At 68.0% G+C, this 460173-nt stretch carries 411 protein-coding genes, 5 tRNA genes, 3 rRNA genes, 3 pseudogenes and 1 riboswitch (1 of these 423 only partly in view); of the genes and pseudogenes, 162 read left to right on the top strand and 260 right to left on the bottom strand.

Annotated elements, in window-relative coordinates:
- The 5 genes from xseA to AC0J5J_RS14180 all read left to right on the top strand — a co-directional run.
- A protein-coding gene (gene xseA, locus AC0J5J_RS14200) for an exodeoxyribonuclease VII large subunit (protein ID WP_474898579.1) crosses the window boundary here: on the top strand, positions 1-420 show its end. It extends 828 nt beyond the left edge of the window; 420 of the gene's 1248 nt are visible here — the last part of the coding sequence; its start codon lies beyond the left edge, outside the window; the stop codon is at positions 418-420.
- A 9-nt stretch (positions 421-429) separates the two neighbouring features.
- Entirely contained in the window at positions 430-672 is a 243-nt protein-coding gene (locus AC0J5J_RS14195; protein WP_474898577.1) for an exodeoxyribonuclease VII small subunit, read from the top strand.
- Complete coding sequence (locus AC0J5J_RS14190; RefSeq protein WP_474898576.1) at positions 669-1328, top strand: DUF4245 domain-containing protein; 660 nt, start codon at positions 669-671, stop codon at positions 1326-1328. The genes AC0J5J_RS14195 and AC0J5J_RS14190 overlap by 4 nt, the downstream gene beginning before the upstream one ends.
- Positions 1328-1969, top strand: coding sequence for a carbonic anhydrase (locus AC0J5J_RS14185; protein WP_474898574.1), 642 nt, complete (start codon positions 1328-1330; stop codon positions 1967-1969). The genes AC0J5J_RS14190 and AC0J5J_RS14185 overlap by 1 nt, the downstream gene beginning before the upstream one ends.
- A 105-nt stretch (positions 1970-2074) precedes the next feature.
- Complete coding sequence (locus AC0J5J_RS14180; protein ID WP_420898551.1) at positions 2075-3487, top strand: class II fumarate hydratase; 1413 nt, start codon at positions 2075-2077, stop codon at positions 3485-3487.
- A gap of 99 nt (positions 3488-3586) precedes the next feature.
- Here the strand turns inward: AC0J5J_RS14180 and AC0J5J_RS14175 are convergent, their stop codons facing one another.
- The 3 genes from AC0J5J_RS14175 to AC0J5J_RS14165 all read right to left on the bottom strand — a co-directional run bounded on the left by AC0J5J_RS14175 (position 3587) and on the right by AC0J5J_RS14165 (position 7067).
- Entirely contained in the window at positions 3587-4918 is a 1332-nt protein-coding gene (locus AC0J5J_RS14175; RefSeq protein WP_241972798.1) for a PhoH family protein, read from the bottom strand.
- A gap of 234 nt (positions 4919-5152) precedes the next feature.
- The gene (locus AC0J5J_RS14170; RefSeq protein WP_134425098.1) at positions 5153-6274 is read right to left on the bottom strand and encodes an aminotransferase class V-fold PLP-dependent enzyme; all 1122 of its coding nucleotides are present in this window, start codon (positions 6272-6274) and stop codon (positions 5153-5155) included.
- Between the two features lie 7 nt (positions 6275-6281).
- Entirely contained in the window at positions 6282-7067 is a 786-nt protein-coding gene (locus tag AC0J5J_RS14165; protein WP_134425097.1) for an isoprenyl transferase, read from the bottom strand.
- Positions 7068-7137: 70 nt separating this feature from the next.
- On the opposite strand from AC0J5J_RS14165, the gene trhA reads away from it, so the two are divergent.
- On the top strand, positions 7138-7839 hold the full coding sequence (gene trhA / locus AC0J5J_RS14160; protein ID WP_474898573.1) for a PAQR family membrane homeostasis protein TrhA: 702 nt from the start codon (positions 7138-7140) through the stop codon (positions 7837-7839).
- 26 nt (positions 7840-7865) lie between these two features.
- Here trhA and AC0J5J_RS14155 read toward each other — a convergent pair whose 3' ends face one another.
- Both AC0J5J_RS14155 and mca read right to left on the bottom strand, forming a co-directional pair.
- Positions 7866-8132 carry a hypothetical protein gene (locus tag AC0J5J_RS14155; protein WP_134425095.1) on the bottom strand — a complete coding sequence of 89 codons (267 nt, stop codon included), beginning with the start codon at positions 8130-8132 and terminating at the stop codon, positions 7866-7868.
- Positions 8129-8992 (bottom strand): mycothiol conjugate amidase Mca, encoded by an 864-nt coding sequence (gene mca, locus AC0J5J_RS14150; protein ID WP_474898571.1) that lies wholly within the window; start codon positions 8990-8992, stop codon positions 8129-8131. The genes AC0J5J_RS14155 and mca overlap by 4 nt, the downstream gene beginning before the upstream one ends.
- Before the next feature lie 70 nt (positions 8993-9062).
- Between mca and AC0J5J_RS14145 the strand changes: the two genes are divergently transcribed.
- Both AC0J5J_RS14145 and greA read left to right on the top strand, forming a co-directional pair.
- A complete protein-coding gene (locus AC0J5J_RS14145) occupies positions 9063-9464 on the top strand; it encodes a DUF4307 domain-containing protein (RefSeq protein ID WP_474898570.1) in 402 nt (133 codons plus the stop codon).
- A gap of 107 nt (positions 9465-9571) precedes the next feature.
- On the top strand, positions 9572-10063 hold the full coding sequence (gene greA, locus AC0J5J_RS14140; RefSeq protein WP_134425093.1) for a transcription elongation factor GreA: 492 nt from the start codon (positions 9572-9574) through the stop codon (positions 10061-10063).
- A gap of 32 nt (positions 10064-10095) precedes the next feature.
- Here greA and ilvA read toward each other — a convergent pair whose 3' ends face one another.
- Genes ilvA through AC0J5J_RS14110 form a run of 6 tightly spaced genes read right to left on the bottom strand, consistent with a single transcriptional unit; the run spans position 10096 to position 16559 of the window.
- Positions 10096-11331 carry a threonine ammonia-lyase gene (gene ilvA, locus AC0J5J_RS14135; protein WP_474898568.1) on the bottom strand — a complete coding sequence of 412 codons (1236 nt, stop codon included), beginning with the start codon at positions 11329-11331 and terminating at the stop codon, positions 10096-10098.
- Positions 11324-12592, bottom strand: coding sequence for an AI-2E family transporter (locus AC0J5J_RS14130; protein WP_474900241.1), 1269 nt, complete (start codon positions 12590-12592; stop codon positions 11324-11326). The genes ilvA and AC0J5J_RS14130 overlap by 8 nt, the downstream gene beginning before the upstream one ends.
- Before the next feature lie 53 nt (positions 12593-12645).
- A complete protein-coding gene (locus tag AC0J5J_RS14125) occupies positions 12646-13758 on the bottom strand; it encodes an ABC transporter ATP-binding protein (protein WP_134425091.1) in 1113 nt (370 codons plus the stop codon).
- Positions 13755-14579, bottom strand: a complete 825-nt coding sequence (locus AC0J5J_RS14120) for an ABC transporter permease (protein WP_134425090.1) — start codon at positions 14577-14579, stop codon at positions 13755-13757. The genes AC0J5J_RS14125 and AC0J5J_RS14120 overlap by 4 nt, the downstream gene beginning before the upstream one ends.
- Positions 14576-15376, bottom strand: a complete 801-nt coding sequence (locus AC0J5J_RS14115; RefSeq protein WP_338145427.1) for an ABC transporter permease — start codon at positions 15374-15376, stop codon at positions 14576-14578. The genes AC0J5J_RS14120 and AC0J5J_RS14115 overlap by 4 nt, the downstream gene beginning before the upstream one ends.
- Before the next feature lie 49 nt (positions 15377-15425).
- Positions 15426-16559: an ABC transporter substrate-binding protein gene (locus tag AC0J5J_RS14110; protein WP_474898566.1), complete on the bottom strand. Its 1134-nt coding sequence runs from the start codon at positions 16557-16559 to the stop codon at positions 15426-15428.
- Positions 16560-16720: 161 nt separating this feature from the next.
- Between AC0J5J_RS14110 and AC0J5J_RS14105 the strand changes: the two genes are divergently transcribed.
- A complete protein-coding gene (locus AC0J5J_RS14105) occupies positions 16721-17923 on the top strand; it encodes a winged helix-turn-helix domain-containing protein (RefSeq protein WP_474898565.1) in 1203 nt (400 codons plus the stop codon).
- A gap of 66 nt (positions 17924-17989) precedes the next feature.
- Here the strand turns inward: AC0J5J_RS14105 and AC0J5J_RS14100 are convergent, their stop codons facing one another.
- From AC0J5J_RS14100 to AC0J5J_RS14080, 5 genes are all read right to left on the bottom strand, one after another.
- On the bottom strand, positions 17990-18877 hold the full coding sequence (locus AC0J5J_RS14100) for a M48 family metallopeptidase (protein ID WP_134425086.1): 888 nt from the start codon (positions 18875-18877) through the stop codon (positions 17990-17992).
- 12 nt (positions 18878-18889) lie between these two features.
- Positions 18890-19456, bottom strand: coding sequence for a LemA family protein (locus tag AC0J5J_RS14095; RefSeq protein ID WP_134425085.1), 567 nt, complete (start codon positions 19454-19456; stop codon positions 18890-18892).
- 140 nt (positions 19457-19596) lie between these two features.
- The gene (locus AC0J5J_RS14090) at positions 19597-21054 is read right to left on the bottom strand and encodes a glycoside hydrolase family 1 protein (protein WP_474898563.1); all 1458 of its coding nucleotides are present in this window, start codon (positions 21052-21054) and stop codon (positions 19597-19599) included.
- Positions 21051-22364 (bottom strand): D-arabinono-1,4-lactone oxidase, encoded by a 1314-nt coding sequence (locus tag AC0J5J_RS14085; protein ID WP_474898561.1) that lies wholly within the window; start codon positions 22362-22364, stop codon positions 21051-21053. The genes AC0J5J_RS14090 and AC0J5J_RS14085 overlap by 4 nt, the downstream gene beginning before the upstream one ends.
- Complete coding sequence (locus AC0J5J_RS14080; protein WP_474898559.1) at positions 22361-23593, bottom strand: amino acid deaminase/aldolase; 1233 nt, start codon at positions 23591-23593, stop codon at positions 22361-22363. The genes AC0J5J_RS14085 and AC0J5J_RS14080 overlap by 4 nt, the downstream gene beginning before the upstream one ends.
- A 330-nt stretch (positions 23594-23923) precedes the next feature.
- On the opposite strand from AC0J5J_RS14080, the gene AC0J5J_RS14075 reads away from it, so the two are divergent.
- Positions 23924-26041 carry a hypothetical protein gene (locus tag AC0J5J_RS14075; RefSeq protein ID WP_474898557.1) on the top strand — a complete coding sequence of 706 codons (2118 nt, stop codon included), beginning with the start codon at positions 23924-23926 and terminating at the stop codon, positions 26039-26041.
- 60 nt (positions 26042-26101) lie between these two features.
- On the opposite strand, the gene AC0J5J_RS14070 is transcribed toward AC0J5J_RS14075, so the two are convergent.
- Positions 26102-26728: a response regulator gene (locus AC0J5J_RS14070; protein WP_134425128.1), complete on the bottom strand. Its 627-nt coding sequence runs from the start codon at positions 26726-26728 to the stop codon at positions 26102-26104.
- Positions 26728-27936, bottom strand: a complete 1209-nt coding sequence (locus AC0J5J_RS14065; RefSeq protein ID WP_474898555.1) for a sensor histidine kinase — start codon at positions 27934-27936, stop codon at positions 26728-26730. Before AC0J5J_RS14065 ends, AC0J5J_RS14070 begins: the two co-directional genes overlap by 1 nt.
- A gap of 214 nt (positions 27937-28150) precedes the next feature.
- Between AC0J5J_RS14065 and AC0J5J_RS14060 the strand changes: the two genes are divergently transcribed.
- Genes AC0J5J_RS14060 through AC0J5J_RS14050 form a run of 3 tightly spaced genes read left to right on the top strand, consistent with a single transcriptional unit; the run spans position 28151 to position 30896 of the window.
- Positions 28151-29218: an FtsX-like permease family protein gene (locus AC0J5J_RS14060; RefSeq protein WP_474898553.1), complete on the top strand. Its 1068-nt coding sequence runs from the start codon at positions 28151-28153 to the stop codon at positions 29216-29218.
- A complete protein-coding gene (locus AC0J5J_RS14055) occupies positions 29215-29916 on the top strand; it encodes an ABC transporter ATP-binding protein (protein WP_134425079.1) in 702 nt (233 codons plus the stop codon). Before AC0J5J_RS14060 ends, AC0J5J_RS14055 begins: the two co-directional genes overlap by 4 nt.
- Before the next feature lie 53 nt (positions 29917-29969).
- Positions 29970-30896, top strand: a complete 927-nt coding sequence (locus tag AC0J5J_RS14050) for a Ppx/GppA phosphatase family protein (protein ID WP_134425078.1) — start codon at positions 29970-29972, stop codon at positions 30894-30896.
- 26 nt (positions 30897-30922) lie between these two features.
- On the opposite strand, the gene AC0J5J_RS14045 is transcribed toward AC0J5J_RS14050, so the two are convergent.
- The 13 genes from AC0J5J_RS14045 to AC0J5J_RS13985 all read right to left on the bottom strand — a co-directional run bounded on the left by AC0J5J_RS14045 (position 30923) and on the right by AC0J5J_RS13985 (position 44669).
- Positions 30923-31312, bottom strand: coding sequence for an SHOCT domain-containing protein (locus AC0J5J_RS14045; protein ID WP_134425077.1), 390 nt, complete (start codon positions 31310-31312; stop codon positions 30923-30925).
- A gap of 157 nt (positions 31313-31469) precedes the next feature.
- Positions 31470-31545, bottom strand: a tRNA-Leu gene (locus tag AC0J5J_RS14040).
- 76 nt (positions 31546-31621) lie between these two features.
- Positions 31622-33109, bottom strand: a complete 1488-nt coding sequence (locus AC0J5J_RS14035; RefSeq protein WP_474898551.1) for an NAD(P)/FAD-dependent oxidoreductase — start codon at positions 33107-33109, stop codon at positions 31622-31624.
- 38 nt (positions 33110-33147) lie between these two features.
- Positions 33148-34458 (bottom strand): S8 family serine peptidase, encoded by a 1311-nt coding sequence (locus AC0J5J_RS14030; protein WP_474898549.1) that lies wholly within the window; start codon positions 34456-34458, stop codon positions 33148-33150.
- The gene (locus AC0J5J_RS14025; RefSeq protein ID WP_134425075.1) at positions 34428-34949 is read right to left on the bottom strand and encodes a DUF501 domain-containing protein; all 522 of its coding nucleotides are present in this window, start codon (positions 34947-34949) and stop codon (positions 34428-34430) included. Before AC0J5J_RS14025 ends, AC0J5J_RS14030 begins: the two co-directional genes overlap by 31 nt.
- Positions 34946-35422: an FtsB family cell division protein gene (locus AC0J5J_RS14020; RefSeq protein WP_474898547.1), complete on the bottom strand. Its 477-nt coding sequence runs from the start codon at positions 35420-35422 to the stop codon at positions 34946-34948. Before AC0J5J_RS14020 ends, AC0J5J_RS14025 begins: the two co-directional genes overlap by 4 nt.
- A gap of 123 nt (positions 35423-35545) precedes the next feature.
- Positions 35546-36826, bottom strand: a complete 1281-nt coding sequence (gene eno / locus AC0J5J_RS14015; RefSeq protein WP_134425073.1) for a phosphopyruvate hydratase — start codon at positions 36824-36826, stop codon at positions 35546-35548.
- Positions 36827-36931: 105 nt separating this feature from the next.
- Positions 36932-38188, bottom strand: a complete 1257-nt coding sequence (gene hisS / locus AC0J5J_RS14010; protein ID WP_474898546.1) for a histidine--tRNA ligase — start codon at positions 38186-38188, stop codon at positions 36932-36934.
- A gap of 61 nt (positions 38189-38249) precedes the next feature.
- Positions 38250-38783, bottom strand: coding sequence for a ferritin (locus tag AC0J5J_RS14005; RefSeq protein ID WP_134425071.1), 534 nt, complete (start codon positions 38781-38783; stop codon positions 38250-38252).
- A 143-nt stretch (positions 38784-38926) separates the two neighbouring features.
- Positions 38927-39646: a nucleoside triphosphate pyrophosphohydrolase gene (locus tag AC0J5J_RS14000; protein WP_134425070.1), complete on the bottom strand. Its 720-nt coding sequence runs from the start codon at positions 39644-39646 to the stop codon at positions 38927-38929.
- A 60-nt stretch (positions 39647-39706) separates the two neighbouring features.
- Complete coding sequence (gene mfd, locus AC0J5J_RS13995) at positions 39707-43333, bottom strand: transcription-repair coupling factor (protein ID WP_134425069.1); 3627 nt, start codon at positions 43331-43333, stop codon at positions 39707-39709.
- A 107-nt stretch (positions 43334-43440) separates the two neighbouring features.
- Positions 43441-44022: an aminoacyl-tRNA hydrolase gene (gene pth / locus AC0J5J_RS13990; protein ID WP_134425068.1), complete on the bottom strand. Its 582-nt coding sequence runs from the start codon at positions 44020-44022 to the stop codon at positions 43441-43443.
- 38 nt (positions 44023-44060) lie between these two features.
- Positions 44061-44669, bottom strand: coding sequence for a 50S ribosomal protein L25/general stress protein Ctc (locus tag AC0J5J_RS13985; protein ID WP_134425067.1), 609 nt, complete (start codon positions 44667-44669; stop codon positions 44061-44063).
- 394 nt (positions 44670-45063) lie between these two features.
- Between AC0J5J_RS13985 and gndA the strand changes: the two genes are divergently transcribed.
- Positions 45064-46467: an NADP-dependent phosphogluconate dehydrogenase gene (gene gndA / locus AC0J5J_RS13980; protein ID WP_474900240.1), complete on the top strand. Its 1404-nt coding sequence runs from the start codon at positions 45064-45066 to the stop codon at positions 46465-46467.
- 122 nt (positions 46468-46589) lie between these two features.
- Here gndA and AC0J5J_RS13975 read toward each other — a convergent pair whose 3' ends face one another.
- Positions 46590-47549, bottom strand: a complete 960-nt coding sequence (locus AC0J5J_RS13975) for a type IV toxin-antitoxin system AbiEi family antitoxin domain-containing protein (protein ID WP_474898544.1) — start codon at positions 47547-47549, stop codon at positions 46590-46592.
- A gap of 209 nt (positions 47550-47758) precedes the next feature.
- Between AC0J5J_RS13975 and AC0J5J_RS13970 the strand changes: the two genes are divergently transcribed.
- On the top strand, positions 47759-48124 hold the full coding sequence (locus AC0J5J_RS13970; RefSeq protein WP_474898542.1) for a hypothetical protein: 366 nt from the start codon (positions 47759-47761) through the stop codon (positions 48122-48124).
- 160 nt (positions 48125-48284) lie between these two features.
- Here AC0J5J_RS13970 and AC0J5J_RS13965 read toward each other — a convergent pair whose 3' ends face one another.
- The 3 genes from AC0J5J_RS13965 to AC0J5J_RS13955 form a co-directional block, all read right to left on the bottom strand.
- A complete protein-coding gene (locus AC0J5J_RS13965; RefSeq protein WP_134425063.1) occupies positions 48285-49262 on the bottom strand; it encodes a ribose-phosphate diphosphokinase in 978 nt (325 codons plus the stop codon).
- Positions 49263-50687, bottom strand: coding sequence for a bifunctional UDP-N-acetylglucosamine diphosphorylase/glucosamine-1-phosphate N-acetyltransferase GlmU (glmU, locus tag AC0J5J_RS13960; RefSeq protein WP_474898540.1), 1425 nt, complete (start codon positions 50685-50687; stop codon positions 49263-49265).
- Between the two features lie 63 nt (positions 50688-50750).
- A tRNA-Gln gene (locus tag AC0J5J_RS13955) sits at positions 50751-50822 on the bottom strand.
- A 123-nt stretch (positions 50823-50945) separates the two neighbouring features.
- Here AC0J5J_RS13955 and AC0J5J_RS13950 point away from each other — a divergent pair.
- Positions 50946-51437 (top strand): MarR family winged helix-turn-helix transcriptional regulator, encoded by a 492-nt coding sequence (locus AC0J5J_RS13950; RefSeq protein ID WP_134425061.1) that lies wholly within the window; start codon positions 50946-50948, stop codon positions 51435-51437.
- Between the two features lie 188 nt (positions 51438-51625).
- Here the strand turns inward: AC0J5J_RS13950 and AC0J5J_RS13945 are convergent, their stop codons facing one another.
- The 10 genes from AC0J5J_RS13945 to rsmI form a co-directional block, all read right to left on the bottom strand.
- Complete coding sequence (locus AC0J5J_RS13945) at positions 51626-53146, bottom strand: CYTH and CHAD domain-containing protein (protein WP_474898539.1); 1521 nt, start codon at positions 53144-53146, stop codon at positions 51626-51628.
- 64 nt (positions 53147-53210) lie between these two features.
- Positions 53211-53870 carry a methionine ABC transporter permease gene (locus tag AC0J5J_RS13940; protein ID WP_134425059.1) on the bottom strand — a complete coding sequence of 220 codons (660 nt, stop codon included), beginning with the start codon at positions 53868-53870 and terminating at the stop codon, positions 53211-53213.
- Position 53871: 1 nt separating this feature from the next.
- The gene (locus tag AC0J5J_RS13935; protein ID WP_474898537.1) at positions 53872-54933 is read right to left on the bottom strand and encodes a methionine ABC transporter ATP-binding protein; all 1062 of its coding nucleotides are present in this window, start codon (positions 54931-54933) and stop codon (positions 53872-53874) included.
- A gap of 112 nt (positions 54934-55045) precedes the next feature.
- A complete protein-coding gene (locus tag AC0J5J_RS13930; protein WP_474898535.1) occupies positions 55046-55915 on the bottom strand; it encodes a MetQ/NlpA family ABC transporter substrate-binding protein in 870 nt (289 codons plus the stop codon).
- A 192-nt stretch (positions 55916-56107) separates the two neighbouring features.
- On the bottom strand, positions 56108-57913 hold the full coding sequence (locus AC0J5J_RS13925; RefSeq protein ID WP_474898533.1) for an ABC-F family ATP-binding cassette domain-containing protein: 1806 nt from the start codon (positions 57911-57913) through the stop codon (positions 56108-56110).
- A gap of 208 nt (positions 57914-58121) precedes the next feature.
- Positions 58122-59057: a 4-(cytidine 5'-diphospho)-2-C-methyl-D-erythritol kinase gene (locus tag AC0J5J_RS13920; RefSeq protein WP_134425055.1), complete on the bottom strand. Its 936-nt coding sequence runs from the start codon at positions 59055-59057 to the stop codon at positions 58122-58124.
- Positions 59058-59111: 54 nt separating this feature from the next.
- Positions 59112-59912, bottom strand: coding sequence for a 16S rRNA (adenine(1518)-N(6)/adenine(1519)-N(6))-dimethyltransferase RsmA (gene rsmA, locus AC0J5J_RS13915; RefSeq protein WP_241972795.1), 801 nt, complete (start codon positions 59910-59912; stop codon positions 59112-59114).
- A 257-nt stretch (positions 59913-60169) separates the two neighbouring features.
- Positions 60170-61111: a TatD family hydrolase gene (locus AC0J5J_RS13910; protein ID WP_134425053.1), complete on the bottom strand. Its 942-nt coding sequence runs from the start codon at positions 61109-61111 to the stop codon at positions 60170-60172.
- Positions 61104-62666 carry a methionine--tRNA ligase gene (metG, locus tag AC0J5J_RS13905; protein WP_134425052.1) on the bottom strand — a complete coding sequence of 521 codons (1563 nt, stop codon included), beginning with the start codon at positions 62664-62666 and terminating at the stop codon, positions 61104-61106. The genes AC0J5J_RS13910 and metG overlap by 8 nt, the downstream gene beginning before the upstream one ends.
- A gap of 69 nt (positions 62667-62735) precedes the next feature.
- Positions 62736-63602, bottom strand: coding sequence for a 16S rRNA (cytidine(1402)-2'-O)-methyltransferase (rsmI, locus tag AC0J5J_RS13900; protein ID WP_474898531.1), 867 nt, complete (start codon positions 63600-63602; stop codon positions 62736-62738).
- Positions 63603-63641: 39 nt separating this feature from the next.
- On the opposite strand from rsmI, the gene AC0J5J_RS13895 reads away from it, so the two are divergent.
- From AC0J5J_RS13895 to AC0J5J_RS13885, 3 genes are all read left to right on the top strand, one after another.
- A complete protein-coding gene (locus tag AC0J5J_RS13895) occupies positions 63642-65129 on the top strand; it encodes a dolichyl-phosphate-mannose--protein mannosyltransferase (RefSeq protein ID WP_474898529.1) in 1488 nt (495 codons plus the stop codon).
- 183 nt (positions 65130-65312) lie between these two features.
- Positions 65313-66413, top strand: a complete 1101-nt coding sequence (locus AC0J5J_RS13890; RefSeq protein WP_134425049.1) for a fatty acid desaturase family protein — start codon at positions 65313-65315, stop codon at positions 66411-66413.
- Between the two features lie 116 nt (positions 66414-66529).
- Positions 66530-67522: a YeiH family protein gene (locus tag AC0J5J_RS13885; protein WP_134425048.1), complete on the top strand. Its 993-nt coding sequence runs from the start codon at positions 66530-66532 to the stop codon at positions 67520-67522.
- 5 nt (positions 67523-67527) lie between these two features.
- Here the strand turns inward: AC0J5J_RS13885 and AC0J5J_RS13880 are convergent, their stop codons facing one another.
- Entirely contained in the window at positions 67528-70113 is a 2586-nt protein-coding gene (locus AC0J5J_RS13880; RefSeq protein WP_474898527.1) for a CBM96 family carbohydrate-binding protein, read from the bottom strand.
- A gap of 171 nt (positions 70114-70284) precedes the next feature.
- Between AC0J5J_RS13880 and AC0J5J_RS13875 the strand changes: the two genes are divergently transcribed.
- The 3 genes from AC0J5J_RS13875 (at position 70285) to AC0J5J_RS13865 (ending at position 72432) form a co-directional block, all read left to right on the top strand.
- The gene (locus tag AC0J5J_RS13875; protein ID WP_474898525.1) at positions 70285-71658 is read left to right on the top strand and encodes an L-serine ammonia-lyase; all 1374 of its coding nucleotides are present in this window, start codon (positions 70285-70287) and stop codon (positions 71656-71658) included.
- A gap of 91 nt (positions 71659-71749) precedes the next feature.
- A complete protein-coding gene (locus AC0J5J_RS13870; RefSeq protein WP_134424009.1) occupies positions 71750-72241 on the top strand; it encodes a LysM peptidoglycan-binding domain-containing protein in 492 nt (163 codons plus the stop codon).
- Between the two features lie 65 nt (positions 72242-72306).
- On the top strand, positions 72307-72432 hold the full coding sequence (locus AC0J5J_RS13865; protein ID WP_474898524.1) for a hypothetical protein: 126 nt from the start codon (positions 72307-72309) through the stop codon (positions 72430-72432).
- Between the two features lie 339 nt (positions 72433-72771).
- On the opposite strand, the gene AC0J5J_RS13860 is transcribed toward AC0J5J_RS13865, so the two are convergent.
- The 4 genes from AC0J5J_RS13860 to AC0J5J_RS13845 form a co-directional block, all read right to left on the bottom strand.
- On the bottom strand, positions 72772-73821 hold the full coding sequence (locus tag AC0J5J_RS13860) for a Gfo/Idh/MocA family protein (protein WP_474898522.1): 1050 nt from the start codon (positions 73819-73821) through the stop codon (positions 72772-72774).
- 42 nt (positions 73822-73863) lie between these two features.
- Positions 73864-76383, bottom strand: a complete 2520-nt coding sequence (locus tag AC0J5J_RS13855; protein ID WP_474898520.1) for a DEAD/DEAH box helicase — start codon at positions 76381-76383, stop codon at positions 73864-73866.
- A 71-nt stretch (positions 76384-76454) separates the two neighbouring features.
- Positions 76455-76781, bottom strand: coding sequence for an SHOCT domain-containing protein (locus AC0J5J_RS13850; protein ID WP_241972675.1), 327 nt, complete (start codon positions 76779-76781; stop codon positions 76455-76457).
- 71 nt (positions 76782-76852) lie between these two features.
- Positions 76853-77293 carry a DUF6325 family protein gene (locus AC0J5J_RS13845; RefSeq protein WP_134424006.1) on the bottom strand — a complete coding sequence of 147 codons (441 nt, stop codon included), beginning with the start codon at positions 77291-77293 and terminating at the stop codon, positions 76853-76855.
- A gap of 107 nt (positions 77294-77400) precedes the next feature.
- Between AC0J5J_RS13845 and AC0J5J_RS13840 the strand changes: the two genes are divergently transcribed.
- Complete coding sequence (locus AC0J5J_RS13840; RefSeq protein ID WP_474898518.1) at positions 77401-78993, top strand: molybdopterin-dependent oxidoreductase; 1593 nt, start codon at positions 77401-77403, stop codon at positions 78991-78993.
- A gap of 180 nt (positions 78994-79173) precedes the next feature.
- On the top strand, positions 79174-79566 hold the full coding sequence (locus AC0J5J_RS13835; protein ID WP_134424238.1) for a TraR/DksA family transcriptional regulator: 393 nt from the start codon (positions 79174-79176) through the stop codon (positions 79564-79566).
- Between the two features lie 24 nt (positions 79567-79590).
- Here AC0J5J_RS13835 and AC0J5J_RS13830 read toward each other — a convergent pair whose 3' ends face one another.
- The 6 genes from AC0J5J_RS13830 to AC0J5J_RS13805 form a co-directional block, all read right to left on the bottom strand.
- On the bottom strand, positions 79591-79935 hold the full coding sequence (locus AC0J5J_RS13830) for a DUF202 domain-containing protein (protein WP_474898516.1): 345 nt from the start codon (positions 79933-79935) through the stop codon (positions 79591-79593).
- The gene (locus AC0J5J_RS13825) at positions 79932-80291 is read right to left on the bottom strand and encodes a YidH family protein (RefSeq protein ID WP_474898514.1); all 360 of its coding nucleotides are present in this window, start codon (positions 80289-80291) and stop codon (positions 79932-79934) included. Before AC0J5J_RS13825 ends, AC0J5J_RS13830 begins: the two co-directional genes overlap by 4 nt.
- Positions 80292-80347: 56 nt before the next feature.
- The gene (locus tag AC0J5J_RS13820; RefSeq protein ID WP_474898513.1) at positions 80348-82318 is read right to left on the bottom strand and encodes an ABC transporter ATP-binding protein; all 1971 of its coding nucleotides are present in this window, start codon (positions 82316-82318) and stop codon (positions 80348-80350) included.
- Entirely contained in the window at positions 82315-84048 is a 1734-nt protein-coding gene (locus AC0J5J_RS13815; protein ID WP_134424234.1) for an ABC transporter ATP-binding protein, read from the bottom strand. Before AC0J5J_RS13815 ends, AC0J5J_RS13820 begins: the two co-directional genes overlap by 4 nt.
- Before the next feature lie 9 nt (positions 84049-84057).
- Positions 84058-84648 carry a TetR/AcrR family transcriptional regulator gene (locus AC0J5J_RS13810; protein WP_474898512.1) on the bottom strand — a complete coding sequence of 197 codons (591 nt, stop codon included), beginning with the start codon at positions 84646-84648 and terminating at the stop codon, positions 84058-84060.
- A gap of 109 nt (positions 84649-84757) precedes the next feature.
- Complete coding sequence (locus AC0J5J_RS13805) at positions 84758-85720, bottom strand: aldo/keto reductase (RefSeq protein WP_134424232.1); 963 nt, start codon at positions 85718-85720, stop codon at positions 84758-84760.
- A 57-nt stretch (positions 85721-85777) separates the two neighbouring features.
- Between AC0J5J_RS13805 and AC0J5J_RS13800 the strand changes: the two genes are divergently transcribed.
- The 3 genes from AC0J5J_RS13800 to AC0J5J_RS13790 all read left to right on the top strand — a co-directional run bounded on the left by AC0J5J_RS13800 (position 85778) and on the right by AC0J5J_RS13790 (position 88148).
- Entirely contained in the window at positions 85778-86920 is a 1143-nt protein-coding gene (locus tag AC0J5J_RS13800; protein WP_134424231.1) for a N(5)-(carboxyethyl)ornithine synthase, read from the top strand.
- A gap of 95 nt (positions 86921-87015) precedes the next feature.
- Positions 87016-87516: a methylated-DNA--[protein]-cysteine S-methyltransferase gene (locus AC0J5J_RS13795; RefSeq protein ID WP_134424230.1), complete on the top strand. Its 501-nt coding sequence runs from the start codon at positions 87016-87018 to the stop codon at positions 87514-87516.
- On the top strand, positions 87513-88148 hold the full coding sequence (locus tag AC0J5J_RS13790) for a DNA-3-methyladenine glycosylase I (RefSeq protein WP_474898511.1): 636 nt from the start codon (positions 87513-87515) through the stop codon (positions 88146-88148). Before AC0J5J_RS13795 ends, AC0J5J_RS13790 begins: the two co-directional genes overlap by 4 nt.
- A 12-nt stretch (positions 88149-88160) precedes the next feature.
- On the opposite strand, the gene AC0J5J_RS13785 is transcribed toward AC0J5J_RS13790, so the two are convergent.
- The 14 genes from AC0J5J_RS13785 to prmC form a co-directional block, all read right to left on the bottom strand.
- Positions 88161-89141, bottom strand: coding sequence for a malate dehydrogenase (locus AC0J5J_RS13785; protein ID WP_474900239.1), 981 nt, complete (start codon positions 89139-89141; stop codon positions 88161-88163).
- 47 nt (positions 89142-89188) lie between these two features.
- Positions 89189-89959, bottom strand: a complete 771-nt coding sequence (locus tag AC0J5J_RS13780) for a YaaA family protein (RefSeq protein ID WP_474898509.1) — start codon at positions 89957-89959, stop codon at positions 89189-89191.
- 5 nt (positions 89960-89964) lie between these two features.
- Positions 89965-90231, bottom strand: coding sequence for a F0F1 ATP synthase subunit epsilon (locus AC0J5J_RS13775; protein WP_134424226.1), 267 nt, complete (start codon positions 90229-90231; stop codon positions 89965-89967).
- Positions 90232-90233: 2 nt separating this feature from the next.
- Entirely contained in the window at positions 90234-91697 is a 1464-nt protein-coding gene (gene atpD, locus AC0J5J_RS13770; RefSeq protein WP_134424225.1) for a F0F1 ATP synthase subunit beta, read from the bottom strand.
- A gap of 18 nt (positions 91698-91715) precedes the next feature.
- A complete protein-coding gene (locus AC0J5J_RS13765) occupies positions 91716-92618 on the bottom strand; it encodes a F0F1 ATP synthase subunit gamma (protein WP_134424224.1) in 903 nt (300 codons plus the stop codon).
- Between the two features lie 103 nt (positions 92619-92721).
- Entirely contained in the window at positions 92722-94359 is a 1638-nt protein-coding gene (atpA, locus tag AC0J5J_RS13760; RefSeq protein ID WP_134424253.1) for a F0F1 ATP synthase subunit alpha, read from the bottom strand.
- Positions 94360-94445: 86 nt separating this feature from the next.
- Positions 94446-95243 carry a F0F1 ATP synthase subunit delta gene (locus tag AC0J5J_RS13755; protein WP_134424223.1) on the bottom strand — a complete coding sequence of 266 codons (798 nt, stop codon included), beginning with the start codon at positions 95241-95243 and terminating at the stop codon, positions 94446-94448.
- Positions 95243-95785 carry a F0F1 ATP synthase subunit B gene (locus tag AC0J5J_RS13750; RefSeq protein ID WP_134424222.1) on the bottom strand — a complete coding sequence of 181 codons (543 nt, stop codon included), beginning with the start codon at positions 95783-95785 and terminating at the stop codon, positions 95243-95245. The genes AC0J5J_RS13755 and AC0J5J_RS13750 overlap by 1 nt, the downstream gene beginning before the upstream one ends.
- 11 nt (positions 95786-95796) lie before the next feature.
- Positions 95797-96027, bottom strand: coding sequence for an ATP synthase F0 subunit C (gene atpE / locus AC0J5J_RS13745; protein ID WP_174720104.1), 231 nt, complete (start codon positions 96025-96027; stop codon positions 95797-95799).
- Positions 96028-96078: 51 nt separating this feature from the next.
- Positions 96079-96861, bottom strand: coding sequence for a F0F1 ATP synthase subunit A (gene atpB, locus AC0J5J_RS13740; protein ID WP_134424221.1), 783 nt, complete (start codon positions 96859-96861; stop codon positions 96079-96081).
- A gap of 177 nt (positions 96862-97038) precedes the next feature.
- Positions 97039-97524 carry a Cg1360 family ATP-synthase-associated protein gene (locus AC0J5J_RS13735; protein WP_241972692.1) on the bottom strand — a complete coding sequence of 162 codons (486 nt, stop codon included), beginning with the start codon at positions 97522-97524 and terminating at the stop codon, positions 97039-97041.
- A complete protein-coding gene (locus AC0J5J_RS13730) occupies positions 97521-98744 on the bottom strand; it encodes an MraY family glycosyltransferase (RefSeq protein WP_134424220.1) in 1224 nt (407 codons plus the stop codon). The genes AC0J5J_RS13735 and AC0J5J_RS13730 overlap by 4 nt, the downstream gene beginning before the upstream one ends.
- Positions 98741-99544, bottom strand: a complete 804-nt coding sequence (locus AC0J5J_RS13725; protein WP_474898507.1) for an L-threonylcarbamoyladenylate synthase — start codon at positions 99542-99544, stop codon at positions 98741-98743. Before AC0J5J_RS13725 ends, AC0J5J_RS13730 begins: the two co-directional genes overlap by 4 nt.
- Positions 99545-99584: 40 nt before the next feature.
- Positions 99585-100490: a peptide chain release factor N(5)-glutamine methyltransferase gene (gene prmC / locus AC0J5J_RS13720; RefSeq protein ID WP_134424218.1), complete on the bottom strand. Its 906-nt coding sequence runs from the start codon at positions 100488-100490 to the stop codon at positions 99585-99587.
- An 86-nt stretch (positions 100491-100576) separates the two neighbouring features.
- Between prmC and cysK the strand changes: the two genes are divergently transcribed.
- From cysK to AC0J5J_RS13705, 3 genes are read left to right on the top strand one after another with little or no spacing between them, the layout of a single operon-like run.
- Entirely contained in the window at positions 100577-101515 is a 939-nt protein-coding gene (gene cysK, locus AC0J5J_RS13715) for a cysteine synthase A (protein WP_134424217.1), read from the top strand.
- A gap of 29 nt (positions 101516-101544) precedes the next feature.
- Positions 101545-102123, top strand: a complete 579-nt coding sequence (gene epsC, locus AC0J5J_RS13710; RefSeq protein ID WP_134424216.1) for a serine O-acetyltransferase EpsC — start codon at positions 101545-101547, stop codon at positions 102121-102123.
- A 12-nt stretch (positions 102124-102135) separates the two neighbouring features.
- Positions 102136-103143, top strand: coding sequence for an isopenicillin N synthase family dioxygenase (locus tag AC0J5J_RS13705; RefSeq protein WP_134424215.1), 1008 nt, complete (start codon positions 102136-102138; stop codon positions 103141-103143).
- A 29-nt stretch (positions 103144-103172) separates the two neighbouring features.
- On the opposite strand, the gene pdxH is transcribed toward AC0J5J_RS13705, so the two are convergent.
- The 10 genes from pdxH to argS form a co-directional block, all read right to left on the bottom strand.
- The gene (gene pdxH / locus AC0J5J_RS13700; RefSeq protein ID WP_174722391.1) at positions 103173-103814 is read right to left on the bottom strand and encodes a pyridoxamine 5'-phosphate oxidase; all 642 of its coding nucleotides are present in this window, start codon (positions 103812-103814) and stop codon (positions 103173-103175) included.
- A 97-nt stretch (positions 103815-103911) separates the two neighbouring features.
- Positions 103912-104991 carry a peptide chain release factor 1 gene (gene prfA / locus AC0J5J_RS13695; protein WP_134362834.1) on the bottom strand — a complete coding sequence of 360 codons (1080 nt, stop codon included), beginning with the start codon at positions 104989-104991 and terminating at the stop codon, positions 103912-103914.
- The gene (gene rho, locus AC0J5J_RS13690; protein WP_241972691.1) at positions 104991-107453 is read right to left on the bottom strand and encodes a transcription termination factor Rho; all 2463 of its coding nucleotides are present in this window, start codon (positions 107451-107453) and stop codon (positions 104991-104993) included. Before rho ends, prfA begins: the two co-directional genes overlap by 1 nt.
- Positions 107454-107727: 274 nt before the next feature.
- Positions 107728-108681: a homoserine kinase gene (gene thrB / locus AC0J5J_RS13685; protein WP_134424213.1), complete on the bottom strand. Its 954-nt coding sequence runs from the start codon at positions 108679-108681 to the stop codon at positions 107728-107730.
- Positions 108678-109799 carry a threonine synthase gene (thrC, locus tag AC0J5J_RS13680; RefSeq protein ID WP_134424212.1) on the bottom strand — a complete coding sequence of 374 codons (1122 nt, stop codon included), beginning with the start codon at positions 109797-109799 and terminating at the stop codon, positions 108678-108680. Before thrC ends, thrB begins: the two co-directional genes overlap by 4 nt.
- Positions 109799-111136, bottom strand: a complete 1338-nt coding sequence (locus tag AC0J5J_RS13675) for a homoserine dehydrogenase (protein WP_134424211.1) — start codon at positions 111134-111136, stop codon at positions 109799-109801. The genes thrC and AC0J5J_RS13675 overlap by 1 nt, the downstream gene beginning before the upstream one ends.
- On the bottom strand, positions 111133-112656 hold the full coding sequence (gene lysA / locus AC0J5J_RS13670) for a diaminopimelate decarboxylase (RefSeq protein WP_474898505.1): 1524 nt from the start codon (positions 112654-112656) through the stop codon (positions 111133-111135). The genes AC0J5J_RS13675 and lysA overlap by 4 nt, the downstream gene beginning before the upstream one ends.
- 183 nt (positions 112657-112839) lie before the next feature.
- Positions 112840-113127, bottom strand: a complete 288-nt coding sequence (locus AC0J5J_RS13665) for a hypothetical protein (RefSeq protein WP_474898503.1) — start codon at positions 113125-113127, stop codon at positions 112840-112842.
- 90 nt (positions 113128-113217) lie between these two features.
- Positions 113218-113997: an LmeA family phospholipid-binding protein gene (locus tag AC0J5J_RS13660; protein WP_134424209.1), complete on the bottom strand. Its 780-nt coding sequence runs from the start codon at positions 113995-113997 to the stop codon at positions 113218-113220.
- 1 nt (position 113998) lies between these two features.
- A complete protein-coding gene (gene argS, locus AC0J5J_RS13655; protein ID WP_474898501.1) occupies positions 113999-115675 on the bottom strand; it encodes an arginine--tRNA ligase in 1677 nt (558 codons plus the stop codon).
- A gap of 53 nt (positions 115676-115728) precedes the next feature.
- Here argS and AC0J5J_RS13650 point away from each other — a divergent pair, with 53 nt between their 5' ends.
- From AC0J5J_RS13650 to AC0J5J_RS13640, 3 genes are all read left to right on the top strand, one after another.
- Positions 115729-116370: an iron ABC transporter ATP-binding protein gene (locus AC0J5J_RS13650; protein ID WP_474898499.1), complete on the top strand. Its 642-nt coding sequence runs from the start codon at positions 115729-115731 to the stop codon at positions 116368-116370.
- A gap of 141 nt (positions 116371-116511) precedes the next feature.
- A tRNA-Arg gene (locus AC0J5J_RS13645) sits at positions 116512-116583 on the top strand.
- Positions 116584-116666: 83 nt separating this feature from the next.
- The gene (locus AC0J5J_RS13640) at positions 116667-117593 is read left to right on the top strand and encodes a DUF6578 domain-containing protein (protein WP_474898497.1); all 927 of its coding nucleotides are present in this window, start codon (positions 116667-116669) and stop codon (positions 117591-117593) included.
- A 317-nt stretch (positions 117594-117910) separates the two neighbouring features.
- Here the strand turns inward: AC0J5J_RS13640 and AC0J5J_RS13635 are convergent, their stop codons facing one another.
- Positions 117911-119371: a DUF222 domain-containing protein gene (locus AC0J5J_RS13635; RefSeq protein ID WP_474898495.1), complete on the bottom strand. Its 1461-nt coding sequence runs from the start codon at positions 119369-119371 to the stop codon at positions 117911-117913.
- Between the two features lie 271 nt (positions 119372-119642).
- On the opposite strand from AC0J5J_RS13635, the gene AC0J5J_RS13630 reads away from it, so the two are divergent.
- Entirely contained in the window at positions 119643-119996 is a 354-nt protein-coding gene (locus tag AC0J5J_RS13630) for a GYD domain-containing protein (RefSeq protein WP_474898493.1), read from the top strand.
- 183 nt (positions 119997-120179) lie between these two features.
- Here AC0J5J_RS13630 and AC0J5J_RS13625 read toward each other — a convergent pair whose 3' ends face one another.
- The 3 genes from AC0J5J_RS13625 to AC0J5J_RS13615 are packed head-to-tail and all read right to left on the bottom strand — an operon-like array spanning position 120180 to position 123279.
- Positions 120180-120713, bottom strand: coding sequence for a DUF7010 family protein (locus tag AC0J5J_RS13625; RefSeq protein WP_474898491.1), 534 nt, complete (start codon positions 120711-120713; stop codon positions 120180-120182).
- A 9-nt stretch (positions 120714-120722) separates the two neighbouring features.
- Complete coding sequence (locus AC0J5J_RS13620; protein WP_474898489.1) at positions 120723-122297, bottom strand: glycoside hydrolase family 31 protein; 1575 nt, start codon at positions 122295-122297, stop codon at positions 120723-120725.
- Position 122298: 1 nt separating this feature from the next.
- Complete coding sequence (locus AC0J5J_RS13615) at positions 122299-123279, bottom strand: glycoside hydrolase family protein (protein WP_166785490.1); 981 nt, start codon at positions 123277-123279, stop codon at positions 122299-122301.
- 214 nt (positions 123280-123493) lie between these two features.
- Between AC0J5J_RS13615 and AC0J5J_RS13610 the strand changes: the two genes are divergently transcribed.
- From AC0J5J_RS13610 to AC0J5J_RS13590, 5 genes are all read left to right on the top strand, one after another.
- Positions 123494-124450, top strand: a complete 957-nt coding sequence (locus tag AC0J5J_RS13610) for a carbohydrate ABC transporter permease (RefSeq protein ID WP_134424199.1) — start codon at positions 123494-123496, stop codon at positions 124448-124450.
- A gap of 4 nt (positions 124451-124454) precedes the next feature.
- Positions 124455-125399 carry a carbohydrate ABC transporter permease gene (locus AC0J5J_RS13605; RefSeq protein ID WP_134424198.1) on the top strand — a complete coding sequence of 315 codons (945 nt, stop codon included), beginning with the start codon at positions 124455-124457 and terminating at the stop codon, positions 125397-125399.
- 59 nt (positions 125400-125458) lie between these two features.
- Positions 125459-126802: an ABC transporter substrate-binding protein gene (locus AC0J5J_RS13600; RefSeq protein WP_134424197.1), complete on the top strand. Its 1344-nt coding sequence runs from the start codon at positions 125459-125461 to the stop codon at positions 126800-126802.
- A 113-nt stretch (positions 126803-126915) separates the two neighbouring features.
- The gene (locus AC0J5J_RS13595) at positions 126916-129051 is read left to right on the top strand and encodes an alpha-galactosidase (RefSeq protein WP_474898487.1); all 2136 of its coding nucleotides are present in this window, start codon (positions 126916-126918) and stop codon (positions 129049-129051) included.
- Positions 129052-129086: 35 nt separating this feature from the next.
- Positions 129087-130238 carry an ROK family transcriptional regulator gene (locus tag AC0J5J_RS13590; protein ID WP_134424248.1) on the top strand — a complete coding sequence of 384 codons (1152 nt, stop codon included), beginning with the start codon at positions 129087-129089 and terminating at the stop codon, positions 130236-130238.
- Between the two features lie 86 nt (positions 130239-130324).
- Here the strand turns inward: AC0J5J_RS13590 and AC0J5J_RS13585 are convergent, their stop codons facing one another.
- Positions 130325-131038 carry an alpha/beta fold hydrolase gene (locus AC0J5J_RS13585; RefSeq protein WP_134424196.1) on the bottom strand — a complete coding sequence of 238 codons (714 nt, stop codon included), beginning with the start codon at positions 131036-131038 and terminating at the stop codon, positions 130325-130327.
- Positions 131039-131349: 311 nt separating this feature from the next.
- Here AC0J5J_RS13585 and AC0J5J_RS13580 point away from each other — a divergent pair, with 311 nt between their 5' ends.
- Complete coding sequence (locus tag AC0J5J_RS13580; RefSeq protein WP_134424195.1) at positions 131350-131694, top strand: iron chaperone; 345 nt, start codon at positions 131350-131352, stop codon at positions 131692-131694.
- 6 nt (positions 131695-131700) lie between these two features.
- On the opposite strand, the gene AC0J5J_RS13575 is transcribed toward AC0J5J_RS13580, so the two are convergent.
- Positions 131701-132141, bottom strand: coding sequence for a ribosomal maturation YjgA family protein (locus AC0J5J_RS13575; protein WP_474898485.1), 441 nt, complete (start codon positions 132139-132141; stop codon positions 131701-131703).
- A gap of 150 nt (positions 132142-132291) precedes the next feature.
- Here AC0J5J_RS13575 and AC0J5J_RS13570 point away from each other — a divergent pair, with 150 nt between their 5' ends.
- Complete coding sequence (locus AC0J5J_RS13570) at positions 132292-133014, top strand: AAA family ATPase (protein ID WP_474898483.1); 723 nt, start codon at positions 132292-132294, stop codon at positions 133012-133014.
- Between the two features lie 3 nt (positions 133015-133017).
- On the opposite strand, the gene AC0J5J_RS13565 is transcribed toward AC0J5J_RS13570, so the two are convergent.
- The 5 genes from AC0J5J_RS13565 to AC0J5J_RS13545 form a co-directional block, all read right to left on the bottom strand.
- A complete protein-coding gene (locus AC0J5J_RS13565; RefSeq protein ID WP_474898481.1) occupies positions 133018-135369 on the bottom strand; it encodes a sulfatase-like hydrolase/transferase in 2352 nt (783 codons plus the stop codon).
- Between the two features lie 127 nt (positions 135370-135496).
- Complete coding sequence (locus tag AC0J5J_RS13560; protein WP_474898480.1) at positions 135497-136090, bottom strand: DinB family protein; 594 nt, start codon at positions 136088-136090, stop codon at positions 135497-135499.
- A gap of 118 nt (positions 136091-136208) precedes the next feature.
- The gene (locus AC0J5J_RS13555; RefSeq protein WP_474898479.1) at positions 136209-136589 is read right to left on the bottom strand and encodes a DUF1294 domain-containing protein; all 381 of its coding nucleotides are present in this window, start codon (positions 136587-136589) and stop codon (positions 136209-136211) included.
- A 94-nt stretch (positions 136590-136683) separates the two neighbouring features.
- Positions 136684-138015, bottom strand: coding sequence for a M20/M25/M40 family metallo-hydrolase (locus AC0J5J_RS13550; protein ID WP_474898478.1), 1332 nt, complete (start codon positions 138013-138015; stop codon positions 136684-136686).
- Positions 138016-138090: 75 nt separating this feature from the next.
- Positions 138091-138663 (bottom strand): GNAT family N-acetyltransferase, encoded by a 573-nt coding sequence (locus AC0J5J_RS13545; RefSeq protein ID WP_474898477.1) that lies wholly within the window; start codon positions 138661-138663, stop codon positions 138091-138093.
- A 33-nt stretch (positions 138664-138696) separates the two neighbouring features.
- On the opposite strand from AC0J5J_RS13545, the gene AC0J5J_RS13540 reads away from it, so the two are divergent.
- The gene (locus AC0J5J_RS13540; protein WP_474898475.1) at positions 138697-139917 is read left to right on the top strand and encodes a trans-sulfuration enzyme family protein; all 1221 of its coding nucleotides are present in this window, start codon (positions 138697-138699) and stop codon (positions 139915-139917) included.
- 83 nt (positions 139918-140000) lie between these two features.
- Here the strand turns inward: AC0J5J_RS13540 and AC0J5J_RS13535 are convergent, their stop codons facing one another.
- Positions 140001-140768 (bottom strand): gamma-glutamyl-gamma-aminobutyrate hydrolase family protein, encoded by a 768-nt coding sequence (locus tag AC0J5J_RS13535; RefSeq protein ID WP_241972689.1) that lies wholly within the window; start codon positions 140766-140768, stop codon positions 140001-140003.
- Between the two features lie 249 nt (positions 140769-141017).
- Here AC0J5J_RS13535 and AC0J5J_RS13530 point away from each other — a divergent pair, with 249 nt between their 5' ends.
- From AC0J5J_RS13530 to AC0J5J_RS13505, 6 genes are all read left to right on the top strand, one after another.
- Positions 141018-143063 (top strand): TPM domain-containing protein, encoded by a 2046-nt coding sequence (locus tag AC0J5J_RS13530; protein WP_474898473.1) that lies wholly within the window; start codon positions 141018-141020, stop codon positions 143061-143063.
- Positions 143064-143174: 111 nt separating this feature from the next.
- Positions 143175-143906 carry a PspA/IM30 family protein gene (locus tag AC0J5J_RS13525; protein WP_474898472.1) on the top strand — a complete coding sequence of 244 codons (732 nt, stop codon included), beginning with the start codon at positions 143175-143177 and terminating at the stop codon, positions 143904-143906.
- 42 nt (positions 143907-143948) lie between these two features.
- On the top strand, positions 143949-144626 hold the full coding sequence (locus AC0J5J_RS13520; RefSeq protein ID WP_474900238.1) for an NADPH-dependent F420 reductase: 678 nt from the start codon (positions 143949-143951) through the stop codon (positions 144624-144626).
- 73 nt (positions 144627-144699) lie between these two features.
- Complete coding sequence (locus AC0J5J_RS13515) at positions 144700-145533, top strand: arginase family protein (protein WP_474898470.1); 834 nt, start codon at positions 144700-144702, stop codon at positions 145531-145533.
- 94 nt (positions 145534-145627) lie between these two features.
- Positions 145628-146434 (top strand): crotonase/enoyl-CoA hydratase family protein, encoded by an 807-nt coding sequence (locus AC0J5J_RS13510; protein ID WP_241972688.1) that lies wholly within the window; start codon positions 145628-145630, stop codon positions 146432-146434.
- Between the two features lie 41 nt (positions 146435-146475).
- A complete protein-coding gene (locus AC0J5J_RS13505) occupies positions 146476-147951 on the top strand; it encodes a dihydrolipoyl dehydrogenase family protein (protein WP_474898469.1) in 1476 nt (491 codons plus the stop codon).
- Positions 147952-148305: 354 nt separating this feature from the next.
- On the opposite strand, the gene AC0J5J_RS13500 is transcribed toward AC0J5J_RS13505, so the two are convergent.
- Complete coding sequence (locus AC0J5J_RS13500) at positions 148306-149739, bottom strand: DUF222 domain-containing protein (RefSeq protein WP_474898467.1); 1434 nt, start codon at positions 149737-149739, stop codon at positions 148306-148308.
- 396 nt (positions 149740-150135) lie between these two features.
- Here AC0J5J_RS13500 and AC0J5J_RS13495 point away from each other — a divergent pair, with 396 nt between their 5' ends.
- Positions 150136-150495 carry a Fe-S oxidoreductase gene (locus AC0J5J_RS13495; protein ID WP_474898465.1) on the top strand — a complete coding sequence of 120 codons (360 nt, stop codon included), beginning with the start codon at positions 150136-150138 and terminating at the stop codon, positions 150493-150495.
- A gap of 47 nt (positions 150496-150542) precedes the next feature.
- Complete coding sequence (locus AC0J5J_RS13490) at positions 150543-151385, top strand: SDR family NAD(P)-dependent oxidoreductase (protein ID WP_474898463.1); 843 nt, start codon at positions 150543-150545, stop codon at positions 151383-151385.
- 51 nt (positions 151386-151436) lie between these two features.
- Here AC0J5J_RS13490 and AC0J5J_RS13485 read toward each other — a convergent pair whose 3' ends face one another.
- On the bottom strand, positions 151437-152462 hold the full coding sequence (locus AC0J5J_RS13485; protein WP_474898462.1) for a siderophore-interacting protein: 1026 nt from the start codon (positions 152460-152462) through the stop codon (positions 151437-151439).
- 127 nt (positions 152463-152589) lie between these two features.
- On the opposite strand from AC0J5J_RS13485, the gene AC0J5J_RS13480 reads away from it, so the two are divergent.
- On the top strand, positions 152590-153009 hold the full coding sequence (locus AC0J5J_RS13480) for a DUF302 domain-containing protein (RefSeq protein WP_134424178.1): 420 nt from the start codon (positions 152590-152592) through the stop codon (positions 153007-153009).
- Between the two features lie 115 nt (positions 153010-153124).
- Here AC0J5J_RS13480 and AC0J5J_RS13475 read toward each other — a convergent pair whose 3' ends face one another.
- The 3 genes from AC0J5J_RS13475 to AC0J5J_RS13465 all read right to left on the bottom strand — a co-directional run bounded on the left by AC0J5J_RS13475 (position 153125) and on the right by AC0J5J_RS13465 (position 155716).
- Positions 153125-154621: a catalase gene (locus AC0J5J_RS13475; protein WP_134424176.1), complete on the bottom strand. Its 1497-nt coding sequence runs from the start codon at positions 154619-154621 to the stop codon at positions 153125-153127.
- Positions 154618-155127, bottom strand: coding sequence for a Fur family transcriptional regulator (locus AC0J5J_RS13470; RefSeq protein WP_474898460.1), 510 nt, complete (start codon positions 155125-155127; stop codon positions 154618-154620). Before AC0J5J_RS13470 ends, AC0J5J_RS13475 begins: the two co-directional genes overlap by 4 nt.
- A gap of 64 nt (positions 155128-155191) precedes the next feature.
- Positions 155192-155716 carry a MarR family winged helix-turn-helix transcriptional regulator gene (locus AC0J5J_RS13465; RefSeq protein ID WP_241972687.1) on the bottom strand — a complete coding sequence of 175 codons (525 nt, stop codon included), beginning with the start codon at positions 155714-155716 and terminating at the stop codon, positions 155192-155194.
- Positions 155717-155777: 61 nt separating this feature from the next.
- On the opposite strand from AC0J5J_RS13465, the gene AC0J5J_RS13460 reads away from it, so the two are divergent.
- A complete protein-coding gene (locus AC0J5J_RS13460) occupies positions 155778-157844 on the top strand; it encodes an MMPL family transporter (RefSeq protein WP_134424173.1) in 2067 nt (688 codons plus the stop codon).
- 41 nt (positions 157845-157885) lie between these two features.
- Here the strand turns inward: AC0J5J_RS13460 and AC0J5J_RS13455 are convergent, their stop codons facing one another.
- Positions 157886-159373 (bottom strand): amidase, encoded by a 1488-nt coding sequence (locus tag AC0J5J_RS13455; RefSeq protein ID WP_474898458.1) that lies wholly within the window; start codon positions 159371-159373, stop codon positions 157886-157888.
- A gap of 41 nt (positions 159374-159414) precedes the next feature.
- Positions 159415-159777, bottom strand: a complete 363-nt coding sequence (locus AC0J5J_RS13450; RefSeq protein WP_134424170.1) for a hypothetical protein — start codon at positions 159775-159777, stop codon at positions 159415-159417.
- Positions 159778-159817: 40 nt separating this feature from the next.
- On the opposite strand from AC0J5J_RS13450, the gene AC0J5J_RS13445 reads away from it, so the two are divergent.
- On the top strand, positions 159818-160636 hold the full coding sequence (locus AC0J5J_RS13445) for an SDR family NAD(P)-dependent oxidoreductase (RefSeq protein WP_474898456.1): 819 nt from the start codon (positions 159818-159820) through the stop codon (positions 160634-160636).
- Positions 160637-160732: 96 nt separating this feature from the next.
- Here AC0J5J_RS13445 and AC0J5J_RS13440 read toward each other — a convergent pair whose 3' ends face one another.
- The 8 genes from AC0J5J_RS13440 to AC0J5J_RS13405 are packed head-to-tail and all read right to left on the bottom strand — an operon-like array spanning position 160733 to position 167748.
- On the bottom strand, positions 160733-161311 hold the full coding sequence (locus AC0J5J_RS13440; RefSeq protein WP_174722390.1) for a GNAT family N-acetyltransferase: 579 nt from the start codon (positions 161309-161311) through the stop codon (positions 160733-160735).
- A gap of 26 nt (positions 161312-161337) precedes the next feature.
- Positions 161338-162024, bottom strand: a complete 687-nt coding sequence (locus tag AC0J5J_RS13435; protein ID WP_474898455.1) for a uracil-DNA glycosylase — start codon at positions 162022-162024, stop codon at positions 161338-161340.
- 7 nt (positions 162025-162031) lie between these two features.
- Complete coding sequence (locus AC0J5J_RS13430) at positions 162032-162751, bottom strand: Type 1 glutamine amidotransferase-like domain-containing protein (protein ID WP_134424165.1); 720 nt, start codon at positions 162749-162751, stop codon at positions 162032-162034.
- A complete protein-coding gene (locus AC0J5J_RS13425) occupies positions 162748-163368 on the bottom strand; it encodes a phosphoribosyltransferase (protein WP_474898453.1) in 621 nt (206 codons plus the stop codon). Before AC0J5J_RS13425 ends, AC0J5J_RS13430 begins: the two co-directional genes overlap by 4 nt.
- A 42-nt stretch (positions 163369-163410) precedes the next feature.
- Positions 163411-164541 (bottom strand): bifunctional 2-methylcitrate synthase/citrate synthase, encoded by a 1131-nt coding sequence (locus tag AC0J5J_RS13420; protein WP_134424163.1) that lies wholly within the window; start codon positions 164539-164541, stop codon positions 163411-163413.
- 46 nt (positions 164542-164587) lie between these two features.
- A complete protein-coding gene (prpB, locus tag AC0J5J_RS13415) occupies positions 164588-165499 on the bottom strand; it encodes a methylisocitrate lyase (RefSeq protein WP_134424162.1) in 912 nt (303 codons plus the stop codon).
- Positions 165499-167037, bottom strand: a complete 1539-nt coding sequence (locus tag AC0J5J_RS13410) for an MmgE/PrpD family protein (RefSeq protein ID WP_134424160.1) — start codon at positions 167035-167037, stop codon at positions 165499-165501. The genes prpB and AC0J5J_RS13410 overlap by 1 nt, the downstream gene beginning before the upstream one ends.
- 12 nt (positions 167038-167049) lie before the next feature.
- Positions 167050-167748: a GntR family transcriptional regulator gene (locus tag AC0J5J_RS13405; protein ID WP_134424159.1), complete on the bottom strand. Its 699-nt coding sequence runs from the start codon at positions 167746-167748 to the stop codon at positions 167050-167052.
- An 87-nt stretch (positions 167749-167835) separates the two neighbouring features.
- On the opposite strand from AC0J5J_RS13405, the gene AC0J5J_RS13400 reads away from it, so the two are divergent.
- The 4 genes from AC0J5J_RS13400 to AC0J5J_RS13385 all read left to right on the top strand — a co-directional run bounded on the left by AC0J5J_RS13400 (position 167836) and on the right by AC0J5J_RS13385 (position 173048).
- Positions 167836-169770 carry an AMP-binding protein gene (locus AC0J5J_RS13400; RefSeq protein ID WP_474898452.1) on the top strand — a complete coding sequence of 645 codons (1935 nt, stop codon included), beginning with the start codon at positions 167836-167838 and terminating at the stop codon, positions 169768-169770.
- 76 nt (positions 169771-169846) lie between these two features.
- Positions 169847-170206: a DUF485 domain-containing protein gene (locus AC0J5J_RS13395; RefSeq protein ID WP_134424157.1), complete on the top strand. Its 360-nt coding sequence runs from the start codon at positions 169847-169849 to the stop codon at positions 170204-170206.
- Positions 170203-171840, top strand: a complete 1638-nt coding sequence (locus AC0J5J_RS13390) for a solute symporter family protein (protein WP_134424156.1) — start codon at positions 170203-170205, stop codon at positions 171838-171840. Before AC0J5J_RS13395 ends, AC0J5J_RS13390 begins: the two co-directional genes overlap by 4 nt.
- 152 nt (positions 171841-171992) lie before the next feature.
- Positions 171993-173048: a 2,3-butanediol dehydrogenase gene (locus AC0J5J_RS13385; RefSeq protein WP_474898450.1), complete on the top strand. Its 1056-nt coding sequence runs from the start codon at positions 171993-171995 to the stop codon at positions 173046-173048.
- Positions 173049-173066: 18 nt separating this feature from the next.
- On the opposite strand, the gene AC0J5J_RS13380 is transcribed toward AC0J5J_RS13385, so the two are convergent.
- Positions 173067-173846 (bottom strand): SDR family oxidoreductase, encoded by a 780-nt coding sequence (locus AC0J5J_RS13380; RefSeq protein ID WP_474898448.1) that lies wholly within the window; start codon positions 173844-173846, stop codon positions 173067-173069.
- Between the two features lie 29 nt (positions 173847-173875).
- Between AC0J5J_RS13380 and AC0J5J_RS13375 the strand changes: the two genes are divergently transcribed.
- The 7 genes from AC0J5J_RS13375 (at position 173876) to AC0J5J_RS13345 (ending at position 182756) form a co-directional block, all read left to right on the top strand.
- Positions 173876-175063, top strand: coding sequence for an acyltransferase family protein (locus tag AC0J5J_RS13375; protein WP_474898447.1), 1188 nt, complete (start codon positions 173876-173878; stop codon positions 175061-175063).
- A gap of 117 nt (positions 175064-175180) precedes the next feature.
- Positions 175181-176512, top strand: coding sequence for a bifunctional o-acetylhomoserine/o-acetylserine sulfhydrylase (locus tag AC0J5J_RS13370; RefSeq protein WP_134424152.1), 1332 nt, complete (start codon positions 175181-175183; stop codon positions 176510-176512).
- A 174-nt stretch (positions 176513-176686) separates the two neighbouring features.
- Positions 176687-177913: a homoserine O-acetyltransferase MetX gene (gene metX / locus AC0J5J_RS13365; RefSeq protein ID WP_474898445.1), complete on the top strand. Its 1227-nt coding sequence runs from the start codon at positions 176687-176689 to the stop codon at positions 177911-177913.
- A gap of 59 nt (positions 177914-177972) precedes the next feature.
- Positions 177973-179433 (top strand): DUF4389 domain-containing protein, encoded by a 1461-nt coding sequence (locus AC0J5J_RS13360; RefSeq protein ID WP_474898444.1) that lies wholly within the window; start codon positions 177973-177975, stop codon positions 179431-179433.
- A gap of 64 nt (positions 179434-179497) precedes the next feature.
- Positions 179498-180667, top strand: coding sequence for a sensor histidine kinase (locus tag AC0J5J_RS13355; RefSeq protein ID WP_134424149.1), 1170 nt, complete (start codon positions 179498-179500; stop codon positions 180665-180667).
- Positions 180664-182010, top strand: a complete 1347-nt coding sequence (locus AC0J5J_RS13350; protein ID WP_134424148.1) for a hypothetical protein — start codon at positions 180664-180666, stop codon at positions 182008-182010. Before AC0J5J_RS13355 ends, AC0J5J_RS13350 begins: the two co-directional genes overlap by 4 nt.
- 59 nt (positions 182011-182069) lie before the next feature.
- The gene (locus AC0J5J_RS13345) at positions 182070-182756 is read left to right on the top strand and encodes a response regulator (protein ID WP_277613090.1); all 687 of its coding nucleotides are present in this window, start codon (positions 182070-182072) and stop codon (positions 182754-182756) included.
- 18 nt (positions 182757-182774) lie between these two features.
- On the opposite strand, the gene AC0J5J_RS13340 is transcribed toward AC0J5J_RS13345, so the two are convergent.
- From AC0J5J_RS13340 to AC0J5J_RS13325, 4 genes are read right to left on the bottom strand one after another with little or no spacing between them, the layout of a single operon-like run.
- The gene (locus AC0J5J_RS13340; protein WP_474898442.1) at positions 182775-184052 is read right to left on the bottom strand and encodes an MFS transporter; all 1278 of its coding nucleotides are present in this window, start codon (positions 184050-184052) and stop codon (positions 182775-182777) included.
- Positions 184053-184061: 9 nt separating this feature from the next.
- Positions 184062-184394, bottom strand: coding sequence for a thiamine-binding protein (locus AC0J5J_RS13335; RefSeq protein WP_474898440.1), 333 nt, complete (start codon positions 184392-184394; stop codon positions 184062-184064).
- Between the two features lie 2 nt (positions 184395-184396).
- Complete coding sequence (locus AC0J5J_RS13330; RefSeq protein WP_474898439.1) at positions 184397-185659, bottom strand: glycosyltransferase 87 family protein; 1263 nt, start codon at positions 185657-185659, stop codon at positions 184397-184399.
- A gap of 54 nt (positions 185660-185713) precedes the next feature.
- Positions 185714-186574: an ADP-dependent NAD(P)H-hydrate dehydratase gene (locus tag AC0J5J_RS13325; protein ID WP_134424143.1), complete on the bottom strand. Its 861-nt coding sequence runs from the start codon at positions 186572-186574 to the stop codon at positions 185714-185716.
- A gap of 74 nt (positions 186575-186648) precedes the next feature.
- Between AC0J5J_RS13325 and AC0J5J_RS13320 the strand changes: the two genes are divergently transcribed.
- On the top strand, positions 186649-187740 hold the full coding sequence (locus AC0J5J_RS13320) for an NADH:flavin oxidoreductase/NADH oxidase (RefSeq protein ID WP_474900237.1): 1092 nt from the start codon (positions 186649-186651) through the stop codon (positions 187738-187740).
- A gap of 18 nt (positions 187741-187758) precedes the next feature.
- Here the strand turns inward: AC0J5J_RS13320 and AC0J5J_RS13315 are convergent, their stop codons facing one another.
- From AC0J5J_RS13315 to guaB1, 3 genes are all read right to left on the bottom strand, one after another.
- Positions 187759-188820: a hemolysin family protein gene (locus AC0J5J_RS13315; protein ID WP_134424141.1), complete on the bottom strand. Its 1062-nt coding sequence runs from the start codon at positions 188818-188820 to the stop codon at positions 187759-187761.
- On the bottom strand, positions 188813-190141 hold the full coding sequence (locus tag AC0J5J_RS13310; protein WP_474900236.1) for a hemolysin family protein: 1329 nt from the start codon (positions 190139-190141) through the stop codon (positions 188813-188815). The genes AC0J5J_RS13315 and AC0J5J_RS13310 overlap by 8 nt, the downstream gene beginning before the upstream one ends.
- Positions 190142-190314: 173 nt before the next feature.
- Positions 190315-191754, bottom strand: coding sequence for a GMP reductase (gene guaB1 / locus AC0J5J_RS13305; RefSeq protein WP_134424139.1), 1440 nt, complete (start codon positions 191752-191754; stop codon positions 190315-190317).
- Between the two features lie 131 nt (positions 191755-191885).
- On the opposite strand from guaB1, the gene AC0J5J_RS13300 reads away from it, so the two are divergent.
- A complete protein-coding gene (locus tag AC0J5J_RS13300) occupies positions 191886-195692 on the top strand; it encodes a multifunctional oxoglutarate decarboxylase/oxoglutarate dehydrogenase thiamine pyrophosphate-binding subunit/dihydrolipoyllysine-residue succinyltransferase subunit (RefSeq protein WP_474898437.1) in 3807 nt (1268 codons plus the stop codon).
- A 154-nt stretch (positions 195693-195846) separates the two neighbouring features.
- Positions 195847-196656 (top strand): VOC family protein, encoded by an 810-nt coding sequence (locus AC0J5J_RS13295; RefSeq protein ID WP_134424137.1) that lies wholly within the window; start codon positions 195847-195849, stop codon positions 196654-196656.
- Here the strand turns inward: AC0J5J_RS13295 and AC0J5J_RS13290 are convergent.
- Both AC0J5J_RS13290 and AC0J5J_RS13285 read right to left on the bottom strand, forming a co-directional pair.
- A complete protein-coding gene (locus AC0J5J_RS13290) occupies positions 196653-196895 on the bottom strand; it encodes a zf-HC2 domain-containing protein (RefSeq protein WP_134424136.1) in 243 nt (80 codons plus the stop codon). The genes AC0J5J_RS13295 and AC0J5J_RS13290 overlap by 4 nt on opposite strands.
- Entirely contained in the window at positions 196892-197500 is a 609-nt protein-coding gene (locus tag AC0J5J_RS13285; RefSeq protein WP_241972695.1) for a sigma-70 family RNA polymerase sigma factor, read from the bottom strand. Before AC0J5J_RS13285 ends, AC0J5J_RS13290 begins: the two co-directional genes overlap by 4 nt.
- Positions 197501-197610: 110 nt before the next feature.
- Here AC0J5J_RS13285 and aroA point away from each other — a divergent pair, with 110 nt between their 5' ends.
- The 3 genes from aroA to bcp are packed head-to-tail and all read left to right on the top strand — an operon-like array spanning position 197611 to position 200525.
- On the top strand, positions 197611-198969 hold the full coding sequence (gene aroA / locus AC0J5J_RS13280; protein WP_134424135.1) for a 3-phosphoshikimate 1-carboxyvinyltransferase: 1359 nt from the start codon (positions 197611-197613) through the stop codon (positions 198967-198969).
- Positions 198966-200015, top strand: coding sequence for a ribosome small subunit-dependent GTPase A (rsgA, locus tag AC0J5J_RS13275; RefSeq protein ID WP_134424134.1), 1050 nt, complete (start codon positions 198966-198968; stop codon positions 200013-200015). The genes aroA and rsgA overlap by 4 nt, the downstream gene beginning before the upstream one ends.
- Positions 200016-200045: 30 nt before the next feature.
- Positions 200046-200525, top strand: a complete 480-nt coding sequence (bcp, locus tag AC0J5J_RS13270) for a thioredoxin-dependent thiol peroxidase (RefSeq protein WP_134424133.1) — start codon at positions 200046-200048, stop codon at positions 200523-200525.
- A gap of 26 nt (positions 200526-200551) precedes the next feature.
- Here the strand turns inward: bcp and AC0J5J_RS13265 are convergent, their stop codons facing one another.
- A complete protein-coding gene (locus tag AC0J5J_RS13265) occupies positions 200552-201004 on the bottom strand; it encodes a hypothetical protein (protein ID WP_474898435.1) in 453 nt (150 codons plus the stop codon).
- Positions 201005-201187: 183 nt separating this feature from the next.
- Here AC0J5J_RS13265 and AC0J5J_RS13260 point away from each other — a divergent pair, with 183 nt between their 5' ends.
- Positions 201188-201436, top strand: a complete 249-nt coding sequence (locus AC0J5J_RS13260; protein ID WP_035837005.1) for a WhiB family transcriptional regulator — start codon at positions 201188-201190, stop codon at positions 201434-201436.
- An 83-nt stretch (positions 201437-201519) separates the two neighbouring features.
- Here AC0J5J_RS13260 and AC0J5J_RS13255 read toward each other — a convergent pair whose 3' ends face one another.
- Positions 201520-203013: a sensor histidine kinase gene (locus tag AC0J5J_RS13255; protein WP_134424132.1), complete on the bottom strand. Its 1494-nt coding sequence runs from the start codon at positions 203011-203013 to the stop codon at positions 201520-201522.
- A 76-nt stretch (positions 203014-203089) separates the two neighbouring features.
- Here AC0J5J_RS13255 and AC0J5J_RS13250 point away from each other — a divergent pair, with 76 nt between their 5' ends.
- Positions 203090-203554, top strand: coding sequence for an LpqB family beta-propeller domain-containing protein (locus AC0J5J_RS13250; protein WP_134424131.1), 465 nt, complete (start codon positions 203090-203092; stop codon positions 203552-203554).
- Positions 203554-205248 (top strand): DUF5671 domain-containing protein, encoded by a 1695-nt coding sequence (locus tag AC0J5J_RS13245; RefSeq protein ID WP_474900235.1) that lies wholly within the window; start codon positions 203554-203556, stop codon positions 205246-205248. The genes AC0J5J_RS13250 and AC0J5J_RS13245 overlap by 1 nt, the downstream gene beginning before the upstream one ends.
- 17 nt (positions 205249-205265) lie before the next feature.
- On the opposite strand, the gene AC0J5J_RS13240 is transcribed toward AC0J5J_RS13245, so the two are convergent.
- Complete coding sequence (locus tag AC0J5J_RS13240) at positions 205266-206531, bottom strand: CpaE/TadZ family protein (protein ID WP_474898433.1); 1266 nt, start codon at positions 206529-206531, stop codon at positions 205266-205268.
- A gap of 2 nt (positions 206532-206533) precedes the next feature.
- Positions 206534-207166 (bottom strand): hypothetical protein, encoded by a 633-nt coding sequence (locus AC0J5J_RS13235; protein WP_474898431.1) that lies wholly within the window; start codon positions 207164-207166, stop codon positions 206534-206536.
- 148 nt (positions 207167-207314) lie between these two features.
- Here AC0J5J_RS13235 and AC0J5J_RS13230 point away from each other — a divergent pair, with 148 nt between their 5' ends.
- The gene (locus AC0J5J_RS13230; protein WP_474898429.1) at positions 207315-207638 is read left to right on the top strand and encodes a helix-turn-helix domain-containing protein; all 324 of its coding nucleotides are present in this window, start codon (positions 207315-207317) and stop codon (positions 207636-207638) included.
- Between the two features lie 25 nt (positions 207639-207663).
- On the opposite strand, the gene AC0J5J_RS13225 is transcribed toward AC0J5J_RS13230, so the two are convergent.
- Complete coding sequence (locus AC0J5J_RS13225) at positions 207664-208293, bottom strand: hypothetical protein (RefSeq protein WP_474898428.1); 630 nt, start codon at positions 208291-208293, stop codon at positions 207664-207666.
- A 273-nt stretch (positions 208294-208566) separates the two neighbouring features.
- On the opposite strand from AC0J5J_RS13225, the gene AC0J5J_RS13220 reads away from it, so the two are divergent.
- Positions 208567-209007, top strand: coding sequence for an Rv3235 family protein (locus AC0J5J_RS13220; RefSeq protein ID WP_241972685.1), 441 nt, complete (start codon positions 208567-208569; stop codon positions 209005-209007).
- 186 nt (positions 209008-209193) lie between these two features.
- On the opposite strand, the gene AC0J5J_RS13215 is transcribed toward AC0J5J_RS13220, so the two are convergent.
- Together AC0J5J_RS13215 and AC0J5J_RS13210 are read right to left on the bottom strand one after the other, a co-directional pair.
- Positions 209194-209730 (bottom strand): hypothetical protein, encoded by a 537-nt coding sequence (locus tag AC0J5J_RS13215; protein WP_474898426.1) that lies wholly within the window; start codon positions 209728-209730, stop codon positions 209194-209196.
- Entirely contained in the window at positions 209727-210671 is a 945-nt protein-coding gene (locus tag AC0J5J_RS13210) for a hypothetical protein (protein ID WP_474898424.1), read from the bottom strand. Before AC0J5J_RS13210 ends, AC0J5J_RS13215 begins: the two co-directional genes overlap by 4 nt.
- A 395-nt stretch (positions 210672-211066) precedes the next feature.
- On the opposite strand from AC0J5J_RS13210, the gene AC0J5J_RS13205 reads away from it, so the two are divergent.
- From AC0J5J_RS13205 to AC0J5J_RS13190, 4 genes are all read left to right on the top strand, one after another.
- Complete coding sequence (locus tag AC0J5J_RS13205; RefSeq protein WP_474898422.1) at positions 211067-211732, top strand: DUF6226 family protein; 666 nt, start codon at positions 211067-211069, stop codon at positions 211730-211732.
- Positions 211733-211820: 88 nt separating this feature from the next.
- Positions 211821-212258 (top strand): GNAT family N-acetyltransferase, encoded by a 438-nt coding sequence (locus AC0J5J_RS13200; protein WP_474898421.1) that lies wholly within the window; start codon positions 211821-211823, stop codon positions 212256-212258.
- A gap of 189 nt (positions 212259-212447) precedes the next feature.
- Complete coding sequence (locus tag AC0J5J_RS13195; protein ID WP_134425859.1) at positions 212448-213347, top strand: hypothetical protein; 900 nt, start codon at positions 212448-212450, stop codon at positions 213345-213347.
- A gap of 1 nt (position 213348) precedes the next feature.
- Entirely contained in the window at positions 213349-213699 is a 351-nt protein-coding gene (locus AC0J5J_RS13190; protein WP_134415634.1) for a GntR family transcriptional regulator, read from the top strand.
- Positions 213700-213829: 130 nt separating this feature from the next.
- On the opposite strand, the gene AC0J5J_RS13185 is transcribed toward AC0J5J_RS13190, so the two are convergent.
- Complete coding sequence (locus AC0J5J_RS13185) at positions 213830-214414, bottom strand: recombinase family protein (RefSeq protein ID WP_474898419.1); 585 nt, start codon at positions 214412-214414, stop codon at positions 213830-213832.
- Positions 214415-214500: 86 nt separating this feature from the next.
- Here AC0J5J_RS13185 and AC0J5J_RS13180 point away from each other — a divergent pair, with 86 nt between their 5' ends.
- The 3 genes from AC0J5J_RS13180 (at position 214501) to AC0J5J_RS13170 (ending at position 216221) form a co-directional block, all read left to right on the top strand.
- Positions 214501-215088 carry a helix-turn-helix domain-containing protein gene (locus tag AC0J5J_RS13180; RefSeq protein WP_474898417.1) on the top strand — a complete coding sequence of 196 codons (588 nt, stop codon included), beginning with the start codon at positions 214501-214503 and terminating at the stop codon, positions 215086-215088.
- Positions 215088-215708, top strand: coding sequence for a DUF6036 family nucleotidyltransferase (locus tag AC0J5J_RS13175; RefSeq protein WP_474898416.1), 621 nt, complete (start codon positions 215088-215090; stop codon positions 215706-215708). The genes AC0J5J_RS13180 and AC0J5J_RS13175 overlap by 1 nt, the downstream gene beginning before the upstream one ends.
- Before the next feature lie 156 nt (positions 215709-215864).
- The gene (locus tag AC0J5J_RS13170) at positions 215865-216221 is read left to right on the top strand and encodes a hypothetical protein (protein WP_134425855.1); all 357 of its coding nucleotides are present in this window, start codon (positions 215865-215867) and stop codon (positions 216219-216221) included.
- A gap of 567 nt (positions 216222-216788) precedes the next feature.
- On the opposite strand, the gene AC0J5J_RS13165 is transcribed toward AC0J5J_RS13170, so the two are convergent.
- On the bottom strand, positions 216789-217202 hold the full coding sequence (locus tag AC0J5J_RS13165) for a hypothetical protein (protein WP_474898414.1): 414 nt from the start codon (positions 217200-217202) through the stop codon (positions 216789-216791).
- Between the two features lie 245 nt (positions 217203-217447).
- Between AC0J5J_RS13165 and AC0J5J_RS13160 the strand changes: the two genes are divergently transcribed.
- The gene (locus AC0J5J_RS13160) at positions 217448-217918 is read left to right on the top strand and encodes a prevent-host-death protein (protein ID WP_134422679.1); all 471 of its coding nucleotides are present in this window, start codon (positions 217448-217450) and stop codon (positions 217916-217918) included.
- Positions 217918-218256, top strand: a complete 339-nt coding sequence (locus AC0J5J_RS13155) for a hypothetical protein (protein ID WP_134422681.1) — start codon at positions 217918-217920, stop codon at positions 218254-218256. The genes AC0J5J_RS13160 and AC0J5J_RS13155 overlap by 1 nt, the downstream gene beginning before the upstream one ends.
- 72 nt (positions 218257-218328) lie before the next feature.
- Here AC0J5J_RS13155 and AC0J5J_RS13150 read toward each other — a convergent pair whose 3' ends face one another.
- The 3 genes from AC0J5J_RS13150 to AC0J5J_RS13140 form a co-directional block, all read right to left on the bottom strand.
- Positions 218329-218589: a Txe/YoeB family addiction module toxin gene (locus AC0J5J_RS13150; RefSeq protein ID WP_134422691.1), complete on the bottom strand. Its 261-nt coding sequence runs from the start codon at positions 218587-218589 to the stop codon at positions 218329-218331.
- On the bottom strand, positions 218586-218837 hold the full coding sequence (locus AC0J5J_RS13145) for a type II toxin-antitoxin system Phd/YefM family antitoxin (protein WP_134422693.1): 252 nt from the start codon (positions 218835-218837) through the stop codon (positions 218586-218588). The genes AC0J5J_RS13150 and AC0J5J_RS13145 overlap by 4 nt, the downstream gene beginning before the upstream one ends.
- Positions 218838-218971: 134 nt before the next feature.
- Positions 218972-219475, bottom strand: a complete 504-nt coding sequence (locus tag AC0J5J_RS13140) for a recombinase family protein (RefSeq protein WP_474900234.1) — start codon at positions 219473-219475, stop codon at positions 218972-218974.
- A 240-nt stretch (positions 219476-219715) separates the two neighbouring features.
- Between AC0J5J_RS13140 and AC0J5J_RS13135 the strand changes: the two genes are divergently transcribed.
- From AC0J5J_RS13135 to AC0J5J_RS13125, 3 genes are all read left to right on the top strand, one after another.
- A complete protein-coding gene (locus AC0J5J_RS13135; RefSeq protein ID WP_134422697.1) occupies positions 219716-219985 on the top strand; it encodes a helix-turn-helix domain-containing protein in 270 nt (89 codons plus the stop codon).
- The gene (locus AC0J5J_RS13130; RefSeq protein WP_134422699.1) at positions 219978-221213 is read left to right on the top strand and encodes a type II toxin-antitoxin system HipA family toxin; all 1236 of its coding nucleotides are present in this window, start codon (positions 219978-219980) and stop codon (positions 221211-221213) included. The genes AC0J5J_RS13135 and AC0J5J_RS13130 overlap by 8 nt, the downstream gene beginning before the upstream one ends.
- Positions 221214-221297: 84 nt before the next feature.
- Complete coding sequence (locus AC0J5J_RS13125) at positions 221298-221663, top strand: SdpI family protein (protein ID WP_474898412.1); 366 nt, start codon at positions 221298-221300, stop codon at positions 221661-221663.
- A gap of 74 nt (positions 221664-221737) precedes the next feature.
- Here the strand turns inward: AC0J5J_RS13125 and AC0J5J_RS13120 are convergent, their stop codons facing one another.
- On the bottom strand, positions 221738-222205 hold the full coding sequence (locus AC0J5J_RS13120; protein WP_474898411.1) for an SRPBCC family protein: 468 nt from the start codon (positions 222203-222205) through the stop codon (positions 221738-221740).
- 341 nt (positions 222206-222546) lie between these two features.
- Positions 222547-223047 carry a DUF6326 family protein gene (locus tag AC0J5J_RS13115; protein WP_474898409.1) on the bottom strand — a complete coding sequence of 167 codons (501 nt, stop codon included), beginning with the start codon at positions 223045-223047 and terminating at the stop codon, positions 222547-222549.
- Between the two features lie 91 nt (positions 223048-223138).
- Between AC0J5J_RS13115 and AC0J5J_RS13110 the strand changes: the two genes are divergently transcribed.
- From AC0J5J_RS13110 to AC0J5J_RS13100, 3 genes and pseudogenes are all read left to right on the top strand, one after another.
- Positions 223139-223807: a TetR/AcrR family transcriptional regulator C-terminal domain-containing protein gene (locus AC0J5J_RS13110; protein ID WP_474898407.1), complete on the top strand. Its 669-nt coding sequence runs from the start codon at positions 223139-223141 to the stop codon at positions 223805-223807.
- 56 nt (positions 223808-223863) lie between these two features.
- Positions 223864-224130 (top strand): annotated as a pseudogene (locus tag AC0J5J_RS13105) (hypothetical protein); the annotation flags it as partial.
- A gap of 108 nt (positions 224131-224238) precedes the next feature.
- The gene (locus tag AC0J5J_RS13100; RefSeq protein ID WP_134424494.1) at positions 224239-225591 is read left to right on the top strand and encodes an MFS transporter; all 1353 of its coding nucleotides are present in this window, start codon (positions 224239-224241) and stop codon (positions 225589-225591) included.
- Positions 225592-225687: 96 nt separating this feature from the next.
- On the opposite strand, the gene secA is transcribed toward AC0J5J_RS13100, so the two are convergent.
- From secA to mtrA, 6 genes are all read right to left on the bottom strand, one after another.
- Complete coding sequence (gene secA / locus AC0J5J_RS13095; protein ID WP_474898405.1) at positions 225688-228495, bottom strand: preprotein translocase subunit SecA; 2808 nt, start codon at positions 228493-228495, stop codon at positions 225688-225690.
- A 100-nt stretch (positions 228496-228595) separates the two neighbouring features.
- Positions 228596-229300: a ribosome hibernation-promoting factor, HPF/YfiA family gene (hpf, locus tag AC0J5J_RS13090; protein ID WP_134424496.1), complete on the bottom strand. Its 705-nt coding sequence runs from the start codon at positions 229298-229300 to the stop codon at positions 228596-228598.
- Positions 229301-229399: 99 nt separating this feature from the next.
- Positions 229400-230083 (bottom strand): ComF family protein, encoded by a 684-nt coding sequence (locus AC0J5J_RS13085; protein WP_474898403.1) that lies wholly within the window; start codon positions 230081-230083, stop codon positions 229400-229402.
- Between the two features lie 87 nt (positions 230084-230170).
- Positions 230171-231835, bottom strand: coding sequence for an LpqB family beta-propeller domain-containing protein (locus tag AC0J5J_RS13080; protein WP_474898402.1), 1665 nt, complete (start codon positions 231833-231835; stop codon positions 230171-230173).
- Between the two features lie 10 nt (positions 231836-231845).
- Positions 231846-233486 carry an MtrAB system histidine kinase MtrB gene (mtrB, locus tag AC0J5J_RS13075; RefSeq protein ID WP_474898400.1) on the bottom strand — a complete coding sequence of 547 codons (1641 nt, stop codon included), beginning with the start codon at positions 233484-233486 and terminating at the stop codon, positions 231846-231848.
- 7 nt (positions 233487-233493) lie between these two features.
- Positions 233494-234174, bottom strand: coding sequence for an MtrAB system response regulator MtrA (gene mtrA, locus AC0J5J_RS13070; RefSeq protein WP_134424499.1), 681 nt, complete (start codon positions 234172-234174; stop codon positions 233494-233496).
- A gap of 330 nt (positions 234175-234504) precedes the next feature.
- Between mtrA and AC0J5J_RS13065 the strand changes: the two genes are divergently transcribed.
- Genes AC0J5J_RS13065 through AC0J5J_RS13045 form a run of 5 tightly spaced genes read left to right on the top strand, consistent with a single transcriptional unit; the run spans position 234505 to position 239688 of the window.
- Positions 234505-235509: a hypothetical protein gene (locus tag AC0J5J_RS13065; RefSeq protein WP_134424500.1), complete on the top strand. Its 1005-nt coding sequence runs from the start codon at positions 234505-234507 to the stop codon at positions 235507-235509.
- Complete coding sequence (locus AC0J5J_RS13060) at positions 235506-236186, top strand: DUF4129 domain-containing protein (RefSeq protein ID WP_474898398.1); 681 nt, start codon at positions 235506-235508, stop codon at positions 236184-236186. The genes AC0J5J_RS13065 and AC0J5J_RS13060 overlap by 4 nt, the downstream gene beginning before the upstream one ends.
- On the top strand, positions 236183-237415 hold the full coding sequence (locus AC0J5J_RS13055; RefSeq protein ID WP_474898397.1) for a DUF4350 domain-containing protein: 1233 nt from the start codon (positions 236183-236185) through the stop codon (positions 237413-237415). The genes AC0J5J_RS13060 and AC0J5J_RS13055 overlap by 4 nt, the downstream gene beginning before the upstream one ends.
- Entirely contained in the window at positions 237412-238380 is a 969-nt protein-coding gene (locus tag AC0J5J_RS13050; RefSeq protein WP_134424503.1) for an AAA family ATPase, read from the top strand. Before AC0J5J_RS13055 ends, AC0J5J_RS13050 begins: the two co-directional genes overlap by 4 nt.
- Complete coding sequence (locus AC0J5J_RS13045; RefSeq protein WP_474898395.1) at positions 238381-239688, top strand: DUF58 domain-containing protein; 1308 nt, start codon at positions 238381-238383, stop codon at positions 239686-239688.
- Positions 239689-239694: 6 nt separating this feature from the next.
- Here AC0J5J_RS13045 and AC0J5J_RS13040 read toward each other — a convergent pair whose 3' ends face one another.
- Positions 239695-240690: a stage II sporulation protein M gene (locus AC0J5J_RS13040; protein WP_474898393.1), complete on the bottom strand. Its 996-nt coding sequence runs from the start codon at positions 240688-240690 to the stop codon at positions 239695-239697.
- Between the two features lie 17 nt (positions 240691-240707).
- Here AC0J5J_RS13040 and AC0J5J_RS13035 point away from each other — a divergent pair, with 17 nt between their 5' ends.
- Positions 240708-241562, top strand: coding sequence for an RDD family protein (locus AC0J5J_RS13035; protein WP_474898391.1), 855 nt, complete (start codon positions 240708-240710; stop codon positions 241560-241562).
- A 389-nt stretch (positions 241563-241951) separates the two neighbouring features.
- Here AC0J5J_RS13035 and rrf read toward each other — a convergent pair.
- The 6 genes from rrf to AC0J5J_RS13005 form a co-directional block, all read right to left on the bottom strand.
- A 5S ribosomal RNA gene (gene rrf / locus AC0J5J_RS13030) occupies positions 241952-242068 on the bottom strand.
- 133 nt (positions 242069-242201) lie between these two features.
- Positions 242202-245331: ribosomal RNA gene (locus tag AC0J5J_RS13025) — 23S ribosomal RNA — on the bottom strand.
- 472 nt (positions 245332-245803) lie between these two features.
- Positions 245804-247323 (bottom strand): 16S ribosomal RNA (locus tag AC0J5J_RS13020).
- The 16S, 23S and 5S rRNA genes sit together here, the layout of an rRNA operon.
- Positions 247324-247958: 635 nt before the next feature.
- On the bottom strand, positions 247959-249425 hold the full coding sequence (locus tag AC0J5J_RS13015; protein WP_474898389.1) for an amino acid permease: 1467 nt from the start codon (positions 249423-249425) through the stop codon (positions 247959-247961).
- Between the two features lie 208 nt (positions 249426-249633).
- Complete coding sequence (locus AC0J5J_RS13010; RefSeq protein WP_474898388.1) at positions 249634-251100, bottom strand: phosphohexomutase domain-containing protein; 1467 nt, start codon at positions 251098-251100, stop codon at positions 249634-249636.
- The gene (locus tag AC0J5J_RS13005) at positions 251097-251351 is read right to left on the bottom strand and encodes a DUF3499 family protein (RefSeq protein ID WP_474898386.1); all 255 of its coding nucleotides are present in this window, start codon (positions 251349-251351) and stop codon (positions 251097-251099) included. Before AC0J5J_RS13005 ends, AC0J5J_RS13010 begins: the two co-directional genes overlap by 4 nt.
- Positions 251352-251395: 44 nt before the next feature.
- Between AC0J5J_RS13005 and AC0J5J_RS13000 the strand changes: the two genes are divergently transcribed.
- From AC0J5J_RS13000 to AC0J5J_RS12990, 3 genes are all read left to right on the top strand, one after another.
- Positions 251396-251848, top strand: coding sequence for a metallopeptidase family protein (locus AC0J5J_RS13000; protein WP_134424869.1), 453 nt, complete (start codon positions 251396-251398; stop codon positions 251846-251848).
- 235 nt (positions 251849-252083) lie between these two features.
- On the top strand, positions 252084-252758 hold the full coding sequence (locus AC0J5J_RS12995; protein ID WP_134424868.1) for a DcrB/PsbP domain-containing protein: 675 nt from the start codon (positions 252084-252086) through the stop codon (positions 252756-252758).
- 476 nt (positions 252759-253234) lie between these two features.
- Positions 253235-254524 (top strand): HNH endonuclease signature motif containing protein, encoded by a 1290-nt coding sequence (locus AC0J5J_RS12990; protein ID WP_474898384.1) that lies wholly within the window; start codon positions 253235-253237, stop codon positions 254522-254524.
- A 137-nt stretch (positions 254525-254661) separates the two neighbouring features.
- Here AC0J5J_RS12990 and AC0J5J_RS12985 read toward each other — a convergent pair whose 3' ends face one another.
- Positions 254662-256059: a glycosyltransferase 87 family protein gene (locus AC0J5J_RS12985; RefSeq protein WP_474898383.1), complete on the bottom strand. Its 1398-nt coding sequence runs from the start codon at positions 256057-256059 to the stop codon at positions 254662-254664.
- 112 nt (positions 256060-256171) lie between these two features.
- Between AC0J5J_RS12985 and AC0J5J_RS12980 the strand changes: the two genes are divergently transcribed.
- The gene (locus AC0J5J_RS12980; RefSeq protein WP_474898381.1) at positions 256172-257512 is read left to right on the top strand and encodes a molybdopterin-dependent oxidoreductase; all 1341 of its coding nucleotides are present in this window, start codon (positions 256172-256174) and stop codon (positions 257510-257512) included.
- Positions 257509-258018: a hypothetical protein gene (locus AC0J5J_RS12975; protein ID WP_474898380.1), complete on the top strand. Its 510-nt coding sequence runs from the start codon at positions 257509-257511 to the stop codon at positions 258016-258018. Before AC0J5J_RS12980 ends, AC0J5J_RS12975 begins: the two co-directional genes overlap by 4 nt.
- Here AC0J5J_RS12975 and AC0J5J_RS12970 read toward each other — a convergent pair.
- Genes AC0J5J_RS12970 through AC0J5J_RS12960 form a run of 3 tightly spaced genes read right to left on the bottom strand, consistent with a single transcriptional unit; the run spans position 257967 to position 259968 of the window.
- The gene (locus AC0J5J_RS12970) at positions 257967-258662 is read right to left on the bottom strand and encodes a class I SAM-dependent methyltransferase (RefSeq protein ID WP_474898378.1); all 696 of its coding nucleotides are present in this window, start codon (positions 258660-258662) and stop codon (positions 257967-257969) included. The genes AC0J5J_RS12975 and AC0J5J_RS12970 overlap by 52 nt on opposite strands.
- Positions 258659-259300 (bottom strand): TIGR04282 family arsenosugar biosynthesis glycosyltransferase, encoded by a 642-nt coding sequence (locus AC0J5J_RS12965; RefSeq protein ID WP_134424862.1) that lies wholly within the window; start codon positions 259298-259300, stop codon positions 258659-258661. Before AC0J5J_RS12965 ends, AC0J5J_RS12970 begins: the two co-directional genes overlap by 4 nt.
- Positions 259297-259968 (bottom strand): glycosyltransferase family 2 protein, encoded by a 672-nt coding sequence (locus AC0J5J_RS12960; RefSeq protein ID WP_134424861.1) that lies wholly within the window; start codon positions 259966-259968, stop codon positions 259297-259299. The genes AC0J5J_RS12965 and AC0J5J_RS12960 overlap by 4 nt, the downstream gene beginning before the upstream one ends.
- 146 nt (positions 259969-260114) lie before the next feature.
- On the opposite strand from AC0J5J_RS12960, the gene AC0J5J_RS12955 reads away from it, so the two are divergent.
- Positions 260115-260861: a response regulator transcription factor gene (locus AC0J5J_RS12955; protein ID WP_474898377.1), complete on the top strand. Its 747-nt coding sequence runs from the start codon at positions 260115-260117 to the stop codon at positions 260859-260861.
- Positions 260858-262036: a sensor histidine kinase gene (locus AC0J5J_RS12950; protein ID WP_474898375.1), complete on the top strand. Its 1179-nt coding sequence runs from the start codon at positions 260858-260860 to the stop codon at positions 262034-262036. Before AC0J5J_RS12955 ends, AC0J5J_RS12950 begins: the two co-directional genes overlap by 4 nt.
- Positions 262037-262070: 34 nt before the next feature.
- On the opposite strand, the gene AC0J5J_RS12945 is transcribed toward AC0J5J_RS12950, so the two are convergent.
- The 8 genes from AC0J5J_RS12945 to manA all read right to left on the bottom strand — a co-directional run bounded on the left by AC0J5J_RS12945 (position 262071) and on the right by manA (position 272294).
- Positions 262071-263135, bottom strand: coding sequence for an NAD-dependent epimerase/dehydratase family protein (locus AC0J5J_RS12945; RefSeq protein ID WP_474898374.1), 1065 nt, complete (start codon positions 263133-263135; stop codon positions 262071-262073).
- Positions 263132-264031 carry an MTAP family purine nucleoside phosphorylase gene (locus AC0J5J_RS12940; protein ID WP_474898372.1) on the bottom strand — a complete coding sequence of 300 codons (900 nt, stop codon included), beginning with the start codon at positions 264029-264031 and terminating at the stop codon, positions 263132-263134. The genes AC0J5J_RS12945 and AC0J5J_RS12940 overlap by 4 nt, the downstream gene beginning before the upstream one ends.
- Positions 264031-265482: a DUF5719 family protein gene (locus tag AC0J5J_RS12935; protein ID WP_474898370.1), complete on the bottom strand. Its 1452-nt coding sequence runs from the start codon at positions 265480-265482 to the stop codon at positions 264031-264033. The genes AC0J5J_RS12940 and AC0J5J_RS12935 overlap by 1 nt, the downstream gene beginning before the upstream one ends.
- Positions 265472-268606: a glycosyltransferase gene (locus tag AC0J5J_RS12930; RefSeq protein WP_474898368.1), complete on the bottom strand. Its 3135-nt coding sequence runs from the start codon at positions 268604-268606 to the stop codon at positions 265472-265474. Before AC0J5J_RS12930 ends, AC0J5J_RS12935 begins: the two co-directional genes overlap by 11 nt.
- A 78-nt stretch (positions 268607-268684) precedes the next feature.
- The gene (locus AC0J5J_RS12925; RefSeq protein ID WP_134424854.1) at positions 268685-269005 is read right to left on the bottom strand and encodes a WhiB family transcriptional regulator; all 321 of its coding nucleotides are present in this window, start codon (positions 269003-269005) and stop codon (positions 268685-268687) included.
- A gap of 168 nt (positions 269006-269173) precedes the next feature.
- Complete coding sequence (gene galE / locus AC0J5J_RS12920; RefSeq protein ID WP_474898367.1) at positions 269174-270145, bottom strand: UDP-glucose 4-epimerase GalE; 972 nt, start codon at positions 270143-270145, stop codon at positions 269174-269176.
- Between the two features lie 230 nt (positions 270146-270375).
- The gene (locus tag AC0J5J_RS12915; protein WP_474898366.1) at positions 270376-270735 is read right to left on the bottom strand and encodes a hypothetical protein; all 360 of its coding nucleotides are present in this window, start codon (positions 270733-270735) and stop codon (positions 270376-270378) included.
- Between the two features lie 254 nt (positions 270736-270989).
- Positions 270990-272294 carry a mannose-6-phosphate isomerase, class I gene (manA, locus tag AC0J5J_RS12910; RefSeq protein WP_474898364.1) on the bottom strand — a complete coding sequence of 435 codons (1305 nt, stop codon included), beginning with the start codon at positions 272292-272294 and terminating at the stop codon, positions 270990-270992.
- A gap of 132 nt (positions 272295-272426) precedes the next feature.
- On the opposite strand from manA, the gene AC0J5J_RS12905 reads away from it, so the two are divergent.
- Positions 272427-273605 (top strand): acyl-CoA dehydrogenase family protein, encoded by a 1179-nt coding sequence (locus AC0J5J_RS12905; RefSeq protein WP_134424850.1) that lies wholly within the window; start codon positions 272427-272429, stop codon positions 273603-273605.
- 94 nt (positions 273606-273699) lie between these two features.
- Here the strand turns inward: AC0J5J_RS12905 and AC0J5J_RS12900 are convergent, their stop codons facing one another.
- Both AC0J5J_RS12900 and AC0J5J_RS12895 read right to left on the bottom strand, forming a co-directional pair.
- On the bottom strand, positions 273700-273978 hold the full coding sequence (locus tag AC0J5J_RS12900) for a metal-sensitive transcriptional regulator (protein WP_134361801.1): 279 nt from the start codon (positions 273976-273978) through the stop codon (positions 273700-273702).
- On the bottom strand, positions 273975-275651 hold the full coding sequence (locus tag AC0J5J_RS12895; protein ID WP_474898363.1) for an FAD-dependent oxidoreductase: 1677 nt from the start codon (positions 275649-275651) through the stop codon (positions 273975-273977). The genes AC0J5J_RS12900 and AC0J5J_RS12895 overlap by 4 nt, the downstream gene beginning before the upstream one ends.
- 81 nt (positions 275652-275732) lie before the next feature.
- Between AC0J5J_RS12895 and AC0J5J_RS12890 the strand changes: the two genes are divergently transcribed.
- Positions 275733-277037, top strand: a complete 1305-nt coding sequence (locus tag AC0J5J_RS12890; RefSeq protein WP_474898361.1) for an O-antigen ligase family protein — start codon at positions 275733-275735, stop codon at positions 277035-277037.
- A gap of 18 nt (positions 277038-277055) precedes the next feature.
- On the top strand, positions 277056-278357 hold the full coding sequence (locus tag AC0J5J_RS12885) for an O-antigen ligase family protein (RefSeq protein WP_134424847.1): 1302 nt from the start codon (positions 277056-277058) through the stop codon (positions 278355-278357).
- A 43-nt stretch (positions 278358-278400) separates the two neighbouring features.
- Here AC0J5J_RS12885 and AC0J5J_RS12880 read toward each other — a convergent pair whose 3' ends face one another.
- Both AC0J5J_RS12880 and AC0J5J_RS12875 read right to left on the bottom strand, forming a co-directional pair.
- The gene (locus tag AC0J5J_RS12880) at positions 278401-279435 is read right to left on the bottom strand and encodes a glycosyltransferase family 2 protein (protein WP_134424846.1); all 1035 of its coding nucleotides are present in this window, start codon (positions 279433-279435) and stop codon (positions 278401-278403) included.
- Positions 279435-280604 carry a glycosyltransferase family 2 protein gene (locus AC0J5J_RS12875; protein ID WP_474898359.1) on the bottom strand — a complete coding sequence of 390 codons (1170 nt, stop codon included), beginning with the start codon at positions 280602-280604 and terminating at the stop codon, positions 279435-279437. The genes AC0J5J_RS12880 and AC0J5J_RS12875 overlap by 1 nt, the downstream gene beginning before the upstream one ends.
- A 58-nt stretch (positions 280605-280662) precedes the next feature.
- On the opposite strand from AC0J5J_RS12875, the gene AC0J5J_RS12870 reads away from it, so the two are divergent.
- From AC0J5J_RS12870 to AC0J5J_RS12860, 3 genes are read left to right on the top strand one after another with little or no spacing between them, the layout of a single operon-like run.
- Complete coding sequence (locus AC0J5J_RS12870; protein WP_474898357.1) at positions 280663-281538, top strand: glycosyltransferase family 2 protein; 876 nt, start codon at positions 280663-280665, stop codon at positions 281536-281538.
- A complete protein-coding gene (locus tag AC0J5J_RS12865) occupies positions 281535-282692 on the top strand; it encodes a hypothetical protein (RefSeq protein ID WP_474898356.1) in 1158 nt (385 codons plus the stop codon). The genes AC0J5J_RS12870 and AC0J5J_RS12865 overlap by 4 nt, the downstream gene beginning before the upstream one ends.
- Complete coding sequence (locus AC0J5J_RS12860; RefSeq protein ID WP_474898354.1) at positions 282689-283792, top strand: glycosyltransferase family 4 protein; 1104 nt, start codon at positions 282689-282691, stop codon at positions 283790-283792. The genes AC0J5J_RS12865 and AC0J5J_RS12860 overlap by 4 nt, the downstream gene beginning before the upstream one ends.
- Here AC0J5J_RS12860 and AC0J5J_RS12855 read toward each other — a convergent pair.
- The 7 genes from AC0J5J_RS12855 to AC0J5J_RS12825 all read right to left on the bottom strand — a co-directional run bounded on the left by AC0J5J_RS12855 (position 283768) and on the right by AC0J5J_RS12825 (position 290867).
- Positions 283768-284931 carry a glycosyltransferase family 4 protein gene (locus AC0J5J_RS12855; protein ID WP_474898352.1) on the bottom strand — a complete coding sequence of 388 codons (1164 nt, stop codon included), beginning with the start codon at positions 284929-284931 and terminating at the stop codon, positions 283768-283770. The two genes, AC0J5J_RS12860 and AC0J5J_RS12855, sit on opposite strands and share 25 nt — an antisense overlap.
- Entirely contained in the window at positions 284924-286582 is a 1659-nt protein-coding gene (locus AC0J5J_RS12850; RefSeq protein WP_474898350.1) for a DUF2142 domain-containing protein, read from the bottom strand. Before AC0J5J_RS12850 ends, AC0J5J_RS12855 begins: the two co-directional genes overlap by 8 nt.
- Complete coding sequence (locus AC0J5J_RS12845; protein ID WP_474898348.1) at positions 286579-287862, bottom strand: hypothetical protein; 1284 nt, start codon at positions 287860-287862, stop codon at positions 286579-286581. The genes AC0J5J_RS12850 and AC0J5J_RS12845 overlap by 4 nt, the downstream gene beginning before the upstream one ends.
- Entirely contained in the window at positions 287859-288827 is a 969-nt protein-coding gene (gene galE, locus AC0J5J_RS12840) for a UDP-glucose 4-epimerase GalE (RefSeq protein WP_474898347.1), read from the bottom strand. Before galE (AC0J5J_RS12840) ends, AC0J5J_RS12845 begins: the two co-directional genes overlap by 4 nt.
- The gene (locus AC0J5J_RS12835; RefSeq protein ID WP_198414245.1) at positions 288824-289174 is read right to left on the bottom strand and encodes a DUF2304 domain-containing protein; all 351 of its coding nucleotides are present in this window, start codon (positions 289172-289174) and stop codon (positions 288824-288826) included. Before AC0J5J_RS12835 ends, galE (AC0J5J_RS12840) begins: the two co-directional genes overlap by 4 nt.
- A gap of 57 nt (positions 289175-289231) precedes the next feature.
- Positions 289232-289903: a glycosyltransferase family 2 protein gene (locus tag AC0J5J_RS12830; protein ID WP_198414246.1), complete on the bottom strand. Its 672-nt coding sequence runs from the start codon at positions 289901-289903 to the stop codon at positions 289232-289234.
- Positions 289904-289964: 61 nt separating this feature from the next.
- Positions 289965-290867, bottom strand: a complete 903-nt coding sequence (locus AC0J5J_RS12825) for a glycosyltransferase (protein ID WP_474898345.1) — start codon at positions 290865-290867, stop codon at positions 289965-289967.
- A 195-nt stretch (positions 290868-291062) separates the two neighbouring features.
- On the opposite strand from AC0J5J_RS12825, the gene AC0J5J_RS12820 reads away from it, so the two are divergent.
- The gene (locus AC0J5J_RS12820; RefSeq protein ID WP_474898343.1) at positions 291063-292454 is read left to right on the top strand and encodes a hypothetical protein; all 1392 of its coding nucleotides are present in this window, start codon (positions 291063-291065) and stop codon (positions 292452-292454) included.
- 134 nt (positions 292455-292588) lie between these two features.
- On the opposite strand, the gene AC0J5J_RS12815 is transcribed toward AC0J5J_RS12820, so the two are convergent.
- On the bottom strand, positions 292589-294850 hold the full coding sequence (locus tag AC0J5J_RS12815; RefSeq protein WP_474898341.1) for a hypothetical protein: 2262 nt from the start codon (positions 294848-294850) through the stop codon (positions 292589-292591).
- 282 nt (positions 294851-295132) lie between these two features.
- Between AC0J5J_RS12815 and AC0J5J_RS12810 the strand changes: the two genes are divergently transcribed.
- Both AC0J5J_RS12810 and AC0J5J_RS12805 read left to right on the top strand, forming a co-directional pair.
- Positions 295133-295972 carry an ABC transporter permease gene (locus AC0J5J_RS12810; RefSeq protein WP_338145425.1) on the top strand — a complete coding sequence of 280 codons (840 nt, stop codon included), beginning with the start codon at positions 295133-295135 and terminating at the stop codon, positions 295970-295972.
- A gap of 4 nt (positions 295973-295976) precedes the next feature.
- A complete protein-coding gene (locus tag AC0J5J_RS12805; protein WP_134424832.1) occupies positions 295977-297203 on the top strand; it encodes an ABC transporter ATP-binding protein in 1227 nt (408 codons plus the stop codon).
- Here the strand turns inward: AC0J5J_RS12805 and AC0J5J_RS12800 are convergent.
- From AC0J5J_RS12800 to AC0J5J_RS12785, 4 genes are read right to left on the bottom strand one after another with little or no spacing between them, the layout of a single operon-like run.
- Positions 297200-298486: a hypothetical protein gene (locus tag AC0J5J_RS12800; RefSeq protein ID WP_474898339.1), complete on the bottom strand. Its 1287-nt coding sequence runs from the start codon at positions 298484-298486 to the stop codon at positions 297200-297202. The two genes, AC0J5J_RS12805 and AC0J5J_RS12800, sit on opposite strands and share 4 nt — an antisense overlap.
- A 44-nt stretch (positions 298487-298530) precedes the next feature.
- Positions 298531-299520, bottom strand: coding sequence for a glycosyltransferase family 2 protein (locus AC0J5J_RS12795; protein ID WP_474898337.1), 990 nt, complete (start codon positions 299518-299520; stop codon positions 298531-298533).
- Positions 299513-300442 (bottom strand): NAD-dependent epimerase/dehydratase family protein, encoded by a 930-nt coding sequence (locus AC0J5J_RS12790; RefSeq protein ID WP_474898335.1) that lies wholly within the window; start codon positions 300440-300442, stop codon positions 299513-299515. The genes AC0J5J_RS12795 and AC0J5J_RS12790 overlap by 8 nt, the downstream gene beginning before the upstream one ends.
- Entirely contained in the window at positions 300435-301610 is a 1176-nt protein-coding gene (locus tag AC0J5J_RS12785; protein WP_134424828.1) for a rhamnosyltransferase WsaF family glycosyltransferase, read from the bottom strand. Before AC0J5J_RS12785 ends, AC0J5J_RS12790 begins: the two co-directional genes overlap by 8 nt.
- Positions 301611-301877: 267 nt before the next feature.
- On the opposite strand from AC0J5J_RS12785, the gene AC0J5J_RS12780 reads away from it, so the two are divergent.
- A complete protein-coding gene (locus tag AC0J5J_RS12780; protein WP_474898333.1) occupies positions 301878-302750 on the top strand; it encodes a glycosyltransferase family 2 protein in 873 nt (290 codons plus the stop codon).
- 14 nt (positions 302751-302764) lie between these two features.
- Here the strand turns inward: AC0J5J_RS12780 and rfbA are convergent, their stop codons facing one another.
- Together rfbA and AC0J5J_RS12770 are read right to left on the bottom strand one after the other, a co-directional pair.
- Positions 302765-303634, bottom strand: coding sequence for a glucose-1-phosphate thymidylyltransferase RfbA (gene rfbA / locus AC0J5J_RS12775; RefSeq protein WP_134424826.1), 870 nt, complete (start codon positions 303632-303634; stop codon positions 302765-302767).
- A 2-nt stretch (positions 303635-303636) separates the two neighbouring features.
- Positions 303637-304245 (bottom strand): dTDP-4-dehydrorhamnose 3,5-epimerase family protein, encoded by a 609-nt coding sequence (locus AC0J5J_RS12770; protein WP_134424825.1) that lies wholly within the window; start codon positions 304243-304245, stop codon positions 303637-303639.
- Between the two features lie 72 nt (positions 304246-304317).
- On the opposite strand from AC0J5J_RS12770, the gene rfbB reads away from it, so the two are divergent.
- The 3 genes from rfbB to AC0J5J_RS12755 are packed head-to-tail and all read left to right on the top strand — an operon-like array spanning position 304318 to position 307300.
- On the top strand, positions 304318-305304 hold the full coding sequence (gene rfbB / locus AC0J5J_RS12765) for a dTDP-glucose 4,6-dehydratase (protein WP_134424824.1): 987 nt from the start codon (positions 304318-304320) through the stop codon (positions 305302-305304).
- A complete protein-coding gene (gene rfbD / locus AC0J5J_RS12760) occupies positions 305304-306158 on the top strand; it encodes a dTDP-4-dehydrorhamnose reductase (RefSeq protein WP_474898331.1) in 855 nt (284 codons plus the stop codon). The genes rfbB and rfbD overlap by 1 nt, the downstream gene beginning before the upstream one ends.
- A complete protein-coding gene (locus AC0J5J_RS12755) occupies positions 306155-307300 on the top strand; it encodes a glycosyltransferase family 4 protein (RefSeq protein ID WP_474898329.1) in 1146 nt (381 codons plus the stop codon). Before rfbD ends, AC0J5J_RS12755 begins: the two co-directional genes overlap by 4 nt.
- 59 nt (positions 307301-307359) lie before the next feature.
- On the opposite strand, the gene AC0J5J_RS12750 is transcribed toward AC0J5J_RS12755, so the two are convergent.
- From AC0J5J_RS12750 to AC0J5J_RS12740, 3 genes are all read right to left on the bottom strand, one after another.
- Complete coding sequence (locus AC0J5J_RS12750; RefSeq protein ID WP_474898327.1) at positions 307360-308721, bottom strand: LCP family protein; 1362 nt, start codon at positions 308719-308721, stop codon at positions 307360-307362.
- Entirely contained in the window at positions 308718-309185 is a 468-nt protein-coding gene (gene purE / locus AC0J5J_RS12745) for a 5-(carboxyamino)imidazole ribonucleotide mutase (RefSeq protein ID WP_474900233.1), read from the bottom strand. The genes AC0J5J_RS12750 and purE overlap by 4 nt, the downstream gene beginning before the upstream one ends.
- Before the next feature lie 87 nt (positions 309186-309272).
- Positions 309273-310409 (bottom strand): 5-(carboxyamino)imidazole ribonucleotide synthase, encoded by a 1137-nt coding sequence (locus AC0J5J_RS12740; protein ID WP_474898325.1) that lies wholly within the window; start codon positions 310407-310409, stop codon positions 309273-309275.
- A 122-nt stretch (positions 310410-310531) separates the two neighbouring features.
- On the opposite strand from AC0J5J_RS12740, the gene AC0J5J_RS12735 reads away from it, so the two are divergent.
- Positions 310532-311047: a GtrA family protein gene (locus AC0J5J_RS12735; RefSeq protein ID WP_474898324.1), complete on the top strand. Its 516-nt coding sequence runs from the start codon at positions 310532-310534 to the stop codon at positions 311045-311047.
- On the opposite strand, the gene AC0J5J_RS12730 is transcribed toward AC0J5J_RS12735, so the two are convergent.
- Both AC0J5J_RS12730 and AC0J5J_RS12725 read right to left on the bottom strand, forming a co-directional pair.
- Positions 311044-311601, bottom strand: a complete 558-nt coding sequence (locus AC0J5J_RS12730; RefSeq protein ID WP_474898322.1) for a PH domain-containing protein — start codon at positions 311599-311601, stop codon at positions 311044-311046. The two genes, AC0J5J_RS12735 and AC0J5J_RS12730, sit on opposite strands and share 4 nt — an antisense overlap.
- Positions 311602-311627: 26 nt before the next feature.
- Entirely contained in the window at positions 311628-312470 is an 843-nt protein-coding gene (locus AC0J5J_RS12725; RefSeq protein ID WP_134424819.1) for a biotin--[acetyl-CoA-carboxylase] ligase, read from the bottom strand.
- Positions 312471-312652: 182 nt separating this feature from the next.
- Between AC0J5J_RS12725 and AC0J5J_RS12720 the strand changes: the two genes are divergently transcribed.
- Positions 312653-314266: an acyl-CoA carboxylase subunit beta gene (locus tag AC0J5J_RS12720; protein WP_420898541.1), complete on the top strand. Its 1614-nt coding sequence runs from the start codon at positions 312653-312655 to the stop codon at positions 314264-314266.
- An 8-nt stretch (positions 314267-314274) separates the two neighbouring features.
- Complete coding sequence (locus tag AC0J5J_RS12715) at positions 314275-314574, top strand: acyl-CoA carboxylase epsilon subunit (protein WP_474898320.1); 300 nt, start codon at positions 314275-314277, stop codon at positions 314572-314574.
- Between the two features lie 301 nt (positions 314575-314875).
- On the opposite strand, the gene AC0J5J_RS12710 is transcribed toward AC0J5J_RS12715, so the two are convergent.
- The 4 genes from AC0J5J_RS12710 to AC0J5J_RS12695 form a co-directional block, all read right to left on the bottom strand.
- Positions 314876-315916 (bottom strand): hypothetical protein, encoded by a 1041-nt coding sequence (locus AC0J5J_RS12710; protein ID WP_474898318.1) that lies wholly within the window; start codon positions 315914-315916, stop codon positions 314876-314878.
- Positions 315913-317208 (bottom strand): sensor histidine kinase, encoded by a 1296-nt coding sequence (locus tag AC0J5J_RS12705; protein WP_134424816.1) that lies wholly within the window; start codon positions 317206-317208, stop codon positions 315913-315915. The genes AC0J5J_RS12710 and AC0J5J_RS12705 overlap by 4 nt, the downstream gene beginning before the upstream one ends.
- A complete protein-coding gene (locus AC0J5J_RS12700; RefSeq protein WP_134424879.1) occupies positions 317195-317899 on the bottom strand; it encodes a response regulator transcription factor in 705 nt (234 codons plus the stop codon). Before AC0J5J_RS12700 ends, AC0J5J_RS12705 begins: the two co-directional genes overlap by 14 nt.
- Before the next feature lie 61 nt (positions 317900-317960).
- Positions 317961-319274, bottom strand: a complete 1314-nt coding sequence (locus AC0J5J_RS12695) for a class I SAM-dependent RNA methyltransferase (RefSeq protein WP_134424815.1) — start codon at positions 319272-319274, stop codon at positions 317961-317963.
- A gap of 45 nt (positions 319275-319319) precedes the next feature.
- Between AC0J5J_RS12695 and AC0J5J_RS12690 the strand changes: the two genes are divergently transcribed.
- Entirely contained in the window at positions 319320-319973 is a 654-nt protein-coding gene (locus AC0J5J_RS12690) for a Maf family protein (RefSeq protein WP_474898317.1), read from the top strand.
- A gap of 109 nt (positions 319974-320082) precedes the next feature.
- Positions 320083-321870 (top strand): acetyl/propionyl/methylcrotonyl-CoA carboxylase subunit alpha, encoded by a 1788-nt coding sequence (locus tag AC0J5J_RS12685; protein ID WP_474898316.1) that lies wholly within the window; start codon positions 320083-320085, stop codon positions 321868-321870.
- A 22-nt stretch (positions 321871-321892) separates the two neighbouring features.
- Here AC0J5J_RS12685 and AC0J5J_RS12680 read toward each other — a convergent pair whose 3' ends face one another.
- A complete protein-coding gene (locus AC0J5J_RS12680; RefSeq protein ID WP_474898314.1) occupies positions 321893-323329 on the bottom strand; it encodes an NAD(P)H-quinone dehydrogenase in 1437 nt (478 codons plus the stop codon).
- 190 nt (positions 323330-323519) lie between these two features.
- Here AC0J5J_RS12680 and AC0J5J_RS12675 point away from each other — a divergent pair, with 190 nt between their 5' ends.
- Both AC0J5J_RS12675 and AC0J5J_RS12670 read left to right on the top strand, forming a co-directional pair.
- Entirely contained in the window at positions 323520-324353 is an 834-nt protein-coding gene (locus tag AC0J5J_RS12675; protein WP_474898312.1) for a purine-nucleoside phosphorylase, read from the top strand.
- Positions 324354-324520: 167 nt separating this feature from the next.
- Positions 324521-326263: a phospho-sugar mutase gene (locus tag AC0J5J_RS12670; protein ID WP_474900232.1), complete on the top strand. Its 1743-nt coding sequence runs from the start codon at positions 324521-324523 to the stop codon at positions 326261-326263.
- A gap of 199 nt (positions 326264-326462) precedes the next feature.
- On the opposite strand, the gene AC0J5J_RS12665 is transcribed toward AC0J5J_RS12670, so the two are convergent.
- The 10 genes from AC0J5J_RS12665 to AC0J5J_RS12620 form a co-directional block, all read right to left on the bottom strand.
- On the bottom strand, positions 326463-326735 hold the full coding sequence (locus tag AC0J5J_RS12665; RefSeq protein ID WP_134424809.1) for a PTS sugar transporter subunit IIB: 273 nt from the start codon (positions 326733-326735) through the stop codon (positions 326463-326465).
- Entirely contained in the window at positions 326732-327199 is a 468-nt protein-coding gene (locus tag AC0J5J_RS12660; protein WP_134424808.1) for a PTS sugar transporter subunit IIA, read from the bottom strand. The genes AC0J5J_RS12665 and AC0J5J_RS12660 overlap by 4 nt, the downstream gene beginning before the upstream one ends.
- Positions 327200-327242: 43 nt before the next feature.
- Positions 327243-328358, bottom strand: a complete 1116-nt coding sequence (locus tag AC0J5J_RS12655) for an adenosine deaminase (protein ID WP_134424878.1) — start codon at positions 328356-328358, stop codon at positions 327243-327245.
- 103 nt (positions 328359-328461) lie between these two features.
- Positions 328462-329775 (bottom strand): thymidine phosphorylase, encoded by a 1314-nt coding sequence (locus tag AC0J5J_RS12650; protein ID WP_134424807.1) that lies wholly within the window; start codon positions 329773-329775, stop codon positions 328462-328464.
- Positions 329776-329777: 2 nt separating this feature from the next.
- Positions 329778-330206 (bottom strand): cytidine deaminase, encoded by a 429-nt coding sequence (locus AC0J5J_RS12645; RefSeq protein ID WP_474898310.1) that lies wholly within the window; start codon positions 330204-330206, stop codon positions 329778-329780.
- A gap of 5 nt (positions 330207-330211) precedes the next feature.
- Entirely contained in the window at positions 330212-331507 is a 1296-nt protein-coding gene (locus AC0J5J_RS12640) for an ABC transporter permease (RefSeq protein ID WP_134424805.1), read from the bottom strand.
- Complete coding sequence (locus tag AC0J5J_RS12635) at positions 331504-332772, bottom strand: ABC transporter permease (RefSeq protein ID WP_174722414.1); 1269 nt, start codon at positions 332770-332772, stop codon at positions 331504-331506. The genes AC0J5J_RS12640 and AC0J5J_RS12635 overlap by 4 nt, the downstream gene beginning before the upstream one ends.
- Positions 332769-334289, bottom strand: a complete 1521-nt coding sequence (locus AC0J5J_RS12630; protein WP_134424804.1) for an ABC transporter ATP-binding protein — start codon at positions 334287-334289, stop codon at positions 332769-332771. Before AC0J5J_RS12630 ends, AC0J5J_RS12635 begins: the two co-directional genes overlap by 4 nt.
- 125 nt (positions 334290-334414) lie before the next feature.
- The gene (locus AC0J5J_RS12625) at positions 334415-335506 is read right to left on the bottom strand and encodes a BMP family lipoprotein (RefSeq protein ID WP_134424876.1); all 1092 of its coding nucleotides are present in this window, start codon (positions 335504-335506) and stop codon (positions 334415-334417) included.
- A gap of 210 nt (positions 335507-335716) precedes the next feature.
- Positions 335717-336838: a mannose-1-phosphate guanylyltransferase gene (locus AC0J5J_RS12620; protein ID WP_134424803.1), complete on the bottom strand. Its 1122-nt coding sequence runs from the start codon at positions 336836-336838 to the stop codon at positions 335717-335719.
- Between the two features lie 78 nt (positions 336839-336916).
- On the opposite strand from AC0J5J_RS12620, the gene AC0J5J_RS12615 reads away from it, so the two are divergent.
- The 9 genes from AC0J5J_RS12615 to AC0J5J_RS12575 all read left to right on the top strand — a co-directional run bounded on the left by AC0J5J_RS12615 (position 336917) and on the right by AC0J5J_RS12575 (position 345660).
- Positions 336917-338071 (top strand): glycosyltransferase family 4 protein, encoded by a 1155-nt coding sequence (locus tag AC0J5J_RS12615; RefSeq protein ID WP_474898308.1) that lies wholly within the window; start codon positions 336917-336919, stop codon positions 338069-338071.
- A gap of 111 nt (positions 338072-338182) precedes the next feature.
- Positions 338183-338596, top strand: a complete 414-nt coding sequence (sdhC, locus tag AC0J5J_RS12610; protein WP_134424801.1) for a succinate dehydrogenase, cytochrome b556 subunit — start codon at positions 338183-338185, stop codon at positions 338594-338596.
- A 12-nt stretch (positions 338597-338608) separates the two neighbouring features.
- Entirely contained in the window at positions 338609-339061 is a 453-nt protein-coding gene (locus AC0J5J_RS12605) for a succinate dehydrogenase hydrophobic membrane anchor subunit (protein ID WP_134362637.1), read from the top strand.
- A 17-nt stretch (positions 339062-339078) separates the two neighbouring features.
- Complete coding sequence (sdhA, locus tag AC0J5J_RS12600) at positions 339079-340893, top strand: succinate dehydrogenase flavoprotein subunit (protein WP_474898307.1); 1815 nt, start codon at positions 339079-339081, stop codon at positions 340891-340893.
- A 16-nt stretch (positions 340894-340909) separates the two neighbouring features.
- Positions 340910-341653: a succinate dehydrogenase iron-sulfur subunit gene (locus AC0J5J_RS12595; protein ID WP_134424875.1), complete on the top strand. Its 744-nt coding sequence runs from the start codon at positions 340910-340912 to the stop codon at positions 341651-341653.
- A gap of 97 nt (positions 341654-341750) precedes the next feature.
- Positions 341751-342839, top strand: coding sequence for a YihY/virulence factor BrkB family protein (locus AC0J5J_RS12590; RefSeq protein WP_134424799.1), 1089 nt, complete (start codon positions 341751-341753; stop codon positions 342837-342839).
- Between the two features lie 20 nt (positions 342840-342859).
- Positions 342860-343744, top strand: coding sequence for an exodeoxyribonuclease III (locus AC0J5J_RS12585; RefSeq protein ID WP_474898305.1), 885 nt, complete (start codon positions 342860-342862; stop codon positions 343742-343744).
- A gap of 64 nt (positions 343745-343808) precedes the next feature.
- The gene (trpS, locus tag AC0J5J_RS12580) at positions 343809-344813 is read left to right on the top strand and encodes a tryptophan--tRNA ligase (protein ID WP_474898303.1); all 1005 of its coding nucleotides are present in this window, start codon (positions 343809-343811) and stop codon (positions 344811-344813) included.
- A gap of 112 nt (positions 344814-344925) precedes the next feature.
- Entirely contained in the window at positions 344926-345660 is a 735-nt protein-coding gene (locus AC0J5J_RS12575) for an HAD family hydrolase (RefSeq protein ID WP_474898301.1), read from the top strand.
- A gap of 257 nt (positions 345661-345917) precedes the next feature.
- On the opposite strand, the gene AC0J5J_RS12570 is transcribed toward AC0J5J_RS12575, so the two are convergent.
- From AC0J5J_RS12570 to AC0J5J_RS12555, 4 genes are all read right to left on the bottom strand, one after another.
- Positions 345918-346805, bottom strand: a complete 888-nt coding sequence (locus tag AC0J5J_RS12570) for an endonuclease domain-containing protein (RefSeq protein ID WP_474898300.1) — start codon at positions 346803-346805, stop codon at positions 345918-345920.
- Positions 346806-347248: 443 nt separating this feature from the next.
- Positions 347249-348763 (bottom strand): glycerol kinase GlpK, encoded by a 1515-nt coding sequence (gene glpK, locus AC0J5J_RS12565; RefSeq protein WP_134424794.1) that lies wholly within the window; start codon positions 348761-348763, stop codon positions 347249-347251.
- Positions 348764-348849: 86 nt separating this feature from the next.
- Positions 348850-349614, bottom strand: coding sequence for an MIP/aquaporin family protein (locus tag AC0J5J_RS12560; RefSeq protein WP_474898298.1), 765 nt, complete (start codon positions 349612-349614; stop codon positions 348850-348852).
- Positions 349615-349671: 57 nt separating this feature from the next.
- Positions 349672-351429 carry a glycerol-3-phosphate dehydrogenase/oxidase gene (locus tag AC0J5J_RS12555; RefSeq protein ID WP_474900231.1) on the bottom strand — a complete coding sequence of 586 codons (1758 nt, stop codon included), beginning with the start codon at positions 351427-351429 and terminating at the stop codon, positions 349672-349674.
- Between the two features lie 151 nt (positions 351430-351580).
- Here AC0J5J_RS12555 and AC0J5J_RS12550 point away from each other — a divergent pair, with 151 nt between their 5' ends.
- On the top strand, positions 351581-352549 hold the full coding sequence (locus tag AC0J5J_RS12550; protein ID WP_134424792.1) for a sugar-binding transcriptional regulator: 969 nt from the start codon (positions 351581-351583) through the stop codon (positions 352547-352549).
- A 19-nt stretch (positions 352550-352568) separates the two neighbouring features.
- On the opposite strand, the gene AC0J5J_RS12545 is transcribed toward AC0J5J_RS12550, so the two are convergent.
- Positions 352569-353714, bottom strand: coding sequence for a glycerol dehydrogenase (locus AC0J5J_RS12545; protein ID WP_474898296.1), 1146 nt, complete (start codon positions 353712-353714; stop codon positions 352569-352571).
- Between the two features lie 140 nt (positions 353715-353854).
- A riboswitch (FMN riboswitch) is annotated at positions 353855-353986 on the top strand.
- Positions 353987-354094: 108 nt separating this feature from the next.
- Between AC0J5J_RS12545 and ribD the strand changes: the two genes are divergently transcribed.
- From ribD to AC0J5J_RS12520, 5 genes are all read left to right on the top strand, one after another.
- Entirely contained in the window at positions 354095-355111 is a 1017-nt protein-coding gene (ribD, locus tag AC0J5J_RS12540) for a bifunctional diaminohydroxyphosphoribosylaminopyrimidine deaminase/5-amino-6-(5-phosphoribosylamino)uracil reductase RibD (RefSeq protein WP_134424790.1), read from the top strand.
- A gap of 9 nt (positions 355112-355120) precedes the next feature.
- Complete coding sequence (locus tag AC0J5J_RS12535; protein ID WP_134424789.1) at positions 355121-355753, top strand: riboflavin synthase; 633 nt, start codon at positions 355121-355123, stop codon at positions 355751-355753.
- The gene (ribA, locus tag AC0J5J_RS12530) at positions 355750-357012 is read left to right on the top strand and encodes a GTP cyclohydrolase II (RefSeq protein ID WP_134424788.1); all 1263 of its coding nucleotides are present in this window, start codon (positions 355750-355752) and stop codon (positions 357010-357012) included. The genes AC0J5J_RS12535 and ribA overlap by 4 nt, the downstream gene beginning before the upstream one ends.
- Positions 357009-357491, top strand: a complete 483-nt coding sequence (gene ribH / locus AC0J5J_RS12525) for a 6,7-dimethyl-8-ribityllumazine synthase (RefSeq protein ID WP_474898295.1) — start codon at positions 357009-357011, stop codon at positions 357489-357491. The genes ribA and ribH overlap by 4 nt, the downstream gene beginning before the upstream one ends.
- Before the next feature lie 257 nt (positions 357492-357748).
- Entirely contained in the window at positions 357749-359104 is a 1356-nt protein-coding gene (locus AC0J5J_RS12520) for an MFS transporter (RefSeq protein ID WP_134424786.1), read from the top strand.
- 71 nt (positions 359105-359175) lie between these two features.
- Here AC0J5J_RS12520 and AC0J5J_RS12515 read toward each other — a convergent pair whose 3' ends face one another.
- From AC0J5J_RS12515 to AC0J5J_RS12505, 3 genes are read right to left on the bottom strand one after another with little or no spacing between them, the layout of a single operon-like run.
- Complete coding sequence (locus AC0J5J_RS12515; protein WP_134424785.1) at positions 359176-360000, bottom strand: ABC transporter permease; 825 nt, start codon at positions 359998-360000, stop codon at positions 359176-359178.
- Positions 359997-360842 (bottom strand): ABC transporter permease, encoded by an 846-nt coding sequence (locus tag AC0J5J_RS12510; protein WP_474900230.1) that lies wholly within the window; start codon positions 360840-360842, stop codon positions 359997-359999. The genes AC0J5J_RS12515 and AC0J5J_RS12510 overlap by 4 nt, the downstream gene beginning before the upstream one ends.
- A gap of 56 nt (positions 360843-360898) precedes the next feature.
- A complete protein-coding gene (locus AC0J5J_RS12505; protein WP_134424784.1) occupies positions 360899-361825 on the bottom strand; it encodes an ABC transporter ATP-binding protein in 927 nt (308 codons plus the stop codon).
- Positions 361826-361982: 157 nt separating this feature from the next.
- Between AC0J5J_RS12505 and AC0J5J_RS12500 the strand changes: the two genes are divergently transcribed.
- Positions 361983-364142, top strand: coding sequence for an ABC transporter ATP-binding protein (locus AC0J5J_RS12500; RefSeq protein ID WP_474900229.1), 2160 nt, complete (start codon positions 361983-361985; stop codon positions 364140-364142).
- A 134-nt stretch (positions 364143-364276) separates the two neighbouring features.
- Here the strand turns inward: AC0J5J_RS12500 and AC0J5J_RS12495 are convergent, their stop codons facing one another.
- Together AC0J5J_RS12495 and AC0J5J_RS12490 are read right to left on the bottom strand one after the other, a co-directional pair.
- Complete coding sequence (locus tag AC0J5J_RS12495) at positions 364277-367348, bottom strand: alpha-mannosidase (RefSeq protein WP_474898293.1); 3072 nt, start codon at positions 367346-367348, stop codon at positions 364277-364279.
- A 68-nt stretch (positions 367349-367416) separates the two neighbouring features.
- The gene (locus tag AC0J5J_RS12490) at positions 367417-368898 is read right to left on the bottom strand and encodes an MFS transporter (protein WP_474898291.1); all 1482 of its coding nucleotides are present in this window, start codon (positions 368896-368898) and stop codon (positions 367417-367419) included.
- Positions 368899-368953: 55 nt separating this feature from the next.
- Here AC0J5J_RS12490 and AC0J5J_RS12485 point away from each other — a divergent pair, with 55 nt between their 5' ends.
- Entirely contained in the window at positions 368954-369523 is a 570-nt protein-coding gene (locus tag AC0J5J_RS12485; protein ID WP_474898289.1) for a TetR/AcrR family transcriptional regulator, read from the top strand.
- 94 nt (positions 369524-369617) lie between these two features.
- On the opposite strand, the gene AC0J5J_RS12480 is transcribed toward AC0J5J_RS12485, so the two are convergent.
- On the bottom strand, positions 369618-371471 hold the full coding sequence (locus tag AC0J5J_RS12480; protein WP_474898287.1) for a phosphoenolpyruvate carboxykinase (GTP): 1854 nt from the start codon (positions 371469-371471) through the stop codon (positions 369618-369620).
- A 154-nt stretch (positions 371472-371625) separates the two neighbouring features.
- Here AC0J5J_RS12480 and AC0J5J_RS12475 point away from each other — a divergent pair, with 154 nt between their 5' ends.
- Positions 371626-373068: a helix-turn-helix domain-containing protein gene (locus AC0J5J_RS12475; RefSeq protein ID WP_134423729.1), complete on the top strand. Its 1443-nt coding sequence runs from the start codon at positions 371626-371628 to the stop codon at positions 373066-373068.
- Positions 373069-373092: 24 nt separating this feature from the next.
- Here the strand turns inward: AC0J5J_RS12475 and AC0J5J_RS12470 are convergent, their stop codons facing one another.
- Positions 373093-373749, bottom strand: a complete 657-nt coding sequence (locus AC0J5J_RS12470; protein WP_474898286.1) for a hypothetical protein — start codon at positions 373747-373749, stop codon at positions 373093-373095.
- A 186-nt stretch (positions 373750-373935) separates the two neighbouring features.
- On the opposite strand from AC0J5J_RS12470, the gene AC0J5J_RS12465 reads away from it, so the two are divergent.
- The 4 genes from AC0J5J_RS12465 to AC0J5J_RS12450 all read left to right on the top strand — a co-directional run bounded on the left by AC0J5J_RS12465 (position 373936) and on the right by AC0J5J_RS12450 (position 379680).
- The gene (locus AC0J5J_RS12465; protein ID WP_474898284.1) at positions 373936-375534 is read left to right on the top strand and encodes an MFS transporter; all 1599 of its coding nucleotides are present in this window, start codon (positions 373936-373938) and stop codon (positions 375532-375534) included.
- Positions 375535-375749: 215 nt separating this feature from the next.
- Positions 375750-376262, top strand: coding sequence for a DUF1269 domain-containing protein (locus AC0J5J_RS12460; RefSeq protein ID WP_134423725.1), 513 nt, complete (start codon positions 375750-375752; stop codon positions 376260-376262).
- 3 nt (positions 376263-376265) lie between these two features.
- The gene (locus AC0J5J_RS12455; RefSeq protein WP_474898283.1) at positions 376266-377294 is read left to right on the top strand and encodes a formylglycine-generating enzyme family protein; all 1029 of its coding nucleotides are present in this window, start codon (positions 376266-376268) and stop codon (positions 377292-377294) included.
- A 28-nt stretch (positions 377295-377322) separates the two neighbouring features.
- Entirely contained in the window at positions 377323-379680 is a 2358-nt protein-coding gene (locus AC0J5J_RS12450; RefSeq protein ID WP_134423723.1) for an arylsulfatase, read from the top strand.
- A 5-nt stretch (positions 379681-379685) separates the two neighbouring features.
- Here the strand turns inward: AC0J5J_RS12450 and AC0J5J_RS12445 are convergent, their stop codons facing one another.
- The 7 genes from AC0J5J_RS12445 to AC0J5J_RS12415 form a co-directional block, all read right to left on the bottom strand.
- Positions 379686-380870: an ABC transporter ATP-binding protein gene (locus AC0J5J_RS12445; RefSeq protein ID WP_474898281.1), complete on the bottom strand. Its 1185-nt coding sequence runs from the start codon at positions 380868-380870 to the stop codon at positions 379686-379688.
- Positions 380867-382510: an ABC transporter permease gene (locus tag AC0J5J_RS12440; RefSeq protein WP_474898279.1), complete on the bottom strand. Its 1644-nt coding sequence runs from the start codon at positions 382508-382510 to the stop codon at positions 380867-380869. The genes AC0J5J_RS12445 and AC0J5J_RS12440 overlap by 4 nt, the downstream gene beginning before the upstream one ends.
- A gap of 10 nt (positions 382511-382520) precedes the next feature.
- Positions 382521-383570, bottom strand: a complete 1050-nt coding sequence (locus AC0J5J_RS12435; protein ID WP_134423721.1) for an iron ABC transporter substrate-binding protein — start codon at positions 383568-383570, stop codon at positions 382521-382523.
- 112 nt (positions 383571-383682) lie between these two features.
- A complete protein-coding gene (locus AC0J5J_RS12430) occupies positions 383683-384513 on the bottom strand; it encodes an SDR family NAD(P)-dependent oxidoreductase (RefSeq protein ID WP_474898277.1) in 831 nt (276 codons plus the stop codon).
- Between the two features lies 1 nt (position 384514).
- Positions 384515-385708: a thiolase family protein gene (locus tag AC0J5J_RS12425; protein WP_474898275.1), complete on the bottom strand. Its 1194-nt coding sequence runs from the start codon at positions 385706-385708 to the stop codon at positions 384515-384517.
- An 85-nt stretch (positions 385709-385793) separates the two neighbouring features.
- The gene (locus AC0J5J_RS12420) at positions 385794-386591 is read right to left on the bottom strand and encodes a TrmH family RNA methyltransferase (protein WP_134423718.1); all 798 of its coding nucleotides are present in this window, start codon (positions 386589-386591) and stop codon (positions 385794-385796) included.
- A 436-nt stretch (positions 386592-387027) separates the two neighbouring features.
- The gene (locus AC0J5J_RS12415; protein ID WP_474898273.1) at positions 387028-387699 is read right to left on the bottom strand and encodes a hypothetical protein; all 672 of its coding nucleotides are present in this window, start codon (positions 387697-387699) and stop codon (positions 387028-387030) included.
- An 807-nt stretch (positions 387700-388506) separates the two neighbouring features.
- Here AC0J5J_RS12415 and AC0J5J_RS12410 point away from each other — a divergent pair.
- The 7 genes from AC0J5J_RS12410 (at position 388507) to hpaD (ending at position 396762) form a co-directional block, all read left to right on the top strand.
- The gene (locus AC0J5J_RS12410) at positions 388507-389175 is read left to right on the top strand and encodes an IclR family transcriptional regulator (RefSeq protein ID WP_474900228.1); all 669 of its coding nucleotides are present in this window, start codon (positions 388507-388509) and stop codon (positions 389173-389175) included.
- A gap of 194 nt (positions 389176-389369) precedes the next feature.
- Complete coding sequence (locus AC0J5J_RS12405; protein ID WP_134423716.1) at positions 389370-390716, top strand: MFS transporter; 1347 nt, start codon at positions 389370-389372, stop codon at positions 390714-390716.
- A gap of 13 nt (positions 390717-390729) precedes the next feature.
- Positions 390730-392259 (top strand): fumarylacetoacetate hydrolase family protein, encoded by a 1530-nt coding sequence (locus AC0J5J_RS12400; RefSeq protein WP_474898271.1) that lies wholly within the window; start codon positions 390730-390732, stop codon positions 392257-392259.
- Positions 392256-392978, top strand: a complete 723-nt coding sequence (locus AC0J5J_RS12395; protein WP_474898269.1) for a GntR family transcriptional regulator — start codon at positions 392256-392258, stop codon at positions 392976-392978. Before AC0J5J_RS12400 ends, AC0J5J_RS12395 begins: the two co-directional genes overlap by 4 nt.
- Positions 392979-393117: 139 nt before the next feature.
- Entirely contained in the window at positions 393118-394077 is a 960-nt protein-coding gene (dapA, locus tag AC0J5J_RS12390; RefSeq protein ID WP_474898268.1) for a 4-hydroxy-tetrahydrodipicolinate synthase, read from the top strand.
- A gap of 2 nt (positions 394078-394079) precedes the next feature.
- Complete coding sequence (gene hpaE / locus AC0J5J_RS12385) at positions 394080-395597, top strand: 5-carboxymethyl-2-hydroxymuconate semialdehyde dehydrogenase (protein ID WP_134423712.1); 1518 nt, start codon at positions 394080-394082, stop codon at positions 395595-395597.
- 88 nt (positions 395598-395685) lie between these two features.
- Complete coding sequence (hpaD, locus tag AC0J5J_RS12380) at positions 395686-396762, top strand: 3,4-dihydroxyphenylacetate 2,3-dioxygenase (protein ID WP_474898267.1); 1077 nt, start codon at positions 395686-395688, stop codon at positions 396760-396762.
- 77 nt (positions 396763-396839) lie between these two features.
- Here the strand turns inward: hpaD and AC0J5J_RS12375 are convergent, their stop codons facing one another.
- The 17 genes from AC0J5J_RS12375 to topA form a co-directional block, all read right to left on the bottom strand.
- The gene (locus AC0J5J_RS12375; protein WP_474898266.1) at positions 396840-397775 is read right to left on the bottom strand and encodes an anti-sigma factor domain-containing protein; all 936 of its coding nucleotides are present in this window, start codon (positions 397773-397775) and stop codon (positions 396840-396842) included.
- Positions 397762-398418, bottom strand: coding sequence for an RNA polymerase sigma factor (locus AC0J5J_RS12370; protein ID WP_241972639.1), 657 nt, complete (start codon positions 398416-398418; stop codon positions 397762-397764). The genes AC0J5J_RS12375 and AC0J5J_RS12370 overlap by 14 nt, the downstream gene beginning before the upstream one ends.
- Before the next feature lie 15 nt (positions 398419-398433).
- Positions 398434-399090, bottom strand: coding sequence for a class F sortase (locus tag AC0J5J_RS12365; RefSeq protein ID WP_474898265.1), 657 nt, complete (start codon positions 399088-399090; stop codon positions 398434-398436).
- A 14-nt stretch (positions 399091-399104) separates the two neighbouring features.
- Positions 399105-399941: a DUF4397 domain-containing protein gene (locus tag AC0J5J_RS12360; protein ID WP_474898264.1), complete on the bottom strand. Its 837-nt coding sequence runs from the start codon at positions 399939-399941 to the stop codon at positions 399105-399107.
- Between the two features lie 135 nt (positions 399942-400076).
- Entirely contained in the window at positions 400077-401498 is a 1422-nt protein-coding gene (locus tag AC0J5J_RS12355; protein ID WP_474898262.1) for an MFS transporter, read from the bottom strand.
- Between the two features lie 222 nt (positions 401499-401720).
- Positions 401721-402449 (bottom strand): alpha/beta fold hydrolase, encoded by a 729-nt coding sequence (locus AC0J5J_RS12350; RefSeq protein WP_474898260.1) that lies wholly within the window; start codon positions 402447-402449, stop codon positions 401721-401723.
- A gap of 84 nt (positions 402450-402533) precedes the next feature.
- A complete protein-coding gene (locus tag AC0J5J_RS12345; RefSeq protein ID WP_134423706.1) occupies positions 402534-403124 on the bottom strand; it encodes an isochorismatase family protein in 591 nt (196 codons plus the stop codon).
- Positions 403125-403152: 28 nt separating this feature from the next.
- Entirely contained in the window at positions 403153-404565 is a 1413-nt protein-coding gene (gene dacB, locus AC0J5J_RS12340; RefSeq protein WP_474898258.1) for a D-alanyl-D-alanine carboxypeptidase/D-alanyl-D-alanine endopeptidase, read from the bottom strand.
- A gap of 88 nt (positions 404566-404653) precedes the next feature.
- Entirely contained in the window at positions 404654-406939 is a 2286-nt protein-coding gene (locus AC0J5J_RS12335; RefSeq protein WP_474898256.1) for a putative bifunctional diguanylate cyclase/phosphodiesterase, read from the bottom strand.
- A 71-nt stretch (positions 406940-407010) separates the two neighbouring features.
- A complete protein-coding gene (locus tag AC0J5J_RS12330; RefSeq protein WP_474898255.1) occupies positions 407011-409323 on the bottom strand; it encodes a putative bifunctional diguanylate cyclase/phosphodiesterase in 2313 nt (770 codons plus the stop codon).
- A gap of 183 nt (positions 409324-409506) precedes the next feature.
- Complete coding sequence (locus AC0J5J_RS12325; RefSeq protein WP_474898253.1) at positions 409507-410505, bottom strand: Gfo/Idh/MocA family protein; 999 nt, start codon at positions 410503-410505, stop codon at positions 409507-409509.
- A gap of 280 nt (positions 410506-410785) precedes the next feature.
- Positions 410786-410861 (bottom strand) — tRNA-Thr (locus tag AC0J5J_RS12320).
- Between the two features lie 47 nt (positions 410862-410908).
- On the bottom strand, positions 410909-411547 hold the full coding sequence (locus tag AC0J5J_RS12315; RefSeq protein WP_134423701.1) for a TetR/AcrR family transcriptional regulator: 639 nt from the start codon (positions 411545-411547) through the stop codon (positions 410909-410911).
- 45 nt (positions 411548-411592) lie between these two features.
- Entirely contained in the window at positions 411593-413146 is a 1554-nt protein-coding gene (locus AC0J5J_RS12310) for an alpha/beta hydrolase (protein WP_174722379.1), read from the bottom strand.
- Positions 413147-413210: 64 nt separating this feature from the next.
- Complete coding sequence (locus tag AC0J5J_RS12305) at positions 413211-414374, bottom strand: DNA polymerase III subunit delta' (protein WP_474898251.1); 1164 nt, start codon at positions 414372-414374, stop codon at positions 413211-413213.
- A 70-nt stretch (positions 414375-414444) separates the two neighbouring features.
- Entirely contained in the window at positions 414445-415107 is a 663-nt protein-coding gene (gene tmk, locus AC0J5J_RS12300) for a dTMP kinase (RefSeq protein WP_474898249.1), read from the bottom strand.
- On the bottom strand, positions 415104-418115 hold the full coding sequence (gene topA / locus AC0J5J_RS12295; protein WP_474898247.1) for a type I DNA topoisomerase: 3012 nt from the start codon (positions 418113-418115) through the stop codon (positions 415104-415106). The genes tmk and topA overlap by 4 nt, the downstream gene beginning before the upstream one ends.
- A 138-nt stretch (positions 418116-418253) precedes the next feature.
- Here topA and AC0J5J_RS12290 point away from each other — a divergent pair, with 138 nt between their 5' ends.
- Positions 418254-418493, top strand: a complete 240-nt coding sequence (locus AC0J5J_RS12290) for a hypothetical protein (protein ID WP_134423698.1) — start codon at positions 418254-418256, stop codon at positions 418491-418493.
- A 27-nt stretch (positions 418494-418520) separates the two neighbouring features.
- Here the strand turns inward: AC0J5J_RS12290 and AC0J5J_RS12285 are convergent, their stop codons facing one another.
- The 5 genes from AC0J5J_RS12285 to AC0J5J_RS12265 all read right to left on the bottom strand — a co-directional run bounded on the left by AC0J5J_RS12285 (position 418521) and on the right by AC0J5J_RS12265 (position 422053).
- Positions 418521-418913, bottom strand: coding sequence for an Rv3654c family TadE-like protein (locus AC0J5J_RS12285; RefSeq protein WP_474898245.1), 393 nt, complete (start codon positions 418911-418913; stop codon positions 418521-418523).
- A 35-nt stretch (positions 418914-418948) separates the two neighbouring features.
- Positions 418949-419317, bottom strand: a complete 369-nt coding sequence (locus AC0J5J_RS12280; protein WP_474898243.1) for a TadE family type IV pilus minor pilin — start codon at positions 419315-419317, stop codon at positions 418949-418951.
- Between the two features lie 28 nt (positions 419318-419345).
- Complete coding sequence (locus AC0J5J_RS12275) at positions 419346-419516, bottom strand: DUF4244 domain-containing protein (RefSeq protein ID WP_420898529.1); 171 nt, start codon at positions 419514-419516, stop codon at positions 419346-419348.
- A 255-nt stretch (positions 419517-419771) separates the two neighbouring features.
- A complete protein-coding gene (locus tag AC0J5J_RS12270; protein ID WP_474898241.1) occupies positions 419772-420824 on the bottom strand; it encodes a type II secretion system F family protein in 1053 nt (350 codons plus the stop codon).
- Positions 420821-422053 carry a TadA family conjugal transfer-associated ATPase gene (locus tag AC0J5J_RS12265; RefSeq protein WP_474898239.1) on the bottom strand — a complete coding sequence of 411 codons (1233 nt, stop codon included), beginning with the start codon at positions 422051-422053 and terminating at the stop codon, positions 420821-420823. The genes AC0J5J_RS12270 and AC0J5J_RS12265 overlap by 4 nt, the downstream gene beginning before the upstream one ends.
- A gap of 451 nt (positions 422054-422504) precedes the next feature.
- Here AC0J5J_RS12265 and acs point away from each other — a divergent pair, with 451 nt between their 5' ends.
- Positions 422505-424460 (top strand): acetate--CoA ligase, encoded by a 1956-nt coding sequence (gene acs / locus AC0J5J_RS12260; protein WP_474898237.1) that lies wholly within the window; start codon positions 422505-422507, stop codon positions 424458-424460.
- A gap of 72 nt (positions 424461-424532) precedes the next feature.
- On the opposite strand, the gene AC0J5J_RS12255 is transcribed toward acs, so the two are convergent.
- Both AC0J5J_RS12255 and AC0J5J_RS12250 read right to left on the bottom strand, forming a co-directional pair.
- On the bottom strand, positions 424533-425003 hold the full coding sequence (locus AC0J5J_RS12255) for a RidA family protein (protein WP_474898235.1): 471 nt from the start codon (positions 425001-425003) through the stop codon (positions 424533-424535).
- 3 nt (positions 425004-425006) lie between these two features.
- Entirely contained in the window at positions 425007-425174 is a 168-nt protein-coding gene (locus AC0J5J_RS12250) for a DUF4177 domain-containing protein (RefSeq protein WP_134362172.1), read from the bottom strand.
- A 110-nt stretch (positions 425175-425284) separates the two neighbouring features.
- On the opposite strand from AC0J5J_RS12250, the gene AC0J5J_RS12245 reads away from it, so the two are divergent.
- From AC0J5J_RS12245 to AC0J5J_RS12225, 5 genes are all read left to right on the top strand, one after another.
- Positions 425285-427789 (top strand): transglycosylase domain-containing protein, encoded by a 2505-nt coding sequence (locus tag AC0J5J_RS12245; protein WP_474898234.1) that lies wholly within the window; start codon positions 425285-425287, stop codon positions 427787-427789.
- Positions 427786-428769: a metallophosphoesterase gene (locus tag AC0J5J_RS12240; RefSeq protein ID WP_474898232.1), complete on the top strand. Its 984-nt coding sequence runs from the start codon at positions 427786-427788 to the stop codon at positions 428767-428769. The genes AC0J5J_RS12245 and AC0J5J_RS12240 overlap by 4 nt, the downstream gene beginning before the upstream one ends.
- 117 nt (positions 428770-428886) lie before the next feature.
- Positions 428887-428960 (top strand) — tRNA-Pro (locus AC0J5J_RS12235).
- Positions 428961-429042: 82 nt separating this feature from the next.
- Positions 429043-430521, top strand: coding sequence for a DHA2 family efflux MFS transporter permease subunit (locus tag AC0J5J_RS12230; RefSeq protein WP_134423689.1), 1479 nt, complete (start codon positions 429043-429045; stop codon positions 430519-430521).
- A gap of 436 nt (positions 430522-430957) precedes the next feature.
- Positions 430958-431443, top strand: coding sequence for a VanZ family protein (locus tag AC0J5J_RS12225; protein ID WP_474898230.1), 486 nt, complete (start codon positions 430958-430960; stop codon positions 431441-431443).
- A 203-nt stretch (positions 431444-431646) separates the two neighbouring features.
- Here the strand turns inward: AC0J5J_RS12225 and AC0J5J_RS12220 are convergent, their stop codons facing one another.
- Positions 431647-432774, bottom strand: coding sequence for an LCP family protein (locus tag AC0J5J_RS12220; protein ID WP_474898228.1), 1128 nt, complete (start codon positions 432772-432774; stop codon positions 431647-431649).
- 156 nt (positions 432775-432930) lie between these two features.
- On the opposite strand from AC0J5J_RS12220, the gene galU reads away from it, so the two are divergent.
- Positions 432931-433947 carry a UTP--glucose-1-phosphate uridylyltransferase GalU gene (galU, locus tag AC0J5J_RS12215; protein ID WP_474898226.1) on the top strand — a complete coding sequence of 339 codons (1017 nt, stop codon included), beginning with the start codon at positions 432931-432933 and terminating at the stop codon, positions 433945-433947.
- 37 nt (positions 433948-433984) lie between these two features.
- On the opposite strand, the gene AC0J5J_RS12210 is transcribed toward galU, so the two are convergent.
- The 4 genes from AC0J5J_RS12210 to AC0J5J_RS12195 all read right to left on the bottom strand — a co-directional run bounded on the left by AC0J5J_RS12210 (position 433985) and on the right by AC0J5J_RS12195 (position 440148).
- Positions 433985-434767 carry an HAD-IIB family hydrolase gene (locus AC0J5J_RS12210; RefSeq protein WP_134424482.1) on the bottom strand — a complete coding sequence of 261 codons (783 nt, stop codon included), beginning with the start codon at positions 434765-434767 and terminating at the stop codon, positions 433985-433987.
- Between the two features lie 640 nt (positions 434768-435407).
- On the bottom strand, positions 435408-437681 hold the full coding sequence (locus tag AC0J5J_RS12205; RefSeq protein WP_474898224.1) for a HelD family protein: 2274 nt from the start codon (positions 437679-437681) through the stop codon (positions 435408-435410).
- A gap of 110 nt (positions 437682-437791) precedes the next feature.
- Positions 437792-438838, bottom strand: coding sequence for an LCP family protein (locus AC0J5J_RS12200; protein WP_474898222.1), 1047 nt, complete (start codon positions 438836-438838; stop codon positions 437792-437794).
- Positions 438835-440148 carry a UDP-glucose dehydrogenase family protein gene (locus AC0J5J_RS12195; protein WP_474898220.1) on the bottom strand — a complete coding sequence of 438 codons (1314 nt, stop codon included), beginning with the start codon at positions 440146-440148 and terminating at the stop codon, positions 438835-438837. Before AC0J5J_RS12195 ends, AC0J5J_RS12200 begins: the two co-directional genes overlap by 4 nt.
- Before the next feature lie 116 nt (positions 440149-440264).
- On the opposite strand from AC0J5J_RS12195, the gene AC0J5J_RS12190 reads away from it, so the two are divergent.
- Complete coding sequence (locus tag AC0J5J_RS12190; protein ID WP_158251972.1) at positions 440265-440411, top strand: hypothetical protein; 147 nt, start codon at positions 440265-440267, stop codon at positions 440409-440411.
- A gap of 14 nt (positions 440412-440425) precedes the next feature.
- Here AC0J5J_RS12190 and AC0J5J_RS12185 read toward each other — a convergent pair whose 3' ends face one another.
- Positions 440426-442291, bottom strand: a complete 1866-nt coding sequence (locus AC0J5J_RS12185) for a DUF4012 domain-containing protein (protein WP_474898219.1) — start codon at positions 442289-442291, stop codon at positions 440426-440428.
- 194 nt (positions 442292-442485) lie between these two features.
- Here AC0J5J_RS12185 and AC0J5J_RS12180 point away from each other — a divergent pair, with 194 nt between their 5' ends.
- On the top strand, positions 442486-443043 hold the full coding sequence (locus AC0J5J_RS12180; protein WP_474898217.1) for an acyltransferase: 558 nt from the start codon (positions 442486-442488) through the stop codon (positions 443041-443043).
- An 868-nt stretch (positions 443044-443911) separates the two neighbouring features.
- Here the strand turns inward: AC0J5J_RS12180 and AC0J5J_RS12175 are convergent.
- The 17 genes and pseudogenes from AC0J5J_RS12175 to AC0J5J_RS12095 all read right to left on the bottom strand — a co-directional run.
- Positions 443912-444066, bottom strand: a pseudogene (locus tag AC0J5J_RS12175) (IS110 family transposase); the annotation flags it as partial.
- Positions 444067-444100: 34 nt separating this feature from the next.
- Complete coding sequence (locus tag AC0J5J_RS12170) at positions 444101-445264, bottom strand: lipopolysaccharide biosynthesis protein (protein ID WP_474898215.1); 1164 nt, start codon at positions 445262-445264, stop codon at positions 444101-444103.
- A gap of 71 nt (positions 445265-445335) precedes the next feature.
- Positions 445336-446658 (bottom strand): O-antigen polysaccharide polymerase Wzy, encoded by a 1323-nt coding sequence (gene wzy, locus AC0J5J_RS12165; protein ID WP_474898214.1) that lies wholly within the window; start codon positions 446656-446658, stop codon positions 445336-445338.
- A gap of 50 nt (positions 446659-446708) precedes the next feature.
- Positions 446709-447209: a glycosyltransferase gene (locus AC0J5J_RS12160; RefSeq protein WP_474900227.1), complete on the bottom strand. Its 501-nt coding sequence runs from the start codon at positions 447207-447209 to the stop codon at positions 446709-446711.
- A gap of 66 nt (positions 447210-447275) precedes the next feature.
- A pseudogene (locus tag AC0J5J_RS12155) lies at positions 447276-447797 on the bottom strand (glycosyltransferase); the annotation flags it as partial.
- Positions 447794-448993: a glycosyltransferase gene (locus AC0J5J_RS12150; protein WP_474900226.1), complete on the bottom strand. Its 1200-nt coding sequence runs from the start codon at positions 448991-448993 to the stop codon at positions 447794-447796. The pseudogene AC0J5J_RS12155 and the gene AC0J5J_RS12150, both read right to left, overlap by 4 nt.
- A complete protein-coding gene (locus AC0J5J_RS12145) occupies positions 448980-450200 on the bottom strand; it encodes a glycosyltransferase (protein WP_474898212.1) in 1221 nt (406 codons plus the stop codon). Before AC0J5J_RS12145 ends, AC0J5J_RS12150 begins: the two co-directional genes overlap by 14 nt.
- Before the next feature lie 32 nt (positions 450201-450232).
- Positions 450233-451240, bottom strand: coding sequence for a 3-oxoacyl-ACP synthase III family protein (locus tag AC0J5J_RS12140; protein WP_474898211.1), 1008 nt, complete (start codon positions 451238-451240; stop codon positions 450233-450235).
- Positions 451240-451881, bottom strand: a complete 642-nt coding sequence (locus AC0J5J_RS12135) for an acetyltransferase (RefSeq protein WP_474898209.1) — start codon at positions 451879-451881, stop codon at positions 451240-451242. Before AC0J5J_RS12135 ends, AC0J5J_RS12140 begins: the two co-directional genes overlap by 1 nt.
- Positions 451878-452576: an SDR family NAD(P)-dependent oxidoreductase gene (locus AC0J5J_RS12130; protein WP_474900225.1), complete on the bottom strand. Its 699-nt coding sequence runs from the start codon at positions 452574-452576 to the stop codon at positions 451878-451880. The genes AC0J5J_RS12135 and AC0J5J_RS12130 overlap by 4 nt, the downstream gene beginning before the upstream one ends.
- A 63-nt stretch (positions 452577-452639) precedes the next feature.
- Positions 452640-452888: an acyl carrier protein gene (locus AC0J5J_RS12125; protein WP_474898207.1), complete on the bottom strand. Its 249-nt coding sequence runs from the start codon at positions 452886-452888 to the stop codon at positions 452640-452642.
- A gap of 40 nt (positions 452889-452928) precedes the next feature.
- Positions 452929-453594 (bottom strand): sugar transferase, encoded by a 666-nt coding sequence (locus AC0J5J_RS12120; RefSeq protein ID WP_474898206.1) that lies wholly within the window; start codon positions 453592-453594, stop codon positions 452929-452931.
- Positions 453591-454727, bottom strand: a complete 1137-nt coding sequence (locus tag AC0J5J_RS12115; protein WP_474898204.1) for a DegT/DnrJ/EryC1/StrS family aminotransferase — start codon at positions 454725-454727, stop codon at positions 453591-453593. Before AC0J5J_RS12115 ends, AC0J5J_RS12120 begins: the two co-directional genes overlap by 4 nt.
- On the bottom strand, positions 454724-456571 hold the full coding sequence (locus tag AC0J5J_RS12110; protein ID WP_474898202.1) for a polysaccharide biosynthesis protein: 1848 nt from the start codon (positions 456569-456571) through the stop codon (positions 454724-454726). Before AC0J5J_RS12110 ends, AC0J5J_RS12115 begins: the two co-directional genes overlap by 4 nt.
- Positions 456568-457515, bottom strand: coding sequence for a hypothetical protein (locus tag AC0J5J_RS12105; RefSeq protein WP_474898201.1), 948 nt, complete (start codon positions 457513-457515; stop codon positions 456568-456570). The genes AC0J5J_RS12110 and AC0J5J_RS12105 overlap by 4 nt, the downstream gene beginning before the upstream one ends.
- A 50-nt stretch (positions 457516-457565) precedes the next feature.
- On the bottom strand, positions 457566-458171 hold the full coding sequence (locus tag AC0J5J_RS12100; protein WP_474900224.1) for an arsenate reductase/protein-tyrosine-phosphatase family protein: 606 nt from the start codon (positions 458169-458171) through the stop codon (positions 457566-457568).
- On the bottom strand, positions 458171-459613 hold the full coding sequence (locus AC0J5J_RS12095) for a tyrosine-protein kinase domain-containing protein (RefSeq protein ID WP_474898199.1): 1443 nt from the start codon (positions 459611-459613) through the stop codon (positions 458171-458173). The genes AC0J5J_RS12100 and AC0J5J_RS12095 overlap by 1 nt, the downstream gene beginning before the upstream one ends.
- Between the last annotated feature and the right edge of the window lie 560 nt (positions 459614-460173).

Raw genomic sequence — 460173 nt, 5'->3', positions numbered from 1 at the left:
CAGCAGGCCCGCGCGCGTCTCAGCAACCGGCTGACCGGCATCCTCGCCCACGAGGTCGACCGGATCGGTCAGCTGCGCTCGCGCCCGGTGCTCTCCACCCCCCAGTGGATCATCGATTCCCGGTCCGAGGACCTCACCCGGTACGTCGCCCGCGGCGCCGAGCTGGTCGACCGGGCGGTCGAGCGTGCGGGGGCGGTGATCGTCGACCTGCGCTCCCAGCTGCGCGCCCTCTCCCCGCAGGGCACCCTCGACCGCGGCTACGCCATCGTGCAGCTGAACGACGGACAGGTCGTGCGCAGTCCCGGCCAGGCTCCCGCCGGGACCTCGCTCCGGATCACCCTCGCCGAGGGCGCCGTGACGGCCACCACGCACACGATGGCCAGCGCACCGGCAGCCTCCGATCCGACACCGGCGAACTAGATAATTAGAATGGACATCATGACCTCGGCAGCAGACGACATCAACGCCCTGAGCTACGAACAGGCAAGGGACGAACTCGTGCGCGTGGTGAACGCCCTCGAACAGGGCGCCTCATCACTCGAGGAGTCGCTCGCTCTCTGGGAACGCGGCGAGGCTCTCGCCCGTCGCTGCGAAGAGTGGCTGATCGGCGCGAAGGCCAGACTGGATGCCGCACGGGCAGGCCAGGTCGAGTCCGCCGCCTCCGCCGGATGAGCGCCGCCAAGCGCGCGCCCCGCATCGTCGCCGAGCTGGGACGCCCGGAAACCCCCGGCGAGACGAAGACCAGGCTGGCTGAGAACTCCCGCAAGTATCGGTCCCACAAGACCGTGAACAACCTGGTCCTGTCGCTCCTGGCCACTCTCGGCATGGTCTTCGTGCTCGTGCTCCTGGTGCCGCGCAGCGAGGCGCCGCTGAACCGCGCCGTCGACTTCGCGGCTGTGGCCGAGCAGGTGCAGATCGGAATCGACGAACCCCTGCTGGTTCCGGCGTTGCCCGCCGACTGGACGGCCAATTCCGCGCAGTGGCGGGCAGGCGGGACCGACAAGATCCCCTCCTGGAACATCGGCCTGCTCACCCCGGCCGACGAGTACATCGGCCTGACCCAGGCGCTCGGGGCAAACCCGAGCTGGCTAGCCGACAAGCTGGAAGACACGGCCGCCAGCGGCACCGTCACGATCGCCGGCGTGACCTGGGACGTGCACCGCAACCCGGCCCCGGAAAAAGACCGCGGAAATTTCGAATCCGCGCTGGTGACGGCCGCCGGGGAGAGCACCTACCTTCTCGTCGGCACCGCCGAGGACGACGAGCTCGCGGCTCTCGCCGAGGTGGTTGCCGAACAGATCAGCACGAACGACGCCGAAGGACAGTGATGGGCAGGGCAGCAACACCGGCAGAGGTCTGGACCGACCTGCAACGCGGCAACGACCGCTTCGTAGACGGCGAGCCGCGGCATCCGCGTCAGGACGTGGACCGCCGCGCCGAGCTGGCCTTCGTGCAGACCCCCGACGCCGCCCTGTTCGGCTGCAGCGACTCCCGGCTGGCCGCTGAGATCATCTTCGACAAGGGTCTGGGTGACCTGTTCGTGGTGCGCAACGCCGGTCAGGTCATCTCCGATTCGGTGCTCGGCTCTCTCGAATACGCCGTGGCCGTGTTGCGGGTTCCGCTCATCCTCGTGCTCGGGCACGACGGCTGCGGTGCCGTGCGCGCCGCCATCGATTCCCAGGCTGCCGACGCGCCGCCCCTGCCCGTGCACATCAACCGGATCATCGAAAAAATTGTGCCTGCCGTTCGGCGGGTCGCCGGGTCGACGGATGCGACGCCGATCGATCCCGAGCAGGTCGACGCTCTCGCTGTCGGCCGCGAACACCTGCGCGACACGGTGTCCGAGCTTCTCGAGCGCTCCGAGGTGATCAGTGCGGCCGTGGCAGAAGGTACATTGGCTATCGTCGGGGCGAACTACCGGCTGCTCGAAGGCCGTGCCGTGCCCGACATCGTTGTCGGCGTGGTCTAGCCGAGCCGCCTGTTCGCGGCGGGGCCCCCGGGGTGCCGCGCGCGTTCCCGTCCCGAAGAGATTCGCACCCAGAAGATTCCCAATCGAAAGGTAATACACACCGTGGTGGACAAGACCGCTGAAGCCGAGTACCGGATCGAACACGACACGATGGGTGAGGTCCGGGTTCCGGTCGCCGCCCTCTACGGCGCGCAGACGCAGCGGGCCGTCGAGAACTTCCCGATCTCCGGCTCCGTGCTGGAGCCGGCCCAGATCGCCGCCCTGGCCCGGATCAAGAAGTCGGCCGCCCTGGCCAACGCGAAGCTGGGGGTGCTCGACGCCGAGATCGCCCAGGCCATCGCCGACGCCGCAGACCTGGTGGCCGCCGGCCGCTACGACTCCGAGTTCCCGATCGACGTGTACCAGACCGGTAGCGGAACGTCCTCGAACATGAACATGAACGAGGTCCTCGCGACCCTCGCCACGCGCAGCCTCGGCCGCCCGGTGCACCCGAACGACCACGTGAATGCGTCCCAGTCCTCCAACGACGTCTTCCCGACATCCGTTCACCTGGCCGTCACGAGTGCGCTGATCGACGACCTCATCCCCGCGCTCGACCACCTCGCCGTTGCCCTCGAGGCCAAGGCGGAGCTGTGGGCCGGAGCGGTCAAGGCCGGCCGCACCCACCTGATGGACGCCACCCCGGTCACCCTCGGCCAGGAATTCGGCGGCTACGCCCGGCAGATGCGCCTCGGCATCGAGCGCGTGCGCACGGCCCTCCCCCGCGTCTCCGAGGTCCCCCTCGGCGGCACCGCCGTCGGTACCGGCATCAACACGCCGTTCGGCTTCCCGCAGCTCGTGATCGAGCTGCTCGTCGAGGAGACCGAACTGCCGGTCACCGAGGCGCGCGACCACTTCGAGGCGCAGGCCAACCGGGACGGCCTGGTGGACGCATCCGGCGCCCTCCGCACCATCGCGGTCAGCCTGACCAAGATCTGCAATGACCTGCGCTGGATGGGCTCAGGCCCCAACACGGGCTTCGGCGAGCTGAACATCCCCGACCTGCAGCCCGGCTCCTCGATCATGCCGGGCAAGGTGAACCCGGTGATCCCGGAGGCCGTGCTGATGGTCTGCTCGCGTGTGATCGGCAACGACGCGACCATCGCCTGGTCGGGCGCGTCGGGCTCGTTCGAGCTCAACGTCGCCATCCCGGTGATGGGCACCGCCCTGCTCGAGTCGATCCGGCTGCTCTCGAACGCCACCCGCGTGCTCGCCGACAAGACCGTCGACGGCCTCACGGCCAACGTGGAGCGCGCTCGCGCGCTGGCCGAGTCCTCCCCCGCGATCGTCACCCCGCTGAACCGGGTCATCGGTTACGAGGCCGCGGCCAAGGTCGCCAAGCACTCGGTGGCCGAGGGCGTCACCGTGCGCGAGTCCGTCATCGCGTTGGGCTTCGTCGAGCGCGGCGAGGTCACCCTCGAGCTGCTCGACACGGCCCTGGACGTGCTCAGCATGACCCGTCCGCCCCAGCCCAAGTAGCCCCTTCCCGGTACCGTTCCGGTCGAGAGTGCCCGTTGTACCGGTCACTCTCGACCGGAACGGGCACTCTCGCGGTGCTGGTTCGCGGGGTGGAAGGCGCTAGCGCACGTCGTTGCCCTCGAGCATCTCGGTGACGAGAGCTGCGATCGCGCTCCGCTCCGAACGGGTCAGCGTCATGTGGGCGAACAGCGGATGTCCCTTGAGCGTCTCGATCACGGACGCCACCCCGTCGAAGCGGCCCACCCGCAAGTTGTCCCGCTGGGCCACGTCATGGGTCAGCACCACGCGCGAGTTCTGCCCGATCCTGCTGAGCACCGTGAGCAGCACGTTGCGTTCGAGCGACTGGGCCTCGTCCACGATCACGAAGGCGTCGTGCAGCGAACGACCACGGATGTGCGTGAGCGGCAACACCTCCAGGATCCCCCGCTCGATCACCTCCTCGAGAACGTTCTCGGAGACGATGGCGCCGAGCGTGTCGAAGACCGCCTGGGCCCACGGGCTCATCTTCTCGGCGGCGTCACCGGGCAGGTAGCCGAGTTCCTGACCGCCGACCGCGTAGAGCGGCCGGAAAACCATGATCTTGCGGTGCTGCTGGCGTTCCAGCACGGCCTCGAGGCCGGCGCAGAGGGCGAGCGCGGACTTCCCCGTTCCGGCCCGCCCTCCCAGCGATAGAATCCCGATCTCCGGGTCGAGGAGCAGGTCGATGGCCAGACGCTGTTCCGCTGAGCGGCCCTTCAGCCCGAAGACGTCCCGGTCGCCGCGCACGAGTTTCATCTCGCCCTTCCCGACGACCCGGCCGAGCGCGGACCCACGGTCGGAGTGGATGACCAGGCCCGTGTTCACCGGCATGTCCTGCACGAGCCGGGTGTGCACGACCTCCTTGTCGTAGAGCTCGTCGATCAGGTTCGAGCCCAGGGTGATCTCGTCCATGCCGGTCCACCCGGAGTCCACCGCGAGTTCGTGGCGGTATTCCTCCGCGGCGAGGCCGAGCGAGGCGGCCTTCACCCGCAGCGGCAGATCCTTGGTGACGACAGTCACGTTCAGGCCGTCGTTGGCCAGATTGAGGGCCACGGCGAGGATGCGTGAGTCGTTGTCGCCCAGTTGGAGGCCGGAGGGCAGCACCGACATATTCGAGTGGTTCAGTTCCACCCGCAGGCTGCCGCCCTCACCGACTGGAATCGGGAAGTCCAGCCGCTCGTGCTTCACCCGGAGTTCGTCAAGCAGCCGCAGCGACTGCCGGGCGAAGTACCCGATCTCCGGGTCGTTGCGCTTGGCCTCGAGCTCCGCGATGACCACGACCGGGAGCACCACGGCGTGCTCCGCGAAGCGGAAAATCGCCTTGGGATCGGAAAGTAGTACCGATGTGTCCAGAACGTAGGTGCATTCGGCTTGCCCCGCCGCCGCCGTCTGGTTCGAACCCTTGTTGTCGATCTGATTAGCGGTCACAACCACTCCCACCCCGTGCCCCGTGAGGCACAGATTGTGTTGGCGAGCAGCCACAGGGTTCTCGAGCCGTACTTATGTGGCCGTCTCGATCAGGTGCCATACCTGATGAGCATGACGCTACTTATTCAAGCGCAGCAAGGGAAGAGCGACACGCGCATTCAAAACAGACGTTCACCGGGCAGTCATCTTCCGGACCGAACCCCGGCCGGCACGGGACCGTCAGTAGATCACCGCGGTCGCATACGACGTGAACGCGCCGCGCAGCATGTCGATCGTGTCCGGGCTGAGCGCAGCATGGGTGCTGAGTCGCACGGTGCCGTCGCGCGTCGTCGCAGTGACGCCGTGGTTGTGCAGGGCGATGCCCAGCAGCGTGAGGTGGGCGGCCGGGGGTTCGAGCACCAGGATGCCGGCCCGCTCCCGGTCGTCCCGTGAGGAGACCACGGGTATGGCGAACTCGTCGGCCAGATCGATCAGCTGCGCCACATTGACGTTGATCGCGTCCTCGATCGAGCGGATGCCGACGCCGGCCACCTCTTCGAGAGCTGTCGCGAACCGCGCCTGGGCGATGGAGTCCCCATTGCTCACCCGGAACGCGTTGGCACTGCGGCTCGGGGGCAGCACCTCGTCCCACGGCTCGGCGGTGTCGGTGCCGGCGAAACCGGAGAACACGGGAACCAGACGTTCCACGGCGCGATCGCTGAGCGCCAGGAAACCGGTGCCCCAACCGGCTCTGGCCCATTTCTGCCCACCCGAGGCGACGACATCCGCCACCTCGTACGGAACATCCACTGCCCCGAAACCCTGGATGGCGTCGACGATGAGCAGGCGGTCCCCGATGACCTGACGGATGCCGTCCAGGTCCGCGCGATGACCCGTGCGGGAATCGACGAGGCAGACCGCCACCGCGGCGGTGGCCGAGGTCAGCTGTTCCCGGATCTGCCCGGGGGTGACCCGACCGTGATCGGTCTCCAACCAGATCGGGGTGACCACGCGCAGCGCCTCCGCCGCGCGCACAGCCGCGAACGGCACCGTGGGGAAATCCCCGGGCGAGAGGAGCACCGGCCCGGTGAGGCCGAACATGGCCTGCATGATCCCGGTGGTGGTGTTGGGCTCGCAGACGATCTGGTCGGCACGGAAACCGGTGGCCTCGGCCACGGCGGAGCGCAGCCGTTGGTCCTGGGCGTGGAAATGATCGAGGCTGCCGAACCGCGCGCGGGACAGCGTCTCCGTCTGGCCCAGCGTCTCGGCGACGACGCCGGCGGAACACGGCCCCACGCGGGCGTAGTCGAGGTAACCGGGCTCCTCCAGGAACCCCTCCAGATAGTGATCAAGAGCGGTCATGGATGTCCTACCCGCCGAACCTGCGCTGGCGTCTGGCAAAATCGCGCAGGGCACGCAGGAAGTCGACCTGCCGAAGGTCCGGCCCGAGAGCTTCCATGAAATAGAACTCGCTGTGCGCGCTCTGCCAGAGCATGAAGTCGCTGATGCGCTGCTCCCCGGACGTGCGGATGACCAGGTCGGGATCAGGCTGGCCGCTGGTGTACAGGTGCGCCCCAATCAGTTCAGGGGTGAGGGTTTCCGCGAGGTTCTCAAGCGTGTGGCCGTTCTCGAGATGCGCCCCGACGATGCTTCGCATCGCGTCGGTGATCTCGGTGCGTCCGCCGTAGCCCACCGCAAGATTGATATGCAGCCCCTTCTTGCGTGCCGTCCGCGCCTCCGCGGCGTTCAAAGCGGCGATCAGAGGCTCCGGCAGGCCCGTCTTGGATCCCACCTGCTGCACCCGCCAGTCCCGGACCCGGGACAGCTCCTCCGCGAGCTTCGCGATGATCTTCATCAATTCCTGGAGCTCTTCGGTCGGCCGGTTGGTCAGGTTGTCGGAAGACAGCAGGTAGAGCGTGACAACGGAGATGCCGAGGTCGTCACACCATTTGAGGAATTCGCGCATCTTCGCGGCCCCGGCCCGATGGCCGTGGGCGGCGGAGTCGAAGCCAAGCTGTCGGGCCCATCGCCGGTTGCCGTCGATGATCATGGCAACGTGGTCCGGGAGCACATCCGGAGTCAGCCCTCGGCGAAGGCGACGCTGGTACACCCCGTAGAGAATGCCGCGCGCCCATGGAACTTCCCGTTTCTGCACGTGTTTACGCTAGCTCACTCGCGGCCGTTGCGTGCCGCTCGCGGCATGCACGCTGTCGTATTCTTGCAGCATGGCCCCCGCGGATGACATCACCAACCTGCCGTTGTTCGAGGACGACCTGCCTCAGCAGGTGGACGTCAAGCCCACCTGGCGTGGCTGGATCCATGCGGGAACCTTCCCGGTCACCATCGTGGCCGGCATCGTGCTTCTGCTCTCAGCCGACGGCGCCGCGGCACGCTGGAGTTCACTCGTGTTCGTGCTGAGTTCAATGCTGCTGTTCGGCAATTCGGCCCTGTACCACCGGTTCAACTGGAGCCCCCGCACCCGCGTGGTCCTCAAGCGGATCGACCACGCCAACATCTTCCTGCTGATTGCGGGCTCCTACACGCCCATCTCGGTGCTCGCCCTGCCGCCGGCCAAGTCCACGCTGCTCCTGTCGCTGGTCTGGGGCGGCGCCATCCTCGGAATCGCCTTCCGGGTGTTCTGGATCAACGCCCCGCGCTGGCTGTACGTCCCGCTCTACCTGGCGCTCGGTTGGGGCGCCCTCATGTTCATCGTCGACTTCTTCCAGGCCGACGCGGTGATGATGACGCTGATCATGATCGGCGGGCTCTGCTACTCCGTCGGCGCCGTCATCTACGGCATGAAACGACCCAACCCGCTGCCGGGCGTGTTCGGTTTCCACGAGATCTTCCACACCCTGACCGTGGTGGCCTTCCTCTGCCACTGGGCGGCGATCATGATCATCGCCACGAACCCGATCTACCCGTAGCACCACCTGCCGGTCCGCGGACCGGGTCAGGCCTTGCCGTTGCCCTCGGCGCCGGCGTCCGCAGCGGCCTGCGCCGCGATTTCGGCCTGCAGTCGTTCCTGGATCTCGGCGCGATAGGTGTTGCGGCGCACCCGGCGGGCCATATCGATGGCCAGGAGCACCGTGCCGACGGCCACGACCGCGATAGCCACGAAGCCCGCCGGACCCGGCGTCACCGTGTTCGGGTCGAACTCGGGCGACGGGGTGGCGGCCGCCACGATGCTGAGGAGAGGGGCGAGAACGACGAGGCTCATGCGTCGTCCCTCACTCCGGCGAAGAGGTCGGATTCAGGTATCACGGTGTCCACTTTCGATTCGACGAGCTGGAAGTCCTCATACGGCCAGGCCTCACGGATGAGATCGTTCGGCCAGAAGAAGAAACTGCTGGTGGGGGAAACCTGGCTCGCATGGGCCCGCAACGCCGCGTCCCGCGCCTCCAGGAACTCCCCGACGGGCACGTGGGTCGTGGCCAGCTTCGGGTAGTCCTTCATCCACTCTCTGGCCGCTCCGAGCGGCTCCAGCAGGGGCGACTCGGGTTCCGTGACGCTCAGTTCGAGGAACATGGCGTCGATGCGTTCGAGGTTGAAAATCCGGTCGTAATAGAGTTTGTCGACCTGCCACGGCTCACCGGCATCCGGGTACCGGGTCGGGTCTGCGGCAGCCCGGTAGGCCTCCATCGACACGTCGTGGCAGCGGATGTGGTCGGGGTGCGGGTATCCGCCGTTCTCGTCGTACGTGATCAGGACCTGCGGGCGGTAGTCCCGGATGAGCCGCACGATCGGTTCAGCGGAGATCTCCACGGGCACGTCCGCGAACGAGTTCGGGGGCACGGAGCCGTCGTCGTTCATCCCGGAATCCTGGTAGCCGAGCCACCGGTGCTCCACCCCGAGCACGCGTTGCGCCTCCGCCATCTCCAGACGGCGGAGCCCCGCAAGGTCGCGTTCGGCCAGCGCATGTCCGAGCAGGTCCTCGTTCAGGATGCTCCCCCGCTCACCTCCGGTGCAGCTCAGGATCATGACCTCGGCGCCGAGGCTCCGGTAGTGGGCGTAGGTGGCAGCACCCTTGCTCGACTCGTCGTCGGGATGGGCGTGCACCGCCAAGAGTCGCAGCGACATGAAACTCCTCAGAAATGCCAGATAACCTTGGTACTAAGACTAATCGTTGATCCGTGAGTGTGGAGTCTGAGTGACCGTGAGCAGCAACCTCGACACCCGATACGGGCGTGCCCCGAACCGCGGCACGAGAGACCGGCGCGTTCTGCACATCATCGCCGGCTCACTCGCGGCCGTCCTGGTGGCCTTCGTCGTCTGGGTGGGGCTCGGCGCGTCCGAGCCCCTGATCGAGACCCGGGACATCCGTCACAGCATCATCGACGAGAACACCGTGAGCGTCACCTTCGAGGCGTCGATCCCGGTCGGACGGAGCGCCAGCTGCGCCGTGCAGGCACTCAACGAGACGTTCACGGTGGTCGGCTGGAAGATCGTCGACCTGCCCGCCAGCACGATCTACTCGCGGTCGACGACCACGGATGTGCGCACCACCGAGCTGAGCAACACCGGATTGATTTACCGCTGCTGGCTGACCTAGACTGAGCACTTCGCCCTGACGTCTTCGTCGGGGCGTCCGTTGTATATCTGCGGGTTCACCTGCAGGGCATCGAACGAGCACGAACCGAGCATGAGGAGACTCCACCCATGACTACCGAAACCACGGTCACCTGGCTGACCCAGGAGGCCTACGACCGCCTCGCCGCCGAGCTGGACACGCTCAGCACGGTAGGGCGTGTCGAAATCGCGAAGAAGATCGAATCCGCGCGGGAGGAGGGCGACCTCAAGGAAAACTCGGGTTACCACGCCGCCAAGGACGAGCAGGGCAAAATGGAGGCGCGCATCCGCACGCTCGTGCTGCTGCTGCGCACCGCCGAGGTCGGCCATGCGCCCGAAAGCCGGGGCGTCGTCGAGCCCGGCACCGTGATCACCGCGACCATCGCCGGTGAGGAGAACCGCTTCCTGATCGGCAGCCGCGAAATCGCCGGAGACAGCGACCTCGACGTCTACAGCGAGCAGAGCCCGCTCGGCACCGCGATCATCGGCCTCGCGGTCGGCGCGAAGACGTCGTACGTGACGCCCACCGGCAAGGAGATCGCCGTCGAGATCTTCCTCGTGGAGACCTGGGCCGGCAACTAGCCGCACCCGCTCCTCGCCTGGAGGGGCGGTGGCTAGTCGAACTGCGGGTCGTAGCCGGCCGCACGCAGCACGTCGACGACGAGCTGGCGATGGTCGGGACCACGGGTCTCGACGCTGACGTTGAGCTCGACTTCGCTGATCTGCAGCCCCACACCGTGCCGGGTGTGCAGCACCTCGATCACGTTGGCGTGCGCCTCGGCGAGCAGCTCCGAAATGCGAGCCAACTGGCCGGGCCGGTCGGGCAGCATGATGCGCAGCGTCAGGTAGCGACCGGATGCCGACAGGCCGTGGCTGATCACACGCTGCATCAGCAGCGGGTCGATGTTTCCCCCGCTCAGGATGGCGACCGTCGGACCGGTCGCGGCCACTTTTCCGGCCAGGATCGCCGCGACCGCGACCGCGCCGGCCGGTTCGACCACGAGCTTGGCGCGCTCGAGGAGCACGAGGAGCGCGCGGGCGGTGTCGTCCTCGGTGACGGTGACGACCTCGTCGACGGTGTCCCGTACGATCTCGAAGTTGAGCAGCCCGGGCTTCGCCACCGCGATGCCGTCGGCGATCGTGGGCAGGATCGGGATCTCCAGCACCTGACCGGCCGCGAGCGAGGGTGGGTAGGCGGCCGCGTTGGCGGCCTGCACCCCGATCACGCGAATCTGGCGACCGTCTCGGCGGGCGAGCTGTTTGAGCACGCTGGCGACGCCGGAGATGAGGCCGCCGCCGCCGATCGGAACGATGACGGTGGCGAGGTCGGGGACCTGGTCGAGGATCTCCAGGCCCACGGTGCCCTGCCCGGAGACGACGTCCGCGTGATCGAACGGCGGAATCAGGATGGCGCCGGTCTCCTCGGCGTAGGCGGCGGCGGCCAGCAACGGCTCAGCCACAGTGTTGCCGCGCAGGATGACGTGTGCTCCGTAATCGCGGGTCGCCTGCAGCTTGGGCAGTGCGACGCCGACGGGCATGAAGATCGTGGCCTTGATGCCGAGTTCCCGGGCCGCAAAAGCGACACCCTGGGCGTGGTTTCCGGCCGAGGCGGCCACGACCCCGCGGGACTTCTCCTCGTCGGTGAGCCTGGACATCCGGTTGTACGCGCCCCGGATCTTGTAGGAGCCGGTGCGCTGCAGGTTCTCGCACTTGAGCAGGACCGGCGCGCCGAGCAGCTCCGTGAGGTACCGCGAGGATTCCATCGGGGTCACGGTTGCGACCCGGCCGACCACATCGCGGGCCGACTCGAAGTCGGACAGGGTCGGTCCGACGAGGGAGGCGTTAGTCATGGGCGGCACTTTTCTCGAGGCGGTCTCCGGGGCGACGGAAACCGGGGCGTTGCGGGACGGTCTGCCAGAGCGGGGTGGGCAGCAGGGTCGACGGGGGTTCCAGGCTGGAACGCCACACCCCGCTGTTGATATACGTGATCATGACGTTCAGCACGGCGGCGACCGGCACGGCGAACAGCGCCCCCGGGATGCCCGCGAGCAGTGCTCCTGAGGCGACGACCAACACCACACCCAGCGGATGCACCTTGACCGCGGTGCCCATGATCAAGGGCTGCAGAACATGGCCCTCGACCTGCTGCACCAGCAGCACCACCCCGAGCATCAGCAGCGCCACCACCCAGTCGTTGAAGATCAGGGCGATCACGACGGCCACCGCACCGGTGGCCACCGCACCGACGATGGGGATGAAGGAACCGAGGAACACCAGCACACCGATCGGAACGGCCAGGGGCACCCCCAGCAGGGCCGCACCGGTGCCGATGCCGATCGCGTCGATGGAGGCCACCAGGATCTGCACCTTCGCGAAGTTGCCCAGCGTTGTCCAGCCGGCCACCCCGGCGCCGTCGATGGCCGCACGCGCCCGACGCGGAAACAGGCGCACGATCCAGGCCCAGATGCCCCTGCCGTCGATCAGGATGAAGAGCAGGCTGAACAGCGCCAGTAGAAACCCGGCCACCAGATGGCCCAGGGACGAGCCGACGGAGAGCGCACCGGACACGAAGACCTGGCTGTCCGCCTGAATGGCCTCCCAGGCCTCGCCGAGGAAGGCGTTGAGCTCCGGCTCGGTCAGCTGCAGCGGCGAAGCCAGGAGCACAGCCTTCAGACTCTCGTAGGAGGCAGCGAGACGGTCGTTCAGACCCACTGTGCCGACGGCGATCTGGGTCACGGCCAGCGTGAGCAGACCGCCGATGATTGCGAAGGTGCCGATCAGGGCAACCGCGACGGCGAGTGCTTTGGGCCACCGGTGCCGTACGAGGAACCCGACCAGGGGAACGAGCAGAGCGGACACCAGAACGGCCACGAGCAGGGGGATGACGATCAACCGCAGCTGGATGACGATGAAGATGAAGACCGCGAGCGCTCCGGCCAGGGCCAGCAGGCGCCAGGACCAGGCGGCGGCCAGACGGATGCCGGCAGGCAGGGTCTCGTCGACCCCGGAGGCAGGTGAGGGAGGGACCTCGATCAGAATCGAAGGTGCCGTCCTGCGGCGTCCGAACGCGCCGAAGAGTCCGCCGCGGGCGGGTTTACCATCGGTTTCCATCACGGCATCATTCTAGGCAATCTCACGTACCGGCTCCGGCATGAGCCGCACGGCTACACCGGCGCAGCAATCGGGTCGACCGAGACCGGTGCCCCCGTGAAGGTCACCCCGACCGTCTCCCCCACGGCCGGGCGCAGGCGCACGTCGTGCTGCACGACGAGCGGCGTGCCGTCGTGCAGGTGCACCGTCGTGCGGCGGAGGGAGCCGTGGAAGCTCGACGAGACGACCACCCCCGGTGCGCCGTCAGGGCCGAGCTCGAGGTCTTCCGGACGCACGGAGACGGTGACGGCGCCATCCGCCTGGGAGGGATCCAGGAGCGGCAGCTTCGCACCGTGCACCTGCGCGAAGCCGTGCAGAACCGTGCCGAGAAGCTGATTGCTCAGACCGATGAAATCAGCGATGAACGGCGAGGCCGGCCGGGTGTACAACTCTTCCGGCGCTCCGATCTGCTCGATCGACCCGGCGCGCATGACGGCAACCCGGTCGGCCACCGCGAGCGCCTCGTCCTGATCGTGCGTGACGAACAGCGTCGTGATGCCCAGTTCGGTCTGGATCCGCCGGATTTCCTCACGCAGCGCCACCCGCACCTTGGCGTCGAGGGCGGAGAGCGGCTCGTCGAGCAGGAGCACCCTCGGCTCGGTGACCAGGGCCCGCGCCAACGCCACCCGTTGCTGCTGCCCGCCGGAGAGCTGGTGGGCGAAGCGGTCGTAGTGGGCGTCGAGCCCGACCAGGGCCAGGGCGGCAGCGGCACGGTCGCGCCGTTCCTCCCCGCGCACCTTCTGCATTCGCAGGCCGAACTCCACGTTGTCCCCCGCGCTGAGGTGCGGGAACAGCGAGTAGGACTGGAACACCATGCCCAGGTCACGCCGGCTCGTCGGCAGGGTCGACACGTCGACTCCGTCGATCAGGATGGTGCCGGCATCCGTCGATTCGAGCCCGGCCAGCACCCGCAGGGCCGTCGTCTTGCCGCTGCCGCTCGGGCCGAGCAGGGCGACGAGTTCGCCCGGATGCAGGGTGAGATCGAAGTTCGCCAGCGCCCGGTGCCCGGCGAAGTCCTTGACGACCCCCTCGAAGCGCACCGCGGCTCCCGTGCGGGCTGTCGCTGCCGGCCGTTCCGGAGTGCGGGGACGGTTCGGGAGCGGGTTCTGGAGTTGGTTCTGGATCATGGCTGACCTCCGGTGATGGGCCGGCGCCGGCCGGTGCGGACCGTGCCGAGACGCCCGATGACGAGCAGGAGCAGGAACGCGAAGGTGAGCGCGAGCAGTGACAGGATGACGGCCGTGTAGGGGTCGGCCTTGCTCACGACCACGAGCGCGGTCTGCAGGGTGATGCGGTTGAGGAGGGATGCGATTGTGAATTCGCCGAGCACGACCGCGACCGAGATGAACGCTCCGGCGAGGATGCCGCGGCGCAGGTTCGGGATCAGCACCCGCAGCAGCACGCTCCCCCACCCGGCGCCGAGGGTGCGGGCGGCCTCGCTGAGCGTGCGCACGTCCACACCGTCGAGGTTGGACTGAATGGCTCGATAGGCGAACGGGAGCACCGTGATTCCATAGGCGAAGGAGAGGGTCCACACGCCGCTGCCGGCCACCCGGGCGAGCACCGAGTACACGGGGGCCAGGCCGACCACGAGCACGATGGCCGGGATGCTGATCGGCAGGATGCAGACGAACTCCATCAGGCGACGCAGCCGCGGAAACCGAAGGTGCACCAGCAGCAGGGTCGGCACCAGCAGCAGGAGCACGATCGCGACGGTGCCCACGGCCAGCCCGACCGAGTTGCCGAGGGCGACGAGGACCGAGCGGTACGGACCGGTGAAGCCACCCTGGAACAGTGCCGTCCAACGGGAGAAGTCGTGACCGCCGGCGAGGCCGCGGCGCAGGGTGAATTCCACCATGGCGATGATCGGGATCGCGAAGACGAGGCCGATGCTGCCGAGGATGAGACCACGAACCAGCCGACTGGGGGCGTGCGCCACCGGCCTCATCGCTGCCACCGTGCCGCCCGTGCCTGCAGCACCGAGTAACCGGACATGACGACGAACATCACCAGGATCATGCCGAGCGCGAGGGCCCCGGCCAGGTTCTCCCGGCCGAGCAGCGTTTCGCTGGTCAGGGCCGAGCGGATCTGCAGCGGAACGATCTGCGACCCCTGGCTGGTGAGCGCGGCAGCGGTCGCGTACGAGGAGAACGCGTTGGCGAACAGCAGCAGCAGGCTGCCGAGGAACGACGGGGCGAGCACCGGGAAAGCGATCCGGAACCAGTAGGTCGCCCGGTTGCCGCCCAGGGTGGCGTTGGCCTCGGCCCAGTGCGGGTTCAGCGCCTGCAGCGCCGGGAGGAAGGTGATGATCATCAGCGGAACCTGAAAGTAGATGTAGGGAAGCACCAGTCCGGGCAGCTCGTAGAGCCACACCCCGTCGGCGAAGATGTCGACGCCGAAGGAGTCTCGCAGGATCACGGTGATCAGACCCTGGATGCCGATGGTCGCCACGAAGGCGAAGGCCAGCATGACCCCGCCGAACTGGGCCAGCACACCGCTGAGCGAGTCCACCACGGAACGCAGCGGGCCGTCCTCTGGCGCCCCGAGGAGTCCGTAGCAGGCGAGCGCGCCCACGACCGCCCCCACGACGGCGGTGAACGCCGACAGCCCGAACGAGTTGGCGAAGGCGTCCAGCACGACCGGGTTCCCCAGCGCTGCGACCGTGTCCCACGTGAACGCCCCGGTCTCGTCGACGAAGCCGGTGCCCACGGCGATCAGGGTGGGCACGAGCAGGAAGAGCAGCACATACGCCGCGAACGGCAGCAGCCCGAAGGCTGCTACCGTTCCGCGCCGGCTACTGGACAGCTGCGGCCCACTTCTCGCCGAGAAGGGCGGCTCCCGCGGCGCTCTCCGCCTCGCTCGGAACGACGGTCTCGTCCGGGGCCGCCGGGAGGGCGGCGAAGAGCTCCGCATCGATGGTGCCGGCCGCCTGCATGGCCTCGGCACGCACGGGGCGGGCGCCGCCGGCGAGCCAGAGGTTCTGGCCCTCATCGCTGTAGAGGAATTCCTGCCAGAGCCGGGCGGCGGCCGGGTTCGGGGCATCCTTGTTCACGGCCTGGTTGTAGTAACCGGCGTAACCGGTCCCGGGGAAGACGACGACCTCCCAGTTGCGCTCACCGGCCAGGTTTGTGCCGTAGCCCACGTTGAGGTAGTCCCAGTCGAAGACCACCGGGGTCTCGCCCGACGCGATCGTCGCCGGGGTGGGGTCGATCTTGACGAAGTTGCCGGCCTGGTTGAGCTCGTCGAAGAAGTCGATCCCGGGCTGGAAGTCGGCGACCGTGCCGCCGTTCTGCACGGTGGCCAGACCGAGGGCCGCGAAGGCGGCCCCGGCCTGCGTCGGGTCACCGTTGATCGCGACCTTGCCCTTGTACTCGGCCCCGAGCAGGTCGCTCAACTGCGTCGGCGCGGATACGGCGTCGGGGTCGTAGCCGACGGCCATGTAGCCGCCGTAATCGCCCGTGTACAGGCCGCTCTCCTCCTTGAGCGCATCCGGGATCTCATCCCAGGTGGCCACCTGGTACGGCGCGAACGAGTCGGTGCTGGACAGTGCCACGGCAAGGCCCAGGTCGAAGACGTCGGGGGCGGTGTCCTGGCCGACGAGGTTCTCGGCGGCCAGGATCTCCTCGGCGCTGGACGCGTCGGGCGAGGCCTCGGTGATGGTGATCTCCGGGTACTTCTTCGCGAAGGCGTCGAGCACGGCGCCGTAGTTGGCCCAGTCCCGCGGCAGGGCGATCACGTTCAGGGCTCCTTCAGCCCTGGCGGCATCCTCGAGCGCGGCCAGGTCGCCGAACGCGGACAGGCTCGTCGCGGTGGCGGCGTCGACAGACGGGGTGCCGGAGCCGGCGTCCGCTGCTCCGGAGCAGGCGGCCAGGCTCAGGGCAAGGGCGGTGGCCGCGGCCAGGGCGGTCAGCGTGCGGGTGGTGAACAATTTTCCTCCGTCGGACCAGCGAGGGGGCGGCCGCGGAACGCGGGGCGCTGTGGGTCGGGTTACTGGTCACGGCGAGGCTAGAAGCCGTCGCCGACCGCCAGGGAGCCTTCGTCTGAACACCGCGTGAATGCCGTATGAAAGGTGCCGCTAGGGTCGGTGGGATGGTCCAGACGATCTCCCCTGCCCTCGCCCGCCGGATCGCGCTCGCCGCGCAGGGCTTCGGGCGCACGTCGACCGTGACGCCGGGCATCCGTCAGGTGGATGCCCTCGTGCACCGGCTCGAGCTGTTGCAGATCGACTCGGTGAATGTCTTCGAGCGCAGCCACTACCTGCCGGCGTTCAGCCGCCTCGGCAGCTACGACAAGGCGTTGCTGGATCGGCTGACCGTTGGCCGCCAGGCGCGGCTGACCGAGTATTGGGCGCACGAGGCGTCGTTTGTGCCGGTCGACACCTGGCCGCTGCTCGGCTGGCGGATGCGTGACTTCCGGGACCGCTCGGCGACCGAGGCGTGGGCGCAGGGCAACCGCCCACTGCTGGACTGGCTGCTCGCCGAGCTCGCCGCCAACGGACCCCTGCGCGCGAGCGCCATCGAGCACGACGCGAACCGGCGCACCGGACCGTGGTGGGGCTGGTCGGATGTGAAGACCGGGCTCGAAACCCTGTTCCGGTGGGGTGACGTGGCAATCAAGGGCCGGGAGCGCTTCGAGCGGGTGTACGCGCTGCCCGGGCAGGTGTTCCCACCGGAACTGCTGGGCCGCACCGTGAGCCGCGACGACGCCCACCGCGAACTGGTGCGCCGCTCGGCTCGAGCGCACGGCATCGGCACGGCGAAGGACTTCGCCGACTACTTCCGGTTGCGGGGCCCGGAGACCCTGGTCGCCATCCGCGACCTCGAGGACTCCGGCGAACTGATCCCGGTGGCGGTGCCGGGCTGGGGCGCGGGCGGCCAGGCCGGCACCGCCTGGCTGCACCGCGACGCGCGACTCCCCCGCCGGATGGATGCCGCGACCCTGCTCTCCCCGTTCGACCCGGTCGTCTGGGAACGGGCGCGCGCGTTGCGCCTGTTCGGTTTCCACTATCGGATCGAGATCTACACCCCCGAACCGCAACGGGTGTTCGGGTATTACTCGCTGCCCGTGGTGCTCGGCGACACGATCGTGGGCCGGGTCGACCTCAAGAACGACCGCCAGGCGCAGGTTCTGCGGGTGCGCGCGGCGTGGGCGGAAGCGGGTGCGCCGGCGGACACGGCCGGTCGCCTCGCGGCCGTTCTCCGGCAGGCCGCCGCCTGGCAGGGTCTGCCCGAGATCGAGGTGGAACCGCGCGGCAACCTCGCCGCCGCCCTGGCCGCCGAGCTGCGCAACTAGGCACGACAGTGCCCGTTCCGGTCGAGAGTGACCGGCGGAACGGTCACTCTCGACCGGAACGGGGCTCTAGAACTGGCGGCCCATGGCGTGCAGGCGTTCGACGCGCGCGGCGATCGGCGGGTGCGTGGCGAAGAGCTTGTCCATGACGCCGGGCTTCAGCGGGTCGGCGATCCAGAGGTGGGCCATCGACGTGTTCTGCTTCTTCATCGGCCGCCCGTAGGCCTCGAGCTTGCCGAGCGCGCTGGCCAGGGCATCGGGATGCCGCGTGGTCAGGGCGCCCGTGGCATCCGCCAGGTACTCACGCTGCCTCGACACCGCCAACTGCACGACCGTGGCGATCAGGGGCGCCACGACCATGGCGACGAGTCCGACCACCATGATGACGGGGCTGCCGTTATTCTTGCTGTCCCGGCCGAAGAACGCCATCCGCAGGAACATGTCGGAGATGAACCCGACGGCCACCACGAGGCCGAATACGACCATCGAGAGGCGGATGTCATAGTTGCGCACGTGGCCGAGCTCATGCGCCATGACGCCCTCGAGTTCGGAGTCGGTCATGATCTCCAGCAGCCCGGTGGTGGCAGCGACGATCGCGTGCTGCGGGTCGCGACCGGTGGCGAAGGCGTTCGGAGCCGGGTCGTTGATCACGTAGATCTCGGGCATGGGCGTCCCGGTCGTGATCGACAGGTTCTCGACGATGTTCCACAGCCGCGGGTTCTCCGCCTTGCTGTTGATTTTGATTCCACCGCTCAGGGCGACCGCCTGGCGCCCGGCCATGAAGTACTGCAGCAGGGCGTACCCCGTGGCGACGACGACCGTGAGGATGAGGATGCTGTAGTTGCCGGGTGTGCTGTAGATCGCGTTGGCCAGCCAGCCGAGACCGGTGATGATGGCGATGAACAGGATGATGATGAAGACGGTGTTGCGCTTGTTACGCGCAATGGCGCTGTACATGGCCGCCCGCCGCTAGAACTGGACGCGAGGCGGCTCCGCGATGGCGGCGGAGTCGGACACCTCGAAGAAGTCGCGCTGGGTGAACCCGAGGTTGCGGGCGATGAGGTTGTTGGGGAAGACCTGGATCTTCGTGTTCAGTTCGCGCACGCCACCGTTGTAGAACCGGCGGGAGGCCTGGATCTTGTCCTCGGTGTCGACCAGCTCACCCTGCAACTGCAGGTAGTTCTGGCTGGCCTGCAGCTGCGGGTAGGCCTCGGCCACGGCGAAGATGCTGCGCAGGGCGGTCTGCATGTGGTTCTCCGCGGCGGCGGCGTCGGCAGGGCCCTGGGCGTTGAGCGATTCGGCCCGGGCCTTGGTGACGTTCTCGAAGACGGCCCGCTCATGTGCCGCATAGCCCTTGACCGTTTCGATCAGGTTCGGGATCAGGTCGGCACGACGCTTCATCTGTACGGTGATGTCACTCCACGCCTCGTCGACGCGCACCTTGAGGGTGACGAGGGAGTTGTACGTCGACCAGAGGTAGATCCCGATGATGAGGACGAGTGCAACGACGATGAGGACCGGGATGAGCCATTCCATGGCAGCTTCTCCTTGTGATGGGGCGGGGCGGACGAGCAGGCCGCGGCGGCGTGTCTACGACGCAGCACCATCATAACCATGCGGTCTGAACCTCCCATGTCCTTCCCAACACACTCCAAGAATCTCCCTGCGCCGCACTGTCAGCGGGCGGAGAGCACCCTCTGCAGCCAGCGGTAGGAGGACTTGGGGGTGCGGGTGCGGGTTCCATCCTGGAAGTCGACGTGCACGAGGCCGAACCGCTGGGTGTAGCCGGCCGTCCATTCGAAGCTGTCCAGCAGGGACCAGATCGTGTAGCCCTGGAGGGTGACGCCCTCGGCGATCCCGCCGGGAGCGACCGCGGCGAGCGCCGTCGTGAGGTGCTCGGCCAGGTAGTCGATCCGGGCCGGGTCGTGCACGGCCCCCCATTTGTCGGCCACGTCGGGGAAGCTGGCTCCGCCGGCCGTGATGCAGACGGGAGGCAGGTGCTCCGCGTAGCGGTCCCGCAGCTCGGCGAGGGCCACGCCGAGGTATTCGGGCGCGATGGCGGTGCCCGCGTTGGTCACCGGGAACTCGCGCATCGCGGTGACGTGGAAGGGGAACGCCACGACCTTCTCCGGCGGCCCGACGGGCGGGGGTCCGGTGAGAGTCTTCGGGGCCGCCGGGCCGGCCGTGATCCGGCTCGGCTGGAAATAGTTCAGGCCATAGAAGTCCAGCGGCTGGTGGATGGTGCGCAGGTCGTCCGGTTCGGTCTCCAGCAGCATCCTCAGCGGCACCTGGTAGGGCTCGGGCGGTTCCGGGTAGCGGCCGAGCAGTACGGCGTCGGCGTAGAGGCGGTTGTGCAGCACGTCGAAGAGCGCGGCGGCGACCTCGTCGGCTTCGCGGCCGCTGGCCGCCTGCACGGGCGAGTGCACGTTGGCAATCCCGATTCGGCCGCGCACGTCGGCGGCGCGCAGGCCCTGCACGGCGAGGCCATGGCCGAGCAGCTGGTGATGCGCTGCGGGCAGGGCGCCGAACAGCCGGGCCTCACCCGGGGCATCCGTGCCGAGGGCGTACCCGTTCAGGGTCACCGTCGCGGGATCGTTCAGGGTCAGCCAGGAGTCGATCCGGTCCCCGAACACCTCGCCCACCTGGTGCGCGTAGTCGCCGAAACGCATGGCGGTGTCCCGGTTCAGCCAGCCGCCGCGCAACCGCAGCGGGGTATCCCAGTGGAACAGGGTGGCCATCGGGCTGATTCCCGCGGACAGCAACCCGTCGAGCAGACGGTCGTAGAAGGAGGTGCCGGCCCGGCTGAGCGCACCCCGGCCGTCCGGCTGCAGCCGGGCCCAGGCCAGCGAGAAGCGGTAGTGGTCGATGCCCAGCTCGCGGAGCAGGGTCACGTCCTCGTCGAGCCGGTTGAAGTGATCCGTCGACACGGAGGCGTTGGAACCGTCACGGATGCGCCCGGCGGCGGCCGTGAACGGGTCCCAGGTCGATTCGCCGCGGCCGCCCTCCCGGGCGCCACCCTCGATCTGGAAAGCTGAGGTGGCCACGCCCACCGTGAAACCGTCGGGCAGCCGGTCACCCAGTTCCCCCGCCCGGTGTTCCCAGGCGCGTGCGGCGGGGGTGTTGCTATTACTCATCGACCGAGGACTCTTTCCAGATAGCTGTTGGCGAAGCGGCGCTCCGGGTCAAGCCTGTCACGCACCGACAGGAAGTCGTCGAAATGCGGGTACTCGGCGCGGAGGGAGGCGGCATCCCGGTCGTGCATCTTGCCCCAGTGCGGGCGCCCGCCGTGCGCGCGCATGATGGCTTCGACCGCCTGGAAGTAGGCGGCCGGGTCTTCCCGGTAATACCGGTGCACGGCGATGTAACCGGTGTCCCTGCCATTGGCAGTGGAGAGCCACACGTCGTCGGCCGCGGCCGAGCGCACCTCGACCGGGAAGGAGATGCGCCAGCCGCGCGCGGCGATCAGCTCCCGCACCTCCCGCAGCGCAGCGGGGACCAGGGCCCGCGGCAGCGCATATTCCATTTCCTGAAAGCGCACGGTGCGGTTCGTCACGAACACCCGGTGGGAGACGTCCGTGAATTCGCGTCGCCCGCTGAGCCGGGTGGCGAGCCGGGTGGATCGGGGCACGGTGGCCGGCGCGAGCGCACCCAGCGCGCAGATGCCCCGGTATATCCCGTTCGCGAGAAGTTCGTCGTCGACCCAGCGAGAGACGGCGCCCAACGGGGACCGCTCGTCGGTCACCGGCAGGCGCGTGTTGGTCTTGGTCAGCGCGGTTTCGGTGTGCGGGAACCAGTAGAACTCGAAATGGTCGTGCCGGTCGGACCGGTCGAGGTAGCGCTCGAGCACCTCCTCGAGCGGTTCGGATGCCTCGACGGCGTGCAGCAGGTAAGCGGGCACGCACTGCACGGTCACGTCCACGACGATGCCGAGCGCGCCCAGCCCGATCCGGGCCGCCGGCAACAGCTCCGGGTTCTCGGTCTCGCTCACGTGCAACAGGGAGCCGTCGCCGGTGACGAGGGTCAGGGCCACAACCTGAGTGGCCAGCCCGCCGAAACGCCCGCCGGTGCCGTGGGTTCCGGTGGAAAGTGCGCCGGAGATGGTCTGCCGGTCCACGTCGCCCATGTTGGCGAGGGCCAGGCCGTACGGACGCAGCAGCCGGGGCAACTCGAACAGGCGGGTTCCGGCGGCCAGGGTGACCCGGCCGGACGCGGCATCCGCGTCGATCAGGCCGGCGAGGTCGAACAGGTCGAGCTGCACCCCGGGGGCCAGGGCGATGCCCGAGAAGCTGTGCCCGGAGCCCACGGCCTTGACCCGGAGGCCCACCTTGCCGGCCGCGACCACGGCACGCTGCACGGCGGCGACGGTCGACGGCCGCTCGACGCGCACCGGCGTCACCGCCTGGTTCCGGGCCCAGTTGCGCCACACCGCTCCGCTCGCACTCACAGGAACACCTTCCCCTCGCCACGGTAGGTCGGCAGGATGTCGACCACCTGCCCATTCTCGACCAGTGCAACCTCGTTCACGTGCTCGCTCAGCTCCCCCGATTTGGTGTGCCGCGCCCACACGCGGTCGCCGACCTCGAGCCGGGCCGCGCCGGGGCCGGTCAGCGGGGTCTGCACCTCACCGGCCATCTCCCGCGCGACCAGGTGGAGGCCGTCCGGCCAGACCAGGCGCGGCACCCGGTCGGCGCCGGGAACCCCGGAGGCCACCCACCCGCCGCCGAGCAGGACGGCCATGTCGGGGCGGGGCTTCCGCACCACCGAGAAGGCGACCGCGGCCGCCGGCGCGGGCCGGAAGCTCGCATAATTGTCGAACAGGTGCCCCCCGAAGAAACCGCTGCCGACGGCGACGTCAGTGACGGATGCGTCGCCGCGCGTGGTCTCGACCGAACCGGTTCCGCCTCCGTTCACGAATTCGAGGGGCGCGACCTCCCGCACCGCGCTCACGGCCGCGGCGCGGCGCTCGGCGATCTCGGCGACGGACCGCCCCCGCACCCACCGGTTGAGCATCCCCCGGACCGGTCTGCCGGCCGGCCGGTCGCCAACCCCGGCCACCTGGGCCTCGTAGGACATCATCCCGACGAGGTGGAAACCGGGCCGGGCCAGAATGGCGACCGCGAGGCGACGGGCGTCGGCCGGCGTGTGCACGGGCGAGCGCCACACGCCCAGGTGGCCGAGCAGCGGGGCGTCCCAGGATGCGTCGAGGTCGATGCAGACCCGGATCGGGGCCCGGCTGCCCGGCGGGAGCACCGCGTCGATGACGTCGAGGTGCGCGACCGAGTCCACCATCAGCGTGACGGTCGCGGCCAGCCGCTCCGAACGGCTCAGCTGCAGGATCGCGGCCCGGTCGGCCGTGGGGTAGCCGACGACGACATCCGTCACCGTCTCCGCCAGCCAGAGTGCCTCGGCCAGGGTGTAGGCGAGCACGCCCCGATAGCCGGGCAGGGCCAGGATCGCCTCGAGCACGCCGCGGACGCGGATGGACTTCGACGCCACCCGGAGCGGGGTACCGGCCGCGCGGTCGAGCATGTCGTGGGTGTTGTGCCGTAGCGCGTCCAGGTGCACCGCGGCGACCGGGGTGTCGAGGTGCGCCGTCGCGGTCGTGAGGGCAGGCCAGAACAGTTCGGGGGTCAGCCACGAACGGTCCACCGGGCGCGGGGACAGGTCGAGCATCAACGCACCGCCTTCGCCGTCGGGGTGCGTGGCCGGGAGGTCTCCCGGAGGGATGCCGGAACGGTGACCACGGCCACGGAACGCCCTTTACTCGTCGGGGGAAATCAGCACCCGGAGGGGCCAGCGCCAGTATGCACCATGGCTCCCGGTCGGCCGAACGGGGGCCATTTGCGTCACAGTGCGTGTCGCGCGTTGACTTTCCCGGCCGTGACCCGTGGAATGGTCACCAGGGGTGAAGAGATGCGCGGTAGAACTGTGTCCGGTTCGGGCTCCGAGTCCGGGCGATCCGGTCGGCGGTTCGCCTCCGGTCTCCGTGCACGGTCTGCCCCGATGATCGTCGCCCTGATCGGCGCGCTGACCGTGGGCCTGCTCACGCTCGGCTCGTCGGTGGCCGCCGTCGCCGTCCCGGCCCCCACGCCGCCGCCCACCCCGAACTCGACGGAACCGACGGCATCCCCGGAATCGACGCAATCCACCGGCCCGACGACCCTGGCACCGACCATCACGAGCCCGGCACCCGGCAGCTTCGTCGGCAGTGGCACCACGACGATTTCCGGCACCGGCGAAGTCGGGCGGGAGATCCAGCTGCTCTCCCCCGTCTCCGACCAGGACCCGCTCTGCTTCGCGGTGGTCGACGCCGCCGCGGTGTGGAGTTGCACGGCGGTGTCTTTGCCGAGTGGTCCCGACGTGCGACTGCGCGTCGTCGTCACGGGTGCCCCCGAATCGGCTGCCGAGCAGACCATCGCCGTGCTGTCCGCACCGGTCGTGACCGGGGGCCCGACCGGCCTCGCACTGACCAACGGCACCGTTCGCGGGAGCGGGTATCCGGCGGCATCCGTCGTCGTCTCCCTGGCCGGGGGGAAGCGCTGCACGGCCACCGCGGACGCGTCCGGCGCCTGGTCCTGCACGTTCACCGGCAACGTCGCCGGCGGAGCGGTCTCCGTGTCGGCGAGCCAGCAAACGTCCTACAGCGCACCCTCCTGGTCGAATGCGAGCGCACCGGTCAGCCTCGACTTCGACCTGGACCGCCCGACGGCCCCCATCGTGAGCGCGCCCGTGGGCGGCGACCGGGTGCCGCTGTCCGGCACCACCTATTCCGGTTCCGGCGAGGATGACGCGACCGTGACCGTCTTCGCCGGCGCCTATTCGGTCTGCAGCGCCGTCGTCGTCTCCGGGTCCTGGAGCTGTTTCGCCGGCGGCGTCGCCGCCGGGTCCCACCAGGTCATCGCGGTGCAGCGGGACCCGGCCGGCAACCTGGGCCCGGGCAGTCCCGGCGTGGAGGTGCTCTTCGGGCCGGCGGCCGCGGCAACGCCCGACACCACGGGCCCCGGCGCCCCGATCCCGACCATGGGTGCGAGTGCACCGCCGGCGTCCTCCGCCCCCGCTCCGGAGAGCACCGTGCCCGGTGCACCGGGCCAGGAAGCACCTCACCCGCAGGCCTCTTCACCCTCAGCGCTGTTGCCTGCTCCGGTGCCGGGCGGATGGAACGATCCGACCCTGTTCGCGACCGCCGTGCCGGCGCCGTGGTCCACCTCGCCGGTCTCCTGGGTGCAGGCGGCGTTTCTCGCCTTCGGAGCCCTGCTGCTGCTCTGCGTTCCCGCGCGCCTCCTCGCTGGAACCGTTTCCCGGGCCCGGAACGGTCGCCCGTTCTGGCAGACCGTTTCGATCGCGGGCCGAAACCGCAGCCGCGTCGAGTTCGAGACCGCACCCGACCTGCCGCTGAACCGGTGGCTGGTGGCCGGTGCGGCCGTGACAGCGGCGGCGACGCTGGTCATGCTGTCGGGCCCGGTGAGCAGCCAGCCGGCCTACCTGCGGCTGCTTCTGGCGGTCATGGCGGCCCTCGTCGTCGTCAACGCGGTCGGAACGCTCGTTCCGCTCTGGTGGAGTTCACGGGTGTGGTGCGAGCGGGCATCCGTCACCTTCCTCCCGCGCTACCTGCTGCTCGTCGCCGCGACCGCTCTCGCCTCCCGGGCATTCGAGATTCACCCCGCCCTGGTTTTCGGGCTGCTCGGATCCGTCGCCGCAGCACCCGGCCTTCCGGGGCGCAGGCGCGGCCAGCTCGCCGCACTGCGGGCCGGCAGCCTGATCGCGCTGGCCCTGCTCGGCTGGCTCACGCTGGGCCTCCTGCCGCAGGCCAACGGATTCCTCAGCGCGTTCGCGGCGGAGATCGCCACCAGCGTCGTGCTGGCCGCGATCGGGTCGGCCGCCCTCGTGCTCATCCCGATCGGACGCACCAGCGGGCGGAGCATCCTCAGCTGGTCGCCGCCGATCTGGGCGGCCCTGACCGTGCTGGCGTTCACCATCATGTTCGGGGTTCTCTCCCCCGCCGGGCTGTTCTGGCCCGGTGACGGTGGTGTCAGCCTGTGGTGGGCAGGGGCCGGCGTCTTCGCGGCGCTCAGCGTGGCTGCCTGGGCCTGGCAGCGGTTCGTGGTGCCCGCCCGGCACTAGACCGTGTTTCCCGGCTGCCGGGCCGGAACGCAGGGCGCGAAGCGCCAGACACCGGGCCGATCACGCGCGCCGGATCAGTCCGGACTGCCGCGCTGCCGCGACGGCCGCCGTGCGCGAGGCCACCCCGAGTTTCGGGTAGATGTGCGCGAGGTGGGATTTGACCGTGGTCTCGCTGAGGTGCAGGTGGCGGGCCACCTCGGTGTTGCTGAGCCCCTCCGCCACCAGGGCGAGCACCTCAAGCTCCCGAGCGCTGAGGGCACGGGTGGAATCGCGCACTCGGGACAGCAACCGGCTCGCGACCGCCGGCGCCAGCGCCGACTGACCGGCCGCCGCGGCCATGATCGCCGCGAGCAGATCGTCGGGCGAGGTGTCCTTGAGGAGATACCCGGCCGCGCCGCCCTCGATGGCCGTGATGATGTCCCGGTCGGTGTCGTAGTTGGTGAGGATCAGGACGGCGGGTGGATCCGGCAGGGCACGGATGCCGCGGGTCGCGTCAGCCCCGCGGAATTCGCCGTTGAACTGGAGATCCATCAGCACCACGTCCGGGCGCAGGCGGGCGGCCTCCGCGAGGGCCTCCTCGACGGTGCCGACCGCCCCGACGACGGTGATGGACGGTTCCGTCTCGCACAGTGCCTGCAGGCCGGTGCGCATGATCGGATGATCGTCGGCGATCAGCACCCGCACGATCATCCGGACACCTCGAATCCGGCCACGATGCTGGTTCCCCGGCCCGGCTCGCTCTCCACCGTGAGCGAACCGCCGAGGGCCGCGACCCGCTCCCGCATCGCCTGCAGCCCGAATGAGGTGCGCCCGTCCGTGGTGCTCTCCTGATCCGGCCCGGCCGTGAAACCCACGCCGTCGTCGACGACGTCGAGGATGACCTCGGAGTCGAGCATGCTCAGGGTGAGGTCGATCCGGCTGGCACGGGCGTGCTGCACGGCGTTCGCCAGGGCCCCCTGGGCGATGCGGAGCAGTGCCGTCTCGACCTGGGTGGGCAGCGGCACCGGGGTGCCGGCGATCGTGACTCCGACGGGGATTCCGCTGCTGTCGCCGGTCTGTACCGCCAGGCGCCCCAGTGCCTCGACCAGCGTCGCCTCGCGCAGGGCCGGCGGCGACAGCTCGTCGATGAACTGCCGGGTCTCGGCGAGCGCCTGGGCGGCGGCCTCCCGGGCCTGATGCAGCCGGTCCAGCCCGGTTCCCGTCACGCCGCCGGAGCGTTCCGCGGCGTGCAGGAGCATCACGATGCTGGACAGCGACTGGGACACCGTGTCATGGATCTCCCGGGCGAGGCGGGCACGTTCGCCCTGCACCCCGGCGGCCCGTTCGGCAGCGGCCAGTTGAGTTCGGGTGGCACGCAGTTCGTTGATCAGGCGTTCCCGCTCCGTGGCCTCCCGGTCCAGGGACCGGTAGGCCAGGCCGATCGCCACGGCCACGGCAGCACCGATCAGCGGCCCCACGATGCCTGCGACACCGAAGCCCCGGTGCATCCCGAACAGGGCGATGGCCACCAGCGTCGCTCCGGCGACCGAAACGGGTCCCCGCCAGCCGCGCAGAAAGTGCAGGGCGAGGAAGAACAGGGGAAAGACGAGGTAGATGGCCTCCGGGCTGACGACGGCGAGGGCCACCCATTCGAGGCCGAGGACACCGACCCAGGCCGCGCCGAGCCGCGGCCGTGCGCCGTCGAAGTTTCGGCTGAGCAGCCACCCGGCCGCGTAGGTGCCGAGGAACACGGCGGCCAGGCAGATGATCACGGCGCCGGCGGGCATCCCCGCAGACCCGGCCGTGGCGACGACCAGCGCGATCAGGCCGACGCACAGTCCGTGCAGCCCGATGCGCAGCCCGAGGAAGACGGGGCTCAGGGCGGAGTTCCTGGATCCGATGCTGGGTGCGGTCACGCGATACTCACCCCTTCAGGCTACCGGCCCGGCCCCCGGCCGTCATCGTCCGAAAGGTGGAGCCGACCCTCCGCCTTTGGTGCACCGGAGATGGTCAGCCCGCACGATGACTGGCAGCGGGCTGATCGCGAGAGTAGACAGTGCTCGGCAACCGCCATCCGGCGCCCCTGCCCGGCCCATCCGCCCCACCCGTCCCCGATTGAGGAGCTTGACAGTGTTCGTTGCATGGCGCGATCTGAGATTTGCCCGGGGGCGATTCGTGCTGATCGGCTCGGTCGTCACCCTCATCACCCTGCTGGTCGGGTTCTTGTCCGGCCTGACCATGGGGCTGGCCGACCAGAACGTGTCGGCCCTCACCGGTCTCAGCGCCGACCGGATCGTGTTCTCGGCTCCCGCAGCCGGGGAATCCGTGAGCTATGCCGACTCCGCCGTGACCGGCGCCGACGCGGATGCCTGGCGCGCCCAGCCCGGCGTCGACCGGGTCAGCCCGCTCGGCATCCTGCAACTCCGCCTCGGCTCCGACCAGAAGCAGACCAGTGTGGCCCTGTTCGGCGCCGAGGCCGGGTTCGGCATGGTCCCGGCCGAGGCCGGGCACCTGACCCTGCCGGAGACGGCGGCCGAGGACCTCGGCGTGCGGGCCGGCGACACGGTCGGCCTGGCCGGGACGGTTTTCACCGTCGACTCCGTCACCGCCGACACCTGGTACTCCCACACGCCCGTGGTGTGGCTGCCGCTGACGGACTGGCAGGACGTGGGCACGGCCACCGGACGCCCGGACGCGGTGGCGAGTGTCCTCGCCGTCACCGGCTCCGACGTCGACTATGCCGCGGCCGACCTCGCCACGGGAACGACCTCCACCGGGGTGCTCGCGTCGCTGACCGCCCTGGAGGCGTTCCGCTCGGAGATCGGCTCGCTGCTGCTCATGGTGACCATGCTGTTCGGAATCTCCGCCCTGGTCGTGGGGGCGTTCTTCACGGTCTGGAGCATCCAGCGCCAGCCGGACGTGGCCGTGCTGAAGGCCCTCGGCGCATCCAACCGGATGCTGGTCCTCGATGCCCTGGGCCAGGCATCCGTCGTTCTCGTGGTCGGCGTGGGAGTCGGGATCGGACTGACCGGCGTGCTCGGGGCCCTCGCCGGGTCTGTGCTTCCGTTCGTTCTCAGCCCGCTGACCACCCTGCTTCCGGCCGCCGCCATGATCGCCCTCGGCCTCGCCGGCGCCGCGTTCGCCCTCCGTTCCGTGACCGCCGCCGACCCCCTCACCGCCCTCGGGAGCAACCGATGATCCAGCTCGACCGCATCACCCTCACCTTCCCCGACGGCGGTGCCCGTCTCACCGCGGTCGACGACGTCAGCCTCCGGGTCGACCGCGGCTCGATCGTCGGCATCACCGGCCCGTCGGGCTCCGGCAAGTCCAGCCTGCTGGCCGTGGCGTCCACCCTGATCACGCCCGATCAAGGCTCCGTGTTCATCGGAGACGTCGACGCGACCCTGCTCTCCGCGGCCGAGAAGGCGGAGTTGCGCCGGGATCGTCTCGGCATCGTGTTCCAGCAGTCGAACCTGCTGTCGTCACTGACCGCCCGTGAACAGCTCGTCGTGATGGGCGAACTCGGCGGGGCCCGCCGCGGGGCGCGTGCCCGGCGTGCGGCCGGCATCCGGGCAGACGCGCTGCTGGATGCCGTGGGCCTGGTCGACCAGTCCGGTAAGCGCCCGGCGCAGCTCTCCGGAGGGCAGCGGCAGCGCGTCAACATCGCCCGGGCGTTGATGAACGACCCCACCGTGCTCGTCATCGACGAGCCGACGAGCGCCCTGGATCAGGAACGCGGATCCAGCATCCTGGAACTGATCCTGAAACTCACGGTCGAGCACGACACGGCCACCGTACTGGTCACCCACGACCAGCGACTGCTGCCACTGATGGATTCCGTGCACACCATGGTCGATGGTGTCCTTTCGACCGCGCTCGACACCGTCGCCGGGTAGCGGTGCCGGGTAGCGGTGCCGGCGTGGACGCCGCGCACGCTATCGTCGGAAGCGTGCGCCTCGGAGTCCTTGATGTCGGTTCGAATACCGTCCACCTGCTGGTCGTCGACGCGCATGCGGGTGCCCAGCCGGTGCCGATGGCCTCCGACAAATCCGTTCTGCGGCTGATGCGCTACCTCACACCCGACGGAGCCATCACCGACGAGGGCTGCACCGCGGTACTCGAGGCGGTGCGGAACGCGGCCGAGGTGGCCCGTCGGCACCAGGTCGATGATCTGCTCCCGTTCGCCACCTCGGCGCTGCGCGAGGCGTCGAACGGACCCGAACTGCTCGCCCGGGTCGAACGGGAGACCGGCGTGGCCTTGCAGGTCCTGTCCGGGGAGGACGAGGCACGCCTGACCTTCCTGGCCGTACGGCGCTGGTACGGCTGGTCGGCCAGGGACATCCTTCTCTTCGACATCGGCGGCGGTTCCCTCGAGATCGCCGCCGGCGCGAACGAGATCCCCGCGATCGCGCTGTCGCTGCCCCTGGGTGCCGGGCGGTCCACCATCGGCTTCCTGCACGACGACCCGCCGCTGCCCGACCAGGTGTCCGCCCTCCGCCGGCACGCGGCCACCGTGCTGGAGCGGGCCGTGACAGCGTTCGAGGGGCTCCCGGCACCGCACCACGTGGTCGGCTCCTCCAAGACCATCCGCTCCCTGGCAAAACTGGCCGGGTCCACCGCGGACGGCTTCGGCTCCGGCGAGCGGATGCTGCTGACCCGCTCACAACTCGCCGACTGGGTCCCCCGGCTGGCCCGTATCCCGGCTGAGGCCCGTCCGGCACTGCCCGGAATCACCGCCGACCGCACCTTCCAGATCGTGGCCGGTGGAATCGTGCTCAGCGCCGCGATGGCCGCCTTCGACGTGACCGAGCTGGAGGTGTCCCCCTGGGCGCTGCGCGAGGGCATCATCCTGAGGTACCTGGACCACCTCGAATAGGCGCCACGGACGGCAAGCGGCTCAGGTCAGCGCAGTGCCTTCGCTTTCAGGGCCGCGTACTCGTCCGGGGTGATGGTGCCGCTGTCGAGCAGGGCCTTCGCCTTGCCGATCTCGTCCGCGGACCCGCCCGATCCGGCGACCGACCGCACGTACTGTTCCGTGGCCTGCTGGCTGCGCTGTGCAGCCTGCATCTGCCGCTCGGCCATGCCCTTGCCCCGGGCGATCAGGTAGACCAGGGCGGTCAGGAACGGCACGAAGACAAGGAACAGCATCCACCCGGCCTTGGCCCAGCCGTTCAGTGTGCTGTCACGGAAGATGTCCCCGATGATCGAGAAGAGCACCATCAGATAGGCGATGAATGCGAATGTCCAGAAGAAGAACCAGATGACATCCCACGTTGCTTCAAGAAAACCCATGACTGTTCCTCCTCGGTCGGGGAAAGGCACGTGGCAGGGAGGCGACGGCCGTTTCACTGGCCGATGGTAGCGCGCCCGAACCGAGGAGGAAAGGCCAAGTCACACGGCAGAAACAACCACCCGGCGCTGCGTGCGCGCGATCATGAGCGGTGGTGCATGGTGCCCCCGCTGGGGGTCGAACCCAGACTGTGACGATTTTAAGTCGTCTGCCTCTGCCATTGGGCTACGGGGGCGCGTCACTCAACCGAATGAGTCGAGGGCAGGCGCTGGGGCGCCCGCGGATTGACCCACGGGCACCCCCAGGCGCTGCTACTTGACGGCTGCTGTTTCCTCGGCCTGCTCGGCGGCTTTCTCACCTGCGGTCGGGCGCGGGGCACGAGGTGCCCGTGTCTTGACCGCCGGGACCGTGACGGGCGGTACCGCGGCGGCCGGAGCGGCGGTCGCGGGCGCCTTGGTCGGAGCGGCGGCATCCGCGGCCGGCTTGGGACGCGAGGCGAACTCCACGAACGTGGCCCGCGGGTTTTCCACCGCGGCCAGGGACACGATGTCGCGCCCGAGGAAGAAGTTGTTCACCCATCCCCAGACGACGCGCAGCTTGCGCTCCCAGCTCGGCATGGCCAGGCCGTGGTAGCCGCGGTGGGCGAACCAGGCCGGCAGGCCCTTGATGGCGATCTTGCCGGATTGGAAGACACCGGAACCGATTCCCAGACCGGCCACGGCGCCGAGGTTCTTGTGCTCGTATTCCTTGGGTGCCTCGTCGCGCAGAACCGCGACGATGTTCTTCGCGAGAAGCTTGCCCTGGCGCACGGCGTGCTGGGCGTTGGGCACGCAGAAGCCGCCCACGCCGCCGCCGCTGAGGTCGGGCACTGCGGTGATGTCGCCGGCACCCCAGGCGTCGATGATGATCTCGTCCTCGGTGCCGACGCGCAGGTCGGGGCGCACCTGCAGGCGGCCGCGCTCTTCGATGGGCAGGTCCGTGTGGCGAACGATGGCCGGGTTCGCCATGACGCCGGCCGTCCAGACGATCAGGTCGGTTTCGAAGCTCTCACCGGTGGAGAGCTCGATCTTGCCGTCGACCGCGCTGGTCAGTTGCGTGTTCAGGTGGATCTGAGCGCCGCGCTCGTCGAGGTGCTTGATGACCCAGAGGCTGGTCGGCAGGGAAACCTCGGGCATGATGCGCCCCATGGCCTCGATCAGGTGGAAGTGGGTGTCGTCGAACCCGATCTGCGGGTAGGACTTGAGCAGCGACGAGGCGAAGGAGCGCAGCTCGGCGAAGACCTCGATGCCGGCGAAACCGCCGCCGATGACGACGAAGGTGAGCAGGCGATCGCGCTCGGGACCGGCCGGCAGCAGGGCTGCCTTGTCGAAGTTGGTGAGGATCCGGTCGCGGATGGCGACGGCTTCCTCGATGGTCTTGAGCCCGATCGCCTGGTCGGCGACGCCCGGGATCGGGAAGGTGCGGGAGACCGCGCCGGCCGTCACCACGACGATGTCGTACACGAATTCGTACGGCTCGCCGATGGGCGGGGTGATGGTCGCCGTCTTGGTGGCGTGGTCGATGTGGGTGACCTTCGCCGTGACGACGGTGGTCTTCTTGAGGTGGCGCCGGTGCGCGACGACGGCGTGACGGGCCTCGATGGACCCGGCCGCCACCTCCGGCAGGAACGGCTGGTAGGTCATATACGGAAGCGGGTCGACCATGGTGACCTCAGCCTCGCCGGTGCGGAGCCATTTCTCCAGCTTCCACGCAGTGTAGAAACCGGCGTAGCCGCCACCGACAATCAGAATTTTGGGCACTAGGGAAGTCCTCCTACAAGATTTGGATTCGCGAAAACTTACCGTTTTGATCGTATTCGCTTGATGTGCCGAGTGGCCCCGATGCCGAACAGCGTTACTAGAGTACCAAACCCGATCAGCACCATGAGCGGCACGCTGACATAGGTCAGGGTGAGCGGGGTGGGCAACCACGCTGCGGCCACGCTCGGCAGCGGCCGCTCCGGGTCGTTCTGCACGGCCACCGGAACCTGCGTCGAAGTGTCCGGGGTCGGTGCGAGTTCGGTGTCCGCGCGCCGGTGCACCCGGATCCATTCCTCCAGCAGGGCCGCCGGTTCCGGACTGGTGGACGCCGGAACGAGAGCAGTGACCGCCGCCGCCGCGTCGATCAGGCCGTTGCCGTAGATGGGGCTGGGCACCTCGCGTCCATTGGGGTCGGCCGTCGCGATCACCCGGTTCATCACCTCGGCCGCGTCAAGCCGGGGATAGGCGGCGCGCACAAGCGCGACGAGACCCGACACAATGGGTGCGGCCGCACTCGTGCCATTCCACTGCACGTAGCCTCCACCGGGAACCACACCGACGAGCTGTTCGCTGGGTGCCGCCACGGAGATCGTGATGCCCTGAGAGGACGCGTCGAAGCTGGCACCCTTGGTGCGGTCGACGCCGGCGACGGTCAGGACGCCGGGGATCGTGGCCGGGGCACCCACCTCGGTCGTTCCGCTGCCCCGGTTGCCCGCGGCGGCAACGACGACGACGTCGTTCTCGAAGGCGTACAGGAAGGCGTCGTCCCAGCTCGACGGCCAGTCCAGGGTATTGCGGGTGAGGGACATGTTGATCACGTCGGCGCCGTTGTCAACGGCCCAGCGAATGCCCTCGGCGATCTGCTCGTCGTTGCTGAGGCTGGCGTCACTGCTTCCGAAGGCCACCGAGACGGCCAGGATGGACGCCTCCGGGGCCACACCCAGGACACCGGATCCCTCCCCCGTGCCGCGGCCGGCCAGAAGTGAGGCCACCAGGGTGCCGTGTTCACTGCCCTCACCGACAGGCGTCTGCCCGTCAGCCGAGCCGAGCCCGGAGACATCCGTGCCCCCGATGACCGCGCCGGTGAGCTCGGGCACGCTCGCGTCGACGCCCGTGTCGATCACGGCGACCGTCACCCCTGCCCCGCGGGTCGTGTTCCAGGCCTGGGTGAATCCGTAATCGTTCAGCCAGTACTCCAGGTCCCGCACCTGCGTGTTCGCCGCGAAGGCGGGAGCAGCCGGGGCGAGGGATGCCGAGCCCAGCGCCACCGCCAGGGCCACGGCAATGCCCCCACCGGTTCGACGCCAGGCGGAGAAGGTCACTCGTCGGCCGCGGTGTAGTCGAGGCACTCGCAGACGGTGGGGGTCCAGGCCGCGCGGGCGAGGGCGAGGTCTCCGATCGGGTTCACGCCGGGACCTGCGGCCAGGGAGTGGGCGGCAAGCGCGTGCAGGCACTTCACACGTTCGGGCATGCCGCCGGAGGAGATGCCGGCGATCTCCGGCACCGTGCCCAGGGTCTCGCGGTCGGCCAGGAAGCTCTCGTGAGCTCGGCGGTAGCGGGCGCGCACGTCGTCGTCCTCGGCGAGAAGCTGGTTGTACTCGTTCATCACCTGGGTGGCTTCGAGGAACGAGAGTGCCGCGGTGGCCGCCGGGTGGGTCAGGTAGTACAGGGTGGGGAACGGGGTTCCGTCGGCCAGGCGGGGCGCCGTGGCCACCACCGTCGGGGCGCCGCACACGCAGCGCCCGGCAATGCCCACGACGTTGCGGGCCGGGCGGCCCAGCTGGGCGGACACGGTCTTGATGTCGGACTCGGTGACCGACGCGAAGGGGGGCCGGGTCATTTCGCGGCCTCGGGAGCCAGACCGGCCGTCATTACGGAGGCGAACATGGAAGACAGCCAATCGACGTTGGTGGTTTGGATGGTGGGGGTGGCGACCGGAGCGGCAGCGCTGCCGGTCACCGGCAGCGCGAGGTCGTTGATGACGAGGAAGCTCACGTCGCCGGGCAGCACGTACGATAACCGGTCCCGGGCCTGGGTGGTGACGTAGGTGCGGTCGTTCCAGCGCTCGCGCTCGCTTTTGAGCTCTTCCACGGCCCCCTGCTGGGCCTCCACAGCAGCTGTGAGCCGGTCGATCTGCTGGCGCTGGTCCACATAGGTGCGGATGCCCGGAGCAAGGATGACGACAGCCATGATCAGCAGACCCATCATCACCAGGGAGAAGCCCGACAGGCGCAGACCCCTCAGCCACCGGGCGGCGGGCGTCTCGGTGTCGGGCAGCGCGACAGGTGCACGGTCGGCACGTTTCCTGGCCACAGCCGCTCCCTTCCCGCATCAATGTTGCGGTTGCCCCGCAAAGGAACCCTAACCGCAAAAGGACAAAAAAATGGAGCCCTCGAGGCGTGGGCCGTAACCCGCGCCTCGAGGGCTCCCGTCGAACTACGCCTTGAAGCGCGGGAAAGCGGAGCGGCCCGCGTATACGGCGGCCTCGCCCAGCTCTTCTTCGATCCGGAGAAGCTGGTTGTACTTCGCGACGCGCTCGCTGCGTGCGGGCGCTCCGGTCTTGATCTGGCCGGCGTCCGTCGCGACCGCGAGGTCGGCGATGAAGGTGTCTTCGGTCTCACCGGAACGGTGCGAGATGACGGCGGTGTAGCCGGCGCGCTGCGCGAGGGAAACCGCGTCAAGCGTCTCGGTCAGGGTGCCGATCTGGTTGACCTTGACCAGGATGGAGTTCGCGGTGCCGAGGGCCAGGCCCTTGGCCAGGCGAACCGGGTTCGTCACGAACAGGTCGTCTCCGACGATCTGGACCTTGTCGCCGAGTTCGGCGGTGAGGTGCACGTAGCCCTCCCAGTCGTCTTCCTCGAGCGGGTCTTCGATCGAGACGAGCGGGTAGGCACCCACGAGCTCGACGTAGTAGGCCGACAGCTCCTGGGCGGTGAGTTCCTTGCCCTCGAAGTGGTAGACGCCGTCCTTGTAGAACTCCGACGCGGCGCAGTCCAGCGCAAGGCCGATGTCCTTGCCGGGCGTGTAGCCGGCGTTCTGGATGGCTTCGACGATGAGGTCGAGAGCGGCACGGTTGCTCGGCAGGTTGGGGGCGAAGCCACCCTCGTCGCCGAGGCCGGTGGAGAGGCCCTTCGACTTGAGCAGCGCCTTGAGCGCGTGGTAGGTCTCGGTGCCCCAGCGGAGGCCCTCGGCGAAGGACTCGGCGCCGAGCGGGACAACCATGAATTCCTGGATGTCCACGTCGTTGTCGGCATGGGAGCCACCGTTGATGATGTTCATCATCGGGACCGGAAGGGTGTGTGCGTTCGGGCCACCGAGGTAGCGGAACAACGGAAGGCCGGCCGAGGTGGCGGCGGCCTTGGCGACGGCCAGGCTGACGCCGAGGATGGCGTTGGCGCCGACGCGGTGCTTGTTGTCGGTCCCGTCGGTCTCGTTCAGGACGGCGTCGATGATGCGCTGGTCCGCGGCGTCGAGGTCTTCGACTGCCGGGCCGAGCTCGTCGATGACGGCGTCAACGGCCTTCAGAACGCCCTTGCCCAAATAACGTGACTTGTCGCCGTCGTGAAGCTCGTAAGCCTCGAACGCACCAGTGGATGCGCCGGACGGAACGGCGGCGCGGCTAACCGAACCGTCATCAAGCAATACCTCGACCTCAACGGTCGGGTTGCCTCTGGAGTCAAGAATCTCGCGTGCTACTACTGCCTCAATGAGAGCCACAGCTATCTCCTGTTTCCTTTGTGTTTATTAATTGTTGAGTGTTGGTCTGGGGAATCGAGGAAGACAGCACCGTATTCCAATCCCATAACAGTCTAGCGACTGGGCTCAGCCGCCGAGGGAACGGAACTCGAGGTCGGCCGCGCCGGGGGTGCCGGGTCCGACGAAGGCGTAGCGCCCGTATCCCGCTCCGGCCGCGCGTTCCAGCAGCGCCTTGACGTTCTTGGTGCGCTGTTCGAGGCGCACCCGGAGACCCTGTTCGACCAGTGTTCGCTTCAGCGCCACGAGCCGGGCGGGGTCTGTTCCCTTGTCGTACACGAGCACGACGGCGTTCTCGGCGGATGCGGCATCCGCCCCCAGCAGGTCGACGATGCGTTCGAAACCGATCGAGAACCCGCAGGCCGGCACGTCGGTGCCGAGGAACCGTCCGATCATGCCGTCGTACCGGCCTCCGCCGCCGAGGGAATAGCCGAGGTCCGGGTGGCTGATCTCGAAGATGGTGCCCGTGTAGTAGCCCATTCCGCGCACGAGGGTCGGGTCGAACACGAGCCGCACCCCGGGCAGCGCGGCACGGAGGGCGAGCAGATCGGCGTAGGCGTCGCCGTCGAGCCAGACCGGAGGGGCCGGTTCGGCCGCGTTCCAGCCGACGTCGGCGATCAGGGTCAGGGTCTCGGCGACACCGTCGGTGGGGATGCCCAGGCCGCCGAGCTCGCTGACGACCCCCTCGACGCCGATCTTGTCGAGCTTGTCGATCACGATCAGCGCCCGTTCGTTCAGCTCGGGTGCCACCTGCCAGTGCGCCAGCAGGGCGGTCAGGATGCGCCGGTCGTTGATCCGGATCGAGCACCCGGTCAGGCCGAGGGCGTCGAGCGCGGCGGCGGTCGCGGTGATCAGCTCGATCTCGGCGAGCAGCCCGGACTCGCCGATGATGTCGATGTCGCACTGCACGAACTGGCGGTACCGCCCTTTCTGCGGGCGCTCCGCCCGCCAGACCGGTGCGATCTGGATGGAGCGGAACACCGTGGGCAGCTCCGCACGGTGGGTGGCGTAGAAGCGGGCCAGCGGCACGGTGAGGTCGAACCGGAGCCCCAGGTCGGCCAGCGCAAGCAGGTCGCCGGACTCGGCGGCGGCCGCGGCATCCGCCGGCTTGAGGCCACGCTTCATCACGGCGAAGGCGAGCTTCTCGTTGTCGCCACCGAGCCCCGAGTGCAGCCGGGCGGCATCCTCCATGACGGGGGTCTCGATCTCGTCGAAGCCGTGCGCCGCGAAGCTGCGCCGGATCACGGCCAGCGCGTGCTCCCTGGTGGCTTTGTCGGCGGGGAGGAAGTCGCGCATACCGCGGGGAGGGGTCACAGGTGTTGCCATAGCCCCAATTGTGCCAGTTCGGACCCGGTCGTCTGGTCGGGGCCGGCTCTGCCCGATCGGCTCAGAGCGCGCCGCCCGCCGCTCCCGGGGCGTCGGAGTCGACGGGGCCTCCGGCCACGGTCTCCCGTGCGATGTAGTTCTCGATGTCGAAGAGGTTGTCCCCGGCCCGCTGGGCGATGGTCAGGAGAGTGGACATGGACGCCACTTCCTCCACCTGTTCCTTGAGGAACCAGAGCATCGCCTGCTCGCCGAGAGCATCTCCGTCGGTGCGGGCGGCACGGAACATGGCCTCGATCTGCGCGGTGACCTGCTTCTCCTGGGCGAGTGCCAACGCGATGGGCTCGACCGCGAGGGTGAAGTCGTTGCGCACGGCCGGGATTCCGGGGATTTCGACGCCCAGGTCGCGGTCCAGGCGGTACTGCACGAGCATCATGGCGTGGTTGCGCTCTTCGATCGACTGCGCGTAGAAGTGGGCGGCAAGTCGCGGCAGAGCTTGGTTGTCGAACCAGACGGCGATGGCGATGTACTGCTGAGACGCAGCGAATTCGTTGCCGATCTGGGCGGACAGAAGGTCGTTGAAGGATGTCTGGCTCATGGTCTGACGGTACCGCCTCTGCCCGGCGGGCACCACCGCGCCGGAGGCCGTCCGCCGCCTCTAAACGTTGCCGAAGCGGACAACTGTTGCCGGCACACCGGCAACGGTTGTCCGTTACAGCAACAGTCGCGGCCGCGACGGGGTCAGCCGGGCAGGCCGATGATGCCGGCGTCGGCCACGTCGACGGCATCCGTCGACTCGGCCTCGCGGATCTCGTCCTGCAGCCCGCGAAGTGCCGTGCGCAGCGCACGCTCCGAGTCGAGGCCCTGGCTTTTGGCCGCGGACACGATCGCCAGCAGCAGCGGGCCGAGCTGGTCCTCACTCTCGATCGGGAGCGGGAACGCGGCCTCGGTTCCGAGCAGCCCGATCTTCTGGGCCCGGCCGAGCACCTTGTCGGCGAGGGCGAGCGCCGGCATTCCCTGCGGGATACCGTCGAGCACGCTCGTGCGGGAGGGTTTCTCCGCGGCCTTGAAGTCGTCCCAGGCACGGGCCACGTCGTCGGCGGTTTCCAGGTTCACGTCGCCGAAGACATGCGGATGCCGCCCCACCATTTTTGCGGTCATGTGCGCGGCGACATCGTGGATGTCGAAGTCCTCGCCCGCGGTGTGCGCCGCGAGGTCGGCGTGGAAGACCACCTGGTAGAGCACGTCGCCGAGCTCCTCGAGCAACTCGTCACGGCTGCCCGACTCGATGGCTTCGATCAGTTCGTGCGTCTCCTCGGTCAGGTACTGCACCAGCGACTCGTGGGTCTGCTCGGCATCCCATGGGCATCCGCCCGGGGCACGGAGCAAGGCCACCACGCGCACGAGTTCGTCGAGACTGGAGGCGGACGCCGGGCGGGTGGGGATGTCTGAAGAGGTCACCGGATAACTCTAATCGCCCCCGATCGTCGGCCCGGAGATCACCGACGGGACGGTGACGGGCTAGGCGACAGCCGCGACCGGACGCGGGAAGATCGCGTCGAGCAGGGTGCCGGCCCACGCGATCAGTGCGGCATCCCCGAGCGGTTCCCCGTTGACACGCGGCATGGGCACCGTCAACGAGCCGTTCTGGGTGAAGTAGCGCGAGCCGGGGTACATGCGCTGCAGACGCACCTGCATCGAGTCGGCGAGGTCGGCCGGGGCCACCCGCAGGTTCGGTCCCATGGCCACGACCTCGCCCAGTCCGGCCTGCTGGGCCAGCCAGCGCAGCCGCGACACCAGCACCAGGTTCTGCACGGGCTGCGGCGGTTCGCCGTACCGGTCGGTGAGCTCCTCGAGCACCAGGTCGATCTGGTCCTTCGCGGCCGTGGGCGAACTGGCCGCGGAGAGCTTCTGGTAGGCCTCGAGGCGCAGCCGCTCGCTGTCCACGTAGTCCTCGGGGATGTGCGCATCGACGGGCAGTTCCAGCCGCAGCTCGGTCTGCCCCTCGGCGACGTCGCCACGGAATGTGCTGACGGCCTCACCGATCATGCGGAGGTAGAGGTCGAAACCGACCCCGGCGATGTGGCCGGCCTGTTCGCCGCCGAGCAGGTTGCCCGCGCCACGGATCTCGAGGTCTTTCAGCGCGACCTGCATGCCGGCGCCGAGCTCGTTGTTCGCCGCGATCGTGGCCAGACGGTCGTGCGCGATCTCGGTCAGGGGCTTGTTCTCGTCGTAGAGGAAGTAGGCGTAGGCGCGTTCGCGGCCGCGGCCGACCCGCCCGCGCAGCTGGTGCAGCTGGCTGAGGCCGAACTTGTCGGCCCGGTCGATGATGATCGTATTCGCGTTGGCGATGTCCAGGCCGGTCTCGATGATCGTGGTGGAGACGAGAACGTCGAACTTGCGCTCCCAGAAGTCCACGACGACCTGCTCGAGCTGAGCCTCGGGCAGCTGGCCGTGCGCCACCGCGATGCGCGCCTCGGGCACGAGCTCGGCGAGCGCGGCGGCCACCCGGTTGATGCTGGACACCCGGTTGTGCACGAGGAAGATCTGCCCCTCGCGCAACAGCTCCCGCCGGATCGCCGCGGCCACCTGGCGGTCGGAGTACGGCCCGACGAAGGTGAGGATCGGGTGCCGGTCTTCCGGCGGGGTCGCCAGCGTGGACATCTCCCGGATGCCGGTGACCGCCATCTCCAGCGTGCGTGGGATGGGTGTGGCGCTCATCGCGAGGATGTCCACATTGGTCTTGAGCTTCTTCAGGGCGTCCTTGTGCTCCACGCCGAAGCGCTGCTCCTCGTCGATGATCACCAGGCCCAGGTCCTTGAAGACGATGGAGTCCGACAGGAGGCGGTGCGTGCCGATCACCAGGTCGACGGTGCCGTCCAGCATCCCGGCGATGGTCTCACGGGACTCCTTCTCGGTCTGGAACCGGCTGAGCGCGCGCAGGTGCACCGGGAACCCGGCGAAGCGCTCCTGGAACGTCTCCATATGCTGGCGCACGAGCAGGGTGGTCGGCACGAGCATGACGACCTGCTTGCCGTCCTGGATGGCCTTGAACGCGGCCCGCACAGCCACCTCGGTCTTGCCGAAGCCGACGTCGCCGGAGAGCAGCCGGTCCATCGGGATGGGCCGCTCCATGTCGGCCTTGACCTCGTCGATGGTGGTGAGCTGGTCGGGGGTCTCCGCGAACGGGAACGCCTCCTCCAGCTCGCGCTGCCAGGGGGTGTCCGGCCCGAAAGCGTGGCCCTTGCTGGCCATCCGTGCGGAGTAGAGCTTGACGAGTTCAACGGCGATGTCGCGCACCGCGCGACGCGCCTTGGTCTTCGCGGCCGACCAGTCGCTGCCGCCCATCTTGCTCAGCGCCGGAGCCTCGCCGCCGACGTACCGGCTGACCAGGTCGAGCTGGTCGGTGGGCACGAACAGCTTGTCTCCCGGGTGCCCGCGCTTGGACGGCGCGTACTCGAGAACGAGGTACTCTCGCTTGGTCTTGACCGGGTTGCGACCGCCGCTGGAGACCTCGCGCTGGGTCAGCTCGATGAACCGGCCGATGCCGTGCGTCTGGTGCACAACGTGGTCGCCGGCCTTCAGCTGCAGCGGGTCGACGACGTTTTTGCGACGGCTGGCCAGCTTCTTCACTTGGCGCGCGTCGTAACCGACCGTGCGGCCGTAGAACTCGGACTCGCTGACGAGGGAGAGTTTCGTCTCCGGTATTTCGAAACCGTGGTCGACGGATGCCTGCAGCAGGTACGCGATGCCGGGTTCCGGTGCGCTGGGCCATTCCGTGACGATCCGGGCGGGGAGCTCCCGCTCGGCCAGAACGTCGGCGGCGCGTTCGACCAGCCCGGCACCCTGGGCAACGATGCCGACGGTCCAGCCTGCCTTCATCCGCTCGGCCAGATGGCCGACGGCTCCCTCGACACTGCCCTGGAAGCTCGGAACAGCGTCGCCCTCGACCCGGACGGTGAGCAGGTCATCGATCTCCCGGTGCTCGGGCAGCACCGGGGCATCCGTCGGCGCCGCCTGGAAGGAGCTCAGGGTCCACCACACATGTGCGGACGACGGGGCGCCGGGCGCACTGAACTGCACGGCGTCCCGCAGCCGCCCGAGGGTGAGGAAGTCGCCGGATTCCAGGTCGATCGGGGCCTCGGCACCCGCGGTCGCGGCGCTCCACGCAGCACCGAGGAATTCCCGGTTCGTCTCAGCCAGGCTGATCGCCCGCGAGGCGACGCGTTCGGGTGAGATCACGGCGACGGCCGCCTCTGCGGGCAGGTAGTGCGTGATCGGCACGAGCCGGTCGACGAGGGCGGGCGCCAGGCTCTCCATGCCCTCGACCGGGATGCCCTCGGCGATCTTGGCCAGCAGGCCGGACAGGCTCGGGAACTCGTGCTGCATCTCGCGGGCGCGCTGTCGCACGGCAGGGCTCAGCAGCAGCTCGCGGCTCGGCGGCAGGCTGACCGAATCGACCGGGTCGGGGAAGGAACGCTGGTCGGCGACTGAGAACGCACGGATCTGCTCGACCTCGTCACCGAAGAATTCGACCCGGAAGGGGTGCGGGGCGATCGACGGGAAGACGTCGAGGATGCCACCGCGCACGGCGAACTCACCGCGACGGGTGACCATGTCCACGCGGGCGTAAGCCACGTCGACGAGCTGACGGGCGATGGCCGAGAGGTCGTGGCCGCGCTGGCCGGCGACCAGGTCGATCGGCTCGTAGTCGGTGAGGTTGTCGGCCACGGGCTGCAGCGCGGCGCGCACGGAGGCGATCACGATCAGGGGACGCCTGGCCGCGGGGGCACTCTCCTCCCACTCACGCATCCGTCGCAGGGCGTAGAGGCGTTTGCCGACGATTTCGGCGCTGGGGCTGAGGCGCTCATGCGGCAGAGTCTCCCAGGCGGGGAAGTCGATGATTTCGGCGTGGTCGGTGAAGGAGTTGAGGTTCTCGTGCAGCGACTCCGATTCCCGACCGGTGGCGGTGATCAGAAGCAGGGCCGGGGCCTTGCCCAGCTCGCGGCGACGCTCGAGCAGTGCGGCGAGCAGCGGCGCGCGCAGCCCTTCGGCGAGGGAGAAGTCGACGTCGCGGTTCGCGAAGGCGAGTGCGTTGTCGAATGTGGAGGCGCGCGAAAGTGTGGCAATTAAGCCCTGAAGGGTCACCGGACAAGTGTACGCAACCCGGCTGACAGCCACCGGCTGACCCGTTCCGGTCGAGAGTGCCCGTTGCGCCGGTCACTGTCGACCGGAACGGGCACTGTCGCGGGAGGCTACGGGGCGTGGAACTTCTGCTGCGCGGCGGTGACGCCCTCGGCGGAGATGAGTTCGATCGCGTCGGCGGCATCCGTCAACAGGTTGGGCAGGGCCGAACGCTCGGTCGACGTGAAGTCGTGCAGCACGAAGTCCGCGGCCGGCTGACGCCCGGGCGGACGACCGACGCCGACGCGAATGCGGGTGAATTCGTTCGTGCCGATGGCGGCGATGATGTCGCGCAGCCCGTTGTGGCCGCCGTGGCCGCCGCCGACCTTGATCTTCATCGTGTCGAACGGGATGTCGAGGTCGTCGTGGATCACAATCAGGTGCGACGGCTGCAGTGAGTAGAAACGCAGCAGCGCGGCCACTGGCCCGCCGGACACGTTCATGTACGTGTTCGGCTTGGCCAGTACCAGCTTCGGACCACCGGGGAAGCTGCGCCCCTCGGCGACCGACGAATTCGTTTTATGGTTCTTGAAATTCGCCGACACACGGTCGGCGAGCACGGCAGCCACCATGTGGCCGACGTTGTGTCGATTACCGGCGTAGTCGGGCCCGGGGTTGCCGAGCCCGACTACGAGCCAGAGATTGTCGTCCAGGGGAATCCTCCGCTTGACGCGAAACCAGAAGGGAATGACTACTCGGCGGGAGCAGCCTCGGCCTCTTCGCCCTCAACGGCCTCGGCCTCTTCTTCCTCTTCCTCTTCAACCGGCAGGTGCACGGACACGACGACGGCTTCTTCGTCGGAGATGAGCGTGGCACCCTTGGGGAGCTCGACGTCCTTGGCGTGGATCTGCGCGCCCTCCTCGAGGCCCTCGATGGAGAGCGGGAGGTTCTGGGGGATGTTGATGGCCTCGACCTCGAGCAGCAGGGTCTTGGTGTCCAGGTCGGCGACCATTCCGGGGGCCGGCTCGCCAGTCACGTGCACGGAAACCTCGACCTGGACCTTCTCACCCTTGCGGATGACGATGAGGTCGAGGTGCTCGATGATCTGCAGGAACGGGTCCTTCTGAACGTCCTTGACCAGGGTCAGGTGGCTCTTGCCGTCGATCTCCAGCTCGAGGACGGCGTTCGCACGACGCAGCAGCAGGCCGATCTGGTGCGCGGGGAGCGCGACGTGGACCGGGGTGGTGCCGTGGCCGTACATGACGGCGGGGATCTTGCCCAGCACGCGCAGCTTGCGGGCCGCGCCCTTGCCGAACTTCACGCGCAGGTCGGCGGCAATCTTGTTGGTGGCGTCAGCCATGGTGTTTCTCCTTGCGGACCGCTACGGCCCAGATCTGGTTTGCGGGCGAGACGCCTGCAAAGGTGGGTACTGGTTCAATTTCAACTCGAACGCGTGTCAGCGTGAGGAAAGGCCGTGAAGCATTCCGCCGCGTCGATAACGGATGCCGCACCCACGGTTTCCCGGCGGGCGGCAGCCCTCGCCGAAGTTCAACTGGTAAGTCTAGCGGAGACGACCGGGCACGGGGAACGCGCGCCCGGACATCCGTCACCGGCGCTGCCCGCTGCACGCCATGTAACGGCCCCGGGCCGAGCGACTAGCCTTGAAGGAGTTTCAAGAATTGACAGCTGAAGGAGCAAACGTGGCCGAAACCGGCGCAGCACAGGCAAACATTGGCGTAGTGGGACTGGCGGTGATGGGCTCGAACCTCGCCCGCAACCTCGCCAGCCGCGCGGGCAACACCGTGGCGGTGTACAACCGCTCTCCCGAACGCACCCGGCTGCTCACCACCGAGCACCCCGAGGCCGGCTTCGTTGCCTCGGAAACCATTGAGGAGTTCGTGGCGTCGCTGCAGAAGCCGCGTACCGCGATCATCATGGTGCAGGCCGGTGCGGGCACGGACGCCGTGATCAGCCAGCTGACCGCCCTGTTCGAGCCCGGCGACATCATCGTCGACGGCGGCAACGCCGACTTCCAGGACACCATCCGCCGCGAGAAGGAGGTGCGCGCCACGGGCGTGAATTTCGTCGGCGCCGGCATCTCCGGCGGTGAAGAGGGCGCGCTCAAGGGCCCCAGCATCATGCCAGGCGGCTCGGTGGAGGCCTATAAGACCCTCGGCCCGATCCTCGAGTCGATCGCGGCCGTCGTCGACGGTGTGCCCTGCGTCACCCACATCGGCACGGATGGCGCCGGTCACTTCGTCAAGATGATCCACAACGGCATCGAATACGCCGACATGCAGCTGATCGCCGAGGCCTACGACCTGCTCCGCAAGGTGACCGGGCACTCCCCCGCCGCGATCGCCGACGTGTTCACGGAGTGGAATGAGGGTGACCTCGAGAGCTACCTGATCGAGATCACCGCCGAGGTGCTGCGCCAGGTGGACGCGAAGACCGGCCTGCCGTTCATCGACGTGGTGCTCGACGAGGCCGGGTCCAAGGGCACCGGAGTCTGGACCGTGCAGAACGCGCTCGACCTGGGCGTGCCCGTCGGCGGCATCGCCGAGGCCGTTTTCGCCCGCGCCGTGTCCAGCCACCCGGAGCAGCGCGTCCCCGTGCGCGCCGGCATCACCGCACGCCCGGAGATCGCCGTCGTCGGCCACACCTTCCAGGACGACGTGCGCCAGGCGCTCTACGCGTCGAAGGTCGTCGCCTACGCCCAGGGCTTCGACGCGATCATCGCCGGCGCGGTCAAGTACGGCTGGAGCGTCGACAAGGGCGCCATCGCCACAATCTGGCGCGGCGGCTGCATCATCCGCGCCCAGTTCCTCAACCGCATCGTGGATGCCTACGCGAACGACCCGTCGATCCCTACCCTGCTCGCCGACCCGTACTTCGCCCAGGCCGTCGCCGACGGCGAGTCGGCCTGGCGCCGCGTCGTCTCGACGGCGGCGCTGTCGGGCATCCCGGTGCCCGGTTTCGCGTCGGCGCTCAGCTACTTCGACTCGCTCGCGAGCGAACGGTTGCCGGCCGCCCTGGTGCAGGGACAGCGCGACTTCTTCGGCGCCCACACGTACAAGCGCGTGGACATGCCCGGCACCTTCCACACCCTGTGGTCGGGCGACCGCAGCGAGATCGCCACCGAGGGTTCCTCGCACTAGCCGCCCTGGCCGCCCCGCCGCCTGGCCCCGCTTCCGCAACTGTTGCCGGAGCGGACAAGTGTTGCCCGTACACGGGCACCAGTTGTCCGCTCCGGCAACACTCGTGTCGGCCAGGCGGCCCATCAACGCAGGACGGGAAGCCCCGCGGTGGTGAGGATGCGCAACAGCGACCGGCGCTGGCGAACATCGGTCGGCCCCCAGCGGGCCATCCCGTTGCCTTCCGAGCGGAGGTCGTCCTCCCGAATCTTCTCCCGGGTGACAGCTTCACCCGGTGTGAGACCCCGCAGATACTCATCCTTCAGATATTTGCCCTGCCCGTCGAACTCCCCGATCAGGCGATAGTCCGGCCACTCGAAGTCGGTGAAGTAGAAGCCGCCGCGGGGGTTCGGGTGGCACGTCTGCAATAGCGGATCGGGGAAGCCCAGCTCGAAGATCGCCACGCGGCTCAGCGATTCACCCGGGTTGTCCGCGTTGGGCCGGGCGAAGCTGATGGCCCGATTCGCCCGCACCAGCCCACGGGCCGAACTCGACTCCTGCAACTTCTCGCGCAGCACCTCCACCGTCAGGAAGACCTCGGGAGCTGCACTCCGCGGATTGAGCGCATGGTCGATCGCAACGACGGCAGCGGCGAAACGCGTGGTACGCGCCAGGTCGAGCAGGGTTCGGGCGGGACTGGTCACGAGCATCCCGTCGACGTCGACGACATCCGCGTCCGGAATAGGGCTGCGGTGGACCGTCACGCCGTTCTTGCTGCGCGCCCGGGACTGCGGTGGCGCCAGCACGTGAACCGTGCTCGGCCAGGCCTCAGGCAGGGGAATCCCCCACACGGCCGCGGCCGATTGATGGCTGATCACCGGGTCCCGCTTTCGAGTGGCGACGACTGCGCGGATCTGCGCGAGGTGCCTCTGCTGCGGTGAGAGCGGAGCCCAGTGCTCCGTGCTGGTGAAGACGCCGCGGCGCAACCGCACTGCGCTCCTCCCGAACTGCACCTCCCGCCGAAACTGCCGATCTTCCGACTCGGTTGACCCTCCCCCTTTGGAGAGGTAGAGCCCGGTGTGCTCGTCGATGCGCTCGTCAGCCATGTGGCGAGGTTGGCAGTGCGAGGCAGCCACGGGCAGCTTCGCGGGCGATTCGGGGGACCTCTGCCACCCTGAGAGCCTGGGGAGGGGCGGCCGAGTCACTCCCACCGCGGAAAGTGTTGCCGCAGCGGTCAAGTGTTGCCCGTACGCCGTCAACAATCGTCCGATTCGGCAACAGATGCGAAACGGTTTGCGATACTGGGAGCCTGATGATGAGCGACGACCACCCCGAACTCTCCGGTTACGAGCCGCAGGATGCCGCCAGGCCCCTGCGCAGTCGGCGCACGCTGGCCCTGATGCGCATCGTGGTCGTGCTCGGGCTGGTGGCCTTGATTGTTCCGGGTATCCTCACCAGCCTGCAGATCGCGTCGACCACGGCCGACAACGCCTGCAGCGTGGCCACGGCCCGGTACTATCCGGTAGCCATCGGCTTCGATTCGCGCTTCGACCTGAGCGGGCCGGGCGGTTTCGGCTGGCAGTGCTACGCGATCGACATCAACGAGCGCGAGACGTATGTCATCCCGCTGGGCATCATTCCCTCGGCGCCACGGGCGCAGACCACGGAGATACCGGCCTAGAATCGGCCCCGCTGGGAGGGGAGCGCGATGAGGACGACGCAGGGCCGGGCTCCGGCCCGAGCTCCTGCTCTGAGCTGCGATCTGACCGGTGCGGACAGACCGATGGCCGGCCGTCGACATCCGTCAACGACCGGCCAGGGGTCAGGCAGAACAGTAGGGCCTACGCGGCACCCTCGAACATCGAGGTGACGGAACCCTCGTCGAAGACCTCGTGGATGGCGCGCGCCAGCAGCGGCGCGATCGGCAGCACGGTGAGCGTGGGGAAACGCTTCTCCTCGGGGATCGGCAGGGTGTCGGTGACGACGACCTCGGAGATCGCGGGATTCTGCAGCAGTTCGAGAGCCGGGTGGCTGAACACGGCGTGAGTGGCGGCGACGACGACGCCGATCGCGCCGGCGGCACGGAGGGCCTCCGCCGCGAGAACGATGGTGCGGCCGGTGTCGATCATGTCGTCGACGATCAGGCAGACGCGACCCTCGACCTGGCCGACGATCTCGTGGACGGTCACCTGGTTGGCGACCTTCGGGTCGCGACGCTTGTGGATGATGGCCAGCGGTGCGCCGAGCTTGTCGCTCCAGATGTCGGCGACGCGGACGCGGCCCATGTCGGGCGAGACGACCGTGAGGGTGGCCGGATCGAGCTTCTCTTTGAAGTGCTCGAGCAGGACGGGCATGGCGAAGAGGTGGTCGACGGGACCGTCGAAGAAGCCCTGGATCTGGGCGGCGTGCAGGTCGACGGCCATGATCCGGTCGGCGCCGGCGACCTTGAACAGGTCGGCGATCAGCCGGGCCGAGATCGGCTCGCGGCCGCGGCCCTTCTTGTCCTGGCGGGCGTAGGGGTAGAACGGGGCGACGACCGTGATGCGCTTGGCGGAGGCCCGCTTGAGCGCGTCGACCATGATGAGCGACTCCATCACCCATTCGTTGATCGGGTTGGTGTGCGACTGGATCACGAAGGTGTCGGAGCCACGCACGCTCTCATCGAAACGCGCGTAGATCTCGCCGTTCGCGAAGGTGCGCGCGTCGGTGTGGACGAGTTCGGTACCAAGTTCCGTGGCGATGTCCAGTGCCAGTTGTGGGTGAGCTCGCCCCGAAACCAATACAAGTCGCTTTTCGCCGCTGGTCTTGATTCCAGACACCTAGTCTCCGCTCTTTGCCGCAGCCGCCGCCGCGTCGGTTCCTGGGCGGTTGGTCTGTACCCAGCCGTCCATATTGCGTTGTGGAGCCACGGTGAGGCCCAGGGCCCCGGCCGGCACGTCCTTGCGGACGATTGTTCCGGCACCCGTGTATGCTCCGTCCCCAATCCTAATCGGCGCCACGAAGACGTTGTGCGACCCGGTGCGCACGTGGGACCCGATCTCACTGTGGTTCTTGGTCACGCCGTCGTAGTTGGCGAAGATCGTGCCGGCCCCGATGTTCGACTCGACGCCCACCGTCGCGTCGCCGACGTAACTGAGGTGCGGAACCTTGCTTCCCGCGCCGATGGTCGCGTTCTTGGTTTCGACGAAGGTGCCGATCTTGCCGTCAGCGCCCAGATTCGTGCCCGGTCGCAGGTAGGAGAACGGGCCGACGGATGCCCCGGCGCCGATCACGGCCAGCGTCGCATCCGTGCGCTTCACCACCGCGTTCTCGCCGATCTCGCAGTCGACGAGGGTGGTGTCCGGGCCGATCACGGCGCCGGTCTCGATCACGGTCGCGCCGAGGATCTGGGTTCCGGGCCGGATAGTGACATCCGGTGCCAGCTTGGCCTTGAGGTCGATCCAGGTGGTCGCGGGGTCCTGCACGGTCACACCGGCCAGCTGCCAGCCGTAGACGATCAAGCCGTTCAGCTGACGCGCGGTCTCGCTGAGCTGCGCGCGGTCGTTGATGCCGGCCACAAGCCAGGCGTCGGCGACCGGGACGGCCCGCACTTCGGAACCCGCCAGGCGGAGCAGACCGACCACGTCGGTGAGGTACTTCTCGCCCTGCGCGTTCTCGGTGGTGACGTTGGCCAGCTGCTCACGCAGCTCGGCCAGGCGGAAGACGTAGACGCCGGCGTTGGTCTCGGCGATGGCGCGTTCCTCGGCGGTCGCATCCTTCTGCTCGACGATGCGGTCGAAGGCCCCCTCCTCGGAGCGCACGATGCGGCCGTAGCCGGTGGCGTCCTCCGGGAAGGACGACAGCACGGTGGCGGCGACGTCCCGTTCGCGGTGCGCGTCGACGAAGCTGGCCAGGGTGGCCGCGTTGAGCAGCGGCACGTCGCCGCTGACCACGAGCACGTCGCCCTCGAAATCGTCGGGGAGAGCGCCGATGGCCTGTTCCACCGCACGGCCGGTGCCCGGCAGCTCGTCCTGGTCGACGATCAGGCTTTCGGGGAGGTCCTTGCCGACGAGGGCGGCCAGCCGGTCGCGCTCGTGCCGCACGACGGTGACGACGTGCGCCGCGTCGAGGGCACGGGATGTCGCCAGGACGTGGCTGAGGATGGGAAGTCCCGCGAGCTGATGCAGCAGCTTCGGCGTGCTGGACTTCATGCGGGTGCCCTGGCCGGCGGCCAGCACGACGATAGCGAGTCGAGAATCGGTCACGTGGTTTCCTCTAGCTTCTGTGGAGCCGCCCGGTAAAGACCGGATGGTGACGCCAATCAAGTGCTCCGCCGCCAGGACTCGAACCTAGACCTAACAGCTCCAAAGGCTGTCGTGCTGCCATTACACCACGGCGGAATTCGCCGACCCGGGGCCGACCAACGGTGTCAAGTCTGCCAGATATCGAGCCGGGAGCGCGCCCCGGCACCCCGAGAGGGGGCTCCCGCGCAGGTTTCCGCACCCGACCGGGATAATAGACGGATGCCCGCACATGACGAAGTCGACCGGATCGTTGATGCCTGGCTGCGCGAACGGCCCGACCTCGACTTCGCACCGTTGCAGGTGCTGTCCCGCGTGGGCCGGTTGTCCAAACACCTGGACCGCGCCCGGCGCACCGCCTTCTCCCGATCCGAACTGGATTCCTGGGAGTTCGACGTGCTCTCCGCCCTGCGCCGTGCGGGCTCACCGTACGAGCTGAGCCCCAAGGCGCTGCTGCAGCAGACGCTGGTCTCCAGCGGGACCATGACCAACCGCATCGATCGGCTCGTCGAGCGCGGCCTGGTGACCCGCCGTACGGACCCCAACGACGGGCGCGGCATCTTCGTGAGCATGAACCCGGCGGGGCTCACCCGAGTGGATGCCGCGATCACCCGGCTGGTCGACGCCGAAGCCGAACTGCTCGCCACGCTGTCGGCGGGAGAGCAGACCGCCCTGGCGGACCTGCTGCGCAAGCTCAGTCTCGGCTTCGACTGACGCGACGCGCTCAGCGCGTCCGCGTCACGAGCACCTGCAGCCGATCCACTTCAGACGGACGAGAACGTTCGGAAGTCAATCATTCCCGGTGGTCGAGCCTGTCGAGACCCGTCCCCGTCGAGACCCGTCCCGGTGGTCGAGCCCGTCGAGACCCGACCCGGTGGTCGAGCCCGTCGAGACCCGTCCCTCTATTTCGCGATCGACCCCTTCGGAAAATCCCGCCACGTGCGGAAGAAGCGCGCCTCCATCGCGGCGGCCCCGCTCTCTTCCACGGCGTGCAGCCGGCCGTAGCTGAACGCGTTCTCGCCCTGCAGGTAGGCGGTCATGCCGAGCTGCAGCAGCTCGGCGCGGGCCACGACGCTGTCCTGGTGGTCGCCGAGGGTGTCCTGCACCTGACGGGCCGCGGCCACGAGCCGGGTCGCGCGCACGCGCCGCAACGGCGTCGCCGTCTCGGCCGCGTAGCGCAGTTGCTTGGCGCGCTTCCGCGCCTCGTGCAGAGCCTCGTCCCGAACGGGCCCCGACGGTGTGCCGCGGGCCAGGAACACGGATGCCCGCAGCCGTTTCCAGTCGGCACGTATCAATTCGGGGATGACTGTACTCGCGGGCTTCTCGGCCCGCGGGCGCAGTGGCGCGGACGCCAGCAGATCGTCGAGGCGGTCGAGCAGCTCGAAGTACCGGTCGGAATCGAGGGCGGCCAGGGCCTCGAGCCGGGCCGACCGGATGACGGCGGCGAAGTGCGCGTCGATGCGCTCCACCATCGGGCCCACGACGAGCTCGACGGGCTGCTGCCCGATCCGGTGGGCGAGGCGCTGGCGGATCACCTCCGCGTCGCGGGCGGCGCCGAGCGCGCCGGCCAGCCACCGCAGCTCGTCACGGAGCGGAGCGGTGACCGACGTGTCGAGCAGGTCCCGATAGGTGGACAGGGCCGAGCGCAGGCGCCGGGTGGCCACGCGCATCCGGTGCACGGCACCCGCATCGTTTCCGCGCACCCGAGCGTCCTGCACGCCGATCGCCTGCACCTGTTCCTGCACGTAGGCCATCAGCACCGTGCCAGCGGAGCTCTTGCGGGTCGCCCGGAGCGTCGGCGCCGCCCGGAATTCCGGCAGCCGGTCTCCGAGGGCGCGGGCCAATTTGGACGGGTTCGCGGACGGCTCCACGCCGACCGATCCCAGGCGCTCCTGGGCGGCGTCGAGCAGGGCGCGGGACCCGTGCACGAGCTCGACCTCCCATTCCCGCCAGGTCTGGCTGAACGGTTTCGGCGCGAGGCGGTCGGCCTGCACCTCGTCGTCGCAGACCTCGGCGAGCACGGAGTCGTTCGCGCCGACCAGCTGGTGCAGGACCCGGCGGGTGCGCAGCCGCACCACGGGCACGAGGGGGCGACCGCGGAGCACGCCCCGCACGAGGTTGAGGATGGCTTCGGGGATCTTCTCGGGGTCGTCGCCCAGCGGTTCCCGCATCTCGCGGCGCTCGTCGACGGCGACCGGGAGTTTGAGGTGCCAGCCGGCGTCGTCTCCCCCCGTGCGGCGGCGCAGGGTCAGTCGGCGGCTGGCGAGGACCAGGTCGGCGCTGTCGTAGTACAGGGCGTCGAGGTGGTGCTCGACGGGCGGGTCAACGTGGGTGACGCCGGGCAGGTCGTGCAGGGGCGGCAGAACGGTGGCCGGGTTGACGTCGAAAGTGCGCTCGATCTCGGCGAAGCCAGCGGAAGTCATGCCTCAGTGTATTGCGGCGGACAGCCACCAGGGGGAGGGCTCACCCGTCTTCGTCACAGCCGGGCTAGCGGCGGAACGCCTTGCGCGCCAGCCAGTTGCCGAGGAACTGCACCAGCTGCACCAGCACGATGATGAGCAGCACGGCCGCCCAGGTCACCACCGGGTTGAACTGGCGGTAGCCGTAGAGCAGCGCGAAGTTACCGAGGCCGCCTCCGCCGACGTAACCGGCGACCGCCGACATGTCCACGAGCGCCACGAAGATGAAGGTGTAGCCGAGGATGAGCGGGCCGAGAGCCTCGGGCAGCAGCACCGTGAAGATGATCCGGATCGGCCCGGCCCCCACGCTGCGCGCCGCCTCGATCACACCGGGCGTGACGGTGAGCAGGTTCTGCTCCACGATGCGCCCCATGGCGAAGGATGCCGCGAGCGAGATGGTGAAGATGATCGCCGCGTTCCCGATCCCGGTTCCCACCACGACGCGGGCCAGCGGTTGGGCGGCGGCCAGGAAGATGATGAACGGGATCGGCCGCACGATGTTCACCAGCAGGTTGAGCACCACGAAGACCGGGCGGTTCTCGAGGATGCTGCCGGCCCGGGTCAGATAGAGTCCCAGCCCGACCAGCAGGCCGCCGATCCCGCCGAAGAAAAGGGTGAGGCCCACGATGTAGAGGGTCTCCCCCGCGGCGACCCAGAGTTCGGGCCACAGGTCGATGAGGCTGTCCATTTCAGCGCACCTCCGTGACGGTCGTGAGGGTTCGCACCCGGTCGAGGGCGGCGTCGATGGCGGCATCAGCCGCGGCATCCGTGGCCCCCGGCCGGGCGAGCGCGAGCGTCAGGTGCCCGAAGGAGCGGCCCTGGATCTCATTGATGCCGCCGTAGACCACCTCGAAGGTGACGCCGGCGGCGGCGAACTCGCCGAACACGCGGGCCTGGTCGACGCTGCTGTCGCGGAAGGCCAGGGTCACGAGGCGGCCCGGGTGCCGCCGCCGCAGCACCGCGAGCTCCGGCGGAGACGGGAGTCCCTTCACCACGGTGGAGACGAACCGGGCGGATGCCGCCTGCTGCGGGTTCGAGAACACGTCGAACACGTCACCGCGCTCGATCACCCGGCCCTGGTCCATCACGGCGACCTTCGTCGCCAGGGTCTGGATGACATCCATCTCATGCGTGATCACGATGATGGTGACCCCGAATTCCTTGTTCACCCGTCCCAGCAGGTCGAGCACCTCGGAGGTGGTCTCCGGGTCGAGTGCGCTGGTGGCCTCGTCGGCGAGCAGGATGCCCGGCTGGCTGGCCAGGGCCCGCGCGATGCCCACGCGCTGCTTCTGACCCCCGGAGAGCTGGTCGGGGTAGGCGCGGGCCTTGTCGCCGAGCCCGACGAAGTCGAGCATCTCGCCCACCCGGGCCCGGCGGGCTTCCTTGGACCGTCCGGCCACCTCGAGCGGATAGGCGACGTTCGCCGCCACAGAGCGTGACCCGAGCAGGTTGAACTGCTGGAAGATCATGCCGATGCCGAGACGCACCGGGCGCAACTCCCGTTCGGGCAGCCGGGCGATGTCTGTGCCGTTGACGAAGATCTCGCCCGATGTCGAGCGTTCGAGTGCGTTCACGAGCCGCACCAGGGTGCTTTTGCCGGCCCCGGAGTAGCCGATGATGCCGTACACGTCACCGGCGTCGATCGTGAGGCTGACCTTGTCGATGGCGACGACCTCGGCCCCGCCCCTGGTCGTGGGCGGGTACACCTTGCTCACGTCACGCAGTTCGACAACGGGGCTGGGGGCAGGCATGGAACATCCTTACTGACTGACTGGCGTATTGCTGGGCGGTGACAGTGCCCGTTCCGGCCCTGAGTGACCCGCGGAACGGGCACTCTCGACCGGAACGGGCAGGTCGGCGGCGCTACTTCTGGGCCTTGGTGTCCTTCTCGACGGTGGCGAGGGACGCCTCGAGGTCGGCGACCGGGGTCTTGACCATTACCGCGGAACCGCCAGACACGGCGAGCACGCCATCCTGAACGGCCTTCGTGTTCTGGTAGATCTCGACCAGCTTCTTGTAGGTGGCGTTGTCCTTGTCCTCGGCGCGCGCCGCGAAGACGTTCACGTACGGCAGCGCGTTGGGGTCGGTGGGGTCGTCCTGGGCGAGGGCGTCCTCGACCTTGAGGCCGGCCTTCTCGACGAAGTCGTTGTTGATGATCGCGGCGGCGACGTCGGGCAGCGAGGTGGCCGTGAGCGAGGCCTCGAGCGCGGTCACGGTGACCTTGGACTTCTTGGTGTCGATGTCGGCGAGGGTCGAGTAGATGCTGCCGCCGTCGGACAGTGTGATCAGCTTCGCCGACTGCAGCACGAGCAGCGCGCGGGCCAGGTTGCTGGCGTCGTTCGGCACCGCGACGGTGTCGCCCTTCTTGATCTCGCTCACGTCGCCGTACTCGGTCGAATACAGGGCGAGCGGGTAGATCGCGGTGGCGCCGACGGGGGTGAGGTCCTGCTTGCTGGCCACGTTGTACTCGGCGAGGTAGACGATGTGCTGGAACTGGTTCAGGTCGAGTTCGTCGGCGGACAGGGCCGGGTTCGGCTGCCCGAATTCGGCGAAGTCGACGATGTCGACCGTGATGCCGGCATCCGCCGCGGCCTCCTCGTAGACGGCCCAGTACGGGTCGCTGGCGCCGACGACGCCGATCTTCACGGTCTCGTCGGCGGCCGCACCGGAGCAACCGGCGAGCAGGGCGACGAGTGGTACGACCGCGAGGGCGGCGAGCAGTTTCTTCTTCACGATGGGATTCCCTTGTCAGCTGTGGTGCCGTTTTCTCGGCGGGGGGTGCCAACGCATTTCGGGCACAGAGAAACCACGGGACAACGGGGGTGGGAGTCTGTGCCGCTGCAGCGCGAGGCACGTTCCAAGGTTATCGGGCGATACTGCGCCGCGTGCGCCCCTGCGTCACACGCGGTCACAGTATCTGCGAGGTTAGCCCTCGATCAGCTCAGACAGTTCGATCCAGCGGGTCTCGAAGCCGGCGATGGCGACCTCGAGCTTCTGCAGTTCGGAGCTCAGCGCGCCGAGCCCGTCGAAGTCGGACTGGTCGTGCACGGCGAGACTCTCGTGCAGCGCCGCGATCCGCGCGTTCTGCTTGACCACCTTGCGGTCGATGGAGGCGAGTTCCTTCTGCGCATTGCGGAGGTCGGCACCGCCGATGGCGAGCTTGCGGGACGCCTTGCCGCCGGACGTGTTCGCCGCGTTCGCCTCCGCGGGCTTGTCGTTGCCGCTGGTCTGCCTCTTGCGCATCTCGAGGTACTGGTCCACGCCGCCGGGCAGGTGGCGGAAGCCGCCCTCGGTGACGGCGTACTGGTTGTCGGTGACACGCTCGATCAGGTACCGGTCGTGCGAGACGACGAGCAGGGTGCCGGGGAAGGAGTCCAGCAGGTCTTCCATGGCCGCGAGCATGTCGGTGTCCAGGTCGTTGGTGGGCTCGTCGAGGATGAGCACGTTCGGCTCGTCGAGAACGATCAACAGCAGCTGCAGGCGACGCTTCTGGCCACCGGAGAGGTCCTTGACCTGCGTGGTCAGCTGCGCGCTCATGAACCCCATGCGCTCGAGCATCTGGCCGGGCGTGATTTCCTTGCCGCCGGCCATGTACGACGTCTTCTGCCGCCCGATGACCTCGCTGACGCGGTCGTTCTGGATGCCGTCGAGTTCGAACAGCTGCTGGGTGAGCACGGCGACCTTGATGGTCTTGCCGCGCTTGACCGTTCCCGTGGTGGGCTGCAGGGTGCCGGCCACGAGGTTCAGCAGCGTCGACTTGCCGGCGCCGTTGACGCCCATGATGCCGGTGCGCTCGCCCGGTGCGATGCGCCAGGTGATGTCGTTCAGCACGGTCTTCTCGCCGAACTTGACGCCGATGTCGATCAGGTCGACGACATCCTTGCCGAGGCGCTGCATGGCCATCGACTGCATCGACACGGTGTCGCGGGGCGGCGGCTCGTTCTCGATCAGTTCGTTGGCGGCGTCGATGCGGAACTTGGGCTTCGCGGTGCGGGCGGGGGCGCCGCGCCGCAGCCACGCCAGTTCCTTCTTCATCAGGTTCTGGCGCTTGCCCTCCATCACGCTGCTCATCCGGTCGCGTTCGACGCGCTGCAGGATGTAGGCGGCGTAGCCACCCTCGAACGGTTCGATCAGGCGGTCGTGCACCTCCCAGGTCATGTTGCAGACCTCATCGAGGAACCACCGGTCGTGAGTGACGACCACGAGGCCGCCGGAGTTCGTGGCCCAGCGGGTGCGCAGGTGGCCGGCCAGCCAGGAGATGCCCTCCACGTCGAGGTGGTTGGTGGGCTCGTCGAGGAAGATGACGTCGTGGTCGCCGATCAGCACGGCGGCGAGGGCAACCCGGCGGCGCTGGCCACCGGAGAGGTCGTCGACGAGGGCGTCCCAGGGGATGTCCCGCACGAGTCCCGCGATCACGTCGCGCACCTTGGCGTCGCCCGCCCAGACATGCTCGTCGATGCCGCCGACGATGGTGTGGCCCACGGTCTGGCCCGACGCCAGGTCGTCGGCCTGGTCGAGCATGCCGATGGTGACGCCGCGTCGGCGCGTGACGCGACCCGAGTCGGGTTCCATCCGGCCGGCGAGCAGGCGCATGAGCGTGGACTTGCCGTCGCCGTTGCGGCCGACGACGCCGATCCGGTCGCCTTCATTGAGACCGGCGGTGACGCTGTCAAAAATGACGCGGGTGGGGAATTCAAGGTGCAGGGACTCGGCCCCGAGCAAATGTGCCATAGCTTCCAAGTTTACCGGGCGCGCCTGAGAGCCCCGCACGCGCCTCGTCGCTCCCCCGACGGCCGGTGATCGGTGCCGAATCGGACATCCGTTGCCGGCACACCGGCAACAGTTGTCCGGACGGGCAACAGTTGGGGTCCGAGCCTCGGTGGTCGAGCCTCGGTGGTCGAGCCTGTCGAGACCGGTGGTCGAGCCTGTCGAGACCGGATCAGTCGTGGATGATGCGCGCTCCGTGCACGGGGCCGGTGGCCCGCACGACGCGCAGGCGGGAGGCGCTCAGGGCGACCTGCAGCTCGAGCGCGCTGTCGGCATCCGCGACCAGGAACGCCACGGTCGGGCCGGAGCCGGACAGCAGGCCGGCCAGCGCGCCGTTCGCCTCGCCCAGTTCGAGCACCGCGCCCAGGCCGGGCGCCAGGTGCAACGCAGGCGCCTGCAGGTCGTTGTGCAGGGCCTCGGCCAGCATGCGGGGGTCGCCCGCGCGCAGGGCCTGCAACACGTTCGCGTCGACGGTCGGCTGGATCTGGGCGGGGAAGATGTCCTGCGCGTGCCGCTCACGGTGTCGGTCGAGTTCGTTGTAGACGCCGGGGGTGGACAGGCCGAATTCGGCCAGGGCGAGCACCCAGTGGAACTGTCCCTTGGCCAGGGCCGGGCTGAGCTGGTCTCCGCGGCCGGTGCCGATGGCGGTGCCTCCGGTGAAGGCGAACGGCACATCGGCGCCCAGAGTCGCGGCGATGGCGATCAGGTCCTCACGCGTGGCCTCGGTCCCCCAGAGGGTGTCGCAGGCCAGGAGGGTGGCCGCGGCATCCGCCGACCCGCCGCCCATGCCGCCCGCGATGGGCACGTTCTTCTCGATCGAGAGGCGCACTCCCCCGCGATAGCCGGACTTGCGGGCCAGGGCGCGCGCGGCCTTGATGGCGAGGTTGCTGCCGTCGACGGCAAGTCCGGAGGCGTCGATGGGACCGGTGAACTCGACCGAGAAGCCGTCCGACGGCCAGGCGCGCACGTCTTCGAACAGCGACACGGCCTGGTAGGCGGTGGCGACCTCGTGGTAACCGTCGTCGAGGACCGCACCGACCTTGAGGAAGACGTTGATCTTGCCCGGCGCCCGCGCATGCACCACGGGAGAGGCGGCCGCGTTGGTCATGTGTCTAACCTAGCCCAGCCAGTCCGGCGGCGACTGACGCGCGGGCCTTACGCGTCAGCGACCGGCGAGCTGGGCGCGGGCGATGGCGAGGAAGTCCTCGGCCGTGAGCTGTTCACCACGCTCGGTGGGGTCGATCCCGGCCCGCGTCATGATCTCGCTGGCGGTGGTGGAGTCGCCGAGAACCAGGGACAACGACTGGCGCAGCATCTTGCGGCGCTGCTGGAATGCGGCATCGACGAGGGTGAAGGTGGCGCGGCGAAGCTCTTCGGACTCCAGCGGCTCGAGGCGCCGTTCGAACGCGATCAGGATCGAGTCGACGCCCGGGACCGGCCAGAAGACCTGACGGCTGACCTTGCCGGCGGTGCGGAACGCACCATACCAGGCTGCCTTGACGCTCGGGCTGCCGTAGACCTTGCTGCCGGGCGGCGCCGCGAGGCGCTCCCCCACCTCGGCCTGCACCATGACCACGCCCGCCCGGATGGAGGGGAAGTTCTCCAGCAGGTACAGCAGAACCGGCACCGACACGTTGTAGGGCAGGTTCGCCACGAGGCGGCTCGGGTCGCCGGGAAGTTCGGTGATCTTGAGGGCGTCCTGACGGATGACCGTGAGCTGCGCGCCCGGGTGCATGAGCTCGACCGTCAGCGGCAGTTGCTCGGCCAGCCGCTCATCGATCTCCACGGCCACGACGGCGGCGCCGGTCTCGAGCAGGCCGAGGGTGAGCGACCCCAGCCCGGGGCCGACCTCCAGCACGGTGTCGCCCGGTGAGACGGTCGCGACCTTGACGATGCGGCGCACCGTGTTGCCGTCGATGACGAAGTTCTGGCCGAGCTTCTTGGTGGGGTTGACGCCCAGCATCTCAGCGAGGTCGCGGATCTCGGCCGGGCCGAGCAGCGACCGCGCGGCGGGAACTGCAAGCCCGGCGGGAGCCGCAGGCACGTCGGCCGGCAGGCCGGCGGATGCCGCGGGCTCGGTGGCCAGAACGGGCTCGGGCGCGTCGGCGGGCGCGTCGGCGGGCGCGTCGGCGGCATGCCGACCGGCGCCCTCCTCGTCGGTGGTCGACCGGGTCGCGGACTCCGGTTCGTCTCCGGGGGCGTAGCCGTGCCGGGGCGGGGTCATGCGAGGCCTCCGAACGGGCGCGTCTCGGACTCGGTTCCGGCGACGATCACCGGTTCGGCATCCCAGCCCCCGTAGACGAGTTCGGTGTTGGAGGAAATCTGGCTGGCGAGAATGGTGACATCCGTTTCGAGGTGGTCGGCCATGGCGCGCAGCGTGTGCGGCAGCAGGTACGGCGCGTTCGGGCGGCCGCGGAAGGGAGCGGGGGTGAGGAAGGGCGCATCCGTCTCGACCAACAGCAGAGCGCGGGGCACGGCGGCCAGCGCTGCACGCAGGTTGACTGCGTTCTTGAAGGTCACGGTGCCCGCGAAGGAGAGATACCAGCCGTTGTCGGCGAGGATGCGGGCCATCTCGGCGTCGCCGGAGAAACAGTGGAAAACGGTGCGTTCGGGGGCCCCGACCCGCAGCAGCGTCTCGATCACCGCGGCATGGGCGTCGCGGTCGTGGATCTGCAGCGCGAGGCCGTTCTGCTTGGCGATCTCGATGTGCGCCTCGAAGGAGCGCTGCTGGCTGGCGTGCCCCTCGGGGCCGGTGCGGAAGTAGTCGAGGCCGGTCTCCCCGATCGCGACCACACGCGGGCGGGTGGCCAGCTCGGCGATCTCGCCCAGGGCGTCGTCGAGGGTGCCGGCAGCGTCGTAGACGGGTGCCTCATTGGGGTGGATGGCCACGGCCGCGAGCATGCGCGGTTCCCGGGCGGCCATCATGGCGGACCAGCGTGAGGTCTCCAGATCGCCGCCGACCTGGATGACGCCGCGCACGCCGACACTGGAGGCACGGTCGAGCTGCTCGGCGACACTGAGGGATTGGTCGCCATCGGCGATCTCGAGGTGGGTGTGGTTGTCGTACACCGGGACGACCAGCGGTTCGGGCAGCGGCGGATAGTTCAGGTCGCGGCCCGTGCCCTGGTCGCGCTGGCGCACGGGACCCGGTTCGTCAGCCAACCGTGGCCTCGATGCGCGGGAACAGCGCCTCGAGCGGGAAGACCCGCGGGCCGCCGCTCCATTCCCAGGCGCGGTCGATGCGCTGGTCGGTGACCAGACCGGTGCCGCCGAGGGCGGTCCAGAGTTTCGCGGTGGCCTGCGGCACGACCGGCGAGAGCAGCACGGCGAGCGTTCCCAGCCCGCGCACGGCGGTGACCAGAACGGCCTCGAGGCGGGCCCGGTTGGCCGGGTCCTTCGCCAGCGCCCACGGCTCCTGCGCGGTGATGTAACCGTTGAGGTCGTCGACCAGTTCCCAGATGGCGGCGATCGCCTCGTGGATGGCGAGGTGGCTGATCGCCAGCGTGGCGGCATCCGTCACCCGCTTCTCGGTGCCGCGAATAAGCTCGTCAGCCTCGCTGAAGTCCCCGCCCACCGGGATCTCACCGTCGCAGTAGCGCACGATCATGGCGATCACGCGGGAGGCGAGGTTGCCGAAGCCGTTGGCCAGCTCGGACTGGTACCGGGCGGACAGGTCCTCCCAGGAGAAGGAGCCGTCCTGGCCGAAGCTGATCGCGCGCATGAAGTAGTAGCGGAAGGCGTCGGAACCGAACGTGTCGGTGATCTGGCTCGGGGCGATACCGGTGAGCTTGGACTTGCTCATCTTCTCGCCGCCCACGAGCAGCCAGCCGTGGCCGAAGACCTGGCGGGGCACCTCGATGCCCGCGGCGAGCAGCATGGCCGGCCAGATCACGGCGTGGAAGCGCAGGATGTCCTTGCCCACGACGTGCGTCGCCGGCCAGAGTCGGCTGAACTTCTCGTCGTCGTGGCCGTAGCCGGCGGCGGTGATGTAGTTGAGCAGAGCGTCGAACCAGACGTAGACCACGTGGCTGTCGTCCCACGGCACCTTGATGCCCCAGTCGAAGCTGGAGCGGGAGATCGACAGGTCGCTGAGGCCCTGCTTGACGAAGGAGATGACCTCGTTGCGCGCCGATTCGGGCTGCACGAAGTTCGGGTTCTCCTCGTAGAGCGCGAGCAGCTGGTCGCCGAACGTGCTCATGCGGAAGAAGTAGTTCTTCTCGTGCAGCAGCTCGCACGGGATGGAGTGGATGGCGCAGACCTGCTGCCCGGCGTACTCGCCGACCCCGTCGATGAGGTCGCTCGGCTGCTTGTACTCTTCGCAGCCGACGCAGTAGAAGCCCTCGTACTCCCCGGTGTAGATGTGGCCGGCGTCGAAGAGGTGCTGCAGGAACTTCTGCGCGTTCACCTCGTGGCGCTCATCGGTGGTGCGGATGAAGTCGTCGTTCTTGATGTCGACCGTCTTCAGCAGCGGCTTCCAGGCGGTCTCGACCAGACGGTCGGCCCACTCCTTCGGTGTGACGCCGTTGGCGGTCGCGGTGCGCAGGATCTTCTGCCCGTGCTCGTCCGTTCCGGTGAGCAGCCAGGCATCCTCGCCGGACTGCCGGTGCCAGCGCGCGAGCACGTCGGCGGCCACCTCGGTATAGGCGTGCCCGATGTGGGGGACATCATTCACGTAGAAAATGGGCGTGGTGATGTAAAAAGATGAGCCGTCGGACATGCTCTCATCCTATTAGGAGCAGCGGATGCCGCTGGCCGTGTTACCTTCCCCGGCTCGCCGAACGTCCGGTCAGGGCAGCGGCAGGGCCGAAAAATCCGTGCGGGCCGCGGCAGGCTTGCCGGTCTTCCGCTCCAGCGCCGCCTCGTAGAGGGCGCGTTTGCCGAGCCCGGAGGCGGCGGACACGTCGGCGGCGGCATCCTTGAGCCGGATGCCCGACTCCACCAGCGCGAGCACCTCGGCCACTCCGGTCTCCAGGTCCAGCACGCGTGCCACGGCCCCGGCGACGACGATGGCGATCTCGCCCTTGACCCCGGCGGCGGCCCACTCGGCCAGCTCGGTCGCGGTGCCCCGCTTCACTTCTTCGTAGAACTTGGTCAGTTCGCGGCAGACCACGACTCGACGCTCGGCGCCGAGCACGGCGGCCAGGTCGGTCAGGGAGGCGGCCAGCCGGTTGGGCGATTCGAAGAACACCATGGTGCGACGCTCCGCGGCCACCTCGCGCAGGGCCGTCACCCGGTCGCCGTGCTTACGGGGCAGGAAACCCTCGAAGGTGAACCGGTCGGTGGGCAGCCCGGACACGGCCAGCGCCGCGAGCACGGCCGACGGTCCGGGCAGCACGGACACGACGACGCCGGCCGCCACTGCGGCATCCACCAGGTGGAAACCGGGGTCGGACACCGTCGGCATGCCCGCGTCACTGAGCACGAGGATGTCGGTGTCGCGGGCGAGTTCGACGAGCTCGGCCGCCTTGCCGCGCTCGTTGTGGTCGTGCAGGCTGATCAGCCGGGGGCGGTTCTCGATGCCCAGGGCCTTGAGCAGGTGCACGGTCACCCGGGTGTCCTCGGCGGCGATGATCGTCATCGTGCCGAGCGCCTCGATCAGACGCGTTGACGCGTCGCCCAGGTTTCCGATCGGGGTGGCAGCGAGGAGGATCATGATCCCAGTCTCGCAGCCCCGGCTCACTACGATGGTCACGTGTTCCTGACAAGCCGCGTGTTCCGCTGGGCCGGACCGCTGGCGGTGACCCTGCTGGCGGCGGCGGTGCGACTCTGGAACCTCGGCAACCCGCGCTCGCTGGTCTTCGACGAGACCTTCTACGTGAAGGATGCCTGGACGCTGAACAACCTCGGCTACGAGTCGTCCTGGCCCGAGGGGGCGGATGTCCTCTTCGCCGCCGGGCAGACCGACGTGTTCCTGTCCGACCCGTCCTTCGTCGTGCACCCGCCGCTCGGCAAATGGTTGATCAGCCTGGGCATGGCCGCGTTCGGCCCCGACGACAGCTGGGGCTGGCGGATCGTCACCGTGCTGGTCGGCGTACTGGCCGTCGTCCTCCTGATGCTGATCGCGAAAAAGCTGTTCGGGTCGACCCTGCTGGCCGTGATCGCGGGCTTCCTGTTCGCCATCGACGGCAACGCCATCGTCATGTCACGGGTGGCCCTGCTCGACAACTACGTCATGTTCTTCGCGCTGCTCGGATTCGGCGCGGTGCTGCTCGACCGGGACTGGCACGCCACCCGCCTGACGGCCCGGCTGGCGCTGGCGCGTGAGGCCGGGCGGAACCCCGGCTGGGGACCGACCCTGTGGTGGCGACCCTGGCTGCTCGCGGCGGGGCTCGCGTTCGGCCTGACCTGCAGCGTCAAATGGTCGGGGATCTACTTCCTCGCCGCATTCGGCGTGTACCTGGTCGTCGTCGACGCCCTCGCGAGGCGCCGGGCCGGCCTCCCGTTCTGGTTCAGCGCCGCGGTGCTCAAGCAGGCGCCGGCGACCTTCCTGCTGATCGTGCCGGTGGCCGTCGCCACCTACCTGGCTTCCTGGACGGGCTGGTTCGTCACGGCCCGGGGCTTCTACCGGGACTGGGCGACGACGCCCGGCGCCGCCTGGACGGGGGCCCTGGCCTGGGTGCCCGACACCGTGCAGAGTTTCTGGCACTACCAGGTGGCGGCGTACACCTATCACGTGGGGCTGTCCACGCCGCATCCGTACCAGTCGAACCCGCTGACCTGGCTGTTCATGGTGCGCCCCACGAGCATGTACTACCGCGGATCGAGCCGGGGCGAGAACGGATGCGAGTTCAACACCTGCTCCGAGGCCATCACCGGCATCGGCAATCCGCTGATCTGGTGGGCGGCCACGGCGGCCGTGCTCTACCTGGTGTACCGCCTGGCGCGGTACCGCGAGTGGCAGGTCGGTCTGATCCTGATGGGGCTGGTCGCCGGTTATCTGCCCTGGCTGCTGTACCTGAACCGCACGGTCTTCCAGTTCTACACGATCGCGTTCGAGCCCTATCTGCTCCTCGGCATCACCTTCGTGATCGGCCTCATTCTCCCCCGGGCACGATGGGCCGTTCTGGGCTTCCTGGTCGCCGCACTCCTCGTCAGCGGCTATTTCTATCCGCTCTGGACGGGAACCCAGACGTCTCTGACGTTCTGGCAGTTGCACATCTGGCTGCCCAGCTGGCGGTGAGTTTCAACGTGCGCTCACGGGAAATTGAAGGCCCCTCATATGCCGTACGAGGCATATAGCGACTGGGAAAGCGGTGTGAGAACACCCCGTTCGGAGGGGTCCGGCCCATAGGATACAGATATCTGTTTCACGAGTGTTTGCTCCATCACCGACTGAGAAGTCCGGATACAAACCAAAGGCCTCATGTCGGAAGCTGTTGCCGCACCCACGGTGCGTATTGTCAAGACTCGCCCGGGTGGCGATTCGAAAAACCCCACCACCGAGTATTCGTCGCTGCTGCACACCGTGCGCAACCTTGGCCTGCTGAAGCGTGCCACGGGTTTCTACTGGTTCGTGTTCTCGATGCTCGTTCTCGCGACCCTCGCAACCGGCACCGCCTTCGTCCTGCTCGGCGACAGCTGGTACCAGCTCATCGTGGCCGGCGTGCTCGGCATCATCCTCACCCAGTACGCCTTCCTCGCCCATGAGGCCTCGCACCGCCAGGTGTTCGAGGGCGGCCGGGCGAACGACCGTGCCGGGCGCATCCTCGCCAACCTGTTCGTCGGCATCAGCTACGCCTGGTGGATGAACAAGCACAGCCGTCACCACGCCAACCCGAACGTCATCGGCAAGGACCCCGACATCGCCCCCGACTTCATCGTCTTCCGGGAAGAGGATGCCGCGAAGGTCAGCTGGATCGGCTCGTTCGTGACCCGCAAGCAGGGCTACCTCTTCTTCCCGCTGCTGATGGCCGAGGGCTTCAACCTGCACGTGCAGGGCTTCAAGACCGTCTTCGGCAAGAAGAAGGTCGACAAGCGCTGGCTCGAGATCAGCATGCTGTCCACCCGGATCGTGCTCTACGTCGCCGCGATCTTCTACTTCCTGCCCGTGGGCATGGCGTTCGCGTTCATCGGCGTTCAGCTGGCCGTCTTCGGCGTCTACATGGGTGCGTCGTTCGCTCCCAACCACAAGGGCATGCCGCAGCTCCCCCACGAGAGCAAGGTGGACTTCCTCCGCCGTCAGGTTCTGACCAGCCGCAACATCCGCGGCGGCACGTTCATGGACACGTTCATGGGCGGGCTGAACTACCAGGTCGAGCACCACCTGTTCCCGAACATGGCGCGCCCGCACCTGCGCAAGGCGCAGGAGATCACCAAGGAATACTGCAAGAGCCACAACATCCTCTACACCGAGACGTCGCTCTTCGAGTCATACGGCATCGTCATCGCCTACCTGAACAAGGTCGGCCTCGGCGCCCGCGACCCCTTCGATTGCCCGATGGTCGCCAGGTTCCACCACCGCTAGGTCTCCACCACCCCGTCGCCGAGCCGTGAGCAGAGCCCCTTTCCCCGCACGGGAGAGGGGCTTTTCTCACGGTTCGGCGACGGGCGGCCCTGCCCCCCACGCGTAAACTTGGCCGAATGTGGCTGCCCGGTGTGCTGGTCGCGGCCGCCGCCGCGCTCCTCGCCGGAACCGTGCACGCGTTCTTTCCCGCAGTGCCGCTGCTCACCCTCGCCGTGGTCTTCGGAATCGCCGCCGGTAATCTCCCGGCGGCCCACCGGGCCCTGACGGGGATCCTCGCCCCGGGTTTGAGGCTCGCGGCCATCCGGTTCATGCGCATCGGGATCGTGCTGCTCGGCCTGAAGCTCAGTCTGGTGGACATCCTGGGTCTCGGCTGGGTGACGATCCTGACCACCGTCACGATCGTGCTGCTCACCTTCGTCGGCACGTACTGGCTCGGCCGCTGGGTCGGCCTGCCCGGAAGCCAGCCGATCCTGATCGCCACCGGCTTCTCGATCTGCGGGGCCTCCGCGATCGGCGCGATGAGCGGGGTGGTCAAGGCGAAGGATGCCGACACCGCTACCCCGATCGCCCTGGTCACCCTCTGCGGAACGCTGGCCATCGCGGCGCTGCCGCTGCTCTGGCATCCGCTGGGCCTGACCGACCTGCAATTCGGGCACTGGGTCGGCGCGGGCGTGCACGACGTCGGGCAGGTGGTCGCGACCGCGCAGATCGCCGGGCCGGCCGCGCTGGCCGTCGCCGTGGTCGTGAAGCTCACCCGGGTGCTGCTGCTCGCCCCCATCGTCGCGGTCGTGTCGGTCGCCGAGCGTCGCCGCGAGACGCGGGTCGCCACGGTGACGGATGCCGGTGCCTCCCGCCCGCCGCTCGTGCCCCTGTTCGTGGTCGGTTTCCTGACCGCCGTGCTCGTGCGCACATTCGTGCCGCTGCCGGATGCCGTGCTGGCCGGCGCGGACACCGTGCAGACCTACCTGCTCGCGACCGCGCTCTTCGGCCTCGGCGCCGCAGTGAACGTCTCAGCCATCCTGCGCACCGGAGGCAGAGCGCTCCTCGTGGGTCTGACCTCCTGGACGCTGATCGCCAGTCTCGCCTTCGCCGCGGTACAGCTGTCCTGAGTCGGTCAGTGGCAGCTGTCGGTGCCGCTGAAGGCCCCCGTGGTGCCTACATTGGTGAAGGTCATCCCCGAAATCGGCAGGAACTGCCACGAATACGAATCGGCGTCGAGTGTGAGCCGCAACGGCCCGAAGGCCGCCCGGCTGCGGGCCTCCATCGCGCTGAGCAGCGGGTCGGTGTTGGCACTGAGCGGTTGCTGGTTCACGCCACCACCACCGGCGGTGAAGGAGCGGATCCCGGTGGGGCTTTGTGAGGGCGTCGCCCCCGCCCCGGAGACGCCGATGGGCTTGAATATTTCGCTCACATGGTTGTGAGCACCGAGGTACACGTCGACGCCGTTCGCCGCCATCAGGTCCCAGAGCGGCGACAGCGCCGGATACGAACCGTGGTTGGAACCGGTCGACCAGCGCGGGCGATGCGCGGCGACGAGGGTGCACTGGGTCGGGGCCACGGTGAGCTGGTTCTGCAGCCAGACGTACTGCGGGCTGCCCGCCCCGCAACCCCCGGTCACCCCGCCTGCGTCGCATTCCGTGTTCAGCACGATGACGGTCCATGATCCGACCGAGGTCGCGTAATAGCCGTCGGGGCGCGGACCGTAGGGGCCGGAGGTGACGCCGGTGCCGTAGAAGTAGTCGAAGTACCCGGTGGTTCCGCCGTAGTATTCGTGATTGCCGAGCGCCGGGAGGGTGATCGGCTTGAGTGGCCCGAAGGTGTCGTTGTAGGCGCCGGCGCCCAGGAACTGGCTCAGGGTGGCTTCCTGATACTGCAGGTCGCCCAGGGCGATGAACCGGTCTGGGGCGGCGGCGGCGATCAGCGCCGCGACCTCTCCGTGCCGGCACGCCACGGATGTCGTCGCCGTGCCCGAGGCGCAGGCCAGGTCGCCGACGGCCATGACTGTGGCCGGCGCGGCGGTCGTGACAACGGCGGTGGCCGTGTCGGAGGCAGCGCTGGTATTCCCGGCCGCATCCGAAGCGGTCACCCGGTAGTACCAGGTGCCGGCCGGCCGGGCGGCATCCGTATAACCCGGGCCGGTGACGGTGGCGATCCTTGTCGAGGCATCCGGCACGAACCCCGCCGACGCGGACCGGTGCACGCCATACCCGACGACACCCACGTCATCCGTCGACGCCTGCCAGACCAATCCCACCGACCCGCCCGTGACCGTGGCCGCCAGCCCGGACGGAACAGACGGGGCCGTCACATCCGCCGGCGCAGCACTCGAATACGTAAGATTCAACACCGGCCGCAACGACACCGACGCCTGACGCGACCACAACCACAAACTGTCCGAGCCCGTGCCCACGATCGCCAACGTCGTCGACCCGGTCACCCCCGCCAGCGCCGACGCCGACAGGGCGATGTCATAACTCGTGCTCCGCACCGTGCCACCCGGCAACGTGCCCAGAACCGCACCCGACACCGTCGGCCGATTCGCATAGAACGTCCCCGTCTCGGTCCACCCATCAGAACCCAACCGCACCTGCGCCGCATTCGCCGACCCCGCCGACGTGATCGTCGTCGTCTGCACCCGCAACGACGCCCCCGTCAACACCTGACCCGCCGGAGCCACCGGCAACACAAAACGCAACACCGACGTCGTATCCGGCGTTCCATACACGGCCAACGACGCACTCAACCCATTCTCCGACAACGGCGCCGACGACCCCGTAAACGTGTCCGCCACATCCGGCACCGCCACCTGGGACGTCGGTGCGGGCGGCGGCGGAGGGGGCGGAGGCGCTTGGACCACGGCGGTGGCGGTGTCGGAGGCGGCGCTGACATTCCCGGCCGCATCGGCGGCGGTCACCCGGTAGTACCAGGTTCCGGCCGGCCGGGCGGCATCCGTGTAACCGGGGCCGGTGACGGTGGCGATCCGAGTCGAGGCATCCGGCACGAACCCGGCCGACGCGGACCGGTGCACGCCATACCCGACGACACCCACGTCATCCGACGACGCCTGCCAGACCAATCCGACCGACCCGCCCGTCACCGCGGCCGCCAGCCCGGACGGAACCGTCGGGGCCGTCACATCCGCCGGCGCAGCACTCGAATACGTAAGATTCAACACCGGCCGCAACGACACCGACGCCTGACGCGACCACAACCACAAACTGTCCGAGCCCGTGCCCACGATCGCCAACGTCGTCGACCCGGTCACCCCCGCCAGCGCCGACGCCGACAGGGCGATGTCATAACTCGTGCTCCGCACCGTGCCCCCCGGCAACGTGCCCAGAACCGCACCCGACACCGTCGGCCGATTCGCATAGAACGTTCCCGTCTCGGTCCACCCGTCAGAACCCAACCGCACCTGCGCCGCATTCGCCGACCCCGCCGACGTGATCGTCGTCGTCCGCACCCGCAACGACGCCCCCGTCAGCACCTGCCCCGCCGGAGCAACCGGCAACACAAAACGCAACACCGACGTCGTATCCGGCGTTCCATACACGGCCAACGACGCACTCAACCCATTCTCCGACAACGGCGCCGACGACCCCGTAAACGTGTCCGCCACATCCGGCACCGCCACCTGGGTATCGGCCGCGTGCGCGGGAGGCAGGCCGACAAGAAGGGACGCGGCAACGGCCAGACTCACGACTGACAGGGTTCGGGGAAACGTCATCATCGGCCCCTTTGGCTTGGCACGCGACAGCGCGGGAGCTCGCGCTCTGCGTTGCAGTCTGCCGCTATCCGAGGCTGTGTCAAGTTCGGGCCGGCTCACGCGTTTCGCCCCGTGGCCCCGCCGGGGCGCGGTTACGATGGTGCGATGACTGCGTATGTGTCGGCACTCGACCTCTTCTCCATCGGGATCGGCCCGTCGAGCTCACACACGGTCGGCCCGATGCGAGCGGCGCTCACGTTCGCCGAGCACCTCCACGACGCGGGCCTGCTGCCCCACGTCGCCCGGATCAGCTGCTCCCTCTACGGCTCGCTCGGATCGACCGGGCTCGGGCATGGGACACCCGACGCGGTCCTCGCCGGCCTCGCGGGGCTCCGCCCCGAAACCTGCGACCCGGATGACGTGCGTTCGGCGTGGTCCGGCCTGGCCGACGACGCCGTTCTTCTGCTCGGTGGCAGCCACCCGATCCCCGTGCGGCAGGATGACGTGACCTTCGAGGCCCGCACCCGGCTGCCGGGCCACCCGAACGCATTGTCCCTCACGGCCTGGGGGCACGACGCCCTGCCCCTGCTCGAGGAGACCTGGTACTCGATCGGCGGCGGCTTCATCCGCCGAGACGGCGACCCGGTCGGGCGTGCCGAATGCGTGCCCCAGCCGCGGGAGTTCTCCTCCAGCGCCGAACTCCTCGCCCTCTGTGATCTCTACGCGGTGTCCATCTGCGACATCGCCCGCGCCAACGAGGAAGCGATCCACGGAGCCGACGGGCTCAACGCCGGCCTCGACGCCATCTGGGACGCCATGCGCGTCTGCGTGGAGGCCGGGCTCGAGGCGACGGGCATCCTCCCGGGGGGCCTCCAGGTGAAGCGCCGTGCCGCAGCGGTACGCATGCAGCTGGAGGAATATGATCGGCTGCCGCTACGCGAACGCGACACCTCGACCGAATGGCTGCACGCCTTCGCCCTCGCCGTCAACGAGGAGAACGCCTCCGGCGGACGCGTGGTCACCGCCCCCACCAACGGCGCGGCCGGCATCATCCCCGCGGTCGGCCACTACTACCTGCGCTTCGTGCCCGGAGCGGATGCCGCGGGCATCCGTCGCTATCTGCTCACCGCCGTAGCCATCGGGTCGCTCGTCAAGGCCAACGCCTCCATCTCCGGGGCCGAGGGTGGCTGTCAGGCCGAGGTGGGTTCGGCCTGCGCGATGGCGTCCGGCGCCCTCTGCGCCGTGCTCGGCGGCACACCGCGGCAGGTGGAGAACGCCGCCGAGATCGCGATGGAGCACCACCTCGGGCTCACCTGTGACCCCGTCGGCGGGCTCGTGCAGGTACCCTGCATCGAGCGCAACGCCATCGCATCGTCGACCGCCGTGTCGGCCGCCCGCCTCGCCCTGCACGGCGACGGAACACACCTCGTCTCACTCGACACCGTGATCGAGACGATGCGCCAGACCGGTCTGGACATGTCGACCAAGTACAAGGAGACCAGCGAGGGCGGGCTCGCGGTCAACGTGATCGAGTGCTGACCCCGTTCGACTCCTGACACCGCGCCCCGAGGCCTAAGCTGGCAGCATCTGCTCGGGGGAACGAGCGGTACGTCTTCGAGGGGGACATCCGATGGTTTCTGCACGACCGACATCCGCTCGCACCCGGGCCAGGGTCGCCCTGGCCGCTCTGCTGCTGCTCCCGCTCGGTCTGGCCGGCTGCGCCGGCGCCCCGGCCCCGGTAGTCACCGCGACCGTGACCGTCACCCCGACTCCCTCCCCCACACCCACACCGACCCCGACGCCGACGCCCGTGCCCGAGGCCGAGGTGGTGCCGAACCCGACCATCACGCCCAATGCCGAGGCGGTGCCGGCCGAGCCTCTGCCCGAAGGCCCTGCCGTCGACCTTGGCGCCACGGCAGGGGCCCGGGGTGCCCCGATCACGGACGAAGCAGGCGCCCCGATCAGTTACACCGTGCTGGAAGGCGACGACTTCTTCGCAATCGCCCAACGGTTCAATGTGCCGATGCAACAGCTGCTGCGGATGAACCCATCGGTGTCGGGCCTCGGGGAGGACATCTACATCCGCGACGTGATCAACCTCGATTGGACCACGACCGGCTAGAGTGCCGGTGGGCGCATTCCCAGCGCATTAGGCGTGACCCTGGTCAGTTCCGCGTCGCCCCGAGCGTGGTGACGTCAACCGAGACCGACCCGGCCGGAGGCGGCAACGGCGCGCACGACCATAGGGATGACACCGAGCCCAGCACCGACATCGATGCCGACGTGCCGGATGGCACCGCCGCTCACGCCTGAGGCGACGTCCGGGCATCCGGTGCCGCACCCGCGGCTCACGGCGCACCCTGTGGAAGCCGGCGCACGGTGGAACGTGCGCCCTCTTCCACAGGGTGCGCCGCGAAGGGTGTGTGCCCTGGGCGAACGTCCCGGGGCCGTGCCACCGGGTCTCGACAGGCTCGACCACCGTGCACCTCGAAGGGTGTGTGCCCTCGGCGAACGTCCCGGGGCCGTGTCACCGGGTCTGGACAGGCTCGACCACCGTGCACCGCGAAGAGTGTGGCCCTCGGCGAACGTCCCGGGGCCGTGCCACCGGGTCTGGACAGGCTCGACCACCCGGACGGGCAGGGATGGGTCCGACTAGTGCGTCAGCAGGTTGATGCGCTCGATCAGGGCGATCGTGCGGAGTGAGTCGCGCGGGTCGACCGGGACCGGTGCCCCGCGCAGGATCGCGTCGGCGAGTCCCGTGTAGAACGCCGCATAGTTGCCGCGCTCGGCCGGGACCCGGGTCAGCGCACCGTCCCGTCCGAGCACTCCCCAGGCGGACTCCGGGTCGACGCCGAAGCCCGGATCGGTCGGTCGGGCTCCTGCCGCGAGGGCGGTCTCCTGGCCGTCGAGTCCCCACTTGGTGTAGCCGGATTCAGATCCAAGCACGTGGAAGCGCGGGCCGACCTGCGCCGCGATCCCGTTCATCCACAGGTGAGAACGCACCCCGGACCCGTGGTGCAGCGCGACGAAGGTGTCGTCGTCGGCGGCCCCGCCCGGGCGCCGGGTGAGGGTCTCCGCGTAGACGTTGTCGACCGGGCCGAACAGCTGCAGCGCCTGGTCGATCAGGTGGGCGCCAAGGTCGAAGAGCACGCCGCCGCCCTGCCCGATGGTCGCGCCGACCTTCCACGCCTTGGTCTGCTCCGGCTTCCACCACTCGAATCGGGACTCGAACCGGCGCACCTCCCCGAGCGCCCCGGCGTCGAGCAGCCCGCGCAGGGTGAGGAAGTCACCATCCCAGCGCCGGTTCTGAAACACGGTGAGCAGCAGACCCAGCCGCTCGGCCTTCTCGATCAACGCCCGGCCGTCCCGGGCCGTCACCGCGAACGGCTTGTCGACGACCACGGCGAGCCCCGCGTTGAGGGCCGCGTGGGCAAGTTCGATGTGCGTGCCCGACGGTGATCCGATCACGACCAGGTCCAGGTCGTCGGCCGCGGCGAACACGTCGTCCGCGGTCGAAACCAGACGCGCGTCCGGGTGGCGTTCGGCGGCCACCTCGCGACGAGCCGGGTCCCGGGTCACGATCAGGTCGAGCGAGAACTCGGGATTCGCGGCGAGGAGCGGGCTGTGGAACACGCGCCCGGATGTGCCGAACCCGATCAGGCCGGTACGGATGGGGGCGACGGATGCTGGCGTCTGCGTCATGCTCCCACGGTACTCCCGGCGCCGCCCCCGGCCGCCCGCGCCCTACAGGCGATTCACCCCGGTGACCCGCACCGAGGCGGCACCCAACTCGTCGGAATCAGCCAGGTCGACCGTGGCGCTGATGCCCCAGTCGTGATCCCCCGCCGGGTCGTCGAAGATCTGCCGCACGGTCCAGACTGCTGCTCCCTCGTCCAGGATGATCAGGTTCGCGCTGCGCGCATCGGCCCCGGTCAGCAGCTCATCGTGCTCGGCGTAGTAGCCGTCCATGGCGTCGCCCCAGGCATCCGCGTGGAAGCCGTGCTCCCGGTCGAGCTCACCCAGCGCGTCGTAGTTCTCGAGCGCGGCCAACTGCACCCGTCGGAAGAGTTCGTTGCGCACCAGAATACGGAACGCGCGCGTGTTGTCGCTCAGGCGCCGCGGCGCGGGCGGAAGCACCGACTGCGCCCCCTGCGCGTGCACGGCGAGGTCCGGGTGGATGAGCTCCTCCCACTCGTCGAGCAGGCTGGAGTCGACCTGGCGCACCAGCTCGCCCAGCCACTCGATCAGGTCCAGCAGGTCTTCGGTCTTGGCGTCGTCCGGGATGGTCTGCCGGGCGGCCCGGTAGGCGTCCGAGAGGTAGCGCAGCACGACGCCCTCGCTGCGGGCGAGCTTGTAGAAGGCGACGAACTCGCCGAACGACATGGCCCGCTCGTACATGTCGCGCACGACCGTCTTCGGGCTTAGTTCGAAGTCGGCGATCCACGGCTGGGACTCCTTGTAGGTGGCGAAGGTGTACTCGAGCAGCTCCTCGAGCGGCTTGGGCCAGGTCACCTCCTCGAGCAGGGCCATCCGTTCGTCGTATTCGATTCCCTCGCGCTTCATGGCGTTGACGGCCTCGCCGCGGGCCGCGAACTGCTGACCCATCAGCACCGGGCGCGGGTTGTCGAGAGTCGCCTCGACGATGGAGATCATGTCGAGGGCGTAGTGGCCGCTGCCGGGACCTGCCACGTCGGGGTCGGCGTCGAGCAGATCGAACGCGGCGAGCGCGAACGGTGACAGGGGCTGGTTGAGGGCGAAGTTCGGCTGCAGATCGACTGTCAGCCGGATGTCCCCGTTCGCACTCTGCTCCACGATCCCGGCCGCGCGCAGGGTCTTGTAGATGCCCAGGGCACGCCGGGCGTGCGCGAGCTGCCGCTTCCAGGGTTCGTGGTTGTCGAAGATGAGGTCGTAGACGTGACTGAATGCGTCGCCACCGCGCCCGATCACGTTGATCAGCATGGCCGCGGTCAACTGCATGCTCGAGTGCATGGTTTCCGGCTCGGCTGCCACGAGACGTTGGAACGAGGGCTCACCCCAGGAGACGAATCCCTCAGGCGCCTTCTTCCGGATGATCTTGCGCTTCTTCTTGGGGTCGTCGCCGGCCTTCTCGATGGCCTTGAGGTTGTCGGTCTCGTGATCGGGTGCCTGAATGACCACCGTGCCGGCCGTGTCGTAGCCGGCCCGGCCCGCGCGGCCGGCGATCTGATGGAACTCGCGGGCGTTGAGCTGACGCATCTTGACGCCGTCGTACTTGGTCAGCGCGGTGAAGAGCACCGTGCGGATGGGCACGTTGATACCGACGCCGAGAGTGTCCGTGCCGCAGATGACGCGGAGCAGACCGCGCTGGGCGAGCTGCTCGACCAGGCGGCGGTACTTGGGCAGCATGCCGGCGTGGTGCACGCCGATGCCCATCCGGATCAGCCGGGACAGGGTCTTGCCGAAACTGGTGGTGAAGCGGAACTCGCCGATCAGCTCGGCGATCGCCTCTTTCTGTTCCTTGGTGGCGACCTTGACGCTGCTGAGCGCCTGGGCCCGCTCGAGCGCGGCCGCCTGGGCGAAGTGCACGATGTAGATCGGGGCCTGCCCGGTCTTCAGCAACTCCTCGACCGTCTCGTGCACGGGCGTGGTCTCGTAGTAGTAGTGCAGCGGCACCGGCCGTTCCACGCCCGTGACGACGGCGGTGGGCCGCCCGGTGCGGCGAGACAGGTCGTCGGCGATGAAGGTGACGTCGCCGAGGGTGGCCGACATCAGGATGAACTGCACCCTGGGCAGGAGCAGCAGCGGCACCTGCCAGGCCCAGCCACGGTCGGGGTCGCCGTAGAAGTGGAACTCGTCCATCACGACCTGGTCGACGGGGGTGTCCTCGCCGTTCCGCAGGGCGAGGTTGGCGAGGATTTCGGCCGTGCAGCAGATGATCGGGGCGTCCGAGTTCACCGAGGAGTCCCCGGTCATCATGCCCACGTTCTCGGCGCCGAAGATCTCCACCAGAGCGAAGAACTTCTCGCTGACGAGCGCCTTGATCGGCGCCGTGTAGAAGGTGCGCTTTCCGGCCGAGAGTGCGGCGAAATGCGCGCCGACGGCGACCAGGGATTTTCCGGTGCCGGTGGGGGTGCTCAGGATCAGGTTCGCCCCGGAGACGATCTCGATCAGGGCCTCTTCCTGCGCGGGGTAGAGCGACAGTCCCTGCTCCCCCGCCCACGTTTCGAAGGCCTCGAACAGCACATCGGGGTCGGTGACGTGCGGGAGCGCGGTGAGGGTTGCCATGATCCTTCGATCCTGCCCTATTCCACTGGGCATCCGCTCCGCGCCCGGCAGCCGGTGAACCGTTCTGGCGATCAGATCCCGAGGAGCTTGGCCTTCGCCGCCGAGAACTCGGCCTCACTGATGACGCCGGCCGTTTTCAGGCTGGCCAGTCGCTCGATCTGCGCGCTCAGGTCGTCCGGGGCCGGTGCCGGCTCCGCCTGCTGCTGGGACTGCGGCTCGGCCGCCGCCTGCTGCTGGTATTGCTGGTCAGCCGCCGCCTGCTGCTCGGCGGCCTGCTGGTCGGCTCTGCCCTGCTGCCGCCGGCTCACGTTGCCGGCGACGGCCGTCGCCGTTCCGGCCACCACCGCGGTGCGGGCCATGGTGCCTACCAGGCCCGGTCGGCCCATTCGTCGAGGCATTGTTTTCCTTTCATCGGGCCCGGACACGCCGGGCGGTGTCACAACGTGTGCTGGTGGGGTCTGCGGAGAAGCTAGTCCGTGTCGCTGTCGGTCTCGGCCAAGGCCTCGAGCACTTCCTCGACGACCATTCCGGGGATCCGGACGGTGTCGACGAGTATTCCCCCGGAATTCACGATGGCGTTCCGCAGGGGCTTGATCCAGGTGTGCTCGAAGACCAGGATCGCCGCCGAGCAGTTGTCGTCCAGCTTCGCCGCCAGCTCCTGCACGTCGTCGTCGGAGAGGAGCCCGTTGGTCGTGTCGATGACCTGGGTCAGCGCCGACGCATCGACGTTGGCACCGAGTTCCTCGAATTCCGAATAGGTGATCGACCCTTCGGCATCCTTCATCACGAACAGGCCGTCGACGATGCTGATCGTCTCGGAATCGACGAGATCGTTCAGTGCCGGCATGATCTCTCCGGTGAACTTGTTTCCGGGGAATTCGACGACCAGGATTTCGATGGGACCAAGCATGGTTTCTCCTCCGGTTGAGCATGGACAGTGGGACGATAAACCCGTTGGCCTCGACCATCAAGTGTCCCTGCGGGAGGACTCACAGGCCGTGAATCTAAGCTGATGGAATGGCCAGCAGCGACGTGTCCTCGCCCCCTCCTCCCCCGGCTTCCCCGCCTGCGGGGCCGGTGCGGTCCGGCTCGGCCGGACTCGGGCGTGCGGCGGCTGCCGGCGTGGCCGCGGCCCTCGCCGGGCTCGGCGCGGCCGAGCTGGTCGCCGCTCTGGTGGCCCCGGCCGGCAGCCCGGTCCTCACCGTCGGCGCGCTGGTCGTCGACCTGGCCCCGGCGTGGTTGAAGGAGCTGGTCATCGACCTGTTCGGCACAGCCGACAAGGTCGTGCTGGTGATCTGCGTCGCGCTCGGCGCCGTCGTGCTGGCCGCAGCGGCCGGGGTGCTGGAGTACCGTCGCCCGCCGATCGGGCGGGTGGTCGTGGTCGCCGCCGGCGCCCTCGCCATCGTCGCGGTGCTGTCGCGGCAGAACACGTCCACCATCGACGCGGTTCCCGCGGTGCTGGCGATGGTCGTCTCCGCCGTGTTGCTCACTGTCCTGGTCACCCGCTTGCGTCGCATGCCCGCTGGCGCGGCGGCCTCCGCTCCGGACCGTCGGCGCTTCCTGGCCTGGGCAGGGGCGAGCGCCGGCCTGGGTCTGCTCGCCGCGGCCGGCGGGCAGCTGATCTCCGCCGGCAACCGGGCCACGGATGCCGCACGCGCCCGCTTCATGCTGCCGGCCGCGGCCGTTCCCGCCGCCCCGATCCCGGCCGGAGCCGCCCTCGACGCGCCGGGCCTCGCCCCGCTGATCACCCCGAACGCTGATTTCTACCGCATCGACACGGCCCTGCGGGTGCCCCGGATCGACCCGGGCACCTGGACTCTGAAGATCACCGGCATGGTCGAGCAGGAGGTCGAAATCGATTTCGCCGACCTGCTCGCCCTGCCCCTCGAGGAGAGCACGACAACCCTCACCTGCGTGTCGAACGCGGTCGGCGGCGACCTGATCGGGAATGCGACCTGGCTGGGCTACCCGATCCGGCAACTGCTGGCGAAGGCCCGCCCTCGCGCCGGGGCGGACATGGTGCTCTCCCGCAGCGAGGACGGTTGGACGGCGAGCACCCCGCTGGAGGTGCTCACCGACGACCGCAACGCAATTCTCGCGGTGGGCATGAACGGGGAGCCGCTCCCGCTCGAGCACGGCTATCCGGTGCGCATGGTCGTGCCCGGGCTCTACGGCTACGTCTCGGCCACGAAATGGGTGGTCGAGCTCACCGTCACCCGTTTCGACCGGGAGACCGCGTACTGGACCAACCGCGGCTGGACCGAGCGCGGACCGGTCAAGCTCTCCTCGCGCATCGACGTGCCCCGGCGCGGCACCGAGGTGCCCGCCGGGCCAGTCACCGTGGCGGGCGTCGCCTGGTCGCAACACGTGGGCATCCGTGCCGTGCAGGTTCAGGTCGACGACGGCGACTGGAACGAGGCCTCCCTCGCCGAAGCGATCTCGGCCGACACCTGGCGGCAGTGGAGCTGGGTCTGGTCGGCCCCGGCCGGGCAACACACCCTGCGGGTGCGGGCGACGGACGCTGCGGGTCAGGTGCAGACCTCGGTGCGTCGGGACGTGATCCCCGACGGCGCCACAGGGCTGCACGACGTGGCGATCACGGTCACATAAGCGGCGGCTCCCGCCCCGCGACAGCAGACCGGCACGGGCGTATCCTCAACAGCGAAAACCAGGTAGCGTGCCGCCGCATCGCCAGCCCAGCTTGAGAGGACGGGAATCATGCACCGGAATTCCGTATCGACCTGCCGCCCCAGCGGCTCGCGTCGCACCGAGGCAGCGGAGTAGACGCTCATGCCCACCCAGACGAAACTGACCGCCGCCGACCTCCGGCACTTCGAGAAGCTTCTGCGCAGCCAGCGGCACGAGCTCGACGTGGCCCTCGGCCGCATCGGCACCACCCTCGACGACGTGATCGAGGCCCGCAACAGTGGCACGGCCGACGACGAACACGACCCCGAGGGTCCCACCCTGACGATGGAATGGTCGCGGATCTCCGGGGTGCACAGTGATCTGGCAGCCAAATCCGTGGCCATCGACCAGGCACTCGCGCGCATCACGGACGGCAGCTTCGGACTATGCACCCGCCGCGGAGAACCGATCGGGCGGGAACGGCTGGAGGCCCGCCCGGCCGCCGAGTTGTGCATCGACTGCGCCCGCGATCTGGAAGCCCAGCGCCGCGGCTGACCGGCGTGGCTACGCCGCCGCTCACTACGTGAGCCGGATGCCCCCGCCGAGGTAGAACAGTGCCAGCACGCCCAGGGACACAGCCCCGGCAGCCAGTGCGGCCAGCGGCCACGCACTCGACGCCGGAAGAGCCGCCCGCGCCTGGAGGGCGGCCTGCGCCCGACGGTAGCGGAACCGCACGCCGACATACGCGGCCAGGGACAGTGCCAGGCCGATCAACCCGGCCACGAGGGCGGCGCCGCCGAACGCGGGTGCCGTCAGGCGCATCCCCACGACGGCGCCGACGGCCAGGGCGAGCACCGTGCGCTGCCAGGCCAGGAGGGTCCGTTCGGGCTGCAGTCCCGGGTCGAACGGATGCTGCACGGTCACCAGAGCATCCCGGCGGCAACCAGGAGCCCCGCGACGAGGAGGCCGACCGCGAGCACCCCGGTGAGGGCCGGAGCCGGCAGCGGACGATTCTCCCGCATGGCCCGTTCGGTGCGCATCCAGCTGATCCAGGCGTGCAGCGGAGCGATCAGGCCGAGGACGACGAACAGCCCGGCCGCAGCGAGGCGCAGGCCGGCCTGCGCCGGGAACTGCAGCGCCTGGAGCGCGACGCCCGCGGCGATGAGCGCGAGCGAGGTGCGGATCCAGGCCAGGAAGGTGCGCTCATTGGCGAGGCTGAACCGGGCATCCGGTTCCTCGCCCCGCCGATAGACCGAGTGGGGAAAACGCTCAGCTGCCACGGAAATGTCCTCTCCCTGCCGGTTCCCGGCTCACCACAGTATGCCGCGGGGCTCCGCTAGACCTCGTCAGTGACGGCCGCCGCGAACTGGGCGTTGTAGAGGGCGTGGTACGCGCCATCCGCAGCCAGAAGCTGCTCGTGCGTGCCCAGCTCGACAATCCGGCCGGCCTCCATGACCAGGATCAGGTCGGCATCGCGGATCGTGGAGAGCCGGTGCGCGATCACGAAGCTGGTGCGGTCGGCGCGGAGGGCGCTCATGGCCTTCTGCACGAGAACCTCGGTGCGTGTGTCGACGGAACTGGTCGCCTCGTCCAGGATGAGTACGCTGGGCTTCGCGAGGAACGCGCGCGCGATCGTGAGCAGCTGCTTCTCGCCGGCGCTGACATTGCCGCCCTCGTCGTCGAGCACGGTGTCGTAGCCGTCCGGCAGGGTGTGCACGAACCGGTCCACGTAGGTCGCGCGCGCCGCCTCCTGGATCTCCTCCTCGGTGGCATCCGGTCGCCCATAGGCGATGTTGTCACGGATCGTACCGCCGAAGAGCCAGGTGTCCTGCAGCACCATGCCCATGCGCCCGCGCAGGTCGTCACGGGTCATCCTGCTGGCGTCCACGCCGTCGAGCGTGATCCGGCCGGAGTCGAGCTCATAGAATCGCATCATCAGGTTGACCAGGGTGGTCTTGCCGGCCCCGGTCGGGCCCACGATGGCCACGGTCTGCCCGGGCTCGGCCACCAGGTTGAGATTCTCGATCAGGGGCTTGTCCGGGCTGTACCGGAACGAGGCGTCCTCGAAGACCAGGCGTCCGCGGGTGGCGCCGGGAGTTTCGGCGGGCTCCGGGTCGGGGCTCTGCTCCTCGGCGTCGAGCAGGGCGAACACCCTTTCGGCGGAGGCGACACCGGACTGCAGCAGGTTCGCCATCGACCCGAGTTGAGCGAGCGGCTGGGTGAACTGCCGGGAGTATTGGATGAACGCCTGAACGTCGCCGAGTTGCATGGCACCGGATGCCACCTGGAGGCCGCCGACGACGGCGATCCCCACGTAGACGAGGTTGCCGATGAAGGTCATGGCGGGCATGATCAGGCCGCTGACGAACTGGGCGCCGAAGCTGGCCTCGTAGAGCTCGTCGTTCTTGGCCCGGAAACGCTGTTCGACCTCTTTCTGGCGACCAAACACCTTGACCAGGGCATGGCCGGTGAACGTCTCCTCGATCTGGCCGTTCAGTTCGCCGGTGTGGGTCCACTGCGCGACGAACATCTTCTGGGAGCGCTTCGCGATCAGCACGGTGGTGACCAGGGTCAGGGGAACCGTGACGAGGGCGATCAGGGCCAGCAGCGGGGAGAGCAGGAACATCATCACGATGACGCCCACGACGGTCAGCAGCGAGGTGACGGCCTGGCTCAGCGACTGCTGCAGGCTCTGCGACACGTTGTCCACGTCGTTGGTGACCCGGCTGAGCAGCTCGCCGCGCTGCACCTTGTCGAAGTAGCGCAGCGGCAGGCGGTTGATCTTGGCCTCGATCTCGCTGCGGAGGCGGAAGACGGTGCGCTGCACCACGCCGTTGAGCACGTAGGCCTGCACCCAGGCGAACGCCGAGGAGAGCACGTAGAGCACCATCGCCCAGAGCAGCACGGTGCTGAGCATGCCGAAGTCGATGCCGAGGCCCGGGGTCAGCGTCATCCCGCTGAGCAGGTCGGCCTTGCCCGTGTCGCCGGAGGCGCGCAGCTGGGCGATCAGTTCGGCCTGGCTCACCCCGGAGGGCAGGTCCTGGGAGATGACGCCGGCGAAGATGAGGTTGGTGCCCTCGCCGAGCAGGCGCGGACCGAGTACGGCGAAGGTGACGCTCGTCACGGCGAGGAACAGCACCAGCCCGAGCCACAGCCGCTCCGGGCGCAGCTTGCCGAGCAGCCGCTTGGCCGACGGACCGAAGTTCATCGCCTTCTCGGCGGGAGCGCTCATTCCGCCGAACGGGCCGTGACCCGGGCCGCGGGCGGGAGGACGGTTCGAGGCTGAGCTCGTTTCAGTCTGACTCATGCTGCTTCCTCCGCCGCGAGCTGGGATGACACGATTTCCTGGTACGTCTTGTTCGATTCGAGGAGTTCGTCGTGGGTGCCGCGGCCGACGATGCGGCCGCCCTCGAGAACGAGGATCTGGTCGGCGCCGACGATGGTCGACACCCGTTGGGCCACGATCACCATGGTGGCGCCGCCCGTGCCGAGGGCCAGGGCCTGGCGAAGCCGGGCATCCGTCGCCAGGTCGAGCGAGGAGAACGAGTCGTCGAAGATGTAGAGCTCGGGGCGTTTGACCAGCGCCCGGGCAATGGCCAGGCGCTGCCGCTGACCGCCGGAGACGTTCGTGCCACCCTGCGATATCGGGGCGTCGAGGCCCTCCGGCATCTCCTGCACGAAGTCACGGGCCTGGGCGATGGTCAGCGCCTCCCAGAGTTCCTCCTCCGTGGCGTCCGGCTTGCCGTAGAGCAGGTTGCTGCGCACGGTTCCGGAGAACAGGTAGGGCTTTTGCGGCACCAGCCCGATGTTCCCCCAGAGCAGGTCCGGGTGCAGCTCGCGCACGTCGACCCCGTCGACCCGCACACTGCCGCTGGTGGCGTCGAACAGGCGCGGCAGCAGGTTGACGAGGGTGGTCTTGCCGGAGCCGGTGCTGCCGATGATCGCGGTGGTCTGGCCCTGGTGAACGGTGAAGCTCACGTCGGAGAGCACGGGCTGCTCGGCGCCGGGGTAGGCGAAACCCACCCCCACGAGCTCGAGCTCGCCGCGTCCGATCGTGTCGACGACGGGGTGCCCGGGCGGGCGCACACTGGACTCGGTGCCCAGCACCTCGCCGATCCGGTCGGCGGACACGGTGGCCCGCGGGATCATCACGGCCATGAAGGTGGCCATCATCACGGCCATCAGGATCTGCATCAGATAGCTGAGGAATGCGATCAGGGTGCCGACCTGCATGGAGCCGTCCTGAATCCGGAACGCCCCGAACCAGATCACGGCGACGCTCGACACGTTGAGCACCAGCATGACGACCGGGAACATCAGGGCCATCAGGCGCCCGGCCCGCAGGGCGGTCTCCGTGACATCCGTGTTCGCCTGGCCGAAGCGCACCGTCTCGACGTCTTCCCGCACGAACGCGCGAATCACACGGATGCCCGTGAGCTGCTCCCGCAGCACGCGGTTGACGGTGTCGATGCGGGTCTGCATCAGGCGGAACAACGGCACCATTCGCACGATGATCAGGCCGACGGCGATGAGCAGCACGGGCACGCTGACGGCGATCAGCCAGGACAGTTGCACGTCCTGCCGGATGGCCATGATGACGCCGCCGATGGAGAGGATCGGCGCGGTCACCATCAGGGTCGAGGTCATCAGCACGAGCATCTGCACCTGCTGCACGTCGTTGGTGGACCGGGTGATCAGTGACGGGGCGCCGAACCGGGTAACCTCCTGCTCGGAGAACTCGCCGACCCGGGTGAACACCGCGCCGCGCAGGTCGCGACCGAGCGCCATGGCCGCCTTCGCCCCGAAATAGACGGCGACGATGGCGCACACGATCTGGAACAGCGTGATCAGCAGCATCAGGCCGCCGGTGCGCAGGATGTAGCCCGTGTCGCCCGTGGCGACACCCTCATCGATGATGTCGGCGTTGAGGGTGGGCAGGTAGAGCGAGGCGATCGACTGCGCGAGCTGGAAGACCACCACGGCCGTCAGCAGCCGCCAGTACGGCCGCAGGTATGTCACGAGCAGTTTCCACAGCATCGGGTTCTCCTAGAGGGTGGCGTTCGGCTGCGCCTGGGCGCCGATGAGGCCGTAGAGGATGAAGGCGGTCAACTCGTCGTCGTCGAAGGCGGCGCCGGCCGTGATGTGGGGAACGGATGCCGCGAGCGCGATCATGCGGATGACCTGCGCCGCCCGCGCAGGGGGCACCGCGAGCCGGGCGAGGTCGGGCGCCAGCACCTGGGCCAGCAGCCCGGTGAACTCATGCGCCACGTCGTGGCTGGGCGGCCTGCCCATCGCTCCCACCGAAGACATCAACGCGAAGATCTTCGCGAAGCGCCGTCGTAGCAGCGTGACCATGGCGCGGACCCGCTGCTCGAGCGGAGCGGACAGGTCGAGGGCGGCCAGATCGCGGCGGAACGGCTCCGGGTCGAGCTGTCGGTCCATGGCGGCCCGGATCAGCTCGTCCTTGCTGTCGAAGGCACGGAAGATGGTGCCCTCGGCGATGCCGGCGCACTCGGCGATCTGCCGGGTGGTGACGCCCTGGCCGTGCTCGATCAGGAGCGGCGTCACGGCATCGAGGATCATCGACTGCCGGTCCTCGACGGACAACGAGCGTGCGCGTGCTGGTTTGACCGTCATCCGTTCAGCTTAACTGAGTGAGGACTCACTCACAAGCCGCGAGAACGCGCCGATCCCGCCGCTGGTCACGGGTTCACGGAGCGCCGGGCTGCGCTGGTGCGTGCGCGGTTCAGGCGAAGAGGTCGGAGATCCAGGCCACGTCGCCGGGCGACGGGCGCCACGCGTTGCCCTCGGTGGCGTTCTGAAGGATCTGCTCCGGCCGGGTGGCACCCGCGATCACGCTGGTGACCCCGGGCTGCGCCAGTAGCCAGGCGAACGTGGCGGCGAGCATGGTCACCCCGCGTTCGTCGCAGAACGCCTCGTATTTCTCGATCACGTCCCAGGGTGCGGTCTCGACGAGGTGCGGGCGGATCATCATGATCCGACTGTCGGCCGGGCCGCCGGCCCGGGAGAATTTGCCCGTGAACAATCCGTTGTAGAGCGGGAAGAACGGCAGGAATCCGAGTCCGTAGGCGTTGACGGCCGGCAGCACCTCGTCTTCGACGTCGCGCACCAGCAGGCTGTACTCATTCTGGGCTGAGACGAACCGCGGATGCCCGCCGAGCCGGGCGGTGAACTCCGCCTCGGCGATCTGCCAGCCGGCGAGGTTGGAATGGCCGATGTAGCGCACCTTGCCCTCGCTGATCAGGTCGTCCAGCGTCTGCAGCGTCTCCTCGATCGGCGTGTTCGGGTCCGGCTGGTGCAGCTGGTACAGGTCGATCCAGTCCGTTTGCAGCCGCCGGAGGGAAGCCTCGACGGCGAGACGGATGTACCGGCGGGAGCCGCGTGCTCCCCAATCGGGGCCGTTCCGGCCGTCCATGTCCAGGCCGAACTTGGATGCGAGCACGACCTGGTCCCGCTTGCCCCGCAGCGCATGGCCCATCAGCGTCTCGCTGAGGCCGCGTTCCGCGCCGTAGATGTCGGCCGTGTCGAACAGGGTGATCCCGGCGTCGACGGCCGCGTTGATGACCGCCGTGGTTCCGGTCTGGCTCTGTGTCGCCGTGCCGGCCCGGCCGAAGTTGTTGCACCCGAGTCCGATCGTGGAGACCATGAGCCCCGAGTCGCCCAGTCTGCGGTAGTCGATCTGCTCCATCCCCTCACACTAGGCGCGTGGGCCTGTGCTAGACAGGTGATGACCGAAGGAGACCCCATGGCCGGACTCACGATTGGCGTCATGTCACGCTCGGGGAAGGCCGATGAACGTCGTCTCCCGCTGCATCCGTCGCACCTGGACCGGATCGACGCGGAGGTCCGTTCCCGGATCTTCCTGGAGCAGGGTTACGGCGAACAGTTCGGCATCCCGGATGAGGCCCTGGCACCTTTGGTCGGCGGGTTGCTCCCCCGGGCAGGCCTGGTGCAGGAGTGCGACGTCATCCTGCTGGCCAAGCCGCTCCTGGCGGATGTCGCCGCCCTGCGCGACGGCCAAATCCTGTGGGGCTGGCCGCACTGTGTGCAGGACGCCGCGCTGACCCAGCTCGCCATCGACAAGAAGCTCACCCTGATCGCCTTCGAAGCAATGAACGAGTGGACGCCGGACGGCGAATTCAGCCGTCACATCCTGGCGAAGAACAACGAGCTCGCCGGCTTCGCCTCGGTCGTGCATTCCCTGGCGCTGATCGGGTTGACCGGCGTCTACGGACGCCCGCTGCGTGCGGCCGTGATCGGCTCCGGTTCGACGGCCCGGGGTGCGGTCACGGGCCTGCAGGCTAACGGCGTGACCGACGTGACCCTCATGACGGTCCGGGATGTGCCGGCCGGCTCCGTACTCGACTCCGCCCGGATCGTCCCGATCCTGCACGACCCGGCCGAGCCGGCCGAGCACTACGTGCTCTCCGATGGGCGGCGCACTCTGCTGCCCGCACTGCTCGCGAAGCATGACGTGATCGTCAACTGCATACTGCAGGACCCGAACGCGCCCCTCACGTTCCTGCGCGCAGAGGACCTGCCGCTCGTCAGTTCGGGGTCGCTCATCGTCGATGTGTCCTGCGATGCGGGCATGGGGTTCGGCTGGGCACGCCCGACCTCATTCGCGGATCCCACCTTCATGGTGGGCGACAACGTCACGTACTACGCCGTCGACCACAGCCCGTCGTACCTCTGGAATTCGGCGACCTGGGAAATCAGCGCCGCCCTCGTCCCCTTCCTGGCGGACGTGCTGACGGGCGAGGCCGCCTGGGAATCGAACGAGACGCTCCGGCGCGCGATCGAGATCCGGAGCGGGGTGATCCGGAATCCCAGCATCCTCGCGTTCCAGAAACGGTCGGCCGACTACCCGCACGCTCGCACCGACTGAGCGGGCACGGTTCCTCCCCAACGAGCCCGGTGGCGGTTCTCCCCCAGGTCCGAAACCCGCGAGAGCCGCGCCGGACCGCGGACTACAGTCGAGGAATGACCAGCATCGGACCCTCACTGCTACGGATGCCCAGCCCCATCGGCCGGTTGGAACTCACCGGTGACGGTGACAACATCCTGACTCTCTCGATTGAGGCGGGCGGGCGCCTGCCCCTCGAGGACCAGCCTGAATCACCCTCGCCGCTGCTCGCCCGGGCCGCCCGGCAACTCACGGAATACTTCGCCGGCACCCGCACCTCCTTCGACCTGCCGGTACGACCGCAGGGCGGGACTGCGTTCCAGAACGGGGTGTGGCAACGGCTGTCCGAGCTCGGTTTCGGGGAGGTCACGTCCTACGGCGAGTTGGGGCTGTCCCTGGGCAAGCCGGGGGCCGGGCGGGCCGTCGGCGGCGCCGTCGGAGCGAACCCCGTGCCCATCCTGATCGGGTGCCACCGGGTGCTGGCCGCCAACGGCCGCATCACCGGCTACAGCGGCGGCAGCGGCGTGCCCACCAAGGTCTGGCTGCTCCACCACGAGGGCATCGAGTACCGGGAATGAGCGCGGAACCGACCGGCACCGTGCCGGCCGCACCGGCGGCATCCGCTTCACTCAGGCTCGGAGAGGACGGCCTGGCCCGCTGCGGCTGGGCCGGGACAGACCCCGAGTACCGCCGGTACCACGACGAGGAGTGGGGTCGTGCGCTCCGGGACGACCGGCTCCTGTTCGAGAAGCTGTGCCTCGAGGGCTTCCAGGCCGGCCTGTCCTGGATCACCATCCTGCGGCGTCGCCCGGCCTTCCGCGCCGCCTTCCACGATTTCGACGTCGACCAGGTGGCGGCCATGGGCGAGCGCGACGTGGCCCGTCTCCTCACCGACGCGGGCATCATCCGGCACCGTGGCAAGATCGAAGCCACCATCTCGAACGCCCGGGTCACCCGCGACCTCGACACGAGCCTGACCGAGGTGATCTGGAGCTTCGCTCCGGCACCGCGCGCTTCGAGGCTGCGGCACCTGGGCGAGGTGCCGGCCATCACGCCCGAGTCGACGGCGCTGAGCCGCGAACTCCGCGCCCGCGGCTACACGTTCGTCGGCCCCACGACGATGTACGCCCTGATGCAGTCCGCCGGCCTCGTCGATGACCATGTGAGCGGATGCCACCGGGCCGCCGGCAGCCCCACCGGGTACTGCTAACGGCCGGCGAGGTTATCGGCCGGCAGGGAGGAGCCCCAGGGCCCGAATCGCGTCCCGTTCGTCGAGGAGCTCGGCGACAGAAGCGTCGATCCTGGCCCGGGAGAACGCATTGATCGCCAGGTCCGGAACGATCTGCCACCGGCCGTCGACGGAACGAACGGGGAACGAACTCACGATTCCTGCGGGCACTCCGTAGGAGCCGTCGGACATGATCCCCGCCGAGGTCCACCGGTCGCCCGTGCCGTTGACCCAATCGTGCACGTGGTCGATCACCGCGTTGGCCGCGGAGGCCACCGATGAGGCGCCTCGGGCCTGAATGATCTCGTAGCCCCGGTTCGCAACCCGTGGAATGAACTCCCCGGCCAGCCAGTCCTCCCCCACCAACTCGGAGACGGGCCTCCCACCGGCAGTGGCATGGAAGACATCCGGGTACTGGCTCGCCGAGTGGTTTCCCCAGATGGTGAGCCCGTCGATCTCGGCGACGGGGATCTGCAGCCGGACAGCGAGCTGGGCCACGCCACGATTGTGGTCCAGTCGAGTCATTGCCGTGAAGCGGTCCACCGGGATGTCCGGGGCGAACGCGCTGGCCACCAGGGCGTTGGTGTTGACAGGGTTGCCCACCACCAGCACGCGCACGTCGGAGGCCGCGCCCGCGTTCAGCGCGGCGCCGGCCGGGCCGAAAATGCGCCCATTGCTCTCGAGCAGGGCCACGCGCTCCATTCCCACGGCACGCGGCTTGGAGCCAACCAGGAGGGCGATGTTGGCACCGTCGAAGGCGCGCACGAGATCTTCGGTGACCGTCACGCTGCGCAGCAACGGGAACGCGCAGTCCTGGAGTTCCAGGACCGTGCCCTCGGCCGCCTTGCGACCCGATGGAATCTCCAGCAGGGTCAGATTGACCGGGGTGGTGGGGCCGAGGAGGTCTCCCGAAGCGATCCGAAAGAGCAGCGCATAGCCGATCTGACCGCCGGCGCCGGTGACGGTGACATTCATAGTGGATGTGGACACGAGAGCCAGCCTAGGGCCGGAAGGCACCGGTGTCAGACCCGGTTTGCCGCGACCTCGGCGGAGACGACCAGATCCAGCTCCCCGGCCGCCCCCGGGCGCACCTCGAAGCCGGCACCGGGCGCCCAGTCGAGCAGGTCGCGGGCGGTGTCGAAGGACTGCCCGTGCCGGATCAGGGCGCGGGTCAAGTGCCCCTTCGCCTTCTTGTTGAAGTGGTTCAGGGCCCGCGTGCGGCCGTCGATCGTCTCAGTGACGACGCGCAGGAACACCGCTTGGGGCCCTGCCGGCACGGGCCCGAGGGCGACATACCCGTTCGAGCGCAGGTCGAGGAGGAGCCCCCCTGTGCCGGCTAGCGCCCCGCTGACCGCCGCGGCCCAGTGCTTCTTGAGCGCCAGGTCCGGCAGCTTCGAGTCCGAGGAGAGCCGGTAGGCGGGAATGAGGTCGAGGGCACCGATCGGGCCGAAGAGCGCGGAGTGCACCGCGACGTTCCGGCCGGCCCAGTCCCGCTCGGCCGGAGTGAGGGTGCCGGAATCGAGAGCGTCGTACAGCACCCCGGTGTAACGGTCGATCGCCGGCATCGTGGCCGAGGAGTCCAGCATCCGGTTGCGTTCCACCTCGCCGGACTGCGTGCGGCCCAGTTTGAGAGCGGCCATCATCGCATCCGGATGCTTCGCGAGCGATTGCAGGGAACGCACAAGTACCCGCCGCTGGGCAACAAGCGACGGGTACTGGAGGTGCTGCAGGTCAAGCGGTAATTCGATGCCGCCAAGACGTTTCGTCTCGGACGGCGGCAGAAGGATCAGCACACTGGCTAGACGAGTTCTGCCTTGCGGGCCACGATCGTGACCACGTCGTTGGCGACCGACAGGAAGCCGTCTGCCGCTTCGGCGACGATCTTCTCGCCGTTGCTCAGGGTCACGCGCACCTCGCCGCTGGCCAGGATGGCCAGCAGGGGCTCGTGCCCGGGCAGGATCCCGATCTCGCCTTCGACGGTGCGAGCGACAATCATGCTCGCCTCGCCGGACCACACTTCGTGGTCCGCCCCGACGACACTGACCTTGAGCGAAGATTCGGCCATGACTAGTCGTTCTCCTTCTGAATTTTCGCCCACTTCTCCTCCACGTCGGCGATGCCGCCGACGTTGAAGAAGGCCTGCTCGGCCACGTGGTCGAAGTCGCCGTTGGAGATCGCCGTGAAGGATTCGATGGTGTCCTTGAGCGATACCGTGGAACCCTCGACGCCCGTGAACTTCTTGGCCATGTAGGTGTTCTGCGACAGGAACTGCTGGATACGGCGCGCACGGGAGACGGTGACCTTGTCTTCCTCGGACAGCTCGTCAACACCGAGGATCGCGATGATCTCCTGCAGTTCCTTGTTCTTCTGCAGAATCGCCTTGACGCGCACGGCCGTGTTGTAGTGATCGGCACCCAGGTAGCGGGGGTCGAGGATACGGCTGCTCGAGGTGAGCGGGTCGACGGCCGGGTAGAGGCCCTTCGACGCGATCTCACGGGAAAGCTCGGTGGTGGCATCCAGGTGGGCGAACGTGGTCGCCGGGGCCGGGTCGGTGTAGTCGTCAGCAGGCACGTAGATGGCCTGGAGCGACGTGATCGAGTGACCACGGGTGGACGTGATGCGCTCCTGAAGGATGCCCATCTCGTCGGCCAGGGTCGGCTGGTAGCCCACGGCACTCGGCATGCGACCCAGAAGGGTCGACACCTCGGAGCCGGCCTGCGTGAAGCGGAAGATGTTGTCGATGAACAGCAACACGTCCTGCTTGGCAACGTCGCGGAAGTACTCGGCCATGGTCAAGGCGGAGAGGGCGACGCGAAGACGCGTTCCCGGCGGCTCGTCCATCTGGCCGAACACGAGCGCGGTCTTGTCGAAGACGCCGGCTTCTTCCATCTCGTGGATGAGGTCGTTGCCCTCACGGGTGCGCTCACCGACACCGGCGAACACGGACACTCCACCGTGGTCCTGCGCTACGCGCTGGATCATTTCCTGGATCAGAACGGTCTTGCCGACACCGGCTCCACCGAACAGGCCGATCTTTCCACCCAGGACGTACGGGGTGAGAAGGTCGATGACCTTGATGCCGGTCTCGAACAGCTGAGTCTTGGACTCCAGCTGATCGAAGGGCGGCGGCTTGCGGTGGATGGGCCAGCGCTCCGTGATCTCGATCTTCTCGCCGGGCTCCGCGTTGAGCACCTCGCCAATGGCGTTGAACACGCGCCCCTTGGTGACGTCCCCGACGGGAACCGTGATGGGGGAACCGGTGTCCCGGACTTCCTGGCCACGAACCAGCCCGTCGGTCGGGTTCAGGGCGATGGCGCGGATGAGGTCGTCGCCCAGGTGCTGGGCGACCTCGAGCGTGATCACGGTCGACACATCACCGATGACGATGGTGGTCTTCAATGCGTTGTACATGCCCGGAATCGAGTCGTGCGGGAACTCGATGTCGACGACCGGGCCCGTGACCCGGGCGATTCGGCCCACGGCGACGGTCTCGACCGGTGCATGGACTGGCGCGGATATGGTGTCAGTCATAGCTCTCTCTTCTCTGGATTAGTGCTTGGCGGATGAGAGCGCGTCGGCCCCACCCACGATCTCGGAAATCTGTGACGTGATCTCGGTCTGCCGGGCGTTGTTGGACAGCCGGGTGTAGTCCTTGATCAGCTTGTCCGCGTTGTCGGAGGCCGAGGACATGGCCTTCTGACGTGCGGCGTGCTCGGCTGCGGCGGATTGCAGCATGGAGTTGAAGATGCGGCTCTCGATGTAGACGGGCAGGAGTGAGTCCAGCACCGTTTCGACGTCCGGTTCGAACTCGTAGAGCGGCAGGACCTGGGTGTCACCGGGTTCTTCGACGCCTTCGACGACCTCCAGGGGAAGCAGCCGGACAACCTGGGGCACCTGGGTGACCATGCTGACGAACCGGTTGTAGACGACGTGGATCTCGTCGACTCCACCGTCTTCCGCCTCGCGGAGGAAGGCTTCCAGCAGCGCGTCGCTGATATCGCGTGCGGTCTCATACTGCGGCTGGTCGGTGGAACCGGTCCAGACGCGCTCGGACACGCGGCGGCGGAAACTGAAGTACGCGGCGGCCTTGCGACCCACCAGGAAGTAGACGATGTCCTTACCCTGGCTGCGCAGCAGCTCGCTGAGCGATTCTGCCTCCCGCAGCACCTGTGAGCTGAACGCCCCGGCGAGACCACGGTCGGAAGCGAAGATGACGACCGCAGCGCGCTCGATCGTCTCCGGTTCGGTCGTGAGGACGTGCGCGACGTTCGAGTAGGTCGCTACCGCAGACACCGCCTGCGTGACGGCACGGGCGAACGGGGTTGAGGCGGCGACGCGGGCCTTGGCCTTTTGAATGCGCGAGGCAGAGATCAGCTCCATGGCCCGAGTGATCTTCTTAGTCGTCTGGGCAGACTTGATCTTCTGCCGGTAGACCCGAAGTTGCGCTCCCATGTGTCTCCTGTGCTTCCTTGTCAGTGCTGAATTGGTGCGGGTGATCGAGTGACACTGGCCGCGCCCCGCGGCTCGAGAGAGTCGGGAGCGCGGCCGATGGCGCTTAGCGGCGGTGCTTGACGATCTTTTCCTGGTTGACCTCGTTGGCGGGAATCGCCTCGAAGACTTCCTTGCCCACCGAGGCGAGCGGCTTGCCCTCGCCCGTCTGGAATCCCTGCTTGAAGTTGTCGACCTCGATCTCGAGCGTCGCGATGGTCGCGTCGTCGAGAACGTTGGTGTCGCGCAGCGTCGTGAGGACGCTCGTGGTGCGAGCGAGGTGGTCGAGCAGGCCACGCTCGAAGCGCAGCACGTCGGCGACGGGAACCTCGTCGAACTTGCCGTTGGTGCCGGCCCAGATCGAGACGACCTGGTCTTCGACCGGGTACGGCGAGTACTGGGGCTGCTTCAGGAGTTCGGTCAGGCGAGCGCCACGGCCGAGCTGACGACGGCTCGTCGCATCCAGGTCGGAGGCGAACATCGCGAAGGCCTCGAGCGACCGGTACTGCGCCAACTCGAGCTTCAGGGTGCCGGACACCTTCTTGATCGACTTGACCTGAGCGTCACCGCCGACTCGCGACACCGAGATGCCGACGTCGACCGCGGGACGCTGGTTGGCGTTGAACAGGTCGGACTGCAGGAAGATCTGGCCGTCGGTGATCGAGATCACGTTGGTCGGGATGTAGGCGGACACGTCGTTCGCCTTGGTCTCGATGATCGGCAGACCGGTCATCGATCCGGAGCCGAGGGCGTCCGACAGCTTGGCGCAACGCTCGAGCAGACGGGAGTGCAGGTAGAACACGTCTCCGGGGTACGCCTCACGTCCCGGCGGGCGGCGCAGAAGCAGCGACACGGCACGGTAGGCCTCAGCCTGCTTGGACAGGTCGTCGAAGATGATGAGAACATGCTTGCCGGCATACATCCAGTGCTGGCCGATGGCCGAGCCGGTGTACGGGGCGAGGTACTTGAAGCCGGCCGGGTCAGAGGCCGGGGACGCCACGATGGTCGTGAACTCCATGACTCCGGCATCCTCGAGCGCGCCCTTGACGGCGGCGATCGTGGAGCCCTTCTGACCGATGGCGACGTAGATGCAGCGAACCTGCTTGTTGACGTCGCCGGAGGCCCAGTTGGCCTTCTGGTTGATGATGGTGTCGATCGCGATCGCGGTCTTGCCGGTCTGTCGGTCACCGATGATCAGCTGACGCTGGCCGCGGCCGATCGGGATCATGGCGTCGATGGCCTTGATTCCGGTCTGCATGGGTTCGTGCACCGACTTGCGGTCCATCACGCCGGGAGCCTGAAGCTCCAGGGCGCGGCGGCCTTCGCTCTTGATCTCGCCGAGACCGTCGATGGGTGCACCGAGCGGGTCGACAACGCGACCGAGGTAGCCGTCGCCGACGGGTACGGAGAGGACCTCGCCAGTGCGGTGCACCTCCATGCCCTCGACTATTCCGGCGAATTCGCCGAGAACGACGACGCCGATCTCGTCTTCGTCCAGGTTCTGGGCGAGGCCGAGGGTGCCGTCCGCGAACTTGATGAGCTCATTCGCCATCACGCTGGGAAGGCCCTCGACGTGCGCGATGCCGTCGCCGGCCGTGGTGACGTAGCCAACCTCGGTCGTCGCCGTCTTGTTCGGCTCGTAGGACTTCACGAAGTCCTGGAGAGCGTCACGGATCTCATCGGGGCTGATCGTTAGTTCTGCCATCATCTTCCCTTTTCTGTACTGGGTGTACAGGTTCTGTCTTGCACGAGACGTTGCCGCCTCGAGGTGTGTGGTACTGGCTGAAGCGGTCAGCCAGCGAGCTGGATTCTCAGATCTTTAAGGCGGGTGGCAATGCTGCCATCGATGATGTCGTCACCGATTTGAACGCGGACGCCCCCGACGATTGCGGGGTCGACAACCTCGTTGATCGTGAGTTGACGCCCGTAGCGCGCCGTGAGGCTGGCCCGAAGTCGCTCAACCTGCTCCGGCGCCAGCGCGGAGGCCGACGTGATCGTGGCGATCGAGGTATTCGACTGGTCCGCGACGACGGATGCGGCGTAGCGCAGCAATTCCCCGATGCGGCGGCCGCGGGGCTGCTGCACCAGGTGCCGGACGATCGCGAGCGTCTGCTCGGAGACCTTGCCGACGAGGAGGGAGTCGACAACGTTGACCTTCGCCGCCGTGGAGCCGAGCTTGGAGGCGAGGGCGAGTTCGAGCTCACCGTTGGACGACACGGTCTTGCCGAACGCGAACAGTTCCTCTGCGACCTGGCCGGGAACAGTGGCCGAAGCCGCGATCACCCGAAGCCCGAGGTCTTCGATTCCGGCCAGCAGATCGGTGTGGTTCGACCAGCGTGCGGCAGCGGCTGCTTGAAGAAGCTCCAGCGCGGTCGGAGTCATTGCACCCGAGAAGATTGCGCTCACGAGGGTGGACTTCGCCGCCGCATCCGCTGACGGGTCGACCAAAGCCGACCGAAGCTGTGACGTGTGGCCGATCACCCGGCCGGAGTTCAACAAATTCACCCCGGTCGCGAGGTCATTCGTGCCCTCGGGACGGGACAGAACGGCCCGGGTCGAGACTAAGGCTTCCCTGGTGGCGCTACCCATTACCGGACCACTTTCTCCGAGGCCTCGAGGTCAGCCAGGAACCGGTCGACGATGCCACTGGCCTTTTCGTCGTCCGTCAGGCTCTCGCCGATGACGCCGGAAGCCAGATCGATGGCCAGTGTGCCGACTTCGCTGCGCAGGGAGATCACTGCGGCTTGACGTTCAGCCTCGATCTGAGCCTTCGCCGTCGCGGTGACCCGAGCGGCTGCGATGACGGCCTGCTCCTTGAGCTCGTTCACGATCGCCTGTCCGTCGACGCGGGCGGCGTCGCGGATCCTGCCGGCCTCTGCCCTCGCCTCGGCCAGCTGGGTCGTGTACTGCTCCAGAGCAGCTTCCGCCTTGCGCTGGGCATCGTCTGCCTTGGCGATGTTTCCCTCAATGGCCTCCGCACGATCGTCGAGGATCTGGCGGAAGCGCGGGATCGCGAAGCGCACGAAGAAGACCATGACGACCAGGAAGACAACAGCCGACCAGGTGATGTCGTAGATGGCAGGAAGGAACGGATTCGTGTCCGCTTCTGCTGCCAGAACAAGCTCAGGCATGGTGGCGATCCCTAGACGAAGATGAAGAAGACGGCTACACCGATGAATGCAAGGAGCTCGGTGAACGCGATGCCGAGGAACATGGTGACCTGGAGACGGCCTGCGAGTTCGGGCTGGCGGGCCATGGCTTCAACGGTTTTTCCGGCGACGATACCGATGCCGATGCCCGGGCCGATCGCGGCAAGACCGTAGCCGACGGTGGCGATGTTGCCGGTGATCTCAGCAAGAATGGTGGATTCCACTATGTGTGTCCTTTCAATCGAAAACGGCGCCGGTCGACGCAGTCATATGTGTCAGTGCTCTTCAGCCACAGCCTGTTGGACGTACACCGCGGTCAAGAGGGTGAAAATGTACGCCTGGAGGATGAACACGGCGAACTCGACAAAGGTGAAGATGAACCCGAACGCCAGCGTCCCGATTCCGAAGAGCCCCAGCAAGCCGCCTGCAGTGAAGATGAAGAAGCTCGTCGCCCCGAAGCACAGCACGAGCAGGAGATGCCCGACCATCATGTTCAGCAGGAGTCGCAAAGCGAGCGAGATCGGCCGGACGATGAAGATGTTGATGAACTCGATCGGGGCGAGCAGGATATAGATCGGCCACGGCACACCGGCCGGGAAGAGCGAGTTCTTGAAGAACTTGGCTGTGCCGAATTGCTTGATGCCCGCGTAGATAAACACGACGTAGGCGACGAGACCGAGCAGCAGGGGCATGCCGATGAGTGCCGTACCCGAGATGTTCAGGGCCGGGATGACGCCCGTGACGTTCATCGCCAGGATGCCGAAGAACATGCCGGCCAGCAGGGGCAGGTAGCGGCGACCCATCTCCTTGCCGAGGATCTGATCGGCGATCTGCACCTGGACAAAACCCAGGGCGAGTTCGGCGATGCTCTGACCGCGGCCAGGGACCCGGGACGGTTTGCGAAGGGCAAGCCAGAAGAGAAAGAGCATCACTGCTACGGCGAGGAGGCGGACCAGGATGATCCGGTTGATTTCGAAGGGAGTGCCTTCGAAGAACAACGCGGGGAGTCCAAGGAACTCACTGATGCCCGGAGCCTGAAACTCATCGCCGGTAGCCATGGGAACCAGTAAGTTCGCAGCGTTATACAACAGCGCTATCTCCTGTTTCTGTGCGGGTGCACAACGGCGACAATGGGCAGATATGGTCTCTGGCACAGTGGAACGCACTGTGACCCGTGACGGTTTTTGACTCTATCAACATTCGCTCACGGGGACTAATCGAATGCCCTGTTCCGGTCAGGAGTGGGAGTGATCGGTGTTGTTCGGGAGCACGGCGTCATTCACGTAGCCCAGACGTGAGCGGAAGACCACGAGGACGTCGACGAGCATGGTGCCGACGGCTCCGGCAATGACGGTGATGAACAGAACTGTCGTCTGCACGAAGGAAGCATCACGAAGCAGAGCGAGGATCACGATGAAGACGACGATTTTCAGCAACCAGGCGCCCATCACGATGCCGAAGAAGGCGGCGATGTCGAACCGCATGGCCCCGATGATGCTGACCGCGGTGATCGACGCGAACAGGACGGCAAGCGCGGTGCCGATGAGGGCGCTGATGAGGCCTTCGGTTGATGCGAAAAGGTAGCCGAGTCCACCGCCGACGATCGCGATGGCAATCGCGAGGAAGCCTGTGTATCGAAGGACTGCGGTCAGGACGCCCCTGGCGTCCGAGGGCACACGTCCGAGCGTGGTGGACGGGCCGGTGGGATCGGGTGCATTCATACGTTCTCCTCAGCCGTCGTCGACGCCTCGTCGAGGCGATCGAGTTTGGCGATTTGTTCTTGGTGGTCGGTGGGGCGGGCGAGCTGACTGGCGGTTTCGACGGCCTTGCGCCGGCTCAACGGAGCGAGTGTGACGAGTGTGCAGACCACCAGTGCCACGATCAGGAAGATGGTGGCGTACCAGGTGGGAAGTCCGTAGTACACCGGCAGCAGGAAGTACAGCAGGCATCCGACGGAGGCGGCCGTGGTCCACCCGTAGAAGATCAGCACGGCGTGCAGGTGCGAGTGTCCCATGTCCAGCAGCCGATGGTGCAGGTGCTTCCGGTCGGCGCTGAAGGGCGATTTTCCGGCGCGGACCCGCCGGAACACCGCGAGGCCGAAGTCGAGCAGCGGGATGATCAGGATGGCCACCGGCAGGATGATCGGGATGAACGCCGGGAACAGCTGCGACCGGTTGACGGACGTCGGGTCGACTTGGCCCGTGATCGCGATCGCGGACGTGGCCATCAGCAGACCGACCAGGAGAGCGCCGGCATCCCCCATGAAGAGTTTCGCCGGCCGCCAGTTGAGCGGCAGGAAACCGATGCACGCACCCACCAGGATGGCTGCGATCAGGGAGGCGAGGTTGAAGTAGTTGCTCGGGGACGTGTCCCGTGCCAGCAGGTAGCTATAAAGGAAGAACACGCCGTTCGCGATGAGGGCGACGCCCGCCACCAGGCCGTCGAGCCCGTCGATGAAATTGATCATGTTCATCACGATCACGATCACGATCACCGTGATCAGGATGGACATCCAGGAGGACCCGACGGTCAGCCCACCGATCGGGAGCGACAGGACCTGCACGCCCTGCCAGGCGATGAGGCCGGCCGCGATGAACTGCCCGGCCAGTTTCGTCATCCAGTCGAGGTCCCAGAGGTCGTCGGCCACACCCAGCAGCACGATCAGCAGCGCCGCGCCGAGGATGGCGAGGATCTGCTGCGGATCGCTGAAGATGAGTCGCAGCGGCGCGAACCCGGCGGCGATCAGCCAGGACACCCCGAACGCGACGACGATCCCGAGAAAGATCGCGATCCCGCCCAGGCGGGGCGTGGGCCGGGTGTGCACGTCGCGCTCGCGGATCTTCGGGTAGAGCTGGTACCGATGGCTGAGCTTCAGCACCAGAAAGGAGAACCCGAAGGTCACAATGGCCGAGACGAAGCTCAGCAGGATGAAGATGGTCATGCGGGGTCGAGGCCTGCGGCAGGGTCGCCCATCTCGGGCGCCGCGCCGGCGGCGGGCTCCGCGTCGGGGGCAGGCGCGGCCTCGGCCACGGGTTCGGGTGCACCGAACCCGATCGGAGCGAGAGCGTCGCCGATCACGGCTTCGATGTCCGCGCGGGAGATCACGCCGTTGCGCACGATGACCACTTTTCCGCCGTTTGAATCGAAACCGGTCGCATCCACGATCGTCGACGAGGTGTCGCCCGGCCGGTCGCCGATCGGTTCGTAGCCGAGGCCGGCCGTGCCTCCGTCGAGGTACACGGCCACGCTGGTGCCGAGCATCTCTTCCGCGCCGAGCGCGTCGATCGCGGAGGGAAGTCCGGTGGTGTTGGCGGATGACACAGCGAGCGGGCCCGTCTCCGACAGAAGGTCGAGGGCGACGGGATTGCTCGGCATCCGCAGTGCAACGGTGCCGCGGGTGTCCCCCAGGTCCCAGGCCAGTGACGGCTGGGCGTTCAGCACCACCGTGAGACCACCGGGCCAGAACGCGGCGACGAGCTCGCGCACGGGCTGCGGAATGCCCTGGGCGAGGGCGTCGAGGGTGGGGATTCCGGGGATCAGCACGGGCGGCGGCGACGAACGGTCGCGGCCCTTCGCGTCGAGGAGCCGTTGCACCGCTTCCGGGTCGAACGCATCCGCGGCGATGCCGTAGACCGTGTCGGTGGGGATGACAACAAGCGCGCCGCGGCCGATGGCCGAGCGCGCTAGCCTCATGCCGGCCGCGTATTGAGTGTCAACTGAACAGTCATAGATGCGTGTCATTGTCCCTGATTCTAATGCAGCGACCCTGAGCGAGCCGTTCTCACCGATCGGCGGGTGGCGGAGCGAGGGCTGTGGTGGCGCGGTCGCGCGTTGTGTAGTCGCGGTGGGTGGCGGGCGCACGCCAGCCGTCGGCGGCAAGGAGCGCGCGGATCTCGGCCCCCTGGAGCTCACCGTGCTCGATCACGATCTGTCCGCCGGGGCGGAGCAGCCGGAGGGCCGTGCGGGACACGTGGCGCACGACGTCGAGGCCGTCCGGGCCGCCGAACAGGGCCCGGGCGGGGTCGAAGAGGCGCACCTCCGGGTCGCGCGGGATCGCATCCACCGGGATGTAGGGCGGGTTGGAGATGACGACGGCCACCGTGCCGTCGAGTTCGGTGAGAGCCTCGGCGAGGTCGCCGAACACCAGCGTGGCGTTCGACGCGGCGACCGCCCCGAAGTTGCGGCTGGTCCAGGGGAAGGCCTCCGGTGAATTCTCAACGGCGAAGACGCGCGCATTCGGCACCTCGACGGCTATGGCCAGTGCGATCGCCCCGCTGCCGGTACCGAGGTCCACCGCGATCGGCTCGGCGTCGGGCAGCGCCCGGAGCGCGTCGATCGCGAACTGCACCACTTGCTCCGTCTCGGGGCGGGGAACGAAGACGCCCGGCCCGACGAAGAGTTCGAGGGAACGGAACGGAGCCCGCCCGGTGATGTGCTGCAGGGGTTCGCGCAGGGAGCGGCGACGAACGAGTTCGAGGATGGCCGCGGCATCCGTCTCCCCCAGTGCCGTGCGCAGGATGCCCGCGGCCTGCACCTGCCCCCGGCTCTGGGAGAGCACGTGCCCGATCAGCAGGTCGGCGTCGACCTCGGGGTCGGTTATTCCGGCCTGGGTGAGCGTCTCGATCGCCACGTTCCGGATTGTGTCGACGCTGGCGGGAATGGAATGGTTGCTCGGCGGAGTTGTCACGTATTGAAATGTAATGCACGCGCACGCCCGATCCCGTGGCCGTAGGCTGGGCGAGGTCCGTGACCCCGATCGAAAGGCGACCACCGATGCCCGCTCAGATTTACTCCGACATCACCGCAGCGGTCGGCAAGACCCCGCTGGTCAAGCTGAACCGGCTCACCGCAGGCCTCGACGCGACCGTGCTGGTGAAACTGGAGTTCTACAACCCCTCAGGCAGCGTGAAGGACCGGATCGGCATCGCGATCGTCGATGCGGCCGAGGCATCGGGCGAACTGGCTCCGGGCGGAACCATCGTCGAGGGCACCAGCGGCAACACCGGCATCGCGCTGGCCATGGTGGGTGCCGCCCGTGGCTATACGGTCATTCTCGCGATGCCCGAAACCATGAGCCGCGAACGCCGTCTGCTCCTGCGCGCCTACGGGGCCCAAATCGTTCTGACCCCGGGCTCCGAGGGTATGCGGGGCGCGGTCACGAAGGCCGAGGAGATCGCCGCCGCAACCCCCGGCGCCATTCTGGCCCGCCAGTTCGACAATCCGGCCAACCCGGCCATCCACTACGCGACCACGGGCGTCGAGATCTGGGACGACACCGACGGCGCCGTCGACATCCTTGTCGCCGGGATCGGCACCGGAGGCACCATCACCGGCACCGGCCAGCTGCTCAAGGAGCGCAAGCCGTCCCTTCGGGTCGTCGGCGTCGAGCCGATCGACTCCCCCATCCTCACCGGCGGCAAGCCCGGACCGCACAAGATCCAGGGCATCGGCGCCAACTTCGTCCCGAACGTTCTCGACACGAAGATCTACGACGAGGTCACCGACGTGACCCTGGCCGATTCCGTGGCCACGGCCCGCGCGCTGGCGACGGATGAGGGCATCCTGTCCGGAATTTCCGGCGGATCCGCCGTCTGGGCCGCCATCGAGCAGGCCAAACGCCCGGAGAACGCGGGCAAGACCATCGTGGCGATCATGCCGAGCTTCGGTGAGCGCTACCTCTCTACTGTTCTCTACGAGGACCTGCTGGACTAGGCGCCGGGGCCGGGGCAGCGTCGCCGCAGATGAGTATCGTGTCGCGCATCCGCGAAGACATTGCGATGGCGCGCGCCCACGACCCGGCCGCCCGCAGCAATCTCGAGGTGTTCCTGGCGTACAGCGGCCTGCACGCGGTGTGGTCGTACCGGGTGGCCCACCGATTGTGGGACGCCGGACTGCACCTGCCCGCCCGGCTCCTGTCGCAGTTCACCCGGTTCCTGACCGGGATCGAGATCCATCCGGGCGCCCGGATCGGACGGCGGTTGTTCATCGATCACGGCATGGGCGTGGTGATCGGCGAAACCTCGGATATCGGCGACGACGTGATGCTGTATCACGGGGTCACGCTCGGCGGGAAGACCCGGCACGGGGTGACCCGTGGTGAGAAACGGCACCCCACCCTGCACGACGGCGTCACGATCGGAGCCGGGGCCAAGGTTCTCGGGCCCATCGTGATCGGTGCGTGGAGCACCATCGGCGCCAACGCCGTGGTCACCCGCGACGCCCCGGCCAAGTCCCTGCTGCTGGGAATCCCGGCCACCATCCAACCGGCCAAGCCCGACACCATCGAATCCGCGCGCGGGTTGCACCCCGGCGACGACTAAGGAATCAGACGCATGACTGACGAGACCGCACCCCTCACCCTTCCCGTTCTCGACCTCTCCCGGCTCGACCGAGGCGACAGGGAGGCAGAGGCTTTCCGCACCGACCTGCGCGACGCCGCCCACACCTTCGGATTCTTCTATCTGACCGGGCATGGTGTGCCCGCTGAACTCATCGAGCGGGTGATGCGCACGTCCCGAGCCTTCTTCGCACTGCCCGACGACGACAAGATGGCGATCGAGAACCTGCGGAGCCCGCATTTTCGCGGGTACACCCGCGTCGGCGGCGAGCTCACGCAGGGCAAGGTCGACTGGCGCGAGCAGATCGACATCGGACCGGAGCGCCCGGCGCTGGCCCGGCCCACGGATGCCGACTACCTGCGTCTCGAGGGACCGAACCAGTGGCCGGCCGCACTGCCCGCCCTCGAGACCGTGATGACCGCCTGGCGCGAGGAACTCAACGCGGTTGCCCTGCGCCTGATGCAGGCCTGGGCGCTGTCGCTCGGCGCCGACGAGCATGTGTTCGACGCGGCGTTCGCCGAGAAGCCGTTCACGCTGATCAAGATCGTGCGTTACCCCGGCAAATCCGACCCCACGCCGCGTCAGGGCGTGGGCGCACACAAGGACTCGGGTGTACTGACCCTCCTGTTCGTCGAACCCGGCAAGGGTGGGCTGCAGGTGGAGAAGGACGGTGCCTGGATCGACGCTCCCCCGCTCGACGGCGCGTTCGTCGTGAACATCGGCGAGCTGCTCGAGGTTGCCACGAACGGCTACCTCAAGGCCACCGTGCACCGTGTGATCTCGCCCCTGATCGGCGACGACCGGGTCTCGATCCCGTTCTTCTTCGGCCCCGCCCTCGACGCGACCGTGCCGCTGCTCACTCTGCCGGACTCCCTCGAAGCCCCCGGAGTGACGGCCGACCCGGAGAACCCGATCTTCTCCACCTATGGCGAGAACGCGCTGAAGAGCCGCCTGCGCGCGCACCCGGACGTGGCCGCGATCCACTACTCCGACCTGGTCTGACAAGATCTGAAACGCGCCGGTGATGGGCGTTACGGCTGCAGTCGTTCCAGAGTCCAGCCGCCGCCCTCCGCCGCGGTGAAACGCAACCGGTCATGAAGCCGGGATGTACGGCCCTGCCAGAATTCGATCGCGTGCGGCAACACCCGGAACCCGCCCCAGTCGGCGGGCCGCGGCACGTCCGTGTCATCGGGGTACCGCCGCTCGACGGAGCGCACCGCCTCCTCGAGCAACTCGCGGCTGGCTATCGGCTCCGACTGCTCGCTGGCCACGGCGGCAATGCGCGCGGGGCGCGGTCGGCGCGTGAAGTAAGCATCGCTCGCCGCCGCATCCGTGGGCTGGGCAGTGCCGTAGACGATCACCTGACGCTGCATCGGATACCAGGGGAAGAGCAGGGTGATACCCGGGTTCGCCCGCAGCGCCCGGCCCTTGCGGGAGTCGTAGTTGGTGACGAACTCGAACCCGCGCCCGTCGAGGCCCTTGAGCAGCACGGTGCGGCTGCTCGGCCGGCCGTCGGGATCGATGGTGCCGACAACCATGGCGTTGGGCTCGTAGAGCCCGGCACCTTCGGCCGCCGTCAGCCAGGCCGCGAACTCGAGCATGGGGTCGGGATTGACCATGGCCTCGCTCAGGCCCTCGGCGCCGTAGTCGGTGTGACTCGTCAGGGATTCCATCAGCATCCTCGCCTCGTTGCCCGGCGGACATACGAAAACCCAGCCGCCGCTCTCTCCAGACTACGAGAGAGCGGGGCTGGGCACCCGCGTCGGAGGTTTAGTCGTGGTCGCCGATCTCGGCGAGCCGGGTGGCCTCGTCAGCCGTGATGCAGGAATCGATCACGGCGTCGAGGGCGCCGTTCATGACCGTGTCCAGGTTGTAGGCCTTGTAGCCGGTGCGGTGGTCCGCGATCCGGTTCTCCGGGAAGTTGTAGGTGCGGATGCGCTCGGACCGGTCCATGGTGCGGATCTGGCCCTTCCGAACCAGGGATGCCGCGGCGTCGATCTCTTCCTGCTGACGGGCGAGGACGCGGGCACGCAGAACGCGCATGCCGGCTTCCTTGTTCTGCAGCTGGCTCTTCTCGTTCTGCATGGCCACGACGATGCCGGTCGGAAGGTGGGTGATGCGCACGGCGGAGTCGGTGGTGTTCACCGACTGGCCACCGGGACCGCTGGACCGGTACACGTCGATCTTGAGGTCGTTCGCGCTGATCTCGACCTCTTCGGGCTCGTCGACCTCCGGGAAGACGAGCACGCCGGCGGCGGAAGTGTGGATGCGTCCCTGCGACTCGGTGGCCGGCACCCGCTGAACGCGGTGCACGCCTCCCTCGTACTTCAGGTGCGCCCAGACGCCTTCGGCAGGATCACTCGAGTTGCCCTTGATGGCGAGCTGGATGTCCTTGATGCCGCCGAGGTCGCTGGTGGTCTGCTCGATGATCTCGGTTTTCCAGCGCTTCGACTCCGCGTAGTGCAGGTACATGCGGAGCAGGTCGGCGGCGAACAGTGCGGATTCCGCACCGCCCTCCCCCATCTTGATCTCCATGATCACGTCGCGGGCGTCGAGCGGGTCGCGCGGGATCAGCAGGCGCCGCAGCTTTTCGGCTGCGGTTTCGAGCTGCTCCACCAGACCGGGGATCTCCGCGGCGAAGTCGGCGTCCTCGTCCGCGAGTTCGCGCGCGGCGTCGAGGTTCTCACCGATTTCTTTCCACTCGTTCCACGCCGCGATGATGCGGCTGAGTTCGGCGTAGCGACGGTTGACCTTTTTCGAGCGGGCCGGGTTCGCGTGCAGCTCGGGATCCGCCAGCTGAGACTGGAGCTCGTCGTGCTCAGCCAGCAGAGTCAGAACAGACTCGAACATCAGTGATCCTTGTCTGACCCGCTCAGGGTCGGCATCGACTTCTGAACCTGCATCAGGAACTCGACGTTGGAGGTGGTCTCCTTGAGGCGGCCGAGGATGACCTCGAGCGCCTGCTGCTGCTCGAGCCCGGCGAGGGCGCGGCGCAGCTTCCAGGTGATCTTGACCTCGTCGGTGCTCATCAGCATTTCTTCACGACGGGTGCCGGATGCGTTGACATCCACGGCGGGGAAGATGCGCTTGTCGGCCAGCTGGCGTGACAGGCGGAGCTCCATGTTGCCGGTGCCCTTGAACTCCTCGAAGATGACCTCGTCCATCTTGGACCCGGTTTCCACCAGGGCGGAGGCGAGGATGGTGAGCGAGCCACCGTTCTCGATGTTGCGCGCGGCGCCGAAGAAGCGCTTGGGCGGGTAGAGCGCCGAAGCGTCGACGCCACCGGAGAGGATGCGGCCCGACGGCGGGGCCGTCAGGTTGTAGGCCCGGCCCAGGCGGGTGATCGAGTCGAGCAGCACGACGACGTCGTGGCCCAGCTCGACGAGGCGCTTGGCGCGCTCGATGGCGAGCTCGGCGACCGTGGTGTGGTCCTCGGCGGGACGGTCGAAGGTGGAGGCGATGACCTCGCCCTTCACCGTGCGCTGCATGTCGGTGACCTCTTCGGGACGCTCGTCGACCAGGACGACCATGAGGTGGACCTCGGGGTTGTTCGTGGCGATGGCGTTGGCGATCTGCTGCATGACGATGGTCTTGCCGGCCTTGGGCGGCGCGACGATCAGGCCGCGCTGGCCCTTGCCGATCGGGGCGACCAGGTCGATGATCCGCTGGGTCAGCTTGCCGGGCTCGGTCTCAAGGCGCAGACGCTCCGTCGGGTAGAGCGGGGTGAGCTTCTGGAATTCAACGCGGTTGGCGGCCTCTTCGACGGTCAGACCGTTGATGGAGTCGACCTTCACGATCGCGTTGTACTTCTGGCGGCCGCTCTGATCGCCTTCGTGCGGCTGGCGGATGGAACCGACGACGGCGTCACCCTTGCGCAGGTTGTACTTCTTGACCTGGCCGAGCGACACGTAGACGTCGCTGGCGCCCGGCAGGTAGCCGGAGGTGCGCACGAACGCGTAGTTGTCGAGCACGTCGAGGATGCCGGCGACGGGGATCAGCACGTCGTCGTCGTTCAGTTCCGGTTCGAAGTCGTCGCCGGTGGTGACGCCGCGACGCTTGCGGTCACGGAAACGGTTGCGGTTGCTGCGGCCGTTCAGGTCGTCTTCGAGGCCGGCACGGTCGGGGCCGGCGTTGCGGTCCTGGCCCTGGCGGTCCTGGCGGTCCTGACCCTGGTTGCGGTCCTGACGCTCCTGAGGCTGGTTGCGGTCCTGACGTTCCTGACGGTCCTGACCCTGGCCGCGGTCCTGGCCCTGGCCGCGGTCCTGGCCCTGGTTGCGCTCCTGGCCCTGATTGCGGTCCTGGTTGCGGTCCTGGTTGTCCTGCCCCTGGCCGCGGTTGCCGGTCTGGCGCTGCTGGCGGGTTGTTTCCTCGCCACGCTCGGTGCCGCGGTCGGCGGTCTGCGTGCGGTCGCCCCCACGGCTGCGGTTGCGGTTGCGTCCCTGACGGGGCTGCTCGGCCGGGTCGGTCGACTCGCCCTGCTCGGTCTGGTCTGTCTGCTCGGCCTGATCGGTGGCGGCGGGCTCGGCCGGTGCGTGCTGGTCGGCGACGGGCTCTGCGGCGAGCTCGTCGGCGTTGTTGCGCGCGTCGATGCTGCTACGGGCGTCGATGCTGTTGCGGGCGCTTCCGTTGCGGCCACCGCGTGAGCTGCTGCGGCGCGAACGGCCGGATCCGGTGCTCTCGGGGGCGGCCTCGACAGCTTCGACGGCCTCGGTGGGCTCGTCGGCCACGACGGCGGTCTCGGCGACGGCCGGAGCCGGTGCGTCCTCGGTGACGATCGGGGCGGCTGCGGCTGCGGGCGCCTCGGCGGCGGCATCGGCCGCGGCCTTCACGGTGACCGAGGTGGCGCGCTTGCGGGCCTGACGTGCCGGCTTCAGGGCCGGGGCGGCCGTCTCGGTCGCGGGCGAGTCCGCGGAGGAGCCGGCGTAGGTGGTGGGGGCGGTGGTGCGGCGAAGGGTCGCGGCGTCATCCGGAACGATCATGCCGATGCCCAGTTCACCGTCCGCGTTGACGTGTGCCACTGCGGGAGCGGCGGTGGAGGTGGAGGCCCGACGGGACACGCGCTTGCGCGGCGCTGCCGCATCGGCGGTCTCGCCGGCGGGAGCCGCAGCTTCGACCGGAGCAGCCGGAGCGGAGACAGGCGCGGAGGCCGTCTGAGCCTGCGCGGCGGTGATGGCTCCGACGAGCTCGCCCTTGCGAAGCTTGGAAGCACCCGGGATGCCCAGCTCGAGCGCCAGAGCCTGAAGCTCGGCGACGCGAAGGCTGGTGAGGTGCGAGGAATCCGCACCGGGGGTGTGGAGGTTGACGTCAGTCACGAAAATTGTCCTTTCCCCTGGCGTCATGCGTGCTGGCCAGGGAAGCTGTTGCAGCGTCTCACGCGCTGCGGGTGGTCCAATCCCAAAATGATGTGGATTGAAGTGAACACACACAGCTACGCATAGATGATGCGATAGCAGTGAGTTACAGGGAATGCACCGGAGAAGGGAACCGGACGTTACGCGGTTCCATCGGGTGCTATTTCACTGTAGCAGAACGCAAGAACGCCGAGGACCGCCCCGCAGGGCGTGTCCCCGGCGTTCGGATTCGTCGTCAGCGGTCGGTGCGGGTGACGGTCGCGCCCAGCACGTCGACGGCGAGCATGAGAGCCTGCCAGGGCGTCTCGGACTCGGCCGCGACGAGCTCTGCCGCGACGAGGCGCTGCCCCGGGTCACTCGCGAGCACGAGGATCGACGGGCCGGCGCCGGACACGACGGCGGCGAATCCGTGCTCCCTGAGCAGGGTGATCAATCGGTTGGTTTCCGGCATGGCGGCCGCACGGTAGCTCTGGTGCAGCTTGTCTTCGGTGGCCGCGAGCAGCAGTTCCGGACTCTGGATCAGAGCGGCGATCAACAGGGCCGAACGTGACAGGTTGAACACGGCGTCTTCGTGCGGCACGCTCTCCGGCTGCAGGCTGCGTGCCAGCGCCGTGGACATGGCGTGCTCGGGAACGAACACGAGCGGTTTGACGCCGCGGTGCACCATCAGCTTCTTGTGACGGGGGCCATCGGGCGTCATCCAGGCGATCGTGAGACCGCCGAACAGGGCCGGTGCCACGTTGTCGGGGTGTCCCTCCATCTCGGTCGCGAGGGCCAGAAGCGCCTCGGCGTCGATGTCGACGATGCCTTCGAGCAGACCTTTGGCGGCCATGATCCCGGCGACGATGGCGGCGCCGGACGAACCCATGCCGCGGCCGTGCGGGATCTCATTGTGGGCCACGAGGTTCAGACCGGGCAGGTCCTGACCGTAGGCCGTGAAGGTGTGGATGATGGCGCGCACGACGAGATTGGACTCGTCGGTGGGCACCACGCCCTCACCGACGCCGTGCACCTCGACCGTGACGCCGGGTTCGTCACGAACCGTGACCTCGAGGTGGTCGTGGTGCGCGAGCGCCAGGCCCAGGGTGTCGAAGCCGGGGCCGAGGTTGGCCGTCGTGGCCGGCACCTGCACGGTGACGGAACGGCCCGCCAGCGCCGACCGGCCGGAAACGGCCTCGGCGATGATCATTTCTGGACCAGCCCGAGGACGGCGGCGATCTCGGCGGTGTCGACCGGCACGATGGTCGGCGTGACGTCGGAGCCGTCCGCGGTACGGAGGGCCCACTGCGGGTCCTTCAGCCCGTGGCCGGTGACCGTGAGCACCACGGTGGAGCCGGCGGGGATGAGCCCGGCTTCGGCGCGTTCGAGCAGACCGGCGACGCTGATCGCGGAGGCCGGCTCGACGAAGATGCCGACCTCGGCCGAGAGGATGCGGTAGGCCTCGAGGATCTTCTCGTCGCTGATCGCACCGAAGTAGCCGTCGGTCAGGGAGCGCGCCGCGAGGGCGAGGTCCCAGGAGGCAGGGTTACCGATCCGGATGGCGCTGGCGATGGTCTCCGGGTGGTCGACGCGGTGGCCGAGCACGATCGGGGCGCTACCGGCCGCCTGGAACCCGAACATGCGGGGCAGCTTCGTGGTGGCGCCGCGTTCGAGCTCTTCGGTGTAACCACGCGTGTAGGCGGTGTAGTTGCCGGCGTTGCCGACCGGGACGATGTGGATGTCCGGGGCGTCTTCCAGCACCTCGACGACCTCGAAGGCGGCCGTCTTCTGGCCTTCGATGCGGTCGGGGTTGACCGAATTGACCAGGTGGACCGGGTAGTTCGCGGAGAGGTCTCGGGCGATGTCGAGGCAGTCGTCGAAGTTGCCCTGCACCTGCAGCAGCTGCGCGTTGTGCGCGATGGCCTGGCTGAGCTTGCCCATGGCGATCTTGCCCTCGGGCACCAGCACGACGGCCTGGATGCCGGCGTGCGTCGCGTAGGCGGCGGCCGAGGCGGAGGTGTTTCCGGTGGACGCGCAGATGACGGCCTTGGCGCCGTCTTCGACGGCCTTCGAGATGGCCATCGTCATGCCGCGGTCCTTGAAGGAACCGGTCGGGTTCATGCCCTCGTACTTGATCCAGACCTTCGCACCCGTTCGGGCGGAGAGCGCCGGGGCGGGAATCAGCGGGGTGCCGCCCTCGCCGAGCGTGACGATGGGGGTGGCATCCGTGATGTTGAGACGGTCCGCGTACTCGCGCAGCACGCCGCGCCACTGCCGGGACGCCGTCTTCACGGCGGGCTTCAGCAGAGTCTCTCGTTCGCTGGACATCAGGCTCCTTCAACTCTCAAAACGGATGCGACATTGGTGACAAATCTGTTCGCGGCGAGGTCGCTCACGGTGGCGGCCAGGGCCGCCTCCGTGGCCTCGTGCGTTCCGATAACTAGGGTAGCCGTGGCGGAGACGGCGGAGCGACTCGCGGTTCCGGGCTGGGCGGGCGTCATGGACTGCTCGACCAGGGCGAGGGACACACCGTGGTCGCTGAACACACTGGCGAGTGTGGCGAGTACGCCGGGCTCATCGGTGACTTCCAGTGTGACGGCGTAGCGCGTCGTGATCTGACCGATGTCGAACACCGGCAGGTCGGCGTGCTGGGACGCGGGGACGCCGGGGCCGCCGGCGATGTGGCGGCGGGCCAGGGACACCAGGTCGCCGAGCACTGCGGACGCCGTCTCCACTCCCCCGGCGCCGGCGCCGTAGAACATCAGGCTGCCGGCCGCCTCCGCCTCGACGAAGACGGCGTTGTTGGCGCCGTGTACGGAGGCGAGCGGGTGGCTGCGGTGCACCATGGCCGGGTAGACCCGGGCGGAGACACCCTCCTGGCCGGTTTCGGCGTCGATGAGGCGTTCACAGATGGCGAGCAGCTTCACGACGTACCCGGCCTTGCGGGCGGACTCGATCTGGGCCGGCGTGATGGCGGTGATGCCCTCCCGGTAGACGGATGCGAGCGGCACGGTCGTGTGGAAGGCGAGGCTGGCGAGAATGGCCGCCTTCTGCGCCGCGTCGTAGCCGCCGATGTCGGCGGTGGGGTCGGCTTCGGCATAACCCAGGTCGGTGGCCAGTGCAAGCGCCTCCTCGAGGGTGTCCCCCTCGGTGTCCATCCGGTCGAGGATGAAGTTGGTGGTGCCGTTCACAATGCCGAGGATGCGGTTGACCTGGTCGCCGCCGAGGCTCTCACCGAGCGGCCGCACGATCGGGATCGCGCCGGCCACGGCGGCCTCGTACTTGAGCTGCGCGCCGACCTGGTCGGCGGCGGCGAAGAGTTCGGTCCCGTGGGTGGCGAGCAGCGCCTTGTTGGCGGTGACGACATCCGCCCCCGAGTTGATCGCCATCAGGATGAGTGTGCGGGCGGGCTCGATGCCGCCCATCAGCTCGATCACGACGTCGGCGCCGAGGATCAGGGTCTCGGCGTCGGTGGTGAACAGCTCGCGGGGCAGGTCGACGGTGCGCTCGGCGTCGAGGTCGCGCACCAGGATGCCGACCAGCTCGAGGTTGGCGCCGACCCGGTTGGCGAGCTCTTCACTGTTTTCGAGCAGCAGCCGGGCCACCTGCGCGCCGACGGAGCCGCCGCCCAGCAGTGCGACGCGCAGATTGCGGTATTCGATCATCGGGCGGGTTCCTTCGGTAGATCGGCGGTCGAGCCTGCCCCGGCCCCGGTGGTCGAGCCTGCCCCGACCCCGGTGGTCGAGCCTGCCCCGACCCCGGTGGTCGAGCCTGCCCCGACCCCGGCGGTCGAGCCTGCCCCGGTCGAGACCCCCGTGTCGCGGGCGAGCAGATCGGCGATGGTCTCGCCGCGCACAAGCATCCGTGGAACGCCGGCGGCCACCGCGACCACGGCGGGTCGGCCGACGAAGTTGTAGTTGTTCGACAGCGACCAGCAGTAGGCGCCGGTGGCGGCGACGGCCACCAGGTCGCCGGGGGCCACATCGCCGGGGAGGTAGTCGGCGTCGACGACGATGTCGCCGCTCTCGCAGTGCTTGCCGGCCACACGCACCAGCACGGGCTCAGCCGCCGACACCCGGCCGGCCAGCCGCACGCTGTAGTCGGCGCCGTAGAGGGCGGGGCGGGCGTTGTCGCTCATGCCGCCGTCGACGCTGACATAGAGTCGCGGGCTGCCGGCCACGTCGACGGCCTTGGTGGTGCCGACCTGGTACAGGGTGACTCCGGCCGGGCCGACGATGGCGCGACCGGGTTCGAAAGCGACCACCGGCACCGGGATGCCGAGGGTTCCGCATTCGGCGGCGACGATGTCGGCCAGGCTCGCGGCGAGTTCGCCTATCGGGGTGGGGGTGTCCGCGCTGGTGTAGGCGATGCCGAAACCGCCGCCGAGGTTCAGCTCCGGCACGGGACCGTCCGTGAGCAGGGCGGCGTGCAGACCGAGCAGACGCGACGCGGATTCGGCGAAGCCGTCCGCGCCGAAGATCTGCGACCCGATATGGCAGTGCAGGCCGCGGAAGTCGAGGCTCGGCTCGGCCCGGATGCGGCCCACCAGCGCTGCGGCGTCGTCGAGCGTCACGCCGAACTTCTGGTCCTCGTGGGCGGTGGCGAGGAAGTCGTGGGTGTGCGCGTGCACGCCGCTGTTCACGCGCAGGCGCACGCCCTGCACGATGCCGTACCGGGCGGCGGCCGCGGCGACCCGGCCGATCTCGACCGGGCTGTCGATCACGATCGTGCCCACGCCGACCCGGCACGCCTCGTCGATTTCCGCGAGGGACTTGTTATTGCCGTGGTAGCCGAGCCGGTTCGGCGGGGTGCCGGCGGCGAGGGCGACGGCGAGTTCCCCGCCGGTGCAGATGTCGAGGTTGAGACCCTCGGCCAGCATCCAGCGCGCGATCTCGGTGGAGAGGAAGGCTTTGCCGGCGTAGTAGATGTGCACGCTGGTGCCGATCCGGGCGAACTCGGCCTCGAACGCGGCGCGGAGAGCTGCGGCGCGGGTGCGGACATCCGTCTCGTCGATCACGTAGAGAGGGGTGCCGAATTCGGCGGCCAGGTCGGAGGCTGTGCAGCCGCCGATGGCGAGGTCACCCTGCGGGGTGCGTTCGGTGGTGGCCGGCCAGAGGCCGTCGACGAGCGCGTTGGCGTCGTCGGGCGGGCGGAGCCAGTCGGGGGCGAGCGGGTTGATGGCCACGGGTGAAAACCTCACGGGAAATGTCGAGTGGGTGTCTCACTAAAGTGGCGAGCGAACCCGGATTGGTCCCTGAAGCCAGTGAAAAGGATGCCGCCGGTTGCGACCGGGGACCTGCCCTGATTGTAGCGAACGCCGCCGGTGAGAGCCGAATCGCGTTACGGCATGCGGCGCGGTGGGCCGTTTCTAGTCCAGTTCGACGGTTTCGGTCACGTCTACGATCCACGCTTCGGGGTCGGTCATGACGGTCGGGCCGGTGCTGCTCCAGAGCCGCCGCAGCTTGAGAAGCAGCTTCTCGGCCTCCCGGACCGAGCCCAGTTCCAGGTCGACCATGACGATGGTGGGCTGCGTCGCCGAGCGGAGGATCGTGTACCGCAGCACGCCTGATCCGCGGCGGTCCGCCGGGTCCAGGTCGAACGCACGCTTCCACCGGTCGTAGTCGGGCACGGGATGTTGAATGCGCAGATGAGTCATGGTGCCTCCTCGAACAGACGAATGAGCGACCGTCGATACCTTAAGCGTACGACTCCGGGGCCAGAGTGTCAGGACCCGGTTTGGTCACGGTCAGCCGTTGGCGCAGCTGCCCAGCGTGGTGAGCGACTCCCGGGTCAGTGTCAGCGCACTCGACTGGAGCGTGAGCCGGGCGCGTTCCGGCGTGACGTTCACCCCGGCCAGGGTGACCCCCTCGGGGAGGTACTCGGCGACACAGATGCGCACGGGTTCGTCGCCCAGTACCAGCGAGAGCAGGTTGCCGGCATCGACGCTGCCGCCGCCGGAGGTGACGCTGGCGCCGCTCGGGGTGAGCAGAAGAGCGTCGGTGTCCGCGGTCGGGACCGCCGAGGCGCGGTAGCCGATCGGGAATCCAAGCACCTCCGCGCTGCCGCTGTAGCTGACCTCGTCTGCGCCGAGTTCGACACTCGCGTCGGGGGCGTCGCCCGGCAGCGCCCGGGCCAGCAGCGTGCTGAGGGCCGCGGGTTCGAGATCGATGATGCCGCGCAGGTCGCCGACGGGCTCGGACGACTCGAGTGGGACATCCGTCGCCACCACGTGCACGGATGCCGGCACGCCGTCCACGGTCAGGGCCTCGGATTCCAGGGCGACCCGGTCGAAGCTGCCGCCGAGGTACTGCGCGATGACCGACAGCCCACCGATGGAGACGGAGACGTGTCCGGTCACGGTCTCGGGCAGGTTCGCGGCGATCTCCTGCTCGACCTGGCCCTCGGCATAGCCGCGCAGCCCACCGTCGATGAAGAAGAACGCCGCAACCAGGCCGAGCACGACCAGGCCGGCCACCACGAAGGCGCCGAGGCCGCGGCGCCGGGACTTGCGGCCGGAGGCGTCCACGCTACATGCGTTCCGGCGCGGAGACGCCGAGCAGACCGAGCCCGTTGCGGATGACCTGACCGGTGGCGTCGTTGAGCCACAGCCGGGTGCGGTGCAGGTCGGTGATCGGCTCGTCGCCGAGCGGGATCACGCGGCAGCTGTCGTACCAGCGGTGGTAGTAGCCGGCGACCTCTTCGATGTAGCGGGCGATGCGGTGGGGTTCGCGCAGCTCGGCGGCCTGCGCCACGACGCGCGGGTACTCCTGCAGCACGCCGAGCAGGGCCGATTCGCTGTCGTGGGTGAGCAGCTCGGGGGCGAACGCGGTGCGCTCGACGCCCGCGGCGGCCGCGTTGCGGGCGACCGAGCAGGTGCGGGCGTGCGCATACTGCACGTAGAAAACGGGGTTCTCGTTCGTGCGCTTGCCGAGCAGGTCGAGGTCGATGTCGAGCTGCGTGTCGCTGCTGGAACGCACCAGGGAGTACCGGCCGGCGTCCACGCCGACGGCGTCGACGAGGTCGTCGAGGGTGACGATGGTGCCGGCACGCTTGCTCATCCGAACGGGCTCGCCGCCCTTGAGCAGGTTGACCATCTGGCCGATCAGGATCTGCAGGTTGACGCCGGGCACGTCGCCGAACGCCTCGACCATGGCCATCATGCGGCCGACGTAGCCGTGGTGGTCGGCACCGAGCATGATCAGGTTCTGGTCGAAGCCGCGCTCGCGCTTGTCGAGGTAATAGCCGAGGTCGCCGGAGATGTAGGCCGGTTCACCGTTCGAGCGGATGATGACCCGGTCGCGGTCGTCGCCGAACGTGGTCGTGCGCAGCCAGATGGCCCCGTCTTCCTCGAAGATGTGGCCCTGTTCGCGCAGCCGTTCGATGGCCCGGTTGACGGCGCCCGACTCGTGCAGGGAGTCCTCGTGGAAGTACACGTCGAAGTCCACGCCGAAGCCGTGCAGCTTCTCCTTGATCTCGGTGAACATCAGGTCGACGCCGACACTGCGGAAGACCTCCTGCTGTTCGTCCCGGGACAGCACGGCGATATCGCCCGCATGGCTGGCCACGACCTGGTCGGCGATGTCGCCGATGTAGGCGCCGCCGTAACCGTCTTCGGGGGTGGGCTCGCCCAGGTAACCGGCAAGAACGCTGCGCGCGAAACGGTCGATCTGCGAGCCGTGGTCGTTGAAGTAGTACTCGCGGGTGACGTCGGCGCCCTCCGCCTGCAGCACGCGGGCCAGGCTGTCGCCCACGGCGGCCCAGCGCACGCCACCCATGTGGATGGGGCCCGTGGGGTTGGCCGAGACGAACTCGAGGTTGATCTTGAGACCGTCGTAGAGATGCCCGGTGCCGTAGGAAGGGCCCGCGTCGACGATGGTCCTGGCGAGGGCACCGGCAGACGCCGCCTCGAGACGGATGTTGATGAAGCCGGGTCCGGCCACGTCGACCGAGGCCACGTCGGGAAGCTGTTCGAGCCCGGCGGCCAGTTCGGCGGCGACCTCGCGCGGGGTGGAGCCGAGCGGCTTGGCGATCTTCATGGCGATGCTGGACGCCCAGTCACCGTGGTCCCGGTTGCGCGGACGCTCGAGCGTGACGTCCGCCACGGTCAGGGTCAGGTCGGTCATCTCGCTTCCGGCCTCGCGTCGACGCTCGCTCAACTGGAGGATGAGGTCGAACAGGGATTGGGAAAGTTCAGCGGGAGTCACGAAGAATCATCTTACCGGCCCGGTCCAGGACAGCCCCCTTGGTAAGGTCAAGCGTGACCCACTCCCTCCTGCCGAGACTTCAGCGCGAACGGCTCCTGCGCACCTCCACCCTTGTCCTCGCCACCGGGGCGATCGCCGTCGTGGCGCTGGCCGGCTGCGCGTCGGACGCAGCCCCCGGAACCGGCTCGTCGGCCTCGTCGACTCCCGGATCGACAACGGATGCGACGTCGACTCCGGACGCGACCGCGACGCCGACACCCACTGCCGCGGGCACGCCGGTGGCGCTCACCTGCGACCAGGTGCTCACCCTCGACGACATCTACGCGTTCAACCCGAATTTCGGCTCCGCGCCCGACTTCGAGCCGACCCTCGCCGAGGGTGAGACGGCAGCCGAGTTCCAGGGGCTGAACTGCGGCCTGCTCAACCAGAGCAGCGGCGAAATCATCGAAGTGTCGGTGGCCCAGCCGAACGAGGTGCTGCTGGCGCAGCTCAAGAACGACGCCCTCAGCTCCGGCAAGATCGTTCCCACTTACGGCACCCCGCCCGCGGTCGAGGGCTACTTCTCGGCGGCCGACGGCACCGGAGTGGCCCAGGCCTTCACTCCCACCTACTGGGTCACGGTTGGCTCGCCCGAATTCTTCGAGCCGGGCGATGCCGAAGCCCTCGTCTCCGCGGCGATCGCCAACCTGCAGTAGCCGGCGCGCGCGCCGCCTGAACCGCCGAGTTCGGCACGTGCGGTCGAGTTCGGGTGGCGTGCCGGGCGAACTCGACCGCATCCGTCGAACTCGATGCGGTGCATGGCACGCCGAGATGCTGATAACCTAGTGTTTTCCCTGGCCCCCATAGCTCAGGGGATAGAGCACTGCCCTCCGGAGGCAGGGGCGGCAGTTCGAATCTGCCTGGGGGCACATTTTTTCCCGGCACGACGATTTCGTCGGCGTTCGCTCAAACGATGCTGTCGTGTGCGGATAGCGAGCCCTAGGCTGACGGAATGCAGATCGAAGTCGTCATCACGCATTGGGAACAAGCTTGCTGTGGCCCGTCGTTCCGTGTCGGCGACCAGACGACATTCCAGCTTCTCGCTGCCGATCCCGCCGCCTGCCCGGCCGGAGTGCCGCCCCGGTTCGAGGAGGAGCACCACGGTCAGACGCCGCCGGATGTGCCGCACTGGGAAGTGACCGGCACCGTCACAGCGATCGACGGACTCCGCCATGCGCGCATCCCGACGCCCGGTCTCGCCGGGGCATACACCTGGGACACCTCGCAGCCGACCACCCGTTCGCTCGGTTCGGTCGGCGAGGCCACGGTCGGTGAGATCACGGCGGCGGAGTTCGACGAGTACCGGGTGGTTCTCGACGTCCCCGATGACATCCCGTTGCCGGCGTACCGGCTCAGCGCGGAGACCATCGCGCAGCGCGAGCGCGATGCCCAGGTCGCGATGCGAGACCGTGAACGGATGCGGGACGGGATCGGTGTCTTGCTCGAAGCCCTTGCCGATGATGCGGAGCGTCGCTACGCCCACGTCGCACGAGCCTCCCGCGCAGCGGACCGGTCGGCAATGACCGTCGAGCCCCACCGGGACGGTGCAACCACCATCCGATGGGCCCGCAGCGCAGCAGACACCGATGGGATCACCGTTCACGTCGGCGACGGCACCTGGCACGTGCCCGCATCCGTCACTGACGCCGCCCTCGTGAGGATCTTCCTCGAGGCCGCAGCCGCCGGTCGGGTCTGCGAGCATGTCCGGCCCGTTGGTTCCCCCGCGCAACGCCTCGAGACCGAGGTGCTCGCGGAAGACGGCCGGGCCTGGACCGCCGCGATCAGCTTTCGACCCTTCGAATCCGACGGGGTGATGGCCGTCGCTCGCCCCCTATGGGAGCGAGTCCAACGCGGAGAGCACCGCTACTCCCCTTGGTGACCCGTTGGTCGAGCCTGTCGAGACCCACCCGGTGGGCGAGCCCGTCGAGACCCGGCGAGCCACCCTCCGGAGGTTCCCCTCCCCGGTGGTCGAGCCTGTCGAGACCCGGCGAGCCACCCTCCGGAGGTTCCCCTCCCCGGTGGTCGAGCCTGTCGAGACCCGGCGAGCCACCCTCCGGAGGTTCCCCTCCCCGGTGGTCGAGCCTGTCAAGACCCGGTGGTCGAGCCCGTCGAGACCCGGTGGTCGAGCCTGTCGAGACCCGGCGCCGAACCCGCCCGAGGCTCCCGCGATGCTGGTCGAGCCTGTCGAGACCCGGACTAAGCACCCGCGCGCTTGCTGGGCAGTGCGATCAGGGTCTGCTCCGGGTCGACGTCGACCGGTGGCCGGAGCCAATAGTCGTTTCCGGTGCGGATGATCGTCCAGTGCTGGTTGTGAAGGAGCAGGTGGTGCGGATGGCAGAGGAGTATTCCGTCGGCAAGGTCGGTGTACCCGTTGTCTTTCAACCATTCGTTGATGTGATGGGCTTCTGTCCACGCGGGTGATCTATCGCAATCCACCCAGCGGCAGCCCCCGTCACGGACCCCCATCGCGGCGCGCTGCGCCTCGGTGAAGAGACGTCGGTCACGTCCGACGTTGATGATCTGTCCGGTGTCGTCAACCTGGATGCCGCGGGTTCCGGTGTCGCAGAGCAGCCGGTCGATGGTCTCCTGCGAGATCGGGACGGGGTTTCCTTCGATCTGACCGTGGGCGGCGGCTTCGCGGGTTTCGATTGCTTCGGCGGTCTCCGGGGCGGCCGGCTGTCCCGGCTTCAGGGCCTTCTCGGTCACGATCACCCGCACCGCTGGGCAGCGCCCGCCGAAGACCCGGCCCTGGTCGGCCTCACCGGCGATCTTCAGCAACTGCACCAGGGCGTCGGCGGCGATCTGCTCCGTGCTGCGCGGGTCATCCTGCACACGTTTCGCCCAGGCGGCCTTCTCCTTGTCGACGAAACGCACCCCGCCGCGGCGAGGGCTGGTCACGGAGTCGAACACGGACAGCACGAACTCGCCGTCTTCGGGTGCGAAGAGGCCGTGCAGGCGCACCTTGCCGTTGCCAAGCCGGTAGACCCGCAGGAACCGGTCGTCGTGGGCCTGCTTCTCCCGGGCGGCGATGCCGGCCTCGTCGAGCTGGTCGCGGATGCGGCGGGCGAGCTTGAAGACCTGGTCGGCGTTCAGTGACGCGGCCTCGACAAGGAGGGATTCGAGGGCGGTGCCAAGCTTCTCGGCGGTGACCGCGGCGTCGATCTGGCCGAGACCGGAACGGATCGACTCGGCCGCGTCGACCGAGAGGCTGCCGTCGGTGACCGCCCGGGCGATCGGCGCCTGCCACGGCACCTTCGCCACGAAAGCGGCGACGAGACCGGGATCACTGTCGGGTGCGTCCACGGCCGCCTCGACGAGCTTCTCCGCCGCTTCGGCGTCGGCCATCATCGTGCCGACGGCGACGAGCTTGAAGGCGTCGTTCTTGGTTGAGCCGGTCACCGTCTGGATCAGCGCCTCCGGTGAGAGGAACCCCTGCTGCGCGGCGAGACCGGAGTGGCCGAGCTCGGGCCGGGAGCGGCGGGCGATGGTCGCCGCCATCCACGCCGACCGGGTATCGAGGAGCCGCCGGGCTGCCGCGATCTGCTTCTGACCGGCCAGCACCTCGGCATCGGGAAGAGCCTCGTAATCGGCGCAGGACGAGCCCAGGCGGGCGACGGCATCCGTTGCCGTTCTGAGGTCGTCTGCGGTGGTGGTCATGCGTTGAGGATATCAGGAATAGTACGCGTAGTCGAGAGTCTGTCACATATTTGTGAGCTAGTTTTCGAAGTCGTGTTCTAAATGATCAGGGTCGGCATGCCGGGTCTCGACAAGCTCGACCACCGGGAGCAGGGTCGGCTCGCCGGGTCTCGACAGGCTCGACCACCGGGAGCGGGCTCGACCACCGGGGGTCTCGACAGGTCGCCGCGCAACAGGTCTCGGGCACTCCTCGGGATGCTCGAGACCTGAACACACAGGACGGTAGATAACCATGAGCAAGTATCTGCTCGAAGTGAATTACGTGAGCGAAAGAATCACAGGCCTGATGCGCGAAGGCGGCACCCGTCGCCGGAAGGCACTCGTCTCGGCTCTCACCTCGGTGGGCGGCTCGCTGGAGAGCTACTATTTCGCCTTCGGCGAGACGGATGTCCCCGGGATGATCGACGTTCCCGAGCCGTCATCCGCCGCGGCCCTCTCGCACATGATCAATTCCACGGGGTCCGTGACCCGGCCGACCGACCTCCCGGCCCGTTGGCGACCTGCGGTACTGGGTCGGCGACATCCGTTTCACTCCGCCCAGAAGCCTGAAACCACGACGACCAGCTTGCAACGTGGGCAACGGTGACAGGACTCGAGTCCCTCGGCCGTGTCCACACCGTCGGGGGCCATCTCGGTCCCGCACGCCGGGCACGCCGGGCCGTCTGCGTCAATGGCGCACTCATCCATCTGCCCAGTCTGCGGCATCCGTGCGGAACGCTACTGCCCGCATCCGTCGCACGCGCCAGCTGGAGGTCGCGAGCCCGCGTGTTCAGGCGCGGCGCCCGCTGCGCAGCAGGACCGGAGTGAAGACCAGGAAGACCGCGCCTCCGATCCAACCGCTGACGGCGCCGATTCCGGGCACGAGGAACATGCCGATTGCGCCCAGGGCCACCAGCGTTCCGCCGAGTACCGCGAAGATCCTGGTGCCGTACAGGGACACGAAGACGAAATAGTGCGCCCCGACGATCAGCAGCGACGCCGGAAAGAACAGAACCGGTTCGTACGTTCCCAGAGCGATGGCGACGAGCAACCCGACGGGCACAGTGAACGCGGATTGCATGGCGAGAGCGTTCGACGGATGCCCCGCGGGGAGGGGGATCCGCCCGGGCATCATCCGCAGAATCACGGCGGACAGCGGAAAGATCAGCATGCCGCCAAAAAAGAGCGCCACGATGGCCGCGCCGGGCGATACGAGCAGGTAGACGGTGTTCGCTATCGCCCAGATGAGCGCCGACACCAACGGGCCGCTGAAACCGCCACGATAGGCGCGCCGGACATCAGCCTGAGCCTCGATGATCGTCATGAGTCCTTCCTAGCAGTCCGATCCCTTCCCGGACGCGTCACCAGCCCCGCGCCGAAACCAGGGCAGCGTGCCCAGCGTCACGGGCAACTCCGCCGCGCTGGGCCCCATCTGGCTCGAGCCGTCAACGGCGACCCAGCGGCCCGGAGGGAAGACCACGGTTCGACTCGTCGCTCCCTGCCGCAGAACCGGCGCCACGAGCACGTCCTCGCCCAGCAGGAACTGATCCGTCACGTGCTCGAAGCCGGGATGGTGGTATCCGAGCGACCGCAGGATGGGCTCGCCCGTCGTCGCGGCCGCGCGAACAAGGGCGAGAATTTCGGGCAGCAGGAACTGCCGGATGTCTATGGCGGCCCTCACCGCGGCGAGATGCTCCGGGTCGAGAACGCGCCACGGCGAGAGCGAGAACTGCACCATGGGGAACAGCGCCGCGCACTGCGCGAAGCGCACGAAGAGCTCCTGGTCCACGGCTGTCACATCGGCGAAGTGCGAGAGGTCTCCGCCGCCGACCATGTCGGGGCAGACGAACGCCGACCCGATCAGACCCTGGGCGATGGATTCCGGGATGAGCGAGTCGAGGCCGCCGGCACCCCACACGGGCGGCTTGTCGTGCAGGCGTTCGGCCAACGGCTGGCCGCCCATCTTCCACCCGGAGCGGTACTCATTGACGGGGAACTCCAGCCCGATCCGGGACCAGGCCTCGCACTGACCGGCCCGGTCGGTCGGCACCAGCGTCAGGTCCCCCTCCCGGTAGTCACGAAGATCGCCGCCGTCGAATTTGAAGCCGGCGACGCCGTGATCGTCGATCAGCGCACGGAGTCCCGCGGTCAGCCACGCGACGGTCTCCGGGTTGGTGGCGTCGAGCACGGCGCCGTAGCCGTTCCACCACCGGCGGATCGCCACCTCCCCGTCGGCCCCGCGCACCAGCAGGCCGCGCCGGTTCAGGTCACGGAACACTGCGGTGTCGGGGCTGACGAACGGCACGAGCCAGAGCATCACGGTGCAGCCCCACTCCGTGAGAACCCGGGTCATCTCCCCGGGGTCCGGGAACCGCAGCGGGTCGAAGGTCCAGCTGCCGTAACCGGGCGACCAGTTGTCGTCGATCATCACCGGTCCGGGCGGAAACCCGGCGTCGAGGATGCCCCGCACGTAGTCCAGCACCCCCTGCTGCGTCGGTGCGTATGGCAGTTCGATCCAGGTGTTGTACTGCGGTCCGGTGAACAGTTCCTCGGCCGGGGCCCGGCCCGACGGCGGAAAGAAGGCCGCCGAGGCGTGCCGGAAGGCCTCGCGCAACGAGTCCCCCGCCCGCGTCTGCACGAGGCCCTGGCCGGCGACCGACAGGCATCCGTTCTCGAAGGAGAACGCGAACGGATGCTCGGACCACACCGAGCGCCCCCGACTGGACACCAGCAGGGGCGCCGACTGGTTGGCACCCGCGGAGTCATCGGCGAGGAAGCCCGCGTTGACCGCCAGGTCGCGCCGGTGCGGCTCCGTGCCGAACGGCATCTGCTGCCCGTCAGCCACCGCGCCGCCCCACCATTTCTCGCCGGACAGCAGTTCCAGGCGCAGCGTGTCCGTGCGCGTCATCTCAGGCCTCACGACGGTCGGGCTCGGCGGCGGAATGCGGCTGCAGGGTGCCCCGGCTGGTCAGCTGGAGTGGGATCGGGTCGCAGATCACACCGACGAAGAGGCCGTCGGCGTCGGACTCGACGAAGCCGAGGAGCACCGGGCCGCCGTCGGCAGGCTGCAGGATGCGACCGGCGTAGATCCCGGCGGCGCGGATGGGTTCGGCCCGGTCGAAGTGGAAGGGACCGAGCGGGCCGTCGGCGGGTGCCGTGAACGTGGCGGTCACCGCCTCCACGCCCGCGGCGATCACGTCCTGTGCCGTGGCACAGAAGACCACGACGTGATGACCGGCGACCTCCAGCACCTGCAAAACCTCGAGTTGGGCGAACCCGGAGTGCCGGCTGAGCGATGGTGCGACCTGCCAGTCGAACAGGTCGGCTGAGACACAGTGCCCGACCGAGCCGTGCGTCGGAGCTCCCGGAAGGGACGCGTCGGCATCCGGCTCCCGGGCGGTGACGAGCATGTGCCACAACCCGTCGGCTGCCGAGTGGAACACCCAGGGGTCGCGCCACGGCTCGTCGAACTCCGGCGGGGCCGCGGCGGTCGAATACCACCGGGCATCCGCGGTTGTGACCGGGGTCGGCGAGACCCGGTCCCAGACGATGAGGTCGACGGATGTCGCGTGGCCGACCCGCTGGATCCGGGTACGGCTGCGCTGTTCCACCCCGGTATAAAAAAGGTGCCACACGTCGTCGTGGCGCACGATGCTTCCGGTCCAAATGGCCAGGTCGTCGAACTCTCCGATCGCGCCGGGGGGCAGCGCGTCGGGCAGCGTGGTCCACGACACCAGGTCGCGTGAGACGGAATGCCCGACCCTCGCCTGGGCGTGACGGAGATCGGGGTCCGCCAGACTCGTGGGCGCCTTCAGATAGAAGGCGTGGTAGTCGCCGGAGTCCTGGACGTACCAGGAGTCCCAGATCCAGAAGCCGTTCCGAGCAATCACGGGTGCCACATCCTCGTTGGACTTCAGGGCGTGAGAGGCGCCAATACCCCCCTCAACACCAGCGCTTTGTTTCAGATTTGAAGATAGTACCTGTTAGAACATGCGAATTTCCGGACATTTCGGCTTTTGTGAAAAAAGATCACGACGGTATTGACTTACTTACTTTCAACCTGAAATGATGTCTCTCAACAAGGAAGTTTGAGGAGGTCGATCGATGACGATTACCGCAGATAAGGAAGCCCCCCAGAGGGACACTCCCCGGAAACGCTCGGTGCCGAAGAAAGTTAAGAAGAAAGCGAACCGCGACTCGCAACTGAAGTCCGCGGTTCTCTTCCTGATACCGGCATCGATCGGGTTCATCGTGTTCTTCGCCTGGCCGGCTCTCCGCGGACTCTACCTGAGCTTCACGGACTACAACCTGCTTCGGCCGCCGACGTTCATCGGCTTCGACAATTATGTGGCGATCTCCACCGACCCGGTGTTCTGGAACTCCCTCAAGGTCACCCTTCAATACGTGGTCATCAACGTGGGCGTCCAGACCGTGGCCGCACTCTTACTCGCCGTTCTCATGCAACGCTTCACCCGCTCGATGGTCGTGCGCGGCGTCATCATGCTTCCCTACCTCATCGCCAACGTCATCGTGGCCCTGGTCTGGTTCTGGCTCTGCGACTACAACCTCGGCATCATCAACGCCGGTCTCGACTTCTTCGGCATCGACAAGGTCGGCTTCTTCGGCAACGAGAACATCGCCATGGGCACGATCGCCATGGTCAACGTCTGGCGCCACCTCGGTTACACGGCGCTGCTCCTCTTCGCCGGACTGCAGGCCATCCCCAAGGATGTCTACGAAGCAGCCGAGGTCGATGGCGCCGGCGAATGGCGGGTCTTCCGCAGTGTCACCCTGCCGCTGCTGCGCCCCGTGCTCGCCTTCGTGCTCGTGGTCACCGTCGTCGGTTCCTTCCAGATCTTCGACACCATCGCCGTGACCACCGGCGGCGGTCCGGTCGACGCCACCCGGGCCATCAACTACTACATCTACCAGCGTGCCTTCGAGCGCCTGGACTTCGGCTACGCCTCCGCCCTGGCCGTCATCCTGATGATCATCCTCGCCGCGATCGCACTGTTGCAGAACAAGCTGCTCCGCGCCAACGAATCCGACCTGGAGAGGTAGCACCATGTCCCTTATCGACGTCAAGGCCCGCCGCGCCGCCAAACAGGCTTCGCGCGCAGATGACCCCTCTCTGGCCAAATCGAAGGTCGCGAAGTTCTTCGGCGGGCTCGCGCTCATCATCGTGATCCTGATCACCCTGTTCCCGATCTACTGGATGTTCCGCACCGCGTTCAGTAACAACCGGGCCATGTTCGCGGAGCCCCTCAGCCTCCTGCCGGTCGATTTCACCTTCGGCCCGCTCCAGCGGGTCCTCGGCCTGGCCACCCCCGAGGAGGCCATGGCGGAGGGCGGCTCAGGCGCCTCGATCAACTTCGCCCAGTACATGCTCAACTCGATCGCCGCCTGCACGCTGATCACGGTGTTCCAGGTCACGTTCAGCTCCATGGCCGCTTACGCCTTCGCCCTGCTCAACTGGAAGGGACGCGACAAGGTCTTCGCCATCTTCCTGATCGCGCTCATGGTGCCCGGCATCTTCACCCTGCTGCCGAACTTCATCCTCGTGAAGGACCTCGGCCTGCTGAACACGATCCTCGGAATCGCGTTGCCGACCATGTTCATGACCCCGTTCGCGATCTTCTTCCTCCGCCAGTTCTTCCTCGGGATCAACCGCAGCATCATCGAGGCCGCCGTCATCGACGGCGCGAATCAGTGGCGCATCTTCCGCACCATCGTGGTGCCGCTCGCCTGGCCGCAGATCATCACCCTGGCCATCCTGCAGTTCATACAGTACTGGAACGACTACCTCTGGCCATTCCTGGTCGGGCAAAGCGAGTCCTCCAAGCTCCTCACCGTGGGCCTCGGCATCTTCAAATCCCAGACCCCCCAGGGCAACCCGGACTGGGCCGGCCTCATGGCCGGCGCCCTCGTCGCCGCGGTCCCGATCTTCATCCTGATGCTGGTCTTCGGCCGCAAGATCGTCGGTTCGATCCAGTCATCCGGCGTCAAGTGACCCCCTCAACCTCACCCTCCCCCACCACCCCTCGCAATACCAAGAGAAAGAGAACGACAATGAAGATGAACCGAGTGGCGATCCTATCCCTCGCCGCGATTCCTCTTGTGCTGACCGCCTGTTCAGCACCTGCCTCCTCTGATTCAGCGGCCGGCACCACCCTCAGCTACGGACTCTGGGACGCCAACCAGCTCCCCGCCTACGAGCAGTGCGCCGCTGACTTCCAGAAGAAGAACCCCGACATCACCGTGAATGTCGAGCAGCTCGGCTGGGACGATTATTGGAACAAGATCAACACGGGTTTCGTGTCCGGTGCGAACTACGACGTCTTCACCAGCCACCTCGCGAACTTCCCCGAGTTCATGATGAACAGCCAGATCCTCCCCCTCGACGACTACATCAAGGCTGATGGCGTCGACATCGGGGCCTACCAGGACGGTCTCAGCGACCTGTGGAAGGGCACCGACGACAAGCAGTACGGCCTGCCGAAGGACTTCGACACGATCGCCCTGTTCTACAACGAGCAGTTCACGGATGCCGCCGGCCTGACCGCCGAACAGCTCGGCTCCCTGGAATGGAACCCGGAAGACGGCGGAACCTACGAGGCTGCCATCGCTCACCTGACCGTTGACGCCAACGGCGTGCGCGGCGACGAGCCCGGCTTCGACAAGAACAAGGTGGCCACCTACGGCATCTGGATGGAAAACTCCGGCGGCGCCGACGGCCAGACCCAGTGGAGCTTCCTCGCCCACACCACCGGCTGGGAAGAGACCAACGGCGCCTGGGGCGACGAGTACAACTTCGACGACCCCAAGTTCCAGGCCACCATCGACTGGTGGTACTCGCTCGTCGAGAAGGGCTACATGCCGTCGTTCGAAGCCCAGACCGGCATCGGCTGGTCTGACCAGCTCACCGCCGGCAAGGCGGCCATGGCCAGCAACGGCTCCTGGATGACCGGCGCCGTGTTCGGTGCGGCCAACGACTCCTTCACCCCGGCCGTCGCCCCGACCCCGACCGGCCCGAGCGGAGAACGCGCCTCCATGTTCAACGGTCTCGCGGACAACATCTGGGCCGGCACCGAGAACCCGGAGGAGGCCTGGAAGTGGGTCAGCTACCTGGGTTCGCTCGACTGCCAGAACGTCGTCGGCGAAGCCGCCGTCGTCTTCCCGGCCCTCCCCGCGGCCACCGAGACCGCCGTCGCGGCCTTCGAGGCCAAGGGCATCGACGTGAGCGCCTTCACGACCCAGGTCGAAGACGGAACGACCTTCCTGTTCCCGATCACCGACCACCGCTCCGACGTGAACGCTCTCGTCACGCCGGCCATGGAGGCCGTGATGAGCGGCAAGGCTCCGGCATCGTCGCTCTCCGCGGTCAACAAGCAGGTCAACGACCTCTTCAAGTAGCCACGCAGTAACGGCCGGTCGGTTGGACTCGGGTGCGACAGCATCCGAGCCCCACCGACCGGCGCACCACCAGACCGCACCACACCCGCACACCACAAACATCGGAACGAATCGTGCCTCAGCCAGCAGTCCTGCTCCAGAACGACTCCCTGCTCGAACTCGCCGCCAACGGAGTCTCATTCCAGGTGGACGTGTCATCGGGCACACCGGCCGTCGTCTACTGGGGCCAGGATCTCGGCCCGGCCACACGAACCGAAGACCTCACCCTGCTGATGCAGGACGGCGTTCCCCAATCGAACGTCGACGATCCGGAGGTCCCCGGAATCTGGCGTGAGAATGCCCGCGGATTCCTCGGCCGCCCGGCCGTCCTCGGCCACCGGGACAGCCAGGACTGGTCCCAGCTGTTCACCGTCACCAACGTCGACGCCACCAGCACCTCCCTGGTGGTCGACTCCGTCGACCTGGCCGCCGGCCTCAGCGTGTCCGTTTCGTTCGAGATGACGCCGTCGGGCGTCGTGCTCATTTCCCAGACCCTGACCAACACGGGTCCGGGCTCCTTCGACCTGAACGAACTGACCACCTGGCTCCCCCTGCCCGACCACGCCGTGGAGACGATGGACTTCACCGGCCGGTGGCTCAAGGAACGCCAACCCCAGCGTCGCCCCATCCAGGTCGGCACCTGGTCCCGCGAGGTGCGCGAAGGCCGATCGAGCCACGACTACACCGTCGTGCAGCTCGCCCTGTCAGCCGAAGCCGACTATCAGAACGGCTCGGTCTGGAGCACAGGCCTGCTCTGGAGCGGCAACACCCGGCATCAGGTCGAGCGACTCGCCTCCGGGCAGACCTCCATCGGTGCCGGGGAACTCCTGCTGCCCGGCGAAGCCGTTCTCCCGCCCGGCGCGACCTACACGGCGCCCACCGTCGCGGCCACCTTCTCCGCCACCGGCATCGACGGCATGACCGACAAACTGTACCGGTGGCTGCGAGCCCGGCCGGAGCACCCGTCCTCGCCCCGACCGCTCACACTGAACGTGTGGGAGGCCGTCTACTTCGATCACGACCTGGTCAAGCTCGGTGAACTCGCCGACGTCGCGGGCGAGATCGGCGTCGAGCGCTTCGTGCTCGACGACGGCTGGTTCCTCGGCCGCCGCAACGATTTCGCCGGACTCGGCGACTGGGTCGTCGACGCGGCCGTCTGGCCCGACGGCCTCGGTCCCCTGATCGACCGGGTGCACGCCGCCGGCATGCAGTTCGGGCTCTGGTTCGAAGGCGAGATGGTCAACGTCGACTCCGACCTGTACCGCACGCATCCGGAATGGATTTTCCAGGCCGGCGGCCGCATTCCCCCGGAGTCCCGGCACCAGCAGGTGCTCGACCTCGGGCACCCCGGAGCCTATGCGCACGTTCTGGGCCAGGTCGACGCGATCCTCACCGAATACGACGTGTCGTACATCAAATGGGACCACAACCGCGTGCTCACCGAGGCCGCCCACCTCGGCGGCGCCGGCGTGCGTCGCCAGACGGATGCCGTCTACCGGTTGTTCGACGAACTCAAGCGGCGCCACCCCGGCCTGGAGATCGAGTCGTGCTCATCGGGCGGCGGCCGGGTGGATCTCGGGATGGCCGCCCATGCCGACCGGTTCTGGACCTCCGACTGCAACGACGCCCTTGAACGCCAGTACATCCAGCGCTACACCCAGTTCGCCATCCCGCCCGAAATGCTGGGCTCCCACATCGGCCCTACCCACTCGCACACGACCGGGCGGGTGCACAGTCTGGCGTTCCGGGCGATCACCGCCCTGTTCGGCCACGCGGGAATCGAATGGGACGTCACCGAGACCACGGATGCGGAACGGCTGGCGCTGCGCGAATGGGCCTCCTACTACAAGCGGAAGCGGGGACTGCTCCACTCCGGCCGGGTGGTGCGGGTGGCACAGCCCGACGACGCATCCTTCGTGCACGGCGTGGTCGCCCACGACGGCTCCGAAGCGCTCTTCGCCTACGTGCAACTCACACCCGCCGGCGGCAGCCACCCCGCACGCTTCCTCCTGCCGGGTCTCGACCCGGACGCGCACTACCGGATTCGCCTCGTGGAACCTGCCGGAACCGCGGGAACGACGCAGGCGCAGACGCCGCCCTGGACGACGGCCGACATCGAGGCCAGCGGCCTCGCGCTGGCGCTCGTCGGCCTCCGCCCGCCGATCCTCTACCCCGAGAGCGCTATCCTGATCGAACTCGAACGTCTGTAACCAGGCGCACCCGATCTGACTGGAGCATGACGACAATGGTTCTACTCGAGGCTGTCGAACCCCGGTTTCGCGCACCCTCGAGCGAGCTTGCCCGTGAGGTGCTCATCAACGGTCCCATCCTGCGCAGCGACCTGTCGCAGCGACTGGGTCTGTCCCTGGCGACGCTGACCCGGCTGGTCAGGCCGCTCCTCGACAGCGGCCTCCTGGTCGAGGTCACCGAGCAGCCCGACGGGGCGATGGGGCGGCCGGCGAAACCGCTCGACGTCAGGGCGGATGCGCGTCAGTTCATCGGGATCAAACTGACCGGTGACGCGGCGGTCGCCGTCACGACAGACCTCAAAGCCACGGTGGGGCGGCGGGCCGAGAGGCCGTTGCCGGATCACGACGTCTCCACGGTCGTCGACGTGATCGTCGAACTGGTTCACGAGCTGTCGAACGAACAGCCGTTCTGCACCGTCGGCATCAGCGTGGGAGGTGCCGTCTCGAATCAGCGCGTTGTCGACCGCAGCTCTTATCTGGGCTGGAATTCGGTGCCGCTGGCGGACGCGGTGGAGGAGAGACTCGGAATCCCGGTCACGGTCGAGAACGACCTGGTGGCCCTGGCCGCCGCCGAGCACTGGTTCGGCCGGGCCAGAGGGCTCTCGAGCTTCGCTGTGATCACCATCGGCGCCGGAGTCGGCTACAGCCTCGTCATGTACGACAACGTGGTCAGCACCACCGACCGCGGCTTCGGACGAGGCTTCCACTTCCCGCTCGACCCCACCGGGCCGCTGTGCTTTCTCGGCCACCGTGGCTGTTCGACGGCGATGCTCACCATCCCCAGCATCCGGTCGCAGGTCGAGGTGGGAATCGGCGCATCCGTGACCTTCGCAGAGGTCCTCCAGCTGGCTCGAGACGACCACCCCGTCGCCCTGCCCGTTCTGCAGGCCGCCGGCCGGGCGCTCGGGCACTTCATCGCCGCGGTCACCAACCTGGCCCTGGTGCAGCATCTGGTGCTGGCCGGCGAGGGTCTGGCGATGCTCCCCATCGTCGAGGAGGAGATGTGGGCGGCGATCCGCGCCGACCGCGACCCGGAAGCCGATGCCATCGACCTCCGGCTCGACGAGGAGGGCTTCCCGTCCTGGGCGCGCGGCGCCGCCGCCGTCGCCATCCAGCGCACCCTGGACACCCTCGCCATGACCGCGTGAGCCAGACCCGAGGTCTGCAGGCACATAGTCTGCAACCGTGCGCCTAGCTCTCTCCCGCCGCCCTCGTCGGTTGCGGAGCCTCTCCCTCAGGCCGCGCGGTCGACTGCGGCCAGGATAGCGGCGCCGAGTTCGGCCGGTCGCGTGAACTGCGGCCAGTGCCCGGTGGGCAGGTCCACATATTCGACGTCACGGATGCGAGCGAGCTCCGCCACGTAGGGATGCCCGGCCGCGATCAACTCGGCGAGCATGGCCGAGGAGAACTCGCACGCGATGACCGTGGCCGGGACGTCGTAGCGACGCTCATCGTGCAGCTGCTGGCGGTCGCTGGCCACGCGACGCGGCTGCGGCACCGCGCGGGCGCGGAACGCGGCCCGCAGGTCGTCGTCCAGATCCACGAGATCGGGCTCATCGAACACGTCCCAGGGCGGCAACGGCACATCGTCGCCGTCGACCGGAAGCTCGTCGTTGATGACCCCGCCCTCTCCGAGCGGACCGCTGTCGACGTAGACGGCGCGCTGCACCCGCTCCGGACGCGCGTCGACGGCACCGTGGATGATGGCTCCGCCGCCGGAATGGCCGACCAGGACGACGGGTCCGTCGAGCGGGTCGAGGGCGTCGATCGCGGCCACGACCGCGTCGATGTGCTGTCGCAGCCCGATACCGGCCCGAGACGCGTCGACGGCCTCCAGACCGGGCAGGGTGAGCGGATGCACGCGATGCCCGGCCGCGACCAGCGGAGGGGTGACCTGTGACCAGGAGGTGGAATCCAACCAGAACCCGGGAACCAGAATGATGTCCATGCCGGGAGCATTGGCCGACCGCCGGTGGTCGAGCTCGTCGAGACCCCGCCCCGCCGGTGGTCGAGCTCGTCGAGACCCCGCCCCGCCGACGTGCGGAGGTGTTGGCCCCGGGCATCCGTTGCCGCCCCCTCGCTAACTTCGGAGATTTTCGCAACACGCCGGTCAGGTAGCCACGAGAACCGGTGCGTCCCGAAAAACTCCGCAATAGCGTGACGACGGATGCCCGTGGCGGGCCGTGAAACACCGACCGTGGAGCGGGCGGCACGAGTGCCCGATTCAGCCGAACCGGTAGCCGTGCAACACTCTGGGTCATGAATTCCATTGAGGAGTCCCTGGCCGCCGTCCCCCAGCCTGAGCGCGACGCGCTCCAGCACGTCATCGATATCGCCCGGCGGCTCGCACCCGACGCCGTCGACGGTGTCAGCTACGGACTCCCCACCCTGAAGGTGAACGGCAGCCCGCTTCTCGGCGTGTCCGCCAGCGCAGAGCATCTGTCGGTCTTCCCGTTCTCACCCGCGGCGGTCGATGCGGTGCGCGCTCACCTCGGAGGCTTCTCCCTGTCGAAGGGCACCATCCGCTTCACGACCGACCACCCGGTGCCTGACGACGTGCTCGAGCAGATCGTGGCCGCACGCCTGGCGGAAATCACCGGCTAGCCCAGCTCACCGGATGCCGCTGCTCACCGCCGCTGCTCTCCGCCGCCGGCAGGCGACAGCATCCGCCGCCGCGACCACGATCACTCCCGCGAGGTAGGCCACCAGGTCGGTGGCGACGAAGGTGGTGCCCAGCACGAGTCGGATCGGCGGGAACCACGCGGCGAGCGCGGCCGGCACACCGCTCAACTGCGCGAACTCGATCAGCGCACACAGGCCGAAGGCCATCGCCGCGGCGCGAAGCGCGCGCACCCGCGGGGCGACGAACAGCACCCCCAGATAGACCAGCACTGCGTAGAGCGCACCGCCGCCGACATCACCGGCCACGCCGGCCACGGATGCGTGCACGACCAGTCCGACGACCACGACGGCAGCCCCGACGACGGCGATCACGGTCCGTGACCGTTGCGCGGCCGGCACCCCGGACGCACCTCTGCGTCGCTCGCTCATGCGTCTCCCCGTTTCCGTCCTCCGACATGCGATAACCGTTCGACCAGAGTTCCACACCAGCCCACCGCGCCCCAATCCGGGCGGGACGCGGGGCAGGCGGGCACCTCGATGGCCATGCGGGTCAGGCAACGAGTCAGGCAGAATGATCGCATGCCCAGAAACGAGCGCCCGCTTCGTTCCGTGGGCGAGGATCCCGACGCCCCCGTGCTGGCCCGCGACGCCTGGCCCGCCACTCTCGCCCCGATCGGTCAGCTCCTCGACAGCGGCCTCGAACTGGGCCCGGTGACCGTCTTCGTCGGTGAGAACGGTGTCGGCAAGTCCACCCTCGTCGAGGCCATCGCGGGTGCCTACGGCATGGGTCCGGAGGGTGGATCGACCGGTTCCCGGCACACCACCCGCCGGAGTGAATCAGCCCTCGCCGACCATTTGCGGCTGAGCCGGGGTCTCGGGGCCGGCCGCGGGGGCTTCTTCCTGCGCGCCGAGACGATGCACGGGTTTTTCACCTACCTCGAGGACAATCCCGGCGGCAGCGAACCGGTGTTCCACGAGCGATCGCACGGCGAGTCCTTCCTCGACCTCGTCGCAGCGAGGTCCCGCTACCCGGGGCTGTGGATTCTCGACGAACCGGAGTCGGCCCTCTCGTTCACCGGCTCGCTCGCCCTGCTGCGCAACCTGCAGGACATCCTGGACGCCGGCGGCTCCCAGGTCATCCTGTCTACGCACTCCCCGATCCTGGCGTCCCTCCCGGGCGCCGTCATCTATGAGGTCGGGCCGTGGGGGTACCGCCCCTGCGCCTGGGACGACCTCGACCTCGTGCGGGACTGGCGCTCGTTCCTGGAGGAGCCGGAGCGCTACCTCCGGCACCTCCTCTGACCCTTATTGCCGCGCCATATGAGCCCGCAGCTCGGCCTCCGGGTCGGAGAGGAGTTCACCGCTGACGTCCACGGTCACCTCTCGGATCGTGCCGGTGAACCGGAACGGGCTCGTGTACTCCGGCGTCACCGGCGAGCCGGGGTTGGCGCCGCAGGTCAGGACGCCCGGGTTCAGCGCGAACGGGACCGTGACCGGCGCCTCGGCATCGGCGACGAGCGCACCATCCACGTAGAGCTGCATCCGGCCCGGTGTGCCCTTTCCCGCCTTCAGGTCGGGCGGACCCGTCGGCTCGAACTCGAAGCGGAGGTCGTGCGTCCCCGTCGGAAGGATCTCCGGGGAGGAGACGGTATACAGCGCCCGGCCCACATAGTTGTGCACGTAGTGCAGCTTGCCGTCCTTGACGAAGAGAGAATAGCCTCCCGCCGCCGAGCCCTGGCACAGCAGCACGCCTTCGGCTCCCCCCTCGGGGATCTCGACCGCCGCCGTGATGCTGTGCGGCCGGTTGAGCACCCGGGGGCCCGCGAAGAACGGGACCGACTGGGTGTCAGGCCGGTACGAGTACCGGTCGCGCGGCACGGAGACCAGTGGCTTCTCCACCACCATGCGGGCCAGCCCGCTGCCGTCGACGGGCATAACCCCGTATTTGCCGGCTTCGACGTACCAGGTCGCGATCATGGCGATCAGGATGTCCCGGCGTTCCCCCGCGAGATTGTGGTTCTCCGCCGGGTCACTCGCCACCCGGTAGAGCTCCCAGCCGGTGGCGTCGAGTTCGGACAGCTTCTCCGCGGAGATCGGCTGGCCGAAGGGCATGCCGGCCTCCGTGAACGACGGGCCGGGCCAGGGGCAGACGGCGCGCCATCCGTCGTGGTAGATCGCGCGGTGGCCGAGCATCTCGAAATACTGGGTGTGATGCCGGGTCGGCGCCGCCGGGTCGTTGAGGGTGTCGGCGAAGCTCACCCCCTGCAGCGGTGACTGGGTGACGCCCCGAATCGCGGCGGGCGGCTTCACCTCGAGCAGGTCCAGCAGGGTGGGCACCATGTCGATGATGTGCGCGTACTGGGTGCGCACCTCACCCCGGGCCGTGATCCCGGCCGGCCAGGAGACGATGAACGGATCGGTGGAGCCGCCGCGATACGTCTCCCGCTTCCAGCGACGGAACGGCGTGTTGCCGGCCCAGGACCAGCCCCACGGGTAGTGGTTGAAATGTGCCGGACCGCCGATCTCGTCGATCAGCGCCAGGCTCTCCTCCAGGGGCTCCTGGGCGTTGTTGAAGAACTGGGCCTCGTTGGTGGTGCCGGTCGGTCCGCCCTCGGCACTGGCACCGTTGTCGGAGATGACCATCACGATGGTGTTCTCCAGCAGGCCCTCGCCGCGCAGGTAGTCGAGGAGCCGGCCGAGGTGGTGGTCGGTGTGCTCCAGGAACCCTGCGTACACCTCCATCATGCGGCTGGCGAGCCGGCGTGCCGGTTCGGGCAGGGAGTCCCACTCCGGAACATCCGGGTCGTGGCGGGAGAGCTCCGTGTCGGGAGGAACGATGCCCAGCTTCTTCTGGCGGGCGAACGTCTTCTCACGGTAGGCGTCCCAGCCGTCGTCGAACTGGCCGGCGTATTTATCGGCCCATTCCCTCGGCACGTGGTGCGGGGCGTGCGTCGCACCGAAGCAGAGGTGCAGGTGGAAGGGTTTCTCCGGGTCGACCTGCCTGGCATCGGTGATGAACTGCATCGACTTGTCGATCAGGTCCTCGGTGAGGTGGTAGCCCTCCTCCGGGGTCTTCGGCGGGTCGACCTGGTGGTTGTCGTAGACCAGGTCCGGATACCACTGGCTGGTGTCACCGCCGAGGAAGCCGTAGAACCGCTCGAACCCGCGGGCCAGCGGCCACCGCGTATACGGGCCGGCGGCGGTCTCCTGGTTGCTCGGGGTCAGATGCCACTTGCCCACCATGAACGTGTTGTAACCCTGCTCGAGCAGCATCTCCGAGAGAAAGCCGTTCTCGAACGGGATGACACCGTTGTAGCCGGGATAGCCGGAAGCCAGCTCGGTGATCGCCGCCATGCCGTTGCTGTGGTGGTTGCGCCCGGTCACGATGCACGAGCGGCTGGGCGAGCACAGCGCCGTCGTGTGCATGTTGTTGTAGCGCACACCGTTGGCCGCGAGCGCGTCGAAATTCGGCGTGGCGATCGGCCCGCCGTAACAGCCGAGTTGGCCGAAGCCGGTGTCGTCGAGCACGATGGTCAACACGTTGGGGGCATCCTTCTTCGCCCGGATCGGTGCCGGCCAGGCCGGACTCGACTCGTCGGTGGTGCGCCCGATCTCACCGGGAAACGGGGTTCCCGGCTCGTATTCCACAATTCCCATCACAAACCTCCAGGTCGCCTGAGACCAGGCAGGGGCGCCGGCCTTCTGCACCTTCGAGAGTTGCACGCAGGGTTGGACTGTCAAGTGCGCGGGCAGCGCCGAACCCGCGCCGCCCGGTTGCCGCGGCTCAGCCTCCGGCGCCGGCTTCGCGTGCCGTCGCCTCCAATCGGGCCCGATAGGCATCCCACCAGGACTGATCCCCGGAGGCCATGTTGTCGTTGTCGGGCCTGTGACCGGCGGCCCCGTCGATGAGTTCCCGCACGAGGTCGGCATGCCCCGCATGACGGTGGGTCTCGGATACCAGATGCACGAGGACCCGCTGCAGCGTGACCTGGCTCCGATCCTCCGGCCACCAGGCGACGTGCCCGATGGCGTCCAGATCCAGTGCGTTGATGGTGGCGTCCGAGTGCGCCCAGACCCGTCGGTAGAGGTCGACGATCTGCGTGCGAGACTCGTCGAGAGTGGCCCACATGTCCGCGTTGGGTTCGCCGTCCTCGTCCATCCACGGCAGGGATTCCGCGAACGGACGGCCGAACGTCTCGCCGAAATAGCCGACTTCGACCCCGGCCAGGTGCTTGACCAGGCCGAGCAGATTCGTGCCGGTGCGCACCACGGGGCGACGCACGTCGTACTCGGACAGCCCGTCGAGTTTCCACAGCAGGGCCTCCCGTCCGCCCTGGAGATAGCGCTGGAGGTCCGCCTTCGCATTCGCATCGGTCATGCCCCAGCTTGGCACTCGCCGCGTCGGCTCCGGTCGGATCGGCTCCGGTCGGATCGGCTCCGGTCGGCTCCGGTCGGCTCCGGTCGGCTCCGGTCGCCTCCGGTCGGCTCCGGTCGCTTCAGCCGACCAGCATGCCCGGCAGAAGCGGCGAGAAGACCACGACGAAGGCCGCCAGGTTCAACCCCACGGTGCCCCAGAAGGCGGAGCGGAATGTGACCTTCTTCGTCTTGTGCCGCAGCACCTGCTGCGCCACGATCGCCCCCGGCCAGCCGCCGGCGAGCCCGAGCAGCAGCAGAGTGTTCTCCGGCACCCGCCAGCGCGAGGCCACGGCGGCGGACTTGTCCACGGCATAGACGACGAAGCAGGCCACACTGAGAGCCAGGTAATACGCGGCCACCCAGATCGAGATCGGCCGGTAGGCGTCGATGACGAGGTAGGCCGCCGCGAAGGCGACGACGGCGAGGTAGGCGGCGGCTCCGGTACCGGCGCGGGCGGGCATCCGTCGTCGCGTGCCGACCTGACGTCGGGGTCGCGTCTGCCGTGCCGGCTTGGTCCGGCGCCGAGGCGTGGTCTGTTTCATGGGTTGCGGCGGCTCAGTCGAGGAAGTCGCGCACGACGGTGTCGAGGGCGGCGACCGTCAGGGCGATCGAGCCGATGTCGATGCGCTCGTCGTTGCCGTGGAAGAGCTGGCGGAAGGTGCCGTAGTCCCAGTGCCGGCTGAGCAGCGCGAACCCGTAGGCGGGGATGCCGCGGCGGCGGTAGAACCGGGCGTCGGAACCGCCGACGCTGAGCACCGGGAGCAGGTCGGCGTCGGGGTAGGCCCGGCGCACAGCCTTGCCGAGCGAGTGGAACAGGGGCGTGTCGACCGCGGACCGGGTGGCGGCGGCGAAATCGTCGCCCTCGATCTCCACGTCGTCGGCCAGATCGCCGAGCGCCTCCCGCAGGTAGGCGTCGACGTCGGTGGCCGCCAGGTCGGGCAGCACCCGGATGTCGAGTGTGATGGTTGCGAGCGCCGGGATTACGTTGTCCTTCACGCCGGCCCGCACGATGTTGGGCGAGAAGGTGGTGTGGGTGGAGGCGTGCGCGAAACCGGCCAGGCTGCCGAGCTCGTTCAGGGCGTCGTCGATCCGGTGCGGGTCGAGCAGCCGCTCTGCCAGGGCGGGTTGCAGTTCGAGGGCGTGCACGTACCGCCGCCAGTCGGAGGTGATCTGCACCGGGGCACGGTAGCGGGCCAGGCGGGTCACGGCATCCGCCGCGATCACGGCCGCGTTGCGGGCGCCCCAGGGCGCCGACCCGTGCCCGGGGGTTCCGCGCACGACCAGCCGCCGCCCGGCGATGCCCTTCTCGCCGACGGCCGTGGAGATCAGCGGGCGCGGCCCGACCATGGCTCCGCCGGACTCGGTGAGCACGTAGTCGGCGTCGATCAGGTCGAGGCGGTTCTCGGTCAGCCACTCCACACCGAGCCGGCTGCCGTCCTCCTCGTCGGCGACGGCCGCGAAGACGAGGTCGCCGCGCGGCCGGAACGATCCGGTCGCGATGGCCCGGGTGACGACGGCGTAGCTGGCGGTCAGGTAGAGCATGTCCAGCGCGCCGCGTCCCCAGATCTCGCCGGCGACGATCTCGGCGGCGAACGGGTCGCGGGTCCACCCGCCGTCGTCCACCGGCACCACGTCGAGGTGGCCGACCAGCGCAAGGGTGGGCGCCGTGGGGTCGGTGCCCCGGATGCGCGCGATCAGGGAGGCGCGCCCCGGATGCGGTTCGACGACCTCGAGGTCGAGCCCCGACCCGGCGAAGAACCCTTCCAGGGTGCGCACGCTGCGGATCTCACCGCCCGAATCGGGGGTACCGTCGTTGACGCAGGCGTTACGGATGAGGTCACGCAGCAGGTCTACTGTCTGGCGGGTCAGGGCGTCGTAGTCGCTCATGCGCGCGCTCGGCGACGAGGGTGGGCGACAGAGGGTTCCATGGTGGCGGCCGGTCCTTTCGGAAGTGCCTGAACTCTACCGGGTGAGGTCGGCCGCGGCGGACGCCGCGGCAGCGGCGGCACGCGAGATGGAGTACCGGATGTGCACCCGCAGCGGTGAGCCGACGGGAATCTTCGGATGCTGGAACTCGGCCATCGCGGTCATCCGGAGTCGTTCCATCACGGCCCGCGAGGGTTCGTTGATGACGGCCGTGATCGCGTGCACCTGTTCGAGCTCGAGCCGGCCGAAGGCGAAACCGAGGGCCGCCCGGGCCGCTTCGGTGGCGTAGCCCTGACCCCAGAACGCGCGGGCCAGCCGCCAGCCGACCTCGATCCCGCCGGGACCGGGGATGAACGCCGGCAGGGGTGCCAGCCCGGTGAAGCCGAGGAAGTCGCCCGTCGAACGTTTTTCCAGCGCCCAGAGCCCGTAGCCGTGCGTGTCGAACAGCGCGTCGGCGCGCGCGGCGAGCGCATCGCTCTCGGTGCGGGTCAGCAGCGCCGGGAAGTACCGCATCACCTCCGAGTCCTCCCCCATCGCAGCGAACGGCGCCAGGTCCGACTCGCGCCAGCGGCGCAGCAGGAGGCGATCGGTGCGGATCTCGAGCGGCATGCGTCCAGACTAGTGACCACTTAGGTTGGAGGCATGACGAAGCAGCCCAGCCCGCCGAATCGGCCGGACAAGCACACCCCCGCCAGCCTCGCCTTCGCGACCCAGGCCGTGCACGCCGGCAACGAGGTCGACGCCGGTACGGGGGCGCTGCGCACCCCGATCGTGATGGCGAACTCCTACGCCCTGCCGGAGGACCCGTCCACCCTCAGCTGGTCGGGCACGGCCGCGGGGCTCTACACCCGCAACAGCGGCACCAATCAGCTCGGCCTGCAGCGGAAGCTCGCGGTTCTTGAGGGCGGTGAAGACGCCGTGGCGCTGGCCAGCGGTGTGGCCGCCCTGCACGCCGTGTTCTTCTCCCTGTTGAAGACGGGCGACCACGTGATCGTGGCCGACGTCACCTACGAGGCCGTGCACCGCCTGTTCGCCGAGCTGCTGCCAGAGAAGTACGGCATCCAGGCCACCTTCGTCGACACGACCGACCTCGACGCGGTGCGCACGGCCCTGCGCCCGGAGACCCGCCTGATCCACATCGAGTCGGTCGCGAACCCGACGACGCGGGTGACGGATGTCGCGGCGGTCGCCGCCATCGCCCACCGCGCCGGCGCCCTGCTCTCGATCGACAACACCTTCACCCCGCCGCCGCTGTTCCGCCCGCTCGCCCACGGCGCCGACCTGGTGGTGCACTCGCTGACCAAGTACATCAACGGGCACGGCGACGCCATGGGCGGGGCGGTCATCGGCAGCGCGGACCTGATCCGGCGGATCAAACTCGACGCCATGGTGGATGTGGGCGGCGTGATCAGCCCGTTCAACGCCTGGCTGATCATGCGCGGATCGGTGACCCTGCCGCTGCGCCTCCGGCAGCACTGCACCTCCGCCCAGACGGTGGCGGAGTTCCTCGACGGCGACCCCCGGGTCGCGTACGTGGCCTACCCGGGGTTGGCGGCGCATCCGCAGCACGACCTCGCCCGGCGCCAGTTCCTGCACGGGTTCGGCGGCATGATGGCCTTCGCCGTGACCGGTGACCCGGACACCCAGAACCGGTTCGTGGCGAACCTGCGCGTGATCACCTCGGCCGTGTCGCTCGGCCACGACGAGTCCCTGATCGTGCACGTCGACGGGTCAGGGCCCCGCGTGGCGGCCTACCCGGCGGAGTTCCGCGAGCTGGGCCACCTGCGGCTGTCGGTGGGGCTGGAGGACGCCGACGACCTGGTGGCCGACCTTGCGGCCGCCCTCGACGCCACCTTCCCGTGAACAGACAGCATGGGTGGGTGCAGAGGCCGGCGCACCCACCGATGCTGTCGGTTCGGGGCGAAGCGGATGGGTGGCGAGGGCGGTCAGGCGGCGAGGCGCTCGTCGACGCGTGCCTCGGCGAGCTGGGACTGCAGGGCAGCCAGCAGGAGGGGCAGTTGCTCGGCGGGTGAATCCGGCGCCTCGGGGTGCCACTGAACGCCCGTGATCGGCGCGGACTCGTGCTCGATCGCCTCGACCAGGCCGTCAGGGGCGACACCGGCGGGGACCAGCCCGGCGCCGAGCCGGTCGACGCTCTGGTGGTGGGCGCTCTGCACCAGGATGCCGGCCTGGCCGAGGCTGTCGATCAGGGTGCTGCCGGGCAGAAGCTGAACCGGATGCTCGCGCAGGACCTGCTCGATGGGCACGCCCACGTTGCGGTGGATGCCGTCCTCGATGTGCTGCACGATGGTGCCGCCGAGAGCGACGTTGATGATCTGCAGCCCGCGGCAGATGCCGAGCAGCGGGGTGCCGCGTTCGAGGGCCCGCCGCACGAGGGCGATCTGGCCGGCGTCGGCCACCTCGAAGTGGCGCGTCTCACCCTCATAGCCGGTGCCGCCGCCGTAGAACCGGGGCGTCACATCCTCGCCGCCCATGATCACGATGGCGTCGCAGTCATCCGTCGCCGCCAGCAGCTCGGCCGGGGAGAGGTCGGCAGCCGCCAGACGTGAGACCGACCAGCCGCCGTTCGTGCCGGCATCGGCCGCCGACGCGTTGAGCAGCTGCACCTTCGCGTGGTAGGCCGGTCGGTCCGGGCGGTGCCGGGTGACCTCGACGACCGCGAGCCGCGGAGTCATGGAGAACGAACGGGTCATGGTCGGCCTCCGGAGGTCGGGCGATGGTGAACGGGATGTGGGACCAGTCTGGGCATCAACGAGAGCCACCGCCAGCACCGCCGTAACAGTGGGCAACAGTGCCGCTGCCGGGCATCCGCGGCCGTCCCCGGTGGACGGGCCTGCGCCGCCGTTCTATGCTCGACCAAGGAACGCCGAAGTATCGATGTTGGTGAGAATGGGGTGTCCATGCGGTCACGGTGGTTGATTCCGGTCGCAGTTGCGGCGGTCGTGCTGGTTTCAGCACCCCTCGTCTCGGCGCCCAGTGCCGCCTGGGCCGAAGACCCGGTCGAGTTCGGGGCGAGCCACATCCTCGACACCGTCGATGCCGTCAGCGGCCGCACGGATGAGATCACGTCGGCTCTCGACGCGCTGTACGCCGACACGGGTGCCGACCTCTTCGTGGCCTACGTGGACAGTTTCACCGGGGTCGCGGACCGCGAGCAGTGGGCCGACCAGACGGCCGACAGCAACGGCCTGGGCACCAATGATGTGCTGCTGGCGGTGGCCACGGAAGACCGCGAGTACCAGTTGTCGGTGGCTCCCGGCTTCGCCCTGACGGATGCCCAACTCCAGGAGATCGAAACCGTCGCCATCGAGCCGGCCCTGCGCCAGAACGACTGGGCCGGCGCCGCCGTCGGCGCCGCCGCGGGTCTCTCCGCGGCCCTCCAGGGTGAATCGGTCACGACTGGCGAGATCACTCCCGGAGACGAGAGCCCCGGCAGCGGGGGCGGGGTGCTGATCGTGATCTTCATCGTCATCGCGGTTCTCGTGCTCCTGGCCGTGGGGGCGGTCATCCTGCTCGCCCGCCGCGGTCGAAGGAAGGCCCTGCCTGCCGGCGCCACCGCACCGACCGGATTGCAGGCCCTGCCCACCCCCGAGCTCAAGCGGCGCGCCTCGAGCACGCTCGTGCAGACCGACGACGCCATCCGCTCGAGTGAGCAGGAACTCGGCTTCGCGATCGCGCAGTACGGCACGGAGGTCACGACCGCCTTCCAGGCTGCCCTCGACACGGCGAAGGCGCGCCTCAGCCAGGCGTTCACCCTGCAGCAGAAACTCGACGACGCCGAACCCGATTCCGAGGAGCAGGCCCGGGCCTGGTACGCGGCGATCATCGATCTGTGCAGTCAGGCCAACGGCATCCTCGACGACCAGGCCGACGACTTCGACGAGCTGCGCCAGCTGGAGAAGAACGCCCCCGTGGCGGCCGCCGCGATCACCGGCGAGGCCACCGCCGTGCGCAACCGGCTGGGTGCCGGCGAGGAGGTTCTGGCCGCGCTGGCAGCCCGCTACACCGACGCGGCGCTCGGCACGGTCGCCGACAACCCCGCCGAGGCGCGGGAGCGGCTCGCCTTCGCCGATACCGCCCTGGCCCGCGCCGCCACCCGGCTGGGTGCCGGCGACACGGCCGCCGCGGCCGTGGACATCCGTGCGGCGGAGGAATCGGTCGACCAGGCCAGGCTGCTGCTGGACGCCGTGGACCGGCTGGGGCAGGACCTCACGACGGCGACGCAGTCCGTGGCCGCCACGGTCGCGGAGTTGCAGGCGGACCTGGTGACCGCGCGCAGCCTGCCGCCCACGTCCGAGGCGGCCGCCGCGCTGCCCGGCGTGATCAGCCGCACCGAGCAGACCCTCGCCGAGGTGCGCGACCGGTCAGCAGCCGGCAGGATCAACCCGCTCGAACTGATGCAGGCACTCGAGGCAACCAACACGCAGATGGATGCCGCGCTGCAGGGTGTGCGCGACGCCGAAGGGCGCCGGCAGCGCGCCCAGGCCCTGCTCAACCAGAATCTGCAGGCAGCGCGTGGCCAGGTCTCCGCCGCCGAGGACTACATCACCGCCCGCCGCGGCGCGGTCGGCGCGGAGGCGCGCACCCGGCTCGCCGAAGCCGGCCGCGCTCTCTCGGAGGCCGATTCGCTGGCCGCCACCGACCCGGATGCCGCCCTCGCCGCCTCGCAGCGGGCCAACTCCCTGGCCGCCGCCGCCATCTCCCGCGCCCGGAACGACGTCGACGGATTCGCCGGGCAGGTTCCGGGCGGCTTCGGCGGCACGGGCGGCAGTAGCGGCAGCGGAGTCATGGGCGCCATGATCGGCGGCATCCTGATCAACACCCTGCTCAGTGGCGGCGGAGGAGGCGGCGGCGGTCGCCGCGGAGGCGGCGGAATGTTCGGCGGCGGCGGCGGAGGTCGCCGCGGAGGCGGAGGCGGCTTCGGCATACCCGGCGGATTCGGCGGATCCGGATCCCGCTCGCGTCGCGGCGGGGGCGGGCGGTTCTAGAACCCGGAGCCGCCGCATCCGTCGCCTCGCCACTCCCACCGAGGTCTTGACCAGCACAAACCGACACAATGGAGGCATCAGATGCTCCGGAACTCGAAAGGACACCGCACAATGACGAAACAGTCCATCTTTGGCCGTATCTCCCAGTTGGCGAAAGCGAACATCAACTCCCTTCTGGACTCCGCGGAAGACCCGAAGAAGATGCTCGACCAGATGGTGCGCGACTACACCAACAGCATCGCCGACGCGGAGAGCGCCATTGCCGAGACGATCGGCAACCTGCGCCTGCTCGAGGACGACTACCGCGAAGATGTGGAGGCCGCAACCGAATGGGGTGGCAAGGCCCTGGCTGCGAGCCGCAAAGCCGACCAGCTGCGCACCGCCGGCAACGCGGTCGACGCCGACCGTTTCGACAACCTCGCCAAGGTGGCCCTCGGCCGCCAGATGCAGTCCGAGAAGGAAGCGAAGCAGGCCGAGCCGCAGATCGCCTCGCAGACGGCCGTCGTGGCTCAGCTCAAGGACGGCCTCAACAAGATGAAGGAGAAGCTGAACCAGCTGGCCTCCAAGCGCAACGAGCTGATCGCGCGGTCGAAGACCGCCGAGGCCCAGACCAAGGTGATGGATGCCGTCAAGAGCATCGACATCATGGATCCGACCAGCGAGGTCAGCCGCTTCGAAGACAAGATCCGCCGCGAAGAGGCCCGCGTGCGGGGAGCCAGCGAACTGGCTGCCTCGAGCCTGGACGCCCAGTTCGAGAGCCTCGAAGACCTCGGCGAGCTCACCGAGGTCGATGCCCGCCTGGCCGCGCTCAAGTCCGGTGGAACCAGCTCCATCACGCAGTAGCCGTCGGCTCCGCTGCCAGCGCAATCGGGCGTCGACGGGAACATCCCGTCGACGCCCTTCGTTGACCTCGGTATGACAACTCTTGGAATCATCGGCGCCGGCAACATCGGCAGCCAGCTCGCACGACTCGGCGTGGCCAACGGATACGACGTGGTGCTGAGCAATTCGCGCGGCCCCGAAACACTCACCACCCTGATCGGAGAACTCGGTCCGCGCGCCCGGGCGGCGACCCCCGCCGAGGCCGCGACGGCCGGCGATCTCGTGGTTGTGACCATCCCCCTGAACCAGATCCACACCCTGCCGACGGCCGAACTGGCCGGCAAGGTCGTCATCGACACGAACAACTACTACCCGGAGCGCGACGGAGACATCGCCGCCCTCGACACGGAGAGCACCACAACCGCCGAGTTGCTGCGCGACCGCCTGCCGGAGTCCACCATCGTGAAGGCGTTCAACCACATCTACGCCGCGGACCTCACCGAGCACGGCCTCCCGGCCGGATCGCCCAACCGGCGCGCCCTGGTCATCGCCAGCGATGACGCCCCCGCGGCCACCGCCGTGACGGCGCTGCTCGACAGTATCGGGTACGACACCGTGAACGTCGGGGCGCTCAGCGAGGGCTGGCGTATTCAGCGCGACACTCCCGGCTACGGTCCCCGTCTGAACGCGGCGGAACTCCAGGAAGCCACGACTGCGGCCGTCCGCTACCGCGACCAGTAGCGCCACCGGAGAAACCGGCCCCGGCCACCACAGAAATTCCGCACGCGGGGAGGCCCAGGGAGCATACTGAAGTATGGCTCCCACCTTCGTTGTCGTGCCGCAATGGCAGGGTTCGGTTTCTCCGCGCGCGATGCGCCTGATCGATGGGGCGGAGGCGATCCGAGGCGATCTTCCCTCGTCCGTCACCCGTGAAGTCCCCGTGCCGGCCGAGGCCGGCGACGCTCTGGACACCGGCATCGACCGCTTCTCCACCCTGGTCATGGTGCGCGAACGCCTCGCAACCGCCCTGCGCGGCGGGGACGGACCCGTGCTCACGATCGGCGGCGACAACGGGGTCTCCCTGGCGGCCGTCGAGCACGCATCGCGGCAGCATCCGAACGATCTGGCCGTGGTCTGGTTGGACGCCCACGCCGCCCTGCACACCCCCGACTCGTCATCCTCGGGCGGCTTCAACGGCATGGTGCTGCGGGCGATCGCCGGCGAGGGCGCTGAGGGGCTGACCCTTGGGGCGGACGGGCGCGTGCCTCTGGAGCGGGTCGTGATCGGCGGCGTGCGCGACCTCGACCAGGCCGAGGACACCCTGATCCGGGATCGCGGGATCGTGAGCCTCCCGGCGGACCGGCTGGACTCCCCCGACGCACTCGTCGCCGCACTGCGCGCGACCGGTGCGAGCACGTTCTACCTGCACATCGACCTGGACGTGTTGGACCCGTCGATGCTGACCGGTCTGGCCGACCTCTACCCGTTCGGGCTGAGCGTCGAGGCCCTGAACCGGTTGATCACCGCGCTGCGTGCCGAATTCGAAATGGCCGGCGCCACAATCGCCGGTTTCGCCCCGGCTTCACCGGACGCGGCCACTGACGATCTGCCGAGCATCCTGCGCATCATCGGCGCCCTCACCCGCTGAGTTCCACGACACGAAAGTGCTGGTCGGGAGGCTGCCCCGCTCGGCCATAGCATGGGACCGACGCGCCAGCGTCACGAGGCCAAAGGAGGCATCCGTGAACGAGCAGCACTCTGTTTCCGATTCGTCGAGGATCATCACCGAGAGGCGCGGGCATGTGCTGCTGATCGGGTTCAACCGCCCGGAGAAGCGCAACGCGGCCGATCTGGCGCTGCTGCAGCAGCTGGCGCTTGCCTACGGTGAACTCGACCGTGACCCTGAGCTGCGCGTCGGCCTCGTCTACGCGGTCGGCGATCATTTCACGGCCGGCCTCGACCTGGCGGACATCGGCCCGCGTCTCGGCCCCGACGGCCTGGACATGGTTCCGGAAGGCGGCATCCATCCCTGGCAGGTGGAGGGACAGAGCGTGTCCAAGCCCGTCGTGATGGCCGTGCAGGGCACCTGCCTCACTCTCGGCATCGAGCTCATGCTGGCCAGCGACGTGTCCGTGGCGGCCGAATCCACCCGGTTCGGCCAGATCGAGGTGGCACGCGGCATCCTGCCGTTCGGCGGCGCAACCCTCCGATTCCCGCGCACGGCCGGCTGGGGCAACGCCATGCGGTGGATGCTCACCGGTGACATGTTCGACGCCCGCGAGGCCCATCGGATCGGGCTTGTCCAGGAGGTGGTGCCGGACGGCACCCAGTTCGACCGGGCGCTCGAACTGGCCGAACGGATCGCCGCCCAGGCCCCGCTGGCCGTGCAGGCGACGCTCGCCAGCGCCCGCACGGCCGTTCGGGAGGGTGCCGCGGCAGCGGAGGCCGGGCTGCAGCCTGCCCTGGCCCGCCTCGCCGTGACCGAAGACTCCCGCATCGGTATGGAAGCTTTCGTGAGTCGCCAGCCGGCGACGTTCGTCGGCCGTTGAGTCTGTATCCCCACCGCCAGCACTGATCCAAGGAGAAACGGATGCCCGCCGCCGCCAGCACCACCACGCCGAACCCTGCCGCGTTGAACGTCGACGTGATCGTGATCGGAGCCGGAGCCGTGGGTGAGAACGTCGCCGACCGCACGGCGCAGGCAGGACTGCGCACCGTGATCGTCGAGGCCGACCTGGTCGGCGGCGAGTGCTCGTACTGGGCCTGCATGCCCTCGAAGGCCCTGTTGCGGAGCGGCGCGGTTCTGGCGGCCGCCCGGCGGGTGGGAGGGGCAGCCGAGGCGCTCACCGGCGATCTGGACGTCGCCGCCGTGCTGCGCCGCCGCGACGCGTTCACGAGCAACTGGTCCGACGAGGGCCAGGTGCGCTGGCTGGAGAAGGCCGGGATCGACCTGGTGCGCGGCCACGCCCGTCTCAGCGGCGTACGGCAGGTCACCGTGACCGCCGCCGACGGCAGCAGGACCGTGCTGTCGGCTGAGCACGCGGTGGTTGTCAGCACCGGGTCGGCAGCACTGTTGCCCGATATTCCCGGCCTGGCGTCCGTGTCGCCGTGGACCAGCCGCGAGGCCACCAGCGCCCCGGGTATCCCCGACAGCCTCGCCGTCATCGGCGGCGGCGTGGTCGCGGCCGAGATGGCAACCGCCTACGCCGGGCTGGGCGCCGAGGTCACCATGATCGTGCGCAGCGGGTTGCTGCGCGGGCAGGAGCCGTTCGCCGGCGAACTCGTCACCGCGGCCCTGCGAGAGGCCGGCGTCACCGTGCTGACGGGGGTGTCGACCACCGGAGCGTCCCGTGGCGACGACGATGATGTGACCCTCACCCTGTCCAACGGAACCCGGGTCACCGCGACCGAGGTGCTGGTGGCGACCGGGCGGGTGCCACGCACCACGGACCTCGGGCTCGAGACCGTGGGTCTGACCCCGGGCGACTGGCTCGAGGTCGACGACACCCTGCTCGTGCGGGGTACCGCGCCGGAACTGGCCGGGGACTGGCTGTACGCCACCGGCGACGTGAACCACCGGGCGCTCCTCACGCACCAGGGCAAGTACCAGGCCCGCGCGGCCGGAGATGTGATTGCGGCCCGGGCCGCGGGCACGCCCGTCGACGACAAGCCGTGGGGTTCCCACGTTGCCACGGCGGATCATGCCGCCGTTCCGCAGGTCACCTTCACCGACCCCGAAGTCGCGTCGGTGGGGCTGACGCAGGCTGCTGCCGAGAAGGCAGGGTTCCGCATTCGGGTGCTGGACTACAACCTGGGCTGGGTGGCCGGGGCATCCGTTCACGCTGACGGCTACACCGGGTCGGCGCGGGCGATCGTGGACCTCGACCGGGAGGTTCTGCTCGGTGTCACCTTCGTGGGGCCGGATGTCGCGGAGCTGCTGCACTCGGCAACCATCGCCGTGGTCGGCGAGGTGCCGATCCGCCGGTTGTGGCATGCGGTGCCGAGCTACCCCACCCTGAGCGAGGTGTGGCTGCGCCTGCTCGAGGAATACGGTCGCCCCTCCTGACGGCGGCCGACCCCGACGAGACCCGGCGACCCACCCTCCAGAGGCTCCCCCGACGGTGGTCGAGCCTGTCGAGACCCGGCGACCCACCCTCCAGCGGCTCCCCCGACGGTGGTCGAGCTTGTCGAGACCCGGCGAGCCACCCGCCCAAGGTTTCCCTCCCCGGTGGTCGAGCTTGTCGAGACCCGGCGACCCACCCTCCAGCGGCTCCCCCGACGGTGGTCGAGCCTGTCGAGACCCGGCAACCCACCCGCCCAAGGTTTCCCTCCCCGGTGGTCGAGCTTGTCGAGACCCGGCGACCCACCCTCCAGCGGCTCCCCCGACGGTGGTCGAGCCTGTCGAGACCCCGGGCCACACCTACAGTGCCGCCCGCTTGCTCGGCAGTGCGATCAGCGTTTGTTCCGGGTCGACGTCGACCGGTGGCCGGAGCCAATAGTCGTTGCCGGTGCGGATGATCGTCCAGTGCTGGTTGTGTAGCAGCAGGTGGTGCGGGTGGCAGAGGAGTATTCCGTCGGCAAGGTCGGTGTACCCGTTTTCGGCGAGCCATTCGTTGATGTGGTGCGCTTCGGTCCACGCGGGTGATCGATCGCAGTCCACCCAGCGGCAGCCCCCGTCGCGGACCCCCATCGCGGCGCGCTGTGCTTCGGTGAAGAGACGTTCGTCACGGCCGACGTTGATGATCTGACCGGTGTCGTCGATCTGGATGTCGCGGGTTCCGGTGTCGCAGAGCAGCCTGTCGATGGTTTCCTGCGAGATGGGAACGGGGTTGCCTTCGATCTGACCGTGGGCGGCGGCTTCGGCTGGCACCGGTCCATCCGTCTTGAGGGACTTCTCGGTGACGATGACTCGAACCGAGGGGCGGCGGCCGCCGAAGACTCGGCCCTGGTCGGCCTCACCGGCGATCTTCAGCAGCTGGACGAGGGCGTCGGCGGCGATCTGCTCCGTGGTGCGGGGGTCGTCCTGCATCCGTTTCGCCCAGGCGGCCTTCTCCTTGTCGACGAAACGCACCCCGCCGCGGCGAGGGCTGGTCACGGAGTCGAACACGGAAAGGACGAACTCGCCGTCTTCGGGGGCGAAGAGCCCATTCAGGCGCACCTTGCCGTTGTCCAGTCGATAGACCCGCAGGAACCGGTCGTCGTGGGCCTGCTTCTCGCGGGCGGCGATGCCGGCCTCGTCGAGCTGGTCGCGCAGACGCCGGGCGAGCTTGAAGACCTGGTCGATGTTCAGTGACGCGGCCTCGACAAGGAGGGATTCGAGGGCGGTGCCAAGCTTCTCGGCAGTGACCGCGGCGTCGATCTGGCCAAGACCGGAACGGATCGACTCGGCCGCGTCGACCGAGAGGGTGCCGTCGGTGACCGCCCGTGCGATCGGCGCCTGCCACGGAACCTTCGCCACGAACTCCGCGACCGCGGCGGGATCCGCGTCGGGCGACTCCACGGCCGCCTCGACCAGTTTCTCCGCCGCTTCAGCATCGGCCATCATCAGGCCGACCGCGACGAGCTTGAACGCGTCGTTCTTCGTCGACCCGGTCACCGTCTGGATGAGTGCCTCGGGCGAGAGGAAGCCCTGCTGCGCGGCCAGGCCGGAGTGCCCGAGCTCGGGCCGGGAGCGGCGGGCGATGGTCGCCGCCATCCAGGCGGAGCGGGTATCCAAGAGGCGGCGAGCGGCCGCGATCTGCTTATGACCGGCCAGCACCTCGGCGTCGGCGAGGGCCTCGTAGTCGGCGCAGGACGAGCCCAGGCGGGCGACGGCATCCGTCGCCGTTCTGAGGTCGTCTGCGGTGGTGGTCATGCGTCGAGGATAGCAGAGTTGGTACGTGTAGTCGAGAGTCTGTCATATATTTATGGACAGACATTCGAAGTCGCGTTCTAAGCAGTCAAGGGTTGTCTCGCCGGGTCTCGACAGGCTCGACAACCGGGAGCGGGTTGTCTCGCCGGGTCTCGACAGGCTCGACCACCGGGAGCGGTACGGCTCGCCGGGTCTCGACAGGCTCGACCACCGAGGGTGGCTTGCCGGGTCTCGACGGGCTCGACCACCGGGAGCGGGCTCGACCACCGGGAGTTGGGTTCGACCGCGGGTCTCGACAGGCTCGACCACCGGGGGTGGAATCGAAGGCAGGACGAGACGCCACGGCGGCGATCATGCGAAACTCAGCTTTCTGTCGTGGGCGCCACCTACGCTGGAGGAGTGCGCCGCATCCTCTTCGATTCCCCCATCAGCCGGGCGGGCTATCTCTACGCCACGACGGTCGGTCTGATCTGGGGATCCATCTGGAGCACGGGCAAGGTCGAGCGCCGGGCCGGGCTCGTCGTCTTCCGCGGGATGCCCACCTGGGCTTTCGGTCGCGGTGGATCCTGCGTGGGTGGTTGCTACCTGACCAACCAGAATGTGTCGACGGCCATCCTCGAGCATGAGGCTGTGCACAAACGCCAGTGGCAGCGCTTCGGCATGGTTTTTCCGCTGCTCTACCTGATGGCCGGCCGCAATCCGCTGCGCAACCGCTTCGAGATCGAAGCCGGCCTTGAAAAAGGCGGCTATGTCAAGTAACAGCGTGCCGAGCAACAGCTCTGCCCAGTGACCCAGGGGGACAAAAAATGACCAAACGCACCATCGTGATCACGGGTGCCAGCGACGGGATCGGCGCCGCCGCCGCGCGGGCGCTCAGCCGGTCGGGCGACCGTGTCGTACTGGTCGGCCGCTCGCCGTCCAAGACGGCCGCGGCTGCAGAGGCGCTGGGCGCCGACTTCCTCGTTGCCGACTTCGCCGACCTCGACCAGGTGCGCACCCTTGCGGCCGAACTGCAGGAACGCTACCCGCGCATCGACGTGCTCGCCAACAACGCGGGCGGCATCATGGGCGACCGCGCGACCACCGTGGACGGCCACGAGAAGACTTTCCAGGTCAACCACCTCGCCCCGTTCCTGCTCACCACCCTGCTCATGGATCGACTCGTCGCCAGCCGGGCCCGCGTGATCAACACGTCCTCCGCCGCCAATCTGCTCTTCGGCAAGATCGACCCGGACGACCTGCAGGCCGAGACGAAGTACTCCGCGAACAAGGCCTACGGCGACGCCAAGCTCGCGAACATCCTCTTCACCAGGGAGCTCCACCACCGCTACCACGACCAGGGAATCGACACGGCGGCCTTCCACCCGGGCGTGGTGGCAACCAGCTTCTCCACTGGATCGACGACCCTGATGCGCCTGATCTACCAGACTCCCCTGAAGCGGCTGCTTCTCGGCCCCGAGCAGGGTGCCGACACCCTGGTCTGGCTGGCGACCGCGAAGCCGGGCACCGATTGGGTGTCAGGCGAGTACTACGAGAAGCGTCGCATCCAGAAGGCCAACAAGCAGGCCTACGATCCCCAGCTGGCGGCCGCCCTCTGGGACCAGAGTTCGGCGCTCGTCGCCGGGCACTCCGCCCCTCTTCCCTCCTAGCCGAGGCGCGCCCGAGCGCGAGCGCGAGCGCGGGCCCGAGCGCGTCAGGGCCTAGTTGGGCTCGGACTTCCCGTCGCGCCAGTACCCCATGAAGGCAACCTGGCGACGGTCGACGCCCGACTCCGTGACCAGGAAGCGTCGCAGGCGCTTGATCACCCCGGCCTCACCGGCCAGCCAGGCGTAGAGCCCGTCGGTCGGGCATTCCTCCGGGACTTCCCAGAGGATGCCGCCCTCCGGCCCGGACGCGGCGTCGTCCGCGCGTGACTCCCCCGGGGCCGTTTGCGCCGCCCGCGGAGCAGACGGCTGCGAGGCCTGCTGCGCGGACCGGCAGTCACTCACCCAGTCGCGCACCGCCGGCTCGAGGAGCGCACCGCGCGCACCGGAGCGGGCCAGCCACGTCACGCTCACGCCGGCCGGGGCATCCGTACCCAGCTTGTCGTCGGCGCAGGGCACCTCGATGAACACCGCTCCACGCGCATCGCGGGGCAGGGCGGAGAGGATGGCGCAGATCGCAGGGGCAGCGGTTTCGTCGCCCGCGAGCAGCAGCGTGCGTGCCGTACCGGGCTGCCACTCGATGCCGACGCGCGGGTTCTCACCGTCGGCATCCGGGCCGACGATAGCGACCCGGTCGCCCACGGTTGCCGCGGCCAACCAGCGCGCGGCGGGGCCGCCGGCCTGAGAGGCTTCGTCGTCTTCGACACCGACCCCCTCGCCGGACCCGTGCACGTGCACGTGCACGTGGTTCACGAAGTCCACGTCGACCTCCCGCAGGTGCGGGCGTGCCTGGCTCACCGTGTAGGTGCGCAGCGGGTTGCGGTGCTCGTCGGGCAGCAGGCGCCAGCGGTCGTACCAGGAGTGATCGTCCGGGAAATGCGTCAGCCCGGAATCGGCCAGAGGCAGCACAAGCTTGATGCGCTGGTCCAGCCCCGCCGTACCGAACCGGTGCAGCTCGGGGCCCGTGAACGTGACCCGGGTGAACGAGGTGGACACCCGGAGCACCTTCGCGACCTCGACCGCGAACGGACGGTAGCTCGCGCGGGAGCGGGTGGCGGGGGGCGCATCCGTCGAGGTAAGCATGCCCTAAGTATGGCAGGCCTTACCTAACCGAATCCAGCGGGAACCGGTCGCCCGGCATCGCACTGGCGAGGATGATGGGAACGGGACGTATCGCCGTCCCGAGTGAACCATCGAGTGGAGGATCACCATGAGTTACGCACACACCGTCACGGTCAACGTCTCGTTCGAGGAAGCGGTGCGAATGACCCGGGAGGCCCTGCTCGACCAGGGGTTCGGGGTCTTGACCGAGATCAACCTGCAGTCCACCTTCGGGGCCAAGCTCGGCCCGGAGGCCGCGGACGCGGTCGGCGACTACCTGATTCTCGGCGCCTGCAACCCGGCATTGGCCCAGCGGGCCGTGATGGCCGACCCGGGAATCGGCGCCCTGCTGCCGTGCAACGTGGTGGTGCGGCGCCACGCCGAGTCCGGCGAGACCACCGTGGAGGCCCTCGATCCGGCCATCATGGCGCAGCTCAGTAGCAAGCCGGAGATCAAGCAGGTCGCCATCGAAGCGGATGCCCGGCTGCACGCGGCCCTCGCCGCCGTGCTCGCCGGCGCCGCGCAGTAACGCCCGAACGAATTCGACCCACGCCCGTTCCGCGCCCCTGCTCATCGATGGGGAGCACCGACACGAAAACGCCCGGCCTCGAGGAGGCCGGGCGTTTCAGGTCAAACGGATGCTGCTACTCGACCGGGTAACCGGAAGCGGCCTCGGCGAGCATGTCGGCCTCGGCCCAGGTCGCGAGGTTCGCGCGCAGCTTCAGGCCGAGATCGGCGTCGACGCTGGTCCAGTACGCGATGGCGCGTTCGGTCACCTCGGGGCGCTGCACCCCGCTGATGGCGCCGGTGATGGTGTCGAGGAAGCGCGCCTTGGCGGCGTCGTCGTAGACCTCGCGGTACAGCGTTCCGGCCTGGCCGAAGTCGCTGTCCTCGCTGCGCAGCCGTGCAGCGGCGCGCAGCAGCTCGCCGTCGTTCTCCCAGCCGCCTTCGGCAGCGAGCAGCGGGTCGGCAACGGGGCCGCCCAGCGAGTTCGGAGCGTAGTTCGGAGCGGTCGGCGGGTTGTAGTGGTGACGCGCCGCGCCGTCCTGCGAGTAGTTGTTGACCGGCGACTTCGGAGCGTTGACCGGCAGCTCGGCGAAGTTGGTGCCGACACGGTAGCGCTGGGCGTCCGGGTAGGAGAAGATGCGCGCCATCAGCATCTTGTCGGGGCTGGCGGCGATGCCGGGCACGAAGTTCGCCGGGGAGAACGCCGCCTGCTCGATCTCCGCGAAGAAGTTCTGCGGATTGCGGTTCAGCGTGTGCGTGCCCACCTTGACCAGGGGGTAGTCCGCGTGCGGCCACACCTTGGTGAGGTCGAACGGGTTGAAGCGGTAGGTCTTGGCGTCTTCGTACGGCATGATCTGCACCGAAACGTCCCAGGACGGGAAGTCGCCGGCCTCGATCGCGTCGTGCAGGTCGCGACGGTAGTAGTCGGCGTCGGCGCCCGCGATGAGCTCGGCTTCCGAACCCTCCATCTCGATGTTGCCCTGGTTGGAGGTGAAGTGGTACTTGACCCAGAAGCGCTCGCCGGCGGCGTTGATCCACTGGTAGGTGTGCGAACCGAAGCCGGGCATCTCACGCCAGGAGCGCGGCAGGCCGCGGTCGCCCATCAGGTAGGTCACCTGGTGCGCGGACTCCGGGGAGAGGGTCCAGAAGTCCCACTGCATGGTCGCGTCCCGCAGGCCGGAGCCCGGCAGGCGCTTCTGCGAGTGGATGAAGTCGGGGAACTTGATGCCGTCGCGGATGAAGAACACCGGAGTGTTGTTGCCCACGATGTCGTAGTTGCCCTCGGACGTGTAGAACTTGACCGAGAAACCGCGCACGTCGCGCCAGGTGTCGGGGCTGCCCTGCTCGCCGGCGACGCTGGAGAAGCGCTGCAGCGTCTCGGTGGTCGTTCCGGGCTGGAACACGGCGGCCCGGGTGTACGCGGAGACATCCCCGGTCACCTGGAAGACACCGTGCGCTCCGCCACCCTTGGCGTGCACGATGCGCTCCGGGATGCGCTCACGGTTGAACTGGGCGAGCTTCTCGACCAGGTAGCGGTCGTGCAGGGCAGCGACTCCATCGCTTCCGACGGTGAGGGAGTGCTCGTCGCTGGCGACGGGCGTTCCCGTCTGCGTGGTGGTGGGCTTGATAGTCATCGTGCTCCTTTGTTCGACAGCGGTGCAGGTATGGAGAGTGTGGACGGTGCGGCGGCCGTGGCCGCCTGGCAGTCGGGGCAGAGGCCCCAGTAGGTGACCTCGGCGGTGTGCACGGCAAATCCGGAGTCATGCGCGGGCGTCAGGCAGGGTGCCTCGCCCACAGCGCAGTCAACGTCACGCACAGCGCTGCAGCGAGTGCAGACGATGTGGTGGTGGTTGTCGCCGACCCGGCGTTCGAAGAGGGCCGGGGAACCGGCCGGCTCGATCTTGCGGGCGATCCCCGCGCCGGCGAAAGCCGCGAGCACACCGTAGACGGCCTGCAACGAGGTGCCCGGCAGCTCGGCGCGCACGGCGACGAACAGGCGTTCCGCGGTCGAGTGCGGGGCCCGATCGAGAACCCGCAGAACCGCCAGACGGGGCGCCGTGACCTTGAGCCCGGACGCACGGATGCTGTCGGCAAGCGCGCTGGACGGCTCAGCTACCTTTACGCGCTCCGCATCCGTCATGCCCCCACGCTAACAGTTGTCTTGAGTCAATCAAAACACGACACGCGCGGACCGGGATGGTGGATCAGCCGGGCAGGCCCAACGCTGACTGGTAGACGCCGACAACCCGGTCCAGGAACGCCTCGATCACGAGTCGATCGTCGTCGCTGAGTTCGTCGGTGACTGCGGCCACTCCCCCGATCACCGGATGAAGCTCATGAAAGGCACGGGCAATCGATTCCGGAGCAGGGACGACGACGACTTTGCGCCGGTCAGACACGTGCGGATTGCGCTGCGCGTGACCGAGGGCCACCAGACGGTCCACCACCAGCGTCGTCGCCGCGGTGGAGATATCCAGCCGGCGGGCGAGCTCCCCGGGGGTCAGCGAACCCTCCTGGATCAGATGCTCCATGGCGGACAGGTCGGTGGAGTTGACGTCGAGCGCATTGCCGACCTGACGCTCGAAGGCCCGGGAGAGATGCACGATCTCGTGGAGCTGGAAGCCGATTCGGGCCGATTCGGGCAGGTCGGAATCGAGTGCCGGACCGCGCTCCGGCGCGCCGATCGACCCGGTCTCGGAGCCGGGAGCGGACTTGCGACGCTCTTCCATAAGGACATACTATGTCAGATATCGCTAGGACGCCTAGCAATTAAGCTTCTTGGAGGAAAACGTGCTCGCGATTCAGCGGTTCATCACCGGTCGTCGAACGGCCTGGATCGTTCTGGTCGGCACGATCATCGCCGTCGGCCTGCTGTTCTCCCTTCTCCCCTCGGACGATTCCGAGGAGTTTCCCACCTCCGGGTTGCCCACCACCAGCCAGGCCGCGCAGGTCGACGCCCTCCTCGCCGACTTCCCGTCCGCCGAGCAGACGTCCGCCATCGTGGTCTGGACCCGGGACGGCACCGGGCTGACGCCGGCAGACAAGACCGCCATCGGCCAGAGCGCTGCCGCCCTGGCCGACCAGTCGATCGCACCGCAGGCCACCATGCCGCGGTTCAGTGACGACGGCCAGGCCGCCATCAGCATCGTTCCACTGGATGCCGACGAGGCCAACGCCGACATCGGACAGACGGCCACCGACATCCGTGCCGCCGCGTCCGACGGTCTCCCGAAGGGCCTGGATGCCTATGTCACCGGCGCCGTCGGCTTCCAGTCCGACATCACGAACGCCTTCGCCGGCGCCGATGTGCGGCTCCTGCTGATCACCGTGATCGTCGTCGCCGTGCTCCTGATCGTCACCTACCGCAGCCCCGTCCTGTGGATCGTCCCGCTCGTCGTCGTCGGCATCGCGGACGGCCTCTCCGCAGTCGTGGTGGGCGCTCTCGCCGAACCGTTCGGCATCACCCTCGACCCCTCCGTCGCCGGCATCCAGTCGGTGCTGGTCTTCGGCGCGGGAACGAACTACGCCCTGCTGCTCGTGGCCCGCTACCGCGAGGAGTTGCTCCGCACCGAGAACCGCAACGACGCCATGCTGGCCGCGGTACGCGGCGCCGGCCCGGCCATCGCCGCCAGTGGCGGCACGGTCGCGCTCAGCCTGCTCACCCTGCTGTTCGCCGAGCTGTCGGGCAACCGCGCGCTCGGTTTCGCCTGCGCCATCGGCGTGGTCATCGCCATCATCTTCGCTCTGGTCGTGCTGCCGGCCGCCCTCGTGGTCTGCGGCCGCGGCCTGTTCTGGCCGTTCATCCCCCGTTTCGTGCCCGGTGCCGGCGCGGAGCTGCGCCCCGGTTTCTGGTCCCGTCTCGGCCGCGGCGTGCAGCGCCGTCCGGTCGTGGTCATCGCGGCATCCGTCGCCGGCATCGCCGCCCTCAGCCTGGGCCTGATCGGCGCCTCGGTGGGTCTGTCGCAGGCCGACCAACTGCTCGGCAAACCCGAGTCGGTGCAGGCGCAGGCCATCGTGGAGGAGTCCTTCTCGGCCGGCCTCACCAGCCAGACCATCGTGCTGGTTCCGGATGCGGCGGCGGCCGAGGCCACCACGCTCGCCACCGAGACGCCCGGCATCGAGTCCGTCCAGCCCGGTGAGAGCGCGAACGGGCTCACCCGGCTGAACCTGTCCCTTTCCAGCGAGCCCGGCAGTGATGAGACCTTCGCCGTCATCGACACCCTGCGCGGCACCTACGCCGACGCGTCGGGTGACGTGTCCGAGGCGCTGGTCGGCGGCAGCGATGCCACGGCGTTCGACAACAAGACGAGCGCCCAGGCCGACCAGGCCCTGATCATCCCCATGATCCTGGCGATCGTCTTCGCCATCCTGGCTCTGCTGCTGCGGTCCCTGGTCGCGCCGGTACTGCTGATCGTCAGTGTGTTGGCGACCTTCTTCGCCAGCCTCGGCGCCTCCAACTGGATCTTCCAGAATCTGATGGGGTTCCCCGCCTTCAACACCAACGTTGTGCTCTTCGCGTTCCTCTTCCTCGTGGCACTCGGTGTGGACTACAACATCTTTCTCACCACCCGGGCCCGGGAGGAGAGCATCCGGTTCGGCACCAAGGAGGGCATGGTGCGCGCCCTGTCGTCGACGGGCGCCGTCATCACGAGCGCCGGCATCCTGATCGCGGCGGTCTTCGCCGTGCTGGGCGTGCTTCCCGTCGTGGCCCTGACCCAGATCGGCGTCATCGTCTGCATCGGCGTTCTGCTCGACACGCTGGTCGTGCGCACCCTCGTGGTACCCGCGCTGGTGTTCCTCACCGGAGACCGGTTCTGGTGGCCGTCAAGTCCGGCCGCGAAGGCCCCGCGGGCATAGCGAATTCGACGGAGATTCTGCTCTGAACCGGGCGTTCGGGCTCAGAAACGGGTGTTTGACCGAAAATCTCCGTCGAATTGGTTCGACGCCAGGCTCGGCGGGCCGGGCTCGGGCGGCGTGCGGTGCTGCCAGCGCAGCCTCCGCTCGAGCTGGGCGCCGAGTGCTAGCAGCGTGGCCTCGCCGCCCGGCCGCCCGATCAGCTGCACGCCCATCGGCAGCCCGTCCGCGGTTTCGGCCACGGGCAGCACGAGGGCGGGCAACCCGCTCACGTTGACCATGGAGGTGAACGGGGTGTACTGCACCTGCTGGGCGAAGTTGCGCTCCCCGTCGCCGGCGTCGTACCAGCCCAGCGGGCGGGGCGTGAGCGCGAGGGCCGGAGTGAGCACGGCGTCGAAGCGGGACAGCTGCCGGATGAAGGAGCGCTCGTAGGCCGACAGCGCGGTGAGCGCTTGGGCAAGGTCCCGGGCCGACAGCTCCCGGCCCCGGCGCATCAGCCAGCGGGTGAGCGGCTCGAGCAGATCCTCCTGCTCCGGGGTGTCGGCGGGGATCCCCGCCGCGCCGGCCTGCCAGATGGTGCGGAAGGCCGGAGCATACGTGTCGTCGGGCTCCAGCGCCGTCTCCTCCAGGCCATGGCCGAGGGCCGCGAACCCGTCGACGGCCGCCGCGAGGGCGGCCAGGGCCTCCGGCGCGATCTCGATCGGGTAGGAACTGTCCCAGGCGGAGGTGGTCATCACCCCGAGCTGGAAGCGACCCTCTCCGCGCACGGCGGCGGCCAGCAGGGGCGCGTCGTCGCCGGGGGCGCGCAGGGTGAACAGGTGTTGCGGATGCCCGCCCCGGGGCGCGATCATCGCGTCCAGCAGCAGGGCGGCATCCGTCACCGTCCGCGCCAGCGGACCGGCCACACTGAGACCACCGAGCGCGTCGATCCCCGACGCGGAAGGCACCCGGCCACGGGACGGCTTCACTCCGACGAGGCCGCAGGCCGCCGCCGGTATCCGTACCGAGCCGCCGCCGTCGGATCCCGGCGCGAACGGAAGCAGCCGGGCTGCGACAGCGACGGCGGCCCCACCGCTCGATCCTCCGGCACCCCGGGAACGGTCCCACGGGTTGCGGGCCGGCGGCCCGGCCAGGGTCTCGGTGTACGACGGCAACCCGAACTCGGGAGTGCTGGTCTTGCCCAGGCTCACGCCGCCGGCGTCGTCGAGCGCACGCACGAGGTCGTCGGACTCGGCCGGGACGAAACCCCGCATGAGCCGCGACCCGAAGCGGGCCGGTACGCCGGCCCGGCGCTGCAGGTCCTTGTCGGCAAAGGGAAGCCCCCACAGCGGTCTGGTGCGCGGCACGTGCTCCTCGACGAAGCGGGCACGCTCCCTGGCGGCCTCCGGGGTCACTGTCACAAAGGCACCCAAACCCGGATCGAGCGCCTCGATCCGGTCGAGGTAGTGGTCGGTCAGCTCGGTCGGGCTGAGCTCGCCGCGCTGCAACGCCTGCCATTGTTCGAGTGCGGTCAGTTCGTGTGGGGCGGCCATCCCCCGAGCCTAGTCAGCCGGGCGGGGCGGCGAGGAGACGGTCAGGGGTGCGACAGCCCGGTCAACAACGCCTGGAACGACCGTGGCGACGCACGGAGAACGGATGCCGCCGCCCACGCGCCGGCCCACGGCAGCACCTGGGCGACGTTGACGATCTCGTACTGAACAAGCGACCCCGTCTCGTCCTCGGGCAGCACCTGGTACTCGCCGCGGTACCACCAGCCGCGCCGGAGCACGAGTATCCGTCGGCCGCGGTCGGTGTGCACGCTGCCGCCCCCGGATGCTCCGGCGGCCATGGCGGCCACGAGCCGGTTGAACACCGCATCGGGGCCGGCCTCGAGGTGGCCCGCGAAGGAGCGCAGCACGGTGTGGCGCTCGGGCAGGGTGGGAAGAACATCCGTCATCCCTTGATTTTACGCGCCAGACGCCCAGTAGCCTGAATCCATGCCCCACGCCGTCTTCACTCCGATCGGAACCACGGCCCTCGTCACGGGAGCCTCGAGCGGCCTGGGAGCCGGCTACGCGCACGAACTGGCCCGGCGTGGGGCCGACCTCGTGCTCACCGCTCGCCGCGGGGAACGCCTGGCGGACCTCGCCGCGGACCTGGCCGCCACGTACGGCACCGTGTGCACGGTCATCCCGCTCGATCTGGCCTGCCCCGGCGCCGTCGGCGAGCTGGTCTCCGACCTGGGCACACGCCGGATCACCGTCGGCACCCTCGTCAACAACGCCGGTTTCGGCACCTACGGCACCGTGCTGGATTCCGACCCGGAACGCGAAGCAGAGCAGGTGGCGCTGAACGTGCAGGCGCTGACCGCGCTCACGCACGCGCTGCTGCCCGGGCTCATCCATACCGCCCAGACGACCCCGGGCAGCGCGGCCCTGGTCAACCTGGCCAGCACGGCCTCGTTCCAGCCGGTGCCGCAGATGGCCGTCTACGCGGCCACGAAGGCCTATGTGCGCAGCTATACCGAGGCGCTCTGGTACGAGACCCGGGCCACGGGGCTCAAAGTGACCGCCATCTGCCCGGGACCGGTGAGCACGGAGTTCTTCGCCGTCGCCGGGCGCACCACCTCATCGTTTCGCGGCATGCTCACGGTCGACGACGTGATGCGCACCAGCTTCGCCGCACTCGACCGGGCGTCCACCCCTCCGCACGCGGTCAGCGGCCGGCGCAACGCCCTGCTCGCCGGACTCGGCGCCCGGCTCCCCCACCGGCTGGTCATCACGGCCACCGGTCGCCTGAACCGCCCGGCCGGCTGACCTGCGCGCGCCTCCCAAGCGCGCGTCGAACCGACGAAAAAGGGGGGTGCGGATGCCCGCACACCCCTCAGACCTGTCGGTTCACCGCCGGGACGGCTACTTGAGGCTCTTCTGCATGAGCACGGTGCCGAGCCAGCGGTCGAACTTGAAGCCGACCTTACCCATCCGGCCGATCTCCTCGAAGCCGAAGTCACGGTGCAGCTTGATCGAGGCGTCGGCACCCTGGTCGGCGACGACCGCGATGATCTCCTTCAGCCCGGCCGTTTTGGAGCGCTCGATCAGCTCGCCGAGCAGCATCCGGCCCAGGCCCTTGCCCGTGGACGCGGCGCCGAGGTAGATCGAGTTCTCGACCGTGAACCGGTAGGCGCGTTTCTGCTTCCAGGGACTGACCAGCGCATAGCCGAGCAGTTGGCCGGCCGGGGAGACCGCCACGATGAACGGCATCCCGAGCTTGCCGAGGTAGTAGAACTTGCTGCGCCATTCGGCCAGCGTCATCGGGTCGACGTCGAAGGTGACGGTGCTGTTGGCGACGTAGTAGTTGTAGATCTCCCGGATATACGGCAGATCGGTGATTTGGGCCTCACGCATGGTGAACCCGAACGGCGCCTCGTGCACGGGCGTCGGTCGCAGATGCCGGGGCAATTGCCGGCGCGGCTGGTATTCCTCTTCAAGCACAGCTAACTCCTCCAGAGAAGTCCAGATTACCCGAGGGACCAGTCCACCGGCGTCGCCCCGGCGCGGCCGAGGAACTCGTTGGCCCGGCTGAACGGCTTCGACCCGAAGAATCCGCGCCTGGCCGAGAGCGGGCTCGGGTGCGCGGATTCGATCACCGGGGTGTCGCCGAGCAGCGGCCGCAGCGTGCCGGCATCCTTGCCCCACAGGATCGCCACCAGTGGCCGATCGCGGGCGACGAGGGCCCGGATGGCCTGCTCGGTGACGGCTTCCCACCCGCGGCGCCGGTGCGAGCCGGCCAGTCCGGCCTGCACCGTGAGCACGCGGTTCAGCAGCAGCACGCCCTGGTTCGACCACGAGCTGAGGTCGCCGTCGGTGGCCGTGACGCCCACATCGTCACGCAGTTCCCGGCAGATGTTGGCGAGGCTCCGCGGAAGGGGGCGCACGTGGGCCTCGGCCGCGAAGGCCAGGCCGATCGGATGCCCCGGGGTCGGATACGGGTCCTGGCCGACGATGAGCACGCGCACCGCGTCGAACGGCTGGGCGAAGGCACGGAACACGTTCTGCGGCTCGGGCAGCCAGACCCGGCCGCTCCGGGTCTCGGCGCCGAGGAACTCCCCCATCGCGTCGATCTGCGGCCCGACGGGCGCGAGCGCCGCAGCCCAGCCCGCGTCGACGGCTCCGCTGCGGGTCAGATCCTCGGCGGTGAAGGGCATGCCGGCGTCAGGCGCCGAAGGTGCTCACAAGCACCCCGCCGTCGGCCTGGCTGACCCGCCAGACGCTGCCGGCCCCGACGACGCCGAGGGCACCCTCGCCGACGACCAGCGCGGTGTTCTCGTCGATGGCGAGTCCGCCGTCGATCAGGCCGGCCTCGGTGGCCGCGACCAGCCGGGACAGTGTGCCCCACTGGGCTGCATGCACCTCCACCGTGACGTCGAGCAATCCGATGCCGGGTTCGATGGTGATCTCGTCGAGGCCCTCGGCGGCGTTCCGGCCGCTGACCTCGACCCCGCCCATCCGCCAGCCGCCGATCAGGGCACGCTCGGCGGCGATCATCGCGCCGGCCGAGAAACCGAGATACGGGATGCCGGCCGCCACCTGGCGCCGGATCTCGCCGGCCACCGGGGCCACCGCGGCGAGGTAGGCAGGGGTGACTCCGCCGCCGATCAGGATGCCGTCGACTTCCGCGAGAGCCGTCAGGGCAAACTCGTCGCCCGGGGCGACGACGGTGATCCGGGCTTCGAACTCGCCGGCCGCAGACACCGCGGCGACCAGGTTGTCGGCGTGTTCGGCGCCGTCCCCGTCGCGCACGACCAGGATCGCAAGGAGTGGGTCGGTGCGACCGAGTGCGGCGCCGCGCGCCGCGGCCTCGGTCAGGAAGGCGCCGTAGACGGCCGCGTCGGTCTGGGCGTTCCAGCCGCCGCCGACCAGGTGCACGCTCACAGTGCGGCGCCCGGGGCGCGCTCGACGCGCTCGACGACCAGGGGCAGGCTGGCAGCCAGCAGGCTGGCGGCAGGCAGAGAGTCGGCGGGCAGGCTCGCCCCCGCGAGGCTCTCGACCACGGGCGGCAGCGACGACCAGGGGAACACGATCCAGGCATCCGTTTCGCACCACGTGAAATCGGGCACCAGCACCGTGCGGGGCTTGGTGTAGAGGGTGGCGGTGCGCACCTCGCAGGCGGTCTCGCGCAGCAGCGCGACGACCATCGCGAGGGTGTGCCCGGAGTCGGAGACGTCGTCCACGAGCAGCACGCGCAGGCCGGTCAGCGACGGAGCGTCGAGCATCGGTCCGGACAGGATCGGCTCGGGAAGACGCTCGTCGACGCCGGTGTAGAACTGCACGTTGATGCTGCCGCAATTCTTGGTGCCGAGCGCGTACGACATCGCCCCGGCGAGCAGCAGTCCGCCGCGGGCGATGGCGATCACGACATCCGGCCGGAAACCGCTCGCCAGCACAGCCGAGGAGAGCTGGCGGGACGCGTCCGCGAACACATCCCAGCCCAGCACTTCCCGCTCAATACCGGTCACATCACTTGCAGCGTCGTCCGCGTCGAATCCCATTTCCCAATGGTAGGTCACGGCGCGGCCGCCGCCGCCGCCGGGTCAGGCGAGGTGCCGCTCGTCGTGGCCGTCGTACAGTGAGAGCGGCCGGATCAGTGCGTTCGACGCCGTCTGCTCGATGATGTGCGCCGTCCACCCGGTCAACCGGGCCGCGACGAAGATCGGCGTGAACGTGAGGGTGTCGAATCCCATCAGGTTGTACGCCGGCCCCGACGGATAGTCCAGGTTCGGCAGGATGCCGGTGCGCGTCGTCATCCCCGCCTCGAGGGATTCGTAGAGCTCCATCAGGTCGGGCCGGTCGTAGTGCTCGACCAGGGTGACCAGCGCGGTGCGCATGGTCGGCACCCGCGAGTCCCCGTGCTTGTACACCCGGTGGCCGAAGCCCATCACCTTGCGCTTGGCGGCGAGGGTCTCGTTCAGCCAGGTCTCGGCGCGTTCCCCGGCGCCCAGCCCGAGCCCGATCTCGTCGAAGATGTGCATCACGGCCTCGTTCGCGCCGCCGTGCAGGGCACCCTTGAGGGCGCCGATCGCGCCGGTGACCGCGGAGTGCAGGTCGGACCGGGTCGAGGTGATCACCCGGGCGGTGAACGTGGACGCGTTGAAGGAGTGCTCCGCGTACATGATCATCGACACGTCGAACGCGTTCACGACCACCAGCTCGGGCACCTCGCCGAACGTCATGAAGAGGAAGTTGGCCGAGTAGCCGAGGTCGCTGCGCGGTTCGATCGGCTCGAGGCCGTGGCGGCGGCGCTGGTCGTAGGCGACGATCGACGGCATCTGCGCCCACAGCCGCAGGCCCTTGGCGCGGTTGGCCTCCGGCGACGAATCCGCCGCGTCGGGGTCGTTAGCCCCGATCAGGCTGACCGCCGTGCGCACGACGTCCATCGGGTGCGCCGTCATCGGCAGCTCGTCGATGACGCGCTTCACGGCGGGCGTGAGGTGCCGGAGCGAGCGCTCCTGCTCCTCGAACTCGCCCAGCTCGGCGTCGGTCGGCAGCTCCCCGTGCCAGAGCAGGTAGGCCACCTCCTCGAAGCTTTTCTGCGCCGCCAATTCCTGCACCGGGTAGCCGCGGTACAGCAGCGAGTTCGTTTCGGGGTTGACCTTGGACACCTGGGTGCGGTCGACCACGACGCCGGCCAGGCCCTTGTAGACGGTCGGTTCGTTCTGACTCATGTCGCTCCCTTGCGTTGAGACTTGATCTGCGGGCGGAACCGGGCTGCTACGAAGCAACATCCGGGTTGAGGGTGAAGTTGAAGACGCCGGAATCGAAGTGGCTGTACGACTCGTAGTCGAGCAGCTCGTAGAGCTTCGCCCGGTGCTGCATCTCGGGCAGCAGGCTGGTCAGCGACCCCTCCGCCTCGATGGTGTCGAGGCCGCGTTCGGCGGCCCCCATCGCGAGGCGGAGCAGGGACACCGGGAAGATGACGATGTTCATGCCGACATCCGCCAACTGAGCGGTCGTGTAGAGCTCGCCCTTGCCGAACTCGGTCATATTCGCCAGCACCGGCACGTCCACGGCAGCGCGGATCGCCGCGAACTCGGCCAGCGACGCCATCGCCTCGGGGAAGATCGCGTCGGCGCCGGCGTCGACGAGCATCTTCGCCCGGTCGACGGCGGCGGCCAGGCCGTCGACGGCACGGATGTCCGTGCGCGCCATGACCAGGAAGTTCGGGTCCCGCCGGGCATCCACCGCCGCGCGGATGCGCTTGGCTGCCGTGGACTCGTCGACGACCTGCTTGCCGTCAAGGTGCCCGCAGCGTTTCGGATTGACCTGATCCTCGATGTGCATCCCGGCGAGCCCGGCATCCTCGAGGGACTGGATGGTGCGCGCCACGTTCATCGGCTCGCCGAAGCCGGTGTCGGCGTCCACGATGGTCGGCAGGTCGCTCATCCGGGCGATCTGCTGGCTGCGGCCGGCGACCTCGGTGAGGGTGGTCAGGCCGATGTCGGGCAGGCCGAGGTCGGCGGAGAGTACCGCTCCCGACACGTACACACCCTCGAATCCCTTGGCCGCGATCAGGCGGGCCGAGAGCGGGTTGAACGCGCCGGGGAAGCGCAGCAGCCGGCCGCTGGCCAGGTCCGCGCGGAACGCGGCCCGTTTGTCGGCCGGAGTGACGTTCGAGTACAGCATCAGAAGATTCCGTTCGGGGTGGGGAGCGCGGCGAGCAGGCCGTTGTGGGCCACGATGGTGAGCTGGCCGAGCTCCCCGGCACCGAGCCGCGGCAGGCGTTCGGCCGCGCTGAGGAACCGTACGATCTCGCCCTCCTCCACGACGTCCTGCGCGAGGGTGCGGAACTTGTTCACGTATTCGGCCCGGCCGAACGGCTTGGCGCCGAGCGGGTGGGCGTCGGCCACGGCGATCTCGTCGACGATCCGGCTCCCGTCGGTCAGCTCGATCTCGACGCGACCGCCGAAGGCCTTCTCGGCCGGGTCGAGCGAGTGGTACCGGCGGGTCCACTCCGGATCTTCCGTGGTGGTCACCGTGTTCCAGAGGGCGATCGTGTCGGCCCGGCCGGCGCGTTCGGGCCGGTAGGAATCCACATGGTGCCAGCTGCCGTCCTGCAGGGCGACAGTGAAGATATAGGGAATCGAGTGGTCGAGGGTCTCCCGGCTCGCCCGGGGGTCGTACTTCTGCGGGTCGTTCGCTCCCGACCCGATCACGTAGTGGGTGTGGTGGCTGGTGTGGATGACGACGGATGCGACGTTGGCCGGGTCGACCAGCTGCGGGTGCTCGCGGTGGAGCTTCCGGGCCAGGTCGATCCACGCCTGCGCCTGGTACTCCGCCGAGTGTTCCTTGGTGTAGCTGTCGAGGATGGCGCGCTTCGCCTCGCCGTTGGAGGGCAACGACACCTCGTAGGCGGCATCCGGGCCGTCGAGCAGCCAGGCGATCACGCCGTCTTCGCCCTCGTAGATCGGGGTGGGGCTGGTCTCGCCGCGCATCGCCCGGTCGACCGCTTCCACCGCCATCTTGCCGGCGAAGGCCGGGGCGTGCGCCTTCCAGCTGGAGATCTCGCCCTTCCGGGACTGCCGGGTGGCCGTGGTGGTGTGCAGGGCCTGGCCGACGGCCTGGAAGATGGTCTCGACATCGAGTCCGAGCAGGGTGCCGATGCCGGCGGCGGCCGACGGGCCGAGGTGGGCCACATGGTCGATCTTGTGCGCGTGCAGGCTGATCGCCTTGACCAGGTCGATCTGGATCTCGTAGCCCGTGGCGATGCCGCGCACCAGGTCGCGCCCGGTCAGGCCGCGCGCGGTGGCGAGGTGTTGGGCGACCGCGACGACGGGCGGGATGTTGTCGCCGGGGTGGGAGTACTCGGCGGCCAGGAACGTGTCGTGGTAGTCGAGTTCGCGCACGGCCACGCCGTTGGCCCAGGCCGCCCATTCCGGAGACACCCGGCGGGAGCGCTGTTCACCGAACACCGTCGCGCCCACCCCGTTGAAGGAGCGCGGATGCGCCAGCGCCTGCGAGCGGGCCGCCACCACCGGCTGCCGGGTCAGCGACGCGGCAGCGACCGCGGCGTTGTCGATGACCCGGTTGATGATCATCTCGGTCACGTCGTCGTTCACCGCGACGGGATCGGCGGCGCACTCGGCGATCTTCCAGGCGAGCTGGTCGGTGCGGGCGAGGTTCTCGGAGCTGCGGTGCACTCGAACGTGGTGAAGCTGCACGATGGGTCCTTTCGGTTAGTCGGCCGGAACGGCCGCGGACGCCTGGACCGCCGCGAGGACGCTCCGCAGGCTCTGGTTGAGGTGGACATGGGTGGCATGGGCGGCCAGGGACGAATCGCCGGCCGCGACGGCCTCGACGATGAGCAGATGCTCGGCGGCGGCGGCTCGGAGCCGGGCCGGGTTGTCCCGGGCGAGGCGACGGATGCGGGCGAGGTGAGTGCGCACTCCGGCGAGCGCCCCGACGAGGAAGGGGTTCGCCACGGCGTCGTCGAGGGCCTGGTCGAACTCGTCGATCAGTTCGTAGTAGCGGTGCAGTCCGGCTTCGCCGTGCTGGAGCAGGTCGGGAGCGGCGAGGAACTGTGTGTGGAGGGCCTCGAAGACCGCCGGGTCACGGCGCTCCGCGGCGATGCGGGCGGCGTGTTCCTCCAGGGCGCGGCGCACCTCGTAAAGCTCACGGATGCTGTCCAGGCTCATCTCGGTCACCATGAAGCCCCGGCCGGGGCGCCCGGCCACCAGGCCGTCGGCGATCAGCCGCGCGATCGCTGCGCGCAGAGGGGTGCGCGACACTCCGATCCGGGCCGATTGTTCCACCTCGAGCAGCACCGTGCCGGGTGCCAGGAGGCCGTCGAGAATCTCGCCACGCAGCTGCCGGTAGGCGCGCTCACTCGCGCGAACCGGGGCCGTGCTCCCCGCCGTTGGGGTTTCTGTATACACAGATCACATGTTATTCCCTTTATGAGTGATTTGTGCCAGACTTCACGAATTCTATGTATACATAGGAACTTCAACGGGGAGGTTCGAATGTCAGGAGAAGCGGCAGCGGGGTATCACGACCTGTGGCACCGCAGCGTCGACGCCGACACGCGTTCGGCGTTCTGGCTGGAGGCCGCGCAGGCCATCGACTGGGTCACTCCTCCGCAGACGGCGCTGGAGGAACGCTCCCCCGGTACCTGGCGCTGGTTCCCCGACGGCGAGCTGAACACCAGCTACAACGCCCTCGACCGCCACGTGCTCGCGGGCCGCGGCGATCAGACGGCCGTCGTCTACGACTCGGCCATGTCGGGCACCCGCGTGCGTCTGAGCTACCGGGAACTGCTCGGCCGGGTCGAGCGTTTCGCCGGGGTGCTCCGCGCCAACGGTGTCGGCCAGGGCGACCGGGTGATCGTCTATCTGCCGATGATCCCGGAGGCCATCGTGGCGATGCTGGCCTGCGCCCGCATCGGCGCCGTCCACTCCGTCGTCTTCGGCGGTTTCGCCGCCAGCGAGCTCGCGGTCCGGATCGACGACGCCCGGCCCACCGTGATCGTGACCGCCTCCGGCGGCCTGGAACCGGGACGCGTGCTGGAATACCTGCCCCTGGTCGAGAAGGCGCTCGCCCGCAGCAAGGGCTCGGTTCGCGCCGTGATCGTGCGCGACCGCGAGATGGTCCCCGGCTGCGCCGCCGACTACGCGGGCACCAGCGACGTGGCCTGGCTGGACTGGGCCCACGAGGAGGACGAGGCGACCCCGGCGGCGCCGGTCAGCCTGCGCTCCGACGACCCGCTCTACATCCTCTACACCTCCGGAACCACCGGCAATCCGAAGGGAATCGTGCGCGACAACGGCGGCCACGCCGTCGCGCTCGCCTGGTCGATGGCCAACATCTACGGCGTCAAGCCCGGCGAGGTGTTCTGGGCGGCCTCCGACGTGGGCTGGGTGGTCGGCCACTCCTACATCGTCTACGCCCCGCTGCTGGTCGGCGCCACGACGGTCATCTATGAGGGAAAACCGGTCGGCACTCCGGATGCCGGCGCGTTCTGGCGCGTGGTGCAGGACTACCAGGTGTCGGTCCTGTTCACGGCGCCCACGGCCATCCGCGCCATCCGCCGGGTCGATCCCGACCTGCGGGAATTGGCGCGGCACGATGTGTCCAGCCTGAACGGGTTGTTCCTGGCCGGCGAACGCCTCGACCCGGAAACCTACCACTGGGCCAATGACGGGCTGCACTGCCCCGTGGTCGACCACTGGTGGCAGACCGAGACCGGCTGGGCGATCTGTGCCAACCCGCGCGGCATCGCCGATATCGAGACGAAGCCGGGTTCGGCCACGTTCCCGGTTCCCGGCTACGACGTGGCCATCCTCGATTCGAAGGGCAAGCCGGTCACCCGGACCGGGAAGGACGGCAACATCGCCATCCGCCTGCCGCTGCCGCCCGGCACCCTGCTCGGAATCTGGGGTAGCGATGACCGTTTCACCAGCTCCTACCTGTCGGCCTTCCCGGGGTACTACGCCACCGGCGACTCCGGCCATTTCGACGACGACGGCTACCTCTACGTGATGGGTCGCACCGACGATGTGATCAACGTCGCCGGGCACCGACTGTCCACCGGATCGCTCGAAGAAGTGCTCACCCTGCACCCCGCGGTCGCCGAATGTGCGGTGCTGGGTGTGCACGACCCGCTCAAGGGCCAGCGAGCGGCCGGATTCGTCACGCTCAAGGCCGGTGCGTCGATCGACCACGACACCCTCGCCGCAGAGCTCATCGCGCTGGTGCGGGAGCACGTCGGGCCGGTGGCTGCCTTCCGCGATGTGACCATCCTGGACCGGCTGCCCAAGACCAGGTCGGGGAAGATCCTCCGCAAGACCATCCGCCAGATCGTCGACGGCGAGCCCTACACGGTTCCGCCCACGATTGAGGATCCCACGGTTCTCGACGACCTGAAACAGGCCGTGCACGGCGTCAGCCCGCACCCCTGAACCCCAGCGTGACCCCCCACAGATCACCCGGCACCACCCCACAGTCACATCCCTTCACCGGAGCAAAGGAGCCCGCATGACGGAATCGCTGCAAAACACACTCTCGGACGGAGTACTACCGTCCAGGATCGACTACGTCGCGTACGAGAAGACGCCGAAGTTCATCAAGCTGAAGAAGCAGCGACGCGGATTCGTCCTGCCGCTGGCCGCATTCTTCTTCCTCTGGTACTTCGCCTTCGTTCTCGTCGCGGCCTACCTGCCCGAGGTGATGGCGATCCCCGTCTTTGGCAAGTTCAACCTCGGACTGGTGCTCGGCCTCGGCCAGTTCGTCACCACCTTCGCCATCACCATGTGGTACGTGTCGTATTCGAACCGCCGTCTCGACCCCCTCGGGGCCGAGCTGCGTGCCGAGCTTGAGGAGATGGACAAGAAATGATCGCAACCAGCATTCTGCAGACCCTGCCGGGCCGGCTGGCCCAGGCGGTCGAACCCACGGAGAACAACCCCGTGCTGAACATCTCGATCTTCCTCGCCTTCGTGGCGGTGACCCTGATCGTCGTCATCCGGGCGGGACGCAACAACAAGACCGCGGCCGACTACTACACCGGCGGCCGTTCCTTCACCGGCCCGCAGAACGGCTTCGCCATCGCCGGCGACTACCTCTCCGCGGCTTCCTTCCTCGGCATCGTCGGGGCGATCGCGGTCAGCGGCTACGACGGCTTCCTGTACTCGATCGGTTTCCTCGTGGCGTGGCTCGTGGCCCTGCTGCTGGTGGCCGAGCTCATGCGCAACACGGGCAAGTACACCATGGCGGATGTCCTCTCCTTCCGCCTGCGTCAGGGTCCCGTGCGCGTGGCCGCGGCGACGACCACCCTGGCTGTCTGCTTCTTCTACCTCCTCGCCCAGATGGCCGGAGCCGGCGGCCTCGTGTCGCTGCTCCTCGGCATCAACGACAAGGTCGGGCAGTCCGTCGTGGTCACCGTCGTCGGTGGCCTGATGATCATGTACGTGCTCATCGGCGGGATGAAGGGCACCACCTGGGTGCAGATCATCAAGGCATTCCTGCTCATCATCGGCGCATTCGCGATGACTGTCTGGGTGCTGGCCATCAACGGCTTCAACTTCTCCGCCCTTCTCGACACGGCAGTCGCCGCCTCGAGCAGCGGTGCGGCCGTCCTGGTGCCGGGCCTGAAGTACGGTACCAACCCGCTGGACTTCGTCTCGCTGGCCGTCGCCCTGGTGCTCGGCACCGCGGGTCTGCCGCACGTGCTGATGCGTTTCTACACGGTGCCCAGCGCCAAGGAGGCCCGTCGCTCGGTGGTCTGGGCCATCTGGCTGATCGGTGCGTTCTACCTGTTCACGCTCGTGCTCGGCTTCGGTGCCATGGCGCTCGTCGGAGCAGACGTCATCCTCGCCGCTCCCGGCGGCGTGAACTCGGCCGCACCGCTGCTGTCCCTCGCCCTCGGCGGACCGCTGCTGCTCGGCTTCATCTCCGCCATCGCGTTCGCCACGATCCTGGCCGTGGTGGCCGGGATCACGATCACCGCCGCCACGTCGTTCGCGCACGACATCTACATGAGCGTGATCAAGAAGGGCAAGGGCGACCCCGACGCCGAGGTCAAGGTTGCCCGTCGCACCGTCGTTGTGATCGGCGTCCTCTCGATCGCCGGCGGCATCGGCGTGCAGGGGCAGAACATCGCCTTCCTGGTGGCCCTGGCCTTCGCCGTCGCGGCGAGCGCGAACCTGCCGACCATCCTGTACTCCCTCTTCTGGCGCGGCTTCACCACCCGCGGCGCCGTGTGGAGCATGTACGGCGGCCTCGGTGTCACCGTCGGACTGATCATCTTCTCGCCGGTCTTCTCCGGCACGGAGACGTCGATGTTCGGCGCCGGCGTCAACTTCGCCTGGTTCCCGCTCAGCAACCCCGGCATCATCTCCATCCCGGTCGGCTTCTTCCTCGGCTGGCTCGGCTCGGTCACCAGCACTCGCAAGGAAGACCCGCTGCTGGCCGCGGAGATGTCGGTTCGGTCCATGACCGGGTTCGGCGCCGAGAAGGCCTCCGAGCACTGAGTCACGCAGCACGCAACACGCCGGCACGACCGGTTTGACCTCTGCTCCCCTCGACTGCACCCCAGTCGGGGGGAGTAGTGTCGTCCGCGGGCTAGAGGGCCAGGTCATTCGCCTGCGCCGAGCCTACGACGCATTACTGGAGAAGATTCTCAATGAAAGCTGCACGTTTCCACGGCCGCAAAGACGTCCGGATCGAAAACATCGAGGAGCCTGAGACTCGCAGCGGCACGGTGAAGATCGCCGTCGCCTGGTGCGGCATCTGCGGCACGGACCTGCACGAGTACCTGGACGGCCCGATCTTCATTTCGGAGCCCGGTCACCCGCATCCGCTCTCGCACGAATCCCTCCCGGTCACCATGGGCCACGAATTCTCCGGCACCATCGAAGAGGTCGGTGACGGCGTCACGGACCTCAAGGTCGGCGACAACGTCGTCGTGGAGCCCTACTTCGTCTGCAACGAGTGCCCGCCCTGCAAGGCCGGCAACTACCACCTCTGCGAGAAGATGGGCTTCATCGGCCTCGCCGGAGGCGGCGGCGGCCTGAGCGAGAAGGTCGTCGTCGACCAGCGCTGGGTGCACCCGATCGGTGACATCCCCCTCGACGAGGCCGCACTGATCGAGCCGCTCTCGGTTGCGCACCACGCCGTGGTCCGCAGTGGCGCGAAGGCCGGGGACGTCGCCCTCATCGGCGGCGCCGGGCCCATCGGACTGCTGACGGCCGCCATCCTCAAGGGGATCGGCGTGACCACGATCATCTCCGAGCTGAGCACCGCCCGCAAGGCGAAGTCCCTCTCGAGCGGCGCCGCTGACTACGTCATCGACCCGACCACCGAGAACGTCAAGGCCCGGGTGCTCGAGCTCACCGACGGCGTCGGCGCGGATGTCGCGTTCGAGTGCGCGGGCGTCAACATCGTGCTCGACACTCTGCTCGACGCCCTGCGCCCGGCCGGCGTGCTCGTCAACGTCTCCATCTGGGGACGCCCGGCCACGCTGGACATGCAGAAGCTCGTGCTCAAGGAGATCGACCTGCGCGGCACCATCGCGTACGTGCGCGACCACGAGGAGACGATCACGCTGGTGACGAGCGGCAAGATCGACCTCAAGCCGTTCATCACCGGACGGATCGCGCTGGACGACCTCGTGACCGAGGGCTTCGACACTCTCGTCAACCACAACGACACCGCGGTGAAGATCCTGGTGCACCCCTAGGTCGAATGCGTGACCACGTCAGTCTTTCGGTGCCAGCGGCCCCCGCGCGATTCGGGTGGGGGCTGCTTGCGCGACCGGCTTGATCACGATCAGGTCCAGATTGACGTGCGCGGGGCGTTCCACGCTCGACACGATCGTTTCCGCAATATCCTCGGCGGTGAGCGGAGCAGGCACCCCGGCGTAAGCCGCGGCGGCCTTCTCCGCGTCACCGTTGAACCGCACCAGCCCGAACTCCTCGGTGTGCACCATGCCGGGGGCCACCTCGATCACCCGGATCGGCTCACCGTTCAATTCCAGGCGCAACACTTCCATCAGGGCATGCGCGGCGAACTTCGCCGCGTTGTAGCCCCCACCACCGAGGTAGGCGACATGACCGGCGATCGATGTGACCGTGACGATGTCGGCGGCGCCGCCCTCGGCGCGGATCGTCGCCCGCAGCAGAGGCAGCACGGCGCTCGTGACCCGCTTGACCGCGAGCACGTTGATCTCGAACATCCAGGCCCAGTCCTCGATCAGCGAGTCCTCCACCGTGTCCAGCCCGATCGCCCCGCCCGCGTTGTTGACGAGCGCATGCACCGGCCCGGACGCCGCCAGGTAGTCGCGCAACGCATCGACGTCGGCTTGCCGGGTGAGGTCTGCCGTGAAGACCTCGGCTCCGGTCTCCGCGTGCAGCTCCGCCAGACGGTCCGCTCGGCGGGCCACCCCCACCACGTCCCAGCCCCGCCGGCGGAACAGCCGCACCGTGGCTGCTCCGATTCCCGAACTCGCACCGGTCACGACGACTCTCTGGGTTCCCATGGCTCCATTCTGGCCGGTGCCGCGCTGTGATGACTCCACGCACCGCCGGGGCGCCGCATCCGCCGCACCCGCAGAAACGCCGGGTACCGCTCTGGGACAACGCCCGCTGGATCGCCATCACTCTGGTGGTGGTCGGGCACGCCATCCTGAAGCTGATCTCCGAATCGGATGTCGCGTACGAGTTCTACCTGTTCATCTACGCCTTCCACGTTCCCCTCTTCGTCGCCGTCAGTGGATACTTCGCTCGGTCGGGACCGCTCGGAACGCGACAGTTGCACCGCCTGGTCACCGACATCGTGCTGCCCTATCTGATCTTCGAGACGATCTGGACCACGATCCGCTGGCTTCTCGGCGGCGAGTTCCACCTGGATTACTCGTCACCGTCCTGGACACTGTGGTTCCTGATCGCCCTGCTGGTCTGGCGCCTGGCTCTCCCCTTCCTCGTCCTGCTGCGCTACCCGCTGCTGATCAGCGTGATCATCTCGGTCGGCGCCGGGTACTTCGCGTCGATCGACTCCACCTTCGCGCTGTCACGCACCCTCGGCCTGCTTCCGTTCTTCGTCTTCGGCTGGCAGTTGCGCCAGTGGCAGCTCACCACGCGCTGGCAGAACCTCCCCGCGGCAGCGGTCTGGCGTTGGCGGATCGGCGCCATCACGCTGTTCACCGCTCTGCTGGGTGTCATCGTGGCGAACATCGGCGCCCTGCGGGAAGCGCAATTGCGCCAGTTCCTGCTCTATAACGAGGCCTACCCGACGTTCGGCTACGACCAGTTCTGGGCCGGGGGCATCCGTCTGGGCCTGATCCTGCTCGCCTTCGCCCTCATCATGGCGTTCCTCCTGCTCATGCCTCGGCGGCGCACCCCGTTCACGGCGTACGGCGCCGCAACCATGTACATCTACCTGCTGCACGCCTTCGTGCTGTTCCCGCTGCGGGAGACCGGGGTGCTGGGCGGCCCGCAGCCGGGCTGGGTGCTGCCGGCGATGATCCTGTTCAGCGTGCTGATCTCGGTCGTGCTCTCACAGCGGATCGTGCGCAAGGTCTTCCACCCGCTGGTCGAGCCGCGCGCAGGCTGGCTCTTCCGCAGGAAGGCGCGGACCGACACCGGCACGATCGTGCTGCCGCACCTGGAAGCGCCCGCCGAGACGCCCGCCGAATCACCCTCCGGGCAGCCCGCGTCCCCTGCCCGGCCGCCCGGCCCGCCCACGGAGTCGCGCTGATTCGTTTCGTGACGCTGTGTTGCAGAGCCGTTGCAGCGCCAACACGACGCTACCTAAACTCACAGTCAGAGCGCTGGAGGGTCCACGCTCGTCGAGGATAATCAGGGAGACGACCTCATGAGCGACAACGCTGCCGACTGGAAGTTCGAAACCAAGCAGGTGCACTCCGGCGCCCAGCCCGACCCGACCACGAACGCCCGGGCCACCCCGATCTACCAGACCACGTCCTACGTCTTCAACAACGCCCAGCACGCCCAGAACCTGTTCGCGCTGGCCGAATTCGGCAACATCTACACCCGCATCCAGAACCCGACCCAGGCCGTCGTCGAAGAGCGCGTCGCCGCGCTCGAAGGCGGCACCGCCGCCCTGCTCCTGGCCTCGGGCCAGGCTGCCTCCACGTTCGCCGTGCTGAACATCGCCCAGGCCGGCGACCACATCGTGTCGTCCAGCTCGATCTACGGCGGAACCTACAACCTGTTCAAGTACACCCTGGCCAAGCTGGGCATCGAGACGACCTTCGTCGAGAACCAGGATGACCCCGAGGAGTGGCGCCGGGCGCTGCGCCCCAACACCAAGCTCTTCTTCGCCGAGACCATCGGCAACCCCAAGATCAACGTGCTCGACATCCGCCTCGTGGCCGATGTGGCCCACGCCGGCGGGGTTCCCCTCATCGTCGACAGCACCATCGCCACCCCCTACCTGATCCGCCCGTTCGAGCACGGCGCGGACATCGTCATCCACTCGGCCACGAAGTTCCTCGGCGGCCACGGCGCCGTCATCGGCGGTGTCATCGTCGACGGTGGCACGTTCGAATGGTCCAAGAACGTGGAGAAGTTCCCCGGCCTGACCCTGCCGGACCCCTCGTACCACGGTGTCAGCTACACGGGTGCGGTCGGGGACGGCATCGCCTACATCATCAAGGCGCGCGTGCAGCTGTTGCGCGACCTCGGTTCCGCGATCGCTCCGGCGAGCGCCTGGCAGCTCATCCAGGGCATCGAGACGCTCAGCCTGCGCATCGAACGACACGTGCAGAACGCCCAGGACATCGCCGAATGGCTCGAGAACCACCCCGACATCGCCTCCGTCAACTACGCCGGGCTCCCGTCGAGCCCCTGGTACGCCGCCGCCAACACGTACGCGCCCAAGGGCGTCGGAGCCGTGCTGTCGTTCGAGTTGAAGGGCGGGGTGGATGCCGGCCGCGCGCTGGTCGACAACCTCGCCCTGTTCAGCCACCTGGCCAACATCGGCGACGTGCGCTCACTCGTCATCCACCCGGCCTCCACCACGCACGCGCAGCTCACCCCGGAACAGCAGCTCACCGCCGGCGTGACCCCGGGCCTGGTGCGGCTGTCCGTCGGCATCGAGAACGTGACCGACTTGAAGGCCGACCTCGAGACCGGCCTTGCTGCCGCGCGCGCGGTCGTGCACGCATCCCGCGCCAACGCCTAGTACCCCGCCCGAGGCACCCGTCCGCCCCTCGGTCGAACCAATTCGACGGAGATTCTGCGCCCCACACACGGTTCCGGTCCGTTTCCGGCCGAAACCCCCAGAATCTCCGTCGAATTCGTCGAGCGGAGTAACAAAGTGCCGGAAGGGCTGTTCACCCGGCAGAATAGGGGGCCTATGGACTGGCAATATTCGGCAGACACCGTCCCGTCGAGCTTCGTGACCGAAGCCCAGGCGCGGTCGCTGCTCGGCAAGCCCCCGGCGACCGGCGCGTGGCGCGACGGCGACCCGGTCGGCAACCGCCGGTTCCAGGATGTGGGCCCCCTGCACTTCGAAGCCGGCGGCAGCCTGGGTTCCGTGCGCATCGCCTATGAGACCTGGGGCGAACTCTCCCCCGACGGCGACAACGCCGTCCTGGTGCTGCACGCCCTCACCGGCGACAGCCACCTGGCCGGTCCGGCCGGCCGCGGCCACGCGACTGCGGGCTGGTGGAGCGGCATCGTCGGACCGGGACTGGCCATCGACACCGACCGCTGGTTCGTGGTCGCTCCGAACATGATCGGTGGCTGCCAGGGCAGCACCGGTCCCGCCTCCCTCGCTCCCGACGGCTCGGAATGGGGCACACGCTTCCCCTATCTGACCATCCGCGACCAGGTCGCCGCCCAGGTCGCGTTCTCGGACCGGCTCGGAATCGACCGCTGGGCCGCCGTCGTCGGCGGTTCGATGGGCGGGATGCACGCGCTCGAGTGGGCGGTCGAACATCCGTCGAGGGTGGCCCGTCTGGCGATCCTCGCCGCACCGCCGGTCACGACCGCCGACCAGATCGCGCTGAACTCGGTGCAGATCGAAGCCATCCGGTGCGATCCCCTCTTCAACGCCGGGGACTACTACGACGCCGCGGACGGCGACGGCCCGACCCGGGGACTCGCCCTGGCGCGGCGGATGGCGCTGCTCAACTACCGCAGCCCGGAGGAACTCAACCTGCGCTTCGAACGCGGCTGGCAGAGCGAGATCAGCCCCCTGGGCGCCGGCGGCCGGTTCGCCGTCGAGTCCTACCTCGACTTCCACGGCAACAAGTTCACCCGGAGATTCGACGCCAACAGCTACATCGTGCTGGTCGAGGCGATGAATTCGCACGACATCGGCCGCGGCCGCGGCGGGGTCGCCTCCGCCCTGGCGCGGATCGAGGCGGTCAGTGTGGTCGTGGGTATCGACAGCGACCGGCTGTTCCCGGTCGAGGGCCAGCAGCGCATCGCCGCGCACCTGCGGGCCAATCTCGACGGCACGGATGCGGTGGTGCTGCACTCGGGCTTCGGCCATGACGGTTTCCTGATCGAGAACGCGGCGATCGGTTCCCAGCTCAGTCGGGTCCTGGCCCAGCCCGCTGCCCTCCCTCGGGGTTGACACGGTCCCGGTTGGGGACGATTTTGACAGTCAGTCTCACCAGGCCGAGAGGATCTGCCATGAAACCCGGATTCATCCTCATGCTCATCTTCGGCACGATCCTCTCCCTGCTCGGGTTCTCGCTGGCCCTGGCCGGCGGAACCGCCGCCGTGGTCACCGCCCGCGGTGACGACGGCTACCTGATCAGCCCGGCGCGCTCGTTCTCCGTTCAATCGTTCGCGCTCACCTCGCCGCGAATGAGTGCGATCGAGGTCGCGGAGGTCCCGGTGAACCTGGGTACCCTCCGGCTGCGGGCCGCTTCCACCGCGGGAGACGACGTCTTCATCGGTATCGCGCGGCAGGCCGACGTGGACCGGTACCTGGCCGGGGTCAACCACACCGAGCTGCGGAGCGTGACCGTCACCCCCTTCCGCGCGGTCTACCGGGAGATCCCGGGCACCGCCACGCCCCAGGATCCCGGCGAACAGACGTTCTGGGCCACGGCCGCGCAGGGCCCCGGTACGCAGGAGATCGACTGGGACCTGACCGGCGGCAGCTGGTCGGTCGTCGTGATGAACGCGGATGCGAGCCCCGGCGTCACCGTCGCGCTGCAGGCCGGGGTGCGCTTCGGGTTTCTCGGCCCGCTGGCCGTCGGGTTGCTGCTGATCGGACTCGTTCTCCTGCTCTTCGGACTGCTGCTCACCGTGTTCGGCGCGATCGGCCTGGGCCGCGGCGGCCCGCCCTCGGCCCGCTCGGCGGCCGGGCCGGGGCCGGCCCCCGGCTACCCGGCGGACGCGGCAGAGTCACGCTATCCCGCGCGCCTCCATGGCACTCTCGACGTCGGGATCTCCCGCTGGCTGTGGCTGTTCAAGTGGATCCTGATTTTCCCCCACGTGGTGGTGCTCTTCTTCTTCTGGTTCGGGTTCGTCGTGACCACGATCGTTGCGGGGTTCGCCATCCTGTTCACCGGCCGGTATCCGGTGTCCCTCTTCCAGTTCAATGTCGGCGTTCTGCGCTGGAGCTGGCGGGTGTCCTTCTACGCCTATTCGGCGCTCGGCACCGATCGGTATCCGCCGTTCAGCCTGGCTTCGGACCCGGCCTATCCGGCGGACCTGGAGATCGAGTATCCGGAGCGCCTCTCGCACGGACTCGTTCTGGTCAAGTCCTGGCTGCTCGCGATCCCGCACCTGCTGGTCGTCGCCGCCTTCACCGGCACCGCGTCGACCTGGCTGGTCGACGGGGGCGACTGGGTCACCGGCAACACCCCCTCCCTGATCGGGGTGCTCGTGCTGATCGCGGCCGTCATCCTGCTCTTCACCGGACGGTATCGACCGGCTCTGTTCGATGTGATCCTCGGCATCAACCGTTGGATCTTCCGGGTCACCGTCTACACGGCGCTGTTCCGCGACGAGTACCCGCCGTTCCGGCTGGATCAGGGCGGCGCCGACGCGCTGGTTCCCGTCCCCGCCTCTGCTCCGGCCCCTCCCGCGGCTCCGGCCGCCGCCGCTGACCCGGTCACGCCCCCCGCCGCGGCGGACTAGCGGGGAACCGGTACCGGGCCGGTAAGGTTCAATAAGGAGCACAACGAGGGGTGACTCAGCCGGCATGCAACGTATCTACAAGGAACGTGACCGCCTGCTGCGCAAAGCCGCTCGACTGGGCGGGCTCGCCGGTTCATCCGCCGTGCTGCTCGTGATGCTCGTCCCCGGCGGCCTGAGCGTGAGTGTCCTGCTCGGGTCCCTGCCGCTCCTGCTGCTGCTGGTCGTCGGCCAGTATCTGCTGGGACGGACCGGGCGGATGCGCTGGGTCACTCTGATCCTGATCTCCGGCAACGCCCTCATCCTGCTCGTCGGGCTGTCTGCCCAGCGCGCCGCGGGACTGAACCTCGTCGAGGAGGCCGTGATCGGCGCCGTGGCAGCCGGTGCGCTCAGCTGCGTCGCCCTTGTGCTCGTGGTCAACGGGCCGCGCATGCTGCTGCTGCTCGCCGCGTTCTGCGCGACCGTGGCGAGCGTTCTCGCGGGCACCCGCGCCGCCGAGACCGCCGTCGTGCCGCTGCTGCTCACCCTCAGCTGCTGGACCGCCATCGCCGTGATCGCCTGGTGGCTGGCCCAGAGCGTTCCCCGCGTCATGCAGCGCATCGACGAGATCGGCCGGGCGCATCTGGCCGAGCGCCATGCCAGCGAACTCGAGGCGCAGCGGCGCCAGGACGCCCGCCTGCTGCACGACACCGTGCTGGCCACCCTCACCCTTCTCGCGCATTCCGGTGTCGGCGTCAGCCCGGCCGCGCTGCGGGACCAGTCCGGCGACGACGCCCGGCTGCTGCGGCAACTGCGCCTCGGCGGCCTGCCCACACCCCGCCGGTCCGGGGTGTACACGCTCGAGCCGGCCACCGAGTCCACCCTCGGCAGCACCCTCGAATCGGTCAAGCAGCGGTTCGGCCGGATGGGCCTCGAGGTGGACTGGCACGGCAGCGGGCAGGTCCTCCTGCCCAGCGATGTGCTCGACTCCTTCCTTCTCGCCCTCGGCGAGTGCCTCGAGAACGTGCGGCGTCACGCCGGCGTCGCCCGCGCCGACGTGACGATCACGGATGACGACACGACCGTGCGCGCCATGGTCACCGACGCGGGGGTCGGCTTCGACCTCAGTGGCGTCAGCGCCGAACGCCTCGGTTTCGCCGAATCCGTGGTGGCCCGGCTGCGGGACGTCGGCGGCAACGCCCGCCTGTTCTCCTCCCCGGGCTCGGGAACCACAGTCGTGCTGGAGGTACCCAAATGAGCCGACCCGGGATCGTGGACACCCGCCCCGGCGACAGCATCCCGGGCGACATCCCCCGCCGCGACCAGCGCCGCCTCGACCAGGCCCGCCGGCCCGGGCGACGGGACCGCGCCGGTCATACCGGGCCGCTCGACAAACGGGAGCGCCGGGAGCGGCGCCGTAGTTTCCGCCGTCCCGAGCGCACGGAGCAGACCGCCCGGGCGAACCAGAGCAGCCTCGGCGGCCGGCACCTCGGCATCGGCCTGTCCTTCAGCGGCGGCTTCATCGCCCTCTTCCTGTTCGGCCAGTTCGCCGTGCAGTGGTTCGACTACCCCACACCGATGCCCAGCCTGATCGCCTGGATCCTGCTGATGACGGTCACGATCCTGTCCCTCATCACGGTTCAACGGCTGGCGGCGCGGATGCCGGATTGGCTCTACGCCGCGGCGCTCGCCTCCGGCGCGGCTGTCGTGGTTCTGGACCTGATCGGGTCCTGGGGCGAGCCCGGTTCCGATGTGCACCCCACCGCGGCCGCAGCCGTCGGCACCCTGCTCATCTCCCTCGCCACCGTGCGGCGCGGCCGGGACCTCGTCACGGCCGCCCTGATCCTCGCCCTGCTCCTCGTCATCGGCGCGCTGACCGAGGAACGCACCGATCCGCTCACCCTCGCACCGGTCCTGCTGACCCTCAGCCTTGCCGTTCTGCCGCCGTTGCTCGGTGTGGCCACCGTGAGGGCGTTCCGGCGGATGGCCCAGCGCGAACTCGACCTGGTGCTGGTGCAGAGCACGATCTCCCAGCCCCAGTTCGCGGTGGGCATGCTGGCCTCCGAAGATCTCGCCCGGATCGACCTCGACGCGGAGACCCTGCTCGACGACGTCGCGAAGGGCCGGACGGCGCTGCCGCTCAGCATCGAGAAATCCACGACGGCAGCCTCCCTCGCCACTCAGCTGCGACTGCACCTGATCCGGGGACGCCGCGAGACCTGGCTGTACCACGCCATCACGGAGTCCGAATTCCTGGCACCGTCGGTCAATCTCACCGACCCGTCGGGGCTGGCCGGCATGCTCGACCCGGCCCAGCGTGATGCACTGCTGCGCACGATCTGGCTGTTGATCAGCGACACAACCCGCTCTGAGGCATCCGTTTCGCTGTCGCTCGGACCGATCAGGCCCACACACGGGGTCACCGCGCGTCAGAAGTTACGATTTCCAATCGAATTGACCACGACGGGTGTGCCACGGCGGCGAGTGGACCCCGAGACGTGGGAAGCTATCCGAAGAGTCGGCCCACACGTCGATTCCAGCCGGGACGGCAGCCTCCACGTGGAAATCGAATGCAGTATCGACAATCCTGCGGATGCTTAGGGTCTGAACACAATGGCGTCGAGCTTCTCATTCGGGGGCAAAGGCATGAGGAGACAGAAGTGACGAATACAACAACGGTGACCACCGAGGCTCCGAGCAAGACCAACCCCATCCGGCTGGCCCTGGTCGATGACCACCGCATGCTGCTGGGGGCGCTCACCGAGTGGATCCGTGGGGCCGCCGACGACATCACCATGGTCGCCGCCGTCACCACGTGGCCGGAGCTGCTCACGCACCCCGAGTTCCCCGTCGACGTCGTGCTGCTGGACCTCGACCTCAAGGACAACATCCCGGTGTCCCTGAAGATCTCCACCCTCAAGACCGCAGGCGTGAAGACCGTGCTGATGAGCACGTACTCCGAGGCCGGGCTCGTGCGCGAAGCCCTGGCCGCCGGTGCGCTCGGCTACCTGGTCAAGAGCGAAGAGGCAACCATGATCGTCGAGGCGATCCGCGCCGCCTACAGCGGCGAGTCCTTCATTTCGGCCGAACTGGACGAGGCGCTCAACAACGGCGCCGACGGTGGCTCGCCGCGGCTCAGCGCGCAGGAGCGCCGCGTGATGGCCCTCTACGGTGCGGGCGAGCCGGTCAAGGCTGTCGCCCACCAGCTCGGCATCTCCGAGGAGACCGCGAAGTCCTACCTCAAGCGGATCCGCGAGAAGTACCGCCTGGCGGGCTTCGACGTGGGCACCAAGGTGGCGCTGCGCAAGCGGGCCATCCACGACGGCATCCTGCTCCAGACCGACTGATTCGCGGCGTGGACACGGCTACGCCGCGTCCACGACCTGGATCACATCGGTGCCGTAGGGCAGCACCAGGCCGCTGCGACGAAGGGTGCGGTCGAGCCGGAACGTGCCCACCGTGAGCAGCAATCCGATGATGCTCAGGCCGAGGCCGATCCAGACCGGGGCGACATAGCCGTATCCGGCCGCGACGACGACGCCGCCGAGGAACGCGCCGAGGGCATTGCCGACGTTCAGGGCCGAGTGGTTGAGGGCAGCGGCGATCGACTGGCTGTCGTGCGAGACGTCCATCAACCGGGTCTGGATGGCCGGTGAGAGTCCCGACGCCGCGGCCCCCACGAGGAACACGCCGATCAGGAGGCCGGGCACGGACTGCGCCGACAGCGCCAGGCCGGTCAGGGCCAGCAGCATCACGCCGAAGAACAGGTACATGGTGCGGCGCACACTCCAGTCGGCCAGCGCGCCCCCGGCCAGGTTGCCGATGGTCATGCCCACGCCGATCACGACCAGCACGAGCGGCACCGCGCCGGCCCCGAGGCCGGTGACCACCATCACCAGCGGGGCCACGTAGGTGTACACGGCGAAGAGCCCGCCGAACCCGATCGCCCCGATCATCAGGGCGAACCAGACCTGCAGCCGACCGAAGGCCCGCAACTCGCTGCGCATGGTGGCGTGCGGGTTGCCGTCCTGCAGGGGAACCAGGGTGGCAACGGCCACGAACGTGGCGGCGAAGATGGCGGCGACGACGAGGTAGGACACGCGCCAGCCGGAGGTCTGGCCGAGCCAGGTGATCAGGGGCACGCCGATGACGTTGGCGATGGTCAGGCCGCTGAGCACGAGGGCCACCCCGCGGGCTCGCTTCCCGGGGCCCATCAGGTCCGCGGCGACGAGGGACGCGATGCCGAAGTAGGCTCCGTGCGGCAGGGCGGCCACGAACCGGGCCACCAGCACCAGACCGAACGTGGGTAGCAGGGCCGACGCGATGGTGCTCAGCGTGAACGCGGCCAGGAGAGCGAGCAGCAGCTGCTTGCGCGGCCAGCGGGCGGACGCGGCGGCGATGGTCGGGGCCCCGACGACGACGCCGAGGGCGTACGCGGAGATGAGCCAGCCTGCCTGGGCGTTCGCGGCATCCGGTGCCGTGGCGTAGAGCCCGGGCAGCAGGTCCTGGGCGAGGTTGGGCAGCAGGCCCATGGCCACGAATTCGGTGGATCCGATGCCGAAACCGCCGAGGGCCAGGGCGAGCAGGGCATAGCGGATGCGGGCCGGCGACAGTGTCGCCGGCCCGTCGGAGGAAGCAGGCATGCTTCCAGCCTATGGGCCCGCTGTGGCTCCCGGCGGCGCGGCCTCGGCAAGCGCCGTTTCCAGACGCTCGACCTTGCCCGTGAGCTCGCCCGTACGACCGGCGCGGATATCCGCTTTGAGCACCAGGGACACCCGTGGCCCCCACGCACCCACCGCGTCGGTGGCGGCCTTGATCACCGCGAACACCTCATCCCAGTCGCCCTCGATCGTGGTGAACATCGAGTCGGTGTGATTGGGCAGGCCGGAGGCGCGCACGATGCGCACGGCTGCGGCCACGGCGTCGTGCACGGAGCCGTCGTCATCGTGGGAACCGGACGGGGCGACGGAGAATGCAACCAGCATGGTTACTCCTTCTGATCGAGGGTGGGAGGGGACTGGATCTGCCACACGGCCCAGCCGAGCAGCACGACCTCGAGCGCGTTGCGCACGGTCAACACCAGAACCATGGCCGGGTAGGCCACCAGCAGCAAGTCGTAGAGGTGCGGGTAGACCAGCTGGGTCAGTCCCGCGATCACGAGCACGAGCACGGCCGGGAACCGCCAGGCGTAGCCGTGCACCAGCAGCCCGAGGATGACGGGTGCGGCCAGCCAGGCGGTGAACTGCGGCGAACCGACCTTGTTGGCGACGATCAGGGTGAGGACGAGCGCCAGCACCAGCGGCGGGAAGAGGCTCACCGGGTCGGCGCCTGACCGGAGCCGGAACCCGGCGAGCGCCAGCACGGCCGCCACGCCGAGCAGGAGCAGTGGGGTCATCGCCGCGATGGCGGCGTTCGTGCCGGGGCCGATGACCTGGAAGGTGAGGATCTGCTGGTCGTAGTAGATGTACGTGCCCGGAACCCGGAGGGCGGCCTGCCACATCCAGCCGGCGGCCACCGGGGACTCGATCTGGATGCCGCGGTTGGTCTGCTCGCTCACGAAGCTGAACACGTTCAGGCCGCTGCCGAGTGCGAGCGCCGCGATCAGGATGCCCTGGCTGGTCACCGCCGCGGCGACCGCCACCCGCCAGCGGCGTCTCGACACGACGAACAACGCACCGATCAGGGCGACCGGCCAGATCTTGACCCAGGTGGCCAGGGTCAGCAGCACCGTTGCCCACACCGGCCGGGTGCGCATGAGCAGCAGGGCGACGATCGCCAGCGGCACCGTGACCGCGTCGATGCGGGCAAGGGCGACGGGACCGAGCATCAGCAGGAAGACCAGCCACCAGGCGGCCGCGAGCAGGGCACGCCGGCTGCGGCCGCGCTCGAGCAGGAGGGCGAAGGCCCCCGCGTTCAGCAGGGTGACCAGGCCGAGCCAGGTGACGGAGTAGAGGCCCGGGCCGAAAGCGAGCGCCGTGAGGATCGGCAGCAGCGCGAGGAGGGGATAGACGAAGCCCGTGGTGATCCCGACGACGTCTGCGCCGGCTGCCGCGTCGGCCGCCCAGCCGAGGTAGACGCCCTCCACATCGCCCAGCGGCCAGCCGGTGGAGGCGAAACACAGCCAGACCAGCACGCCGTGCACGAGGGCGAAGCCGATCCAGAGCAGCACGCGCGGTGCCCGCAGCGCCCTCAGGCCAGGGCGGGCGCCGAACGGTTCAACAGCGGATGCGAGCACGCTCCACTGTCCCACACCCATCCAAACCTGCGGGAGCGGCCCGGTCCCGCCCGTCGGCCCCGTTCCGGCTCAGCGACCCGCGAGCAGGGCTGCGATCGTGGCCGGCACGGCCTCGGCGATGTCCAGGGCCGCGATCGGGCCGCCGGCCGATGCCCGGGTGGCAGCCTGCGCGTGCACCAGGGCTGCCGTCGCCGCCAGGCTCGGCAGGGCCGCGGCATCCGCGTGGATCGCCCGGGCGTGCGTGGCCAGCAGGGCGCCGAGGATACCGCCGAGCACGTCCCCTGACCCGGCCGTGGCCAGCCAGGCCGGCCCCTGCGACACCGTCAACCGGGTGCCGTCCGGCGACGCGATCCGGGTGACGCTGCCCTTGAGCAGCACCGTGACGCCGAGGCCGGTCGCTGCACGCACCGCCCACTCCCCCGGGGCTGCGGCGACCTCCGAGCCGGCCACCGATTCGCCTTGCGGCGAGAGCAGCCGGGTGAGCAGGCGCGCGAGCTCGCGGTAGTGCGGGGTGATCACGACGGGACCGGCCGCCCGGCCGACCAGGTCGAGGGCCCCGGCGTCGCAGACCGTGGGCAGCCCCTCGGCCAGGGCGCCGAGCAGCGCAGCCTCCGTCACCCGGTCGCGGGAGGCCGCGTCCTGACCCGAGCCGAGGAGCCAGGCCTGCACCTGCCCGGATGCGGTGACGGCCTCGGGCCGGCGCTGCAGCACCAGATCGGAGGCACGTCTCGGGCCGAGGTAGCGCACCATCCCGACACCGGCGCGGGCGGCCGCCTCGACGCCGAGTACGGCGGCCCCGGGGTATTCGTCCGAGCCGGTGCGCACCCCCAGAACTCCGCGACTGTATTTGTCATCGCCGGCCCGGGGAACCGCGATCCAGTCCCGTGCCCGAGCGGAGTCCCATTCCAGCCATGCGTGCGGTTCGTCCATGCACTCACGATAGGTTGTTTTGCGTGCCTCGGGCCGGCCTCAGCGGCCTGCCCACTGACTCCTGGGGGAAATCCGTGGCCGTTGCCGCCCTGTTCGAACCGTTCACCCTGCGCGGTGTCACCATGCGCAACCGCCTCTGGGCCGCCCCGATGTGCCAGTACGCTGTGGGTGAGAAAGACGGCGTCCCCCGCATCTGGCACCTCGTCCATCTCGGCGCGCTGGCCGCCGGCGGCGCGGGCCTGATCGTGGCGGAGGCCACCGCGGTCAGCCCGGAGGGACGCATCTCCAATGCTGACACCGGCCTCTGGAACGATGCTCAAACCGCTGCCTGGACTCCCATCGTGGCCTTCCTGCATGCGCAGGGTGCCACGGCCGGCATCCAGCTCTCCCATGCCGGCCGCAAGGCATCCGTCTGGCCGGCCTGGGGTTCCGACCGGCACGGCACGATGGCGACGCAGGACGGCGGCTGGCCCACCGTCTCGGCGTCGGCCGTGCCGTTCCCCGGGTACGCACCGCCCGTCGCCCTCGACGCCGCGGGCATCCAGGGCATCGTCGCCGCCTTCGCGGCTGCGGCGCTGCGGGCGGTGGCGGCCGGGTTCGACGTCGTGGAACTGCACGCCGCCCACGGCTATCTGCTGCATCAGTTCCTGTCGCCGCTGAGCAACCGGCGCACCGACGAGTTCGGCGGCACGCTGCCGAACCGGGCGCGTCTGCTGCTGCAGGTCGTGGCCGCCGTGCGCGCGGCCATCGGCGCGGACCGTGCCCTGTTCGTGCGGTTCTCCGCCACCGACCACACCCCGGGCGGCTGGACCGAGGAGGAGACGGCCGAGGTTGCCGGCTGGGCCCGGGACGCCGGCGCGGACTTCTTCGACGTGTCCTCCGGCGGCAACGTGACCGGGGCGCGCATCCCGCTCGGGCCCGGCTACCAGGTGCCACTGGCCCGGCACCTGAAAGCGGCGGCGGATGTCCCGGTCAGCGCGGTCGGGCTGATCACCACCGCGCGGCAGGCCGAGCAGATCGTGGCGACCGGCCAGGCCGACGCGGTCATGCTGGGCCGCGAACTCCTGCGCGACCCGCACTTTCCGTTGCGGGCCGCCCACGAGCTCGGCGTCAGCGTGGACTACTGGCCACCGCAGTACCTGCGCGCCATGTGGCCGGAGGCCTGACCGGCGACCCAGCGTGCGCTACAAGCGCCGTGTCGCGTCCTGCACCTCGCCGACGAGTTCTTCGATGATGTCCTCCAGGAACAGCACCCCCACCGTTTCACCGGTTGCGGTGAACGACCGGGCGAGATGCGCCCCGGAGCGGCGCATGGTGGCCAGGGCGTCCTCGAGGTCGGTGTCTTCGAAGATCGACACCAGTTGACGGATGCGCTTGCCCGGGATCGGTTCCGCGTAGCTGCCCTGCCCGGCCGAGGTTGCCGCATCGCCGTCGAGGTCGATGACGTCCTTGAGATGCACGTATCCGGTCGGTTCGCCGGACTCGTTGACCATCACGTACCGGGAGAAGCCGTGCTTGGTGACCGCCTTCTCCACGTCGGCGGGCGTCGCCGCCTCGGGCAGGCTGATCAGGCCGGCCAGGTTGACCGCCACGTCCCGCACCTTGCGGGTGGTGAATTCGAACGTGGCGCTGAGCGCCCCGGTGCCGTCGCGCAGCACGCCCTCCCGCGTCGACTGGGTGACGATGGTCGCGACCTCGTCCAGCGTGTAGGTGCTGGTGGCCTCCTGCTTGGGTGCCACCCCGAACATCCGCAGCACCAGGTTGGCGGTGGCGTTCAGCACCACGATCACGGGTTTGACCAGGCGTCCGAAGAACACGAGCGGCGGGGCGAGCACGAGCACGGCACGGTCCGGGATGGAGAACGACAGGTTCTTCGGCACCATCTCGCCGAACACGACGTGCAGGTAGGAGACCAGCAGCAGTGTGATGACGAACGCGATGGCCCCGATGGCCTCGACCGGCAGAGGGGTGAGGCCCAGCGGGATCTCGAGGAGGTGGTGGATCGCCGGTTCGGAGACGTTCAGGATGAGCAGCGAGCAGACCGTGATGCCCAACTGGGTGGTCGCCAGCATCAGGGTGGCGTGTTCCATCGCCCAGAGAGCCGTGACGGCACGCTTCTTGCCGGCCTCGGCGAGCGGTTCGATCTGCGAGCGGCGCGCGGAGATGACCGCGAATTCCGCCGCGACGAAAAAGGCGTTGGCTGCGAGGAGGACCACGAGCCAGACCAGACCTGCCCAGTCACTCATTGTGGTTCACCTCGGTCTCCTCGGCGGGTTCGACCACGGGCGTGAATCGCAGCCGGTCGATCCGACGGCCGTCGAGCCGTTCCACGGACAGCAGACCGGCGGGCAGTTGCACGGTGTCGCCGACCACGGGCAGGCGGCCCAGCTGGCTCATCACGAACCCGGCCACGGTCTCGTACGGGCCGTCTTCCGGGATGGCGACGCCGGCTCGTTCCAGCAGTTCGTCCGGGCGGAGCATGCCGGGGAATGTCAGCGAATCGGTCGACAGCACCACGCCGGCCCGGGTCCGGTCGTGCTCGTCGGCCACCTCGCCGACGAGTTCCTCGACCAGGTCTTCCAGGGTGGCCACGCCGGCCGTGCCCCCGTACTCGTCGACCACGATCGCCATCTGGTAGCCGCGGCCGCGCAGCTCGGTCAGCAGGCCGTCGAGTTTCATGGTCTCGGGAACGCGGATGGCCTCCGACTGGAGTGCCGACACCGGGACATCCGCCCGCCGTCGCCGGGGAACGGCCACGGCCTGCTTCACGTGCACGATGCCGACGATGTCGTCGACGCCCTCGTCGACGACGGGGAAACGGGAATAACCGGTCTGGCGAGTGAGTTCGATGACGGCCTGGGCGGAATCGGTGCGCTGGATGCTGGCCACCCGCGGGCGCGGTGTCATCACATCCGACGCCGTGTGCCCGGAGAAGAGCAGCGTGCGGTGCAGCAGCGTCGCGGTGTCCTTCTCCAGCAACCCGGCGCTGGCCGAGCGGCGAACGAGGGAGGACAGTTCCTCGGCGGTGCGCGCGCCGGAGAGTTCCTCCTTCGGTTCGATCCCGATCGACCGGAGCACCCCGTTGGCGCTGCCGTTGAGCACGACCACGGCGGGCTTGAACACGGTCGTGAAGAGGGTCTGGAACGGGATGACCATCTTCGCGGTCTGCACCGGCAGCGCGAGGGCGAAGTTCTTCGGCACCAACTCGCCGATGATCATCGACGCCAGGGTGGCGACGACGACCGCGATTGTGACCGCCACAAGAGGAACTACCGCCGGGGACAGCCCCAGGGCGGTCAGCGGCGGTGAGAGCAGGCCCGTCAGCGCCGGCTCCATGGTGTAGCCGGTGAGCAGGGTGGTGAGGGTGATGCCGAGCTGGGCGCTGGAAAGGTGCGTCGAGGTGATCCGGAGCGCGGCGATGGTCAGGCCGAGGCGGGTCTCCCCGCGGTCGCGACGCGCCTCGAGCTCGGAACGGTCCAGATTGACCAGGGCGAACTCGCTGGCGACGAAGAGGCCCGTGCCCACCGTGAGCAGCAGCCCCACGGTCAGCAGGATCCACTCATACATGGATGCTGTCACCGGCCGATGAAGAGGCGGCGGTCACCGGCGACGAACCATGCGGGTGACGGAAGGCAGGGTCGGGCGAAAAGGCAGAAGGGGGGTCGTCCATTATTTCGCCAAGTCTACCGCCCGGCACCGACCGTGCGCGCGGCCGGAGCCCCGCCGGCGTTCGCTCCCCGCTACCAGGAGACGGGCAGCGCCTTGCCCTCCTCGTAGCCGGCCGCCGATTGGATGCCGACCAGCGCCCGGGTGTGGAATTCCGCGACCGAGGTCGCACCGGCATAGGTGAAGGAGCTGCGCACCCCGGAGGTGATCATGTCGAGCAGGTCCTCGACCGACGGCCGCAGCGGATCGAGGTAGATCTTCGAACTGGAGATCCCTTCGGCGAAGAGCGTCTTGCGGGCCAGTTCGTAGGCGTCGAGGCGGTCGAACCGCTGGCGCACGGCCTTGGTCGAGGCCATCCCCCAGCTCTCCTTGTAGATGCCGCCCGACGCGTCCCGGTCGAGCAGTCCGGGAGCCTCGATCGTGCCGGCGAACCACGACCCGATCATCACGGATGCCGCGCCGGCGGCCAGCGCGAGCGCCACGTCGCGCGGGTAGCGCACTCCGCCATCGGCCCACACGTGCGCTCCGAGCTCCCGGGCTGCTGCCGCGGTCTCGAGCACGGCGGAGAATTGGGGTCGGCCCACAGCCGTCATCATGCGCGTCGTGCACATGGCGCCGGGGCCGACACCGACCTTCACAATGGAGGCGCCGGCGCCCACGAGGTCGCCCACGGCATCCGCGGTCACGACGTTGCCCGCCACAATCGGAATGCCGAGCCCCAGGTCCGCGACGATCTTGATCGCCCGCGTCATACCGCCCTGGTGACCGTGCGCGGTGTCGATCACGAGCACGTCGACCCCCGCGGCGACGAGCGCCGTGGCCTTGGCCGCGATGTCGCCGTTGATGCCGACCGCGGCAGCCACGCGCAGACGGCCCTGCGCGTCGAGGGCCGGCTGGTAGAGGGTTGAGCGCAGCGCACTCTTGCGGCTGAGGGTGCCGATCACCCGGCCGTGGTGCTGCACGGTGGCGAAGTCGAGCTCAGCCTCCGTCATCACGTCGAACGCGCGGCGCGGGCCCTCGATGTCGTCGGCGTCGAGGGAGGTCATGGCGCCATGCAGGAGGTCCCCGAGGAGCGCGTCGGGCAGCGCGGTCGCGAGCCGGGACGCGTCGATGGCGCCCAGGTAGTCGCCGTTCGGGTCGGTGATGACCAGACCCTGTCCGGCCACGGGCGGCACCTGCCGCAGCGCGAGCGCCACGGTGTCCCCCGGGGCGAAGTTGAACGGGGTGTCGAAGCGGGTCGACTGGGCCTTGACCCAGCGGATCGCGGCGTCGAGGTCCTGCAGGTGCATGTCCTGCGGCAGCACGCCGAGCCCTCCGCGACGGGCCAGAGCGGCCGCCAGCCGCGGACCGGTCACCGAGTTCATGTTGGCCGACACGATCGGAATCGTGGCCCCGCTGCCGTCACCCGGGGCGAGGGAGACAGCGAGGCGGCTGCTGACTTCTGATTGGCTGGGCACGAGGAAAACGTCGGAATACGTGAGATCGTGGCTGGGAACCGCTCCATAGAACTGCATGCAAATAACGCTAGCGCCCCGCGCGGATGCCCGCTGCCACGCCCGATGGGATTAGGCTGGATGGGCAGACCGCATCGGGTATCCAGAATGCCCGGGACATTCAAAATCAACGTAGAGAGTGGGAACCGGCTGTGTCAAGCCAGTTGACCGGTAGTGGATCCGACGAAACCACGTCGGGTGAATTCGGAGCGAATGAGTGGCTCGTCGACGAACTGTACGAACGGTACCTCGTCGACAAGAAGCTGGTGGACGAGTCCTGGTGGCCCGTCCTGGAGAGCTACCACCAGACCGCGAACGGCCGTAGCGGCGGTTCCGGCGCTCCCGCGGACGAGGCCTCCGCAGGCGCAGCGCCCGCGGGCCAGGCTCCCGCAGTGAGCGCTCCGGCGGGCACCCCGGCCTCCAGCGCCGAGGCCCTCGCAGCACCCGCTGAACCGGCCCCGATCACGTCGCCCATCCCCGTGGTCAACGGGCAGCGCACCGCGCGCACGACCTCCAGCGCCCCCAAACCGGTCCCCGTGCCGGCCGACATGCCCATCGCGTCCCAGCAGTCGGCCGCCGCTGACGCCGAGGTCGACGTCGTCACCCCGCTCCGCGGCATGTCCAAGAGCCTCGCGGCGAACATGGCGACCAGCCTGACGGTCCCCACGGCCACCAGCGTGCGCACCATCCCGGCGAAGCTGCTCATCGACAACCGCATCGTGATGAACAACCACATGAAGCGCTCACGCGGCGGCAAGGTGTCGTTCACGCACCTGATCGGCTGGGCTCTGATCCAGGCGCTGAAGATGTTCCCCAGCCAGAACGTCTACTACAACGAGATCGACGGCAAGCCCTCGGTCATCGCCCCTGCCCACGTCGGCCTCGGCATCGCCATCGACCTGCCCAAGCCCGACGGCACCCGCTCCCTCATGGTCCCGGCCATCAAGCGCGCGGACACCATGACCTTCGGCGAGTACCTCTCCTCCTATGAGGACCTCGTCACCCGGGCCCGCAAGGGCAAGCTGAGCGCGGATGACTTCTCCGGGGCCACGGTCTCGCTGACCAACCCCGGCGGCATCGGCACGGTGCACTCGGTGCCGCGCCTGATGAAGGGCCAGGGCTGCATCATCGGCGCCGGCGCGCTCGACTACCCGGCCGAGTTCCAGGGTTCCAGCGTCAAGACCCTCACCGGCCTGGCCATCTCCAAGACCATCACGCTCACCAGCACCTACGACCACCGGGTCATCCAGGGAGCAGGCTCGGGCGAGTTCCTGAAGATCGTGCATGAGCTGTTGATCGGCCAGCACAACTTCTACGAGGACATCTTCTCGGCACTGCGCATCCCATATGACCCGATCCACTGGGCTCCCGACATCAGCGTCGACCTGGCCAGCGCGGTCGACAAGACCGCCCGGGTGCAGGAACTGATCAACGCCTACCGCGTGCGCGGCCATCTGATGGCCGACATCGACCCGCTGGAGTACACACAGCGCACGCACCCCGACCTCGACATCTCCAACCACGGGTTGACCTTCTGGGACCTGGACCGCCAGTTCGTGACCGGCGGCTTCGGCGACAAGCGTCTGATGCTGCTCCGCGACATCCTCGGCGTGCTCCGCGACTCCTACTGCCGCACCACGGGCATCGAGTACATGCACATCCAGGACCCTGCCCAGCGCAAGTGGATGCAGGAGAAGATGGAGAAGAGCTACGTCAAGCCCACGCATGACGAGCAGATGCGCATCCTCGGCAAGCTCAACGAGGCCGAGGCCTTCGAGACCTTCCTGCAGACGAAGTACGTGGGCCAGAAGCGGTTCAGCCTCGAGGGTGGCGAGTCCACCATCGCCCTGCTCGATTCCATCCTGCAGGGTGCAGCGGACGCCGGCCTCGACGAGGTCTGCATCGGCATGGCCCACCGCGGCCGTCTGAACGTGCTCACCAACATCGCCGGCAAGACCTACGGCCAGATCTTCCGCGAGTTCGAGGGCACGCAGGATCCCCGCACGGTGCAGGGTTCGGGCGACGTCAAGTACCACCTCGGCACGGAGGGCACCTTCCGGGCCACCGACGGCACGGAGATGCCGGTCTACCTGGCCGCGAACCCCTCGCACCTCGAGGCGGTGGACGGCGTCCTCGAGGGCATCGTGCGCGCCAAGCAGGATCGCAAGCCGATCGGCACCTTCTCCACGCTCCCGGTCCTCGTGCACGGCGATGCCGCGATGGCGGGCCAGGGCATCGTCCTGGAGACGCTGCAGATGTCCCAGTTGCGCGGTTTCCGCACCGGCGGCACCATCCACCTGGTCGTGAACAACCAGGTCGGCTTCACCACGTTGCCCGGCGACGGCCGCACCTCGGTGTACTCGACGGATGTCGCCAAGACCATCCAGGCCCCCATCTTCCACGTCAACGGGGACGACCCCGAAGCCGTGGTGCGGGTGGCCGAACTCGCCTTCGCGTACCGCCAGGAATTCAAGCGGGACGTCGTCATCGACCTCGTCTGCTACCGCCGGCGCGGACACAACGAGGGCGACGACCCCTCGATGACCCAGCCGCTGATGTACAACCTGATCGAGGCCAAGCGGTCCGTCCGGAAGCTGTACACGGAAGCTCTCGTCGGTCGTGGCGACATCACCCAGGAGGAATACGAGGCATCCCACGCCGACTTCCAGGACCGCCTCGAGCGCGCGTTCATGGAGACGCACGCGGCGCAGTCGTCCTCGATCCCGATCGTCGGCGCCACACCGCAGGGCCTCGGCGCCGGCAACAACGGAGCCGGCCGCCACGACGACCAGGTCGGCGAACCGGCGACCACCGGGGTGCCCGAGGCCGTCGTGCACCTGATCGGCGACGCCTTCATGAACAAGCCCGCGGGCTTCACGGTGCACAACAAGCTGCAGCAGCTCATGCAGAAGCGCCACGACATGAGCCGCAACGGCAACATCGACTGGAGCTTCGGTGAGCTTCTCGCCCTCGGCTCCCTCCTGGTCGAGCGCACCCCGGTGCGCTTCGCGGGCCAGGATGCCCGCCGCGGCACGTTCGTGCAACGCCACGCAGTGCTCCACGACCGGGTCAACGGTCAGGAGTGGTTGCCGCTGGCCAACCTCAGCGAGGACCAGGCCCGGTTCTGGATCTATGACTCGCTGCTCAGCGAATACGCCGCTATGGGCTTCGAGTACGGCTATTCGGTGGAACGCGCCGACGCCCTCGTGCTGTGGGAGGCCCAGTTCGGTGACTTCGCCAACGGCGCCCAGACGGTCATCGACGAGTTCGTTTCCTCGGCCGAGCAGAAGTGGGGCCAGCGGTCATCCGTCGTGCTGCTGTTGCCGCACGGGTATGAGGGCCAGGGCCCCGACCACTCGTCGGCCCGCATCGAGCGCTATCTGCAGCTGTGCGCGGAGGACAACATGACCGTCGCGCGCCCGTCGACGCCGGCCTCGTACTTCCACCTGCTGCGCCGCCAGGCGTACATGCGCCCCCGTCGTCCGCTGATCGTGTTCACGCCGAAGTCGATGCTGCGCCTGCGCGGGGCGACCAGCCCGGTCGCCGATTTCACCTCCGGCCGGTTCGAAACGGTCATCGACGACGCCCGGATCACCGACAAGTCACGGGTCAAGCGGGTGCTGTTCATGGCCGGCAAGCTCTACTACGACCTGCTCGCCGAACTCGACAAGAACCCCAACCCGGAGATCGCGCTGGTACGGATGGAGCAATTCTACCCGCTGCCTGCCGCCGAGCTCAAGCACGTCGCCGACCAGTACCCCGACGCCGAACTCGCCTGGGTGCAGGATGAGCCGGAGAACCAGGGTGCCTGGCCGTTCTTCTACCTGGAGACGAACAAGCTGGGCCCGCGCCCGGTGCGCCTCTTCTCCCGCGCGGCGTCGGCGTCTCCGGCGGCCGGGTCGGCGAAGCGGCACGCCGCCGAGCAAGCCGAGCTGCTGCGTCAGGCCCTCACCCTGTAGACGGTCTCTACGACACAACCGCACGGCAGACGGGCCGCACCTCCGGGTGCGGCCCGTTCCGCGTCTGTCCTGAGCCGAGTCCTGCTCGGGTCATTGTCGACGTCGGCATCAGGCTCTACGCTGGCACCACTGCCCACAGACAAGGAGCCCCATCATGCCCATCCCCGCGAACCGAATGGGCGAACCCTGCTGGGCCGACCTGATGACCTCCGACCTGCCCCGTGCCCGCGAGTTCTACACGCGGCTGTTCGGCTGGACGGCCAGCGATTCCGGTTCGGAGTACGGCAACTATGTCACCTTCCAGAAGGGTGACGTGGACGTCGCCGGCATGGGCGCCCAGGAGCCGGGTTCCACCCTGCCCGATGCATGGACGACCTACCTGGCGGTGACGGATGCCGACGCCACCGTCGCCACCGCCCGCGCAGCGGCCGCGCAGGTGCTGGCCGAACCGATGCAGGTGGGGACCATGGGACGAATGGCCATCCTGATGGATCCGACGGGTGCGCCCTTCGGCGTGTGGCAGGCCGACGAGTTCACCGGTTTCGGTGCCTTCGGCGAAGTCGGCACACCGGTCTGGCACGAGCTGAACACCCGCGACTACTCTGCCGCCCTGGATTTCTATACCCGGGTGTTCGGGTGGACGCCGGCCGTGCTGAGCGACACGGACGACTTCCGCTACAGCACGATCGGAGAGGGGGACGACATGGTGGCGGGCGTCTTCGACGCGGCGGGCCACCTACCGGACAGTGTTCCCTCCCACTGGCAGCTCTACGTCGGGGTACCCGATGTGCACGCGGCCGCCGCGACCGTGACGCAACTCGGGGGCACGGTCATCCGTGAGCCGTGGACGGCGGAGTTCGGCACCTTCTCGCTGGTCACCGACCCGACCGGGGCGCTGTTCGTGCTCGGCTCGGTCGACGAGCCGAACGACGCGGAGCCGGACGCCGACCTGCCGATCGGCTAGTGCCCGGACTGGATGGTGCGCAGTTTCAGCAACACCTGGTCGCGCAGGTCTTCGGGCGCCATTTCGCGGCAGGCGCGCTGCACAGCCTCGGTCAGGGTGCGCCCGACCAGGTGCTCGTTGTTGCAGTCGCTGCAGTTCGCGAGGTGCTCCTGAATGTCGGCAGCGTCCTCGCCGCAGAGTTCGTTGTGCAGGTATTCCTCGAGTTCGGCCTTGGCCTTCTCGCATCCACAGTCGGTCATGCTGGTGTGCTCCTGGTATGAGTCTGGTCCGCTGCCGCTGTTCCCATGCCGCGCTCCTGGGCGTAGCCGGCCAACAGGTCGCGCAGGAGACGCCGGCCACGATGCAGGCGGCTCATTACGGTACCAATGGGTGTTTTCATGATTTCGGCGATCTCCTGGTAGGAGAACCCCTCGACGTCGGCGAAGTAGACAGCGAGCCGGAAGTCCTCGGGGATCGACTGCAACGCGTTCTTCACGGCACTGTCGGGCAGGTGATCGATAGCCTCGGCCTCGGCCGACCGGTTCGACATGGCGGTGCGGGATTCCGCGCCGCCGAGCTGCCAGTCCTCGAGGTCGTCGATGGTGCCCTGGAACGGCTCACGCTGCTTCTTGCGGTAGGTGTTGATGAAGGTGTTGGTCAGGATGCGGTACAGCCAGGCCTTCAGATTGGTGCCCTGTTCGAACTGTTTGAAGGCAGCGAACGCCTTAACGAACGTCTCCTGGACCAGGTCCTGGGCGTCGGAGGGATTGCGCGTCATGCGCATAGCCGCGGCGTACAGCTGGTCGATAAAGGGCAGTGCCTGCTCTTCGAACAGGTCTCGCATTTCAATCGCATCGGTTGTCATCACCGACAATCCTAAGCCGTCGCGCTGGGCGGCCTCGGGTCGCTCGAGCACCATGGACATCGTCACCCGGGCCTCCCTCTCTCTTCGATCACCGACTATTCTGATAACCGATGTTGATCTCGAGATATTCCAAGCCTGAGTTCGATCCCTATGGCGACACGTCGCCCGAGGTGACGGATGCCCGGTGGCCCGCGCCCACGGCGTCCGGCCCCCTCTCCGCGTCGCTGTCCTTGCCGGGGTCGAAGTCGCTGACCAACCGGGAGCTCGTCCTCAGCGCCCTCGCCACGCATCCGTCGCTGCTCCGGGCCCCGCTGCACTCCCGCGACACCGATCTGATGGTGGCCGCGCTGCGCCAGCTGGGCTGTGTCGTCGACGAGGTCGACGGCGACGGCGAATTCGGTCCCGACCTGCAGGTCATCCCCGGCGAGTTGGTCGGGTCGACGACCATCGACTGCGGGCTGGCCGGCACTGTGATGCGTTTCCTGCCGCCGGTCGCCGCGCTCGGCCTCGGGCCCACCACTTTCGACGGTGACGCCGGCGCCCGCCGACGCCCGATGGGTACGACCATCTCGTCCCTGCGGGCCCTCGGCGCCGACATCAACGACGACGGTCGCGGCGCCCTGCCCTTCACCGTGCACGGCACGGGCGCTCTGACCGGCGGTGAGATCACCATCGATGCCTCCGCCTCGAGCCAGTTCGTCTCCGGCCTGCTGCTGGCCGCGCCGAGTTTCGAGCAGGGCCTCCACCTCCGCCATTCGGGCGAGCGTCTGCCGAGCCTGCCGCATATCGAGATGACCATCGCCACCCTCGCCCGCCGCGGCGTCACGGTGCACAGCCCCGCCGTGGGCGAGTGGGTCGTGGCTCCCGGACGCATCAACGGGGCCGATATCGACATCGAGCCCGACCTGTCGAACGCAGCGCCGTTCCTCGCCGCGGCGCTCGTCGCCGGCGGCAGCGTCACCATCACCGGCTGGCCGGCCGCCACCACCCAGGTCGGCGCCGACCTCGCCGACCTGCTGCCGCTGTTCGGCGCCGAGGTCTCTCGGGAGGGCGACCGGCTCACGGTCACCGGCACGGGCAGCATCCGTGGTGTGCAGCTCGACCTGTCCACCGGCGGGGAGCTCGCTCCCACCCTCGTGGCCCTGGCCGCCCTCGCCGACACGCCCAGCACCATCACGGGGATCGGGCACATCCGCCACCACGAGACCGACCGACTGGCCGCGCTGGCCACCGAGATCAACCGGCTCGGCGGCGCCGTCACCGAACTGCCCGACGGGCTGCAGATCGACCCGCAGCCGTTGCAGGGCGGGCCGTGGAACACCTACGACGACCACCGCATGGCCACCGCCGGGGCGCTGATCGGCCTGCGCGTTCCCGGCGTGCAGATCGAGAACATCGGCACGACGGCGAAGACCCTCCCCCAGTTCACGGACCTCTGGCAGACCCTCGTCTCCGGGGTTCGGTCGTGACCTGGTGGGCGAGCGCCGACGACGATGAGCCCGAGTTCGACGAGTCGAGCGTGCGCGTGCGGCCGGGCCGCAAGGGCAGCAAACCGCGCACCAAGACCCGTCCCGACCACGAGAACGCGCTGACCGGGCGCATCCTGTCGGTCGACCGCGGCCGGTACACGGTCATGCTCGACGAGAACCTGCCCGCCGAGCGCCGGGTGACCGCCGCCCGGGCGAGCGAGCTGCGCAAGCAGGCCGTCGTCACGGGCGACAACGTCGACATCGTCGGCGACACGACCGGGGCGGCAGGCAGTCTCGCCCGCATCGTGCGCATCGTGCCCCGCACGACGCTGCTCCGCCGCAGCGCGGACGACACCGACGCCGTCGAGCGCGTGATCGTCGCCAACGCCGACCAGATGCTGATCGTGGTGGCCGCTGCCAACCCGGAGCCGCGCATCCGCCTCGTCGACCGGTACCTCGTCGCCGCCTACGACGCGGGCGTGACGCCCATCCTCTGCATCACCAAGACGGACCTGGCCGACCCGGCCGCGTTCCTGCACAACTTCGCCGGCCTCGACCTGCCCGTTTTCCAGAGCCGCGACGATGCCATGCCGCTGGCGGAGATCTCCGAAGCCCTGGTCGGGCACGACACGGTCTTCGTCGGCCACTCCGGCGTCGGCAAGTCCACCCTGGTCAATGCGCTCGTGCCCGACGCCCATCGTGCCGTGGGCGTCGTGAACACGGTGACCGGGCGCGGACGGCATACCTCGTCGTCGACCATCTCCCTGCGTCTGCAGACGGATGCCGGCCGCGGCTGGGTCATCGACACCCCCGGCGTTCGCTCCTTCGGTCTCGGTCACATCAACACCGACAACATCCTGAAGGCGTTCACGGACCTGGCCCTGATCGCCCTGAAGTGCCCGCGCGGCTGCACCCACCTGCCGAACTCGCCCGATTGCGCGATCAATGAGGCTGTCGCGGCCGGCAAACTCGGCGAGACCGGCAAGGTGCGCCTCGATTCTCTGCAGCGTCTCCTCGCCACCTTCGCGGCCGCCCCCACGCACTAGCGCCTGAGGGCGGGCCGGTAGCGTGGGAGCATGACGGATTCCACGCGGCTCACAGCCGGCGACCAGGCCCCCCAGTTCACCCTGACCGACCAGGACGGCAACACCGTTTCGCTGGCCTCCTGTGCGGGCTCGAAGGTCGTCGTCTACTTCTATCCGGCCGCGATGACGCCCGGCTGCACGAAGCAGGCCTGTGACTTTCGCGACAACCTCGGCTCACTGGCCTCGGCCGGTTACCAGGTGCTCGGGATCTCCAAGGATTCCCCGGCCACGTTGAAGAAGTTCCAGGAGACCGAGCACCTGTCCTTCCCGCTGCTCAGCGACACCGACCTCGCGGTGCACACGGCCTACGGCGCCTGGGGCGAGAAGAACCTCTACGGCAAGACCGTCACGGGCGTGCTGCGCTCCACCTTCGTGATCGACGAGTCCGGCCGGATCGAGCTTGCCCTCTACAACGTGAAGGCAACCGGCCATGTCGCGAGCCTGCGCAAGAAGCTCGGCCTGCCGGCCTGATATTCGTGCCGTCGCCCGGCGCTCCGTTACCGCGGCGAGCCGGGCACCTCAGGGGTCGACGTCTCGGCGATGACCGGGCGCTGGAACAGGAGCACGAGCACCACGACCGAGGGCAGCAACAACGCCCAGCCCAGGTCAGGCCGGGCGTAGAACCCCTGGAAGGATCCGACGGCGACCGCGATCTGCACCAGCTGCCAGGTGACGGCGGCGCCCCGGATCCAGGACCGGCGCCGCAGCGAGTTGATCGCGATGGCAGTCACCCAGCTTGCGGCGATGAGCACCAGCACGAGAATGGCGACCGCACTGGCCAGCGAGGTCGGGGTCTCGGTCAGCAACTCCAGAATGAGCCACACGACTGCGGCCCAAAGGAGGCCTGCCTCCGCGAATAAAATCGTCGCGAGGAGCAGCAGGGCCCGCGGCCGGCGCACCGTGGCGCGGGCGTCTTCGTCGTTGCCGCTGTGGTCTGACCGTGCATTCACAGAGATATCCCATTCAAAACTATTGATTTGACTCCACCATTATGCGACCATATTTGAGGCCCGGTTGACGCTCACAGGGACGTGAGTCGATCTGAACGAGTAGATCCACTACCCTTCCTGCAACCGGCAGCCTCTCATCTTCGGCCAATCGGCCAGGCATCCCCGCAATCAAGGAGCATCTCTATGGACTGGCGCGACAAAGCTGCCTGCCTCACCGCTGACCCGGAACTCTTCTTCCCGGTGGGCAACACTGGCCCCGCTGTGGACCAGATCGAGAAGGCGAAGTCCGTCTGCGCCCGCTGCAACGTCACCGAGGTGTGTCTGCAGTACGCCCTCGAGACCGGACAGGACTCCGGCGTCTGGGGAGGCCTGAGTGAAGACGAGCGGCGCGCCCTCAAGCGTCGCGCGGCTCGGGCCCGGCGCGCTTCGTAACGCAGCGACCACCACGAACGTCAAGGCCCGGCCGACCAGCCGGGCCTTTTCCGTGTCTCGGGGTATTGAGGACCAGCGGCCGGCTACGCCTCGCGCATGTAGCGCAGCGGGATCTCGATCGTCACTTCGGTGCCGCTGCCCATCATGGTGTGCCAGTCGATGCTGCCGCTGAGTTCACCCTGGATCAGGGTGCGCACGATCTGGGTTCCCAGACCTGACCCGACCTTGCCCTCCGGAAGGCCGGTGCCGTTGTCGCGCACACGCACAGTGAGGGTCTCCTCGTTGCGCTCGGCCTCGATCGACACCTCCCCCTCACGTCCGGCCAGACCGTGCTCGACGGCGTTGGTCACAAGCTCGGTCAGAGCGAGGGCGAGCGGCGTTGCGTAGGAGCTGGGCAGGATCCCGAAACTGCCGGATGATTTCGGATGCGCGGTGGTGTTGTGAGCGCTCGCCACCTCCATGATCAGCAGCAGCACACGGTCGAAGACCACGTCGAAGTCCACCTTCTGACTGAGCCCCTCGGACAGCGTGTCGTGCACGACGGCGATGGCGGCCACGCGCCGCATGGCCTGGTTGAGGGCCTCCCGGGCGGTGTCGGAGTGCGTGCGGCGAGCCTGGATCCGCAGCAGGGAGGCGACCGTCTGCAGGTTGTTCTTCACCCGGTGGTGAATCTCGCGGATGGTGGCATCCTTCGTGATCAGCTCACGCTCCTGGTGCCGCAACTCCGTGACGTCCCGGCAGAGCACGATGGCCCCGATCCGTTCGCCCCGATTACGAATCGGGATGGCGCGCAGCGAGACTGTGACCCCTCGCGCCTCGACGTCGGTGCGCCACGGCGCCCGGCCCGTGACCACGAGCGGCAGGGTCTCGTCGACGACCGCCGTCCCGGTGAGCAGGCTGGTGGTCACCTCGGCCAGTGACTCACCCTCGAGTTCGTCGGCGAATCCCATCCGGTTGAAGGCGGACAGGGCGTTCGGGCTGGCGAAGGTGGTGACGCCGTCGACGTCGAGCCGGATGAGCCCGTCCGAGGCGCGCGGGGCACCGCGCCGCGGGCCGGTGGGTGCGCCCAGATCGGGGAAGTCGCCGGACGCGATCATGGCGAAGAGGTCGTTGGCGCAGTCGTTGAAGGTGAGTTCCTGGCGGCTCGGCGTGCGTGCCTCGCTCAGGTTGGTGTGCCGGGTGAGCACCGCGACCGGGGTGTCCGAGATTTTCGAGCCGGTGGAGCTGAGCCGCCGCCGCACCGGGATGGCCCGCACCCGGGTGGGGGTCTCCTCGTACCAGTCGGGGGCCGTGGTGTCGACGATCTTCGCCGTCTCGTAGGCCTCGGTAACCTGCTGGCGCCATTCGACCTTGATGGTCTGACCGACGAAGTCCCGGTAGAACAGTGTCGCGGCACTCGAGGGACGCGCGTGGGCCACGGCCACGAAGCTACCGGTGCTGCTGGGCACCCACACGACGATGTCGGCGAAAGCGAGGTCGGCCAGGAGCTGGCCGTCCGCGACGAGCATGTGGAGCCAGTCCACATCCTCGGCGCTGCTGCGGCCCTGGGCAAGTACGAGATTACTGAGCGTCGACACAGCAATAGCCTAGGTCCCCCGGACGCGCGCCACCGTCCTTGTGGTGCCGTCTCACGGATTGGGCCATGCTGAGCAGATGAGCACAGTAAGCGGAAAGCCCGATCGGACGCTGGTTGTCCTCCTGTCCGTGATCGGGGCCCTGGTCGTCATCGCCCTGGTCGTCGTCTTCACCGCCGGAGAACCCGAGCAACTGGATGCGGGCACCCCGGAAGGCGTCGTCCAGGCGTATTCCGCCGCCGTCATCGACGGCGATGAGCAGGCAGCGGGCGAGTACCTCACCGCGGGCGCGTTCGCGGACTGCGAGGACTTCGATCGGGGGCCGACCGACAACATCCGGGTCACCCTCATCTCGACGACCGAGCGGGCCGAGTCCGCAGACGTGAAGGTGTCCATCATCACCTCCTACGGCAGCGGCCCCTTCGGCGCCGACGAATATGAGACCGAGGGCGTCTTCGACCTGGTGACCGACAACGGCATCTGGCTGATCGACGACGCTCCCTATGAGCTCGCCATCTGCCCGAACCCGAAGTCGGGCTCGTGATGGTCAGCGTCGTGCTGCTGGTCGCCGTTCTGGTGATCGGAGCGGGCATCGCCGGGATCGTGGTCGCCGTGCGCAGGTCCTCCCCGCACGGGGAGGGCACAGCCCAGCCCACGGCGCGCCGGGTGATCGTGTTCATTCTGCTCTTCGCTCTGGTCGTGATCGCGGCCATCGGGCTGAGCGGTCTGCTCGGGCGCCTCCTCGACTCCGGCAACGAACTCGTCTCCGGTGACGTGACCGGGCTCGCCCGCTCACTCGCCTTCACCCTGATCGCCGGTCCTTTCGCCGCGGTGCTCTGGTGGGTGCTGTGGCGGCGGATGGACAGCACGGAACGATCGTCGATCGCGTGGGGGCTCTACCTGGCCGCCATGTACACCGTCTCGCTCGTCACCTTCTCGGTCGCCCTGCTCACCGCGGCGGCTGTGCTCGTGCGCGACGACTGGCAACCCCGCCTCATCGCCACCGGAGTGGTTTGGGCCGGGGTCTGGGTCTGGCACCTCTGGATGTCCCGGCACCCGCAGAAGAGCCCGACCCAACTCCGCAGCGTCGCCCCGGTGCTCGCCACTGTCTTCGGTCTCGTGATCGCGGTCGGCGGCGCCGTCGCGGCCCTCAGCTCTCTTCTCGATGCCGCTCTCGACGCCCTCGCCTCGAGCCTCACTCTGGGCGAGCCATGGTGGACGTTGACCTTTCAGGCACTCATCTGGTGCGGTGGCGGCAGCCTGATCTGGTGGTGGCACTGGATTCGGGGCGCGGCTCGCGACATCCGCGGCGGCCTCGCCGAACTGGCGCTTGTGGCCGTCGGTGTCGCCGGGGCGGCCGTTCTGACTCTGGTCGGGTCCGGAACCGTGTTGTTCGTGCTCCTCCGGCTGGCCGTCGACCGCACCGACCCGATCAACGATCTCCTTGATCTCCTGGGTTTCGGTCTCTCCGCCGCGACCATTGGCGCACTGGTCTGGCGGTACCACCGCACCCTCGTACGGCGCCGGTCGGAGGCCACGAAGCTGGCCTCGAAGCTGGTGACCTCCGGCTTGGGACTGGTCGCCGCGGCATCCGGGCTGGGTGTCGTCGTCAATGCGATCCTCGCCGCGACCATCGCGCCGCTCGCCGGGTCGGACACCCGCACCCTGCTACTCGGCGGGATCAGCGCGCTGGTGGTCGGCGGTCCGGTCTGGTGGGCGGCGTGGCGACCGGCCCTGCCCGTCGAACCGGCGGAGGTCCGCTCCACCGGCCGACGCGTGTACCTCATTCTGGTGTTCGGCGTGAGCGCTGTCGTGGCTATCGTGACGCTTCTCGTGATCGGTTACCGTCTGTTCGAATTCGCCCTGGCCGACGTCACCGGCGGCAGCCTGGTCGATCGGGTGCGGGCCCCGCTGGGGCTGCTGGTGGCCACCGGCCTGGCCGCCGGCTACCACTTCGCCGTCTGGCGCCGCGACCGTTCCACCCTCGGTGAGGCTCCCCAGCCGGCACGCACCATCGCCCGGGTGATCCTGGTCACCGATGCGGAACCGCAACCCCTCATCCAGTCGATCCACGAGGTGACCGGCGCATCCGTTTCCGTACTGCGGCGCTCCGACGCGGCAGGATCATCGGTGTCGGCGGACCAGCTCGGCCAGGCTCTCCAGGGGGTGACCGGCAAACGCGTGCTGGTGGTCACCGGCCCCGGTGACCGGGTAGAGGTGATCCCGCTTCAGGAGTGAGGCCGTAGATCTGCGTCTCAGGTTGCCAGGGGGTCGACGACGGGCCGGCGCCATCTCGATTCCTTCCGACGGCGCCCGGCCGCCGGGGCCGGCACCGGCAGCAGTTCGGTGCGAACGAAGCGACGGATGCTGATGCGCGCCGGCGACTTCGGTGCCGTGTCCCGCAGTGTGCGCCCGGCGACGACCGCAGCATCCGTCGCCTGCTGGTCCTGAGGCACCAGGATCGGCGACTCGATCCCGCCGAAGCGTCGCAGCGCCGACACGACCTGCCCGTTCGGGTCGAGCCCGACGGCGCTGGTGCGAACCCGGTTCATGACGACGCTGACCTGGTCGGTCGTGACCACGTCAGCCAGGTCCACCCAGGCACGAAGGAACCGGGCCATGCCGACCGGGTCGGCCAGCCCGCAGGCGACCACATGGTCGGCGCAGCCGAGTGCGGCGAGGGTGGCCGCGTTGCGGCGCGGCGCGAAGAGGTCACTGGAGATCTCCTCATCGCTCTCGAGGTTGAAGCCGGTGTCGAGCACGACGTAGTCGACCCAGTTGCGGAGCGCGTCGATGGTGCGCGTCACCCGATCGGCGGAAAGCTCGGGCCAGCGCGACGGGCGCCCGATGCCGGTGAGTACCCAGAAAGCGCCCTGTGGTGAGTTGTAGCGCTGCGCGATGCGCTCGAATTCCGGCCGGGTGAGGCTGCCCGAACCCGCCAGCCGGCACGCGGCGGCGAAGCCGGGTGCCTCATCGAGCATCCCCAGAGTTGGCGCGACAGACCCGCTGTAGGTGTCGATGTCCGCCAGCGCGACCGTGTGCCCGGCGGCGGCGATCTCCGCCGCGATGTTGATCGCCAGGGTGGTGCGGCCCGGAGCGCCCGCAGGCCCCCAGACAGCGATGACACTCGCCCGCCGCTTGGCGCCGGACGTTCCCCCGGGGTCGCCGACCCGTAGCGGAATCGCGACTCCACTGCTGATCAACGCCTCGGTCTCGGCCCAGGCCGCGGCGGCGTCCACCACGTCGAACAGCCCGAGGTCGGCCGCGTTCCGCCGTTCCTGATCGTTGGCGGCGAGCGCGATCACCCGTGCGCCGTGCGCATCGCAGGCAGCAATCAGCTCAGCCGTGAGCGTGCTGCGGCCGGCCCCGACGAGCACAAACTCCGGAGCGCTCTGCCGCAAGGCCAAGATCACCTCGGCCGCGGTCGCCGCGCGCGCGACGATTACATGCCCCTGCTCGATGATGTCGATCAGCAGGCGGTCTTCCGTGTTCCGGTCGAGAGCCAGGGCGAGGGTGGCCACGGCTACTGCTCCAGGGGCTCGTTGACGGGCACGACGGCGAGGGCGTCGCGATTCGCGATGGACTCCAGCACCTCGGCGACGTTGTCCTTGGGCACCAGGAGCTCCAGCGATCGGATGCCGGTTCCCACCGTCAGCCCGGTGGGTTCGACCAGAAGCACGACCGAGGCCTGGCCGACGAGAACGGTCGGGGGTCCGTAGGCGTTCTGGTCGGTTTTCCGAGCGGCCCAGAGGTCCACCACAGTGCCGGGCCCGATGTTCGCGGCAAGAGCGCTGGTCAGCTCCACGACCACGCTTGTGGTCTCCGTGCCCGAGGTACGGCCGACCGCAGACACCGGCACGAGCTCACCGGCCGCGATGGTGCGCGTGACTACGAGCCCGTCGTCAGGCAACCGGTCGGGGGTCACATACAGGTCACCAGTCCCGTCCAGGCGCACCTGGGTGGCCACGAGGTCGTCGGCCTGGACTCGATCCCCCACGGCGAGCGCAGAGCGGGCGGCGAACACGGCAGTGCTCTGGTCGCTGGCGGACACGATCAGGTAGACGCCCCCGACCGCGGCGACGACCAGGCCCAACCCGATCGCGAATCGAGGGTCGAACCAAAAACTGCGGCGCGTGCTCTTCGCGGGTCTCTTCACAATCCCCTGCCTCCCCGGTGCTGTCTCAAAATCCGTGCTGCCTCGTGTCCGGAGTCCATCGTCGTCGTCTCCGCCCCCTACGCGGGAAAGTTATCCACAGCCGCGCCTCCACCGGATGTCGGGACGCTCGGGGACGGATAATCGATCCATGAACGATTCCGAGGCACTCTCCGGCGTGGGTCGGTTCCTCACCCTCGCCGACACCGCCGTGATTCTGGCGCTGACGACGGCCCAGGTGCTGGAACTGGTGCGTACCGGTGAGTTGCCGGCCATCCGGCTCGGCACCCACAGCGCGAGGGCCACCGCGACAGGTTCGACGGCTGTCAGCGTCTGGAGGGTCGAGCGCGTCGTGCTTGAATCCTTCATCGAAGCGAAGTACGAGGAGGCCCGGCGCCTGTCGCTGTGGGAGCAGTCCGATTTCGCGAATATCCCGGAGCTGTCCGGCGGCACCATCATCCGTCCCGACGAGTGACACGAAATCGGCCGCCCTGCACCGATCAGGGCAGACGCACGAGTTGGATCTCGGCCACGGGCACGATGCGGTAGTTGCGCACCTCCGCCTCGCGGCGCAGTGTGCCGGCCGCGTGCAGGGCCAGATCGACGTGATCCCGACCCACCCGGTCGATGGTGCCGGATAGCACGCCGGCCCGGGTGTGCACTTCCACGCTTGCGCGCCGCCGGCACAGATCTCTCAGCACGAAGGCCAAGCCGATGCGGTCCACGACTCTGGCGGCCGACTCCGGTTCGATGCCGAGCGATCCCGAGACCTCCTCGCGCCGCAGCACGACCCCGGCAATGGCAGCGAGTGGAAGCACGCACTGGGACCCGGCCGCACCGGAATCCAGCAGGTCTCCCGCCAACCAGTCCCGCCCGAAGGTGGTCGGCCGAACAGTGATGGTCTCCCCCATCGCGAGAACAATCCGCAGCACGCCAGTGTCACTGCGCACTCCCGCAGCAGCGCCGCGTGCCGGTCCGGCAGGCGTTTGCACGAGACTGGTCAACCGGTTTCGCAGCGACAACCGCCCCAGCCGCAGCCGTTCCTCCTCAGCGCGCAGATCGATCTCCTCTGCATTCAGCTCGTGTTCGAGCTGCCCCTCGAGGTCGTCGAACAGATTGTCCCAGCGCACATCCCGAAGTTAGCTTTTTCCACCGTCACGCCGCCCGGGTTATCCACAGGCCTTAAAAGCACTCGACACCGCCGTTCTCGGCTGGTTGAGTGTCGTTCACGCTGACACCCCCCGCCTAGGGGGTGCATCAGGTCCCACGGGCACCGGGTCCATCACAACTGCGAACCGTCCGAGCCCGGGACCACCCGAACTTGAACCAGCCGAACCCTTGAACCAACCGGTTGCCCCGGCGATAGAGCCGGAATGACCGGATTCACGCACCTCGGAGGAGTCATGAGCGATCCAGCCGCAAACCCGGCCCGCGGGCCCCGGTCACGGGGCGACAAGTTCGTCGAAGACGACTTCTTCGGCCATCAGCCGAGCACGCGGGAGCAGTTGCCAGATCCGGAGCCGCTGCTGATAAACCTCACCCGTTGCGTCATTGAAGTCCTCGCCGGCGCGCGCGAACTCGACCAGCTCGCCCGCTGGGTCAGCGACGACGTTTACCGGCACCTACTCAAACGGGTCGTATTATCGGCGCGGGCCCGTGCCGTCAAGGGCCAGCGCGCCCAACGGCCGGCCATCACGATCGGCCGCGTAACAATGACCGAGCCTCGGGACGGCGTGATTGAGGCGGTGGTGATAGTTCACAGCAAGGTGCGCGTGCGTGCGGTTGCGCTTCGTCTCGAAGGCATGGACCAACGCTGGCGGGCAAGCGCCATCAACGTGTTGTAGTGACCGGCATGGACCGCCTGGAGTCGCCGGACGGGGTGTCCCGTTTGACACCCGTGAGCGCGATTTTCTATCGGGCGGGTTCTATGCGAATTTCCGACCCGAGCAGGTTGCACACCCGCATGATCGCGGAGAAGTGTCCGTAGGAGGTCCCTCGAGTGAGACTGCGCAGCCGGGTCTGGCTTGGAGTCAGGAGGACGGCCTCGTCTCGGTCTCGATGCCCCAGGGGCTGGCGTTCCACTCGGCCGTGTTCATGAGCGTGGCGGGGAAGGTCGGGTCGCCCCAGCCCGGGAGATCGGGTCCGAGGCGGCGGCTCAGGGCGCCGCAGAACTGCAGGGCCTCGACGGATGCACTGTCGTCGTGGTCTTCGTCGTGGAAGGACTGGTAGACGTAGAACTCGATCGCTTTGAACAGGTCGATCGGCGTCCAGCCGGTGTGCCGCGGGGCGGCGTGCAGATACGGCCGCTCGACCCCCTCGACCTCACCGTCCTCGTCCACGTCCTCGTCGAAGTCGTCATCATCGTCGCCGTAGCGCTCCTGGTAGGCGGCGACGTTCTGGTCGTGCAGCATCGCGCCGACCTGGGCGGCGTTCTCCGCGACGAGCTGGTGGCGGTGCCGGCTGCCGGCCCGGTCGACGCTCCAGATGAGCGGGCCGTCGTGGTGGGGCCGAAGTGCCGCCCAGACCAGCACCCGGATGTGTTCGTCGTCGACAAGTTGAACGCTCACGCCGTGCCGTCCCGGGCGGGCCCGACCAGGTCGGGGTTGGCCTGAGCGAAGGCGGGCGCGTAGCGTATGCCGGTCCCTTCGCGCCCGGGCGGCCGCGGCAGGTCGAGCAGGTCGACCCGCTCGCCTGTGTCCACATCGAGTGTGGCCATCGTGACCCGCCGGCCGAACCGCCCGCTGATCAGCACCCGCGTCTCGTCCAACCAGCCCGACACCAGAGGGCCACAGTAGCGCCAGGCCGGGTCAGCGAAGACAAGCTTCTCCAACGAGCGGATGCTGCCCGTCCCCTGGTCGACGACGCTGGGGAGCAGGTCATGTAGACCGCGCAGCAGCAACCGGGACGAGGACGGGCTCCAGGCGCCACAAGTCGACACGCCCAAACCCTCGTACTTGGTCACCTGTCCGGTCTCAATGTCCACAACCGAGGAGCTGCGCCGTCCGCCCGGGGTGGGGTGGGTGATGGCCACTTTTTCGCCGGTCGGCGAGAACTGGGCTGGAATGCCATCGAGGCAATAGGCGAAACGATCATCGAGGGGCAATTCGATGACCTCGTCGCCGCGGTGCACCACATAGCGACCATTGAGATAGTTCGCTAGATTCTCTCCCTGCTGGTTGATCCGGTAGACGGCGAGTCGCTGCCCCTCACTCACCCGCGGGTACGACCCGAGGAACGAGTTGTCACCGTTCCATGACGGACCTGATTGCCACTGGCCGGTCACCAGGTCATAAGTCACGCGATCGTGGGCCGAGCGACTGGTGCTTCCGGGTTCGGAGTCTTCGCGATCGAGGCCGGCGAGATCGTACGACAGGTAGTACAGGTAGCGTCCGTCCGGGGTGAGGCAGTCCCAGTCGAAGTCCTGACGGCCTTCGCGTCCAATCAAGGGCACCCGGACCAGACCAACCGTCTGATCCCAGGCCCACACCCGGTCCCTGCTCACCATCACCCACGGCACCGGCCCGGACACCTGACCGCGGACGACACGATCCACGCGCAGGGGCGGTATCGAAACGGCACCATCGCCGATCGGCCTCGGACTGGGACGTTCCGTATCTGGACTCATTTCTTTCGAACCGTATCGCAGACGGTCAACGGGAGTACGTCCCAGAACGCGGGGTAGCCAAGCAGCCTTCCCCCTCGACAATGCGGCTCGCGGCGTTCGACGTCAGCGACTCAAACACGATGGTCCCAGAGCCATGACCCGCAAAGGGTTCCTCTGCGATCCCTGAGTGCGAGCACCAAGGCACTCCCCAGCTCACAAAAAACGAGCATCGATAGATGCCCGATTGCGGGCCGACGAACTTCTCGGTGAACAGAACCCTGGACGGATAGTTTGTGAACATGACAGAGTACCGACGCCCCACGTTCCCGGTGGAGATCTACCGGGATGAGCAGGGCCGTCCGATTGACTACGGCAATCGATGGGGAGGAGCGTCTCCGCCCGAAGACGCGTATTCCCGTGTTAGTAATCTGCAGCGGTTTGCGCGGTTGCACGACGTCGCTGACGCACTGATCGAGTGGCTGCAGACCACGTTCGACGTTGCCGTCGACGAAGCCCCAAACGCCGCTGCAGATCTTCTCCACATGCCAAATGAGGTCGTCCGTGCAGTACGGGTCGTGCCTCGAAACCCGACAGCGGCACCGCTGACATTTGTCCTTACGCCGTTCCCGGGCGTCTACCTTCACGCGGGTTCGCTCAACGACTTCCACTTCCCGGTGTGCGGCTGTGATGCCTGTGACGACGATGTCCTGAATCTGGTGGAAGAGCTCGAATGGACCACGCGAACCGTCGTGTCAGGCGGTTATTCTGAGCGGTTCGATCCCGGGCTGGGCGACTGGATTGAGTGCCGGCTCGAGGAGCCAGGGGTCGGGATGCGATCCGGACGCAGCCGCACCGAGGACCTGCCAGAGGACCGGGTCAAGTCCGCGCGAACCGCGGTACCGCCTGCAGGTCAGTGGTCCCCCTGGCCATTGCTTCCAAAGGGCCTAGCCGACGCTATCGGCTGATCGCCCGAGCCTGCCGTGCCGGTGAGGGTTCCTCTTGCGTTGCTGTGCGCCTACCGCGGCGGATCGCGACGCTGTGCAAGCATTCCGTATGAAGATCACCATGCGGCAGGCCACCTCCACCGATCACTCCTGGCTATTCGATCTTCACGAGAGCGCGCATCGCGCCCTCGTTGAACAGGCCTACGGGCCCTGGGATCACGAGCAACAGATCGGATTCTTTGCCTCGCTCGTCAGCGAACACGACATCCGAATCCTTGAAACGGACGGCAAGAGCGTCGGCGCTGTATATCTCGGCACCAGGGATCAAGACACTTGGCTGGAACTCATCGAAGTGGCGCCCAGCGCGCAAAACCAGGGCGTTGGATCAGCGGCGCTAGGACTAGTCGCTCATCAAGCGGCCAGCCAGGGGCACGGTACTTTGCTGCAGGTCCACCGGGTGAACCGAGACGCGAAGCGACTCTATGAGCGCGAAGGATTCACCCCCTTCGGAGAGACAGCGACACACTTTCTCCTGCGCCGCCCGTAGCGCTCGGAGGCTCCGCTTTTCAAAGGTTCAGATAAGGCCAGACCCGGAGCCCGCGCCGGTCTGTTGACTGCCGTCCAGACGACCAAGTCTGCACGGTAAGGGTTCCTCATGCGTCACCCTTGACGCGCCGTAGCAGGTGGGTGGTACAGTCAGCTGTATCAATCGAATGATACGGCTCGAGGAGTGGAAATGCTCGCAGTGACGATAGCTCCAATTGGCGGGCTTGTCCTTGCCGTGTTGTGGGTCGGCCTTCGCCCCCCGAGAGGCGCGGCTGGCTCGCCTTGGAAGGTACGCGGTTTCACTCTGGTCGGCGTCGGTATCGCACTTTTCGGTGCTCTGATCGTCGAGTTGAGCGGGAATACCGCTTACTCAGCAGTGACTTCTCCTTTGCCGCTGACTTGGGTACCAGGCGATTGGCGGTACGTGGTTCCGCTCATCTCCGGTCTCGCGGGCGTTCTCGTGTTGATGCTGCCGTTGCTCGGCCGCCGGTCGAGAGGGTCTGCGCAGCTCGCGCGGCGGACTGCCTTCAGCTTCGCGGGAGGCAGGTGGCCCGTCTTCGCCGGCGCACTCATGGGGATAGTCGTCATACTCAGTGTTGCGGCCGGATTTGCATCTAGCCCGGACGATGTCGGCCGTTACCGCATGTTCGCGATGGATTCTGGTGCGGCTGAGATTCGCATCCTGATTTATGGCTGGTACTACTCACTCCCGAGCCTTATCGCCATTGCGCTGTTTGCTGGAGCCGCGGCATTCACGCTGAGAGTGATCGCTCATCCGCCGCTGGCTGCCGACACGCACCACGACACCGCAATTCGGAGGGAACGAACGCGGAACGTGATGGGTGTCTTTGCCGGGGGTCTTCTCGTGCATCTTGGCGCTGTACTGACCTTCCTTGCCTATACCGGGACAAGCAATGTCGGAGTATTTCAGGGCGAGGACATCATCCCGATCATCGCGCCGTTTGCTGCGTTCGGCCCGCTGCTCTGGATGCTAGGCGGGGCGGTATCTGTGCTCGGCTTCGCTTGCTGGTTCGAGATCGCGCTCAGCAGTGTGCGGCGTCCCGCGCGTAGACGAGTGAGCGTCTCCTGACATGGAGATCGAACTCCGGGGGTCGACGCCACCCGCTGATCAGATCCGCGAACAGATCAGTGGATTGATAGCGGCAGGGCGAATGGGCGCCAGCGAAAAGCTTCCTTCCGTGCGGCAACTCGCACGTGACCTCGGCGTCGCACCAGGGACCGTTGCCAAGGCATATCGGGCGCTGGAAACGGATGGTTACGTTGAAGCACGTGCGGGTGGCAGCACACGCGTCAGCGCGAAGGCCAGTCCCACTCCTCGACCCGTAATCGAAGCGGCTCGTCACCTATCAGTCATCAGCACGTCTGAGGGCGTTTCCCTGGATGAAGCCATTCGCCTGCTGCGGGTGGTCTGGCCAAACTAGCAACTCCAGCGGCGTTCAATCCCAAAGACGACCGACAACGCATTCCTCACACTGGACGCACTGATGCAAACCATCTCCCGCTGAGGGTTCGCCTTGCAGGACAGTCCGTCCTACAACGCGAACTCGACCGCTAGCTACTGCCTCGGTGTTGGCGCTGGATGGTTCGATAGATGGTGGAGCGGGCAACGTTGAAGAGTTCAGCAAGCTCGGCCGTTGTGCGGGTACCAGCGTTGTAGACCTCCATCAAGTGCTTCTGTTGCGCCGGGGACAGCTTTGGTGGTTTTCCGCGCAACCGGCCATTTGCTTTCGCCACTTGCATGCCCTCTTTCGTTCGAGCACGGATGAGATCTGACTCGAATTCCGCGACCATGGCGAGGACGTTGATGAGGAGCCGGCCGACTGGATCATTCGGATCATGCACGGAGCCGCCGATGCTGAGCTTCACTCCCCTGGCGGTCAGCTCATCGACGATGTCTTTCGCATCCCGGAGCGACCTGACCAGACGATCGAGTTTGGCCACCACGAGTGTGTCCCCGCTCCTGCAGGCAGCTAGCGCTTCTCGTAATCCCGGCCTCGCACGGTTGGTTCCCGTCAAGCCAAGATCGGTGTAGATCAGATTCGATCTAACGCCCAGTCGTTCCAAGGCGTTTTGTTGGGCGGTATGGTCTTGCTCATTTGTGGATACGCGCGCGTACCCGACCAGTAGTTCATCCATGACGGCACACTTCACCTCGACCTACAGGGCCGTCAACGGTTCTCCATTGAGATCGGGACTGGTATGCTTTTACTACTTAGTAAAAGGTGGTGATTGGCATGACAGCAGGTGTTCTTGCTCGTTCCGCCAGGGCTGCGAGCGGACTCACGCAAAGCCAGCTCGCGATTCGCTCAGGGATCGCCGGCTCGTCGCTCTCCCTGATTGAACACGGCAAGCGCGAACCGACGGTCGCCACACTCGAGGCACTGTTGCGAGCGACCCGCCACACGATTGTCACAGTCCCGACGGTACGCAGCGATGCTGCCAGCATCGCCTCGGAGATCGGCGACGCAATCAATAGATCAGATGAAGTCTCGGCGTTCCGGCGATTCCTCCAACTCGCCGACAACCTCGCTTCAGAACGCGGAGCCACCCGAGTCGGACTCGCGTTGAGCGAGCCGTCCCCCACCGGGTCCGAGCGATGGGACGCCGCGATCGCCGCGATTTGCGAATACCGGCTCAAAGCAGACGCCCTGCCCGTTCCGGATTGGGTCACCAGGCAAATTGGACACCCTGACGGCCCCTGGGCACCGCGCACAAGCGACTACGACATCCCGGCAGACCCGACGCGAGTACCCGTCGAGTTCCTCCGCCGCGGCATCCTGATTGAAGCCGAAACCCTGGAAAGCGTCTAATGCCAGGAGATCAACTCGACCGCGACGACCTTATCCGCGGCATCAACGCGGTTATCGCCAAACTCCGCGCGGCCGGCCAGCCTGCAGGCATCCGAATCGTTGGAGGAGCTGCACTCGCTCTTCGGTACTTCGACCGCCGCACAACCGCAGATGTCGATGCGCACCTGCAGCCAGAGCAACCTATCTTGAAGGCAGCAGTTGAAGTCGCCAACGAGAACGGCTGGCCGCAGGACTGGCTCAACAGCAACGCCACAATGTTTCTACCGTCCTACGGGGCTGACCTTGGCTGGGAGGTCCTCTACGCGAACGAGGACATCACGGTGGAAGTGGCCTCGCCCCGGGCACTGCTCGCTATGAAGCTCAACGCATCACGCCCGGGGCGCGACGTGCAGGACATCGCCAACCTGCTCGCGATCTGCGATGTTCGTGAACTCAGTGCGGCCGAGGAATTGCTGAATGACTTCTTCCCGGGAGACGGGCTCCCAGACAAAGCACTGCGCCTCCTCGAACCCATCTTCAAGCAGGGGATCCCCGCAGTCCCAGCATCGCCGCCCCCTCCCCTCCTAGGTACGCGCACCTCACATCGAGCACCTCAACAACAGTCGGGTCCCGCAGAATAGGGGAGCTCCGCGGTTCCCAAATGGCCTTCAGCTGCCAACGCCGACTCGAAGCCATGGCGGCCAATTCTGTGCCCCACGAGGGTCCCTCTTGCGGGCAAATTTTTGTCCAGCTTTCACGAACCACGGGCCAGCGTAATTCCCCGTTACTCTGAGCCCATGAAGAGCAAACCGGATGAACCGGCTATGGCGCGAGCTTCGTTGCGCTGGACGCTGCCGGCTGCCGTGATCGCCGTCGTCTCTATTCTGTTGATCTGGGTAGCCCAATCGCTACCCACTATTTGCCCCGCGATTTACCCCGCTCCGGCAAGCTGCGCTCCTGATGCACGCTCGGGTCCCGCACTTCTTGGCAGCGCCCTCCTCGTTGCCCTGTTTGTGGCGCTGCTGGTCACCGGCGCGGTACTTCAACCCAGACGCCGCGAAAAAGCATTGCGGGTCCTTTTGATCGTGCTTGTCGTGGCTGCCGTCGTCGCGCCTCTATGGACTCTCACCCGTTCCGGCTTCGCACTCGGTTAGCGTTCGAGCTTCGTTTCGCGGTCCGTGGGCGCACCCAGCCCTAGTCCGTTTCGCTAGCACTCTCCCGGCGTCTCTCTGCATCCAGAAGGACTCGCCGACGGCTACTCCCCTGGACCAGCACCAAGCCAGCCGCGAGAACGGAAGCAGCTGAAGTGGCGAGCATAACGGTCAACACCACATCGGGTTTCAAGGTCATCGCCCGTCCGGTCATGGACGTGAATTCGCACTGCAGCCCCAGCGGGATCAACGTGATCCGACCAACGATCGGCTGTCCGGGGTCTACGCTCTCGCGAGACGCCGGGAGTGCGTCCACAAGGCACGAATAGCTTGGATCTCGGACCGCGTAAATCGCCGCAGCTGGCGGCAATGCCATGAAGATGGCCAGCCCGCACAACGCGGTAGCCGCCCATCCCCTCGTTATCATTTGGCCATGCAACCACATCCCAATGCGCACGCCGGGACTTGCTCCTCAAGTCGCGGGAAGCGACCGCACAGGGTTGGCCTGGAAACACCGATGCGAATCAAATGGGGTGCCGTTAACTCTGTCAGAGCACCGCTGCCATGACTCTATTTCCCGATGTAGAGGTTATCCGCCGCCTTCACCCACTCGTCAGTTGCCAAAGTCCTTGAATCTGCAACGAGCTGGGCAGAGCCATGCCCTTGAATGGCCAGCTCCATCGGCAGCCCGCCAGCACACGAGCTTGTCCACACTTCATCCGACGCGTACATGATCATGCAGAAACCCTCGCTCGAAGCGGGTCTCGCTGCGAAGTACTTGTTCCCGTTTTGCTGCAACAGGAGCCGAGTAGTGCTGGCGTCAATGTCACTCCAACTGTCGGCGTACACGATCGCAGGTAGCTGATCAGCGGAAGCTTGTTCGCGGTCGAGAGCACTGATGTGGTCTGACTGTGGAACGCAACCGACCAGAAGTGCGGCGGATGCTGCGATAGTGAGCCCCGTGAAGAAGCAGCGCGTGATCATGTCATACCCCCTGACCACATCTTGCCATCCGGTGCACCGCTGACGGCAGCGGTTTCAGGAACTGATTGGACAACCACGCTCCCGACACCCCAGTAGCCTGGCCCCATCCGAAGTCGCCGCCGAATCGCCGACACAGGTCTCGCAGAGGGTTCGGCTCCGGGCGCTGGGACATGAACTCTGAGACGCACCCAGTCGTCCGACCGGCTGACGTTGAATTCAGAACACATTCGGAATAGACTCGATTCATGGCGCCAATAACACTCACCCCTGCAGAACGACGCGTTGTGCAATCGTCGGAACTGTCCCGTAATTCTGCAGCGGTCTTCGCTGCCGCTGAGGAAGCACCCGTCGAGGTCACTCGGCGCGATGGCGAAACGTTGGTTCTCACCACGAAACGTGAAACGGCTGCCCATGAACGGATCCTCGAGGTCGCCGCACAGCTGATCGCCGTGTCACTGGATGACAGTGGCACGCTAGAGGATCGCCTCGCCCGACCGTTTCCCTGGATCAAGCTACTCAGCGTTCAGGACCAGCGAACCTGCGCACAGGACATCATCGACACGGCTCGCGGTGCATTCGTTGTGAATCAGCCGGGGCGGATACTCACTGAGATCAAGGCGTGGCAGAACACCGCGGAGGCTGTTGCTGCCAACTGGGGACAGGAAGAACCGGATTGGCTCCGTGAACCTGTGGCGGTCAAGAAGCCCCGCGCCTAATGGCCCCAAAGAAGGGGCCCGTCGCTCGCCCCCTCAAATCATCAGAATTCGCCATCGAGCATGTGACGAGTCAAGCCGTGACTGGATGGCGCGACATCGTCGCTACCCAGAAAAGCTCAGCCGCAGACGCCTGGGACCGGCTCACCAAGGCCCCGAACCAGTCGGACCCCAAATGCCACCAGCTCAAGGGCCAACTCGCAACTATTGTTCGTGACGGCGTCGAACACGATCAATGGCAGTACGAACTCTCTGGGGGTGCACGCATTTGGTTCTACATCGAGGGCAAAACAGTGAAGATCGTCAACGTGTTCACGAGGCACCCGAACCAAACGAAGTAGGCGTGAGCGATCGCTAGCGGCCTCGAGCTGTTTGCGATCTCGCCCGTTGAAGGTTCCGCCAACAAGCCTGCGCTAGCGCCCGTAGTGGTATCGACATCCGGCGATACGGACTTCGTCGTTCTCGACCTTGTAGATCAGGCGATGTTCGTCTGTGATCCGACGTGACCAATACCCTTGGAAGCCGTGCTTGAGGGTTTCGGGTTTTCCGATGCCTTCATTGCCGTTGCGAATAACGTCGCTCAGGAGCGTATTGATGCGCTTGAGGATCTTGCGGTCCTGAGTCTGCCACCAGCAGTAGTCGTCCCAGGCATCCTCGTCCCAGATCAACTTCATTCGTCAAGGTCGTGCTGCGTGCCGTGGCCGGCCTCGAGCCGATCGATCGATCCGAGGAGGCGGCGCGCGTTCGCGGGGCTCTTCAGCAGATAGGCAGTTTCCTTGAGCGACTCGTAGTCGTCGAGCGAGACGATGACCACGGGTTCGTGTCCTGCACGAGTGATAACAACTTCTTCTCGGTCATTCACCACTGCTGAGAGCGTCTCGGCGTACTTCGCCCGGGATTCTGAATATGTCATGGTACGCATTGGGATCCCTTCACGTACAGAAAATTGTACGTCACATTGGTTTCGACTACAAGATGCACCCACAGCTCCAGCATCGTCGCGTAAAGGTTCGCGTCGCAGGACAAACCGTCCTGCAGCGCGAACCTTCCTTCCTGTTAGCCATTGGCTCGGTGTTGGCGCTGAATGGTTCGGTAGATGGTGGAGCGGGCGACATTGAAGAGCTCGGCAAGCTCTGCCGTTGTGTGCGTACCAGCGTTATATACCTCCATCAGATGCTTCTGCTGGGCTGGGGAGAGCTTCGGTGGCTTTCCGCGCAAACGGCCTTTCGCTTTCGCCACCTGCATCCCCTCTCGCGTTCGAGCACGGATGAGGTCCGACTCGAATTCCGCGACCATGGCCAGGACGTTGAAGAGAAGCCGGCCGACCGGATCAGTGGGGTCATGCACGGAGCCGCCGATGCTGAGCTTGACTTCCTTGGCGGTCAGTTCATCGACAATGTCTTTTGCATCTCGCAGCGACCTGGCCAGACGATCTAGTTTGGCCACCACGAGCGTGTCCCCACTTCTGCAGGCCGCGAGGGCTTCGCGCAGCCCAGGCCGCGCGCGGTTTGTTCCCGTAAGGCCATGGTCGGTGTAGATCAGGTTCGGTCTAACGCCCAGTCATTCCAAGGCGTTTTGTTGGGCGGTGAGGTCTTGCTCATTTGTGGATACGCGCGCGTACCCAATCAGAAATTCATTCATGACGGCAGAATTCACCTTGACGGGCGGACCCGTCAACCAGAATTCTCCAGCCCCTACAAGGAAATCGCACGTTGACGGCAATAAGACCATCGAATAACTTGACGGCAATAAAAACGTCAAATAATGTGAAGGGAACAAGACCGTCAGGAGGAAACTGTCATGACAGCACGCGGAGAAGTGAAAAGCGCCGAAGCTCTAGGTCGGATGCTGCAGCAAGGCCGCCTTGTCAGCGGCCTGACGCAGCGCGAACTGGCCGACAGACTCGAAACCGACCAGAAATACATCTGGGGTTTGGAATCGGGCAAGAACACGATCATCCTCGAACGCATTTTCGCGATCATGCGGGAAACCGGCGTCCGGATGTACATGGAGATCGACAACTCGCTGAATGAGCCCCTCCACGACAACGCGGAAAACACCAATGGCTGACCTGCGCGTGGAACTCTACGGCGAGCTGGTGGGGCACCTGGTCGGCGCCGAGCGTCGCACCTTTGATTTCATCGCGACGAAGAACGCCATCGAAACATTTGGGCTAGGCAGCACGATTCTCTCCGAGTCGGTTCCATTCGACCTCATCGCCAACCGCAGCAGGGCCGCGCGCCGCCGCAATTTCTTCGCCGAGCTCCTTCCCGAGGGCACCGCTCTCGACAATCTCGCCGCTGAGATCAGAGTCTCCACTGATGACGTCATCCCGCTGCTGGCCCAGTTCGGTCGAGACGTCGCTGGTGCCGTTCAGATCTATGACCCGGATGCGCCGGGCGAGCCACGCAAGCCTGACCTGGCCCAGGTGGACGCGGCCGGGGTTGGCCGGATGCTCGCCAACACGCAGGCCGCCCCTCTCGGAAACCGGCCGAAGTCCGGCCGGACTTCGCTGGCCGGCGTGCAAGACAAGATCGTTCTAGCGCGGAAGGAGAGTCACTGGTTCCAAGTTCTCGAGGGCTATCCGTCCACTCACATCATCAAGCCGCCGTCCATCCGCTATCCGAGCATCACGTTCGACGAGGAGTACGGCTTCCGTGCGGCCAAAGCCGCTGGCCTCACCACATTCGATACATGGATCGAAGACTTCAGCGGGGTCCGCGGCCTCGTGATCGAGCGGTACGACAGGTCACCTGACGCGCCGCAGGGACGCATCCACCAGGAAGATATGAACCAAGCCCTGGGCGCATCGAAGAACGAGAAATACCAGGAGTTCGGTGGGAAAATCTCACTCAAGCGAGTAGCTGATGTCTTGGGGCGCAACGGCGACCGGGCCTCCGTTGACCAGCTCCTTAGACTCCTTACCGTCTCGCAGGCTGTGGGCAACCTCGATATGCACGGCAAGAACATCAGCATGCTCCACCTGCATGACGGCAGCACAAGAATTACCCCGGCATACGATGTTGTGCCGCAAACTCACCTCGACAGCGACGGAAAAATGGCGCTGGCCATCAACCGGAAGTATGTGCACGCTGCAATCACTATCGAGGATCTCATCGCGGAAGGTCAGTCATGGAAAGTGCGGTCACCTCGCGCGATCATCACCTCAGCCCTGGAGGCTGTGGACACGTTCGTCCGCTCGGAGAGCCCCGTCGAGAACGCATACGCCGGGCTTCGGGACGACATTGCCATGTTCACCAGAAATCTGCTTGACGGACGGCCAACCGGTACCAACTAGGTGAACCCCGCCAGGAAGGTAGGCCACCGGCATCTGCAGTACTGCGAATTCCGCCCGGACGCAGATCATACATAGAGTGAAACTATGGGCGAAGAGGCGATTGTCAGAGTGGTGTTATTCGTTACCGTGGTTGGCAGCGGCATTCTTATGCTGTGGATGGCGCAGGCTGCAGCCAGCGGACGTCTTGGACGCAATCAGCTCGCCGGCATACGCCTTCCCGTGACCATGGCAAGCGACAGTGCGTGGCTCGCCGCACATGTGGCGGCGAAACGGCCAACACAATGGGCGGGCTTCTGCTCGATTGCCTCCGCCGTGCCCTCCGTCCTCCCCGTCCCCATGCCGATTGTGCTCACATCGATCCTCATCGGTGCCGCGGGGATGCTCACCTTCGCGCTCTACGGCGCCTCGGTAGGCAGCCGCGCCGCACGCGCTCTCGCCGACGGTGACTAGCACGGGAACAACCTGTGCACCCGGTCCGGCGGATTCGGCTATCGGCGTTCAGTCGGGATGTGAGCACCGTCACGTCAAGCGCGGGCGTAACGCAACGCGAGTTGGCGCAGGGTGGCTTCGATGCCGGCGGCGTTCTTCCGAGGAACTCCGAGCAACTCGAAGACCTTGCCCTGTACGGCGGGGACGGTGCTGTAGTCGAACGTCTCAGTGACGCGCGTAGACGTGGGCGTGAGCGGCGTGAGTTCCCAGCGCCACCGGTGGCCCGCTGGGCTACGCCATTCCACAAGCTGACCGTCCTCGAAGCGCGTCACCGTGCTGCTGATGCGATACCGGACGCCGAACTGCTTCATCGCTACCGAGAATTGTGCGCCCTGGCTGAGCCGCCGCGGCCCCGACACCGTGTCGCCGACGGTGCCCGAGCCGTCCAGCTCACCGTGGCGGTGCGGATCAGCCACCAACGCGAAGACGTCGTCGGACGAAGCCGGCACGTCCACAGCGCGCGCGACTCGGCGCGGTCCTTGCTCAACCTGTTCGACCGTCATGCTCGCTAGCCTAGTTCGTCCGGCTATCGGCACCTCCTGCGGGTGGGACGTCGTCAGCCGGCCCATCGATGGGCGTCGGGTTGGTCCATACCGCCCAGCCAGACAGCCGGCCCGGTCATTCCGGTGCTTCCGTCGCGGCCCGCCACGGCGGCGACCGCGCCGTGGGCGCAGGCTCCCAGACATCCTGTGGAGACGAGGATCCTGGGACCAGCCCTTCACCATTCAGCTGCCGAACCCAGCCGGCGTCACTCACGGCACTGTGGTCGGCCCCGGCAAGTCCGCTGACGAGGTTCGCTGTGAGAAAAGGCGACTTGGTCATGACTTACCAGCGCTGGTAGACCTCAATCAAGAGTTTCTGCTGCCAGTGAGCCCCCACGCGACACCGGACCCACGGCGGGGGTTCGAGGCCAGGTCCAGGCGGAGCGCAGGATGAAGGCCAGGATCAGCACCTCGACTCCGATGGTGAGGCCGTAGTAGAAGGCCCAGTCCCAGGACGCCCCTGCCGCGTTGAACACCATGACGGGGATGTACAGCGTTGCCACGACGAGGTTCGCGGCACGGTTCACCCGGGTGGGCAGCGTCATGGAGAGCACCACCATCAGGGCCGGGATCGCGATGATCACGAAGAAGATAGACATCAATGTCCCGCTGATATCGAAGTCGAAGATGACGCCACCCCGGATTACGTCGATTTCGCCGGGCTGGTAGAGGTGGAAGTAGTCGATGTAGATGACGAGGAACATGAGGCTGGTCCAGGCCGCTGCGAGCTTCGCCTGCACGGGGATCGGCGAGCTGACGAGCCGGTTCGGGGTATTCGTTCGGATGGTACTGGTTCTGGACATGGCGGACCTCCCAGGTTTTTAGAAGAACTTACGACTGTAAGGACTGATCGCCAGAGTAGCCTTACGAGCGTAAGTGCGCAAGGATGGGTGGATGACGCCGCGCACACCGCTGAGCAGGGACAGGGTTATCGGCGCGGCCGCAGCGGTAGCCGACCGCGCGGGTGTTGCGGCTGTGAGCATGCGCAGTGTCGCGAAGGTGCTCGGCGTTGAGGCGATGTCGCTCTACCATCACGTGCCAGGCAAGGAAGCGCTGCTCGACGACCTTGCCGACTGGGTGTTCGAGAGGATCGAGCTGCCCGAGGTCGGTGGAACCTGGCGGGAGGCGCTGACCGCCCGGGCACGATCAGCGCGGTCGGTGCTCACGGCTCATCCGTGGGCGCTGGGGATGATGGAATCGCGCCCTCACCCCGGCCCGGCACTGCTGCAGCACCACGACCGGTTACTGGGCGTGCTGATGACCGACGGCTTCAGCGTCGCGCTCGCGATACACGCGTTCTCCGCCATCGACGCCTACGTGTACGGGTTCGCGCTGACCGAGACGAGCCTGCCGTTTGAACCGGGGGATGGCGCCGAGGAGGCGTTCGCCGTCACGGTCGCGGCGCCGGCGGAGCTGTATCCGCACATTGCGCGCTCGCGCGCCGAGCTGTTCGGCGATGGCGGTTACGCGTTCGCGGACGAGTTCGACTACGGCTTGGAACTGCTGCTGGAGAGCCTGGAACGTCGGGTCGCCGACGCGGGCCCCGCGCTACGCGAGCGTTAGCGCATCCGCAACGAAGCGAGCCACGGGTGTGTGGAGACGAGCAAGGGGACATGCCCGATGGCGGCCACGTTGTGGAGCCCGGAGAGTTGGAGGACTTCGGCCTCGATTGGTTGTCAGCCGGAACGCGAGGTCGACGGTCGCACCTGGGGCGGTTGCATTGAAGTCGTCGACCAGATGGCGATGGCAGACCGACTGCCACCCCGGAGGCAGTGGTCTGTGTCGGCGTGCCCTTCGGCCACACCCGCCCACAGTGGATCCTGCCGTACGGCGGACGAATTCACCTCGACGGTAGCGCACGGACAGTCACCGCTGACTACAGCTGACAGGCCCTTGGCGTGGGATGCGAGAGCACGGCGTGTAATAGGGTTCGAATAACCGGTGACGCATCACTCAACTCACCGCCGTGCCGCCAACGCTGAATTGGAAATCTGATGGCCGACGTTCGGGCACCTGCCAGTCGATCCGAGCGCCTGGACGCGCTCCCGTTCACCCGGGAGCACCGCAGTGTGCTCGTGGGCTCCGGCGTGGGCTGGGCACTGGATGCGATGGACGTTGGACTCATCTCCTTCGTCCTTGCACAACTGGCGGTGCAATGGTCTGCCACCGATATGGAACTGTCCTGGATCGCATCCGCCGGATTCATCGGCATGGCCATTGGGGCGGTTCTCGGCGGTTTGCTAGCCGACCGCATCGGCCGACGCCAAGTCTTCGCGCTCACCCTCCTTGTCTACGGTCTGGCGACAGGAGCGTCGGCCTTGTCCGAGACCGTAGCCGTCCTCATTGCGTGGCGATTCGTCGTGGGGCTCGGGCTCGGCGGAGAGCTTCCCGTCGCCTCGACGCTCGTGAGCGAGTTCGCGCCGCCTCGCATTCGGGGCCGCGTCATCGTCATCCTCGAATCGTTCTGGGCGATCGGCTGGACCCTGTCCGCCGTCATCGGGTTCCTGGTCGTTCCGTCTTCGGCTGACGGATGGCGCTGGGCGCTGGCCGTCGGTGCGGCTCCGGCCGTCTACGCGGTGGTCGTGCGCCTCCGGCTGCCGGAATCGGTTCGCTTCCTCGAGTCGCGTGGCCGCCTCCTCGAAGCGGAGACGACCGTCCGACGCTTCGAAAAGTCCGCCGGGATCACCTCTGGACCCGAGAATCCTGAACCACCCGCGACAACAACTCCACGCGAGGCCCTGTCCGGTTCCCGGACCGGCGTCGCCTCACTCTGGTCACGCGGCCTGCGCCGCCGAACCGGGGCTCTGTGGCTGGTCTGGTTCTGTGTGAACTTCTCGTACTACGGCGCCTTCATCTGGCTTCCGACCATTCTGGTCGCGTCCGGATACTCACTCATCCGCTCCTTCGCGTACACGCTGATCATCACCGTCGCACAGCTGCCGGGCTACGCCGCTTCGGCATTCCTCATCGAGCGGTGGGGCCGGCGCAGGACCCTGGCCGTGTTCCTCGCCGGCTCGGCAGTCTCGGCGGCGCTCTTTGGAGCCGCGGGCGATGCCACCCAGGTGATCGGTGCGGGAATGCTGCTCTCCTTCTTCAATCTCGGTGCGTGGGGAGCGCTGTACGCGGTGACCCCGGAGCTGTATCCCACGCGCATCCGTGCCACCGGGGCCGGCTGGGCAGCCGGCGTCGGACGGATCGCCGCAATCGTGGCCCCACTGTCCGTACCCGTGTTGCGCGAGACGGGCGGGACCCCTCTACTGTTCACGGTCTTCGCACTGTTCTTCGTGGTCGCGGCCCTCGGCGCACTGGGGCTCCCCGAGAAGCGGGGCGAGGCGCTGGAGGACTGAGCCGGCTGCCTCCACCGTTGTGGCGAGCACGGGGCCACCAATGCAGGAACGGACGCCCTCTTCCGAGGAAGAGGGCGTCCGTTTGCGGTCTACAGGTTACTTCTTGCCCTGGGCGCGTCGCTCCGAGCGGTTCGCCGGAGCGGGCTTCGACGCATCGTTACGCTGGCCGAACGCGCCGCGCTGGGGCGGCCCGGCTGCCGCCTCCGCCTCCGCTTCCGTTACCGGAGCGGCGGTGGAGCGGCGGGCGCGGTCCGTGGCGGCCTGCTGGATCTGGCCGCGCTGGTTGCGCACCTCGACTCCGCCCGAATCGCTTGGAGCGGTGTAGCTGAGCTTCTCCTCCGCGGTCGCAGACGGCGCGAGGCCCTTGGCCGCGACAACGGGGCCGTCAACGGCGCCGGGTGCCTGACTGACCTCGACCTCGAGGTTGAACAGGAATCCGACGGTCTCCTCGCGGATCTGACCCATCATCTGCTGGAACATGACGAAACCCTCGCGCTGGTATTCCACCAGGGGGTCGCGCTGGGCCATCGCGCGCAGGCCGATGCCATCCTTCAGGTAGTCCATCTCATAGAGGTGTTCACGCCAACGGCGGTCGATGACCGACAGCACCACTCGGCGTTCGAGCTCGCGCATCGCCGGGGTGCCCAGAGAGTCTTCACGATTCTTGTAGGCGAGCTTGGCATCCGAGACGATCTCGCGGCGCATGAAGTCGCGGTTGATCTTGCCGCGGTTGCCGGCCTCGGCAACGACCTCGTCGATGGTCAGCCCCACCGGGTACATGGTCTTGAGCTCGGTCCACAGGGCATCGAAGTCCCAGTCGTCGCCGTTGCCCTCGCCCGTGTGCACCTCGAGGACCTCATCGATGACGTCTTCGAGAAAGCGCTGCGTGCGTTCGTGCAGGTCGTCGCCCTCCAGGATGTGGCGGCGGTCGCCGTAGATCGCTTCGCGCTGGCGGTTCAGCACATCGTCATACTTGAGCACGTTCTTGCGGATCTCGGCGTTACGGCCCTCGACCTGCGCCTGGGCGCTGCGAATCGCCCGGCTGACGACCTTGGACTCGATGGCCATATCGTCGGGGATGCCCTGGCGGCCCATCAGGCTCTCGGCAGCTCCGGCGTTGAAGAGACGCATCAGGTCGTCGGTCAGGGACAGGTAGAAGCGGCTCTCGCCAGGGTCACCCTGTCGCCCGCTGCGTCCGCGCAGCTGGTTGTCGATCCGGCGGGACTCGTGCCGTTCGGTGCCCAGCACGTAGAGCCCGCCGGCGTCGACGACCTTCGCTGCTTCCACGGCGACCTCTTCCTTGACGGCGTTGAACACGTCGTCCCAGGCGGCTTCGTATTCGTCCGGCGTTTCGACGGGGCTCAGGCCCTTGGCGTTCATCTGCGCCACAGCGAGGAATTCGGCGTTGCCGCCGAGCATCACGTCGGTGCCTCGACCGGCCATGTTGGTGGCGACGGTCACCGACCCCAGACGCCCGGCTTGCGCGACGATGGCGGCTTCCCTCGCGTGGTTCTTGGCGTTGAGCACCTCGTGCCGCACACCCTTCTTCGCGAGCAGGCGCGACAGGTACTCGCTCTTCTCCACACTTGTCGTGCCGACCAGGACCGGCTGGCCCTTCTCGTGCCGGTCGACGATGTCCTCGACGACCTGGCCGAACTTGGCCTCTTCGTTCTTGTAGATGAGGTCGGACTGGTCGAGGCGCTTCATGGGCTTGTTCGTGGGGATGGAAACCACGCCGAGCTTGTAGGTGCTCATGAACTCGGCGGCTTCGGTCTCGGCCGTACCCGTCATGCCCGACAGCTTCGAGTAGAGCCGGAAGTAGTTCTGCAGGGTGACGGTCGCGAGCGTCTGGTTCTCCGCCTTGACGGCGACGCCCTCTTTCGCCTCGATCGCCTGGTGGATGCCCTCGTTGTAGCGGCGGCCCATCAGGATGCGACCGGTGTGCTCGTCGACGATCATGACCTCGCCGTTCATGACGACGTAGTCCTTGTCTTTCTTGAACAGGGCGTTGGCCTTGATCGCATTGTTCAGGAAGGAGATCAGCGGGGTGTTCGCGGACTCATACAGGTTGTCGATGCCGAGGTAGTCCTCGACCTTTTCGATGCCGGGTTCGAGCACACCCACGGTGCGCTTCTTCTCGTCGACCTCGAAGTCGACATCCGGAATGAGCTTGGTCGACAGACTGGCGAATTCGGTGAACCACCGGTTGGCTTCACCGGATGCCGGACCCGAGATGATCAGCGGTGTACGCGCCTCGTCGATCAGGATCGAGTCGACCTCGTCGACGATGGCGAAGTAGTGCCCGCGCTGCACCATGTCAGAGGCCTGCCAGGCCATGTTGTCGCGCAGGTAGTCGAACCCGAACTCGTTGTTGGTGCCGTAGGTGATGTCGGCCAGGTACTGCTCGTGGCGCTGGGCCGGCGTCTGGCCGGACAGGATGCAGCCGGTGGTCATGCCGAGGGCACGGAACACGCGCCCCATCAGCTCACTCTGGTAGCTGGCCAGGTAGTCGTTGACCGTGATGATATGAACGCCACGGCTGGTGATCGCATTCAGGTACGCCGCGGTCGTCGCCACGAGGGTCTTGCCCTCGCCGGTCTTCATCTCGGAGATGTTGCCGAGGTGCAGGGCCGCCCCGCCCATGAGCTGCACGTCGAAGTGGCGCAGACCCAGCGTGCGGGTCGAGGCCTCGCGCACGGCGGCGAACGCCTCGGGCAGCAAGTCGTCCAGCGACTCACCGCCCGAGTAGCGCTCACGCAGCAACACGGTCTCGTTCTTCAGTTCCTCATCGGTGAGGTGGCTGAAGTCGTCCTCCAGCGCATTGGTGGCCTTCGCATACTGCTCGAGACGGCGCAGCAGGCGCCCTTCACCAACACGAAGAACTTTTTCCAGAATTGAGGCCACGAATGCACTCCACTAGTCGTCACGGCGTGTGCACACGCCTGTCGTCGTTGCCGCACGCTCACAGCGTCCGGCATGCGGCAACTATAACAAGGCTAGATGGTCAGTTGCTGCGCTCGCGAGCGGACTGCGCGGCCTCCCCGGGCTCAACGGCGTTCTCGTCCAGTTCGATCACACCGTAGTCCCAGCCCTTGCGCCGGTAGACGACGCTCGGGCGCTTCGTCTCGGCGTCCTGGAACAGGTAGAAGTCGTGGCCGACGAGCTCCATGAAGTAGAGCGCATCGTCGACGGTCATCGGGGCCGCCGCGAACACCTTGCGACGGATGACGACGGGGTTGTACACATCCTCCGGCTCTTCGGCCGCAGGCGTTTCCGACCTCACGACGGGGATCGCACCCGTGCGCACCCGCTCGAGCACCTCGGCGTCGGCCGGCGTGATATCCACCACGCTGAAGTCAACGGATGCCGCGTCATGCAGCGAAATCGGACGGTGGGCACCGCCGCGGTGCAGCTTCTGACGGTCCTTGGCTCGGCGCACACGCTCCAGTAGGCGTCCCAGGGCGACGTCGAACGCCGCGTACTTGTCGGATCCGTCGGCTTCAGCCCGCACGATCGGACCCTTGCCGACCAGGGTCAATTCGACCCGGTCGTTGCCCGTGGCACCGTTCTTCTCGCGGTGACGACTGAGCTTGATCTCGAGAGCCAGCGCCTTGTCGGCGAGACCGGCGACCTTCTCGGCTTTCTCGGTGGCGTACTCCCGGAAACGATCAGTGATCCCTAGGTTTCGTCCAACGATGTTAGTTTCCATGACGACCTCCAGATCTGGCGAACCGCCCGTATCCGGGCGATTATTACGCGCCTTTAGGACCACCGTAGCCGTGCGGGCCGGATAAGTCACAGCCTTTTGTCAATGAGTTTCCGATGAACTCTGGGCGGCCGGGAAACGACGCCGTGTTTCCGCCACTGTGGCAACGCCGACGACTTCGCCGCCCGCATGCAGCACGGCGCGTCGCGCCTCGAGCACGGTGGCGCCGGTCGTCAGGATGTCGTCGACGACCAGGGCTCGGAAACCGTCGAGTCGACGCAGAGCCGTCAGGGAGCCGGCACGGTTCCGACTCCGGTCTTCGAGCCCCAGGCCCACCTGGTCCTGCGTCTCAGCAACCGTCCGGAGTACCCGAGTCGCACGGAGCCCCGCTCGCCTGAGCAGCAGGTCGACCGGGTGGTACCCACGGATGCGCCAGGCCCTCCGGGAGGATGGAACCGTCACCAGGTGGATGCCCGGGCCCCCCGGCTCCGCCCGGGCGAGCGCCGCGGCCACGACGCTGCGCAGCGGTCCGGCGAGCGCGCCGGCGGCATCCGTTCGACCACCGTCTTTGAACGCCCCCAGAACCCGCCTGGCCACGCCCGAGTAGTCCAGGGCCGACAACACCTGGACCCCCGATCGCTCGGAGCTGTGCAACCGGGGCCTGAGCGCGGCCAGGCATGCCTGGCACAGGGCGCGGTCGGGCGCACCGCAGCCGCTGCACTCGGTGGGCATCACCACCGCCCAAGCGTCGAGTGCGGCCCGTGAGAGAGCGTCAGGAGTGCGCATCCAGCCAGCATCGGGCGTAGATCGGCCGGGAGTGGAACCGGGCAGGCATCCGGTGCAGAACCAACACCCGAGGGGACAGTGGAGGAGCTAGCCGCCGATGCCCTGCTGCGTGGCCAGTAGCGCGACTCCGGAGAGGCGTTCCTGCCAGCCGGCTCCACGCTGCACCAGAAGGCCGCCCGTTGAGGAGAGGGCGCGCAGGTCCCGGAGGTTGTTGCTACCCACAATGGTGACACTGTCCGGAGCGGACTCGAGGCGCGTGCTGAGACCTCCCAGTTGCAGGGCCACGATCCGTTCCTCACCCGTGGGCAGCAGGGTCAGCGAGGCCACGGTGAGTTCATCGATCCAGGCCGCGTCCACCGCGACGCCTGCGGTCTGACTCAGCAGCACCGCGTCGCCCAGGGCAACCGGAGTGGTCTTGTCCCGGGCGATCGCGGCGACGACGAACCGGGTGTCGGCGCCGGACTGGAGCAGCGCGATGAGACGGGTGCCATCTCGGGACACGCGCAGGGAGCGAATCGCTGATGCTTCCGGCCAGGGGGTGGGCACTGCGGTCGCATCGCCGTTCGGGCCGTAAACGAACAGTTCCCCCGGGCGGTCGGCGGGGATCGACCAGACGAAGCCGTAGTTGTCGATGGAAGGCCCGATCAGACCCTGCCGGGGATCGAGCAGCACCGGGTCGTCGCCGACGCGCACACCGTAGACACCGGCTTCGGCCAGCACGGCGGCCGCCGTCTGGCCGGGTGAGAGCGTGGCCGAGAACGGGTTCAATTCGGAGACCGAACCGGACAAGCCGGCGATCGGAGTGATCGACGAACCGCTCGCCGCCAGGAAGCCGAACTCGCCCTCCCGCAGCACGAGCGCCCGGGCATCGACGCGGGGGTTCACGGCCGGGGCGTTCGCCGTGAGCTCGCTGATGTCCTGCTGATTGCGATTGATGGTGACGGTCGCGGACAGGCCGGCCGGGAGACTGGTGGACAGCTGGGCCTTCATCCGCTGCAGGGTGACCCGGTCGGCGTTCAAGGCCTCGCTGTTGAGATCGACCTTGGCGTCTCGAGCGATCACCTGCACGGCATCCGCGGTGAGCTTGGTGCCCTCGGGGAAGGCCGTCACGACAGCCCCGCCGAGCCAGGGACTCGGCCCACCGAGCAGACCGTTGACGATCTTGGTCAGGGTGGCACCGCCGCGCGGATACCAGCGCAGGTCGGGCACGAGATAGCTGTATCCCGGGTCGAAGAAGTACAGCGCCTGGGAGGTGAAGACGTCCTGGAAGATATTGCGGTCGATGACGGTTCCGTTGGGGGCCGCGCCGATACGCCACTGACCGCCGACCTTCACGAACTGGTAGCGCAAAGCGACCGCGGTGGGCGACTCGACCTCCCGGTACTCGCCGCGGGCATCCACTTCCGCGACCGGGTTCACCGAGAACTGCATCTGCTCTTCACCGACGGCCACGATGCTGCGCCCGGTGGCGTCGTCGACCGTCACCCCGACATCCGGCTCCCAGGTGTTGCTGAAGCTCGGAGACAGGAATTCCCGGGCGATCGCGTAGTCACTGTCGGGGCTCGTCGCGGCGTCGATGAAGCCGCGCAGGATCGCCTCGGGCGTGGCGTCCTTCTGGGGCCTGGACGGAAGGAAGACGGGTGCCGGGGTGGTGCCGGGCTGCACCGACTGTCCTTCCCGCACTCCCCCGTCACGCGGGATTCCGGAGCATCCGGTCAGTGCCACTGCGAGCGCGACCAGCCCCGCGAACATACGCGCGCTTCTACGCATAGTGTCCCCCCGTCTCGGCGCGACCCGTTCCGCCGGCCGCGTCTGCCGGCGGCAGCGGGCTGGGCGAGCTCGTCAGCGTTCCGCGCGCGCTGCGCGGCAGGGTCAGCCGGAAACAGGAGCCCTCGCCCGGGTGCGACCAGACCTGCAGCCAGCCGCCGTGCACGGAGGCGTCCTCGAGCGAGATGGAGAGTCCGAGGCCGGTGCCGCCGATGGTGCGCTTGCGCGACGGGTCGGCCCGCCAGAACCGGTCGAAAACGTGGGCCATTTCGGCCTGGCTCATGCCGAGCCCGTAGTCGCGGACCGACAGGGCCACCGCACTTTCGTTGCTGTCGACGGACACGATGATCGGCTTTCCCTCCCCATGCTCGATGGCATTGCCGATCAGGTTGTGCATGATGCGGCGGATGCGGCGGGGGTCGACGTCTGCGTCGAGGTGCCCACCCGGAGCCACGAGGGTCAACACCGTTCCCTTCGAATCCCCCAGCGAGCGCAGACCGTCGATGGCATCCTCGGCCAGGTGCACGAGATTGGTCGGTTCGGTCTCCAGCTGCACCGAACCGGCATCGTATTTGCTGATCTCGAGCAGATCGCTGAGCAGAAGCTCGAACCGCTCGACCTGCGCGTGCAGGAGCTCGGCCGTGCGCCCCACCGCCGGCGGGAAGGTGGACCGGTTGTCGAAGAGCACGTCGCCGGCCAGCCGGATCGTCGTCAGGGGGGTGCGGAGCTCGTGCGACACATCGGACACGAACCGTTGCTGCACCTCGGACAGGTCCGCGAGCTCCTTGATCTGACTCTGCAGGCTGTCCGCCATGCCGTTGAAGGACCGGGCCAGCGTCGCGATGACGTCCTCGCCCTTCTCCGGGATGCGCACGCCGAGATCACCGGAGGCGAGTCGCTGGCTGGTGGCGGCCGCGACCCGGATCGGCGTGACCACGAAGCGCACCACGATCCAGGTCACCGCCCCGATCAGCAGGATCAGCACCAGGCCGGCGATACCGAGGGTGCGCTGCACGAAACCCAGGGTCGACTCGGCGTCGGCCAGGCTATAGCCGATGTAAAGCTCATAGTCACCGGCGACCGGGACGGTGAGCTGCGACCCGACGACGATCCCGGGGATCTGGCCGCCGTCATCCGTGGTCAGAGTCACCGACTGCCAGAACTGCTCGCCCGGATTCTCCTGTACCTGCACGCGCAGATCGGTGGTGATCACGCCGGTCGAAGCGCCGAACGACGAGGAATCCTGGGGTGCCACGGTGGAGGCGTCCTGACCGGGCGCCCGGAAGATGGCGATCAGTTGGGACGAGGATGCCGCGGTGATCAGGGTGCGGGCCGAGCCCACCAGGGTCTGCACGTCCACCCGGTCGGCGGCGTCCGAGGCGTCGAAGATGCCCTGGGCTGCGGTCGTGGCCCGGTTCGATTCGACGAGGACCTGGTTCAGCCGGGATTGGAAGAGGTCGTTGCCCACGCTGACGGACACGTACACCCCGACCACCATGATGGCGACTCCGGAAAGCGCGACCGTGATCGTCACGGTCCGGAACTGCAGCGAGGATCGCCACAGACCGGCGACTCTGGCAGGCCCGGAACGCCACTCCCGCCAGATGCTGCGGTTGAACCCGGTGCGGCCGACCATCTGAAACCTAGCCGGCCGCGCCGGCCCGATAGCCGACCCCGCGCACCGTCATCACGATGCGAGGGTTGTCCGGGTCGTCTTCGACCTTGGCGCGCAGACGCTGGACGTGCACGTTGACGAGGCGGGTGTCCGCCTTGTAGTGGTAGCCCCAGACCTGCTCCAGCAGCATCTCCCGGGTGAAGACCTGCTGAGGCTTGGACGCGAGCGCCAGCAGCAGATCGAATTCGAGCGGGGTGAGATTGATCTGCCGCGTGCCCCGCCGCACCTCGTGCCCAGCGGCATCCACGACCAGGTCCCCGATCTGCAGGCTGGCGGGCGTCTCCGTCGGAACCGGGCGCAGACGGGTGCGGATGCGCGCGACCAGCTCCTTGGGGTTGAACGGCTTGACCATGTAGTCGTCGGCGCCCGATTCGAGGCCCTTGACGACATCCGTGGTGTCGGTTCTCGCCGTCAGCATGATGATGGGCGTTCCGGACTCCGCGCGGATCAGGCTGCACACCTCGATGCCGTCGAGGCCAGGAAGCATCAGGTCGAGCAGGACGAGGTCCGGCTTGACGGCGCGGAAGGCCTCCAGCGCCAGGGCACCGTCGGCGCAGAAGACCGGCTCGAACCCCTCGGCGTGCAGGACGATGCCGATCATCTCAGCCAGCGCGGTGTCATCATCGACGACAAGAATGCGTGCGTTCATCAAACCGTTTTCCACTCAGTCACCCAAAAATACCCCGGTGAGTCATGCAATCACTGGCCTAAGAGTAGTCGACGACACCGCCTGAACGCTCAACGCGCTCATTACTCTCCGAGGTATGCCAGCATAGAACTCGTGACGGACCCGCAGAACTGGCACTCCCCGACCGATGACTCACGCGGCAATCCGGCGGGAGACGGGCAAAACCCGCCTTCCGCGCCTTTCGTTCCTCCCGTTTTCGCGCCCCCGGCGGGCACGCCCGCACCGTACGCCATCGGCCAGCCCCCTGCCTGGGGTGCTCCGCCTGCCTGGACTCCCCCGCCGCGACCGGGATTGATCCCACTGCGCCCGCTCGGCTTCGGGACCCTTCTCTGGGCTCCGTTCCAGGTGCTGCGCCGCAACCCGAAGGCAACCTTCGGCAGCGCTCTGATCGTTCAGGGCGTCGTCGCCCTGGTCACCGTCGTGGTGGTCGGGCTGGTCACGTACTTCGCGCTCGGACGTGTGGACAACGCACCGTTGGAGGACCGCGCCGCCCTCGAAGCCGGCGCGACCCTGAGCATCGTGCTCTCCGCGCTCGTTCCGGTGGCGCTGGCGGTTCTTGCCTCCGCCATGCTGCAGGGCATCATCGTGATCGAGGTGGCCCGCGCGACGCTGGGCGAGAAGATGCGCCTCAGTGCCCTCTGGCGTGCGGTCCTGCCCCGCCTGTGGCCGCTGCTGCTCTGGACCATTCTCCTGAGCGCCGCAATGCTCGCCGCCCTCGCACTGGTGGTCGGGCTCGTCGTTCTTTTGGTCTCCCTGGGCGGAGCGGGAGTCGCCTTCGCGGTGCTCACCGGCATCCTCGGTTCACTCGCACTCATTGTGCTCGGTGCGTGGCTGCTGACGAAAACGTCGCTCGTGCCGAGTGTGATCGTGCTCGAGCGGCTCGGCCTCCGTGCCGCCGTGGCCCGGTCCTGGTCGCTGACGCAGGGCTATTTCTGGCGCACGCTCGGCGCCCAGTTCCTGGTGGCGCTGGTCGTGAACATCGTCTCGCAGATCGTCACGACGCCCCTGTCGCTTCTCTTCGGCGTCGCGACCACCCTCATCGACCCGAACGGGTCCTTCGAGGCGTATCTTCCGTCCATCCTCCTGTACGTGCTGACAATCCTGCTCGGCCTGGTGCTGGGCGCCGTCGCCGCCGTGGTGCAGTCATCCGTCACCGCACTCATCTACATCGACCTGCGGATGCGTAAGGAAGGCCTCGACCTCGAGCTGGCGCGGTTCGTCGAATCCGCGCCCGGCAGCGGTGAGGACCCCTACCGGCCGAAGCCGACAGCCGCTCCGGAGACTGCCCGGGCATGATCGGCGGGTGGCAGATTCACGCGGCGATCCGGGGAGCGATACCGGTCGAACCCGATGCGCCCGAGGCCCGGGACTGGCTGCGGGCGGAGCTGGCCAAGCCTCCCTACGCGGCAGCCCGGCCGACCTGGTTCGACCGGTTGTCCACCGCCGTGCTCGATTGGTTCGCCTCTCTCACTGCACCATCCGCTGACGGGTTGGCCCCCTGGGTTCCCCTCCTGGTGACCGTCGTTGTCGTGTTGCTGATCGGTGCCGCCATTCTCATCTTCGGCCTGCCCCGGCTGAACCGGCGCAGCCGACTCGCGACCGACCTCTTCGGGGTGGACGACCGGCGGACCGCCACTGACCTGCGACGCGCTGCCCTCGCCGCGGCCTCCCACCGGGACTGGAGCCTGGCCAGCGCCGAGATGTTCCGCGCCCTGGCGCGGGGCATGTCCGAGCGCACGATCCTGATGGTGACACCGGGCACGACAGCGCACTCCTTCGCCGCCCGGGCTGCCAAGTCCTTCCCCGGCGAGCGGGTGCGCCTGGCCGAGGCCGCCGAGTTGTTCGACGGCGTGCGCTACCTGGGAATCGAGGGAACCGAGCAGCGGTTCCTGGCCCTGGCAGCGTTGGAGAGCGATCTCCGCTCCGCCCGGCCGATCCACCGCGAAGACCCGACACCGACGCGACAGCCATGAGTCTCCTCACACAGGCACCGTCCGAGCCCCCGGCAGACGCCGTAGCCACCACACCCACCCTGCGCGCCGCGGGACGTCGAGCACGGTTCTGGCTTGTGGCCGGTGCCGGGGCCCTGCTCGTGGCCGTGGTCAGCACCGTGCTCGCCGTCGGCGGCGCGGACGGCGAGCCCCTCGCCGCGGACAGCGCGACGCCGGTCGGAGCGCGGGCGCTGGTCGAGGTGCTCCGTCAACAGGGCGTCATTGTCACGGCCGCCGACAGCCTCGACGAGGCACGCACCCTGACATCCGCCGCCGGCGATCCCACCGTCTTCTTCTTCGACCCCGACGGGCTCCTCAGCGCTGACCAGCTCACCGCGATGGCGAGGCTCGCCCCGCGCACGATCGTCGCGTCCCCGGATTTCCTGACCCTGCAGACGCTCGCCCCCGCCGCCGGCTTCGGTGGGGTGTCCCAGGCCACGGCCTCGCCCGCCCGCTGCACGCTCCCGGCCGCGGTCAAGGCCGACACGGTCTCGCCCGGCGGGCCGACCCTCACCATCCCGGCGGAGGCCGACGGACTGACCGGATGCTTCCCCTCGGGAGACAACGCTTACGCCCTGATCCAGACGGCCGCGTCCGACCGCACCCTCACCCTGCTCGCCGACGGGACCCTGTTCAACAACGAACGGATCATCGAGGCCGGCAACGCCGCCCTCGCGCTCAACCTGCTCGGGGCCGGCGACGAGCTCATCTGGTATCTGCCGACGATCGCCGACGTGCCGGGGACGGGGTCGCCGTCGCTCGGCGAGCTCACTCCCGGCTGGGTGACCCCCACCCTGGTGCTGCTGGTTCTGGTGACGGTGGCCGCGGCGGTCTGGCGCGGACGTCGCTTCGGTCCGCTCGTGGCCGAGAATCTGCCGGTCACCGTGCGCGCCAGCGAGACGATGGAGGGTCGCGCCCGGCTCTACGCTCGCAGCAACGCCCGCCTGCGCGCCCTCGACGCGCTTCGTGTCGGGGCCGTGCAGCGCCTGGCCGGTCAGGTCGGGCTGTCCCGCCTGGCCACCCTGGACGAGGTGATCGTGCTGGTCGCCTCCGTGACCGACCGGCCCTCCGGGGAGGTGCGGCTGGTGCTCGTGGACGCCATTCCGGCGACCGACGCCGAACTGGTCGCCCTGTCCGACCGCATCCTGGAACTCGAGCGGGCCACGGCCCGCGCGACCACGCCCCTGCCACCCGAAAGAATGGACTCATGAGCACTCACACCGCTGTCGATACCCTGCGCGCATCCCTCGCCCAGGTGCGCACCGAGGTCGGCAAAGCCGTCGTCGGACAGGATGGCGCCGTGACCGGGCTGATCATCGCGCTGCTCGCCCGCGGCCACGTGCTGCTCGAGGGAGTGCCGGGCGTCGCCAAGACGCTCCTGGTGCGTTCCCTGAGCCACGCGCTCAGCCTGGAGACGAAGCGGGTGCAGTTCACCCCGGACCTGATGCCCGGCGACGTGACCGGTTCCCTCGTCTACGACGCCAGGGTGGGCGACTTCGAGTTCCGCAAGGGCCCCGTCTTCACGAACATCCTGCTGGCCGACGAGATCAACCGCACCCCGCCGAAAACGCAGTCCGCCCTGCTCGAGGCCATGGAGGAACGCCAGGTCAGCGTCGACGGGCTGTCGCTCCCCCTGCCGGACCCGTTCATCGTCGCCGCGACCATGAACCCGATCGAATACGAGGGCACGTACACGCTGCCGGAGGCGCAGCTCGACCGGTTCCTGCTCAAGCTCGTGCTCGACGTGCCCGAACGCGACGCCGAATTCGAGGTCCTGCGGCGCCACGCCGAAGGATTCAACCCGCGCGATCTCGCGGGCGCAGGCGTCACGGCCGTGCTCGGAGCCGATGAACTGCTGGCGGCACAGGCGGCTGTGGCAGCCGTGGGATCCAGCCCCGACGTTCTCGCGTACATCGTCGACCTGGCCCGGGCCACGCGGAGCAGTCCGTCGGTCAAGCTCGGGGTGAGCCCGCGCGGCACGACCGCGCTGCTCGCCGCGGCCAAGGCCTGGGCCTGGTTGAGCGGGTACGACTCGATCACCCCCGACCACGTCCAGGCGATGGTGCTGCCGGTCTGGCGGCACCGCGTGCAGCTTCGACCGGAAGCCGAACTCGAAGGCGTCTCCGTAGACGCGATCCTGCGGGCAGTGCTCGCCCAGGTGCAGGTGCCGATCTAAGTGACGCTCACCGGCCGGTTCGTTGCCCTCCTCGCGCTCGGTGTCGTGCCGATCGTGCTGCTCGGGCGCACCCCGGCAATGGCAACCGCCGTGTTGGGACTGTGGGTGCTGGCCGCGCTGGCCCTCGGCATCCTGGATCTCTCGCTGGCCGGCTCGCCACGGCGGGTCGCACTCACGCGCAGCCTGCCGACCCGGGTGCGCCTCGGCGAGAGCGTGACGAGCGACCTGTACCTGACCAACACCGGCACCCGCCGCCTGAACATGGTCGTCCGGGATGCCTGGCAGCCGTCGGCCGGTGCCGGCAACAACCGCACGAGGCTGGCCTTGCCGCCCGGGGAACGGCGACTGGTGTCGCTGCAGCTGACACCCACCCGGCGCGGCGAACGACGCGTGGACCGGGTCACGGTGCGCTCCTTCGGGCCGCTCGGGCTGTGGGCGCGGCAGGCCACCCTGCAGGCACCCGGGCAGATCCGCGTGCTGCCGCCCTTCACCGCGCGCAAGCACCTGCCCTCACGCATCACGAGGCTCAAGGAGCTGGACGGGCGCACCAGCCTGATGGTGCGCGGCCAGGGCACCGAGTTCGATTCGCTGCGAGAATACGTGCGCGGCGACGACGTGCGCTCGATCGATTGGCGGGCCACGGCCCGGCACAACGACGTCATGGTGCGCACCTGGCGCCCCGAACGGGACCGCCGTGTGGTGGTGCTGATCGACAGTGGCCGCACCTCGGCCGCACGCGTCGACGACGAGCCTCGCCTCGACACAGCCTTCGAGGCCTCGTTACTGTTGGCCGCACTGGCCTCCACGGCGGGAGATCACGTCGACTTCATCGCGTACGACCGTCGGGTGCGGGGCCGGGTGCAGGGCGCCCAAGGGGCAGAGCTGCTCTCGCGGATGGTCGACACCATGGCCCTGATCGAACCGGAGTTGATCGAAACGGACTGGGCCGCCGTTCCCGCGCAGGTACGCGCGGTGACGAGCCGCCAGGCCCTGGTCGTGCTGATCACCTCGATCGACGCGGCCGGAGCGTCGAGCGCGCTGCTGTCGGTGCTGCCCCAGTTGACTCGGCGTCACACCGTGATCGTGGCATCCGTCACCGACCCCACGACGCTGGCGGCGACTCATGAGCGCGGCAACCGTGAGGAGGTCTACCGGGCAGCGGCCGCGGTGCGCGCCCTGCTCGACGTGGCCCGGGTGTCCGCGGCCATCCGCCGGCAAGGCGCGGAGGTCGTCACGGGGTCTCCCGCCGATCTGCCGCCCGCGCTGGCCGACCGATACATCGCACTCAAGGCCGCCGGGCGGCTCTGACCTGGCTCAGGCCGAAAAAATCCGGGTGCTGCCGGCGTCGAATTCCGCCAGGTCACCTGTTTCACCGGCTCGCACGGCCCTCCGGCCGAGCACGAGCATATAGGCAAGGAAGGCCAGCAGGGCCGCCGCGCCGATTCCGATCTTGACGGGCCAGGGCCAGGGCGCCGGTGTGACGAACCCTTCGATCACCCCGGAGACGAAGAGCACGAAGACCAGCCCGATCGCGACCGTCGACAGCGCCCGGGCATCCTCGGCCAGAGCCTGCGCGCGCGTGCGGGCGCCCGGTGCGATCCAGGCCCAGAAGATCCGCAGTCCCCCGGCGGCGGCCACGAAGATCGCGGTCAATTCGAGCATGCCGTGCGGAAGGATGTAGAGGAAGAACACGTCGCCCTTGCCGTAGGCGAACATGACGGCGGCCGTGATTCCCACGTTCTGCGCGTTCTGCAACACGATGTAGGGAACGTAGACGCCGAGGATGCCGAAGGCGATGCACTGGGCCGCGATCCAGGCATTGTTGGTCCAGACCAAACCGGTGAAGGACGCAGCCGGATTCTCCGAGTAATAGTCAACGAAGTCTTCGTTCACCAGCTTCTGGAGCGCGGCGTCGGAACCGATAGCCGCCAGGGCCTCCGGGTTACCCGTGATCCAAACCGCGTAGAGTGCGGCAACCGCGATCGTCACCACCGCCACTGCCAGGGTGAGCCAGCGCAGACGGTACAGCGCGGCCGGTAGTTGCAGGATGAAGAAACGCGGAATCTGGGAGATCACATTGGCGCCGGCACCGGTGAACTTGAGTCGCGCCCGAGACAGTCCCACCGACAGCCGGTCCCCCTCGAGGGTCGACCCTGCCGACGATTTGAGGGCCGACAGCTGGGTCGCCCCGGACTGGTACCGCTCGATCAACTCGTCTGCCTGCGCGCCGGAGAGCCGCCGCTGCTTGCCGAGCTCAGCCAGGCGGTCCCACTCGGCGCGGTGCGCCGCTGAATACGCGTCAAGGTCCATCTGATCTAATAGTAGACATGGACCAGCCGGGCAAGGTGGCCGATCACGGCCAATATTCATGGAGTGAGCAGGAATTGGTCACCGGCGAGGCCGTTGCCCTCGATGTGCGCCCGGCCAGCATCATCCTGCGTGCCGCAGGAACGATCATCGACTGGGTCACGTATCTGCTCCTGTTCCTGGCCATGGCCTTCCTCGTCGGGTCACTCACGGGAGTGGCCATCGACGACACCCTCGGCCGGGCGCTCGGAATCGCCGGCCTGGTCGTCTGCCTCCTGGTTGTGCCGATGTCCGTCGAAGCGGCCACCGGCGGTCGCTCACTCGGCAAGCTCGCTATCGGCGCCCGCATCGTGCGCGATGACGGTGGCGCCATTCAACTGCGCCACGCCTTCATCCGTGCGCTTCTCGGCGTCATCGAGATCTATCTGACGTTCGGCGGCCTCGCCGCCACCACAGCACTCCTGAACGGAAAATCCAAGCGCCTCGGCGATCTGCTGGCTGGCACCTATAGCCAGCATGAGCGGGTTCCGCGCGTGCCTGACCGCACGGTCGTCCTGCCGCCGGAACTGGCTGCGTGGGCCCAGACGGTCGATATTCTGAGGATGCCGGACCGCCTCTCGCGCAGAATTGCGCAGTTCCTGGGGCAGGCCGAAAAACTGAACCCGGAGACTCGGTTGCGCCTCGCCGCCAGTCTCGCCGACGAGGCCGCACCGTTCGTGTCGCCGAAGCCCGTGGCTTCCCCAGAGGTTCTCCTGGCCGGCGTCGCCGCGGTGCGACGCGATCGGGAATCCACCGCTCTGCAGCTCGAACGCGACCGGTTGGACCGCCTGCAGCCCATCTTGCATGCTCTGCCGCACAACTTCCCGCAGCGCTAGCCCTCCGGCCCCTGACGAAAGAAGGCCACTGCACGGCCTCCTCGTGGCGCAGGGTGTGGTGATGGGCGCAGGGTGTAGCGTGCGCCGGTTTCCACAGGGTGCGCCCCAGCACCGAGACGCTCGCGTGTGTGGCCTCGTGTGGGGCGGAATGTGCCCACGATTGTTCCCGTTCCGGTCGAGAGTGGCCGTTTTGCTGGGCACTCTCGACCGGAACGGGAACAGTCACGACTGGTTAACGGGGGAAGGCCACCCCGTGGGGTGGCCTTGTGTTTCTGGTGTGTGTGGTTAAAGCACAATGGCCACCCCGGGGGGTGGCCTTGTGTTTCTGGTGTGTGTGGTTAAAGCACAATGGCCACCCCGGGGGGTGGCCATTGTGTGTTTCAAGTTAAGTCCGGCGGTGTCCTACTCTCCCACAGGGTCCCCCCTGCAGTACCATCGGCGCAGAGAGTCTTAGCTTCCGGGTTCGGAATGTGACCGGGCGTTTCCCTCTCGCTATAGCCGCCGAAACATCTTTCGATGAATCGATTCTATATTTTTTAGTTATAGAGCCCTCACACAGTTGTTGCCGGTGAGGGCGTTGTTCTCGACCGTACATCGAGAACCACATAGTGGACGCTTGCAGCTTATTCAAACTGTTGTGTTATCAAATTATTGGCTTATTAGTACCGGTCAGCTCCAAGGGTCTTTAGTCCCCTCTTCCACATCCGGCCTATCAACGCAGTAGTCTAGCTGCGAGCCTCTCCCCCGAAGGGATGGAAATCTCATCTCGAAGCCGGCTTCCCGCTTAGATGCTTTCAGCGGTTATCCGTTCCGAACGTAGCTAATCAGCGGTGCTCCTGGCGGAACAACTGACACACCAGAGGTTCGTCCATCCCGGTCCTCTCGTACTAGGGATAGATCTTCTCAAATTTCCTGCGCGCGCAGCGGATAGGGACCGAACTGTCTCACGACGTTCTAAACCCAGCTCGCGTACCGCTTTAATGGGCGAACAGCCCAACCCTTGGGACCTACTCCAGCCCCAGGATGCGACGAGCCGACATCGAGGTGCCAAACCATGCCGTCGATATGGACTCTTGGGCAAGATCAGCCTGTTATCCCCGAGGTACCTTTTATCCGTTGAGCGACAGCGCTTCCACAAGCCACTGCCGGATCACTAGTCCCGACTTTCGTCCCTGCTCGACTTGTCAGTCTCACAGTCAAGCTCCCTTGTGCACTTACACTCGACACCTGATTGCCAACCAGGTTGAGGGAACCTTTGGGCGCCTCCGTTACTTTTTAGGAGGCAACCGCCCCAGTTAAACTACCCACCAGGCACTGTCCCTGAACCGGATCACGGTTCGAAGTTAGATATCCAATATGACCAGAGTGGTATTTCAACGATGACTCCACCTGAACTAGCGTCCAAGCTTCAAAGTCTCCCACCTATCCTACACAAGCCACACCGAACACCAATACCAAGCTGTAGTAAAGGTCACGGGGTCTTTCCGTCCTGCTGCGCGTAACGAGCATCTTTACTCGTAATGCAATTTCGCCGAGTTCGCGGTTGAGACAGCTGGGAAGTCGTTACGCCATTCGTGCAGGTCGGAACTTACCCGACAAGGAATTTCGCTACCTTAGGATGGTTATAGTTACCACCGCCGTTTACTGGGGCTTAAATTCTCAGCTTCGCCTTGCGGCTAACCGTTCCTCTTAACCTTCCAGCACCGGGCAGGCGTCAGTCCGTATACATCGTCTTGCGACTTGGCACGGACCTGTGTTTTTAGTAAACAGTCGCTTCCCACTGGTCTCTGCGGCCTTCGAACGCTCCAGGAGTAAATCCCTTCACGCCTCAGGCCCCCCTTCTCCCGAAGTTACGGGGGCATTTTGCCGAGTTCCTTAACCACGATTCTCTCGATCTCCTTAGTATTCTCTACCTGATCACCTGAGTCGGTTTGGGGTACGGGTGACTAAAACCTCGCGTCGATGCTTTTCTTGGCAGCATAGGATCACTGATTTCGTCCGTGAGGACTACCCATCGGGTCTCAGCCTTATATGAGAGACGGATTTGCCTATCTCTCGGCCTACATCCTTAGACCGGGACAACCATCGCCCGGCTCAGCTACCTTCCTGCGTCACACCTGTTAATACGCTAACCGCACCAGCATAGGGTCGCACGCTAGGCCCCACGCTTCACCCCGAAGGGATCCATCTAGGGGATTCAGATGCTTAGCATTACTGGATTAGTTTGGGCGGTTTTTCGCCAGTACGGGAATATAAACCCGTTGTCCATCGACTACGCCTGTCGGCCTCGCCTTAGGTCCCGACTTACCCAGGGCGGATTAGCCTGGCCCTGGAAACCTTGATCTTTCGGAGGACGGGTTTCTCACCCGTCTTTCGCTACTCATGCCTGCATTCTCACTCGTGTAGCCTCCACGGCTGGTTTACACCGCCGCTTCGCTGGCCACACGACGCTCTCCTACCCATCAACACGGCTGAACCAACACAACAAGTGTGCGGCTTACCAAAAATATCAATGCCACAACTTCGGTGGCGTGCTTGAGCCCCGTTACATTGTCGGCGCGGAATCACTTGACCAGTGAGCTATTACGCACTCTTTCAAGGGTGGCTGCTTCTAAGCCAACCTCCTGGTTGTCTGTGCAACTCCACATCCTTTCCCACTTAGCACGCGCTTTGGGACCTTAGTTGGTGGTCTGGGTTGTTTCCCTCTCGACGATGAAGCTTATCCCCCACCGTCTCACTGCTGCGCTCTCACTTACCGGCATTCGGAGTTTGGCTGACGTCAGTAAGCTTTTAGGCCCCATCGGCCATCCAGTAGCTCTACCTCCGGCAAGAAACACGCAACGCTGCACCTAAATGCATTTCGGAGAGAACCAGCTATCACGAAGTTTGATTGGCCTTTCACCCCTATCCACAGCTCATCCCCTCCATTTTCAACTGAAGTGGGTTCGGTCCTCCACGACGTCTTACCGTCGCTTCAACCTGGCCATGGATAGATCACTTCGCTTCGGGTCTAGGACATGCGACTGAATCGCCCTATTCAGACTCGCTTTCGCTACGCATTCCCCTCTCGGGTTAAGCTCGCCACATATCACTAACTCGCAGGCTCATTCTTCAAAAGGCACGCTGTCACCAGAACAAAGCTGGCTCCAACGGTTTGTAAGCAAACGGTTTCAGGTACTATTTCACTCCCCTCCCGGGGTACTTTTCACCTTTCCCTCACGGTACTTGTTCACTATCGGTCATGTAGGAGTATTTAGGCTTATCAGGTGGTCCTGACGGATTCACACGGGATTTCTCGGGCCCCGTGCTACTTGGGATACTCTTCGGGCGATTGCTGCATTTCGACTACGGGGTTCGCACCCTCTATGACCAGGCTTTCAATCCTGTTCGTCTATACAACGTTCTAACCCTCACTGTTCGGCAGAAGCAGCAGAAAAGTCCCGCAACCCCGACCATGCAACGCCTGCCGGCTATCACACATGATCGGTTTAGCCTCATCCGGTTTCGCTCGCCACTACTAACGGAATCACTATTGTTTTCTCTTCCTGTGGGTACTGAGATGTTTCACTTCCCCACGTTCCCTCTACCCGCCCTATATATTCAGGCGGGAGTCACCAGGTCACTCAAAGAGGCCTGGCGGGGTTTCCCCATTCGGAAATCCTCGGATCACAGTTCGTTTATCAACTCCCCGAGGCTTATCGCAGATTACTACGTCCTTCTTCGGCTCTACATGCCAAGGCATTCACCGTTTGCTCTTAGAAATTTGAAATCACATGAGTTTGAATCGATTAAGAATCGTAAAACTCGAAAGTCTCACGATCGAAATTGACCAATGATCACAGCACTGAATAAATTCAGTGCTTAGATCTTTGTAATTTGCTGTCCGAAGACAGTCAAATTTAAGATGCTCGCGTCCACTGTGTAGTTCTCAAAGTACGGGCGGTACCCTCACCTGCCCACGATTGATGTGAACAGGAAAAGGTCCAGAGGAAAAGTCCAACCAGGGTCTCGACAAGCTCGACCACCGATTGTTCCGGTCCCTCAGGACCCAACAGCGTGCATATGCGTTTCGTTCACCGACAAACCATTCCAACTCCCGAAGGAGCGTACCGGGTTCAGCGGTGTTCTCAACGCATCAATGTCAATGTTCCACCCATGAGCGCCACCGGGAAACATGTGTTCCCGTAATGGCTTGGCAGTGTTACCCCGCTGTATACAGACGGCACTGCTGTGCTCCTTAGAAAGGAGGTGATCCAGCCGCACCTTCCGGTACGGCTACCTTGTTACGACTTAGTCCTAATCACCGATCCCACCTTCGACAGCTCCTCCCCTTGCGGGTTAGGCCACTGGCTTCGGGTGTTACCGACTTTCATGACTTGACGGGCGGTGTGTACAAGGCCCGGGAACGTATTCACCGCAGCGTTGCTGATCTGCGATTACTAGCGACTCCGACTTCATGAGGTCGAGTTGCAGACCTCAATCCGAACTGAGACCGGCTTTTTGGGATTCGCTCCACCTTGCGGTATTGCAGCCCTTTGTACCGGCCATTGTAGCATGCGTGAAGCCCAAGACATAAGGGGCATGATGATTTGACGTCATCCCCACCTTCCTCCGAGTTGACCCCGGCAGTATCCCATGAGTTCCCACCATTACGTGCTGGCAACATAGGACGAGGGTTGCGCTCGTTGCGGGACTTAACCCAACATCTCACGACACGAGCTGACGACAACCATGCACCACCTGTATAGAGACCTTGCGGGGCGACTGTTTCCAGACGTTTCCTCTATATGTCAAGCCTTGGTAAGGTTCTTCGCGTTGCATCGAATTAATCCGCATGCTCCGCCGCTTGTGCGGGCCCCCGTCAATTCCTTTGAGTTTTAGCCTTGCGGCCGTACTCCCCAGGCGGGGAACTTAATGCGTTAGCTGCGACACGGAGACCGTGGAATGGTCCCCACATCTAGTTCCCAACGTTTACGGCATGGACTACCAGGGTATCTAATCCTGTTCGCTCCCCATGCTTTCGCTCCTCAGCGTCAGTTACGGCCCAGAGATCTGCCTTCGCCATTGGTGTTCCTCCTGATATCTGCGCATTCCACCGCTACACCAGGAATTCCAATCTCCCCTACCGCACTCTAGTCTGCCCGTACCCACTGCAGGCCCGAGGTTGAGCCTCGGGTTTTCACAGCAGACGCGACAAACCGCCTACGAGCTCTTTACGCCCAATAATTCCGGACAACGCTTGCACCCTACGTATTACCGCGGCTGCTGGCACGTAGTTAGCCGGTGCTTTTTCTGCAGGTACCGTCACTTTCGCTTCTTCCCTACTAAAAGAGGTTTACAACCCGAAGGCCGTCGTCCCTCACGCGGCGTTGCTGCATCAGGCTTTCGCCCATTGTGCAATATTCCCCACTGCTGCCTCCCGTAGGAGTCTGGGCCGTGTCTCAGTCCCAGTGTGGCCGGTCACCCTCTCAGGCCGGCTACCCGTCGTCGCCTTGGTGAGCCATTACCTCACCAACTAGCTGATAGGCCGCGAGCTCATCCTTGACCAAAATTCTTTCCACCCCCAGAGATGCCTCCAAGGGTCGTATCCGGTATTAGACGTCGTTTCCAACGCTTATCCCAGAGTCAAGGGCAGATTGCTCACGTGTTACTCACCCGTTCGCCACTAATCAGAGAAGCAAGCTCCTCATCATCGTTCGACTTGCATGTGTTAAGCACGCCGCCAGCGTTCGTCCTGAGCCAGGATCAAACTCTCCGTAAATGTTTGATTGCACGACCCGACCCTTCGACAAGCTCAGGGACCGAGACGGCACATCTAGTGTGACTGACCGCCGGAATAGGCGGACCAGACACAAGTTTGAAACTGACAGAACAAATCATTACTGACTTGCTTTGTTGTTTAAATGTTTTCCAAAGGAATCTCCTGATCCTTCACCGCTAGAAACGGATCCAAATCACGAGGTTTTTGGCATTTGACATTGTGCACGCTGTTGAGTTCTCAAGGATCGGACGCACCCGACTTCAGGCCCTATAATGGGCTGTCGCTTCGGGGCAACTTGTATAACTTACCTGCCCGGCCACACCCTGTCAAATCAAGGCCGGCAGCCTGTTTCGAGTGCACTAAAGCGACTCACAACAACTACCAACCAAGCCACAACAAGAAGCCGGGGAGAGTTACTATCTTAGGCCTCCCCCGCACCGATCCGAAACGGATACACGCACTGGGCGAAGCTAAAAACTTTGGTTCCACGTGAGGCCGGGAAGCTCTGCGGCTTTCCGCACCTGTGGGGTACGTTTGAATACATTACGGTCCCCGCGCGGGGCCGTCAAAACCAGAAACCGCCCGGGCGTGTCACACCCCGAAAGGCAGAACGACCGGGCGGCATCCGCGCAGGTTTACTTCAAAACTGGTGTTTCCTCGCTGACAGTTACCGGCGTGGAGGCCTCGTCGGCCGGGACGCGCACCGGACCCAGGTTCCCGCGGTACTTCCACAGACCGATGCCCACCACGATGCCCGCCAGCAGCATCGACATCAGGAGTTCCTGGCGCGTGCGTTCCAGGATCGCCATACCCACGAGCAGGGCAACGATCGCGGCGATGGCCACCCAGGTGAGGTAGGGGAACGCCCACATCTTCAGGGACAGCCGGCTCGCGGCATCCGTACCCATGCGGCGGCGGAGCAGGAGCTGTGAGACGGCGATGACCAACCAGACGAGGAGCGCGATCGCGCCCGAGGTGTTCACCAGGAAGAGGAAGACAGTGTCGGGGTACAGGTAGTTCATCCCCACCGTGATGAACCCCACCACCGTTGACGACAGCACTGCACCGCGCGGAACGCCGCGGACGGAGATCTTGGACCACGCCTTGGGTGCGTCACCGCGCTCGGACAGGGAGAAGAGCATGCGGCTCGCGGTGTAGAGACCCGAGTTCAGGCAGGAGAGCACGCTGGTCAGAACGATGATGTCCATGATCGTGCCGGCCCCCGGGATTCCGTAGAGCTCGATCACGGCGACATAGGGGCTCTTCGCCACGGAGGCGCTGTTCCAGGGGAGCAGCGTGACGACGATGGCGATGGAGCCGATGTAGAAGACCAGGATGCGCCAGACCGTGGACTTGACGGCCTTCTTGACGGCGTCGACGGGGTTCTCGGATTCGCCGGCCGCGATGGTGGCGATCTCCGCACCGAAGAACGAGAACACGACCACGAGCACACCGCCGAGCACAGCGCCGCTGCCGCTGGGGAAGAACCCGCCGTTGCCGGTGAGGTTGCTCATACCCGGCGCTGCGACCCCGGGCATCAGCCCGATGATGGCCACGACACCGAGCAGCAGGAAGATCGCGATGGCCGCCACCTTGATCGACGCGAACCAGAACTCGAATTCACCGAACATCTTGACGGAGGCGACGTTGGTGAGCGTGAGGAGCACCATCAAGATCAGCGCCCAGACCCACTGGTCCACTTCGGGCACCCAGCGGTGCACGATCGCAGCGCCGGCCGTGGCCTCGATCCCGAGCACGATGATCCAGAACCAGGCGTACAACCAACCGATGCTCAGCCCGGCCCAGCGACCGAGGGCCTTGTCGGCGTAGCTGGAGAATGATCCGGTTTCCGGATGCGCCGCAGCCATTTCGCCCAGCATGCGCATGACCAGGATGACGAGCAGCCCGGCGAGGGTGTAGGCCACCAGGATGCCCGGGCCGGCTTGCTGGATCGCCGCGCCCGAACCGACGAAGAGGCCGGCGCCGATCACTCCGGCGATGGCGATCATCGAGAGGTGGCGCGGTTTGAGGGTCTTGGCCAGGTGCCGTTCTCCCCCGCTCTGCTCTGCGGATGAAGGTTCTGTGTCCGTCAGGTTGGCCATGTCACTCCTGTTTCAGTGGGAACCAGCCGCCGCGACGGTGCGGTCGGCCTGGATCCGTTGGGGATCGTGAATCCGTCGGGAATCGTGGATCCGTGGGGATGCGTGTGTCAGCGTATGTCACCCGAACAAGGGCGTCGAAACCGACACGGGGGCCGAAACGTGCTCGTAACCTGAGCTTTACACCTGACGCCGCCGGGACCTGGCAGGTCTACGCCCCCTGGATCAGAGCCAGAGCCTCGTCGCGGATGCGCACCATCACCTCGGGGGTGGCGGCCTCCACCGTGAGGCACAGAACCGACTCCAACGCCGGCTGCTGCCCCGGCTCCATCGCTTCATCCGACGTCGCCGGGCGCACGTTCAACCACCAGAACGCTTCATCGGCGCTCGTCATCCCGGTGACCGTGAGACCGTCGAACTCCTCGAAATCGGCGTCTCCCATCCAGGTGTCGACGATGCGCGCATACACCGCGGGCACGCTCTCGACCGAGCAGCCGATCTCGCCGGAATGGGAGTAGGGCAGGGCATCCGTCGCCAGTTCGGACAGTGGGCGGGGCTGGGAGCCGACCTCCGCGAGCACCTGCAATGCCGCGAGCAGGCCGCTGTCTGCGGACCAGAACGAGGGGAAAAAGTAGTCGCCGGAGTGACCGCAGCCGAAGACGGCGCCTGTCGCGCGCAGCTCGGCCCGCATCAGCTCACCGCCGACCGGCGTGGGGAGCGCATGGGCGCCGGCGGCCTCGATGGTCTCCGGCACCACGCGGGAGACGGTGTGGTCGTACAGTACCGACAGGTCCTGACCCGGGTTCTCGGCACGCGCCCGCTCGATCTGACGCCGGCAGAGGATGGCCCCGATCGCGGACGGGGCCACGACGGAACCGGTCTCATCGATCACGACACAGCGGCCTGCGTCGGTGTCGAACCCGAGTCCAAGGTCGGCATCGTGCTGAATCACGGCGTTCTTCAGGTCGACGAGTGTGGCCGGAGCAGCCAGGTCGACCAGGTGCGGCTCGGGGTCGGGGGTGAACGGGAGGGAGACGACGGTGACGGGCAGGGCGATCGCTTCTGGTGCTGTCGCGTTCGGGTTGCCGAGAACAGCCGGGGCGCTGGCCGAAGCCGCCCCGCCGCCGGCGTCGACCACGACGGTGAGCGGGCGGATGCCGCGGAGGCCGACCAGAGCGCGCAGGGCCGCCGCGTAGTCAGCCAGAAGATCGAGCTCACGCCGGCCGCCGGGCACGGTCACCGGCATCGGTCCGTCGGCCAGATACGCAATGGCGCGGTCGCGGATGGCCCCGAGCCCGTGGTCCAGGCTGACCTCCAGCGCGCCCGCGCGCAGCACGGTCAGCGCTGCCCCGGCACCCGGCGGAACGGAGATGAAGGCGGCCGGGGCGTTGAGAGTGCCCGAGCCGAAACGGATCTGGTCCGAGCCGCACCTGCCGAGGTCGACGACGGTCGCACCACGCGACTGCGCACCGCGCGTGAAGGCGGCCACGAGATCCACCGGCTCGCTCCCGGCATACCCGATGAGCACTTCGCGGCTCTGCGCGCCGACCTCGTCGACGAAGGCGGCGGCCAGGGCGGCCACCAGATCGGCGGTCAGTGGTGCGGCGGCCGTGCCGCGCACCTCATGCGGGCCGACGGCGGCGGCGAGGCGAGCGGCGGCATCCGTCGGGGGCGTCACGCTTCGGCTCCGTCGGATTCGGATTCGGACGCGGACGCGGACGCCGCCTCGCCCGGCGAGCGGAGCCGCATCAGCTGCCAGCCCTGCGGGGCTGTGGTGAGCCTGGCGTGCCGGGCGCACAGGTCGAACGTGTGGGGCTCCCGCTGAATGGCAAGCGGACCGAGCACGGCCATGGCGTCGACGTAGTCGAAGGTGAGTGTCGCGGCGGATTCCTCCGGGCAGGCGACGCGGGAACAGGGCCTGAATGACATTGCCTACAGGCTACCCGTTCGACCAGCCGAACTAGGATGAGGTTATGTCTCGAGCTCGCCCTTCCGCAGCGTCGACCCCGGCCCCCGTTCAGCGCGGTCGCGGCCGGGACCGGCACGGCCGGGGCATCCGCAGCTCGGTCACCGGTCCGTACCTGCCGCCGTTGCAGACCCGGATCGACACCTTCGACATGACCGTGGCCTCGACCGTCGACTACCTGCGATCGGTCCTGCCGGACCAGCTCTCGGACGTGACGTTCGAGGTGGCCGCGGGGCCCGCCTCGGTTCTCCCGGGGATCGGCGTCGAACGGTGGACCGTGTACCCCGCCGAGCGTCGGGTGCTGTTCTACCGCCTGCCGATCCAGCGCCTGACTCGGCTGCACCGCGATGACGACCTGCACCGCCGGATGGTGATCGAGAGCTGCGTGTTCCGCGCGATCGCCGAACTGCTCGGCAAGGACCCCTGGGATCTGGCCCCGGATCGGTTCCGGCACTTCTAGGTCTGCCCTCGCCTGCCTTTTCAGCGTTTTCGGCTGACGCAGCACTCCCGCGTACTCCTATTGCGACCGGGTTTTTCCCGGTCGCTTTTTTGTGCCCGAACCGGGCTATCACGGGCCTCCCAAAGGAATCTGCAACCAATTCGAACTAATTCCAAACCGTTTGACGGAGGGGACCGAACCTCATTCAGCACCAAGAACCCGCTGAATCCCAACCACAGACACGAAGGATTTCCTCATGCGCAAGCTCACCAAGACCACGCTCAGCCTCGCCACCGCGGGCCTCCTCATCGCCGGCCTCGCCGCCTGCTCGACCACCGCCGATGCGACCGCGCCGGCAGAGAGCAACTCCTCCTCCGAGGAGGCGACCCCCAAGGCCGTCGCCTCGATCCCCGCGCTGTCAGGCGTCGACACGTCTGTTCTCCTCGACGCCGACTTCGCCGCGGCTTTGACCAGCCTCGGCCTCACCCCCGGCACCGTGGGAACCGCGACCTTGACCGACGGCAGCCTGCACTTCCCGATCACCGGTGGAAACGTCGACTACTACGACCCCGAAGAGGACTACCGCCCCTACGTGCAGGGCTCGATCGAGCACGAGGGCTCCGGCTTCTCCCTGACCGCCGGCGAGACCGTGGTCGAACTGACCAACTTCACCATCGACCCCGGCACCAGCAAGCTGTTCGGTGACGTGAGCGTCAATGGCGAGTCGGCCGCCACCCAGGTTCTCCTCTTCAACCTGTACGGCGGAACACTCAAGCCGCTGCAGATGGACGGCGACAACGCCATCCTCGAGGGCACCACCGTGCACATCTCCGCTGAGGCTGCCGGCCTGCTCAACGACACGTTCATGACGGATGCCGTCGCTGACCAGCTCCTGGTGGGCATCGCGAAGATCACGGTCGCCACCAAGTAGAACCCCGACTCTGAAGGGCTCGCTGCGCTCTCGCGCAGCGGGCCCTTTCGTGTTGCTCCGCGGTGGTCGAGCGTGTCGGTGGTCGAGCGTGTCGGGACCCGGTGGTCGAGCGTGTCGAGACCCGGTGGTCGAGCTTGTCGGTGGTCGAGCCTGTCGAGACCCGGTGGTCGAGCCTGTCGAGACCCGGTGCGCCACTGCCTGGAGGCCGCCCCTGGGCATCCGTCGTCGTCGCGCCAATCGCGGAGATTTTCGCGACACGCCGATCACCGGGCCAGCAGAACCGGCGTTTCCCGAAAATCTCCGCAGTTGCGTGACGACGGATGCGCGCGAAGAACCCGGTGACGGATGCCCCGCGCCTCCCCACGGTGACCACTTCTCCTCCTCCACAAACCGGGTTTGATCGGGTTATCCACAGGGCGCCGTGGGGTGTCGGCCGGGGCCTCTGAATGTCAGTGGTCGCCCGTAACGTGTCCCTCATGAAGACCTCGTACAGCGAGCAGCAGCAAACCCTCGGGCGTCACTTCGACGTCATCCGGGAGACGCAGGCGGACTCCGCACGGGTGGCCGCACGCCTGGCCGCGCAGGTCGATAAGGCGCGACTCTGCGCCGAGGCCGGCGCAGCCCAGGCAGCGCGGGCTGCGCCGGTCGCCGGGGTGCCCCTCGCCCGGTGGGACGCCGCAATGATCGCCGAACGGGAGTTCGTGACCGAACTGGCCTGCACCCTGCGGCTGCCGGTGCGGTCCACGGAGACCCTGATCGCCGAAAGCCGGACCCTCTTGCACGAACTGCCGGCAACGCGGGCCGCGTTGCAGGCCGGGTCGATCACGTATCGGCACGCGCAGGCGATCATGCACCAGGCGTGGTCGCTGCCCGCGGAGGCACTGGCCGGGTTCGAACAGGCCCTCCTGAAGTCCGCACCGCACCTGACGGTGGCGAACCTGAAGTACAAGGCGCGCGTGCTGCGGGAACGGCTGCACCCGGAAACGATCACCGCCCGGCACCAGAAACCCGTCGCTGACCGGCGGGTGGTCTTCGAACCCGAGGCCGACGGGATGGCGTCACTGTCCTGGGTCGACTCGGCGGAAAAAGTGAAAGCAGCGTACGACCGACTCACGGTTACGGCGATGAGTTCTCAGTGCCCGGAGGAGGCCCGCACGCTGACTCAACTGCGGGCGGATACGTTCGCCGACCTGATCCTCGACGGGGTCACCGCGTCGGGTGTCGGCAAAGGTGTCCGCGGCACCGTGCATGTCACCGTCCCGGTGCTGACCCTCCTCGGCCACTCGGAGGAACCCGGCCATCTCGAGGGATACGGACCGATCGACCCTGACACCGCCCGGGAGATCGCGGCCCGGGCGCCGAGTTTCATCCGGATCCTGACCCACCCGGAAACCGGGGTCGTGCTGTCTGTCGGCCGCACCCGGTACAAGGTGCCGAAACACCTGAGACGGTACCTGCGGGTGCGGGACGAAACCTGCCGGTGGCCGGGCTGCCGCCGCGCGGCGGCGCATTCCGACCTCGACCACACCCTCGACTGGCAATTCGAAGGGATCACCGCGCACGACAATCTTGCGCACCTCTGCCCGGCCGACCATGCACTGAAATCGGAGACCCGGTGGAGCTACGTGCACCTGGCCGACGGAACGTTGAAGTGGACCTCGCCGACGGGGCGCACGTTCGTCAGTGAGCCGGCCACGATCATCCGTGCACCGGAAACAGCGCGACCACCGCGACAGCCGGACTCGGAGGAACCGGCGCCGTTCTGAGCCGGGGTTTCGAGCGGGGTTTCGAGCGGGGTTTCGACAGGCTCAACCACCGGGTTTCGACAAGCTCAACCACCGGGGTTTCGAGCGGGGTTTCGAAAGGGGTTTCGACAGGGGTTTCGACAGGGGTTTCGACAAGCTCAACCACCGGGTTTCGACAGGCTCAACCACCGGCGGCTGAACACACGCTGCGCAATGCCGGGACGGGCGCGGTGGATCGACATGACGACGATCACGACGATCGCCGTCATGATGGCCACCCTGGTGAGGGGAATCGACGGCACCAGCAGGCGCAGCGTGAGTGCCATCGGCACGAGGAGCCACTCCCAGCGTCCGCTGAGGGCGATGAACGGCAGCAGCAGCAGGGCGTACCAGGAGTAGCGGGGGCTCAGAATGAGCAGCGCGCTTCCGATCATGACGAGCTGACCCAGCCAGGGCTGGTCGGGGTCCGTCTTCCAGATCACGAACACGGCAATGACGGTGAGCAGCACCCCGGCGACGATGACGGCGGAACCTCCCGGAGCGATCAGCGAGAGCAGGGCGAAGCGGGTGCCGTCCTCGTACCCTTCCTCGGAGAGGTAGCCGGGCAGATAGCCGAGCACCCCGATGCCGGTGGTCAGCACATACGGCACGTACAGCAGGAGGAACGTCGCCACGGCGGCCACGGTCACCTTCCAGCCCTGGCGGCGCAGCATCGCCGGGGCCGCGAGCACGGGAATCAGCTTGGTCGCGATCGCGGCGCCGAGCGCAATCCCGCCGGTCCAGTAGCGCCGGCCGGTGACCAGGAACACGGCCGCCAGCGTGAAGACCACCCCGAGCATGTCCACGTGGGAGTTGGTGACCGCCTCCGTGGCCACGAGCGGGCACCAGGCCCACAGCGCGACGAACCGCTGGTCGATGCCACGACGGCGCATCCCGACCAGAAGCATCACGGTCGTGCCGACGCTGAGCAGGAGGCCCGTGAATTGGAGCGGCCAGTATTCGGCCTCCGGGCCGGTCAGTACGCGCACTCCGGCGAAGAAGATCTCGGCCGCCGGCGGATAGATCGTGGGCACGCCGGTACGATTCAGCGCCGAACAGAGCAGATCCCCGGACTGCGTCTTCTGCGCGGTCTGGATGCGTTCGCCGACGCATTCGAGATCACCGGACTCGGTCAGCTCCGGTGCCGGGAACAACCAGTCCGGGCGCAGGTCATCGAGCCGGTCGTCGGCCGGTGTGTAGGCATACGGCGAAATGCCCGCGGTGGCGACGATGCCGTCCCAGGCGTAGCGCGCGGAATCCGTGCTGGTGTTGGGCGGCCCGACCATGGCCGCGGCCCCGATCCCGACCGACCCGGCCAGAATCAGCACGACCACGGCCCGGCCCCGCACCCCGCGCAGCGCCAGCACGGCGAGCGCGAACAGCAGCCACAATGCGGCGGTGCAGATAACGAGGGGCACGGTGTCGCGCCCCGGCTTGAACAGGTCGTAAGCGAGCACGCTGAAGGCCGTCATGGCCGCACTGGCGGCGAGAAGAAGGGAGACAACAGCGATTCGCACACTGCCATCCTGACGGACCCCGGGCAGACGTGCCCCATCGACCCGGGTGGGCGTCACCGGACCGTAAGGATTACGCCGCCTTCCGGGGCCGCCCGGATGATGCAATGGATCCATGAGGCGAATGATGTACGAGGCACAGCGCGCGCTGGCCTCCCCGGTGCGCAATCCCCGGATGGCGGTCGTGATCGGCCGCCTGCTCGGCGTCGCGTTCATCCTCTGCTTCGGAACCGGCCTGTACAGCCACTTCCTGCAGGAGCCGCTGGCGTGGATGCGGTTTCCCACCCGGCCCGCCCAGCTGTACCAGTTCACCCAGGGCACCCACATCGTGGCCGGCATCGCATGCTTCCCGCTGCTGCTGGCCAAGCTCTACATCGTCTTCCCCGATCTGTTCCAGTCCCCGCCGGTGAAGTCGTTCCTGCACCTGCTCGAGCGCGCATCGATCGCCCTGTTCGTGGGCGCATCCCTGGTGCAGATCACCATCGGGCTGCTCAACACCTATCAGTGGTACCCGTGGCCCTTCCCGTTCCGTGAGGTGCACTACGCCCTCGGCTGGGTGCTGGTGGGACTGCTCGTGCTGCACATCGGCATCAAGCTGCCGACCATCACCCGGTACTGGACCCGGGAAGCCGACACCGAGCGGGGTGACACCGAGCGGGGTGACACCGAGCATGAGGCAACGGATGCCGCGGGCGAGGTCACAACGGACGTGGACGCCGAGCAGACCGTCCGCCGTGACGCGGCCAAGGGAGAGGCCGTGCGACTCTGGGGCAGCCGGCGACCGTCCGGAGTGACGGGCCGGGTGATCGCCTGGATCGACGACACCCCCACCGCGCAGAAGCCGGCCCCGACGCCGGCCGTGAGCCGCCGGGGCTTCCTCACCACCGTCGGAATCGCCTGTGCCGCCGTCGTGGGGCTGACTGCCGGCCAGACCTTCGCCCCGCTCGACGCGCTGAACGTGTTCGGTCCGCGCAAGAAGGGCGTGGGGCAGCAGGGCGTGCCGGTGAACCGCACCGCCGAAGAGGCGAAGGTCACCGCGAGCGCCACCGCCGCCGGCTGGGTGCTCACCCTCGCTGCCGGCGAAGCGCAGCGCAGCTTCAGCCGCACCGAGCTCGAGGCCATGCCGCAGACCGAGGTGGAACTGCCCATCGCCTGCGTCGAGGGCTGGAGCCAGCTTGCGGTCTGGCGCGGGGTTCGCCTGTCGCACCTGGCCGATCTGGTCGATGCTGACCCCGGCGCATCCTTTCGCCTGATCAGCCTGGAGGAGCGCGGCAGTTTCAAGAAGACCGAGATGGGGCCGGAGTACGTGCGGGACCCGCTGACGCTGGTGGCGCTCGAGCTGAACGGAGAGACTCTCGACCTTCAGCACGGCTACCCGGCGCGCATGATCGCCCCGGGACGCCCCGGGGTACTGCAAACCAAATGGCTGAGCCGGATCGAGGCGATCACCGCATGAGCAGCACAGGAACGAACACCGCCGCCGCTCTCCCCCGCGCCGCTGACGAGCGACGGATGCGCGTGGCCCGCACCGTGCTGATCCTGATCGGCACCGCCGGGCTCCTGTTCGGCCTCTACGTGCTGTTCGACACCGTGCGGGTGAACCGTCTGCCCGGGGTGGCACTGTGGATCGGCGCGGCAATCGTGCTGCATGACGCCGTGGTGGCGCCCCTGGTCTTCTTCGGCGGTCTTCTGCTGCGCCGGGCGGGACGACGGGTCGCCGGCCTGATCGTGCTGGTGGTTCAGGGCGCCATCGTGGTCGGCTCGATCATGACACTGATCGTGGTGCCCGCGATCGTCGCCCAAAGCCTCACCCCGAACAACCCGAGCATCCTGCCGCTCGACTACGGCCGCAACCTGTCCCTGTTCTGGCTCGGCGTTGCCCTGGTGGCGACGGCGGCGTCAGCCCTGCTCTACGCGCGGAGCAGACGCGCGAACCAGCGGCCGTCCAGCCGCCAGTCCTGAGCCACGACGAGTCCGGCCGCGCCGGCACGGTCGCGAAGCCCGTTGATGCCGATTTCCGCCCAGGGGAACACGGCGCTCTGGAGCCCGGTTGAGTCCTCGATCGTGCCGAGGTAGCTGTCGTCCCTGGCCGCATCGTGGCTCAGCTCGACCAGAAGCACGCCGTCCGGCGCCAGCAGTTCGGCGCAGCGAGCGAGGAGAGCGGATGCGTCGCCGCCGATTCCGATGTTGCCGTCCACCAGCAGCGCCGCCGCCCAGTCGCCCTCCCGCGGCAACGGGTCGAACACGCTGCCCTGCAGCACGCTGAGGCCGGCGTCGGCAGCCATCCGAACCGCCGTCGCCGAGACGTCGAGTCCGAGCGCGGTCAGGCCGCGGCCCATGGCCGCTCGCACCATCCGCCCGGGACCGCAGCCGATGTCGAGCACCGGTCCGGTGATTCCGTCGAGCAGGCGGAGGTCGGTGTCGTCGGCGTCCGCGCTCCACCGGCCGGCGTCGATCGTGGCCGGTTCGCCGGAGACCGCGCGGCGAAGGTAGAGCACGTTGTCGGAGTTCCGCAGGGCGGCGGCGTAGGGTTCCGCACCGCCCGCGCCGAAGGTGGTCGGTTCGGGGGTCCACTCTCCCGCGAGTCGTGCGGCCAGCGCCGTCATCGCGGGCCGTCCGTCGCGCTCGGCGCCATCATGGCCGCCAGGGCCCTGGCGAATCCGCCGTGGGGTGCGATCTGCGCGACCCGGTGGGCGTCGTCGATGGTGTCCACGTCGGTGAGCGTCGGCAGCAGGCTCACCCGGAGCCCGGCATCCGTCAACCGTTTCAGCTGACGCGCGCCCGTGTCACTGCGAGACATCGGCACGCCCCGGAGCAGGTCACCGGTCGGGTCGTTCAGGCCCAGGGTCCAGAAACCGCCGTCGTTCGCGAAGCCGAACCAGGCATCCACGTCGTCGGTCCAGTCGGTGAACACGGGTTCGAGCAGGGACTTCGTCAGCTGCGGTGTGTCCATACCGACCAGCACGGTCGGGCCCTCGCAGGCGTCGAACACGGCAGCCAGCCGCAGATCGAGCGTGCCTTCGGCCTGGGGCAGGATCTCGTAGCCGGCCGCGGCGCGCGGCGGAATGACCCCGTCGAAGGCCAGGATGCGACGGCTCGCCGGCAGGGAGGCGAGCGCACCGAGGGTGTCGTCGAGGCTGGCCGCCGCCAGTTCGGCAGCCTGCTCGAGACTCAGCGGCGGGTGCAGCCGGGTCTTCACCCGGCCGGGAAGGCATTCCTTGGCGATCACCACGATGGTCGTCATCGGTTCGTCTCCCGAAGGAGGGCGGACATGTCCTTGACCGCGGTGAGGGTTCCGCGCACGGTGCCGGTCACCTTGCTGCGACCGACCCGCGGGGCATAGGAGGTGTCCACCTCGAGGATGCGCCAGTTCGCCTCCGCCGCCTTCAGGAACATTTCCAGCGGATAGCCGCTGCGGCGGTCCCGGAGGTCGAGGTTCAGCAGGTCGGTGCGGCGCGCGGCGCGCATGGGGCCGAGGTCATGGATTTTCACACCTGTTATTCGGCGCAGACGCCAGGACAGACTGGAATTGGCCATGCGGGCGTGCAGCGGCCAGGATCGAGCGATCGCGGGACGGCGGCGACCCAGCACGAGATCGGCTGTCCCGTGCGATACCGGTCCCACCAGCGCCGGCAGCTCGGCCGGGTCCATGGAGGCGTCGGCGTCGCAGAACGCGACGATCGGCGCGGTGGCGGCCAGCAGGCCCGCATGTGCGGCGGCGCCGAACCCGCGGCGGGTTTCGGGCACGACCAGGGCTCCGGCTGCGGCTGCGATCTCCGCCGAACCGTCGGTGGAGCCGTTGTCGACGACGATGGCCCGATACCCCTCCGGCAGGCGCGACAGCACCCAGGGCAGGGCGCCGGCCTCGTTCAGGCACGGCAGCACGAGGTCAACCTGGACAGGCGTGGTCACGCGCGGTCCTCGGGGATCGGAGTCATGATTCGACACTATGGGGGCCGGACCGGCCGAAACAACCGAAGAGATTACGGACTGAGGAAGGATTGCCGCCGCGGGCCCCGACCTGCCCTCTGTGCCGCCCGCGGCTCTATCCTGAAGTCGTGCCTTCTTCCCAGCTCCCGGGCGATTCGCGCCCGACCGCCGACCTCCGCGTCCTCGTCGTCGACGACGACCCGACGGTGTCCGAAGTCGTCTGCCGCTACCTCCGGGCCGCCGGGTTTCTGGTCGATGAGGCGTCGGACGGTCAGGCGGCACTCGATATGGCGGAGCGGCTTCGACCGGATCTCGTCGTGCTCGACCGGATGCTGCCGCTCCGGGACGGGATCGAGGTGTGCCGTCGCATCCGTGGCGACTGGGAGATTCCGGTGATCATGCTGACCGCCCTCAACCAGGAGGACGACCGCATCGACGGCCTCGAAGCCGGCGCCGACGATTACCTCACCAAACCGTTCTCTCCCCGCGAACTCGTACTGCGGGTGCAGTCGGTGCTGCGCCGCAGCGTCTCCGCGGTGGTGCCGGCCGGCCTGATCACGGTCGGCGAGTTCAGCCTCGACGCCCGGGCGCACGAGGTGCGGCTGTGCGGCGATCCGTTGGTGCTCACCACTCGCGAATTCGACCTGCTGGCCTATCTGATCGGACGCCCGCACGAGGTACTCAGCCGGGAGGACCTGCTCCGCTCCGTCTGGGGCTGGGAATTCGGTGACCTGTCCACGGTGACCGTGCACGTGCGCCGGCTACGCGAGAAGATCGAGGCCGACCCGGCCCAGCCACGGATGCTGAACACGGTCTGGGGGGTCGGCTACCGGTTCGACCCGGTACCCCTGACGCTCGCGGGGCGGCCGTCATGAGCCCGGACGTGCTCCTCGCGGTGTCGCTGTTCGCGCTGGCCTGCGCGGTGATCGTGGGGGCCGCCGGCCTGCTCGTGCTCCGGCTGCTCGCCCGCTCATCGCTCGTGTTGCAGCTGATGGTCGTCGCCCTCGCCACCGTGGTGTCGGTCGTCGGCGGGATGGCGGCGGCGGCCTCGCAGATGTATGTGTCCCGGCATGACCTCACGGTCTTCTACTCGGTGGCCGGTGTCGCCGGACTGGTGTCGCTGGCGATGGCCGCGGTGCTCGGCCGCCAGCTCGCTCGCGACAGCCGCACCCTGCGTTCGGCCGCGGCCAGCATCGGACGCGGGGAACGCGTCGCGGCTACCGACCGGCACAGCAACAACGAGTTCACGGCGCTGGCCGGCGAGCTGGCCGCGACCGGGGAACGTCTGGCCGAATCCCGCGCCCGCGAGAACCAGATCGAGGAGTCACGGCGCGAACTGATCACCTGGATCTCGCACGACCTGCGCACGCCGCTCGCGGGCATCCGGGCCATGGCCGAAGCCCTCGAAGACGGGATGGTCGAGGACCCGCACCGGTATTACACGCAGATGCGCGGGCAGGTGGACCGGCTCACGGGCATGGTCGACGACCTGTTCGAGCTGTCGAAGATCCACTCGGGCACCCTGCGCCTGACCCTGCAGCCGGTGTCGCTGTACGACCTGATCAGCGACGCGGTGGCCGGGCTCTCGCCGATCGCCCAGGCCAAGTCGCTCGATCTGCGTTTCGCCGGGGAGACCGGCCTGACCATCCTCGCCGACCCGCGCGAACTCTCCCGCGTGGTCGGCAATCTCGTGATGAATGCGATCCAGCATTCGCCGGCCGGCAGCCCGATCGTGGTCTCGGTCACGGCGAGTTCCTCGTCGGGTGCCGGGTCGGGTGCCACGGCCACCGAGCACGCCGTGATTTCGGTGACGGATGCCGCGGGCGGCATCCCGGAGCGGGACCTCGGCCGGGTCTTCGAGGCCGGTTGGCGGGCGAGCGGTCCGCGCACCCCGGCGGCCGAGCCTCTGGGCAGCGGCGGTGCGGGCCTCGGCCTCGCGATCGTGCAGGGGATCGTGCGGGCGCACCACGGCGAGGTGCGGGTCTTCAACGTGGCCGACGGCTGCCGGTTCGAGGTGCTGCTGCCGCAGCATCCGCTCGTCGCCGACTGAACCCGCGCGACGAAACGGGGGTGGGCGCCGGGCGCTACCGGGTGACGGCGGCGCGCAGGGGCGCGGTCGCGAAGGAGCGCATGCCGTCGTCGAAGGAGACGGCGGGCACCCAGCCGAGCTCGCGGCGCAGCCGCTCGGACGACGCCGTGATGTGCCGCACATCGCCGAGCCGGAACTGGCCGGTCACGACGGGGGCCGGACCGTCGGTGGCCCGGCTGAGGGCCCCGGCCATCTCGCCGATGGTGTGCACGACGCCGCTGCCCACGTTGAACGGGCGGAAGGTGGACGGCTCGGCGCCCGCGGTCCAGTCGAGGGCGGCGACGTTCGCCGACGCGACGTCGGCGACGTGCACGAAGTCGCGGCGTTGGCGGCCGTCCTCGTAGACGCGGGGAGCCTCCCCGCGTTCCAGGGCCGAGCGGAACAGCGACGCGACGCCCGCGTAGGGCGTGTTCTGCGGCATCCCCGGTCCGTACACGTTGTGATAGCGGAGGGCGACGGCCCGGCCGCCGGTGGAACGGGCCCACGCCGACGCAAGGTACTCCTGCCCCAGCTTGGTGCTCGCGTAGACGTTGCGCGGGTCGAGCGGGTCGTCTTCAGACACCAGCAGCGGCTCGAGAGCCTCGCCGGTGACCTCGTCGACGGGGTCGAACACGCCCCGCAGCAGGTCGGCCTCGCGGCGGGGACCCGGCCGGGTGAAACCGTCGGGGCCGCGGTAGCTGCCCTCCCCGTAGACCACCATCGAGGAGGCCAGGACGAGCCGGTCGATGCCGGCCGACGTCATCGCGGCGAGCAGCACGGCCGTGCCGACCTCGTTGCTGTGCACATAGTCGGGGGCGTCGGCGAAGTCGACGCCGAGGCCGACCTTCGCGGCCTGGTGACAGACGACATCCGTGTCGCGGAGGGCGACGGCGACGACGGATGCGTCGGTCACGTCACCGACGATCACGTCGACACCCCCGGGAAGAACGGGAAGGCCGCCGTGCACGTCGCTGCGGAGCGAGTCGAGCACCCGCACCTGCCAGCCGTGGTCGAGGGCGCCGGCGACGATGGCGCCGCCGATGAAGCCGGCGCCGCCGGTGACGAGCAGGCGCCGGGTCACGCGCGGTGTCCGGCGGAGGCTGTGCTGCCGGCGGAGGCTGTGTTGCCGGCGGGAAGCGGCGGCCGGCCGAGCACGGCGCGCACCTGCTCCGGGTCGATCAGCTCACGCGGCGCGTACTCGTCCGGCAGGGCGCGCAGGATGCCGTCGATCGCGGCGAGGATGCGCGGCTGGGCAGCCCGCAGGCGTTCGAAGACCAGCCCGGCGGAGACCGCGTCCGGATCGGCGGCGGCGTCGTCGACGGCGGGAGCCAGCCCCGCATCGGAGTCGGTGACGAAGGACAGGTTGACGGTGCCCATGTTGAGCTCGGCAGCCAGAACGACCTCCGGGTACTGCGTCATGTTGACGGTGTGTGCCCCGACGGCGCGGTACCACAGCGATTCCGCCCGGGTCGAGAACCGCGGCCCCTGGATCACGATGCAGGTTCCGGTGGGCGCGAAGTCCTCGCCGAGAGCCTCGAGCGCCCCGATGGCCAGGCGCCGCAGGGCCGGGTCGAACGGGTCGGCGGCGGCCAGGTGCGCCACCGTCCCCTGGTCGAAGAAGGTGTCGGCGCGGGCCGAGGTGCGGTCGATGAACTGGTCCGTCACGACCAGGCGGCCCGGCGGGTATTCGGGGCTGACGCCGCCGACTGCCGACGAGGAGATCACGGCTGTGACGCCGAGCGACGCCAGCGCCCAGATATTGGCCCGGTAGTTGATCAGGTGCGGCGCCACCGAGTGGTCTCCGCCGTGCCGCGGCAGGAAGGCGACGCGTTGCCCGGCCCGCACGCCGATGGTGATCGGCGCCGAGGTCGGCCCATAGGGCGTGGCGACGTCGACGGATGCGTCGATTCCCCCGTCGAAAAGACGGTACAGACCGGACCCGCCGATGACGGCGGTTCGAACGTCAGCGATGGCCATCAACGCGGGTAGACGCGGATCGGGGCGGCCAGAGGGCCGGCCTGGCTGAGCGCGAACGCCGCGAGCAGGCCGTCTCCGGAGTAGGCCACGGAGGCCACGGTCGAGTCACCGCCGGTGACGACGTACCGCTCTGCCGCGGCGACCGCCAGGGTGGCCGCTCCGCCGGCCGGAACCGTCACCGAGAGAGGTTCGCCCTGTTCCGGGGCGACCGCGTAGGTCGCGTCCGAGCTGCCGGTGTTGACCAGGTTGAGTTGCGGCGACGGGCCGTCCGCGGTCGCCACCAGGAACTCGTCGGTGAGGGAATCCGACGACGCGAACCAGGAGAAGTCGCGGCCCGCTGAGCCCGCTGCCGAGCTCTGCGCCGCCGCCACGATCGGCTCGCTCGCGGTCAGTTTCAGCGAATAGGTGCCGGTGGCCAGTCCGGTCAGAGGCACCTCGGTGGCCACTCCGGGCTGGATGTCGACCTGGAGCGACGAACCCCCGGCCTGACCGGAGGCATCCGTCACACCGATCTGCACCGTGGCCGGCTCCGTTCCGGGCACGAGCACCCGAACGCTCGTCACGTCGTCGGCGAGGCCGCCGACCTCGGTGGCAGCATCCGCCCCGGTTCCCGCCGTCACGAGCACACCCGCGATGACCTGCGAATCGGCTGGCCCGCTCGAGACGCCGATGAGGTCGACGCCGCCGGGTTCGAGCCCGCGCACGATGCTCTGCTGGAGAGTGGCAGCCACCTGGCCGCCCTGCGACTCCATGTGCACGACGGGCGACCGGAGGTTCGGGGCCAGCCCGGCGAGGGAGACGACGCGCTGCGAGCCCGGCTGAACGAGGATGCCGGTCGAACCGGGCGCATCCACCTCGCCGGTCTCACCGAAAACGGTCAGGTCGACGGTGGCGACGACCGTGGTGGGATTGCTGAGCAGCACGAGGCTGGTACGTCCCACGTCGGTGGACCCGCCGACGAGCCAGCTGTCACCGGCCGCCTCGCCGCAGCCCGCAACGGCCAGCCCGCCCAGCGTTTCCCCGGCCGCAGTCTGGGATTGGCTGCCGGCGACCAGAGGAGCCGCCGCGGATCCCGGCGGTGTCGGCACGCGCAGGAGCAGCGGAGCGCCGGAGGTGTTCGCATTGTCGGGGGCCGCCAGGTCGGTGGCTTCCGGCTGGATCCAGTCGGCGTCGGCCGCTGCCTGCCGTGCGCCGAAGACGGCTGCGGCCGCTCCGACCGAACTCACGGACTGCGCCTGGCTGGAGTCTTCGGCCAGGGTGAGGAGCGGCCCCGGGCAGACCCGCTGCTGCTCGCTGGGCGTCGGCGACACGATCACAGACGACGGTGTCGCGTCCACGGTGGGCCAGTCGATCAGCCCGGCGGCGCCGACGGATGCGACGATGACGCCGATACCGACCAGTCCGGCCACGGCCCGCGCCCCGAAGAGGGCTGCTGCGCGTTTACTGGGCATGGTCGTGTTCCTCCGAACGGGATGCAGGGGTGCCGGGGTCTCCGGTGCTGTCGTCGGCGGCAGCGGTATCGGACGCGGCCGCTGCCGGTGCGGTGCCGGTGTCGGTGCCGGTGTCGGTGGAGGAAGGATCGGCGGGGGTGTCGTCGGACGGGGCAGCGTGGATCACGGCGTCGGGTCCGACGGGCGCCGCGGCGGGTGCATGGCCCGTTTTCTTGCGGGCTGCGGCCTTCGCGAGGCGCTTGCTCTCCTTGGTACGGGCCTTGGCTGTATTACGGATGGCGTCCCGGCTGGCCTGCCGTACCGCTTCCGGACCGGCGCCGGTCGGCAGGGACAGAAGCACGGTGGCGCCGACCACGAGAACGGCGATCAGGAAGAACACGAACCCGAGGGTGCCACCGGCGTTCGCCGGGATGGCGCCGTTCTCGGCCGTGGCGACCGGGGCATCCGTCACCTCGTACTGCCAGAGCCGTCCGAAGACCGTGTCGCCCACAGGGGCGAGCGCGGCGTTGCCGTCGAGGGCGGTTGTCGTGCGACCGAGGGTTTCGGCGGCTTCCGGGGTGGCCGATTCCGCGGCGCCGGGGCTGGTCACGGTGACGGCGGCCGGGCGGAGCAACACGAAACGGATGCCGAAGTCGGCCAGTCCCGCCGCGCCGTCGAGCCCGCTGCGCGACGCGAGATTTCCGGCCAGCGTGGCCAACTCCTCTTCGCGTGCGGACAGGGACGAGTCGGTGCTGCTGAGGGTGGACTGGGCGTTCAGGGTGGCGCCGGATCCGCGCACGATGGTGGCAAGGATTCCGCCGTCGGGCTGAGGAACGATCTGCAGGGTGCCGACGCGGGCATCCGTCTGCGCCTCAGCGCTGACGAACGCGGGCTGGGTGCGGTCGATGCCCTCGCGAACCACGCTGGTGCCGAGCGGCAGGGCCGCGACCAGGGGTGCCACCACGATCACCAGCGCGACGATCGCGGTGACGGCCGGTGCGATCGCGAAACGGCGCATCCCGCGCAACGCGAAGACCACCGCGCCGATCAGGCCGAGCCAGTAGAGGCTGAGGCCGGTACCAGCCCAGATCGCGGCCGTCTGGCCGCCGATCGCGGTGAGGTGCAGCTGGCTCGCGGCGATGGCCGTGGCCGCGCCGAGCAGGGCGGTCAGCAGTGAGAAGCTCGCACCGCGGGCGCCGGGCAGGAACAGGGCGAGCACGCCGAGCGCGGCGAGCGGCACCAGCAGTACCGGCACGAGCACGAAGGCGTCGACGCCGGGCAGGCCGAGCGTTTCGAGCAGCGGGGTCCAGCCGCCGAGCTGGCCGGTCGGGAAGCCGAGCAGCAGCTGCCACACCGACACGTCGGGTCCCGGCAGAGGCACGCCCGGGTCGGCAAGGAGGGCCAGCCAGTTGCCGCGCAGACCCTGGTCCCAGATCAGCGGCGCCGCCAGGGCGAGGGCAGGCAAGGGGATTCCGATGAACCGCATCCCGCTGCGACCGCTGACCAGCATGGCGATCAGCCAGACCACGAGGAGCGCGGGCGCGAGCGACGGGGCTGCGGCCACGATCGCGGCGAAAAGGAGGGCTGCGGAGGCGGAGGCCGACCAGGATCGGGCGGCCATGAACCCGGCGAAGAAGAGCCACGGCAGCAGCAGGTGCACGAGGATCGCGGCCGGCCGGCCTGCCGCGAGGGCGCTGAGGAAGGTGGGCGCGAGCATCCAGAGCACGGCGGCGATGGCGCGGATGGAGGCGCGCTCGGAGAGCCGGGTCGCAGCCAGCCAGGCGCCGAGGGCGGCCAGCGGCAGGGCCAGGAAGTAGAGCAGCACGAGGGAGAAGGAGGGTGCCCAGAAGGTGAGCGAGCCGATCACGGCCAGCACCGAGGCGAACGGGTCGGCGCCGCCGACGAAGCCGAGGCCGATGTCGCGCCAGCCGTAGCCGATGCTCTGCCAGAGTTCGGCGGGAGTGGAAGCGAGGGGCAGCAGACCGCCGCCGGTCAGGGTGCGGGCGCCGATCAGAGGCGCGAGGACGATGAGTCCGGCGACCAGGGCGGCGAGAACGGTCCAGGCGCCGCCGCCGGAGAGGAAGCGGATCTCGGGCACCTCAGGGTTCACACCGGTCAGGCTGGCTTCACGCCGGAGGGCCTGGCGTCGTCGCACCTCGGCCGCGGGCACGCGCAGCGACGCGATCGAACTCCATCCCAGCGTGCGGGTGGCCCCGAAGCGGCGCCGGGCTGCGCGCACCCGGAGGCCGCTGAAGGCGGTGGCGAACGCGGCCGAGTACTCGCCCGGGATGGCGCCCGGCTCCTTCTGCAGGAGCTGCACGAACGAGCGCAGCACCGCGAGGGGAACCATCGCCAGCCAGTGGAACGGGATCATCCAGCCCGGAGAGTAGACGAGGCGGCGATGCAGTTGCGCGGCCCGCATGGTGCGCAGCCTCTTGCGGCGGGCGCGGCCCCGGGAGGAACCGCTGGCGCCGGCAATACCGTCGCCGGCCGTGGCCACCTGGGCCGCGGCGACGCCGGAGACGCGGTAGCCGGCCATCCGCACCCGAACGCAGAAGTCGAGGGAGTCGTCCGCCGACGGCAGCGCCGGGTCGAAACCGCCCAGTTGCTGCCAGACGATGTGGCGCACCAGCATTCCCCCGGCACTGACGCCGAGCACATCGCTCATACCGTCATGCTGGCCCTGGTCGAGTTCGCTCTCCACCAGGGTGACGGTCGTCCCGCCGGGCGTCAGGGACTGGCCGAAGTCATGGATGTAGTCGCCGGCGTCCCAGTGCATGACCTTCGGTCCGGCCACGGCGACGGATGGTGCGATCTCGAGTTCGCCGAGCAGGGCCGCCAGTGCACCAGGCTCGGGCGCGCTGTCCTGAGCGAGGAGCCACAGCATCTCGCGGTCGGATTCCGGGGGCGCGACGACCCGGACGGCCGTGGCGATGGCCTCGCCGAAGCTGAGTGCGGCATCCGCTGAGATGTAGTGAGTCGGGCCGTAGGCAGCGAGAAGCTCCGACGTCTGGTCGGTCGAACCGCAGTCGACCATGATCACGACGTCGGGCTGGCGCGTCTGGCGGCTCAGCGCCTCGAGGGTTCTCTTGAGGTGTTTCGCGCCGTTACGGGCGACAAGGATGGCGGTGACTCTGGCATGCATATGGAGAACAGCCTAAGTGGATCGGGCCCGATACGGGGCAATGTTGAGGGCGAGCCTCGAAACCGCAGCAGATCCTGCCTAGCTGGCGCGCTTGCGCAACTTGCGGCGCTCCCGCTCGGAAAGCCCACCCCAGATGCCGAATCGTTCGTCGTTCGCCAGCGCGTACTGCAGGCACTGGGTTCGCACCTCGCACGACGAGCAAATCTTCTTGGCATCGCGGGTCGACCCGCCCTTTTCCGGAAAGAATGCCTCCGGGTCGGTCTGCGCGCAGAGCGAATCCGACTGCCACGACAAAGGATCACCGTCGCCCGCATCTGTGCGAACACCGGGTACGCCGAGACGGACCGGATCTACGAACCAGTCCTCCGGTACCCCGGCACGAGACTCTGATAGCGCCATATCGTCATCCACCCCACTGCAAAATGTGCCCCAAAATTACGCGTCAGCCCTAATTACAGCCGTGTAATTCCTTGCCGTCAAGTCGCAGATAGTAAACCCTCAATATTCGCTGGAGAGTTTCGACTCGCCCAAGAGCGCAAATCGTTCGGATTTGTTTGGTCGCCGCGGCTACCCGGTGACGGATGCCGCCTGTCGGGATTCCCAGGCGCTCCGCACCATTTCGCTCAGCGTGTGGCGCATGACCCAGTCCAGATCGCGGGCGGCAAGGTCACCGGAGGCGACGATCCGGTCGGGGTCCCCGGCGCGGCGCGGGCCGATCACGGGCTCGAAGTCGATCCCGGTCACGGCGGACACGGTCGACATGATTTCGCCCACCGACACCCCGTCGCCGCTGCCGAGGTTGTACACGGGCAGCACGGGCGTGCCGGCGTCGAGTCGGCGAGCCGCCGCGACGTGTGAGACGGCCAGGTCGGCCACGTGGATGTAGTCGCGCACGCAGGTTCCGTCGGGGGTGGCGTAGTCGTTGCCGTTGATGCTCGGTGTGCGACCCTCCATCAGGGCGTCGAAGACCAGGGGGAAGAGGTTGTGCGGGCTGGTGTCGCGCAGGTCGAGCGCACCGGAGCCGACCACATTGAAGTAGCGCAGTGCGGTGTAGCTCAGCTCGGCGGCGACGGCCTGGTCGCGCAGCAGCCACTCGCCGATCAGCTTCGACTCCCCGTAGGGGGATTCGGGGCTCTTCGGGGTGTCCTCGGTGACCAGGTCGGTGTGCGGGGTGCCGTAGACGGCCGCGCTCGAGGAGAACACCATCCGTTTGACCTGGGATTCCTGCATGGCCGACAGCAGCGTGGCCATGGCCGTGACGTTCTGCTCGTAGGTGTGCAGCGGACGTTGTACCGAGACGCCGGCGTACTTGTAACCGGCCACGTGCACAACGCCGGAGATGGTGTGCTCGGCGAACGTGCGCATCAGCAGGTCGCGGTCGAGGATCGTGCCCCGAATGAAGGGAACCCCGTCCGGCACGAAATCGGCGTGCCCGCTGGAGAGGTCGTCGATGACGACCACCTCGATGCCTTCCTTGAGGAACGCACGAACGATGTGGGAGCCGATGTAGCCGGCGCCTCCGGTGACAAGCCAAGCCATCTGAACCTCGCAAGATCTGACGGCAATAGGGCACTGCCGCCCCACAAGCCTAGCCTCCGGCAGAGGGGTCGATCCGGGATGTCGGCGCGGCCGGTCGTCGGGGACGGGAGACGGACGATGGTGCCGGGCATCCGGGCTGCCCGGGCTGCCCGGGCGCCCGTGTGGGCGAGTGGCAGCGGATGCCGCAGCGGGACCGACCGACCGCTAGCCGACGCGGCGACGGGCCCGGGTCATCCGTTCAGGGAATGGCGGGAATGCCGGCGAGGGTTTGCGCAGGTAGTCGTCCTCGAGTTCCGTCGCCGCAACCCGCGCGCGGCACTGGGCACGCTCACGTGGAGTTTGGCGGTGGTCGGGGTCCAGATCCCGTAGGACTTCAGACTGCTCAATCCGGTCAGCCACCCGCCGATCCGGAACGCCTCGATTGCCGACGGCGGCGCCCACGGCACGGAGTACCAGCCCTTGCGCACCCGGACGATCGTTCCCCGGCTCACCTCAGCGCGGAGATGACCAGCGCTCCAGCCTCGGGCGCGGAGTGTGGCGCGCTTGACGAAGAGTCCGTGGTCGACGATGTCCCTGGCGAGCGTGCGCATGGCCCGAAGCCTCGCAGCGTGGATCGACCCGCGGCGCGGCATTCGTCACCCTGTGCACAGCGCGCCGCCGTCGCAGTCTGGGGAGGTCCCGCCGTTCCCGATTGCAGGCACGCACGCATCCGAACGAACCCGACACGGCACGGCACGGCACGGATAACGAATCCGACGCAGAATTTGCTGCAGATGGCCCGGAAACCGGTGAATACCGGGTTTTCGGCCAAAATCTCCGTCGAATTGGTGAGGGGCGGGACGGGCTAGGGGGTCGTGGCCAGGAAGACGTCGCCGACACCGGCGAAGGTGAGCGTGCCCTCGTCGGGCGTGATGTAGACCGACTCGCCGCGTTTGAGGGCGACGGATGCCCCCGCACCGGCCACGAGGAATCCCCCGGCCGTGCAGATGGCGATCGCGGGTCCCGTCAGCGTGAACTGCCGCATCGGCACCCCGCCGTCAGCGCCCGACGCGGCCGCGGCCTCCGCCGCGATGTGCACCAGCACGAAGTCGTCGACGTCGGGGTGGTACTCCGAGACGCCCGGCGACGACACCACCGGCGGCAGGTACGGCACGGGCAGCGGGGTGAAGTCGAGCACCTCGAGCAGCTCGTCGACGTCGATGTGCTTGGGGCTCAGCCCGCCGCGCAACACGTTGTCCGACGAGGCCATCAGCTCCACGCCGAGGCCGGACAGGTAGGCGTGGATGTTGCCGGCCGGCAGGTACAGCACCTCACCGCGCTTCAGCGACACCCGGTTCGTCAGCAGCGAGATCACGATGCCGGGGTCACCCGGGTAGGCGCGGGCGAGATCCCGCACGGTGGCGAGTTCCAGCGGGTAGTCGAGGATCGCACCGTCTGCGGCCAGCTCGGCCGCGCTCTCGGCGAGCGCGACCACCCGTTCCACCAGCCAGGCCACCTCACCGGAGTCGCCGCCGCGACCGTCGCGGAGCAGCCAGTCCACGCAGTCGCGCAACGCGTCGTCGCCCAGCAGCCGGCGCTCGAGTGCGTCGAGCGCGCCGGGTTGCGGGTTGTCCGAGGCCACGTCCAGGGCCCGGAATTCACCCAGGATGCCGCGGATCTCGCGCAGTTCACGGAAACCGCACAGCACCTCGAACGTCTCGCTGAGGGCGAAAATGAGTTCGGGCTTGTGGAACGGGTCCCGGTAGTTGCGATCCGCCGCATCCGTCGGAATGCCTGCCGCGTTCTCCAGGACGAAGCCCGTGCGTGCGCGCTCCGACGTCGGATGCGCCTGCAGCGAGAGCGGGCTCTGGGCCGCGAGGATCTTCAGGAGGAACGGCAACCGCGGCGCGGCAGACGAGGCCGGCGCGCCGAGCGGTGCGCCCAGCGGGGCACCCAGGGCGGCCTCCGGCGACGCCGTGATCCAGTCCAGCAACGTGGCGTGGCCGCCGACCTGCGCGGGGTCCGTGATGACGCTCGGCGAACCCGGGTGCGCACCGAGCCAGAGTTCGGCTTCGGGCTTGCCCGACGGGGCGTAGCCGAGCAGACCCGCGATGGCGGTGGTCGAACCCCAGGCATAGTCCCGCGGCGAATTGGTGATGCCCACAAACATGGCGCTCTCCTGCACTCTTCGGTTTAGACCAAACTACCAACCGCTTTCAGCGCGTCGACCCGGCGATCTAGGCTGCGAAGATTCGCCGACCGCCGCAAGCGAGGCCGTCGCCACCCTGCAATGGAGCACCTGATGACCTTCGAGCTACTTCCCAGCGACTTCTACGGCTACGAGAATCTGCTGACCGATCAGGAGAAAACCGCGCTCAGCAATCTGCGCGCCTACCTCGAGTCCGACGTTCGCCCGATCGTGAACGGATGCTGGGAGCGCGCCGAGTTCCCGTCCGAGGTCGTTCGGCCGCTGGCGCAGCTCGGCGCGTACTCGTTCAGCTGGCCCGAGACTCGCCCGTTCGAGAACTCGGCGGTGTTCCGCGGCTTCGTGGCCCTCGAGATCGCGCGCGTGGACGCATCCGTCGCCACGTTCGTCGGGGTGCAGAACGGACTCGCCTGCGGCACCATCTCGGCGACGGGGTCGCAGGAGCAACGCGACGAGTGGCTGCCGCGTCTGGCGAGCGGCGAGCTCGTGGGCGCGTTCGGACTGACCGAGCCGCTCTCCGGCTCTGATGCCGCGCAGGGCCTGCGCACGACGGCCACCCGCACGGGCGACACCTGGCTGTTGAACGGCGCCAAGCGCTGGATCGGCAACGCCACCTTCTCCGACGTCACCATCATCTGGGCGAAGGACACCGCCGACGGCATGGTCAAGGGCTTCATCGTCACCACCGACACCCCCGGCTACAGCGCCACCCGGATCGAGGGCAAGATCAGCCTGCGCTCGGTGCAGAACGCCGACATCGTGCTCGAGAACGTGGTCGTGCCGGAGAAGAACCGTCTGCAGAACGCGAACTCGTTCAAGGACACCGCCAAGGTGCTGCGCCTGACCCGGGCCGAGGTGGCCTGGGCGGCCGTGGGCACGTCGATCGGCGCCTACGAGGCCGCCGTCGCCTACGCGAAGGAGCGCGTGCAGTTCGGCAAGGAGATCGGCGGGCACCAGCTCGTGCAGGACCTGCTGGTGAAGTCGCTCGGCAACATCACGGCCAGCCTGGGCATGGTGGTGCGGGTCTCGCAGATGCTCGACGAGGGCAGCCAGCGCGACGAGCACGCAGCCCTGGCCAAGCTCTACACGACGGCGCGGATGCGCGAGACGGTCGCCTGGTGCCGCGAACTCTTCGGCGGCAACGGAATCGTTCTCGACTACGACGTGGCACGTTTCTTCTCCGACGCCGAGGCCGTGTACTCCTACGAGGGCACCCGCGAGATGAACACCCTGATCGTGGGGCGCAGCATCACCGGCCAGGCCGCTTTCGTCTAGCCGAGCCGGCGACCGCGACGGATGCCGCGGCGCAGGTTGTGGAGCGCGGCGCACGCTCTAGCGTGCGCCCGCTTCCACAACCTGCGCCGCGAGGCTAGGCGAGGGTGAGGAAGAGTTTCTCCAGCTCCTCGACCGTGAGGGAGTTCTCCCCCTCCGGGTTGTCGAGGCATTCGCGCATGGCCGTGGAGACGATGACGAAACCGGCCTTGTCGAGGGCGCTCGACACGGCGGCGAGCTGAGTGACGACATCCTTGCAGCTGCCGCCGGCCTCGACGGCGGTGATGACCGCCGCGAGCTGGCCCTGGGCCCGGCGCAGCCGGTTCAGGATCTTCTTCTGGTTCTGTTCGGTCGGACCAGGGGTGATTTCGATCATGCCGGAATCCTCTCAGAGTTCGTGGCGCGGGCGGGCGTGAGACTGAGCGAGGCTTCGCCGGCCGTCCAGGTGCGGTAACCGCCGTCGAGGTTCTGCACGTCGAACCCGCTCTGGCTCAGGATGCGCGCTGCCGTGTGGCCGCGCTGGCCCACCTGGCAGTGCACGATCAGCGGGGCGTCGGGCAGTTCGTCCAGGCGGTCCCGCAGTTCGTCCAGGGGCACGTTGATGGCGCCCGGGATGTTGCCGGCCGCGAACTCCCCCGCCGAACGCACGTCCACGAGCACCGCGCCGGCGGCACGGGCGGCGGCCAGCTCGTGCCACTGCAACGCGCGGGTCGTTCCCGCGGCGAGGTTCTCGGCCACGTAGCCGAGCTGGTTGATCGGGTCCTTCGCCGACGAGTACTGCGGCGCGTAGGCCAGTTCCAGGCGGGTCAGCGCGGATGCCGTCAGCGCGCCGGTCATCGCCGTCGCCAGGATGTCGATGCGCTTGTCCACACCGCTGCCGCCGACGATCTGGGCGCCGAGGATGGCATCCGTCGCCGGGTCGATCAGGAGCTTCATCGACATGCCCTCCGCGCCGGGATAGTACGTTGCATGGGAGGCCGGGTGGGTGTGCACGACCCGGTGCGCGCGGCCGGCCCGCACGAGGCGCTTCTCGCTCCAGCCGACCATGGCCGCCGTCAGGCCGAACAGGCCGAGGATGGCGGTTCCGAGAGCCGGGGCGGCCGAGGCAGGCTCCCCGGCGATGCTGTCGGCGGTCGCCCGGCCGTGCCGGTTCGCGAGCCCGGCCATGGTGATCAGGGTGGGGCTGTCGTCGATGGCGTCGATCTTCTCGACGCCGTCGCCGACCGCATAGATCGAGGGGTCGTTGGTCTGTTGGCTGCCGTCGACCGCGATGCCGCCGCTCGCGCCGATCGTGATGCCCGCCCGGGCGGCGAGCGAGGTATCCGGGAGCACCCCGACGGAGTCGATGACGAGGTCGGCCGGAACGACGGAGCCGTCGCTGAGCTCGACTCCCCCGTCGGCGGACGCGACGACCGTCGTGTTCAGGCGCACGTCGACGCCCTGCACGAGCAGCTCGTCGAAGATCGGCGCGGCCATCTCGGCGTCGAAGGGCCCGAAGACCTGGGAGCCGAACTCGACCAGGGTCACGTGCACGCCGCGGCGCACGAGGTTCTCGACGGCCTCGAGGCCGATGAAGCCGGCGCCGATGACGACGGCGGAGGCCTGACCGGTGACTGCGGCCAGCAGTGCGGTGATGTGGTCGACGTCGTCGACCGTACGCAGGGTGCGGGTGGCCAGGCCGGAGGGGGTGATCCCCGTGCGGGCCAGGGCGCCGGCGGCCAGGATGAGGCGGTCGTAGCTCTCGACGGTCTCGGTGCCGGTCTGCGTCTGCCGCACGGTGACGGTCTTCGCGGCGCGGTCGATGGCGGTGACCTCATGGTCGACACGCACGTCGAGTCGGAACCGGGCGGACAGGGATTCGGGCGTCTGGAGCAGGAGGTTGCTCCGGTCGGTGATCACGCCGCCGACGTAGTAAGGCAGTCCACAGTTCGCGAATGAGACATAGTGTCCTCGTTCAAATACAATGATGTCAGCCGTCTCGTCCAGCCGCCGTAACCGCGTCGCCGCCGACATTCCGCCCGCAACTCCACCAACAATGATCGTTTTCATTTCGAACCTCCGGGAATAGTATACCCCAGGGGGTATAGAATGTGACCGGTGACCGCCCCGGCACGCTCTAGCCTTAGACACATGCCCGCCGTCCAGAGCCGCTTCGTCGTTCGCACCTTTGCGACGCTGGTCTTTTTCTCTGCCCTGGCCGGGCAATTCTGGCGCAGCCTGTTCGGCTGGTGGGGCTACGGCGCCATCGCCCTGGTCATCGTCGCGGGCGGCATCGTCGCCCTCGTGAAACTGAAACCCGACTGGATGTGGCCGCGGTTCCCCAAATCGCTGATCGGCTTCCTCGGTCTGGCCACCCTGTCGCTGGCCTGGTCGTTCTACCTCGGCGCCTCCCTGATCGGTGTCACCCTGCAATGGGCGACCACCGCGACCGCGCTCTTTCTGGCCCTGTGTCTGACCTGGCCGGAGCTGCTGCGCACGCTCGCTGCCGCGCTGCGCTGGATCCTGGCCCTGTCGCTCGCCTTCGAACTGATCGTGGCCGTCTTCGTCCGGCAGGCCGTGCTCCCGTTCTGGGTCGACTACAGCGGCCAGGACGTGCCGCAGTCGTTCTACTGGTCCCGCGGCATCCTGCTGCAGGGCGGCCCGATCGAAGGCATCGTCGCCAACCGCAACCTGCTCGGCTTCGTGGCGCTGATCGCCGTGATCGTGTTCGCCGTTCAGCTGGCCGCCGGCACCGTGCGGCGCGGCGCGGCCTGGGCGTGGCTGGGCACCGCGGTTCTGGTGCTCCTGCTGACCAGGTCCGCCACCGTCGTCTTCGCGGCCGCCGCCGTGGCCCTGGCCCTGCTGTTCGCCCTCTGGGCCCGTCGTCGTTCGCCCGAGGGGCGCCGGCCGGTCTATCTGGCTGCCGCGGCATCCGTCGTCGTCGGCGGCGCCGGCGTGGTGGCCCTCACCCCCTGGCTGCTCACCCTGCTCGGCAAGTCGGCGGACCTCACCGGCCGCCTCGACATCTGGCGCAGCGTAACGGAGCTGGCCGTCGAGCGCCCGGTCTTCGGGTGGGGCTGGGTGAGCTACTGGGCTCCCTGGGTCGAACCATTCCAGGGTCTGGCCGTGCGCCGGGGCGTCACCTACCTGCAGGCCCACAACGCCTGGCTGGACGTGTGGCTGCAACTGGGCATCCTCGGACTGATCGTCTTCGCCGCACTCGTCTTGTCCACGCTGTGGCGGTGCTGGTTCCTCGCGGTCGACCGGCCGCGGCGCGGGCTCGCCGACACGGAACCGTTCGCGGCCTCCGCCCTGCTGCCGCTGCTGCTGCTGGTGGCGCTGCTCGCCCAGAGCCTGGCCGAGAGCCGCATCCTGATCGAATCAGGCTGGCTGCTGCTGGTCGTGCTCGCCGTGACCACGAAGCGCCAACAGGCCACCAACGCACGGATGCCGTAGGCGTAGCGTGGAGACCACATGATCTACCGCGCGAATCCCCCCGCCGTGCCGGCCCCGCTCTCGCGGCTGTTCGCCTCGCCCCGGTTCGCGTCCGCGCTGACACTGGTCATCATCGGCTTCGCCTTCGGGACCACCACTCTGCGCGCCCTGATCGGCCCGCCCGGCGTGGTGGGCGTGCTCGTGGGACTCGTGGTGCTGGCGGCGTTCTCGCTCACCGCCCGCCGAGCCGGAGTCGACTGGCACGGGCTCCTGCCGATTTCGATCATGGTCTTCGTGGGCTGGTGCGCCCTGTCGGTGATCTGGTCCGGCTACCCCCTGCACACCATCAGCGCCTCGCTCTATCAGCTCGCGTTCACGTTCCTGGCGATCTACATCGCCCTGGCCCGGGACACCATCCAGGTGGTGCGTGCCACCGGCGACGTGCTGCGTCTGCTGCTCGGGGTTTCGCTCGCCCTGGAGGTGCTGTCCGGCCTGCTCCTGGATCTTCCGATCGCCTTCCTGGGCATCCAGGGCAACATCGCCGACCTCGGCCCCGTTCAGGGCATCTTCGGCTCCCGCAATGTGTTCGGGCTCATCTCGCTGATCGCCGCGGTCACCTTCACGGTCGAGCTGCTCTCCCGGTCGGTTCGGCGCGGGCTCGGAATCGGTTCCGTCGCCCTCGCCGTGTTCGGCCTGCTGCTCACCCGCTCCCCCGTCATCCTCGTGGTGGCCCTGTTCGTGGGCATCGCCGCCCTGGCGCTCACCTGGCTGCGGCGCACGCCGGCGGAGAGCCGGTGGCGGCTTCAGATCAGCCTGCTCGGCGCCACCGTGCTCACCGGCATCATCGCGTTCGCGGCCCGTGGCCGCATCGTCGAACAGCTCAACGCGGGGAGCGAATTCGAGGCCCGCTACACGCTGTGGCGGGAAATGCTGCGCCTGGCCACGCTCAATCCGCTCGAAGGCTGGGGGTGGGCCGGGCTCTGGCCTGCCGACGTCACACCGTTCGGCTGGCTCAGCTTCGTCACCGAACGCCTGCAGACCTCCGGCCTGAACGCCTTCATCGACGTGTACCTCCAGGTCGGCCTGGTCGGCCTGGTCTCGTTCCTGGCGCTCGTGCTGCTGGCCTTCTGGCGGTCCTGGCTGCTGGCCTCCGACAAGCGTTCCCTGGTCTACGTGTGGTCGCCGCTGGTGCTGGTGATCCTGCTGGTCACCTCAGCGGCGGAAAGCAATGTGCTGGTGGACTTCGGCTGGCTGCTGCTGCTGATCTGCGCGGTGAAGGCAGCCCAGGGCAAGAGCTGGCGCAGCCTGCTGCAGCCCAGCCCGCGCCGCTACCCGGAGTAGCGCCGCCCTCTCCTCGCACTCATCGCACGCGGCGGGCGACAGCTCAGACCGGTTGCACCAGATCGCGCAGCACGTCCTGCAAACCCAGGCCGAAACGTCGGTAGTCGCCGGCCCGCCAGCCGGCGAAAACGGAGGCAACCCGGGCCGCGCGCAGGGCCGGCAGGGTGCTGCGCCGGCGTTCGTGGGCGGCCTTGGCGTCGATCAGGGCGAGCGCGTCGGCGGACGGTGCCGGCTGCAACTGTGCGGCGCGCGCCTGCAACGCCTGGGCTCGGGCCAGCAAACGGGCGTTGCGCGCCGTGCGCGGCGCGCGCAGCCGGCCCAGCTTGCCCGCGGCGTCGAGGCTGGAGGCGCCGATCTGGTTGCCCGCGTGCTGGCGGTAGTCCAGCAACGGCCGGGCGAGCAGATCGACCTCCCCGGTCGCGGCCGCCACCATCGCCAGCCATTCGTCGTGCACCCAGGCAGCCGGGAACGGGCGGGCCTGCGCCACCAGCCCGCGCCGCAGCATCGCGGTGGCGCCGGTGACGATGTTGCGGCGCAGCAGGAGGTCGAAGGCGTGCCCCTCATGCTCCGCGGCCTGCTCGGCGGCGGACACCCCGAGGGTGGCGAGCAGGGTGCGGCCCGTCGGACGGCCGATCTCGTCGACGAGTCGGGCATCCGTGTGCAGCAGTTGCAGGCCGGGACGGACCCGGAATTCGGCCGTCAGCAGGGACAGCCGCTCCGGGGGCCACACGTCGTCCTGGTCGCTGAGCGCGATCAACTCGCCCGTGCACGCGGCGAGCGCCTGCTCGAAGTTCGCGGTGACGCCGAGCGGCGCCGGGTTGCGCAGGACGCGCAGCGTCACGGGCTGACCCGGATGTTCGTGCTGCCAGGCCGCGACGATGCGGTCCACCGCCGCCGGTGTGCCGTCGGTGGAGCCGTCGTCGGAGACGACGATCTCGTCGGCGGGCGCGGTCTGGCCGAGGATGCTCTGCAGCTGCTCCTCGATGAATGCGAGGCCGTTGTAGGTGCAGAGGGCCACGGACACGCGCGGCGCGGATGCCCGGGGCGCGCGCGACGAGGAAGCGGTCGAGCGAGGCATCAGCGTCGCTTCAGGCCGACCGACAGGACTCCGAGAAAGAGCCCGCCCATGACCGTCTGCGAGCCCAGCATCATCAGCAGGGCCGACGGGATGGCCACCCGCACGGTGGCGCCGGCCTCCAGCTCGCCGTAACCGCCGGCCGCCCAGCCGATCAGCTGCGACACGGCGATGCCCAGGCCGATCAGGAACAGCACGACCCCGACGATCGCGCCGCTCTCGAGGCTGATGCGTTTCTCGAGCCGTTCGAAGTTGCGGCTGCGGGGGATGCGGAACCCCTCATGCTGGGCGTAGATCTTGGTGAGCAGGGCGAACAGGAAGGCCTGGTAGCCGACGACGGCCAGGGCGGCCAGGTAGATCTGACTGGAGTAGGTGAAGCCCACCTCCCCCACCACGACGGGTCCGAAACCGAGCAGCACGGTGCCGACCAGGCCGATCAGGAACGCGGAGATGCCGGGGATCAGGAACAGCCAGCGCGGGCTGAAGATGAGCAGGAACCGCAGGTGCCGCCAGCCGTCACGCCAGCTGCGCAGGTGCGGCGGCCGGCTGCGGCCGTCCTTCTTGAGCGTGGTGGGCACTTCGCTGACCCGGGAACCTCCCAGCGTGGACTTGACCACCATCTCGCTGGCGAACTCCATGCCTGAGGTCTGCAGATGCAGCGCCAGCATCGACTGGCGGTTGAAGCCGCGCAGACCGCAGTGGAAGTCCTTGATCGGGGACCGGAACAGGGAACGCCCGATCCAGGACAGCACCGGGTTGCCGAGGTACTTGTGCAGCGGCGGCATGGCGCCGGGTTCGATGCCGCCGCGGAAGCGGTTGCCCATCACCAGTTCGTCGCCCGCTCGCAACCGCTCGACGAAACCGTCGAGCTCGCTGAAGTCGTAGCTGTCGTCGGCGTCGCCCATGATCACATAGGCGCCGCGGGCGGATTCGATGCCGCCGATCAGCGCGCTGCCGTAACCCTTTTCCGCGACGTCCACAACGCGGGCCCCGTGGGCCTCGGCGATCTGCTGCGAGCCGTCGGTGCTGCCGTTGTCGGCGATCAGGACCTCACCGATGATGCCGCTGCGCCGCAGGTATCCCTGGGCCTTGTCGATGCAGATCGCGAGCGTCTCGGCCTCGTTCAGGCACGGCATCAGGATCGAGAGTTCAATGCTGTCGGTGATTGTCATGCGCGCTGCAAGTCCCGTCATTGTTGGTCTGGCCCCCTCATCGTACAGAATGTGCTGTGTGGACCTTGGACTGGTGGTGTCAACGCTCGGCCGTGTCGAGAGCCTGAAGCGGCTCTTCGATTCCCTCTCCGACCAGCTTCTTGCCGGAGACACCCTCGTTGTCGTCGCCCAGCGCAACCTGCTCGAGGTGGAGGCCCTCGCATCCGTCTACCGCTCGGAGAGCATGCGGATCATCGTGACGACGTCGCCGCCCGGCGCGGCCCGCGGACGGAATGCGGGCGTGGCCGCCCTTCCGGCCGACCGGGACCTGCTGCTCAATTTTCCCAATGACACCACCTGGTACCCGTCGGGCGCGTTGCAACGGATGCGGCTCCTCCCCGAGGATTTCCGGGCGGGAGCCCTCACGGTGGTCGACGAGAACGGGCCCAAGTTCGTTGTGCCCGAGCCGGGCGCGGCCCTGACCCGGTGGACGGTCTGGAGCGTGATCGAGATGGGCATCCTGATCCGGCGCAGCGTGTTCGACCGGATCGGCGGCTTCGACCCGGAGATCGGCACCGGCGCCCCGACACCGTGGCAGGCCGGGGAGGCCACCGACCTGCTCCTGAAACTGATCCGCGCCGGGGAGCACCCCGGCTTCGCCTGGCAGCCGCCCGCGCTCACGGTGGGCGGGATCAGCGACCCGAGCGGGCTCAGTAGCGCGGAACGCCGCCACAAACTGCGCGGCTACGGCCGTGGGCTGGGACGTCTGGTGACCCGCTGGCGGTATCCGTTGTGGTGGCGGTTCGCGTTCCTCGGCGGCGGCCTGTTCTTCGGCCTGCGCAATCGGGGCACGAACGCCCTCCTCGACGGCTGGTGGGTGTTCCTCGGCCGGCTGGAGGGAATGCTCGGGCGCACCCTCGGCCCGGCCGGCGCGCTCACCGCGGTGACCCGGTGACGGCCGATCTGCCGTCCCCCCTGCGGCTGCGGCGGGCCACTCTCAGCCTGATCACCCTGCTCGGGGGTGTGTCACTGGCCGTCATCCCCGCGGCCACGGTCGCCATCTCGTCCCGGCTGTTCAGCCGGCCGGAGCAGGGAATCATCGCCGTGGCGGTGATGGTGGCCACCTTCGCCGGCCAGCTCACCTTCGCGGTCGTGCTGGAGTCCCGGCTCAGTTCGGCGGCCACCGAACGCCGGGTGGTGTTCCCGCTCTGGCTGGCCGGCCTCGCCCTGGTCGCCGCAGGGGTGATCGCCCTCAACGCCACGAACCCGATCGTGCTCTGCCTCGGCCTGCCCCTGCTGATCGCCGCACTGGAAGTGGGCCGGGGCGTCTCGGTCGCCGAGCGTCTGGATCTGCGGGAGATCTGGGCATCCGTCACCGTGGGTCTGGGTGCCCTCACCGGCGTCCTGGCCGCCTTCACCGGTCAGGACTGGGCGCTGATCCCCCTCGTGGCCGGTATCGCGCTGGCCACCCTGGTGCGCTGCCTGCCGGTGACCCACCGGGCCAGCCGCCCCGAGCCGGCCGTGATGGGCTGGGTGGTGGCGGACACGGCGATCACCGGGGTGATCTACCCGCTCCTGAACACCATGATCCTGACGCTGATCGGACCGGGCGAGGCGGTGCTGTTCACGGCCATCGCGACGGTGTCCGGTCTGCTCGCGATCCCCCTGAACTTCATGCGACTGCGCCTGCTCAAGGAGCACTCCCGCCTCGACATCGCGGTGTCCGCCGGCGCGGTGCTCGCGGCCGTGGTGGTGCTGGTGGTGCTCGAACGCACGGGCGTGCTCGGCTTCATCTTCGGAGGCGTCTGGACCAGCTCGGCAGCCATCCTGCCGCTCGTGCTCGCCTGCGGCTGGCGGGCCGCGTCGCTCGCCACGACGATTCCGTTCGCCGCGCTGCGCCGGATGGGCGAGGTACGGCTGCTCACCGGGCTGCGCGCCGCCGTCTCCGTGATGGCGTTCGCCCTCGCCGGGGTCGGCCTGGCACTGCACAGCCTGTCCGCCGTGTTCCTCGGTCTGCTCATCGCGGAGCTGGCGTCGGCCGTGGTCTACGAGCTCGCGCGGCGCCGCCGGGTGCGTGCCGCGGCACTGGTCGTGGCGGCCGCCGCATGAGGCGCATCCTCGTCGACCTGCTCTTCTTCACCGGCCGGAAGGGCGGCATGGAGTCATACGTGCGGGAGGTGTACGGCCGGATCGAGCCGGAGGCCGACGGGCTCGAGTTCGTCGGCCTTGCCTCGAGTGAGCTGGCCGGCATGGACACGTCCTGGTTCCCGGGCGAGATCGTCGACTCCGGCATCAGCGGCGAGGACCGGATCGCCTGGGCTCGCGGGGAGCTCTTCTCGGTCGCCCAGGCGGCCCGGCGGCTGCGCGCCGATCTGGTGCACTGTCCGGCGAACCTCGGCCCGGTCTGGTCGCGGGTCCCCGTGGTGCTCACGGTTCATGACCTGCTGCCGTTCCGGCATCCGGAATACGTGCCCGGGGCCTACTCGCACGTTCTGCGCACCATGATCCGGGTGGCGGCGCACGGTGCCCGCCGGGTGCTCACGGTCAGCGTCGCCTCGGCAGATGACATCGTGCGCTACCTGCGGGTGCCGGCCGGCCGCGTCGACGTGGTGCCGCTCGCGGGCCAGGACACGGACGTACCGGCGAGCCCGCACGCGGAACCACTCCCCCGGCTGCCGCGCCACGTGCTGGCGGTGGGCAACCGGATGCCGCACAAGAACTTCCCGCTGCTGCTGCAGGCCCTCGCCCTGGTTCCCGCCGAGTCCCGGCCGCACCTCACGGTCACCGGCAGCCACGGCGACGACCCGCTCGCCCCCGTTGTGGCCGGGCTCGGCCTGGAGGCGTGGGTGTCGCTGCGGGGCTGGCTGAGCTCCGAGGAACTCGACCGGCTCTACGCCGAGTCGAGCCTGATCGTGTTCCCGACCCTGTTCGAGGGCTTCGGACTGCCGGTGCTGGAGGCCATGTCCCGGGGCTGCCCCGTGGTCTGCTCGGACATCCCGGTGCTGCACGAGGTCGCCGGGGACGCGGCCGTCTACGTGGCGCCCCAGGATGCCGCCGCCCTCGCGGCGACGATGACCGGCCTGCTCGACGACCCGGCCGAGCTGGCCCGCCTGTCAGCGCAGGGCCGGGAGCGCGCCCGCACCTTTTCGTGGGCAAGGACCGCCCGGCACACCGTGGCGTCTTTTCAGCGGGCCCTCGCCGAGCGGTAGCGCGCCAGGATCTGATCGACCGAGGCGCTCAGACCGTGACTGACCCGCTCCCGCTGGAACCAGTCCAGGGTGGAGCGGCGCAGAGGCTCGCCGGCCTCGACGGCCCGCACGATGGCCGCACCGAGTGCGGCAGGGCCCACGGACGCGGCCACGTAGCCGTTGACGCCGTCGACGACCAGCTCCGCGGCGGCATTGTCGGGCCCCGCGACCACCACGCTGGGCGTGCCGAATGCCGCCGCCTCGGCGATGACGAGCCCGAAGCCTTCCCGGGCCGACGGGTTGACCAGAATGCGGGCACCCCGCACGAGATCCCGGAGTTCGTCGTCGCTCACCCGACCGCGCAGCTCGACGGCGGAGTCCAGGCCGAGTTCACCGACCCGCGCGGCGACGCGGGGCGTTTCCGGTCCGGTGCCCACGATGACGGCGCGCAGGGATGGAAACTGCCCGCGAGCCTCCCGCAGAGCCGGAACGAGATCGACCAGGCGCTTGTCGGCGATGTGCCGGCCCACGAAGATCAGGTAGGGATCAGCCGGACGTTCTGTCGAGGCCTCGGGCTCCTCGCCGACGAGATCGACCAGCCCCAGGGTGACGGGTTGCGCACGGCGCCGGTAGCGGCGCAGCCGGGCGCCGGTGAACGCACTGTTGACGGTGTGCAGATCACCGAGACGGATGCCCACGGTCTGCAGCAGGAAGGCGATCGTTCCCGGCAGCGCGCCGGCGTACTCCCGCCACTTCGGCCACGGCCAGACCTCGAGCCAGTCGGCGACCACGAGCGCGCGCGTGCCGAACAGGGCGAGCCGCACCGCGAACAGGTTCAGCACCGGCAGGGTGCTGACGATCACGACGTCGTAGCTCCCGCGCCGGCGGAGGAAGTGCCGAAACAGCGCCGCGGCGAAAGCGACCGCGCTTCGGGGGGTGCGGGTGCCGCCCGAGTCGTAGATGTCGCCCTGCCAGACCGGTACGAGGGTGAACGGCGCCGCCGGGGGCGCATCCGTCGGCCACTGCCCGCGGGTCACGTAGTCGACCGGGCACCCCCGCTCCACGAAGAGTTCTGCCAGGCGGCGGTACACGCGTTCGCCGCCTCCGGCGTTGACCGGGAACAGGCAGTCGAAAGCGACCGCGACCCGGGGTTCAGGCACGGACGATCTCAGTCTCCGGCTCGGCCGGCGCGGAAGCCGCGGTGCCTGTGACGGCTTCGGCTTCGGCTTCAGCTTCAGCTTCAGCTTCAGCTTCAGCTGCATCGTCGGCCCGCGCGGACGTGAGGGCCAGGCGGCCGGACCACAGCACGAAGAGGATCGACACGAGGCCGTAGAGGGCCACCAGGGTCATTGCGCCGAGCGGTGGCGCCCAGCTGGGGTTCTCCCACATCGTGCTGAACGATTCGTCCGTGCCGACCACGTAGCGCCGCAGGACCAGGAAGAAAGCCCCCAGGCCGTAGGCGGCCACGAGGGTGAGGCCGATCCAGGTCAGGCGGGTGGACAGGAACGCCAGGCGGCGGCCCGAGCGCCCGGACAGGAGCCAGGCGGCCACGAGCGTCACCCCCACGTAGAGGAAGAGCCCGTAACGGCCCTGCCAGATGATGCCGGTCTGGTGCACGCTGTAGCCCTGCACGAGAGCGGGGACCAGCACCGCGGCAGCCACGACGACACCCATGGTCACGACGCTGCGTCGGTCCAGTCCGGTGAGGGCGAGCGTCACCAGAAGGGCCAGGGCGGCCACGAACGGCCAGTAGGTGGGAGTCGAGAGAGGCGTGTCGAACCATCCGAAGAACCCGATGGCCTGCTGGAAATAGTCCGGCGTCAGACTGATGACATAGGCGAAACCCTGCACGAAGGATGCCCCCACCTGGGGCGCGTCCGAGGCATCCGCCTGGCCGGAGAGGCTGCCGCCGCCGAGGGTCCAGAGGATCGAGAACAGCCCGCCGGCCGCCACGAAAGCCAGCCCGACAAAGGAGGAACCCGTCGTGAAAAGAGTCTTCACCGCCCGCCAACCCGTGGCCGCGAAGCACAGCCCGACCACGACCACGAGCCACAGCGGCCCCGTCGCTCGAGCGGTGGCGAGCACGACCGACGCAACCGTGACGATGAGCCAGAGGTGGCGACGGGATAGCGATGACACCACTCCCGGGTCACGGCCGTCGAAGTGCTGCAGCAGCCGGAGCAGGGAGACCCAGAGCGCGCCGGCCGCAGCGATCTCGATGCCGTTGGGGTTCACAGACCCGAAGAGGTACACGACCATGGGCGCCGCGAGGAAGACCAACCCGAAAGGCAGCCAGCGTGAACGCCGCACTGACATCGCTGATTGGAACGCCCAGGCCACGAAGACCGAGCACAGCAGGCCGCTGACGATGCGCATGGCGTAGATCCCGGCCGACCCGTCGAGCAGGAGTGTCGGCCAACCGACGAGATAGTAGTAGATGGGGTTGTACGCGCTCACCCAGGTGTTGAACCACTCGTTGCCGCCCTCGTCCCCGAGCTCGAACCCGCAGTCAGCGGTCATCTCCGACTGGAACAGGTAGCAGACGATCTGCTGGCTGTAGGAGTACTCCTCGGGCAGGTCGACGACGGAGTGCTTGACCCCCTCCACGGCGTGCCCGGTGAGGTCACCCCGCACCTGCGCGATGGCTTTGACGGCATGGGCGTTCTCGTCCGGAACGGAGAAGATCGGGCTGGCCAGCGACCACAGGGTGGTGAGCATCGCCATCAGGGCGAAGGCCGTCCAGAAGACCGACCTGGTGCTGCGCGGTGCGCCGCTCGCGCGATGATCTGACCTGACCCGCGGTGCCCTCATTCAACGTCCTCTGAAATGTGTTGTCTCCGCTCTGCAGCCCCGCGCACAACGGATGTGATGTGGATGATCAATCCGGCGGCCGGCCCGATGACCAGGGCCGCGATCACGCGATCACCGATGGCCCACGGCATCAGCACCGCCCCCATGGCCAGTATGGCCGAGACGACCCAGCCCGTCGTGTAGGCGGCATGGTCATCTCGGGAGAGAACGGCCGGTCCGGTCACGAAGAGTCCGGCGATCATGCCCGACGCGAACACCAGCGGAACCAGGAGGTCGCTCACCTGCCGGACCTTGTCGCCGAACAGCCAGACGAAGACCTGCTCGCCGAAGAGCGCCGTCAGCCCCGCGAACACCGTCGTGCCGATCGCGACCACGGCGAGGAAGAGGACCAGAGCACGGATGATCGTGGCTCTGCGGGAGGCGAAGAAGACCAGCAGGTAGCTCTGGAAGGCGGTGAGCGGCACGAGCAGCGGCGCCCGGAGGAGCGTGATGGCCAGGATGAGTGCGCCGAAGTACTCCGCGTCGACTCCGTCGGAGAACAGTGAGAGGAGCGCCGGGAACCCGGTGACCATTGCCGCCATGGCTGCGGCCGCCGTTATGGTTCGGGAGCTGTTCCAGAGCAGCCCGCGGTAGGTTCCGCCGACATACCGGGCAGGTGTCAACCGTCTGCGGGCAACCGTCAGGGCGATTCCCACGGTGATGGGGAATGGCACGATGACCGCCCAGGCCAGCCAGGTCTGGTCTCCGCCGAGGGCGAGCACCGTCAGGACCGCGGCCAGGCGCATGGCCCCGTCCAGCCCCACGATCAGGGCCAGGTCGGCCCACAGGCCCAGACCGGAGAGCACACCGCTCAGAGAGGCGACCGCGACCGAGGCCACGGCCCCCACGAAAAGGGGCACGACCAAGCCGAGCTGGTCCGCGCCGAAGGCCGGGATCGCCCAGAGGGGAAAGCTCACCGCGATCAACACGCCGACCAGCCCGGCCGCGAGCAGCACGAATCTCGGGACCGGAACGCGGGGCCGTGCAGGTGCCGATGTGAGGGGCGCACGGGCTCCCGCCGACACGGCTCGAGTCATCTCCTGCTGCAGGCCGAACAGGCATCCGACGATGAAATAGAGCACCGCCCAGAAGACCGCGAACACGGAGTAGGCGGCCAGTCCGGCCTGCTGGGCCACCGCCAGGGTGACGAGGTAGCCGGAGACCCCGGCCACGACTGTCGCCCCACCGATGAGGACGATGCTGACCTTGCCCCGCCGTGTGCCGCGGGTGGAGTCACTCACCGGAATGATTCCTGGGCGCTCCAGGCCGAGCTCACCATGTCAGTCAGGGAGCGGGTTGCGGACCAGCCGAGGACGCGGTCGATCTTGTCGACGTCGGCGACCACGGAGGCAGGGTCACCCGGGCGGGGTGACTCGATCGACGGTTGCAGGTCGGCGCCGGAGACGATTGCCACTTCGTTGACCACATCACGCACCGAATACCCGCGGCCGGTGCCGACGTTGAAGGTATCGAAGGGCTCGTCCTGCTCATGGAGCCGGGTGAGCGCGGCCAGGTGCGCGTCCGCGAGGTCGGCGACATGGATGAAGTCCCTGACGCATGTGCCGTCGGCTGTGTCGTACGTGTCTCCGAAGATGACCGGGTTCTGACCCTCGGCCATTTTCTGGAAGACCATCGGTATCAGGTTGAGCACAGCGCGATCGGCCAACTCGGGCCGAGCTGCGCCTGCCACGTTGAAGTACCGGAGGCTGATCGCGCGCAGGGGCCGCGCCGCCGTTTCGTCTCGGATCATCCACTCGCCGACGAGTTTGGTCTCGCCGTAGGGGTTCACCGGCCTGGTCTCGTCTGTTTCCAGGAGCGGGACTCCGGCGCCGTTGCCGTACACGGCGGCCGATGACGAGAAGACCAGGCGGGACACCCCAGCCTCGCCCATGGCCGCCAACAGGTTCGCCAGGCCACCGAGGTTCTGCTGGAAATACCAGGTGGGGCGCTGCACGGATTCGCCGACCTGCTTGCGCGCGGCGAGGTGCACGACCTCGTCCACCTGATGTTCGATCATCAGGTCGCGAAGGCGGGCGACGGCGGTGTCTTCGGACAGTTCCATCCGCGCGATCGGCACCCCGGGCACGCGGGCCTCGATGCCGGTGACGACGTCGTCCACGATCACGACGGACCGTCCCTGCTCGCGCAGCAGATCCACGATATGTGCTCCGATGTAGCCTGTGCCGCCGGTCACCAGAGTTGTCATGCGGGACTGCCATCTTCCGTCGGGGTACGGCCGTCGTGCGCCGTGGTTGCTTCGGTCAGTGCGATCTGGCGGGCCAGATCAGTGATCTGCCGGTCGAGTCGCCGGTTGTGAGCGGATGACGTGACAGCGAAGCCGAGGAAGACCACGATCAGCCCGTAGAGCAGCAGGTCCGTTCCGCGGCCGACGCCGAGCACGGCAGCGACCGAGTTGGTCAGGTTCGGGAAGATGACGGCGATGACCGCACTCACCATGACCAGCACCAGCGTCAGCCGGCGGATGGCCATCCCGCGCGCACCGCGGCGGGGCAGCAGGATCACCAGGCCCAGAACGGCGAAGACTGTGATCAAGACAGTCTTGATCAGTATTTGATTAGCGTCCATGGGGTTCCGTCCCTCGCAATCCGGTCATTTGAAGATGAGGTCGCTGATGATGTTGACGGAGTTCCAGACGGATTGCCCCTTCGACCTCGAATAGTCCGTGTAGATGATGTGCACCGGCTGCTCGGCGTACCGGAGCTTCAGCCGCCCGATTTCGTTGACGATCTCGGACGCGTGCGCCATCCGGTTCTGGGTCACCCGGATCGAGCTCGCCGCGTGGCGGGACAGCGCTCGGAGCCCGTTATGCGCGTCGGTGAGACGCACACCGGAGGTGACGTTCTGGAAGACGACGGCAGCCTTGAGGACCAGCCGTTTGATCGCGCCGGGTTTCGTTCGGTCGTCGAGGAAGCGCGACCCGACGACGATGTCGAGGGGCTCCGCCGCCAGCCGCCGGACCATGTCCAGTGCGTCTTCGACGCGGTGCTGGCCGTCGGAGTCGAAGGTGACGAAGTACTCTGCCCCCGGGTCGGTGAGTGCGTACCGCAGTCCGGTTTGCAGGGACGCGCCCTGGCCCAGGTTGATGGGGTGGTGCACGACGTGGGCGCCGGCCCGCCGCGCCGCCTCGGCCGAGTCATCCGTGCTGCCATCATCGACGCAGACGACGTTGGGAAAGGTTTCCCGGGCATGACGAATAACGTCTCCCACAACGGTGCCTTCGTTGAACAACGGGATCACGAGCCACGTTCTGGCCGCGATCATCCGGTCTGGTTCACTCATCGTCACCCCGGCCGGGCTGCCGTCCTCGGTCGTTCCATTTGCTTCATAATCCATCGGACTCGGCTGCGCCTTTCCCATTCGGTTTCGAGCCTAGGCCCTTGCTGTCGGCGGGGCGGACCCGGAACATCAGCGCGTAGGTGAACCTCAGCGCACGTTGCGGGAGCGCCCTGAACGCGCTTCTGATCAGTATGTTCGCGTACATTCGGGGCGTTCTGATCAGACCGTACGAGCGCAGGTTGTTCTGCATCTGCACCTCGGCGGCGAACATCCCCTGGGCCGACCGGCGCTTGAACATGGCTGGATCAGCCCGGAACAGGAGCAGCGGTTCGGCAAGATTCAGCATCGGGTAGCCCCCGGCGGCCAGCCGCGCGAACAGGTCGTAGTCCTCCATATTGGGGATATGACGCACGCCGCCGACGGCCAGTGCAGCATCGCGGTCCAGGAAGAGGGTGGGGTTGTTGATCGGGCTGTTCGTGAGGACGTACCGCCGGATCCGTTCCTCCGTGAGCGGCATGACACGCAGGCCGACGATGTTCTCCTCGTCGCCTTCGAATTCCAGCATGGCGGCGCCGATGGCCGCGTACCGGCCACCGGCGCCAGCCTGCGCCTGCGCGGCCAGACGGTTCGGCAACGAGATGTCGTCCGCGTCCATTCGGGCGACCCAGCGGTTTCTGGCCGCTTCGAGGCCGGCCTGCATGGCGTAGGCCACTCCCCGATTCTGGGCCAGGGAGATTCTGCGCACGCGGGGATCGGAGGCGCCGAGTTCGGCGACGACCGCATCGAGGCCGTCACCCAGCGGCCCGTCCTCCACGATCAGGATCTCGTCGGCAGGGAGCGACTGGTCCTGCATGCTGCCCAGAGCCCTCCGCAGATGGTCGGGCGCGACTCCGCTGTAGACGGGGATCACCACGGTGATCGGTTCGAAGGATTCGCCGACTGGGCTCACGGTGCTATCCATCCTTCTGTTGGTTCCATCCCTCTGCCCGGGATCATCTGTGCTCACGACTAAGGTCGAAGTACCCATGGTATGCGGCCCATTAGTCGGCGCGCGCACCCGTTCACGCCCCATCCGTCTTCCAGACAACGGGGCTGCCGGTATTCTCGACGGATTCCGGGCCGCCTCCGAGAGATTGATATGACTGTGCCACACGAGCAAATCGTCACACCCGCCGCTTCTCCCGCGACGCGATGGAGGCGCCTGTTCATCGCCCTCTGGGTGCCGGTCGTTCTGGTCATCGCGTCTTTCGGGATGTCAGCGGTCGTGACCGCGAACCACGGTCCGGCCCTGTCCCCCGTGGACGAGTGGGTGTACGTGGATTACCTGTTCAAGCTGCCCGTCCAGGGCATCGTGCACGAGGGAGAGAAGATCGGCACGGAAGCCCTCGTCATCATGTCGTGTGACGGGGTCACGCCCTACGGCCCCATGGGTCCGACGTGCGGCAGCAGCCTCGCGGATCTGTCGTCGTTCCCGTACAAGGGCGTCACGTCGGCCGATGCCTACACTCCCGCCTACTTTGCGGTGACGCGGGTGGTGGGTGACGCCATCCACACTGTCACGGGGATCAACCAACTCTCGTCGTGGCGGGTCACCGGGGCGCTCTGGCTCGGGCTGGCCGCCGTGCTTCTGCATCTGCTGCTCCGGCAGTGGCGCATTCGGCGGCCAGTCATCCTCGGACTCGGGCTCGCGGTGATCGCGTCTCCGTTCGCGTGGTGGACGTATACGTACATCAGCACGGATGCTCCCTCCCTCGCCTTCGGCATTCTCCTTCTCCTGGCCGCCGTGAAGATCGGTCGCGGCCAGTGGTCCGGATGGTGGCTCCCCGTCATCTCGACGGTGGCGGTCCTGTTCAAGGTGACGAACGTTCTCGGCGTCTGCCTGGCCGCCCTGTACCTGCTCATTCTGTGGCTGCTCGAGCTCAAACAAACCCAATGGGCAGGGTGGAAGACCCGCAGGCCGCACCAGCAGAACCGGTCGTCCCTCGGGCTGATCTTCTTCGCCGTACTCGCGCTCGGCGCGTCAGTGAGCGCCCAGTTGGCCTGGCTTGCGTTCCGCTCAGCAGAAGCGGTCGGCATCCCTGTCGATCAGGCGATCGGCATTCCGCTCACGCCTGAGGAGCTCGTTTCACAGGTTGCGACCTTCCTCCCGGGCACGATCGTTTCCAACGTGAACATATCGGGCTCGACCAACCTCGCCTATGCGATTCCCGGCTTTGTGGTTGCGCCGCTCAGCTGGATCTGTGTCACCGGGGTTCTGGGTGCCTTCTGGACCCTGCGCAAGGGATCGAAACTCACCCCCATCGTGGTGTCCGTGACACTGGCCGCACTGTTCTTCGCGCCCATGCTCGCGATCATGATCCATGTCACGACCGGCAATTACTTTCCGCTTCCGCCCCGCTATGGGGCCCCGATCCTCGGGTCGTTCCTGCTGCTGGCCGGGCTGACGATCAGGAACCGGTGGGCGGTCGGCATCCTCCTGGGCTACTCGGTCGCCCTCTACGCCTACGTTCTCATCAACGCACCGTTGCTGGCCTGACGCTCCCGGCCGCATCGACGCGACCCCACCCGGGTCACCACTGCGACAGAAAAACGGCCCCGTTCGCTCGTGCGAACGGGGCCGTTTTTCTTGTCCTTCCCGGGATGGCTACCGGTTCAGGGCGCTCGGTGCACTCAGCTCCGTGTTCCGCCGGAGCCGGGGGTCCAGGTGAGAACGCCCCCGGTGAATGGCTGGGTGCACACCGAGGCTGCGTCGCACGTCATCTCGGCCTTGGGCCAGCCGAGCGAGCCGCCCAGGCCTCCGAGGGTGTTGTAGTACGTGCGCATCTCGCCGCGAAGGGCGAAGGCGCCGGACTGCTTCGACGCGGCGATGGCTCCCTTCTCGAAGGTCTGCACCGATCCTCCCCCGTTCGCGGCGACGAAGATCTCGCCACTGGTGGGCCAGCCCAGGATCCCCGTGGGTCCACCGGACGTCGTGTAGGCGCCGTTGATGGCGGTCCCGACGATCGAGGCCCCCAGGGTGGACGACCAGTACAGCGTGCCGCCCACGAACGTCTGTGAGCACCGCGTGGCATCGCTACAGGACTGATCCCCCGTGGGCCAGCCCAGCGTCCCACCGATGCCGCCGGCCTGATTGAACGCGGTGCGGATGTCCCCGGTCAGAGCGTGCGCGCCACCGTTCGGAGACCAGGCGATCGCCCCGTTCTGGAATGCCTCCACAACACCGCCGCCATTGGCCGACAGGGCCACGACACCGGAGGTCGGCAGGCCGAGCGACCCGGTCGTCCCGCTCGTGCCGCCCAGCTTGTCGTAAACGCCCGCCATCCGTGCGTCGACGTATGCCCCCTGACCTGCCTTCGTCCAATAGAGTTTGGCACCCTGGAACGATTGGGAGCAGTCGGCTGCTCCGCAGAGCTGGTCCGACGTCGGCCAGCCGGCGGATCCGCCGATTCCTCCGACGGTGCCGAAGTAGTCCCGAATGGAACCGGAGAGCACGTGGGCCCCGCCGCTCGGGGACCAGGCGATGGCACCCTTGGCGAATCCCTGCACGCGCCCGCCGCCGTTGACGGTCAGGGTCGACGGCGCAGTCGTCGGCAGTCCGAGGCTTCCCGCCGGGCCTCCGGCAGCCGTGTAGGCCCCCAGCAGTGCGGTCGGGACGAAGCTGCCGCCCGCGGCGGGCGAGGCATAGAACGTGCCGCCCGTGAAGGGCTGTGTGCACAGACCCGCACCGTCGCAGGTCTGGGCGGCGGTCGCCCACCCGGGATCGCCGGTGACTCCGCCCGCTCGTGCGAGCTGGTTCCTGATCTCCCCGGACAGGACCCACGAACCGGCCTTGGAGGACACGATGGCCCCCTTCTGGAACCCCTGGACCGTGCCGCCGCCGTTTTCCGCGATGCTGTTCGGGTCGGACGTCGGCCATCCCAGAGTCCCGGTAATGCCCCCCGCCTGGCCATAGGCGGTGCGGATGGCGCCGGTGAGGACGTACGCGGTAGTACCGGTGGACCAGGCGATGGCGCCGTTCACGTAGCCGCGAACGTACCCGCCGCCGTTTGCCGTGTACTTGGTGACCTTCGTTGTCGGTGCGCCGAGATAGCCGCCGGAACCGCCGGCGCGTTGGTAGGCCCGCTCGATGTATGTCTCGGGTCCTTCAATCGGGGAGCCGAACCAGTCCGAGTACATGCGCCAGAAGTTGCGGTTGCCGTAGGAGCTGCAGGTGTCGCCGGACCCGTAGAGATTCGCGAGGCCCGCCTGGTTGGGCTGGTACGGCGTGTAGTTGTAGAGGCCGGCTGTCGCCTGGTTCCTGATGTAGACCGAGCTGCTGCCGCATCCGGTATTGGGGTGGTACCACACTGCGTTCCAGCGGTCGGGGGCGTGACGCCACCGGGTCGGATTGTTGGCGTAGTACTGGAATTGCAGCGCTGCGGCGTACACCTGGTTGAAGAAGCCGTAGTACTCCGTGTCGCAGTCGGCCGTATCCGGGCATCCATAGCCGGTGGCGCTGCGATACTGCCGCGCCGAAGGCCAGTCGTCCGTGATGATCCCCTGCTCCTTTTCGAGCAGGACGATCATCGCCTTCTGGCTGATGTTGCAGGCAGCGCCCACCTTGGCGATGATCTGCGCGGCCGACTCGTTGGCCTGGCCCTGATAGGCGGCGCAGTCGTTGGAGACCGCGGCACGGGTCGGGGTGTCCTGTCGATAGTCCTTCAGACAGACGTACCCTGCGCGACACTTCGGCACCCTCTCATTGAGGAATTGCTGAACCTGGGCTGCGCTCATGGCGGACCCGTCGAAGAACAGGTTGTCGCTGATGATGTAAGCCGGATCGAAGAATGAGGAGTCGGCGGCTTGGGCCGCGGGAGGCGGCGCGAGCGCCACCAGGAATGCGCCCGCGAGGGCCACTGCCACGGTCAGGCCGGTCAGGCGTTTGAGTCTCACTGGGTCTCCATCTAGGTCGGCACGATGCCGGGTTGGCCAGGCGATCCCAGCAGCGAGAGTTTCGGGCTCTCGTCGGCCACACCATTTCCCTGGAGGTAAGCAGGCTCTTAGGCTACCGACTCACAGGGAATGCGGAGCCTGCAACACGGCCCAATTTCGCCTAGACTCATCCAAGCCCATCCCCACAATCGAGAGTTGTTCATGTCATTGGCACAAGCCCGCGATCGCGAACAGCGAGTCGCAAGGGAGAACCTCAAACCGGTTGGGCAGTCGACGCATTTCGTGACCGGCACCTGGGCCTCCCTCAAGGATGTCTGGGGCAGCCGCGAGCTGACCTCCCTTCTGGTGCGACGAGAGCTCAAGGCGCGCTATAAAGACAGTTCGCTCGGCATTGTCTGGAGCCTGGTCCGCCCCCTCGCCCAGCTGCTCATCTACTACTTCGCCATCGGCCAGATTCTCGGAGTGGCCCGCAGCATCCCCAGCTTCGCCATCTTCGTCTTCGTCGGCCTCACCACCTGGGGTCTCTTCGTCGAGATCGTCCAGGGCGGAACGACATCGATCACGAACAACTCAGGTCTGATCAAGAAGATCTATCTGCCGCGCGAGATCTTCCCCCTGGCCAGCGTCGGCGGCGCCCTCTTCAACTTCGGTGTGCAGCTGATCATCCTGGTTCTGGCAACGATCGTCGCCGGCCAGATACCTCTCGACCTCAATCTGCTGTACGCACCCCTGTCGCTGACCGTGCTCATCTTCTTCGCCACGGGCTTCGGCATCCTCCTGGCCGGTTTGAACGTCTACCTGCGCGACATCCAGCACCTCGTCGAGGTGGCGATCATGGTTCTCTTCTGGGCTTCGCCGATCGTCTATTCGTTTTCGTTCGTTCACGACAAGCTGCAGGGAAACTGGCTGGAACAGTTGTACCTGGCCAACCCGATCACCCTCGCCGTCCTCGGGATGCAGCGCGCATTCTGGGTGGCCGGCACCACCGAGTCCACCTCGCAGAACTGGCCGGACGACCTGGCCATCCGGCTGTGGATCGCCTTGGGCATCAGTATCGTGATCCTCTGGATCGGCCAGCGCATCTTCTCGCGCATTCAAGGCAATTTCGCACAGGAGCTGTAACCCGATGACCACGCCGACAATCATTCACGTGGAAGACGTTTCCAAGAGATTCGTCATGCACAAAGACAAGTCCATCAAGGAACGCATCCTCAACTTCTCCCGGGCGCGTAAGCACCAGGACGATTTCTGGGCGCTCAAAGACATTTCCCTCGACATCACCATGGGCACTACCGTGGGACTCGTCGGTCACAACGGATCGGGCAAGAGCACGCTGCTGAAGGTCGTCGGCGGGATCATCCAGCCCACGACCGGCAACGTCAGCCGGCGCGGTCGGATGGCTGCTCTCCTCGAGCTCGGTGCGGGATTCCACCCGGACCTCACCGGTCGGGAGAACGTCTACCTCAACTCCGCCATCCTCGGACTCAGCCGGAGCGAGACGGACCGCTACTTCGATGAGATCGTGGATTTCTCCGGTATCGAGGACTTCATCGACACCCAGGTGAAGTTCTACAGCTCCGGGATGTACGTCCGGCTGGCCTTCGCAGTGGCCGTTCACGTCGACCCTGACCTTCTCCTGGTCGACGAGGTCCTGGCCGTGGGCGACGAACCCTTCCAGCGCAAGTGCATGGCCAAGATCGCCCAGTTCCAGGCCGAAGGCCGCACCATCGTTCTGGTCAGCCACTCCGCCGAGCAGGTCGGCGCGCTCTGCGACCGGGTCGTCGTGCTCGAGCACGGTGAGATGCTGCACGACGGCGACCCGGCACAGGCACTGCGCGTGCTCCGGGGCAGCTTCTCCGACGAGGCGGTCAGACACGAGGAGAAGCTCGAGGCCGAGGGCCGGCCCGAGCACCATGTCGTGGAGGTCCCCCAGGTCACCGTGACCGCATCCGATCAGGACACGGACGGCATCATCGCCCCCCGCGCCGATATCCACGTGAGCGTTCAGTATGAGGTGCTCGAAACCATCGAACCCTGGCTGATCGGCGTTGCCCTGGAGACCGCGGTCGGCAATGTGGTCTATCGGATGACCACCCGTGAACTCGGGGAGACCCTCCCGCTGCAACCAGGCACGTATGAACTGAACGTGACGTTCAAGAACCACAATCTGGGTGGGGGCTCGTACTCCGTCAGCGTCGGCCTCGCCTACGAGTCCGGCGCAACGATCCTGGTCGTGAACCCCGCGGCAACGTTCGAAGTCGCCGATTACGGGATCGGTCGCGGCGCAATCCGTCTGGACGTCGAATCCAGTGTGAAGCGGATTGCGGCGGCCCGGGCCGCGGGCATCTCCTAGCGACCGCGAAGAACCAACCGGAATTTCCGGTAGGTGCGGTTGACCCAACTGTTCCGTATGCGGGCCAGAATTCGGTAGAGCCGGCTCGAATAGAGCTCGTCCAGTTCCGCCCTCAGGCCGGAGACCGCCTGATTGCGCTCGAGAAGCTGTGCCTCCACCTCCGCCTCACGCTCGATTGCGGCCTGCTTGAGCTCGGTGGAAAGCGCTTGCATGCGAATCCACTCACGCACATACGACCCGAAGGCCGCCTGCACGTTTTCGTGTGCCTGGATCTGCAGGGAGGTGAGCTTACCGATGGTCCTCGGCCGTTCTGAGGCGAACTGCAGCAGGTCGTCGAGCCGATTCGGCAGAAGGTAGACGCGAGTCCAGTCGCGACGCACCAGGACCGCCTCCGCGATCGCCGCGTCGAAGCCATCGGAAATCTCGGCGACGATCTGCGTCGCGGTCTTCGTTCCCGCTCGTCGGCCGGAGAAGTTCTCCCAGCGGGCCTCTTCGATATTTTCCAGGGTGATCCAGCCGGGGCCGCCGAAATGGTCGTAGCAGTACACGGGGACTCCGGCGACGATCGAATACTGCACCGTTTTGCCGATCGAGATGATGGCGTCCGTGCCGGCCAGGGTGTCGGGTGTCACCCGTCGCGGTGTGGCACCCAGCTCGGTCTGGGAGCCGATGACGTCCAGGTCGAAGTGCTCGCGGAGCCCCTCGAACGCAGCAACAAGTTCGGGCGGTATGTGGTTGGAGACCACCGTGATGCGGCGCTCGATGCTCGGCGTCGGGGTCACCTCGCCGAATCGGGCCGGCGCCGCGTTCCCCATGACCTGGAGGCGATCGGGCTCCAGATCCTGGTAGACCCCGGTCGCACGGTGGATCTCCAGAGATCGCGGCGATTCGAACAGAACGGCGGTGGCCAGGGCTGATTCCAGAGCCGCGGCCATGGTGAACTCAGCGGGCAGGATCGATGACATGTGGTGGAACATGAACAGGATCTCGTCGGCGTGTTCCAGCACGACCACCGGGATGATGGAGTGCTGAATCCAGGCAAGGTCGGGAAGTCGAGCCTCCAGGTTCACCGCGAGCTCGGGATCCCACAGTTCGAAGACCGTGACGCCGTCGATACGGTCGAATTCCTGACGGATCGGATACCCGAAGGAGTGGGTCGCGATGACCACCTCCGCTCCCTGCCCGGCAAGGTACTCCGCAAGCTCCAGAGTCACGATCTCGGCGCCCATGTAGCGCAGCAGATGCGCCTGGGTGATCAGGATCTTCGATCCGTTCAGCTGCATGTCATATCCTTGCAAGTCGCGGTGTCCGGTCGGAAGAGAGCCACTCAGATTTTTCGCGAGTTCTCCAGCGAACCCGAGTCCAGGGCAGCCTGGTCACTGAGATCCGTCAGGGTCGACGCACGATAACTCGTCCACTTCCGCACCTGGTAGCGCGGGTTCATGGCGAGCCAGAAGAGCCTTCGCTTCCAGCTGAAGTCGGGGTCCCGGAGGATGCGCAGCGTGTCGCCGCCGATTCCCCGAATGGTGAGGCGCAGCTGAGCCCGGCCTGTCATGGGCGGAATCGGGAAACCGATCTGGCGCAAACCGATGGTCTCGTCGAAGATCCGCTTGCCGTACTCGTTGAGAGTGAGGTCATTGGAGTGCTCGACCGCGGCGCGCCCGGCATATGCCTTGCGATAGCCGGCCTCGATCAGGTCCTTGCCGAAGAGCTGGTCCTCCGCGTAGCGCACATCGCGGTACGGGATGGTGTTGAGCAGGAAGTCGCGCCGTGCGGCCGAGTTCACGTCGGAGTAGAAGCTGATGGCGTTCAGCACGCCCTCGCTCTGCACGAACTCGTCCTTGTAGAACACGGACGTGCCCCAGTCCGGTCCGAAGCCCGCGAAGACACCCCGGATCTCATACTTGAGCAGGGGGAAGCAGCCGGCGCGCGGGATCTGCTTGCCCATCACGGCGACGATGCGCTCGTCGAGCCGGAACGGCTCGAGCAGCTCGCGCAGCCACTGGCGGGAGGCCGGGATGGCGTCGTGGGTCAGGTAGGCCACGAACTCGCCGGTCGCCAGCTGGGCGGCCAGGTTTCGGGTCTTGCCGTGGCCGAACTCCGAGTTCGGGATCTCGTGCAGGCGCACCGAGGGAAATCGGCGCACGATGTCCAGGGTCGAGTCCGTGGAACCCGAATCGATCACGAGCACCTCGACCGCTCCGTCCAGCTCCTGGCCGAGCACTTCGGTCAGGATGCGTTCAAGGTAGACCTCGCCGTTGTAGGTCAGGATGGCGACGGTTGCACGGGTCGCAGTCGCTGGGTTCTGATCAGTCATTCTGGTGCTCTCGGATTTCTTCATAGGTGAGTCTGACGCCTTCGTCGAGCTCGGTCATGTCGGCGGTGCCGAACTCCGACCGGTAACGTTCGGTGTCCAGCACGACCCGGTCGACGAACGTGGGCGGAGCCGGTCGCTCCTCGACGGCGAAGTCGATGCCGGTCACCCGGCGCAGGGAATTGATGATGTCGGTCACTGAGTAGCCGATGCCGCTGCCCAGGTTGTACAGGTCGAATTCGGTGTCCACACCGACCATCGGCGTCACCATCCGCACCAGGTCCTCCACGTAGACGTAGTCGCGCACCATCGACCCGTTGCCCAGGCGGATCACGGGTCGCCCGAGGGAGATCTGGCGCAGGGCGATCGGGATCAGGCCCTGCTTCTTGTTGGGCTTCTGGCGCGTCCCGTAGGGATTCGAAATGCGCAGCGCGGTGGACTCGAGGCCGTGCTTGGCCTTGAAATAGTGCAGGTAGTGCTCAATCGACAGCTTGCCGATCCCGTACGGGGAAATCGGCAGAGCCCGGTCGGTCTCGGCGTACTCCGCCTGGCCCTGCGGCCCGTAGATGGCACCGCCGGTCGACGCGAAATAGAACCGCTTGATCCCGGCGGTCGCGGCCGACTCGAGAAGCTCGACCGTCTGGGCGACATTGGTGCGGATGTCCAGGGTCGGATCGCTTTCGGCGGTCGCCGGGCTCGTGGTCGACAGGAAGTGGAAGACGTATTCCTGGCCGTCCACGGCCCCTTCGAGGTCGGAGCGGCTGAGGAACTCGCCCTGCAGCACCCGCACGTCCGGAGCGGCGAAGGTCGGGTTCTGCGAGCTGAACCGGTCGAACGCGGTGACGGAGTGGCCGGCGGCGGCCAGGGAGTCAACCAGGTGGGAGCCGATGAAGCCGTTGGCCCCGATGACGACTGCCTTAGCCACGCATGGCCCCTTCGAACGCCGCGAGGAACTGCACCCCGGAATCGGACCAGTTGACCTGCGCGACCGACTCCGACATCGCGATCGACCGTGCGACGGCGTCGGGGTGGTCGAACACCTCGGCCATTTTGCGGGCGATGGCCTGCGGCGAGGCAGGCACGTACTCGATGAAGGGGTTGTCCGAGACCATCCGGTTGTTGGGGCCGTCGTTCACCACGGGAGTGACGCCGCTCGACAGCAGCTCCAGCGGCAGCAGGGACATGTTCGACAACGACATCACCAGGCCGGCGGCGCAGCGGTTGTACACGGCGTTGAGCTCGGAGATATCGAGGCTCGAGAGGTTGGTGTACTCGAACGGGATGTTCCAGTTCGACACGTCCCAGCCGGCCAGGTTGATGCGCACGTCAGGCTTGAGCCGGGCGAACTCCGCCAGGGCGAGCAATCCGAATTCGAAAGCGCGGCGCGGGGTGACCGGCCGGGCGTAGAAGAAGACCTCGTTGCGCCGTTCCACATTCGTGACGCTGTAGTGGGTCTTGTCCACCGCGAAGTCGAAGTGGTCCGTGGTCATGCCGTACTCGGTGGAGAGCTTGTGGGCCAGCCAGCCGCCGGCCGTGATGCCGTGGAAGCCGAAGTTGTAGGTGTTGCCGGCGAGCAGGGACTCGGTGCCGAGCGGGTAGAAGCTCGCCTCGTAGTCCTGCACGAAGTAGAACCGGCGCGCATCGGACGTGTCGAGGTAGGCCGGGTAGGCGGTCTCCCAGCCGGTGGCGAAAATCGCCTGGGTGCTCGCGTCGACGCCCTGGTCGCGGTCGTACATCGTGATGCGGGCGGCAACTTCCGGGTAGGCGCCGGCAGACTTCAACATCGCACGGATGTCCGGGATGCTCACGGCGGCGGCACTCGTCGTATAGAGGTAGATCGAGCAGCGGTGCCCGGCCTTCTCCGCGATGTCGATGAACCGGAACAGGTTCTGGTGCCCGCCGCTTTCCAGGCCGGGAGGCGACATGATCCAGGCGATGTCGACGGGGCCGTCAGTCACCACGGTCGGCGAGACGCGCCACGGTGGGGACTGGGTCCAGTCCAGCTCGGCTGCATCCTCGTTGGCGACGAGCATCACGCTCTCATGACGGGCGATCTTCGTGCTGGCCTTCGTCAGGCTGCGCACGATGAACACGCGCGGACCCTCCGCACGCAGAACACGCACGGGTCGAAGGCCGATGTGCAGCGCCTTGCCTACAAAAACTTTGGGACCCTGTTCGCGGATAATGCGGAGGCTCCTGCGGAACACGGTCAAGAGATCCCCTTGTCGGTCGTCATCGGATCAGTCTCAGTAGATATAGGCATGTCCGACCGAGTCTATCAATGGCCCCGGGGGCGACCCGGTCCCGGCCGACAACCGCGGCGATTCAGGCCCCAGGGGCACTGAGTATGCTTGATCCTGATGTCTAACTCTCTCCTCGAGTCCACGGCCGTGGTCACAGTTACTTACAATTCGAGCTCCCACCTGCCGAAATTCCTCGACTCTGTGCGGCTGAGCGAAGACCTCCAGCTTGATGTGATCGTGGCCGACAACCACTCATCCGACGTCAACGCCATCTCGGAAATCGCGCGAGTGCAGGGTGCTCGTCTCCTCGCCCTCGGCGAGAACCGGGGCTATGGCGGCGCCATCAACGCGGCGATCGCGTCCCTGCCCCCACACGTCACCTCGATCCTGATCTCGAATCCGGATGTCGAGCTCGGCCATGGCGCAACCAGCGCGCTGCTCGCAGAGCTTGCGGCTGACCCCCTCGTCGGTTCGGTCGGGCCGAGGGTGCTGAACGCCGACGGCACCACCTACCCGTCGGGTCGGCAGCTTCCCTCGCTCCGAAACGGAGTGGGACACGCACTGTTCGCCCGCCTCTGGCCGACGAACCCGTGGAGCCGCTCCTACCGGGCCGAGAGCGAGGGGTCCGACGTGCGCCGCCCGGTCGGCTGGCTGTCCGGAGCCTGTCTCCTCGTGCGCCGCACCGCGTTCGACGAGCTCAACGGTTTCGACGAGGGCTTTTTCATGTACTTCGAAGACGTCGATCTGGGTTACCGGATGGGCAAGGCCGGGTGGACGAACGTCTACACTCCCGCGGCATCCGTCGTGCACACCGGTGCGCACTCGACCAGCACCGAGTCGGGCAAGATGGTGCGCGCCCACCATGCCAGCGCCTACCGCTACCTGGAGAAGAAGTATTCCGCGCCCTATCTGGCCCCCGTGCGCTGGGCGCTCAAGCTCGGCCTGTCGGTGCGGGCCCGCGTCCTGGCCCGCACCGGCCGTCTGGGCTGATCAGTAGTCGCTGATCACTCGTTCGTGGCGATGAGCCCGGTCAGGTAACGCCCGTAGCCGCTCTTCTGCAGCGGCTCCGCCAGCGCTTCGAGCTCGGCGCTCGAGATCCAGCCGGCCCGCCAGGCGATCTCCTCGATGCAGCCGACCTTGAAGCCCTGGCGGTCTTCGATCACGCGCACGTACTCGGACGCCTGCATCATCGACTCGAATGTGCCGGTGTCGAGCCACGCGGTGCCACGGTCGAGAACCTGCACATGCAGGTTTCCCTGCGCGAGGTAACGCTCGTTGACGGTGCTGATCTCGAGTTCGCCGCGCGCACTGGGCTCGATGGTCTTCGCGATCTCGACGACCGAATTGTCGTAGAAGTAGAGGCCGGGAACCGCGTAGTTGCTCTTCGGCTTCGTCGGCTTCTCCTCGATCGACAGCGCGGTCATGCTGTCGTCGAACTCCACCACGCCGTAGGCGGTGGGGTTGCTCACGTGGTAGGCGAAGATCCGGGCGCCGACCAGGTCGGCGTTGCCGCGCAGGGCCGAACCCAGGCCGGCGCCGTGGAAAATGTTGTCGCCGAGCACGAGAGCGACGCTCTGGTCCCCGATGAATTCCTCACCAATGATGAACGCCTGGGCGAGACCGTCCGGGGACGGCTGGGAGGCGTACTCGATCCGCAGGCCGAGGTGAGACCCGTCGCCCAGCAGCGCGCGGAACTGGTCGTTGTACTCGGGTGTGGTGATGATCAGGATCTCGTTGATGTCCGCCATCATCAGCGTCGACAGGGGGTAGTAGATCATCGGCTTGTCGTAGATGGGCATCAGCTGCTTGGAGATGGCCTTGGTGATGGGCCACAGCCGGGTGCCGGAGCCGCCGGCGAGGATGATTCCGCGCATTGTCACTTTCCTTCGTTGAGGGACGTGTAGAACGCCCGGGCATCGGCCCAGGTGGGCAGCAGGCCGCTGGCGGCGGCTTCGGTCAGGCTCGGCGCATCAGTGTCCTTCGGGGACAGGAGCAGTTCGCCCGCTTCGGGCGGGAAGACCAGGCCGATGTCGGCGTCGAGCGGGTTGATGCCGTGCTCGCGGCCGGGGTTGAAGGGTGCGGTCACCAGGTAGCTGACCGTGGCGTTGTCGGTGAGCGCCACGAAGCAGTGGCCGAGGCCCTCGGCGATGTAGATCGCACGTCGGTCGGTGTCGTCGAGCAGAACGCTGTCCCACTGACCGAAGGTCGGGGAGCCCACCCGGATGTCGATGACGAAGTCCAGCACCGCGCCGTGGGTGGCCGTGACGTACTTGGCCTGGCTCGGCGGGATGTCGGCGAAGTGGATGCCGCGCACGGAACCGCGCTTGGACACCGACGTGTTGGCCTGGGCGATGTCGAGGCGGTGCCCGATCGTCTCCTCGAGCCGGTCGAAGCGGTACCACTCGAGGAAAACCCCCCGGTCGTCCCCAAACTGCTTGGGAGTGATTTCGTAGGAATCGGGGATGGAGAGTTCGCGGATCTTCACCGGGGAAGTCTACCAAGCGCTTACCGGTAGAATCGCGGGGGCACTTTCATCAAACGGAACGGTTACCTCCATATGAAGATCCTCGTCACCGGCGGAGCCGGTTTCATCGGCTCGAACTTCGTTCGACGCACCCTCGAAGACGCCTACCCCGGCCTCGAAGGAGCCGAGGTCGTCGTGCTCGACGCCCTCACCTACTCGGGCAACCTTGAGAACCTGGCCCCGGTCGCCGCGTCCCCGCGGTACTCGTTCGTGCACGGCGACATCCGTGACGCCGCCCTGCTCGACCAGCTCTTCCCCACTCTTGACGCGGTCGTGCACTTCGCCGCCGAATCCCACGTGGACCGCTCCGTGCGCGACGCGTCGATCTTCGTCGAGACGAACGTTCTCGGCACCCAGCAGCTGCTCGACGCGGCCCTGCGCCACAACCTGGCCCGGTTCGTGCACGTCTCCACCGACGAGGTCTACGGCTCCATCGCCGAGGGCTCGTGGAACGAAGAGCGCGCGCTCGAGCCGAACTCCCCCTACTCGGCTTCCAAGGCCGGCAGCGACCTGCTCGCCCGCAGCTACCACCGCACGCACGGTCTGAACATTTCGATCACGCGCTGCTCGAACAACTATGGCCCGTACCACTTCCCGGAGAAGGTCATCCCGCTCTTCGTCACGAACCTGATCGACGACCTGCACGTTCCCCTCTATGGCGAGGGCAACAACATCCGTGACTGGCTGCACGTGGACGACCACACCCGCGCCATCGCGATGGTGCTCGTCGGCGGTCGCGCCGGTGAGATCTACAACATCGGCGGCGGCACCGAGCTGACCAACAAGGAGCTCACCGAGATGCTGCTCGAGTCGACCGGCAAGGACTGGTCCTACGTCGACCGGGTCGCCGACCGTCTCGGTCACGACCTGCGCTACTCCGTGGACATCTCGAAGATCCAGGCCGAACTCGGCTACGCGCCCCTCGTGCCGTTCGAGCAGGGGCTCGCGGATGTCGTGCAGTGGTACCGCGACAACCGCACCTGGTGGGAGCCGCTCAAGGCCCGTGCGGCATTGAGCTGATGACCCGCTACCTGATCACCGGCGCAGCCGGGATGCTCGGCCGCGACCTGCAGGCGGCTCTCGCCGGCCGCGACGTCACGGCGTTCGACCGCGCCGAACTGGACATCACCGACCGGGACGCCGTCCTGGCGGCGGTCGCCGGCTACGACGTCGTGATCAACGCGGCCGCGTACACCAAGGTGGACGACGCCGAGACGAACGAGGATGCCGCGTACGCGATCAACGCGACCGGCCCGCAGAACCTGGCGCTGGCGGCATCCGCCACCGGGGCGAAGCTCGTGCAGGTCTCGACCGACTACGTCTTCGACGGCAGCGCCACCGAGCCCTACGCCGAGACCGCGGAGATCGACCCGATCTCCGCGTACGGCCGCACCAAGGCCGCGGGCGAGGCATTCGTGCTGCAGGAGCACAAGGCAGGCAGTTACATCGTGCGCACGGCCTGGCTCTACGGCCAGCACGGCCCGAACTTTCCCAAGACCATGCTGAAACTGGCCGCGGCCCGCGACACCCTGAGCGTCGTCGACGACCAGGTCGGCCAGCCCACCTGGACCGCCGACCTCGCGGCGCAGATCGTCGCCCTGCTCGATTCCGGCGCCCCCGCCGGCATTTACCACGGAACCAGCACCGGCGTGACGAGCTGGTTCGGCTTCGCCCGGGCCGTCTTCGCCACGGCCGGCCTCGATCCGGAGCGGGTCACCCCGACCGACAGCTCACAGTTCGTGCGCCCGGCCCCGCGGCCCTCCTATTCGGTGCTCGGCCACGACGCCTGGGCTGCCGCAGGTTTGTCCCCCATCCGTGACTGGCGCGAGGCGCTGGCCGCGGCAGCCGAGCAGGGGATCTTCAAAGAGAAATGACCACACTGAGAGTCGTCCTGGACCAGATGATCGCTCCGGTCCCGGGCGGCATCGGTCGCTACACCGAGGAACTGACCCGGGCGCTGATCGAGACGGCTCCGGCCGGGTGCGACGTCGAGGGAATCGTGTCCTCGTCGCCGGCCGAGCACTGCGCCCGGATCGAGTCGAGCCTGCCGGGGCTGGGCAGCCTGCACACGACCACGCTCCCCCGGCGTGAGCTGACCCGGGCCTGGCAGCTGGGCATCGCCCACGCCTCCGGGTCGGGCATGATCCACGCCCCGTCGCTGCTGGCGCCGCTCCGTCGGCACGACATCGTCAAGGACGGCAGCCAGGTGGCCGTGACCATCCACGACGTGCTGGCCTGGACGCATCCGGAGGCGCTCACCCCCACCACCGTCGCCTGGACCAAGGCCATGGTCAAACGTGCGCACAAACACGCGGATGCGATCGTGGTGCCCAGCCACGCCGTGGCCCACCAGCTCGCGGACATCGTCGACCTCGGAGACCGCGTGCGCGTGATCGGCGGCGGCGTCGGAACCGGCCTGCGTCTGCCGTCGAACTCGTCCGCCACGGAGATCATCGCGGAACGACTGGGGCTGCCGACCGACTACATCGTCGCTGTCGGCACGCTCGAGCCGCGCAAGGCCATCACGGCCCTGATCACGGCGCTCGGCCTGCCGGAGGGCCCGGAGCTGCCGCTGATCGTGCTCGGGCCTTCCGCCTGGGGTGAACTCGATCTGGCCTCCGTGGCCGACGAGGCCGGCCTCCCCTGGGGCCGGGTTCGCGCGCTGAACGGACTGACCGACGAGGAACTGGCCGTGGTCATCGCCCGGGCGGCCGTGTTCGTCTACCCGAGCCTGGAAGAGGGTTTCGCGGGCCCGATGATCCAGGCGTTCCACCTGGGCACCCCAGTGGTGCACTCGGACGCCCCGGCCCTGGTCGAGGCCGCCGGCGACGCCGGCCTGGCCGTGGAACGAAAAGATGCCGCCGGGTACCCCGAGCGACTGGCCGCGGCCGTGAACCGGGTGCTGACCGACACTGCGCTGGCGAAAAGGCTGCGCATCGTCGGGGACGACCGCGCGCGTGCCTTCACCTGGCGGGATTCCGCCGAGCGGGTCTGGCACCTGCACGCCGACCTGTAGCGACAGTCCGTGCCCCGGAGCCGTGCCCTCCGCCGAGTGCGCGGGCCGAGGACACGGCCTTACGGGGCCGGTTCCTCCGTGGCGGGCGGTGCCAGGGCGGCATCGATCAGGCTGCGGATGACGTCGTAGTCGGGATCCTCCGGGTCGACGTCGTTCTCCGGGATCAGTTCGACCGACTGGATCGGCAGCGCCTTCGTCTTCGATGCGAGGTGCGTGAAGTGACCGAGCATGCCCTGGGGGATGTCGGTCTTGACGACCTCGGTTCCGGCGGACGCCACGGCCTGGAACTTGGTCAGCACGTTCGCGGGGCTCGCCTGGGCCAGGATCGCCTCCTGCACCTGCCGCTGCCGCACCATCCGGTCGTAGTCGCTGGTGTCGTGGCGTGAGCGGGCGTACCAGAGTGCGTGGAAACCGTCCATGTGCTGCATGCCGGGCTCGAACCAGAAGGCCACCTCGGTGAACGTCTCGTCGGTGTGCACGGGCACACGGTGGTCGACGTTGATGTCGACGCCGCCGAGCGCGTCCACCAGGTCGGAGAAACCCTGCATGTCGATCAGAACGTAGTACTGGATCGTCAGGCCGGTGACGCCCTGGGCGGCGTCGCGCATACCCTCGATGCCCGGCTCGCTGCCGTCGGCCACCGCATCCGGGTACATCTCCGGGCTCTTCAGCTCGACCTCGGTGTAGATCGAGTTGAGCATGCAGGCGGAGACCTCGCAGCCGTCGATGGCGCCGTACCCCTCCGGGTACAGGTCGGCGAGCGGACCCGGCGAGAACGGCACGTCCTCCAGGTTGCGGGGCAGCCCGATCATGCTGGCCTGACCGGTGTCGGCGTCGATGCTGACCACGGAGATGCTGTCCGGGCGCAGGCCGTCACGGTCCGGGCCGGCGTCGCCGCCGAGCAGCAGGATGTTGTACCGGCCGTCGACGGGCGGTTCGGTCGGGCCGGCCACGAAGACCGACGACAGGAGTCCGCTGGTCGTGGTTGCCAGGTAGGCGCCGTAACCGGCGGCGCCGACCACTCCGACCATGAGCACGGTCGTGAAGGCGGCGATCACGGGCCGGGCCCGGGGACCGGCCCGCACGAGTCGCACGAGTCGGAGGGTGTCGAGGGTGAGGATCGACCAGACGACGCCGAGGAAAACGAGCAGCGCCGCCGCCACCCACAGCCCGATCGAGTTCGTGAAGACCGTGAGCACAACCGCCGGCCAGAGCATGAAGGCGACACCGACGACGACCGCGAAGGCGATCAGCGTGAAGGTCGTCCGCAGGCCGAACCGGCCGAGCCGGCGGTTGCCCGCCAGCACCTGGGCGGAGCCGGGCAGCACGAAATTGAGCACCACAAGCCACCAGGCCCGGCGGGTCATGACCGAGGCGGACCCGACATCCGGATGCCGGATCGGCGTGCGTGCACTACTCATAATCTGTTGTGGAGGTCCAGGTTCTTCTGCTCGACCTGGGCGGCGAGCATCTCCATATAGCCGAGCAGCTTGACCCGCAGGGAGTCATCGGCAATGGCCAGGGCCTTGACGGCGATCAGGCCGGCGTTGCGCGCGCCGCCGATGGAGACGGTGGCCACCGGCACTCCGGCCGGCATCTGCACGATGGACAGCAGCGAGTCCAGGCCGTCGAGCCGGCCCAGCGGAACGGGAACGCCCACCACCGGCAGCGTCGTCACGGCCGCGAGCATCCCGGGCAGGTGGGCAGCGCCGCCGGCCCCGGCGATGATCACGCGGAGTCCGCGCGCATGAGCGCTCTGACCGTAGGCGATCATCTTCTGCGGGGTGCGATGCGCCGAGACGACCTGCACCTCGAAGGGCACACCGAAGTCCCGCAGCAGCTGAGCGGCGTCACTCATCACGGGCCAGTCGGAATCGGAGCCCATCACGACGCCCACAAGCGGCGTCAGAGCGGCCTCCAGCGGGGCGGAATCGGGCACAGGGTTGTCTGTCACGGGTTCGATCCTATTTGGTCAGTCCTGAAAGATTGCCGCTGCGGCGCGCGCCTGGTAGGCGGCGAGGTCAAGATCGTCGCCGCCGACGGTCACATGACCGACCTTCCGGCCCGGCCGCGGATCCTTGCCGTAGGTGTGCACCTTGGCTGCCGGATAGGCCTCGAACACGGCCGGGTACCGCGCCGAGAGGGCACCCTCGGCCGGTCCCCCGAGGATGTTGACCATGACGGTCCACGGGTCCCGGGTGTCGGTCGCGCCGAGCGGAAGGTCGAGCACGGCGCGGAGGTGCTGCTCGAACTGGCTCGTCGTCGACCCTTCGATCGACCAGTGACCGCTGTTATGCGGGCGCATCGCCAGCTCATTGACCAGGATGCGCTCATCCGTCGTCTCGAACAGTTCGACGGCCAGCATGCCCGTGGCGCCGATGCCCTCGGCGATGCGCACGGCGATGTCGGCCGCGGCCTGGGCCAGGCGGCCCTCGGACGACGGAGCGGGCGCGATGACCTCGGCGCAGACGCCGCCCTGCTGCACGGTCTCCACCACGGGCCACACGGCGATCTGCCCGGACGGGCGGCGCGCGACCAGCTGGGCCAGCTCGCGGCGGAACTCGACGAGCTCCTCCACCAAGAGGGCACCGCCGTTGCCGTCTTCGGCGAGCGCGGCGAACCAGTCGTCCACCTCGTGCTCGTGGGCGACCAGGCGCACTCCCTTGCCGTCGTAGCCGCCGCGGGCCGTTTTGACGACGGCCCGGTTGTTGTGGGCGGCCAGGAACACGCCCAGTTCGGCGGCGTTCTCCACGCGCGCCCAGTCGGGCACGGGCAGGCCCAGTTCGGTCAGGCGCTGCCGCATCAGCAGTTTGTCCTGTGCGTAGAGCAGGGCGTCGGGCCCCGGATGCACCGCCACGCCCCGGGCCACGAGCTCCCGCAGGATCTCCTGCGGAACGTGCTCGTGGTCGAACGTGACGACGTCGACCGTGTCGGCGAAGGCCAGCACCACGTCGCGGTCGCGGTAGTCGCCGACCTGCACTGCCGCCAGATCGGCCGACATGCCCTCGTTCTCCGCGAGCACCCGGATGTCGATCCCCAGATTCACCGCCGCCGGAATCATCATCCTGGCCAGCTGGCCGCCGCCGATCACGCCCACAGTCGTCTTCATCGTTCCACCACAATCCTTGCGACCGGTCATTCTCCGGTTCGGGTTCTCTCAGGCGGCAGGCTGGGCCTCGCCGTAGACTCGTGTTCTCGACTTCTATCTTTGCCCATCATCCGGAGGGATGCATGCCGAGTACACCGCGCACGTCTGCACGGCTGTTGGCCTTCGCCAGCCAGCTCGGCAAGTTCGGCGCCGTCGGCCTGGTCGGCTTCGTCGTGGACTTCGCCGTCTTCAACCTGCTGCGCACGACGGTCTTCGACCCGGAACTGGTGCACGCCGGACCGATCTACGCCAAAGTCGTGTCGACCACGCTGGCCATCCTGGTGAATTGGCTCGGCAACCGGTACTGGACCTTCGGCGCGAACCGTCAGTCGCACACGCTGCGCGAGGGGGTCGAGTTCTTCGCCGTCAGCCTGGTCGGAATGGGTATCGGCCTGGCCTGCCTCTGGGTCAGCCACTACCTGCTCGGATACACCAGCCTGCTGGCCGACAACATTTCCTCGAACGTGATCGGCCTGTTCCTCGGCTCAGCCTTCCGCTTCGTGCTCTACCGGCACTGGGTCTTCTCCCCGAAGCGCCAGGCCACGGCCGCCTTGGAGCGGGAACCCCAGCGCGCGGAGCGGGATCCGCAACGCGCTTAGCGGGAACCCCAGCGCGTGGTCTCCCCGGTGCTCGCCGCCTGTTCCTGCCGCCGCGAGCCGATCAGGGTGCGGGAGGACTCCATCAGATCGTGCAGCACCTGCTGCACCAGGTCGGCGTTCGGCACATCCTTCAACACGAGCGGCTGCTCCAGCCCGGCGTTGATCAGCACATCACCCGAGTGGGCGATCGACTGCAACCAGTTCTTACGCACGGTCACGTCGTAGCCGCGGCTGTGCAGCAGTTCCTGACGGGTGCGCACGAAGAACCCGTGCCGGAAGATGATGCGCCGGGTGGTGATCGTGTAGCGGTTGTTCAGCCACGACGCGAGCGGCAGCAGCCAGAGCAGCAGCACCAGCACGACAGCGGCGACCAGCAGCGCCGTGTTCTGCCACGGCTCCGGCAGGGAACCGAAGAAGTATGCGGTGGCGCCGACGATCGCCAGCAGTGCCAGGCTGGGCCAGAACAGCACCCGGGCGTGCGGCCGGAGCCCGGCCACGACCGATTCGGCCGGGGGAAGCACCTCGGCAGTGCCGAAGCCCGCTGTCTTTGTCATAACCCAACTGTTTTTGTCATAACCCATTAATACCGCAGGTGGGTGACATCCCCGGCGGCGACCGCCTGCAGGTCGCCGTTCGTCTGGTCCTCGACGATCAGCCGGCCGCTGTCATCGAGGGCGATCGCGGTGCCCACCAGATCGGTGCCGCCGGGCAGTTCCACCCGCACGACCCCGCCGAGCGTGCCGCACAGCTCGGTCACCGTCTGCAGCAGCCCGCTTCTCACCGGATCGCCCCCGGCCGCGAGGAAGTCCCCGGTGAGGTTTCGCAGTTCGGTGAGGTACCGGGCGAGCACGGCGTCAGCATCGGGGAGCGAGCCGGTCACGAGCATCAGCGACGTGGAGGTGAGGGTGGGCAGGTCGTGCTCGTCGAGGGACACGTTCAGCCCGGTGCCGATCACCAGCCCCCGCGCGTCGGGCAGCAGCTCCGACAGCACGCCGGACACCTTGTAGCCGTCGATCAGAACGTCATTGGGCCACTTCAGGGTGACCTCGTGCCGCGGTGCGTCCTCGCCCGGCCCGACCACCCGCGCAGCCAGGCTCGCCTCGACGACCTCGCGCACGGCGCGGGTCATCGCCGCCCCGGCGAGCAGGGGGAACCAGCCGAAGTGCGAGGTCGGCAGCGGCACCGCACCGGACACCGGCCGCAGCAGCACCGAGATCGCGAGGGACTTGCCGGTGGGGGCGAGCCAGGTGCGACCCATTCGGCCGCGGCCGCGGGTCTGGTTGTCGGTGACGACCGTCGACAGGTCGGGCCAGGCAGCGGCATCCTCGCCCGTCGCGTGGGCGACCAGAGCGTCGTTCGTCGACCCGGTCTCGGCCAGGTACTCGAAACGCGGCACGACCTCGCGGCTGAGCGGAAACTCCATGTGACTCTCTCCCCTTGCATAACTCCTGCAATTCTGCCGAAACCGGGCCGAAAAGGCACAATTCCGGCCCGAATCCGAGAATTTGCAGGAGTTATGCGTGGGGAGCGGGGGTACCCGACCAGCAAACCGGCCGGTTTTTGTAGAGAATCGTCAACGATCGGGGGCAGGGGCTGGCCGGTAGAGTGAACCGCGTGACTGAGAACTCGCCCCTCGCGGGCCCCGACCTGTACACGACGGCTGGAAAGCTCGCCGACCTCAAGCTGCGCTATCACGAAGCCGTGACCGCGAGCGGCGAGGCGGCGATCGAAAAACAGCACGCCAAGGGCAAGATGACGGCCCGGGAGCGTATCGATCTGCTGCTCGACCAGGGTTCGTTCGTCGAACTCGACGAGTTCGTGCGGCACCGCACCCACGCGTTCGGCATGGAGAAGAAGCGGCCCTACGGCGACGCCGTCGTCACCGGGACCGGCACCATCCACGGCCGCCAGGTGGCCGTGTACTCGCAGGACTTCACCATCTTCGGCGGTTCGCTCGGCGAGGTCGCCGGCGAGAAGATCATCAAGGTGATGGACCTCGCCCTGAAGACCGGGGTGCCCATCATCGGCATCCTCGACTCCGGCGGAGCGCGCATTCAGGAGGGCGTCGTCGCTCTCGGCAAGTACGGCGAGATCTTCCGCCGCAACACGGCCGCCTCCGGTGTCATCCCGCAGATCTCGATCATCTGCGGCCCGGCCGCCGGCGGCGCGGTCTACTCCCCCGCACTGACCGACTTCGTGATCATGGTCGACAAGACCAGCCAGATGTTCGTCACCGGACCCGACGTGATCAAGACCGTCACGGGTGAAGACGTCGGCATGGAGGAGCTCGGCGGCGCGTACACCCACAACGCGGTCTCCGGGGTGGCGCACTACCTCGCGAGCGATGAACCCGACGCCCTCGACTACGCCCGCACGCTGCTCAGCTTCCTGCCGGACAACAACCTGGCCGATCTGCCCGTCTTCGACAGCGATATCGAGCTGGAGACGACGGATGCCGACCTCAAGTTGAACACGATCATCCCCGATTCCCCGAACCAGCCCTACGACGTGAAGACCGTGATCGAGCACATCGTCGACCACGGCGACTTCCTCGAGACGCAGCCGCTGTTCGCGCCGAACATCGTGGTCGGCTTCGCCCGGGTCGAGGGACGCTCGATCGGCATCGTCGCCAACCAGCCCAGCGCCATGGCCGGCACGCTCAACATCCCGGCCGGCGAGAAGGCCGCCCGGTTCGTGCGCTTCTGCGACGCGTTCTCGATTCCCATCCTCACGCTGGTCGACGTGCCCGGCTTCCTGCCCGGCACCGACCAGGAGTGGACCGGAATCATCCGGCGCGGCGCCAAGCTGCTCTACGCCTACGCCGAGGCGACCGTTCCCCTGGTCACGGTCATCCTGCGCAAGGCCTACGGCGGCGCGTACATCGTGATGGGCTCCAAGCAGCTCGGTGCGGACATCAACCTCGCCTGGCCGACGGCGGAGATCGCCGTCATGGGCGGTCAGGGCGCCGTGAACATCCTGTACCGCGCCGAGATCAAGAAGGCCGAAGCAGCCGACGAGGATGTCGCCGCCGTGCGCACCCGCCTGGCCAACGAATACACGTACAACGTGGCCAGCCCCTTCCTGGCGGCCGAGCGCGGCGAGCTCGACGGCATCATCGAGCCGGCGACGACCCGGGTGGCGGTCACCAAGGCGCTCCGCGCCCTGCGCACCAAACGGGCCAGCCTGCCGCCCAAGAAGCATGGGAACATTCCGCTGTAGGCGGCGCCATGACCGACTCAACGATTACTCCCTCGAATACCGCAGCGGAAGCGAACCCGGGCACGGATGTGAGCGCTCCCGCGGATTCCTCCGAGCAGGCCGTGCCCGGGCTGCGCTTCGTCACCCGCGGCGTCACTCCCACCGAGGCGGCGGCTGTGTCGGCCGTGCTGCACGGCCTGGTCCGCGAGGAGTCCGACAGCCTTCTGCTGGCCCCGGCGCGCGGCCAGAGCGCGTGGCAGCGCAGCCAGCGCGCCATCCGTTCGCCTGTCACTCCCGGCACCGGCCGCTGGCGCGGGTTCCCGGGCTGACGCCACACGACTGATCCGGTCCCCCTAAATGCCGACTTTTCATGGTGGCCCGGTGAGAGGAGTATTACTTGTGCCGGGTGAATCTCTCTGAGATTCACGACCATGGCCCGTCGACTAGGGTAAGCAGTCGGGTTGTGGGGGCGCGTCAGGGTGACATTCGGGTTGTCGCCCTGGCACGAAGTTGAAAGGGACCAACCTCACGGTTGGTCCCTTTCGCATTTCCCCCGCATTCAGCGGAGAGGATGCACCGGCCCGCCCAGTCCGGCAGCGTCCACTCCGGCGGCGTTCACTCCGGCGGCGTTCACTCCGGCGGCGCGGACACCAGAGCCGGGTCGCGCGGGATCTCCAGCCAGAGGTCGACCTCCGGCTCGGGCGATTCCTGGCCGAGAGCGCTCAGCTTCGCATCCGCGCTGCTGAGCCCGACCACTGTGACGGCCGTCGCGGACCCGTCTCCGGCGGTTCGGGCGATGATCGTGTCGGCCATCGTGCCGTCGATGGCCACCGCCAGCGCGTTGAGCACCGAGTCCAGCTCGGCCCCACGGATGTCGTCGATGCTGCCCTCGTCGAGCAGGGTCACGATCGCACCGCGACGCCGGGCGGCCATGACCGCGTCGCGCACGGCGTCGTTGAGCAGCTTGCGGCCGCGGATCTCATCCCGCACAGCGGCCTCGAGGTACCGGGACTCCTGACGCTGCTCGGCGTTCAACTCGCCGTGCTGGTCGATGATCCGGCGCAGCATGGGTGCCGCCAGCCGGATGGTCTGGGCCAGCCGCACCTGCCGCTCATACAGGTGCGCCTCCTGGGCGGCCTGCCACTCGGTGGCCTCCTGCTCGGCCAGTGCGTACTGTCGCGCGTCACGGCCCGCCTTCGCCAGGGCCCGCGCCAGGATCACCGCGACGGCAACCCAGACGACGCTGCCGATGACGCCCATCGAGACCAGGGCCGCCGGCCCGGCCCAGAAGATCGTGTGCACGACCAGAATCGCGGCTCCGATCCAGGCCAGCCCCGAACGGCGCCGGGTGGCGGTGACCGTCATCAGGGTGCCCACCGCGGCGACGTACCAGGTGGCGTAGCCGTTGTCGACGGAACCGTCGAGCTGGCTCCCCACCAACAGCGGCAGTATCGCGCACACGGCCACGTTGAAGTACGCCAGCCACACCGGCATCCGCGTCGGGCTGGTCGGCCACAGGCTGACCACGGTGGCCACGGCGTAGACGATGATGGCGAGGATGGCCGGCAGCGGCGTTTGCGGCTGCCCCAGCGAGTAGAACCCGAGCACAACGTGATAGGCCGAGAACATGGCTGCCAGGGACAGCACCAGCCCGCGCGGAACGGAGATCATGCGCGCGCTCCCCCGTCGGTGGGCCAGTTGATCGTGATGGTCGTGCCGCGGCCGATGGCGGCGCACACTGTGACGGAACCGCCGGCGCTGGCCACCCGGTCCTTTATCGAGATGCGCAGCCCCAGCCGTTCGGCCGGCACCGCTTCGGGGTCGAAACCCACCCCGGAGTCGGCGATCACGATGGTGCAGCCGCCCTGCGGGTTCGCGCTCATGGTCAGGGTGCGTTCGGGCTCCAGGTCTGACGTGCCCGCGTGCTGGGCGCTGTTCACCATGGCCTGCCCGCTCGCGGCGAGGATCGCGTCCCGCGCATGGGCCGGCAGCCGGAGTCCGTCGATCTCGCACTCGACGATGGTGAAGGGCACCGACAGGCGGGCCGCGGCGGCACGGATCTGCCGGCTGAGCTCGCTGAAGGGAACCGTGCTGTCGTCGCCGGCCGGCACGATGGCGGCGTCGTTGAGGCGGGTCAGGGCATCCGCCGCCATGCCGGATGCCAGCTCGGCCGCCTTCGGGCTGCCCGCCGCGGCCGCGGCGAGGAAGGTGGCCAGCACGCTGTCGTGCACGATCGAGTCGACCTGCACCCGCTCAACCTCGGTGGCGTGCTGGCGCACGGCGTTTCCGTACTGGTGCAGCGCGTTGGTCTGAGCGCTGTCGACTGCGGCCGCCGTCTGCCGGAGCATGAAGATGATGATCAGGATGACCTGGCCCAGGAGGATCGCGTAGACCGCGTCGAGGCCCGAGAGCAGCAGGTCCGCGTCGCCGCCGGACGGCGTCGACCGCACCACACCGTAGATGATCGGAGCGGCGAAGGTGTAGATCGCGGCCCAGAGCACGGGGAACGCGAGGGCCGCGCAGGCGGTCGCGATCGTGCACATGTACCAGAGCCACGGTTTGCCGTCGAGTACGGCCGCCGGGTCCCGCATCAGCAGCGGCCAGGCCAGCAGTGCCGCTAGGTAGACCAGTGCCACGGCGCCGGCGGCCGTGCGCACGCCGACCTTGCTCACCGCGGCCACCACGACGGCCACCAGGGACAGCCCGAGCAGCACCGGTGCGAGAAAGCCCATCACCGGCAACCGGACCGGGGCCTGTGCGAGCATGATCGGCAGCGCCTGAAGGGCGAAGACCACGCCGACGCCGGCAACCGACCGCGAGGCCACAACTTCGATCCGGGTGCGGCTGATCGGGTTGCGCGGCTGTTTGGGCCCACCGATCAGATCGACGTCCAGCGGTTCACCGTCCGGGTTCTTCCCGGTGAGCCCCGGCGCGCCGGCAACCGCGGACTCAGCCGCGGCCATCTCCGCCATCCGGGTCGAGGCCCGGCAGGATCCCGTCTTCGACGGCACGCCGAAGCAGGTCCACCTTCGTGGGGGCAGGACGGCCGACCTCCACGTACTTCACCCGGATCCGGTCGAGGTACTCGCGGGCGGTCGAGTGGGCGATGCCGAGCTGCATCGCGACCATCTTCAGCGGCAGACCCGACGCGTACAGGTGCAGCACATCGCGTTCGCGCCGGCCCAGCTGCGCCTTGGCGAAATCGCGGTCGGCGTCGATCGCGGTGGCCCACTCGAGGTTGTTGAGCACGTCGCCGCGGGCCACGGATGCGACGGCGGCCATGACGGTTGTGGTGGGTGACGATTTCGGGATGACGCCGGACGCTCCCGCGGCGAGCGCCTCGCGCACCAGGGCGACCCGGTCGGCGATGCTGTGCACCAGCACCGACGCTCCCGTGCTCTGGGCGCGGTGCACGTTGTCGGTGACGCGGGACCCGTCACCCAATGAGAGGTCGAGCACGATGACGTCGACGGCGCGACCGGCGATGCCGTCCACGAGTTCCTGCACCGTGGGGGCGGTGAAGATGACCTCGTAGCCCACGTTCTCGCACGCCGCCTTGATGCCCAGGCGCACCGACTCGTGATCGTCGGCGATGCCGACGCGCACGGGGTGACCCAGCACGGCGGTGTCGACGGGATCAGTGGGCGAAGGCAGAGGTGCTAGCGGGTGATTCACGGTTTCCTACATTCTCGCGGTGTCTACGGATCAACGATAGCTAGCGGGACAGGAGTGCGACGGCTTCGACATGGTGCGTATTCGGGAACAGGTCGAAGGCGCGGAGCCGGCGCAGCTCGTAGCCGTGCCCGGCGAGCAGGGCGATATCGCGGGCCAGAGCCACCGGGTCGCACGCCACGTAGACGATCTGGGCCGGTCCGACGGCACCGAGCAGGTCGATGACCTCCTTGCCTGCACCGGAGCGCGGCGGGTCCAGGATGACCGTCGCGGCCGCCTGGCGGGCCCGGTCGGCGGCGCTCGAGTCGCGCACGAGGGCGTTCAGGAACCGGTCGACGCGGGAGGTCTGCACACTGGCGCCGACCCATTCGGCGAGGTTCTCGGCCGCGAAGTCGGTGGCCTGCGGGTCGCTCTCGACGCTGGTCATGCGCACGGTGCTGCCGAACCGGTCGCCCACGGCGGCGGCGAGCAGGCCCACTCCGCCGTAGAGGTCCAGGTTCGCGGCCCGCGGGTCGAACGCATCCGCGTCGATGGTGTCCTGCACCGCACGGTAGAGGGTCTCAGCGGCGCTGGTGTGCACCTGCCAGAACCCGGCGGCGTCGAGGCGGAATTCGCGCTCGCCGACGACCTCGCGGATCAGGGTCTTCGGGGTGTGCCGGCGACGACCCTTGTCGTCCTGCTCCGCCACGAGGATCTGCACGGTGCCCAGGCTCGGCGCGACGATGTCAACGGATGCGGCGCCGGGGAACATCTTGTCCAGGGGCGCGGCCGCCTCCAGCAGGCGATCGGCCAGCGGCAGATCGCCGACCGGGATGACACGGTGCGACCGGGCGGCGTACGGGCCCACCGAACCGTCCTCGTCGACGTGCAGCCGAACGCGGGTGCGCCAGCCGGTGCCGTCGGCGGCGTCGCCGGGCGATGCGTTGCGGCCGACCGGGACCGGCTCGACCGTGACCGGGGAGTCGACGCCGGCCATCCGTTTCAGGGCGTCGGCCAGAACCTGGCGTTTCAGCTCGCGCTGGTAGCCGAGTTCGATGTGACCGAACTCGGCGCCGCCGGCGCGGTCCACGGGGTCGCGGTCGAGGGCGGCGGATGCCCAGATGTGCGGTTGGCGCTCGGGTGCCGGGGTGAGCACCTCCACGGTCTCCGCGCGCCAGAAGCTCTTGTGGCTGGCCGAGGTCAGGCGGGCGCGCACGCGCTCCCCCGGGAGAGTGTCGCTCACGAAGACCACGCGGCCCTCGTGTCTCGCGATGAAGATGCCGCCGTGAGCTACGTTGGTGACGTCGAGTTCGAGCTCTGCGCCTACTTCTGCGGAGTGTCCGCTCGAATCTGCCTGAATGTCATTGCTGGTGCCCATCCTTCGATGATCCCACACCGCTTCCACCCCCAGCGAAGGAAACCCATGCGCTTGTACCTGGCGTCCACGTCTCCGGCCCGGTTGATGCTGCTGCGCACGGCCGGGATCGAGCCCGTCACGGTCGCCCCGGACGTCGACGAGGACGCCGTCGCGGGCGAGGCCGCCCGGGCCGCCGGAGCACCGCTCACACCGCACCGGGTTGTGGAACTGCTCGCGCGGGCCAAGGCCGAGGCCGTGTCCCGCGCACTGACCGGCAGCGGCGACATCGTCGACGGCCTGGTGCTCGGCGGCGATTCGGTCTTCGTGATCGACGATGTCATCTACGGCAAGCCGCACACCAGCGCCAAGGCCCGCGAGCGTTGGCAGCTGCAGCGCGGTCGCACCGGACAGCTCTATTCCGGCCACTGGCTGATCGACCACGCCGACGGTGTCGCCGGGCGCTCTGTCGGCGCCGTGGCCGTGGCCGACGTCACCTTCGCCGACGACATCGACGACGAGGAACTCGACGCCTATATCGCCACCGGCGAGCCCCTGTTCGTGGCGGGTGCCTTCACCATCGACAGCCTCGGCGCGCCGTTCATCACGCATATCAGCGGGGATCCGTCGACCGTGGTCGGCCTGTCGCTGCCGACGTTGCGCCGGCTCGTGACCGGGCTCGGTCACGCGTGGCCGAGCCTGTGGAACCGCGGCAACGACTAACTGACCGCCGGTTTTCGAGCCCGATTGTAGGCATCCGCACCTTTCTCGCCCGCGTTTTTGTGGGACAGAACCAAAAAGCCTGCGGCTCTGACCCATAAGCTAGGGCACTGTGCCCCCAATAACGAAGGTCCTCATCGCAAACCGGGGCGAAATCGCCGTCCGGGTGATCCGAGCCGCAAAAGACAGCGGCATCCTCTCGGTTGCCGTCTACGCCGACCAGGACCGCGACTCGATGCATTCGCATCTGGCCGACGAGGCCTACGGCCTGGACGGAACGACGAGCGCGGACACCTACCTCGTCATCGAGAAGCTGCTTTCCGTGGCCCGACGGTCCGGCGCCGATGCCGTGCACCCCGGCTACGGGTTCCTCGCGGAGAACGCCGACTTCGCCCGCGCCGTGATCGGCGCCGGCCTGATCTGGATCGGCCCCTCCCCCGACGCCATCGAAAAACTGGGCGACAAGGTGTCCGCCCGGCACGTGGCCGAGAAGGTGAACGCGCCGATGGCGCCCGGCACCCTCAACCCCGTCGCGGATGCCGCGGAGGTGCTCGACTTCGTCGACCTCCACGGTCTGCCGGTCGCGATCAAGGCGGCCTTCGGCGGCGGCGGACGCGGCCTCAAGGTCGCCCGCACCCGCGAGGAGGTTCCCGAGCTCTTCGACTCCGCCACCCGGGAGGCCGTCGCCGCGTTCGGTCGCGGCGAGTGCTTCGTGGAGAAGTACCTGGACAAGCCGCGTCACGTCGAGACCCAGTGCCTCGCGGACGCCGACGGCACCGTGGTGGTGGTCTCCACCCGCGACTGCTCGCTGCAGCGCCGCCACCAGAAGCTGGTCGAGGAGGCCCCCGCGCCGTTCCTCACCGACGCGCAGCGCAGTGAGATGTACCGCGCCTCCAAGGCGATCCTGGCGGAGGTCGGCTACGTCGGCGCCGGCACCTGCGAATTCCTGATCGGCCAGGACGGCACCGTCTCGTTCCTGGAGGTGAACACCCGGCTGCAGGTCGAACATCCGGTGTCGGAGGAAGTGACCGGCATCGACCTGGTGCGCGAGCAGTTCCGCCTGGCCGAAGGCGGCCGCCTCGACTACGACGACCCGGAGCCCATCGGGCACTCCTTCGAGTTCCGCATCAACGGCGAGGACGCCGGCCGCGGCTTCATGCCGGCCCCCGGGCCCGTGCACGTCTTCAAGCCCGCCGGCGGCCCCGGCGTGCGCGTGGACAGCGGCGTCACGGCCGGCGACGTCATCTCCGGCTCCTTCGACTCCCTGCTCGCGAAGCTCATCGTGACCGGTGCCACCCGCGAGGAGGCGCTGGAGCGTTCCCGCCGGGCCCTGGACGAGTTCGAGGTCGCGGGGCTGCCCACCGTGCTCCCCTTCCACCGCCGGATTGTGCGCGACCCCGCGTTCGCGCCGGCGAACGGCGAACCGTTCTCTATTTACACCCGGTGGATCGAAACCGAGTTCGTCAACGACATCGAGCCCTGGAACGGGTCACCGGAAGAGTTGACCGGGCCGGCCAAGCGCCACAACGTCGTCGTCGAGGTGGAGGGACGCCGGATCGAGGTCAGCCTGCCGGTTCGGCTGCTGCCCGGCACGGCCGGTGAGAACACGGCCGGCCCCGCACCGCGGCGCCGCACCGGCTCGCATGCCGTCAGCGCGGCCACCGGTGATGCCGTGCACGCCCCCATGCAGGCGACGATCGTGAAACTGGCCGTCGCCGAGGGCGACCTGGTCGTCAAGGGTGATCTGTTGCTCGTGCTCGAGGCCATGAAGATGGAGCAGCCGCTGACCGCTCACAAAGACGGCGTGGTCGGCAACATCGGCGCGATCATCGGTGCGACCGTGGCGTCCGGTTTCGTGCTGATGGCCGTCGTCGACGCCGACGTCGTCGTCACTGCCTGACGCCTGACCCCGCGTTGCAGGGTCAGAGCACGATGTGCATGGCGCGCGCGGCATCCGTGATCGAATGCGTCAGTGACGGGTAGACCGGGAACGCCCGCGCGACCTCGTCGACCGTGAGGCGGTGCTCCACGGCCAGGGCGAGCGGGAAGACCAGCTCGCTGGCCTTCGGGGCCACGATCACGCCGCCGATGACGGTACCGGTGGTGGTGGTCGCGAACAGCTTCACGAAGCCGTCCTTGATGCCCATCATCTTGGCGCGCGGGTTCGAGGCGAGCGGCAGCTTGTAGATGCTGCCGCGGGTGAGGCCGTCTTCGATCTGCTTCTGGCTCCAACCGACCGTGGCGATCTCCGGCTGTGTGAAGATGTTCGCCGCCACGTTGCGGATCTCGATCGGGTTGACGGCGTCGCCCATGGCGTGGAACACGGCAGTGCGCCCCATCATCGAGGCGACGGATGCCAGCGGCAGCTCGGTCGTGCAGTCCCCGGCCGCGTAGATGCTCGGCATCGACGTGCGCGCCACCCGGTTGACCCGGATGTGGCCGGATTCGGTCAGCTGCACGCCGGCCTCCTCGAGACCGAGCCCCGTGGTGTTGGGCACCGACCCTACCGCGATCAGGCAGTGGCTGCCCTCGACCGTGCGACCGTCGGACAGGGTGGCGAGCACGCCGGTCTCCGTGCGCACGACGGACTGGGCGCGGGACTTGCTGAGCACGACCATGCCGTTGCGTTTGAAGACGTTCTCGATCACGGCGGCGGCGTCGGCGTCCTCGCCGGGCAGCACCTGGTCGCGGCTGGAGATCAGCGTGACCTTGGCGCCGAGCGCCCGGTAGGCGGAGGCGAACTCGGCCCCGGTCACACCGGAGCCGACGACGATGAGGTGTTCGGGCACCGCGCGCAGGTTGTACAGCTCGGTCCAGCTGAGGATGCGCTCGCCGTCGGGGATGGCGGTGGGCAGGATGCGCGGGGTCGCCCCGACGGAGATCACGATCGTGTCGGCCTCGATCCGGTCGAAGTCGATGCCGGAGCCGTCCTCGGCGGTGGCCACGATCACACCGTTCGCGCCGTCGAGCCGGCCGTGACCGTGCACGAGGTTCACACCCGCGCGCATCAGGGTGGCTTTCATGTCCTCGGACTGCTGCCGGGCCAGGGCCAGGAGCCGCTTATTGACCGCGGCCAGGTTGATGGCCACCTCGGGCCGGGCGGGCTTGCCCTTCTCCCCGCGCACGAACAGCTGCACGCCCAGCTCGGTGGCGTCGTGGATCGAGTTGGTGGCTTCAGCCGTGGCGATCAGGGACTTGGAGGGGACGACATCCGTGATCACGGCGGAGCCGCCGACGCCGACGCGCTCGACCAGGGTGACCTCGGCGCCCTGCTGGGCGCCGGCCAGGGCCGCCTCGTAACCGCCGGGACCTCCGCCGAGGATAGCGATGCGCTGCTTGCGTTCGAAGTCGTAGGCCATGGTGACATTCTCCCGCCCCGCGCACCCGCCGCCAAACCCCGAGCGCCCCGCCTGCCTCCAGCGCACCAATTCGACGGAGATTCTGCCGAAAATTGACGTTCGCACCCCTTTTCGGCTGCTCGTTTGCAGATTCTCCGTCGAATTGATCAACGGAACGTCTCCGAAATGGGTGGGCAATTAGAGTGGTTGCATGCTGAAGACCGACATTAACCCGCTCGACGCGCCAGAAACGGACCCGTTCGAAGTTGCACGGACCGCTGCTGCTGAGATCGCCGAGGCCACGGGCGTAGCCCGCCACGATATCGCCCTCACTCTGGGCAGCGGATGGGGCAAGGCCGCCGATTTGATCGGCGAGACCACGCACACCCTCGACGCGCAGTACATCACCGGTTTCAGCGCGCCCGCCCTGGCCGGCCATGCCGGAACGCTGCGCTCGGTGCTGCTGCCCAGCGGCAAGCGCGCACTTGTGATCGGCGCCCGCACACATTATTACGAGGGCCACGGCGTTCGCCGAGTCGTGCACAGCGTGCGCACCGCCGCCGCCACCGGCGCGACGGCCATGATCCTCACCAACGGTGCCGGCGGCATCCGTGAGACCTGGACGCCCGGCACCCCCGTGCTGATCAGCGACCACCTCAACCTGACGGCCGACTCTCCTCTCGAGGGTGCCACGTTCGTCGACCTGACCGACCTGTACTCGCGCCGCCTGCGCGACCTGGCGCGCACCATCGACCCGTCGCTCGACGAGGGCGTGTACTGCCAGTTCCGCGGCCCGCACTACGAGACGCCCGCCGAGGTGCAGATGGCCAAGGTCATCGGCGGCCACATCGTGGGCATGTCGACGGCGCTCGAGGCGATCGCCGCCCGCCAGTCCGGCATGGAGGTCCTCGGCCTGTCGCTGATCACCAACCTCGCAGCCGGCATCCAGCAGGAGCCGCTCAGCCACTCGGAGGTGCTCGAGGCCGGCAAGCTCGCCGAGCCCGTCATCAGCGCACTGCTGGCCCGGATCGTGGCCGCACTGTGAGCATCGACAGCACCGGCCCGGAGAACACGGGCACGGAGAACACCGGCACGGAGAACACGGGCACGGAGAACACCGGCACGGATGCCGCCCCCGCACGCGGCCGGCACTCGTCCGCCGAAGACTCGCCCCCCGTCACGGACGTCCTCCCCGACGTTCTTTCCGACACCATGGTGATCGACACCGTGACCGTGGACCCGCAGGCAGACGCCCCAGCCACGGATGCGGCCGCGCCCGTGATCGCCGTGGCCAACGCCTGGCTGAGCCAGGACCCGGACCCCGAAACGCAGGCCGAACTGCGCCTGCTGCTGCGCGGGGCCGCCGACAACGATGCCGCGGCGCTCGCGGAGCTGCACGCCCGGTTCGACGAACGTCTTGCCTTCGGCACGGCCGGGCTGCGCGGCGCCATCGCCGCCGGCTCCAACCGGATGAACCGGGTCCTCGTCAGCCAGGCTGCCGCCGGGCTCGCCGCGTTCCTGATCAAAAACACCGCACCGGGCCGCGTCCCGTCGGTCGTCATCGGCTACGACGGTCGGAAGAACTCACACGTCTTCGCCACGGACTCCGCCGCGATCATGGCCGGAGCCGGCGTGCGCGCCATCCTGCTCCCCCGCCTGCTGCCGACTCCCGTACTCGCGTTCGCCGTGCGCCACCTCGACGTCGGCGCCGGCATCATGGTCACCGCGTCGCACAACCCGCCCAACGACAACGGTTACAAGGTCTACCTGGGCGGAGCCAACCAGGGTTCGCAGATCGTCTCCCCCGACGATGCCTCCATCGCGGCGGAGATCCTGCGCGTCGCCGCGGAGGAGCGCGTACCCGACCTGCCGCGGGCTGCCTACGAGACCGCCCCCGAGTCGGTCGTGCAGGCCTACATCGACGAGACCGCGAGCCTGGCCCATCGCCCCCGTGCGCAGGTCACCACCGTCTACACGGCCCTGCACGGCGTGGGCTGGGACACCACCCGCCGCGTTCTGGAGTCCGCCGGCTTCGACCTGCCCACGCTCGTCGACGCCCAGATCGCACCGGATGCCGCGTTCCCGACGGTCTCCTTCCCCAACCCCGAGGAACCCGGCGCGATGGACCTCTCCTACGAGACGGCCCGGGAGGCCGGCGCCGAGCTGATCATCGCCAACGACCCCGACGCCGATCGCCTCGCGATCGCGATCCCCGACGAGGGTTCACCCAGCGGGTACCGACGCCTCTCCGGCAACGAGGTCGGCGCCATCCTCGGCTGGCGCGCTGCGGAGCTCGCCGCGCAGGTCAGCGGTGACGGCGGCGCGACGGGCACCCTCGCCTGCTCCATCGTCTCCACCCCCGCCCTGGAGGCCGTGGCGAAGGCCTACGGGCTCCGGTTCACCGACACCCTGACCGGCTTCAAGTGGGTGTCGCGCGCGCCCGGCCTGATCTTCGGTTTCGAGGAGGCCCTCGGCTATCTCGTGAACCCCGTCACGGTGCGCGACAAGGACGGCATCTCCGCCGCCGTTGCCCTGCTCTCCCTGGTCAGCGACCTGAAGTCCGAGGGTGTCACGCTGGCCGAGCACCTCGACCGGTTCAGCGCCCGGTTCGGCCACTTCGCGTCGGGTCAGATCTCCGTGCGGGTGACCGACCTGACCGAGATCGAACGCGTGATGGCACGGCTGCGCGCGACTCCGCCGGCCTTCGTCGGCACTCTGGCCGTCGATCACATCGACGACCTCTCGGCCGGGTTCAACGGTCTCCCGCCCAGCGACGTGCTGCGGATCCGGCTGGCCGACGGCTCACGCGTGATGGTGCGCCCGAGCGGTACCGAGCCCAAGCTCAAGGTGTACCTGGACACGAGCAGCACCGTCGGCACGGTCGCTGAGCGCCGGGCCGCCGCCGAGGCCACCCTTGCGGAACTCGACCGGGGCATGCGCGACCTGATCAAGTAGCCCCGCGGTCGATTCCCACCGTCGTCACCGTGCCCGTTCCGGTCGAGAGTGCCCGCTAGAGCGGGCACTCTCGACCGGAACGGGCACTTTCGCGTGTGAGTCACGGGCCCGGCGCGGGTGAGGCGGAGCTGCGCCAGGGCGGTTTCGAGCTTGGCCGCGGGGCGTCAGCCAGAGCGGTTTCGAGCTTGGCCGCGGGGCGTCAGCCCAGGGCGGTTTCGAGCTTGGCTGCGAGCTCGTCCACGTCGAAGTAGTTGTCGATCACGACGATGTCGGCGTTGGTCTTGCCGATCGACCCGACCAGTTCGGACGAGGTCAGGATGACCTGGGCATCCGCGCCGACGGTGCTCACGCCGGCGATGTCGGTGGCCGTCACTTCGGCCTCGATGTCGAGGCGCGCCAGTGCACGCTCGGCGTTGATCTTGAGGATGGCGGAGGTTCCCACTCCCACTCCGCAGAGGGCGACGATCTTCATGAGGGCTCCTCGGTGGTTGCGGCCTGCACGCCCAGCAGAGAACGGATGGCGTCGACATCCGTTGCCGCGGCGAGCGACGGGATGACGTGAGGGTCGTTGAACACGTTCGCGAGTTCGGCGACGAGCAGCACGTGCTCGTCGGAGCTGGTCACCGCGAGCCCGAGCACGACACTGACCGGGTCGTTGTGCGGATGCCCGAACGCGACCGGGTCGGCCAGGGTCACGATGCTCAGACCCTCGGAGTGCACATCGGGGCCGGGCCGCGCGTGCGCGAGGGCCAGCCCGGGGGCGATGACCACGTAGGCGCCGAACTCTTCGATGACCGCGATCATACGCTGGGTGTATTCGGGAGCCGTGGCGCCGGAGCGCTCGAGGGCGTCACCGGCGGCGGTCACCGCGCCGCGCCAATCATCGACGTGGATGCCGATCGCGATGGCTTCGGCGGGCAGTGGCGGAAGGGGCATGGGTACTTTCACGGGGTTGGGGAGGTCAGCCTGGGCGAGACGCTCAGGCGCTTTCGAAGCCGGCGACGATGGCGTCCGCCAGCTCTTCGCGGTCGTCCAACGGCAGGAACGCCGACTGGGCCGCGTTGAGCTGGAACACTTCGAGGTCGTCGATGTCGTAGCCGAACGCGTCGCTGAGCAGCGCCAGCTCCTTGGTCAGGGTGGTGTTGCTCATCAACCGGTTGTCGGTGTTCACGGTGACCCGGAAGCCGAGCTGGTAGAGCAGGTCGAAGGGGTGGTCGAGCAAGTCATCGCCCCAGGCCGCGATCGCACCGGTCTGCAGGTTGGAGGACGGGCTGAGCTCGAGGGCGATCTCGCGGTCGCGCACCCACTGCGCCACCGGACCGAGCGTGACGTAGGTGTTCTCCTCGTCTTCCCGGCCGATGAGCACGTCTTCGGCCAGGCGCACACCGTGGCCCAGGCGCAGCGCCCGGCCGTCGTAGAGCGCGCCGCGGATGCTCTCCAGGCCGTCTGCCTCGCCGGCGTGCACGGTGACGGGCAGGAAGGCCTTGGCGAGGAAGTCGAACGCGTCCCTGTGGTTGTGCGCCGGGAACCCCAGTTCGGCGCCGGCGATGTCGAAGCCGACGACCCCGGTGGAACGGTGGCGAACGGCGAGCTCCGCGATCTCCAGGCTGCGGTCGGCGTGCCGCATGGCCGTGATCAGCTGACTGACCCGGATGCGGGACCCGCCCGCCGCGACGAGGGCGACGCCGGCCTCGAGGCCTTCCTGCACGGCCTCGACGGTCTGGTCGAGGGTGAGGCCGCGGGTGAGGTGCTGCTCGGGAGCCCAGCGGATCTCGCCGTAGATCACGCCGTCGGCGGCGAGGTCCTCCACGAATTCGCGGGCCACCCGCACCAGACCCTCGCGCGTCTGCATGACACCGCAGGTCAGCTCGAAGGTCTTGAGGTAGTCGACCAGGCTGCCGGAATCGGCCTGGGTGCTGAACCAGGCGCCCAGCGCCTGGGCATCCGTCGACGGCAGCGCCAGCCCGACCGAGTCGGCCAGTTCGATGATCGTCTGCGGGCGCAGGCCGCCGTCGAGGTGGTCATGCAGGGAGATCTTCGGCAGGGCGTTGATGCTCGTGCCGGCACCAGGCAGCAGGTAATCCTCAGGGATCATGTTCACCCCCCTAATCTACCGGCTGGGTGCTGGGAGTCACGCTGATTGGCCAACCCCGGCCCGCACATCCGTTCGGGATATACGGGCCGGGGTAACCGTCGGGTCAGCGCCCGATACGCTCGGCGATCAGCGGGCCGCCGTCGAGCACGGGCTCGCCGGGGTCGCCGATGCGGTAGGCACCCTCCACCGCTTCCAGGGCCCGCGCGAAGCGCTCGGGCTCGTCGGCGCTGAGGGTGAACAGGGGTTGGCCGGCGCGCACGGTGTCGCCGGGCTTGGCGTGCAGGTCGATGCCGGCCGCGTGCTGCACCGGGTCCTGCTTGCGGGCCCGGCCGGCGCCGAGGCGCCAGGCGCCGATGCCGAACGGCAGCGCCTGCTGCTCGACCAGCACGCCATCGCGTTCGGCCGTGACGACATGGGTTTCGCGGGCCACGGGCAGTGGGGCGTCGGGGTCGCCGCCCTGCGCCCGGATCACCTCGCGCCACTTGTCCATGGCACGACCGTCGGTGAGGGCGGATGCGACATCGACGTCGACGATGCCCACCAGCGCGAGCATCTCCTGGGCGAGGGCCACGGTGAGTTCGACGACATCCGCCGGTCCGCCGCCGGCGAGAACCTCGACCGATTCGCGCACCTCGTTGGCATTGCCGATGGCGCGTCCGAGCGGAACGTTCATGTTGGTGAGCAGGGCGGATGTCGCCACCCCGGCATCCTCGCCGAGCGCGACCATGGTGCGGGCCAGCTCGCGGGAGCGGTCGATGTCCTTCAGGAAGGCGCCCGACCCGAACTTCACGTCCAGGACGAGGGCTCCGGTGCCTTCGGCGATCTTCTTCGACATGATCGACGACGCGATCAGGGGGATCGCCTCGACGGTGCCGGTGATGTCGCGCAGCGCGTAGAGCTTGCCGTCGGCCGGGGCGAGTCCGCCGCCGGCGGCACAGATGACGCCGCCGAATTCCTGCAGCTGGGCGAACATCTCCTCATTGGTGAGGTGCGCGCGCCAGCCGGGGATGGACTCGAGCTTGTCGAGGGTGCCGCCGGTGTGGCCGAGGCCGCGGCCGGACAGCTGCGGCACGGCCGCGCCGAAGACGGCCACGAGGGGCATCAGGGGAAGGGTGATCTTGTCGCCGACACCACCGGTGGAGTGCTTGTCGGTGGTCGGCTTGCCCAGGCCGGCGAAGCTCATCCGCTCACCGCTGTTGAGCATGGCCATGGTGAGGTCCTTGATCTCCCGGCGGTTCATGCCGTTCAGGAAGATCGCCATGGTCATGGCGGCCATCTGCTCGTCGCCGACATAGCCGCGCGTGTAGGCGTCGATCAGCCAGTCGATCTGCGGCGTGCTGAGCTCACCCCGATCGCGCTTGGCGTGGATCAGGTCCACGGCGTCGAAGGCTTCGATACGGTTCTGGTTGGTGCTCACAGCTACTCTTCCTGGTATTCGGCGAGCTGCCGGGGCCCGAAGGCGTCCGGCAGCACTTCATCGATGGTGCGCACACCCGACACGGTCTCCAGCAACATGCCGGGCGCGGAGTGTTCGTACAACAGCTGGCGGCAGCGGCCGCAGGGCATCAGCGTGCGGCCGTTCCCGTCGACGCAGGTGAACGCGACGAGCCGGCCCCCGCCGGTGAGGTGCAGCACGGAGACGAGGGCGCACTCGGCGCAGAGGGTGAGCCCGTAGGAGGCGTTCTCCACGTTGCATCCGCTGATCACACGCCCGTCGCTCACCAGCGCGGCCGCGCCGACCGGGAACTTCGAGTACGGCACGTAGGCCTTGCCCATCGCTGCCGTGGCCGCTTCGCGCAGCCCGGCCCAGTCGATGGCAGCAGGCTGGGGCAGGGTATCCGGTGTCATGATGCTCACGATTTGATGTACGGCTTGCCGGATGCCGCGGGTCCCCGGGACGTTCCGACGAACCCGGCCACGGCGGCGATGGTGATCACGTACGGCAGCATGAGCATGAATTCGCTCGGCACGGGTGAGCCGATGACGCTGAGCACGTTCTGCAGGTTGCTCGCGAACCCGAACAGCAGTGCGGCCAGCGTGGCCCGGATCGGATCCCAGCGGCCGAAGATCACGGCGGCCAGGGCGATGAAGCCGGCTCCGGCGGTCATCTCCTTGCCGAATGCGCCCACCGAGCCGAGGGTGAAGTAGGCGCCGCCGAGTCCGACGATCGCGCCGGCGAGCGACACATTCCAGAAGCGGGTGCGGGCGACGTTGATGCCCACCGTGTCGGCGGCCTGGGGGTGCTCGCCCACGCTGCGCAGGCGCAGGCCCCACCGGGTGTGGAAGAGGCCGTAGTAGACCACGGCGACGGCCACGTACATGATGTAGACGATCAGGGTCTGCCGGAACAGAACCGGGCCGATGATCGGGATCTCGCTCAGCAGCGGGATGTTGATGCGCTCGAACCGCGGCGGCTGGTTGAGCAGTTCCGCGTTGGGGGCCATCACCTGGGAGTAGAGGAAGCCGGTGACGCCGATCACGAGCACGTTGAGGACGACACCGACGATGACCTGGTCGACGAAGTACTTGATCGAGAACGACGCGAGCACCATGGAGACGAGGACACCGGCGAACATGGCCGCGACCAGGCCGAGGAGGGGCTGGTTCGTGAGGGACGCCACCATGGCGGAGGTGAACGCACCGGCGAGCAGCTGGCCCTCGATCGCGATGTTGACCACGCCGACCCGCTCGGAGATGACACCGCCGAGGGCACCGAAGATCAGGGGAACGGCCAGGCTGAGCGAACCGAAGAGCAGCCCGGGAACCGGGATGGTCTCGCCCGCGGCGGCCCAGACCAGGAAGCCGATCAGGAACAGCACCGCGAAGACGGAGATGAGCCAGATCGGCACCCGGCGCTTGGAGCGCACCATCCAGACGCTCACACCCGTGATCAGGAGCAGCAGCACGCTGATCACGATGCCGGTCACCAGGGTGGGCAGTTCCAGGTCGGGGAGCTGGATCAGGTCGCTCGAGGTGGAGAGCCGCAGCGTGCTGATGCCCTCGCGGCCGAAGGCCACGAACAGCAGGAACGCGACGACGGTGAAGATGCCGAGGGCGATGGGAGCCTTCCAGCTCGTCACGACCTCGAACTCGGGCCGGTGGTCGGCGGCGGGTGATGCGGGCTGGACGGCCGGAGCAACGGTGCTCACTTTGCAGCCACCTCCTGGGTAACGTTGGGCAGTGCACGGCGGGGCGCGGAACCCGGGGCAGGCAGGCGGAAGATGGCCCGCACGAGCGGCGGGGCCGCGATGAAGAGCACGATCAGGGACTGCACGACGAGAACGATGTCGATCGGCACACCCTCGGCCGCCTGCATCGAGAAGCCGCCGGCCTTGAACGCGCCGAAGAGGATGCCGGCCGCGAACACGCCCCAGGGCTTGGAACGGCCCAGCAGGGCGACCGTGATCGCGTCGAAGCCGATGCCGGAGTCGAGCCCGGCGCCGAACCCGCTGGTCGTGGTGCCCAGCACCTGGTTGATGCCGGCCAGGCCGATCAGGCCGCCGGAGAACAGCATCGCGTAGACGTAGATGCGCTTGACGCTGATGCCCGCGACGCGAGCGGCGTGGGGGTTCAGGCCCACGGCCCGGAACTGGAAGCCCAGGTTCGAGCGGGACAGCAGCCACCAGGTGAAGATCGTGGCTGCGATAGCGAGGATGAAGCCGAAGTGCAGGGTGTACGTCGGGCCGAGGAGGTCAGGGAAGACCGCGGTGACCTTCGTGGCCGGGCTCTTCGGGTTGTTCGATCCGGGCGTCTTCAGGAAGCCTTCACGCAGCAGGTAGCTGACCAGGTAGAACGCCACATAGTTGAGCATGATCGTGGTGATCACCTCGTGGGCGCCGGTGCGAGCCTTGAGCAGGCCAACGATGCCGCCCCAGAGGGCGCCGCCGAGCACACCCGCCACGAGTGCGGCGACCATGTGCAGGCCGTAGGGCAGGTCGACCGCGAAGCCGACCCAGCCGCCGAGGGCGGCTGCGATCAGCATCTGGCCGCGGCCGCCGATGTTGAACATGCCCACCCGGAAGCCCAGCGCCACGCCGAGCCCGGCCATGATCAGCGGGGTCGCGAAGGTGAGCGTCTCGGTCAGCGGCTTGATGCCGGCAGCGAACGAGTCCCGGCGGAAGTTGTAGACCGAGCCCTGGAACAGCGCGGAGTAGGCGCCGGACACGGAATACCAGACTTCGCGCAGCAGGTCGCCCGGCCGGGAGAAGAAGTAACCCGCCGCTTCCTGCACGCCGTCGTTGGTGAAGGCGATCATGATGCCGCCGACGAACAGCGCGAGCACGACGGCGAGCACGGAGATGATCGCGTTGCCGGTGGTGATCTCGCGGAACGCCTGGTTCCAGCGGGACGGTTGCTCGGGGACCGGCGTGGCCGGCGTTCCCGTCGCGGTGGGGGGACCCTGTGTCGCGCTCACGCGGCAGCTCCTTCTCCGGCGGGCGTTTCGCCGGCCATCATCAAACCAAGAACGGCACGCGGCGTGTCGCCGGGAACGATGCCCACGATGCGGCCGCGGTACATGACCATGATCCGGTCCGCAAGGGCGGCCACCTCGTCAAGCTCGGTCGAGATGACGATCACGGGTGTGCCGGCATCCCGGGTGGCCACGATGCGTTCGTGCACGAATTCCACCGAGCCGACGTCGAGCCCGCGGGTGGGCTGGGCTGCGATGAACAGGCGCAGGTCGCGGCCGAGTTCGCGCGCCAGCACAACCTTCTGCTGGTTGCCGCCGGAGAGCTTGCCGACCGGGGTCTCGATGCCCTGGGCCCGCACGTCGAACTCCTTCACCTTCTTCTCCGCGAACGCGGAGAGGAAGGCACGCTGCACGTTCCAGCGCTTGACGAAGGGCTCCGCATTCGAGCGGTCGAGCATGAGGTTCTCCGCGATGGTGAACTCTCCGACCAGACCGTCTTCGTTGCGGTCCTCAGGCACGAATCCGACGCCGGCGTCGAGCACCTGGCGTACCGAGTGTCCGCGCAGTGACTTGCCGTCCAGGGTGATTTCGCCGGTGACCCGGGTCTGCAGGCCCATCAACGCTTCGGTCAGGGCGGTCTGGCCGTTGCCCTGCACTCCGGCGATGGCGAGGATCTCGCCCGTATGCACCTCGAAGCTGACGTTGTTCACCAGGATCTGGCCGAACTGGTCGAGCACCGTGAGGCCACGAACGGCCAGTGCCGCAGCACCCGGCACGGCCGGCGCCTTGTCCACCGTGAGGTCGACCGCGCGGCCCACCATCTGGGTGGCCAGCTCGACGTTGGACGCGGTCGGGGACGCCTCGCCGACGACCTTGCCGAGACGGATGACGGTGATCCGGTCGGCGACTTCGCGCACCTCGCGCAGCTTGTGCGTGATGAAGACGATGGAGGTTCCGCTCGCCTTGAGCTGGCGCATGATGACCATCAACTCATCGGTTTCCGCCGGTGTGAGCACGGCGGTGGGCTCGTCGAAGACGAGCACCTTGGCGTCACGGGAGAGCGCCTTGATGATTTCGACCCGCTGCTGCACACCCACGGGGAGGTCCTCGACGAGCGCGTCCGGATCGACGTCGAACCCGAAGCGCTGGGAGATCTCCCGCACATGCTTGCGGGCCGCGGGAAGGTCGAGGCGCCCGCCGGCCTTGGTCTCCTCATGCCCGAGCATGACGTTCTCGGCCACCGTGAACACCGGGATGAGCATGAAGTGCTGGTGCACCATGCCGATACCTGCCGCCATGGCGTCACCGGGACCGTTGAAGTGCTGCACGACGTCGTCGAGCAGGATCTCGCCTTCCTCGGCCCGGTACAGGCCGTAGAGGACGTTCATCAAGGTGGATTTGCCTGCGCCGTTTTCGCCCAGCAGCGCGTGGATTTCTCCGGCCTCGACGGTGAGGTCAATATGGTCGTTTGCGACCAGGGCACCGAATCTCTTCGTAATGCCTCGAAGTTCGAGCTTCATGAGGTCGATTCTATGCAGTGACGAGCGAAAGTTGACGCTCTTGCTCATATGTTGGTGGGCTGGTCAGGCCGTTAACGCAGTCGGGGAGGCCCGCAGAATGCGTGCCTCCCCGACGTCGGGTGATGCTACTTCGGGGTCGCGGGCGACTCCACCTTGAGAGCGCCACTGATGATGTCGGCCTTGATGGCCTCGATCTCGGTCATGACCGCGGGGTCGACCTTGGACTCCCAGTCGTGCAGCGGGGCGATGTCGACGCCGCCGTTCTCGAGCGTTCCGACGTAGGGGGTCGACGAGAAGTCGCCCTCAGCGTCGTCGACGATGATCTTCTCCGTGGCATCCGTCATCTGCTTGAGCACCGAGGTGAGGTACAGCGAAGCGAACTCGGGAGTGGTCTCGAACAGGTCGCTGTCGACACCGATGATGGCGACGTCCTTGCCGGAGTCCTGAATGGCCTGCGCGGTGCCCTGGAAGAGCGGACCGGCAACCGGGAGGATGACGTCTGCACCGGCATCGATCAGGGTGGTGCTGAGCGCCTTGCCCTGGTTGATGTCGTCGAAGCCACCGGCGAACAGGCCGGTCTGGGCGGCCTTGTCCCAGCCGCTGACGGTGACGTTGGTGCCCTTCTTCTCGTTGTGGTACGCGACACCGTCGACGAAACCGTCCATGAAGATGGTGACCGACGGGAACTGGAGTCCGCCGTAGGTGCCGACCACACCGGTCTTGCTGGTTCCGGCGGCCAGGTAGCCGGCCAGGAACGCCGCCTGCGCGGTGTCGTAGAGGACCGGCTTCACGTTGTCCAGCTCGAGCGGGCTGAAGTCGTCATTGGAGAGCGCGGAGTCGATCAGCGCGAAGTTGGTCTCGGGCGCGGCCTGAGCGGCGTCGCGGGTGGCGTTGGCCAGGGCGAAGCCGACCGTGAGGACGAAGTCGCAACCCTGGTCGACCATGCTGGAGACGTTCGGGCCGTACTGGTCTTCCGACTTGGACTCGGCCTGCTTGAAGTCGACCCCCAGGTCCTTGGACGCCTTCGTAATGCCCTCGAAGCTGGACTGGTTGAAGGACTTGTCGTCGAAGCCACCGAAGTCGGAGACGATGCAGGGCACGTAGTCGGAGGCGGTGCCACCCGAGGTTCCCTCATCGGTCGGCGCCGGGGCACACGCTGCGAGAAGTGCCACTACGCCGAGCGTGGCGAGGCCGCTGAATGCGACCCGTCGTTTCATGATTGTCAAAATGACCTCCAATGGTCGCCCGGCGCGGGGTTCGCAGGGGGCTTAATTGGTTTCCACGCTACCGAATGATTCTCTGCTCAGAGGAGCAAACAGCGACTGTTCGCGAAAGGTTATCAAGACGCGACACTGGCCGAGCCCGCTCCGGCCTCCGTGACCGCGGCCCCCGACCGAAAAGCACCCCGATCGGGGGGTTCAGGCGCGTCAGAGCACGTCGCTGCTGCCGGACAACTTGAGCGCGTCGACGACGGCCTTCACTTTCTGCGCGTTGGCGCTGGTGGTGATCAGCAGCGCATCCGGAGTGTCCACCACGACGATGTCCTCAACCCCGATCAGCGCGATCATGCGGCCCGTGTGGCTGACCACGATTCCGCTCGACGAGTCGGCCAGGACCCGGGCACCCTCACCCAGAATGGCGAGGTCGCGCTTGCGGCCGTTGGCATGGATCTTCGCGATCGACGCGAAGTCTCCCACGTCGTCCCAGTCGAACTGGCCGGGGATCACGGCGAGCTTGCCGCGCGCGGCCACCGGTTCGGCGACGGAATAGTCGATCGCGATCTTCTTCAGGCGCGGCCAGACCCGGTCGACCACGGCGCCGCGGCGAGGGGTGTCCCAGGCCTCGGCCAGTTCCAGCAGCCCGGCGAGGAGCGCAGGCTCGGCGGCGCCGATCTCCTCCAGCAGACGATCGGCGCGGGCGATGAACATGCCGGCGTTCCAGAAGTAATTGCCGTTCGCCAGGTAGTCCTGGGCGGTGGCCTCGTCCGGCTTCTCCACGAAGGAGTCGACCGACAGGGCGCTGGCGGCGCCGCTGATGTTCAGCGGGCCGGCGGCCTTGATGTAGCCGAAGCCGACGGCCGGCTCCGTGGGCTGGATGCCGATGGTCACGATGTAGCCGGCGTCGGCCGCGGTGACCGCCTCCGCCACGGCCTGGCGGAACTGGGCGGCGCCCTTGATCACGTGGTCGGCGGCGAAGGAGCCGATGATGACGCCCGGCTCCCGCCTCTCCAGGATCGCCGCGGCCAGGCCGATCGCGGCGGTGGACTCCCGCGGCTCGCTTTCGAGCACCACATTCAGGTCGGCCAGCTCGGGCAGCTGCTCCTCGACGGCGGCACGGTGCGCCCGGCCCGTGACGACCATGATGCGCTGCTCGCCGGACAGCGGGGCGAGACGCTCCCACGTGGAGCGGAGCAGCGTCTGGCCGGAGCCGGTCAGGTCGTGCAGGAATTTGGGGGCGTCGGCGCGGGACAACGGCCACAGCCGGGACCCGATTCCACCGGCCGGGATCACGCTGTAGAAACGGTCGAGGGGTTCCGTGGAATGCAGCATTCGGCCAGACTACCGCCCGGTCCGCGCTGTTCACGGTGCGTTCACCTGCACGCCGGAGGAGTTGCCTACGCTCCGAGCATGAGGGTTGCACTCATCACCGAAAGTTTCCTGCCCACCGTCAGCGGAGTCACCACGAGCGTGTGCCGGGTGCTCGAGCACCTCGCCGCCACCGGCCACGACGCCATGGTCATCGCACCGGCCGGGGCTCCGGACCGGTACGCCGGGTTCCCGGTGCACAGCGTGCCGGCCGCCCGTTACCGGCAGTTCCCGGTGGGCCTGCCCAGCCCGCAGGTTCATCGGCTGCTGGCCGACTTCGCGCCCGACGTGCTGCACGCCGCCTCGCCGTTCCTGCTCGGCGCGCAGGGCATCGCGGCGGCGAACCGGCAGGGTGTGCCCAGCGTCGCCGTCTTCCAAACGGATGTCGCCGGCTACGCCCGCCGCAACAGGCTCGGCCCCGCCGCGCAGTCGGCCTGGCGCTTCGTCAAGTGGGTGCACGAAGGAGCCGACCTCACCCTGGTCCCGTCCACCGCCTCGATGGCGGACCTGCGCCGGATCGGCCTCCGCCGACTCGCGCATTGGAGCCGCGGCGTCGACCTGGTCGGCTACCACCCCAATCGGAGGTCCGACCCGGAAGTGTCCGCCCTCCGACGCCGGCTGGCGCCGAACGGCGAAGTCGTCGTGGGCTACGTCGGCCGGATGGCCCCCGAGAAGCAGGTGGAGCGGTTCCGTTGTCTGCGGGGCGTGCCCGGCATCCGTCTCGCCCTCGTCGGCGACGGCCCGTCCCGACCGGCCCTCGAGAAGGAACTCGCCGGACTGCCGGTGACCTGGCTCGGCCGGCTGGACGGGGTGGACCTCTCCCGCGCCTACGCGAGCTTCGACCTGTTCCTGCACGCGGGCACCGAGGAGACCTTCGGCCAGACCCTGCAGGAGGCCCACGCCGCCGGGCTCCCGGTGGTGGCCCCGCGCGCCGGAGGCCCGATCGACCTGATCGACCATGGTGTGAACGGCTTCCTCTTCACCCCGGACGACGAAGCCGACCTGCGCCGCTGCGTCACCCGCCTGGTGTCCGATGCGGCCCTGCGGCGACGGATGGGCGAGGCCGGGCGCCGGAGCGTGCTCGGCCGAACCTGGGAAAACGTCTGCGGCACACTGCTCGATCACTACCAGCAGGTCATCGACGAACGCGCCGCCGTGAACGCCATGGTTGCGGTTCCGCTGTCAATGCAGCGTTAGCCGGGACAATCGCGTTTTATCTCGGCGCAGAGACACTTAGACTGGATCTACGTGCGCACGGCGCATTGCCGGCCTGATTCGTCGAGGCCGCTACTTAGCCAGGGAGGGTTCATGCCAGAGCAGGCAGCGACACTGACATCCCAGCAGAAGACGACGTCACGTCGCCCCGCCGGAACCCTGTACAGGGGCCGCGAGGGCATGTGGTCGTGGGTCCTCCACCGCATCACCGGTGTAGCGATCTTCTTCTTCTTGCTGGTTCACATTTTGGACACCGCGCTGGTGCGCGTCAGCCCGGAGGCCTACAACGCGGTCATCGCCAGCTACCAGACGCCGATCATGGGGCTGGGCGAGGTCGCACTCGTCGGGGCCATCGTGTTCCACGCCTTCAACGGGCTGCGGATCATCCTGATCGACTTCTGGAACGCCAAGTACCAGAAGGCCATGTTCTACGTCGTGATCGCCCTGTGGGTGGTAACGATGCTCGCCTTCGTGCCGCGCCACCTGATCAACGTGTTCAGCCACTAGGCGGGAAGAGCCATGACAACCACAATCGAAGCTCCCCGCAGCCCGTACGCCCGCTCGCCGAAGAAACGCGGCGTCAACTGGGAAAAATGGGGCTGGATCTACATGCGTGTCTCCGGCGTCGTGCTGGTCGTACTCATTTTCGGCCACCTGTTCGTCAACCTGATGGTGGGTGAAGGGGTCAGTGCCCTCAACTTCGCCTTCGTCGCCGGCAAGCTGACCACCCCGTTCTGGATGGTCTGGGACGTGCTGATGCTCTGGCTCGCCCTGATCCACGGCGGCAACGGCATGCGCACGCTCGTCAACGACTACGCCACCCAGCGCCTCACCCGCGGCATCCTGAAGTCCGCCATCCTGGCGGCCGTCGTGATCCTGATCGTCCTGGGCACCCTCGTGGTCTTCACATTCGACCCCTGCCCGGCCGGCTCGCCCGCCGATCTCCTCCCCTCGTTCTGCTCGGCCATCTAGGAGCTGCAAACACTCATATGTCAACGGATGCTTTCACCGCGCCCACCGAGTCCACCGTCGTAGACGGTGTGCACTACCACCAGTTCGACATCGTCATCGTGGGAGCCGGCGGTGCCGGCATGCGTGCCGCCATCGAAGCCGGCTCCGGCGCCAGCACGGCCGTGATCTCCAAGCTCTACCCCACGCGTTCACACACCGGTGCGGCGCAGGGCGGGATGGCCGCGGCCCTCGCCAACGTCGAGGAAGACAACTGGGAGTGGCACACCTTCGACACTGTCAAGGGCGGCGACTACCTGGTGGACCAGGACGCGGCCGAGATCCTCGCCAAGGAAGCCATCGACGCGGTCATCGACCTCGAGAACATGGGCCTGCCCTTCAACCGCACGCCGGAGGGCAAGATCGACCAGCGCCGGTTCGGCGGCCACACCAGCGACCACGGCAAGGCGCCCGTTCGCCGGGCCTGCTACGCCGCCGACCGCACCGGCCACATGATCCTGCAGACCCTGTACCAGAACTGCGTCAAGCGCGGCATCAACTTCTTCAACGAGTTCTACGTGCTCGACCTGGTCATGACGCCGGTCGACGGGGTCGACCAGCCGTCGGCCGTCGTCGCCTACGACCTGTCCACCGGAGAGCTGCACGTCTTCCAGGCGAAGGCGTTCATCTTCGCCACCGGCGGCTTCGGCAAGATCTACAAGACCACCTCGAACGCCCACACCCTCACCGGCGACGGCGTGGGAATCGTGTGGCGCAAGGGCCTGCCGCTCGAGGACATGGAGTTCTTCCAGTTCCACCCGACCGGCCTGGCGGGCCTCGGCATCCTGCTCACCGAAGGTGCGCGCGGTGAGGGAGCCATCCTCCGCAACGCGGCCGGCGAACGGTTCATGGAGCGCTACGCCCCCACCATCAAGGACCTCGCCCCGCGTGACATCATCGCCCGCTGCATGGTCAAGGAGGTCGCGGAAGGCCGCGGCGCGGGTCCGAACAAGGACTACCTGTACCTGGACTGCACCCACCTCGGCGCCGAGGTGCTCGAGACCAAGCTGCCCGACATCACCGAGTTCGCCCGCACCTACCTCGGCGTCGACCCGGTCACCGAGCCGGTGCCGGTCATGCCCACCGCGCACTACGCGATGGGCGGCATCCCGACCAACGTGAATGCGGAAGTGCTGCGCAACAACACGACCGTCGTCCCCGGCCTGTATGCGGCCGGCGAGTGCGCCTGCGTCTCCGTGCACGGCTCCAACCGGCTCGGCACAAACTCCCTGCTCGACATCAACGTGTTCGGCAAGCGCGCCGGCAACAACGCCGTCGCGTACGTCAAGACCGCCGAGTTCACACCGCTGCCGGCCGACCCGGCCCAGGGCGTGCGCGAACTGCTGGAGGGCATCCGCTCCTCCACCGGCACCGAGCGCATCGCCGTGCTCCGCAAGGAGCTGCAGGAGACGATGGACGCCAAGGCACAGGTGTTCCGCACCGATGAGTCACTCTCCGACGTCACCAATGTGATTCACGGGCTCCGCGAGCGGTACAAGAACATCGGCGTGCAGGACAAGGGCCGCCGGTTCAACACCGACCTGCTCGAGGCCGTCGAACTCGGCTTCCTGCTCGACCTGGCCGAGGTCGTGGTGTATTCCGCCCGCAACCGCAAGGAAAGCCGCGGCGGGCACATGCGCGACGACTTCCCCCTGCGCGACGACGAGAACTACCTCGTGCACACCATGGCGTACCTGACCGGCGACCCGCTCTCCGCCGAAGCCGCCGACCACATCGCGCTCGACTGGAAGCCAGTCACCATCACGCGCTACCAGCCGATGGAAAGGAAGTACTGAGTTGAGTACCGCAACCATGGGCGCGCCCGTCGTGCCGGAGGAGATCGCATCCTTCACCGTGACCCTGATCATCCGCCGGTACAACCCGGAAGTCGACGACGAACCGCACTGGGACGACTACGACGTGCAGATGTACCCGACCGACCGGGTGCTCGACGCCCTGCACAAGATCAAGTGGGAGCAGGACGGCAGCCTGAGCTTCCGCCGCTCCTGCGCGCACGGCATCTGCGGTTCGGATGCGATGCGCATCAACGGCCGCAACCGGCTGGCCTGCAAGACCCTGATCAAGGACCTCGACATCACCAAGCCGGTGTACGTCGAGGCCATCAAGGGTCTCCCGCTGGAGAAGGACCTGATCGTGGACATGGAACCGTTCTTCGAATCGTTCCGTGCCGTGCAGCCGTTCCTGGTGGCCAACAACGCCCCCACCGACGGCAAGGAGCGCATCCAGACCGTCGCGCAGCGTGAGCGCTTCGACGACACCACCAAGTGCATCCTCTGCGCCGCGTGCACGTCGAGCTGCCCGGTGTTCTGGACCGACGGACAGTACTTCGGCCCGGCCGCGATCGTCAACGCGCACCGGTTCATCTTCGACTCGCGCGACGACAACGCCGCCGTGCGCCTCGACATCCTGAACGACAAGGAAGGCGTGTGGCGTTGCCGCACCACCTTCAACTGCACCGAGGCGTGCCCCCGCGGGATCCAGGTCACGCAGGCCATCTCCGAGGTCAAGCAGGCCATGCTGCGCGGCACCGCGTAGCCGGCCGGCGCTCCGAGGCCGGCCTCCCGCGACGATTCGTCGCGGGAGGCCGGCCTTTCGCATTCTCGGCCGCCGGGCTGCCGTTTAGGCTGGGCAGGTGAATACTCCCGCGGTGATCGACCGGACCAAGACCCTCGCTGCGCGGATCATGCGCTCGCGCCCCGTGCGCGTCTTCAACCGGTTCAGTGAAAGCGGCGGTCCCATCCTCGCCGGCGGAATCTCCTACCAGGCCATCTTCGCCACCTTCGCCGCCCTCTGGTTGACCTTCTCCGTCGCCGGGCTGTGGATCACGTCGAACCCCGACCTCGAGTTGACGCTCTACTCCTTCATCAACCAGTCCATTCCCGGGCTGATCGGCGAGGAAGGCGTGATCGACCCGAGCGTCCTCGCCAATGCCCGGGTCTTCGGCTGGTCCGGAGTGATCGCCCTGGTCGGCTTGCTTGCGACCGTGCTCGGTTGGCTCTCGACGATGGCCCAGGCGGTGCGCACCATCTTCCGGATGCCACGCGACACGACCTTCATCCTCTGGGTGAAGCTGCGGGAACTCGGCCTCGGCCTGCTGTTCGCGGTGGTGCTCGTGACCTCCGCCCTGATCTCGCTCGCCAGTACGGAGGCGCTCGGCGCCCTGTTCGGCGTGTTCGGGATCTCGCGGGACTCGTTCTGGTTCAACAGCGCCGCCCGCGCGATCGGCCTGATCCTCGTGCTCCTGATCGACACCGTCACCCTCGCCGCGCTGTTCCGGGTGCTTTCCCGGGTGCGGATCCCGTTGCGCCAGCTGATCACCGGCTCCGTTCTGGGCGCGGTGGGGCTCGGAGTGCTCAAGATCCTCGGCAGCACGCTGCTCGCCGGCGCCGGCCGGAACCCGCTGCTCGCGGCATTCGCCGTGATCATCGGGCTCCTGATCTGGTTCAACCTGACCAGCACGCTCACCCTGCTCGCGGCATCCTGGATCGCCGTCGGCATGGACGACGCCGGACTGTCCCCCAGACGGATCAGCGCCGACGAGGTCGCCACCGAGAAGCGCCGGCAGGAAGAGGAGGCGTTCCGCGTGGTCGTGACGGCCGAGCTGCGGGACGCCCGCCTCGCGCACGACACCGCGCACTGGCCCCAGCGACTGCTGACCGCGCGTCGCCTCCGCGCCGCCGAGAAGCGGGCCGCGGCCCTCGACGCCGACGGCCCCGGCTAGAGCCAAAGTAGAGTTGGGGAATGCCTTCCGACTCGACTGCCGCATCCGAACCTGTCTCGTCCGTCGCTCCCGCCACCACGCGGCTGCGGATCGCCAGCGTCAACGTGAACGGCGTGCGGGCCGCGTACCGCAAGGGCATGGGCGAGTGGCTCGCCGACCGTGACGTGGACATCCTCGCCATCCAGGAGGTGCGGGCGTCGACGGAAGACCTCGAGGGCCTCCTCGGACCGGAGTGGAGCATCCTGCACGACGCCGCCACCGCGAAGGGCCGCGCCGGGGTTGCCCTGGCCAGCCGGTCGACCGCGAGCATCCACCGGGTGGAACTCGGCGCCACGGAATTCGACAGCGCCGGCCGCTGGCTCGAAGCCGACTACGAGGTCAACGGCAAGCTGATCACGGTCGTGAGCACCTACGTGCATTCCGGCACGGTCGACACCCCCAAGCAGGTCGAGAAGTACAAGTTCCTCGACGCCATGCTCGAGCGCCTGCCCGAACTCGCCGCGCACAGCGACCGGGCCGTCGTGCTCGGCGACCTGAACGTCGGCCACCGTAAGATCGACATCAAGAACTGGCGCGGCAATGTGAAGCGCGCCGGGTTCCTGCCCGAGGAGCGCGCCTACTTCGACCGCATCGTCGGTGCCGAAGACGAACCCGGCTACAACGCCGGAGCCGGCCTCGGCTGGGTCGACGTGGGACGCAAATGGGCCGGCGAAGTGGACGGACCGTTCACCTGGTGGTCGTGGCGCGGCCAGGCGTTCGACAACGACACCGGCTGGCGGATCGACTACCAACTGGCGACGCCGGCGCTCGCGGCATCCGTCACCGACTACGCCGTGGACCGCGCGGCCGCCTACGACCAGCGCTGGTCCGACCACACTCCCGTGGTCGTCGACTACGCCATCTGACCTCCCCCACCAGTTCGCGCCGCCGGTTACCCGGCGGCCCCACGCCACGAAAAGATCTGATCCCATGAACAAGCCCCGCCTCTACTCGGGCATGCAGCCGAGCGCCGATTCCCTGCAGATCGGCAACTACATCGGCGCCCTCCTGAACTGGAAGGCGCTGCAGCAGACCCACGACGCGTACTTCTCCATCGTCGACCTGCACGCCCTGACCGTGGCGCAGGACCCGGTGAAGCTGCGGGAGAACACCCGCCGCACCGCCGCGCAGTACATCGCCAGCGGAATCGACCCGTCGGTGTCGACGCTGTACGTGCAGTCGCATGTCCCCGCGCACGCCCAGCTGGCCTGGGTGCTGAACACCATCACCGGGTTCGGCGAGGCCAGCCGGATGACCCAGTTCAAGGACAAGTCCGCCCGGCAGGGATCGGACGCGACCACCGTGGGACTGTTCGCCTACCCGATGCTGATGGCCGCGGACATCCTGCTGTACGACACCGAGATCGTGCCGGTCGGCGAGGACCAGCGCCAGCACGTCGAACTGACCCGGGACATCGCGGCCCGCTTCAACGCCCGGTTCGGGCAGACGTTCACCGTGCCGGAGGTCGCCATCGTCAAGGAGACCGCCAAGATCTACGACCTGCAGAACCCGACCTCGAAGATGTCGAAGTCTGCGGAGTCGCACGCCGGCGTGATCTGGTTGCTGGACGAGCCGGCGGTGACGGCGAAGAAGATCATGCGCGCCGTCACGGATGCCGAGGGCAGCGTGGTCTTCGACCGCGAGAACAAGCCCGGCGTGGCCAACCTGCTGACCATCTACTCGGTGCTCGCGTCGCGCAGCATCCAGTCGCTCGAGGACGAGTACGCGGGCAAGGGCTACGGCGACCTGAAGAAGGGGCTCGCCGAGGTGGTCACCGGCACGTTCGGGCCGATCCGGGCGCGCGTGCTCGAACTGCTCGACGACCCCGCCGAACTCGACCGACTCCTCGCCCAGAACGCCGACCGGGCCGCGGGGGTGGCCAACGAGACGCTGGCACGCGCCTACGACCGCGTCGGCCTGCTGCCGCGCCGCTAGCGTGGTGGTCGCCGTCGCCGTGTCCTTGTCGGCCGGGCTCGCCGGGTTCGCCGGGTCGGCCGGGTCGGCCGGGTCGGCCGGGTTCGCCGGGTTCGCCGGGTAACGGATGCCCGTGCCCGCCGTCGTTCTCTTCGACCTCGATGACACCCTGTTCGCTCATCGCGGGGCCGTCACCGACGGCATCCGTGCCCATCTGGGAACCCTGGGCGGCGCCTACGCCCCCCTTGACCCCGGTGTGGCACTCGCGCTCTGGGACGACCTCGAGGAGCGGCATTACCACGCGTATCTCGCCGGCAGCCTCGACTTCGCCGGACAGCGACAGGCGCGGGCCCGGGATTTCGCGGCGGCCCACGGCGTCACCCTGTCCGGGCCGGCGGCGACGGCCTGGTTCGACGCGTACTTCCTGCACTATCGGGCAAGCTGGCGCCTCCACCCGGATGCGCTCCCCTGCCTCGACACCCTCGCCGCCGACTTCCCGGACGTGCGCATCGGGCTGATCACCAACGGCGAGTCCACGCCTCAGGGTCTGAAGCTGGCTGACACGGGGCTCTCCGGGCGGCTGGAGCATGTGATCGCTTCCGGTGATCTGGGCTTCGCCAAGCCGGACCCCCGCATCTTCCACCACGCCTGCGCCGTGTTCGGGGCGGCGCCGGAGCAGACCGTCTACGTGGGCGACCGGCTGCGCACCGACGCGATCGGAGCCGCGGCGGCCGGATTGACCGGGGTGTGGCTGGACCGCACCGGTGCGCCGGGCGGCCCCGACGCGGCCGAGGCCGCTCGGCTGGGCGTCCTCCGGATCACCGGCCTGGCCGCCCTGCCCGCCGCTCTCAGCGCCCGCCCCGCCTAGCCCGCTCCGCCTACCCCGCTCCGCCTACCCCGCCCGCCTACCCCGCCCGCCTACCCCGCTCCGCCCCCGTCACGCGCACCTCACCCTCGCGCCGTTGTCCTTGGCATAACTCCTGCAAATTGACGGCGCTCTCGCCAAGACGCCTGTCGTTCTGCGGGTGTCAGGTTCCGTGTACTGCAATTTGCAGGAGTTATGCACGACATTGACGGTCAGAATGGTCGGTGCGGCGGGCGGTGCGGTGGGTGCCGAGCACTCGGTCAGGCGTGAGCGCTGCCGAAGTTGCACAGGTCCACGAGTTTCCGGATGGCTCTGACCACGCCCGCAGGATCGAACATGATGTCCTGATAAAGCACGCGTAGCGACGGATACCCGAGCTCGGCGAGCCGACGGTCCCTGGTTCGGTCCCGGATATGGTCATTCCAGGATTTGTGAAACTGGTTGCTGTCAGCCTCGACGACGACGCATCCCTCTACGAGCAGGTCCACGCGGCCCACGCCATGAATCTTCACCTGGATATCGCAGCGCAGACCAGCGTCGAGGATGAGCTGCCGGAGCACCGTTTCCTGCCCCGCGTCGGACCGCGCATCGATTCGGGATTGCAGGTCCCGATACTTGGCCGGCACATGCGCAAAGATCTCCGGAACATCGCCCGAGTTGATTTGTCCCTCATGCAAAGCCGTATCGAGAGCGGCAAGGGCAAAATTGCGCGGTTGGCATTGGATGATCTGGACCAGGGCATCCCGAGCGCCGACGCAGTACTCCGTGCCGTCTCCAGCATCAAGAAGGGGACCCCAGTGCAATTCGACGCCATCGCGCGGGGCATCCGCCAATCGAACGAAACGGCTGTGTGGGGCGCGCAGCCGCGACCCGTACCGGTCGACGTGGAGATGGGTGAACTGTGCGTCGAAGGCGAAGATCTTCAGTTCGTTCGCCGCGGACACACAGGCCAGCCTCCCACCGACACAGACCGCTTCTATCGTGTGCCGGTCGGTCCCCGGCCGGGCGTAGTGATCGCGGCGCACGCGCAGAAGTGCCCCGGTGCGGACAGCAAGGGTGATCTGGGCCCCAGTCATACCCGCGCTGAGAAGTTCATGACGATGGACGATTCGTCTCGGTCCGAAGTCCAGGCTCGTGAAGGAAGTCATGCCGTGATGGTGTCGGCTCGCGAGGGCCGTTCCGACACCATCCCAGTGATCTGGGGAGAGCACCTCGCCGCGCACAATTGTGCATAACTCCTGCAAATCGTGTTCGTGTACTCACGACTGCCGCGGAAAACCGGGCTTCGCATTTTCTCAGCGCCGAATTTGCAGGAGTTATGCGTAAAGACGGCACGACACCCGCGTCAATACGGGTGGATGTGCAGGAAGGGTGGGGAGGGCTGGGGCGGGCGGGCCAGGGAAGGGAAGGGAAGGGAAGGGAAGGGAAGGGAAGGGAAGGGCAGGGAAGGGCAGGGCGGGGAAGGGCTGGGGAGGGCGGGCCAGGAGAGGGCAGGGAAGGGCGGAGCTGAGAGGGCACGGATGCCGGAACCCGGCGGCCAGGAAGGGCCGCCGGGTTCCGGGATGGTGCGCCGCGCTCGCGACAGCGCGGGCTAGACGACGTCGGCGTCGACCCAGTCGAGGGACTTGGTGACGGCCTTCTTCCAGTTGCGCAGCAGGCGGTCGCGCTCGGCGACGTCCATGCTCGGCTCCCAGCGGGCGTCTTCCTGCCAGTTGGCCCGCAACTCGCCGAGGTCGCTCCAGAAGCCGACGGCCAGGCCGGCGGCGTAGGCGGCGCCCAGCGCCGTGGTCTCCGCCACCACCGGGCGCACGACCGACACGCCGAGGATGTCCGCCTGGAACTGCATCAGCAGGTCGTTGGCCGAGGCCCCGCCGTCGACCTTGAGTTCCGTGAGCGGCACGCCGGAGTCGGCGTTCACCGCGTCCAGCACCTCGCGGCTCTGGTACGCGATCGCCTCGAGCGCGGCGCGGGCGATGTGGCCCTTGTTCACGTAGCGGGTGAGGCCGACCAGGGCACCCCGGGCATCCGCCCGCCAGTACGGCGCGAACAGCCCGGAGAAGGCCGGCACGAAGTAGGCGCCGCCGTTGTCCTCGACCGAGAGGGCCAGGGACTCGATCTCCTCGGCCGTGTGAATGATGCCGAGGTTGTCCCGCAGCCACTGCACGAGTGAGCCGGTGACCGCGATCGACCCCTCCAGGGCGTAGTGCGTTTCGCCCTCGCCGAGCTTGTAGCCGACCGTCGTGAGCAAGCCGTTCCGGGAGTGGATGATCTCGGTGCCGGTGTTGAAGATCAGGAAGTTTCCGGTGCCGTACGTGTTCTTGGCCTCGCCCTGATCGAAGGCGGCTTGGCCGAAGGTGGCGGCCTGCTGGTCACCGAGGATGCCGCTGATCGGGGTTTCGCGCAGCAGGCTGTGGCCGCTGGCGATGCCGTAGACCTCGGAGGAGGAGCGGATCTCGGGCAGCATCGACTTCGGCACGTTGAATGCGGCGAGGATCTCGTCGTCCCACTGCAGGGTTTCCAGGTCCATGAACAGGGTGCGGCTGGCGTTGGTGACGTCGGTCGCGTGCACACCGTCCTCCAGGCCGCCGGTGAGGTTCCACAGCACCCACGTGTCGGTCGTGCCGAACATCAGATCGCCGGCCTCTGCCTTCTCCCGGGCCCCGTCGACGTTCTCGAGGATCCAGACGATTTTCGTGCCGGAGAAGTACGTCGCCAGCGGCAGGCCCACCGTGGCCTTGAAGCGGTCGGCGCCTCCGTCGGCGGCGAGCCGGTCAACGATGGGCTGGGTGCGGGTGTCCTGCCAGACGATGGCGTTGTAGACGGGGATGCCGGTGTGGCGGTCCCAGACCACGGCGGTCTCGCGCTGGTTGGTGATGCCCACGGCCGCGATGTCGTGACGGGTCAGGTTGGCTCGGGCCAGAGCCGAACCGATGACCTCACGGGTGTTGTTCCAGATTTCCATCGGGTCGTGCTCGACCCAGCCGGCGCGCGGGAAGATCTGCTCGTGCTCGAGCTGCCCGGTCGAGATGATCGACCCGGCCTTGTCGAAGATGATCGCACGCGTACTGGTCGTGCCCTGGTCGATTGAGATGACGTACTTTGCCATTGTTAACTCCTTTGTCACAGCTGGGATCAAGGTTAAGCGAAATGAGAGACGAGAAGAGAAAAGAAGAGACGGATGCCGCGCGGCGCCTAGGTCAGGATCGGCAGGAGGAACGCGGAGCTCCAGCCCGCCAGCAGGCCACCGATGACGGGGCCGACGACGGGCACCCAGGAGTAGGCCCAGTCTGAGGAGCCTTTGCCCTTGATGGGCAGCAGGAAGTGCGCGATCCGCGGGCCGAGGTCACGGGCGGGATTGATCGCGTAGCCGGTCGGCCCGCCGAGTGAGGTGCCGATCACGATCACGAGCAGGGCCACCGGCAGGGCGCCGAGGGCGGCGAGGCCACCGCTCTCGCCCTGTCGGCCGCCGCCGAACGCGATGACGACGAAGACGAGTACGAACGTGCCGATGATCTCGGTGACCAGGTTCCAGCCGTACGAACGGATGGCCGGGCCGGTCGAGAACACACCGAGCTTGCTGGCCGGATCCGGTTCCTGGTCGAAGTGCTGCTTGTAGGCGAGCCAGACGAGGGTCGCGCCCAGGACGGCGCCGATCATCTGGGCCGCGATGTACGACGCCACGGACACGGTGTTGACCGGAACGCCCGAGCCGAACTCGGTTGCCCCCGACGCCACCAGACCCAGGGTCACGGCGGGGTTGAGGTGGGCGCCCGAGTTATAGGCGACGATCACGCCGGCGTAGACCCCGAGGCCCCAGCCGACGGTGACCATCAGGAACCCGGCGCCGAACCCCTTGTTGCGGGCCAGGGCGACGTTGGCGACCACGCCGCAGCCGAGTAACACGAGCAGGGCGGTGCCCACGACTTCCGAGAGGAAGACGATACCGAGATTGTCCACGTTGACATCCTTTGTTGATCAGTGAGTTGATGAAACGATAAAAGCGGCGGGCGGCTCCTAGGCCGCGGGGAGGACCGGCACGGCCGGCGATTCCGCCCGGTCCAGCTGCACGCCGTACAGGTCGCGCAGCGTGTGCGCCGCACTGTCGACCTCGTTGGCGCTGCGGGCGGCATCCCAGCCGAGGACCGGCGCGAGCACCTCGGCCAGCTCGACGAGCAACGGCAGGGTCACCTCGCCGCGGAAAGCGATGCTGGTGCGCCGCAGCAGCAGGTCGATCAGGTGCACGACGGATTCCTCCCGGGCGATCAGCTCGATCTCGCGCCGGGTGTACCCCGGGTGCTGCTCGAGTGCCGCGTCGGGTTCGGCGGTGAGCCAGGAGATCACCTCGGCGGCGCGGGTGCCGTAGCGGGTCAGGAGCACGTCGGCACGCGGCACGCCCACCTCGTCACCGTTGGCGACCACCCAGACCCGGCGCGCGGCATCCGTCACCGGGAAGTTGCGGCCACCGCCGATGGGGAGACCGACCGTCGAGACGATGCGCGGCAGGCCGAGCAGGGTCAGGATGTCGCCGCTCAGGTGCTCCGCCAGGGCTCGGAAGGTGGTCCACTTGCCGCCGACCAGGCTGAGCAGGGTGCCGGGCCGGGCGCCGAGCGGGCGGGACTCGATGCGGTAGTCGCGGGAGACGAACCCGGGTGCCTCGTCGTCATGGCGGGGCAGCGGGCGCACCCCGGCGAACCGGAAGACGATCTGCGACCGGTCGACGACCACGGTCGGGAAGACGTGGTTGACCAGTTCGAAGAAGTAGTCCACCTCCGCCTCGGTGCAGCGGGCCGGCTGGGACATGTCGTGTTCGAGGTCGGTCGTGCCCACGAGGACACGGCCCGCAAGCGGGTAGATCAGCACGATGCGGCCGTCTTCGTGCTCGAAGAAGATCTCCCGTCCACCGGTGGCGGCGAGCAGCTCCGGGTTGTCGAGCACGATGTGCGACCCCTTGGTGCCGCCCATGAAGGTGCTGGCCTGGCCGAGGGCGGTGTTGGTGAGGTCGGTCCAGGGTCCGGACGTGTTGACGACGATGTCGGCCGCGAAGCTGAACTCGGCGCCCGTGACGGCGTTGCGCAGGCGCACGCCCGCGGCATCCATTCCGACGGCCTCGACGTAGTTGGCGCTGCGCGCGTGGTCGCCCGCGGCCAGGCCGTCGGCAAGCACGTCGAGCGCGAGCCGCTCCGGGTCGTGCATGGAGGCGTCGTAGTAGGTCGCCGTGTACTTGAGGCTCGGGTTGATCTTCGGCAGCAGCTTGAGTGATGCATTCCTGCCGAGGAACTCGTGCCGGGGCACGGTGCCGCCGTCGCGCGAGAAGGAGTCGTAGAGCATCATGCCGATCTTGATCAGCAGCGCCCCGCGCTCCTGCGCCGCACCCTGCTTGTGGGTGAGGAAACGCATCGGCGCGGACAGGACCCCGGAGAAGGTGGAGTAGATGGGAATGGTCGTCTTGAGCGGCTTGACGTAGTGCGGGGCGATCTTGAGCAGGCTGTTACGCTCCTCGACCGATTCCTTGACCAGGCGGAACTCACCGTTCTCGAGGTAGCGCACCCCGCCGTGGATCATGTGCGATGAGGCCGCGGAGGCGCCGGACACGTAGTCGCCCTTGTCGACGATGGCGACGTCCACGCCTTGCAGGGCGAGGTCACGGAAGGTGGCGATGCCGTTGATGCCGGCCCCGATGATCAGCACCTGGGCCCGTGGGCGATCCTGAAGGGCGGCCTGGGCGGCGGCGCTCGAGCGAGGCTGGGCAGAGGATGACTCGGGTGTTGACAGCACGGATACGCTCACTTCTCTGTGGGTGGAAACCGTGAGGGTCTGTCACAGTCGGCCCCCCTCGAACGCGTGGCGCGGAGTGGGGAACTTCCACCCTGCTAGGTTCGACACAAACGGTCAAGCCGTGTGAACATATGTGCAAGGAGTCGAAATGGGCCATCTGGACGATCCGTCACTGTCCGACCGCACGAACGACGCCCTCACGGCGGCGCACCTGTATTACATGCAGGACCTGACCATGGAAGCCATTGCGACAGAGCTGCACACCTCCCGTTCCTCAGTGTCCCGCCTGCTCAGCCAGGCCAGGGCCAGCGGGCTCGTCGACATCCAGATCCGGTCCCCGCTGGACGCTCCGAGCCGGGTGGAGCAGCTGATCCTGGACCGTTTCCAGGTCACCGCGCACGTCGTGCCGGTGCCCGACCATGCCAGCGACGCGGACCGGCTGGAGCGCGTGGCCCTCTCGGTTGCACGAATTCTCGGTGAGTACTTCGACTCGAACATGATCATGGGCATCGCCTGGGGCTCGACCATGAACGCGGTCAGCCGCCACGTGACGCCCAAACGCACCCACAACGCGCAGATCGTGCAGCTGAACGGCGCGGGCAACACGCGCAGCACCGGACTCGACTACGCCAGCGAGATCCTGCAACGGTTCAGCACCGCGTTCGATGCCCGCCTGGAACAGTTCCCGGTTCCCACCTTCTTCGACGACCCGGCCACGCGCAGGGCCTATTGGCGGGAACGCGGACTGCGCCGCCTGCTCGAGATGCAGGGGAACATGGACGTCGCCCTGTTCAGCGTGGGCTCGCCGTTCTCCACGGTTCCCAGCCACGTGTACGTCGGCGGTTACCTCGATGACGACGAATTCGAGGCGCTGAGCAACGCCGGCGTCGTCGGAGACGTCGCGACGGTCTTCTACCGTGCGGACGGCTCGACCGACGGCATCCCGCTCAACGACCGCGGAACCGGGCCGGAACTATCGGTGCTGCGCCGCACCCCCCGTCGCATCTGCGTCGTGTCCGGCAGATCCAAGGTGGACAGTCTGCGCGGTGCGCTCGCCGCGGACCTGATCACCGACCTCTTCATCGATGAGAGCACGGCCCGGGCGCTCTGCGAGTGAGGTCGGCGGCGGCCCGACGTCAGTGCGTCGACACGTATTTGACGGGGGCCGGCAGTCCGCGTGCCACACGCACGGAACGCGAGAGCCGCTCGATCGATTTGAGGGCGTCGAGAACGTCGTCCGCCGTCACCACGAACGGCATGTTGTGGATGGTCTCCCCCGGCAGGGTTGCCGCTGCGGCGACGGCCCTCAGTTCCTCCTCGTCGTCAATGCCGAGACCGATCTCGGTCAGCGTGGTGGGGAGGCCGACGCGAGTGGTGAACTCGATGAAGTCCTCCACCTCGGCCTGCGGTGCTCCCTCGAGCACCAGCTGGGTCAGCGAGCCGATGTTCACCTTCTGCCCGTGAGTGAGACCGTGGGTCTGCGGGGCCGCGGTCAGACCGTTGTGGATGGCGTGGGCCGCCGCCAGGCCGCCCGACTCGAAACCGAGCCCGGACAGCAGCGTGTTCGCCTCGACGAGTTTCTCGAGGGCGGGAGTGACCAGGTTGTCACGCGCGGCATCGAGGGCGGGAAGGGCGTTCTCCCAGATGACATCCCACGACAACCGGGCGAGCGCGGTGCCGGTCTGGGTGGGTAGCCCGCCGGCCATCGTGGTCGCATGGGCGGCTGCCGTGGCCCGGGCCTCGAGCCAGGTCGCCAGCGCGTCGCCGACCCCGGCGATCAGGAACTCGACCGGTGCGTTGGCCACCATCTGGGTGTCGATGAGAACCAGATCGGGGTTGCGAGGGAAAAATCGGTATTCGACGAATTCGCCCTCGTCGGTGTAGATCACCGAGAGTGCGGAGGTGGGGGCATCCGTCGACGCCACGGTGGGCACGCTGACCCAGCGGATACCAGCCAGGAACCCGGCAGCCTTGGCCACATCGATCGTGCTGCCGCCGCCCACGCCGAGGACGACATCGGACGCGGTGGAGCGGATCGTCTCGACCAGCGCGTCGACCGCGGACTTGGTCGCGAACCGGCCGAATCCGACCCGTTCCACGCGGAGGCCGGCAGCGGCGAAACTCGCCGACACCTGCTCCCCGGCGAAACCCCACACGACGTCATCGGCAATGATCAGGGGTGCGGACCCGATCTGGGACACGAATTCGCCGAGGCGATCAATGGCTCCCTTGCCCTGCACGTACCGTCCAGGGCTCATAACCGTGCGGATTGGAGCGCTCATCAAAGACCTTCTTCCTGAGTGGATTGCGGCTGGATCGTCGTGCGTCGGTGGACACACTACGCCGCTGATTCGGCCGGTGCCGGGCCACCCTCTCGGCGGGGAATTCTTTCGCACGGGATGCGTTGAGATATAACTAGTAGTAAGTGCTCCGGGGTCGGTGTAATTCCGAACCGGCGGTGAAAGTCCGCGACCCGTGCCGCTCCTGGAGCGACACGGTTGAGCTGGTGAAATTCCAGCACCGACGGTTAAAGTCCGGATGAGAGGCGCACGAGTCGATTGGCCGTCCCGGTCGGTCGGCGGGTTTCGCGTTTGCGCGACCCACCTGGTGTTCGCCGCACCGAAAAACCCGGAGTTCGTTGACAAACGGACAGGACCCGGACATGACCGACCAGACGGCGCTCGAGGCCACCATGCGGCGCGCCCTCGCCCTGGCGGCGAACGGTCCGGCCACCGGGCCCAACCCGCAGGTCGGCTGCGTCCTCCTGAGCGCGTCCGGCGAGGTCCTCGCCGAGGGCTGGCACCGCGGTGCCGGCACCCCCCACGCCGAGGTCGACGCCCTGGCCCGGCTCACCCCCGGTGCGGCCCGCGGCGCCACCGCGGTGGTCACCCTGGAACCGTGCAACCACACCGGCCGCACGGGACCCTGCGCCCTCGCCCTGATCGACGCCGGCGTCGCCCGGGTCGTCTATGCCGTCTCCGATCCCGGCGTCTCCTCCTCCGGCGGGGCCGAGCGGCTCCGCGCCGCCGGCGTCGACGTGGCGGCCGGAGTGCTCGCCGACGCGGTCGAACCGTTCCTCGCCGACTGGCTGACCGCCGCCCGCCTCGGGCGGCCGTTCGTGACGCTGAAGTGGGCGTCGAGTCTCGACGGGCGCGCCGCCGCCGCCGACGGGACGAGCCGCTGGATCACCGGTCCCGAGGCCCGGCTGGACGTTCATCGGCGCCGCGGGGCATGCGGAGCCATCCTTGTGGGCACCGGCACGGTACTCGCCGACGACCCCGCGCTGACCGCCCGGGGCGCCGACGGACAGCTTCTGCCCGGTCAGCCGGTGCCCGTCGTGATCGGCACCCGCAGCATCCCGGCCGATGCGGCACTGCACTCCCACCCGCAGACGCCGCTGTTCTTTCCCACCCACGACCTGGCTGAGGTGCTGCGCGATCTGCACGAGCGCGGCATCCGTCGGGCGTTCATCGAGGGTGGGCCCACCCTCGCCAGCGCCTTCGTGGCGGCCGGGCTGATCGACGAGTACCTCGTCTACCTGGCCCCCACACTGCTCGGCGGCGGGCGGCTCGCCCTCGGCGACATCGGCGTGGCAAGCATCACCGAGCAGCGCCATCTGGCCATCGACCACTACGACCGCCTCGGCGACGACCTCCTCGTCGTCGCCCGGCCGAGATAGGACACACACATGTTCACCGGAATCATCGAGGAACTCGGCCAGGTCGAGAAGGTGGAGCGATCCGCGGATGCCGCGCGCCTCACCATCCGTGGGCCGCGGGTCGTTGCCGACGCCCGCCACGGCGACTCGATCTCGGTCAACGGCGTGTGCCTCACCGTGGTCGAGCAGACCGGCGACACGTTCACGGCTGATGTGATGGCACAGACCCTGTTCATGTCCACGTTGGGCTCGCTGCGGCCGGGCAGCCCGGTGAACCTCGAACGCGCCGCCCTGGTGGGCGACCGGCTGGGCGGCCACATCGTGCAGGGCCACATCGACGGCACCGGCACCCTGCTTCTCGTCACCCCCGGCGAGGCCTGGCGAGTGCTGCGATTCAGCCTCTCCCCCGAACTCGCGCCGCTCGTGGTGGGCAAGGGTTCCATCGCCGTCGACGGCGTCTCACTGACCGTCAGCAACATCAGCCCGGCGAGCGAACCGGAGCAGTGGTTCGAAGTCTCGCTCATCCCCGAAACCCTCACCGCCACGACGCTGGGACAGCGCGTGGCCGATGATCACGTCAATATCGAAACAGACATCCTGGCCCGCCACGTGGAGCGCATGCTCGCCGTGGCGGACGCGGGATCGAAAAGGAGCCACTCATGAGCCTCGCCGACATTCCCACCGCGCTGGATGCCCTCCGGCTGGGGAAACCGGTCATCGTCGCCGACGATGAGGGTCGCGAGAACGAGGGCGACGTGATCATCTCCGCCCAGCTGGCCACGCAGGAGTGGCTCGCCTGGACGGTGCGGTACTCCTCCGGTTTCATCTGCGCGCCGATGACGAACGACCTGGCCGACAAGCTCGACCTGCCGGTGATGGTGCTGAACAACGAGGACCCCCGCGGCACGAACTACACCGTGTCGGTCGACGCGGCCGACCGGCTCAGCACCGGGATCAGCGCCGCCGACCGTGCGCACACCCTGCGCGTGCTGGCCGATCCGACGTCCACGCCCTCCAGCCTGCACCGGCCCGGCCACATCATGCCCCTGCGCGCGATGGACGGCGGTGTGCGCGAGCGGGACGGCCACACCGAGGCGGCCGTCGACCTGATGAAGCTGGCCGGTCTCGCCCCGGTCGCCGGCATCTCCGAGATCGTGGCCGAAGACGGCGAGATGATGCGCCTGCCCGGGCTGCTCGCCCTCGGCGAGCGCGAGGGCGTGCTGGTGATCACGATCAAGGACCTGATCGCCTACCTGCAGGAGTTCCACACCGACACCGAGCTGCCCACGGTCAGCCCGATCCTCGAATCGCCGCGGGTCGACTTCGAGGTGGAGACCACCGTCCCCACCCGGCACGGCGACTTCCAGATCCGCGCCTACCGCGACCGGATGACCGGCGCCGACCATGTCGCCATCGTCTCCGGCACCCCCGCCGACGGCGCCCTCGTGCGGGTGCACTCCGAGTGCCTCACCGGCGAGGCGTTCGGCTCCCTCAAATGCGAGTGCGGTCCGCAGTTGGATGCCGCCCTTGAGACCATCCAGGAGCAGGGCGGAGTCGTGGTCTACCTGCGCGGGCAGGAGGGCCGTGGTATCGGGCTGATCAACAAGCTGCGCGCGTACAAGCTGCAGGAAGACGGCCTGGACACGTTCGACGCCAATCTGGCCCTCGGCCTGCCCGCCGACGCCCGCGACTACGGCGCGGCCACGGCCATCCTGCACGAGATGGGCCTCACCTCGGTGCGGCTGCTGACCAACAACCCGGAGAAGATGCGCCAACTCGAGGCTCACGGTGTGACCGTGACCGAGCGCGTGCCACTGGTCGTGGGTGTCGGCACGCACAACCAGGCCTATCTGGCCGTCAAGCGCGACCGGATGGGCCACCACATCGCCGAAACAGACATGCTGAAAGGAATCACACTATGAGCGGAGCAGGCTCCCCCGAGATCGAGATCGACGGAACCGGTCTGGACATCGTGATCGTCGCCGGCCGGTGGCATGACGTGATCACCGACGGGCTGATCGCCGGAGCGACCCGGGTGCTCGAGGCATCCGGCGCTCGTTTCTCGCTGGTGCGGGTGCCCGGCAGCTTCGAGCTGCCGGTGGCCTGCAAGGTGGCCCTGGACAACGGCGCCGACGCGGTCGTCGCGCTCGGCGTGATCATCCGTGGCGGAACGCCGCACTTCGAGTACGTGTCGGCGGCGGCGACGGATGGCCTCACCCGGGTGGCGCTGGACGCCGGCAAGCCGGTCGGTTTCGGCGTCCTGACCCTCGACGACGAGCAGCAGGGTCTGGACCGGGCCGGTCTGCCTGGTTCGAAGGAGGACAAGGGCGCGGAGGCCGCGTCGGCGGCCATCGCGACCGCGCAGCTGCTGCAGCGCCTGCGCGAGTTCGGCGTCGACTGATCCCGTTCCGGTCGAGCGCGCCCGTTCCACGGGGCACTCTCGACCGGAACGGGCACTGCGTGGCGGCATCCGGATCGTTATCTGAGCGTTAGCCGAGGATTGGCCCCTCGCCGGCTCCCCCCGTAGGGTGCAAGGGCGGCTGTCACAAACGGCCGCCCTATTCGCGCGGCCCATGGGGGGCAGCCGCTGACGCCTGATCGACGTCGGTTCCCGGCCCCGATGGTCCGCTTCCGCGTCACGTTCCGGAGCAATTCTCCATGTCAGCACCCACCACGTCGGCCACTCCCGTCGCCGCAGCACCCACGAACCCGCGCAGTCGCGTGATCCTCGCCAGCCTCATCGGCACGACGATCGAGTTCTACGACTTCTACGTCTACGCGACGGCCGCCGTTCTTGTCTTCCCGCACCTCTTCTTCCCCACCGGTAACGAGACCACGGCGCTTCTGGCGTCGTTCGCCGTCTTCGGCGCGGCGATGGTGGCCCGCCCCATCGGCGCTCTCGTCTTCGGGCACTTCGGCGACAAACGGGGCCGGAAGGCCACCCTGGTCGGCGCCCTGTTGACCATGGGCATCGCGACCTTCCTGATCGGGCTGCTGCCCACGTACGCCATGATCGGCTGGGTCGCACCGGCCCTGCTCGTGGTGCTGCGCCTCGCCCAGGGCTTCGCGCTCGGCGGGGAATGGTCCGGCGCCGCGCTCGTCGCCACCGAGAACGCCCCGGTCGGCAAGCGCGCCTGGTACGGCACGTTCCCGCAGGTCGGCGCCCCGCTCGGCTTCATCATCGCGAACGGGCTGTTCCTGGCCATCGCCCTGGCCCTGCCCTCCACCGACCCGACGCGCCCCTCGGACGCGTTCCTCGAGTGGGCCTGGCGCATCCCGTTCCTCTTCTCCGCCGTGATGGTCGTCGTGGGTCTCTGGGTGCGCCTGCGCCTGGTCGAGTCCGATGCGTTCACGAAGGTGGTCGCCACCAAGCGCGTGGAGAAGCTGCCGCTCGCGGCCGTGTTCAAGTCGCACTGGCGTCAGCTGATCCTCGGCACCTTCATCATGCTGGCCACCTACGTGCTGTTCTACCTGATGACCACGTTCACGCTCGGCTACGGCCGCGGCGCGACGGATGCCCCGGTGCCCGGTCTTGGATACAGCTACAACAACTTCATCCTGATGATGATCGTCGGCGTGCTGTTCTTCGGCGTGTTCACGCTGGCGTCCGGTCCCTGGGCCGACAAGCACGGCCGCCGCAAGACCCTGATCTTCGTGACCCTGGCGATCATCGGATTCGGCCTGCTCTTCGTGCCGCTGCTGGGCGCCGGGTTCGTCGGTGTGATGTTCTTCCTGATCCTGGGCTTCTCGCTGATGGGGATGACCTTCGGTCCGATGGGCGCGCTGCTGCCCGAGCTGTTCCCGACCAGCGTGCGCTACACCGGTTCGGCCTTCGCCTACAACATGAGCTCGATCCTCGGCGCCGCCGTGGCACCGTTCATCGCGATCTGGCTGTGGACCCTCGGCGAGGGCAGCCCGTTCTGGGTCGGCGTCTACCTGTCCGTGATGGCCGTGGTCACCCTGATCGCCCTGCTGCTGAGCCGCGAGACCCGCGACATCGACATCGAGCACTGAGCCGACGTCTCGACAGGCTCGACGGTCTCGACAGGCTCGACCACCGGTGGTCGAGCCTGTCGAGACCCAGGTCAGTCCAGGAACAGCGTGCGCAGGCGGCGGGTCGTGACGATCAGCCCGAGCAGGATCATCACGAGGTAGTAGAGCACGTGCCAGAGCAGGGCCGGTTCGACCTGGCCGGTGGTCAGGCCCCGCACGAGCTCGACCCCGTGCCAGAGCGGCAACGCCTGGATCACGTACTGGATCGGCTGCGGGTAGACACTCAGCGGATAGAACGTGGCCGAGAAGAGGAACATCGGCAGCAGCAGGAAGGTGATCCAGTCCATCTGTTGGAACGTCTTCATGAAGCTCGTCACGGCCATCCCCACGCTCGCGAAGCCGAACGCGATCAGCAACACGGCCGGCAGGGCCAGCAGCGCCCACCAGGACAGGTTCAGCCCGAGCGCCTGCATCACGACCAGGAAGCCGGTGGCGTACAGCGCCCCGCGGAGCAGCGCCAGCGAGATCTCGCCGAGCGCGACATCCAGCGGGCCGAGCGATGTGGACAGCATCCCCTCGTAGAGTTTCGCGAACTGCATCTTGAAGAAAACGTTCCAGGTGGAGTCGTAGATGGCGCCGTTCATGGCGGCCACCGCGAGCAGGGCCGGCGCGATGAACGCCGCGTACGGCACCTCCTGGCCCGACTCGGTCGTGATCGTGCCCACCAGCGCGCCCAGGCCGAGGCCCATCGAGAGCAGGTAGAAGATCGGCTCGAAGAAGCCGCTGACCACGACCAGCCAGTTGGTGCTCCGGGTCGCCTGCCAGCCCCGGAGCATGACGCTGCGCGCGTTGCCGGCGTAGAGCGCGCCAAGCGGACGGGATGTCGCAGCATCCGTTCGACGATCGGTGTCGGTCATTTGTTCAGTCGCCTCGCTGTGATGCGCCGCGCCCAGGTCCAGCCGAGGGCGAGCAGCACGCTCAGGTAGAGCACGTGCAGCACGCTCAGCCAGATCGGTTCGCTCGCGCCGTAGGAGAACACCCGGGCCAGTTCGGTGCCGTGCCAGAGCGGCGAGATCCAGCCGATCCACTGCAGCCAGACCGGCAGCACGCTGAGCGGGAAGAACGTGCCGGAGAACAGCGTCATCGGCAGCACGATGAACCGCATCACCATGGCCAGCTGGCCGGTGTCCTCGGTGAGGGTGGCCGTGTACGCCATCAACAGGGCGCCGAAGCCGAGGCCCGTGAGCACTGCCACGAAGACGGCCAGGAACCCGGCCGCCGACGGGACCGCCCCGAAGACGAGCATGAACGCGAAATAGACGGCGCAGGTCAGGAACATGCGCACGAAGACCGAGATGACCATGCCGTTGATGATCTGTCCCGGCTGGATCGGGGACGCGTTCATGCCGAAGAACACCGGGTTCCACTTGAAACCGAGCATGATCGGGTAGGTGAACTCCTCACCGGCTACGGCGATCGCGGCGCTGCAGAGCAGGGCGGGAGCGACGAACGCCAGGTAGCTGACCCCGTTCACGGCATCCGCGCCCAGGTTGGCGTCGACGAGCGTGGCCAGGCCGACCCCCATCGCATAGAGGTAGATGATCGGGTTGCCGATGGCGGTCACCGTCACCGTCTGCGCGTAGGAGCGCATCACCCGGAACCGGTGCTCGGCCACGTACCACGAGCCCCAGCGCCGGGCCCGCCGGGTGGAACGGATGGCCCGGTCGCCGACCGAGCCGGGCGCCGGGACCGTCTCCATCGGGTCAGCGTGCCGCTGGGCCCCGCCACCCGGATCGGCGCTCATTCGATCGGCGCTCATTCGATCAGGGTCCGTCCGGTCAGGCGCAGGAACACGTCTTCCAGGCTGGAGCGCCGCACCAGGCTGGTGATCGGCGTGAGGCCGGCCTCCACGATGCGCACCAGCTCGGACTCGCCGTTCTCGCTGTAGATCAGGATGCGGTCGGGCAGCACCTCGATGCGGTCGCCCATCCCCGCGATCTGCGCGGCGACGTCGGCGTTCAGGTCGGAGCCGAACCGCACCTCGAGCACCTCCCGGGAGGAATAGGTGCGGATCAGCTGCGCGGGGGCACCCTCCGCCATGATCACACCCTTGTCGATCACGACCAGGCGGTCGCAGAGCTGCTCGGCCTCGTCCATGTAGTGGGTGGTGAGCAGCAGGGTGGTGCCCTGCTCCTTGAGCCGGAACAGGCGGTCCCAGAGGATGTGCCGGGCCTGCGGGTCGAGGCCCGTGGTCGGTTCGTCGAGCAGCAGGATGCTCGGGTCGTTGATCAGGGCCCGGGCGATCGTGAGGCGTCGCTTCATGCCCCCGGAGAGCATGTCGACCTTCGCCTTCGCCTTGTCCTCCAGCTGGGCGAAAGCCAGCAGCTCGTCGGCGCGGCGGGCCACCTGAGCCCGTGGCAGGCCGAAGTAGCGGCCGTAGACGAGCAGGTTCTCCCGCACCCGCAGCTCGGTGTCGAGGTTGTCGGCCTGCGGCACAACGCCGAGCCTCGAGCGGATCTCCGGGCCGTGCCGGTTCGGGTCGAGGCCCAGGATGCGCAGGTCTCCGCTCGTGCGGGTGGAGACGGCGCCCACCATGCGCATGGTGGTCGACTTGCCGGCCCCGTTCGGGCCGAGGAGACCGAACGATTCCCCGGGTGCCACCTCGAAGCAGACGCCGTCGACGGCGGCGAAATCCTTGTACTTCTTGACAAGATTCTGGGCAACAATGACTGGCTCCGGCACAGTTCCTTACTGTAGACCGCCGGGGCAATCCCCCGGGGGATGCGGTTAAGCTCATCTGGTGAGTACCCCCAGCAGCCCCCGTTCCGCCGCCCGCCCCACCGCCGAACCGACCTCCCGACCCGCCGGTCGCCCGGCCGGTCGCGGCCGCCTCGGCCGGATGGGACGGCGCGCCGATGCCGGCGGGCCCCGCGCCACGTTCAGCCAGCTGGTCCCGTACCTGCTCGAGCACAAGAAGGTGCTCGGCTTCGTCGTCGTGCTCAGCGTGCTCGGCGCGCTCGCCAGCCTCGCCCAGCCGCTCCTGGTCAGCCAGGTCATCACCATCGTGCAGGAGGGCGACGCGCTCGGCGGCCTCGTCTGGGCGCTCGTCGCGCTCGTCGTCGTCTCCGCCCTGATCAGCGGCTACCAGCACTACCTGTTGCAGCGCACCGGTGAGGGCGTCGTGCTGTCCAGCCGGCGCAAACTCATCGGCCGGATGCTGCGCCTCCCGATCAGCGAGTTCGACACCCGGCGCACGGGCGACCTGGTCTCCCGGGTGGGGTCGGACACCACGCTGCTGCGGGCCGTGCTCACCCAGGGTCTCGTCGAGGCGATCGGCGGGTCGCTCACGTTCGTCGGCGCGCTCATCGCCATGCTCGTGATCGATCCGGTGCTGCTCGGGCTGACGGTGCTGGTGATCGCCGTGTCGGTGGTCACCGTCACGCTGCTGTCGCAGCGCATCCGTACCGCCAGCCTCGCCGCGCAGGAAAAGGTGGGTGACCTCGCCGCCAGCGTCGAGCGCGCCATCAGCGCGGTGCGCACCGTGCGCGCTTCGAACGCCACCGACCGGGAGATCGCCGCCGTCGAAGAAGACGCCAAGGGTGCCTGGCGGATGGGCATCCAGGTCGCGAGGATCTCGGCCCTCGTCGTGCCGATCGCCGGCATCGCCATGCAGGTGTCGTTCCTGGTGGTGCTGGGCGTGGGCGGCTTCCGCGTGGCCAGCGGCACCATCTCGATCGCGGACCTGATCGCGTTCATCCTGTTCCTCTTCCTGATGATCGTGCCGCTGGGTCAGGCGTTCGGCGCGATCACCTCGGTGAACGCCGCGCTCGGCGCTCTCGGCCGCATCCAGGAGATCATCGACCTGCCCTCCGAGGACCAGTTCGACCGCGACATCGCCCCGCTGGCCATCACGGTCGGCGCCGCCAACGAATCGGTGCGGCCGGATGCCCCGGCGATCTCGTTCGAGAACGTGCAGTTCGGTTACCTGGTCGCCCCGGTGGCGACGGATGCCGCGGCTGCCGGTGACACCGGCCCCGGCTCGGTCCCGGCCGCTTCAGCCCCGGACGCTTCGGCCCCGCCCGTCGCCGGTCGCTCCGCTCACACGGCGACCGACGCCGAGCTCGTCGCCGCCGAGAACGCCATGATCGAGTCCGCCGTCGACGTTCCGTTCGTGCTGGAGACCGCCATCGTGGTGCCGGCCGTGCTGGAGGCAGTGCTGGCCGAACCGGACCTCGCCGCGGCCGATCTCGCGGCAGCGGAGCGCGCAGCCGCCGAACGGGCCGCGGCGGACGCCGCGACGCGGGAGGCCGCCCAGGCCGCCGCCGATGCCGCCGACCGCGCGACCGAGCGCTCGGACGCCGACGCCGCGGGCGAGCCGCGCCCCGTGCTGCGCGGTGTCTCGTTCAGCGCCCCGCGGGGCAAGCGCACCGCCCTGGTCGGCCCGTCCGGCGCCGGCAAGAGCACCATCCTCGCGCTGATCGAGCGGTTCTACGACCCGACCGACGGCGTCGTACGGATGGGGGGCCTGGACATCCGGACCCTCGATCGCACGGCCCTGCGCTCGCAGATCGGTTACGTCGAACAGGATGCCCCCGTGCTGGCCGGTTCCCTGCGGGACAACCTGACCCTGTCGACGCCCGACGCCACCGACGAGGAGTGCATCGCCGTGCTGCACGCCGTGAACCTCTCCGAGGTGCTCGAGCGTGACCCTGCCGGGCTGGGCGCGGCGGTCGGCGAGTCCGGCGTGATGCTCTCCGGCGGCGAACGCCAGCGGCTGGCGATCGCACGGGCGCTGCTGGCGGCGCCGCCCATCCTGCTGCTGGACGAGTCCACCTCGAGCCTCGACGGCGTCAACGAGCAGAAGATGCGGGCCGCGATCGACGCCGTCGCCGTGGACCGCACGTTGATCGTCATCGCACACCGCCTGTCGACCGTGGTCGATTCCGACCAGATCGTGGTGCTCGACCACGGCCAGGTCGTGGGCACGGGCACCCACTCCGAGCTGGTTGCCTCGACGCCGCTCTACCGCGAGCTCGCCAAGCACCAGCTGCTCGTCTAGCCCCCGCGCCCTGAACGAATTCGACGGAGATTTTGCTCTGAACCGCCTGTTTCGGGCCTGAAATGCCTGATTTGGGCAGAATCTCCGTCGAATTGGTTAGCGTCGCGGGCGGGTGTGGCGGGGGAGGCGGGCGGTCAGGGTCGCGTGAAGCGCAGGGTGACCAGCTGGAAGGGACGCAGCTCGAGCGTCAGCGCGGGGCCTTCGGCTGCGAACGCCGCCCGGGGCTCGGCCAGCGGGCGTTCAAGCAGGTCGGTTTCGGTGACATCCGTCGCCTCGAAGTGACGGATGACGCGCGCCCGCGCCCGCGTGCCGTGCGCCTCGTAGAGCCGCACGATCAGATCTCCGCTGCGGTCCTCGGCCAGTTTGACCGCCTCGACCACGATCGCCGGGTGGTCGATCTCGATCAGCGGCTCCACGCGGGACGCCCGAACCCCGCCCACCGTGCGCAGCGGCAGGTTCAGCCGGTAGCCCACCGCGACCGCCTCGGGGATACCTGCCCCGACCACGAGCGACACGCGCAGTTCATGCCGGCCCTGGTCGGCCGTGGGGTCCGGGAACACCGCGGCGCGCAGCAGCGACAGCCGCACGGTCGTGACGGTTCGGCCCGCCGCATCCGTCGCCCGGCCGATGTCGTGGCCGTATGTCGAGTCGTTGGCCACGGCCACCCCATAGCCGGGTTCCCCGACGTGCACCCAGCGGTGGGCGACCGTCTCGAAGCGGGCGGCGTCCCAGGAGGTGTTGGTGTGAGTGGGCCGGTACACGTGCCCGAACTGGATCTCGGATGCCGCCCGGTCGGCGTGCAGATCGAGCGGGAACGCCAGTTTGAGCAGCTTCTGCCGCTCATGCCAGTCGATGTCGAGGTGCAGGTCCACCGCCGTCGATCCGACTGCCAGGGCGATCTCCTCGACCACCCGGGACGAGCCGAAGGCGCGCGTGACCCGCACGCCCACCTGCTCCGGGGTGTCGGTGAAAACCTCGACGGACTCGGCCGCCACCAGGTCGACGGTGTTGCGCTTGTAGTGCAGGTCGATGTCCCAGGCGTCCCACTGCGTGGGGGTGTCCCGGTGCAGTTGCAGCAGGTTGCCGCGCGTACCGGCCGGGATCAGCTCACGCCCCGCGACGAGGTCCCGCACCGAGGCAAGGAGCCCGTCGGCGTCGATCGTGACGGCCATGAGGCCGTTGGCCAGCACGAGCCCGGCCGGTGTGCGCCGCACCGTGGCCCGCGGATGCCCCGAGCCGGCGGCGAGACCGGCGGCCGGCCCGGCCACAGCTCCCGCGGCCTCCCCACCCAACCCCGGTATGCCGTCAACGGCATACGGGCCTGCGTTGAGCGTGACGGAGCCGTCCCCGACCCCGCACAGCTGCCGCACGGATGCCTCGATCAGAATGCGAAGCGTCTCGGCCACGACGGCATGATTGCGCTCGGCCTCCTGGTGCACCCACGCGATCGACGACCCCGGCAGGATGTCGTGGAACTGCTGCAGCAGCACGGTGTGCCAGGCCTGCTCCAGAACCGCATACGGGTAGTCGGCGCCCGCCGAAACGGATGCCGCGGTCGCCCACAGCTCGGCCTCCCGCAGCAGGTGCTCGCTGCGCCGGTTGCCGCGCTTGGTGCGGGCCTGCGACGTGTAGGTGCCGCGGTGGAATTCGAGGTAGAGCTCTCCCGACCAGACCGGCGGCTCCGGGTACTCCGCTTCGGCCGCCTCGAAAAAACGTCGCGGGGTGGACAGTTCCACCGTGGGCGAGCCCTCCAGCGACGCAGTGCGGCGGGCGGCGGCGATCATCTCCGCCGTCGGGCCGCCACCGCCGTCCCCCCAGCCGAACGGCACGAGCGAGGTGTTGGCCGCGCCCTTCTCGGAATACCGGCGCTCGGCCCGGGCCAGCTCCTCCCCCGACAGCTGCGCGTTGTAGGTGTCCACCGGCGGGAAGTGCGTGAAGATCCGTGTGCCGTCGATCCCCTCCCAGCGGAAGGTGTGATGCGGCATCAGGTTGGTCTCGTTCCACGAGGTCTTCTGGGTCAGGAACCAGCGCGACCCGGCCGCCGCCACGATCTGCGGCAGAGCCGCCGAGTAACCGAACGAGTCGGGCAGCCACACCTCGAGCGGCTCCACCCCGAACTCCGCCATGAAGAACCGCTTCCCGGCCACGAATTGCCGGGCCAGCGCCTCACCGCCGGGCATATTGGTGTCCGATTCCACCCACATCCCGCCGACCGGCACGAAGCGCCCGGCCGCCACCTGTGCCGTGACCCGCTTGAACAGCTCCGGGTAGTGCTCCTTCAACCAGGCGTACTGCTGGGCGGATGACGCGGCGAACGCGAAATCCGGATTCTCCTTCATCAGGGCGAGCACGTTCGAGAACGTGCGGGCCACCTTCCGCACGGTTTCCCGCACCGGCCAGAGCCAGGCGCTGTCGATGTGCGCGTGGCCCACCGCGTGCAGCCGGTGGGCGCTGGTGTTGGCGGGGCTGGCCAGCACGGCGGCCAGCGCAGCCCGGCCGGGGGCGGCGGTGCCGCTCACGTCGTCGGGGTCCATCAGGTCGATGCAGCCCTCGAGGGCCCGCAGGATCTCCGCTCGCCGGGCCAGGCCTGCCGGAAGTTCCCGCATCAGCCCGGTCAGGGTCCAGAAATCTTGCGCGAGTTCCCACACGGTGTCATCCCGCAGGGCGAGGTCCACCTGCCGCAGCCGGTAGATCGGCTCGGTCCCGGCCGTCGCCGGGTCTCCCTGCGCGGTGGCCACGAAGGTGAAGCCGGTGGTCACGTCCGGGTTGGCCGCCGCCTCGATGTACAGGTCGACCGGGCCGCCGGGCACGACCTCCAGCGGAACGCTGCGGTTGCGGGGTTCGACCGCCTTCAGCACCACGCCGTCCGGAGTCCAGACCAGACCCTCGGCCTGGAAGCCGGGCGTCGCCTTGCTGAACCCGAGGTCGACGACGAGTTCGAGCCGAGTCCCCTCCTCGGCCGCCCAGTGTTCGGGCACAGTCCCGGTGACGTGGAACCAGGTGGTTCCCCACGGCCGACCCCAGGCGCGACCCGTGGCGAACGGCTCATACGTCTGGCGCACGGCCTCATGGAAGGGGACCGGGGCATCCGTCACCGACCAGGCTTCGACCTGCAACGAAACGGATGCCCGGTGCACCGCCGGGCGCAGCCGTTCCCGAACGAACCGGTCGATGCGTTTCTCCACGAGCGCGCTGTCGTCATGCATGCCGGCATCCTACGACTCACGCCGATCCGCTCCGAGGGCGGAGTCCGGTCGCGCGGGACCTGTGAGGCCTAGCCCAGGTGCACGACCTCCGGAGCCCCGAGCAGGTCCGCCTTCGAGTGCTTGACCATGAAGAAGGAGATCGGCGCCGCGAGCAGGATGAGGCCGGCCGCCCAGACGAACGCCACGGAGTATCCGCTCACGAGCGCTTCGAGCTGCACGGTCGGGGTCACCGGGTTGGAGCTCAGGTACCCGGCGATGGCCGCGGTGTACAGGGCGGTGAACAGCGCGGTGCCGATCGATCCGCCGATCTGCTGTGTCGCGGAGACGGCCGCGCTGGCCACCCCGGCGTCGTGCGCGTCGATTCCGGCCAGAGCCACGTTCTGCAGCGGCACGAAGATGAACGCGAGGCCGATACCGAGCAGGATGACTCCCGGCAGCACCCGCAGCGCGTAGGCGTCGTCGACCGTGATGAACGAGAGCCAGCCGAGCCCGGCGGCCGCGATGACCGGACCGACCGTCATCGGCAGGCGCACGCCCACCCTGGGCAGAATCCCGGACAGCAGGGCGGCGCAGACCATGATGGTGGCCGTCATCGGCAACGAGGCCAGGCCAGCGCGCAACGGTGAGTAGCCCAGCACGATCTGGAAGTACAGGGTCAGGAAGAAGAGCCCGCCGAGCAGGGCCGTGCCGGTGAGCATCGACACCAGGAAGGCGCCACCGCGCACCCGGTCGGTGACGACCCGCAACGGCAGCAACGGGTTCGTGGCCCTGGCCTCGACGGCCACGAACGCGACCAGGAGCACCAGGCCGAGCGCCAGGAAACCGATCGTCGGAACGCGACCCCAGCCGTTTTCAGCCTGACTGAAGCCGTAGACCAGCGACGCCAGCCCCGAAACGATCAGGATCGCGCCGGGCAGGTCATAGCGCGTGTTGCCGGATGCCCTGCTCTCGTGGATGAGCGGAATCGCACCGACGATGGCCACCAGGGCGATCGGCACGTTCACCAGCAGGCACCAGTTCCAGCTCGCGAACTCCGTGAGCACCCCGCCGAGCACCAGGCCGACGGCCGCACCGCCGCCGCCGATTGTGCCGAAGACCGCGAAGGCCTTGATCCGGTCCTTGCCGCCCGGGAAAGTGATCGTGAGGATGGCGAGCGCCGCCGGGGCGAGGAGAGCCGCAAAGGCGCCCTGCAGCCCGCGGGCCAGCAGGAGCTGCTCCGTGGTCAGGGCGAAACCACCGATCATCGACGCCGCCGCGAAGCCGGCCATCCCCACCAGGAAGGAGCGCTTGCGCCCCCAGTAGTCGGCAATGCGCCCGCCGAGCAGCAGGAGCGAGCCGAACGCGAGCGCATAGATCGTGACCACCCAGGTGCGGTCGGCGTCGCTCATCCCCAGTTCCACCTGGGCGTTCGGCAGTGCGATATTCACGATGGTGCCGTCGAGGACGACCATCAGCTGGGACAGGGCCAGCACGGCGAGGAGCCACCAGCGGCGTGGGTGGTCGGCAGGGTCAGGATGCGACGGGGCGGCGGTCGTGCTGGGGGCAGTCATGCAGGTGGTCCTATTCAAACGAACTGGTTGGTTGGGAAGAGCTATAATCATACCCATGAGAGCTGACGGTGAAGCGACGCGGGACCGAATTCTTGTGGCTGCCCAGGCGGAATTCGCGCAGTTCGGCCTGGCCGGAGCCCGCGTCGACCGCATCGCGGTGGCCGCCCGGGCGAGCAAGGAGCGGCTCTACGCCTATTTCGGCGACAAAGCGGCGTTGTTCGCGGCGGTCCTCGAGACCAATCTGCGCGAGGTGATGGCGGCGATGCCCCTCGACGCGGCCGACCTCCCGGGGTTCGTCGGCGGGGTGTTCGACCATGTGGCCGATTTCCCGGAGCATCTCCGAATGATGGACTGGGCGCGGTTGGAAGGTTCGGCGGGGGTCCTGCCGGTCACCCCCGAGTGGAGAACAGGTCCGGAGGCCCGCGCCATCGCCGAGCGGCAGAGCCAGGGTCTGATCGACCCGGCCTGGGAGCCGGAGGACCTCGTCACGGTGCTCTTCTCCATCGCCACCGCGTGGGTGCACGTTCCCCGTGTCTTCACCGAACCGGCGGAATCGCCGGCGACCTCCCGACAGCGCCGCCGCGCCGCCGCGGTCACCGCCGCACGCAAGGTCATCGCCCCCTGAAACGGATCCCGCGAGAGCGCACAATACGCCCTCACGGGAGTGCCGTGAGGGCGTATTGTGCGCTTTCGCGGAGCGGATGTCCGCGGAGGGGGCGCTATGCGTTGCGCAGGTTGTAGCGCACGCTCGCGAGTTCGGAGAGGAGTGCCGGCGGCACCCGGTCGCCGAACTGGGCGAAGTACTCCTCGGTGAGGTCGCATTCGGCCAGCCAGGACGCCGGGTCGATCGCGAAGAGCTGATCGACATCCGTCTCGGCCAGGTCCAGACCCTTGAGGTCGAGGCCGCCCGCGACGGGGAGGTGTCCGATCGGGGTGTCCCGGGCATCCGCGAAGCCCTCGATGCGGCGCACGATCCACTCGATCACGCGGGAGTTCTCGCCGAAACCGGGCCAGAGGAAGCTGCCATCGGCGCCCTTGCGGAACCAGTTGACCTGGAACACCTCGGGCGCCTTGCTGCCGAGGCCCTTGCCGACCTTGAGCCAGTGCGCCCAGTAGTCGGCCATGTTGTAGCCGCAGAACGGGAGCATCGCGAACGGGTCGCGGCGCAGTTCGCCGACGGTGCCCTCGGCGGCGGCGGTCTTCTCCGAGGAGATGGTCGCGCCCATGAACACGCCGTGCTTCCAGCTGCGGGCCTGGGCCACCAGTGGCACGTTCGTCGCGCGGCGTCCGCCGAAGAGGATGGCGTCGATCGGGACGCCGCCGAAGGCCTCCCAGTCGTCGGCGATCGACGGGCACTGCGCGGCAGCGACCGTGAAGCGGGAGTTGGGGTGCGCTGCCGGGCGGCCGGAGGCGGGCGTCCAGTCGTTGCCCTCCCAGTCGATGAGGTGGCTGGGCGTGGTCTCGGTCAGACCCTCCCACCACACGTCGCCGTCGTCGCGCAGGGCGACGTTCGTGAAGATCGTGTTGCCCCAGACCGTGGCCACGGCCGTCGGGTTGGTGACCTCGCCGGTGCCGGGGGCGACGCCGAAGAAGCCGGCCTCCGGGTTGATGGCGTAGAGGCGGCCGTCGGGGCCGGGGCGCAGCCAGGCGATGTCGTCGCCGATGGTCTCGACCTTCCATCCGGGGATGGTCGGACGCAGCATCGACAGGTTCGTCTTGCCACAGGCCGACGGGAACGCCGCGGCCAGGTGCGACACGCCGCCCTCCGGTGAGGTGACCTTGATCAGCAGCATGTGCTCGGCCAGCCAGCCCTCGTCGCGAGCCATGACGGATGCGATCCGCAACGCGAATGACTTCTTCGAGAGCAGGGCGTTTCCACCGTAGCCCGAGCCGAACGACCACACCTCCCGGGTCTCCGGGAACTGAACGATGTACTTGGTGTCGCTGCACGGCCAGGAGACGTCCTCGCGGCGGGCCCCCTCGGCGTCGACCAGCGGGTAGCCCACGCTGTGCACGGTGTGCACCCAGGGTGCCCCGCCCTCGATCAGGTGCAGGACCTTCTGGCCCATGCGGGTCATGATGCCCATGTTCAGCACCACGTAGGGCGAGTCGGTGATCTCGACGCCGAGCTGGGAGATGGGGCCGCCGAGCGGGCCCATCGAGAACGGAACGACGTACATCGTGCGGCCGCGCATGCTGCCGGCGAACACGCCCTGCAGTTCGCCGCGCATGGCGTCGGGGTTGGCCCAGTTGTTGGTGGGACCGGCGTCTTCGGGGTCGACCGAGCAGATGAAGGTGCGGTCTTCGACGCGCGCGACGTCCGACGGGCTCGTGCGGGCGAGGTAGCTGTTGGGGCGCCATTCCGGGTTCAGGTGGATGAGCTTGCCCTCGGCGACGAGCTGTTTCGCGAGCAGGTCGGCCTCGCGCAGCGACCCGTCGCACCAGACGATGGCGTCGGGCTGGGTCAGCCGGGCGATTTCGTCCACCCAGGCCTGAAGGTTGGGGTCGGTGGTGCCGGCAGCATTGCGGGACTCGCCCCCGCCGGTCTCTACTCGAGAATTCGCGATGGTCATCTCCTGGCCTTTCGTGGTCAATCCGGTGTGAACCAGCGGTCTGCAGTCATGGAGAGGCGTAAATTCCGCCTCTCCATCAAGAATGATCCATAAATCGACATCTGCGACGAACGAATCAGGTTAAGAACAACGGTTTTTTAGATATCGTTAAGGAATGACCACACGCGCCGCTGATCTGATCACTCTGGGACTCCGCATCCGTCATTTCCGCTCTGAACGGGGCTTCACCCTCGACCAGCTCGGTGAGCATGTGGGCATGGCCGGCAGCCAGCTCTCCCTGATCGAGAACGGTCGCCGTTCCCCCAAGCTCTCGACGCTGCAGGACATTGCCACAGCCGTCGACGTGCAGCTCACGGACCTGCTCAAGAACGAACCGCCGAACAACCGCGCCGCCCTCGAGATCGAGTTGGAGCGGGCTCAGCGCAATCCGCTCTACGGCGCCCTCGGCCTGCCCCGGGTGAAGATGACCAAGGGCATGCCGATGGCGGCCCTCGAATCCCTGCTCGGACTGCACCGGGAGCTGGCCCGCCGTGCCAGCGAGGCCATCGCCACCCCGGAGGAGGCCCGCCGGGCGAACACGGAACTGCGCGAACGGATGCGTGAGCAAGACAATTTCATGCCCGACATCGAGCAGCTGGCCGAGGAGCGCGTGCGGGCATCCGGGCACGTGTCGGGTGCCCTCACTCACCGGGAGGTGAGCGTGATGGCCGAGCAGCTCGGTTTCAGTCTCATCTACGTGAACGACCTGCCGGGCTCGACCCGGTCGGTCACCGATCTGGTCAACCACCGCATCTACCTGCCGCCGGCGTCCATCCCCGGCGGTCACGGCCTGCGCTCGATGGCCCTGCAGGCGATGGGCCACCGGCTGCTCGGTCACGAGCGCCCGGCCAGCTACGCCGAGTTCCTCTGGCAGAGGCTGCAGATCAACTACTTCGCGGCCGCCTGCCTGATGCCGCAAGCCGCGTCGGTCGCCTTCCTCTCCCACGCCAAACGCGAACGCGAACTCTCGGTCGAGGACTTCCGCGACGCCTTCGGCGTGACCCACGAGGCCGCGGCGCTGCGCCTCACGAACCTGGCCACCTCGCACCTGGACATGCCGCTGCACTTCCTCCGCGTCACCGGCGACGGCGCCCTGCAGAAGGGCTACGAGAACGACGACCTCCCCTTGCCGGCCGACGTGACGGGCTCGATCGAGGGCCAGTTCGTCTGCAAGCAGTGGAGCGCCCGCAGCGCGTTCACCCACACCAACCGCACCACCGAGTTCTACCAGTACACCGACACGCCCGCCGGCACCTTCTGGTGCGCCACCCAGACCGGGGCGACGGATGCCCGCGAGTTCTCGATCAGCGTCGGCGTGCCGTTCGTGCAGGCCAAGTGGTTCCGCGGCCGGGAGACCACCCAGCGCGCGGTGTCCCGCTGCCCGGACGAGTCCTGCTGCCGCCGTCCGGCGTCGGACATCTCGGCCCGCTGGGCCGACAAGGCCTGGCCGAGCGCCCGCCTGCACGCGCATGTGCTGTCGCCGTTACCCAGCGGCACCTTCCCCGGCGTCGACGACACCGAGGTGTACGAGTTCCTCGAGGCGCACGCCGCCGAGTAAATCGCCGACCGATGCGTTTCCGAGCTAGCCGACGCTCAGACCGCTGGCGACCTGGGCGACGACGTTGTAGGCGTTGTCGTTCGCCGGAAGCGTGAAGAGCGCGGTGTAGTAGTCCTGCTCCGGCGTCACAATCTGAATCTCGGCTTTGAAGAAGTCACCGGGAATGTCACCGTAGCCCTCCGCCTGGTAGTTGACGACAGGCCAGACGATGACAGCGGAGTACGTGGCGCCGGCAACGTCGAGGCGGTACGACTCCGTACCCTCACCGGAACTCCACTCACCGTCCCATTCTGTCTTCGGCAGCCCGCAGCTGAACATCACAGACTGCACCAGGTACTCCTCCTGACCGTCAACGGTATGGGTCAGCGACGGTTCAGCGTTGTTCTGGAACAGGATCCGGGCGTCCGGCTGGTCCACCCGCTCCCAACCGGCGGGACCGGCGAAGTTCAGGGCGGCGCACGATCCCGGTTCCCAGCCGGCAGGTGCCGTGGCGGTCAGTCCGGCGAGAAGCGGCAGTGCATCGACCCCGGCCGGCGCGACCGTCGGCGTGGGTGTGGCGGTCGCGGCCGACGGCTTTTCAGCCGCAGGTGCCGCGGTGGTCGGCGCTGAGCATGCGGCCAGCGAGACGAGGAGCGATGCGCTGAGTGCGACGGTGAGCAGCGTGCGTGTGACAGTGAACACGTATTCCTTTGGTGGTATGAAACGAACTGCAACATCCGGATGCTGCACAGCACTCCTGCGCGGACGCGCCGCCGCTAAACGTTACCGGGAAGACGGCTCAGGTGACAGGCCCCGTTCGGGGCTTGGGGCCGCCGGCCGGCTCATCGGCACTCCCCCGCCACGCCGGGCGGGACTATGTTGACCCGCATGACCGAGGCAGCCAGGCCCAGCGCTCCCACAGCCGCAACGGGCAATCCCAAGCTCGCCATCCTGCTGGCCATGGCCATGTTCGTGCTCGTCGTCGACACCTCGCTGATGAACGTGTCCATCTCCGCGGTGGTCGAAGACCTCGACACGACCGTGAGCGGCGTGCAGTCGGCGATCGCACTCGAGGCGCTGGTCTCCGCCGCGTTCATCCTGATCAGCAGCAAGGTCGGCGACCTGATCGGACGCAAGCGGGCCTACGTGCTCGGACTCGTGGCCTACGCCATCGGCGCTCTGGCGATGACGCTCGCTCAGAGCCTGACCGCGATCATCATCTTCTGGGCGGTCGTGGGCGGTCTCGGCGCGTCACTGCTACTGCCCGCCATGCAGTCCCTGATCCACGGCAACTTCGAGGGGGCCGCCCGCAAGAAGGCCTACGCCCTGGTGGGAGCCGCGGCGGCGATCGCCGCCGCCTTCGGGCCTCTGCTCGGCGGTTTCGTCACGACCTTTCTGTCCTGGCGGGTCGGCTTCCTGCTCGAACTCATCATCATCGCGGTCGTGCTGACCGGTATCCGCCTCGTGCGTGACGTGCCCTACACCGGTCGGCGGCAGATCGACGTGGTCGGCGCGATCCTGTCCGTCGTCGGCATGGGCGGTGTGGTGCTCGGCATCCTGGTCTGGCAGGAGGGAGGCGAGTTCGTCGGGTTGACCATCGGGATCGGGGTCGTAGCACTCGGGCTGCTGGCCACCTGGCTCGTGCGCCGCAAGAAAGCGGGCACGCTCACCCTGCTCGACCCGGGGCTGTTCGCGCTCCCGCAGTTCCGCATCGGGATCACCCAGCAGATGCTGCAGCAGATCACCCTGGGCGGTGCCATGATCGCGCTGCCGATCTTCCTGCAGATGACGCTCGAATACAACGCCATGCAGGCCGGCCTGTCCATCGCCCCGTTGTCGCTCAGCATGTTCGGCGTGGCCGTGTTCGCCGGGCGGCGGGCCGGGAAGCGGCGCCCTGCCACCATCGTGCTCTGGGGTTTCCTGCTCACCACAGCGGGGATGATCCTGATCGTTCCGATCGTGCCGCGCGCAGACCTGGGCGTGGCGCTCCTGATCCCGCTGGTGATCGCCGGTTCGGGGCTGGGCCTGCTGGTCTCCCAGCTGAACAACTACACGCTGTCCCCGATCGAGGAGGAACGCGTCAGCGAGGCCGCCGGGGTGAATTCCGCGGCCGGGTCATTCGGGCTGTCGTTCGGCCTGGCGATGGCCGGCGGCATCATGCTGGCCGTGCTCTCCCTGTCGTTCACCAACCTGACCGGCGAGAGCTCCGTGATCCCCGCCGCTCAGCAGCAGGAGATCGCGATGATCCTGGAGGAGGACGCCCAGGTGATCAGCAATGCCCAGTTGGAACCGCTTCTGGCCGAGGAGTCGCCGGACGTGCAGGACGAGATCCTCCGCATCAACACGGCCGCCCGGAACCTGTCCCTGCAGGTGGCGCTCCTGGTGCCGATCCTTGCCGGCCTGCTCGGATTGCTGAACTCGTTCCGAATGAGGCGCCTACCGGATCCCGCCGCGTCCGGCGCCCTCGACGGCACCTCGCTGGGCTGAGGCGCCGGTCAACCGGGAGGCCACCCGCGCTATCATCCGCCCGACGTCTCCCGCGGCCCCGGAAACGGTTGACAGCGCCGGGGAGCCTGAGTACTGTCCGTATCGATCTGCTGGCCACGACCTCGGCTTCGGCGAGGCGCTGCCCCGATCCAAACCATCCAGCGAACGCTCACGAAACATCCGCTGCCCCATGCTCACTGACGGAGGTATTCACCATGTCCAGAGAAAAAGAGCCGGTCTTCCTCTTCCTCGGCGTATACGACGATCCCGACATCGCCCGCGACGACCTGTCCATCGTGCGCGACCTGCACGACGCCAAGATCATCGGCACCTACGATGCCGGGATCGCAACCAAGGATGCCGACGGCGACATCAAGATCAGCCGGGGCGGCAGCGAGCACGGCGGCTGGACGGGCGTCGCGGCGGGCGCCGTGGTGGGCCTGCTCTTCCCGCCGTCCATCCTCGGCATGGCCGCCATCGGCGGTGCGACGGGCGGCCTCATCGGCCACTTCACCCGCGGGCTGTCCCGCTCCGACGTGAAGGACCTCGGCGAGCTGCTCGACGAGGGACAGGCCGCCCTGATCGTGCTCGGCAAGAACCGCCTCGCCGACGAACTGGACAAGGCCGGCATCCGGGCGGCGAAGCGCACCGAGCGCAAGCTGGAGGTCGACGCCTCCGACCTTGAGACCCAGCTCAACGCCGCCGCTGCGGAGCTCGACACGCACTGACCCATGGCCGACGGCACCCCCAGCAACACGGTCGAACCCGGCCGGGCGGCCCCAGCGGCGCCGCCCGGCCGGTGTTGCGCTCCGGGCCGGGCGGATGCCGCTCCCGGTTCCGGGCCGCCCGCGTCGGCGCATCCGTCACCGCATCCCGGGCCGATGCCCTCGGCAGCTCCCGCGAACGGTCGGCACCCGGTCGGGCAGGTGTCCATTCCCGGGCAGACGTTCCTGATGGGAGACTCCACCGGGACAGGCAACCGCGGCGACGGGGAGACCCCGGTGCATCCGGTGTGGGTGGATGCCTTCCGACTGGATGCGACCAGCGTCACCAACGCCGCGTTCGCCCGGTTTGTCGCCGCCACCGGGTATCGCACCGAGTCGGAGACCTTCGGCTACTCCGCCGTGTTCCATCTCGCACTCGAAGCCGACCTCGAGGACGTGCTCGGGCAGCCGCCGCGGATTCCCTGGTGGCTGGGCGTGCGCGGCGCGGATTGGGCGCACCCCGGCGGCCCGCGGTCGTCCCTGGTCGGCCTGGACGACCATCCGGTGGTGCAGGTCAGCTGGAACGACGCGCAGGCCTACTGTGCGTGGGCGGGCCGGAGGCTTCCCACCGAGGCCGAGTGGGAGTGTGCGGCGCGGGGCGGGCTGACCGGGCGCGTCTACCCCTGGGGGGACGAGTGGGGTGACCGGCACCGCTGCAATATCTGGCAGGGGGTCTTCCCCACGGTCAACACCCGGGAGGACGGCTGGCTGACCACGTCGCCGGTCGAGACCTTCGAACCGAACGCGTACGGCGTCTGGCAGAGCGTGGGCAATGTGTGGGAGTGGTGCTCCGATTGGTGGAGCGAGGGCTACTACACGCACTCCCCCGGGCGGAACCCGCCAGGACCGTCCACCGGCGACCAGAAGTCGATGCGCGGCGGCTCGTACCTGTGCCACGACTCGTACTGCAACCGCTACCGCAACTCGGCGCGCGCTTCGAACACGCCCGACTCCTCGGCGGCGAACATCGGCTTCCGCACGGTCGCCCTGACCTGACGAAGCCCGACAAACGAAAGGGAAGGCCATGCCACAACCGTTCACGGGCACCATCAACATCGATATTCGGGACTCGCAGCCGGACTGGACCCCGTTCGAACCACCCCGGACTCCGGCCGGGGCGCCGAACGTCGTCTATGTCGTGCTCGATGACGTGGGCTTCTCGGCCCTGTCGAGCTACGGCGGACCGATCGAGACGCCGAACATCGACCGGATCTCCGACGACGGCGTGCGCTACACGCAGTGGCACACGACAGCCCTGTGCTCGCCGACCCGATCCTGCCTGCTGACGGGGCGTAACCACACCCGCAACAGCATGGCGTGTATCACCGAGGCCGCCGTGGGCTTCCCCAATGCGAGCGGCACGGTTCCGCCGGAGAACGGAATGCTCTCGGAGATCCTCGGCGAGCTGGGCTGGAACACCTACCTGGTGGGCAAGTGGCATCTGTGCCCCACCGACGAGATGAACGTCGCGGCAACCCGGCGCAACTGGCCCAGCGGTCGCGGTTTCGAACGCTCCTACGGGTTCCTCGGCGCCGAAACCAACCAGTACTATCCGGACCTCATGCACGACAATCACCCGGTCGACCAGCCGACATCGCCTGAGGAGGGCTACCACTTCTCGGTGGACATCACCGACAAGGCCATCGAGTTCATCAAGGACTCCAAGGTGCTCGCGCCCGAGAAGCCCTTCTTCCTGTATTACGCGCCGGGTGCCGCGCATGCACCGCACCACGCACCCAAGGAGTGGTCCGACCGGTACGCGGGCAAGTTCGACGACGGCTACGAGGTTCTGCGAGAGCGCATCCTCGCGCGCCAGAAGGAGCTCGGCATCGTGCCGCCCGACACGGCGCTGCCACAGCTCAATCCGATCGGCAGCTACGAGACGCGGTCGGGTCCGGACGGGCAGCCGTTCCCGATGATGGACGAGACCCGCCCCTGGGCCTCCCTGTCGGGCGACGAGAAGCGCCTGTTCAGCCGGATGGCCGAGGTCTACGCGGGGTTCCTCTCCCACGCCGATCACCAGATCGGTCGCCTGCTCGATTACCTCGAGGAGATCGGGGAGCGGGAGAACACTTTGATCGTTGTCGTGAGCGACAACGGCGCCAGCGGCGAAGGCGGGCCCAACGGGAGCGTCAACGAGATGAAGTTCATGAACGGACTCCCCGACGAGGTGGCCGACAACCTGCCCATGCTGGATGAACTGGGTGGCCCGCACACCTACAACCACTACCCGAACGGCTGGGCGATGGCGTTCAACACCCCCTTCAAGATGTGGAAGCGCTACGAATACAACGGCGGAACGTGCGACCCCTGCATCATCTCCTGGCCGGCCGGCTCGGGGGCGCGCGGAGAGCTGCGCGACCAGTACCACCACGCCGTCGACATCGTGCCGACGATCCTCGACGTGCTCGGCGTCGTGCCGCCGGAGCGCATCAAGGGCCACGTGCAGAGCCGGTTCGACGGGGTGAGCATGCGCTACAGCCTCGATGACCGCGACGCCACGGGCACGCGGCACACCCAGTTCTATTCCATGCTCGGCTCCCGGGCGATCTGGCATGAGGGGTGGAAGGCCGTGACGACGCATCCGACCCTCAGCGGGTGGGGCCGGTTCAACACGGACGAGTGGGAGCTCTACCACACCGACGTGGACCGGGCCGAACTCCACAACCTCGCCGCCGAGCAGCCGGACCGGCTGCGCGAACTGGTGAACCTCTGGTTCGCCGAGGCCGGCGCGAACCAGGCGTTCCCGCTCGACGACCGGTCAGCCCTGGAAATCATGCAAACACCCCGGCCGAGGATGGCGGGGCCCCGCAACCGGTACGTCTACTACCCGAACACCTCCGAGGTTCCCGAGTCGCAGGCCGTGAACCTCCGTAACCGGTCGTTCTCGATCGGCGCACTGGTGGACCTCCCGGCTCCGGGCGCCCAGGGAGTGCTCTTCGCCCACGGATCGCGCTTCGGTGGCCACTCCCTCTACGTGAAGGACAACCGGCTGCACTACGTCAACAACTTCGTGGGGCTGTTCGAGCAGAAGATCGACGCCACCGAGGACCTCCCCATCGGCGAGAAGCTGATCATCTCGGCCGCGTTCGTGAAGGACGGCGAGGATCCGCCGCACGTGTCCACGGGCATCCTCTCGCTCTACTACGGCGACAGGTTGGTGGGCGAGGGCCGGATCAAGACCCAGCCCGGCGGGTTCGCGATTGCGGGCGAGGGACTCTGCGCCGGCCGCGACAGCGGAGAGGCCGTCACCGGCGACTACCCGGGCACCTCACCGTGGGCCTTCACCGGCGGCACGATCCACCGGGTGGCGGTGGATGTCAGCGGTGAGCCCTACCTCGATCTCGAGCGCGAGGCCCAGGCCATGCTGATGCGCGAGTAGGCGTATCAGGGGCGGGCGGCGAAGGCGGTGGCGGTGCCGCGGGCGGCAAGGGTGACGCGACTGCCGACGGCGGTGCCGATGGCACCGTGCTGCCGCACGTGCACCAGCGTGCCGCCCGAACTCTGGGCGGAAGCCGGTGCCGCGGCGCCGCCGGAGAACAGACGCACCGCCAGCTGCACCTCGGGGCCGTAGAAGTCGACCGCTTCGACCTGCCCGGTGCAGGACACGGATGCGTCGGCATCCGTCACGCTGGGCTCGCACTCGTCGACCACAATCTGTTCCGGGCGCAGCATGATGCAGGCGTCGCCGCGCAGGCTCGTGGGGGCAACGGCGACCGTGCCGAGCGCGCAGACGGCGAAACCGTCGCCGATCGTGGCCGGCAACACGACGGCGTCGCCCAGGAAGCGGGCCGTGAACAGGTCGACCGGGCGCCAGTACACCTCGCGCGGTGGCCCGACCTGGCAGAGGTTGCCGTCACGGAGCACCGCAAGCTGGTGGGCGAAGCTCATCGCCTCGGCCTGGTCGTGGGTGACGAGAATCGTGGTGATGCCGGCGCGCTCCAGGGTGTCGGCCACGATGTCTCGGGTGGCGGCCCGGAGCCCGGCGTCGAGGGCGGAGAACGGTTCGTCGAGGAGCATCACCCGCGGTCGGCGGGCGAGCGCCCGGGCCAGGGCCACGCGCTGCTGCTGACCGCCGGAGAGTTCGTCGGGGCGGCGCTCGGCGAAGTCGGGCTTCAGCGACACCATCTCGAGCAGCTCGCTCACGGCCCGCGCGCGCTGCCGGCGGGTGCCGCCGCGCAACGCCGGCCCCAGGCCGAACGCGATGTTCTGACCCACCGTGAGGTGCGGGAACAGGGCGCCGTCCTGCGCCACGAACCCGATCCCCCGCCGGTGCGCGGCCACAGCCACACCCGGACCGGCCACGGTGCGGCCGAGCACGGTGATGGTGCCCGAGTCCGGCAGTTCGAAGCCGCTGATCAGACGCAGCAGGGTGGTCTTGCCTGACCCGGACGAACCGACCACGACCGTGCGGCTGCCCGCAGGCACCGACAGGGCGATGTCCTCCAGGATGCGCGTGCTGCCGAAGCTCTTGTTGACGCCGGTGAGCTCGATCGCGGCGCCCGTCGGGCTGCCCGTTTCGGTTACTGCGGATAGGTCTATTGCGCCCACGGCGCCTCCCTGGTCGATCATTGCATGCTCGTCAGCCGGGAGCGGGCGAACAACAGGTAGGTGACCGGCAGGCTCAACACGATCATCAGCAGGGCGTACGGGGCTGCGCCCACGTAGTCGATGTCATTCACCTTCGACCAGAACTGGATCGCGAGCGTTCGGGTGCCGCTCGGGGCCAGCAGGAGCGTGGCGGTCAGCTCGGTCACGATGCCGAGGAAGACGAGCGCCCCCGCGGCCAGGGCGGACGGCGCGAAGAACCGGGTCGTCACGTGCAGGAAGGCGGCGAACGGATGTTTGCCGAGCGACCGCGCGGCCTCTTCCAGCCCGACCGGCACCTGCGCCAGCCCGGCCCGGAGGTTCACCAGCGCACGCGGCAGGAACATCAGCAGGTAGGTCACGATCACCAGCACGGTGGTCTGGTACAGCGGCTGCACGAAACGGATGCTGATGGTCACCAACGCGAGGGCGGTGACGATGCCCGGCAGGGAGCTGGTGAGGTAGTTGACCGATTCGAGGCCGCGGGACAGCCGGCTCGGATAGCGCACCGCGAGGAACGCGATCGGGAACGCGAGCAGGCAGGTGGCCGCGGCTCCGACGAGGCCGTAGCCGACCGTCTGCAGCAGGGCCTGGGCCAGTACGGGATCGGCCCACACGGCCGCGCCGCCCTGCGCGAGCCAGCGGATGACACTCCAGAACGGCACCCCGATCGCCAGTGCGAACAGCCCGCCGAGGAACAGGTAGCCGACCGGCGTGAAGGCGCCGAGGGAGCGTCGGGGAGCGTTCCGGGCCACGCCCGAGCCGACACGGGCGTAGCGGGCGCGACCGCGGGCGCCGGACTCCCCGATCAGCAGGAACAGGCAGAGCAGCACGAGCACGCCGGCGAGGGCGTTGGCCGCGGGACCGTTGAACGTGGACCGGTACTGCTCGACGATGGCGGTGGTGAAGGTGTCGAACCGGATCATCGCGAACGCGCCGTATTCGGAGAGCAGGTGCAGCCCCACGAGCAGGGCGCCGCCGAGGATCGGCAACCGCAGCTGCGGCAGGATCACGCGGAAGAAGACGCCCCAGGCGCCGCTGCCGAGAGACTCGGCTGCCTCTTCGACGGTGGTGTCGAGGCGCCGCAGCGCGGCCGCGCAGGGCAGGTAGACCAGCGGGAAATACGACAGGGTGGCGATCAGCACCCCCGACCAGAGACCGTTCAGCGACGGCACGGCGCTCACCCAGCCATAGCTGTTGACGAAGGCCGGCACCGCGAGCGGCGTGGCCAGCAGCACGGCGAACACCCGGCGCCCGGGCAGGGACGTGCGACCGACCAGCCAGGCGGCGGCCACCCCGATCGACGCCGTCAACGGCACGGTGATCACGACCAGCCCGATCGTGTTCACCAGCAGCTCGCCGACCCGCGGCCGGAACACGAGGGCGGACAGGGCCGGCCAGCCGGTCAGGAAACCGGTGACGATGACGTAGCCGAGCGGAAGCAGCCCGAGCAGCGACACGGTGACGGCCGCCGCCACGATGAACGGTGAGGGCCGTTTGCCGACCCGGACCGCGGCATCCGTGCGCCCCGCAGAACCCGTGGCGCCGGTTTCGGCGACGGCTCCGCGAACGGCGCCCGACTCGTCGGGCGCCGGAGTCGCGGTCGAGGGGGCTGCAGGTATCACCAGTTGCAGCCTAGAGGAAACCGGCCTCGGTCATCAGATCGGTGACCGTGGTGCTGTTGAGTTTGGACGGGTCGATGACGGGGGCATCGAGTTCACCCAGCGGCACGAGCGCGTCGTTCGCGTCGACCGCGTCGGAGACGGGGTATTCGAAGGAGGAGCCGGTTTTCAGGATTTCCTGGCCGCCCTTGCCGGTGATGTAGGCGAGGAACGCCTGCGCGGCGACCGGGTTGGCACTGGTTTCGAGCACTCCGCCGCCGGAGACGCTGACGAAGGCGCCGGGGTCCTGGTTCTTGAAGTAGTGCATCTCGGTGCTGGAGCTGTTCTCGCCGGTGCCGGCCTGGTCGCCGAACCAGTAGTAGTGGTAGATCACGCCGGCGGGGATCTCGCCCGCGTTGATGGCCTTCATCACGGTGCTGTTGCCCTTGTAGACGACCGCGTTCTGCTTCATGGCGGCGAGCCAGTCGCGCGTGGCGTCTTCGCCCTCGAGTTCGAGGAGCGCGCTGACGATGGCCTGGAAGTCGGCGCCGGAGGGCGACGCGGCCCAGCGGCCCGCCCAGGCCGGGTCGGCGAGGTCGAGCAGTGAGGCCGGCAGTTCGCTCTCGCTGAGCAGGCTCGGGTTGTAGGCGAACACGGTGGAGCGGGCGGCGATGCCGGTCCACATTCCGGTGGACGGACGGTATTCCTCGGGCACCTGCTCGAGCGTGGCGTCATCGACGGGGGCGAACAGGCCGGCGCCGTCGACCAGACTCATCGCGGGCGAGTTCTCGGTGAGGAACACGTCGGCCTTGGAGGCGGCGCCTTCCTGCACGAGCTGGTTGCCCAGTTCGGAGTCGCTGCCGTTGCGGAGCGTGACGGTGACACCCGTTTCCGCGGTGAACTCGTCGGCCCAGGCCTGGGTGAGCTCCTCGTGCTGAGCGTTGTACACGGTGATCGAGCCCGATGGGGTGGCTGCGCCGGTGGCGGCGGGGGCGGATTCCTCGGGGGCGCTGCACCCGGTCACCCCGAGCAGGGTCACCGTTCCGATCGCGGCAAGCAGTGCAAGGCGGCGTGTTGAAATCATCGTGTTGCGTGTCCCTACTGTCGGCGGGCGGGGCCCGTGTTGCTTTGGTAAGCCTATCCTAATATCAGGAGTGACAGCACGGCTCGTAGGGGATGTACAGGCTCGGCGCCGATCAGCGCGGCGGCATCCGGATGGCGCCGTCGAGGCGGATGGTGTCGCCGTTGAGCATGGGGTTCTCGATGATGTGCCGCACGAGCGCGGCGAAATCGGCCGGGTTGCCGAGGCGTGCAGGGTGCGGCACCTGCGCCGCGAGAGACTCGCGCACGCTCTCCGGCAGACCCTGCAGCAGCGGGGTGTCGAACACGCCCGGCGCGACCGCCACCACCCGGATCAGCGACCGCGCGAATTCGCGGGCCAGTGGCAGGGTCATCGCGGCGACACCGCCCTTCGACGCGGCGTACGCCGCCTGTCCGATCTGACCGTCGAAGGCGGCGACGGATGCCGTGTTGATGATCACGCCGCGCTCCGGGACGGTGGTCACGGTCTGATCGATCGCGCCGGTCGCGCCGGTCGCGCCGTGGCCGTCGGGGGTTCCGCCGACGGGCTCGGTCGCCTGCATGGCGGCCGCGGCCAGCCGGACCACGTTGAACGTGCCGACAAGGTTGATGCGCACGACGCGGTCGAAGTCCTCCAGCGGCAGCGGGGTGCCGTTCCGGTCGACCGTGCGCTGGCCGGGGGCGATGCCGGCGCAGTTGACCACGATGCGCAGCGGGGCGAGCCCGACCGCGGCGTCGACCGCGGCCTGCACATCCTCGGCCCGGGTGACGTCACCGGGCACGAAACGGGCCCGGTCGCCGATCGAGGCCGCCGCCTGTTCACCCGCTGAACCCGGCAGGTCGAGCAGCACGACCGCCGCCCCAGCCTCGGCCAGCGCGGCGGCGGTGGCCAGCCCGAGGCCGGACGCCGCTCCGGTGACGAGGGCGGAGCATCCGTCGATGCGCATCTCAGAGCCGCTCGATGATGGTGGCGTTGGCCATGCCGCCGCCCTCGCACATGGTCTGCAACCCCCAGCGGCCGCCGGTCAGTTCGAGGTGGTTGAGCAGGGTGCCGAGCAGCCGCGTGCCCGAGGATCCGAGCGCATGGCCCAGCGCGATCGCCCCGCCGCGCGGGTTGAGCAGGGCGGGGTCGGCGCCGAGTTCGCGCAGCCAGACGAGCGGCACGGTGGCGAAGGCCTCGTTGACCTCGTAGGCGTCGAGGTCGTCGATGCTGAGCCCGGAGCGTTCCAGGATGCGCCGGGTCGCCGGGATCACGCCGGTCAGCATCAGCCGCGGGTCGCTTCCGGTGACCGCGAAACTGTGGAACCGCGCCCGCGGGTTGAGGCCGAGCTCCGCGGCCCGTTTCGCGCTCATGATCAGGGCCGCGGACGCCCCGTCGGTGAGGGGCGAGGAGTTGCCGGCGGTCACGTGCCAGTCGAGCTTCGGGAACCGGGCGGCGAGGGCGTCGGTGCGGAACGCCGGCGGCAGGGTGGCCAGGGAGGCGAGGGTGGTGCCGGGACGGATGGTCTCGTCTTCGGTGACGACCCGGCCGTCGGGCAGGGTCGTCGGCCGGAGTTCGCCGTCGAAGTCGCCGCGCTCGGCGGCGGCCGCGGCGAGGCGGTGCGAGCGGGCGGCGAAGGCATCCAGCTCGCCGCGGCCCAGCTTCCACTTCTGGTTCATCAACTCGGCGGCGACGCCCTGGTTGACGAGGCCGTCGGGGTAGCGATCGCGCATCCGGAGTCCGTGCGGGTCGTGCCCGGTTGCTGTTGTGAGGGAGCTGCCGAGCGGCACGCGGCTCATCGACTCGACGCCGCAGGCGATGACCACGTCGTAGCTGCCGGCCATCACGCCCTGCGCGGCGAACGTGGCGGCCTGCTGGCTGGAGCCGCACTGCCGGTCGATGGTGGCACCCGGCACCGTGTCCGGGAAGCCCGCGCTGAGCAGGGCGGTGCGGGTCACGTTGTAGGACTGCTCCCCGACCTGGCTCACGCAGCCGCCGATCACGTCATCGACGAGCGCGGGATCGAGCCCGTTGCGCGTGACCAGCTCGCTCAGTACCCCGGCCAGCAGGTCCGCGGGGTGCACGCCCGAGAGGGCGCCGCCCGGCTTGCCTCGACCTGACGCAGTGCGTACGACATCGACAATGACAGCCTCGTTGCTCATGACCTCAGCCTAGGCTTGCTCGTCGCCGCGGGCGCTGATCCCGTGGGGCGTGTGTGGATGTGTGGGGCAGCCGGGGTGTTGCGCGTCAGCTGGACAGCGCCCACATCGCGACGGCACTGGCTGCGGCCACGTTGAGGGAGTCGATGCCGTGCTTCATCGGGATCTGCACCACGGTGTCGGATGCCGCGAGCGCGTCCGGGGTGAGCCCGTCGCCCTCCGCGCCGAGCAGCAGCGCCAGCCGCTCGTGCTCGTGGCCGGGGAAGTCGCGGAGGCTGACGGCATCCGTCGTCAGGGCCAGCGCGGCGAGGTGGAAACCGTGCCGGGTGAGCAGCGCGCGGGTGCTCGGCCAATCGCCGACGCGGGTCCAGGGCACCTGCAGCACGGTGCCCATCGAGACGCGGATGGCGCGGCGATAGAACGGGTCGGAACAGCGCGGCGTGACCAGGATCGCATCGGCGCCGATGGCCCCGGCGGAGCGGAAGATCGCGCCCACGTTCGTGGGGTCGGACACGTTCTCGAGGATCACGATGCGGCGGGCGCCGGCGAGCAGTTCCTCCGCATCGGGCAGCTCGGGCCGGTGCATCGAGGCGATCACGCCGCGGTGCAGCACGTACCCGGTGAGCTCGGCGAGCATCTCCCCCGGGCCGACGAAGACGGGCACGTCGTCACCGACGAGGGCGTGGGCCTCCGAGGCGGTGTTCCCGAGCGCGAGCACCGAGCGGACGCGGTGACCGGCGCGCAGGGCCCGCTCGAGGACCAATGCCGATTCGGCTATATATAGTCCATGCTCCGTGCCGCGCGCCTTCTTGAGCGCCACATCGGTGAGGTGGGCATAGTCCACGAGACGCGGATCGCTGAGGTCGCTGATCTCGATGACGGGCATCCGCTCAGTCTAATCGCGGGCCGTCGGCCGTCGGCCGTCGGCCGTTGGCGGTTGGCCGTTGGCGGAGCCGGGGTGGGCGCAGGCGGGCGGGAGTGGACGGCCGGGCTTCCGGACGGTGAGTGCATAACTCCTGCAATTTGATCGATGCCGGATCCGCCGTCCCCTGAAACACCGGGAACGCAGCCGGCTGTCCTACGATTTGCAGGAGTTATGCACCGGGGCGGGCTCCAACGTGGGGCTAACTCAGGGGATCCAGGTGGCGGTTGACCGCGGGGCCCGGACTGGGGCGGCTAATTGCGGGTGCCGCGACGCAGCTCCAGAGTTAGCCCCCACACGCGGGCAGGCATCCCCAGCCGAAGGCGGAGGCGGGCCAGTCCACGGGATGGAGATACTCCCGGCTGCCCTGAGTCCGCGCCGAGCCAAGGTCGGCTGATGCTCAGCCGCTGACCAGTGGCAAGAACATCCCCGCCGCCATTGACGCCATTGCCACCGCCATGCTCAGATGCTGGGCCGACTCGAGCTGGAGCGCCGGGGCTGCTCCCTCCTCGGCCGGGCGGCGCGCCGACCGCACGGCGCCGGCCGCGAGCGCAACGGATGCCGCCACAACCAGCGCCATGAGCCCGGCCAGCAGCAAACCACCGTCGGTGAACGCCAGCTCATGCCCGGCATGCGGGTCGCTTCCCGCGGCGGGCCCGACCGCTACGCTTCCGGCTGCAGTTGCGGTTCCGGCTGCGGCGGCGTTGGCGGTGGCCCCCGACGTCGCCCACATCGCCGAGGTCGCCGAGGTCGCCGAGGTCGGCAGCATCGCCGCCCACATCACCGCCATCAGAAGAAGGGACGCGGCGTGGTGAGCGGCGGCCCCGCGGTGAGCCCGGTCGAGCAGGGCCAGCAACGCCGACCCGACCAGCAGTGCCGCCCAGGGCAGGGGTGCGAGCAGCCGCATATCGGGAAACACCATGTCGGCGCACGAGACGGCCATGACGACCATGGCCGGAGCCGCGACCATGGCGTGGCCCGGCATCCGGAGCCCGGCGAGCGCACAGCCCGCGCCCAGGCCGGCTGCCGCAACCGTGGCGACCAGGCACGCGGACACCCAGATCTCATTCATTTCGGCTCACGATAGGCCGGTCTCGCCCGCCCGTCTTGCCCGTCGGCGCACGGATGCGCGGCGGGAGCGCACGATTGCACGAACCGGGCAACCGGACCCCGGTTGCCAACTCAGGAGACAAGGTGCGGTGGTCACCCCGTGCCTGCGCTTGGCCGCACTGGTCCGCGCCGGTATGCGCCGATTCGATCGCCCCCATCCACAATCTCCTGAGTTGGCCACGGCACGCTCGGCATAACTCCTGCAATTTGGTCCAGGAACCGGACCCCACCCGCGGAAATCCGCGGAAGCACGATTCGGCCCGCACAATTTGCAGGAGTTATGCACGAGGGGGCGGGGGAACCGCGAGCCAGGGAGCCCAGGGAGCCCAGATCTTGCTGGCCTGCTGGTGTGCTGGTGTGCTGGCTTGGTGGCGTGCTGGCTTGGTGGTGTGCTGGCTTGCTCGTGGGGCTTAGGCATCGACCGGTTGCCGCACGGGTCCGGGCGACGGATGCCGCGGCACCTGGATCTCCTGAGTTGGCCACCGGCTCCGGCGTCCGGGACCTGCGCATCCGCCGGGGGCGGAACCGCGGATGCGAGAATGGCACCGTGGCGACGTCAATGAGCGGGATGAGCGGGGCAATCCAACCCAGCGAGAGCGGGATGAGCGGCGCCATCGAGCCCGCCCCGAATGAGCCCGGCGCGAATGACGAGCCCGACGCGAATGAACCCGGCGCCCGCGAATCCGGCGCCGGCACCAGCGGCGCGAACGGCGAAAGTGAGCCTGGCACGAGCAGGAGCGCCTCGAAGAGTGCTCCGCATTCGCAGACCCTGTCCCGGGGAATTCGTGTGCTCGAGATCCTCGCCGAGTCCGATCAGGCCATGAGCATCGCCGACGTGGCGGCCGCCCTCGGCGTGCATCGCTCGATCGCCTACCGAATTCTGCGCACACTGGAAGACCACGGGGTCGTGCTGCGGGATGCCGCGGGCACCATGCGTCTGGGACCAAGGATGGCCGCGCTCGCCCGCGGCGTCGCCCGCGGCCTGCAGACCGCAGCCCTGCCCGAGCTGACGAACGTCGCGAACGAACTGGGGATGACCGCCTTCGTCGCCGTGCTGGACCGGGAGGAGGTGGTGACCCTGGTCAGTGTCGAACCGCGGCAGGCACCTGCCACGGTGGCGCAGCGGCCGGGAACGCGGCATCCGCTGGGCCGGGGAGCGCCCGGAATCGCCATCCAGTCACTGCTGACGGCGGCCCAGTGGGCACACCTGGGCACCGAAGCGCGCCGGGACGAGACCGCCGCCGCGCGCACGCGCGGCTTCGCCACCAGCCACGACGAGGTCATTCCGGGGCTGGCTTCCGTGGCGGTGCCACTCTTCGTGCCCGGCGAGGCACCGGCCGCGCTGGCCGTCGTCTATCTCGCCAGCGGACAGAGCGCCGCCGAGATCGGCGCCCGCCTCGTGACGGCCGCGGCCTCCATCGCAGCCGACCTGCGCTGACCGGCACCGAGAGGCATTGACCGACAGCGACCAGCACCACCGGCACTGACCAGCACCAACCGGCACTAACCGCGGCCGTCCCCCAACCCCAACCCCAACCCCAACCCCTGTCGGATAATATACGATCTGTGATACCGTTTCGGAATCGCGCGACACCGCGCGGAAACTCGCAGGGAAATACAAAGGGGTATTCCATGGCATTGACGACCGACCGCACCACCGAGCGATCCGCCACCCGGCGGGAAGAACGCCGCGTCCTGGCCGGCACGATGGTGGGCACCACCATCGAGTGGTACGACTTCTTCATCTACGCGCAGGCGGCCGGCCTCGTTCTGGCCGGGCTGTACTTCGCCCCGCTCGCCGACGACAACGCCGGGCTGGCGCAGCTGATCGCCTGGGCGTCCCTCGGCATCAGCTTCCTGTTCCGCCCGCTGGGCGCGATCGTGGCCGGCCACCTGGGCGACCGCCTCGGCCGCAAGGCCATGCTCGTGCTGACCCTCGTCATCATGGGTGCCGCCACGGCGCTGATCGGTCTGCTGCCGACCTTCGAGCAGATCGGCGTCTGGGCGCCCATCCTGCTCATCGTCTTGCGCATCCTGCAGGGCTTCTCGGCCGGCGGGGAATGGGGCGGCGCCGCCCTGATGTCCGTGGAGCACGCTCCGGTGAACAAGCGCGGATTCTTCGGCGCCTACCCCCAGATCGGCGTGCCGACCGGGCTCATCCTCGCCACCGGCGTGATGCTCCTGGTGACCAGCTCGATGAGCGAGGAGGCCTTCCTCGCCTGGGGCTGGCGCATCCCGTTCCTCGTCTCGGTGCTGCTGATCGTGGTCGGCTTCGTCATCCGCCGCTCGGTCGACGAGAGCCCCGTCTTCAAGGAGATGCAGGACCGCAAGAAGGAATCGGCCGCCCCGCTCCGCCAGCTGTTCACCACCCACTCGCGCCAGGTCATCCTGACCGCGCTGATCTTCATCGCCAACAACGCCGCCGGCTACCTGCTGATCGCGTTCTTCTCCTCCTACGCCACCAAGCCCGTCGAGGCCGGCGGCCTCGGCATGGAACGCTCCCCCGTGCTGCTGGCCAGCACCATCGCCGCGGTGTTCTGGCTCGCCTCGACCATGTACGGCGGGATGCTGTCCGACCGGATCGGACGCATCCGCACCTTCCAGTTCGGGTACGTCTGGCTCTTCATCTGGGCCATCCCGATGTTCCTGCTGATCGACACGGGCGAGATCGTCTGGTTCACGGTGGCACTCGTCGTGCTGGCCAGCGGACTCGGCTTCTCCTACGGCCCGCAGGCGGCGCTGTACGCTGAGATGTTCCCGGCTCAGGTGCGCTACTCGGGCGTATCCATCGGCTACGCCCTCGGTGCCATCCTGGGTGGGGCGTTCGCCCCGCTGATCGCGCAGCTGCTCCTCGACGAGACCGCCTGGTCGCCGTCGATCGGCATCTACATCATGGTGCTGGCCACGATCTCCTTCGTCGCCGTCTCCCTGGTGAAGGAAACCCGCGGGGTCCCGCTCGGGATCTCCCAGCACGACTAGAAAGCGGGAAAACATGCCGAACTCGACCTCCGTGCACGCCGCCGGCACCAGCACCGTGCCGGTGCTCGCCGTGCCGGGCAAGATCATCGCGGTGCACCTCAACTACCCGAGCCGGGCCGCCCAGCGCGGCCGCACGCCGGAGCAGCCGTCCTACTTCCTCAAGCCGGCCTCGTCGCTCAGTTCCAGCGGCGCCCCAGTGGAACGGCCCGACGGATGCGAGTTGCTGGTGTTCGAGGGCGAGATCGCCCTGGTGATCGGTCGCCGCACCCATGGCGTCTCGCCCGCGGAGGGCTGGGCGGCGGTCTCGCACGTGACGGCCGCGAACGACTTCGGCGTGTACGACCTGCGCTACGCCGACAAGGGCTCGAATCTGCGCTCGAAGGGGGCGGACGGCTTCACCCCCGTCGGTCCGGCCCTGCTGCCCGCGGCCGACCTCGACCCGGCGGGCCTGCGCATCCGCACCTGGGTCAACGGCACGCTGGTGCAGGAGGACACGACCGCCGACCTGCTCTTCGGCTTCGGCCGGCTCGTGGCCGACCTCTCACAGCTGCTCACGCTCGAGCCCGGCGACCTGATCCTCACCGGCACGCCGGCCGGATCGTCGGTCGTCGTGCCCGGCGACACCGTCGAGGTCGAAGTGGATGCCCCGGGCGCCCCGGGTGCCCCCCGCACCGGCCGCCTCGTCAGCCCGATTCGGCAGGGCACGGTGCCGTTCGGCGCGTTCGGCGCCGGCCCGCGGGTCGACGACCTGCAGCGCACCGAGGCGTGGGGTTCGGCGGAGGCGGCCGGGCTCGCACCGGCATCCGCCCCGGCGGCGGGAACCGCAGCGGAGCCGGCGCCCTTCGACCTGACTCCCGAGCTGAAGGCCCGGATCAACAGCGTCGGCACCGCCACCCTCAGCGCCCAGTTGCGCAAGCGCGGCCTCAACGCCGTGTCGATCGACGGGCTGGGTTCGACCCGCCCAACGGCCCGTCTGGTGGGCCGGGCCCGCACCCTGCGGTACATCCCGGCCCGGGAGGACCTGTTCGAGTCGCACGGCGGCGGTTACAACGCGCAGAAGCGCGCGTTCGACGCGCTCGGGCCGGACGACGTACTGGTGATCGAGGCCCGCGGCGAGCGGGGCACGGGCACGGTCGGCGACATCCTCGCCCTGCGCGCCCAGGTGCAGGGAGCCGCCGGCATCGTGACGGATGGCGGTGTGCGCGACCTCGCGGCCGTCGCCGCCCTGGAGATCCCCACCTACCACGCCGGACCGCACCCTGCCGTGCTCGGACGCCGGCACGTGCCGTGGGACACGGACCTGACGGTCGCCTGCGGCGGGGCATCCGTGCAACCCGGCGACGTGATCGTCGGGGACGCCGACGGGTTGCTCGTGATCCCGCCGCACCTGGTCGAGGAGGTGGTGGCCGCCGCGATCGTGCAGGAACGCGAAGAGACCTTCATCGCCGCGATGGTCGCGGCCGGGCACGGCGTCGACGGGCTCTACCCGATGAATGCGGAGTGGAAGGCCCGTTACCGGGTCTGGCTGGAGGAGCAGGCATGACGGTCTCGGTGCCGGTCTCGACAGGCTCGACCACCGGCGGCCCGACCACCGGCGGCGACGCGTCGCTGAGCAAGGCGCAGCTCGCGCACCAGTGGATCCGGGCGCGCATCACCGACGGCAGTTTCAGCCCGGGCTACCGCCTGGTGCTGGGCCAGATCGCGCGGGAAATCGGGGTCAGCACGGTGCCGGTGCGGGAGGCCATCCGTTTGCTGGAGGCGGAGGGACTGGTCACGTTCGAGCGCAACGTCGGCGCGCAGGTGGCCATGCTCGACGTCACCGAGTACACCCACACGATGCAGACGCTGGCCCTCGTCGAAGGCTACGCGACCGCCCTCTCGGCGCCGCAGCTCGACGCGGAGACGCTGCTGCGGGCCCGGGCGATCAACACGGAGATGGCCGGATGCCTGCACCACTTCGATCCGGTGCGGTTCACCAGCCTGAACCGCGAGTTCCACTCGGCCCTGTTCGAGGCGTGCAGCAACGCCCACATCCTCGACCTGGTGCAGCGGGGCTGGAGCCGGCTCGGCACCCTGCGCGAATCCACGTTCAGCTTCGTGCCCGGCCGGGCGCACGAGTCCGTCGCCGAGCACACCGCGCTGCTCGACCTGATCGAGAACGGGGCCGATCCGCTGCAGATCGAACTGGCCGCGCGCGAGCACCGGCTCGGCACCCTCACCGCGTTCCTCGCCCAGCAGCACACCCCCACCGCCACCCCCTGACCTCCCCTGACGCCTCCCTGTTTCCCCAGTTTCCCCAGTAACTGTTCCCGAATCGGACAAAAGTCGCCCGCACACCGGCAACATTCGTCCGATTCGGCAACAGTTGCCAGCGCATCCGTCGCCCTCGAAAGGAAGAACAATGAAGTTCCGCACCGACCCGAGCCAGATCAAGGGGTCCATCGCACCCCTGATGAGCCCGTTCACGGCCGACGGCGCCGTCGACCATGCCGGCCTCACGAACCTCGTGAACTGGCAGCTCGCCTCCGGCACGCACGGCATCTCGCTCGGCGGCTCCACCGGTGAGCCGAGCTCGCAGACCATCGCCGAGCGGGCGGCGGCGATCCGCACCGTGGCCGCCGCGATCGACGACCGGGTGCCGTTCATGCCCGGCACCGGCTCCGCCAAGCTCGACGAGACCCTCGAGCTCACCGCCGCTGCCCGGGACGCCGGTATCGACGCCGCCCTGATCATCACCCCGTACTACGCCCGTCCCACCCAGGAGGCGCTCTACGTCTGGTACAAGACCGTCGCCGAGGAGTTCCCCGACCTGCCGATCGTCGCCTACAACGTGCCCAGTCGCACCGCCGTCGACATCGCCCCGGAGACCATCCAGCGCCTCTACCGCGATTTCGACAACTTCGTCGGCGTCAAGGAGACCACCAAGGACTTCGAGCACTTCTCCCGGGTGCTGCAGCTCTGCGGCCCGGAGCTGCTGGTCTGGAGCGGCATCGAACTGCTCTGCCTGCCTCTGCTGGCCCTCGGCGGCGTGGGCTACATCAGCGCGACGAGCAACATCGCCCCGGTCGCGCACGTCGACATGTACAACGCGTGGATGGCCGGCGACATCGAGACGGCCCGGCGCATCCACTACGGCCTGCACCCGCTCGTCGACCTGCTCTTCGTCGAGACCAACCCGGCGCCGGGCAAATGGGTGCTCGAGCAGCGCGGCCTGATTGCGAGCGGCTTCGTGCGCCCGCCGCTGATCACCCCGACGGATGCGGGCATCGCCACCATGAAGAAGCTCCTGACCGCGGGCGAACAGTACCTCTCCCCCGTCGACGGCTTCACGGTCGCCGGCTTCACCCCGAAGGCGGCCTGACCATGACTGAGACCGCAACCACAACGCGCATCCGGCACGTACCCGAGAACCTGCCGACCCGCATCCAGCACTTCATCGGCGGCCGGTTCGTCGACAGCGTCTCCGGCGCGACCTTCGATGTGCTCGACCCGGTGTCGAACCAGACCTACGCCACCGCCGCGGCCGGCCAGAAGGAGGATATCGACCTCGCGGTCGCGGCCGCGACCGACGCCTTCCTGAACGGTCCGTGGCCGGGGATGAAGCCGCGCGAACGCTCCCGCATCCTGAACCGGATCGCCGACGCCGTCGAGGCGCAGGATGCCCGCCTCGCCGAACTCGAGACGTTCGACACCGGCCTGCCGATCACCCAGGCCCTCGGCCAGGCGAAGCGCGCGGCCGAGAACTTCCGCTTCTTCGCCGACCTGATCGTGGCGCAGACCGACGACACGTACCAGGTGCCCGGCAGCCAGATCAACTACGTCTTCCGCAAGCCGGTCGGCGTCGCCGGCCTGATCACCCCGTGGAACACCCCGTTCATGCTGGAGAGCTGGAAGCTCGCCCCCGCACTGGCCTCCGGATGCACGGTCGTGCTCAAGCCGGCCGAGTTCACGCCGTTGTCGGCGAGCCTGTGGGCCGAGATCTTCCGCGAGGCCGGGCTGCCCGACGGGGTCTTCAACCTGGTCAACGGGCTCGGTGAGGAGGCCGGCGACGCGCTGGTCAAGCATCCGGATGTCCCGCTCATCTCGTTCACCGGCGAGACCACCACGGGCCAGACCATCTACCGCAACTGCGCCGCGAACCTCAAGGGCATGTCGATGGAACTCGGCGGCAAGTCGCCCGCCGTGGTCTTCGCCGACGCCGACCTGGAAGCCGCTCTCGACTCGACCCTGTTCGGGGTGTTCTCGCTCAACGGCGAGCGCTGCACGGCGAGCAGTCGGATCCTGGTCGAACGCCCGATCTACGACGACTTCTGCGCCCGCTATGCGGCCCGCGCGAAGAACATCGTGGTCGGCGACCCGCACGATCCTGCCACCGAGGTCGGCGCGCTCGTGCACCCCGAGCACTACGCCAAGGTGATGAGCTACGTCGAGATCGGCAAGGGCGAGGGCCGCCTGCTGGCCGGCGGCGGCCGCCCGGCGAACCTGCCGGAGGGCAACTACGTCTCCCCGACCGTGTTCGCGGATGTCGCCCCGACGGCCCGCATCTTCCAGGAGGAGATCTTCGGACCGGTCGTCGCGATCACGCCGTTCGACACCGACGCGGAGGCCCTCGAGCTGGCCAACGGCGTGAAATACGGTCTGGCCGCCTACATCTGGACCAGCGATCTCACCCGGGCGCACACCTTCGCGCAGTCGATCGAGGCCGGCATGGTCTGGCTGAACTCGCACAATGTGCGGGACCTGCGCACACCGTTCGGCGGGGTGAAGGCCTCCGGGCTCGGTCACGAGGGCGGCTACCGGTCGATCGACTTCTACACCGAGCAGCAGGCCGTGCACGTGACCCTCGGGTCGGTGCACACGGCCCGCTTCGGCGCCCACTGACCCGGGTCTCGACAAGCTCGACCACCGGGTCTCGACAAGCTCGACCACCGGGTCTCGACAAGCTCAACCACCGATTAAGGAGGATTCCATGACCACCACCCCCATCCCCACGCCCACCGCGACCCCGCCGGACATCCTGCGCTGCGCCTACATGGACATCGTCGTCACCGACCTCGCCCGCTCACGCGCGTTCTACGTGGACGTGCTCGGTCTCGTCGTGACCGAGGAGAGCGACACCGAGATCTACCTGCGCAGCTTCGAAGAGTTCATCCACCACAACCTGGTGCTGCGCCAGGGTCCCGTGGCCGCGGTCGCCGCGATGGCGTTCCGGGTGCGCGCCCCCGAAGACGTGGGCCTGGCCGAGGCCTGGTACCAGGAACTCGGCTGCCGCACCGAACGCCGCACCAACGGCTTCGTCAAGGGTGTCGGCGACTCCGTGCGCGTCGAGGATCCGCTCGGCTTCCCCTACGAGTTCTTCTACTCGGTCGACCACGTCGAACGCCTCGCCTGGCGCTACGACCTGCAGGGCCCCGGCGCCCTCGTGCGCCTGGACCACTTCAACCAGGTCACCCCCGACGTGGGCCGCGGCCGCGGCTACCTCGAGGACCTCGGCTTCCGCGTCACCGAGGACATCCAGGACGAGGACGGCGTCACCTACGCAGCCTGGATGCGCCGCAAGGACACCGTGCACGACACCGCCCTGACCGGCGGCGACGGCCCACGGATGCACCACATCGCCTTCTCCACGCACGAGAAGCACAACATCATCTACATCTGCGACAAGCTCGGCGCCCTGCGGATGTCCGACGTGATCGAGCGCGGCCCCGGTCGCCACGGCGTCTCCAACGCCTTCTACCTCTACCTGCGCGACCCCGACGGCCACCGGGTGGAGATCTACACCCAGGACTACTACACCGGCGACCCCGACAACCCGGTCGTCACCTGGGACGTGCACGACAACCAGCGCCGCGACTGGTGGGGCAATGCGGTCGTGCCGAGCTGGTACACGGATGCGTCGTTGGTGCTCGACCTCGACGGCAACCCCCAGCCGGTGATCGCCCGCACCGAGTCCAGCGAGATGGCCGTCACGGTCGGTGCCGACGGCTTCTCGTACACCCGCAAGGACGACGTGGAGCACGGCTTCAAACTCGGCCACACGCTCTAACGCGCATGAGAGTGCCCGTTCCGGTCGAGAGTGACCCGCAGAGCGGGCACTCTCGACCGGAACGGGCACTCTGGGGGTCAGACGGTGCGGAGTTCTCCGCGCAGGATCGAGTCGCCGGAGTGCTGCGGGTCTCCGTCGTCGGGCTCCGCGGAGACGTCGACGAGCGGGTACTGGGTCAGGTCCACGCCGTCGGGAATGGTGAAGTGCCCGGACTCGCCGTTGAGCAGCCCGATACTGATCAGCCCGGACGCGTCGGCCTTGATCAACCAGACCTCCCGCAGATCGGAGTCGCCGTTCACCCCGGTGACGTCGAGCACCACCTCCCGGTGACCGTCGGCGGTCTTCGCGACGTAGGCGCTGCCGGCGGCGTCCCAGCCGGGGAACGGATCGAGTTGCGCCCTGGCGAGCGTCACCGTCGCGGGCGCCTGCTGCTGCGCCGACTGCCACCAGATGCCGCCGCCGAGGCCGCCGAGCAGGCCGGCGATGCCGGCGGCCACGGCAACGGGCATCCAGTTGCGGCGCCGGCGGTGGGGGCGAGGGCGCAGACCGGACGCCGAGCCGATGTCGGTGACCGGGGCGGTGGCGGCCGGGGTCTCGACAGGCTCGACCACCGGGGCCGGCTCGACCGGCGGGGCAAGCTCGACCGGCGGGGCAGGCTCGACCACCGGGGCCGGGGTCTCGACAGGCTCGACCACCGGGGCAAGCTCGACCGGCGGGGCCGGGGTCTCGACAAGCTCGACCACCGGGGCCGGCTCGGCGTAGTCGGTCAGGCGCGGGGTGGCGGCAACTGCGTCGGACAGACCGAGGGCGGAGTGGATGCCGGCCCAGGCGGAGTCCGGAGGCTCGACGAGTTCCACGCTGCGGGAGGACCGGCCGACGAGGGCGGTGTGCTGCAGCGCGATGAGTTCCAGGGAGCACTCGGGGCATTCCGCGAGGTGCTGGCGTTCGGGGTCGGTGAGGTCGAAGTCTGCCATGGCAATGAGCGCGAGATCATCCCGGTCAATGTGTGTCATCGTTCGCCTCCAATCTGGTGCGCAGTCTCGAGAGACTTCGACGGATATGACTTTTCACGGTGCCGAGCGGCAATCCGAGGTTATCGGCGATCTGGGTGTGCGTGAGATCGTCGTAGAACGCCAGCTGCATCACCTGTTGCGGAACCGGTCCGAGCCGGCGCAGTTCATCACGCATCAGAACCCGGTCCGCCACGTCGGCCGACTCGTCCGCCTGGCTGAGCTCGGTGTCGAGGAGAACAGCCTCCTCAACGCGACGCCTCCGCGAACGGGCCTCATGGGCATCCGCCACGGTGTGCCGGGTGATCCCGACGAGCCAGGCCGGCAACGGCGACCGAGACGCATCGAAACCGTCCCTCCCCCTCCAGGCGGCGAGGAAGACCTTCTGGGTCACGTCCTCGGCTTCACCGGGATCGCCGAGCGAGCGCACGGCGATCGTGTAGACGAGGGATGACCATCGGGCGTACGCCTCGGCGAGCGCCCGCTCGTCTCCCGCCCGGAAGGCCTGGAACAGCTGGGCGTGGTCGTCATCGTCGGTGAGAGCCGTCACGTCGTATCGGTGTCCCCCGGTTGGTGAGCGCATCGGGAGGTCGTACATGTCAGGCTCCGCCGCAGAGCGAGCCTCGACCACCGTGACGACCAGCATAGCCACACCTCTGGGTCATGCGATCGGATTCGCCGAGACGATAACGTTCGACAGGTAGCTGCGGGCGTCGTAGTCGAATTCGCCGCCACAGGTGACGAGCGTGAGCCGGCCCGGGCCGGTGCGGTCGAAGATCGAATCCCAGGGGACATCCGCCTTATTGACCGTCTGCACCGATTCGACCGCGTAGCGTCGCTCCTGGCCGTCTTCGGTGGTCACCACGACCTCGGTGCCGGCCGGTGCCGAGGCCAGCTCGGCGAACGGTCCGATGTCGTAGACCAGGGAGTCGACATGGGCGGCGACGACGGTCGCCCCGGTGGCGCTCACCGGAGACGGGCCGAACCGGTACCAGGCGGCGATCGACGGGTCTTTGGGCAGTTCCATCGCCCCGTCGGCGGCCAGACCCACAGGTTCGATCTCCATGTCGATTCCGAGGGAGCCGACACGGATGCGCTGGGGAGCCAGGGCTCGGGGCGCCTGGTTTTGGTCCAGCGCGGAGCTGACCGTGGGCACCAGGTCCGCGGCGGCGGGCGGCGGGGCCGGTGCCGGCGTCGTGGTGGCTGCAGTGGGAGGCACGTAGGCCGTGGAGGACGCTTCGCTCGGGGCGGTGGTGCACCCCGTGAGCAGGACAAGAGCCACAGCGAGCGCTGTGAAGATGCCCGCTGTGGCTCTCATCGAAGGTTCCTCTACTAGCGGCGAGCGGCGGACAGGCGACGCATGCCGACGACGGCTGCGGCGACCAGGCCCATCAGCACGGCGAAGCCACCGACAATGAGCCCGGTGGATTCGTTCGCCTGGTTGGTGGCGACGAGTCCGGCCTCACCGGCGGGGATGCTGTCCGGGTTTGAGTGAAGCCCGTCGATGGTCTGAACGGCCAGGGCGAGGTTCTTGTCGGCCAGGCTGCCCCACGCGTAGACGATCGTGTTCGTGCCCTCGGCAACGTTCACGTCTGCCGGGCCGATCACCGGGTCAGTCGTTCCGGTTGCGGCGACGGCGGCCGAGATGGTGCCGGCCGGCAACGTGAGCACGGACTCGTTCGGGTTCGTCAGGGCCGTGATCGCGGCGGCTCCGTTGGCCAGCACATCGACCGCGGGGGCTGCTGCCACGTGGCGGACCGTCAAGCGGCCCTCGCCGGCGGCGACCTGAGAGATGTCGTTGGTGAACAACGTCGCCGTCGGCTTGCCGTCCGCGTCGAGGTTGGCGGTGGCGGTGTAGTTCTTGCCGGCCTCCAGCGGGAGGTCGATCGGGCCGATGACGGGTGCGCTGGCATCCGCTGCGTCCGACGCGGTGATGGCCACCTTGTAGGTGCCTGCCGGCAGGTCGAGGGGACCGGCCAGGTCGCCCGGCTTGAAGTCGTCCAGGGTCAGCTCATCGTTCACGTACACGTCGACGGTGAGGCCGGGAACTCCGTGGAGCACGGACAGCTTGGCGACGTCTTCGGCTGCCTGCGCCGGAGCGAGTCCGCCGAGCGCGACAAGGGCGCCGAGGGTTCCGGCCGTCATTCCGATCTTGAGGGACTTGTGCATCGTTTCCTCCTGCTATTGGGTCAGTGAGTGGGTCACTCTGGAGAGGGACTTACTGCCTCTCTTACACTCACTTCTGCCAGGGAGCCGGAAACGGATGCACGTGCATCGACTTTTTTTGACGAATTTTTCTTCGGATCAGGCCGTTGCGTCCGTGCGCACCGGCATCCCCGGTGTCCTGCCCGCGCGGTGCAGTGAGATGTCCCGGTGGAAGATCACGAGCACCAGCACCAGTGACACGGCCGAGACCGCAGCCCCGCCCGCGAACATCGCCGGATAGCCCAGCCAGGGCTCGAGCAGGGACAGCGCCAGCGGCACGAAGAACCCCAGGTAGGTGATGCCGTAGTAGATCGCGGTCAACCGGGCGAGGTGGTCGGGCGGCGCGATCCGCTGCACCTCCTGCAGTCCCGACACCATCAGCAGGCCGTAGGCGGCGCCGAGCAGGGCCGCGGTCGGCAGGATCAGCCAGAGCCGCGGCGGGCTCACGGCCACGGATGCGAGCAGCAGCGACCCGAGGGTCAGCATCAGCGCGAACATGATGCCTCGGGCGTTGTGTCCCGCGGTGATCCGGTGGCTGAACAGTTGGAGCGACGCGCCCGCGACGAGCGCCACCACGCAGAGAAGGGCCGCGAACGCCACCGGGGCGGACGGGATCTCGGCGGCGGCGAGTGCGGGCAGGATGGCGTAGGCGGTCGTGGCCGTGCCGAAGACCCACGGCGCCACCGGCACGATCAGGAGCAGGAACCGCGGGTACGGCGAGGTGGGCGGGTGGGCGGCCGGCCGGGCGCCGGGCGCGACGCCCTGCCCCTGGGACTCCGGGGTGCGCAGCAGCAGCAGCCCGAACACCACCGCGATCACCGTGTGGGCCGCGTAGGGCAGAACGCCGGGGAAGGGTGCCCACTGGGCCAGCACGCCGGAGCTGGCCGCGCCGAGGGCGAAACCGAGGGACAGGGCGATGGTCGCCCGCCGCGCCCCGGAGGCTCGGTCGGCGCGGAGGTCGAAGGGTTTCGCCGAGAGTTCCTTCACCCAGCTGGTGCCCACGGCCATGGCCAGACCCAGGGCGACCCCGGACAGGATGCGACCGAATAGCAGCAGCGGAACACTCCCGGCCGAGACGGCCAGCAGCACGCTTCCGGCGATCGCGATCCACGGTGCGGGCAGCATCAGCGGCCGGCGGCCGAACCGGTCGGACAGCGGACCGGCGATCAACAGGGCCGGGATGATGCCGAGCACGTAGGCGCCGAGCAGCAGGTTCGCGAGTTGGTTCGAGAACCCGTCGGCCTGCCGGTACATCACCAGCAGCGGGGTGAATTCGTTGCCGCCCCAGGCCACGGCGAAGATCGCGGCGGCCGGCGCCAGCCAGAACCGCCGTCCCCCGGCGGCCGAGCCCGCCCCGGTGGTCGAGCCTGCCCCGGTGGTCGAGCCTGTCGAGACCCCCGAGCCCACCCCGGTGGTCGAGCCCACCCCGGTGGTCGAGCCCACCCCGGTGGTCGAGCCCACCCCGGTGGTCGAGCCTGTCGAGACCCCCGCCCCCGCGGCATCCTGAATGTCGGTAGTCATGACGGTCCCCCGGTCGGCATCCAGCGGGCTCGGCAGCGAGGCCCGCGCCCACCCAGCCTAGGCGAGGCAGTCGGCACCACTCCCCCGCTGCCGGTGAACGAATTCAACGGAGATTGTGGGAAAACTGAGGGTTTTCGGCCTGTTCAGGGGCGATACGGGCAAAATCTCCGTCGAATTCGTTGGGGCGGGCCGGCGGCGCGGGCCGCGGCGGCAGCCGCGGACTCAGGCCAGGAACTCCAGCGCGGCGCGCTTGAACTCGCGGGAGGTGAGCGAGTTGACGTGGTCGCGGCCCGCCAGCTCGAGGTACTCGGACCCGCGCGCGCGGGCGAGGTCAGCGACCCCGGCCGGGATGGAATCGGCGCCGCCCGCGACGTAGAGCACGGGCATCTCGGCCGGCACGTCGAGCGAGGAGCCGGCCACCCCGCCGACGCAGGCCACGAGGGCCTCACGGTCGGCGCCATCGGTGATCGCGGCCCCCAGCACCGCGACGATCGACGGGTCGGCGGCGACGGTTCCGTCGGTCACGAACCGTTGCACGGCATCCGGATGCCAGGTCTCGAACAGCTCGTCCGGCCCGGCCCCGCCGAGCACCATGCGGCGCACCCGTGCCGGAGCCAGCCGGGCCAGCGCCGCCGCCACGCGCGAGCCCATCGAGTAGGCGATCACGTCGACCTGCTCGAGTTCCAGGGCGTCGAGCACCACGACGAGGTCGGCGGCCAGCTGCCGGGGCAGATAGTCCTCGGCCCGATGCGGCCTGTCGCTCCGGCCGTGCCCGCGGAGGTCGGGCGTGATCACGCCGCGGCCTGCCTCCTGCACGGCACGAACCCAGCCGGTGCCGGCCCAGGTGACCTGCGCCGTGGAGGCGAACCCGTGCACGAGCAGCACCGGGCGGTCACCGGGAACGAAATCGTAGGCGATCCGCACGCCGTCCAGGCGCCGGGCGTAGAGCACGTCGCCCGTCGCCGAATCAGCTGATCCCGTCGAACTCGTCGATCTCGTCGAACTCGTCGATCCCGTCGAATCTGCCGCGCCCACCTAGGCGACCACGTCGGAGGTGACGAGGAGCGAGCCGGCGTAGCCCAGCTCGGCCAGGGCCGCGTCGCTCGATTCCCGGGCGACGCCCGCGACCAGGTCGGTCAGCACCCGCACGTGCTGGCCGTGTTCGAGGGCGTCCAGGCCCGAGGCTCGCACGCAGTGGTCGGTGGCCAGCCCCACGATGTCGATGTCGGTGACGCCGTTGGCGATCAGCAGTTCGCCCGTCTTCTCACCACCCTCGGAGACTCCGTCGAAGATCGAGTAGCCGGCTTCCCCCTGGCCCTTGCGAATGTGGATGGTCGTGTCCGGCACCAGCAGCGACGGGTGGTACTCCGCGCCGGGGGTGCCCGCGACGCAGTGCACCGGCCAGGACTCCGTGTAGTCGGGGTCTCCCTCCCGGGCGAAGTGGCCGCCGTTGTCACTGTCGGGGTCATGCCAGTCGCGGGAGGCGAAGATCACGTCATAGGCATCCGGATGCTCCAGGAGCAGCGCGCTGATCCCCTCGGCGACCGCAGACCCACCCTCGACGGCGAGGGCTCCGCCCTCGGTGAAGTCGTTCTGAACGTCGATGATGAACAGGGCCCTGGTCACGGATGACTCCTTCTCTCGCCGGTTGAGGTCAGGAGTTCGACAGGTTGCCGCCACAGCGGAAGAACCCCGCGGCGATGGTGTCGAGCGCCTGCTTGGCATTATCGCTCACATCACCGAGAGCGTAAACGGCGAAGGTGAGCGGCGTGCCGTCGGCCGCCCGGATGACGCCGGACAGCGTGTAACCGGTGTCGATCCAGCCCGTCTTGGCGAAGACGGCCCCGTCGGCGACCGCGTTGTCGCCCGTGAACCGGTCGCTGTAGGACAGCGAACCGGTGGGTCCCCCGGCCACCGGCAGGCCGTCGAAGATCACGCCGAGGTCGCCCTCGCGATCGTTGATCTTCACGAACAGCCGGGTGAGGTAGGCCGGCGCCACCGCGTTGTCGTCGCTCAGGCCCGAGCCGTCGCGGATGACGATCCCGGTCGTGTCGATGCCGTAGGAATCGAGCGCGGAGACGATCGATTGCTGCAGTGCGTCGAAGGTGTTGCCCGCGCCCGACTCCACCGCGACCAGCCGGGCGAGCATCTCGGCCAACGCGTTGTCCGACACGATCAGCGTCTGCCCGATCAGCACGGACACCGGCTGGGACTGCACGGCGGCGAGCTGGGCAGCCCCGGCCGGGGCGGTGCCGCGGCTGATGCTCACACCGCCGCCGAGCGCGTCGGCGAAGGCCTGCCCGGCACGCCCGACCGGGTCGGTGCTGCGCGCCGACGTGTGGCGTGCCGGGTCGTCCCGGTCGCCGTCGACCTGGAGGGCGGTCACGTCGGACATCGACCCGGCGTTGCGTTCCAGCTCATCCCAGCTCGGCTCCCAGCCGGGGCCGGCGAAGAGGGAGGAGTCCAGCACGAGCGAGGTGATCGGCGGGTTGGCCGGGTTCGCCTGCCAGGCGGCCACGGTCTGGCGGGCGAGATCGTCGAGGTGGGCGGCGCCGGGATAGACGGACTCGGTGCCGGTGGGCAGGCGGGACAGGGTCACGTCTCCCCCGCCGACCAGCACGACCGATCCCGGCTCGCTGCCGGCGACGACGGTGGTCGTGACCCGGTGGTCCGGTCCGAGCACGTCGAGCGCGGCGGCGCTGGTCAGCACCTTCAGCACGCTCGCAGTGCGCGAGGGGGTGCTGCCGCCGCGGTCGAAGAGCACCGTGCCCGTGGCGGCGTTCAGCACCTGGGCCTGAAAGTCCGCCAGCCTCGGGTCGGCCGCGAGGGCCGCGACCGAGCAGGTGCGCAGGGCGTCGGCCGCGGCGGCGTCGACGGGCACCGGGCGGGACGGATCAGCGGCCGGGGCGGCCAGTGGCACGGTCGAGTCCACCGCCGTGACGGATGCCGTGGCCGCGGCATCCGGGGCCCGGGTTGCCGCTCCGGCAGCGACGGCCCCGGCGCCCAGCAGGAGCAGCAGGGCGGCGGCGGCCGTGACTCGGGTGCGCAGGGGCTTCAGTTCTACCACCCGAGCACTGTACCTGCCGTGCATGTGAGGTGCGCTCACTCCAGGCGGCGACAACCGCGCAGCGCCGGACCGCAACCCGGCGCGGCGCCTAGTTCATGGGGGCCAGGGCGACCTGGCGGGCCCTGAACCAGGAGTCCAGCGCTGCCGCCGGCAGCGGGCGCGAGATGTAGAAGCCCTGCGCCTCGTCGCAGCCGTCCGCGACCAGCTCGGCGTAGGCGATCGCATCCTCGACGCCCTCGGCCACCATCCGCACGCCGAGGCTGTGCGCGAGTTCAACGATGGAGGCCACCAGGGCGGCGGCCCGGGTGTCGTCCGCCATCGGGAAGACGAAGGACTTGTCCAGCTTGAGCTCGTCGATCGGGAGGTCCCGGAGATAGGCCAGGGAGCTGTAGCCGGTGCCGAAATCGTCCACCGCGATGCGGATCCCGCTCTCGCGCAGTCGCCACAGGATTTCCCGGGCCCGGGCCCGGTCTTCCATCAGGAAGTCCTCGGTGATCTCCAGCATCAGGTCGGACGGCGCCAGGCCGCGCACCTGCACCATGGCGCTGATCCGTTCGGGCAGGTCGGCCTCGATCAGCGAGCTGGCGGACATATTGACCGCGACGGCCAGGGGCCGGCCCTCGGCCCGCCAGGCCACGGCCTGGTCGAGGGCCTTGCCCAGCACGATCCGGGTCAGCTCGCGCATGAGGCCGGCGCCCTCGGCCGTGGGCAGGAACGCATCGGGGGGAAGCAGGCCTCGCGTGGGGTGCTGCCAGCGCACCAGCGCCTCCACCCCGTGCACGTGGCCGGTGCCGAGTTCGACCTTGGGCTGATAGTGCAGAACGAGCTCGTCGGTGACGAACGCCCGCCGCAGGTCTTCGAGCATCCGTAGCCGGGAATCGCCGTGGATGTCGTCGGTGAAGGTGAAGACGTGGTGCCCGCTGCGCGACGTCGTGGCCTTGGCCTTGTACATGGCCATGTCGGCCTTGCGCAGGAGCACCTTGAGGGTGGTGCCCTGGTCGGGGAACAGGGCGATACCGATGCTGACGTTGGTCTCGATCGCGATTCCCTCGAGGGTGAACGACCGGGCCAGCACGGCCTGCAGCTTCTCCGCCAACGCCACCGCCTGATCGTGGCCGGCATCGCGGAGCATGATCGCGAACTCGTCCCCGCCGAGGCGGGCGAGCAGATCCCCGGGGCGCAGCTCCGCGTTCAGCCGCGATCCGACCTGCACCAGCAGCAGGTCGCCGACATCGTGGCCGAGGCTGTCGTTCACCTCCTTGAACCGGTCCAGGTCCAGCAGCAGCAACGCACACCGGCTGTCGTGCGCCGGGTACAGGTACCCGGCTGCCTCGGCGTAGAGGGCCCGCCGGTTCGGCAGCCCGGTCAGGTCGTCGGTGCGCGCCTGACGGCGGAGGTCGGCCATCCGTCCCAGCTGGCGGGATCCGAGTTGGGTGCGGACGACCCCGATCACCAGGGTCACGCCCGCGAGGACCACGGCTGGGATGGAGATTCGCACCTGGGTGCCCAGCACGAGCACCGTCATCCCCGCGGCCGACGCCAAGGCCGGAACGGCCAGCGTCCACGCCCCGTTCAGCGCACGCCCGGCGGCGGATCCCGGGCGCGCCAGCTCCCAGAGCCAGGTCGCCGTCAGGGTGAGGCCCACGGCCCAGCCGGCATCCAGCACCGTGCCGACCACGTACTCGTCGGAGGCGACCCGGAACGCGTAGACGGCGTCGCTCACCGTGAAGACCACCAGACCCAGCCCGAGCAAGGCCCACCGGCGCCCCAGATTGAGTCCGCGGGCTGCGGCGATCCCGATGATGACCGACACCAGCACCAAATCGAACAGCGGGTAGCTGACGGCCACCAGAATGGCCAGGGACGGCGGGCCGGCCGCCGCCGTTTCGAAGGCCGGGGCCATCAGAACGGCCAGCACGGATGCGGCGCCGAGCGAACCCAGGGCACCGTCCACGTGAACGGATCGGGGTATCGGCCGGAGCTGACGATGCACCAGCACCACCAACCCGACCAGCAGCAGCGGATAGAACAGCATGTAGCCCAGGTCGGCGAACGACGGGTACGGCAGTGCTCCCGCACCCCCGAGGAGGAAGTAGGTGGTGGCGAGCCCGAAAACGGTGACGGCCGACGCGACCAGGACCAGCGGCATCCGCCCGGTTGCGGCGCGGGCCACGGCCACCCAGCAGACCAGGGCCGGGGTCAGCTCGGTGATCACCCAGAACCCGCTGGTGACCGTCGCCTCGACACCGCCGGCCAGCAGGCACAACACGTAGGCGATCAGGAGCAGCCAGGTGCTCCCGAGCAGCCAGCGACCGGCCTGGGCGCGGCGACCGGAGCGGGCGTCCGGGCGGCCCGCGTGCGCGGTGACGTGCATTGGCCCCCCTGCCGTTTCCCCAACGCTAGCGGAGCGGGCGCGGGCGAAAGTGCCAGCGGCGTGGCCTGCCCTCACCCCAGAACAAGGGGTTCTTCAGACGAAGGCAGGGCGATCGGATCCCCGGCGCCATGGGCGCGCCAGAGAGCCTGGGACTCCGGATGACGCCGGGCGAGCCAGAGATCGAAATCGGCAGCCGGAACGGGACGCGACATGTAGTAGCCCTGGCCCTGGTCGCAGCCGAAGCGCGCCAGTGCCGCGTACGCCTCGGCGTCTTCGATCCCCTCGGCGACCATGGTCAGTCCGAGGCTGTGGGCCAGGATGACGGTCGAGGAGACCAGGGCGGCCGCACGCGGATCGTCGGTCATCGGCGACACGAACGACCGGTCCAGTTTGAGCTGGTCGATGGGCAGGTCGCGCAGGTAGGCCAGTGAGCTGTACCCGGTGCCGAAGTCGTCCACGGCGATGCGCACGCCCCGCACGCGCAACCGGCTGAGGATGTCGTGGGCACGGGCCCGGTCGGCCATCAGGAAGTCCTCGGTCACCTCCACCTGCAACGCGGACGACGGCAGGGCTCGGGCGAGGAGCATGGCGGCGATCCGTTCGGGCAGGCTTTCGTCCACGAGGGAACTGCCCGAGAAGTTCACGGCCACCGACAGGGGTGTGCCCTGCGCCTGCCAGCGCGCCGCCTGGTCGAGGGCCTGGGCCAGGACCACCTGGGTGAGGCCGGGCATGAGGCCCGATTCCTCGGCCAACTCGAGAAAAGCATCCGGATACAACAGGCCCCGCGTCGGATGCTGCCACCGCACGAGCGCCTCGACGCCCTGCACTGCGCCGGTGGCCAGCTCGATCTTGGGCTGGAAGTGCAGTACCAGTTCGTTCTCGGCCAGTGCGTTACGCAGCTCCTCGAGGGTGCGCAGGCGCGTGTCGCCGTGGCTGTCGTCGGTGCTCCGATAGACGTGGTGGCCGGTGCGGGCGGACTTGGCCTTGTACATGGCCATGTCGGCCTTGCGCAGCAGCACCGTGAGGTCGGCGCCCTGGGCCGGGTAGAGCGCGATTCCGATGCTGGCCGTGGTCGTCAGGGCGATCCCGGCGAGCGTGAACGGCACCGCCAGGGCGTCGAGCACCATGACCGCCGCGGTCTCGGCATCCGCTGCCTCCGCGCCGTCGAGAAGGATCGCGAATTCGTCCCCGCCGAGCCGGGCGAGCAGGTCGTCGGGCCCCAGCTGGGCGGAGAGCCGCGCGCCGACCTGCACCAGGAGCCTGTCCCCCGCATCGTGGCCGAGGCTGTCGTTGACTTCCTTGAACCGGTCCAGGTCGAGCACCAGCAGCGCGCGCCGGTTTCCGCCGGCCAGCAGACCCGGAACGTCGGCGTACAGTGACCGCCGGTTGGGCAGCCCGGTGAGGTCGTCGGTGCGGGTCTGGGTGCGCAGGTTGACCATGCGGCCCAGGTCCCGGAAGGCGAGGGCCGTGCGGATCGACGCCCCGATGAGGGCCAGGCTGGCCAGCACAACGGCGGTGATGGGAACGTCGACCCGGCTCGCCGTGACCAGCACCACGAGACCGCAACTCATGGCGATCGACGGCACCACCATCGCCCACGCCCCGCGCACGGGACGGCTGGGTCGGCTCGACGGGAGAGTGGAGCTGCGCAACCAGACCGCGATCAGGGCCAGGCCGACTGTCCAGCCCAGGTCCAGGGGGGTACCGATCGTGAAGCCGGGGCCCGTCACCCGGAATGCGAACAGGGTGTCGGTGACCGTGAAGATGAACAGACCCAGTATCAGCAGATTCCAGTTGCGGCCGACGCTCAATCCCCGGGCGGAGGCGATCCCAGCGACCACCGCCATCATGGTGAGGTCCCAGGAGGGGTAGGCCACCGCCACGAGGGCAGCCAGGGAGGGCATCCCGCCGTCGGTTTCCAGAACCGGGCCGAGCAGGACCGACAGCACGGCGGCGGCGCCGAACACGCCCACTGCGCTGTCCAGCGTCACCGGCCAGGACAGGGTGCGCAGCTGGCGGTAGACCAAGACGAACAGGGCGGCCAGGATCAGCGGGTTGAACAGGAGGTGTCCCGCATCCGCCAGAGACGGGAACGGAAGAGCCGGAGCACCGCCGAGTGTGACCAGGTAGCCCGTGTGGCCGGCGGCGAACGCGGTGACGGCGGACGCCACGAGCGGTTCCAGGTAGCGTCCCGTGCCCACACGCCGCACTTCCACCCAGCACACCACGGCCGTGACCCACTGGGCGAGCACGTTCGCGCCGGCAGCCACGGCGACGGGCATGCCGACACCGGTCAGCAGGGGGGTGACGACGGAACAGACCACGAGCACTCCGAGAAGCCACAGGAGCCAGGTGTGGGAGCGGCGGGGACGGAGAGCAGGCATGGATTGAGTGCGCACGGTTCGGTTCAGGGGAGTTGGACTCCGGGGGCTGCGGAGGGCCATCGTTCCCCTTTCCCGCTCGTACTGGAAAGAGTATCGGTGGCGGGCTTGCAGCCCAGCGCACCCGGCACCGATTTCGGCACGCCGGACACCCCCCAATCTGGTGGCGCGGGTGCGGGTCGGCGGCTACTCGCCGGGGTAGCGCAGCCCGATCTGTGCGCGCACCTCGTCGAGGGTCTCCATGATCGCCACGATCTCGTCGACCGGCAGAATGTCGCTGGAGATCTTCCCGGCCCGGATCAGCGACTCCGCCTCCGCCGCCTGGTAGTGCATGCCGCGCCCGTTGATCTCGGCGGTGAAGGTCTCGATCACCTCGTTGGCGCTGTTCAGCACCCGGAACGTCGTGGGCGCGTACCAGACCCGGTCGATGTCGATCCGGCCCAGGGTGCCGAGGATGGTGGCCGTGTTGGGGCCGGTCGTGTTGCTCGCCGACAGGGTCTGCGCGATCTGCCCGCCCGCGTAGCGGAAGGTGGTGGCGACCTGTGCGTCGGCGCCGGTGGCCTTGAACGTCGCGCTCGCGAGTATGGTCTCGGGCCGCCCGAACAGTTCGGAGGCGAACGTGAGCGGGTAGATGCCGAGGTCGAGCAGCGCGCCACCGCCGAGGTGCATGGCGTTCAGCCGGTGCGCCGGGTCATCGGGCAGGTCCTGGGTGTGGTCGGCGATCAGTGAGCGCACGTCGCCGAGGGTTCCTTCGGCGAGGATCTCGCGGATGCGCACCATGTGCGGCAGGAACCGGGTCCACATGCCCTCGAGCACCAGCAGTCCCTGGCGAGCACCGAGGTCGACGATCTCACGGGCCTCGGCGCCGTTCAGGGTGATCGGCTTCTCGATCAGAACGTGCTTGCCGGCGTTCAGGGCGAGCCGGGCGTTGTCCGCGTGAAACGGATGCGGGGTCGAAATGTAGATCACGTCGACGTCCGGGTCCGCGGCGAGGGCCTCGTAGCTCCCATGCGCGGTGGGGATGCCGAACTCGGCCGCGAAGGCATCCGCTGACGCCTGAGATCGGGAGCCGACCGCCTGCACCTGAAAGCCGTTCAGCACGAGGTCGTTCGTGAATGCGTGGGCGATCCCGCCCGTGGCCAGGATGCCCCAGCGAATTGCGTCGGTGCGTGTCGAGTCGGTCATGGGATCAGCCTAGTGAGTGCGGGAACCCGGTGGTCGAGCTCGTCGAGACCCGGCGAGCTCGTCGAGACCCGGCGAGCTCGCGCTGCGCCCCGGCCCGGGGCATCCGTCGTGACAGCACGCTAACTGCGGAGATTCTCGAAACACGCCGTTCCGCCGGGCACCACAGCAGGCGTGTCCCGAAAATCTCCGAGTTTGCGTCGCCACGCATGGCGACGCACGGCCAGACCAGACAGCGCAAGGCGCCGACAATCGACGGATGACCGGAGCGGCCTGAATGAGTTGGAGCCGCCTATCAGAATCGAACTGATGACCTTCTCATTACGAGTGAGACGCTCTACCGACTGAGCTAAGGCGGCGTCACGATTCTTCCTCTCGGAAAACCTCGGTGACACAGCAACCAAGCTTAGCTGGTCTTCAGCGTCATCTCGTACAGGTCGGCGAAGGATGCCGTGACGTACTCCGCCAGGGGCCGCGCCACATCGGAGTCGGCCCAGCATCGCCAGGCGTGGCGCAGGGCGGCCACGGCCACCAGGGTGAAGAGCAGCGCCCGTTGTTGCAGCTGCACCGAGTCGGCGCCGAGGTGCGGGTTGTCGGCGACGAAACGCCGGGTGATGATCTCCTGCAGGCGACCCTCGAAGTTGCGCAGGGTGGCCATCCGCATCCCGAACAGGTACGGGTTCTCCTTCATCAGCCGGCGCCGCAACTGGTGGATCTCCCGGTCACCGTCGGTGTTGCGGAGGCTGTCCGAGAGCAGCGCGGCCAGCTGGGCCAGCATGTCTCCGCCGGGTCCGCCGTGCACGAAGGCATCGATTTTCGGCTCAGAGGCCAGGTCGAGTTCGTCGCCGACGAGCGCGGCATCCTTCGACGGGAAGTAGTTGAAGAAGGTACGCGGAGACACGTCGGCTTCCCGGCTGATCTCCTCCACGGTGACCTTCTCCAGGCCCCGCTGGCAGGAGAGCGTGAGCACCGCGCGCTGGATGGCACGACGAGTGGCGAGCCGCTTGCGTTCCCGCAGCCCAGGTTCCTCGTGATGCCCCGACATGCCTCAATCCTTGCACGGCGCGCACATCTGCAGTCGGACGGATGCTCAGCACATCGGGTCTTCGGCCGGCACCGTGCCCTTCAGCAGGTAGTCGTCGACGGCCGAGTTCACGCAGGCGTTCGACTTGTTGTAGGCGGTGTGCCCCTCACCCGTATAGGTGACGAGCTGGCCGCTCTCGAGCTGCTCGGCAAGGTTCTCTGCCCACACATAGGGCGTGGCCGGGTCGTTGGTGGTGCCGATGACCAGGATCGGGTCGGCGCCTTCGGCAGCGATCGCAGTGCGCTCCCCGTCGAACTGGTACGGCCAGTTGGCACAGCCGATGTCGCCGTAGGCCATGTACTTGCCGATGGTCGGGGCCGCCGCCTCGATCTCGGCGGCCTGCGCGCGCATGGACGCCGGGTCGTCGTTGTAGCTGTAGTCGACACAGTTGATGGCCATGAACGCCTCGGTCGCGTTATCACTGTAGGTGCCGTCGACGGAGCGGCCGTTGTAGCCGTCCGCGAACTGGAAGGCCAGGTCGGCGTCGCCGCGCAGCACGCTGTCGAACATCTCGCTCAGGTTCGGCCACGCGGTGGCCTGGTAGAGCGGGTAGATGATCGCGGTGAGCAGCGAATTCGCGCCGAGTCGGCGGCCGTCGGTGGCTGCGATCGGGCTCACGTCCACCGAGGCGAGCAGGGCGCCGATGGTGTTCATGGCGTCGTCGACGGTGCCGTCGAAGGGGCACTCCTCGCCCGCCAGGCAGTCGGTGAGGTAGGAGCGCAGGGCATTCTCGAAACCGGTGGCCTGCACCCGGGTCACATCGGCGTTCGTGGTGGCGGGATCGAGCGCGCCGTCGAGGGCGAGCCGCCCGACCCGGTCCGGGTAGAGGTCGGCGTAGGTCGCGCCGAGGAAGGTGCCGTAGGAGTAGCCGAGGTAGTTGAGCTTCTCGTCGCCAAGCGCGGCACGCAGCAGATCGAGGTCACGGGCGGCACTGGTGCTGTCGACGTGGCCGAGCAGCGCACCGGTGTTCTCCTGGCAGGCGGCGCCGAAATCGGCGGCGGACGCCGCCAGCTCCTGGATCCACGCGTCACTGCCGCGCTGGGTGGTCGAGAGGCCGTAGAGGTACTCGTCCATTTCGGCCGGTTCGTAGCAGCTCACCGCCGAGGAACGGCCCACCCCGCGGGGGTCGAAGCCGACGACGTCGAACCCGGCTTGCAGCTTCGCATCCGTTGCGTAGTCGAGGGAATCCTTGACGAAGTCGTAGCCCGAGCCCCCAGGGCCGCCGGGGTTCACGAGCAGCGAACCGATTCGGCTGCCCGTGGCCTGGTGCCGCACCAGGGCCAGGTCGACCGTGTCGCCACTGCCCGGGTCGGCCCAGTCGAGCGGCGCGGAGGCCGTGGTGCACTGCAGGCCGGAGCCGCAATCCTTCCACTTGAGCACCTGGTCGTAGAACGGTTCGAGGTCGGCGCTGACCTTCTCCCCGGTGGGAACCGAGGTGGACTGGGCCTGCTGCGGCAGGAACAGGGGTACACAGCCGCTCAGTCCCAGGGTGAGCACCAGGGCCACGGCCGTGGCCCTGGCTCGCACCGACAGGGTGCTCAAGCGAGGTCGTCTGGTCAACGGTTTCTCTTTCTCTGGGATGAACGTTCTCCGGCCGGCCTCTGAGACCGACCTGCACAGCGCGTCATCGGCGGATCGCCGACACGAGCATGGCTTCGAGGGCCAGCGCCGGCGCCACGTTCGCTTCGATCCGCTGCCGGGCCTGGGCGATCGCGTCCAGGGTGAACAGGGTGGCCGCGGGGGCGCAGACGGCTCCCGCCGCACGCACCTCCGTGAGGAGTTCCCGGTTGATCACGCTGGTCTCGCGGCCGAGCTGCACCATGATCACGTCTCGGTAGAGCGAGGTGAGGTCGACCAGGATGCGGTCGATCCCGTCGCGCAGACTGCGGGTGGCACGCCGTTTCTGGTCGTCTTCGAGGGCCTTGATCTGGCTGCGCAGGCCGGGCGGCACCGACTGTCCGGGCTCGACGCCCAGGGACCGCAGCACACCCTCGCGCTCAGCGGCGTCGCGTTCGAGGGTGATCGCCTTCGCGTCGTCGCCGGCGATGGCGAGCAGCCGGGCGGCGGCATTCACGGCAGCCGACACCCCACGGATGCCGAGGGCCGCCCGCAGGGTCTCCTCACGTCGCGCTCGCGCATCGGGGTTCGTGGCCAGGCGGCGGGCCATGCCGATGTGGCTCTGCGCCTCCCGCGCTGCCCGTTCGGCGGTGGCCCGGTCGACGCCGTCCCGGGCGACGAGCAGTTCGGCGACGTCGTCGACGCTCGGCACGCGCAACCGCACCGACCGCACCCGGGACCGGATGGTGGGCAGCAGGTCGGCTTCGCTGGGGGCGCAGAGGATCCACACGGTGCGCTCCGGCGGCTCTTCCAGGGCTTTGAGCAGAACGTTGGAGGTGCGCTCGACCATGCGGTCGGCGTCTTCGACGACGACGACCCGGTAGCGGCCCACCGACGGCGAGTACTGCGAGCGCTTCACGGCCTCTTTGACGGCGTCCATCTTGATGATGACGCCCTCGGTGGAGAGCACCGTCAGGTCGGGGTGCGTGCGGGCGTCGACGAGGCGGCGGGCGTTCTCGTCACCGGCCTCGGTGCCGGGGCTGAGCAGGGCGGTCGCGAACGCGAACGCGAGGTTGGAGCGGCCGGAGCCGGGCGGGCCCGTGATCAGCCAGGCATGCGTCATGGCGGAGCCGGCGCGTGCCTCGGCGTCTCCGTCGGCGGGCCGTTCGGCCGCCGCGCGGAAGATCGCAATCGCGTCCGCCTGACCTGTCAGGCCATCCCACACAGTCATCGGACCAGAGTACCTTTCGTCGGTGACAGGGAGCTTGGAGCCGGTGCAGCCCGGGGAGGGGCAGACCTGCTCAGAGCAGCGTGGTGACCCGGTCCCGGATGAGCGCGGCGATCTCGGCCACCGGCCGCGCGGCATCCACAATCAGGAAGCGCTCCGGCTCGGCGGCGGCCAGGGCGAGGAACGCGGCGCGCACCCGACGGTGGAAGTCGCTCTTCTCCGCCTCGAGCCGGTCGAAGCGTTTGTTCGCCGCGTCGAGCCGGCCGCGCGCGGCGGTTTCGTCGAGGTCGAGCAGAACGGTCAGCGCGGGCAGCAGCCCCTCCGCCGCCCAGAGCGACAGGTCGCGCACCTCGGTGGCGTCGAGCACCCGGCCGGCCCCCTGGTAGGCGACGGATGAGTCCAGGTAGCGATCTTGGATCACCACTTCACCGCGGGCGAGCGCCGGCCGTACCGCGGTGGCCACGTGCTGGGCGCGGTCGGCGGCGTAGAGCAGCGCCTCGGCGCGCGGCGCGATCTCACCGCGGTGATGCAGCACGATTTCACGGATGGCGACGCCGACCTCCGTGCCGCCGGGCTCGCGGGTGCGCAGCACGGTGCGTCCGCGCTGTTCGAGCCAGTCGGTGAGCAGCTGCGACTGGGTGGTCTTGCCGGACCCGTCACCACCCTCGAGGGTGATGAAGAGCCCGGCCGGTGCTGCTACTGCTGCTTCTGCTTCTGCTTCTGCTGCCAGGCTCACGACTGCGAAGCGCCCTGTGCCGCCTTCGCGGCCGCGTTGGCTGCCCGGGTCGCCGCAGCCTTGGCCGCGGTCGCCGCTTTCTGGGCCGGGGTGCGCTGGGCGCGCACGGTCGTGGTGGCACCGGACGGAGTCGGCTTCTTCACCGCCGTCTTCTTCGCAGCGGCCTTCTTGACGGGGGCCTTCTTCGCCGGCGCCTTCTTCGCGGGGGCCTTCTTCGCGGGCCCCTTCTTCACGACCGGGCCCTTGGCCCGCTTGTCAGCGAGCAGCTGCACGGCGCGGTCGAAGTCGACCTCCTCCACCGTCTCGGCCTTCGGGATGGTGGCGTTGGTGACGCCGTCGGTGACGTACGCGCCGAACCGGCCGTCCTTGATCTTGATGGCCTTGCCGCTCTCGGGGTCGGGAGCCTCGAATTCCTTGAGAGCGCTCGACGCCCGTCGGGCGCCGTACTTGGGCTGCGCGTACAGTTCGATTGCGCCGGCCAGGTCGATCTCGAAGATCTGGTCTTCGCTGGTCAGCGACCGGGTGTCCACGCCCTTCTTGAGGTACGGGCCGAACTTGCCGTTCTGCGCCGTGATCTCCGCGCCCGTCTCCGGGTCGATCCCGACCGTGCGCGGCAGGGCGAGCAGGTGCAGGGCCGTGTCGAGGTCGATCGTGGCGAGGTCCATGGTCTTGAACAGCGAGGCCGTGCGGGGTTTGACAGCGGCGATCTTCTTCTTGGCGGGGGCCTTGCGCTTGGGCTTCGCGGCGGCGGTGGCCGCAGCCGTGGTCGCCGACGCAGCCTCGGCGGCGGCCGAGTCGGCGAGCAGGGTGACCTCGCCGGTGACCGGGTCGATGGTCTCGCCGGGTTCGACGACCTCGGGCTCGGGTTCCAGCTCGGTGACGTAGGGGCCGAACCGGCCGTCCTTCGCCACGATGCGCTTGCCGTTCTCCGGGTTCTCACCGATCACGCGGTCGGTGATGACCGGCGCGTCGATGAGTTCGCGGGCCTTCGCCGGGGTCAGCTCGTCGGGGGCGAGGTTCGGCGGGATGTTCACCCGGCGCGGCGGGGCATCCGGTGCCGCATCGAGGTCCTGGACCTCGAGGTAGGGACCGTACTTGCCGATGCGCAGGGTGATGTCGTCGCCGATCGGCATCGAGTTGATCGACCGGGCGTCGATCTCGCCGAGGTTGTCGATGACCTGGCGCAGGCCGCGGTGCTTGTCGGAGCCGAAGTAGAAGCTGGTCAGCCAGTCCACCCGGTCGGCCTTGCCGTCGGCGATGCGGTCGAGGTCGTCTTCCATTTCCGCTGTGAAGTCGTATTCGACCAGGTCCGTGAAGTACTCCTCGAGCAGGCGCACGACGGAGAAGGCGATCCAGTTGGGCACCAGCGACTGGCCGCGCGGCGTGACGTAGCCGCGCTCGGTGATGGTGGAGATGATCGACGCGTACGTCGACGGGCGGCCGATGCCGAGCTCCTCGAGCTTTTTCACCAGGCTCGCCTCGGTGTAGCGCGCGGCGGGGGTGGTCTCGTGGCCCTTGGCCTCCACGTCGAGCAGGGTCAGCTTCTGGCCCTCGGTGAGCGGCGGCAGCTTGGACTCGGTCGCGTCGGTGGGCGCGTTGCGCTCCTCGTCCCGGGACTCCTCGTAGGCCAGCATGAAGCCGCGGAAGGTGATCACGGTGCCGCTGGCGGAGAACTCGGCGAGCGCTCCGGATGCCGCCGGGTGCTCGGCTGCGCCGGTCGGCCCGGCCGCGATGGTCACCGACGCGGTCGACCCGGTCGCGTCCGCCATCTGCGAGGCGACGGTGCGCTTCCAGATCAGGTCGTAGAGCTTGAAGTCGTTGCCGCGCAGAGTGGATGCGAGGGAAGGAGGGGTGCGGAAGGTGTCGCCGGACGGGCGGATCGCCTCGTGCGCCTCCTGGGCGTTCTTGCTCTTGCCCTTGTACAGGCGGGGCTTGTCGGGCACCGTTTCGGGGCCGTAGAGAGCGGATGCCTGGGTGCGCGCGGCCGTGATCGCCTGCTGTGACAGCGACGGCGAGTCGGTACGCATGTAGGTGATGTACCCGTTTTCGTACAGCGACTGCGCCACGCTCATGGTCTGGCGGGCGGTGAAGCGCAGTTTGCGCGCTGCCTCCTGCTGCAGGGTCGAGGTGGTGAACGGCGCGGCCGGGCTGCGACGGTAGGGCTTGGAGGCGACCTTGGTCACGGTCAGCGCGACGGACGGTTCCTTGAGGGCGGTGGCCAGGGCAAGGGCGGATGCCTCGTCGAGGGTGACCGCGGACACCTTGGGCTTGAGCCGGCCGAGGTCGTCGAAGTCGCCGCCGGAGGCGATGCGCTCGCCGTTCAGGCGCACGAGCTTGGACTGGAACGCGGCATCCGTTGCCGACGCCCCGGGGGCGAGCTGCGCGATCAGGTCCCAGTAGCCGGCGGAGACGAACGCGAGGCGCTCGCGTTCGCGCTCGACGACGAGGCGGGTGGCGGCGGACTGCACGCGGCCGGCGGACAGGCCGGGGCCGACCTTGCGCCAGAGCACGGGGGAAATCTCGTAGCCGTAGATGCGGTCGAGGATGCGCCGGGTCTCCTGCGCGTCGACGAGGGCGGTGTCGAGGTCGCGGGTGTTGTCCTTCGCCTGAAGGATGGCTTCCTTGGTGATCTCGTGGAAGACCATGCGCTTGACCGGAACCTTGGGCTGAAGGACCTGCAGCAGGTGCCAGGCGATGGCCTCGCCTTCGCGGTCCTCATCAGTTGCGAGCAGGAGTTCGTCGGCGTTCTTCATGGCCCGTTTGAGTTCGGCCACGGTCTTCTTCTTCGCGTCGGACACGACGTAGTACGGCTCGAACCCGTTGTCCACGTCGACCGAGAACTTGCCCAGCGGGCCCTTTTTCAGTTCGGGCGGCAGGTTTTTGGGCTCAATCAAGTCGCGAATATGGCCGACCGAGGACAACACCTCGTAGCCGTCGCCCAGATAGGCGGCGATCGACTTCATCTTCGTCGGCGATTCGACAATGACCAGCTTCTTAGTGCCTGGCACCAGACTCCTCTTTATAGGTACGGGTCCAAGTGGGCCATGGCACACCATACACACTGCAATATGGTGCCTACCTAATCGAACACTCCGGGCGGGAGCATTGGGGGTTGCCAGGTCTGCGCTGGCGGACACAATTGAAGCATGGCGAATTCAGCAACGGGCACGTACACCGCGAAGCTCACGGACGGCCCCCTCGAAGGCAAGACAGTGACAACGGAGTTCCTCGAATCCGGCGATCCCCGGCCGCGCCTCGAGATCCCCGCCGACGGCAGCAAACGCTACCTCTATTTGCGCGGCGCCGGCCTCGAATTCGGTGCGGCCGACTTCCCCGATCGGCCCACCGCCGTCGACTACCGCTACATCGAGGCGCTCTTCGACTAGACCTCGGTCAGCCGAACAGCCCCTCGGTCAGCCGAACAGCCCCTCGCCCGCACCGGGCGGACCTGCTCGTGCCCGGGCGCCCAGTTCGAACCCGAGATAGCCGCGAACCGCCGTCACCGACACGATCAGCCCGTCCACCGTGCAGACGGTGACGGATGCCCCGTTGAGCCTCGCCGCCTCGGCCGCCGCCGCGCAGGGAACGCCGGCCACCCGGCCCGAGGCGGTGTCGGCGGCGGCGAGCGCCGCGGCATCCGTCGCCCCCTGCACCGACTGGCTGACCGCCAGCGCCGCCACAAGCGGCAGCGCCACCGCCGTGAGCAGCAGGACCGCACCGAGCACCCCCACCGCGAGCACCGTTCCGGAGCCGCGCTCCCCCGCCCGGGACTGCCCGGCCAGGCGCTGCCCGTCCAGGCGCTGCACGGCTTGATGCTGCACAGCTGTCGGGCCCCGGCGCCTCACTGGCCGCCGCCGAGCGCACATGACCCGGCGTGCAGGGTGAGGCCGACGGCGGCGAACGGGGCGAACGAACTCGGAGCGCTCAGCCGCGCGCAGACGAACTCGCCCTGGCGTTCCAGCGTCAGTGAGGCACCGGCCACCGCCCGGTCGACCAGGCCCGCGGCCCGGTCGACACTGTCGCCCCGAGAGAGGGACCGGGCGGCGTCCGCCGCGGCATCCGTGAGGCGCACCTGCTGGCCGACCACCTGCAGGGCGCCCAGGCAGCAGGCGAGCACCAGCAGCACGGCCGGCACCACCGTGGCGAACTCGGCGGTGACGCTGCCCCGGTCGGCGGTGACGCTGCCCCGGTCGGGCGTGCCGGGGCGCACACCGCGAGGCCCGGCCCGGCGGCGCCGGCTACCCCACACTGAGCGCATTGCGCACCAGATCGGTGAGGATGCCGCGCACCTCGTCGCCGCGCAGGATCACGATCAGCAGGCCCGCGAAGCCGACGGCCGCCATGGTGGCCACAGCGTATTCTGCCGTCGCCGCTCCGGTGTCGTCGCGGAGGCCGCGCAGGCCGCGCAGCCGGCGGAGGCGGGGTGCGGCCCTGGGCGGGGCGGTGGCCCCGGGGGTTCCCGCGGTTCCGTTGGTTCCGGGATCGGTGCCGGTCTTGGACAAGCGCTGAGCCAAGGGCTCGGACAGGGGCTTCATGGTGGGCATGTGGGCGTCTCCTTCTCGCATCTTTGGACGCGGTGTGTGGGGCGGCACGAGTGGATGGTGGGTTCAGACTGGCGGGTCGGCCGGGCCGGATCCGGGGGCCCGGGCCATCGGTGCAGAACTTCAGAAGCTCAGGCCTGTGGACGAGAGGACGGTCATCAGCAGCGGCAGCACCCCGATCAGCATGAACGCGGGCAGCACGCACACCCCGAGCGGGATCATCAGGGTGACGCCGAGGGTGGCGGCGCGGCGCTGGCCATCGCTGCCGGCCTGCCGGCGCATCTGCTCGGCTTCGCTGCGCAGCAGTTCCGCGGCAGGCACGCCGGCGCGCACGGACAGCGCCAGCACCCGGTCGATGGCGGCCGCCGAATCCGCGCGGTGCAGGGCGTACCGCTCCACCGCCGTGTCGACCAGCAACCGGGCGCGATCGACGGAACCACCGCCGGTCATGGCGATCGCCGTGAGGTCCAGCTCGAGGCCGGGGGTCGGATCCCGCGCTCGGGCGCCGCGCACGAGCCGCCGGTTCCAGCGGTCGGCCGTGAGCATGAGCACGGCTCCGCCGGCGAGGCAGGCCCAGCCCGGCACGGTGAGGAAGAGTGTGTGCAGCGTGTTGAAACCCAGCAGACTGCCGAACAGCACTCCGACCACGGGCAGGAACGCCACCATCCGCGCCGTGGCGCTCGGCCCGGCGAGCGCCACGGCCAGGTCGGCGTGCAGCTGGCCGACTTGCCGGAAGGATGCCGCCAATTGCCGCAGGCAGGCGGCCAGCGGCGCACCCGCCGCGGTGGCCACCTGCCAGGCCGCGGCCAGGCCCAGCCACGCGTCGCCGACCTGATCATCGAGCATGCGGGCCTCGGCAGCCACGGCGTCCGCGATGCTGTCGCCGCGGCGTCCTGCGTCGGCCGCCGCCCGGATGATGCGCCACCCCGGCGACGGCAGCGTCGGTCGCACGGATGTCCACGGCTTCCACCTCGATGCCGGCACCGCCGCCTCCTCTCCCGCCTTCTCCTCCTTCGCCTCCCTCTTGGGCCCGCCGACCGGTTCGAGGTAGGCCCACGCCGACGCCGGTGAGACTCCGGCGGCGAGCAACACCGCGAGCCGCTGGGTCACCTGCGCCACCTCCTCGATCGCCGGGCTGGCGGAACCACGCCGGCCTCTGGCTTCGGGGCGCCTCATGACGGAGCCGCGGATCGCAAAACCCCGGATCGCGGACCCTCGAGCTCCTGTGGCGCGGCGGCCCGCCGCCCGTGCGTGCGCCAGCGCTGTTCGGCGTGGACGACAGGCGTCGAGTCAGCCGGGTGCGCCGGGCCATCCGGGTGCGCCGGGACGACGATCAGGCGGTCGCGGTCGTCCAGCGCGAACCGGCCGATCGGCGCGAGCCGGCGGCGGCCCTCACGCCGCTCGAGGTGCAGCACCAACCCGATCGCACTCACCGCCTGCCGGGCCACCGCTTCGGGGCCGAGTCCGGCGAGGGCGCCGAGCGCCTCCAACCGGGCCGGCACATCGCGCAGGGAGTTCGCGTGCAGGGTTCCGGCGCCGCCGTCGTGGCCGGTGTTGAGGGCGGCGAGCAGCTCCCGGATTTCGGCGCCGCGGCATTCGCCGAGAACGAGCCGGTCGGGGCGCATCCGCAGCGCTTCACGCAGGAGACTGTCGAGACCGATCCGGCCGGCCCCCTCGAGGTTCGACTGCCGGGCCTCGAGCGCCACGACATGGGGGTGGTCGATGCGCAGCTCGGCGACGTCTTCGATGGCCACAATGCGTTCGCCCGGCGCGGCTTCGCCCAGCAGCGCCGCGAGCAGAGTGGTCTTGCCGCTGCCCGCTGCGCCCGTGAGAAGCAGGTTCTCGCGCCGGTGCACGGCCGCGCGCAGCCGCTCGACGGCGCCGACGGATGCCTCCCCCACCCCGAACAGACCGCCCGCCGCGAGCGCGGCGAGGCTCAGCCGCTCGGCCCGGGGCAGGCGGATGGAGAGCAGTGTTCCCGTGCTCGACGCCGGCGGCAGCACCGCGTGCACCCGGATGCCGTCGGACAAGCGCACATCGACGCAGGGGCTGGCCTCGTCGATGTGCCGCCCGCCGAGGGCGATCAGGCGCACCGCCAGCTCCCGCACGATCGGTTCGGGGCAGCTCCAGCCCGGCTGGTGCAGCGGGCCGTGGCCGGCGTCGACCCAGAGTCCGGCGGCACCGTTGACGAACAGGTCGGTGACCTCTGCGTTCGCGGCGAACTCGGCCAGCGGACCCAGCCCTGACACGTCGAGGGGCCGCGCCGCCCGGCCTGCGGGCGACGCGGCATCCGTCGGCAGCACAACGGTGCGGGAACCGGCACCGGCACCGGAACGGGTACCGGCGCCAGCACCGGCACCGGCGGGCCCGCCATAGGACGGAACGGCGACGAAGGGCTCTGGCATGCTCCGACGCTAAATACGCGGGCGCGGGCCGGAACGGGCCCGTCGCTGATCTCCGCACAACCGGGCCGGGCCTGGTCTGGGGAGGGCCGGACGCAACCACCGGTCAAAAACACCGGTAAAAACGACCGGTTAAAAAAAGGGGGGCGGCACCTATTGGGGGGAACAGGTGCCGCCTCGGCAGTGTGTCGATTGGGGGGAATCAAACACACCGCAGGTCAAAACTTTCGTTCGGACGAGTATCAATGTACAAGGCGGATTACAGATGCGCAAGTCCTTTGTGTCCTCATAAATGAGGACACGGAACACGGCCGGCCGGTGCGACCTGAATTGGGGGTGCGAACACGCCGCAATTCCGCGCAACCTGAGCGATGCATGCCGCCGTGTATGGTTCAGGAGGGGGCTGGGTTACGCGCCCGCCAAACGCATTGCATCGCAAAGGAGCGACATACGTATGAGCGTCCAGATCGACAACCTTCTCCACGAATCCCGCAGATTCCCGCCGACGCCCGAGTTCGCCGCTCAGGCCATCGCCACTCCGCAGCTCTATCAGGATGCCGCCGATGACCGCTTGAAATTCTGGGCTGATCAGGCACGCGATCTGCTGCACTGGCACAAGCCGTTCACGAAGACGCTCGACTGGACCAACCCGCCGTTCGCCAAATGGTTCGAAGACGGCGAATTGAACGTGGCCTGGAACTGCCTCGACCGGCACGTGCTGGCCGGCAACGGCGACCGGGTCGCGCTGCATTTCGAGGGCGAACCGGGTGACTCCCGTGACTGGACCTACGCCGAGCTCACCGCCGAAGTGAAGCGTGCTGCGAATGTGCTGAAAAAACTCGGCGTCAACGCCGGCGACCGTGTCGCGATCTACCTGCCGATGATCCCGGAAGCCGTCATCTCGATGCTCGCCGTGGCCCGCATCGGTGCCGTGCACTCGGTCATCTTCGGCGGTTTCAGCGCCGAGAGCCTCCGCTCGCGCATCGATGACGCCAGCGCCGTGCTGGTGATCACCGCCGACGGCGGCTACCGCAAGGGCAAGGCGTCCGCGCTCAAGCCGGCCGTCGACGCTGCCCTCGAGGGCGGCGAGACCACCGTGCGCAACGTGCTCGTGGTCAAGCGCACCGACGGTTTCGTGGAGTGGTTCGACCGCGACCTGTGGTGGCACGACGAGCTGGCGTCGGTGGAGGCCGAGCACGAGGCACTGGGCTTCCCGGCCGAGAACCCGCTGTTCATCCTTTACACGTCCGGTACCACCGGCAAGCCCAAGGGCATCCTGCACACCACCGGCGGCTACCTCACCCAGGCGGCCTTCACCCACAAGAACGTGTTCGACCTGCACCCCGAGACGGATGTCTACTGGTGCACCGCCGACGTCGGCTGGATCACCGGCCACAGCTACGTGGTCTACGGGCCTCTCGCCAATGGCGCGACCCAGGTGCTCTTCGAGGGAACCCCGGACACCCCGCACCCCGGCCGGTGGTGGGAAATCGTGGAGAAGTACAAGGTGAGCATCCTGTACACGGCGCCCACGGCCATCCGTACGTTCATGAAGCTGGGGCGTCAGATCCCGCAGGGCTTCGACCTGACCAGCCTTCGCCTGCTCGGATCGGTGGGCGAGCCCATCAACCCCGAGGCGTGGATGTGGTACCGCGAGGTCATCGGCGGCAACGTCGCGCCGGTGGTCGACACCTGGTGGCAGACCGAGACCGGGGCGATCATGATCTCCGCCCTGCCCGGCGTGACGACGACCAAGCCCGGTTCGGCGCAGAGCCCGATCCCCGGCGTGGTGATCGACGTGCTCGACGACGAGGGCAACCACGTGGGCCGCGACAACGGTGGCCTGCTCGTTGTGACCGAACCGTGGCCGTCGATGCTGCGCGGAATCTGGGGTGACCCGGAGCGGTTCAAGGAGACGTACTGGGAGAAGTTCGGTTCGGAGAACCCGCGCTACTTCGCCGGCGACGGCGCCCGCCTCGACCGCGACGGCGAGATCTGGCTGCTCGGCCGGGTCGACGATGTGATGAACGTGTCGGGTCACCGCCTGTCGACGGCCGAGATCGAGTCGTCCCTGGTGGCGCACCCGATGACCGCCGAGGCGGCCGTGGTCGGCGCGCACGACGACACGACCGGCCAGGCGGTGGTGGCGTTCGTGATCATCAAGTACAGCCACCTGGAGGAGTCCTCGCACTCGGACATCCAGGCCGTGCTGCGGGCGCATGTGTCCCAGCAGATCGGCGCGATCGCCAGGCCGCGGCAGATCTTCATCGTGAGCGAGCTGCCGAAGACCCGCTCCGGCAAGATCATCCGTCGCCTGCTGCAGGATGTCGCGGAGGGCCGCGAGGTCGGCGACACCACCACCCTCGCCGACACCTCGGTGATGACGGCGATCATGTCCACCCTGAAGTAGCGAGCGGCACGACAAAGCGGGCAGGCCCTGGTGGGCCTGCCCGCTTTCGTGTGTCTTCGGCCGAGTGCCGGCTCAGGCGAAGGAGACGATGAGCTCCAGCTCGACCGGCGAATCCAGCGGCAGCACCGCGACGCCCACCGCGGACCGGGCGTGCACGCCCCGGTCGCCGAAGATGTCGCCGAGCACCTGCGACGCACCGTTGACGACACCGGGCTGGCCGGTGAACGACGGGTCGGATGCGACGAATCCGGTGACCTTGACGACCTGGGTGATGCGGTCGAGAGATCCGATCACGGCCTGGATGGCGGCGAGCGCATTCAGCGCGCACTGCCGGGCGTAATCGTGGGCGTCCGCGGCGGGAACGAGCCCGTGGCCGTCGCCGACCTTGCCGGTGGCCGGGAGGGCCCCGGAGACCATCGGCAGCTGGCCGCTGGTGAACACCAGCGAACCGCACACGACGGCCGGCACATAGGTGGCGACCGGCGGCACCACGCTGGGCAGTTCGATGCCCAGCTCGGCCAGGCGGTCCTCGATCTGCGACACGGCTCAGGCGCCTTCGGCAGCGGCGACCGGACGCTTCAGGTAGGCGACGAGCCCACCCTCAGGGCCGGGAACGACCTGCACGAGCTCCCACCCGTCAGAGCCCCAGTTGTTCAGAATGGCGGCTGTGTTGTGAATCATCAGCGGCGTCGTAAGGTACTCCCAGGCAGGCATATGGCTCCGATTCAGGCGGTTTTTCAGATTTGTCACTTAGTCTCAAGTGTATGTCTGCCAAAAATCGTACGGTTAGTGGAGCGCTCGGCGGGTTCCTCGGTTTTGTCGGGATGAGCGCCATTGCCGGCGTCCTCGTCGCCGCCGCTGTCACGCCCGCGCTGGCGCTTTCCGGTATGACGGCCACGAACACGATCAACATGTTCGAGAGCCTCCCCGACTACCTTGCGATCGACCAGCTGGCGCAGAAGAGCAACATCTACGCCACCAACTCCGACGGCAGCCAGGCGCTCCTCGCCTCCTTCTACGACCAGAACCGGGTCGAAGTGGAGTGGGATGCGATCAGCCCGTTCGTGAAGGATGCCGCGATCGCCGGCGAGGACCCCCGCTACTACGAGCACGGCGGCATCGACCTCGAGGGAACCATCAAGGGCGTCGTGAGCACCGTCGCCACCGGCACCGCCCGCGGTGGTTCCTCGATCACCCAGCAGTACGTGAAGAACGTGCAGGTGCAGAAGTGCGAGGCGATGGCCGACGAAGAGAAACGCATGACCTGCTACGAGACGGCGACGGAGACCACCCCCGACCGCAAGCTCAAGGAGATGCGCCTGTCGATCGGTGTGGAGAAGCAGTACGCGAAGGACGACATCCTTCGCCAGTACCTCAACATCACCGGTTTCGGCGGCACGGTCTACGGGATCGAATCGGCCGCCAACTACTACTACAACACCTCCGCGGCCGCGCTGACGCTGCCGCAGGCGGCCAGCCTCGTGGCGATCGTGAACAACCCGGTCAAGTTCCAGCTCGACAACCCTGAGAGCGAGACGAACGGCGCCGCCAACGGGTACGCCGCCAACAAGGAACGCCGCGACTACATCCTGGGCGAGATGCTCAAGTACGAGAAAATCAGCCAGGCCGACTATGACGCCGCGCTGGCCACTGTGATCGAGCCCGTCATCACCGAACCCAGCACCGGATGCGCCACGGCCGCCGGCAGCGCCTACTTCTGCGACCTCGTCGTGAACACCCTGCAGAACGACCCGACCTTCGGCGACGACGAAGAGGAACGCCTGGCCAACTTCCGTCGCGGCGGCTACGAGATCTACACCACGATCGACCTGGACCTGCAGAACGCCGCCGAGACCACCATGAAGAAGTACGTGCCCACGACGTACGGCGGGTGGGATGTCGGTGGAGTGATCACCAGCGTCGAGGTCGGCACCGGGCGGGTGCTCGCGATGACTCAGAACAAGGAGTACAGCCAGGACCCGGCGGTGACCGAGAACAACGCCAACTACACCGGCATCAACTACAACACCAATTACAACCAGGGCGGTTCCCTGGGCTTCCAGCCCGGCTCGACCTACAAGGTGTTCACCCTGGCCGAGTGGCTGGCCGAAGGGCACACGCTCAACGAGCGCGTCGATTCCCGCGTCAAGAGTGACTGGGGCGTCTTCAAGAACAGTTGTGAAGGTAACCAGAGCTACGCCTTCGCCCCCAAGAACGACGCGAACGAGTCCGGCTCCAACTACAGCGCCCTGCAGTCGACGATCGGCTCGATCAACACCGGGTTCATCGGTATGGCCAAGAAACTGGACCAATGCGGCATCGCCAAGATGGCGAACGACTTCGGAGTGGGCCGCGCCGACCTCGACCCGCTCGACCAGGGACCCTCGGCCGTGCTCGGCACCAACGAGGTCGCGCCGCTGAGCATGGCCGTCGCCTTCGCCGGCATCGCCAACAACGGCCTCAGCTGCAGCCCGATCGTGATCGACCGGATCGTGGGCGCCGACGGCGCCGATGTCACGCCGCCGGCCACCAAGTGCACCCAGGCCGTCACCCCCGATGTCGCCGCCGGCATGACGTATGCCATGCAGAAGGTGATGACCGAAGGGACCGCGACGGTCTCGAACGGCAACACCTCGCCGCGCGTGCCGATGATCGGCAAGACCGGTACGACCGACGGCAACAAGGACACCTGGATGAGCGGCGCGAGCAGCAAGGTCGCCACCGTGGTCGGCGTCGTCAGCGTCACCGGCGACATCAACCAGCGCAAAGTGACTGACTGGGTGGGCGGCACGGCCGCCACCGCCCGTCACCGCATGTGGCCCGAGGTGATGAGCGTCGCGAACGCCAAGTACGGCGGAGAGTCGTTCGCCGAAGCATCCAACAAGGTCTTGCAGGCCGTGCAGGTGCCGGTTCCCGACCTGCGTGGCAAGTCGATGGCTGACGCCACCTCCACCCTGGAATCGGCCGGCTTCGACGTCGTCGACGGCGGCGTCACCGAATCCGAGATGCCCGCCGGCACCGTGGCCCGCACCGACCCGGCCGGCGGCTCCAACGCCAGCCGCGGCTCGACCGTGACCGTCTACTCCAGCAACGGCGCCCTCAAGCTCGTGCCCGACGTCGTGGGCAAGACCGAGGCCGATGCGAAGGCCACCCTGCAGGGGTTCACCATCGACAAGAAGGATCAGGACGTCACCGACCCCCAGCAGGTCGGCAAGGTGATCTCGATGACGCCCGCCGCCGGCACCGGCGCGGCCACCGGCACCGCCGTGCAGATCGTGATCGGCAAACTCGCCGGCGGTAACAGCGGTAACGGCGGGGGCAACGGATGACCCGCGCCAGTTCCGCACGGTCCTCCCTCGCCGTCGGCGCCGGCCTGGTGGCCGCAGCCGGAGTGACCGCGTTCGCGTGGGGCTCGCTCGTGGAGCGGCACATGTTCACCCTTCGCGAGGTTCCCGTTCCGGTGCTCGCGCCGGGCTCCGACCCGATCAGGGTGCTGCACCTCTCCGACCTGCACATGGCCCCGTGGCAACGGGACAAGCAAGACTGGGTGCGCGGCCTGGCCGAGCTCAAGCCGGACCTGATCGTCAACACCGGCGACAACCTCGGGCACGCCGACGGCGTCTCCGGGATCGAATACGCGCTGGAACCGTTCCGCGGCATCCCGGGCATCTTCGTCAACGGGTCGAACGACTACTACGGTCCGATGCTGAAGAACCCGCTGGCATATTTCGGCGCCCCGTCGCTGTTGCGCTCGGCGCTGCACGAGAAGCTCGACATCGACCACCTGCACCGCGTGTTCGCCGACCTCGGCTGGCTCGACCTCGACAATGCGGCGGCGGCACTCGACCTGAACGGCACCCACCTGGAGCTGTTCGGCGTGGACGACCCGCACATCGGGCTGGACCGTCTCGACCTGATCACCCGCGCCATCGACGACCTGCGCGCCAGCGACCCGCTGTCCGAGGAACACTGGCCCGACCCCGAGGTGGCCTCGCCGCCGCGCCCGACGCTCACGATCGGCGTGGCCCACGCGCCCTACCAGCGGGTGCTGAACTCGTTCGTGAACCACGGCGCCCAGCTGATCCTGGCCGGGCACACCCACGGCGGTCAGGTCTGCGTGCCCGGCTACGGCGCCCTGGTCACCAACTGCGACATCCCGCGCAAGCAGGTCAAGGGGCTCAGCCTCTGGGACTCCGGCCTGCACACGTCGTACCTGAACGTGTCCGCGGGGCTCGGCACGTCGATCTATGCTCCGGTGCGGTTCTCCTGCGCGCCGGAGGCGACGCTGCTGACGCTGACTGCGGCGTAGCGCGGGTCTCGGGGTCTCGACAGGCTCGACCACCGGGTCTCGGGTCTCGACAGGCTCGACCACCGTGGTCGAGGTGGGGCATCCGTGGGGTTATACTTGACAAGGCTTACGGGCCATCGGGGTATGGCGCAGCTTGGTAGCGCGCGTCGTTCGGGACGACGAGGTCGCAGGTTCAAATCCTGTTACCCCGACAGATACACAAAACCCCCACTCTACGGAGTGGGGGTTTTGTGTTGGCACTTTCGCTTTCGCTCTGCTCGAGAGGATCACGTCATGACCGATTCCCGCCCGGATGAGCGTCCCGCATCCGTCGTCATTCCGCGGAATGCCTGGCAGGCGCTGATCGTGCTGCTGGCCGGCATGTTCATGGCACTGCTCGACACCACGATCGTGAATGTGGCGCTGCCGACCATCCGTACCAGCCTGGACGCCTCGGAGGCCACCCTCTCCTGGATCATCTCCGGCTATGCGCTGGCGTTCGGGATCGCGCTGATCCCGGCCGGTCGGCTCGGCGATCGCATCGGCCACAAATGGGTCTTCTTCACCGGTCTGCTGCTGTTCACCCTGGCCAGTCTCGCCTGCGGGCTCGCGCAGAACGACCTGCAGCTGATCATCGCCCGGGTCGTGCAGGGGCTCGCCGGCGGCATGTTCGTGCCGGCCGTGACCGCTGTGATCCAGATCCTGTTCCCGCCGCTGGCCCGCGGCAAGGCGTTCGCGATCATGGGGTCGGTGATCGGTGTCTCCACCGCGCTCGGCCCGATCCTGGGCGGCCTGATCATCGAGGCCTTCGGCGACGAGAACGGATGGCGCCTGGTCTTCTGGGTCAACCTGCCGATCGGCATCGTCGCTCTCGTCGCGGCGACGATCCTGCTGCCGGCCGGCTCCCAGCGCGCTCCCGGCACCAAGAGCGGCGGCATCGACTGGGTGGGCCTGGTGCTCATCTCCACCGGGCTCGTGGCGCTGCTGGTTCCGCTGATCGAGGGCGAGGACCGCGGCTGGCCGCTCTGGACCTACCTGACCCTCGTCGCGGGCGCACTGCTGATCGTGGCGTTCGGCTTCTGGGAGGTGGCGTACACCAGGTGGGGCAGAAGCCCGCTGGTGCCGCCGAAGCTGTTCCGGCATCCGGCGTTCACCGGTGGAATTGTGCTCGCGCTGGTCTATTTCGCGGCGTTCACCAGCATCTTCTTTACCATTTCGATTCTCTGGCAGGCCGGGCTCGGGCACACCGCGCTCGAGTCGGGGCTGGTGTCGATCCCGTTCGCGTTCGGAACCATCATCGGCGCCTCACAGAGCAACCGGCTGGCGCAGCGGCTCGGCCGCACCGTACTGGTGATCGGCGTGAGCCTGGTCACCGTGGGTCTGGTCTGGATCTGGCTCGCCCTGCTGCTGATCGGCCCCGCCATCACCAACTGGGAGCTCCTGCCGCCGCTGCTCATCGCAGGCCTCGGCAGCGGATTCTTCATCGCGCCGAACGCGCAGTTCATCGTGGCGACCGTGGACCGCTCCGAGGCCGGTGCCGCCAGCGGCGTCGTCGGCGTCATGCAACGGGTCGGCAGCGCCGTGGGCATCGCCGTGATCGGCAGTGTGTTCTTCGGCACGCTGGTCGTGGCCGGCCCGTCGCCGGCCGCCCTCGCCGCCGGCTTCACCGACAGCGCCACCGCTGCCATGGGTGTGAGCGCCGCGTTCAGCGTGCTCGCGCTGCTGCTCGTGTTCGTGCTGCCGAAGCGCGTGGCGCCGGCGCCGGCGCGGTAGCGCGCGCGGGCCGCGCCGCTCTCCCTCGCGAGTGTTGCCGTTTCGGACGAGTGTTGCCCGTGTGCCGGCTTCATTCGTCCGGAATGGGAACAGTTGGCGAGGCATCCGTCTCGCGTGGCCGCACGATGGCGGCGGTGCTGCCGCGCTTTGCCCAGCTGCTGCCCTGCCGCGCCGCTCTCCCTCGCAAGTGTTGCCGTTTCGGACGAGTGTTGCCCGTGTGCCGGCAACATTCGTCCGAAACGGGAACAGTTGCTGAGGCATCCGTCTGGGCGGTGGGTGCGCGAGCCGCGACCGCGAACGGATGCCCGGACTCGGGCGGTCGGGAGCCAGGCACCTCGCCCGCGCGGGCGGACGCGTCTAGGGTGGTGAGGTCGTCAGTGTTGCGGTCGGGTCCCGGCGCCGTCGGTTCACCGACTGCGCAGTGTGGGAGGGAGACATGACCGATTCGAGTCGCACTCCCCCGCCGACGCGGACCGGTCCGGCCGTGCGGGATGGATCCGCGCGAACTCGGCTTCGCCGCTGGGCGCCCCGGCTCATGCTGGTTTACCTGACCGCGCTGGTGCTGATCGCGTTCTGGCCGGCGCCGGTCGACCGGGACTCCTACGCCGCGCTGCTGTCGGTCATCGACTGGCTGCAGGAGCGCGGTGCTCCCGGCTGGCTGCGCTACAGCCTGGCCGAATTCGCCGCCAATGTTCTGCTGTTCGTTCCGGTCGGCCTCTTCGTCATGATGCTGACCGGGGCGCGCGGATGGTGGCTGGCCGTGCTGACGGGTTTCGCGGCGAGCTGCACCATCGAGCTCGCGCAGCTGATCTTCCTGCCGGCCCGCTACGCCACCCTGTCCGATGTGATCGCGAACACCATCGGGGCGGCCGTCGGCGCCGGGATCGGGCTGGTTCTGCTGCGCGGCGACCGCGCGCGCTGACGCCTTACCCCCACGGCGCGTGCATAACTCCTGCAAATTGTGACGGATGTGCCCCATTCAGCCCCAAAACAGCCCTCCGGCGGCAATTTGCAGGAGTTATGCCAGGGGAGCTCGGGCAGCCACCCGCGGAGCAGCCGCCCGCCGCTACCCCAGGGGCTGCAGCAGGGGGCACCACTACCCGAGGAAGGGCACCGGACCCACCGCTACCCGAGGGTCTGCAGCTCGGGACGGTAGCCGGCGAGCGTGTCGGTCTGGAAGCCCTCCCGCACGGCGGCGAGGCCGTCCCAGTCCACGTTCACGATGGACTGGCCGTCGCCCGACGTTCCCGTGCCGTCGGTCGGCATCGTGAAGAAGGTGACCTGCGGCTGCCGCACCTCACGCAGTTGCCAGGCCAGAGCGGTCAGGTAGGCGGAGTCGAAGCCCTCGTCCACGGCCAGGAACGGCGTGACCGTCTCCAGCAGACCCGACGTCTTCACCGGGTCGGTCAGCACAGACTTGTGCATCGCCGCCGACAGCAGGCCGCTGATGATGAGCTGCTGGTTGCGCACCCGCTGAAAGTCACCGTCCTGGAACGCATACCGCTCCCGCGCAAACGCGATCGCCTGGGCGCCGGTCAGATGCTGCCCGCCCGCACCGAAGTAGTGCCCCTTGAGATGGGACGAGTCGAAGCCGATCGGGTTGTTGATGTCGACGCCGCCGAGGGCATCCGTTGCCTGTTCGAACCCGGAGAAATCGACCACGGCCACATGATCGATGCGGGTGCCCAGCAGGTTCTCCACGGTCTGCACGGCCAGCGGCACGCCACCCCACGACAGCGCGGCGTTGATCTTCGCCTGCCCGTGCCCGGGCACCTCGACCCAGCTGTCGCGCAGGATCGACATGACGAAGAGGTTCTTGCGATCGGCCGGCACGTGCACCACCATCATGGTGTCCGAACGCTCGCCACGGATGTCGGCGAGGTTCTTTCCGGTGGCACCGCGGGTGTCCGATCCGAGCAGGAGGATGTTCTGCGGCTGCCCGGCGGGAACCGCGCCCGGGTCCGCGGCCGGGTCGGCGGAGGCAGAGGCGGAGGCAGGGGCATCCGTTGCGGTGTCGGCCGGCGCCCCCGACGGGCGGGAGGCCTCCTCGGGGAAGGCGTTCGGGATCTTCTCGGTTCCGTTGTCGAAGGCGCGGGTGAGGCTGAATGCGTAGATGCCGCCCGTGGCGACGGCGCCGATCAGCACCGTTCCGAGCACCGCCAGGGCGATGCGCCACGGGTGTCGTTTGCGCGGGGCCTCGCCGGCCGGGCCGAACGTTTTCGGGCGCGGGGAATCCTGGGTTTCGTGCGGCATACGGGTTGCCTCCTGTGGCCGCTCGAGCGAACGGTGCCGACACCCTAGCCCGGCTCTGCACCGGGAGATATACCGATCGAGGAAACAATCCGGGCCGGCACGGAAAGGGCGCCGGGCGCTATACGGCGGCATGCCTTGACCCCTACTGTGAGTCTCATGAGCACCGTGATCACGAAAGCCGTCATTCCCGCGGCAGGTCTGGGAACCCGTTTTCTTCCGGCCACGAAGGCCATGCCGAAGGAGATGCTGCCGGTCGTCGACAAGCCGGCGATCCAGTACGTTGTGGAGGAGGCGGCCGCGGCCGGTCTGACCGACATCGTGATGGTCACCGGGCGGCACAAGAACGCCCTCGAGAACCACTTCGACCGCATGACGGAACTCGAGTCGCTGCTCGAGATCAAGGGTGACCACGACCGGCTGGCGAAGGTGCGCCACCCGACTCGGCTCGCCGACATCCACTATCTGCGGCAGGGCGATCCGCTCGGACTCGGCCACGCGGTTCTGCGCGCACGGATGCACGTGGGCAACCAGCCGTTCGCGGTGCTGCTCGGCGACGACCTGATCGACGTGCGCGACGAGCTGTTGACCCGGATGATGGCGGAGCAGGGCAAGCGCAACGCCAGCATCGTGGCGCTGCTGGAGGTCGATCCGTCGCAGATCCACCTCTACGGCGCCGCCGCGGTGGAGGCCACCGACGACCCCGATGTGGTGCGGGTGACGGGGCTGGTCGAGAAACCGAGCACCGAGGATGCCCCGTCGAACCTGGCCATCATCGGCCGTTACGTGCTGCGCCCCGAGGTGTTCGACGTGCTCGAGCGCACCCTGCCGGGCAAGGGCAACGAGATCCAGCTCACCGACGCCCTGCAGGAGATGGCGGTGACCCCGGAGACCACCGGCGGGGTCTACGGGGTCATCTTCCGCGGCCGTCGTTACGACACGGGCGACCGCCTCGACTACATCAAGGCCATCGTGCAGCTCGCGGTTGAACGCGAGGATCTCGGCCCCGACCTCCGGGCGTGGCTGCACGCGTTCGTCGCCTCGCACGTGGAGCCGGCCGCGGTCGGGGCGGCCGCGGTCGGGGCGGCCGCGGTCGGGGCGGCCGCGGTCGGGGCAGTCGCCGCCGGGGCAGTCGCCGCCGGGGCAGTCGCCGCCGGGGCAGTCGCCGCCGGCTGAGCTGCGGGCTCAGCCGGCCGGCGCGGGTGAGGGGCGCTTAGGGGCGCGCGGCGGCATCCGTCAGTTGGGGCAGAAGCGTTTCGAGGAACGCGGCGGTGTCTTCCCAACCCTCCACGGCGACGCATTCGACGCCGAGCACCTTGACCGGGTAGTCGTTGCCGTTCTCGTCGAGGCGGTCCCCGACGAAGAGCATCTCGTCGAGGGGCACGCCGGTGAGGGTGGCCAGCTTGAGCATGCCGTAGGCCTTGTCGATGCCCTGCCGGGTGATGTCGACCGAGGTCGACCCGCCCGAGCGCACCTCAAGGTCGGGCAGCAGCACCTGCACCGCTTCGCGGAGGGTGTTCTTCTTCTCGCCGGACGGGTCCCAAGCGGACTTGGCCACGACCGGGGCACCCTGGCCGAGGGCCGAAAAGGTGATCTGCGAGCCGCGGTCCTCGAGGATCGGGCCCCAGGTCTCGGCCTCCCAGTAGCCGAGGTCGCGGGCGGCAGCCTCGACGGCGGCGAGGGCGCGCGCCTTCTCGTCGTCGTTGAGGTACTCGGCGTAGATCTGGTTCCAGGCGCCCTCGGAGTGGCGGTAGTACTGGGTTCCGCAGGTGGGCATGAGGTGCAGGCGCGCGAGGTCGTCGTCGGTCGCCGTGTCGAGGTTGTCGATCAGCTGCATGTGGAACTGGGCGATCTGACCGCCGGAGATCACGCACACGTCGACGACGCCGAGCAGTCTCACCATGAGTTCGGCCATGCGCGGATCGAGGGGGGACTTAGAGGCCGCGAGCGTGTCGTCGAGGTCGAAGGCAACCAGGCGGGGAAGTGTCGTCGTCATGTGAGGTGTGGTTTCTTTGTGATGACTCTCGGCCGTGCTCGTGGCCCGGAGCTTGACGTCACCCATGCGCGACGCCCGTGAAAAGTGTACAGCGGGGGGTTGGGGGTGGGTCGGGGCCGGCATGCGGCATCCGTTGTGACGCAACTTCGGAGAATTTCGGGACACGCCGCGATTCGTGGCGGGCCGAACGGCGTGTTGCGAAAATCTCCGCAGTTAGCGCGGGGGCACGGATGCCGCGGGCGGGTTGGGAGGATGGCTCGCCGGGTTTCGACAGGCTCAACCAGCGGGGGGCGGTAAGCGGTGGGGTGGTGAATCGGGCGGGAACGGGGCCGGCACGCGGCATCCGTTGTGACGCAACTTCGGAGAATTTCGGGACACGCCGCGACTCGTGGCGGGCCGAACGGCGTGTTGCGAAAATCTCCGCAGTTAGCGCGGGGCACGGATGCCGCGGGCCGGGTTTGGAGGATGGCTCGCCGGGTTTCGACGGGCTCAACCACCGGGTTTCGACAAGCTCAACCACCGGGTTTCGACAGGCTCAACCACCGGGTTTCGACAAGCTCAACCACCGGGTTTCGACAGGCTCAACCACCGGGTTTCGACAGGCTCAACCACCGGGAGGGGCTCAACCAGCGGGAGGGGGTCAACCGGCGAGGCCGGCGGGAAGCGGGCCCGTCGCCACGAGGTACAGGCGCTGCGTGGGACGCGTCATGGCGACGTACAGCGCACCCGCACCGCGCGAGGACGCGGCGACGATGCCGGCCGGATCCACGACGATGGCGGCGTCGAACTCCAGCCCCTTCGCGTCGTGCGGGGTGAGCACCGCCACCTCGGCCAGGAGGCCGGCAGCTCCGACCCCGACAATCGAGGGCCCGAACGCAGCCGACAGCGAAGCAACAACGTCGGCCAGCGCGGGCTCCAGCACGATCACTGCGACGGTGCCGCCGAGGCCCAGCGCACGTTCCCGCCGAACGGCCGAAACGACATCCGGAAGCGTCGAGATCGGCCACTCACTCGCCCGCACCGACCGGGCCGGGGTGATCGGCAGGTCGTGCGCCACGGCCATCGACTCCGCGGCCGACGCGATCTGGCTGGGGGTGCGGTAGTTCACGGTGAGCTCCTCCAGCCGCCAGCGATCAGCCTCCTGCGACCCGGAGAGCAGCGGCTCGAGGGCGTCGCGCCAGTTGGACGCAGCCGCAGCCGACGCCGCCTGGGCGATGTCGCCCACGATGGTGAACGAGCGCAGCGGGCCACGCCGCAGCACCAGCCGCCACTGCATCGGTGAGAGTTCCTGCGCCTCGTCGACCACGACGTGCCCGTAGGTCCAGGTGCGGTCGAGGGCGGCGCGCTCGGCCGTGGTGGCCCGGTCGCCCAGCTCGGCGAAGTTGTCGGCGAGCGCCTTCGCGTTCACCAGCCCCTTCACCTCCATGTTCGAGATGGCCAGCTCCGCGTTCTCCACGTCGCGCTTGCGCTGCTCCTTCTGCTCGCGCTTCTGGGCGGCGTCGACCACGTTGTACTCCCCCAGGTGCTCGGCGGCCTCGTCGAGCAGCGGCACATCCGAGATCGTGAACTCGGCACCCCGTGCTCGGTGCAGCAGCGCGCGCTGCGCGGGCGTCCAGGTGGGGGTGAGCTGCGCCAGCCACTGCGGGCGGGCGTAGAGGTCTTGCACGAGCTTCTCGGGGGTGAGCGGCAGCCAGGCGGTGTTCAGGGCCACGCGCACGTCGTCGGCGAGGCGCAGGTCTTCGCGCAGCATGGGCAGGTCGGTGTCGTCCATCGACCGGCCCTGAGCCTTCAACTGTGTAAGCCACTCCCGGGACAAAGCGGCGAGCGCGTTCTTCACGAACGTCACCCGGGCCTCGTTGTGCGGCTTGCCGCTGGCCCGCGCCCGGTGAATGGCGGTCTCGATCAGCTGCGGCTTCAAAGTGATCCGGTCACCGTTCACGACCAGCACCTGCGCCGCCGCCGGCACCCGCTGCCGCGAGCGCACGGCCCGCGAAATCAGCCGGGCCATCGAGGTCTGGCCCTTGATCGCGGCGACGGCCGGGGCATCCTCTCGCGTCGCCTCGATGCCGGGGTACAGCTGGCCCACGGATGCGAGCACCACCCCGGTCTCCCCCAGCGACGGCAGCACCGCCTCGATGTAGTTCAGGAAGGACTCCGACGGCCCCACGATGAGCACACCCGAGTTCTTCAGCCGATCCCGATGCGTATATAAAAGGTACGCCGCACGGTGCAGGGCCACGGCCGTCTTGCCGGTGCCCGGCCCGCCCTGCACGACGAGCACGCCCTTCAGGTCTGAACGGATGATGCGGTCCTGCTCGGCCTGGATCGTCGAGACGATATCGCTCATATGCCCGGTGCGCTGGGCGGTGAGCGCGGCCAGCAGTGCGCCCTCGCCCTGGTGCACTGTTGCCGAATCACCCTCGAGCAGCGCGGCGTCGAGGATCTCGTCCTCGATGCGCACGATGTCGCGGCCCTTCGACAGCAGGTGCCGGCGGGCGCGGGCGCCGAGCGGCGTGGCGGCGGTGGCCTGGTAGAAGGCGCTGGCCTGCGGCACCCGCCAGTCCAGCAGCAGGGGCTGCAGGTCTTCGTCGCGCAGCCCCAGTCGGCCGATGTAGCGGTAGACGGAGGCAGGGTCAGAGGCAGAGTCAGAGTCAGACGAAGCAGAGTCGGCAGGGTCGGCGGCCACTTCGAGCCGGCCGAACGCCAGCCGGTCGTCGACCTCGCGCAGCTGCACGATGCGGTCTTCGTAGAGCCGCGCGAACGTGTCGCGTTCGGACCGGGACTGGTGGTTGCCGCCCACGTCGAGACGCCGCACGGCCACGAGCTGCTGCTCGGCCTCCTGCTGCAACGCGTCGAGACGCGCATACAGGTTCGCGACATACTGCTGTTCCCGCTGAAGCTCCTGGTCGACCACGCGCACACCCCTTGAAATCCGAGCTTCAAGTTTACTCGGCTCGAGCAGGGCCGCCCGACAGGCTCTTCGTCGTTGCCCGCGCCTAAGCGACCTGCGCGGGCAACGGGCCGCTATTCGATCGTCTGCACCTCGGGCTGGTAGGCGTCGAGGGTGTCCGTCTGGAACCCCTGCTGCACGAGCTTGAGCTTCTCCTGGTCGATCACGACGATCGACTGGCCGTCGGGCGAGGTGCCGGTGCCCGTCGTCGGCAGGGTGAAGAACGTGACGTCGCCCACGCGCACGTCGCGCAGCTGCACGGCCAGCCCGGCCACGTAGGCGGAGTTCAGCCCGTCGTCAACGGCGAGGTAGGGGGCGATCGCCCCGACCAGTTCGCTGATCCGGGCAGGGTTGGTGAGGGTTTCCGCTGTCAGCGACTTGCCCAGCACGGCCTTGATGAAGGCCTGCTGGTTGCGGGCCCGCTGAAAGTCGCCGTCCGCGAAGGCATACCGCTCCCGCACAAACGCCAGCGCCTCCGTGCCGTTCAAACGTTGGGGTCCCTCGTCGAAGTAGCGCCCCTTCATCGCAGACGACTCGAAGCCGACCGGGTTGTCGATGTCGACGCCGCCCAGGGCATCCGTGATGCCCTTGAACCCGGTGAAGTCGACGATGGCCACATGGTCGATGCGCGCACCCAGCAGACCCTCGATGGTCTGCACGGCCAGGGGAACCCCGCCGTAGCTCATGGCGGCGTTGATCTTGGCCTCGCCCTCACCCGGAATGTCGACCCAGCTGTCACGCATGATCGACATGACATAGATGTTCTCGCGGTTCTCCGGCACGTGCACCACCATGATGGTGTCCGAGCGCTGGCCGGTGAGGTCGGTGATCGACCCGTCGTTCGCCCCGCGGGTGTCCGAGCCGAGCAGCAGGATGTTCTGCCCGGTCGCCCCATCACCGGTCGCCCCTTCACCGGTCGCCGCCGGCGGCCGCGACGCCTCGTCGGGGAACACGTCGGGGATCTTCACGGTCTGACTGTCGAAGGTGTTGCTGAGCGTCCAGGCGTAGACGCCCGCGACCCCGCCCACGAGCAGAACGACGGCGGCGATGGCGATCAGCGCGATGCGCCACCCGCGGCGTTTCCGCCGGGGCGCCGGTGCGCCAGACGACTCGGCGGTCACGGTCGCCCCAGCCCCAGGTAGGTCCAGCCGGCGGCGCGCCAGGCTGCGGCATCGAGGGTGTTGCGGCCGTCGATGATGATCGGCACGCGCACGAGCGCGGCCGCCCAGACCGGGTCGATCTGCTTGAACTCGGCCCATTCGGTGACCAGCACCACCGCGTCGGCGGCCCGCAGGGTCTCCTCGATGCTGGTCGAATAGGTGAGCTGCGGATGCCGCAACCGCGAGTTCTCAATCCCCTGCGGGTCGGTGGCCATCACGTCGGCGCCGAGGCCCCGCAGTTGCACGGCCACGTCGAGGGCCGGCGAGTCCCGCACGTCGTCGGAGTGCGGCTTGAAGCTGAGTCCGAGCACGGCCACCTTGGCCGTGTAAACGGGCTTGTCCAGGGCCTGCAGGGTCATCGCGACCACCCGTTGCCGCTGGCGCATGTTGATCGCGTCGACCTCCTTCAGAAAGGAGACCGACTCGCCCCGGCCCAGTTCCTCGGCGCGGGCCGTGAAGGCACGGATGTCCTTGGGCAGGCAGCCGCCGCCGAACCCGACGCCCGCGTTCAGAAAGCGGCGGCCGATGCGGTTGTCGAACCCGATGGCGTCGGCCAGCTCGGTGATGTTCGCCCCGGAGACGTCGGCGATCTCGCTCATGGCGTTGATGAAGCTGATCTTGGTGGCCAGGAACGCGTTCGCGGCGACCTTGACGAGCTCCGCTGTGGCGTAGTCGGTCACGATCAGCGGCGTCTCCGCGGCCATCGCGGACGCGTAGACCTCGTTCAGCAGCGCGGTGGCATGCTCGCCGGCCGCGCCGGCCGGCACCCCGTAGACCAGGCGGTCGGGGCTGATGGTGTCTGTCACGGCGAAGCCCTCGCGCAGAAACTCGGGGTTCCAGGCCAGGGTGGCCCCACTGCCGGATGCCTCGATCACGCCGGCCAGGCGGGCGGCGGTGCCGACCGGCACCGTGCTCTTGCCCACGACCAGGTCACCGGCGGCAAGGTGGGGCAGCAGCGACTGCACGGCCGCGTCGACGTAGCTGAGATCGGCGGCGTGGCTGCCCGCCTTCTGCGGAGTGCCGACGCCGACGAAATGCACCTGCGCGCCCGCGGCATCCGCAATGTCGGTGCTGAAGCGGAGCCGACCCGAGGCCATGGCCGAGGTGAGAATCTCGGGCAGGCCGGGCTCGTAGAACGGCGGTGTGCCCGCGGCCAGCTGGTCGATCTTTCTGGCATCGATATCGATGCCCACCACGTCGTGGCCCAACTCGGCCATCGCCGAGGCGTGCACGGCCCCGAGGTAGCCACAGCCGATTACGGATAGTTTCATATCGTCTTCTCCACCCCTGAAGCCTAGCCTCGGGCATCCGGCGAGTCGGCCCAACCCCCTCCTTGGGGGGCGGAAAACCGCGAGTCTGGTGTCAGCGCAGCACTACAGTGAAAATTGTGACTAAAATCCGGCCCGAGCAGATGGGCCACAAGGCATTATTGCGACGAGGTCGCAGCACCAAAGGGCTGCAGTACGCCTTTCTGGCCGTCGCTGCGGTCTCCGCCGGCGTCATCGGCTACGCCGCCTTCGCCATCGGCCTGTAGCCCCGCAGCCCCGACTACCCCGCCGCGACGGTCGCGCAGTCGAGGGGCAGATCCGAGATCGTCGTGGGGTTCACCATCGGGGTGACCTCGGCCTCGAGCGCCTTCGTGCCGGTTGCGGCCGCGACCACGTCGAGTGTGATCTTCGACGTGGCGCCGGGTTCCATGCTCACGATCAGCTTCGCCACCGGGTAGTCGGTGTCGTGGAACGATTCGAGCTGCACGGGAGCGCCGTCAACCGTCGCGCCCACGATCTGCGAACCGGGCGGGGCGTAGACCATGACGATCATGCGCTGCACGCCCGGCTCAAGCTTCTCCCGCACGAACGTGCCCAGAATCGAGGGGCTGACGGATGTCGCCGCATCGGCCGGCAGGTCGTTGGTGAGGTCGATGCCGACGCGGTACGACGCCTTCCCATCGGCCCGGCATGCAGCCTGACCGAGGCTCACGGACTGTTTCAGGTAGTAGTTCATCTTCGAGCCGACGTTCTCTTGAAAGTAGACCCCGACCCGATCCGTCGTTTCGGTGCTCTTCGGCAGGGAGCCATCCACCCCGAGTGACTCGAAGATGGCTTCCTCTTCCTGCCTTGGGCTCCACATCAGCACCCGGTGCTCGCTCGCGGCCTGGGTGAGGGCTGTCATCAGCTGGTTAGGATCGACGCCGCCGCCCAGAAGCTGATCAAAAGTCTTCTCGACGATTTCCGCATAAAGGACGTCCTGCGCAGCGTTGTCGGCGACAGCGTCCGCGCTAGTGTTTCCGGACCAGAAGCGCATGTAGACCCCGTTGAGCAGGAGCGGCACCAGAGTCTCGCTCGTGAGTACGTCTCCGGTCGACAAAGGAATGGGAGGGGTTCCCCGAAGCAGATAACTCAGCGCAACTGGATCAACCGAGATGACGCCATCGATATCGGTGCCGAACTGTTGCTTCCACATTTCTTGGGTCACGGTAGCTGCACTCTCGAAACTGGGCCGCACCGTGAGGTTCGACATCGCTCGACCGAACTCCGAGCCATACAGCGCCTCTACCCCCTCCGGAAAAGGAATCACGGATTCCTGGTAGTAAGCGAAGTTCCCGAATCCCGCCGGCACGGCGTCGCCCAGCGTGACGCGGCCTTTATCCAGCGTCAACAGGGCAAACGAAAGCGAGGTGCCTCCGAGAGCCCGTGCTTCAGCGTTGTTCTGGAACACGATGACGTAGTTGCGTGGGGCCTCCCCACCGAGAGCATCGGGAAGAGCGTCCACTACCTGACTTGCCGACGCCAACGATGGAGTGATGCCCCCCAGGAAACCGCGAAATTCGTTCACGGCTGCGGCGACCTGACCGACCGTTCTGCTGGTGTCGAGGTCGCTGACCCGCTTGTCCGCTGCGGCAAACACCGTGCTGGCCTGGCTCAGGGCTTGTCCCGCTGCAGCGATCGGCTCAAGGTCGATGGCACCGTCGGTAGGCTTCAATGCCGCCGGGTTCAACGTCGCTGCGGTCGCAGCCAACGGGACGGCCGCGCCGCCAACCACGTCATCGGCGACATCGGCCAGGTTTCGCACGGCTGCGAGATTAGCCCCTAAGAACGGAACGAACTCCGCGGCGCGCCACACCGGGTCGGCCGTCAGATCGCGGGCGCGGGCAGTGTGCCCCGCCATGATTTCTACCGATGCCGAGACCGCGGCCGAGTCTCCTGCAAGCAGCTGAGTCTTGATCGTGGAGGCCAGCGGCAGTGCCGCTTCCAGTTCGGACTTCGCCTGTAGCCCCCGACTCCCAACCCAGGCGCCTGCAACCATGACAACACCGACGACGACGGCCGCCCAGAACCACCAACGACGGTGGAGCGGGGGCTTGCGGCGCTTCACGGGCCTTCGGGCGCCCGAGCGGTTTCCTGTTTCATTCACTGGGCTATTGAATCAGGTCGAGGCCTCACTCAAAACCACAAGCATGGTGGGCTCCGCCTGCCAGTCCTACGCCAAGCACGGCCATTGCAGAGTCGGGCAGAAAATACACGCCATGTGACCCTCGTGGAGAAACGAGGCCACGGGGCCAGGGGCCACGTGACAATCATCGGCAACGGGTTCGATAGTGTGGCCGAATGAGGTCACCAGTTGCACGAGGGCTCCGCGGGATTCACCACTATGGGAGGCGAATTGCGTCGAGCCTTCGAGTTGTGTCTTTGAGGATGAGATATCCCAACTTGGTGGTCCACCGCCCTGTTCATATCGGCCCAGGCTGCGACATCCAAGTCCAGGGCGATGGAAATCTGCTCATCTGGGGCTGCTACGTGGCGCGGGGCGTAACACTAATTGCAGGCCCTGGGGCTAGCCTCACGATCCGGTCCGACTTCATTGGCCCATACTCAACCGTTGTCGCACGCAAGTCGGTGACAATTGGCGCTGGGTCGAAGCTTGCCGAGAATGTTGTTGTACGCGATGGGAACCATGACCACAGCGTCCCCCTGCGCGCGATGAAGTTCACTGAGGCACCCATCGTGATTGGCGCAGATGTGTGGCTCGCCGCGGGGAGTACCATCCTTGCTGGGGTGACGGTTGGTGACGGTTCAACGGTGGCTGCTGGTGCAGTCGTGACAAGAGACGTTGCTCCGCTCACCACAGTCGCTGGCGTACCCGCCCGCCCGATGCTTCCCAGGTAGCCCCAACCGCCGGGTTGCTGCCCGAGGTTCCAGTTGCCGGGTCAACCGGGCACGAGGGCGGCCTTTATGTCCATCCCACCAGGCCAGCACCTCAAACGCTTCCACGCTCAAGGGGAACAAAGGATTAGCGGGCCCGCGCACCGAAGGAAGCACTTGAAGACAACAGCACAACGCCCGGTCCTCGGCCGCACACCCTGCAAGCAAGCTTCTAGACTGCAAAAAATGACTGGACTCATCACCTGCGGTGCCGGATACACCGGATCCCACGCCGCTCGCTTGTGCCCCCTGCTGAAAAATCCGCGGAACTTCGCGCTGCTAACCAGCACTACTTCAACGTAGTAAAATTGCAGTTGGCCCGAACTAGACGTCACAGTCCTGCCAAACCACGTGCCGATGGTTCTTGAGCGCACCTCGGCCACCCCTTTGTTGTTTTTTTGAGTGAACCACAACACACCAGACGGCGCTTGCATTGGCGACGTTATTCACGTGCTCGATCTGGCCGAGGTGGGCCTTGTCGCGGTCGAAAGCCTCTCGTATGGAGACTCTTGCCGCGATATATTCAACGTCGGCACGGGCCAAGGGCGCTCCGTACGCGACATGGGCGTCGCTGCACTGAGCGAGTCAGGAGCGAGCCTTAACCGAGTAGGTGCGCACGTCGCGCGGGAGAACCTGCCACTGTGCTCAGTCGATTGCCAACGCAATCGGTGGCTGGCCCGGCTCGATCTCGTAGAAATCGTTACATCTTGGGGATCCCGCCAAGTACTGACAGGCCAACTCAAACCAATCGCCCCAATCGCCCCAATCGCCCGCAGCATCCTGACATCAAAACGCACGACTGGGTGGAGCTCGAGCCCTCTAATGCCAGGCCCGGGGGCCGAGGGCGGCAAGAAACCGATAGGAACCGTATCCGCTTGCGGGTCTGTTCCTTCGGCCAGACGGCTGATCACCGCGTATGGAGCTGCCAGCACGCCTGCTCACCGGGGCGCTACCTGCGTAGGCCGCGAGGTGGCCGACGCTCGCGAAGACCTCCCGAGGTGAAGGGTCAAGACCAAGCCTGTCACGCCAGTCGCCGGCGGAGCTCAGCACTGGCAGCAACCGCAGTTCCAGCGAAGACTGCAATGCGTGCGAGTGCGCAACCCATAGCTCCCCCCCAGAGGGAGGCGAAACAATAGGCGGGCACCGAAACAAGGACCACGATTATCCCGATTCGAGATGCAACCTTGGGCCACTCCCCGCCAATCAGCCCTCTGCTGGAGATCACGAGGAGTGAATAGAAGAGTTCCGATAGGAGCAACACCGAAAGCAGGACGGGCGCGTCTTCATATGCTTCATCGAACACAATCGGCACCGCCCACGCACTCAGAATTACAACCACCAAACCGCCGATGACGGACGCCACAATCGTCAGCTTCTGCATGCGAAGAACGGTCTGCCAGGTCCCGCCCTCTGCGACGTGCTGGGTCGCAATCTGCCCGACTGCGGTCGGAACCAAGCGAAGAACCTCAGCCAGTGTTGCTGCGAGCGCGTAGACCGCAACAACCGAGGGGGACACAAACGCACCTAAGACTAGGCGGTCCGCTCTGGACATAATGACGATTCCCAAAGGCAGGCCCAACGACCGCGCACCATGGGCTGCGAGCTTGACCATCTCTCGAATTCGACTACCTGCCCAGTTGACTGCTCCTGCTCGAGTCGCGGCCACAACCGCAAAGATCAAAACGCCCGCTGAAGCCCCTGCCTGCCCCAGCGTGAGCCCGGCCGCCGTCGGCGCGAAAAGACTCGTTGTAGCCATACCCACTAGACCCGCAACAGCCCCAACCGACGCCCACGCCGACCCGGCCGCATACTGATTGAGAGCGAATCGAGCCTCCGAGATCAACGGTTGCGCGACCTGCACAGCGGTTGAAACGGCACAAGCTGCAATCAGCGTCGGACTCGCAAGTGTCGGACTGGAAATGAGTGACATCGCCCAGCATGACGCCGCGCCGGCAGCAGCAGCGACGACAACGAGGAGCACCGAAGTGAGCGTGTACGTCGCCGCGAGGGTGTGCCCGGCCGCACCGATCTGACGCGGCCGTCGACTCCTGTAAACATTGCCGATGCCAGCTCCCCCTATGAGGCCGACTATCGAAGCGATTGTAATTGCGATGACCATCAGGCCTCGCTCTTCGACAGGCAACCACAGGGTTGAAAGGACCGCAGCCGCTGCGTTTGCCAGCATTTGAGTCACAGAGCCCGCTAGAAGGGACCCCAGTCGAAGCATAAAGCTACTGGATTTCGCCGCGTTTACTGTCATGATCTACTTCGCTCACCTCGCCATCGCGCAATCAACACGAGCGCACCCCCAATGAGCCATTGGAATACTATCGGCGCGAATGAATTGCGGACGCCAATTAGCAGAGGGAGGAGAACTACGACAGTTACAACGGCGCTCTCGGGGTTTAAGGGCATCCTGTCTACGGCTGCGACCAGAATTCCGATAGCAAGCATCAGAATCGTCATGCCAAGAAGGCCCCCGTTTCGAATCCCCTCGGCGACGGGCGACCCTCCAATTTGGCCGACCCGACTTGCGATCTCGACATTGAATATGCGGAAATCCGATCCTGCCGCAGGCGCACCGTTACCGAAGACATTTTCGAATAGGCGTACGAGGGGCGCTATGTAAGTCACGCCATTCGACGGCGCGAGCCCCGATTCCATCCATCTTTGGACCGCGACGGTTGGATACAGCGAGTATCCCATCTCAGCCAGACCTTCGATTGGAACTAAGCCGGACCAACCACCGGCGAAAATCCCATCAACTCCATCAATCCTCGTCTTCCGTAGGAGGCTGATAACCGCAAGGCCGACGTACGCGATCAGCAGAAGTGGCACTGCACGAAGCCGACGCGATCTCGCCTCAACGACGAGGAGCGTCATCGCCGGGAATAGCACGGTCCCACGCAAGCCGAGAGGCAGTCCGATGAGCGCAATCGCGATCATGAGCCCCCAACCAACCCGACGGGCAACGCCTCCGCTCGCGACCAGGAAAGCAACGCCGAATCCGAGGAGGATTACTCCGTAACCGAATATGCCCTCACCGCCGACAGCCTCCAGGAATTGCCCATAGCCCGCGAACAGAACACCTAAACCGCCGCTGTCGATGAGTGCCTTCCCGATCAGAAGCAGGCCGAGCACAACTCCGATTCCGCCAGCCAAGACTGTCCCCCGAGCATCAGAATTGCGATCGGTGGTGTCGCGCCAGCGAGTGTTTTGGATGGGCCACGGCACCATTGATACGACGATCGTGCTGACGGCGAGCGCGAAGAACGCCACACACACTGCAACGACCGCTGGGTGCAAGCTCTCACTCAAGACCCAACTGTTGTCGCCTCCGCCAATGAGCGTCCGCTGCCCACCGATGGCGAGTGCAATCACCAAGCCGCAGTGGAAAAGCCCAAAAACCATCACATATACGGTGGATGCTCCCCCGATCCCGCGATCACCTCGCCAGCAAGCAATGTGGCAGCCCGCCCAAGCCAAGACCAAAGCAAGAGCATGGCTCAAAATCTGTGCATGCGCTGAGAGCGAAGCCGCAATAACAAGAGCGAGCAAGCACAGTCCGAGACCAGCCATTTGGCGACCGAAGGAAACGCCAAGTCGCGGAGGGCTAAGTCGTGGCGTTGTCAACGCTCCACGCGCCAAACCTTGCACCACTCCTCCACCGACTCCACCAGAGTAAATTCGGAGGACTCAAAAGTTTCACGAATTCGTGCTCGATCATGGATAGGCAGTGACAACGCCGCATCCAACGCATCCGCCCAGACCTGAGGTGAGGCATCCAAATTGACCAATGTGATACCGGCCAGCGAATGCGCCACAACGTCCAAACCGGGGAGATTGGTAACGACAGTCGGTACCCCGCTCGCCGCGGCCTCAAGCACGACTCCCGGTAGCCCTTCCCTCGATGATGTGAGAATCAATGCGCTCGCATTCTTCAAGAGATCTGAAACGTCGTCCCTCTCGCCCAGGAGCTCGAATCCCAACTCTGGCAGTTCGCCCAAATCCGCTGCGCCACCGGGCCCCACGACTCGCCAAGTCGTGGAGCGCATCTCCGCCAGCCGCTCAAATATGGGGACAAGAATCCTTCGATTTTTTTCCGGGGCGGCGCGGCCGATATAGAGCACGTTTCCAGGCGTGATCCACCGTGTCCTGAATTGCTCTGCTGGAGCGAACCGAACCACGTCGACGCCGTTTGGGAGGACACGGGTATCAACGCTGCGCCATCTCCCAACCCATCCTGTGGCGCCAACTCCAAAGCGAAGGCTGGGCTGGCTCACGGCCAGGACATGCGTCGCACTCAGCATCATGCTCAGGCGAGCCACGGCGCGATAGACCCGGCGCCCGAAGCTATTTCCCCTATCGTCCCCTTGGCTGTGGATCCTAGCCACTCGAACCGGGATTCCCGCAAGCGCAGCGATGACGAGGAGGAAACCGCTTGTCACGGAGACATGCGACACGACGGCAACGGGTTGCAGACGGCGAATGATTCGCCAAACCCGGACGGGCAGGGTTCGTAAGGGCTTAACGGGGAAGGCATGGACAGACGCCCCGACTTCCTCAAACTCGCTTGCAAGGGACCCGACATTGCCTGAAAGGCACAGAAATATTTGATGCGCGCTACTGGGCGAGATTGCTCGACACAAATCGAGGGCTACGGTCTCCGCGCCCCCTCGATTGAGGCTTCCAATGAAATGGACAACTGTGCGCGTCACTTGGCCGAACTTCTATCCGAGAATTTCGTTGAGCTGGCCAAGTCAAGGACGGACTGGCTCCATCCTCGCCGAGCCTCCTCCATAAGTTCTGGAGAGAAGCGCGCGGCAGACTCTAGATTTCGTTTGCTCTGCTCTTCCCTGATGCTCTTATTTTCTAGCATCTCTCGCAGACGGCCTGCGAGCGCCGAGACATCGCCCGGGGGGCAAAGCGCGATGGGATCGAGCAACTCGGGGATGCCGCCGACGTCTGAGGCGACACAGGGCACTCCGCGCGACATCGCCTCTATCAGCGCGCGGGGCAATCCCTCCGTCAACGATGGAAGCGCGAAAATCTCTGCACGATCAAGGCGAGCCGCAAGCTCTTCCCAGGTACTGACGAATCCCGTGAAACTCACTCGGTCAGTTAGACCCGCACTCGCAGCCATCGCCTTCAGTTGTGGCTGGTACCGCCCTTCCCCGATCAACTCCAGATGAATACCTGGATGCGTGGCTGCTAGGGCCGCAACAGCGGCGATGAGCACGTGATGACCCTTGTACATCTGCTCCTGCGTGCCAACTGCGACCACTAGGCCGGCTTCGATTGTAGATTCTCGGTCCACCGCGCTACCGCGAGTTTGCACATCACTAAACACGACAGTCTCGGCGTGGGGCGATGCTGGGTAGTGGCGCTGGAGTGTCACCGATGTTACGTATCTAACTAAGTGAGCTCTCCGCACGCACCACTTTGTCAATGACGTTGCAAGCGGTGCAGCAATCTTTCCAACAGTTCCCGCAATTCCTGTGTCCAGTGCGTCGCGAACATCACCGACAACTTGAATTGCGAGTGGCTTCTTTTTCCACACAGTGACGACTGTGGCAATGATTCCGATAATGCCGGGCAACTTCGCACAAATGACGTCAGCCTTTTCGACTGACTCAGCAATTCTTCGCACGAGCGCCGGGAACGACTTCACAAGCCCCCAAAAACCCACATAATATGGCAGCGCTACAATTTCACCACCCACGATCTCGCCGGTTCCGATTCCCACCGGGGGTACACGAGCGGCAAGCACCATGCCGTCAACTTCACGGAGGTCATCCCACCATTTTGTGCCCGCCATGCTGCGGTCCGAGGTGATGATCTGGCCCAGGGCATTGCGATCAAGCCTGGCCTCCACAAACAGCAATACGCCGCTTGAACTCTCATTCAGTAGCACTGGCAATTGACTTCTCTCCTCGTCGCCGGACGCGCCATGGGCGCGACTGAAGTCGCTTCAGCGCCAGACCTTCAATTACGTCTAACACTTCGGGCGCACATTTGCGCTCGTCAAAACTGGCCTCCACGTGAGCCCGCGCAGCGCGACTCTCGTGGTCGAGGCCCCCTGCCAACCACTGCTCGAACGCCGCTTGAAGCGTGGCGTCGATGCTTGACGGGTCACCGGCGATGTGAACCCACCCACTAGCCTGAGTCACAGTCTCGGGTAGCGCCCCGGCGTCGCTTACGATACACGGGACTCCCATTGCCGAAGCCTCCACGGCGGCTCCATGGTTTTCTGACAACGATGGGCTCACGCTAACGTTTGACGCGTCATACGCGATTCGCACATCGCTCACCGTGTCCAGCCACGTTATGCCGTGGGACTCCAATCCGCTGGGAACCGATTCGACCAACAAGTTTCGGTACTTCTCGCCTTCAGGTCCCCATCCACCGCCAACCACCAGGAGCTCCGATTCGGGGTTTCTCAAGTGAAACTTCTGCCATGCAAGAAGGAGGTCCTTGTGCCCCTTGATACCTTCTCCTGAAAAAACCAACCGCTTCGGTGGATATACGTAGGCGACCATAACGGCAACAAACGTATGGGGCCGAAGCCCCAGCGAGACGCGCGCGCGCTCTCGATCGGCGGTCGAACCGCGTTGGTACCGGGTGAGGTCGACACCATAGGGGATGGCGCGCAAACGACGGGTGGCTAGTCCCAGCGCACGGTAGCGCTCAGCCGTGTAGCGACTGCCACCGATTACAACATCGTCTAACCGCATCAGTGCCCGCTCTGCAAGACGCACGGTCGACGACTCGAGATACAACGGTCCAGCTACCATGTGCACTTTGGTGATATTCAATCCGAGGCACGAAATTCTGATCGCCAAAGCACTCGCGTACAAGTGATATAGGACCGCATCGACGCCCAAGCTGCGGACAAGCGACCGAAGGCCGAGCAGCGCCCGCAGAGTTTGAAAACTGGGACGGAAAACGAAATCGAAGGGCGACCTCTCCAGGTGAACGCCAGAATCTTCACCAGCCATCTCCTCGACGGTGGTCACCAGACGTCCGAACCCGTGTGGGACGATCACGTAAACGTCAATGCCGCGGCTTCGCGCCTCGATAATTTGAGGGACGATCCATGTCCCGCCGTTGGTCGTCTTCACGACAATCGCCAGACTCGTCAGAGCGTGACGGCTCACCAATTCACCATCAATCCACCCCAGGACAGACCGACTCCAAAACCCAGCATCATCACTTTCATGCCAGGCTTCAAGCGCCCCTCACGTTCCGCTTCAGTTAGTGCGATTGGAATCGTGGAAGATACGGTGTTCCCCGACTGTTCGAGTGAAAGAAAGAACTTCTCGGGCTCAATCCCAATCTTCTTCCGCAGATGCTCAAGCATGTAGCGGTTCGCTTGATGGAAGACGAACAGGTCAACGTCCGCAAGATTGAGTCCGGCCTTACTTAGAACCTTGTCCACGAGCTCCGGCACAACACCCAACGTGAAATTGAAGATCTCTGGCCCGTCCATGAAGAGGTCATAACCGTTGCTCTCAATACCCCGTAAGGAAGGCGCCGCGTTGGGCGCAATTCCAACACCCGAACGCAATCCCCCATTCGGAACGACCAGATTCCCTCCGCCCGAACCGTCGCTGCCATAGGTAAGCGAATAGAGCGCTGACGGCCCGTCGTAGCCGCTAACAAATGTCGCCGCAGCGCCATCCCCAAATATCGTCCGGACGGACTTGTCCTTGGGGTTAATGAACTTGGAGTACGTGTCCGCCGTAATGACGAGAACGTTTGAAACCTGTTCGGATTCGATTAGCCCCTTGGCCAGTCCCAATGCATAAATGAAGCCGGAGCACCCTAAGTTGATGTCGGTGGCGCCGGCGCCAGTGCCAAGACCGAGCTCATGTTGCACAATCGCCGCAGTCGTGGGGAGGTAATAGTCCGGGCTCTGCGTACACACTATGAGGTACTGAACAGACTCCGGAGCGATTCGGTGGCTCGCGAAGAGCGCCTTTCCTGCTGCCACCGCGAGATCAGATGAGTACTCGTCAGCCGCAGCGATATGTCGTGACTTTATTCCAGTCTTTGAGCTGATTTTGTCGACGCTCCACTCTGGGAACTCGGTCGAGAGGTCTTGGTTGGTGATTCGTCGCTCCGGCAGGTAGTAGTTGACTGCCTCGATTCTGGCTTTCATTACACATTCCTTTTGATCGTGACACTCGGGTTACCGAAGCTCGTGACGTTGCTTGGCACGTTCCTGACGACCACGCTTCCTGCACCAACGGTAGAACGAGCGCCAATGCGCTTCCCCGGGATCACTGTGACGGCTGTCCCGAAAAAGACGTCACTATCGACCTGCACTCCACCCATGAGGTTGCAGGCTGGACTCAATGTCACAAATTCGTCGATAAGGACGTCGTGGCCGATCGAACAGTTGATATTCACATGCACATGGGCACCGAGCTGCACATCGCTTGTAATCACAACGCCAGGGCAGATGATTACGCCGTCTCCGAAGACTACGTTTGCGCCGATGATGGCGCGATCGTCTTTGAACGTCAGCAGCCGCGCGCCCTTCTGCTCAAGAAATTCCACCACGGAGCGACGGATCGATGGTGAACCTATCGCGCACAGGACTGCGTCATTCGGCTGGGGCACGTATGCACGAATGGTTGAAATGATCGGCGCGGGCGCTGGCACGTCAGGAGTCGTGTCGTCGATGTACACAATGTCTGTGGCGAACTCAGAATTAAGGAAGCGCGGCGATGCGAGCAGCCAGGCATGGAGCTCTCTTCCAAACCCTCCCGCACCAGCGATGACAATTCGTGTATTCATTGAGCCGTGTACCCTCCATCAACTACCAAAGCAGAGCCGGTGACCCATCTCGACCTATCAGAAACAAGGAAGAGAATCGCGTCTGCGACATCCTGCGGCGTGCCAAGGCCCAACGGGTGAGCGTCAGCGACCAACTGGAACCCCTCCGGTCCGAGCTTGTTCCGAATTCCTTGCGTCATCGCCGTGTCCACCACGCCGGGACATACACAATTAACTCGAATCTGCTCTCGAGCCAACTCAAGGGCCAGTGATTTGGTCAGCGCCACAATCGCCCCCTTGCTCGCCGAATAGAGACTCACTCCTGGCTGACCAACCAAGCCGACGGCTGAAGACACTAGAACGAGGCTCGGGGCAATCTTAGGCACCTGTCGGTGCCTGAATCCCTTCGCGAGCATTACCGCCGTCGTCACATTTGTGCTGAGCACTTTGCTGGCTTCGTCGCCACTGATCATTCTCAGGGGCAGCGCGCTATGGATTCCAGCCGAGTGAACAATTGCGTCGACGCCACCCATTTGATCCGACACATTCCGTACGACCTCAGGTATCCGGTCGAGGCCGTCAAGGTCGAACGGCACAGTGATATGTCCTTCCCCCTCGAGCTGAATGAGCGTGTCTTCGAGTGCATCGATTCGCCGGCCCAACAGCGCGATCCGGGCACCAAAACGGCTTGCCTCGACTGCGACCGCACGTCCAATTCCGCTTGACGCCCCCGTTACGAGAATGCGCCTGCCGCGGAGCTGCAGGAAGTCTCCGGAGATTTAACTGCTCGCAATCGTGGTCTCAACTAGCGCAAAAAGGTCTGCCGGTGTCTTCGCTTTCGCGAGTTCGCTCGCGTCCACGATGACCCCTCGGCGACTGTCAATCTCGGCGATGAAGCCAAGGTTCGCAAGCGAATCCCAACCCAGTTCATCAAGACTGTCGCTCATCGATGTCGAGCCATTTGCCACTTCAAGAATCTCTTCGAGGAGAGCCACAAACTCCTCTTGCCCCAATGCCGCGGCGCTCATTCGCCTGCCGCCGTCTTGAACTCAGTCTCATCAAATCGATTCATAACGTGCCCTTCGGTTTTAGTGTTGGATCTACCGCCTGGATCGGATGTCCTGATCCTCGGAATTCTGGGGCAGTTGCCCACCCCTCGGCTGAGATTCCATCTCTCCTAATCACGGAAGCAACTGTTTTCAGGAGAATCTTGGCGTCCAGCCGCAGGCTGCGGGTGTCGATGTAGCGCACGTCTAGGGCAAATTTCTCTTCCCACCCGATTGCATTGCGACCACCTATTTGGGCCAGCCCTGTTATTCCAGGTCTCACCTCATGACGTCTCGCTTGCGCAGGTGTGTACCGATCCAAATAGGCGACGAGCAGCGGACGCGGGCCGACCAGGCTCATCTCACCCTTGATCACGTTCACCAGCGCTGGAAGCTCGTCGATGCTCGTCGATCGTAGGCGCCTGCCAAAGTGCGTTAGACGATCCTCGTCCGTTGCATCCTCAGTGCGACCAACCACCCGCATCGTTCGAAACTTCAGGAGCAAAAATATCTGGCCATCCTTCCCCGGCCGTTCCTGCCGAAATAGGATCGGGCCTCCCAGCGTGCCCGCCACCAACAGCGCGACTACGGCCATGACTGGGGTGGCTGCCACGAGCAGGATCGACGCGCCTAAGATGTCCAGGCTACGTTTCAGTGAGTCGTAGGGGACCGAGTGTGATCCGCTCACGACGTGCTCCTCAGGAAACTCTCGACGACGTTGACCACGCGATTGATCTGGTCGTCGGCAAGCGCCGATCCGCTGGGCAGAGTGATAGCTGTCTCAAAGAGACGCTGAGAGTTTCCGTTCACGAGGGCCTTCGCACCAGCGAACACCGGCTGCATATGCATCGGCTTCCAGAGTGGACGACTCTCAATATTGTCCGTCATTAATTCCGCGCTGAGCTCGTCAGACGACCACCCAACGACCGAGGAATCGATGACAATTGATGTGAGCCAGCAGTTATCTCCCTCATCCGCGGCCCCACCAAATACTTCAACACCCTCGACGGAGGCGAACAACGCCCGGTAGCGTTCGCGCATCTCACGCCGCCTGACGATCATTTCATCGAGACGGGACAACTGCGCCCTGCCGAGAGCCGCCAACAAGTTACTGAGCCGATAGTTGTAACCGATTTCTGTGTGCTCGTAATGCGTTACTGGCTGTCGAGCCTGCGTGGCGAGGTATCGCGTGTGCGCGGCGAGTTCGGCATCGTCGGTCAGGAGCATCCCTCCGCCCGACGTGGTCATGATCTTATTCCCATTGAACGAGAAGATAGACGCACGCCCAAACGACCCGGCGGGGAGGCCCGCGTGACTCGCTCCCAGGGACTCGGCCGCATCCGACAGCACGGGGACCCCATGTTCATCTGCGATGGCACAGATCTCTGTGTAGTTGACCGCTTTGCCGAGCAGGTCAACCGGAACGATGGCTGCGGCCCTTTTTCCACTTTGCCGGAGTTGCTCCAGCGCCTGGCGAAGCAGCGCCGGATCCATATTTCCCGTCTCAAGCTCGCAATCAATGAAGAACGGTTCGGCCCCGGTATAGACAATGGCATTGGCCGTTGCAGCAAACGTCATCGTCGACGTGAGCACAATATCCCCCGGGCCGACACCGAGCCCAAGCAGGCCTAGGTGCAGGGCCGCGGTTCCCGAGCTCAGTGCGACAGCATGTTCGACACCGATACGCTCCGCCATCTCCGCCTCGAAGGCATTGACGTCGGGTCCAAGCGGCGCAATCCAGCCGGACCTAATCGCGGCCACCATGTACTGCTCTTCGAGATCGCCGACGTCGGGCGAGGACATGTAGATGCGTTCACTCATAAGGGTATTCCTGTTCCGGCCAGCGCGGACTCGGCCTGGGCTGGCCGGATTGTTGAATCCTGACGGCACCGCTCATCCCAACCCGGTTTGTTCAGGTTCTCGGGGCGGATCGGGGCTATGGAGGCATGGGTGATCTTCGGGTGGATCGGCCGTGCGTCCGTTTCGTGGTCACCGATGAGCTCTTCATGCAGTTTCTCCCCGGGGCGCAGGCCGGTGAAGATGATCTCGATGTCCTTGCCCGACATTCCAATCATTCGCTCGGCCACGTCCAGGATTCTGACGGGCTCGCCCATGTCGAGGATGAGCACCTCGGCGGGACCACCGATACCGCCAGCCTGGATGACGAGCTGGCACGCCTCGGGAATGGTCATGAAGAATCGGGTGACATCAGGGTGGGTGATCGTTAGCGGTCCACCGGCCTCGATCAAGGTGGTGAAGGTGGGCAGCATCGAGCCTCGGCTGCCAATGACATTGCCGAATCGAACCGACAGGTAGGCTCGCTGGGATTCCTGGGCGGCCCACGCCGTGAGCTTCTCAGCAACGCGCTTGGAATGTCCGAGCACACTCGTGGGGTTCGCTGCCTTGTCGGTGGAAATGTTCACGAACGTGGTGACTCCGACCGCCTGGGCGGCTTCGAGCACGTTGAGCGTGCCGAGCACATTGGTCTTCCATGCCTCGTCGGGGTACTGCTCCAGCATGGGAAGGTGCTTGAGGGCAGCGGCGTGGAAAACGACCTCCGGGCGACGCTCAGCGAAAATGGACTTCAGGGCCTCCGCATCGCGGATGTCCGCGAGCACCACGTCTTTGGTGTCGAGAAGCCCGTGACCCAGGATCGAGATCTGAGTACCCTGAAGCCCGGTTTCATCGCGGTCGAGCATGATGAGTTCGCTTGGGCCGAACTTGGTGATCTGGCGGCACAATTCGGAGCCGATGGAGCCGCCCGCACCCGTCACCAGCACGCGTTTTCCGGCGAGATAACCCGCGATCGACTCCACGTGGGTGTCAACGGGGTGACGACCGATTAGGTCTTCGATCGAAATATCGCGCAGGTCATTGAGGCGCGACTTGCCATTGAGCAGCTCTTCAAGGGGAGGAAGAACCAAGACCTTGAGATGCGCGGCCTCGGCGGCGTCGGTAATCTCACGCAGTAAGGAGGCATCGGCCTTGGCGATGGCCACGACCAGCGCAGTTGCCCCAGTGGCCTGAGCTGCGGCCGAGAGGGTGGCGCGAGAACCGACGACGCGAACGTCATGGAGCCAGAGAGTGCGCTTGCGGGGATCGTCGTCAATGATCCCCACTGGCAGGAATGGTGAGTTGCGGTCGGTGGTCATGCGCCGAGCAATTGACGCCCCCATGTAGCCGGCGCCGAAGATCAGGGCCTTCTGGATGTCATCTTTGGGCACCACTGACCGCTCCACCAGGAGGCGTTTGACGTAGCGCACGCCGCCCATCAAAACGAAGGCCATCGGCAGGGCGATAAAAACCGTGCTGCGGGGAATGCCCACCACCGTGCCGGCGACAGCAACCGGAATACCCAGGATGACGGACGACGCGAGCACGACCCCAAGCAGCGCCCGTACCTCAGCAAAACTCCCGTAGATGTGACGCCCCTGGTAGAGGTGGTTAGCGCCACCGGCAAGAAACTGGACGAGGCACGCGACTGCGCACAGCGCCAGCAGCGGCCGCAGGTCAATCAGCTGAAGGTCGAACTCATAGCGAAGAATCTCGGCCAGAAACAGGGCGACGACCCAGGCTCCCGCGTCGAACGCGAACTGAGTGCCGAACCGCACCAGCGGCACAGACCCGTGCAGTTCCCGCATTCTCGTCGTTGCAAAGTCGCTCACTGCCATGTTGTGCCCCCATCACTCGAACTACTCACTTCGTCCCCTGCCCACAACCAAGTGATTGCGTCGGCACTCGCGACCGCCAGGCCAGCCGGAGTGACCGTCTCCTCACGGCATCCGGTCGGGGTCAGCGCCCCGTCGGGTTCTTCAGACGTAGCGAGCAGTTGTGCGCCCGCGCAGTCGGCCTGATCGGTGGCCACGACGATGTAGCCGTCTTCACTGACGGTCAGATTGGCGGCACCGGGGAGAGCCACTCCGGCACCGAAGGTCGCGGCACCATCGCTGGTGCGAAAGAGGGTTCCGTCTGAGCAGAGCAAAGCGGCCGTCGAGTCGGTGCGGGGGGCGAGTGCGATCACCGAGGAACATGGCGCGGCGAATGACCCTGCCGGGCTGTGCACGGTGGCTCGGTCGGCCGGGTCGACAAACCAATCGGCCCCGACGCGATCGGGGTATTCCTGCCACTGGTCGCCGGCCACGAAAGTGGTGACGCGCTGTGGAGCGCAATCTGCAGCCGTGAGCGTCACCATGGAGGCTTCGGACTCGCTGTCTGCGTAGATCGACAGGATGGAGGAGGAATCGGTGTCGGCCGACGCGTCGCTTGCTGTCCAGGTGGCGCCGGCGTCGGTGGAGAGCTCCGGGGTCGCGGTGGCGACCGGGCAGTCACCGGTGGTGGCACGCCAGAGAGTGGTCGTGTCTAGGGCGGTGAGGATGCGGGTGGGGGGGAGGGAAGTTAGGGCGGGGGTCTCGGCGGGGTCGGTCGCCGGGGGGTCGGTTTGCGTGGGGGTCTCGACAGGCTCGACCACCGGGGGCTCGACCACCGGGGGCTCGACCACCGTTCCCGCATTGGCCGTCGGGTTTTGCGCGGTGAGCGCGTACGAGACCAGGGCGACGTCGAACAGCAAGAACACGGCCAGGCCCGCGATGAGCAGGCGTCGGCGGAGCACGCTATTGCGGTTCTTGCGACTCTTAGGCTTGTTTCCCCCCACGGCTTTCACTATTTCGGCTGCACCGTCGCGGCTCTGTGGAACAGGGCGGTGACAGCGTTGATGGCCGGAACGAGCTGCTGGGCAGACTCCACGTAGACCTCGTCGCTGCGGCGATAGGGGTCGACGACGTCATCATCATCAGCGGAGACCAGGGGGGCGACGGCGCCGCGCTGAGAGGCGGCCAGCCCGATCAGGGTGCTGAGGCGCCCGACAAGGTCATCGAAGGGCAGGGCGGCGGCCTCGTCGAGGTCGTCGTCGGTGAGGTCTGCAACGAGACGCGCGAATTCGCGAATCGTGAACGTGTAACGGATGGCTCGAGGCACCAACTCGACGATGGCGCGCCGGTGCTCGCGGGACATCGCGAACACGAGGTTGGCACTCTGAATGTGCTGCTCGGTGAGTTCCTGGGCCACGTGGGCGCTCGGGTCGCCGCCGAAGTGGCGCGAGAGGTCGGCGGCTTGCGCGGGCATGCCCTGGCCGGTCAGACCGATGGTTCCGGCGCTGGCCAACTGGATCTGCGGCCACGACGCCAGGCCGACACGCAGCAGCTGTTCGGCCAGCGGTGAACGGCAGATGTTGCCCGAGCAGACCGTGAGGATGGAGAAGGTGTGCATCACGCGGTTCTCCGTCGTGCCTTGCGGAGGCCCCGCCCGGCAGGCGCTGCGGCCTCGGCAGTGGCCTTCTCTTCCTCATGGATCGTGCCGTAGCTGTACTGGCCGTAGCCGTAGGAGTCAGGCCCTCTCGTGGGCAGCATGGTGATGACCATTCCGACGAGGCGGCTGCCCGCGCGCTCCAGGGCCTTCACGGCACTGGTGAGCTCGTTGCGCTTCGTGCGCCCGGAGGCCACCACCATGATGGCGCCGCCGCAGAGCTTGCTCAGCACGGCGGCATCCGTCACCAGCAGCAGCGGCGGGGCGTCGATCAGCACCACGTCGAACTCCTCGGTGAGCGCGCCGAGCATGCGGGCCATCGCTGCGGAGCCGAGCAGTTCACTCGGGTTCGGGGGAACGCGGCCGCTGGGCAGAACGAACAGCTTGTTCTTGCCCCACTTCTGCAGCACGTCGGCGAGCTCGGCGCGACCGATGAGCACGTCGGTGAGGCCCACACCACCCTCGATGCCCATGTACTCGGCCACGCGCGGCAGGCGCAGGTCGCCATCGATCAGCGCGACGCGGGCACCGGTCTCGGCGAGGGCGATCGCGAGGTTCGCCGTGGTCGTGCTCTTGCCCTCGCCGGGCACCGAGCTGGTGACCACGAAGCTGCGAGGTCCACCCTCGATGTTTACGAACTGAAGGTTGGTGCGCAGGCTGCGGAAGGCCTCGGCCCGCGGGTTCTTCGGGTCGGTGTGCACGACCAGAGGGCGAAGGCTCGCACCGGGATCATTCGTGATGCCACCGAGCATCGGTGAGTCGGTGACGAGCTCGATGTCGTGCAGGCTGTGGATGCGGGTGTCGAGCACGCTGCGCAGCACGGCGAGCCCGATGCCGACTGCGAGGCCCACGAGCAGGCCGAGGGCGATGTTCAGCGGAACGTTGGGGCTGGCGGGCGCTGTGGGCACGATGGCCGGCTGGATCGTTTCGATCTTCACGGGGCTGGCTGCGTCGCCATCGGGCTTCTCGAGGCGCTCGACGACGATCTTGCTGAAGTTCTGCCCGACGGAGTTGGCGATCTGAGCCGCGAGCTCGGGGTCGCTGTTGGTGACCGAGACGTCGATCAGCACGGTGTTCAGCGGCGATGTAGAGGTGATGGTGGAGGCGAGCTGGGCCGCGGTCACGTCGAGGTTCAGTTCTGTGATGACCTCGTCGAGAACGACGGCGCTGTTGACCACGTCGACGTACGACGTGACGGCCTGCCGGGCAAAGCTGGTTCCCTGAACCAGGTCTCCGGTCACCGCGCCGGCGGAGGCCTGCACTGCCACGTAGAGCTGCGTGTTAGCGATATACGTCGGGGTGGTCGCGATGGCCGCACCGGCCGCACCGGCGATGCCGAACAGTGTGCACGCCAGAATCAGGATCCAACTTTTATGGAAGATCCTGATGTAATCCTTGAGTTCCACGCGCGCGTTCCTCCGCTAGTGCCGGACAGAGGAATGTGTTCAGTATGAAACGTCCCCCTAGCGATCTTCTCACATGGGGAAGGCTGGGCTCCCCCCATGGAGGGGACGAGGAATCCTCCAGTACCGAGGGGAATCTCGGGTAGACGGAGATTTTTGAGCGAGAATTCGGATCGGGATTTGGCCCGCGAACTGGTGACGCGCCGATGGTCACACCCTGATCAGAGGGGAAAACCAGCGGGCGGGGTTCGGGGGGATACCGCCCGCTGGTCGGTCTTGATTGAGAACGGATTCGCCGTTGAATGTTGTCCTCACTACTGGGGACACGTGTCCTCATAAATGAGGACACTACGGGATGAGTGAATGGGTGCGCAAGGGTGTGTGGGGACCCCGTTTGGGTGGGGGTGGGGTGGGGTGGGGTCTCGGGTCTCGGGTCTCGGGTCTCGGGTCTCGACAGGCTCGACCACCGAGGGGTCGGGTCTCGGGTCTCGGGTCTCGACAGGCTCGACCACCGGGGGCGGGTCTCGACAAGCTCGACCACCGGGCGGCTCGACCACCGGCGG

This window comes from Cryobacterium sp. TS_SC_7, from assembly GCF_056156285.1.
Note: the sequence above shows the minus strand (reverse complement) of the source record. Positions and strands in the feature narration are given on the sequence as shown.

Coding starts and splice junctions, on each gene's coding strand:
- AC0J5J_RS12900 (WP_134361801.1), bottom strand. CDS start 273,978: ATGATCGAAATCACCCCTGGTCCGACCGAACAGAACCAGAAGAAGATC.
- AC0J5J_RS14125 (WP_134425091.1), bottom strand. CDS start 13,758: ATGATCCAGAACCAACTCCAGAACCCGCTCCCGAACCGTCCCCGCACT.
- AC0J5J_RS12435 (WP_134423721.1), bottom strand. CDS start 383,570: ATGATTTCAACACGCCGCCTTGCACTGCTTGCCGCGATCGGAACGGTG.
- AC0J5J_RS13100 (WP_134424494.1), top strand. CDS start 224,239: ATGGCCGACGTTCGGGCACCTGCCAGTCGATCCGAGCGCCTGGACGCG.
- AC0J5J_RS13560 (WP_474898480.1), bottom strand. CDS start 136,090: ATGACCGATGCGAATGCGAAGGCGGACCTCCAGCGCTATCTCCAGGGC.
- AC0J5J_RS13725 (WP_474898507.1), bottom strand. CDS start 99,544: ATGACACGCATCTATGACTGTTCAGTTGACACTCAATACGCGGCCGGC.
- AC0J5J_RS13705 (WP_134424215.1), top strand. CDS start 102,136: ATGACTGACGAGACCGCACCCCTCACCCTTCCCGTTCTCGACCTCTCC.
- AC0J5J_RS12690 (WP_474898317.1), top strand. CDS start 319,320: ATGCGCTTGTACCTGGCGTCCACGTCTCCGGCCCGGTTGATGCTGCTG.
- AC0J5J_RS12895 (WP_474898363.1), bottom strand. CDS start 275,651: ATGAAAACGATCATTGTTGGTGGAGTTGCGGGCGGAATGTCGGCGGCG.
- hisS (WP_474898546.1), bottom strand. CDS start 38,188: ATGGCAACACCTGTGACCCCTCCCCGCGGTATGCGCGACTTCCTCCCC.
- AC0J5J_RS13390 (WP_134424156.1), top strand. CDS start 170,203: ATGATCGCAACCAGCATTCTGCAGACCCTGCCGGGCCGGCTGGCCCAG.
- prpB (WP_134424162.1), bottom strand. CDS start 165,499: ATGCTGTACTCGAACGTCACTCCGGCCGACAAACGGGCCGCGTTCCGC.
- AC0J5J_RS13160 (WP_134422679.1), top strand. CDS start 217,448: ATGGCGCCAATAACACTCACCCCTGCAGAACGACGCGTTGTGCAATCG.
- AC0J5J_RS13750 (WP_134424222.1), bottom strand. CDS start 95,785: ATGCCTGAGCTTGTTCTGGCAGCAGAAGCGGACACGAATCCGTTCCTT.
- AC0J5J_RS13480 (WP_134424178.1), top strand. CDS start 152,590: ATGAGTTACGCACACACCGTCACGGTCAACGTCTCGTTCGAGGAAGCG.
- AC0J5J_RS14170 (WP_134425098.1), bottom strand. CDS start 6,274: ATGACCGCTCTTGATCACTATCTGGAGGGGTTCCTGGAGGAGCCCGGT.
- AC0J5J_RS13620 (WP_474898489.1), bottom strand. CDS start 122,297: ATGACGCGCACGGACACGCTGCGCCTGGAACTGCTGTCCGGCGAGAAA.
- hpaE (WP_134423712.1), top strand. CDS start 394,080: ATGACTGAGACCGCAACCACAACGCGCATCCGGCACGTACCCGAGAAC.
- AC0J5J_RS13925 (WP_474898533.1), bottom strand. CDS start 57,913: ATGGCACATTTGCTCGGGGCCGAGTCCCTGCACCTTGAATTCCCCACC.
- AC0J5J_RS13795 (WP_134424230.1), top strand. CDS start 87,016: ATGACCAGCATCGGACCCTCACTGCTACGGATGCCCAGCCCCATCGGC.
- AC0J5J_RS13295 (WP_134424137.1), top strand. CDS start 195,847: ATGCCCATCCCCGCGAACCGAATGGGCGAACCCTGCTGGGCCGACCTG.
- AC0J5J_RS13630 (WP_474898493.1), top strand. CDS start 119,643: ATGAGCAAGTATCTGCTCGAAGTGAATTACGTGAGCGAAAGAATCACA.
- AC0J5J_RS12545 (WP_474898296.1), bottom strand. CDS start 353,714: ATGAGCGCTCCAATCCGCACGGTTATGAGCCCTGGACGGTACGTGCAG.
- galU (WP_474898226.1), top strand. CDS start 432,931: ATGAGCACCGTGATCACGAAAGCCGTCATTCCCGCGGCAGGTCTGGGA.
- AC0J5J_RS12750 (WP_474898327.1), bottom strand. CDS start 308,721: ATGAGTAGTGCACGCACGCCGATCCGGCATCCGGATGTCGGGTCCGCC.
- atpA (WP_134424253.1), bottom strand. CDS start 94,359: ATGGCAGAACTAACGATCAGCCCCGATGAGATCCGTGACGCTCTCCAG.
- guaB1 (WP_134424139.1), bottom strand. CDS start 191,754: ATGCAGTTCTATGGAGCGGTTCCCAGCCACGATCTCACGTATTCCGAC.
- AC0J5J_RS12335 (WP_474898256.1), bottom strand. CDS start 406,939: ATGCACGTCACCGCGCACGCGGGCCGCCCGGACGCCCGCTCCGGTCGC.
- AC0J5J_RS12445 (WP_474898281.1), bottom strand. CDS start 380,870: ATGATCGACCAGGGAGGCGCCGTGGGCGCAATAGACCTATCCGCAGTA.
- AC0J5J_RS13115 (WP_474898409.1), bottom strand. CDS start 223,047: ATGTCCAGAACCAGTACCATCCGAACGAATACCCCGAACCGGCTCGTC.
- AC0J5J_RS12355 (WP_474898262.1), bottom strand. CDS start 401,498: ATGACTACCGACATTCAGGATGCCGCGGGGGCGGGGGTCTCGACAGGC.
- AC0J5J_RS13565 (WP_474898481.1), bottom strand. CDS start 135,369: ATGGGAATTGTGGAATACGAGCCGGGAACCCCGTTTCCCGGTGAGATC.
- AC0J5J_RS12705 (WP_134424816.1), bottom strand. CDS start 317,208: ATGGCCGCGGCTGAGTCCGCGGTTGCCGGCGCGCCGGGGCTCACCGGG.
- ribD (WP_134424790.1), top strand. CDS start 354,095: ATGACCGACCAGACGGCGCTCGAGGCCACCATGCGGCGCGCCCTCGCC.
- cysK (WP_134424217.1), top strand. CDS start 100,577: ATGCCCGCTCAGATTTACTCCGACATCACCGCAGCGGTCGGCAAGACC.
- AC0J5J_RS13335 (WP_474898440.1), bottom strand. CDS start 184,394: ATGCTGGTTGCATTCTCCGTCGCCCCGTCCGGTTCCCACGATGACGAC.
- AC0J5J_RS12230 (WP_134423689.1), top strand. CDS start 429,043: ATGACCGATTCCCGCCCGGATGAGCGTCCCGCATCCGTCGTCATTCCG.
- wzy (WP_474898214.1), bottom strand. CDS start 446,658: ATGGCTGGTCTCGGACTGTGCTTGCTCGCTCTTGTTATTGCGGCTTCG.
- AC0J5J_RS13755 (WP_134424223.1), bottom strand. CDS start 95,243: ATGGGTAGCGCCACCAGGGAAGCCTTAGTCTCGACCCGGGCCGTTCTG.
- AC0J5J_RS13950 (WP_134425061.1), top strand. CDS start 50,946: ATGCCCGCACATGACGAAGTCGACCGGATCGTTGATGCCTGGCTGCGC.
- AC0J5J_RS12875 (WP_474898359.1), bottom strand. CDS start 280,604: ATGACAATCACCGACAGCATTGAACTCTCGATCCTGATGCCGTGCCTG.
- galE (WP_474898367.1), bottom strand. CDS start 270,145: ATGGCTTGGCTTGTCACCGGAGGCGCCGGCTACATCGGCTCCCACATC.
- AC0J5J_RS12420 (WP_134423718.1), bottom strand. CDS start 386,591: ATGCCCGTCATCGAGATCAGCGACCTCAGCGATCCGCGTCTCGTGGAC.
- AC0J5J_RS12595 (WP_134424875.1), top strand. CDS start 340,910: ATGGGCGCGCCCGTCGTGCCGGAGGAGATCGCATCCTTCACCGTGACC.
- AC0J5J_RS12800 (WP_474898339.1), bottom strand. CDS start 298,486: ATGCAGCTGAACGGATCGAAGATCCTGATCACCCAGGCGCATCTGCTG.
- AC0J5J_RS13120 (WP_474898411.1), bottom strand. CDS start 222,205: ATGACGGTCGAACAGGTTGAGCAAGGACCGCGCCGAGTCGCGCGCGCT.
- AC0J5J_RS13625 (WP_474898491.1), bottom strand. CDS start 120,713: ATGACGATCATCGAGGCTCAGGCTGATGTCCGGCGCGCCTATCGTGGC.
- AC0J5J_RS13790 (WP_474898511.1), top strand. CDS start 87,513: ATGAGCGCGGAACCGACCGGCACCGTGCCGGCCGCACCGGCGGCATCC.
- AC0J5J_RS12455 (WP_474898283.1), top strand. CDS start 376,266: ATGGCCGACGGCACCCCCAGCAACACGGTCGAACCCGGCCGGGCGGCC.
- AC0J5J_RS13060 (WP_474898398.1), top strand. CDS start 235,506: ATGATCGGCGGGTGGCAGATTCACGCGGCGATCCGGGGAGCGATACCG.
- AC0J5J_RS13125 (WP_474898412.1), top strand. CDS start 221,298: ATGGGCGAAGAGGCGATTGTCAGAGTGGTGTTATTCGTTACCGTGGTT.
- atpD (WP_134424225.1), bottom strand. CDS start 91,697: ATGACTGACACCATATCCGCGCCAGTCCATGCACCGGTCGAGACCGTC.
- thrC (WP_134424212.1), bottom strand. CDS start 109,799: ATGTCCAGCGAACGAGAGACTCTGCTGAAGCCCGCCGTGAAGACGGCG.
- AC0J5J_RS14055 (WP_134425079.1), top strand. CDS start 29,215: ATGATCCAGCTCGACCGCATCACCCTCACCTTCCCCGACGGCGGTGCC.
- AC0J5J_RS12925 (WP_134424854.1), bottom strand. CDS start 269,005: ATGGCGCTATCAGAGTCTCGTGCCGGGGTACCGGAGGACTGGTTCGTA.
- glpK (WP_134424794.1), bottom strand. CDS start 348,763: ATGGCAAAGTACGTCATCTCAATCGACCAGGGCACGACCAGTACGCGT.
- AC0J5J_RS12490 (WP_474898291.1), bottom strand. CDS start 368,898: ATGACTGCCCCCAGCACGACCGCCGCCCCGTCGCATCCTGACCCTGCC.
- AC0J5J_RS13855 (WP_474898520.1), bottom strand. CDS start 76,383: ATGGCAACCCTCACCGCGCTCCCGCACGTCACCGACCCCGATGTGCTG.
- AC0J5J_RS13450 (WP_134424170.1), bottom strand. CDS start 159,777: ATGACGGATGTTCTTCCCACCCTGCCCGAGCGCCACACCGTGCTGCGC.
- mtrA (WP_134424499.1), bottom strand. CDS start 234,174: ATGAACGCACGCATTCTTGTCGTCGATGATGACACCGCGCTGGCTGAG.
- AC0J5J_RS13945 (WP_474898539.1), bottom strand. CDS start 53,146: ATGACTTCCGCTGGCTTCGCCGAGATCGAGCGCACTTTCGACGTCAAC.
- AC0J5J_RS12415 (WP_474898273.1), bottom strand. CDS start 387,699: ATGAATGAGATCTGGGTGTCCGCGTGCCTGGTCGCCACGGTTGCGGCA.
- AC0J5J_RS13080 (WP_474898402.1), bottom strand. CDS start 231,835: ATGTTCGCGGGGCTGGTCGCGCTCGCAGTGGCACTGACCGGATGCTCC.
- AC0J5J_RS12365 (WP_474898265.1), bottom strand. CDS start 399,090: ATGAGAGCCACAGCGGGCATCTTCACAGCGCTCGCTGTGGCTCTTGTC.
- AC0J5J_RS13555 (WP_474898479.1), bottom strand. CDS start 136,589: ATGCCCGCCCGCGCCGGTACCGGAGCCGCCGCCTACCTCGCCGTCGTC.
- AC0J5J_RS12125 (WP_474898207.1), bottom strand. CDS start 452,888: ATGAGCGCCGCGGCATTGGGGCAAGAGGAGTTTGTGGCTCTCCTCGAA.
- AC0J5J_RS12625 (WP_134424876.1), bottom strand. CDS start 335,506: ATGAAACGACGGGTCGCATTCAGCGGCCTCGCCACGCTCGGCGTAGTG.
- AC0J5J_RS12140 (WP_474898211.1), bottom strand. CDS start 451,240: ATGAAAGCCAGAATCGAGGCAGTCAACTACTACCTGCCGGAGCGACGA.
- atpB (WP_134424221.1), bottom strand. CDS start 96,861: ATGGCTACCGGCGATGAGTTTCAGGCTCCGGGCATCAGTGAGTTCCTT.
- AC0J5J_RS13200 (WP_474898421.1), top strand. CDS start 211,821: ATGAAGATCACCATGCGGCAGGCCACCTCCACCGATCACTCCTGGCTA.
- AC0J5J_RS12330 (WP_474898255.1), bottom strand. CDS start 409,323: ATGCCTGCTCTCCGTCCCCGCCGCTCCCACACCTGGCTCCTGTGGCTT.
- AC0J5J_RS14075 (WP_474898557.1), top strand. CDS start 23,924: ATGATCGTCGCCCTGATCGGCGCGCTGACCGTGGGCCTGCTCACGCTC.
- AC0J5J_RS13775 (WP_134424226.1), bottom strand. CDS start 90,231: ATGGCCGAATCTTCGCTCAAGGTCAGTGTCGTCGGGGCGGACCACGAA.
- AC0J5J_RS13875 (WP_474898525.1), top strand. CDS start 70,285: ATGACTGCGTATGTGTCGGCACTCGACCTCTTCTCCATCGGGATCGGC.
- AC0J5J_RS12405 (WP_134423716.1), top strand. CDS start 389,370: ATGGCATTGACGACCGACCGCACCACCGAGCGATCCGCCACCCGGCGG.
- AC0J5J_RS12370 (WP_241972639.1), bottom strand. CDS start 398,418: ATGCTGGTCGTCACGGTGGTCGAGGCTCGCTCTGCGGCGGAGCCTGAC.
- AC0J5J_RS13600 (WP_134424197.1), top strand. CDS start 125,459: ATGAAGATGAACCGAGTGGCGATCCTATCCCTCGCCGCGATTCCTCTT.
- AC0J5J_RS13500 (WP_474898467.1), bottom strand. CDS start 149,739: ATGACCACCACCGCAGACGACCTCAGAACGGCGACGGATGCCGTCGCC.
- AC0J5J_RS12375 (WP_474898266.1), bottom strand. CDS start 397,775: ATGACACACATTGACCGGGATGATCTCGCGCTCATTGCCATGGCAGAC.
- AC0J5J_RS12830 (WP_198414246.1), bottom strand. CDS start 289,903: ATGATCGCGGCCAGAACGTGGCTCGTGATCCCGTTGTTCAACGAAGGC.
- mtrB (WP_474898400.1), bottom strand. CDS start 233,486: ATGGTCGGCCGCACCGGGTTCAACCGCAGCATCTGGCGGGAGTGGCGT.
- AC0J5J_RS12250 (WP_134362172.1), bottom strand. CDS start 425,174: ATGCCTGCCTGGGAGTACCTTACGACGCCGCTGATGATTCACAACACA.
- AC0J5J_RS12795 (WP_474898337.1), bottom strand. CDS start 299,520: ATGACTGATCAGAACCCAGCGACTGCGACCCGTGCAACCGTCGCCATC.
- AC0J5J_RS14025 (WP_134425075.1), bottom strand. CDS start 34,949: ATGACCCGGCCCCCCTTCGCGTCGGTCACCGAGTCCGACATCAAGACC.
- AC0J5J_RS12485 (WP_474898289.1), top strand. CDS start 368,954: ATGAGAGCTGACGGTGAAGCGACGCGGGACCGAATTCTTGTGGCTGCC.
- AC0J5J_RS13245 (WP_474900235.1), top strand. CDS start 203,554: ATGGTCAGCGTCGTGCTGCTGGTCGCCGTTCTGGTGATCGGAGCGGGC.
- AC0J5J_RS12290 (WP_134423698.1), top strand. CDS start 418,254: ATGGCGAATTCAGCAACGGGCACGTACACCGCGAAGCTCACGGACGGC.
- AC0J5J_RS12990 (WP_474898384.1), top strand. CDS start 253,235: ATGAAGACCTCGTACAGCGAGCAGCAGCAAACCCTCGGGCGTCACTTC.
- AC0J5J_RS12695 (WP_134424815.1), bottom strand. CDS start 319,274: ATGGGCACCAGCAATGACATTCAGGCAGATTCGAGCGGACACTCCGCA.
- rfbD (WP_474898331.1), top strand. CDS start 305,304: ATGACCCGCTACCTGATCACCGGCGCAGCCGGGATGCTCGGCCGCGAC.
- AC0J5J_RS13165 (WP_474898414.1), bottom strand. CDS start 217,202: ATGATCACGCGCTGCTTCTTCACGGGGCTCACTATCGCAGCATCCGCC.
- sdhC (WP_134424801.1), top strand. CDS start 338,183: ATGCCAGAGCAGGCAGCGACACTGACATCCCAGCAGAAGACGACGTCA.
- acs (WP_474898237.1), top strand. CDS start 422,505: ATGAGCGTCCAGATCGACAACCTTCTCCACGAATCCCGCAGATTCCCG.
- AC0J5J_RS13385 (WP_474898450.1), top strand. CDS start 171,993: ATGAAAGCTGCACGTTTCCACGGCCGCAAAGACGTCCGGATCGAAAAC.
- AC0J5J_RS12615 (WP_474898308.1), top strand. CDS start 336,917: ATGAGGGTTGCACTCATCACCGAAAGTTTCCTGCCCACCGTCAGCGGA.
- AC0J5J_RS13150 (WP_134422691.1), bottom strand. CDS start 218,589: ATGAAGTTGATCTGGGACGAGGATGCCTGGGACGACTACTGCTGGTGG.
- AC0J5J_RS13175 (WP_474898416.1), top strand. CDS start 215,088: ATGCCAGGAGATCAACTCGACCGCGACGACCTTATCCGCGGCATCAAC.
- AC0J5J_RS14045 (WP_134425077.1), bottom strand. CDS start 31,312: ATGGGTTTTCTTGAAGCAACGTGGGATGTCATCTGGTTCTTCTTCTGG.
- AC0J5J_RS12670 (WP_474900232.1), top strand. CDS start 324,521: ATGGTGATCGACACCGTGACCGTGGACCCGCAGGCAGACGCCCCAGCC.
- aroA (WP_134424135.1), top strand. CDS start 197,611: ATGTTGATCTCGAGATATTCCAAGCCTGAGTTCGATCCCTATGGCGAC.
- mca (WP_474898571.1), bottom strand. CDS start 8,992: ATGTCGCTGCGACTCTTGGCGGTGCACGCCCATCCCGACGACGAGTCG.
- AC0J5J_RS12780 (WP_474898333.1), top strand. CDS start 301,878: ATGTCTAACTCTCTCCTCGAGTCCACGGCCGTGGTCACAGTTACTTAC.
- AC0J5J_RS13935 (WP_474898537.1), bottom strand. CDS start 54,933: ATGCCTGCCCCCAGCCCCGTTGTCGAACTGCGTGACGTGAGCAAGGTG.
- AC0J5J_RS14195 (WP_474898577.1), top strand. CDS start 430: ATGGACATCATGACCTCGGCAGCAGACGACATCAACGCCCTGAGCTAC.
- galE (WP_474898347.1), bottom strand. CDS start 288,827: ATGACAACTCTGGTGACCGGCGGCACAGGCTACATCGGAGCACATATC.
- AC0J5J_RS13310 (WP_474900236.1), bottom strand. CDS start 190,141: ATGTATGAGTGGATCCTGCTGACCGTGGGGCTGCTGCTCACGGTGGGC.
- AC0J5J_RS12480 (WP_474898287.1), bottom strand. CDS start 371,471: ATGACCATCGCGAATTCTCGAGTAGAGACCGGCGGGGGCGAGTCCCGC.
- AC0J5J_RS12210 (WP_134424482.1), bottom strand. CDS start 434,767: ATGACGACGACACTTCCCCGCCTGGTTGCCTTCGACCTCGACGACACG.
- pdxH (WP_174722391.1), bottom strand. CDS start 103,814: ATGGAATCCCTGACGAGTCACACCGACTACGGCGCCGAGGGCCTGAGC.
- AC0J5J_RS13605 (WP_134424198.1), top strand. CDS start 124,455: ATGTCCCTTATCGACGTCAAGGCCCGCCGCGCCGCCAAACAGGCTTCG.
- AC0J5J_RS12450 (WP_134423723.1), top strand. CDS start 377,323: ATGCCACAACCGTTCACGGGCACCATCAACATCGATATTCGGGACTCG.
- AC0J5J_RS12995 (WP_134424868.1), top strand. CDS start 252,084: ATGCGCAAGCTCACCAAGACCACGCTCAGCCTCGCCACCGCGGGCCTC.
- AC0J5J_RS14190 (WP_474898576.1), top strand. CDS start 669: ATGAGCGCCGCCAAGCGCGCGCCCCGCATCGTCGCCGAGCTGGGACGC.
- AC0J5J_RS12630 (WP_134424804.1), bottom strand. CDS start 334,289: ATGAAGCTCGAACTTCGAGGCATTACGAAGAGATTCGGTGCCCTGGTC.
- AC0J5J_RS12195 (WP_474898220.1), bottom strand. CDS start 440,148: ATGAAACTATCCGTAATCGGCTGTGGCTACCTCGGGGCCGTGCACGCC.
- AC0J5J_RS13000 (WP_134424869.1), top strand. CDS start 251,396: ATGTCTCGAGCTCGCCCTTCCGCAGCGTCGACCCCGGCCCCCGTTCAG.
- AC0J5J_RS13035 (WP_474898391.1), top strand. CDS start 240,708: ATGGACCAGCCGGGCAAGGTGGCCGATCACGGCCAATATTCATGGAGT.
- AC0J5J_RS12645 (WP_474898310.1), bottom strand. CDS start 330,206: ATGACACCGGATACCCTGCCCCAGCCTGCTGCCATCGACTGGGCCGGG.
- AC0J5J_RS13535 (WP_241972689.1), bottom strand. CDS start 140,768: ATGACCCGTTCGTTCTCCATGACTCCGCGGCTCGCGGTCGTCGAGGTC.
- AC0J5J_RS12880 (WP_134424846.1), bottom strand. CDS start 279,435: ATGCCTCGCTCGACCGCTTCCTCGTCGCGCGCGCCCCGGGCATCCGCG.
- AC0J5J_RS13800 (WP_134424231.1), top strand. CDS start 85,778: ATGGCCGGACTCACGATTGGCGTCATGTCACGCTCGGGGAAGGCCGAT.
- AC0J5J_RS14005 (WP_134425071.1), bottom strand. CDS start 38,783: ATGAGCCAGACATCCTTCAACGACCTTCTGTCCGCCCAGATCGGCAAC.
- AC0J5J_RS13205 (WP_474898422.1), top strand. CDS start 211,067: ATGACAGAGTACCGACGCCCCACGTTCCCGGTGGAGATCTACCGGGAT.
- AC0J5J_RS12860 (WP_474898354.1), top strand. CDS start 282,689: ATGAGGCGCATCCTCGTCGACCTGCTCTTCTTCACCGGCCGGAAGGGC.
- AC0J5J_RS13545 (WP_474898477.1), bottom strand. CDS start 138,663: ATGCCGCTCGAGATCCGCACCGATCGCCTCCTGCTGCGCCGCTGGCGC.
- AC0J5J_RS13195 (WP_134425859.1), top strand. CDS start 212,448: ATGCTCGCAGTGACGATAGCTCCAATTGGCGGGCTTGTCCTTGCCGTG.
- AC0J5J_RS13970 (WP_474898542.1), top strand. CDS start 47,759: ATGAGCGACGACCACCCCGAACTCTCCGGTTACGAGCCGCAGGATGCC.
- AC0J5J_RS12510 (WP_474900230.1), bottom strand. CDS start 360,842: ATGGAGACGGTCCCGGCGCCCGGCTCGGTCGGCGACCGGGCCATCCGT.
- thrB (WP_134424213.1), bottom strand. CDS start 108,681: ATGATCATCGCCGAGGCCGTTTCCGGCCGGTCGGCGCTGGCGGGCCGT.
- AC0J5J_RS13815 (WP_134424234.1), bottom strand. CDS start 84,048: ATGCTGTGGAAACTGCTCGTGACATACCTGCGGCCGTACTGGCGGCTG.
- AC0J5J_RS14120 (WP_134425090.1), bottom strand. CDS start 14,579: ATGAGGCCGGTGGCGCACGCCCCCAGTCGGCTGGTTCGTGGTCTCATC.
- ilvA (WP_474898568.1), bottom strand. CDS start 11,331: ATGACTAACGCCTCCCTCGTCGGACCGACCCTGTCCGACTTCGAGTCG.
- AC0J5J_RS13170 (WP_134425855.1), top strand. CDS start 215,865: ATGAAGAGCAAACCGGATGAACCGGCTATGGCGCGAGCTTCGTTGCGC.
- AC0J5J_RS12220 (WP_474898228.1), bottom strand. CDS start 432,774: ATGCCGCACGAAACCCAGGATTCCCCGCGCCCGAAAACGTTCGGCCCG.
- trhA (WP_474898573.1), top strand. CDS start 7,138: ATGGCCCCCGCGGATGACATCACCAACCTGCCGTTGTTCGAGGACGAC.
- AC0J5J_RS12270 (WP_474898241.1), bottom strand. CDS start 420,824: ATGAGGCGCCCCGAAGCCAGAGGCCGGCGTGGTTCCGCCAGCCCGGCG.
- AC0J5J_RS13455 (WP_474898458.1), bottom strand. CDS start 159,373: ATGGCCGCCCCACACGAACTGACCGCACTCGAACAATGGCAGGCGTTG.
- AC0J5J_RS12850 (WP_474898350.1), bottom strand. CDS start 286,582: ATGAGGGCACCGCGGGTCAGGTCAGATCATCGCGCGAGCGGCGCACCG.
- AC0J5J_RS13810 (WP_474898512.1), bottom strand. CDS start 84,648: ATGACGGTCAAACCAGCACGCGCACGCTCGTTGTCCGTCGAGGACCGG.
- AC0J5J_RS12170 (WP_474898215.1), bottom strand. CDS start 445,264: ATGCTGGCAAACGCAGCGGCTGCGGTCCTTTCAACCCTGTGGTTGCCT.
- rfbB (WP_134424824.1), top strand. CDS start 304,318: ATGAAGATCCTCGTCACCGGCGGAGCCGGTTTCATCGGCTCGAACTTC.
- AC0J5J_RS14105 (WP_474898565.1), top strand. CDS start 16,721: ATGGTCCAGACGATCTCCCCTGCCCTCGCCCGCCGGATCGCGCTCGCC.
- AC0J5J_RS13505 (WP_474898469.1), top strand. CDS start 146,476: ATGCCCGCCGCCGCCAGCACCACCACGCCGAACCCTGCCGCGTTGAAC.
- AC0J5J_RS13425 (WP_474898453.1), bottom strand. CDS start 163,368: ATGGGATTCGACGCGGACGACGCTGCAAGTGATGTGACCGGTATTGAG.
- AC0J5J_RS13400 (WP_474898452.1), top strand. CDS start 167,836: ATGTCAGGAGAAGCGGCAGCGGGGTATCACGACCTGTGGCACCGCAGC.
- AC0J5J_RS12735 (WP_474898324.1), top strand. CDS start 310,532: ATGCCGAGTACACCGCGCACGTCTGCACGGCTGTTGGCCTTCGCCAGC.
- AC0J5J_RS13570 (WP_474898483.1), top strand. CDS start 132,292: ATGCCCAGAAACGAGCGCCCGCTTCGTTCCGTGGGCGAGGATCCCGAC.
- AC0J5J_RS12515 (WP_134424785.1), bottom strand. CDS start 360,000: ATGACCGACACCGATCGTCGAACGGATGCTGCGACATCCCGTCCGCTT.
- sdhA (WP_474898307.1), top strand. CDS start 339,079: ATGTCAACGGATGCTTTCACCGCGCCCACCGAGTCCACCGTCGTAGAC.
- AC0J5J_RS13975 (WP_474898544.1), bottom strand. CDS start 47,549: ATGGCTGACGAGCGCATCGACGAGCACACCGGGCTCTACCTCTCCAAA.
- AC0J5J_RS13185 (WP_474898419.1), bottom strand. CDS start 214,414: ATGGATGAACTACTGGTCGGGTACGCGCGCGTATCCACAAATGAGCAA.
- AC0J5J_RS13005 (WP_474898386.1), bottom strand. CDS start 251,351: ATGTCATTCAGGCCCTGTTCCCGCGTCGCCTGCCCGGAGGAATCCGCC.
- AC0J5J_RS12550 (WP_134424792.1), top strand. CDS start 351,581: ATGGGCCATCTGGACGATCCGTCACTGTCCGACCGCACGAACGACGCC.
- AC0J5J_RS12655 (WP_134424878.1), bottom strand. CDS start 328,358: ATGATCCCTGAGGATTACCTGCTGCCTGGTGCCGGCACGAGCATCAAC.
- AC0J5J_RS12935 (WP_474898370.1), bottom strand. CDS start 265,482: ATGCCCAGTAAACGCGCAGCAGCCCTCTTCGGGGCGCGGGCCGTGGCC.
- rsmA (WP_241972795.1), bottom strand. CDS start 59,912: ATGCTGGGCGTCAACCCCACCAAGAAGCTCGGCCAGAACTTCGTCATC.
- AC0J5J_RS12570 (WP_474898300.1), bottom strand. CDS start 346,805: ATGACTTCCTTCACGAGCCTGGACTTCGGACCGAGACGAATCGTCCAT.
- AC0J5J_RS13840 (WP_474898518.1), top strand. CDS start 77,401: ATGGCCAGCAGCGACGTGTCCTCGCCCCCTCCTCCCCCGGCTTCCCCG.
- AC0J5J_RS12115 (WP_474898204.1), bottom strand. CDS start 454,727: ATGAGTGAACGCATCTACATGTCCTCGCCCGACGTCGGCGATCTCGAA.
- gndA (WP_474900240.1), top strand. CDS start 45,064: ATGGGCTCGAACCTCGCCCGCAACCTCGCCAGCCGCGCGGGCAACACC.
- AC0J5J_RS12520 (WP_134424786.1), top strand. CDS start 357,749: ATGTCAGCACCCACCACGTCGGCCACTCCCGTCGCCGCAGCACCCACG.
- AC0J5J_RS12620 (WP_134424803.1), bottom strand. CDS start 336,838: ATGCTGCATTCCACGGAACCCCTCGACCGTTTCTACAGCGTGATCCCG.
- AC0J5J_RS13220 (WP_241972685.1), top strand. CDS start 208,567: ATGAGCGATCCAGCCGCAAACCCGGCCCGCGGGCCCCGGTCACGGGGC.
- AC0J5J_RS13550 (WP_474898478.1), bottom strand. CDS start 138,015: ATGAGCGACTACGACGCCCTGACCCGCCAGACAGTAGACCTGCTGCGT.
- AC0J5J_RS12315 (WP_134423701.1), bottom strand. CDS start 411,547: ATGTCGGGGCATCACGAGGAACCTGGGCTGCGGGAACGCAAGCGGCTC.
- AC0J5J_RS13665 (WP_474898503.1), bottom strand. CDS start 113,127: ATGACTCATCTGCGCATTCAACATCCCGTGCCCGACTACGACCGGTGG.
- AC0J5J_RS14100 (WP_134425086.1), bottom strand. CDS start 18,877: ATGTACAGCGCCATTGCGCGTAACAAGCGCAACACCGTCTTCATCATC.
- AC0J5J_RS12225 (WP_474898230.1), top strand. CDS start 430,958: ATGACCGATTCGAGTCGCACTCCCCCGCCGACGCGGACCGGTCCGGCC.
- AC0J5J_RS12360 (WP_474898264.1), bottom strand. CDS start 399,941: ATGCACAAGTCCCTCAAGATCGGAATGACGGCCGGAACCCTCGGCGCC.
- AC0J5J_RS12500 (WP_474900229.1), top strand. CDS start 361,983: ATGGGACGGCGCGCCGATGCCGGCGGGCCCCGCGCCACGTTCAGCCAG.
- AC0J5J_RS12970 (WP_474898378.1), bottom strand. CDS start 258,662: ATGACGGCGCTGGCCGCACGACTCGCGGGAGAGTGGACCCCCGAACCG.
- AC0J5J_RS13490 (WP_474898463.1), top strand. CDS start 150,543: ATGACCAAACGCACCATCGTGATCACGGGTGCCAGCGACGGGATCGGC.
- AC0J5J_RS13730 (WP_134424220.1), bottom strand. CDS start 98,744: ATGACCATCTTCATCCTGCTGAGCTTCGTCTCGGCCATTGTGACCTTC.
- AC0J5J_RS12805 (WP_134424832.1), top strand. CDS start 295,977: ATGACCACGCCGACAATCATTCACGTGGAAGACGTTTCCAAGAGATTC.
- AC0J5J_RS13135 (WP_134422697.1), top strand. CDS start 219,716: ATGACAGCACGCGGAGAAGTGAAAAGCGCCGAAGCTCTAGGTCGGATG.
- AC0J5J_RS14155 (WP_134425095.1), bottom strand. CDS start 8,132: ATGAGCCTCGTCGTTCTCGCCCCTCTCCTCAGCATCGTGGCGGCCGCC.
- AC0J5J_RS13870 (WP_134424009.1), top strand. CDS start 71,750: ATGGTTTCTGCACGACCGACATCCGCTCGCACCCGGGCCAGGGTCGCC.
- AC0J5J_RS12950 (WP_474898375.1), top strand. CDS start 260,858: ATGAGCCCGGACGTGCTCCTCGCGGTGTCGCTGTTCGCGCTGGCCTGC.
- AC0J5J_RS13585 (WP_134424196.1), bottom strand. CDS start 131,038: ATGGACATCATTCTGGTTCCCGGGTTCTGGTTGGATTCCACCTCCTGG.
- AC0J5J_RS13540 (WP_474898475.1), top strand. CDS start 138,697: ATGACGAAGCAGCCCAGCCCGCCGAATCGGCCGGACAAGCACACCCCC.
- metX (WP_474898445.1), top strand. CDS start 176,687: ATGGACTGGCAATATTCGGCAGACACCGTCCCGTCGAGCTTCGTGACC.
- AC0J5J_RS12965 (WP_134424862.1), bottom strand. CDS start 259,300: ATGACGACCATCGTGGTGATCGCCAAGGAATGCCTTCCCGGCCGGGTG.
- AC0J5J_RS12740 (WP_474898325.1), bottom strand. CDS start 310,409: ATGAAGACGACTGTGGGCGTGATCGGCGGCGGCCAGCTGGCCAGGATG.
- AC0J5J_RS12715 (WP_474898320.1), top strand. CDS start 314,275: ATGACCGACTCAACGATTACTCCCTCGAATACCGCAGCGGAAGCGAAC.
- AC0J5J_RS12725 (WP_134424819.1), bottom strand. CDS start 312,470: ATGGAGTTTCCGCTCAGCCGCGAGGTCGTGCCGCGTTTCGAGTACCTG.
- AC0J5J_RS13015 (WP_474898389.1), bottom strand. CDS start 249,425: ATGGCCAACCTGACGGACACAGAACCTTCATCCGCAGAGCAGAGCGGG.
- AC0J5J_RS13290 (WP_134424136.1), bottom strand. CDS start 196,895: ATGACCGACTGTGGATGCGAGAAGGCCAAGGCCGAACTCGAGGAATAC.
- AC0J5J_RS12180 (WP_474898217.1), top strand. CDS start 442,486: ATGAGGTCACCAGTTGCACGAGGGCTCCGCGGGATTCACCACTATGGG.
- AC0J5J_RS14090 (WP_474898563.1), bottom strand. CDS start 21,054: ATGAGTAATAGCAACACCCCCGCCGCACGCGCCTGGGAACACCGGGCG.
- AC0J5J_RS13350 (WP_134424148.1), top strand. CDS start 180,664: ATGAGCCGACCCGGGATCGTGGACACCCGCCCCGGCGACAGCATCCCG.
- AC0J5J_RS13590 (WP_134424248.1), top strand. CDS start 129,087: ATGGTTCTACTCGAGGCTGTCGAACCCCGGTTTCGCGCACCCTCGAGC.
- AC0J5J_RS13850 (WP_241972675.1), bottom strand. CDS start 76,781: ATGCCTCGACGAATGGGCCGACCGGGCCTGGTAGGCACCATGGCCCGC.
- AC0J5J_RS13130 (WP_134422699.1), top strand. CDS start 219,978: ATGGCTGACCTGCGCGTGGAACTCTACGGCGAGCTGGTGGGGCACCTG.
- greA (WP_134425093.1), top strand. CDS start 9,572: ATGACTACCGAAACCACGGTCACCTGGCTGACCCAGGAGGCCTACGAC.
- ribA (WP_134424788.1), top strand. CDS start 355,750: ATGAGCCTCGCCGACATTCCCACCGCGCTGGATGCCCTCCGGCTGGGG.
- AC0J5J_RS12680 (WP_474898314.1), bottom strand. CDS start 323,329: ATGGCCTACGACTTCGAACGCAAGCAGCGCATCGCTATCCTCGGCGGA.
- AC0J5J_RS13445 (WP_474898456.1), top strand. CDS start 159,818: ATGCCCCACGCCGTCTTCACTCCGATCGGAACCACGGCCCTCGTCACG.
- AC0J5J_RS13640 (WP_474898497.1), top strand. CDS start 116,667: ATGCAGATCGAAGTCGTCATCACGCATTGGGAACAAGCTTGCTGTGGC.
- AC0J5J_RS12915 (WP_474898366.1), bottom strand. CDS start 270,735: ATGCGCACGCTCGCCAGGGACATCGTCGACCACGGACTCTTCGTCAAG.
- AC0J5J_RS13360 (WP_474898444.1), top strand. CDS start 177,973: ATGAAACCCGGATTCATCCTCATGCTCATCTTCGGCACGATCCTCTCC.
- AC0J5J_RS14185 (WP_474898574.1), top strand. CDS start 1,328: ATGGGCAGGGCAGCAACACCGGCAGAGGTCTGGACCGACCTGCAACGC.
- AC0J5J_RS12890 (WP_474898361.1), top strand. CDS start 275,733: ATGCCCGCCGTCCAGAGCCGCTTCGTCGTTCGCACCTTTGCGACGCTG.
- hpaD (WP_474898267.1), top strand. CDS start 395,686: ATGACCACCACCCCCATCCCCACGCCCACCGCGACCCCGCCGGACATC.
- AC0J5J_RS14095 (WP_134425085.1), bottom strand. CDS start 19,456: ATGGAATGGCTCATCCCGGTCCTCATCGTCGTTGCACTCGTCCTCATC.
- AC0J5J_RS12730 (WP_474898322.1), bottom strand. CDS start 311,601: ATGACAAAGACAGCGGGCTTCGGCACTGCCGAGGTGCTTCCCCCGGCC.
- AC0J5J_RS12885 (WP_134424847.1), top strand. CDS start 277,056: ATGATCTACCGCGCGAATCCCCCCGCCGTGCCGGCCCCGCTCTCGCGG.
- AC0J5J_RS12395 (WP_474898269.1), top strand. CDS start 392,256: ATGACGGTCTCGGTGCCGGTCTCGACAGGCTCGACCACCGGCGGCCCG.
- AC0J5J_RS13040 (WP_474898393.1), bottom strand. CDS start 240,690: ATGGACCTTGACGCGTATTCAGCGGCGCACCGCGCCGAGTGGGACCGC.
- AC0J5J_RS12980 (WP_474898381.1), top strand. CDS start 256,172: ATGAGGCGAATGATGTACGAGGCACAGCGCGCGCTGGCCTCCCCGGTG.
- manA (WP_474898364.1), bottom strand. CDS start 272,294: ATGTTTGTGGGCATCACCAATTCGCCGCGGGACTATGCCTGGGGTTCG.
- AC0J5J_RS13325 (WP_134424143.1), bottom strand. CDS start 186,574: ATGGACGAACCGCACGCATGGCTGGAATGGGACTCCGCTCGGGCACGG.
- AC0J5J_RS12425 (WP_474898275.1), bottom strand. CDS start 385,708: ATGAGCAACGAGGCTGTCATTGTCGATGTCGTACGCACTGCGTCAGGT.
- AC0J5J_RS13575 (WP_474898485.1), bottom strand. CDS start 132,141: ATGAGCGAGCGACGCAGAGGTGCGTCCGGGGTGCCGGCCGCGCAACGG.
- rfbA (WP_134424826.1), bottom strand. CDS start 303,634: ATGCGCGGAATCATCCTCGCCGGCGGCTCCGGCACCCGGCTGTGGCCC.
- AC0J5J_RS12605 (WP_134362637.1), top strand. CDS start 338,609: ATGACAACCACAATCGAAGCTCCCCGCAGCCCGTACGCCCGCTCGCCG.
- AC0J5J_RS13610 (WP_134424199.1), top strand. CDS start 123,494: ATGACGATTACCGCAGATAAGGAAGCCCCCCAGAGGGACACTCCCCGG.
- prfA (WP_134362834.1), bottom strand. CDS start 104,991: ATGTTCGAGTCTGTTCTGACTCTGCTGGCTGAGCACGACGAGCTCCAG.
- AC0J5J_RS12475 (WP_134423729.1), top strand. CDS start 371,626: ATGACCACACGCGCCGCTGATCTGATCACTCTGGGACTCCGCATCCGT.
- AC0J5J_RS12465 (WP_474898284.1), top strand. CDS start 373,936: ATGACCGAGGCAGCCAGGCCCAGCGCTCCCACAGCCGCAACGGGCAAT.
- AC0J5J_RS12430 (WP_474898277.1), bottom strand. CDS start 384,513: ATGCGCATCGACGGATGCTCCGCCCTCGTCACCGGAGCGGCGTCCGGC.
- AC0J5J_RS12535 (WP_134424789.1), top strand. CDS start 355,121: ATGTTCACCGGAATCATCGAGGAACTCGGCCAGGTCGAGAAGGTGGAG.
- AC0J5J_RS13845 (WP_134424006.1), bottom strand. CDS start 77,293: ATGCTTGGTCCCATCGAAATCCTGGTCGTCGAATTCCCCGGAAACAAG.
- AC0J5J_RS12975 (WP_474898380.1), top strand. CDS start 257,509: ATGAGCAGCACAGGAACGAACACCGCCGCCGCTCTCCCCCGCGCCGCT.
- purE (WP_474900233.1), bottom strand. CDS start 309,185: ATGGGCTCCGATTCCGACTGGCCCGTGATGAGTGACGCCGCTCAGCTG.
- AC0J5J_RS13145 (WP_134422693.1), bottom strand. CDS start 218,837: ATGCGTACCATGACATATTCAGAATCCCGGGCGAAGTACGCCGAGACG.
- AC0J5J_RS13635 (WP_474898495.1), bottom strand. CDS start 119,371: ATGACCACCACCGCAGACGACCTCAGAACGGCAACGGATGCCGTCGCC.
- AC0J5J_RS13250 (WP_134424131.1), top strand. CDS start 203,090: ATGAGCACAGTAAGCGGAAAGCCCGATCGGACGCTGGTTGTCCTCCTG.
- AC0J5J_RS13085 (WP_474898403.1), bottom strand. CDS start 230,083: ATGCGCACTCCTGACGCTCTCTCACGGGCCGCACTCGACGCTTGGGCG.
- AC0J5J_RS13820 (WP_474898513.1), bottom strand. CDS start 82,318: ATGAGTCAGACTGAAACGAGCTCAGCCTCGAACCGTCCTCCCGCCCGC.
- AC0J5J_RS12585 (WP_474898305.1), top strand. CDS start 342,860: ATGCCTTCCGACTCGACTGCCGCATCCGAACCTGTCTCGTCCGTCGCT.
- AC0J5J_RS13920 (WP_134425055.1), bottom strand. CDS start 59,057: ATGACCAACGCGGCCGCCTCTCCCGTGGTGCATGCGCGGGCGCCGGGC.
- AC0J5J_RS12675 (WP_474898312.1), top strand. CDS start 323,520: ATGCTGAAGACCGACATTAACCCGCTCGACGCGCCAGAAACGGACCCG.
- AC0J5J_RS13940 (WP_134425059.1), bottom strand. CDS start 53,870: ATGGACAGCCTCATCGACCTGTGGCCCGAACTCTGGGTCGCCGCGGGG.
- AC0J5J_RS13110 (WP_474898407.1), top strand. CDS start 223,139: ATGACGCCGCGCACACCGCTGAGCAGGGACAGGGTTATCGGCGCGGCC.
- AC0J5J_RS14080 (WP_474898559.1), bottom strand. CDS start 23,593: ATGCTCGACCTGTCCCCGCGCCCGGTGGACCGTTCGTGGCTGACCCCC.
- AC0J5J_RS13395 (WP_134424157.1), top strand. CDS start 169,847: ATGACGGAATCGCTGCAAAACACACTCTCGGACGGAGTACTACCGTCC.
- AC0J5J_RS12660 (WP_134424808.1), bottom strand. CDS start 327,199: ATGCCCCTTCCGCCACTGCCCGCCGAAGCCATCGCGATCGGCATCCAC.
- AC0J5J_RS12245 (WP_474898234.1), top strand. CDS start 425,285: ATGAGCGCCATTGCCGGCGTCCTCGTCGCCGCCGCTGTCACGCCCGCG.
- AC0J5J_RS13805 (WP_134424232.1), bottom strand. CDS start 85,720: ATGGAGCAGATCGACTACCGCAGACTGGGCGACTCGGGGCTCATGGTC.
- trpS (WP_474898303.1), top strand. CDS start 343,809: ATGAACAAGCCCCGCCTCTACTCGGGCATGCAGCCGAGCGCCGATTCC.
- AC0J5J_RS13285 (WP_241972695.1), bottom strand. CDS start 197,500: ATGACAACCGATGCGATTGAAATGCGAGACCTGTTCGAAGAGCAGGCA.
- AC0J5J_RS12135 (WP_474898209.1), bottom strand. CDS start 451,881: ATGAATACACGAATTGTCATCGCTGGTGCGGGAGGGTTTGGAAGAGAG.
- AC0J5J_RS13055 (WP_474898397.1), top strand. CDS start 236,183: ATGAGTCTCCTCACACAGGCACCGTCCGAGCCCCCGGCAGACGCCGTA.
- AC0J5J_RS13485 (WP_474898462.1), bottom strand. CDS start 152,462: ATGCTTACCTCGACGGATGCGCCCCCCGCCACCCGCTCCCGCGCGAGC.
- AC0J5J_RS13155 (WP_134422681.1), top strand. CDS start 217,918: ATGGCCCCAAAGAAGGGGCCCGTCGCTCGCCCCCTCAAATCATCAGAA.
- AC0J5J_RS13835 (WP_134424238.1), top strand. CDS start 79,174: ATGCCCACCCAGACGAAACTGACCGCCGCCGACCTCCGGCACTTCGAG.
- AC0J5J_RS13675 (WP_134424211.1), bottom strand. CDS start 111,136: ATGATCGAATACCGCAATCTGCGCGTCGCACTGCTGGGCGGCGGCTCC.
- AC0J5J_RS12930 (WP_474898368.1), bottom strand. CDS start 268,606: ATGCATGCCAGAGTCACCGCCATCCTTGTCGCCCGTAACGGCGCGAAA.
- AC0J5J_RS13370 (WP_134424152.1), top strand. CDS start 175,181: ATGAGCGACAACGCTGCCGACTGGAAGTTCGAAACCAAGCAGGTGCAC.
- AC0J5J_RS13340 (WP_474898442.1), bottom strand. CDS start 184,052: ATGCCTGCTTCCTCCGACGGGCCGGCGACACTGTCGCCGGCCCGCATC.
- AC0J5J_RS13785 (WP_474900239.1), bottom strand. CDS start 89,141: ATGAATGTCACCGTCACCGGCGCCGGCGGTCAGATCGGCTATGCGCTG.
- AC0J5J_RS13525 (WP_474898472.1), top strand. CDS start 143,175: ATGACGAAACAGTCCATCTTTGGCCGTATCTCCCAGTTGGCGAAAGCG.
- AC0J5J_RS13735 (WP_241972692.1), bottom strand. CDS start 97,524: ATGAATGCACCCGATCCCACCGGCCCGTCCACCACGCTCGGACGTGTG.
- AC0J5J_RS13890 (WP_134425049.1), top strand. CDS start 65,313: ATGTCGGAAGCTGTTGCCGCACCCACGGTGCGTATTGTCAAGACTCGC.
- AC0J5J_RS12940 (WP_474898372.1), bottom strand. CDS start 264,031: ATGGCCATCGCTGACGTTCGAACCGCCGTCATCGGCGGGTCCGGTCTG.
- ribH (WP_474898295.1), top strand. CDS start 357,009: ATGAGCGGAGCAGGCTCCCCCGAGATCGAGATCGACGGAACCGGTCTG.
- AC0J5J_RS13885 (WP_134425048.1), top strand. CDS start 66,530: ATGTGGCTGCCCGGTGTGCTGGTCGCGGCCGCCGCCGCGCTCCTCGCC.
- AC0J5J_RS13765 (WP_134424224.1), bottom strand. CDS start 92,618: ATGGGAGCGCAACTTCGGGTCTACCGGCAGAAGATCAAGTCTGCCCAG.
- AC0J5J_RS12665 (WP_134424809.1), bottom strand. CDS start 326,735: ATGAAGATCGTCGCCCTCTGCGGAGTGGGAGTGGGAACCTCCGCCATC.
- AC0J5J_RS13470 (WP_474898460.1), bottom strand. CDS start 155,127: ATGACGGATGCGGAGCGCGTAAAGGTAGCTGAGCCGTCCAGCGCGCTT.
- AC0J5J_RS12710 (WP_474898318.1), bottom strand. CDS start 315,916: ATGATCTCCGTTCCGCGCGGGCTGGTGCTGTCCCTGGCAGCCATGTTC.
- AC0J5J_RS12240 (WP_474898232.1), top strand. CDS start 427,786: ATGACCCGCGCCAGTTCCGCACGGTCCTCCCTCGCCGTCGGCGCCGGC.
- AC0J5J_RS12325 (WP_474898253.1), bottom strand. CDS start 410,505: ATGACCGACTCGACACGCACCGACGCAATTCGCTGGGGCATCCTGGCC.
- AC0J5J_RS13375 (WP_474898447.1), top strand. CDS start 173,876: ATGACTCCACGCACCGCCGGGGCGCCGCATCCGCCGCACCCGCAGAAA.
- AC0J5J_RS13475 (WP_134424176.1), bottom strand. CDS start 154,621: ATGACTATCAAGCCCACCACCACGCAGACGGGAACGCCCGTCGCCAGC.
- AC0J5J_RS12100 (WP_474900224.1), bottom strand. CDS start 458,171: ATGCACACCTTCTCCATCCTCACGGTCTGCTCGGGCAACATCTGCCGT.
- AC0J5J_RS12305 (WP_474898251.1), bottom strand. CDS start 414,374: ATGACTGTGTGGGATGGCCTGACAGGTCAGGCGGACGCGATTGCGATC.
- AC0J5J_RS13515 (WP_474898470.1), top strand. CDS start 144,700: ATGGCTCCCACCTTCGTTGTCGTGCCGCAATGGCAGGGTTCGGTTTCT.
- AC0J5J_RS13050 (WP_134424503.1), top strand. CDS start 237,412: ATGAGCACTCACACCGCTGTCGATACCCTGCGCGCATCCCTCGCCCAG.
- AC0J5J_RS13355 (WP_134424149.1), top strand. CDS start 179,498: ATGCAACGTATCTACAAGGAACGTGACCGCCTGCTGCGCAAAGCCGCT.
- AC0J5J_RS13380 (WP_474898448.1), bottom strand. CDS start 173,846: ATGGGAACCCAGAGAGTCGTCGTGACCGGTGCGAGTTCGGGAATCGGA.
- AC0J5J_RS12905 (WP_134424850.1), top strand. CDS start 272,427: ATGACCTTCGAGCTACTTCCCAGCGACTTCTACGGCTACGAGAATCTG.
- AC0J5J_RS13465 (WP_241972687.1), bottom strand. CDS start 155,716: ATGGAAGAGCGTCGCAAGTCCGCTCCCGGCTCCGAGACCGGGTCGATC.
- AC0J5J_RS13315 (WP_134424141.1), bottom strand. CDS start 188,820: ATGAGTGACTGGGCAGGTCTGGTCTGGCTCGTGGTCCTCCTCGCAGCC.
- bcp (WP_134424133.1), top strand. CDS start 200,046: ATGACGGATTCCACGCGGCTCACAGCCGGCGACCAGGCCCCCCAGTTC.
- AC0J5J_RS12460 (WP_134423725.1), top strand. CDS start 375,750: ATGTCCAGAGAAAAAGAGCCGGTCTTCCTCTTCCTCGGCGTATACGAC.
- rsmI (WP_474898531.1), bottom strand. CDS start 63,602: ATGATCCTCCTCGCTGCCACCCCGATCGGAAACCTGGGCGACGCGTCA.
- AC0J5J_RS12755 (WP_474898329.1), top strand. CDS start 306,155: ATGACCACACTGAGAGTCGTCCTGGACCAGATGATCGCTCCGGTCCCG.
- AC0J5J_RS12265 (WP_474898239.1), bottom strand. CDS start 422,053: ATGCCAGAGCCCTTCGTCGCCGTTCCGTCCTATGGCGGGCCCGCCGGT.
- AC0J5J_RS12495 (WP_474898293.1), bottom strand. CDS start 367,348: ATGCATGACGACAGCGCGCTCGTGGAGAAACGCATCGACCGGTTCGTT.
- AC0J5J_RS13190 (WP_134415634.1), top strand. CDS start 213,349: ATGGAGATCGAACTCCGGGGGTCGACGCCACCCGCTGATCAGATCCGC.
- AC0J5J_RS13260 (WP_035837005.1), top strand. CDS start 201,188: ATGGACTGGCGCGACAAAGCTGCCTGCCTCACCGCTGACCCGGAACTC.
- AC0J5J_RS13985 (WP_134425067.1), bottom strand. CDS start 44,669: ATGGCTGACGCCACCAACAAGATTGCCGCCGACCTGCGCGTGAAGTTC.
- AC0J5J_RS13230 (WP_474898429.1), top strand. CDS start 207,315: ATGAACGATTCCGAGGCACTCTCCGGCGTGGGTCGGTTCCTCACCCTC.
- AC0J5J_RS13580 (WP_134424195.1), top strand. CDS start 131,350: ATGAATTCCATTGAGGAGTCCCTGGCCGCCGTCCCCCAGCCTGAGCGC.
- AC0J5J_RS13435 (WP_474898455.1), bottom strand. CDS start 162,024: ATGCCCTTCACCGCCGAGGATCTGACCCGCAGCGGAGCCGTCGACGCG.
- AC0J5J_RS14130 (WP_474900241.1), bottom strand. CDS start 12,592: ATGGAAACCGATGGTAAACCCGCCCGCGGCGGACTCTTCGGCGCGTTC.
- metG (WP_134425052.1), bottom strand. CDS start 62,666: ATGTCCGACGGCTCATCTTTTTACATCACCACGCCCATTTTCTACGTG.
- epsC (WP_134424216.1), top strand. CDS start 101,545: ATGAGTATCGTGTCGCGCATCCGCGAAGACATTGCGATGGCGCGCGCC.
- AC0J5J_RS13420 (WP_134424163.1), bottom strand. CDS start 164,541: ATGAGTCAGAACGAACCGACCGTCTACAAGGGCCTGGCCGGCGTCGTG.
- AC0J5J_RS12400 (WP_474898271.1), top strand. CDS start 390,730: ATGCCGAACTCGACCTCCGTGCACGCCGCCGGCACCAGCACCGTGCCG.
- hpf (WP_134424496.1), bottom strand. CDS start 229,300: ATGGAAACTAACATCGTTGGACGAAACCTAGGGATCACTGATCGTTTC.
- dapA (WP_474898268.1), top strand. CDS start 393,118: ATGAAGTTCCGCACCGACCCGAGCCAGATCAAGGGGTCCATCGCACCC.
- AC0J5J_RS13860 (WP_474898522.1), bottom strand. CDS start 73,821: ATGACGCAGACGCCAGCATCCGTCGCCCCCATCCGTACCGGCCTGATC.